We start from the raw sequence: 393,589 nt of genomic DNA on the forward strand, positions 1-393,589 counted from the left end.
GGCGAGCGGGAGAACAGAGCCGTCGAGCCGCACCCGACCAGCCCGGCCGAGGACGCCTTCTTCCACCACATGGACGAGAAGATCCAGGCCACCGACCCGACGACCAAGGTCAGTGCCACCGTCGGCCTGGAGAAGAAGGGCTGGGGCACCCACACGGTCCTGGAGCTCAAGAACGTCAAGGGACCCCTGAAGTGCCGGCTGGTCGCCGTCTCCAAGAGCGGTGACGAGGAGACCGTGACCTCCTGGGCCGTCCCGAAGTGGGGGTACGGCATCCCCGGAGCCACCATGGAGAGTGCCAAGAACCCGCTGTACGTCCACGGCGGCGCGGCGATGGACCGCAACGACATCGACCACTTCGAGGTCAGGACCTTCGACGGCGAACGCCTCGTGGAGGTCGAGGCCTGACATTTTGCCCCCCTGTGGCGTACGCTCGACGGCTGCCCAGTGCACGTCAGAAGGGGGCCTCAGTGGCCGCGCAGGAAGCCGTGGAGGCCATGGCCGCCATGGACGCCACCGACACGGTCCGGGACCGTGAGATCGGTGTCGAGCAGGAACATCTGGACAAGGTCTACCGCCGCCTCGAGGAGAAGATCCACGAGGCGGAGTTCCTGATGAACGACGCCGCCAAACGCGGCCAGGTCGGTACCCCCGGCGCGCTCGCCGAGCGGGACGCCCAGGTCTTCCGGGCCGGCGTGCACCTCAACCGGCTCAACAACGAGTTCGAGGACTTCCTCTTCGGCCGCATCGACCTGCTGTACGGCAAGGACGGCAAGAAGGGCCCCGACGGCGCGTACACCTCCGTCGAGCCCGCCGAGGACGCCGTACGGCCGGACAACACGGCCGAGATCGGCGAGACCCTCCACATCGGCCGGATCGGCGTCCTCGACTCCGACTACGCGCCGCTCGTCATCGACTGGCGGGCCCCGGCCGCCGCGCCCTTCTACCGCTCCACGCCGGTCGACCCCGGCCGCGTGGTGCGCCGCCGCGTCATCCGCTCCAAGGGCCGCAAGGTCCTCGGTGTCGAGGACGACCTGATGCGCCCCGAGCTGACGGCGACCCTCGACGGGCACGAGCTGCCGGTGATCGGCGACGGCGCCCTGATGGCCGCGCTCGGCCAGGCCCGCAGCCACACCATGCGCGACATCGTCTCCTCCATCCAGGCCGAGCAGGACCTGGTCATCCGCGCGCCCGCCGCCTCCATCACGTACGTCGAGGGCGGCCCGGGCACGGGCAAGACGGCGGTCGCCCTGCACCGGGCGGCCTACCTGCTCTACCAGGACCGGCGCCGGTACGCGGGCGGCATCCTGATCGTCTCCCCGACACCGCTGCTCGTCTCGTACACCGAGGGCGTCCTGCCCTCGCTCGGCGAGGAGGGCCAGGTCGCGATCCGCGCGCTCGGCTCGCTGGTGGACGGTGTCGAGGCCACCACGTACGACGAGCCGGCCGTGGCCCGGGTCAAGGGCTCCTCCCGCATGCTCGCCGTCCTGCGCAAGGCGGCCCGCGGCGCCCTGGAGACCCCGGCTCCGCAGCACCGGGCCCAGCCGACCCTGGACGAGGAGGAGGCCGCCCCGGCCCCCGCGGGCACCCCGACCCGCCTGCGGGTCGTCGCCTTCGGCCGCCGTCTGGAGCTGGAGGCGGACGAGCTCCAGCGCATCCGCCACAACGTGCTCGGCGGCTCCGCGCCCGTCAACCTGCTGCGCCCGCGCGCCCGCAAGCTGCTGCTCGACGCCCTGTACGCCAAGTCCGGCGCCGTGGGGCGGCACAGCGACCCCGAGCTCGCCGCCGAGCTGCGCTCCTCCTTCGACGAGGACGTCTCCACCGAGGACGCCTTCCTCGGCTTCCTCGACGCCTGGTGGCCCGAGCTCACTCCCCGCCAGGTCCTCGACGCGATGGCCGACGAGAAGCGCCTCGGCCGCTGGGCCCGGCGCGTCCTCAACCAGGGCGAGGTCCGGCGGCTCGCCCGCTCGCTGCGCCGCGAGGGCCTCTCCGTGCACGACGTGGCGCTCCTCGACGAGCTGAACACGCTCCTGGGCACTCCGGCCAGACCGCGAAGAAAGCGGGAGTACGACCCGCTGGACCAGCTCACGGGCCTGGAGGAGCTCATGCCCGTACGGGAGGAGACCCAGCGCGAGCGGGCCGAACGGCTGGCGGCGGAGCGCACCGAGTACGCGCACGTCATCGTCGACGAGGCCCAGGACCTCACGCCCATGCAGTGGCGCATGGTGGGACGGCGCGGCCGCACCGCGACCTGGACGGTCGTCGGTGACCCGGCACAGTCCTCCTGGTCGACCCCGGACGAGGCCGCCGAGGCCCGCGACGAGGCGCTCGGCTCCCGCCCGCGCCGCCGTTTCGAGCTGACCGTGAACTACCGCAACCCCGCCGAGATCGCCGAACTGGCCGCCAAGGTGCTCGCCCTCGCCATGCCCGGCAAGGAGTCGCCCCGCGCGGTCCGGTCGACCGGTGTGGAGCCCCGCTTCGTGGCGGTAGCCGGCAAGGACGATCTGGCCGGAACCGTACGGGCGGAAGCGCGGAGACTGCTCGAACGGGTGGACGGAACGGTCGGTGTCGTGGTCGCCATGAACCGCCGTGAGCAGGCCGCCGGCTGGCTCGCCGACCTCGGCGACCGGGTCGTGGCGCTGGGCTCCCTGGAGGCCAAGGGCCTGGAGTACGACGCCACCGTGGTCGCCTCGCCCGCGGAGATCGCGGACGAGTCCCCGGCCGGACTGCGGGTCCTGTACGTGGCGCTGACCCGCGCGACACAGCAGCTCACCGTGGTCTCGGGTGCCCGTGACGTACCGGACGCGGACGGTGTTCCGGACCTGCTCAGGGACTGATTTCTGGTCAACCTGCGTCGCAGGAATCACTTACCAGGGTGGTTTGTTAGCCTGTCTATGGCACCGGCTCGATCCAAGCCCCCGGGCCCAACCTTCGTCCCTTAGAGGGACCACTTGCCGCGAGGCGAGCATGGCGGGTCGGTGCCATCTTGTACGTACATACAGAAGAGGTCCGCGTCACCCACGGGTGATCGCGGACCTCTTCTGTTTCCCCACAAGTTCTCGTATGGTGGAAACTACTTTCCGAAAACAAAATGACCGCATTACCTGCTACCGGCTGGTAGGTGCGACGATCGGAGGGCGCCGCCGGGCAACCAGCCGGGGCGGCGTAGCAACGAAGCTCAGGGAAAGCAGAGGAACTCGGCCATGGCAACGGCGCCCAGCGTCTCGTACTCGATGACGGTCCGGCTGGAGGTTCCCGCCAGCGGAACCGCGGTCTCCCAGCTCACCACGGCGGTGGAGTCCCACGGCGGTTCCGTCACCGGCCTCGACGTGACCGCCTCCGGCCACGAGAAGCTCCGGATCGACGTCACCATCGCCGCGACCTCGACCGCACACGCCGACGAGATCGTCGCGCAGCTGCGCACCATCGAGGGCGTCGTCCTCGGCAAGGTCTCCGACCGTACGTTCCTGATGCACCTCGGCGGCAAGATCGAGATGGCGTCCAAGCACCCCATCCGCAACCGTGACGACCTCTCCATGATCTACACCCCGGGCGTGGCCCGGGTCTGCATGGCGATCGCCGAGAACCCCGAGGACGCCCGCCGCCTCACCATCAAGCGCAACTCCGTCGCAGTCGTGACGGACGGCTCCGCGGTCCTCGGCCTGGGCAACATCGGCCCCATGGCCGCCCTGCCCGTCATGGAGGGCAAGGCGGCCCTCTTCAAGCGCTTCGCCGGCATCGACGCCTGGCCGATCTGCCTGGACACCCAGGACACCGACGCCATCGTCGAGATCGTCAAGGCCATCGCCCCCGGCTTCGCGGGCATCAACCTGGAGGACATCTCCGCCCCCCGCTGCTTCGAGATCGAGGCCCGCCTGCGCGAGGCCCTCGACATCCCCGTCTTCCACGACGACCAGCACGGCACCGCCATCGTCGTCCTCGCCGCCCTCACCAACGCGCTGCGCGTCGTCGGCAAGAGCGTCGGGGACGTACGGGTCGTCATGTCCGGCGCGGGCGCCGCCGGTACGGCCATCCTGAAGCTCCTCATCGCCGCGGGCGTCAAGCACGCCGTCGTCGCCGACATCCACGGTGTCGTCCACGCCGGCCGCGAGGACCTCGTCGAGGCCGCCCCCGGCACCCCGCTGCGCTGGATCGCCGACAACACCAACCCCGAGGGCGTCACCGGCACCCTCAAGCAGGCCGTCGTCGGCGCGGACGTCTTCATCGGAGTGTCGGCCCCGAACGTGCTCGGCGCGGACGACGTCGCCGCCATGGCGGACGGCGCGATCGTGTTCGCGCTCGCGAACCCGGACCCCGAGGTCGACCCGGCAATCGCCCGTCAGACGGCGGCCGTTGTGGCCACCGGCCGCTCCGACTTCCCGAACCAGATCAACAACGTGCTCGTCTTCCCCGGTGTCTTCCGCGGCCTGCTGGACGCCCAGTCCCGCACCGTCAACACGGAGATGATGCTCGCGGCCGCCTCCGCGCTCGCCGACGTCGTCACCGAGGACGAGCTCAACCCGAACTACATCATCCCGTCGGTCTTCAACGACAAGGTCGCCGGCGCCGTCGCGGGCGCCGTCCGCACCGCCGCCAAGGCGGCCGGCGCGGGTGCCGGCAACGGGACGAACGGGCTCTGAGAGAGCCCCGACACCACGTGCGGCGGGCCGGAACGGGGCCTGGAAAGGTCCCTGGCCCGCCGCCGAAACGGCGCGTCGGAAGGCGCCGCGCCGTAGATCCGCCGTAGGGTGGCGCCTCGGCTCCAAAGAGTTTCGGCGGAGTCGACGGAACGTCACCACGCCAGAGCCCGTGGCGCTTTTCGTGTGACCCCAGAGGGTGCCGGATTGGCGTTCCCGCCGCTGGTGGGGGCAGGATGCCTATTCGGGCGCGAGGGTCTGTCACCAGACCCGGGTCCGGGGACTGTCCGAGGGCCCTGGCAGCATCGGCTTCGCTGTGCCCATACATGCGGCTCCGCCGCATGGCACGCCTCACAGGCAAGAAGAACACGGGAGTAACAACATGAACCGCAGTGAGCTGGTGGCCGCCCTGGCCGACCGCGCCGAGGTGACCCGCAAGGACGCCGACGCCGTGCTGGCCGCTCTCGCCGAGACCGTCGGCGAGGTCGTCGCCAAGGGCGACGAGAAGGTCACCATCCCCGGCTTCCTGACCTTCGAGCGCACCCACCGTGCCGCTCGCACCGCTCGTAACCCGCAGACCGGCGACCCGATCAACATCCCGGCCGGCTACAGCGTGAAGGTCTCCGCGGGCTCGAAGCTCAAGGAAGCCGCCAAGGGCAAGTAAGCCTGCAGGCACACCGCCGAAGGCGCCCAGGCGGGCTTCTAGGCAACAGAGAGGGCGGCCACCCTGTTCAGGGTGGCCGCCCTCTTGTGCGCCCGTCTGAGCGCCTCACACGGGTGCGCACGCCCGCGCCGCCGCAGCCCGCGCCCGCCCGAAGGCCGCGCCCGCCCGCAGCCCGCAGCCCGCAGCCCGCGCTGCCCGGCAGCCGACGAGGCCCCCGCACCCAGGACAGGGGTGCGGGGGCCTCGTCGCGCGGTGCGGTGCCCGGGTGCGCGTCAGACGAGCGCGCTGCCCGGCAGCTCGACCTTCGCGCCCAGCTCGACGAGCTTCTCCATGAAGTTCTCGTAGCCGCGGTTGATCAGGTCGATGCCGTGGACCCGGGACGTGCCCTGGGCCGCCAGCGCCGCGATCAGGTACGAGAAGCCGCCCCGGAGGTCCGGGATGACCAGATCGGCGCCCTGGAGCTTCGTCGGGCCCGACACGACCGCCGAGTGGAGGAAGTTCCGCTGGCCGAAGCGGCAGTCCGAGCCGCCCAGGCACTCCCGGTACAGCTGGATGTGCGCACCCATCTGGTTCAGCGCCGAGGTGAAGCCGAGCCGCGACTCGTACACCGTCTCGTGGACGATGGAGAGCCCCGCGGCCTGCGTCAGCGCCACCACCAGCGGCTGCTGCCAGTCGGTCTGGAAACCGGGGTGCACGTCCGTCTCCAGGGCGATCGCGTTGAGCGAACCGCCCGGGTGCCAGAAGCGGATGCCCTCGTCGTCGATCTCGAAGGCGCCACCCACCTTCCGGTACGTGTTGAGGAAGGTCATCATCGACCGCTGCTGCGCGCCGCGGACGTAGATGTTGCCCTCGGTCGCCAGCGCCGCCGACGCCCAGGACGCGGCCTCGAGACGGTCCGGGAGCGCGCGGTGCGTGTAGCCGTCGAGCTTGTCGACACCGGTGATCCGGATCGTCCGGTCCGTGTCCATGGAGATGATCGCGCCCATCTTCTGCAGGACGCAGATCAGGTCCTCGATCTCGGGCTCCACGGCCGCGTTGGAGAGCTCGGTGACGCCCTCCGCCAGGACGGCGGTCAGCAGCACCTGCTCGGTCGAGCCGACCGAGGGGTACGGCAGCCGGATCTTGGTGCCGCGCAGCCGCTGCGGGGCCTCCAGGTACTGGCCGTCGGCGCGCTTCTCGATCGTGGCGCCGAACTGGCGCAGCACGTCGAAGTGGAAGTCGATCGGCCGGCCGCCGATGTCGCAGCCGCCCAGGCCCGGGATGAAGGCGTGGCCGAGGCGGTGCAGCAGCGGGCCGCAGAAGAGGATCGGGATGCGCGACGAACCGGCGTGGGCATCGATGTCAGCCACGTTGGCGGACTCGACGTGCGTCGGGTCGAGGACCAGCTCGCCCGGCTCCTCGCCGGGGCGGACCGTCACCCCGTGCAGCTGGAGGAGTCCGCGGACCACGCGGACGTCACGGATGTCGGGCACATTGCGCAGCCGGCTCGGCCCGCTGCCGAGCAGGGCGGCGACCATCGCCTTGGGCACGAGGTTCTTCGCGCCGCGGACGCGGATCTCGCCCTCCAGCGGGGTTCCGCCGTGGACAAGCAGTACATCGTCTGTGCCGGTCATGAATCTCGCGTTCCGGAGAGGTCGGGCAGGGGGCCAGGGAAAAGGGTAAGGGGCATAGGCCCCCCGCTTGGAAGCCTCGGGGCGCCTCACAGATGTAATGAATTCGGCACAACACCCTCTGTTCACACGATCTTGCGGAGTGTCACCGTCCGTTTTTCGCCCCGGACGCCCGGCGCGGCCCCTCTGAACTGCACGGGTCGCCGGTCTGTCCGTACTCTGCCGGTCGACCCCCGCGCAGGGCGAAGATGCGGGATCATGTGTCGCATGACCGAGGTGTCCTCGCTCACAGGACGGCTGCTCGTCGCCACCCCCGCCCTGGCCGACCCCAACTTCGACCGCGCGGTGGTGCTCCTCCTCGACCACGACGACGAGGGCTCCCTCGGCGTGGTCCTCAACCGGCCGACCCCGGTCGCGGTCGGCGACATCCTCGCGCCCTGGGCCGACCTGGCCGGCGAGCCGGACGTGGTCTTCCAGGGCGGGCCGGTCTCCCTGGACGCGGCCCTCGGCCTCGCGGTCATCCCCGGCGACGAGGGCCCCCTCGGCTGGCGCCGGGTCTTCGGCGCGATCGGCCTGGTCGACCTGGAGACCCCTCCCGAGCTGCTCGGACCCGCGCTCGGCTCCCTCCGGATCTTCGCCGGCTACGCGGGCTGGGGCCCGGGTCAGCTGGAGACGGAACTGGGCGACGGAGCCTGGTACGTGGTCGAGTCCGAACCGGGCGACGTCTCCTCCCCGCGCCCCGAGACCCTCTGGCGCGAGGTCCTCCGCCGCCAGCGCAGCGACCTCGCGATGGTGGCGACGTACCCGGACGACCCGTCGCTCAACTGACCCGGCCGGTCCCCAGTACCCTTGGGTCCCATGAGCACTCTCGAGCCCGAGCGCGGGGCAGGTACGGGAACCCTCGTCGAGCCGACGCCGCAGGTGTCCCACGGTGACGGTGACCACGAGCGCTACGCCCATTACGTCCAGAAGGACAAGATCATGGCGAGCGCCCTCGACGGCACTCCCGTGGTGGCACTGTGCGGCAAGGTCTGGGTGCCGGGGCGTGACCCCAAGAAGTACCCCGTCTGTCCCATGTGCAAGGAGATCTACGAGTCCATGGGCTCCGGCGGCGGAGACAAGGACAAGGGCGGCAAGGACAAGAAGTAGGACGGTCCTGGCGGTCGGGACGGCCCCCGGCGCGCGCACTTCGGTGCGTGTGCCGGGGGCCGTCCGCGTTCGGGGGTCCTCTGGTGGTGCGTTGCACGGGGTGCTTCGGCCGGTCACAGAGTGGTTGAGACCACTTGTCCGGGCGTGGGTCCACCCCTAACCTCTCGCGTGTTGTGCAGCACGAAACGCTCGTTGCGTATGTTGCAACACCATCGGAGGGGACCCGTCATGAAGCTTCCTGCCCTCCCCCGAGCTCTCGGCTTCGCTCGAGCAGGGGGGACCCCCATCGCCGCCACCGTCACCGCACTCCTGCTGGCCGGCCTCACCGCCACCGCCTGCGCCCCGCAGACCTCCGACGGCGGCGCCGCGGCGGACGAGAAGACCGGCACCCTGCGCGTCTGGCTCTTCCAGGAGGTCGACAACACGCCGAAGAAGCAGGTCGTCGACGCCGCGATCGCCGCGTTCGAGAAGCGGAACGCGGGGGCGCGGGTCGAGGTCGAGTACATCCCCGTCGAGACCCGCGCCCAGCGAGTCAAGGCCGCCTTCAACGACCCGAAGTCCGCCCCCGACGTCATCGAGTACGGCAACACCGACACCGCCGGCTACGTGAAGGACGGCGGACTCGCCGACGTCAGCGCCGAGTTCGGCGCCTGGTCCGAGGCCAAGGACACCGACCCCACGGCCAGGTCCTCCGTCACCGTGGGCGGGAAGATCTACGGCGCACCCCTGTTCGTCGGCGTCCGCGCGCTGTACTACCGCACCGACGTCTTCAAGGACCTCGGCCTCACCCCGCCCAAGACCCAGGACGAGCTGATCTCCACCGCCAGGAAGATCCGCAAGGCCCGGCCCGAGCTGTACGGGATGGCCGTCGGCGGTGCCAACACCTACGGCGCGATGCCGTTCCTCTGGGCCAACGGCGGTGAACTCGCCACACAGGAGGGCGGTGTGTACCGCGGCGCCGTCGACTCCGAGGCCGCCCGCAAGGGCATCACCTCGTACACCTCGCTCTTCGGCGACGACAACTGCCCGGCCGCCAAGTGCGCCCAGATGGGCGGCAACGCGACCGTCACCGCCTTCGCCTCCGGCAAGGCAGCGATGGTGATCGGCGGCGACTTCGTCCGCGCGGCGGTCGACGCGGGCGAGGCGAAGGGCAGGTACGCCGTCGTGCCGCTGCCCGGCCTGACGCCCGGCTCGATCGCCCCGGCGTTCGCGGGCGGCAACAACATCGGGGTGATGAAGAGCAGTTCCCACCGCACCCTCGCCGTCGACCTGATGAAGTCCCTGGCCGGCAAGGAGACGCAGGGCAAGCTCTTCGACGCCATGGGGTTCCTGCCGACCTTCACCGACGTACGGACGCAGGCGGCGCAGAAGGAGCCCTTCGTGAAGCCGTTCATCGACACGCTCGGCGCCGGCACCAGGTTCGTCCCCGCGTCCCCCGGCTGGGGCCAGATCGACGCCTCGCTGGTGCTGCCGACGATGTTCCAGGAGATCGTCAGCGGCCGTAAGGACGTGAACGCGGCCTCGGAGGCCGCGGCGACGAAGATGGACGCGGCGTTCGCGGCCGCGGGCTGACCGGCATGACCCTGACCACCACGAAGGCCACGGCGGTGGAGACGGCGCCCGCCGCCCGCCCGCCCAGCCGCCCCCCGGGGCGGGGCGGCTGGACGCCCTGGCTCTATCTGCTCCCCGCGCTCGTCGTCCTCGGCGGGCTCCTCGTCTACCCGATCTACCAACTCGGGCTCATCTCCTTCCTGGAGTACACCCAGGCCCAGGTCAGCGGTGGCGAGCCCACCTCCTTCCGGGGCTTCGGCAACTACGCCGCGCTCTTCTCCGACCCGCAGTTCTGGCAGGTCCTCCTCGCCACGGTCCTGTTCGCCGCCGCCTGCGTCGTCGCCACGCTCGCCGTGGGCTGCGCGCTCGCGGTGCTCCTGACCCGTGTACGGGCCGTGCCCCGGCTCGCGCTCATGCTCGCCGCGCTCGCCGCCTGGGCCACCCCGGCGGTCACCGGCTCCACGGTCTGGGTCTTCCTCTTCGACCCCGACTTCGGACCGGTCAACCGGCTGCTCGGGCTCGGCGACTTCTCGTGGACGTACGGCCGCTACAGCGCCTTCGCCCTGGTCCTCTTCGAGGTCGTCTGGTGCTCGTTCCCGTTCGTGATGGTCACCGTCTACGCGGGCGTCAAGGCCATCCCGTCGGAGGTCCTGGAGGCCGCGGCGCTCGACGGCGCCTCGCAGTGGCGGATCTGGCGCTCGGTCATGGCGCCGATGCTCCGGCCGATCCTGGTCGTCGTCACGATCCAGTCGGTCATCTGGGACTTCAAGCTCTTCACCCAGATCTACGTGATGACGGGCGGCGGCGGGATCGCCGGCCAGAACCTCGTCCTCAACGTGTACGCGTACCAGAAGGCCTTCGCCTCCTCCCAGTACAGCCTGGGTTCGGCGATCGGCGTCGTCATGCTGCTGATCCTGCTGGCGGTGACGCTGGTCCATCTCCGTCTGCTCCGCCGTCAGGGAGAGGAACTGTGACCTTCCTACGCATCCGCCGCCCCGGGCGGCTCGCGGCGGAGGCCGCCGCCCTCCTCGTCGCGGCCGTGGTCGCCTTTCCCGTGTACTGGATGGTCCTCTCGGCCTTCAAGCCGGCCGGCGAGGTCCAGTCGGCGCATCCGCGGCCGTGGACCCTGTCCCCGTCCCTCGACTCCTTCCGGCGCGTCTTCGAACAGCAGGATTTCGGCCGGTACTTCCTCAACTCGCTGATCGTCGCCTGCGCGGTCGTCGTCGCCTCCGCGCTGATCGCCTTCCTCGCGGCGACGGCGGTGACCCGCTTCCGCTTCCGTTTCCGGACGACGCTGCTCGTCATGTTCCTGGTGGCACAGATGGTGCCGATCGAGGCGCTGACGATCCCGCTCTTCTTCCTGATGCGGGACCTCGGCCAGCTCAACACGCTGGGATCGCTGGTCCTGCCGCACATCGCCTTCTCGCTCCCGTTCGCGATCTGGATGCTGCGCGGTTTCGTGAAGGCCGTTCCCGAGGCGCTGGAGGAGCAGGCGGCGCTCGACGGCGCGAGCCGTACGCGGTTCCTGTGGCAGATCCTCTTCCCGCTGGTCTTCCCGGGGCTCGTGGCGACGAGCGTCTTCTCGTTCATCTCGACCTGGAACGACTTCCTGTTCGCGAAGTCGTTCCTCATCAGCGACACCTCGCAGTCGACCCTCCCGATGGCGCTGCTGGTCTTCTTCAAGCCGGACGAGAACGACTGGGGCGGCATCATGGCGGGGTCGACCGTGATGACGATTCCGGTGCTCGTCTTCTTCGTACTCGTACAGCGCCGCCTGGTCTCCGGCCTCGGCGGGGCGGTGAAGGACTGACACGATGACCGACCCGACCACCGCACACGATCTGATCCCCGCGCCGCTGAGCGTCGAGGGACCGCACCGCCGCGGACTCGTCCTGGACCGGCGGACCACCCTCGACGCGGCCCCCGGAACCGAGACCGCCGAGCGCTGGCTGCGCACCACGCTCGGCGCCGCCTTCGCGCTCCCGCTGCCCGCAGCGGCCGGGGAGAACGCGCCCCACGGCATCCGGCTGCGCATCGACGACACGCTCGCCCCCGAGGCGTACCGGCTCCACGTCCTCGTGGACCAGGCCGTCGAGATCACGGGCGGCGGCCCGGCCGGGGTCTTCTGGGGCGCCCAGACGCTCCGGCAGCTCCTCGGGCCCGAGGCGTTCCGCACGGCACCCGTGAACCGCGAGGTCACCCCGGGCCTGCCCGTCCTGGGCATCGAGGACGCCCCCCGCTTCGCCTGGCGCGGGCTCATGCTCGACGTCGCCCGGCACTTCATGCCCAAGGGCGACGTCCTGCGCCAGCTGGACCTGATGGCCGCGCACAAGCTCAACGTCCTCCACCTGCACCTCACCGACGACCAGGGCTGGCGCGTCGAGATCAGGCGCCACCCGAGGCTCACCGAGGTCGGTGCCTGGCGCGCCCGTACGAAGTGGGGGCACCGGGCCTCGCCGCTGTGGGACGAGACGCCGCACGGCGGGTTCTACACCCAGGACGACATCCGCGAGATCGTCGCGTACGCCGCCGAGCGGCACATCACCGTGGTCCCGGAGATCGACGTCCCGGGCCACTCGCAGGCCGCCATCGCCGCCTACCCGGAGCTGGGCAACACCGACGTCGTCGACACGGCCGCGCTCACCGTCTGGGACACCTGGGGCGTCAACCCGAACGTCCTCGCGCCCACCGAGGCGACCCTCCGCTTCTACGAGGGCGTCTTCGAGGAGGTCCTGGAGCTCTTCCCGTCGACCTTCGTGCACATCGGCGGCGACGAATGCCCGAAGGACCAGTGGAAGGCGTCCCCGACGGCCCGGGCCCGCATCGAGGAGCTGGGGCTCGCCGACGAGGACGAGCTGCAGTCCTGGTTCGTCCGCCACTTCGACCGCTGGCTCGCCGACCGGGGCCGCCGCCTGATCGGCTGGGACGAGATTCTGGAGGGCGGGAGCCGAGCCGAAGGGCGCGCCGGTGTCGAGACCGACGAGGAGGAGGGAGGGAGGCACGACCGACCGTGCGACGAGGAGGGTCGGCACCGGGTACGAGCGCCCGGAGGCGAGACGACGACATTGGGCCTCGCGCCCGGGGCGGCCGTGTCGTCGTGGCGGGGGTACGGGGGAGGGGTCACCGCCGCCGAGGCCGGACACGACGTCGTCATGTGCCCCGAGCAGTACGTGTACCTGGACCACCGTCAGGCGCCGGGTGAGGACGAACCGATGCCCATCGGGTACGTACGGACCCTGGAGGACGTCTACCGCTTCGAGCCCCTGCCCCCCGGCCTGAGCCCCGAGGCCGCCGCCCACGTCCTGGGCGCCCAGGCCAACGTCTGGACCGAGGTCATGGAGAACCGCTCCCGCGTCGACTACCAGGTCTTCCCGCGGCTCGCCGCCTTCGCCGAGGTCGCCTGGTCCGCCCTGCCCGCGCCGGAGCAGCGGGACTTCGCAGGCTTCGAACACCGGATGACCGCCCACTACCGGCGCCTGGACGCCCTCGGCGTCGGCTACCGGCCGCCCTCCGGCCCGCTCCCCTGGCAGCGGCGCCCGGGGGTGCTCGGACGGCCCCTGGAGGGAGCGCCCCCGAACGTGTGAGGCAGGTCGCGTCCCCACGTCACCCAAGAGCGGCAAAACGGAAGTTACCGTCGCCGGTACGGCTTCCCGGACGGAACCGTCCTTCGCGGACCCTCGCGTCGGACGGCTCGGAAGATGTGCCAGAGTTGCCACGTCCGGGCTGTGAGCACGTACGGTACGGCCACACAGGCGTGACAGCCGGGGACGAGTCGGGGACCACCGGGGACACCGGGAAGGGGCAGCGGGTTGACCACGCACGCACCACAGACGGCGCAGTCCGTGACGCTGCCCGCCTCGCTCGACGAGGCCGTGGCGGCACTCACCGCCATGCCCGCCGCCGTACCGGTCGCGGGCGGCACGGACCTGATGGCCGCCGTCAACAAGGGACAGCTCAGGCCCGCCGGCCTGGTCGGCCTCGGCCGGATCAACGAGATCCGCGGCTGGCAGTACCAGGACGGCCACGCGCTCCTCGGCGCCGGTCTCACCCACGCCCGGATGGGCCGCCCCGACTTCGCGGCCCTCATCCCCGCCCTGGCCGCCGCCGCGCGCGCCGCCGGGCCGCCCCAGATCCGTAACGCGGGCACCCTCGGCGGCAACGTGGTCACCGCGGCGCCCACGGGTGACTCCCTGCCCGTCCTGGCGGCCCTGGAGGCCGACCTCGTCGTCATGGGCCCGCTCGGCACGCGCGAGATCCCCGTCTCCCATCTGCTGGCGGGCCGCGACCTGCTGGCCCCCGGCGAGCTGGTCGCGTTCGTCCGCGTACCCCTCCTGCACGCCCCGCAGGTCTTCCTCAAGGCGACGGGCCGCACCGGCCCGGCGCGCGCCACCGCCTCGGTCGCGGTCGTCCTCGACCCGGCGCGGCGCGGGGTGCGCTGCGCGGTCGGCGCGATCGCACCGATGCCGCTGCGGCCGCTGGAGGCGGAGCACTGGATCGCCTCGCTGGTCGACTGGGACGGCGACCGGGGCCTCGCCCCGGAGGCGCTGACGGCGTTCGGCGAGTACGTGGCGGCCGCGTGCATCCCGGATCCGCCGGGCGACGAGCAGCTGCCGCCGGCCGTACTGCACCTGCGGCGCACGGTCGCCGCGCTGGCTCGACGGGCACTGGGGAGGGCGCTGTCGTGAGCGACGAACCGAACGGGAACGCGAGCGGGGGCGGCTGGGAGCCGATCCCGCAGAGCGAGGGGTACGACAACGACGCCACGGCGTTCGTGCAGCTGCCCCCCGAGTTCATGCTCGACGGCGTCCCGCTGGAGGCGCCGGGCCACGGCTACGTACCGCCGATGATCATGCCCCTGACGCCGCTCGCCCCGGCCGCGGGGACGGATCCGGCGGCGACGGGTCAGTGGGTGGTGCAGGTCCCGACGGCCGCGGAGACGACGGCTCCGGACGTGCCGGAGCAGTCCGTGGACCCGGACCCGCACGCGACGGGGCAGTGGAGCTTCGCGGAGCGCGCGGAGTCCGATCCGCACGCGACCGGCCAGTGGTCCTTCGACGCGGCGCAGGCGCCCGACCCGTCGTCGACCGGTCAGTGGAAGATCCCGGTGGTGACGGACGGTTCGGACACCTCGGACGAGTCCGGCGAGTACACGACGTCGATGCTGGCGCAGTACGCGAGCAGCGCCCCGGCGACCCTGCCGGGCGGCGCGCCGGCGCCGTGGGCGGTCCAGGAACCGGCTGTGGAGCCGGTGGAGGCCGACGAGGCCGGGCACACCGCCTCCGGCGATCCGGAGGCGCTCACGGGCGGCCTGGAGGCCTCTGAGGCGCTTGACGCCCCCGGGGCCCCCGATGCTCTGGAGACCCACGAGTCGCTCCAGGTCCCGGACGCCCCTCCTGCCGACGAGGTCGCCGAGGTCCCTGCCGTATCGACCGGCACGAGCGCGGACAGCGACGAGCACCCGCACATCTCGTACGTCCTGCGGGTGAACGGCGCCGACCGCCCCGTGACGGAGTCCTGGATCGGCGAGTCCCTGCTCTACGTCCTGCGCGAGCGGCTCGGCCTGGCCGGTGCCAAGGACGGCTGCTCGCAGGGCGAGTGCGGCGCGTGCAACGTCCAGGTCGACGGCCGGCTCGTCGCCTCCTGCCTGGTGCCCGCCGCGACGGCCGCCGGCAGTGAGGTGCGTACGGTCGAGGGCCTGGCGACCGACGGCGAACCGTCCGACGTCCAGCGCGCCCTCGCCCGCTGCGGGGCCGTCCAGTGCGGCTTCTGCGTACCGGGCATGGCCATGACCGTGCACGACCTGCTGGAGGGGAACCACGCTCCGACCGAGCTGGAGACCCGCCAGGCGCTCTGCGGCAACCTCTGCCGCTGCTCGGGCTACCGGGGCGTGCTCGACGCCGTACGGGAGGTCGTGGCCGAGCGCGACGCGCAGGCGGCCGCGTCGGCCGACGAAGCACGCATCCCGCACCAGATTCCCCACCCGCACGACGGAGGCACGGCGTGACCAGCGACGCGACCACCGCCACCACGCCCGCGGCGGCGCTCGACGTCGAGCAGGAGCCCGTGGCGCACGGCCTGGGAACCTCCCTCGCGTCGGCCGACTCCCGAGCCAAGACCGAGGGCACCTTCCCCTACGCCTCCGACCTGTGGGCCGAAGGTCTGCTGTGGGCGGCGATCCTGCGCTCGCCGCACCCCCACGCCCGGATCGTGTCGATCGACACGACGGCGGCGGCCGACATGCCCGGCGTGCGGGCCGTGGTGACCCACGCCGATCTGCCCGGGGCCGCGACGTACGGCCGGACCGTGGCCGACCGTCCGGTCTTCGCGGCCGAGCTGGTCCGCCACCACGGCGAGGCGATCGCGGCCGTGGCCGCGGACCACCCGGACACCGCCCGGCTCGCGGCGGCGGCGATCGCCGTCGAGTACGAGGTCCTGGAGCCGGTCACCGACCCGGAGAAGGCCTTCGCCGCGGACGCGCTGCACCCGGACGGCAACCTGATCCGCCACATCCCGCTGCGGTTCGGCGACGCCGAGGCGACGGGCGAGGTCGTGGTCGAGGGCCTGTACCGGATCGGACGCCAGGACCCGGCCCCCATCGGAGCGGAGGCCGGACTCGCCGTCCCGCGCCCCGACGGCGGGGTCGAGATCTACACCGCCTCCACCGACCCGCACACCGACCGCGACCTGGCGGCCGCCTGCTTCGGCCTCACGCCGGACCAGGTCAAGGTCGTCGTGACGGGCGTTCCGGGCGCGACGGGCGACCGTGACGACCCGGGCTTCCAGATCCCGCTCGGCCTGCTCGCGCTCCGTACCGGCTGCCCGGTCAAGCTGACCGCCACGCGCGAGGAGTCCTTCCTCGGCCACGCCCACCGGCACCCGACGCTGCTCCGCTACCGCCACCACGCGGACGCCGAGGGCCGGCTGGTGAAGGTGGAGGCGCAGATCCTGCTGGACGCCGGTGCCTACGCGGACGCGTCCTCGGAGTCCCTCGCCGCCGCCGTCTCCTTCGCCTGCGGTCCGTACGTCGTCCCGCACGCCTTCATCGAGGGCTGGGCCGTCCGTACGAACAACCCGCCGTCCGGCCATGTGCGGGGCGAGGGCGCGATGCAGGTCTGCGCGGCGTACGAGGCGCAGATGGACAAGCTGGCGGCGAAGCTGGGCGTGGACCCGGTCGACGTACGGCTGCGCAACGTCCTGGCCACCGGGGACATCCTCCCGACCGGCCAGACGGTGACGTGCCCCGCGCCGGTGGCGGAACTGCTGGCCGCCGTCCGTGACTTCCCCCTGCCGTCCCTGCCGATGGACACCCCGGAGGAGGACTGGCTGCTGCCGGGCGGGCCCGAGGGCGCGGGCGAACCGGGCGCGGTGCGCCGGGGCGTCGGCTATGCGCTCGGCATGGTGCACATGCTCGGCGCGGAGGGCGCGGACGAGGTCTCGACGGCGACGGTGAAGGTCCAGGACGGCGTGGCCACGGTCATCTGCGCGGCCGTGGACACCGGTTCGGGCTTCTCGACGCTGGCCCGCCAGATCGTCCAGGAGACGCTGGGCCTGGAGGAGGTCCACGTCGCCTCGGTCGACACCGACCAGCCGCCGGCCGGTCCGGCGACGCACGGCCGGCACACGTGGGTGTCGGGCGGGGCGGTGGAGCGCGCGGCGAAGATGGTCCGTACGCAGCTGCTGCAGCCCCTGGCGCACAAGTTCGGCATGTCGACGGAGCTGCTCCAGATCACCGACGGCAAGATCACGTCGTACGACGGCGTCCTGTCGACCACGGTCACGGAGGCGATGGACGGCAAGGAGCTCTGGGCGACCGCTCAGTGCCGCCCGCACCCGACCGAGCCCCTGGACGAGTCGGGTCAGGGCGACGCCTTCGTGGGCCTCGCCTTCTGCGCGATCCGCGCGGTGGTGGACGTCGACATCGAGCTGGGCGCGGTCCGTGTGGTGGAGATGGCCGTCGCCCAGGACGTCGGCCGCGTCCTCAACCCGGCGCAGCTGGCCACGCGTATCGAGGCCGGTGTCACCCAGGGCGTCGGCGCGGCCCTCACGGAGAACCTCCGCACGGCCCGCGGCCTGCTGAGGCACCCGGACCTGACGGGCTACGCGCTCCCGACGGCCCTGGACGCCCCGGACATCCGCATCGTGAAGCTCGTCGAGGAGCGCGACGTGGTGGCCCCCTTCGGGGCGAAGGCGGCGAGCGCGGTCCCGGTGGTCACCTCCCCGGCGGCGGTGGCCTCGGCGGTCCGCGCGGCGACGGGCCGCCCGGTCAACCGCCTCCCGATCCGCCCGCAGGCGGCGGTGGGCGCGGTGACGGCGTAGGAGGCCCCGGCCTCGGCGCGCGGTCAGTCCGCGACCGGGTCCTCCGTGGTGCGCCGGGCGCCGAGGAGGGAGAGGGCGAGGATCGACGTGCGGGTGATCAGGGCGGCCAGGAGGATCGTGCCGAAGCCGCTCACGTGCATCAGGCCGATCTCGTCGCCCAGCCAGGACAGCAGCCACCAGATCAGGGCGTCCTGGACGAAGCCGGCCGCCGCGAAGGCCAGCAGGGGCACCGCGGGGACGGGCTCGGACGGTCCGATGTGGATCAGCTGCGTCAGGACGGCGATCACCAGCCCGGCCAGCAGCGTGCCCAGCACCGCGTCCGCGGTGTCCCCTTCGAAGGTGATCCCCGGCAGCACCGCGCCGGATACGGCGGCCCCCACGAGCGCGCCCAGTCTGCGTCTCACGCCTATGTCGGTCATGAGCGGACTCTGGCACACCCGGGGCGACTTGTGAAGATCATGTGGAGGCCGGCGGCCCGTGGCAGTGCATCTCCACGTACGCGGTCACCGCGCAGTGGTCATGACGCGGCGACCGAACCCGCCGAGCACCGCAGCTGGGCGGTGCTCGGCGGGGTGGCGCCGGTGGAGGCCGTGGCGGGAATTGAACCCGCGTAACTCGCTTTGCAGGCGAGCCCCTGAACCACTCGGGCACACGGCCGTGTCGGTGACGAGTTCGAACCTAGGGCGGGGTCGGGGCCGGCTCAAGGGATTCGCGGGGGCCGCAACACGACTGCCATGCCGCGTTCACGGTCGGTGGTCCGGCGTCCGGTCGCCGGGGCCGGTCCTACGACCAAGGGACCAGCCCGGACCCTCCTCCGGACAGGGTCCATTCAGTGCTATGCCCCTTACGCTGGCTCCATGAGCGCCCTCGAACCCCGCGACGCCGACTCCGGCGTCGCGCCGGACATCCCCGCCGCCGTCCCCTCCCCGGACGGCGGTTCCGTGCTCGACCGCGAGCACCGGGCGCTCAGCATCGGCATCGTCTCCGTCGTACTCCTCATCGCCTTCGAGGCGACCGCCGTCGGGACGGCCATGCCGGTCGCGGCACGCGAGCTGAACGGCATCCCGCTCTACGCCTTCGCCTTCTCCGCGTACTTCACCACCAGTCTCTTCGCCATGGTCCTCTCCGGGCAGTGGTCCGACCGCAGCGGGCCCCTCGCCCCGCTCACCGTCGGCATCAGCGCCTTCGCCGCCGGGCTGCTGCTCTCCGGGACCGCCGGCACGATGTGGCTCTTCATCGTCGGACGGGCCGTCCAGGGGCTCGGCGGCGGGCTGGTGATCGTCGCGCTGTACGTCATCGTCAGCCGCGCCTACTCCGAACAGCTACGGCCCGCGATCATGGCCGCCTTCGCGGCGAGCTGGGTCATCCCGTCCGTCGTCGGGCCGCTCGCCTCCGGGACGATCACCGAGCACCTGGGCTGGCGCTGGGTCTTCGTCGGGATCCCCGTTCTCGTCCTCCCCGCCCTCGCCCTCGCCCTGCCGGCCATCCGCCGCACCGCCTCCGGCCCCGCCGACCCGGCCGCGCCCCTCCCGCCGTACGACCGGCGGCGGATCCGCCTTGCGCTCGGCATCTCGGCCGGCGCGGGGCTGCTCCAGTACGCCGGTCAGGAGCTGCGCTGGCTCTCGCTCCTCCCGGCGGCGGCCGGCACGGCGCTGCTCGTGCCGGCCGTGCTCGGGCTGCTGCCGCGCGGGACCTACCGGGCCGCGCGGGGACTGCCGTCGGTGGTGCTGCTGCGGGGCGTCGCGGCGGGCTCCTTCATCGCCGCGGAGTCCTTCGTACCGCTCATGCTCGTCACGCAGCGGGGCATGAGCCCCACGCTCGCGGGCCTGTCGCTCGCGGTCGGCGGGGCGACCTGGGCGCTCGGGTCGTGGATCCAGTCACGGCCGTGGACGGAGCCGTACCGCGAACGGCTCGTCGTGATCGGGATGCTGCTCGTCGCGGCCGCGATCGGCGCGGCCCCGACCGTCCTGATCGAGACGGTCCCGGTCTGGGTGGTGGCGGTCGCGTGGGGCTACGGCTGCCTGGGCATGGGCATGGTGATCGCCTCGACGAGCGTGCTGCTCCTGAAGCTCTCCGCACCGGAGGAGGCGGGCGCGAACTCGGCGGCGCTGCAGATCTCGGACGGCCTGTCGAACGTGCTGCTGCTCGCCGTGGGCGGCGCGGCGTTCGCGGCGCTGGGCGGGGGAGCGGTCGGACACGCGGCCACCGCCACGGGCGGAGCCGGCCACCCCGTGGCGTTCGCGGCCGTGTTCCTCCCGATGGCGGGGGTGGCGCTGGCGGGGGCGTGGGTCGCCACGCGGCTGAGTGTCCGGAAGTAGTACCCCTCTGACCTCTGATCCGTACCATCCCGGTATGGCCATGAACCTGCGCCTTCGTGAGGACCAACGAGAAGACCTCGAGCGGCGCGCCCAGGAAGAGGGCATCAGCATGCACGCGCTGGTCCTGCGCGCCGTGGACGACTACCTGGCACGCACCGGACACGAGGCCAGGGTGCGGCAGACGTCCCGCGAACAGGCGGTCAAGTGGAGCGGGCTCCTGGGGCGCCTTCCGTGACCCACCTCTACCTCTCCGGCGAGGACCTCCTCGGCATCGCCGAGGAAGCCTGCGGGCGCAAGCCGTTCGTGCGGGATCCGGGTCTCGTCGCGACAGCCGCCCACCGCGCGGCCTCCGGCGGCGACACCTACTACCCCGGCACCGCCGACAAGGCCGCCGCTCTCCTCCAGTCGCTGGCCTTCACCAGGCCGTTCGTCGACGGGAACAAGCGCACCGCCTGGCTGGCCTGCGTCACGTTCCTGAGCCTCAACGGAGTGGAACTGCGCCCCGATGCCGACGCGGCGGCGCACCTGGTCAACGCCGTGACGGCGGGTGAGGTGAGCGACGTGGAGGCGATCTCCGCAGCGCTGCGCGAGCTGCTGCTCCCCGACGTGAGCTGAGTCGCACCCTCGCCGACCCCGGGGCGTTCGTACGAGGATCCGGCCGGGCCGCCGGTAGGGTGGCCCGGTTGTCATATCTGGACGAGCGTCGAACCGGAGACCGTGACTACCACCGCCACCTCCTCCCATCACCTCTCTCCCGCCTTCCCCGGGCGGGCCCCCTGGGGCACCGCCAACAAGCTGCGAGCCTGGCAGCAGGGCGCCATGGAGAAGTACATCCAGGAGCAGCCCCGCGACTTCCTCGCGGTCGCGACGCCCGGCGCCGGAAAGACCACCTTCGCGCTGACCCTCGCGTCCTGGCTGCTGCACCACCACGTCGTGCAACAGGTCACCGTCGTCGCCCCCACCGAGCACCTGAAGAAGCAGTGGGCGGCCGCCGCCGCGCGGATAGGGATCAAGCTCGACCCCGACTACAGCGCCGGGCCGCTCAGCAAGGAGTACCACGGCGTCGCGATCACCTACGCGGGTGTCGGCGTGCGCCCCATGCTCCACCGCAACCGCTGCGAGCAGCGCAAGACCCTCGTCATCCTCGACGAGATCCACCACGCCGGTGACTCCAAGTCCTGGGGTGAGGCCTGCCTGGAGGCGTTCGACCCGGCGACCCGCCGCCTCGCGCTGACCGGTACGCCCTTCCGGTCCGACACCAACCCCATCCCCTTCGTCACGTACGAGGAGGGGAACGACGGCATCCGGCGGTCGTCCGCCGACTACACCTACGGCTACGGCAACGCCCTGGGCGACGGTGTCGTCCGGCCCGTGATCTTCCTCTCCTACAGCGGCAACATGCGCTGGCGCACCAAGGCCGGCGACGAGATCGCCGCCCGCCTCGGCGAGCCCATGACCAAGGACGCCATCTCCCAGGCCTGGCGCACCGCGCTCGACCCGCGCGGCGACTGGATGCCGAACGTCCTGCGCGCCGCCGACCAGCGCCTCACCGAGGTCCGCAAGGGCATCCCCGACGCCGGCGGCCTCGTCATCGCCTCCGACCAGGACTCCGCCCGCGCCTACGCCAAGCTCATCCGCGAGATCACCGGTACGAAGGCCACCGTCGTCCTCTCCGACGAGGCCGCCGCCTCCAAGCGGATCGACGAGTTCAGCGAGAACAACGAACGCTGGATGGTCGCCGTCCGCATGGTGTCCGAGGGCGTCGACGTCCCCCGCCTCGCCGTGGGCGTGTACGCGACGACCATCTCGACCCCGCTCTTCTTCGCCCAGGCCGTCGGACGTTTCGTACGTTCCCGCAGGCGCGGCGAGACGGCATCCGTGTTCCTTCCCACCATCCCCAACCTCCTCGGCTTCGCCAACGAGATGGAGGTCGAGCGCGACCACGTGCTCGACAAGCCGAAGAAGGACGGCGAGGAGGACCCGTACGCCGAGTCCGAGAAGGAGATGGCGGAGGCCGAGAAGCAGCAGGACGAGGACACCGGCGAGCAGGACATGCTGCCCTTCGAGGCGCTGGAGTCCGACGCCGTCTTCGACCGCGTGCTCTACGACGGCGCCGAGTTCGGCATGCAGGCCCACCCGGGCAGCGAGGAGGAGCAGGACTACCTCGGCATCCCCGGGCTCCTCGAACCCGACCAGGTGCAGCTGCTCCTCCAGAAGCGGCAGGCCCGGCAGATCGCGCACAGCCGCAAGAAGCCGGACACCGAGGCGGATCTGCTGGAGCTTCCGGCCGAGCGGCGGCCCGTCGTATCGCACAAGGAGCTTCTTGAGCTGAGGAAACAGCTCAACACGATGGTCGGTGCGTACGTTCACCAGAGCGGCAAGCCCCACGGCGTGATCCACACCGAGCTGCGGCGGGTGTGCGGTGGGCCGCCGAGCGCCGAGGCGACCGCCGGGCAGATCCGCGAGCGGATCAAGAAGGTCCAGGAGTGGGCCACCCGGATGCGCTGAACCCGGAGCCGACCGGTCCCGTACGAGGCTGAGCGGACGGGTAGCCGAGTGCCGCTGAGCGGACGGGCAGGCGTGTGCCGCTCGGCGGGCCGTGCGCGCGGTTTCCGGACGGGGCCGTGTGCCGCTGAGCGGACGGTCCCGCGTCGCTCAGGACGGTCGTGCACCGCTGAGCGGACGGGGCCGCGCACCGCCGTGCGCCGACCGGCGGTATCCAGCCGCTCGCGCCCGGATTCTGGACGAGGTCTTCCGCTGAGCGGAGTGGCTCGCTAATGTCCCCGCAATGTAAACGCCCCGTGGCAGCGCCGCCGCGGAGCGCAGCCGGTGCGCATGGCCTGCCGGCGGCCTCTGACGTGCGTCGCCGCGGGACCGGCGCCGCTGCTCTCGTTTGAAGGTCCGCCGTCACTCACTCCGAAGGAGAGGGCGTCGTGACCGCGGAAACCTCCCAGACGCTCGACCGGGGCCTCAGGGTCCTCAAACTGCTCGCCGACACCGACCACGGCCTGACCGTCACCGAGTTGTCCAACCGACTCGGGGTCAACAGGACCGTCGTCTACCGTCTGCTCGCCACACTCGAACAGCACGCGCTCGTACGCCGCGACCTGGGCGGTCGCGCCCGGGTGGGCCTCGGTGTGCTCCGCCTCGGCCGTCAGGTCCATCCGCTCGTACGGGAGGCGGCGCTGCCCGCGCTGCGTTCCCTCGCCGAGGACATAGGCGCGACGGCCCATCTCACCCTCGTGGACGGGGCGGAGGCGCTGGCGGTCGCCGTCGTCGAACCGACCTGGACCGACTACCACGTGGCCTACCGGGCCGGTTTCCGGCACCCGCTGGACCGGGGCGCGGCGGGCCGCGCCATCCTCGCGGCCCGGCAGGGCAGCCTGATCGAGCCGGGGTTCACACTGACCCACGGCGAGCTGGAGGCGGGCGCGAGCGGCGCCGCGGCCCCGCTGGTCGGCATCACGGGCATCGAGGGCAGCGTGGGCGTCGTGATGCTGGCGGACGCGGTCCCGGAACGGGTGGGCCCCAGGGTGGTCGACGCGGCCCGGGAGGTCGCGGACGCGCTGCGCTAGGACGCGTCCGAGGCGGGCCGTGTCCGAGGCGGGCCGTGCCGGAGTCATGGCGCGTCCGAGGCGGGGCGTGTGGAGTCACGGCGCGTCCGACTCGGGACGCGCCTGGAGCCGTGCGCCCGCCACCGGAGCCAGCAGCAGGTCGCCCAGCGCCGTTCTGCGGTGTGCCACCGCTCTGCCCGCCCGTGCCGTCGTGATCAGGCCCGCCCCGCGCAGCGCCGAGGCGTGGGCCGAGGCCGTCGCGTTGCTCACGCCCAGACGACGGGCCAGGGATGTCGTCGTGTGCGGGGCGGTCAGGGCACGGAGGAGTTCGAGGCGGGTGCGGCCCAGGACGGTCGCCAGGGACTCCTCCGTGCCCGGTGCGAGGTCCGGGGTGAGCGGCAGGCCCGGACCCGCCGCGTACGCCACGACCACCGGCCGGTCCGGCCGGTCCTGGACGAGCGGCCGGCCGGTCCAGTGGAAGGTCGGCAGAAGGACGAGACCGCGCCCGGAGAGCCGGATCTCCCGCCCGCCCGGTGACGCGGGCGCCGTCGGCCACTCCCAGACGCCGTCCCGCAGCCGGGTGCCGGGGACCAGGGCCTCCAGGGCCGCGCCGATCCCGTGTTCGGCGACCGTCAGCGCGTGCCGGGTGAACTCCGCCCGGTGCAGGTCCTGCACCAGTGGCCACACCGGTGCCACGATCGTCTCGTACGCCGCCTGCTGGGCCCGGCGCAGAACGCGCCCGGCGCCCTTCTCGCCCGCGTGGAGCTCGCGGATCCAGTGCGGGGACGGACGACCGGCGTAGATCCGCTCCAGCTCCGACCGCACCAGCTCCGCCGGGGCCGCCTCCACCAGGTCCAGGCCCTCGGCAGGAGTCTCGCCGAGCACGTCGAGGAAGCGCGGGGGATCGCCGCCGGGGACGAGGTCCGCGAGCGGTGCCACAGCGTCCGGCAGGGACCGCAGCACCCGCCGTCGCCAGCGGCCGTGGAGCAGCTCGCCGCCGCCGGCGAACAGCATCATGAAGGCCGCGTTCAGCTCCGGCAGCGGGGCCGGACGGGCGGCGAACCGCACCCGGGCGAAGTCCTCCGCCGTGAACCGGATCCGTGTCAACGCCGCCGCCTCGTTCCGCTCTCCCCGCAAGCCTTTCGACCACAGCCTCAACCTTCGTCCGCAGCCCCCTCCCCGCGCCAGCCTTTCCGCATGACACCTTCCCGAGCGACCTCTCCGACCCGACGGACCGTCACCCGAGCGGGCCTCCTCGCCGCCGCGCTCGCGCTCGCGCCGGGCACCGCCCGCGCCTCCGCGTCCGCCGCCTCCGCCGCGTCCGCCGACCCCACCGTCTCCGCCGCCTCCGGGCTCGCCCTTCGGCTGCCCGCGCCCACCGGCCCGTACCGGATCGGCGCCACGACCCTCCCTCTCGTCGACCCGTCCCGCAACGACCCCTGGGATCCCGCGATCGGTGTGCGGGAGGTCATGGTCACCGTCCTCCACCCCGCCCGTACCGTCCGCGGATGTCCGCGCGCGCCGCAGCTGACCGCGGGCGAGGCCGAACTCTTCACCTTCCTCGCCCACGCCGTCCACGGGCTGCCCGCGTCGGGCGTGGACTGGGCGGCCACCCGGGCGCACTCCCACGCCGGCGCCCCCGTCCTGCCCGGCCGATGGCCCGTGCTGCTGTACACCCCGGGTGGCGGCGAGGCCCGCTCCATGGGCACCTCGCTCGCGGAGGAGCTGGCCAGTCACGGCTGGGTGGTCGTCACCGTCGACCACCCCGGCGACGCCGGCCAGGTGGAGTTCCCCGGCCCGCGGCCGGGGCGGGACCGCGTGCGCCGGACGGTCTTCCTCGGACCGCCCACCGCCGGACAGTTCCGCACGATGATCGACACCCGGCTCGCGGACCTCCGGTTCGTCCTCGACCGGCTCGAAACGCTGGAAGGGCCCCTCGGCCGCGCGCTCGACCTCGGGCGGGTCGGGATCTACGGGCACTCCGCGGGCGGCACCGCCGCCGCGCAGGCCCTGTACGACGACCGGCGGCTCGCCGCCGCCGTGAACCTGGAGGGATACCTGGACCAGGTGGACGGCACGCTCCTCCCCGTGGCCCGGTACGGCGTCGGCCGGCCGCTGCTCCTGCTGGGCACCGACGGTTTCCGCGACGCCCGGCTCGACCGCTCCTGGGGCGCGGTGCTCGCCCGGTCCGGGGCGCGGGTCCGCCGGCGGCAGCTCGACGACGCGGCGCACGGGGTGTTCACCGACTACGCGGCCCTCGTGCCCCAGCTCCAGGCCGCCGGTCTGGTCACCGCCGCCGACCGCGTCCGGCTCGTCGGCGCGATCGGGGCGCGGGAGGCCGTGCGTGCCGTGCGTCACGAGGTGCGGGGGTTCTTCGCCCGCCGGGTGCCGGCGGGCGCCCAGTAGATTGGGGGCGTGCTCACCAGTCTCACGCGTACCCGTGCGCTCGCCCTCTGTGCCCTGCCCGTCGCCGCGCTCCTCGCCGCCGTCGGGCTCGCGCCGCTGCCGTACGCCATCGCCTCGCCCGGAACGACCGCCGACGTGCTCGGGTCGGTCGACGGGCGTCAGGTGATCACGATCAGCGGGGCGCCCGTCCGGGACACCGAGGGCGAGCTGCTGATGACCACGATCGTGGCCACCGGGCCGAGCGTCGACAACGACTTCGCCGACGTCGCCGACGCCTGGTTCCGTACCGACCAGGCCGTGCTGCCGCGCGACTCCGTCTACCCGCCGGGGAAGTCGGACGCCGAGGTGGAGGAGCACAACCTGGGAGAGATGAAGGAGTCGCAGGACGCCGCCACCCTGGCCGCCCTCGGCTATCTGAAGCTCGACCCGAAGGACGTGAAGGTCACGCTCCACCTCGCCGACATCGGCGGGCCGAGCGCCGGATTCCTCTTCTCGCTCGGGATCGTCGACAAGCTCGACGGCGACGGCGCCGACGGCGACCTCACCGGCGGCAGGACCGTCGCCGGTACGGGCACGATCGAGCCCGACGGCACGGTCGGCGCCGTCGGCGGGGTGTCGCTGAAGACCCAGGCCGCCGCGCGGGACGGGGCGAGCGTCTTCCTCGTCCCCGCGGCGGAGTGCTCCGACGCCCAGGCCGAGCTGCCGAAGGGGATGCGGCTGATCCCCGTCTCGACGCTCACCGACGCCGTGGCATCGCTCCGGGCGCTGGAGCAGGGCCAGGAAGCGAAGGTTCCGAGCTGCTGACCCGTCCGTCCTTCGCCGGTGCCTCCATCGTTCGCCAGGACGGGAAGACCACCGGGGCGAGCGTGGCCAGGAGGTAGACCCCGCCGAGCGTGAGCAGCGCCGGCACCAGACCGGTCCGCTCGACGAGCTGCCCGGCGGCGAGGCCCCCGAGCGGGGTCGCCAGGAGCACCCCCGCCGTGGTCACGCCGGCGACCCGGCTGCGGAGCCCGTCCGGGATCACCTCGTACAGCACCGTCGTCAGGATCGGGTTGAGCACCCCGGCCCCGAACCCGCCCGCCGCCATGGTGACGACCAGCGGCAGCGTGGTGTCGGTGAGAGCGGCCACGGTGTACGGCGGCGCGCCGCAGAGCAGGAAGCCGCCGACGAGGACCGCCCGGCGCGGGAAGCGGTGGCCGACCGCCCCGTACGTGAGCGCTCCGAGCAGCGCGCAGCCGCCGAAGACGGAGACGAGCAGGCCGAGGGCGGCGGGGCCGCCGAGGTTCTCCCGGGCGTGGACGGGGAGCAGCACCGAGATCCAGCCCTGGCTGAGTCCGTTGGTGACCATCACCATCAGGACGATGCCGAGGATGAGCCGGGACCTGAGGACGAACGTGTACCCCTCGCGCAGGTCGGCGCGGTAGCGCGGCAGGGAGAAGGGGGCCGGGTCCGGCAGTGGCGCGGCGGCCGGCAGGCCCCGGAGGCCGGTGAGGATCAGCAGGGCGGAGAGCCCGAAGGTGGCGGCGTCGAGGAAGGGGACGGTGTCGGCGCCGAGGACCGCGACGAGCACGCCGGCGAGGGCGGCCCCCGCCATCCGGGCGCCGCGCGAGACGGCGTCGAAGAGGCTCGCGGCACGCGAGAGCGGGGTCCCGGCGTGGTCGGCGAGGTCGGGGACGAGCACGGAGCGGGCGGTCTCGCCCGGGGCGTGGAAGAGGCCGGTCACGGCCATCAGCGCGCACAGCATCCAGAACTGGAGCACACCGGCGCGGTGGAGGAGCGGGATCGCGGCCAGCGCGGATGCGCAGACGAGGTCGGAGGCGACGCTGATCCGGCGGCGCCCGATCCGGTCGACGACCGGTCCGCCGACGATCGCGGAGACGACGACGGGCAGGGCCGCGCAGAACGCGACGAGCCCCGCCTTTCCGGGGCTGCCCGTGGTGTCGAGCGCGAACCACGGGACGGCGATGAGGGTGAGCGAATTGCCGGTGACGGAGATGGCGTTGGCGGCCAGGACGGTGGCCAGTGGAGCACGTCCCCCCAGGGTGCTCATACGGCCGGCATGATCCGCCGGGCGGTGGTGGGCCCGGCGGGAACGACGAGCCGGAGACCCAACGTGACCAGTGCCCAGCCCAGTTGGGAGCGGACCGGCGTGTGGGGGAGGGAGTCGGCGGCCGCCCGGTGGAGTTCGGCCGCGTCGAGGTGGTGGAGCCGGAGGTGGATGTCGGAGTGCATGGTTTCCGTGGTCCCTTTCTCGGTCTCAGTTCTCGTACTGGGGGAACGCGTGCAGGTGCATCCGTACGCGGGCGGCGCCCGGGGTGTCGGGACCGGCGGCCTCGCTGTAGGAGCCGATCAACTCGTGGATCTTCTGGCTGAGTTCGCGCAGCCGTTCCGGCGGAAGGCGGAGGGTGAAGTCGCTCATGTCGGAAGCGCCGAGCCAGCTCTCGTCCCATTCCTGCCGGGTGCCGAGCCAGGTGTTGAGCTCCTGGGTGTGGATGGTCGCGATCTCGTGGAGGTAGACCTCCACGGCGCCCCGGACCTCGGGGTCGGGGTCGTGGTACAGCGACTCGTCGAACGTCGTGCCCTGCACGGCCGCCTTCCACCACCGCTCCCGGCCCTTGCCGAGCGTCGGGTCGTCCGCGACGAAGCCGTGCGCCGCGAGCTGGCGGAGGTGGTAGCTGGTCGCCCCGCTGGACTCGCCGAGCCGCTCGGCGAGTTGGGAGGCGGTGGCGGGTCCGTGGTGGCGCAGGGCGCGCAGCAGCTGGATCCGGAGCGGGTGGGCCAGCCCGCGCAGCGAGCGCGGGTCGAGTGTGCGGCTCCGGGGTTTCGCGGGCTCCGCGGGCTTCTCGGGCTCTGCGGGCTTCTCGGGCTCGGGCATGGCTCCACCGTAGAGTTGCAAAGAAGTAGTTGCAAGGAGTTCTTTGCAACTAATTCTTTGGAAGTCTTTCTTCGGAAGTCGGGGAGCGAGCGGAAGGTGGGCGGAAGGTGAGGGGGAGGGCTACAGCGGCCCGTCCTCCGCCGCCTGCTCCACCAGCGGGATGATCCGCAGCGGTACGGGGTTCTCCATCACGATCGCCGTGGAGGCCCGGACGATCCCCTCGATGCCGACGACCCGGTCGATCACCCGCTGGAGGTCCGCGTTGGAGCGCGCCACCAGCCGGCAGAGCATGTCGCCGTGCCCCGTCGTCGTGTGCAGCTCCAGCACCTCTGGCACGGTCGCCAGGTGCTCCCGTACGTCCGGCCCCTGCCCCTGCTTGATCTCCAGCGTCGCGAACGCGGTCACCGGATAGCCGAGCGCCGCCGGGTCGACCTGCGGGCCGAAGCCGCGGATCACCCCCTGTGCCTGCAGGCGGTCCAGGCGTGCCTGCACCGTGCCGCGCGCCACGCCCAGCCGGCGCGACGCCTCCAGCACCCCGATCCGCGGCTCGCGTGCGAGCAGCACGATCAGCCGGCCGTCCAGATGATCGATCGCCACAGAGGTCTCCTCATGGTCATCCTGTACAAGTCTCCCGGCCATACTGAACTGCGGCTGTACAGATTGCCCAGCTGCCCGGCGAACTATTGCGCAGCTTGCCGATCGGCGGGACTCTGCCGTCATGACTGAGACCATCGATCACACCCCTTCCACGGCGCGGCAGGCCGACCCCTTCCCCGTGAAGGGAATGGACGCGGTCGTCTTCGCCGTCGGCAATGCCAAGCAGGCCGCGCACTACTACTCCACGGCCTTCGGCATGAAGCTCGTCGCCTACTCCGGACCGGAGAACGGCAGCCGCGAGACCGCCAGCTACGTCCTGACGAACGGCGCCGCCCGCTTCGTGTTCACCTCCGTCATCAAGGCGTCCACCGACTGGGGCCGCTTCCTCGTCGAGCACGTCGCCGAGCACGGTGACGGCGTCGTCGACCTGGCGATCGAGGTGCCCGACGCGCGCGCCGCGTACGCCTACGCCGTCGAGCACGGCGCCACCGGCATCACCGAGCCGTACGAGGTGAAGGACGAGAACGGCACCGTCGTCCTCGCCGCCATCGCGACGTACGGCCAGACCCGCCACACCCTCGTCGAGCGCTCCGGCTACGACGGCCCCTACCTGCCGGGCTTCGTCGCCGCCTCCCCGATCGTCGAGCCGCCGGCCAAGCGCACCTTCCAGGCCATCGACCACTGCGTCGGCAACGTCGAGCTCGGCAAGATGAACGACTGGGTCGGCTTCTACAACAACGTCATGGGCTTCACGAACATGAAGGAGTTCGTGGGCGACGACATCGCGACCGAGTACTCGGCCCTGATGTCGAAGGTCGTCGCGGACGGCACCCTCAAGGTGAAGTTCCCGATCAACGAGCCGGCGATCGCGAAGAAGAAGTCGCAGATCGACGAGTACCTGGAGTTCTACGGCGGCGCGGGCGTCCAGCACATCGCGCTGGCCACCAACGACATCGTCGCCACGGTCCGCTCCATGCGCGCCGCCGGTGTCCAGTTCCTCGACACCCCGGACTCGTACTACGACACGCTCGGCGAGTGGGCCGGCGAGACGCGGGTGCCGGTCGAGACCCTGCGCGAGCTGAAGATCCTCGTCGACCGCGACGAGGACGGGTACCTGCTGCAGATCTTCACGAAGCCGGTCCAGGACCGTCCGACCGTCTTCTTCGAGATGATCGAGCGTCACGGCTCGATGGGCTTCGGCAAGGGCAACTTCAAGGCGCTGTTCGAGGCGATCGAGCGGGAGCAGGAGAAGCGCGGGAACCTGTAGTCCGCGAAGACCGGCGGGCCCGGGCGGGTGTCTGCCCCGGGCCCGTCTCCATGAGCACCCGGGTATCGCCCGGGGCCGCCGGCACGCTCCGGCGCCCGCGGGGTTGGCGCCGGAGCGTTCCTCGCCCCGTGGCGGCACTCGTCCCGCTGGGCGGGGGAGCGTGGGCACAACCCACGACTTCGCCCCACTTGTGGGCACCGTAGGGACCGGGGCCTCGGCCCGGCACGGGGTGCCGTTCCGTGGTGCCCACCCGTTCCGCCCCGGCGGAACGAATGCCCACAACGGGCACGGGCTCCCCGTCTAGTCCGCCGCCGGCGGCGCCGTGGCTCCCGCGGCCGGCTGGGGCTCCGAGGCCTTCGGGGTCTCCGACGTCTTCGGGGTCTCCGAGGTGTGCGCGGGGTCCGAGGCGTTCGGGGTCTCCGACGTCTTCGCGGGTTCCGAGGTGTTCGCGGGGTCCGAGGTCTTCGGAGGTTCCGGAGGGGCCTCGCGGAGTTCGGCCGGGAGCTCGTCCGGGGGGTCGCCCAGCTCCTGGACCGACTGCCTCGCCCTCGGCGCCAGCAGCGGCGAGAACTCCGGGTTGATCCGCAGCGCCTCCGCCAGATGCCGGCGAGCCGGTCCGTGCTCCTGCACCGCCCGCTCGATCTCCCCCCGGTGGTACGAGAAGAGCGCGCTGCGCAGGCCCTCGTCCGTCGCCCTCTTCGCGTACTCCAGCGCCTCCTTCGGCTGCCCGGCCCGGAAGAGCGCCCACCCCAGCGCGTCCGCCATCTGCACCGACCGGTGCCCCCGCGCCCACTCCGCCCTCAGCATCCGCACCGCCGCCGCCGCGTCGCCGTGGTCCGCCTCGAACAGGCCGAGGACGACCTCCCCGCCGGGCCAGGAGCGCGACCGCAGCAGCTCGTACTGCGTCTTCGCCTCGCCGTCCAGCCCGAGCGACTCGTAGAGCTCGCCCGCCTCCAGGACGTACTCCGGCCGGGGCAGCCGCGCGAGCGCCGCCCGGTAGTCGAGCAGCGCCTCGTCCGTGCGGTCCAGCGCCGCGAGCGCCCGGGCCCGCCCCGCGAGCGACGGCCCGTGGTCCCGTACGAGACGCAGCGCCGACCCGTACTCGGTCACCGCCTCCTCCGGCTCGCCCCGCTCCCACGCCAGATCACCGAGCCGCGCGTACGCCGCCGCCTTCTCCGCGCCGGTCTCCGCCCGCGCCACCGCGTCGAGCGCCGCCACCGCCGCGTCCTCGCGCCAGCCCCGGTTGCGGTACCCCTGCGCGACGCGCGTGGCCACCGCCGCACCCGAGTGCAGCTCTTCCAGGGCCGAAAGGGCCTGCTGGGCCGCCTTGTAGTCGCCCAGGCCGTTGTACGCGTCGATCAGCACCGGGTAGACCGGCCAGCGCTTCGGAGCCTTTGCGCGCACCGCCTCGCCCCAGGTCCTGGCCGTCCGCCAGTCGCCCCGCGCGTTGGCCAGGGCGCCGAGCCCCAGCTGCGCGTCGAGGTTCCCGCGCGAGGCGGGCCGTACCTCCAGGGAACGCTTCAGGGCGCTCTCCGCCCGCGGGTAGTACGTCGCGTCGCCGAGCCGCGTGCCGCGCTCGGTGTACGCAGCCCCGAGCACGGCCCAGGACGCCTCGTCCGTCGGATGGTCCTTCAGCCACTGCTCACGGTCGCCGATCAGCGCTCCCAGGTCGGGCAGCGAGGCCTGCGCCCCCGCGTTCGCCGCGATCACCGCGCGCTCCGCGGGACCGGGGGCCGACTCCCCGTCGCCGAACAGACCGGGTGCGAGATCGGGGGCGTACAGCAGCGCCGTCGCCGCGAGCACCGCACCCACCCCCGCGGCCAGGACCGCTCTCGACACGTTCTCCGTCTTCATGCCGCTCACTGTGCGCCTGTACGAAGAGCACACGAAGGACCACGACGGCGGGTTCACACCGATGGCCCCGGGTGCCAGGCTGGACGCATGGACGATCTTCTGACGCGGCTCCATGCGGACCTGCGCGCGGGTCTGCCCGCAGAGGCGCTGATCACCGACCCGGACGTCACCGCCTCCTACACCCACGACATGGCGAGCTTCTGCACGGCCGGTACCCCCGCGGCCGTCGTGCTCCCGCGCACCGTCGAACAGGTCCAGCACGTCATGCGCACCGCGACCGCGCTGCGCGTCCCGGTCGTCCCCCAGGGCGCGCGCACCGGCCTGTCCGGCGCCGCCAACGCCTCCGAAGGCTGCATCGTGCTCTCCCTGGTCGGGATGGACCGGATCCTGGAGATCAACCCGGTCGACCGGATCGCGGTCGTGGAACCCGGCGTGGTCAACGCCGTCCTGTCCCGCGCGGTCAACGAGTACGGCCTCTCCTACCCGCCGGACCCCTCCAGCTGGGAGTCGTGCACCATCGGCGGGAACATCGGCACCGCGTCCGGCGGTCTGTGCTGCGTGAAGTACGGGGTGACGGCGGAGTACGTCCTCGGTCTCGACGTCGTCCTCGCCGACGGGCGGCTGCTCTCCACCGGCCGGCGCACCGCCAAGGGCGTCGCCGGATACGACCTGACCCGGCTCTTCGTCGGATCGGAGGGCAGCCTCGGCATCATCGTCGGCGCGACCCTCGCGCTCCGCCCGCAGCCGCCCCAGCAGCTCGCGCTCGCCGCCGAGTTCCCCTCTTCGGCGGCCGCCTGCGAGGCCGTCTGCGCCATCATGGAGCGCGGCCATACGCCGTCTCTGCTGGAGCTGATGGACGGCACCACCATCCGCGCCGTCAACACGATGGCGAACATGGGGCTGCCGAACACCACCGAGGCGCTGCTCCTGTGTGCCTTCGACACCCCGGACCCCGCGGCCGATCTGGCCGCCGTCGGCGAGCTGTGCAGGGCGGCCGGGGCCACCGAGGTCGTCCCGGCCGAGTCCGCGGCCGAGTCCGAACTCCTCCTCCAGGCGCGCCGGCTCTCCCTGACCGCCCTGGAGACGATCAAGTCGGCGACGATGATCGACGACGTCTGCGTACCGCGTACGAAACTGGCCGCGATGCTCGACGGCACGGCCGCCATCGCCGAGAAGTACGACCTGACCATCGGCGTCTGCGCGCACGCGGGCGACGGCAACACCCATCCCGTGGTCTGCTTCGACCACGCGGACGAGGACGAGTCGCGGCGGGCGCGGGAGTCCTTCGACGAGATCATGGCGCTCGGGCTCGCCCTGGGCGGCACGATCACCGGCGAGCACGGCGTGGGCACCCTGAAGAAGGACTGGCTGGCGCAGGAGCTGGGGCCGGTGGGGGTGGAGTTGCAGCAGGGCATCAAGCGGACCTTCGACCCGCTCGGCATCCTGAACCCCGGAAAGCTCTTCTGATCTCTTCGCCGCCCCGTTCACGCCTCACCGTCCTGCGACTCGTCCGAGGGCCACGGGTCGCGCAGCCAGAGGTCGTCGGCGACCGAGGTGGTGGCCAGCAGCTCGGCGAGCCCGTCGTCGATGCCGAGCTGCTCGGACTCGGTGCCAGGCGGGACGGCGCGCAGGGTCCGCTCCAGCCAGGCGGAGACCTGCGCGGAGGGCGCCTCGAGGAGCGCGTCGCCGTCGGGCGAGGAGAGCGCCATGAGGACGACGTTGCGGTCGTCGACCTTCGTGGGCCAGATCCGGACGTCGCCGTGACCGCAGGGCCGGAAGACGCCCTCGACGAGCAACTCGCGGGCGAACGTCCAGTTGACGGGGTACTCCGAACCGACGTGGAACGTGATGTGCACGGCGTACGGGTCGTCGGTGCGGTAGGCGAGCCGCGCCGGGACGGGGACGGAGCGCTCGGGCGACAGCACCAGCTTCAGCTCCAGCTCGCGCTCCACGACGGTGTTCTCGGTGTTCTGCATGGCTGACGGCCTCTCCCTGTACGGGGCCCCGGGCGGGCCCGCACAGGGAGAGAGCGCGACGGCGGCCCGCCATTACGCGACTTCGGAGAAGTTTTTTCGCGAGTTCTCCGAGAGGACCGTCGGCCCGAGCGTGACGGTGAGTGGCGGGTTCTGTGGGTATGTCGCTCGAAGGCGGGTTTCTCGCGGCCTCTTTGTTCTTGTGGCGCCGTTCTTCGTTACTGTCCTCCTTGGGCCCGTGGGTCCGAGGTCGTAGAAGCGTCGTCACGGAACGGAGTCGGGGCAGTGGCTACTCCTCCTGGAGCCGGCGGGGAGGTACCGCAGGCCGGGTACTACCCGGACCCCTCCATTCCCGGATACATCCGGTACTGGAACGGGGGCGCCTGGGTGCCCGGGACGAGCAGGCCGGCCCCCCGTGAGGGTGAACTCCCGCCGGCGGCCCCGGCCTCGGCGATGCCGCCGGGTCCGGCCCTGGCTCCGAACCCGTCGCCGGCACCCGTGGTCTCCTCGCAGCCGCCCGTCGTCTCGTCGCAGGCCCCCGTGCCCGCCGTGGAGGAGACGGGGCCGGTCTTCCTCGACGAGGAGCCCGCACTCGCCCCCGCCCCCACACCCGAGCCCGAACCGGCCTCGGCATGGCAGGCGGACGTCTCGCGGCAGACCGGCTTCGGCGGCGACCGGGACCGCAAGGTCTCCTGGGGCGCGCCCGAGACCGAGCCGGCGGCGCAGGATCCCCGGGTCGCCGCGGCCCGCACCGCGGACCCCGAGCCGAAGCCGGCCGGTCCGCAGGCCCGGCTGGGCGGGATGCCGGTGACTCCGGCGTCCGCCGACCCCACGGGCGGCGCGCTGCCGGGCGTACGGCAGGCGAAGGCGGAAGGCCAGGCGCCCGTGCCGGAGGGCACGATGACGATCCGTGCGCTCCCTCCGCAGGGCGCACCGGCCTCCACGCAGAACGCCCAGAGCCCGCAGGGGCCGCAGGCCCTCAGGGCCCCGCAGGGAGGCGCGGCACAGCCCGCGCAGCCCTCCCCGGCGCCGCTCCCGCACGTGCCCGGCCAGCCCCAGCCCCAGCCCCAGCCTCAGCCCCAGGCGCAGACGCAGAACCCCGCCCCCGTCACCGCGGGTCCCGGCGGCGGCACCCCCTCGTGGCCCCAGCAGGTCCACCAGCTCGCACAGCCCGCGGCGGCACACCAGCAGACCCCGCAGGCGCAGCAGGCCCCGCACACCCCGCAGACCGCCGACCAGGAGCAGCCGGTCCTGCCCTGGAAGCCGCCCGTCGAGGACCCGTTCCTCCAGCGCGCCCGCGCCCAGGCCGCCGCCCGCCCGGCCGGACTCGGCAAGCGCCTGGTGGCCCGGTTCATCGACACCCTCGTCCTCGGCGCGCTCGTCGGCGGCGCGTCCTTCCCCTTCGTCACGGCGGCGCTCGACCACATCGACGCCAAGATCGAGGCGGCCAAGCAGTCCGGCGTCACCGTCCAGGTCTGGCTGCTCGACGGCACCACCTCGCTCAACTTCGGGATCGCGCTCGGCGCCCTCCTCGTCCTCGGCGTGCTGTACGAGGCGCTGCCCACGGCCAAGTGGGGCCGCACGCTCGGCAAGAAGCTCTGTGGTCTCCAGGTGCGGGACATCGAGGCGCACGAGCCGCCGACGTTCGGCGCGGCCCTGCGCCGCTGGCTCGTCTACAGCGTGCTCGGACTCCTCGTCCTCGGTGTCCTGAACGTCCTGTGGTGTCTGTTCGACCGCCCGTGGCGCCAGTGCTGGCACGACAAGGCGGCCCACACCTTCGTGGCGGGCTAGCCCTCGCCCGCCGGGGACCCGTACGGCGGTCCCCCGAACGGTCGGCGATCGATTGCGGGGCCCTGCCACGCGGGATGCACTGCCCCCATGAGCAACGACCAGCCGACGCCCGGCCAGCCGCCCGAGGACGACCCGTTCGTCAAGAAGCCGCAGGAGCCCTCGCCGCCGTCGGGGGGCTCTCCGTACGGGAGCGGAGGTCAGCCGCCGCCCCCCGAAGGGCCGCCGCCGGGTGGTCCTCCTCCCGAGGGTCCGCCCCCGGGGGGTCCGCCCCCGGGAGGTCCGCCTCCCGGGGGTCCGCCGCCCGGCTCTCCGTACGACAACATGCCGCCGCCGCCCCCGCCGTACGGGTCCCAGCCCTACGGCGGCGCAGGCGGCTACGGGGGTGCGGATCCGCTGGCCGGGATGCCGCCGCTCGCCGACTCCGGCAAGCGCATCCTCGCCCGGATCATCGACTGGCTGATCGTCGCCATCCCGCTCGCCCTCATCGGCATCCCGTTCAACATCTACGACCGGGCCACCGACGGCGACGACTTCGGTGACACCATCACGGCGACCAGCACGGGCAGCGGTCTCGTCTTCCAGCTCATCACCATCGTGGCGTTCGTCGCCTACGACACCCTCATGGTGGCGAACAGCGGACAGACGCTCGGCAAGAAGTGGCTGAAGCTGCGCGTAGCGATGCTCAACGACGGCTCCACACCGCCGACGAACGCCTCGCTGATCCGCGCGGTCGTGCTCTGGCTGCCCGCGCTGATCTGCTGCGCCTGCCTGTGGCCGCTGCTCCTGCTCATCCTGATCCTGGTCGACAAGCCCTACAAGCAGGGCCTGCACGACAAGGCGGCGAAGACCGTGGTGGTGTCGGTCCCCCAGTAGCTACGGCAGCTACGGCAGCTACGGCGCCGGCGTCACGTACCGATCCGGGAATCGGCCCCCGCGCCCACGCGGACGGCCGGTACCCGGATCTCGTCGGTCCGGGGGAGCGGTGGCACGGGTGCCGGGGCGGCGGGCTTGCGGTGGACCGGCATCATCACCGTGACCAGCAGCCCGAGCAGCAGCCCGGCGGCGCTGATGACGACGATCCCCAGCGTGTTCGTCGTGCGGGACAGCAGCAGCAGGGCGACGGTCGAGAAGACGACGGTGGCCGAACCGTAGGCGAGCTGTGCGGCGTTCGGACGCAGCATGACGGGTACCGTCCCTCGAAGCATCGGCGGGTCGCACTACCGAGCGACTCTACGGTGGTGGATGCCCGAGCGAAACGGGTAGTAAGCGTGACCTAACCCACGGTGTGGGTGCACGGGGGGCGCATGGAGTCACCGTTCTCCCCAACGACCTCTTCCGGTGCGCCCGGTTGCCGTCCGGATAGCGGAAAACGACTCCTGCATAGTGCAGTTGGCCTGTTCAAGTCAAGGTCTGTCTTTTCTCTCGTAACTCCGGTCGAATGTCGTCACTTGTGACGCGCGACCCCGCCCGCGGACACCCCACCCTCGGTCCGCGCGGTCGCGGGCGCCGGGGAGGAATCATCAAGTGACCAACAGACGACGGGCGATCAGAGCGTCCGCAGTCGTCGTGGCGCTCGCGGCCACCGCCGCCAGCGCCTCGACCTTCGCTTTCGCCGACGACAGGGGTCCGGGCGCACCGGCCTCGATCGAGCGCCAGGACCCGGCCCAGGGGGCCGGCGTCGACAAGACGGCGGTCGACCACGATCTCGAGGGCCCGTACAGCAAGCAGCAGGAGCAGCAGCGCAAGGCGGCTCTTGAGCAGGTCCTGAGCGGCGAGAGCAAGGTAGAGCGCCGCGGGGGCTCCCAGGTCGTCAAGCTCGACAGCAAGAAGTACGTCGAGCTGGGCCGGGAGAAGACCGACAAGATCTTCACGATCCTCGTCGAGTTCGGCGACAAGGTGGACAACACCACCCTGGTCGACCGCGCCGACGACGACACGGACGAGCCGAAGCCGAAGTTCGGCGGCACGCCCGGTCCGCTGCACAACCAGATAGCCCAGCCGGACCGCTCGAAGGACAACTCGACGGCCTGGCAGAAGGACTACAACCAGCAGCACTTCCAGGACCTGTACTTCGGCACCGGCAAGGACAAGAAGACCGGCCAGCCGAAGGAGTCCCTGAAGACCTACTACGAGAAGACCTCCTCCGGCCGGTACTCGGTCGAGGGCGGCGTCTCGGACTGGGTCAAGGTCGAGTACAACGAGGCCCGTTACGGCTCGAACTACTGCGGCAACAGCAACTGCGCCAACGTCTGGGACGCCGTCCGTGACGGTGTCACCGCGTGGACCGCGGACCAGAAGGCCAAGGGCCGCACCGACGCCCAGATCAAGGCCGACATCGCGCAGTACGACCAGTGGGACCGGTACGACTTCGACGCCGACGGCAACTTCAACGAGGCCGACGGCTACATCGACCACTTCCAGATCGTCCACGCGGGCGAGGACGAGTCGGCGGGCGGCGGCGTCCAGGGCGGCGACGCCCTGTGGGCCCACCGCTGGTACGCGTACGGCACGGACGCGGGCAAGACCGGACCGGCGAACAACAGGTCCGGCGGCACGCAGGTCGGCAACACCGGCGTCTGGGTCGGCGACTACACGATGCAGCCCGAGAACGGCGGCCTCGGCGTCTTCGCCCACGAGTACGGTCACGACCTCGGTCTGCCCGACCTGTACGACACCTCGGGCAAGGCCGGCGCCGAGAACTCGACCGGTTTCTGGTCCCTGATGTCCTCCGGCTCCTGGCTCGGCCGGGGCAAGGACTCCATCGGCGACCTGCCCGGCGACATGAACGCCTGGGACAAGCTGCAGCTCGGCTGGCTCAACTACACCAAGGTGAGCAACGAGCAGCGCGGTACGAAGTCCACCCACAAGCTGGGCGTGGCCGAGTACAACACCAAGAACCCCCAGGCGCTCGTCGTCGAGCTGCCGAAGAAGAAGGTCACCACCGATGTCGTCGCGCCCGCCGAGGGTGCCACGCAGTGGTGGAGCGACATGGGTGACGACCTCAAGAACACCCTGACCCGCTCCGTCGACCTGACCGGCAAGTCGAAGGCCACCCTGGAGCTCAAGGGCTGGTACGACATCGAGCTGGACTACGACTACCTCTACACCGAGGTGTCCACCGACGGCGGCGCCAACTGGACCGCCGTCGACGGCACGGTGGACGGCAAGCCGCTGCCCCGCGACGCGAGCGGCGCCCCGGCGCTGACCGACGTCTCGGGCGCGTACAAGCCGCTCGTCTTCCCGCTCGACGCCTACGCGGGCAAGAAGTTCGACCTCCGCTTCCGCTACCAGACGGACGGCGGCGCCGGCGGCAAGGGCTTCGCGGCCGACGCCATCACGCTGACCGCCGACGGTGCCACCGTCTTCTCGGACAACGTCGAGAACGGCGACAACGGCTGGACGGCGAAGGGCTTCTCGCGGATCGGCAAGGGCTTCACGAAGGAGTACGAGCAGTACTACCTCGCGGAGAACCGCCAGTACGTCTCGTACGACGCGACCCTCAAGGTCGGCCCGTACAACTTCGGGTTCACGGGCGACAAGGCGAGCTGGGTCGAGCACTACCCGTACCAGAACGGTCTGCTCATCTGGCAGTGGGACACGTCGCAGAAGGACAACAACACGGCCGTCCACCCCGGCCAGGGTCTGATCCTTCCGATCGACGCGCACCCGACGCCGCTGAAGAACGCCGACGGCACCCTGATGCGCAACCGCGTCCAGGCGTACGACTCGACGTTCGGCACCTACCGCACCGACGCGATCCGGCTGCACAAGGCGGGCGTGCCGGCGTGGGTGAAGTCGCAGCCCGGCGTCCCGGTCTTCGACGACCGGCGGGGTACCTACTGGTACACCCAGACCGAGCGCGCCGGTGTCCAGGTAACTGACACCAACACCAAGATCGCGGTCGTCAAGGAGCCGAAGGATGGCCAGACGATGACCGTCCAGGTGGGTCCGTCGCAGAAGTAATCTGCATCGCCGCAGGTCAAAGCATGATCGGCCGTCGCCCTCTAGCGGGCGACGGCCGATCGTGTTTAGGTGCCTCTGACCAAGTTCTTATTGACAGTAAACGCACAGGGGGAGTGGTTCCGGCATGCCCGGTGGAGGTTTCTGCAAGTTGCCAGGCGGTAGCGTCGTCGTCGCGATAGGGCTGCCGAGCCCGGCGGGCGACGGAGCCACGGTCCGCTTCCTGGTCCACGCCGCCAACCGCGCCCGCGCCCTGACCCGGCTGCGGAACCTCGGCCTGAGGGCGGTCTACCTCCGGGGCAACGCGGAACCCCCGACGCCCGACGAGATCACGGCCGTCCTCCACCATCCGGACGGCCTCCTGTGGCGCTCCACGACGAGCGCGACCCAGGAGCTGTGGCACTCGATACGGACCCTGCCCACGGCCTCCTAGCCCACGGCCTCCTAGCCCACGGCCTCCTGGCCCACGGCCCACGGGCCGCTGGGCGACGGACCACGGCCCCCGGGCCCCGGGCGGGCACGCGCGCCCGCCCGGGTGTCGGGCTAGACGACGGGCTTGCCCGTGAGCTCGACACCCGCGCCGCGCAGCTCCTCCAGGGCCCGCTCCGTCGTCTCCTTCGCGACGCCCGCCGTGAGGTCGAGGAGGACCTGCGTACGGAAGCCCTCGCGCGCCGAGTCCAGCGCCGTCGCCCGTACGCAGTGGTCCGTCGCGATGCCCACCACGTCGACCTCGGTCACCTCGTGCGTGCGCAGCCACTCGGCGAGCGCGACGCCGTTCTCGTCGCGCCCCTCGAAGCCGCTGTACGCCGCGTCGTACGCCCCCTTGTCGAAGACCGCGTCGATCGCGCCGGAGGCGACCGCGGGCGCGAAGTTCGGGTGGAAGCCCACGCCCTCCGTGCCGGCGACGCAGTGCACCGGCCAGGACGTCACGTAGTCGGGGGTGTCGGAGAAGTGGTCCCCCGGGGCGACGTGGTGGTCGCGGGTGGCCACCACGTGCTGGTACGCCGCGCCCGCCGCCTCGCCGACCAGGTCGGTGATGGCGGCGGCGACGTCCGCTCCCCCCGCCACCGCGAGGCTGCCGCCCTCGCAGAAGTCGTTCTGAACGTCCACGACGATCAATGCGCGGTGCATGGCGGGTGTCCTTCGGTGGGCCGGCGGGGGGAACGGTGGGGTGTCGACACGGGGAACGGCATCGAGCCTAGAGACTTCCCCCTCCCTTCGGGAGGGGGCCTCGCAGGGTGTTACACGTACTCGGTCGGCAGCACCGGCTCGCCCCGGGAGAGCTGGATCGCCGACATCGGCAGCGCGCCCCGCGCCGTGATGTGCCGGGCCCGCGCCGCCTCCAGCGGCTCCCGGGCCACGACGTCGCCGCCCTTGACCAGCTCCACGAGGAGCTGACGGCCGGCGAGTGAGGCGGGCACCGGTCCGGTGCCGAGGACCTCGGCCTCGGCCACGCCCTCCGCGTCCACCCGCCGCGCCGCCCACTTGCGGCCGCCGACCGACGCCTTGCCGCCGACCGACTTCTTCGCCACCGCCGTCAGCGGAGCCTTCGGGTCCGCCGACTGGGCGCGGGCGACCAGCTTGTAGACCATCGAGCAGGTCGGGTGACCGCTGCCGGTGACGAGCTGCGTGCCCACCCCGTACGCGTCGACCGGCGCCGCCGCCAGCGACGCGATGGCGTACTCGTCCAGGTCCGAGGTGACCACGATCTTGGTGTCCGTGGCGCCCAGTTCGTCGAGCTGCGCCCGGACCCGGTGGGCCACGAGCAGCAGGTCCCCGGAGTCGATCCGTACGGCTCCGAGCTCCGTGCCGGCCACCTCGACGGCGGTGCGGACGGCCTCGGCCACGTCGTAGGTGTCGACGAGCAGCGTCGTACCGCGCCCCAGCGACGTGACCTGGGCCTGGAAGGCGTCCCGCTCGCTGTCGTGCAGAAGGGTGAAGGCGTGCGCGGAGGTCCCGACGGTCGGGATGCCGTAGCGGAAACCGGCCGCCAGGTCCGAGGTGGAGTCGAAGCCGCCGACGTAGGCCGCCCGCGACGAGGCGACGGCCGCCAGCTCGTGGGTGCGCCGGGCGCCCATCTCGATCAGCCGCCGGCCGCCGGCCGCGCCCGACATCCGGGAGGCCGCCGCCGCGATGGCCGAGTCGTGGTTGAGGATCGACAGGATCACGGTCTCCAGGAGCACGCACTCGGCGAAGGAGCCCTCGACGCGCAGGATCGGGGAGCCGGGGAAGTACACCTCGCCCTCGGGGTAGCCCCAGATGTCGCCCGAGAAGCGGTAGCCGGCCAGATAGGCCAGCGTCGGTTCGTCGACGATGCCCTGCTCCCGCAGGAAGCCGAGCACGTCGGCGTCGAAGCGGAAGTTCTCCACCGCGTCGAGGACCCGTCCGATGCCGGCCACCACTCCGTAGCGCCGCCCCTCGGGCAGCCGGCGGGTGAAGACCTCGAAGACGGAGCGCCGGTCGGCGGTGCCGGCCCTGAGGGCCGCCTGCAGCATGGTCAGCTCGTACTGGTCGGTGAAGAGCGCGGTCGACGGCACGTCCACCGGCAGCCCAAGGTCCGCAGCGTTCATGTCAGCGATGCTACCGCAGAAATCGTCACTCTGACGATTTCTCGCCGCGCGGGCTGACCCGTTTGTGCGACGCCCCACCTGAGGTGGCAGCATGGGGTAAGTGAGCGTCGCGCCTATTGAGATCGAACGCACCGAATCGGCCGAAGAGACCTTTGCCGTCGTCGAGCCCGACGTGCCGTGGGTGACTCTCGTCCACAACGATCCGGTCAATCTGATGAGCTATGTGACCTACGTCTTCCAGGCGTACTTCGGTTACTCCAAGGACAAGGCGCACAAGCTGATGCTCGACGTGCACAACAAGGGCCGCGCGGTGGTCTCCAGCGGGACGCGCGAGGAGATGGAGCGGGACGTGCAGGCGATGCACGGCTACGGGCTGTGGGCGACCCTCACCCAGGACCGCGGCTGATGGCCGGACGCTTCGAGGTCCTGCCCGGCGGTGGCGCCGCCGTCGCGCTCGACGAGGTCGAGATCTCCATCCTCCGCTCCCTCGCCGTCCAGCTCATGGAGCTGATCGGACCGGGCGACGAGCCCGTCGAGGGCGAAGACCCGCTCGCCGCCCTCTTCGCCGAGGGCCCGAGCGAGCCCCCGAGCGACCCGGCGCTCAAGCGCCTCTTCCCCGACGCGTACGGGGACGAGGACGAGGAGCTGCGTGCGGCCGCCGCCGACTTCCGCCGCTATACGGAGAACGACCTGCGCGCCCGCAAGCGGCAGGACGCCCTCGCGGTGATCCGCAGCCTCGACGGGCTGGCCTCGGGCGACGAGGGCGGTGCGGTCCTCAAGCTCACCCCCGACGAGTCCCGCTCCTGGCTCGGCGCGCTCAACGACCTCCGGCTGACCATCGGGACCCGCCTCGAGGTCACCGACGAGGACGAGAGCGGTGAGCTGTACCGGCTGCCCGACTCCGACCCGCGCAAGCCGATGGTGATGGCATACCTCTGGCTGGGCGCGCTTCAGGAGTCACTCGTCGAGACGCTGATGTCCGGAGCCTGATACCCGCCGCACCGATACCGGCCGGTAGGACGTCGTTCGCTCAGCGGACACTCAAATCCGCATAACGAATACGTCAAAGAAGACTTCTCACTGGTCCTCTTGAGTGGCTTTCGTCCGCTTTTTCATGTGGTGTGCGCCACATCGACCCTCCTCGATCACTGTTTCCCCCGTGATAAATCTTCACGACCGCCCGGGGACGCCACCCCTGTTCCCGGGGGCGCTTCGGCCGGCTGACCGCCGGTAGCACTCCATCCATATCCGGGGGGATCAGGACCTGATCCGCAGCCAGACGCAGTCGGCGCGGAACAGCATGGAGAAAGGCGCACCACCATGACCTCAGTGCAGGTCGACAAGCAGCACGACGGCAGTGAGGCCGCGGACTCCGCCGACGGCGAGGGTTATCACCGGGCACTCGGCGCCCGCCAGATCCAGATGATCGCGATCGGCGGCGCCATCGGCACGGGCCTCTTCCTGGGCGCGGGCAAGGGCATCTCCAAGGCGGGGCCCAGCCTGATCCTCGCGTACGCCATCGCGGGCCTCGTCATCTTCTTCATCATGCGGGCGCTCGGCGAGCTCCTCATGTACCGCCCCGTGTCCGGCTCCTTCTCGGAGTACGCACGGGAGTTCATCGGCCCCTTCGCGGGCTTCGTGACCGGCTGGACGTACTGGCTCTTCTGGGTCGTCACGGGCATCACCGAAGTGACCGCCGCGTCCGAGTACATGCAGTACTGGACCAAGAACACCGACGGCATCCTCAATCAGCCGCAATGGGTGTTCGCCCTGATCTTCACGGTCGTGCTGTTCCTCGCGAACCTGATCTCCGTCAAGCTCTTCGGCGAGCTCGAGTTCTGGTTCTCGATGGTCAAGGTCACCGCGATTGTCGGCATGATCCTCATCTGCGCCGGCATCCTCACCATCGGCTTCTCCGACGCCGGTGACACCGCCTCCATGACCCTGCTGTGGTCCGAGGGCGGCTTCTTCCCCAAGGGCATCGGCTCCACCCTGATGACCCTGCAGATGGTCATGTTCGCCTTCCTCGCCGTCGAGCTGGTCGGTGTCACGGCGGGCGAGTCCAAGGACCCGAAGACCGTCCTGCCCAAGGCCATCAACACCGTGCCGTGGCGCATCGCCGTCTTCTACGTCGGCGCGCTGATCATGATCCTGTCGGTCGTCCCGTGGACCCACTTCCAGCCGGGCGTCTCCCCGTTCGTCGCGGCCTTCGAGAAGATGGGCCTCGGCGTCGGCGCCGCGATCGTGAACTTCGTCGTCCTGACCGCCGCGCTCTCCTCCTGCAACTCGGGCATGTACTCCACCGGCCGCATGCTGCGCGACCTCGCGCTCAACGGCCAGGGCCCGAAGTTCTTCACCAAGCTCACCAAGAACGGTCTGCCGCTCGTCGGCACCTCGTTCTCGGCCGGCCTGATGATGGTCGGCGTCTGGATCAACTACCAGTGGCCCGGCGACGCCTTCAACTACGTCGTCTCCTTCGCCACCATCTCCGGCATGTGGGCCTGGATCATGATCCTGGTCTGCCAGGTCCGCTTCCGCCTCAAGGCCGACCGCGGCGAGCTGCCCCAGTCGTCCTTCAAGGCGCCCGGCGGCATCTGGTGCAGCCTCTTCGCCCTCGCCTTCATCGGCATGGTCATCGTGCTGATGGGCATCGACAAGGACGCCCGGATCTCGCTCTACTGCGCGCCGCTGTGGGGCCTGATCCTCGCGGTCGCCTACCTGGTCCTGAAGGCCCGCAACCCGGAGGGCGCGGCCTTCGCCAAGCGCTCCTGACCCGGTCTGTCCAGCATTCGGGCCGCTCCGTACCACTCCTCGGTACGGGGCGGCCCCTCTGCTTATCCTGTCGGACATGCTGACCATCACCCGGGCCCTGTACGACCAGATCGTGGAGCACTCCCGCGCGGACCACCCCGACGAGGCCTGCGGCGTGGTCGCGGGTCCCGTCGGCAGCGGCCGCCCCGAGCGGTTCATCCCGATGCTGAACGCCGCGCGCTCGCCCACGTTCTACGAGTTCGACTCCGCCGACCTCCTCAAGCTCTACCGCGAGATGGACGACCGGGACGAGGAGCCCGTGATCGTCTACCACTCGCACACCGCCACCGAGGCCTACCCGTCCCGTACCGACATCTCGTACGCCAACGAGCCCGGCGCGCACTACGTCCTCGTCTCCACCGCCGACACCGACGGCGCGGGCCCCTTCCAGTTCCGCTCCTACCGGATCGTCGAGGGCGTCGTGACCGAGGAGGACGTGAAGGTCGTCGAGGAGTACGACGTCTGAGACACTGACGCGACCAACAGGGCGGCAGGACCCAGGAAGCCGGTGCGAATCCGGCACGGTCCCGCCACTGTGACCGGCCCCTCCGGGGGCCGGAAGCCAGGAACTGACCTGCCGCCTCTCACCACCGACTGGGGACGTGGAAATCCCCGGAGGAGGCTCGTCCGCCATGACCTGGCGCCGCCGTACCCTGCTGCCCGCCGCCGCCCTCGTCCCGCTGCTCGCCGCCTGCGCGGCCCCCGCGGGGAACGACGCCCCCGCCGCCAAGGGCGCACCGGGGTTCCCGTACACCGTCTCCAACTGCGGTGCGAAGACGACGTACCAGGCCCCGCCGCAGCGGGCCGTCACCATGAATCAGCACGTCACCGAGGTCATGCTCGCCCTCGGCCTGGAGAAGTCCCTCGTCGGCACGGCCTACCTCGACGACCGGATCCTGCCCGCGTACAAGAAGGCGTACGACTCGGTGCCGGTGATCGCCGAGGAGTACCCCTCCAAGGAGGCCCTGCTCGCCGCGAACCCCGACTTCGTCTACGGCGGTTACTCCAGCGCCTTCGACGCCAAGGCCGGCCGCTCCCGGGACGACCTGAAGGCCGCGGGCGTCAACACCCGCCTGAACATGGAGTACTGCCCCTCCGGCGCCTCCTCCCTCGCCGACCTGTACCGCGAGGTCGACGAGGTGGCCCGGACCTTCGGCGTCCCCGAGCGCGGCACGCGGTGGACGGCCGCGGCGAAGAAGACGGTCACGGCGACCGAGCAGAAGCTGGACGGCGTCGCCCCGGTCCCGGTCTTCGTCTACGACAGCGGCGACAAGACCGCGTTCACCGCCGGAGGCAAGGGCATCGGCAACGAGCTGATCACCCTCGCGGGCGGACGGAACGTCTTCGCCGACCTCGGCAAGCCCTTCGGGGACGCGACCTGGGAGCAGGTCGTCGCCCGCAAGCCGGAGGTGATCGTCATCTACGACTACGGCTCCACGACCGTCGAACAGAAGAAGAAGCGCCTCCTCGACGACCCGGCCCTCAAGGACGTCCCGGCGGTCAAGAACCGCCGCTTCGCCGTACTGCCGCTCTCCGACGCCGTCCTCGGCGTCCGCGTCCCCGCGGCGATCGAGAAGCTCGCCACCCAGCTCCACCCGACCCGGTGACGACCACCTCGTCCCCGCCCCCGGCCACCGGAGCCGAAGGGGAGGCGGCCCCGGAGGGCCGGGCCCCGACCGCTCCGGCGCCGGCCGGGCGCGGCCGGTTCCTGCTCGTCCTCGCAGGGCTGGTCGCCGCCCTCGCGGCAGCCGTCGTCGCCGGGGTCGCCCTCGGGTCGGTGCGGATACCCGTGGGCGCGGTCGCCGAGATCCTCACCGGCCGCGCCGCCCCCTCCCCGTACCGCACGATCGTGCTCGACGTCCGTCTGCCGCGCGTCCTGCTCGGCGCGGTCGTCGGTGCCGGGCTCGCCGTCGTCGGCGCCGTCCTCCAGGCCCTCGTCCGCAACCGCCTCGCCGACCCCTTCCTCCTCGGGATCTCCTCCGGCGCGTCCACCGGGGCCGTCCTCGTGCTCGTCCTCGGCGTCGGCGGCGGGATCACCACCACCGTCGCCATGCCCGCAGGCGCCTTCGCCGGCGCCCTGCTCGCCCTGGTCCTCGTCTACGCGCTCGCCCGCCGCGGCTCCACGATGACCGGCTCCCGGCTCGTCCTCGCCGGTGTCGCCGTCTCGTACATCCTCTCCGCGCTGACCACCCTGCTCCTCGTCCTCGCGGGCCGCCCCGAACACTTCCAGGAAGCGATGTTCTGGTCCCTCGGCGGCCTCGGCAGCGCCCGCTGGGACACCCTCGCCCTGCCCACCGCCGTCCTCGTCCTCGGCGTCGCCGCCCTGCTCACCCTCGCCCGCCCCCTCGACCTGCTCCTCGTCGGAGAGGAGGGCGCGACCGTCCTCGGCCTGGACACCGCCCGCTTCCGCGCCGCCGTCTTCGTCCTGGCCTCGCTCGTCACCGCCGTCATGGTCTCCGTCAGCGGAGCCGTCGGCTTCGTCGGCCTGATGGTCCCGCACGCCGCCCGCATGGCCGTCGGCGCACCGCACCGCCGCCTCCTGCCGGTCTCCGCGCTCGGCGGCGCGCTCGCCCTGATCCTCGCCGACCTCGCCGCCCGTACCGTCGCCGCGCCCCAGGACATCCCCGTCGGCGTCCTCACCGCACTCACCGGCGGCCCGTTCTTCCTCTGGCTCATGCGCCGCCGCGCCGAAGGGAGCCCGGTATGACCGAACTGCGCCTCCGGCGACTCTCGTACGGGACTCGACTGCACGACGCCGACCTCACCGCCCGCCCCGGCGAGACCGTCGGCCTCGTCGGCCCCAACGGCAGCGGCAAGACCACCCTCCTGCGCTGCGTCTACGGCACCCTCACCCCCACCGCGGGCCGCGCCCTCCTCGACGGCGACGACCTGACCGCGCTCGGCCCCAAGGCGCGCGCACGCCGGATCGGGGTCGTCCCGCAGGAGGGCGCCACCGAGTTCGAGCTGACCGTCCGCGAGCTCGTCGCCCTCGGACGCTCCCCGCACAAACGCTTCTGGGAGGGCGACGACGCCTCCGACCGGGCCCGCACCGAGGCCGCCCTGGCCCGGGTCGGCATCGCCGGGCTGGCCGACCGGCCGTACCCCACCCTCTCCGGCGGCGAACGCCAGCGCGCCCTCGTCGCCCGTGCACTCGTCCAGGAGCCGGCGCTGCTCGTCCTGGACGAGCCCACCAACCACCTCGACATCCGCTACCAGCTGGAAGTCCTGCGCCTCGTACGCGAGTTGGGCACCACCAACCTGCTCGCCCTGCACGACCTCAACCTCGCGGCCGCCTATTGCGACCGTCTCGTCGTGCTGGAGCGCGGACGTGTCGTCGCCGAAGGCACGCCCGCCGACGTCCTCACGTCTGCCCTGCTCAGGGCGGTGTACGGAGTGGAAGCCGAGGTCATCCCCCATCCGCGGACCGGCACACCGACCGTCTTCTACCTGCCAGGTCCGCCCCTCGAACGCGAACCGTCCGTCATGTGAGATCACATTCCGAAACCCGGACCGGGAATCGATACGATGACCGCATGGTTTCCCACGACGTGAGCGAAGTGACGACGCCGGGCAGCGCGCTGCTCGTGGCGCGACTGCACGTCGACCTGTGCCGTTTCGCCAGCGCGATGTGAGCAGGTGCGCCCACGGCGCACCCAGCAGCACCACCCCGCGCGGGGGCCGACAGCCGCGCGCCTTCCACGCCACTCCCGACTCCCGAAAACAGGAGCCCACGCCATGGCCATCGAGGTCCGCATCCCGACCATCCTCCGCACCTACACCGACGGCGAGAAGGCCGTCGAGGGCAACGGTGAGACGCTCGCCCAGCTCTTCGCCGACCTGGAGACGCGCCACGCCGGGATCGAGGCCCGCATCGTGGACAACGGCCAGCTGCGCCGCTTCGTCAACGTGTACCTCAACGACGAGGACGTCCGCTTCCTCGACGGCATCGACACCAAGCTGACCGACGGCGACAACGTCACGATCCTGCCGGCCGTGGCCGGCGGCATGGTCTGATCCACATGCGTTACGACTCCCCGCTCGCGGCGGTCGGCAACACGCCCCTGGTCCGTCTGCCGCGGCTCTCCCCGTCGGACGACGTCCGCATCTGGGCCAAGCTGGAGGACCGCAACCCCACCGGCTCGGTCAAGGACCGCCCCGCGCTCCACATGATCGAGCAGGCGGAGAAGGACGGCCGGCTCACCCCCGGCTGCACCATCCTGGAGCCGACCAGCGGCAACACCGGGATCTCGCTCGCGATGGCGGCCAAGCTCAAGGGCTACCGCATCGTCTGCGTCATGCCGGAGAACACCAGTGAGGAGCGTCGCCAGCTGCTCGCCATGTGGGGCGCCGAGATCGTCTCGTCCCCCGCGGCCGGCGGGTCGAACACGGCCGTACGGGTCGCCAAGGAGATCGCGGCGGAGAACCCCTCCTGGGTGATGCTCTACCAGTACGGCAACCCCGACAACGCGGGCGCCCACTACGCCACCACGGGCCCCGAGATCCTGGCCGACCTGCCCTCCATCACCCACTTCGTGGCGGGCCTCGGCACCACCGGCACCCTCATGGGCGTCGGCCGCTACCTGCGCGAGCACAAGCCCGACGTCAAGATCGTCGCCGCGGAGCCGCGGTACGACGACCTCGTGTACGGGCTGCGGAACCTCGACGAGGGCTTCGTCCCCGAGCTCTACGACGCCTCGGTCCTCACCACCCGCTTCTCCGTCGGCTCCGCCGACGCGGTCACCCGCACCCGGGAACTCCTCCAGCAGGAGGGCATCTTCGCCGGCGTCTCCACGGGCGCGGCGCTCCACGCGGCCATCGGCGTCGGCACGAAGGCGCTGAAGGCGGGCGAGAGCGCGGACATCGCCTTCGTCGTCGCGGACGGCGGCTGGAAGTACCTCTCCACGGGCCTCTACACGGCGGCGACGACCGAAGAGGCGATCGAGACGGTCCAGGGCCAGCTCTGGGCGTAGGCCAGCTCTGGGCGTAGGCCGGCTCGGGGCGTAGGCCGGCTCGGGGCGCGCAGGCCCTGCACTCCGGGGCGTAGGCCTCGCGGGCCCGTCGGGCCCCTTCAGGTCGCCAGATGGCGGACCTGGTCCCACACGACCGGGTCCGCCGTTCCCACTCTGCGGCGGAACTCCTCCACCGGGACCTCCCGCAGCTCGTCCGTCTCCAGGAAGCTCGGCCGCCCCTGCGCGTCCCCCACGGACCCCGGCGGCAGCGGAATGACCCCCTGCCGTTCGTCGTGGTACCTGCTCGTGATCTTGGCGACCAGCGCGGAGTCCCTGCGCAGCGCCAGCACCAGGCAGGGCCGGTCCTTGGATCCCGGCCCGTCCTCGTAGGGCACGTCCGCCCACCAGATCTCGCCCGCCCGGGGCAGCCGCGCGGGCGCCTTCGAGGGCGCGCCCCGCCCGGCGGGGGGCCGCGCGGGCGGACGCGTACGGCCTCCCGGTGCGCGACCGCGGCCTCCCGGCGTACGGCTCCGGCCTCCCGGCGTGCCCGTACGGCCGCCGGGCCGCCGGGCCGAGCGCTTCCGGCCCTCCGCCACCGCCGCGACCAGCGCGATCACCACGACCGCGACGAGCGCCGACCACCAGGACGTGTCCATAGCCCACGACGTTACCGTCCGCACGCACCCCGCGCCCTCCCGCCCCAGGTCCATCCGAACCGGTGACAGAGCCCGTGAGTTCGCCCACAACGGGCCGCTACGGAGGAGCGACGGAGGGCGACGCGCCTTACGCTCGACGCATCGCAAGACCTCCCCCGCCGCTCTCCGCCCTCGGAGGTTCACGCTCCATGAAGCTCACCGTCGTCGGCTGCTCCGGGTCGTTCCCGTCCGCGGACTCGGCCTGTTCGAGCTACCTCGTAGAGGCCGACGGCTTCCGGCTGCTCCTCGACATGGGCAACGGCGCCCTCGGCGAGCTGCAGCGCCACATCGGTCTGTACGACCTCGACGCCATCTTCCTCAGCCACCTCCACGCCGACCACTGCATCGACATGTGCGGGTACTTCGTGGCCCGCTACTACCGCCACGAGGGCGGGCGCTGCGACGCGATCCCGGTCTTCGCCCCGGAGGGCGCCGAACAGCGCCTGACCACGGCGTACGCCGACACCCCCTCGGACAAGTCGATGAGCGAGGTCTTCGACTTCCGGACCCTGAGGTCGGGGACCTTCGAGCTGGGCCCGTTCTCCGTCCGTACGGAGAAGGTGTGCCACCCGGTGGAGGCGTACGGCATCCGCATCGAGCACGGCGGCCGGACGCTCACGTACTCCGGCGACACCGGGGTCTGCGACTCCCTGCACCAACTCGCGGACGGCGCGGACCTCTTCCTGTGCGAGGCGTCCTTCACGCACGGCAAAGAGGACATCCCGGCCCTCCACCTCAACGGCCGCGAGGCGGGCGCGGAGGCGGCCCGCTCCTCGGTGGGCCGGCTGGTGCTCACGCACATCCCGCCGTGGACGGACGGCCGCCGGAACCTGGCGGACGCGCGGGCGGTCTACGACGGCCCGTCGGAGCTGGCGTACGCGGGCGCGGTCTACGAGATCTAGCGACGTACGGGAAGGGCCCCGGAACCGTGTGTCGGTTCCGGGGCCCTTCCGTCGTTCGGGTGAGGCTCACGCCTTGGTGAGGTCCTCGATCTCCTCGTCGGACTCGCGGCCCGGGGTCGGGAGGTTGAACTTGGTGATCGCGAAGCGGAAGACGCCGTAGTAGATCGCGGCGAAGACCAGACCGATCGGAATGATCATCCAGGGCTTGGTCGCCAGGTTCCAGTTCAGCGCGTAGTCGATGAAGCCCGCGGAGAAGGTGAAGCCCGCGTGGACACCGAGCGCCCAGGTCACGGCCATCGAGATGGCGGTGAGGACCGCGTGGATCGCGTACAGCAGCGGCGCGATGAACATGAAGGTGAACTCGATCGGCTCGGTGATACCGGTGACGAAGGAGGTCAGCGCGAGGGAGAGCATCATGCCCATGACGGCCTTGCGGCGCTCGGGGCGGGCGGCGTGCGCGATGGCGAGCGCGGCGGCCGGCAGACCGAACATCATGATCGGGAAGAAGCCCGACATGAAGATTCCGGCGCTCGGGTCACCGGCGAAGAAGCGGTTCAGGTCACCGTGGACGACCTCGCCGGCCGCGTTGGTGAAGTCACCGATCTGGAACCAGGAGACGGTGTTCACGAACTGGTGCATGCCGACCGGGATCAGCGCGCGGTTGATCAGGCCGAAGAGGCCGGCGCCACCGGCGCCGAGGCCGGTCATCCACTCGCCGAAGCTGGAGATGCCGTTGCCGATGGGCTCCCAGACCAGGCCGAAGACCACGCCGACGAGCGTGCCGACGAAGGCCATGATGATCGGGACGAGACGGCGGCCGTTGAAGAAGCCGAGCCAGTCGACCAGCTTGGTGCGGTGGAACTTCTGCCACAGGATCGCGGAGAGCAGACCCATCAGGATGCCGCCGAGGACGCCCGGGTTGTTGTACGTCGCGGCGACGTCGACACCCTTGTTGGCGGTGGTGTTGACCACGGCGTCGGTGACCGGGAACGCCTTGAGGACGTTGCTGTAGACCAGGAAGCCCACGAGGGCGGCCAGGGCGGTGGAGCCGTCGGCCTTCTTGGCGAAGCCGATGGCCACGCCTATGCAGAACAGCAGCGGCAGGTTGGCGAAGACTGCGTCACCGGCCGTGGCGAACACGGAGGCGACCTTGTCCCATCCGAGGCCGTCCTTGCCGAAGACGTCAGGCTGGCCGAGACGGAGCAAGATACCCGCGGCCGGCAGAACGGCGATCGGCAGCTGCAGGCTGCGACCGACCTTCTGCAGGCCCTGGAACAGGCCGGATCCGCGCTTCTTCGCGGGAGCGGCGGCCTGGGCGGTGGCCGTACTCATCAACTTCCTCCAGTAAGGCAAGGCGCCGCCAGAGGTCATGAAAAGGGGGTGACGGCGGCGTCTCGTGGAACGCGGTGGACTGGACCGCGTGGTCTACACCAATGAGTGGTGTAGACCAGTTTTAGCACGTGAGACTTAGATAAGGAACCTGCGAATTCTCCGTGCCCGAGCCATAGCTGGGTGTGAACGGCGAAAGGCCCCCGGACCGTGCGGTCCGGGGGCCTTTCGTCTCGCGGCAACGGGGCGAAAGCCCCGAATCACGCCGTCTCGCGCCGTTCTCGCGCTAGGCCTTGGTGGTGTCCCGGTCCATCTCCTCCTCCAGCTCGTCCGGCTCGCGGCCGGGCGTCGGGAGATTGAACGTGGTGATCGCGAACCGGAAGATCACGTAATAGACGAGCGCGAAGCCCAGACCGATCGGAATGATCAGCCACGGCTTCGTCGCCAGGTTCCAGTTGATGACGTAGTCGATCAGACCCGCGGAGAAACTGAAGCCGTCCTTCACCCCGAGCGCCCAGGTCACGGCCATCGACACACCCGTGAGCAGCGCGTGGATCGCGTACAGCACCGGGGCGATGAAGAGGAACGAGTACTCGATCGGCTCCGTGATGCCGGTGACGAACGAGGTCAGCGCGACCGACAGCATCATGCCGCCCACCTCCTTGCGCCGGCGCGGCTTGGCGCAGTGGGTGATCGCCAGGGCGGCCGCCGGGAGGGCGAACATCATGATCGGGAAGAAACCGGTCAGGAACTGGCCGGCCTCCGGGTCGCCCGCGAGGAACATCGGGATGTCGCCGTGGACCGTCGTACCGTCCGGCCTCTCGTACGTGCCGAACTGGAACCAGATGGGCACGTTCAGGAACTGGTGCAGGCCGATCACCAGCAGCGCGCGGTTGGCGACACCGAAGATGCCCGAACCCCAGGCGCCCAGGCCCACCAGCCAGTCGCTGAAGTTCTCCAGCGCGTCGCCGATCGGCGGCCAGACCCAGAGGCACAGGGACGCGAAGGCGATCGCGACGAAGGTCATGATGATCGGCACGAGCCGGCGGCCGTTGAAGAAGCCCAGCCAGTCCACCAGCCGGACCCGGTGGTAGCGCTGCCAGAACCAGGCCGCCAGCAGACCGATGACGATGCCGCCGAAAACACCCGGGTTCTGGTACGTGTACCCGGTGAAGGCCTGCTCGGGCGCCAGACAGCCCCCGTCGATGTCCACCGTGCCCTCGGGACAGGTCTCGGGGAACTGGCGCATCACGTTGAAGTAGACGAGGAAGCCGACCGTCGCCGCGAGCGCGGTCGAGCCGTCCGCCTTCTTGGCCAGGCCGATCGCCACACCGATGCAGAACAGCAGGGGCAGACCCAGGTTGCCGTCGAGCAGCGCGCCGCCGGCCCCCGCCATCACCTTGGCGACGTTGTCCCAGCCCAGACCGTCGGCGCCGAAGACGTCGGGCTGACCGAGACGGTTGAGGATGCCGGCCGCCGGGAGGACGGCGATGGGGAGCTGAAGACTCCGCCCCATCTTCTGCAGCCCCTGGAACAGGCCGCCCCACATCGACTTCCTCGGCGCGGCCGCGGCGCTGTCCGTACTCATCGGCGTCCTCCCTGAACCCGGAACAAGCCGAGCCCTGCTGACGTTGCCACCGGTGCTGCGGAGGTGGTGTAGACCAGTTGCGATAGGCTCCCGTAGCCCGCTGAGGGCAGGCTGCCGGTGATCGTCATCATTCGGCAGAACGAGGGCACTCGCCCGCGAAGTTGGGCCAACCGTGGGTTACCGTGACCAAGCGGACCACCGGTGCGCCGGGACTCACGTTCTTCGAACAGGAACGGACAGGGAGAAAACATGGCCAGCAAGGCTGAGAAGATCGTCGCCGGGCTCGGCGGCATCGACAACATCGAAGAGGTCGAGGGCTGCATCACCCGCCTCCGCACCGAGGTCATCGACCCCTCCAAGGTCGACGAGGCCGCCCTCAAGGCCGCCGGCGCCCACGGCGTCGTCAAGATGGGCACCGCGATCCAGGTCGTCATCGGCACCGACGCCGACCCGATCGCCGCCGACATCGAAGACATGATGTAACCAGCCCCACCGGCCGAAGGGGCCCGGCCCGACAGGGGGCCGGGCCCCCTCCGCGTACGGCTACGCTCGGAGCATGTCTCGTATCGACGGCCGTACCCCCGAACAGCTCCGCCCCGTCACCATCGAACGCGGATGGAGCAAGCACGCCGAGGGCTCCGTCCTCATCTCCTTCGGCGACACCAAGGTCTTCTGCACCGCCTCCGTCACCGAAGGCGTCCCGCGCTGGCGCAAGGGCAGCGGCGAAGGCTGGGTCACCGGCGAGTACTCCATGCTCCCGCGCGCCACCAACACCCGAGGCGACCGCGAATCCGTCCGCGGCAAGATCGGCGGCCGCACGCACGAGATCTCCCGCCTCATCGGCCGCTCCCTGCGCGCCGTCATCGACTACAAGGCCCTCGGCGAGAACACCATCGTCCTCGACTGCGACGTCCTCCAGGCCGACGGCGGCACCCGCACCGCCGCCATCACCGGCGCCTACGTCGCCCTCGCCGACGCCGTCTCCTGGGCCCAGGGCAAGAAGCTCGTCAAGGCCGGCCGCAAGCCCCTCACCGGCACCGTCGCCGCCGTCTCCGTCGGCATCGTCGACGGCACCCCCCTCCTCGACCTCTGCTACGAGGAGGACGTCCGCGCCGAGACCGACATGAACGTCGTCTGCACCGGCGACGGCCGCTTCGTCGAGGTCCAGGGCACCGCCGAGGCCGAGCCCTTCGACCGCAAGGAGCTCAACGCCCTCCTCGACCTCGCCTCCGGCGGCTGCGCCGAACTCGCCGAGATCCAGCGCCAGGCGCTCGAAGGAACTCTGTAGGCCCCAGCGGCGTCTTCAAGGACACGGGCGTACGGCAGTACCGTACGCCCGTCATCCATATCCCTCGGGGAGGACCCGTCTTGAAGCGCCGACTCGCACTCGCCATGGCCTCGGCAGCCGTACTCACCACCACCCTCGTCGGCTGCGGAGCACTCGACAAGGCGATGGACTGTGTCGCCACCGCCGACGCGATAGCCACCAGCGTCGACAAGCTCTCGCAGGCGGTCTCCAACGCCTCGAACGACCCGACGCAGCTCAACGAGGCCCTGAACGAGATATCCACGGAGCTCGGCAAGCTCCAGGACACCACCGACAACGCCGACCTCTCCAAGGCCGTCGACGACCTCACCAAGGGAGTCGAATCCGTGAAGACCGCCGTCAACAACGGCGACACCACCCCGGACATCAAGCCGATCACCGACGCGGCCACCGAGATCGGGAAGGTCTGCACCCCGGGATAATCGGGAGCATGACCCGTCTGATCCTCGCCACCCGCAACGCCGGGAAGATCACCGAACTCCACGCGATCCTCGCCGACGCAGGCCTCACCCACGAGCTCGTCGGCGCGGACGCGTACCCGGAGATCCCCGACGTCAAGGAAACCGGCGTCACCTTCGCCGAGAACGCCCTCCTCAAGGCCCACGCCCTGGCCCAGGCCACCGGCCTGCCGGCCGTCGCCGACGACTCCGGCCTCTGCGTCGACGTCCTGAACGGCGCCCCCGGCATCTTCTCGGCCCGCTGGTCCGGCACCCACGGCAACGACCGCGCCAACCTGGACCTGCTCCTGGCCCAGCTCTCCGACATCGACGAGACCCACCGCGCCGCCCACTTCGCCTGCGCGGCGGCCCTGGCCCTCCCGGACGGCACGGAACGCGTGGTCGAGGGCCGGATGCCCGGCACCCTCCGCCACGCCCCGACCGGCACGAACGGCTTCGGCTACGACCCGATCCTCCAGCCGGACGGCTACGACGTGACGTGCGCGGAACTGACCCCGCAGGAGAAGAACGCGATCAGCCACCGAGGGAAGGCCTTCAGGGCACTGGTCCCGGTGGTACGGGAGCTGCTGGGCTGAGACGCGCACGCGGCCTGGGAACCGAACAGCCCGTCACCTTCGAATCGAAGGTGACGGGCTGTTCCTGGTCGTACGCCCGGTCGGACTCGAACCGACAACACATGGCACCTAAAGCCATTCTCTCTTCCAGTTGGAGTACGGGCGCGTAGGGTCCCGCCCACTTTACCCGCTGCCGCCCGGCAGCCAGGGGCCGGTGACCGTATGCCAGTTGGGGTGCGGCCGCCCGCGGTGCGCACCGCGTCACGGCCGTGCGCACCCCGGGTCGGCGGAAGGCCTGGGTCAGATCCCCAGGTCCTTGATGATCTTGGCGACGTGGCCCGTCGCCTTCACGTTGTAGAGCGCGCGCTCGACCTTGCCGTCCTCGTCGACGACCACCGTCGAGCGGATCACGCCCGTCACCGTCTTGCCGTACAGCTTCTTCTCGCCGAACGCGCCGTACGCCTCCAGCGTCTCCTTCGACGGGTCGCCGACCAGCGTGACCTTCAGGTGCTCCTGCTCGCGGAACTTCGCCAGCTTCTCCGGCTTGTCCGGCGACACGCCGATCACGTCGTAGCCCGCGCCCGCCAGCAGTTCCAGGTTGTCCGTGAAGTCGCACGCCTGCTTGGTGCAGCCCGGGGTAAGCGCTGCCGGGTAGAAGTAGACGATGACCTTGCGGCCCTTGTGGTCCGCGAGCGAGACCTCGTTGCCGTCCGCGTCGGGCAGGGTGAAGGCGGGGGCGGTGTCGCCGGGCTGAAGTCGCTCGCTCATGGCTCTCCTCGGGGTGTCTGCGCGTACACGACCGAGCCTAATGGGGGCCTGAGACAGACCGCGGACCGAGAAACTGAGAGACTGTCCGTCAACGACCGATTACGACTACGGAGGCAGCGCGGTGTCGGAGGCCAGGACCCCTGCACAGATCGAGGCGGACATCGTCCGCCGGCGCGAGCAGCTTGCCGAGACCCTCGACGAGATCGGCATTCGGATGCATCCGAAGACGATCATCGGTGACGCGAAGGCGAAGGTCGCCTCCACGGTCGACCAGACCGCCGGGCGGGCGTTCGTCGCCGTGAACCGGACGGTGTCGGACGTGAAGGCCCGGTTCACCGGCGAGGACGGCGCACCCCGCCTGGAGCGCGTGGTTCCGGTCGCCCTCGTCGCCGTCGCGCTCGTCGGGCTGCTCGCCGTGTCGACGCGCAAGCGCAAGGGATGACCCCTCCCGAGTACGGCCGACACGCCCGGGCAGGTAGGTTCGAGCCGTGAGCGAGAACACGCACGACAAGCTGCCCATCCGGATGCTCCACGACCGTGTCCTGGTCCGGACCGACTCCCCGGAGGGGGAGCGGCGCTCGGGCGGCGGCATCCTCATTCCGGCGACCGCCGCCGTCGGCCGCCGGCTGGCCTGGGCCGAGGTCGTCGCGGTCGGCCAGAACGTCCGTACGGTCGAGACCGGTGACCGGGTGCTGTACGACCCGGAGGACCGCGCCGAGGTCGAGGTGCGGGGCGTCGCGTACGTCCTGATGCGGGAGCGCGACCTGCACGCGGTGGCAGCGGACCGGTTCGAGGGTTCGAAGGACACCACCGGGCTGTATCTGTAGGACGTCCGCGCACGACCTTCCGTGCACGACCTCCACGTGCGATCTCCCGCGTACGACCTTCCGCGCTGAGGCCTGGTGACCGGTGTCACCAGGCCTTTCGCCTTCTCCTTGCTACCTTGGACGCACCCGACGAGACGCGCCGTACCGGGCCCACTGCACCGCAGTACGCAAAGACGACGCACCCCTGTTGTTCCGTCTCGCGGAGGTGTTCGTCGTCATGGCGTGGGTTCTTCTCATCGTCGCCGGTCTGCTCGAGGTCGGCTGGTCCATCGGCATGAAGTACACGGACGGGTTCACCCGTCTCTGGCCGAGCGTCTTCACGGGCGCCGGGATCGTCGCCTCGATGCTGCTGCTTTCGCAGGCCGCCAAGACACTGCCGATCGGTACGGCGTACGGCGTGTGGGTGGGTATCGGCGCGGCCGGCGCGGCGGTGCTCGGCATGGTGGTGCTCGGTGAGCCGGCGACCGCCGCGCGGATCTTCTTCGTCTGTCTGCTGCTCGTGGCCGTGGTGGGGCTGAAGGCGACCTCGGGTCACTGACCCGGTGGCCGCGCGGCCGGCTGGAACGTCTCCGGCCGCGGCGGCCGCGGCGGTCGCTGTTCCGGCGTCCCCGTCCCCGTGCCCACCTCGGTCTCCGGTCGCGGCGGCTGCTGGTCCGGCTGGATCGTCTCGGGCCGTGGCAGCGGCTCCGCCTCCTGCCGTGGCACCGAGGGCGCCTGCGCCGCCTGAGGTGCCTCGGGCAGCCGCGGCCGGTGCGGCCCCTTCGGGCCCGCCTGGCCCAGCTGCTCCTCCGGCGTTTCCTCCTGACCCTCCTCGGCCGACCCTTCCGGCTTGGGAGGATCCAGCGGCTCCAGCCACTCCTCCGCCCCTTCGCCCAGCTCGAGTTCAAAGTCCCGCGCCTCCGTCCCGGCCAGTGCCTCCCGGGTGAAGTGGCCCCAGATCTCGGCGGGCGTGCCGCCCCCGTTGATCCGGTTCTGGCCGAGCGCGCCGTACAGCGGCTTCTGTTCGCCCGTGTCGGGGTCCTGGCCCATGACCGTGACGACGGTCGCGAGGTCCGGGGTGTAGCCCGCGAACCAGGCGGCCTTGTCGTCCTCGGCGGTTCCCGTCTTGCCGGCGGCAGGGCGTCCGGCGGCCAGCGCCGCCGTTCCCGTACCGCTCTCCACGACGCTCCGCAGGACGTGCGTCGTCGTGTCGGCGGCTTCCCTGCTGACCACCTGGCGGGGGTCGGAGGACGGCAGGTTCAGGTCCTGGCCGTCCTTGGTGATGCGCTCGACGAGCGTGTACGTGCCGTGGCGGCCGTGGTTGGCGAGGGTGGCGTAGGCCTCGGCCATGTCGAGGGCGCTCGCGGTGGCGGGGCCCAGGGCGATGGAGGGGGAGCCGTTGAGGTCGGGGGTGCGGGCGGGCAGGCCGAGGGCGACGGCGGTCTCCTTGACCCTCGCGGGCCCGACGTCCACGGCCATCTGCGCGTACACGGTGTTGACCGAGTCGTCGGTCGCGGTGCGGACGGTGATGGGGCCGTACGAGGCGTCGTCCTCGTTGGCGGGTGCGTAGTGGGCGCCGTGCCAGCCTTCCACGGGGCGCTTGTCGGCGCCGTCGTAGAAGGTGTTCGGGGTGATCGGCTCGCCGTCCTGGGTGAGCGAGGTGTGTTCGATCGCGGCGGTGAGGACGAAGGGCTTGAAGGTGGAGCCGACCTGGTAGTCGCGCCGGGTGGCGTTGTTGACGTACTGCCGGGTGTAGTCGATGCCGCCGTACATGGCGACGACGCGGCCGGTGGACGGTTCGATCGACGCGCCGCCGACCCGTACGTACCGGTCGACGGGGTTGCTCGTGGGGTCGATCCGGGACATGACCTTGTCGTCGACGGCGGTGACGAAGGCGTCCTGCTTCTCCTTCTCCAGGGTGGTGGTGATGCGGTAGCCGCCGCCGGCGAGGGTGTTCTCGTCGAGGACGCCGTTGGCGGTGAGGTAGTCCTCGACGGCCTGGACGATGTAGCCGCGCTGTCCGGAGAGTCCGGTGGCGGGGCGGGCGGTCTGGGGTGTGGGGAAGGAGGCGCTGGCGCGGTCGGTGCGGGAGAGCCACCGCTCCTTGACCATGCCGTCCAGGACGTAGTTCCAGCGGGCGAGCGCGCGGGCCCGGTTCTCGGGGTGGGTGGCGACGTCGTAGGCGCTGGGGGCGTTGAGGAGCGAGGCGAGGTAGGCGCCTTCGCCGGTGTCGAGTTCGGCGGCCTCCTTGCCGTAGTAGGCGCGGGCGGCGGCCTGGATCCCGTAGGCGTTGCGGCCGAAGTAACTGGTGTTCAGATATCCCTCGAGGATCTCGTCCTTGCTCTTCTCGCGGTTGAGTTTGATCGCGATGAAGAACTCCTTCACCTTGCGGGTGACGGTCTGTTCCTGGCCCAGGTAGTAGTTCTTGACGTACTGCTGGGTGATGGTGGAGCCGGACTGACGGCCCTTGCCGGTGAGGGTGTTCCATGCGGCGCGGACCATGGCCTTGGGGTCGACGGCGCGTGCGGAGGAGAAGTCGCGGTCCTCGGCGGCGAGTACGGCGTGCTGGACGGTGAGGGGGATGTGCGCGAGGCGTACGTTCTCGCGGTTGACCTCGCCGTCGCGGGCGATCTGGCTGCCGTCGCTGTAGAGGTACACGTTGGACTGGGCGGTCGCCGTGGCGTTCGCGGGCGGGATGTCGACGAGAAGGTACCCGGCGACGAACGCGGCGGCGAGCAGCAGGGTGCCGATGAGGGCGGTGCGGAACAGCGCCCGCAGGATGCGCCGGGGGCGCGAGCGCCGCGCGCGCCCGGAGGCGCCGGGGGGTGCGGCGGCCGCGGGGGGCGCGGGTGGCGGTGTGGCGGGGACGGTGGGATCCCTCGGCGTCCAGCCGGGCCGGTGTGGAGGGGCTGGCTGGTCGTCGCGCATGTCTGGAACTCCCGTACCGGATGAAGGAGGCATGACCTTCCCCATAGTGCACGTAACGGGACAGAACCTGAGGAATGCGACTCGAAAAGCACTCGCGGTGGCGGAGCGCGGGCGGCTAGGGTCGTGCGCTTTGGTGTGAGTCGGTGCTGCGAGAAGGGCGACGCGAGATGCTGCGGCTGTACGCGACGGTGGCCGCGGGTGGCTTCCGGCGCCATGCCACGTACCGGATGGCGACGGCGGCGGGGTTGTTCACCAACACCGTCTTCGGGTTCATCCTGGCGTACACCTATATGGCCCTGTGGGACGAGCGGCCCCACCTGGGTGGCTACGACATGGCGGACGCACTCGCCTATGTGTGGATCGGCCAGGGGCTGATCGCGGTGTGCGGGATGATGGGCGGCGGGTTCGAGGACGAGCTGATCGAGCGTATCCGTACGGGTGACATCGCCGTCGACCTCTACCGTCCGGCGGACCTCCAGGCCTGGTGGTTCTCGGCCAACGCGGGCCGCTGCGCCTTTCAACTGCTCGGCCGCGGGGTGGTGCCGATGGCGGTCGGGGCGCTCGCCTTCGACTTCCGGCTGCCGTCGCGGCCGTCGACCTGGCTCGCGTTCCTGCTGGCGATCGCGCTGGGGGCGACGGTCGGTTTCGCGATCTGGTACCTGGTCGCGATGTCCGCGTTCTGGCTGATGGACGGTCAGGGGGTGGTGCAGGTGGCCTGGCTGGGCGGGCTGTTCTTCTCCGGGATGCTGCTGCCGCTGAACGTCTTCCCGGGCGCGCTGGGCGAGGTGGCGCGGATGCTGCCGTGGGCGTCGATGCTCCAGATCCCGGCGGACGTGTATCTGGAGCGGTACGAGGGGTGGGGACTCCTCGGGGCGTACGGCTTCCAGCTCAGCTGGGCGGTGGCGCTGCTGCTCGCGGGGCGGCTGGCGCAGTCGCTGGCGACGCGGAAGGTGGTGGTGCAGGGTGGGTGAGTTCACGACGACCGAGGCCCCGGCCCCGGCCCCGGCCACGTCCGCGCCGCGGGAGGCCTGGCGTACGTACCGGATGGTCGCCGGGATGTGGATCCGTTCGACGATGACGTACCGCGCGTCCTTCGCCCTGACCCTCTTCACCTCCTTCTGCGTCACGTTCTTCGACTTCGTCGTCATCCTGCTGATGTTCGGTCAGGTGCAGGGCCTCGGCGGCTTCTCCTTCGCCGAGGTCGCGTTCCTGTACGGGACGGCCGGCACCTCTTTCGGGATCGCGGACCTGACGATGGGCTCGCTCCAGCGGATGGGCCGGCGGGTGCGGGACGGTTCGCTCGACATGTTCCTGATGCGGCCGGCGCCGGTGCTCGCCCAGGTGGCGGCGGACAAGTTCGCGCTACGGCGGCTCGGCCGGGTGGCGCAGGGGCTGTTCGTACTGGTCTGGGCGCTCGTCGTGCTGGACGTGGAGTGGACGGCGGTGAAGGTGCTGCTCCTGCCGGTGATGGTGGTGAGCGGCGCGGTGATCTTCGCCGCGGTGATGGTGGTGGGGGCGTCGGTGCTGTTCTGGGCGCAGGACGCGGCGGAGGTGACCAACGCGTTCACGTACGGCGGCAACACGCTCCTGCAGTACCCGCCGGTGATCTTCGCGCAGGACCTCGTGCGGGGTGTCGTGTACGTCGTACCGCTGGCGTTCGTGAGCTGGCTGCCGGCGCTGTACGTGCTGGGGCGGCCCGCTCCGGCCGGCGTGCCGTCCGCGCTGGCGTTCGCGTCGCCGCTGGTGGCGCTCGTGGCGTGCGTCCTCGCGGGGTGGGCGTGGCGCGCCGGACTCCGTTCGTATCGAAGCACAGGGAGCTGAGGCATGGCCTTCATCGAGCTGGACGGTGTGGAGAAGGTCTTCACCGTCCGCAGGCGGGCGGGGCTGCTGCGCCGCGAGAAGCGTGAGGTGCGGGCGGTCGACGGGATCTCCTTCGGCGTGGAGCGCGGCGAGATGGTCGGCTACATCGGCCCGAACGGTGCGGGGAAGTCGACCACGATCAAGATGCTGACGGGCATCCTCACCCCGAGCGGGGGCCGGCTGCGGGTCGCGGGGATCGACCCGGCGCGGGAGCGGACGCGGCTCGCGCAGCGGATCGGGGTGGTGTTCGGGCAGCGGACGACGCTCTGGTGGGACCTGCCGCTGATGGACTCGTACCGGCTGATGCACCGGATGTACCGGATCCCGGACGAGCGGTTCGCCGCCAATCTCGCCCGCTGCGTGGACCTGCTCGAACTGGGCGAGCTGCTCGACGTACCCGTACGGCAGCTCTCCCTGGGTCAGCGGATGCGCGGCGACATCGCGGCGGCGCTGCTGCACGACCCGGACGTGCTGTACCTGGACGAGCCGACGATCGGCCTCGACGTGGTGTCGAAGGCGCGGGTACGGGAGTTCCTGCGCGAGCTCAACGCCTCGCGGGGCACGACGGTCCTGCTGACGACCCACGACCTGACGGACATCGAGCAGCTGTGCAGGCGTGTGATGGTGATCGACCACGGGCGGCTGATGTACGACGGGGAGCTGGCGGGCCTGCACGAGATAGGGGCGAGCGAACGTCAGCTGGTGGTGGACCTCGCACGGGAGATGCCGCCGATCGAGCTCCCGGGCGCGCGTTTCGTACGGTCGGAGGGCGGCGGGGTGCGGCAGGTCCTCGCCTTCCCCGCCTCGGCGTCGGCGGCACCGCTGGTGGCCGAGGTTGCGCAGGCGTACCCCCTGGTGGACCTCTCGGTGCGGGAACCGGACATCGAGGCCGTGATCGCGAAGATGTACGGGGATCGGGAACTTGAGGTGCGCCCGGGAAGTCCCTGATGTAGGGAGGTGGGGTGATGAGCGACATGAGGCGCGAGCCCGGCAGCGCGGCGGGTGACGAGCCCGGTAGCGCGGCGGGGGGCGAGAGCGGCAGCGCGGCGGGGGGCGAGAGCGGTCCGGCGCGTCCGGCTGCGCGCACAGCCGTGCGCGAGGCGCGACGGCCGCTGGTGGCGTTCGCGTACACGGCGGCGGACGCGGAGCGGCACCGCGGGGTGCGCCGCATGAAGGCCTTCGCCACGGGCCTTCTCGTCCTGGTCGCGGTGATCTACGCCCTGGCGACCTGGGCGGAGAACGCGGGGTGGGGGGCCTGGGCCGGGTACGTGGCGGCCGCGGCGGAGGCCGGCATGGTCGGCGCGCTGGCGGACTGGTTCGCGGTGACGGCGCTGTTCCGGCGCCCGCTGGGGCTGCCGATCCCGCACACGGCGATCATCCCGACGAAGAAGGACCAGCTGGGGACCACGCTGGGCTCGTTCGTCGGCGAGAACTTCCTGTCGGCGGACGTCGTACGGGGACGGCTGCAGGCGCTGGGCATCGCGGGCCGCCTGGGGGCGTGGCTGGCGGAGCCGGACCACGCGGACCGGGTGACGCGTGAACTGTCGACGGCGCTCCGGGGCGCCCTGACGGTGCTTCGGGACGCGGACGTCCAGGCGGTGGTCGGCGAGGCGATCACGCGGCGGGCGGAGGCGGCGGAGGTCGCGCCGGGCATCGGCAAGACGCTGGAGAAGATCGTCACGGACGGAGCGCACCGCCGGGCGGTGGACCTGGTGTGCACGCGGGCGCACGACTGGCTCGTCTTCCACGCGGACTCGGTGATGGACGCGGTCCAGGGCGGCGCGCCGGGCTGGACGCCCCGATTCGTGGACCGCAAGGTGGGTGAGCGGGTCTACAAGGAGCTGCTGCGCTTCGTCACGGAGATGCGGGACATGCCGGGGCACCCGGCGCGCGGCGCGATCGACCGCTTCCTGACGGACTTCGCGGCCGACCTCCAGGGCGACACGGAGACCAGGGCGCGGGTGGAACGCCTGAAGGGCGAGCTCCTTGCACGTCCGGAGGTGCAGGACATCATCGCCTCGGCGTGGGCGTCGGTACGCGGCATGATCATCGCGGCGGCCGAGGACGAGCGCAGCCAGCTCCGTCTGCGGGCGCGGGCGTCGCTGATCTCCCTGGGCGGCCGGCTGGTGACGGACAACCGCCTGCAGACGAAGGTCGAGGGGTGGGCGGAGGACGCGGCGGCCTATGTGGTGACGACGTACCGCACGGAGATCACGTCGCTGATCAGCGACACGGTGGCGAGCTGGGACGCGGACCAGACCTCGAAGAAGATCGAGGCGAACATCGGCCGGGACCTCCAGTTCATCCGCATCAACGGCACGGTGGTGGGCGCGCTGGCGGGCCTGCTGATCTACACGGTGAGCCACGCACTGGGGGGCTGAGGTCGGGTGTGGGGGTGGGCATGGGTGGCGCGGCGCTGGGCGGCTGAGGTCGCGTATGGGTAGCACCGCGCTGGGCGGCTGAAGTCATCGGTGTGCGGCACCGGTGGCCCCGCTGTGAGTGAGGGTTCGGGGCGCACCGGTGGGCCACGCGCTGGGCGGGCCAGGGGGTAGGGGACCCGCCCGCCCAGCGCTCATGGGGAGGGCACCGAGTAATACGCGGGGGAGGGACGGGGCGTTCAGCGCTCTCCCGAATTCAGCCCTTGTTCCGGGTGACGGCCCAGGAGGCGCCGGCCATGGCCCCGGCCACGGAGAACACGGCGGGCCAGGCGCCGACCTTCTTCGCGAGCGGGTGCGACCCGGCGAACGCGGCGACGTACGCCCCGGTGAGCGCGGCGGCGGCCTTCCCGCCGGCGGCCTGCTGCCACTCCCGCGCGGCGAGCCCCCCGGCGGCGGCGAGCACGACGCCCCCGAGCGGCCGCTTCTTGGTCCACCGAGCGACGGCGTACCCACCGACGAGCCCGGCGGCGGCTATGGCGGGGGAGGGGATGCGGGGCATGAGGGGGCCTTTCGGTCGGGCGGGTTGCCCTTCGAGCCTACGAGGGGGTGCGGATGCGCTCCCCGTCAGGCACCGACATCGGCTCGTCACGAGTAGGCGTTGCGCATGCGGCGCACAGGGTCTCGTCGGCGAGCGGCCGGAACAGCATGGGCTGGGTGTGGTGGCCGGTGCACTCGCGGGTGCCTTCGAGGCGGATGGAGAGTCGGATCCGTGTGGGGGCAGGTGTGGGCGTGGTCGGCAGAGCGCGGGGTGGGACATCGCGGAGGAGATAGCGGACGAGCCCACCGGGTCGGTGAACGGGCGTCCCGACGCCGGGCAGGCCGCGTAGGACGTGCTCGTGGACGTCGGCGGGCGAGTGCCCGGCGTCGAGCCAACGGGCGGCGAGGTGGGCGAGTTCGCCGCGCATGCCGGGCGGGATGTGCCGCAGGGCGGGGGAGAGGAGATGCAGCGCCCCGACGAGGGCGCGGGCCTCCTCGATGTGGGGGTCGGTGGGCGCTCCGTCAGCAGGCGCGGGCTCGTCGACGGCCTCGGTCGGCTCGGCCGGAAGGTTGGAGGTGTCTTGCCTCTGGTGTTCATTTGGATGACCGTCGGTCGACGGGGAGGCCGGCTGACCGGCGGCCGGATTCCGGGGACTCGGTACGACCTGCGGGGTTACGTGGTCCGTGCAGGTGAGGTGCGGTGTCTGAGCGAGGAGCTTGGTGGCCTCACCAGACGTCAACGGGGTACTGGAGACTAACTGTTGGGTGGCCCACCGCCCACCGGGTCCCTGAATTCGCCGTTCATGCAGGAATCCCTCTTCCTTGAGCTGTCGCTTGGCGCGGGTGAAGGCGCATCCCCCGATCCGGGCACGTTGGGCGGTCGCGGAAAGGGACTCGTGCGCGTCCCGGGGGAGGGAGAGTTGCCAGGTCAGGAGTCGAACGGCGTCGGAAGTGAGGCGAGGATGCCGAATGATCTCGTGCGAGAACTGACTGAAGGCACGAGAGGGCGCGTTAAAGTGCCGGTAGATCACGGTGGAGTCCGATTCCACTAGTGGTTCAGGCCCTCGCGATGGCGCCAACCATGGCGAGGGCCGTTTCGTGCGAACATATCGCACGGAATGTGTCCAGGTGGGCGCGCTGAGTGAAGAGCGCTCGTGTGGGTGAAGGCCAGGCTCGACAGGCCCCGGGGCCGGCTCTGCCTCGAGTGCGGCCGCCCTTGTTCCGGGGGTGGCGGCCTCCGGCATCGGGTCAAGGGCGCTCCCTGCGGTGGCGTCGTTGCGCGGTGGGCTGCGCCCACCTCTCGGAAAGAGGGCGGTCCCACCCGAGACCCATCCTCCCGACCAGCCCAACGGGCCGACCTCGCCTGAAGCCAGGTGGATGGCGAACCGCCGTCTCCCGGCCACGCCACCTCAGCGTTCGGAGGCGTCTCGCCAGTAGTCCGTGAGCATCTCGCCTGGCCACGTCGGCTGGGTCACGGACCCGCGAGGCAGCATTTCCTGGAACACCGCGACAAGATCGACGATCTGAGTGCCGTCGTCGGCGTCGAGGTCCACGACGTGCAGGTCGCGTCCGTCGACCTTGAGGAGTCTCGGAAAGGAAGTAGCCAGCCGCGCTGGACGCCGATGGTTGTGGTGAACGAAGGTGCCAGTCGCTGGCCATGCGGGGTTGTCGCGGGGGCTGCGGGCATGGAGCGCGACATCATTCGGGGATCCGAGGTTGAAGAACCAGGTGACCTGGAGGTGAGAGAACTGCTCGATGCCCTGAAGGGTCTCCACGGGAAATTCAGGCCGCAGGCGGATGACCGATTCCATGCCGCCCTTGAAATCGTCGAGCCGTCCGGTATGGCCCCCGACCACGTCGGCGATGACCGGCACCTCGATGACCTGTTCAGGCATGGTTCTCCCCTTCTCCCTTATAGGAAAAGCCACTTGTCGGTGAGGATTCGACGACGTCAGGTTACTCGTCGGAGGGTGAGCCGGGCTCGCTCGTCCACCTCGGTGGCAGAGGAGATTCCGCGATTGCGGAACGGGGACAGGGTCGTTCGCATGGTGACGACTGCTTCCCGAGCCCTGCCGGACTGAACACTGTCCATGGCATCCAGAGCGCGTGACCACGTTTGGCATGCCGCATCGATGTTCCCCTGCCCAGCCTGGACTGTGCCCATGTAGCCGAGCGTGACAGCGTGGGTTCGGCTGAAGGAGTCCGTCCTTCGGTGTCGAACACTGGAACGGAAGTGGCGCAGGGCACCGTCGAGGTCGCCCAAAGCCCACAGCGCGCGAGCGGTTTCATGGGCCAGGGACGCTTCCTGGAAGAACCAGACCCGCTGAGGTTCGTCGTCGCCCGCTACGGCCTGGTCGAGGTCGGTCTCGGCTCGCTTGATCGCGGCGATGGCGCTGCCCCTCTGGCCGTCCACGGCCAGCGCCCGCGCACGCACGACCCCGATCAGAGCTCGTTCGCGCGGAGTGGAATGGGCGTACCTTTTGCGTTCGACGGAGGCGGTGGCGAGGTTCAAGGCCTCCCTGGCATGTCCCAGGTCTATGGCCTGATGGGCCATCGCTCGCAGGACGTGCCCGGCGAGGGGAGCGTCGTCGGCTTCGGCGGCAAGCTTGAGCGCGAGGGTGAAGTAGTGTCGTGCGGACTCGTGTTGAGAGGCGTCGAAGCTCATCCAGCCGGCAACGTACACCGCTTCGGCTGCCGCCGAATACAGCGACCGACGCGACTTTTCACTGCTGAAGACTCCGCTGACGTACCGGGCGACATCGTCGACGATGTACTGGTGGAGGGCGGTTCGTCCGTCGACACCACCGTGCCGTTGATCGCGCCGGGCGAAGAACTCGGTCATCTCGCGAACGGCCCGCACTTCGGTCTCGCCGACTCTCCGGTTCGGGTCCATCGCGCGGGATCGTGCCCGCCGCGGAGCTTCGTCCCACCACGGATCTCGGGGCAGCACCAATCCGCCGACGGAGTAGACGGCGGCGCCGGTGAGGAGTTGGCGGCGTTCGCGGTCCATGCTGTTTCTCCCCAGGTTGACCAGAGTCGTCAGCGTGTCGGTGTCCCACTCGGACTCGGTGGCCGTGTCCGAGTTGTTTTCCGCGAGGCCGATCTCCGCGAGTGTGACGGGACACCCCAACCGCCGCGACAGAGTTTCGCGCAGGATGCCGGCGGCCCGGCCCCGGGGTCGGGTTCCGGCGACCCACATGGCGATGTGTGAGCGCTTGACGGTGAGGAGTTCGTCGACGCCGGCCTCTGCCGCGACACGCACGACTGCAGCGGCCACCACGGGTTGTGACCAGCCCGTCTCCGCGATCACCGCTGCCAGTTCGTCGTTCCTACGCGCCATGCTGCGCCCCTGTTCACCAGAGAACAATCTTTGACGGGTTTGACGGCATCGGAGCCCGAGCGGGGATGCCCGCCCATCGCGAATCACGGTTCGCTGAGAGGACAGGAAACCACCAACCGACAACAATGGGAGGGCAACTGGTGACTTTCAGCCACGTGGGTGACGAGGAGGGCCGAGAGCCCGGCTCGTCATCTACGACACCGACTCGTCTTCCTTCGCGACCCAAGCAGGTAACGCGAGCGAGCGAGAGGCCCGTACCCCCTCCACCCGCCTTGATGGACGCTGCGACTGCCACGTCTCGTCCCACAGGCCACCCCGCCTACTCCCAGACCCTCCCCCGCGAGGCGCGGAGCGCTGGAGTCGCTCGCCGTCTGGTTCGCACAGCACTGGTCCTCTGGGACCTGGATTCGTTGGCCGAGGATGCCTCGATCGTGATCACTGAGCTGGTCTCCAACGCGGTCGCCCACAGTCGACTCCCGTCGATCAGAGTGATCGTCTCTCGGCCTTCCACGAATGGGGTTCGCGTGGGGGTGGTCGACCGCTCAAGGACCCTCCCGATCCTGGGCGCGGACTTCAGTGACGACCAGCTCCGGGGGAGGGGGTTGATCCTGGTCGACACGCTTACGGACGAGTGGGGAACCGAGCTGTATCAATGGGGCAAGCAGGTCTGGGCCGAGCTCAGCGAGGGAAACGCGTGAATGATGTCAAGCCCCGGGTGGGCGACGAGGGCACCAGCATGTGAAATGCCCGCGGCGGCTCTGTCTGTATGCGGCCTTCGCCATGTCTGGGGCGGGGGCGACACCTGGGATGCCGAAGACCCTGAGAAGCTCACGCTGACAGAGCATGCTGGCGGGTGGCGGCACCACACTCAGGGGCGGGACGCTGCCCGGGCCGGCGCATGAAAGAGCGGAAGGCCCGAGCGGTGCGGCGCCCATGTGTGGCCGTGCCCTGCCCCTGCTAGCCGGACGACGCCCTGGCCAGATGTCAGCCGCGCAGGAAGGAGTAGATGGCGGACGCTATTGCTCTGCCGAGGGGAATCGGAACCGCGTTCCCGATCTGCATGGCGATTTCCGTCTTGGAACCGCACCAGCGGAATACGCGAGGGAATCCTTGAATGCGGGCAGCTTCGAAGTGAGTGATCGGGCGGTCCTTTTCAGGATGCAGATACCGGCCCTTCTCGGGCTTGAAGAACTCGGTTCTGATCGTGACGGACGGCTCTCCAAGGCGGAGACGTCCCATGACGTCTCCTGAGCCGGTGTTGTGACTATCCCAGCTATCAGTGGACAGTCGCCTCACAGGAGTTGTCACTCCCGGCGGATTCGGTTCCTTGAAGTACTTGATTTTTCCGACTTCGTTCAGGGTGAACCACTTGTCGCGCAGATCCTTCCGGTTCCCGCCAGGCGGAATCGCGCCGTAGCGAGCGAGTGAAAGGATCTCAGGGTTGCGGCGGATGTGAAGGTCGTTGGTTTCGAAGACTCCCGGTACGACAGAATCCACCTCGGCGATGTGATCCTTGGTGTCGGGAAGCTCGGTTCCCCTGAGAGGGATCTTCGCCGATTCCGCGAATACGCTGTCAACGGCGTTCCAGTATTGGACGCTTCCCGCGAATCCGTCGAGCGGCTGGGCGGGCGTTTCGATTGTCTTCTTTGGGGGGCGGAAATGGGTCTGAGGCGGGTAGGTCATCGAGTGGCCGCCCTCGATATCGCGGCGCACGCCGATGACAATCGCGCGACGTCGCGCTTGAACCGCCCCGTAGTCCGCGGAGTTGAGGAGGTAGCGGCGGGTCTTGTCTTCCTCGGTATCGGACGGCTGGTGTCCCGGAGGGTCGACGAGCCGGTAGTCCGCGAGGATCCCCCCTGGGCGCACCTCGTTCAGCAGATTCTGGAATTCATCCGACTTGAGGAAGCGGTCGACGTTCTCGATGACGAAGACCTTCGGTCGGACTTCCGCGACGATGCGGACGTATTCCTCCCAAAGGCGGTTGCGCTCACTGCCCTTCTTCTTGCGATTCAATGCGGAGAACCCCTGGCACGGGGGTCCTCCGACGATGACATCCGCGTGAAGAGTCTCCTTCGTCGGCTTCCACTCCTCGATGTCGCCGAAGTAGACGAGAGCCTCAGGAAGGCTCTTGTCGGGTCGACCACTGCCGAAGTTCATCGCGTATGTGGCAGCCGCCGCCTTGTTGTGCTCGACCGCCGCGACACTGTGGAAGACGGGCCCGTCCTCGGCCATCCCGTCCGGCCTGAACTCGTGGAACCCCTGGGTGAAGCCGCCGCAGCCGGCAAAGAGGTCCAGGACGGTGATGGGCCCAGGGGAGGTGGGACGGGACGCACGCATGGTGCGATCTTAGCTTCGTAGAGCCGCTGCGATGGCAAGTCCGACCGCCGTTGCCAAAGGAGGCGGCATGGCGTGACCGATCTGACGGTACCTGGACGTCTTGCCGCCAGAGAAGTTCCAGTCGGTGGGAAACGACTGGATCATCGCGGCCTGCTCGACCGTCAGCTTGGGATGATCGTCGGCCGGGAAGTCGGGGCTCGGCGGCTCGTCGCCAAGACTGTTTCCGTTCACTCCCAGAGAGGCCCACGCCTTCTTGCTGCCGGTGGGCCCGAGATCGGCACCCCCACGGCGATCGGAACCACCGACCAAAGCCGGCGCGATGCGATCGGCGTTCTTGCTCCACTGTTCCGCGCCCGGCCAGCCGTGTGAGGCCATCGAGGGGCCGAGCACCGCACCGACTGTCGGCGGTGCGGTTTCGTGCCCATCTGGCCACTGGAAACGTGAGAAGTAGGGCTCTCGCAGCGCGATCAAGAAGCCGCTGCTCCGATTCTGCGGAACGCCGTAGTGCGAAGCGTTGAGGACTTGCCAGCTCGAGCGGTAGCCCGCGCTGTTCAGCTCCGTCTCGATCCAGGCGCGGTCCGCCTCGAAGGCGGGACTCTCCACCAGATCCGGCACGTTCTCCAGAAGCACGGCCTTCGGCTTGATCGAGCATGCCAACTCGACCGCAGCTCTAAGGACCCGCCGTTCCTCCGAGTCTTCAGCGCGTCCTACAGTGGCCGGCGATTTCACACGGGGCAATCCGCCGCTCAGAAGATCGACGCCGAAGACGTCCGGACGCATATCGGCATGGAACTGCACGACATCCATGCAGACGACATCCCAGCCGGGGCGGTTGAGGTCGATGGTGAAGCACGCATCGGCCTTGCTGTCGATGAGGAGCAACGGGTCGAAGCCCGCCAGCTCGAGCCCCAGCGCCTGGGCCCCTGCTCCGGCGCAGATCTCCATCGACTTGAACCGGACCTTCGTCGCAGGAGCAGGAGCAGGGCGTTGAGCGTCGACGGACTCCTGCGCCACGGCGCGAAGCTCGTCGTCCAGGTCGCCGTCTTCGATGCCGTCGAAGAGCACGAAGGGGGCGAGCCGAAGCAGCCGCTTGAGGAAGTCGCGGAATGTCTCGCGCTCGTTCAGCCCCTGAAGGTCGAGGTCGTTCCAGACGCGGAGAATGGCACGCACCATGTGCGGACTGCCGCCCAGAGCGGCACGGCGTGCATAGATCTGATCGAAGGCGGCCTCGCCGAGGATCTTGAGGGCGCCGTACGGATCCGACGCGTCAGACGAGCGCACCAGTTGCCCCCGCCACCAGAGGCGGCCGAAGACGTGCCGGGTGAGATCCGTCCCTAGGACGCGGTCCCGCGGGGGATGCGGATAGCGCCAGTACGCGACATCGGGGAGAACGGCGATCGCGAGGAAAGCCCATGCGTCTCGGGAGGCCGCCTCAGCAGGGACCATCCCCATCTCTGCATGCAGGAGCGCGGCCAGCCCGAGATCGAATTCGGCATTGCGAGCACGGTCGGACGAGTGAGGGAAGCCCGAGCGTTCGGCGAGCTCGACGACGGCCCGGCGCAGCTCTTTGAGTCGCTCCGTCGAAACCCTGTCGCCGCCGGTGGCGACGTATACCGCCGACGGATGTGTGTAGGACACCCGATTGGTGAGTTCGGGGATCGAGAGATCCCTGTACTCCTCGTAGAGCTGCCTGGCCTGCTGGGGCAGCAGGCGCGGATACAGAAGGCTCATCACGACACCTCGAAGATCTTGACGGCGGCCTGAAGGTCCGAGGCGAAGATCGCCGGTGACTGCAGACGGCGCAGCCGGACGTCGGTTATGGACTGGTCCGGGAAGAGCTGGTCGAACAGACTCAGCAGCGTGGCGCCGAGGGAGTCCTCGGCGTAGTCGGACTCCTCTGAGAAGTCCTCGTGAGAGAGGGCGTATTCGATCATGATGCGAGCCGCGTCCGCGTACACCGCAGAGAGCACGACCTGGTCGACAGCACGCGGCTTGTGGGCGTTCTCGAATGCCGCAGTGGTGACCTTGTTCTGTTCGTTGACCAGAAGCAGAAGGGAACCCATGGTGGCGCTCTCCAGGCCGCCGCTGATCTGTAGATGCCAGGCCGCGCCGTCCGGAAAAGACGTATTGGCGAAGTCGATCACGGCCATGGGGAACTGCGGTGCGTCGCCCTGAAGGCGAACCGATTCCCGTTCGCTCCACAGGACGGAGCCCGCACGACGGGGGGATGACGGCCGGCCGTCGCTCCGACGTTCGGCGAGAACCAGAGCCGTGTCGAGGACGAGGAGTCCGCCGAGGTCGGCTCCAGGCAGTCGAACCTCCAGTTCGACAACGCAGACGCCGCGGTCGGAGAGTCGCGTCCGGTGTCCCGGGCCGCTCAGATTCGAGCCGCTGGCCGTCCACACGGTGGCCAGCATCAGCACGGTCTCCTCAGGAAGTCCGCACTGGGCACGAACGCGATCGAGGTCGACACGAACGGTCCTCCGGAGAGCCAGGTCCATGCGGTAATCCCAATGCGGTAGTGCCTCGGGCAGGGGTACTTCGCCGTCGTCGACGACGAGCCGCCACGGTTCGGCAGCGACGACGTCTTCGGACGGGCTGCGGTACGGAAGAACACGCCGGCTCATGGTGTGCTCACCGCCTCCACTCTGATGCCGATCTCGGTCATCGTGTCCGGCGCGGGTCGCACAATGGCGCGCCAGACGGATTCGCCTCCGTCGATCACACAGGTCTCCGACGTATGCAGGCGCCCGTCGACGTCCTCCCAGCCCACGAGCGTCGGCATCTGCGCCCCGATCGGCGGATCCGTCTCGCGGCCGCCGGCTCCGGGCAGCGCCACGGCCAAGTCCGCATGGACCCGCTGCGATATGGGCACGGGCAGGCGGAACTCCTGAACGAGCACCGTCAGGTCGCCGCGATCGTCGTAGTAGGGATCGCCGACATACTGGACTCGCGGCCGCCTGCGGCGTCCGGGGACGGCTATCTCATTGGTGTCCGCGAAGTCGAAGCCTTCGCCGCTGGTATTCCAGGTCTCGCGAGCGGTTTCCGCGCCCCGCCCTGACGCGGCGCTGTGGGAGTCTCCGCCGGGCGATGCCGTTGCTCCCCTTCTCCTCCCTGAGGCCTCCTGCGCGCCAGAGCGTGTGGCAGTGCTCCCAGGCTTGGCGTAGGCGGTTGCTCCGCCTACGCCCCAGGCGCCACCGACCAGCCCCGAGAACAGTGTGCTTGCCGCTCCCAGTGCCACGCTGCGTGCACCGGGGCGAGCGACTCCGCCGAGCGCGAGCAGCTGATCGAGCGCTTCGTCGATGCGGCGGAACGTCGTGTGGACGAACGTGCTCTCAGGGCGCTCCAGCGATTGCGGATTCCAGGCGTCGTGCGTGGGAGGCTCGGCCTTGGCGTACACGTCGTCCATGGACTCGTCAGCCCGGAAAACCCCCGCGTATGCATGGTTCTGGCTCGGAGGTTTCGGGCCCGGCCGGTAGGTCACCACCAGCTCGGCCGGACGCATCAGACAGACGTGATGAACGAGGGTCTCGATGTTCAGCATGCGTCCCGCGCGGCTTGGCTCCAGGGGTGGCCGAATGCGCTTCACCACCCCGAAGCGACCGAGAAGACGCTTGGGTCTGAGGCACTCCAGGCTGCGACCGTCGGGCCCGTTCAACGCCTCATAGGCGGAGACGAACATGTCGAGGGGGGCGGTCTCCCGCGGGTCCGGGACCGGGTGGTCGACTCCGTCGCACGTGACGGAGAATTGCATGGCGGGGTTGCCGCCGTCGGTGGAGATCATCTTGGGCCAGAGATGCCAGGCGATGGTCTCGGCCAGATAGTCCGCGGCCTCGGAGGGCTCCAGTTCGTCCAGGCTCGGATCGATGACGACGACGGTCGTGCCGGTCTCATCGGTGGCGAACGGTCTCAGCCCGAGGCGACGCGCCACTGTGTCCGCCTGCGTCCCGATCAGCGGCTCGATAACGTCTCCGGAGGCGTCGCCCCACCAGTGCCGACCCGTGAAACGACGGCTCGCCCCGTTCTGAACGGCCACGTGGCTCTTCCAGAGGGTGCATCCGATGAGCCGTGTCTCGAAGCCGTGTGGAGTGCGGCATCGCGTGTGGACGAGAATCGTCCCCGGTTTCGAGAGCAGGTAGAAGATGCCCTTGCCGAAGCCGTAGGTCCCACCGCCCAGCGCCGTGTCACGGGGCTCCCCGATGTTGCGAATGAACGAGACGAAGTCCCGATCGCTCCCTACGGCGTCGTTGGCGCGGGTCGGCCCCCCCAGCCCGCGGGTCCCACGGTCTGACACGGACAGGAGTCGGACCGAGCCATGCCTGATCGTGTCGCGCAGTGGGAATTCGTCCGCATTCGCCGGTGCGCCCGCGAGGAGGAGTTCGCGCCACGTGGCAATGTGGGCTGGGCCGACGGTGGACACGTCGATGCGGTAGTCGACGGGATCTGTGGACGCCATGGAGCGGGCGTCCCAGCTGTTCTGAGCTGACTCACGCACGAGGATGGTGAGCAGGTCGAGCTCAGGGCGACCGAGTTGATTACGGATGCCTTCGGCGGCGCTTGCCCCCTCCGGCGGATACGGCTGGGAGAACCAGCGGGGCTCGATCACCGCACCTCCTGAACGATGTCGTCGATTACTCCTGACACCTCGTCGTCCGTCAGTGGAGCGGGGACGTCGCCGGAGAGATCGATCGTGTACTCGACGTTCTGGACGGACACCGACAGCCCCGCCTCGACGAGGGCCCTGGTAGTGAGGCCGGGAAAGCCGGGACCCACCTCGTACCACCTCTCCTCTTCGATGAGGAACCGCGCGCCGCGGTAGCGGTCGGCGTCCGCAGAGCGGTATCCGGCAGTCGCGAGGAGTTCGAGGAGCGAGCCCTCGTCGTCACAGAGGCTTCGGGCCCGATCGACGAGCTCGACCACGGAGACGCCGAGAGAGCCGCTGGGTATGGGCTGCAGGCGGAACCAGACGAGGGTCAGCGCCCCGTCGTTCGGTCGATCGAGCTGGTCGAGTCCGTGGATGCGCGGCCTTCGCGCGGTGGTGGTGCCGGCTTTGACCTCTATGGCCGTGGAACCGGATGAGAAGTCGTGCCGATGGCTTTCAGGTCCCAGCCATAGGCGATGCGCGCTCGGATCCCTTTCCAACAGGTGGCAGAGAACGGTGAGTTCACCGAAGAGGCCGGCGAGCTGCTCGCCGGTCAGGGGACTGCCCTGAGTGCGGAAGAGCTCCTTCCAGCGGTCGAGGACATGGTGGAGGGCCTTGAGCGGATTCTCCGGATGCCCTTCGGCCGTGCCCAAGACATCGACACACAGCTCGGTGAAGAGATCGTTGAGATCGCTGCGTAGGCACGCAAGATCCGCGTATGTCTGGTACGTCTCGTCATCCTCCAGCGGACGCTTGCGCAGCTGAAGCACAGGCCCGTCCAGTCCGGGCCGCACTCGGCGATTCGCCGGTATCGGTACCAGGACGTGGCGGTGCCCGTCATGGTCCACGGCCACCGCCAGCTGGTTGTCGTGCTCGACGACGATCGGGAGGTGAGAGACACGGAGGCGGCGCTCACCCGTGGTCTGTTCGGCCTCGAGTGCGGCCCAGCGTTCCTCGACGAGATTCCGCAGTATCACCTCGCTCATGCGTCGTCGCTGTCGAGGATGCTGTAGTCCTCGTCCTCGAGGCGGATCTTCGATAGATCGGCCGAGATGTACTTCTCGACGGTGCTGTCGTACAGAGGAGCCGGGAAGACCAGGCCCACGCCGATGACATGCTCTTCGGCGTTCAACGCTTCACGCCTCAGCTTCGAGGGGCTCGGCGTCGAGACCTTGTCGATCGGGTAGAGGACCAGCAGGCCGGTGTCGGGAAGCTCGGCACGACGCCGTTCCATGATGCCCTCCTCCTTCAGATTCGAGACGTCCCCGTCGAGGTCCACCGCAGCGTCTCGGCGGCTCATCAGGGTCTTGATGTCGGCGAGACCCGGGGTCGGATTCGGCACGGAGAGTCGCGCGCGAACGTTGCGTCCCACGGAGACACCGGGAGCGAATTCGAAGTCCTCGCCGCGAGGGTTGCCGACGATTGCGATGTTCCACCGGCGTAGCGATCCCGCCGCGACCCGCTTCCGGATGTAGCCCGTCAGCAGGTCGGCATCGTTCTCTGGGGACTGCTCGTGGAATCGGTAGGAGGACAGGAAGTCGACGACCAGGTCGTAGGGCACGTCGCGATACACGAACCGGCCCTCCGAGGGCCTCTCCTCCGCCGTAACAGCGTTCGCTACGGAGGCACCCACCAGACCACGGGCGGCGAGGATGTTTCCGCGCAGCCATTCTCTGTCGGTGTGGAAGTAGTGGGTCTGGACCCGCTTGCCGCCGTAGGAGGACGCCGCCGTCACCGCATCACGCATCTTGGCCGCCGCCGTCACGCGGAGGGCGGGGTGCGTCCGCAGACGTACCGCGAAGGTGAGCGGAGTCTCGTCCTCGGTCATGTAGATGTCGACGTCGCGGCGCATCTCGGTCTCGACGGTGGCGAGGTGCCGGAACCACTCGGCCAGCTCGTCCGTCATCCAGATCCGAGGGAGGTCGGCGTACCCGTTCCGGAAGCCGAACCAACGTCCCATCTGAAGCAGGGTGTCGTACGCCGAAACGGCCCGAACGAAGTAGCTGACCGACAGGCCTTCGAGGGTCAGGCCCCGAGACAGGGTATTGCCGCCCACTGCGATCGCCGTGACCGGGCCGTTCTCGTAGTCCAGGCGGTACTCGCTGGTCGAGTTGTCCATGATGATGCGGCAGCTCTTGAGCACCTCGGGCAGCTCAGGCAGCAGCGCCTCGAACGGAACCTTGGCCTCCCCGAACTCCTCGGCCGGAACCTGCGCGGTCTCGCGATCCCAAAGACTGCGCAGCCGAAGCAGGAGGGCGCTGTCAGACAGCGACACGGCGGTGTGATCACGCAGGTACTCAAGCGGTCTGCGGAAGCTGTCGTGCACGGTGGTCTTGACGCTGGTGTGGATCAACATCGTGTTGTGCTGGTTTCCAGTGCCGCGAACACGCCGTGCCGCGGTAGCCAGCCAGAAGTATTCGATCGCCGTCCGCAGAGTGTCCGTGATGACCGGTTCGAATCCCTCGGCGTCCGCCTTCGTCATGGGGCGCACACAGGGCACATCGTCCTCGGGTACGGATCGAATCATGTCGTGGCCGTCGTCGACCTGTTCAGGGTCCTCGCCGTCGAGGGCGTAGCGGCCGAAGAGGACCTCGGTGCCGAAGTGCCCCTCAGGTTTGGGCAGGTTGACTACGAAGTCCTTCGGATAGAGGTCTTCTGCGCCCGGGTCGATTAGCAGGTTCGCGAACGGCGAGGCGGTGTACCCGACGTAGGCGCACCTCGGAAGGGTGCTCATGATGCTCAGGATCAGCGGATTGATTGAATTGGTCGCCACCGTCGCCTGGTCGGCCTCGTCGTCGATGATCAGCGTCGGGCAGTCCTTGAGGTAGTCGGACGCCGCCTCAAGCCACCGGAAGAGCTTGCGCAGCACCGTCGCGTTCTTCTTGACCACGCACAGCACGCGTGTCCCGTTGCTCTTGCCGAAGTAGGAGGCGGGGTTCTCCTGGGGAGTGAAGTCCCGGTCGAGACCCGTCAACTGCGACCACATCGCGGGGTTCGGCTCGACGAGCTGTTGCACCAGGCGTGCCTGGGTCTGTCGTCGCAGCCCGTTGTGGACGCCGGCGAGAACGATGAAGAGTTTGTAGCCTCGGTCGGCCGCTTTGGCGATGACGGATGTGAAGTTGGTCGTCTTGCCCGACTGCACGTAGCCGACGACGAGCCCGCGTGTCGAGTAGGACTTCTCCTTGGGGTGGTTCAGCAAGGAGACGACGCGGGTGGATGAATCGTCCAAGGACTTGATGGCGGGGTCCTCCGGCCATCCGTCTTTGCGAAGGGTGTCGACGATCGCCGGCCAGCACTTGTCCTTGGCGTGCGGCCCGGTGTACCAGGTGTCGCGGTTGCCGAGGACGACCGCGTGCGGCTCCTCCAGCTCCTTGATGCGTACCGTCTGCTGCTCGTGGCGCTCTCGGATCTGCTGGATGATCTCCGCGCTGATGCCGAGCTGCTCCAGTCGCTTGACCGCTTCCGAAGGGGGGAACGAGTCCAGGAGAGCCTTGAACGTGTCGTACATGCCGTCGAATGCATCGGTCATGGGCAGTGACCGCTCCCCTGTCTCGTGCGCTTGAAGTCGAATGAACCCAGGGGCGCTCCGACGTCGTGGGGGGCATCTGCTGAGCAGAGTGCCGGCACGTCACCTTTGTTCAAGGTCACACATTATTGGGTGCCGCGGCTCATGAAAAAGGGCATGGATCTCACAACTGGTACGGAAGTGATCGATCCGTGGCTGAAATACGATGGATTCGCCGACGTTCAACGCGTGTTTCTGCCACGTTGAGTGGCGATTCGGTGATCGTAGAGCTCCTTCAGGCGGGCTGCCGCCTGAAGAGGGTCCTCGTGCTCCCACACCCTTAGAACGGCCCATCCAGCTTCCTGGAGAAGCCTGTCTGTCTGGCGATCGCGCGCCCGGTTCTTCTCGGCCTTCTCCGCCCAGTATTCCGGATTAGTCCGAGAGACGGTGAAATGTTCAGGGCATACATGCCAGAAGCAGCCGTCTAGGAACACAGCGATACGTGCTCGGGTGAACACAAGGTCGGCGGTCCTCCGGATGGCCGGAATCGGACGCTCGGAGACGTGGTATCGGAGGCCGAGGGCGTGAGCTGCGCTTCGTAGAGCCCGCTCGGGCTTGGTGTCGCGGCCTTTGTTCGACTGCATACTCCGACGGGTCCCCGGGCTCGAAGCCCACGAGCCTTCGGGAAGCTTGGATACGGAGTCGCCGGTCAACTGATCCCTCACGGTCGAGTATGCCGCCGCACGATACAGAAGTGTCTCGGATCCGGGCCCAGGCAGGAGTGCAGCCCCGGGCCTACTCCTGCGCCTCGCCCCCGTGGCATTCTCCGTACACCTTCACTGACCCGCACCAGCAGGCTGCGCCGCGGGCCGGGGGCCAGGGGGTTGCGCGGCCTCGGGCTGCCAGGGTGGTGGCGTATTGGGGGAGCAGGTCCGCGTTTGCGGGGGAGGAGGATTCCGAGGCGGCGAAGGCCTCGTAGGAGGGGACCGTCGCCGGGACGATGCCCAGGTTGGGGGTGCCCGCCGCGGCGAGTTCTCGGAGTGAGGCTTCGATGTCCGTGAGGTGGGCGCGGTACGTGGGGTACTCGGATTCCAGTTCCGGGTACGACGCCAGGAGCTCGTCCAGTTCCGCTTCCGGCCAGTGGAGGACCGCCACCGGGAAGGGGCGCGAGAGGGCCGTGCGGTAGGAGCCCAGTTCGCTGCGGAGGCGGGTGATCTCCGCCTGGAGTTCCGCCGGGTCCGACGAGCCCAGCGACCACAGGCGCTTCGGGTCGTGCAGCTCGTCCAGGGGGACCTCCGCCCTGTGGAGGGTGTCCGCCAGGGTGTCCCAGTCGTCGTGCGGGAGCGCCAGCATGCGGCGGACCCGGTGGCGGGTCACCAGGAGCGACTGGGTGGAGTGGGGGAGGTCCACCGAGACGGCGGCAGGGGACAGGAGGGTTGCCGCCTCCGTCGCGATCGCCTCCGCCAGTTCCAGTTCGTCGTGGGTCTCCAGCGTCTCCACCACGATCTCCCACGGCGCCGCCTCCGACGGCGCCGAGGCGCGCAGGCCCTCGATGATCGCCCGCGCCTCCGCCTCGTGGCCGTACTCCCACAGGTTCGCCGCCTTCAGGGCGCGGATCAGGTGGGGGTCCGCCGGGTCCGGCGACAGCAGGTCGTCGTACAGGGCCGTCGCCGCCGCGCGGTCGCCCGCCAGTTCCAGGTGCGCCGCCGCCCGCAGGAGCAGGGATTCCCTGTCCTCGGGGTACAGCGCGGCGGTGCGCAGCAGGCGCTCGGCTTCGGTGGCGTGGGCGGCAGGCGTGTCGGGGCGCATGCTGAACACCGTACTGCTGTACGGCCCTGGAGAGTTGGCGCGTCAGCGCTTATCGTGCCCCGCGTGCGGGACAGGGTGCGTGAGCGGGTGCCGGTCGTCGTCCAGACGCGCGGGGTGCGGAGCACGCCCGCGCGCGTGCTGTGGGTGTGCGCCGAGGCCGTCGTCACCTGCGGGGTCGTCCTCATGCTCCTCGTCGTCCACCAGCTCTGGTGGACCAACCAGCAGGCCCGCGCCCAGGCCGGTGAGCAGGTGCGGGTGCTGGAGCGGGAGTGGGCCGGATCACCGCCCGCCGGCCCTTCACCGTCCGTCTCCGGACCGCCGGCCGTCGTTCCCGACGTGCCCGCCGAGGAGACGGAAGCGGCCACCACGCCTCCGCCGGCCGCCCGGCCCGGCGAGAGCCCGCCCTCCTCCGCGTACGCCATCATCCGCATCCCCCGCATCGGCCTCACCGCCCCCATCGCCCGCGGCGTCTCCAAGCGGTCCGTTCTCGACCGCGGGTACGTCGGCCACTACCCGGACACGGCCGGGCCCGGCCGGACCGGCAACTTCGCCCTCGCCGGGCACCGCAACACCCACGGCGAGCCCTTCCGGTACATCAACAGGCTCCGCAAGGGCGACGTCATCCGCATCCAGACCCGCGAGCGGGAGTACGAGTACGTCGTCGACCAGGTGCTGGCGCAGACCGCGCCCCGCGACACCGGCGTGATCCAGCCCGTACCGCGCTCCCTCGTCAAGCCCTCCTACGGCTACTCCGCCCCTGGTTCCTACCTGACCCTCACCACCTGCACCCCCGAGTTCAGCTCCCGGTACCGGCTCATCGTCTGGGCCAAGCGTGTATAACGGCTGGAGACAGTGGAGACAGCAGTGAGGGGAGGAGGGGTGATGGTCAGGGACGTCGCGTTGCGCATGCTCGCACCGGTCTTCTTCCTGCTCGCCCTCGCCGACCTCCTGCTCTCCGACGGTGCCGGCGTCTCCGCCGCCGTCGCCCTCGCCGCGACCACCGTCGTCTGCGCCCTCATCGGCGCCCCGGCCGCCCCGCCCGTACCCCGTACGCGGGTCCGCACCGCGCTCCGCGACCGTGAACGGCGTACCGCCTTCCTGCCCCAGCGCGATCCCGACGCCTCCGGGCGCCGCAGGCCCCGGGCACCCGGCCGTCCCCTCCCGACGGCCGCGTAGCGAGCAGCGACACCCGAGGTCTCCTGCGCGGTTCCGTCATGCCGACGTTTCCTCTTCCGGCACGACGAGACCCTTCGGAGGGCTCCCATGTCCGTTTTCGCCTCCCTGGTCGAGCAGCTCGCCGACCTGCTCCAGCCGCTCTTCGCCACCGCATCCACCGCCGCCGCGATCGTTCTGTTCACGATGGTCGTACGGCTCGCCGTCCACCCCCTCTCGCGGGCCGCCGCCCGCGGCCAGAAGGCCCGCACCCGGATCGCCCCGCAACTCGCCGAGCTGCGCGCCAAGCACGCCAAGAATCCCGAGCGGCTCAAGAAGGCCGTCATGGAGCTGCACGCGAAGGAGAAGGTCTCGCCCTTCGCCGGCTGCCTGCCGAGCCTCCTCCAGGCGCCCGCGTTCTTCCTCATGTACCACCTGTTCTCCGGCGACCGCATGGCCGGGCACACCCTCTTCGCCGCCCCGCTCGGCGACCACTGGGCCGACGCCCTCGCCCACGGCGGTGTCCTCGGGCCCGCCGGCCAGGTCTATCTCGTCCTCTTCGCGATCGTCGCCGCCGTCGCGGCCTTCAACTTCCGGCGTACGAAGCGGCAGCTCGCCACGCAGCCCCTCGACACCGGGACGGCGGACACCCCCGGCGCCGGGGCGATCCAGAAGGTGATGCCGCTGCTCTCCTTCGCCACGCTGATCACCGTCGCCGTCGTCCCGCTCGCCGCCGCGCTCTACGTCGTCACCAGCACCACCTGGACCGTCGTCGAGCGAGCCGTCCTCTTCCGTGAGCCGCGCCCCGCGGAGGTCCTTGCTACCGGCGCGTAAGGGTCCAGTCCGTGAACGGGGTCTTGCCGAGTGGTCGAAACTCTTGGAGGATCGACCAATCCTCCGATATCTCCGATGGCCGCACTCCATCGGCCGGGGCTCTGCCGGGCCCGCCCCCGGGCCCACCTCGACCACAGGGAGAAGACCATGAAGCTGCTGCGAGTCGGTCCGGCGGGAGCCGAGCGTCCCGCCCTGCTCGACGGGGACGGAACGCTGCGCGACCTGTCGGCCCTGGTCGACGACGTCGACGGCAGCCTGCTGGCCGACGCCTCCACGCTCGACCGGATCCGGGCCGCCGTCGGCGCCGGTGTCCTGCCCGCCCTCGACGCGACCGGGCTGCGGATCGGCCCGCCCGTCGGCCGGATCGGCAAGGTCGTGTGCATCGGGCTGAACTACCACGGGCACGCGGCCGAGACCGGCGCGGCGACCCCGGCCGAGCCGGTCGTCTTCCTCAAGTCCGCCGACACGGTCGTCGGGCCCGACGACACCGTGCTCGTACCGCGCCGCAGCACCAAGACGGACTGGGAGGTCGAGCTGGCCATCGTCATCGGCCGGACCGCCCGCTACCTGGAGACCGACGAGGAGGCCCTCGCGCACGTCGCCGGGTACACCGTCGCCCACGACGTCTCGGAGCGCGAGTTCCAGATCGAGCGCGGCGGGACCTGGGACAAGGGCAAGAACTGCGAGACGTTCAACCCCCTCGGCCCGTGGCTGGTCACCGCCGACGAGGTGCCGGACCCGCAGGCGCTCTCGCTCAGGCTCTGGGTCAACGGCGAGCTGAAGCAGGACGGCAACACGTCGGACCAGATCTTCGGCGTCGCGGAGGTCGTCCGGTACGTGAGCCAGTTCATGACCCTGTACCCCGGCGACATCATCAACACCGGCACCCCGGCGGGCGTCGCGATGGGCCAGCCGGAGCCGAAGCCGTACCTGCGGGCGGGCGATGTGGTGGAGCTGGAGATCGAGGGGCTCGGTCGTCAGCGGCAGGAGCTGAAGGACGCGTAGCCGTTCGGGCGCGCCTGTCGTCCGCATGCGCCCTGTAGATCGGGCGCGCCTGCCGTGTGGGTGCGCCTGCCGTGCGGGGTGCGCCTGCCGTGTAGGTGCGCCTGCCGTGCGGGGCGCGCCTGCCCAGCGGGCGCGCCCCTCGGTTCGTCCGCGGCGTTTCGTCCGCGGGGTTCGTCCGTAGTGTTCGTCGGCGGCTTCGTCCGCGGCTAGTCCGTGAGGTCGGCCAGCAGCCGGGCCAGCGCCTCGACGACCATCGCGTGGTCCTCGGCCTGCGGGAGCCCCGACACCGTCACCGAACCGATCACCCCCGCGCCCTCGACCGCGACCGGGAACGAACCGCCATGGGCGGCGTACCGGTCGGGGTCGAGGCGCGAGGAGTCCTCGAACGTCGTCCCCTTGGCGCGGAAACGGGCGCCGACCAGGTACGAGCTCTCCCCGTACCGCTCGACGACCCGCCGCTTGCGGTCGATCCAGGCGTCGTTGTCCGCGCTCGAACCCGGCAGCGCGCAGTGGAAGAGCTGCTGCGCCCCGCGCCGGATGTCGATCGCCACCGGCGCGCGGCGCCCGCGCGCCAGCTCCACGAGGAGGGAGCCGAGGGCCCAGGCGTCCTCGTACGTGAAGCGGGGCAGGACCAGGCGGGCTTCCTGGGCCTCCAGCGTGGCCACGTCGTTCACAGCGTCACCGTGATTCCCTCGCGGGCGGAACGCCTCGCCGCCTCCAGTACGTCCAGCGCGGCAGCGGCCTCGTGGGCGGTGACCGGGTTCGTACCGGTGCCGCGGACGGCGGCGGCGACGGCCGCGTAGTACGCCGGGTAGTCGCCCGGCGCCGACTCGACGGGGACTCCGCCGCCGGTCAGCGGGGACTCCCCGGCGCCGAGCCGGCCCCACAGCGACTCCGGTTCCACGCCCCACGGCGTTCCGGGCTCCGGCAGCAGGCCCTCGCGCAGGTCGGCCTCCTGGGGGTCGAGGCCGTACTTCACGAAGCCGGCGCTCGAACCGAGGACGCGGAAGCGGGGGCCGAGCTGGGCCGTGGTGGCGCTCACGTACAGATGCGAGCGCACCCCGTTCGCGTGGGTGATCGCGATGAACGTGTCGTCGTCCGCCTCGGCGGCGGGGCGGCGGACGTCGGACTCCGCGTACACCAGGACGGCCGGGCCGAAGAGCACGAGCGCCTGGTCGACGACATGGCTGCCGAGGTCGAAGAGGAGACCGCCGATCTCCTCCGGGGCGCCGGACTCGCGCCAGCCGCCCTTGAGCTGCGGGCGCCAGCGCTCGAACCGGGACTCGAAGCGCTGGACGTCACCGAGTGCGCCTTCCGCGAGGAGCCGGCGCAGGGTCAGGAAGTCGTTGTCCCAGCGGCGGTTCTGGAAGACCGACAGGAGCAGGCCCCGCTCCTCGGCGAGGGCGGCGAGCTCGCGCGCCTCGGCCGCCGTACCCGCGACCGGCTTGTCCACGACGACCGGGAGGCCGGCGGTCAGGGCGGCGGTGGCGATCGGGACGTGCGTCTTGTTGGGGGTCGCGACGACGACCAGATCGAGCTCGTCCGCCCGCGCCCACAGCTCCTCGGGGGAGTCCGCGACCCGTACGCCGGGGTGCGCGGCGCGGGCCTGTGCCTGGCGCTCCGGGTTGCCGGTCGTGACCGTGTCGAGGACGAGGCCCTCGGTGGCGGCGATCAGCGGGGCGTGGAAGACGGAGCCCGCGAGGCCGTAGCCGACGAGTCCGACGCGGAGGGGGGCGGTGGCGGTCATGAGCCCCACTTAAGCAACGCTGTTGCCAAAGTGCAAGCGAGGGGGACAATGGGGTGGTGAACAGGAGTGTCGGGATCGGGAACGGGATCGGAATCGGGATCGGAATCGGGATCGTCGGGAGTGTCAGCGGCGTCGGAAGCCCGTGGGGCGTGGGCAGTGCGGGCAGTGCGGGGAGCGAAGCGGGAGCCAATCTGCCGGCCCTGCGCAGCCACAACGCGGCGCTCGTCCTCGACCTGCTGCGGACGGCGGGGGAGGCCGGGATCAGCCGTCTCGAACTGGCCGAGCGCACCGGGCTCACCCCGCAGGCGGTCAGCAAGATCACCGCGCGGCTGCGTGCGGAGGGGCTGGCGCGCGAGGCCGGTCACCGCGCCTCGACCGGCGGGAAGCCGCGTACCGTCCTGCGACTCGTCCCCACGGCCGCGTACGCGGTGGGGGTCCACCTCGACCGCGACGAACTGACTGCCGTCCTGGTGGACCTGGCAGGGGTACGGGTCGCGGTACGGCGGGCGCCGCTCGATCTGGGCGAGGGGGCGGAGGCCGTCTTCGACGCGGTCGACCGAGAGGTCCGCGCGGTACGCGCCGAGGCACCGGGGCCGCCAGGGGCGGTGGGGGAAGCGGTGGAGCGCGAGGCCGAGGGTGACGGTGTGTCGGCTGCGGCTGCGTCGGTTGCGGCGGCCGCGTCGGCATCGCGGACCCCCGGGGCCGCCGTTCTCGGTGTCGGGGTCGCCATGCCCGGGCCGCTCGATCATCTCGCCGGTACGCCCGGGCGCGTCACCGGCCATCCCGCCTGGGAGGGCGTTCCGCTGCGGGACGAGCTCACGCGCCGGCTCGGGCTGCCCGTCGCCCTCGACAAGGACACCAACGCCGCCGCCCTCGGCCTCGCCCTCCACCCCGACGCCCCCGCCGCCGACTCCTTCGCCTACCTCCACCTCGGTACGGGGCTCGGCTCCGGCCTCGTCCTCGGCGGCGCCCTCCACCGGGGGGCCAGGACCGGTGCGGGGGAGTTCGGCCACCAGACCGTGCTGCTCGACGGGCCGCCCTGCGGCTGCGGCGGGCGCGGCTGCCTGGAGGTCCTCTGCCTGGCGGCCGTCGCGCGCGGTGACGTGCCCGAGGCGGCGCGCGTCCTCGGTACGGGCGCCGTGAATCTCGTACGGCTCCTCGACATCGACCGCGTCGTCCTCGGGGGCCGGGCCGTGGCCGCCGACCCCGAGACGTTCGTCGGCGGCGTCGGCGCGGTCCTCGCCGGGGCGGGCCTCGGTACGCCGGTCTCCGGCGCCACGTCCCCGTACGGCGTCGCCGAGGGGGCGGCACAGCTGATCCTCGCTCCGATCTTCGGAAAATAGGCTGATTGGGCGGAACGGGTGGGCCGCCCGGGGGTCACGTGCCGCGTCGCTCCCCGGCGCCGCCGCCCCCGCCTGGCAGCGTCGCGGCCGTCCCGTACGCCCGCGAGCAGCAAAGGCACCCGCCCATGCGACTGCGCAACGCCCTCGCCCTCGGTGTGACCGCGGCGACGACCGGAACCGCCGTCCTCGCGCTCGCCGTAGGCCCGTCCTCGGCCGAGCACGGCCCGAGCCAGGCGGCCGGTTCCGGCTCCGGCTCCGGCTCCGGATCCGAGTCCGGTGCCGGTGCCGGTGCCTCACGGTCGGAGGACGAGGCCGGTTCCGGCTCCGATGCCGGGTCCGTCCTGAGCCCCGGTTCGGGCCTGGGCACCGGCCCGGGCGTCGGACTCAGGGCCGATGCCGATGCCGATTCCGGTTTCCGGCTGAGGAAGGACTCCGGCGCCGGATCGGTGGTCGCCGAAGCCGAAGCCGAAGCCAAAGCCGAAGCCGACGCCGAAGCCGAAGCCGACGCCCGCGCCGGAACCGGATCCCGCGCCGGAACCGGATCCCACCTCGACGAGCGAACCGGTATCGGAACCGAGGCCGGTACGGGGCCCCGTCCCGTCGCCGAATCCGGCACCGGAACGACGCAACGGCGACAGCCCTCCCTCTGTGGCGAGGTCACCGACCCCGCGTTCCCGATCGACACCCGGATCCACCGCCGCCCCGGCGTCCTCGTCCCCGGCGCCGGTTTCCGTGCCCTCGAGGTCGACCTCACCAACACCACCGCCGAGGCCTGCCGGGGCATCCACCCCGTCCTGGTCCTCACCGACTGCGACCGGGTGCTCCGGCCGGAGCAGATCCGGCTGGAGTTCTACGACTCCGAGGCCCGCCGCTGGCTCCCGGTCGCGTTCGAGGCGACCGAGGAGGACGAGAACGTCGGCGCGTTCAGCGGCTTCTCCGGCCTCACCGTCCCCGCGGGCGACACGGTCACCGTCTCGGTCCGCCTCGCGTTCCGGGAGGACACCGCGCCCAACGAGGTCGTGGTCAACGCGGCGATCGTGCAGCGCCACGGGGCCGACGGCGAATGGGTCGGGGAGTCCGACGACGTCCCCCTGACCATCGGGCCCGAGGGCACGGAGGAGAACCCCGAGGCGAACCCGGAAACGACCCCCGAGACGAATCCCGAGGGAAACCCCCGGGGGAACCCGCGGCCCGTGCCCGACGGGACCACCCCGCCGCAGCGCGGCGACAGCGGCCTCCCGCCCGTGCCCCTGCTTCCCGAACTCGCCCATACGGGACCCGAGTCGATCGCCCTCATCGCCCCCGCCTCGGGCGCGCTGCTCCTCGCGGGCGCGTCACTCGTCGTCGCCTCCCGGCGCTTCCGCCGACGGCCGGACCCGAGGACGTCCTGACCCTCCGAACCCGCGAGTCACTCTCCGTACACCCTCCCGTTCATTCCCATCTGCGAGCATCCCCCCGTGGACTACCCGAACGACCAGGCACCTGGCGCACCCATCCGCTCCGGCATCCCCGAGCACGGACGCATCCCCAAGTACTACGCGGTGAAGGCGAAAGTCGCCTCGCTGATAGACGAGTTGGGTGAGGGCGGGCTGCTGCCGACCGAGCGGGACCTCGCCGTCCGTTACGAGGTCTCGCGCGAGACGGTCCGTCAGGCCCTGCGCGAGCTGCTCCTCGAAGGACGGCTGCGCCGCCAGGGGCGCGGAACCGTCGTCGCCGGGCCCAAGCTGGAGCAGCCGCTCTCGCTCGCCAGCTACACCGAGGGCGTACGGAGGCAGGGGCGACGGCCCGGCCGTAGCCTCATCTCGCTCGACCGCTTCCCCTGCCCGGACGCGCTCGCGCCCGAGATCGGCGTCGAACGCGGTGAGCCCGTCTGGCACATGGAGCGCGTGCTGCTCGCCGACGACGAGCGGGTCGGGCTGGAGAGCACGTACGTGTCGGTGGCCCGCGTCCCCGGTCTGGACGGCGAGTTCGACCCCGACTCCTCCTTCTACCGCTACCTCAGCGAGCAGCTCGGCATCGGCTTCGGCGACGCCGACGAGCGGATCGAGACCGTGCTCGCCACCCCGCGCGAGGCCCTGCTCATCGGCACCCCGCCCGCGCTCCCGATGCTGCTGATCCACCGTCTCTCCCGCGACACCGCCGGCCGGCCGCTGGAGCGCGTCCGCACCCTCTACCGCGGCGACCGCTTCAGCTTCACCGCGCACCTGGGGCAGCAGGGCTGACCCGAGCCGACCAGAGCCGGGCCGGTTGGCCTGAGCCGAGCTGAGCCGAGCTGAGCCGAGCTGGGCGACCTGAGCCGACCCTGAGCCGAGAAGGGCCCACCCCCACTGATGATAACGGGACGATAACGGGTCTAGGCCAACCTTGTCGCCCCGTTCACCGTCCCGTTGCCGCGCGGATCGCTCCGGGTCACGCACCGCCAGGACCGTGAACGGCATGAAGGTGATCGTCGTAGGAGCCGGCGTGGTGGGAACCATGCACGCCTGGCACGCAGTGGAACGCGGCCACGAGGTCGTACACATCGAGCGCGAGGCCGAGGCGCGCGGAGCCTCGCTCCGCAACTTCGGCCAGATATGGGTGAGCGGCCGCGCGGGCGGAGAGGAGCTGGACACCGCGCTGCGCGCCCGCGAACTCTGGGAGGGCATCGGCGCCCGCGTGCCCGAGCTCGGCTTCCGGGCCATCGGCTCGCTCACCCCCGTACGCAACGACCTGGAGCTGGCCGTCGCCGAGGCCGCCCTCGCCCGGCCCGACGCGGCCGCCCGCGGCTACAAGCTGCTCACCGCCGACGAGGCCCGCCAGGTCAACCCCGCGCTGCGCGGGGAGTTCCAGGCCGCCCTGTTCTGCGAGCGCGACGCGGCCGTCGAGCCGCGCACCGCCCAACTCGCCCTGCGCAAGGTCCTGCTGGCCTCCGGGAAGTACACCTTCCTGCCGAACCGCGAGGTCCGTGACGTCTCCGGCGCCGAGGGCATGGGCACGTGCGCGGTACGCGACGACCGCGGCGAGGTCCACACCGGCGACGCCGTCGTCCTCTGCACCGGCGCCGCGCTCAGCGGCCTCGTCCGCGAGATCGCCGGCGACATCCCGGTCCGCCGTGTGCGGCTGCAGATGATGCAGACCGACCCGCTCGGCGAGCCGCTGACCACCTCCGTGGCTGACGCCGACTCCTTCCGCTACTACCCGGCGTACCGGTCGGAGGCCCTGGACGCCCTCAACGCGGGCCAGGCGCAGGACCCGACCGCCGCCGCGCACAAGATGCAGCTCCTCATGGTGCAGCGCCTCGACGGCGGGCTGACCATCGGCGACACCCACGAGTACGAGCACCCCTTCGCCTTCGACACCCTCGAAGACCCCTACGAGCACCTCGTCCGCGTCGTCGAGTCCTTCCTCGGCCGCCCGCTGCCGAAGATCAGGCGCCGCTGGGCGGGCGTGTACGCGCAGTGCACCGACACCAGCCGGGTCGTGCACCGGCAGAAGGTCCGCGAGGGCGTGTGGCTGGTGACGGGACCCGGCGGACGCGGCATGACCTGCTCGCCCGCCGTCGCCGAGACGACCGCGAACGAACTGGGCTGGTGAACACCATGACCGAGAACCACACGTACAACCTCGTCGTACTGGACATGGCCGGGACCACCGTCGCTGACGGCGGCCTCGTCGAGCGGGCGTTCGGCGCCGCCGCCGAGCGCCTCGGCGAGGATCCGGCCACGATGATCGACTACGTCCGCGCCACCATGGGCGAGTCCAAGATCTCCGTCTTCCGGCACCTCTTCGGCGGTGACGAGACCCGCGCCCAGCAGGCCAACGTCGCCTTCGAGGAGGCGTACGGAGAGCTGGTCGCGGGCGGCCTGATCGCCCCGGTCCCCGGCGCGGCCGAGGCGATCGAGCGGCTGAAGGCGGAGGGCCGGACGGTCGTCCTGACCACCGGCTTCGCCCGGGTCACCCAGGACGCCATCCTGGACGCGCTCGGCTGGCGGGACCTGGTCGAGCTGACCCTCTGCCCGGCGGACGCGGGCGGGCGGGGGCGTCCGTACCCGGACATGGTCCTCGGCGCCTTCCTCCGTACGGGAGCCGTCGACGACGTCCGGCGGATCGCGGTCGCGGGCGACACCTCGTACGACATGCTCGGCGGGATCCGCTCGGGCGCCGGGATCGTGGCGGGCGTGCTGACCGGGGCGCACGACGAGGCCGCGCTCAAGGAGCACGGCGCCACCCATGTCCTCGCGTCGGTCGCGGAACTGCCGGCGGCGATGGCCCGGGCGGAGGGCGGCCGGTGACGGCGCCCGGCGCCGTCGTCGCGACGGGCACGCCCGGTACCGCCGGCCCGGTCGCCCCCGCTCCCACGGCCGCCCGCAGCGGTATCCGCTTCGACTCCGTCTCCGTCGCCTACGGCGGGAACACCGTCCTCGACTCCCTCGACCTGACCGTCGAGCCCGGCGAGGTCATGGCCCTCCTCGGGCCCTCCGGCTCCGGCAAGACCACCGCGCTGCGCGCCGTCGCCGGGTTCGTGCAGCCGGCCTCCGGCCGGGTGTTCATCGGCGACCGTGACGTCACCGGCCTTCCGCCGCACAAGCGGGGGATCGGCATGGTCGTCCAGCAGTACGCCCTCTTCCCGCACATGCGGGTCGAGGACAACGTGGCCTTCGGCCTGAAGGCGCAGAAGGCACCCAAGGCCGAGATCCCGGGGCGGGTCGCCGAGGCCCTGGAGATGACCGGGATGGCGGCCTACGCCAGGCGCTACCCGCGCGAGCTGTCCGGCGGCCAGCAGCAGCGCGTCGCGATCGCGCGGGCGCTCGCCATCCGCCCGAACGTCCTGCTCCTCGACGAGCCGCTGTCCGCGCTCGACGCGCAGCTGCGCTCCGGGATGCTCGCCGAACTGGCGCGGCTGCACCGGGAGTTGCCGGACGTCTCGATCCTGTACGTCACCCACGACCAGGTGGAGGCGCTGACCCTCGCCGACCGGATCGCCGTCATGGACAAGGCCCGGCTCCAGGACTGCGGCACGCCGCAGGACCTGTACCGCCGTCCTCGTACGGAGTTCACGGCGTCGTTCGTGGGCAACGCGAACCTGCTGCCGGTGACGGTGGCCGCGGGCGGGGTGACGTTCGGCGGCACCGAGCTGAAGGTCGCCACCGACGGCGTCGCCCCGGGAGCGGGAGCGACGCTCTGCGTACGGCCGCACCTCGTCGGCCTCGGCGAGGGCCCGAACGCACTGCGCGGGCGGATCGCGGAGGTGCAGTGGCGGGGGTCGACGCACCGCCTGTACGTCGACGTGGAGGGACACCGTGTGAAGGCGGACGTCCGCGAGCTGCGGGAGACGCCGGCGCTGGGGGACGAGGTGCTCCTCCACTTCGCGCCGGAGGACGGTGTGCTGCTGGGTGCGGGGGTGTCCGATGGGTGACCCGTCCGCACCGGTCATGACGGCCGAGCGGTCCCGTGGTGCGGCGTCCACCCTCCCCCGGACTGTGTCCGGGGGGACCCCCATCGCCCCTGCGCGACGTATGCCCACGACGGTCCTGTGGGCCCTGCCGCCCGTCGCCGTCCTGGCCCTCGTCTTCCTCTACCCGCTCGCCCTCGTCGTCCAGGAGTCCCTCGCTCCCGGCGCCTACGCCGACGTCTTCGGGTCCGAGGCCTTCCAGGAGGCGCTCGTCACCACCGTGTGGCTGGCCGTCGGCGCCACCGTCGGTTGTCTCGTCCTCGGGTTCGTGCTCGCGCTCGTCATCGCGTTCGTGCCGTTCCCCGGCGGGAAGGCGGTGTCGAAGTTCATCGACGTCTTCCTCTCCTTCCCGTCCTTCCTGATCACCCTCGCGCTCCTCTTCCTCTACGGCACGGTCGGCATGGCCAACGGTCTGTGGACGGACGTCACCGGCGCCGAGGCCGGGCCCTTCCAGTTCCTTACCACGCCCTGGGGGGTTCTCCTCGCCGAGATCACGTACTTCACGCCCTTCGTGATGCGTCCGCTCCTCGCCGCGTTCTCGCAGATGGAGACCGCGCAGCTGGAGGTCGCCTCCTCCCTGGGCGCGAAGCCGCTGCGGATCGTCCGGCAGGTGATCCTGCCCGAGGCGCTTCCCGCGCTCGCCGCCGGCGGAAGCCTCGTCCTGGTCATGTGCCTGAACGAGTTCGGGATCGTGCTCTTCACCGGCGCCAAGGGCGTCACGACCCTCCCGATGCTCGTGTACGGCAAGGCCATCCTCGAATCCGACTACGCCGCCGCCTGTGTCGTCGCCGTCGTCAACGTCGCGATCTCCGTGGGCCTCTACGGCCTCTACCGGGTGGTGGGCCGTCGTGTTGGTGCATAGCCGTACCGGGAAGTGGACGGCCTGGACCGTCTTCGCGGTCCTCTTCGTCCCGCTCTTCGCCCTCCCGCTCCTCGTGATCGTCGCAGCGTCGTTCTCCACGAACTGGTCCGGGGCCTTCCCCTCCGGGCCGACCGCCGAGCACTACACGGCCGCCGTGCGGGGCGAGTCGCTCCAGGCGCTGACCACCAGCCTGGTCACCGCCGTCACCGCCAGCCTGCTCGCGCTGACCGTCGGCACATGGGCGGCGCTCGCCGCCAACGCCCTGCGGAAGAACGGCCGCCGGTTCCTCGACGCGCTGTTCATGCTGCCGGTCGCCGTGCCCTCGGTCGTCGTCGGTCTGGCCGTCCTGGTCGCCTTCTCGCAGCCGCCCGTGCTGCTGAACGGCACGCGCTGGATCGTGATCCTGGCGCACACCGTCCTTGTCACGGCGTTCGCCTATCAGTCGGTCTCGGCGGCCATCCTCCGTCTCGACCCGATGTACGAGCAGGCGGCGGCCAGCCTCGGCGCCCGCCCCGCCTACGTTCTGCTCCGGGTCCGCCTGCCGCTCCTGCTGCCGTCGCTGAACGCGGCCGCGGGGCTCTGTTTCGCCCTCTCCATGGGCGAGTTGAGCGCCACGATGATGCTCTACCCGCCGGACTGGCTGCCGCTGCCGGTGCTGATCTTCACCGCCACCGACCGGGGCTCCCTCTTCACCGGCTCGGCGCTCGCCGTGGTCCTCATGGCCACAACCCTGCTCGTCCTGCTCGCCGTCTCCCGTGTCCGTACCAAGGCGTCCTACCGCTAATTCCCTCAGGAGAGAACGACGTTATGCGTACCTCGTCCACGTTCGTCAAGCCGATCGCCGCCGTCACCGGCAGCCTCGCCCTCGCCGCCACCCTCACCGCCTGCGGGGGTTCCTCCGCAGCCTCCGACGAGAAGGTCGTCACCGTCTACAGCGCGGACGGTCTGAAGGGGGAGAAGGGCGACGGCTGGTACGACAAGGTCTTCGCCGACTTCGAGAAGGAGACCGGCATCAAGGTCAAGTACGTCGAGGGCGGTTCGGGCGAGATGGTGCAGCGCGCCGTCCGCGAGAAGAGCAACACCCAGGCCGACGTCATCGTGACCCTCCCGCCCTTCATCCAGCAGGCCGACTCCAAGGGGCTTCTCCAGGCGTACACCCCGAAGGGCTCGGACCAGGTCGACGGCGCCGACAAGGCCGACGACGGCAAGTGGACCTCCGTCGTCAACAACTACTTCGGCTTCATCTACAACAAGCAGCAGCTGAAGGAGGCCCCCAGGACCTGGGAGGAGCTCCTCGACGGGAAGTACGAGAACAAGCTGCAGTACTCGACCCCCGGTGTCGCGGGCGACGGCACGGCCGTCGTCATCAAGGCGATGCACGACTTCGGCGGCCAGGAGCCGGCGATGGAGTACCTGAAGAAGCTCCAGGCCAACAACGTCGGCCCGTCCTCCTCCACCTCCAAGCTCGCCCCCAAGGTCGACAAGGGCGAGATACTCGTCGCCAACGGCGACGTCCAGATGAACTTCGCCCAGTCGAAGTCCATGCCGAACCTCGGCATCTGGTTCCCGGCCAAGGACGGCGCCAGGCCGACCACCTTCGCCCTGCCGTACGCCGCCGGCCTGGTCGCCGAGGCCCCGCACACCGAGAACGGCAAGAAGCTGCTCGACTTCATGCTCGGCGAGCAGGCCCAGCGTGAGGTCAGCTCGATCGGCGGCGGCTTCCCGGCCCGCAAGGACGTCAAGGCGACCGACGCCAACGCGATCGAGCTGGCCGAGCTGGTCGAGGGCGTCGAGATCTTCGAGCCCGACTGGGCCGACATCGACAAGAACCTGACCACGTACGTCGACGCCTGGAAGACGGCCACCGGAAGCTAACCGCGGGCTTCCAAGAGTTCACCGCACGGCCCTGGAATCCCTCCGCATGTAGCGGAAAGATAACGGGTACGGACCAACGCCCCCGAGGAATCGGGGGCGTTGGTGTGTCCTCGCCCCGTTTCTCCCTCTCCACGGAGGATCCAGATGCCGATCACCGGCATGTCCACGGACCAGTCCACCGGCGTCCCCCGCCGCACCGTGCTCGCCGCCGCAGGTGCCACCGCCGCCCTCGCCGCCGCGGGCACCGTCGCCGCAGCGCCGGCCGCCCACGCCGCCACCACCGCCGCCCCCACGCTCCCGAACGGCACCAGCAAGGACAAGGTGCTCGTCGTCGGCATGGACGGCCTGCGGTACGACCGGATCGACGCCGCGAACGCGCCGACGATGAAGTCCCTCATGGCGAACGGCACGTACGGCCTGTCGCTGCTCTACGCCAACCCGATGGCGGCCACGTCCTCCGGCCCCGGCTGGTCGACCATCTCCACCGGCGTCTGGCCCGACAAGCACGGCGTCAGGGACAACACCTTCACCGGCAAGAACTACGCCAAGTACCCGGGATTCCTCGCCCGGTTGAACCAGGTCCGCCCCGGTCTCTCGCTCTTCGCCGCCGTCGACTGGCCCGAGCTCGACACGCACGGCACGGTCACCCCGGGCGCCGATGCCAAGCTCGTGTACAACAACGACTACGCCGTCAACGACAAGATCATCACCGACATCACGGAGGACGTCCTCCGCAACCAGAACCCGGACGTCCTCTTCGTCTACTTCGGCGAGACCGACGAGATGGGCCACTCCTACGGCGCCGCCAGCCAGAAGTACCTCGACGCCATCGCCGTCCAGGACGGCTACCTCGGCCGCCTCCTCGCCGCGATCAAGGCCCGCCCCGCGTACGCCACCGAGCGCTGGACCGTCATCGTCACCACCGACCACGGCCACACCGACGGCGGCGGCCACGGCGGGTCCGCCATCGAGGAGCGGCGTACGTTCGTCCTCGCCCAGGGCCCCGGCATCGCGGCCGGCGCCCGTCCCATCGACACCCGTCTCGTGGACGTCGCCGCGACCGTCTTCCACCAGCTCGGCATCGTCCCCGACGCCTCCTGGGGCCTGGACGGCAAGCCGGTCCAGCAGCGCTCCACCGACCCCTTCGACGCGCTGCACTCCTCGCTCGGCGGCCGCGTGGACGAGTCCGGCATCCCCGCCGGCGTGCTCGGCTTCACCCGCACCGCGCCCAGCGGCTGGTCCGTGATCAACAACGCCATGGGCACCGGCGGCATGACGGAGTGGCGCGGGTGGTCCTTCGCGACGGACGAGTTCTGGTCCCGCACCCAACGCGACCAGTCCCGTGAGCTGAACGTCCGCGCCCGGGGCGTCTTCGCCGTCGCCGACTCCGACGAGTGGTCCGACAAGTCGTTCTCCGGTACGTACGACTCGACACTGGTCACCCCCGCGTACAACGTCTCCGGCAAGACGCGGGCGACCCTCGACTTCACCACCTTCTACCGCCAGGAGGGCAGCCAGACCGCCCAGGTCCAGGCCGTCTTCAACGGCGGTGCGCCGACGGTCGTCAAGAACTACACCGCCGACGTGATCTCCCAGCCCCAGTCGCTCACCGTGAACGTCCCCGCGGGGGCGTCCAGCGTGAGCTTCCGCTTCCGCTACACCGGGTCCAACAACTGGTACTGGGTGATCGACGGGGTCAAGGTCAGCACTTCCTGATTAGGCTGGGGGCGTCGCCACAGCGCCGTCGCGTCGCCCCCAGCACACCGCACTTCTTGTACGGCAGGAGTCCCGCACCCATGGCAGAGCGCAAGCCGATCGAATCCTGGCTCACGGACATGGACGGAGTCCTCATCCACGAGGGCGTCCCGATCCCCGGCGCCGACGCGTTCATCACGAAGCTGCGGGACACCGGCAAGCCGTTCCTGGTCCTCACGAACAACTCGATCTACACCGCCCGCGACCTGCACGCGCGCCTCGCCCGCATGGGCCTCCAGGTGCCGGTCGAGAACATCTGGACCTCGGCGCTCGCCACCGCCAAGTTCCTCGACGACCAGCGCCCCGGCGGCACCGCCTACGTCATCGGCGAGGCGGGCCTGACCACCGCGCTGCACGACATCGGCTACGTCCTCACCGACCACGACCCGGACTACGTGGTCCTCGGCGAGACCCGGACGTACTCCTTCGAGGCCATGACCAAGGCCGTCCGGCTCATCAACGCCGGCGCCCGCTTCATCTGCACCAACCCCGACGAGACGGGCCCCTCCCTGGAGGGCCCGCTGCCGGCCACCGGTTCCGTCGCCGCGCTGATCACCAAGGCCACCGGCAAGGACCCGTACTTCGCGGGCAAGCCGAACCCGCTGATGATGCGCACCGGCCTGAACGCCATCGGTGCCCACTCCGAGACGAGCGCCATGATCGGCGACCGGATGGACACCGACATCCTGGCCGGCCTCGAAGCGGGCATGCAGACGTTCCTGGTCCTCACCGGTCTGACGACGCAGGCGGAGATCGACCGCTTCCCGTTCCGCCCGTCCAAGATCGTCAAGTCGATCGCCGACCTCGTGGACCGGGTGTAGCGGCTCCGCAGGGGGCCCGGTCGGACGCCCGACCGGACCCCCTGCGGATGCGAGAGCGGGCGAAACGGGTGACCCTGCCAGTATCAGGAGGTCACGATGCGTTCAGGTCCCATTGCTCTCCGTGCCGCAGGGGCGGCCGCCATCCTGGTGCTGGCGCCGACGGCCGGTACCGCCTTCGCCGGGGACGGCGTCAAGGCCACGGTCCACCCGGCCACGGCCAAGCCCGGCGCCGATGTGGAGGTCCGCGTCCAGGGCTGCAAGGGCACCACCGGCGCCGCCTCGTCGAAGGCGTTCGTCGCGGCCGCCGACCTCACCGGCGCCTACGGAGGCGGCCACGGCCTCTCCGGCGACACCACGATCAGGTCGGGGCTGGCGAGCGGTACGTACAAGGTCAGCGTGACCTGCGACGGCCGCGAGCACCGTGACGTCGGCGTGGTCCACGTCGAGAAGCACAAGCCGCAGCCGACGCATCGACCCACCCACGAGCCCACGTACGAGCCGACGCACGAGCCCACGCATCACTCCACCCCGTACGCCCCGGTGCGGGCCGGGGGCGGCGGCGCGGCCCTCGCGGTCCCGGCCGTACCCCCCGTGGCGCCGGGTGTCGCCCAGACCACCAGCGAGAACGGGCTCGGCACGCCGTACACCCTGGTCGGCCTGGGGCTGGCCGCGATCGCCTCGGTGGCCGTCGCCGTCCGCAGCGCGCGCCGGCGCGGGGCGGGCGACTGAGGTGTCCACCGGGTCCGCCGGGTCCGGCAGTGGGCGGATGCTGACCGGGGCGACCTGGGCGGTCCTCCTCCTCGGGCTCTGGCTCTGGGGCCGGGAGATCACGGACGGACCGGGCGGCACCTCCGCCCCCACGACGGGCGACATAGCCGCGGTCGGCCGTCCGGCCGGTGCGGCCCTGCCCCCGGCGCACGCGCCCATCGAGCCCGCGGAGCCGCGCCGGGTCGAGATTCCGTCGCTCGGGATCGCGGCGCCGGTGGTCGGGCGCGGCCTGGACGGTACGGGGGCGGTCGACCCGCCGCCGTACGAGATGCCCGAGTCGGTCGGCTGGTTCCGTACGGGCACCCGGCCCGGAGCGGAGGGCGCGGCGCTCTTCGTCGGCCACGTCGACACCCAGACCAGACCCGCCGTCTTCTACGGGCTGAGCGCCGCCCGCCCGGGCGCCACGGTCAGGGTGACCCGCGCCGACGGCTCGGTCGCCGAGTTCACCGTGGACGACGTGCGGGTCTTTCCCCGGGAGGGCTTCGACGCGCGGAAGGTGTACGGGCAGCGGGAGGACGGCCGGGCGGAGCTGCGCCTGATCACCTGCGGCGGGACCTTCGACCGCGAGTCCGGTGCGTACACGGCGAACGTCGTCGTCTCCGCGTACCTCACGGGGGCGACGCGGGCGGCGGGGGCGAGCGGGGCGTGACCGCCGGGGCGTGAGGGACGGGGTGTGAGGGACGGCCGGGGGAGGAGGCGGCCCGGGCCCGGCCGGCGGGCATCTGATCGTCGGGTCCATCTGGCGGACCACGCGCCCGGCGGCCGGGCCGGTCCTCGACCGCGGGCGCACGGGCTGCGGGAGAAGCCCGGCGCCGCCGCGGGAGGTTCGGATTCCGCAACTCTAGAACGGGCGCCCGCCGCGGGGGCGGACAACCTCCGGGACGCCTTGAGATCGGCCGGTTCCGTACGGTCCGAAGACACGTGCGCACGGTTCAACCCGGCGTCCGCGGCAAGCGGTTGAGGGGCGGGGAGTACGGGGGGAGCGCACGGCAAACGATCAAGGCCCCCTCACCGGTGGTGAGGGGGCCTTGACTCTGCGTGCGCCGCCAGGGACTCGAACCCCGGACCCGCTGATTAAGAGTCAGCTGCTCTAACCAACTGAGCTAGCGGCGCCTGCTGACCTGCGTAACTCTACCCGACGTCCGAGAGTGCTCCCGACCATTACCGGTTCTTCCGGCCTGTCGGATGGTCGTATCGGGCCTTCGATCCGTCAAAATGTGATATGTCCGGACAGTTGAGACACTGGCGCCCGTGCACCACGCCAGAAGATCTTGACGAGTGTGGAGGGGATTCGCATGAGTGTGCCGGTCTTCGAGGAGTACGAGCCCGCGGCCGACTGCGGCTGCGCGGGCTGCGCCCGGCAGCGGCGCGATCTCGCCCTTGGCCTGCCCGTCCGGGCGGGCGGTCATCCGGCGGCGCACGGGGCGCGCCGCGCGCTGGTCATGGTGACCGCGGCGGGAGTGGTCCTCGGTGGCGGGGGAGCGAGCGCGCTGGCCCGCCAGCCGGGCTCCACGACGCCCGTCACTCCGGCGGACGCGACGGCGGGCGCGACGGCGGCTGAGGCGACGGCGGCGGTGGACGCGGCGGCGGTGGCGGGGGGAGTCGCCGCGCCCGGGCCCGACACGCCTCAGGGCAGCGCCGGGCCCCTGCACGGAGCGGCCGGCCCGGGTCCGCAGCAGCCTTCGCCCGCCGCGACCCCGACGACCAGTCAGGTCTCCGTCCAGTCCCTGCGGAAGACCACCCGCACAGAGATCGTCAACCGCGCCAAGCGGTGGGTGAACGCCCAGGTCCCGTACTCGATGGAGCGGTACTGGTCCGACGGCTACCGCCAGGACTGCTCGGGCTACGTCTCGATGGTGTGGAACCTGCGCGCCAACGAGTGGACCGGCAGCCTGGACCGCTTCGGGGACCGGATCGACCGGGCCGACCTCCAGGCCGGCGACATCCTGCTCTTCCACAACCCGGCCAATCCGACGAAGGGCTCCCACGTCACGGTCTTCGGAGGCTGGACGGACTACACGCACACGTCGTACATCGCGTACGAACAGACCAAGCCGCGCACGAGGCGGCAGGCGACGCCGCTGGCGTACTGGAAGAACTCGGCCCGGTACGTGGCCTACCGCTACAAGGGCGTGGTCGGCGGCGGCAGCGGCGGTGGGGGTGCCGTCGGGGGCGGCGGTGCCGCCGGCCCGGCCGCGACGGCGACGGCGTACCCGGGCTCGGAGATGTTCGGCCCCGGCGCGAACAACGCGCACGTCACCCGGCTCGGACAGCTGCTCGTGCAGCGCGGTGGCAAGCAGTACTACCGCCAGGGCCCGGGCCCGCGCTGGAGCGAGGCGGACCGTCTGGCGACGGCGGCGTTCCAGCGGTCGCAGGGGTGGCAGGGCAAGGAGGCGGACGGGATGCCCGGGCCGCACACCTGGCGCCTGCTGGTGGCGGGCACGGGGCGCAGCATCGGCGGTTCGAGTGGTTCGGGGGGTCCGAGCGCGAATGCGGCGGGGTTCCCCGGGCGTGGCTACTTCCGTCCGGGCCAATCCAACGCATATGTGGAGAAGCTGGGCAAACAGCTGGTGAAGCGGGGCTACGGCAAGCACTACCTGTCGGGTCCCGGTCCGCGCTGGAGCGAGGCGGACCGTCGCAATGTCGAGGCGTTCCAGCGGGCACAGGGATGGCGCGGCGGCGCGGCCGACGGCTACCCGGGCCCGGAGACCTGGCGGCGCTTGTTCCGATGACCCCGAGAACATGAGGTGGACCCCATGACCGCATCGACGCCACACCCCGACTCGGGCGCGGCGGCCAGCCGTGACGCGGCCCGCACGGCCCGCCGTCTGACGGCGGAGCCGCGCGGCCCGAGACCGTCGGCCCCTGCGCCGGAGCCGACGGGCGAGGCCGGCGCGGCATCGGAGACTTCCACCCCGTCCGCGCCGCCGCCTTCGGCCACCTCGTCCCCGGAGGGCCCGGCCCCGGCCGCGGCCGCCGGGGGCCCGACTGCGGCCGAGGCTTCGGTCCCGGATGCCGGAGGCCCGACTGCCGCGGACGCTTCGGTCCCGGCCGCCGAGGGCTCGACTGCTCCTGAGGCTTCGTCCCCGGAGGGCCGGGTCGGGTTGGAGGTTTCGGCCCCGGTCGCCGGACGGCCGGCGACGCCGGGCCCGGAGCCGCTGGGCGCTTCGGCCCCGGTCGCCGGAGCGCCGGCCCCGGAGGCCCCGGTTGCTTCGGGCGGTTCGGCCCCGGTCGCCGGGGGGCCGGGGCCCCAGGTGCCGGTTGCGCCGGGTGCTTCGGCACCGGCGGCCGCGACCAGGGCGGCAGCGTCGGTGACGGAACCGGGTCCCTCGGCCGACCGGGGCGCGGGCACCCCGGAAGCCGAGCAGGCGGAGCCGAAGGGGCCGGGTCTTCCCGCGGCAGCGGATCCCGCCGGCCCGTCCAGCGCCCCAGAGGGCCACGCCGCGAAAGCTTCTGAGGGAGCGTCGGCGGAACCGGTTGCCACCGGTGGCCTGCCTCACGCCGTGAACGGCTCCACCCCCGGCGCGGCTGCGACCGCGGAGCCGCGCACGGCGGCGACGCCGGATGCGGCGACGGGTGCGGCGACGGGTGCGGTCGGTGCGCCCAGCACCCCGGCGCCCGCTCGCCCGGTGGGGGATGCGGCCGCCGTTCCCGGTGGTCAGTCGGCTTCCCCGGGCGCTGTCGCCGCCACGCCCTCCGCCGCGCGCCCGGCGGCCGACGCTTCCGGCGCCCCGGCCGCTGCCGCGACCGGCGCCCGTACGCCGGGAACCTCCGGGCCCGAGCTTCCTGCCGGCCCTGGGGCTGTCCGTACGGCCTCCGTCGCCGGCCCTGCGGCGTCCGGGGCCCGTACGCCCGTGGGTGCGACGAGCCTTACCGCCGCCCGCCAGGCGGCCGATGCGCCCAGCGCTCCGGCCGACTCCGCGAACGGCGCCCCTACTCCCGGCGATCCCGCCGCCGGCCTCGGCGCCAAGAAGCCCGACGCCGTGGGCGCTCCCGCCGCCGGCGCCAGGAAGCCCGACGCCTCCGGCGCCGCCCCTGAGGTCGACGCCAAGAAGCCCGACGCCTCCGCCGTCGGCGCCAACGACTCCGACACGTCGCCGCGCCGTCCCGGCGCGGCGCGGTTCGATCCTCGGCGGATCGTTCACGGGGACGTCGGGGTCGTCGCCGTGCCTGTAGTCGCCGAGCCTCACGTGGCCGTGCGGCACGGGGGGCGGCGGAAGAACGTGATCGGGGCGGAGACCACCGGCTCCATCCCCGTACACCTGCTCTTCCGGAAGGAGCCCGACGCCGACGACGACGGCGGGCCCGCCACCGTCGCCATGGCCGCCCCCGTCCCCGCACCCGTTCCCAAGGCCGTCATCCCCGCCCCCTCCCGCCCCGAGCCCTCCCGCCCCGCCCCCACCGCCGACCCCAAGCTCGTCGAGCGGGACGGGGCCGTGCTGCCCGGGTGGACCGGGGTCGTCGCCGGGGCGCTCGCGCTCATCGGGTGCGCCGCCGTCCTGTGGTGGGTCGGCGCCGTGCCCGACCAGCTCACGCGCATGCTCCGGCTGCCCCCGCGTCCGTACCACGGCATCCACCTCGGCCAGTGGGCGCTCCTCGCCCTCGGGGTCCTGCTCACCCTCTTCTCCCTCGGCGGTCTCGGCCGCGGCCGCGTCGGCTACGCCTGGGTCCTCACCCTCTTCGGCGACTACCGGGGCACCGTCCGCCGTACCGGCCTCGTCTGGGTCAGCCCGCTCCTCCTGCGCCGCCGCGTGGACATCCGGCTGCGCCACTGGCGCAGCGAGCCGCTCTCCGCGGTCGACGCCAAGGGCACCGCGCTCCGGGTCGTCGTCCTCGTCGTCTGGCGCATCCGCGACACCGTCCGCGCCGCGCTCGGCGTCGACGGCCATGAGGACTACCTGCGCGAGCAGGTCGAGGCGGCGATGGCCCGCGTCCTGTCCCAGCTCCCGGCCGACGCCTTCCACGAGGACGCCCCGACCCTGCGCGACGCGGAGGCCGTCGGCGAGGCGCTGACCCGGATGCTCTCCGCGGAGTGCGCCCCGGTGGGGATCGACGTGTTCTCGGCGCAGCCGACCCGTATCGAGTACGCCCCCGAGATCGCGGCGGCGATGCAGCGCCGCCGGATCGCCGCCATCGATGCCAAGCACCGTGACAGCGTGCTGACCTCCGTCGTGGACGCCGTGGACGACGTGGTCCACCGGCTGACCACGCGTGGTCTCGTCGAGCTGGACGACTACGAGCGCAAGTCGCTGGTCAAGGACCTGACGGTGGCGTTCTACACCGGCCGCACCGGGCCCGTGGAAGGCGCGTGACGGGGTTCGTGACCGGTATGGACATGCTCAACTTCCGTCAATACCTTGGTACTTGGTCTAGACCGGAATAGGCACTACCGCACAAGCGCAAGCGCACCAGCACCAGCACCAGCACCAGCACCACAGCACCACCCGCACGCGTGCAGCACGGCTCGGAACTCCCCCACGTTCACCAGGAGCGACAGCATGCGCAAAAAGATAGGCGTGGCGGCGGTGGCGCTCGGCGTCGCCGGCGCCTCCCTCTTCGCCACCGGCAGCGCCGGCAGCCACGGGTACACCGACTCCCCGATCAGTCGTCAGAAGCTCTGCGCCAACGGCACCGTGACCAACTGCGGCAGCATCCAGTGGGAGCCGCAGTCGGTCGAGGGCCTCAAGGGCTTCCCGTCCGCCGGACCCGCCGACGGCACGATCTGTGCCGGCGGGAACTCGCGGTTCTCCCAGCTCGACGACCCCCGGGGCGGCGCCTGGCCCACCACGCGGCTCACCGCGGGCCAGAGCCACACCTTCCGCTGGCAGTTCACCGCCCGCCACAGCACCACCGACTTCAAGTACTACATCACCAAGAACGGCTGGAACGGCAGCCAGAAGCTCACCAGGGCGGCGCTCGATCCCCAGCCGTTCCTGACCGTCCCCTACAACAACGCACAGCCCCCGGCCACGCTCTCGCACTCCGGGACCATCCCGGCGGGCAAGTCCGGACGGCATCTCATCCTCGCGGTCTGGACGATCGCGGACACCGGGAACGCGTTCTACGCGTGCTCGGATGTTCAGTTCTGACGTAGCGTCAGTTACCGTCCGGTGCATGACCGAACCCACCGTGGCGGAGCTCGTGCGTCGGCAATGGGGCGACCACAGGGTCGGGCTGAGGACGGAGGACACGGTCCTCACCCATCACCAGGTCGCCGCCCAAGCCGCCGCACGGGCGGCGCTCCTCGTCGATCTGCTGCCCCGGGGTGCCGAGCCGCACCTCGGGGTACTGCTCGACAACACGCCGGAATTCCCGCTCTGGCTGAGCGCGGCGGCCCTCGCCGGGGCCGCCGTCGCCGGCATCAACCCCACCCGGCGCGGCGCCGAACTGGCCCGCGACATCGTTCACACCGACTGCCGCGTCCTGGTCACCCAGCGCGCGTACCTTCCCCTGCTCGACGGCCTTCCCCTGCCGGGCGTACGCGTCCTGGTGACCGACACGGACGCCTACCGGGAGCTGCTGACCCCCTTCAAGGGTGCCAAGCCGGGAGAGGTCACCGTCCGCCCCGTGCGCCCCGACAGCCGGATGCTGCTCTACTTCACCTCCGGCTCGACGGGCGCGCCCAAGGCGGCGATCTGCAGCCAGGGCCGGCTCGCCGCCGCCGGGCGTTCGCTCGTCGACCACTTCGGCGTGCAGCCCGAGGACGTCCACTACGTCTGCATGCCGATGTTCCACGGCAACGCGGTCATCGCGGACTGGGCGCCGGCGCTCGCGGCCGGGGCGGGCGTGGCGCTGCGGGACCGGTTCTCCGCCTCCCGTTTCCTGCCGGACGTACGGGAGTTCGGCGCGACCTACTTCACGTACGTCGGCCGGGCGGTCCAGTACCTGCTGGCCACGCCGCCGCGTCCGGACGACCGCGAGCACCGGCTGCGGCTCGGCTTCGGTACGGAGGCGGGGGCCGTGGACGCGGCCCGCTTCGAGGCACGGTTCGGGGCCCGGCTCGTCGAGGGCTACGGCTCCTCGGAGGGCGGCGCGGCGATCCAGCGGACCCCGGACACCCCGACCGGAGCCATCGGGCGGGCGGCGCCGGGGGACGACCTGGCGGTGGTGGACCCGGCGACGGGCGAGGAGTGCGCGCCCGCCGTCCTCTCGCCCGACGGCCGGCTCCTCAACGCCTCCGCGGCGATCGGCGAACTCGTCAACCGCGGCCGGAACCCCTTCGAGGGCTACTGGCGCAACCCCGAGGCGGACGCCGCCCGGACGCGCGGAGGCTGGTTCTGGACCGGCGACCTCTTCTACCGGACGGCCGACGGCTTCCTCTGGTTCGCGGGGCGCGACGACGACCGGCTGCGCGTCGACAGCGAGAACCTCGCGGCGGCGGTGATCGAGCAGATCCTGTCCCGCTGGGAGCGCGCCGCCGGTGTCGCCGTGTACGCGATACCCGACCCGGTCGCGGGCGACCAGGTGATGACGGCGATCGCCCTGCGCGAGGACCCCTCCGGGTGCGCCGACTTCGACCCGGTCGCGTTCGACGCGTTCCTCGCCGCCCAGCCGGACCTGGGCACCAAGATGCCCCCGCGGTTCGTACGTGTCGTCCCGAGGCTTCCGCTGACCGCCACCAACAAGATCCACCGCGTGGCCCTGCGCCGGGACTCCTTCCTCTGCGAGGACCCGGTCTGGTGGCGCCCGGCGCAGGGGAGCCCCTACGAGCCCCTGACCCCGGACGCCCTCGCCGGACTGCGGTCCCTCTACGCCGCCCACGACCGCTCGCCCCGAGGCCCGGGCGCCGCGGAAGGGCCGGCCCAGGACCAGGCCCCCGCGGGGTAGGACCAGGCCCCCGCGCCGTACGGGGGTAGGGCCAGGCCTACCCCCGTACACCCACCAGACCGATGGCCCCGCCCGGCGACCGCCCCCTACGGTGAACCCCATGGCGACCCCCACCCCCTGGCAGGCCCTCACCCGGGCCGGGTATCCGAGGACCGTCTGGCCCTGGCGGTCCGCCGGCTATCTGGCGACCGGGGTGCTCACCGGCGCGCTCGCGCTGCTCGTCCTGCTGCTGCTCGTCCTCTTCTCCTTCGTTCTCGTCGGGCTTCCGCTGCTCCTCCTCGCCGGCGTCGCCCTCGGCGGCATCGAGCGCCGCCGGCTCCGGCTCGTCGACCTCGACCCCGCCGCCGACCCGCACCGCGTCCCGGACGCGCCCGGCCTGGCCGCCTGGCTCCGCGTCCGCGTCCGGGAACAGGCCACCTGGCGGGAGCTCGCGTACGCCGTCCTGCACGCCACCGTCCTGTGGCCGCTCGACCTGATCGTCCTCGCCGTCGCCCTCGGGCTGCCCGCCGCCCTGATCAGCGCCCCCCTCCAGCTCGCCGTCGACGGCGAGGAGGCCAAGGTCGTCAAGGCGTACCTGGTCACCTCCTATCCGCAGGCGTTCGCCGCCGCCCTCCTCGGGTGCGTCCTCCTCGTCGCCCTGCTCTACCCGCTGGCCGCGCTCGCCGGCGCCCGGGCCGCCCTCGGCCGGGCGCTGCTCGCACCCCGCGAGGCCGAGCTGCGCGAGCGGATCGGCGAGGTCACCGCCTCCCGCGCCCGGCTCGTCGACGCCTTCGAGGCCGAACGGCGACGGATCGAGCGCGATCTCCACGACGGAGCCCAACAGCGCCTGGTCGCCCTCACCATGACCCTGGGGCTGGCGCGGCTCGACGCCCCGCCCGGCCCGCTCGCCGACCTGCTCACCGAGGCCCACGCGGAGGCCGGCCGGGTCCTGACCGAGCTGCGCGAACTCATCCACGGCATCCATCCGCAGGTGCTCGCCGACTACGGCCTCGGCGCGGCCCTCGCCGACGCCGCCGACCGCTCCGCCGTGCCCGTCGACACCGACGTCGACCTGCCCCGGCTGCCCACCGCCGTGGAGAGCGCCGGCTACTTCGCCGTCTGCGAGGCCCTCGCCAACATCGGCAAGCACAGCGGCGCCGCCCAGGCCCGCATCACCGCCCGGTACGGAGACGGGCGGCTGCGGGTCGGCATCGAGGACGACGGGCGCGGCGGGGCCGACCCGGCCCGCGGCTCCGGGCTCACCGGACTCGCCGACCGGCTCGCCGTCCTCGATGGCACACTGACGATCATGAGCCCGCCGGGCGGGCCGACCGTTCTAGGAGTGGAGATCCCGTGCCGACCGCTGTCCGAGCCCTCCGCGTCGTCCTCGCCGAGGACAGCGTCCTCCTCCGCGAGGGCCTGATCGGTCTCCTTGCCCGTTTCGGCCACGAGGTCGTGGCCGCCGTCGGCGACGCGGACGCGCTGCGCGCGGCGGTCACGGAGCACGATCCGGACATCGTCGTCACCGATGTGCGGATGCCGCCCGGCTTCCAGGACGAGGGGCTGCGCGCCGCCGTGGCGCTGCGCGCCGAGCGTCCGCGGCTGCCCGTCCTCGTCCTCAGCCAGTACGTGCAGCGGACCTACGCCGCCGATCTCCTGGACGCGGGCGACGGCACCGGTGTCGGCTACCTCCTCAAGGACCGGGTCGGCCAGGTCGAGGAGTTCCTGGACGCGCTCGGCCGCGTCGCCGACGGCGGCACGGTCGTGGACCCCGAGGTGGTCCGGCAGCTGCTGCGCCGCCGCCGCGATCCGCTGGAGGCGCTGACCCCGCGCGAGCGGGAGGTCCTCGGTCTGGTCGCCGAGGGGCACTCGAACGGGGAGATCGCGCGCCGGCTCGTCGTCACCGAGGCGGCCGTCGGCAAGCACATCGGCAACATCCTGGGGAAGCTGGACCTGCCGCCCGCGGAGGAGACCCACCGCCGGGTGCTGGCCGTCCTGACGTACCTGAGGGCGTGACCGGCGGGGGAAACGAAGAAGCCCCCCGCTTCCGCGAGGGGCTTCTTCCGTCTGTGCGCCGCCAGGGACTCGAACCCCGGACCCGCTGATTAAGAGTCAGCTGCTCTAACCAACTGAGCTAGCGGCGCCTGCTGACGTCGTAGACCTTAGCATCCTGATCGGCGGGAGGAAAAATCGATATCCGCACGTCGGCGGCGGAGGCGGCGCGGGCCGCCCGGACGCAGGCCCAGAGCATGACCTCGGGGCCCGGGAGCCAGGGGTTGCGGGTGTCGGGGGCGACCACCCAGCGGGGGCCGGAGGCGCTCGGCGGGGTCAGCGGCGGGATCGTCACCGCGTCCCCGGTGCCGTGGCAGAGCGGCGGCGGAACGGTGTCACCCCACTCCTCCCAGTGCAGCAGGGCCGGTAACCGCTGGGCGGTGCCGGGCGCGGCGAAGAGGAGCATCCGGCCGCGGTGGATCGCGACGGGCCCGGAGCCCGGGCCCTCGGCCCAGAGCCGGTCGAGCATCCGGCGCCCGAAGATCGGCTCCACGTTCACGACGTCGAAGACGGCCCCGCAGGGGAGGACGGCGGGGGCGGCGGGGCGGGACTCCCAGAGCGCGAGCGTGGAGCGCGGGTACGCGGTGGCGGAGGCGAGCCAGTCGGCGCCGGCGGCGGTGACGTGCGCGGAGTGATGACGCCGGTCGTCCGCGTCCCGCAGGAACCGGAAGATGTCGCCCCGGTCGGTCCGCCGCTCGTCGGCGTCGCTCTGGGCGGGGCTCAGGGGGGTCTCGTCTCGCAGCCATGCGCTCATGACGTCAGGTGTACCGGCGGTGACGGAGCGGTTTCCGCGTGTTGCCGGAAACCCGGACAAGGGTGGTGCGAGGGGAGTATCTTTCGCCCCGGCATATGCCACCCGCCGATGGCGGGGGCGCATGGCGCGAACAGGGGCGTGCGGTGTCGGCGCCCGCACCCCGACGCGCCCCGATGCCCCGGCGCGCCGGGACGCCTTCGCGCTCCCTCGCCCCTCGGCACCCCGGCACCGGCGACGATCGGCCCCTGCGGGCCGTCGGCCGGGCAGCCCGCGGGCCTCGGGCGGGTCGTCCGTGGGGTGGGCCGTCCGTGGACCGTCGGGCGGGTCGTCCGTGGGGCGGGTGGTCCGTCGAACGGTTGGTCCGTCGAACCGTTCGTCCGTCGAGCGGTTGGTCCGTCGAACCGGTCGTCCGGCGAACCGGTCGTCCGTCGGGCTACTCGTCCGTCGGGGTGGTGGTCGTACGGAGGAGGTCGTGGCCGAAGTCGATCATGCGGCGCGCGTAGTCCTCGGTCCACTCCGCCCGTTCGGCGACGTCCGCCGCCGTCAGACGGTCGAAGCGGCGCGGGTCGGCCAGCTGGGCCGCCGCCATCGCCTGGTACTCGATGGCCCGGTCCGTCGCCGCGCGGAACGCGAGCGTCAGCTCCGTCGCGCGCGCCAGCAGCTCACGCGGGTCCTCGATCGACTCCAGGTCGAAGAAGTGCTCCGGGTCCGCGGTCGCCTCGGCGGGCTCGAAGATCAGCGGCGCGGGCCGGAGCCGCCGTTGCTCGTTGCGCTCCGCGGATTCCGCCATCGTCCTTCTCCTCCTCGCACAGACGCGGCCCGGACACCCGGGCCGGCTTCCATTGTCCCGCTTCGCGCAAGAGGGCGGGCGGCGGTCAGTCGCCGAGGCCGCGGAGATAGACCGTGAGGCCGCCGAAGAACTCCCGCTCGGCGTCGATGCCGGGGGCATGACGGGCTGCCTCCGTCATGTACGGGAAACGGTCCCGGGGCAGTTCGGCGATCGCGGTCGTCCCGGCGCCGGCGAGGGACCCCAGGTGTTCGAGCTGGATCGCCCCGACGACGTACGAGATCAGGCCGCGCAGGGCGACGACGCGCCGCTCGCCGTCGATGCCGGCCTCCGCCAGCAGCCCGAGCACCGACTCCGACCAGCGCAGCAGCCCGGGCAGCCGGTGCCGGTGGGTGACCGTCAGCGGGACGGCGGCCGGGTGCGCGCCGACGCTGTCGCGCAGGCGCCGGACCATGACCTCGATCCGCGCCCGCCAGGGCGTGCCGGCGGGGGGCGGGGCCGGGTCGACGGAGCTCAGGACGCGCTCGACGACAAGCCCTTCGAGCTCGTCGCGGTCGGCCACGTACCGGTAGAGCCCCATCGTGCTCATGCCGAGTTCCTTGGCGACCGCGCGCATCGACAGGCCCGCGAGGCCGTCGCGGTCGATGACGACGAGCGCGGCGGCGGCGAGCTGTTCCGGGGCGAGGGAGCGAGGGCGGGGCACGGGTTGACAGCGTACGGCATACGCCTACGCTGTTAGGAGTACGCCGTACGCCTACGTGGAGGTCGTCCATGCTCATGCCCGGCGCGCCCGTTCCCGCCCGCACGCTCGACCCGGTCCTCGGCCCCCCGGTCGCCGTGCCGGACCCCGACTGCTTCGTCCATCTGCAGTTCCGCCGCTTCGCGGGCTGCCCGATCTGCCACCTCCACCTGCGGTCGTTCGTGCGCAGGCACCAGGAGATCGAGGAGGCGGGCATCCGGGAGGTCGTGGTCTTCCACTCGCCCCCCGAGGAACTCCATCCGCACCTCGACGGGCTGCCGTTCGCGGTCGTCGCCGACCCCGACAAGCGGCTCTACGCGGAGTTCGGCGTCGAGTCCTCACCCCGGTCGCTGCTCTCCCCACGGGCGTGGTGGCCCATCGCGAGGGCCGTGCTCGTCGGCACATGGGGGATGCTGCGCGGCCGGGAACGCCCGCCGGTACGCAACCCGCGCGGCGGCCGGCTCGGACTGCCCGCGGACTTCCTGATCGCCCCGGACGGCCGGATCGCGGCCGTGAAGTACGGCGAGCACGCCGACGACCAGTGGCCGGTCGACACCCTCCTCGCCCACGCGACCACGACCCCCCGCCCGACCTCCGCCCCCGGCTGACCGGTCAGGGCCGCCACTGGACGCGGAACTTGGGTCTCAGGGCCGCCACGAGACGCGGTGATCGGACCAGAAATCCCAGGTGGACATCATCGCCTCCCAGCCGTCCGGGAATTTGACCGTCACGCCCAGCTGTACCGGTTCCGTCGACGGGTGGTCGTCCAGGAGGTCGGCTACGCCTGCGCGGCAGACCACGATGCAGGCGTGGCGGTGACGGGAGGCCAGGACGCAGAGGCGGCCCGTCTCCAGGTGGAAGGCCGTGGCGTCCGGGCGGCCCGACAGGGGGTGGAGGACGACGGTCACGTCGTACTCCCGGCCCTGGAGGCGGTTCGCCGTGTCCACCGTCACGCCCGTGACGCCCAGTTCCGTCAGCGCCGCGCGGACCGCCGCCGCCTGGTCGCGGTGGGCCGTGCCGACCGCGATCCGGTCCCGGGTCAGCGGGACCGGGTCCGGCCCCCGCTCGCTGACCGCCGCCCCGCCCCGGTCCAGGAGACGGCGCACCACCAGGGCCACCGCCCCGACCGCCTCCGGGTCCGTGCGCGGCGTGTGCCGGGCGGGCAGTTCGAGCAGGCCCCAGCCCGACTCGGCGGCCTCGTCCAGGACCCGGTCGGGGCCCGAGCCGTCCGACGGCACGCCGAACGTCAGCCGCCGGTCGCCGTGGTCCGTGCCGCTGCGGAACCGGGTGTACGGATAGAACGCGTCGGACACCAGCGGCGCCGCCGACGCCGGCAGCCGCCAGGACACCGGCAGCCGGTGCTGCGGCAGCTCCGGGTTGTGTGCCAGGAGAGTCGAGACCGCGCTCGCCGACGGGTCGTACGACAGGCCCGCCCACTGCTCCGCGCCGACCACCGAGAACGGGTCCAACTGCCCCGGGTCGCCCACGAACAGCGCCCGTTCGAAGAGCCCCGCCACGCCGAGCAGCGCGTCCGAGCGCATCTGGTACGCCTCGTCCACGATCGCGTGCGCCCACGGCTCGACGTTCTTCACGTGCGCCCACTTCGCGGACGTCGAGATCGTCACCGGAAGCCCCGCGAGCGCCCCCGCCTTCGGCGACTTCCGTACGTTCTCCAGCGCGTCGAGCGCCTTGTCGTACGGATCGCTGTCGTTGGAGTGCAGTCGCCCCACCGGCAGGTCGGGACGCTTCTCCGCGAGCCGCAGCACCAGGTCGTCCACCTGGGCGTTCGTCTGCGCGACGACCATCAACGGCCGTCCTGCCTCGGCCAGTTCGAGCGCGGCGCGGACCACCAGCGTCGACTTGCCCGCGCCCGGCGGGGAGTCCACGACGACGCCCCGGGCGCTCCCGTGCAGGGTGTCGGCCAGGATCGCGGCCGTGGCCCGTGCCGCCTCCGCCGACGGGTCGAAGACTTCGGTGCTCACAGCAGGTCCTCCGGAGTGACGGCGTCGGGAAGTTCGGCGGCGTCGGAGCGCGGAGGCCCGCCGTGCGTCCAGGGCGTCTCCTCCGGGTCGGGGAGCTTCGCGCCGACCCGCTGCTCGTGCTCGAAGAGCGTCCAGGCGATCCGCTCGCCCTTCTCCGGCACCGACCCCTCCGCGGGTTCCTTGGAGCGGCCCATCCGGTCGGTGATCCGCAGCACGAGCGAGCCGTCCTCCTCCTGCCGTACGAACTCCGCGGTCTGCGGCTTGCCTTCGAGCGAGCGGTACACCTTCACGCCCGCGCCCAAGTGAGGGCGGTCGTCCGTGCGGACCGTGAGCAGCGGGCGCGGCGAGGGGCGCTTCGACTCCGACCAGGCCATCGTCACCTCCGCCACCTCCGCGACGAACGCCTCGCCCGAGAGCCGGCGCCCCGCGAGGACCAGCGGGTCGTCGAGGGCCTCCTGTGCCTCCAGCTGGCCCTGCGCGGACTCGCGCGCGGCCAGCTTCTGCGCCGCCGTGACCGCGTCGTCGCGGCGGGGCTGCGGCGGCTCACCGGCCGTGACCCGGTCCCGATGGCCGGTGAAGGACCAGCGGTCGCGGGTCCATCTGTCCGCCACCCGGGCTCCCGCGGGCAGCTCCCGCAGCAGGTCGACGGCGCGCCAGACCGCGTCCCACGTCGGCTTCAGCTGGGAGGCGATCAGCCGGCGGATCTCCCGCTCGGCGCGGTGCAGTTCACCGAGCCGCTCGTCGGCGCTCTCGCCGTCCTCGGCGGAGGCCAGTGCCTGCCGGGCCCGGTCGAAGCGCTCGACGGCGGGTGCGAGCAGCCGGTTGTCGAAGGCCGGGTCGGTCGCGGGACCGGCGGGCGGGCAGAGCAGCTGTCCCTCACGGTCCCGGCCGAGTTCGGCGCGGAGCGCCCCCTCCGCGCCCGACTCGGAGTCGTACGGGTCGATCCAGGCCAGGAGCGCGCCGAGGTGCTGGTCCTCCAGGGAGGACTGGCCCGTCGCCCAATGCCGGTTGAGCAGGTCCGTCGCCGAGAGCAGCAGCGAGGAGCCGGGCACGCGGGCCCGCTCGCCGAAGTGGGTCAGCCAGCGGCCGAGCAGCGGCACGCGCGGGGGTGCGGGGAACGGCGTCTCCGGGTCCTGCTCCGCCGTGCGGCGGAAGCGCATCGACCGCCCCAGGAGCCGTACGTACTCGATGCCGGCCCGGCTCGGCACGATCAGCTGCGGGGCGTCCGCGCAGAGGTCGACCTCGACCTTGACCTTCTTCCCGGTCTCCGGATCGGTTTCGTTCCGCTCCGCCGCCTCCACGGCGTCGGTGAACGAGTCGATGTACGGCAGGACTTCCTCGGCCAGGTCGGCGAGGAAGGCGAACCGCAGGTCCCGGTCGCGCGGCTGGGCGACGACCAGGAGCCGGGGCTCCTCGCGGTCGGTGCCGACCAGCGCGCCGAGCGGGGCGCCCGCCTCGCCTGCCGTGGTCAGCGGTACGAGGACGAGCGGACGGTCGGCGACGTGCCGGTGCCGGACCGTGGCCAGCGGTTGCGCCCGGCCGGACTCGACGGCCTCCAGCCGGGCGAGGGTGGAGATCAGCGACATGAGGAGCCTCCTCGTCCGGTGCTGCGCGCCGGCCTCGTGCTCAGCAGGGACATTCGACGGCCGTCCCCGCGGAACGTGCGGGCGCGCCCGCCAGTGCCTCCGCGCGCAGGGCCTGGGCCCGGCGGAGCGCGTCGACGGTCGGGTCCTCCGCGTCGCCCTCCTCGCCGCGGGCGGCCGCCAGGACCGCGCCGATCGTGGTCAGGCCGCCCAACTCGCCCCGTACCGAACGCCCGAGCGTCTCCACCGCGGCGGCGGCCCTGGCCCGCTCCCGGCAGTGGAAGGCCAGCTCGCAGGCGGAGAGGCACTCCGGCGCGTACGCGTGCGGAACGGACTCCACTGCCGCCGTGAGCTCCTCCGCCGAACAGGACTCCACGTCGAACGTGACGCCGTCGGGCAGGGCGGCCGCGATGTCCTCGATCCGCGTGAGCCGGTTGAGTTGTCGGCGGGTCACCGACAGCTGCTTGCGTACGTCGACGACCGAGGCCGTCGGCAGGTTGGAGAAGTCCTTCGGGCAGACGAGGAGCACGGTGTGCGCCACCTGGGCGCCCTCGGTCAGCGCCGCGATCCGCTCCAGGGCCAGGACGTACACCGCCGCCTGGCGGGCCGCCGCGCCCACCTTGGAGGCGTCGGCGGAACCGTCGATCATCGGGAAGGACTTGATCTCCACGACCGTCCACCGGCCGTCGGGGTGCACCACCACGGCGTCGGGCTCCAGGTAGGCGGGGGAGCCCGCCACCTCCAGGGCCAGCATCGGGTGGTCGAGCAGCGCCCACCCGCCGGCGGCGGTCGCCTCGCGCAGCGCGAGCGCCGTGCGGGCCGCCCGCCCCTCGGGGCCGGCCGCCGTCAGATCGGGGACCAGGGCCGCGTCGGGCTCGTCGATGCCGAGCAGCCGCAGCAGCTCGCGGCCGCCGTCCGCCTTGACCTTCGCCTCGAAGGCGTTGCCCCGCATGAACGCGAACTGCGACTGCCCGAAGGCGGCGGGCGAACCGAGCTTCGCCGCGAGCGCGGTCTTGTCGACCCCGGCTCCGTCGAGCAGCGCGCGCCGCCGGCAGCCGGGGTTGGCGGCCAGGGCCGCCAGTGCCCGCGCGTCCAGCGGGTGCGGCGCCACGGCGGGGCCGCGCAACTCGGCGAGTCTCTCCCACACTCTCGGCTTCACCGGAGCGGGGGAGGTCCCGTGCCGTTGTGTCGTCTGCGGAGGGAGGGGAGCTCCGCCGTCCAGGGATGCGCTCACCCGCGGAAGTCTCCCATCCGCCACTGACATCCGGTCGCGGTTCCGGTCCGACGGTGCTTCCCGACCGCCCCACGGGCGGGTGGCGCGTGGGCGGCGGGTGGCCGGCGGGTGGCCGGCGGGCGGTCCGTGTCGCCCGCGCGACGCCGTGAATTCATGTGCGGGATGATGGGGGTGCACCTGATACGTGAACCCCTGGAGAGCCTTCATGGCACCGCGCATCCTGCTCGCCCGGCACGGCCAGACCGAGTGGTCGCTGAGTGGCCGGCACACCGGCAGGACCGACATCCCGCTGCTCGACGAGGGCCGGCGCGGCGCCAAGCTGCTGGGCGAGCGGCTGCACCGGGGGCCGTGGAACGGCCTGCCGGACGTGGAGGTCCGTACGAGCCCGCTGGTACGCGCGCGTGAGACCTGCGACCTCGCCGGCTTCGGCGAGCGGGCGCGGGAGTGGGACGCGCTGATGGAGTGGGACTACGGGGCGTACGAAGGGCTGACCCCGGCCGAGATCCAGGCGGTCCAGCCCGGCTGGCTGCTGTGGCGCGACGGCGTGCCCGAGGGCGAGAGCCGGGCGCAGGTCGCGGCGCGGGTGGACGAGGTCGTCGAGTGGGCGCGGTCGGAGGACCGGGACGTGCTGGTCTTCGCGCACGGCCACATCCTGCGTTCGCTCGCGGCGCGCTGGCTGGGCGAGGAGGTCTCCTTCGGCGCCCGCATCGGCCTCGACCCGACGAGCCTGTCGGTCCTCGGCTGGATGTACGGCAAGCCCGCCCTGTCGCGCTGGAACGACACCGGGCACCTGGAGTAGGAACGCCTCGGAGTCCGGGCCGCCGCGGGTCCGGACGCTCCCGGTGTCAGGGCCGCCGCGGGTCCGGCCGCTCCCGGTGTCAGGGCCGCCGCGGGTCCGGCCGCTCCCGGTGTCAGGGCCGCCGCCCGCTCGGTGCGCGGTCGCGGGGTTCCGGCTCAGTGCGTGGTCGCGAGGGCCCGCTCAGTGCGTGGTCGCGAGGACCCGGCTCGTGTCCGTGAGGATGCGGCGGATGCGGGAGGACTGGACGTCGCCCAGCGAGTCCACCACCCGCCGCGCCTCCGCCGCCGCCTCGTCCCGACGGCCCGCGTGCGCCAGGTTGCAGGCGAGCTGGGCGCGGTAGAGGGCGAGGTTGCGGGCGAAGTGGGGGTTCTGGAGGACGCTCGCGCGATGGGCGTGGCGGGCCGCGCGGCTCCAGTCGCCCAGCGCCGACCAGCAGTGGGCCTCCAGCGCCTCCAGCTCCGGCTCCCCGAAGAACGACATCCACTCCGGGTCGCCCTCGCTCTGCCCACGGGCGAAGTGGGTGTGCGCGCGGCCGAGGGCCTGCTCGCACGCGGACCGGTCGCCGATTCCCGCCCAGGCCCCCGCCTCCCGGAGGGAGAGCAGGGAGAGCAGCCGGTCGGAGGAGAGCGGCTGGGCCGCCCGCAGACCGGCCTGGGCGGCGCGGACCGCCTCCCGGTACCGTCCCGCGTCCCTGGCCAGGAACGACGTGTTGCAGAAGGCGTGCGCCTCGAGGGCGGGGTCGCCCGCCACGCGCGCGGTGGCGAGCGCCTCCGCGTAGTGCGAGCGGGCGTCGTCGAAGCGTCCGGAGTCGTGGGCGAGCCAGCCGACGGAGATCGCGAGCTCGCCGGCGCCGGCGTGCAGCCGGTCCTCGGTGGAGCGGCGGGCCGTCGTGCCCGCGTCGAGCAGGGCGTACGCCGCCCGGAGCGGCTGCGCGGCCGCCTTGTAGAGACCGTCGGCGCCGTGCCGGTCGTCGAGCAGCCGGATCTGCCGTACGGCGTCCTCGACGGCGCGGACCTCGGCCTCGCCGATCCTGTGGGCCCCGCGGGGGGCGGGGATCGCGACGGCGGTGCCGCCGAGTCCCAGCGAGGCGGCCGCCACCGTGACGGTGCCGCTCGTCATGAATGCGCGACGCAGCACGTCGCTCTCCTCATCGTTCCGGGTCGTGATGGCGGGTGGGGGCGCTCCGGCCGAGACGGCCGGCCGTCGGCCGCGTACCGTCTCCCGCGCCGAGAAGCCCAGGTCCGCCAGGGAGAGACCGGGGAACATGTGCAGGAACACCCGCTCGTACGCGTAGTTGGGGCAGCGGATCTCGCCCGCCTCCACGCGCCCGATGTAGCGGGCGTCGCACGCGACCCGCTCGCCGATCTCCCGCGCCGCCCGCCGGACCGCCGCGGCGAACTCCGCCGGCGAGTGCTGTCCGCGGAGTCGGCGGAAGGCGAGATTGGGAACTGCCCCTGACACCGCCATGGCCGAGCCCTCTCCTGTGCTGCCGGTGTTCCGGCCGGGCATGAACGTACCTGCTGTGTCCGGGCGCACACGCTGAGTTTTGCCATAAATCGGATATCTCGCTCGCGATCTGCCATGAACTGCCATCCTTTGCGGCGGCGTGCCGCCGTAGCCGTTGACGCGCACGGGCGTTGAACCATGCGGAGAGACGGAACGTGTCTTCTCGGAGCAAGGAGGGGTCCCCTTGTTGGAGATCGGATCGCAGTCGACCGCACGGCACGCACCCACCCCGGACGCCAGTGCCCCGCACGCCGAGCCCTGTGACCTGGTGACCGTGCCGGCGCGCCAAGGCCTGGAGGCCGTGGACATCCTCCGCCGGGGCGGGACCCCGGTCGTCGGTCCCGTGCTGCACGACGGGGCCTGCGACACCCTCGGCTTCCTGGTGCCGCCCGGCACGGCGGCGGGCTGGGACATGCCGGGCAGCGCCTGTACGCAGACCTCGGGGCGCGGCCTGCGGATCCCCGAACTGCCCGAGCTTCCCGGGCCCGCCGGTGACGTGCCCCGCCCGGCCGGCTGGCTCCTGCCGCCCGGGGACACCGGCGAGGTCACCGACCCGATGGTGCTGCGCGAGGCCCTCGGCCAGGCGGCGCGCCTGATCGAAGCGGCCGACGGCTGCCACTGAGGCCGGGCGGCTGCCACTGGGCCGACTGCTGCCCATGGGCCGGGCGCCTGCCACTGGGCCGACTGCTGCCACTGGGCCGGGCGGCTGCCACGAGGCCGACTACTGCCCATGGGCCGGGCGGCTGCTCACTGGGCCGACTGCTGCCACTGGGCCGGGCGGCTGCCACGTGGGCCTGTCTTCCGGATCATGCCGGGGGCTCGTCGGGCGGGGGAGTCCGGCGGGCGCCGATAATGGGCACGTGGCAAGGAACAGACAGCGTGAGAAGGCGGCAGCCGCCGTCGCCGTCGTCGAGACCGTCGACGGCGGGCTCGCGGAGCTGATACCCGACCGGGAGCGGCCCCGCGGCTGGACGCTGCTGATAGACGGCGCCCCGCAGTCGCACGTCGATCTCGACGACCCCGGCCACCTGTCCTTCGAGTACCAGCGACGCCTCGGCCACATCGCCGATCTCGCCGCCCCGCCGAACCGGCCCCTCCAGGCCGTCCATCTCGGCGGCGGAGCCTTCACGCTCGCCCGCTACATCGCCGCCACCCGGCCCCGCTCCACCCAGCAGATAGTGGAGCTCGACGGGCCGCTGGTCCAGCTCGTCCGCCGTGAGCTGCCCCTCGACACGACCGCCCGCATCCGGGTCCGCTCCACGGACGCCCGGGCCGGCCTCGCCAAGGTGCAGGACGGCTGGGCGGACCTGATCATCGCCGATGTCTTCAGCGGAGCGCGCACGCCCGCGCATCTGACCAGCACCGAGTTCCTCACCGAGGTCCGCCGGGTCCTGAAGCCCGGCGGTTTCTACGCGGCGAACCTCGCCGACGGGCCGCCGCTGACCCATCTGCGCGGCCAGGTCGCGACCGCCGCCACCGTCTTCCCCGAACTCGCGCTGACCGCCGACCCGACCGTGCTGCGCGGCCGCCGCTTCGGCAACGCCGTGCTCCTCGCCTCCGACCGCGAGCTGCCCGTCGCCGAACTGACCCGCCGGGTGGCGACCGACCCGCACCCGGGCCGGGTCGAACACGGCCGTACGCTCACCGACTTCACCGGGGGAGCGACCCCGGTGACCGACGCCAGCGCCAAGCCCTCGCCCGTACCGCCCGCGTCCGTCTTCCGCTGACGCGCCGCCAGGCCGGCGGACGTCAGCGGTCCTCGATCTCCACCCGGGGCGCGGTGTCGTGCCACACGCAGAAGACCGACAGCTCGCGGCCGTCCCGGGTGAAGGTGACCCGGATCCAGGTGGGTTGCTTCCACACCTGCATCTGCCACCCCGAGGCCGGGGTGGCCGAGACCAGCTCCGCCGAGGTCTCGCCGAGGTCGAAGGCGACCAGACCGCCGTCCACGGCATAGCTCTTCACGCTCCCCCCGCCCTGCGGCGCCTGCGAGGACGGCTTCGGCGTGCTGGGCCTGCGCGAGGGCGTCGCGGAGGCGGACGGCGACGCCGCAGTCGAGCCGGACGCGGCGGGCGGCGTGGGGGAGGAGGGCGTTGTCCGCCGGGTGGAGGAGGCCGACGGGTCACCGGCCTTGCCGTCCGGTCCGTCGCTGCCGGATCCGGCCGGGATGGGCAGCGCGCGCGGCGGGTCGTAGACCGTGCCCGCCAGCACCGTGTGCACACCCCACCACGAGAGCGTGACCGCCGCGCCTGTGGCGAGCGACCACGCCATGGCGTGAACAAGTCCTCTACGCATCCGGGCCATACTGCACCACGGCCGTCCCGGCCGTCCCGCTGGGTGGACCTTCCCTGAGCCTCACCCGGATGGCGTACGGTGCGGCCCATGGCAAGTGTGCTCGTGGTCGAGGACGACCAGTTCGTGCGCTCCGCCCTCATCCGGCATCTGACCGAGGCCTCCCACACCGTACGGAGCGTCGGCACGGCCCTGGAGGCGTTGCGCGAGGTCGCCCATTTCCGTTTCGACGTGGTCATCCTCGACCTCGGACTGCCCGACCTGGACGGCTCCGAGGCGCTGAAGATGCTGCGCGGCATCACCGACGTACCGGTGATCATCGCGACCGCGCGGGACGACGAGGCGGAGATCGTCCGGCTCCTCAACGACGGCGCGGACGACTATCTGACCAAGCCCTTCTCCGTGGAGCACCTGTCGGCGCGGATGGCCGCCGTCCTGCGGCGCTCACGGGCCGCCGCCGGGGAGGCCCCGCCGTCGCGGGTGATCCAGGTCGGCGGTCTGTCGATCGACCCGCTGCGCCGTCAGGCGGAGCTCGACGGGGCCCGGCTCGACCTGACCCGCCGGGAGTTCGACCTGCTGGCGTTCCTCGCCGGGCGGCCGGGTGTGGTCGTTCCGCGCAAGGAACTGCTCGCCGAGGTGTGGCAGCAGTCCTACGGGGACGATCAGACCATCGACGTACATTTGTCATGGCTGCGGCGGAAGTTGGGCGAAACGGCAGCCCGTCCCCGCTACCTCCACACCCTGCGCGGGGTGGGCGTGAAGCTGGAACCGCCGCGGGAGAACAGACCGTGAGATGGGCACTCGTCAAGGTGTCGCTGGCCGTCACCGCCATGGTCGTCGTCGCGTTCGCCGTACCGCTCGGCCTCGTCGTCAAGGAGATGGCGCGCGACCGGGCCTTCTCCAACGCCGAGCGCCGCGCCGCCGCCCTCGCGCCCGTCCTCGCCATCACCACCGACCGGGACAAGCTCGACCGGGCCGTCGCGACCACCGAGGACGGCGCCGCCGGACGGATGGCCGTCCACGTTCCGGCCGCCGCATCGGCCGACGAGCCGGGCGCCGAGGCGCTGGAGATCGGCACCCGCAGGGCCGAGGAGAAGGAGCTGCGGACCACCCGGGAACTGGGACGGGCGACGATCGCCGAGGTGGAGGGCGGCTCCGTGCTGCTCCAGCCCACGGCGCTCTCCTCCGGGCAGGTCGCCGTCGTCGAACTCTTCGTCCCCGAGGGCGAGGTCACCAACGGCGTCGCCACCGCCTGGCTGGTCCTGGCCGGCGTCGGAGTCGCGCTGATCGTCGGCTCGGTCGCTGTCGCCGACCGGCTCGGCGTACGGATGGTGCAGCCCGCGCAGCGTCTCGCGGGCGCCGCCCACGACCTGGGCGAGGGCAAGCTCGGGGCGCGGGTCCCCGAAGAGGGGCCGCCGGAGCTGAAGTCGGCCGCGATCGCCTTCAACTCCATGGCCGACCAGGTCGTCCAGCTCCTCGCCAACGAGCGCGAACTGGCCGCCGACCTCTCCCACCGGCTGAGGACCCCGCTGACCGTGCTCCGGCTCAACGCCGCCTCGCTCGGCTCGGGACCGGCGGCCGAGCAGACCCGGACCGCCGTCGAGCAGCTGGAGCGCGAGGTCGACACGATCATCCGTACGGCCCGTGAGGCCAAGCCCCAGACGCAGGGCCCCGGCCCGGGCGCGGGCTGCGACGCCTCCGAGGTCGTCCGGGAACGGATGGACTTCTGGTCCGCGCTCGCCGAGGACGAGGGCCGCAAGGTGCGGGTCGCGGGCATCGAGCGCCCGGTACGCATCCCGGTCGCCCGGCCCGAACTCGTCGCCGCGCTCGACGCGCTGCTCGGCAACGTCTTCCGTCACACCCCGGAGGGGACGGCGTTCTCCGTCGACGTCCACAACGGCGACGACGCCGTCATCGTGCTGGTCTCCGACGCGGGGCCCGGCATCGCCGACCCGGCCGCGGCGCTCACCCGCGGAAACAGCGGCCACCGTGACGGCTCGACCGGTCTCGGCCTGGACATCGTGCGGCGGATGGCCGAGTCCACGGGCGGTGACGTCCGCATCGGGCACTCGGTGCTCGGCGGTACGGAGGTCCGCATCTGGATCGGCCTCGACGGTCGCCGCTTCGGCGACGCGGCGGGCCGCGGCGTTCGGCGGGGGCGCCGGAAGAAGCCGGCCGCGCCGCGGGTCCGCTGAGGGCCTGACGGGGGGATGCCGAGGGCCCGCCGAGGGCCGCCGAGCGCCCGCCGAGCGCCCGCCGAGGTGTCCAACCTTTCGTCGTTCCGATGCCTCCCTTAAGCGGACCCTAAGAATCCTCAACCCCGGCCCCCTCGTGGGCATTTGTCCGTTTCCCGGTCGCTAGCGTGCTGCCGCACCCCACCCCCGCACACAGAGGCAGGCACGCGATGGGCACCAGTTCGCACCGGCGCAGGACGAGCGGCAGGACCAAGGTCGTCGGCGCGGTCGTCGCGGCAGCGGTGATCGGCGGCGCGGCGTTCGCGCTCGCCGGCACCGCCCAGGCGGCGGCCGTCGGCGCCGCCTACACCAGGACCAGCTCCTGGACCGGCGGCTACACCGGGCAGTACGTCGTGACCAACGAGACCTCCAGCGTCCAGTCGGGGGGCTGGACGCTGGAGTTCGACCTGCCCGCAGGGACGACCATCGGGTCCCTCTGGAACGGCGAGCACACCGTCTCCGGCCGGCACGTCACCGTGAAGCCCGCGAGCTGGAACAAGGAGCTCGCCCCCGGCCAGTCCGTCACCGTCGGCTTCGTGACCTCGGCGGCAGGCGCGGCCGGCGACCCGACGAACTGCCTCATCAACAAGGCCACCTGCTCCGTCGGCGGCGCCACCCCGACACCCAGCGGCCGGCCCACCGGGCAGCCCACCGCCACCGTCGCCCCGACCGCGTCGGCGACCCCCACGGCGACCGCGACGGCCACCCCGAGCCGGCCCGCCACGACGGCGCCCACGCCCACCCCGACGGCGACCGCCACCGGCACCCCGGGGGCCACCGCGAAGTACGCGCCCTACGTCGACACCTCGCTCTACCCGGCGTACGACCTGCTCGCCACCGCCGACGCCACCGGTGTGAAGGAGTTCAACCTCGCCTTCATCACCTCCGGCGGATCCTGCGCCCCGCTGTGGGGCGGAGTCACCGATCTGGCCGACGACAAGGTCGCCTCCCAGATCGGTGCCCTGCGGGCCAAGGGCGGCGACGTCCGGGTCTCCTTCGGCGGCGCGGCCGGTCACGAACTGGCCCTGAACTGCGCGAACTCCGCCGACCTGGCGGCCGCCTACGGCAAGGTCGTCGACCGGTACAAGCTCACCAAGGTCGACTTCGACATCGAGGGCGCCGCCCTGCCCGACACCGCTGCCAACACCCGGCGCTCGCAGGCCATCGCCCAGCTCCAGAAGTCCCACCCCGGCCTGAACGTCTCCTTCACCCTGCCGGTCATGCCCGAGGGCCTGACGCAGCCGGGCGTGGACCTGCTCGCCGACGCCAGGAGGAACGGTGTCCGCGTCGACGCCGTCAACATCATGGCGATGGACTACGGCCCCGCCTACAGCGGCGACATGGGCCAGTACGCCGTTCAGGCCGCGACCGCGACCCAGGCGCAGATCAAGGGTGTCCTCGGGCTGAGCGACAGCGCCGCCTGGAAGGCCGTCGCCGTCACCCCGATGATCGGGGTCAACGACGTCACCACCGAGATCTTCAAGGTCGACGACGCGACCCAGCTGGTGGACTTCGCGAAGTCCAAGGGGATCGGCTGGCTGTCGATGTGGTCCTCGACCCGCGACAAGCAGTGCGCGGGCGGCGCGGTGAACCACGCGGACGCCACCTGCTCCTCGATCCTCCAGCAGCCGCTGGCCTTCACCAAGGCGTTCGCCGCGTACAAGTGAGCCACTGAGCCCCCCCACACCGCGCGCCCCGGCCGGTCCACCCCACCACCGGCCGGGGCGCGCTTCCTCGTCGGCCGCCGCACGGAAAGAGGCCCCCGGTTCGTCAGAACCGGGGGCCTCGATCGTTCAGGGTGAGTAACGGGACTCGAACCCGCGACATCCTGGACCACAACCAGGTGCTCTACCAGCTGAGCTATACCCACCATGACCGGCGGTTTTCCCGAAGGTTTCCCCGACCGGCCGAGAAGAAGTCTACAGGGTCCGAGAGGGTGCTCGCGCCCGTATTCGACCCGGCGGCGCCGTGGCGGCGTCAGAGGGGCGTCAGGGGCGCGAGCAGGGGCTGCTCGGACCTGGCAGGACGGGAGGCGGGCCGCGCCGGACCGGTGCGGAGTGGTCCGGAACACACACAGGACGACCCCGGGACGGCTCCGTACGGCCTGGTGCCGCTGCGGACTGCTCCGGGCTACTCCGGACGTACGACGTGGCGTGCCGCGATCTGCTTCGCCGTGTCCGAGTCCGGTCCGGGCTGCGGGACGAAGACCGCCTCGCGGTAGTAGCGCAGCTCGGCGATGGACTCACGGATGTCGGCGAGCGCGCGGTGGTTGCCGCTCTTCTCCGGACTGTTGAAGTACGCCCTCGGGTACCAGCGGCGGGCCAGTTCCTTGACCGAGGAGACGTCGACGATCCGGTAGTGCAGATGGTTCTCGAGCGCCGGCATGTCCCGCGAGAGGAAGCCGCGGTCGGTGGAGACCGAGTTCCCGCAGAGCGGGGCCTTTCCGGGCTCCTTGACGTGCTCGCGTACGTAGGCGAGGACCTGGGCCTCGGCGTCGGCGAGGGTCGTGCCGTCGGCCAGCTCGTCGAGCAGGCCGGAGGCCGTGTGCATCTGGCGCACGATCTCGGGCATGGTCTCCAGCGCCGCCTCCGGCGGGCGGATCACGATGTCCACGCCGTCGCCGAGCACGTTCAGTTCCGAGTCGGTGACCAGTGCGGCCACCTCGATGAGTGCGTCGTCCGTCAGCGAGAGCCCGGTCATCTCGCAGTCGATCCACACCATGCGATCGTTCATGCGTCCTACCTTAGGGCCTGTCTTTCGGGTGGCTCCCGCTTCGGAGCCGGACCGGGCGTGTGGCTCGGGGCGGGCCGGACGCCGACGGGCGCCCGGGAGAGGTGTCCCCGGGCGCCCGTCGGTTTTCTCTGTGCGCGGCTTGTGGCGCGCGGTCCCGCTCGCCCCTAGGGGGCGCTGCGCTGGCCCGGCAGGGCCGCGCGACCGGAGGCGTACACGTCGGACTGCGGCTTACCCGGCTCCATCGGGCCCCCGGGCCGCCGGACGACCGGCGGGCCCTGCTGGGGCACCAGCGGGTCGAGCACCGTCGTCGTGGTCTCGGCCTGCGGGCGCCGGGCCCGGTACGCCGCGCGGTACGCGGCCGGCGAGGAGCCGAGCTGGCGGCGGAAGTGCCCGCGCAGCGCCACCGGGGAGCGGAAGCCGCAGCGTCCCGCGACCTCGTCGACCGAGTAGTCGGAGGTCTCGAGCAGCCGCTGCGCCTGCAGCACCCGCTGGGTGATCAGCCACTGCAGCGGGGCGGACCCCGTCAGTGAGCGGAAGCGCCGGTCGAACGTACGCCGTGACATGTACGCGCGGGCCGCGAGCGTCTCCACGTCGAACTGCTCGTGGAGGTGCTCCAGGGCCCAGGCGACGACCTCCGCGAGCGGGTCGGCGCCGATCTCCTCTGGTAAAGACCTGTCGAGGTAGCGCTCCTGGCCGCCGCTGCGCCGCGGCGGGACGACCAGCCGGCGCGCCAGGGCGCCCGCGGCCTCCGCGCCGTGGTCGGTCCGCACGATGTGCAGACACAGGTCGATGCCGGCCGCGGTGCCGGCCGAGGTCAGTACGTCCCCGTCGTCGACGAAGAGCTCCCGCGGGTCCACATGGACCGACGGATAGCGCTTGGCGAGCGTCGGCGCGTACATCCAGTGTGTGGTGGCCGGTCTGCCGTCGAGCAGTCCGGCCGCGGCGAGCACGAACGCGCCGGTGCACAGCCCGACGATCCGCGCGCCCTCTTCGTGTGCCCGGCGCAGCGCTTCGAGCGCCTCCGGCGGTGGCGGCGAGGTGATCGACCGCCAGGCCGGTACGACGACGGTTCCGGCGCGACTGATCGCGTCGAGTCCGTACGGTGCGGTGAGTTCGAGGCCCCCTGTGGTCCGCAGCGGGCCTTCCTCACCGGCGCACACCAGCAGGCGGTAGCGGGGTACTCCCGCGTCCTGCCGGTCGATTCCGAACACGGAGAGCGGAATGGAGCTCTCGAAGATGGGGCCGCCGCTGAACAGCAGCACCGCGACGACTTCGCGGCGGCGGCGCCCGGTCAACTTCCGTGCGGCCTCCGTTACGGCGGAGTCCTGGCTCATGACGCTAAGCCCCCCTCGGTGTTCGCGTCTCCCTGGTCCTGTCGCTCCTGCACGTTTCCCCTCGGTTTTGCACGAGACCCCAGTCTTCGATACTCATGATCGAATCTACTGTGTTCCGTAGTGCCGACGTGACAAGTTCACCGTCCGGCACATTGTCGACAAGGCAACTTGGCGCGAAGCATTCGATCACGAAGCGTTCCACTCGCGGGCGGCGCAGGGAAGGCCGCCGTGACCGCATGGCCCGTCCCCGTGGGGTGCGGGGGCCGAGCTGAAGCCTTTCATGCCTGGTGGCACCAGGGTTGAGGGGGCATTCCGCCAAGGACTCACCGACATGTGGAAGTTGGCTGAAATCATACGGGTGTGAGTGTGCGAACCCGTCAGCTCCACGGGGAGTCCGTCACCTCTGACGGTGGTTTCGGCCTCCGTGGGAGTGTCGTCCGCGGGGTCCCGCGGCCTCGGCGCGCAGACCCCGCTCCGCGCGGCGCAGCAGCACCCGGCAGACCGCCGTCACCGCGGCGAGTCCGAGCGCCGTGCCCGCCGCTCCGCCCAGCGAGGTGCCGTAGACGACGAGCACGACGGGGACCAGGACGCAGCAGAAGACGGCCCACCGGACGACGTCCCCCGCCGGGTCCGCCGAGGGGTGCGGGGCCGCGGGGCCGGGGGAGTGGGCGGGGGGCCGGGTGCCGGCGGGGGCGGTGGAGGCGGGGGTGACGGCGGCCGTTGGTGCGGGCACGGGCGGGGCTCCCTGCGACGGTGACTGGACCTGTGGGAACGAGAAGCGGAACGTTCCGGTCACTCCCCGTGGCGGCCGTTCGGCCCCCGTGGCGGACAGCTGTAGGACACAACCGGCATTGCCATAACGGGACGGGCTCGTGCATGCTCCCTGGAACGCCCTGCGGGCGCCGTGTGTGGCCCCGGACCGCTCTGGGCAGGAGAGGGGTGTCGCCGTACCCTTGGGGGTATGGGCTTGGGAAGATGATTCCCGGACACCGCTCCGTCGCCAACCGTTGCTCCGTACGACGCTCCGTCCCTTCCCACAAGGATCTTCTTCGCCGAGACACCGATGGCCGGTCACGAATTCTCCGAACCCGCGGACCGCAAGCGCGTCGCCGACTCCACGGTCGACCCCCTCGCGGTGGAACAGCCACGCCACTCCTGTGATCCCGCCTTCCGGCACGGGGTGGTCGTCGGCTTCGACGGCTCGACCTCCAGCGAGCGGGCCCTGGCGTACGCCATCGGCATGGCCCGTCGCTCCGGCTCCGGCCTGATCATCGTGCACGTCGCCAACCGGCTGCCGACCACCGTCTGGGCGGGCTGCGAGCCGCCGGTCTTCGTCGACGTCCCGGACCACCGCACCGAAGTCCTCGGCCTGGAGCTGGCCTGCGCGGACTACCTGGCCGAGGTCCCCTGGATCCTCGTGGAGCGCGGTGGCGACATCTGCCACGAGCTGGAGGAGGTCGGCCGGGAGTACTCGGCCGACGCGATCGTGGTCGGCTCGACGCACGGCATCGTCGGCCGGCTCTTCGGCTCGGTGGCGGGCCGGCTCGCGAAGCGCGCGCAGCGGCCCGTGATCGTCATCCCGTGACCGTCATTCAGTGATCGTCATCCCGTGACCGTCCCTCGCTGACGCCCGCCCTCCGGGTCCCCCTCTCCTCGACGCTCCGTCAACTCCCTTGGTACGGCGATAATTTCTGCCGCCGTCAGGTGATTTGTGCGCTTGTGAAGGGTACTTAAAGGTCACCGGAACAAGCAGCTCACGCAGCACAACTGCGCACTTGAAGGGAGCCCGCCGTGGACAACGAAGTCGCCGCGGGAAACACGACCTCCACTCTCGGCCACCTCGCGCTCGGACTGACCCTGCTGGCCTTCGGCATCGGCAGCACAGGTGTCATCGACAACGTCGCGGCGTCGGACGCCGCATCCCTCGCCACCTGGGTCGGCGGGGTGGCGCTCTTCCTCGTCGGCCTGCTCGCCCTGCGTGCCGGCAACGGCGGTGAGGGCACGGCCTATTCGGCGCTCGGCGCGTTCTGGTTCACCTGGGGGACCGGAGTGGGCGACGGCGGTTCGGCCGAGGCGACCGGTCTCTTCCTGCTGCTCTGGGCGCTGCTGGCGCTCACGCTGACGATGGCGGCCGGGGGCAGCGGTCTCTTCGGACAGGGCGTGTACGGGCTGCTGTTCGTGGCGCTGCTGCTGCTCGGCATAGGGGCCCTCGCGGACAACGGTGGTCTGGCGAAGGCGGGCGGCTGGGTCGCCGCGGTGGCGGGCCTCGCGGCCTGGTACGGCGCGACGGCGGCGGTGGCGCACTGGCCGACCTCGGTCAGCCGCCCGGGCCGCCGAGCGGCAGCGGCGAGCTGACACCGGCCGGTACCGGCTCGGGAAAAAGCGGTCCCCGCGCACCTCATGGTGCGCGGGGACCGCTTTCATGTCCGGCCGGGCGTCCGGCCCTCCGGGGACAGGTCCGGAAATGCGGGCGGACGGGCTTTCCCGGCCGTGGTCGAGAGCTCCGGGGGACAGGCCCGGTCGCTGCTACTCGACCGTGACGGACTTGGCCAGGTTGCGCGGCTTGTCGATGTCGCGGCCCATGGCGAGCGCCGTGTGGTAGGCGAGGAGCTGGAGCGGGATGCCCATCAGGATCGGGTCCAGCTCGTCCTCGTTCTTCGGGACGACGATGGTGTGGTCGGCCTTGACCTGCTCCTGGTGCGCGACCGCGAGGATGCGGCCGCTGCGGGCCTTGATCTCCTCCAGCGCGGCGCGGTTCTTCTCCAGCAGGTCGTCGTCGGGGACGATCGCGACCGTCGGCAGGGCCGGCTCGATCAGGGCGAGCGGGCCGTGCTTCAGCTCGGAGGCCGGGTACGCCTCGGCGTGGATGTAGGAGATCTCCTTGAGCTTCAGGGAGGCCTCCAGGGCGACCGGGTAGCCCCGCACGCGGCCGATGAACATCATCGACTGGGCGCCCGCGTACTGCTCGGCGATCTTCTTGATCTCCTCCTCGGTCTCGAGGATCTCGCTGATCTGCGCGGGCAGCTTGCGCAGGCCCTCGATGATCCGCTTGCCGTCGGTGACCGAGAGGTCCCGGATGCGGCCGAGGTGGAGGGCGATCAGCGCGAAGGCGGTGACCGTGTTGGTGAAGCACTTGGTGGAGACGACGCAGACCTCCGGGCCGGCGTGCACGTACACGCCGCCGTCGGCCTCGCGGGCGATGGCCGAGCCGACCACGTTGACGACGCCGATGACGCGGGCGCCCTTGCGCTTCAGCTCCTGGACGGCGGCGAGCACGTCGTACGTCTCACCGGACTGGGAGACGGCGATGTAGAGGGTGTCGGGGTCCACGACCGGGTTGCGGTAGCGGAACTCCGAGGCCGGCTCGGCGTCGGCCGGGATACGGGCCATGGACTCGATCAGGCCCGCGCCGATGAGGCCGGCGTGGTACGAGGTGCCGCAGCCGAGGATCTTGATCCGGCGGATGGAGCGGGCCTCGCGGGCGTCGAGGTTGAGGCCGCCCAGGTGGACGGTGGAGAAGCGGTCGTCGATCCGGCCGCGCAGCACGCGGTCGACCGCGTCGGGCTGCTCGCAGATCTCCTTGTGCATGTACGTGTCGTGGCCGCCCATGTCATAGGAGGCGGCCTCCCACTCCACGGTCTCGGGGGTGGCCGTCGTCGAGGCGCCCGAGGTCGTGTACGTGCGGAAGTCGTCGGCCTTGAGGGTGGCCATCTCGCCGTCGTCGAGGGTGACGACCTGGCGGGTGTGGGCGATCAGGGCGGCGACGTCGGAGGCGACGAACATCTCCTTCTCGCCGATGCCGAGGACGACCGGGGAGCCGTTGCGGGCCACCACGATGCGGTCGTTGAAGTCGGCGTGCATGACGGCGATGCCGTAGGTGCCCTCGATGACCTTGAGCGCCTCGCGGACCTTCTCCTCCAGGGTGGTGGCCTGGGAGCGGGCGATCAGGTGGGTGATGACCTCGGTGTCGGTCTCCGACGCGAAGACGACGCCGTCCGCCTCCAGCTTGGCGCGGAGCTCCTGGGCGTTGTCGACGATGCCGTTGTGGACGACCGCGACCTTGTTCTCGGGGTCCAGGTGCGGGTGCGAGTTGATGTCGCTCGGCGCGCCGTGGGTGGCCCAGCGGGTGTGGGCGATGCCGGTGGTGCCGGTGAAGCGCTTGGGGACGCGGGCTTCCAGGTCACGGACCCGGCCCTTGGCCTTGACCATCTTCAGGCCGGAGGCCTTCGGGCTGGTGATGACGATGCCGGCGGAGTCGTACCCCCGGTACTCCAGCCGCTGCAGGCCTTCCAGCAGCAGCGGGGCCACGTCGCGCTTTCCGATGTAACCGACAATTCCACACATAAAGGTGTTACCCCTCCAGGTTGGTGAGTGTGCCCGGCCGCGTGTCAGCCGTAGACGATGCGGCGCAGCTGCCGGAGCGAGAGCTCCGGTGGCGCCACGGCGCGGTGCGGCAGCTCGGCCGCGATGCGCTCGAAGATCTCGGCGTTCACGGAGCCCCCGGACTGCAGTTCGCGGTGGCGGCGGCGGACGAAGTCCTCGGTCGACTCGTCGAAGTACGCCAGCACGTCGAGTACCACCCGGGCCGCCTCACCGCGCTGCAGCGCGGTGCTGCGCACCAGGTGGTCGATGAGGTCGTCATGCGACGGGCGGCGTTCGAGCACCAGTGAATACTGAGGGGTACCCCCCGGACTTCGCAAGAATCCTGCCCGAATTCGGGCAGAGCCCTTCATGATCGCCGGCCTGGAGGGGAAATTGGTCTACACCTTGACCCACGGAAGTGGTCCACGGTACGCATGGTGACTGTTCGGATACGCATATCCACAGCCGCGAAGTCCACCGAAAGGGACCATGCCTGTGAGACAGCGCAGAACGCTTCCCCGTGTGCTCGGCGCCCTGCTGCTCCTTGCGGCGGCCGGCATCTCCTGCGTCGGAGCCGCGCCCACCGCCCGCTCCGCCGCCGAACCCGCCCTCCGGCCGCTCGGCCAGATCGTGCCCGCCCCCGCCTCCGTGGCACCCGGCGGGCAGCCGTACACGATCACCGCGGCCACCCGCATCCGGATCGACGGCGGCTCCCGCGAGTCCCGCGCCGTCGCCGACTACCTCGCCGGGATCCTGCGCCCCTCCACCGGCCACCCGCTGCGCGTCGTCGACCAGGACGACGCGAGCGGCGGGATCAGGCTCCGGCTGGCCGGCGGGGAGAAGGCGCTCGGCGACGAGGGCTACCGCCTCCAGTCCGGCCGCGGCGGCATCACCCTCACCGCCCACCGGCCCACCGGTCTCTTCCGCGGCGTCCAGACCCTGCGCCAGCAGCTCCCGGCGGCCGTCGAGAAGCGCACCGTGCAGCCCGGGCCCTGGCAGGTCGCGGGCGGGACCATCACCGACACCCCGCGCTACGCCTGGCGCGGCGCGATGCTCGACGTCTCCCGTCACTTCTTCACCGTCGACCAGGTCAAGCGGTACATCGACCAGCTCGCCCTGTACAAGGTCAACAAGCTGCACCTGCACCTCTCCGACGACCAGGGCTGGCGCATCGCCGTCGACTCCTGGCCCCGCCTCGCCACCTACGGCGGATCCACCCAGGTGGGCGGCGGACCCGGCGGGTACTACACGAAGGACGACTACCGGGAGATCGTGCGGTACGCCGCCTCCCGCCACCAGGAGGTCGTGCCCGAGATCGACCTGCCCGGCCACACCAACGCCGCCCTCGCCTCCTACGCGGAGCTGAACTGCGACGGCGTCGCCCCGCCGCTCTACACGGGCACCAGCGTCGGCTTCAGCTCCCTGTGCGTGCCGAAGCCGGTCACGTACGACTTCGTGGACGACGTCATCCGCGAGCTCGCCGCGCTCACCCCGGGGAAGTACCTCCACATCGGCGGCGACGAGGCGCACTCCACGACCCACGAGGACTACGTGACGTTCATGGAGCGGGTGCAGCCGATCGTCGCGAAGTACGGCAAGACCGTCGTCGGCTGGCACCAGCTCACCGGCGCGACCCCGGCCGAGGGCGCGCTCGCGCAGTACTGGGGGCTCGACCGGACCGGCGCGGCGGAGAAGGAGCAGGTCGCCGCGGCGGCGCGCAACGGCACCGGGCTGATCCTCTCGCCCGCCGACCGGGTCTACCTCGACATGAAGTACACGAAGGAGACCAAGCTCGGCCTGGCCTGGGCCGGCTACGTCGAGGTGCAGCGCTCGTACGACTGGAACCCCGCCGCCTACCTTCCGGGCGCGCCCGCCGAGGCGGTGAAGGGCGTCGAGGCGCCGCTCTGGACCGAGACGGTCTCCGAGAACGCGCACATCGACCAGATGGCGTTCCCGCGCCTGCCGGGCGTGGCCGAGCTGGGCTGGTCCCCGGCGGCGACGCACGACTGGGAGACGTACAAGGTGCGGCTCGCGGCGCAGGGGCCCCGGTTCGAGGCGCTGGGCATCGACTACTACCGCTCGCCACAGGTCCCGTGGCCCGCGGCTGAGTAGGAACGAGAGCGCGGGCCCGGCGGAGGACCGTATCTCCGCCGGGCCCGCGCCGGTCTCAGCGGGCGAACCGCGCGATGGGGTTCACCAGGTCGCCGATCAGCTGGAGCGCCGCCGACGGGTCCGACAGATCCACCATCTGCTTGTTGTTGCGCAGCTGCAGGCGGTTGAGGGCGGAGAGCGCGAACGTCTCCGCGAACATGTCGTACTGCGCGAACTTCTCCGCGAGCTCCGGCTTCGCGTCCTGGTAGCCGCGCACGCACTCCGCGACCGTCCGCCAGAACGCCTCCTCGTCGAGCGTGCCCTCCGCCGCCAGCGTCGCCGCCATGAAGCGGAAGAAGCAGTCGAAGACGTCGGTGAAGATCGACAGCAGCTTCATGTCCTCGGGGACGTCGGCCCGGACCCGCTCCACCGCGGGCGGCAGGACCGCGGCCGGGTCCATCACGCAGATCTCCTCGGCGATGTCCTTGAACACCGCCCGGACGACCGCGCCCCGCTCGTCGAGGACCAGGATCACGTTCTCGCCGTGCGGCATGTAGACCAGGTCGTACGCGTAGAAGCTGTGCAGCACCGGCAGCAGGTACGCGTCCAGGTAGCCGCGCAGCCACTCGGTCGGGGCCAGGCCCGAGTCCTTGATCAGGGCGCCGGCGAAGGACGCGCCCTCGTGGTCGACATGGAGCAGCGAGGCCATCGTCGCGAGCCGCTCACCCGGCGCCAGGGAGGCGACCGGGGACTCGCGCCAGAGCGCGGCGAGCATCTTGCGGTAGGGGGAGTAGCGGTCGGTGGCGGCCTCGTACTCCAGGTGCCGGTAGCCGACCGCCGCCCGCTCGCGGATGATCGAGAAGCGGGCCGCCGTGAAGACGGGGTCGGCCTCGATCAGCCCGGACAGCCAGTCGTTGATCGCCGGGGTCGCCTCCATGTACGCGGCCGACAGGCCCCGCATGAAGCCCATGTTGAGGACCGAGATCGCCGTCTTGACGTAGTGCTTGGCGGGATCCGCGGTGTTGAAGAAGGTACGGATCGACTGCTGCGCCAGGTAGGCGTCGTCGCCCTCGCCCAGGTAGACCAGGCGCTCCTGGGCGACCTCGGCGGCGAAGGTCACCGACAGCTTGTTCCACCACTGCCAGGGGTGGGCCGGCATCAGCAGGTAGTCGGCCAGGTCCAGGCCCCGCTCGGCGAGGGTCTCGGCGAAGCCGTCGACCGCCTTGTCGCCCAGCTCGGCGCGGATGAACGCGTCGTAGTCGATGCCCGCGCCGGCCGTGAAGGTGGTGCGGTCGCGTCGCGCGGCCAGCCAGATCAGATGGATCGGGGCGGCGGCCTCGGGGGCGTACGCGCGGTACTCGTCGACGCCGAAGCCGAGCCGGCCGTTGTTGGCGACGAAGCAGGGGTGGCCCTCGGTCATCCCGGTCTCGATGGCCTGGAAGTCCGCCCGGGCCAGTTCGGCTGAGGTGACCGGCGTCTTGGTCGACTTGTACGCCGTACCGGCCAGGGTGGAGGAGATCTCCTCCAGGTAGACCGGCAGGATCTCGTCGCTCAGGCCGAGCGAGCCGCGCAGCTCGGTGACGAACTGGAGCGCGTCGAGCGGGAGCTGCTCGTCGCCCCGGTGGCGGCTGATCGACTCGGGGTGGATGTGCCAGTGGTCGAGCGCGTACCGGTCGGCGGTGAAGCGGTACTCGACAGTGCCGTCGTCGCTGAGGACCCGGTAGCGGTCCTTCTCCAGCTCCTGCGGGTCGAGCAGCCGCTCGTGGGCGAACTCGGCGAGACCCTTGCGGATCAGCGCGCGGCCGGCGTCCGCCCAGCGGGCGGGGGTGAGGTGGGCGACGGGGTTCACTGGGACTCACTTCCGACGAGCAGGCTCGGCACGCTCGACCCGCCGTCGTTCTCGCCGGGGGTCCGGGGGTCGTCCCCCGGGAATTCGCTGTACGCGGCGACTCCCACGGCGGCCTCGAACCGGGCGCGGGTGCAGAAGCTCAGCAGGGCCTTCTTCTCCGGCTTCTGGATCTCCCGCTCGGGCACGAAGCCGACGGCCTCGTTGAGCGCGTGCACGGCCTTGTTGGCCACGTCCGGCTCGACGACGACACGCGCGGTCGCCGGGTCGGCGAACAGCTCCTGCATGACGGCGGTGATCACGGCGCGGGTGAAGCCGTGCACGGGGGTGTCGGTGGGCGCGACCAGGAAGTGCATGCCGACGTCGCCGGGCTGCGGCTCGTAGAGCCCGACCAGCTCCAGCTGCGAGGGGTCGTACCGCTCCATGAGGACGGCCGGCTCCCCGTCCACCAGGCCGATGAAGGCCTCGTGGTGCGGGTTGGCGGCGAACGCCATGTACTCGCGCTCGACGTCCTCCAGTTTCGCGTCCTGCATCATCCAGAAGGCGGCCTTGGGGTGCGTGACCCAGGGGTGGATCAGCTGGGCGTCCGCGAGCGGATCGAGGGGGCGGAAGCGGATGCTGCTCATACTGCGAACTCCTGGAACGCGATGGTCTTCTCGACGGGGTAGTAGTCGTAGCCCAGCATCGCTCCGATGATGTAGGCGTTGCGGTACGCACCCATGCCGAGGTCGGGCGAGGTGATGGAGTGCGTGTGCACGGAGGCGTTCTGCAGGAAGACGCCCTGGCCCGTCGTGTCGATCGAGTAGTTGCGGGCCACGTCGAAGCGGCCCTGTCCGTCCCACTGGAGACGGTCCTTGACCGGCTCCAGGAAGGCGGGGACGGCGTACTTGTAGCCGGTGGCGAGGATCAGGCCCTCGGTCTCCACCGTGAAGTCCTTCTCCTGCTCCTCCTGGTGGAAGCCGAGCGTGTACGTGCCGCTCGTGTCGTCGTACGCGGCGGAGTGCAGGGCCGAGTTGGTGAGCAGGCGCGTGGGGACCGGGCCGGCCAGGTTCTTCTGGTACAGCAGGTCGAAGATGGCGTCGATCAGCTCGCCGTCGATGCCCTTGAACAGGTTCTTCTGCTGGCTCTCCAGGCGGTACCGGGTCTGCTCGGGCAGCGCGTGGAAGTAGTCCACGTACTCCGGGGAGGTCATCTCCAGCGTCAGCTTGGTGTACTCCAGCGGGAAGAAGCGCGGGGAGCGCGTCACCCAGTTGAGCCGGTAGCCGTGGACGTCGATCTCGGAGAGGAGGTCGTAGTAGATCTCCGCCGCGCTCTGGCCGCTGCCGACCAGGGTGATCGACTTCTTCTTCTGCAGCGCCTCCTTGTTCTGGAGGTAGCGCGAGTTGTGGATCAGGTCGCCGCCGAGGCCCTGGCAGGAGTCGGGGACGTACGGCGGGGTGCCGGTGCCGAGCACGATCCGGCGGGCGCGGAAGGTCTCTCCGGCCTCGGTCGTCACCACGTACTCCTCGTCGGCCTCGTCGTACGTGACGGAGGAGACGGTCGTGGAGAAGCGGATGCTGCGCATCTTGTCGGCGGCCCAGCGGCAGTAGTCGTTGTACTCGGTCCGCAGCGGATAGAAGTTCTCGCGGATGTAGAACGAGTAGAGCCGGCCCTTCTCCTTCAGATAGCTGAGGAAGGAGTACGGGGACGTCGGGTCGGCCATCGTGACGAGGTCCGACATGAACGGGGTCTGGAGGTGCGCGCCCTCCAGGAACATCCCGGAGTGCCACTCGAAGTCGGGCTTGGACTCAAGGAAGAGGCCGTTCAGCTCGTCGATGGGCTCGGTGAGGCAGGCGAGGCCGAGGTTGAACGGACCGAGCCCGATGCCGATGAAGTCGTACGCGTCGGGGGTATCAGGCGTGGACAAGGGTCTCTCCCAGGTACTGCTCGGCGTGGCCGGCTATCAGGTCGAGGACGGCGGCGATGTCGGCCACGGTCGTCTCGGGGTTGAGCAGGGTGAACTTCAGGTACTGGCGGCCGTCGACCTTGGTCCCGGCGACGACGGCCTCGCCGGAGGCGAAGAGCGCCTTGCGGGCGTAGAGGTTGGCGCGGTCGATCTCGGCGGGCGAGGTGACGTTCTCGGGGATGTAGCGGTAGACCAGCGTGGAGAGCTGCGGCTCGACGACCACGTCGTAGCGCGGGTCGGCGGCGAGCAGGGCGAAGCCCGCCCCGGCCAGGTCGCAGACCTCGTCGAAGAGCTCGCCGACGCCGTCGGCGCCCATGACGCGCAGGGTCATCCACAGCTTGAGCGCGTCGAAACGGCGCGTGGTCTGCAGGGACTTGTCGACCTGGTTGGGGATCTGCTCGGCGACCGTGCGCCGCGGGTTGAGGTAGTCCGCGTGGTACGTCGCGTGGCGCAGCGTGGCCCCGTCGCGGACCAGGACGGCGGAGGAGCTCACCGGCTGGAAGAAGGACTTGTGGTAGTCGACCGTCACCGAGTCGGCGTGCTCGATGCCGTCCAGGAGGTGGCGGCGGGTGAGCGAGGCGAGCAGTCCGCAGCCGTAGGCGGCGTCGACGTGCATCCAGGCGCCGTACTCCTCGGCGAGGGCGGCGATCTCGGGCAGCGGGTCGATGGAGCCGAAGTCCGTGGTGCCGGCGGTGGCGACGATCGCCATCGGGACCAGGCCCTCGGCGCGGCAGGCCTCCAGCTCGGCGGCGAGGACGACGGACTGCATCCGCTTGTTGCGGTCCACCGGGATGGAGATGACGGCGTCGGGGCCGAGGCCGAGGAGACCGGCCGACTTCTGGACGCTGAAGTGGCTGCAGTCGGAGGAGAAGACGCGCAGCTTGGACAGGTCCTGGGTCTTGGCCTCCTCGCGGGCGAGGAGCAGGGCCTGGAGGTTGGACTGCGAGCCGCCGCTGGTGAACACGCCGTCGGCCGAGGGGCCGAAGCCGATGCGGCCGGTGGTCCAGTCGATGAGCTTGCGCTCGATCAGGGTGCCGCCCGCGCTCTGGTCCCAGGTGTCGAGCGAGGAGTTGACCGCCGAGAGGACGGCCTCGCCGAGCACGGCGGGAATCACTACCGGGCAGTTGAGGTGGCCCAGGTAGCGCGGGTGGTGGAAGTAGACGGCGTCGCGGAGGTAGACGCTCTCGAGCTCGTCGAGGGCGGCGGAGGAGTCGCCGAGCGGCTTGTCGAGGTCGACGGCGTCGATGGTGGGAGCCAGCTCCGCGGGGGTGACACCGCTGAACGGGCGTCGCGTCGCGGCGAGTTTCTCCGCCACCCGCTCGACTCCTTCGGTGACGGAGCGCCGGTAGCTCTCCGCCGTGGCGTCGTTGAGCAGGTGGGAACGCATGGGGATGGTCCTCCGGACGGAAAAGGGGCGAGGGGGCGTTGCGGTGCGTAAGTAAGGTTAGCCTAACCTAACTTCGCATCGCAACGCCCCCTCGCCCCCTCAGGGTGCGGGCGTCACCGCCGTCACCTCACGATTTGTCCTCGGGCGCCTCGCGCAGGGCGTCCTCGGACAGCCCCTTGCGCCAGTAGCCGACGAACGTGACCCGGCGGCGGTCGAGTTCACGCTCGCGCACGAAGTGACGGCGCAGCTCCTTCACCGAACCGGACTCGCCCGCGATCCAGACGTACGGCGCCTCACCCGGCAGCTCGGCGGCGCGCACCGCCTCCACGGCGGACGGCGCGCCCTCCTCACGGATCAGCCAGGTGACGGTCGCGTCGGCCTGCGTCGCAAGCTCCATGCGGTCGCCGGAGTACGGGACTTCGAGATAGACGTGGGCGCGGGTCTCGGCCGGCAGCCACTCCAGGATCGCCGAGGCGGCCGGCAGGGCCGTCTCGTCCGCCCAGATGAGGACGGAGTCGGCGTCGTCCGGAAGCTGGAAGCGCACGGCCGTGTTGGCGGCCGTCGCCGGGCCGAGCACGACGACCCGGTCACCGGGCTTCGCCTGCTGCGCCCAGCGGCAGGCGGGGCCACCGTCCTCATGGAGGGCGAAGTCGATGTCGACCTCGTTCCGCGGCTCCGTGCGCTGCTCGCGGACGGTGTACGAGCGCATCACGGCCCGCTCGTCGTCCGGCATCGCGCGCCACGCCCCGAGGATCGCGTACATGTCGGGGTCGTCCAGCGGCGGCAGGACGGGAGCCTCCTGTCCGGGGTGCGGCAGGAAGAGGGAGAGCGACTGGTCGCGACCTCCGGAGGCGAACGACTTCAGGTCCTCTCCCGTGAAGGTGACGCGGACCAGCGACGGGCCGAGCCGCCTCGTCCGGTCGACCTGAAGGCTGAAGAACTGGAACGGGGCGGTCTCGGCGCTCGTCATGGGGTCAGGCCACCTTCTTCGCGTTCTCCAGGGCCTTCGCCAGGTCCTCCAGGAGCGGGGCGCACTTGGCGTACGAGTAGATCGGCTCGGTCACTCGCGGGTAGACCTGGCCGGCCTTGACGGCGGGCAGCGCGGCCCACGTCGGCTTGGCCTTGAGGGCCTCCGGCTGCAGCGCCGAGGTGCGGTTGTCGAGCAGGATGACGTCGGCCTTGTACTTGTCGACGTTCTCCCAGCTCAGGCCCTCGAACCAGCCGCCCTGGTCCAGCTTGTCGGGCGTGATGATCGTGATGCCCAGCTCCTGGAAGTAGAGCGTGTCGGTCGGCCGGACCGGGGTGGAGACGTAGAACAGGTCGGGGGAGCCGGAGCCGATCAGGACCTTGATGTCCTTCTTGCCCTTGGCGACCTGGCGGACCCGCTCGGCGGCGGCCTCGAAGCGGGCCTTGTCGGCCAGGATCTGCTTGGTCTTCACATCGGCGCCCAGGGAGGCGGCGAGGTCGGCGTGGCGCTGGAGGACGGTCGGCATCGACTTGTCGGCGGCCCACAGGGCGACGCTCGGGGCGACCTTGAGGATCTTGTCCTTCTGCTCGGCCGGGACGTACCAGAGGTCGTTCTTCTCCCACATGTCGGTGATGAGAACGTCCGGGTTGAGCTTGAGGTACTCCTCGATCTTGAACTCGCCCCAGACGTTGCCGAGGATCTTGACCTTCTTGACGTCGAGGTCACCGGCCTGCACGTCCGGCGTCTCCGCGCCCGTCTTCGGGTCCTTCACCGTGGTCGGACCGAAGACGCCCTTGACCTCGATGCCGAAGTCCTTGAGGGCGGCGGCCATTCCGGTGAAGGCGACGATGTTCTTCGGGGTGGACTTCGCCTCGACGGCGGTGCCGCGGTCGTCGGTGAACTTCCACGGACCGGCCTTCTCCGCGTCCTTGGCCGAGGAGCTGCCGCCCTCGGTCTTCGTCCCGCAGGCGGCGAGCGCGGCGCCGAGCCCGAGGGCGCCGCCGGCTGCGAGCAGGCCGCGGCGGGTGAGGGAGGTGGCTCGGGCGTTGCTGGGCATGGCGAAGTCGCTTTCGGTACGTGCCGGGGACGGCGTTCGGCCTGGGAAGTAAAAGGTAGGTTAGCCTAACCTCAGGTCGATCAATAGGGGTGATCACTGGGCTCTGCGTCACATGCCGGAGGCATATGGCAGTCCGGTGCGTCGCACTCGAACCACACGCTCTTGCCGTACGGCGACGGCTCCACCCCCCACCGGTCGGTCACGGCCTCGACGAGCGCCAGCCCCCGCCCGCCCTCCGCGAGCGGCTCGGCCGCCTTGGCGTACAGCGGCCCGGGGACGGCGTCGGCCACCTCCACCCGAAGTCCGTGCGGCTCCCGCAGGATCAGCACGGCGCAGCGCCGCCCCGGCACGTGCCGTACGACGTTGGCGACCAGCTCGGTGAGTGCGAGCTCGGCGTCGTCGGCGAGGCGGTCGAGCCCCCAACGGCCGAGGAGCGTGCGGAGGATGCGGCGCATGTGACCGGCGGAGTGCTCACCGACGGTGAAGCCCATGCGGTAGATGTTCCGAAGTTGCGTCGGGTGGAGGTCAGTTGCCTGATTCATGCCACCAGGGTGGGACGGGGTGGTTACGCTCGGCTACGGACCGAACACAACGCCTCACGGCGTGAGCTTGGGGGTGACACTCCTCGTGGTCAACATCCGCAGCCTGGATCCCAGCGCGTCACCGCTGGACTACTACGGCTCCGAACTCCGGCGGTTGCGGGAGGAGGCGGGGCTGAACCAGCAGCAGCTGGGCGACACCGTGTTCTGCACCGCGTCCCTGATCGGCCAGATAGAGACGGCGAAGAAGGTCCCCACGCGGGAGTTCTCGGAACGGCTCGACGCGGCGCTGATGACGGGCGGACTGTTCTCACGGCTGGTGGGGCTGGTCCTGAAGAGCCAGCTGCCGACGTGGTTCCAGCAGTACGCGGAGATGGAGGCGAAGGCGGCGTACATCTCGACGTACCAGGCGCAGTTGGTCTACGGCCTGCTCCAGACGGAGGAGTACGCGCGGGCGGTGCTGAGCGTCGACCATCCGGACAGGCTCGACGAGATGGTGGCCGCTCGAATGGAGCGCCAGCGCATCCTGGAGCGGGAACATCCGCCCGTGGTGTGCGTGGTGCTGGACGAGGCGGTGTTGCACCGGGAGCTCGGCGGTACGGAGATCATGCGAAGCCAACTTGCGTACCTGTTGGGCTGGCTGGCCCATCCGTGGGTGCAGCTGCAGGTGCTCCCGTTCGAGGCGGGACAGCACACCGGGCTGCTGGGTTCGTTCACCCTCCTGCGCTTCGAGAGCGACCCGGACATCTTCTACACCGAGAGCTATGACTCGGGCCATATGACCGCCAATTCTCACGCGATCCGGGAGCGCTCTGTCGGATACGCTCGCTTGCAGGCGACGGCCCTCTCCAGGGAGGACTCCGCGGCGCTGATCGCACGCGTGATGGAGGAGCGGTATGGACACCAGCCAGGACCTGCGGTGGCGTAAGTCCTCTTACAGCGGCCCCAACGGCGGCGAATGCATCGAGGTCGCCGAACTCACCGCCCACGTCGCCGTTCGGGACTCCAAGGACCCCGACGGTCCCGCCCTCCTCGCCACCCCCGCCGCGTTCACCGCGTTCGTGAACGCCACCGCCCAGGGGCTTCTCGGCCGGTCCTAGCATGGGCCCATGCCGGAGACACCCTCACGAGTCGAACTGTGCCCGCTCACCCTCGACGACCAGGACGAGTTCTGCTCGCTCGTCCGGGCCAGCGCCGAGCTCCACACGCCGTGGATGCAGCTGCCCGCGAACGCCGAGGAGTTCCGGGCCTGGATGCGCCGTTTCGACGACGGCGCCAACCGGGGCTACCTGATCAGGGTCCGGGAGACGGGCGCGGCCGCCGGCATGGTGAACATCAACTCGATCATCCGGGGCCGCTACCAGGGCGCGTCCCTCGGCTACGCCGCCTTCGCCCCGTCCGCAGGGCGGGGGTACATGGCCGAAGGGCTCACCCTCGTCCTGTCGCACGCCTTCGACGACCTGCGGCTCCACCGGCTGGAGGCGAACATCCAGCCCGGCAACAAGGCGTCCCTGGCGCTGGTCCAGCGCCTCGGCTTCCGGTACGAAGGCATGTCGCCCGACTACCTCTTCATCGACGGGGCCTGGCGCGACCACGAGCGGTGGTCCCTCAGCGCACCGGCTCCGTGGACTCCCGACCCCTCCCTTCCCGAGGTCTAGTGTCAGTGCCCGCTGGCACCATGCGGGCATGAGCGGTGGATCTTTCAACTGGCAGGAGTTCCTGGGGCGCTGGCAGCGGGAGTGGGTTCCGCGTGCGGACGCCGACGAGGACGAGGACGAGGGCGAGGACGGCGGGTACGGCTTCGGCTCCCCCGCTCGGCCCGCTGCCGAGGAGTCGGCGATCACGGCGGCCGAGGAGCGGCTGGGGCGGCGTCTGCCGCCCTCGTACCGGGAGTTCCTGGCCGTCAGCGACGGGTGGCACGTGGATCAGCCCGCCGGGGTCTACCAGCTCGGCGGCGCGGCGGACATCGACTGGTTCGGGGACCCGTTCGACATGACGCCGCTGTACGAGCAGGGTCTGGGGGACGATCCGGGCGAGGCCGAGGTCCTGCTGGCCGGGATGTGGCGACGGGCGCTGCGGCTGGAGACGGACTCCGACATGACGCACGCCCTGCTCGACCCGGGCGACACCGACCAGGACGGCGAGTGGGCGCTCTACGTCTACAAGGGCTGGGGCGGTGAGTTCCCGGACCGCTACCCGTCGTTCCGCGCGTACATGGAGGCCATGTACCGCGGCTTCCACGCGGACCGGGTGGACAGGCCCGACTTCGTGAACGCGACCACGCGTGCGCAGGACGCCCGTGTGGAGGAGGCCCACCGGCTGACCCTGCGCGGTCGCTACGAGGAGGCGCTGCCCCTGCTGGAGGAGGCCCGCTCCTTCGGGCGGCCGGAGAGCGCCGTGCTGCTGAACCAGCTCCGGCATCTGTCGGCTCCGCGCGGCGCCCAGGACTACGGCTTCCTGGTGGCCGATCCGCGCTACCTGCCGGAGCTTCTGCCCGTGCAGGCCATGACGCCGGCACAGGGCGAATGGCGGCTGGGCGGGGACGACCACTGGCTGGGCATGATGGAGGCCCGCGGGGTGCCCCGGGGCGCCGCCGAGGACGTGCTGAGCGCACTGCGGGACGGCAGCCATCGCTACGCGCCCGCCGGTGCGTGGGGCCTGGCCGTCGCCGAGGCGCGGGAGTCGGCCCGCTGGGGGGCGACCGACGCCGCGTGGCGGGTACTGCGGAACGCGCTCCCGTTGTGGGAGGCTCCCGGACCCTCGCTCGTCGCTCCGCTCGGCCTGCTCGCCGATCCGCTCCTGGGCCCGTTGGTCACCCCGGAGCGGGGGCGGGAGATCCTCGCGACACCGAGGGCGGGAGAGAGCGGCCCCGTTCTGGAGACCGCGCCCGATGTCGACCCGCCGGGTCTCGCCTGGCTGACGGAGCCCGCGGTGCACGGGCGACCGCTCGACGGATACCGGTGTGTGTGGGTCGAGGGGGTCGACCCCACGGGCCTGCCCGGCCTGATCGGCGAGGAGGGCGCCGAGCTGAGCGCGGCCACCGATCCGGGTAAGGCGTCCCGGCGGGCGCCCCGGCCCCATGAGCGGGAGGGCGTGGAACTCTGGGAGGACCGCGCGGTGGTCGCCGTCGGCCGCACGGCCGAGGGGTGGGCGTTCGCCTTCGACGGCTACTCCCACCGGTATCTGAGCGAGCTGTTCCGCTCGCCCGCGCCGGCCGCCTCGCCGTCCGGGCGCGCGGTGGTGGTGTGGCGCGAGCCGAGGCGCTCGTCGCCGGACGACCGCCCGGCCGCCTTCCACCTCTCGGTGGCCGAACGGGGCGTGGAGCGGTACGCGTTCACCCTGCGGGGTGCGGAGACCGAGCGCTCCGGCGCGATACCCGAGGCACTGGACCCCGCACGGCTGTGCCGCCCGGAGGACTCCGAGACGGACCGCGAACTGCGGGTGCTGGAGGCCCTGCACACCGAACTCGGCCTCTCACTGCCGCGTTTCGCGGTGACCCGGGGCAGGCTCCCCACCTTCACGACCCGGTCGTGGACCCGGGCGCCGCAGGAGGGCGAGGGGTTCGCCTACCTGACCTTCGTGCGGCACCGGCCGTGAGCCCGTTCCGGGCTCACGGTTCCCGGCTCACGGCAACGAGCGCGTGAGCCAGGCCACCTCACCGTTCTCCTCCGTCGACACACGGTCCCGCTCGAAGCCGAGCTTCTCCAGGACGCGGAGCGACGGCGTGTTCCAGGTGCCGACGGTCGACCAGAGCCGTTCCCGCCCGGTCGCGATCGCGGCGTCGATCACCGCTGCCGCCGCCTCGGTGGCGTAGCCGCGTCCGTGCGCGCGCTGGAACAGCTCGTAGGCGATCTCGGGCTCCTCCAGCGTGGTGCGGCCGATGATCAGCCCGCAGTAGCCGATGAAGTCGCCTTCCTCGCGGCGCTGGACGGGCAGCAGGGCGATCCCCGTGGTCTCCGTCGCCGCGAGCAGCTCCGCGATGGAGGACCGGATGCGTTCCACCGGGGGCTTGCCCTTGCCGCGCTCGGCGAGCAGGTCGCAGAACTCCTCGGCGTCCGACTCGGCCCACGGCCGCAGGATCAGCCGCTCGGTCTCCAGGTGGTACGGCATCGTCCGGTACGTGGTCATGACCCCACCCTCTCCTACGGGTCGTCGCGAACGCGCCCGGCCTCCCTCGGGACCGAGGGAGGCCGGGCGCGTTCGCACGGCGACGATCAAGCCGAGAGGCCCAGTTCGCGGGCGATCAGCATGCGCTGGACCTCGCTGGTGCCCTCGCCGATCTCCAGGATCTTGGAGTCGCGCCACATGCGGGCCACCGGGTACTCGTTCATGAAGCCGTAGCCGCCGTGGATCTGCGTGGCCTCGCGGGCGTTGTCGACGGCGACCGTGGAGGAGTACAGCTTCGCCAGCGCCGCCTCCTTCTTGAACGGCTCGCCAAGGACCAGGCGCGAGGCCGCGTCCCGCCAGCCGATCCGGGCCATGTGCGCCCGCATCTCCATGTCCGCGATCTTGAACTGGATGGCCTGGTTGTCGCCGATCGGCCGGCCGAAGGCGTGACGTTCCTTCGCGTACTTCACGGACTCGTCGACACAGCCCTGCGCGAGCCCGGTCGCCAGCGCCGAGATCGCGATCCGGCCCTCGTCGAGGATCCGGAGGAACTGCGCGTAGCCGCGGCCCTCCTCGCCGAGCAGGTTGGCCGCCGGCACGCGGACGTCGTCGAAGGACAGCTCGCGGGTGTCCGAGGCGTTCCAGCCGACCTTGGAGTAGGGCGCGGCGACGGTGAAGCCCGGGGTGCCGGAGGGCACGATGATCGAGGAGATCAGCGGGCGGCCGTCGGGCTTGCGGCCGGTGACGGCGGTGACGGTGACCAGGCCGGTGATGTCCGTGCCCGAGTTGGTGATGAAGCACTTCGAGCCGTTGATGACCCAGTCGTCGCCGTCACGGACGGCGGTGGTGCGGGTGCCGCCGGCGTCACTGCCCGCGCCGGGCTCGGTCAGGCCGAAGGCGCCCAGGATCTCGCCCGAGCACATCCGGGGGAGCCACTCCTGCTTCTGCTCCTCGGTGCCGAAGCGGTAGACCGGCATCGCGCCGAGCGAGACGCCCGCCTCCAGGGTGATGGCGACGGAGGAGTCGACGCGGGCGAGCTCCTCGAGCGCGATGCCGAGGGCGAGGTAGTCGCCGCCCATGCCGCCGTACTCCTCCGGGAAGGGCAGGCCGAACAGGCCCATCCGGCCCATCTCGCGGACGATCTCGTACGGGAACTCGTGGCGCTCGTAGTAGTCGCCGATCTTGGGCGCGACGACGTCGTGCGCGAACTCCTCCACGGTGCGGCGGAGTTCCTCGTGCTCTTCGGAGAGCCGGTGGTCGAGGGACATGGGTTCGTCACTCCTTGTGGGAGAGGGCGCGGACGGTACGGGACGGGCTCGGTCGGCCCAGTTGCTCGGCCATCCACACGCTGGTGGCGGTGAGGGCGGCCAGGTCGACCCCGGTCTCGACGCCGAGGCCGTCGAGCATCCATACGAGGTCTTCGGTGGCGAGGTTGCCCGTGGCGCTCTTGGCGTACGGGCAGCCGCCGAGGCCGCCGGCGGAGGCGTCGACCGTGGTGACGCCGTGCTGGAGGGCGGCGAGGGTGTTGGAGAGGGCCTGGCCGTAGGTGTCGTGGAAGTGCACGGCGAGGCGGGAGGTGGGCACCCCGGCCTCGTTCAGGCTCTGGAGGAGCCGGGTGACGTGACCGGGCGTGGCGACGCCGATCGTGTCGCCGAGGCTCAGCTCGTCGCAGCCCATCTCGGCCAGCGCCTTGGTGACGCGGACGACCTGCTCGACGGGGACGGCCCCCTCCCAGGGGTCGCCGAAGCACATGGAGAGGTAGCCGCGGATGCGGAGACCCTGCTCTATGGCGCGGGTGACGACGGGCTCGAACATGGCGAGGGCCTCGTCGACGGTCCGGTTGAGGTTGGCCTTCGCGAAGGACTCCGTGGCGGAGGCGAAGACGGCGATCTCGCGGGCGCCGAGGGCCATCGCACGGTCGAGACCGCGCTCGTTGGGCACCAGGACCGGGAGCCGGGCAGGGACGCCCTGGAGCAGCGGGAACAGCTCCTCCGCGTCCGCGAGCTGGGGCACCCACTTGGGGTGCACGAAGCTGGTCGCCTCGACGGTGGAGAGCCCGGCGGCGGCGAGCCGCCGCACGAACTCGGCCTTCGTGGCGGTCGGGACGACGGTCTTCTCGTTCTGCAGGCCGTCGCGGGGCCCGACCTCGTGGATCCGGACCCGGGCCGGGAGTCCGGGTGCGGGCACGTGCATGGGCAGGCCCGTGGTCATGCTTCCTCCCTGGGGGTCACCACGGCGAGGATCTGGTCCATGGCGACGGTGGAGCCGGGGGTGACGTCCAGCTCGGTGACGGTGCCGGCGTGCGGGGCGGAGATGACGTGCTCCATCTTCATGGCCTCGACGACGAGCAGGCTCTGCCCGGCCTCGACCTCGTCCCCGACCGCGACCTTGACGACGGTGACGGTGCCGGGCATGGGCGCGGCGAGGGTGTCGGCACCGCCGTGACGCGCGCCGGTGAGAGCGGCGGCGACGGGGTCGTGGTCCTGGACGTGCCAGGAGTCCCCGTCGCGTCCCAGCCAGAGCCCTTCGGGGGAGCGGGCGAGGCGGAAGTGGTGCACGACGCCGTCGAGATGGACGGTCACCCGGTCCGCGGAGACCTCGGCCGCTCCGGGCGAGACCGGTGCGTCGCCGAACAGCAGCTCGGCCGTCCTGGCCGTACCGCGCACGCGGACCGTCACCGGGTCGTGGCCCGGGACCCGGAAGTGGTGCGGGGTCCAGGACGGTCGGCCGCCCAGGCGCCAGCCGGAGGGGGCGTCGAAGGGGTCCGTCCAGGCGCCCGCCGGGGCCGTCGCCGGCGGGTACTGGCGTACCAGCGCCGCCGCCGCGTACACCTCCGGCGGTACGGACGCGTCGATCAGGCTCTCCGCGTCCCGTTCCACCAGGCCCGTGTCCAGGTCGCCGGTCATGACGTCCGGGTGGGCGAGGAGGCGGCGGAGGAAGCCCGCGTTCGTCTGCACGCCGAGGGTGACCGTGTCCGCGAGGGCCGCGCGGAGGCGGCGGAGGGCCGTGGGGCGGTCCTCCGCGTGGACGATGACCTTCGCGAGCATCGGGTCGTAGAGGCTGCCGACCTCCGTGCCCACGCTCAGGCCCGAGTCCGTGCGCGCCCCTGCGCCCTGGGGCTCGCCCAGTGCCAGGACCGTGCCGCCCGAGGGGAGGAAGCCGCGCGCGGGGTCCTCGGCGCAGATGCGCGCCTCGATCGCCCAGCCGTCCAGGCGGACGTCCGACTGGCCGAAGCCCAGCTTCTCGCCCGCCGCGACACGCAGCTGCCACTCCACCAGGTCGATGCCGGTGATCAGCTCCGTCACCGGGTGCTCCACCTGCAGGCGGGTGTTCATCTCCATGAAGTAGTACGAGGACGGGTCACCGCCCGGCACGATGAACTCGACCGTTCCCGCGCCCACGTATCCGCACGAGCGCGCCGCGTCGACCGCCGCCGCGCCCATCTCCTCGCGGATCTCGGGCGTCAGCAGGACGCTCGGGGCCTCCTCGATGATCTTCTGGTGGCGGCGCTGGAGCGAGCACTCGCGCTCGCCCAGGTGCACCACGTTGCCGTGGCCGTCCGCCAGGACCTGGATCTCGATGTGCCGCGGCCGGTCGATCCACCGCTCCACGAGCAGCGTGTCGTCCCCGAAGGAGGAACGCGCCTCCCGCCGGGCCGCCGCGATCTCGTCCGTCAGTGTCGACAGGTCGCGGACGAGCCGCATGCCCTTGCCGCCGCCGCCCGCCGAGGGCTTCAGCAGGACCGGGGCGCCCAGCTCGCGCGCCGCCGCCTCCAGTTCCGGGTCGGCCGCGCCGGGGACGACCGGCACGCCCGCCGCCTTCACCGTCTCCTTGGCCCGGATCTTGTCGCCCATCAGGGAGATCGCGGAGGCCGGAGGACCGATGAAGACCAGACCCGCGTCCGCGCACGCCTGGGCGAAGCCCGCGTTCTCGGCGAGGAAGCCGTAGCCCGGGTGGACCGCCTGCGCGCCGGTCCGGCGCGCCGCGTCGAGGAGCGCCTCGACCGAGAGGTACGACTCCGAGGCCGCCGGCGGACCGATCCGTACCGCCGTGTCCGCCTCGCGCACATGGCGCGCGTCGGCGTCGGCGTCGCTGTAGACCGCCACCGAACGCACGCCGAGCGCCCGCAGGGTGCGGATGACCCGGACCGCGATCTCGCCGCGATTGGCGACGAGCACTGTGTCGAACATGGACTCCCTCACATCCGGAAGACGCCGAACTGGGGGTCACCCAGGGGCGCGTTGGCACAGGCCGTCAGGGCGAGGCCCACCACCTGGCGGGTCTCCATCGGGTCGATGACCCCGTCGTCCCAGAGCCGCGCCGACGCGTAGTAGGCGTTGCCCTGGGTCTCGTACTGCGCGCGGATCGGGGCCTTGAAGGCCTCCTCGTCCTCCGCGCTCCACTCGTCGCCGAGCTGGTCCCGCTTGACCGTCGCGAGGACGGACGCGGCCTGCTCGCCGCCCATGACCGAGATCTTGGCGTTCGGCCACATCCACAGGAAGCGCGGCGAGTACGCCCGGCCGCACATCGAGTAGTTGCCCGCGCCGTACGAGCCGCCGACGACCACGGTCAGCTTCGGCACCCGCGTGCAGGCCACGGCGGTCACCATCTTGGCGCCGTGCTTGGCGATGCCGCCGGCCTCGTAGTCCTTGCCGACCATGAAGCCCGAGATGTTCTGCAGGAACAGCAGCGGGATGCCGCGCTGGTCGCACAGCTCGATGAAGTGCGCGCCCTTCTGGGCGGACTCGGCGAAGAGGATGCCGTTGTTGGCGACGATCCCGACCGGGTGGCCGTGGATCCGGGCGAAGCCGGTGATCAGCGTCTGCCCGTACTCGGCCTTGAACTCCTGGAAGCGGGAGGCGTCCACGATCCGGGCGATGACCTCGCGAACGTCGTACGGGGTACGGGAGTCGACCGGCACCGCGCCGTAGAGCCCCGCCGGGTCCACCTTCGGCTCCTCGACCGGCTCGACCGACCAGGGCAGTTCGCCCCGGGCGGGCAGGGTCGCGACGATGTTCCGGACGATGCGGAGCGCGTGGGCGTCGTCCTCGGCGAGGTGGTCGGTGACTCCGGACGTGCGGGAGTGCACCTCACCGCCGCCCAGCTCCTCCGCCGTGACGACCTCGCCGGTCGCGGCCTTCACCAGCGGCGGGCCGCCGAGGAAGATCGTGCCCTGGTTCCGTACGATCACGGCCTCGTCGCTCATCGCCGGGACGTACGCGCCACCGGCCGTGCAGGAGCCGAGGACGGCCGCGATCTGCGGGATTCCGGCGCCGGACATCCGGGCCTGGTTGTAGAAGATCCGGCCGAAGTGCTCGCGGTCCGGGAAGACCTCGTCCTGCATCGGCAGGAACGCGCCGCCCGAATCCACCAGGTAGAGGCAGGGGAGACGATTCTCCAGCGCCACCTCCTGGGCCCGCAGGTGCTTCTTCACCGTCATCGGGTAGTACGTGCCGCCCTTGACGGTGGCGTCGTTGGCGACGATCACGCACTCACGGCCCGAGACCCGCCCGATGCCCGCGATGACGCCGGCGGCCGGTGCCGCGTCGCCGTACATGCCGTTCGCGGCGAGCGGGGCCAGCTCCAGGAAGGGGGAACCCGGGTCCAGGAGCGTGTCCACGCGGTCGCGCGGCAGCAGTTTGCCGCGCGCGGTGTGCCGGGCGCGCGCCTTCTCGCCACCGCCGAGCGCCGCCGCGGCGAGCTTGGCGCGGAGTGTGGCCGAGAGCTCGTGGTGCGCCGCCTCATTGGCCTGCCAGGCCGCCGACGCGGGGTCCGCCGCGCTCGTCAGCACAGGTGCCTGCTGCATCTCTCGAGCTCCCTTGCTCGGTTAATGAGCGTTAACGTATGTCGTTCAGGTTAACGACCGCTAACCCGGTTGTCTAGAATCGCTTCCATGACCACCACCGCCAGGACCGACGCCCCCACGCGACGCGAGCAGATCCTCAAGGAGGCCGCTCGCCTCTTCGCCGAGCGCGGCTTCCACGGTGTGGGCGTCGACGAGATAGGAGCCGCCGTCGGCATCAGCGGTCCCGGGCTCTACCGGCACTTCCCGGGCAAGGACGCGATGCTCGCCGAGCTGCTCGTCGGGATCAGCGAGCGGCTCCTGGACGGCGGCCGGCTCCGGGTCGGCGAGGAGTCGGGCGGCCCTCGGGCGCTGCTCGGCTCGCTGATCGACGGGCACATCGACTTCGCGCTCGACGACCGGCCCCTGATCACCCTGCACGACCGGGAGCTGGACCGGCTCAAGGACGAGGACCGCAAGCGGGTGCGCCAGCTCCAGCGGCAGTACGTGGAACTGTGGGTGGCGGTCGTACGGGAGCTGTACCCGGCGGCGGGGGAGTCGGAGGCGCGGGCCGCCGTCCACGCCGTCTTCGGTCTCCTGAACTCGACGCCGCACCTCGCGGCGCTGGGGCGCCAGTCGATGGAGGAGCTGCTGAGGCGGCTGGCGCACGGGGCGTTCGGGGCGCTCGCGGAAGCGTAGCCACCGGTCCAGGGGGTGAAAGGCGAGTGAGCCGAAGGGCGCCCGCGGGTGCCGAAAGGGAGAGCGCGCACAGGTCCTGAGGAACGAAGGACCGAGCACGGTCGACCGTCGGCGCACGCAGAGGGGCGCCCGGAGGCGAACCGAGCCCGTGAATCGGGCCGCCGGTGGCGCGGCGGCCCGGCAGAATGTGGCTCATGCCGATACTCAGTCGCCCCGCCCTTGTCGAGCACCTCGTACGGACCCGGATCGCGGGCGATGTCGCCACCCCGCGCGACAACAACCTCTCCCACTACCGCAAGCTCGCCAACGGAGACCGGCACTACTGGCTCGGTCTGGAACTCGGCGACCGGTGGGCGGACGAGCAGGACGTCCTCGCCGTGATGGCCGAGCGGTGCGGCGTGAACGACGACCCCGCCCACCGCACCGGGCAGGACACCATCGACCCCGAGCTGACCGTCGACGCCCTCGACCGGGCGGCCGCGCGTCTGCGCAAGGCCGCCGCCGGCCGGGAGCGGGTGCTCTTCGCGACCGGCCACCCGGGTGCGCTGATCGACGCCCACAGCCGGGTCGCCGCGGCGCTGCGGGCCGAGGGCTGCGACATCGTACGGATCCCGGGCGGGCTCGTGGCCGACGAGGGGTACGTCGTCCAGTTCGCCGACGTGGCCGTCTTCGAGCGGGGCGCCAGCCTCTGGCACACCCATTCGCCGGAGCCCATGAACGCGATCCTGGACGGCCTGGAGGCCCTGGGGGAGGCCCGGCCCGACCTGGTCGTCGCCGACCACGGCTGGGCCGGCCGCGCGGGTCAGCGGGGGATCGACTCCGTCGGGTACGCCGACTGCAACGATCCGGCGCTCTTCATCGGCGAGGCGGAGGGGACGATGCAGGTCACGATCCCGCTGGACGACCACGTCCTGGACCCCCGCTCCTACGAACCCCTGACGGCCTACCTCCTGGCCGCGGCAGGCCTGACGCGCGACTGACCTCACGGTGCCCCGTGGCCCGTCACGTGCGGCGGCGGGCCGGGGTGGGGTCCAGGTAGACGCGGCGGATCGCCGGGAACCGTTCCCGCAGCTGCTGCTCCGCCTCCTCGCACGCCCACTCCACCTGCCCCGCCGAGGACACGTCACGGAAGTCGATCTTCGCCGCGATCAGCACCTCCTCCGGGCCCTGGATCAGCGTCGTCAGTTCGAGCACGTCGATGATGTGCGGCACGGACAGCAGCTCCTCACGGATCTCGTCCCGCATCCGCCCCGGCACCGGGCGGCCGATCAGCAGCTCCGCGTTGGAGCGGCCGAGCACCCACGCCACGTACACGAGCAGGGCGCCGATGAGGATCGAGGCGACACCGTCCCAGAGGCTGTCGCCGGTGATCTCCACGCCGAGCAGGCCGCCCGCGGCGAGCAGCAGTCCGGCCAGGGCCGCCGAGTCCTCCATCACCACGGCCTTGACCGTGGTGTCGGGCGTGCGCCGCAGGTAGCGGCCGAACGGCGTCTCCCTCCGCTCCGCCTCGCCCCTGACCTGGCGGACGCCGGTCCGCAGCGAGAAGCCCTCCAGGACGAAGGCGACGCCGAGCACGATGTACGAGACGAGCGGGTCGCCCACCTCCTCGCCGTACACGAGCGTGTGGATGCCGTCGTAGAACGAGAAGACCGCGCCGCCGACGAAGGTGGCGACGGCGGCGAGCAGCGCCCAGACGTAGCGCTCGTTCGCGTACCCGAGCGGATGGTCCTCGTCGGCCGGCTTCTCGCTCCGCCTGAGCGCGGTGAGCAGCATGACCTCGGTGACCGTGTCGGCGACCGAATGGGCCGCCTCGGAGAGCATCGCGCTCGACCCGCTGATCACGCCCGCCACCGCCTTGGCGACGGCGATCCCGAGGTTCGCCACCGCCGCCACGATCACGGTGAAGGTGCTCTCACTGTTCTGTGAGCCGCCGTTCTGTGCCATGTTCGGACGGTATGTCCGGGTGTCGGTGCGGAAGGTCAACGACACCGCCCCTCCCGCACGACGGTGCTAGAAATAAGGCATGGCTGGATTCGTCAGCCGCATGCGCTCGATGCTGAGCGCACGGACCGTCGCCCGTCAGGTCTTCTTCCTCCAGGTGGCGATCGTGGTGCTCCTGGTCGTCGCGGCCATGGTGGCGCTCGTCCTGCAGTCCCGGAGCGACAGCGAGCGGGAGGCCCGCAACCGGTCCCTCGCGGTGGCGCAGACCTTTGCCAGCTCGCCGGGGCTCGACGACGCCCTGGCGAGCTCCGACCCCTCGGCGGTCCTGCAGCCGAGGGCCGAGCGGGCGCGGGCCGGATCCGACGTGTCGTTCGTCGTGGTGATGACCCCCGAGGGAGTGCGGTACACCCACCCCGACCCCGCCCAGATCGGGCGGAAGTACATCGGCACGATCGGCCCTGCGGCGGCGGGCGGCATCGTCAGCGAGACCGTCAGCGGAACGCTCGGCCCCTCCATCCGCGCGGTCGTGCCCGTCGTCGGGCAGAACGGCGACGTGATCGCCCTGGTGGCCGCCGGAGTCACCAACGAGCAGGTGAGCGGGCTCGTCGAGGACCAGCTGCCGCTCCTGTTCGGCACCGCGGCCGGCGCACTCGCCCTCACCACGGGCGGAACCGCGCTGGTCAGCCGGCGGCTGATGCGCCAGACCCATGGTCTGGGACCCGCCGAGATGACGCGGATGTACGACCATCACGACGCGGTGCTGCACGCCGTGCGCGAGGGCGTGCTCATCCTCGACGGGGAACGCCGCCTAGTGCTGGCCAACGACGAGGCGCGCCGGCTGCTCGGCCTCGCCCCCGACGCGACCGGGCGCACGGCGCTGGACCTGGGGATCGACCCGGACATGGCCGAGCTGCTGGACTCGGGCCGCCCGGCCGCCGACGAGGTGCACGTGGCGGGCGACCGCCTGCTCGCCGTCAACCAGCGCCTCACCGACCGCGACGGCGGTCCGCCCGGCAGCGTCGTCACCCTGCGGGACACCACCGAACTGCAGGCGCTCACCGGCAGGGCCGACATCGCGAGGGAGCGGCTGCGGCTGGTGTACGACGCGGGAGTGCGCATCGGGACCACGCTCGACGTCGTGCGGACCGCCCAGGAACTCGCCGACCTCGCCGTCCCGCGGTTCGCCGACTTCGTCACCGTCGACCTCGCCGACCCGGTCGTGCTGGGGGAGGAACCGGCGGGCAAGGGCGCGGACATGCGGCGCGTGGCGTTCCGCGGCATCCGGGACGACAGCCCCCTCTACAAGACCGGCAGCCTGATCAGCTTCGTGCCGTCCACCCCCCAGGCGGCCGGCTTCGGAACGGGGAAGGTGGTCGTGGAGGCGGACATGACCACGCTCTCCGGCTGGCAGGAGCAGGACCCGGCCAACGCCCGCAGGCTTCTCTCGTACGGGATCCACTCGATGATCGCGGCCCCTCTGCGGGCCAGGGGCGTCATCCTGGGCGTGGCGACGTTCTGGCGCGCTGAGAAGCCCGAGCCCTTCGAGGAGGAGGACCAGTCGCTCGCCGAGGAACTGGTCGCCCGCGCCGCGATGAGCGTCGACAACGCCCGCCGGTACACACACGAGCACACCATGGCGGTCACCCTGCAGCGCAGCCTGCTGCCACGGGGTCTTCCCCGGCAGACCGCCGTGGACCTCGCCCACCGCTATCTGCCCGCGCAGGCGGGGGCGGGCGGGGTGGGCGGTGTCGGCGGGGACTGGTTCGACGTCATCCCGCTCCCGGGCGCCCGGATCGCGCTCGTCGTCGGCGACGTCGTCGGGCACGGCCTGCACGCCGCCGCCACCATGGGCCGGCTGCGGACCGCCGTCCACAACTTCGCCACCCTCGATCTGCCCCCGGACGAACTGCTGTGGCACCTGGACGAGCTGGTCGCCCGGATCGACGAGGACGAAGGCACGCACGGGAACGGGGAGGGGGAGGAGGACGGAGACGCGGGCGGAGACGGGGACGGGGGCCCGCACGGGGAAGGGGACGGGGGCTGGGGCCGGCACGGGGAAGGGGACGGGGACTGGGGCCCGCGCGGGGAAGGGGACGGGGACGGGGGCCCGCACGGGGAAGGGGACGGGGGCTGGGGCCGGCACGGGGCCGGAGGAGACGCCGGTACGGTCGCGCAGATCACCGGCGCCACCTGCCTCTACGCGATCTACGACCCGGGCTCCCGGATCTGCACCCTCGCCCGCGCCGGGCATCTCGGTCCCGTCCTCGTGCGGCCCGACGGCACCGCCGAGTACCTCCAGATCCCCGGCGGTCCGCCGCTGGGTCTGGGCGGCCTGCCCTTCGAGACGGTCGAGCTGGAGCTCCCCGAGGGCAGCACCCTCGTGCTCTACACCGACGGCCTCGTCGAGGACCGCGGCCGCGACATCGACGAGGGTCTCGAACTGCTGCGCCGCGCGGTCGCCCACCCCGGGCGCACCCCCGAGGAGACCTGCCGCGCCGCCCTGGGATGCCTGTCGCCGGGGCGCCCGCGCGACGACGTCGCCGTGCTGGTCGCCAGGACCCGCGTCCTGGACGCCGACCGCACCGTCGCCTGGGAGGTGCGCCCGGACCCCTCCGCCGTGGGCCCGGTGCGCGCCGAGGCGGCCCGGACGCTGGAGGGCTGGGGCCTGCACGAGGAGGCGTTCGTCACCGAGCTGATCCTGAGCGAGCTGGTCACCAACGCCATCCGCTACGGCACCGGCCCGATCCGGGTGCGGCTGATCCGCGACCGTGTCCTCATCTGCGAGGTGTCCGACGGCAGCAGCACCGCCCCGCACCTGCGCCGGGCGGCGGAGTCGGACGAGGGAGGGCGTGGTCTGTTCCTCGTGGCGCAGTTCGCCGAGCGCTGGGGAACGCGGTACACCCCCCAGGGCAAGGTCATCTGGACGGAACAGGCCATCCCCGGTTAGCGGGCCGGAGGCCCGGCCGGGGACGGAGCGCACGTCGTCGGCGCCTCACCGCGGGACGCGGACGACACCCTCCTGGATGACGGAGATCGCCAGCCGCCCGTCCTGGGTGTAGATCCGGGCCTGTCCGAGCCCGCGTCCGCCCGACGCGGACGGCGACTCCTGGTCGTACAGCAGCCATTCGTCCGCCCGGAACGGCCGGTGGAACCACATCGCGTGGTCCAGCGAGGCCCCGACGACGTCCCCGACCGCCCAGCCGCCCCGCCCGTGGGCGAGGAGGATCGAGTCGAGCAGCGTCATGTCGGAGACATAGGTGGCGAGTACGACGTGCAGGAGCGGGTCGTCGGCCAGCTTGCCGTTCGTACGGAACCAGACCTGCGAGCGCGGTTCGCGCGGCTCGCCGACGGAGCCCCACGGGGGCGTGTCGGCGTAGCGCAGGTCGACCGCGGCCCGGGCCTCGATCAGCCGGTCCGCGACCTCGCGGGGAAGGTGGCGGGGCAGCATCTCGGCCGGGGTCGGCAGCGACTCCGGGTTCGGTGCGGCCGGCATGTCGTACTGGTGGTCCAGGCCCTCCTCGTACGTCTGGAAGGACGCCGAGAGGTGGAAGATCGGCTGGCCGTGCTGGACCGCCACCACACGACGGGTGGTGAAGGAACGGCCGTCGCGGATGCGGTCGACGTTGTAGACGATCGGCGCGCCCGGGTCGCCGGCGCGCAGGAAGTACGCGTGCAGCGAGTGGGCGAGACGGTCCTGGGGCACGGTCCGGCCCGCCGCCACCAGCGCCTGGGCGGCCACCTGGCCGCCGAAGACGCGGGGAACGATCGACGGGCGGGACTGTCCCCGGAAGATGTCCTGCTCGATCCGCTCCAGATCGAGCAGATCGAGCAGGTCATCCAGTGCAGCGTGGTGCGCTTCGGGCACTTACAGACCCATCGACTTGGCGATGATCGACTTCATGATCTCGCTGGTGCCGCCGTAGATGCGGTTGACGCGGTTGTCCGCGTACAGGCGCGCGATCGGGTACTCGTTCATGTAGCCGTAGCCGCCGTGCAGCTGGAGGCAGCGGTCGATCACGCGGTGCGCGACCTCGGTGCAGAAGAGCTTCGCGCTCGCGGCCTCGGCCGGGGTCAGCTCGCCCGCGTCCAGGGCCTCCAGGGCGCGGTCGGCGACCGCCTCGGCGGCGTCCACCTCGGCCTGGCAGGCGGCCAGCTCGAACTTGGTGTTCTGGAAGTGCGCGACCGGCTTGCCGAAGACGGTGCGCTCCTGCACGTACTGCTGGGCGAAGCGGACGGCGGCCTTGGCCTGCGCGTAGGCGCCGAAGGCGATGCCCCAGCGCTCGGAGGCCAGGTTGTGGCCCAGGTAGTAGAAGCCCTTGTTCTCCTCGCCGAGCAGGTCCTCGACCGGCACCTTCACGTCGACGAACGCCAGCTCGGCGGTGTCGGAGGTGCGCAGGCCGAGCTTGTCCAGCTTGCGGCCGATGGAGTAGCCCTCGGACTTGGTGTCCACGGCGAAGAGGGAGATGCCGTGGCGGCGGTCCTCGGCCGTCGGGGCGGACGTACGGGCGCAGACGATCACGCGGTCGGCGTGGACGCCACCGGTGATGAAGGTCTTGGCACCGTTGAGGACGTAGTGCGTGCCGTCCTCGGAGAGCTTGGCGGTGGTCTTCATGCCCGCGACGTCGGAGCCGGTGCCCGGCTCGGTCATCGCCAGCGCCCACATCTCGTCGCCGGAGACGAAGTTCGGGAGGTAACGCTTCTTCTGCTCGTCGGTGGCGAGCATCTTGATGTAGGGCAGGGCGAGCAGCACGTGCACGCCGGAGCCGCCGAACTGGACGCCCGCGCGCGAGGTCTCCTCGTACAGGACGGCCTCGAACTTGTGGGTGTCCAGGCCCGCGCCGCCGAACTCCTCGGGGACGTTGATGCCGAAGATGCCCAGCTCGCCGAGCTTGCCGTAGAACTCGCGCGGTGCCTGGCCCGCGGCGAACCACTCGTCGTAGACGGGGACGACCTCGGCCTCGATGAAGGCCCGGATGGTCTCCCGGAACGCCTCGTGGTCCTCGTTGAATACCGTACGGCGCACGAGCCGCCTCCTTCGGAGTCCTGCGTACCTGACGCACTATGCCTAAGCGCTTGCTCAGTCAAGTTACCCATCGGTTCGCGCCGCTGTCCAGATCTGGAGCACCCAGCGTTGCCCACATCACGTCCGGTCAGGAGCCGGAGGCCTCTTCGCGGATCCAGCGACGGTTCACGTCGTCGTACGCGAACAAAGGCCTGCCGGCGACGGGGGCGGTGCGGAACGGCTGCCCGTCGTCGGTGATCCGGACCGTCCCCGAACGGCCCTCGCTGCTCCACACCAGCTCCAGGTACCAGCGGCAGTCGCAGCCTGCCGTCCGGGCGGTGACGAGCAGCTCCTCCGGGTCCGACGAGGTCACCGCGTAGGGGAAGGAGATCGCCGGGAGCGTCCGGCCCTCCTCCCCGGAGGCGTCGTACCCGTCGCGTGCCCGAGCCACCGGCCGCGGCCGGTCCAGATCCACCTCGAAAAGGCGCGGCGTCACCGCCCCGCCGCACCCGTCGCCCATCCGGTACGCCGCCCACGGCAGCGGCGCGCCCCGCTCCACCACCCGCACGTGCAGCGCCTGGAGCACCACCGCCGCCGCGCCCTTCCCCTGCACCGACACCCGCACCAGCGTCTCCCCGCCGTCCACGGCCTCCTGCGCCGCCGCCCAGCCCCGCGCGTCGGCCTCCTCCGGCGGGGGAGGGGGCGTCCGCTCCATGAGGTAGGTGTACGCGCACCCGCCCTTCCAGATGTCCGAGGCGACCGTCCACGTCAGCGGCGCCGGTGGTTCGGCGGCCCGCTCCCGGGTCTTCCCGGGCAGGAGTACGGCTCCGAGCGTCACCGTCCCCACGACCGCCAGCGCCCCGCAGACCACGCCCACCCATCCCCACCGGCGCCTCCGCCGCTCGGACGGGAGGCCCGGCACGCGCGCGTGCACGGGTTCCGGCCCGGGCGCGGGTCCCGCCTCCGGGGCCGGCGCGGGCTCCGGAGTCGGCTTCGGCTCCGGAGCGGGCTCAGGTGTCGCCTCCGGGCCGGGTTCCGGTGCCGGAGGGCGGCGGGCGCCGTCCGCGCGGGTCCAGGCCACCTCCAGGGCGCGCCGCTCCTCCTCGTCCGCCCCGCACAGCAGGGCGAGGCGGTCGACCACGGCGAAGTCCTCCGGGACGGTCGCGCCGGAGCAGTAGCGGTGGAGGGTGGACGCGCTGACGCTCAGGCGCCGGCCCAGCGCCTCGTAGCTCCTCCCGTCCCGCGCCTTCAGCGCGCGCACGAGCCGCGCGAACTCCTCGACGGCGGCGTCCTTCGGCATTCCATCCCCCTCGACCCTGCGTCCCACCCTTCACGTCCTTGCACGTCAGCAGGGGTGGAATGGTTCCGGGACGGAGGGTGGGCGCGTCACCGTTGCAGGCGGCGGGCGCCGGCCCGACGCTGGTGGAGCACTGACCGAACGACCCGACGGGGGATCCACCAGCATGAACAAGCTCCGTACCGCACTCGCCACCGCCGCCGCTGCCGCCCTGGGACTCGCGGCCCTCGCCACGGCCCCGGCGCAGGCCGCCGCCCAGCCCGCCTTCCTCGCCGCCTCCCAGATGCCGCCGTCGTCGACGCCGTGGACCGCCACCCAGGTCTTCACCGGCGTCCCGGAGAACGGCGGCGCCCTCTGCGCCCCCTACAAGATCCCGGCGCAGAACACCCGCTACCGCGAGTTCAGCACCGAGCTCGACACCAACGGCGTCCAGATCACCACCGTCGCCCGCACCGAGGCCGACGCCGTGAAGCTGGTCGACACCCTCCGCAAGGCGCTCGCCGGCTGCGGCCCCCTGCTGGAGCGGCAGAACCCGGGCCTGCGGGCCGTCAGCGCCTCCCACGGCAAGCTCGCCGTCGAGGAGGGCGCCTGGGTCTACAGCCTGGACACCGCCGACCCGCAGATCGGCAGCACCGACATCCACCTCTTCTCCGTCGGCCGCGACGGCCGCACCGTCACGTATGTCCGGTGGGGTCAGATGGGCGATCTGAAGGACGCCCCGGTGGAGGCCTTCAAGACCACCACGCGCACCGCGGTGAACAAGCTCCGCTGACGCGCCCGCCCCCGGCCGGGCTCACACCCGCCCGAGGGCGAACCACAGCTCCATCCGTACGTTCGCGTCGTCCAGGTCCATGTCCAGGAGCGTCGCGCAGCGGGCGATGCGCTGGCGGACGGTGTTGCGGTGGATGTCGAGCGCGACGGCCGTCCGGTCCCAGCTGCCGTGCAGCGAGAGCCAGGTCCTGAGGGTCTCGGTCAGCGGCTCGCCGATGGGGGCGAGCAGGGTCCGGGCGTACGCGGCGGCCTCCGCCTCGTCCATGAGGCCGCCGAAACCGGCGGGCCGGTGGCGTACGAGATCGGTGCGGCCGGCCTCGGCCCTGCGCAGCGCCCGCGCGGCCTGCGCGTCGCCGGTGGCGAGGTCGCGGGCCTCGACGGGGGCGCTGGCCCCGAGGGTCCAGCCGGGCTGGGCGGTGACGGGGGAGGAGGCGGGCAGCAGGAGCCGGACGGTCACGGGGGTGCCGCCCGGCTCCGTCGCGCCCGCCCGCGCCGCACGCACGGCCGCCGTGGTGCCCGCGCCCGGGGCCGCCGGCGTACCGGCCGCCGGGTCCGCCGTCGTGGCGTCCGTGCCGACGCCCGCCGTCGTGCCGGCCGGCACGCCCGGCTCCGCCCCGCCCGCGCCCGCCGCCCCGCCCGCGTCGAGCAGTGCCGTGCCCAGGGCCGCCGCCAGGCTCGGCGCCGCGAACGGGGTTCCGTCGCCGCCGTGGGCGTGGACGACCGTCCAGGGGCCGGGGCCGAGGGCCGGCGCGGCCTCCTGCGGCGGGGTGCCGAGGAGGAGGCGTACCAGGGCGGTGTCCCGGGCCGAGGCGTCGGCGCCCCGGTGCGGGGCGGTCAGCAGCGAGAGCAGCACGACCGCGACGCCGGCGATCGTGTGGTCCCCCGGCTCCCGGCTCTCCGTCGCGACCCCGAGGGTCAGTCCGTCGCCGCCGCCCAGGGCGTACGCGGCCAGGCGCAGTCCGTCGCCCTCGCCGCTCGCGGAGGCCGGACCGCCTGGCCGGGGGCCGAGGACGCCCGCCAGCTCCAAGAGCGCCCGGGACGCGTCGTCCGGCAGCTCGCGCCCCGCAGCCGCGTACGGCGTGCCGTCCGCCGCGTAGAGCACCGCGTGCCCGCCGAGGCGGGAGGCGAGCGCCCCGAGGACCGCAGGGACCGGCGCCGGCCGGGCTGCCGCCACCGCCAGCGACTGCTGCGCCTCGGTCACCCGCCGCAGCTCGCGGTGGCGGGCCTCCGCCATCAGCCGCCAGACCGCCCGGGCCACCGCCGTGAACGGGGTCTGCGGCGGCACCTCCACCAGCGGCAGCCCGTGCCGCTCGCACGCGGCGACGAGCGCCGCGGGCACCGTGTCGTACACCGGCGCCACACCGAACCCGAGCGCCGCCGCGCCCGCCGCCACCACCCGCTCGACGTAGTGCGCCGGGTCCGGGAGCTGCACGCCCGCCGTCATCAGCAGCTCACCGCCGAGCAGATACGGGTAGGGGTCGGCCATCTCCGAGGTGTGCACCCAGTGGACCGCCGCGTCCGGCGGACCCGCCAGCAGGCGGAGCCCGAGGTCCCGGCGGCTCAGCAGGGCGGCCAGAGAGACCGGCGGGGCCGGTGGGGTGGGTGGTGCCGATGAGGGTTCCTGCACGGACATGGCTATGGACCTTTCGTACATCGCCTCCGGTGAACAGTGGATGAAACTTACGCTTCAGGGGCGCTTTCCGGCCACCTAGTCTCGTGCCATCCAGCGGCCGCGGGTACGGGCGGATGTCCTCGCGATCAGTCACTGGAGTCACTCCACCCGCACGACACGCCACCGAAGTGAACGAGGGAGGGCCCCATGGCCGTCGACTACACAGTGATCGTCCTGTACTTGGCCGGCATGCTCGCGATGGGCTGGTGGGGCATGCGCCGCGCCAAGTCCAAGAGCGAGTTCCTGGTGGCCGGCCGTCGCCTCGGTCCCTGGATGTACTCCGGCACCATGGCCGCCATCGTCCTCGGCGGCGCCTCCACCATCGGCGGCGTGGGTCTCGGCTACAAGTACGGCCTCTCCGGCGCCTGGATGGTCTTCACCATCGGCCTCGGCCTGCTGGCCCTCTCCGTCTTCTTCTCCGCGCGCATCGCCCGCCTGAAGGTCTACACCGTCTCCGAGATGCTCGACCTGCGCTACGGCGGCAAGGCCGGCGTCATCTCGGGCGTGGTCATGTGGGCGTACACGCTGATGCTCGCCGTCACCTCGACCATCGCGTACGCCACGATCTTCGACGTCCTCTTCGACCTGCCCCGCACGGTCGCGATCGTCCTCGGCGGCGCCATCGTCGTCGCCTACTCGACGCTCGGCGGCATGTGGTCCATCACCCTCACCGACATGGTGCAGTTCGTGGTGAAGACCATCGGCGTGCTGATCCTGCTGCTGCCCATCGCCGTGATCAAGGCGGGCGGCTTCGCGGAGATGAAGGCCCAGCTCCCCACCGAGTACTTCGCGCCGCTCGGCATCGGCGGCGAGACGATCTTCACGTACGTGCTGATCTACACCTTCGGCATGCTCATCGGCCAGGACATCTGGCAGCGGGTCTTCACCGCCCGGACCGACAAGGTCGCCAAGTGGGGCGGCACGGTGGCCGGTACGTACTGCCTCGTGTACGCCCTCGCCGGCGCCGTGATCGGCACCGCCGCCAAGGTGCTCTACCCGAACCTGCCCAGCGCCGACGACGCCTTCGCGACGATCGTCAAGGACGAGCTGCCCATGGGCGTGCGGGGTCTCGTCCTCGCCGCCGCGCTCGCCGCCGTCATGTCCACCTCCTCCGGCGCGCTGATCGCCTGCGCCACCGTCGCCAACAACGACATCTGGTCGAGGTTGCGCGGGCTGACCACCGGGGGCGGCGGCGAGGACCACGACGAGGTGAAGGGCAACCGCCTCTTCATCCTCCTCATGGGCATCGCCACCATCGTCATCGCCATCGCCCTGAACGACGTCGTCCAGGCGCTGACCGTCGCCTACAACCTGCTGGTCGGCGGCCTGCTCGTGCCGATCCTCGGCGGCCTGCTCTGGCGCCGCGGCACCGTGCAGGGAGCCCTGTCCGCGGTCGTCGTCGGCGGCCTCTCCGTCATTGGCCTGATGTGGGCTTACGGAATCCTGGCAAATGAGCCTGTTTATTATGGTTTGTTGGCCTCGCTCGCCGCATATGTGATCGTTTCCCTGGCGACCCGCCCGACGGACGCCGCCGTGCTCGCGAACTGGCGTGCCCGGCTGGCGGGCCAGGACTCCGCCGACGCGACGCCGGAGACCGTGCCGGCCGCCGCGACCGGCTGACCCACCACAGACACCCGGGCCGGGGCCCACCAAGGCCCCCGCCCGGACCCCCACCGATACACCCCAGGAGGACCCGACCATGAGCAGCGACCAGAACGCCTTCCGCGGCCCGACCGACTCGTCCCGCATCCCGCGGTACGCCGGTCCCGCGACGTTCGCCCGGCTGCCGCGACTCGACGAGGTCGGCACGGCCGACATCGCCGTGGTCGGCGTCCCCTTCGACAGCGGTGTCTCCTACCGCCCCGGTGCCCGCTTCGGCGGCAACGCCATCCGCGAGGCCTCCCGCCTCCTGCGCCCGTACAACCCGGCGCAGGACGCCTCGCCGTTCGCCCTGGCCCAGGTCGCCGACGCCGGTGACATCGCGGCCAACCCGTTCAACATCAACGAGGCCGTCGAGACGATCGAGGCCGCGGCGGACGACATCCTCGGCACCGGCGCCCGCATGATGACGCTCGGCGGCGACCACACCATCGCCCTGCCGCTGCTGCGCTCCGTCGCCAAGAAGCACGGCCCGGTCGCGCTGCTCCACTTCGACGCGCACCTCGACACCTGGGACACCTACTTCGGCGCCGAGTACACCCACGGCACGCCGTTCCGCCGCGCCGTCGAGGAGGGCATCCTCGACACCTCCGCCCTGTCGCACGTCGGCACGCGCGGCCCGCTGTACGGCAAGCAGGACCTCACCGACGACGAGAAGATGGGCTTCGGCATCGTCACCTCGTCGGACATCTACCGCCGCGGCGCCGACGAGGTCGCCGACCAGCTCCGCCAGCGGATCGGCGACCGCCCGCTGTACATCTCCATCGACATCGACTGCCTCGACCCGGCCCACGCGCCCGGCACCGGCACCCCGGAGGCGGGCGGCATGACCTCCCGCGAGCTCCTGGAGATCCTGCGCGGCCTCTCCTCCTGCAACCTGGTCTCCGCCGACGTCGTCGAGGTCGCCCCGGCCTACGACCACGCGGAGATCACGGCGGTCGCCGCCTCGCACACGGCGTACGAACTGACCACGATCATGTCCCGTCAGATCGCCGCCGAGCGCGCCTCCGGCGCGGAGTAACGTCACCGCCGGGCCCGGTGGCCCCCGGCGCGCCCGGGCGCGCCGGGTCGCCGGCCCGGCCCTGGAGCCGGTCGGGTCGTGGGCAATCGTTCCGCAGGGCGGAACGGGTGGGCCGCACCCGGCCAACGGGCCGCACCCGACCACCGAGCATGCCCAGAGGGACCTCATGACCCACGACCACGACCTCGTCCTGCGCCCCACGGAGGCGCAGACCGCCGCCGCGCTCAACCCGCCCCCCGGGCGGAACGGCGGCGACCTCGTCGTCGAGACCCTCTCCGGGCTCGGCGCGACCACCGTCTTCGGGCTCCCCGGCCAGCACGCCCTCGGCATGTTCGACGCCCTCCGCCGCTCCTCCCTCTCGTACGTCGGACTGCGCGTCGAGAACAACGCGGGCTTCGCGGCCGACGCGTACGGCCGGATGACCGGCGAGGCGGCCCCGCTGCTGCTCTCCACCGGCCCCGGCGCGCTGATGTCGCTCGCCGCGCTCCAGGAGGCGGCCGCCGCCTCCGCCCCCGTCCTCGCGATCGGCAGCCAGATCCCGGTGGCCGGGCTCGGCGGCGGGCGCCACGGCTATCTGCACGAGCTGCGCGACCAGCAGGCGTCGTTCCGCGACATCGTGAAGTCCGTGCACACCGTCCGGACCCCGTCGCAGATCCCGTCCGCCATCGCGGCGGCCTGGGAGTCGGCGCTGACCGCCCCGCACGGCCCGGTGTGGGTGGAGATCCCGCAGGACGTGCTGCTCGCCGAGACGACCCTGCCGGTCGTCACGGCGATGGACGCCACGCCCGAGGAGGTCGCCCCGCGGCCCGAGCTGACGGCGGTGGCCGCCCACCTCCTGGCGAACGCCGAGCGCCCCGCGATCATCGCGGGCGGCGGAGTCGTCCGCTCCGACGCCTCCGGCAAGCTGCGCGCGCTCGCCGAGCGGATCGACGCGCCCGTGGTCACCACCTTCGGCGGCAAGGGCGCCTTCCCCTGGCGGCACCCGCTGTCGCTCCAGTCCTGGCTGGAGGACCGGCACACCACCGACTTCCTGGAGGACGCCGACGTCCTGCTCGTCGTGGGCTCGGGCCTCGGCGAGCTGTCCTCGAACTACCACACCTTCGCCCCGCGCGGCCGGGTGATCCAGATCGAGGCCGACGCGGGCAAGCTGGAGTCCAACCACCCGGCGCTCGGCATCCACGCGGACGCCCGGCTGGCCCTCCAGGCGCTCCTGGAGACCGTGGAGGAGCGCACGGACGAGACCGCCCCCGAGCGGGTCGCGGCCGTCCTGACCAAGGTCCGGGAGCGGATCGCCGCGCAGGACCTCGGCCTGGAGCAGCGGATCGTCGCCTCGGTACGCGAGGCGCTGCCGGACGACTCGCCCAGCTTCTGGGACATGACGATCCTGGCGTACTGGGCCTGGTCGGCCTTCGACGCCCGCCGGCCCAACACCATGCACTCCGCCCAGGGCGCGGGCGGCCTCGGCTACGGCTTCCCCGCCGCCCTCGGCGCGGCGGCGGCCGACCCGACCGTCCCCGTCCTCGCGGTCTCGGGCGACGGCGGCGCGATGTACTCGATCGCGGAGCTGGCGACGGCGAAGCAGTACGGCTCGAACGTCACCTGGCTGATCGTCGACGACGGCGGCTACGGCATCCTGCGCGAGTACATGACGGACGCCTTCGGCGAGGCCACGGCCACCGAGCTGGCCCGCCCGGACTTCGTCGCCCTCGCCGAGTCCTTCGGCGTCCCGGCGGTCCGTACGACCCCGGAGGAGCTGACGGCCGACCTCGCCAAGGCCCTGGCAGCCCCGGGCCCGTCGGTGGTGGTCCTCCCGGCCCTCCTCCGCATGTTCGAACCGACCCACCTCTGAGAGCCGCAGGACGCACTCCGGGACCCGCGCACCGACCCGCGCCCGTCCGGGCACACCGTCCCCTGGTCCTAGGACCAGGGGACGGTCTTGTACCGGCTTCTGTTACGGCGGGATGAAATCGCAGCCCAGTCGCGTTGGAGCCTTCCGGTAGAGCAGGACGAACGGGAGGCACACGTGGCCGCGGCGGGGCGAAAAGAACAGGGGTGGGCGCGCAGGCTCGCCGGGTATGCCTGGCGTTACAAGGCCAACGTCGTGCTCGCCCTCGGGTCCTCCCTCGGCGGGATGGCGCTGCTCGCGCTCGTGCCGCTGATCACCAAGGTGATCATCGACGACGTCATCGGCGCGAAGACGCGGTCCCTCACCGTCTGGACCGGCCTCCTCATCGGCGCCGCCCTCCTGGTCTACGGGCTCACGTTCGTCCGCCGCTACTACGGCGGCCGCCTCGCCCTCGACGTCCAGCACGATCTCCGTACCGAGATGTACGGCACCATCACCCGCCTCGACGGCCGCCGCCAGGACGAGCTGTCCACCGGGCAGGTCGTCGGGCGGGCCACCAGCGACCTCCAGCTCATCCAGGGCCTGCTCTTCATGCTCCCGATGACGATCGGGAACTTCCTGCTCTTCCTGATCTCGCTGGCCGTCATGGCCTGGCTCTCCCTGCCCCTCACCCTCGTCGCCCTCGCCGTCGCCCCCGCCCTCTGGTTCATCGCCAAGCGCAGCCGCAGCCGTCTCCACCCCGCCACCTGGTACGCGCAGGCGCAGGCCGCCGCCGTCGCCGGGGTCGTCGACGGCTCGGTGACCGGCGTCCGGGTCGTGAAGGGCTTCGGGCAGGAGGACCAGGAGACCGGGAAGATCCGCGACGCCAGCCGCAAGCTCTTCGCGGGGCGGCTGCGCACCATCAGGCTGAATTCCCGGTACACCCCCGCCCTCCAGGCCGTCCCGGCCCTCGGCCAGGTCGCCGTCCTCGCTCTCGGCGGCTGGCTCGCGACCCGGGGCCAGATCACCCTCGGCACCTTCGTCGCCTTCTCCGGCTACCTCGCCTCCCTCGTCGGCCCCGTCCGCATGCTCGCGATGGTCCTCACCGTCGCCCAGCAGGCCCGCGCCGGCGTCGAGCGCGTCCTGGAGCTCATCGACACCGAGCCGGTCATCGAGGACGGCACGAAGGAGCTGCCGGCGGACGCCGAGGCCACCGTCGAGTTCGACGACGTCGGCTTCGCGTACGAGGACGGCCGGCCCGTCCTCGACGGGTTCTCCCTGGAGATCCGCGCCGGCGAGACCGTCGCCGTCGTCGGCGCCTCCGGAAGCGGCAAGTCGACCGTCTCCCTCCTCCTGCCGCGCTTCTACGACGTCGACCACGGCGCCGTCCTCGTCGGCGGCCACGACGTCCGCGAGCTGACCCAGGACTCCCTGCGCGCGGCCATCGGGCTCGTGCCCGAGGACAGCTTCCTGTTCTCCGACACCGTCCGGGCCAACATCGCGTACGGCCACCCCGACGCCACGCAGGAGCAGATCGAGACCGCAGCCCGCGCCGCCCAGGCGGACCGTTTCATCGCCGAGCTGCCCGACGGCTACGACACCACGGTCGGCGAGCACGGCCTCACCCTCTCCGGCGGCCAGCGCCAGCGCATCGCGCTCGCCCGCGCGATCCTCACGGACCCCCGGCTGCTCCTGCTCGACGACGCCACCTCCGCCGTCGACGCGCGCGTGGAGCACGAGATCCACGAGGCCCTCGCCTCCGTGATGGCCGGCCGCACCACGCTCCTCATCGCCCACCGCCGCTCCACCCTCGGCCTCGCCGACCGGATCGCCGTCCTCGACGGCGGCCGGCTCTCCGACGTCGGCACCCACGAGGAGCTGGAGCGCCGCTCCCCGCTGTACCGCAAGCTCCTCACCGACCCGGACGAGCTGGGCGGTGTCTCGCCCGGCCACACCGTTCCCGTCGAGGTCCCCGAGGACCGCACCCTGCGCGCGGAGCTGGACGCCGAGTTCGACGCCGAGCGCGGCATCACCCCCACCCTCTGGGTGCGGGAGGAGACCCCCGCCGAGGAGTCGCAGGCCCCCGGAGCCACCCCCGAGCTGCTCGCCGCCGTCGAGGCGCTGCCGCCGGCCGGCGACACCCCCGACATCGACGAGGCGCGCGCGGTCACCCCCGAGGAGTCGTACGGACTGCGCCGCCTGCTGCGCGGCTTCCGCACCCCGCTCCTCGTCAGCCTCGGGCTCGTCGCCGTCGACGCCGGCATGGGCCTGCTGCTGCCCGTCCTCATCCGGCACGGCATCGACGACGGTGTGAACAAGCTCGCCCTCGGCGCCGTCTGGGCCGCCTCCGCGCTCGCCCTGCTCACCGTCCTGGTCCAGTGGGTCGCGCAGACCGCCGAGATCAAGATGACCGGCCGCACCGGCGAACGCGTCCTCTACGCCCTGCGCCTGAAGATCTTCGCCCAGCTCCAGCGGCTCGGCCTGGACTACTACGAGCGCGAGCTGACCGGCCGGATCATGACCCGGATGACGACGGACGTGGACGCCCTGTCCACCTTCCTCCAGACCGGACTCGTCACCGCCTTCGTCTCCGTCACCACCTTCTTCGGGATCATGGGCGCGCTGCTCGTCCTCGACCTCCAGCTCGCCCTGGTCGTCTTCGCGACGCTGCCGGTCCTCGCCGTCGCCACGTACTTCTTCCGCCGCTCCAGCGTGAAGGCGTACGAGCTGGCGCGTGAGCGGATCAGCGTCGTCAACGCCGATCTCCAGGAGTCGGTCGCCGGTCTCCGTATCGTCCAGGCCTTCCGCCGCGAGCACTCCGGCTCCGCCCGGTTCGCGGCCCGCAGCGACGAGTACCGCGAGGCCCGCGTCCGCGGCCAGTGGCTGATCTCCGTCTACTTCCCCTTCGTCACGCTGCTCTCCTCCGTGGCCGCGGCCGCCGTGATGATCGTCGGTGCGAACCGGATCGAGGCCGGCACGCTGACCACCGGAGCCCTGGTCGCCTACCTCCTCTACATCGACCTCTTCTTCGCGCCCGTGCAGCAGCTCTCCCAGGTCTTCGACGGCTACCAGCAGGCGACCGTCTCCCTGAAGCGCATGCAGGAGCTGCTCCAGGAGCCGACGTCGACGGCCTCCGCCGCCGAACCCAGGGCCGTGCCGTCGCTGCGCGGGGAGATCGCCTTCGAGGACGTGTCCTTCGCCTACGGCTCCGAGGAGGAGGCGCTGACCGGCATCGACCTGCGGATCCCGGCCGGGCAGACCGTCGCCTTCGTCGGAGAGACCGGCGCCGGAAAGTCCACCCTGGTCAAGCTGGTCGCACGGTTCTACGACCCCACCGCGGGCCGGGTCACCGCCGACGGCGCCGACCTCAGGGACCTGGACCTCACCGCGTACCGCCACCGGCTCGGCGTCGTCCCGCAGGAGGCGTACCTCTTCGCCGGGACGGTCCGCGACGCCATCGCGTACGGCCGTCCCGACGCGACCGACGCCGAGGTCGAGGCGGCGGCCCGCGCGGTCGGCGCCCACGACATGATCGCGACCCTGGACGGCGGCTACCTCCACGAGGTCGCCGAACGCGGCCGCAACCTCTCCGCCGGACAGCGTCAGCTGATCGCGCTGGCCCGCGCCGAGCTCGTCGACCCGGACATCCTGCTTCTCGACGAGGCGACGGCCGCGCTCGACCTGGCCACCGAGGCCCAGGTCAACCAGGCCACCGACCGCCTGGCCGGCCGCCGTACGACCCTGGTGGTGGCCCACCGCCTGACGACGGCGGCCCGCGCGGACCGCGTCGTCCTCATGGCCCACGGGCGCGTCGCCGAGGACGGCACGCACGACGAACTGCTCGCGCGGGACGGCCGGTACGCGGAGCTCTGGCGCGCGTTCATCGGCGAGGAGGAGCCGGCGACGGCGGTGTGACGCGGGAGCGAGCCGGTCCGTCGCGGGAGCCGGGAGCCAGGGCCGGGGTGTCAGGTGTCAGGAGCCGGGGCCGGGGGCCGGGAGGTCGTGTCCGGTGACGGTGCCGGTGGCAGCCGTCCGGGCCGCCGGCACGCCCGGCCGGGCACGGGCTTCCGGGATCCCGCATGAGTACGGGAACCGGGCGGGATGAGTACCACCGCGCATGCCGCCGCCCGCCCCTCCCGCGGTTCAATCGGTCCATGATCGACGAGTCTCCCGGCTGGCTCTCTCCCACCGCCCTCGGCCCGCCACCCGCGACCCCGGCCCGCCGCCTGCGCACCCGCGCGCTGTGGGCCGGACTGCTGCTCGTGCCCGGTACGGTCCTCTCCGGATTCCTCGCCCTGACCACGGAGAACGCCTCCAGCTGCGTCACCCACGGCCATCACTGCGGCTCCACCCCCGGCTGGCTCTACCTCGCCACCTTCGTGATCATCGCGGTCGCCTGGATCCATGCCCTGACCACTCCGGACGCCCCCGCCGAGCCCGCCACCTCGCGCAAGGCCGCCCTCTGGACCCTGATCGGCGTCGAGTCCGTCTTCCTGCTCCTGGTCGCCACCTCGTTCGCGTGAAGGCAACCACACAGGCCTCCCCTGCGTCGTACGCATGTACGGCAAGGCGTCGGGAGGGGATCCAGGTGTTCGATGGGACCAGTGTGACCAGGGCAGGGCACGGCGCACGGCTGCTCGGCTGTCTGCTGGGGGTACTGCTCGCCGCGGGCGCCCTCACCCTCGCCGGACCGGGGGCCGCGCGGGCCGAGGCAGCCTCGGTCTGCAGCGGCAGAGCCACCAAGACGGTCACCTTCGCCACCGGGGAGCTGCGTCTCTACCGGAGCCGGCAGTACGTCTGCGCCCTCGCCGTCGCCAAGCACCCCGGCGAGCGCCGCGCGATGTCCGTCTCCCTGCAGCCGCGCGGAGGGCGGCCCGTCGTCGACAGCGGCCGGTTCACCCGCCAGGCCGGGCCGGTCACCGTCCACGCCCTCAACCGGTGTGTCCGCGCCACGGGCACGATCGACGGCCGGAGCGGCTCGACGGGCTGGGTCCTCTGCTGAACCCCGGGCCGAAACCTGTGCCGATGCAGAGGTAAGGGCCAACTGGGTCTGGCGGTACGCACGTTGCCCCCGCTAGGTTCGCGACACCGTTGTGAATCAAGGGGAGGGTGAATGCGCAAGTCGCTTCGATGGCTGATGTCGCTCACGGTGCTCATAGGCACCGTCGGCGCGAGCGGCGCGGCTACCGCCGCCGAGCCGGCCACCGGCAGCATCCCGACCGCCGCCGCGGACAGCGCCGTCGGCACGGACATCAAGGACCGCCTCCTGGCGATCCCCGGGATGAGCCTCATCGAGGAGAAGCCGTACGCCGGCTACCGCTTCTTCGTCCTCGACTACACCCAGCCGATCGACCACCGCCGGCCGTGGAAGGGCACGTTCAAGCAGCGGATCTCCGTCCTCCACAAGGACACCGACCGGCCGACCGTCTTCCACACCAGCGGCTACGGACTGAGCACCACGCCCAGCCGCCGCGAGCCCACCCGGATCATCGACGGCAACCAGGTCTCCATGGAGTACCGGTTCTTCACGCCGTCCAGGCCGCAGCCCGCCGACTGGTCGAAGCTCGACATCTGGCAGGCCGCGAGCGACCAGCACCGCATCTTCACCGCCCTGAAGAAGGTCTACGGGAAGAAGTGGCTCTCCACCGGCGCCTCCAAGGGCGGCATGACCGCCACCTACTACGAGCGCTTCTACCCGCGCGACATGGACGGCGTCGTCGCGTACGTGGCGCCGAACGACGTGGTCAACAAGGAGGACTCGGCGTACGACCGGTTCTTCGAGACCGTCGGTACCAAGGAGTGCCGGGACCGGCTCAACGCGATGCAGCGCGAGGCGCTCGTCCGCCGCGAGCCGCTGCAGAAGAAGTACAAGGAGTGGGCCGAGTCCGAGGGCGCCACCTTCAACACCGTCGGCACCCTCGACAAGGCGTACGAGGCCGTCGTCCTCGACTTCGTCTGGGGCTTCTGGCAGTACTACGGCGAGGACGTCTGCGGTTCGATCCCGGACGCCGAGGTCGCGAGCGACGACGAGGTCTACGAGACCATCGACGCCTACTCCGGCTGGTCCTTCTACACCGACCAGGGCCTCGACCCGTACACGCCGTACTACTACCAGGCGGCCACCGAGCTCGGCTCGCCCAGCATCACGCTGCCGCACCTCAAGGGCCTGACGCGCTACGGCTACCAGCCGGCGCGGAACTTCGTACCGCGTGAGATCCCGACGACGTTCAGGCCGTCGGCGATGCGGGACGTGGACGACTGGGTCCGCAAGAACGCCAACCGGATGCTGTTCGTGTACGGCGGCAACGACCCGTGGGGAGCGGAGCCGTTCCGCGTCGGCAAGGGCGCCCGTGACAGCTACGTCTTCACTGCCCCGGGAGCCAACCACGGCGCCCAGGTCGCCGGTCTCGTCGAGGCCGAGCGCACCAAGGCCACGGCCCGCATCCTCGCCTGGGCCGGGGTCGACGCCCCTGCGGCGGCGGCCGCGCAGCCCCTGGCCCGCTTCGATGCCCGCCTCGACAAGCCGGCGGACGACGAACTGAACCGGGAGCGCGGCGTCCGCCCGTAGCCGCGTTCGCTGTGCCCGGCGGTCTCACAGCCGCCGGGCACAGCCCACCGGGCGCTCGCCGCCCAGCGCCACGAACAGCGCCGTCGAGGGCGGGCAGCGGTCGCGGCTCGTGACCGCCGACGCGACCCGGAACGTGGGCCGGTCCGCCCCCGACCCGTCGCACGGCAACTCCTTCACCCGGCCCTCGCGCGAGGACGAGACGCAGTCCCCGGCGATCGTGTGCGGCCCGCCGCCCTGCCCGGCGTCGCCCGGATGGGGCGGCTCCAGATTGCGCATGCAGGCGTACCCGCGCGGTACGGCCCCGTCCCCGTTCTCGTCCGCCGCGGGCCGGCTCTCCGAGACGTGCAGCACGAAGTCCGTGGTGGCCGGGCACGTCGGAGCGCCCGCGGTGGCGCCCTGGTAACGGGTCGTCACGCGTGCGACGGCCCTCTCGCTCGTGCACGGGACCTCGCGGAACACCGTCCCGCGCGTGGAACAGTCCCCGGCACCGAGGAACATCGCCCCGTGGCCGTCGGGCGAGCCCGTGTACGTGACGGGCCGCGGCGGCCGGCCGTCCGCCGTCTCCTGACAGCCGGTCAGCGCGAGCAGCAGACCCGCGCACGCCAGGGCGAGACCCGCCCCGCTCCTGGGAGCGCGCATGAAAGACCCCCCGATCTCCAAGTCCAGGGTGGCCCGCCGGGGCGGGCGCACGCCAGGGAGAACGGGGGGTCCGGGCCGGGAGTTACGTCACGCGTAGGACAGGCCGTGGCCGACCGGGTACAGCACTCGCGTCGGATCGTCCGCCCGCTGTACGGGGACGGGCAGACGGCCGTGCGGCCGGGCGTGGCCCGCGAGGACCCGGACCGCGGCCCGCAGCTCGACGTCGGTCCAGGAATAGGCGGCGAGCGTGGCCCGCTGCCCGGTGGTCCAGGCGACGTCGTACGGGTTGCGGATCGCGATCGTCACGACGGGCACCCCGGTCGCGACGAGCCGGTCGACGAGGGTGCGCTGGGGGCTGGTCGCCGAGAGGTTGTACGTGCCGACGACGACCAGGTCCTTGCCGGCGGTGGCCGCCACCGCCTCCTCGATCCTCGTCGCCGTGGGGGTGATCCCCGTGGACAGGGCCGTGGCGGTGAAGCCGAGTCCGGTGAGGGCGGCGGCCAGGGTGCCGGTCGGGGGTCCCGTCGTTCCGGACGGCGAGGCGGGATCGGCGCCGACGACCAGTACGCGGCCGTGGCTGCGGCGGCTGACCGGCAGGAACCCGCCCTGGTTGACGAGCAGGGTGGTGGTCTGTTCGGCGATCCGGTCGGCGCGGGCCAGATGTGCGGCGGTGCCGACCGCCCGGTTCACTCCGCGGCCGGTGACGTACGGCCGGCGGAAGAGCCCCAGCTTGGCCTTGAGGCGCAGGATCCGCAGGAGGGACTCGTCGATCCGCGCCTCGGTCAGTTCACCCTCCTCGACGGCCCGGAGGACCGCGTTCCATGCGACGTCCAGCTTCGGCGGGTTGAGCAGCTGGTCCACGCCCGCCTTGAGCGCGAGGACGGGCACGCGGTCGTCGCCGTACTTCGTCCGTACGCCCTCCATGCCGAGGGAGTCCGTCACCACCACGCCGTCGTAGCCGAGTTGCTCGCGCAGGATGCCGGTCAGGATCGGGTGGGAGAGGGTCGCCGGGTCCTCGCTCGGGTCGAGCGCGGGCACGACGATGTGCGCGGTCATGATCGAGTCGATGCCGGCGGCGATCGCGGCCCGGAACGGCGGCGCGTCGAGCTCGGCCCACTGCGCGCGGGTGTGCGTGATGGTCGGCAGGCCGTAGTGGCTGTCGGTGGCCGTGTCGCCGTGGCCGGGGAAGTGCTTGGAGGTGGCCGCGATTCCGGCCTGTTGGTACCCCTTGACCTGGGCGGACACCATGGTGGCGACGGCCTGCGGGTCGGAGCCGAAGGAGCGGACGCCGATGACGGGGTTGGCGGGGTTGACGTTGACGTCGGCGACGGGCGCGTAGTTCTGCCGGATGCCGAGGGCGGCCAGCTCGGCGCCCGCGATCCGTGCGGCGTCGCGGGCGTCGGAGCGGGACCCACCGGCGCCGAGCGCCATCGCGCCCGGCAGCAGGGTGGCCGGCTTGCCGACCCGGCAGACGATGCCGTGTTCCTGGTCGGTGGAGATCAGCAGGGGGAGCGGGGTGGGCTGGGCGAGGCCCGCCCGCTGGATGCCGTTGGAGAGCTCGGCGATCTGCTGCGGGTCGCGGGTGTTGTGCGCCCAGGAGAAGTAGATGACGCCGCCGACGTGGTACTTCTCGACGAGTTCGGCGGCCGTGCGGACGCCGATCTCCTTGAGGTTGGCATCGATGTCGGCCTGGTCGGGCGCGGTGGCGGAGTGCCCGTACACCCGCATCACGAAGAGCTGGCCGACCTTCTCCTCCAGCGACATACGGGAGATGAGCCGCTGGAGGCTCTTGGTCGACTCGGCGCTGTCGTCCGACGTGGCGCTGTCGACCGGCGGGGCGCCGTCGACCGGTTCGGCGTGGGCGAGCGGGGCGGCGCCGGTGACGGCGGCGGCCGCCGCGGCGGCGGTGACGGTGAGGAGGGTGCGTCGGGAGGGGGCGCGGTGGTGCACTGATGCTCCTTCCGGCCGTGCGGGGTTGACGGAAGTGGTGAAGGAAACTTCCAAGGTGCAACGGATAGCCCGAAAGTAACTGCCAGGTCAAGGATCCGCGCAAGGATCGGCGCGAACGGCGGTGTGCGCGGTCTGTGTGGATGGGTGGTGTGCGCGGGCGGCGTGGACGGGCGGCGTGGAGAGGCGGCGTGGACGGGCGGCAGGGAGAGGCGGCGTGGACGGGCGGCGTGGAGAGGCGGCCGGTTCAGATCGGGGTGGAGACCGCCGGCCAGAGTTCCTGGAGCGTGCGGACCGTCTCGGTGATCGCGGGACGGCGGGCCGCGCCGGTGCGCCAGAGCGCGTGCAGCCGGCGCGTCGGCATCGGGTCGAGCCGGATCGGGGTCACCTCGGGCGGCAGTGTGCCGCGGCCGAGGCGCGGCACCAGCGCGATCCCGAGGCCCGCCGCGACCAGGGCGACCTGGGTGTGGTTCTCCTCCGCCTGGTGGACGATGCGCGGCTCGTAGCCGGTGGCCCGCAGCGTCCGCATCAGCCAGTCGTGGCAGACCGACCCGGGCGGCTGTGTGATCCACCGTTCGTCCGCCAGCTCCTCCCGCCGTACCGACGCGCGTGTCGCCATCGGGTGGTCGCGCGGTACGAGCACGTCGCACAGGTCGTCGCCGATCACCGCGTGCTCCACCCCCGGCGGGACCGGCATCGGGGCGATGTCCCAGTCGTGCGCCACGGCGAGGTCGATCACCCCGCGCTCGACGAGTTCGACCGAGATGTGCGGGTCGACCTCCGTGAGACGGGCGTCGAGGGCCGGGTGACGGGTGGCCAGCTCGGCGAGGGCCCGGGGCATCAGACCGCGCGCGGCGCTCGCGAAGCAGCCGATCGACAGGCGCCCCGAGGGGAGCCCGCGCCGCTCTTCCAGCCGTACCTCCGCCTCCTCCACGATCGCGAGCAACTGCTCGGCGGTGGAGGCCAGTTGGTGGGCCTCGTCGGTGAGGCGCACGCCACGGCCCCGGCGTTCGAGCAGGGTCGTGCGGGTCTCGCGCTCCAGCTTGGCGATCTGCTGGGAGACCGCCGACGGGCTGAAGCCGAGGGCGGCGGCCGCCGCGCCCACCGAACCGTGCACGGCGACGGCGTGGAGGGCGCGCAGGCGTCCGAGATCGAGCACGGCGGGCTCCTGACCACTCGGATTGGATGAAGCGTTGCTTCATCCAATCATGAAGAGAAACGTGCTGGTGCTACACGGTCGTCATGCGTGACGCTCTCTCGTATGCGCCCTGCCCACATCGCCCTGGCCGCGCTCGTCGCCGCCCTCTGGGGAGTCAACTTCGTCGTCATCGAGGTCGGCCTCGACCACTTCCCGCCGCTCCTCTTCTCCGCCCTCCGCTTCCTCGCCGCCGCGCTCCCGGCCGTGTTCCTGGTCGGCCGGCCCACGGTCGCCTGGAAGTGGATCGTGGGGGTCGGCCTCGCCCTGGGCGTGGCCAAGTTCGGCCTCCTCTTCACGGGCATGGACCTCGGCGCGCCCGCCGGACTCTCCTCGCTGATCCTCCAGATCCAGGCGGTCTTCACGGCCCTCTTCGCCTTCGTCGCGCTCGGCGAACGGCCGGGGAAGGTGAAGGCCGCGGGCATGGCGGTCGCGCTCGCGGGCATCGGCGTGGCGGCGGTCGACGAGGGCGGCAGCGGCCCGCTGGTGGGCTTCGTGCTCTGCATCGCCGCGGCGGCCTGCTGGGGTGTCTCCAACGTCCTGACCCGCAGGGCGTCCCCGCCGGACGCGCTCAACTTCATGGTCTGGGTCAGCGTCGTGCCCATCCTGCCGCTCCTCGCGCTCTCCCTCCTCCTGGAGGGACCGGACAGGGACCTCGCGGCGCTGCGGGGGCTCGACTGGGCGGGCGTGGGCGTGGTCCTCTACGTCGCCTGGGTCGTCACCGTCTTCGGCTTCGGCGCCTGGGGATGGCTCCTGCGCCGCTATCCGGCGTCCTCGGTGGCCCCGTTCTCGCTGCTGGTCCCGGTCTTCGGGATGTCCTCGGCGGCGCTCTTCCTGGGCGAGGGCGTCAGCCCCCTGCGCTGGTGCGCGGCGGCGCTGCTCGTCGGCGGAGTGGCGCTGACCTCCCTGTCACGTGGGGGAGGCCGGGCGGCGACCCCGACCGCCGCCGGAAGCGCGGCGGTGCGGGTGTGAGCGTCGTGGCCGGCCGGCCGTGTGCGCGGGGCCGGCCCGTAACCTTGGTTCCTTGATCGAGAGGAGCCCCTGATGTCCTTCGACCTGGTACCGGTCGACCGTGAACCCGCCCCTGCGGCCCTGCTGTTGAGCGGCATCCCCGGCAGCGGCAAGTCGACGGTCGCGGCGGCGCTGGCGGCCCGGTTCGCGAGGGCCGCGCACATCGAGGTGGACGCGCTCCAGGAGCTCGTCGTCAGCGGCGGCCACTGGCCGACGATGGACCGTGACCCGGAGGCCGACCGCCAGATCTTCCTGCGCGCCCGCAACGCCTGCCTGCTGGCCGACAGCTTCACGACGGCCGGCTTCCTGCCGGTCGTCGACGACGTCGTGGTCCGCCGCAGCCACCTCGACTTCTACCGCGCGACCCTGAAGGCCCGTCCCTTCCACACGGTCTTCCTCGCGCCCGGCCCGGCCAAGGCCTGGGAACGCAACAACGCCCGCGACAAGCGCCTGACGACCGACTGGGCCCCGCTGGACGAGGCGATACGCGAGGAACTCTCGGCCGACGGCATCTGGGTGGACAACGCGGAGCTGTCGGTGGAGGAGACGGTGACCGCGATCCTCGACGCCACGGGACTGGCCGCGCACGCGGGCCGGGGGGCGCAGGCCGGGACGTAGGCGCAGGCGGGCCGCGACGGACCGGAGCCGGGGCTGCGCGGACCAGGGCGGCCGGGGTCCGAGGCAGACCAGGGCGGCCGGGGTCCGAGGCGGACCAGGGCGCCGGTGGCTGTGCGGATCAGGGCGGCCGGGGTCTGAGGCAGACCAGAGCGGCCGGGGGTTGAGGCGGATCACGGCGGCCGGCGGCCGCGACGGACCAGGGCGCCGGTGGCTGCGCGGATCAGGGCGGCCGGGGTCTGAGGCAGGCCAGAGCGGCCGGGGGTTGAGGCGGATCACGGCGGCCGGGGGCCGCGACGGACCAGGGCCGCCGGGGCCGCCGGGCGGGTCCCGTCAGTCCCGGGGGCGCGCCGTGGAGTCCCGTACCAGCAGCTCCGCCGGGATCGTCGTCACCCCGCCCGGCGGGGGCTCCTCGGTGCCCACCGCGAGACGGCCCGCACGGGCGCCCGCGTCGTGGAGCGGGAGCCGTACCGTCGTCAGCGCCGGGACCGCGTCGATCGAGAAGGGCAGGTCGTCGAAGCCCGCCACCGACACGTCCTCCGGAATCCGCAGCCCCTGGTCCCGCAGCGCCGCGCACGCGCCCAGCGCCACCGTGTCGTTCGCCGCCACCACCGCCGTCAGCGACGGCTCCCTGCGCAGGAGTTCGAGGGTCGCGTCGTAACCGGACCGCCGGTCGTAGCGGCCGTGCACCGTCGGCCCCTCCGGCAGTCCGGCCGCCGCGAGCGCCTCCCGGTGGCCCTCCAGCCGGTGCCGGGTGGTCGTCCGGTCCGCCGGCCCCGCCACGTAACCGATCCGCCGGTGCCCGAGCGAGAGCAGGTGCTCGGCGAGCCGTCGCGCCCCCGCCCGGTTGTCGAAGGTGAGCGCCGCCACGCTCGCGTCCCCCTGCACCGGCGGCCGTCCGCAGAGCACGATCCGGGTCCCCGCGTCCGTCAGCTTCGCGAGCTTCGCCGACACGGCGGCCATGTGGTCCGGGGCCTCCAGGGACCCGCCGGTCAGGATGACGGCGGCGGCGCGCTGCCGCTGGAGCAGCGTGAGGTACGTGAGCTCGCGCTCGGGCGAGCCGCCCGTGTTGCAGACGACGGCCAGCTTCTCGCCGCCCGCCCGGCCCGGGGCCCCTTCCCCGATCGCGTTCTGCGCGGCGCCCGCCATGATCCCGAAGAAGGGGTCGGCGATGTCGTTGACGAGGATGCCGACCAGGTCGGACGTGGCGGCGGCGAGTGAGCTCGCGGGCCCGTTCAGGACGTAGTCCAGCTCGTCCACCGCCCGCAGCACCCGCTCCCTGGTCGACGCGGCGACCGGGTAGTTGCCGTTCAGGACGCGGGAGACGGTGGCGGGGGAGACCTGGGCACGCGCGGCCACATCCGCCAGCGTCACGGTCATCGCGTACCTCCGGGGAGAAATCGGTGGATCCAGCGTGCGGCACCGGGTGAGGAGGGCGGACCCCTTGTCCGGTGTGTTGTCGGCAGGCTAGCGTCTCCGTTCGTAGAAAGCGCTTTCTGTTGGGGAGTACGCACGTGATGGAGGCACCTTCGTGACACGCAGGACAGTCCGTATCGCCATGAACGGCGTCACCGGGCGCATGGGCTACCGCCAGCACCTCGTCCGCTCGATCCTCGCGCTGCGCGAGCAGGGCGGGCTCGACCTCGGCAACGGCGAGACCCTCTGGCCCGAGCCCGTCCTCGTCGGCCGCCGCGAGCACGCCCTGCGCACGCTCGCCGAACGACACGGTCTCACCGAGTGGTCCACCGACCTCGACGCCGTGCTCGCCGACGAGACGGTGGAGATCTACTTCGACGCCCAGGTCACCTCCGCCCGCGTCGAGGCGATACGCAAGGCCGTCGCCGCCGGGAAGCACGTCTACACCGAGAAACCGACCGCCGGAGACCTGGCGGGCGCCCTCGAACTCGCCCGGCTCGCCACGGAGAAGGGCGTCAAGCACGGCGTCGTCCAGGACAAGATCTTCCTGCCCGGCCTGCTCAAGCTGAAGCGCCTCGTCGACGGCGGCTTCTTCGGCCGGATCCTCTCCGTGCGCGGCGAGTTCGGCTACTGGGTCTTCGAGGGCGACTGGCAGGACGCCCAGCGCCCGAGCTGGAACTACCGCGCCGAGGACGGCGGCGGCATCGTCGTCGACATGTTCCCGCACTGGGAGTACGTGCTCCACGAGCTGTTCGGCCGGGTCACGGCCGTCACCGCGCACGTCGCCACGCACGTCCCGGAGCGGTGGGACGAGCACGGGAAGCCGTACGCCGCGACCGCCGACGACGCCGCCTACGGCATCTTCCAGCTGGAGGGCGGGGCCGTCGCCCAGATCAACTCCTCCTGGACGGTCCGCGTCAACCGCGACGAGCTCGTCGAGTTCCAGGTCGACGGCACCCACGGCTCCGCCGTCGCCGGACTGCGCAACTGCCGGGTCCAGCACCGCTCGGCCACCCCCAAGCCCGTCTGGAACCCGGACATCCCGGCGACCGAGCCCTTCCGCGAGCAGTGGCAGGAGGTCCCGGACAACGCCGTGTTCGACAACGGCTTCAAGGCCCAGTGGGAGCTCTTCCTGCGGCACGTCGTCCTCGACGAGCCGTACCACTGGGACCTGCTCGCGGGCGCGCGCGGCGTACAGCTCGCCGAGCTGGGGCTGCGCTCCTCGGCCGAGGGCAGGCGCCTGGAGGTCCCGGAGGTGTCGCTGTGATCCGCCTTCCCGACGGCGCCGGCGGAGTACGGGAGTACCGTCCGCGCCCGGCCCGCACCCCGGCCCCCGTGGGCGGCGCGCCGACCTCCCGTACGGTCTTCTCGGCCGCCCATGTCGTCGCCGACCCGTACGCCGACACCACCCCCGACGGGCCGGCGGCCGTCGACTGGGACGCCACGCTCGCCTTCCGCCGGCACCTCTGGGCGCAGGGCCTCGGCGTCGCGGAGGCGATGGACACCGCGCAGCGCGGGATGGGCCTGGACTGGGCGGGCGCGGCGGAGCTGATCCGCCGCTCGGCCGCGGAGGCGAAGGCGGTGGGGGGCCGCATCGCGTGCGGAGTGGGGACGGACCAACTGACGTCCCCCGCAGACCTCGTGTCCGTCCGCAAGGCGTACGAGGAGCAGCTCGCCCTCGTCGAGGAGACCGGCGCCCAGCCCATCCTGATGGCCTCGCGCGCCCTCTCGGCGGCGGCGCACGGCCCGGACGACTACCTCGACACGTACGGCCATCTCCTGCGCCAGGCGAGCGAACCGGTGATCCTGCACTGGCTCGGTCCGATGTTCGACCCGGCGCTCGACGGCTACTGGGGCTCGGCCGACCTCGACACCGCGACCGACACCTTCCTGGAGGTCGTGGCGGCCCATCCGGACAAGGTCGACGGCATCAAGGTCTCCCTCCTCGACGCGCGGCGCGAGATCGAGCTGCGCCGCCGGCTCCCGGAGGGGGTGCGCTGCTACACCGGCGACGACTTCCACTACCCGGAGCTGATCGCGGGCGACGAACAGGGCTTCAGCCATGCCCTGCTCGGCGTCTTCGACCCGCTGGGCCCGCTGGCGGCGGAGGCGGTGAGGATCCTGGACACGGGCGACGTGACGGGCTTCCGGGAGCTGCTCGACCCCACCGTGGAGCTCTCCCGCCACCTCTTCGAGGCGCCGACCCGCTTCTACAAGACGGGCGTCGTGTTCCTCGCCTGGCTGGCGGGCCACCAGGACCACTTCACGATGGTCGGCGGCCTGCAGTCAGCCCGCTCACTGCCGCACCTGGCCCGGGCGTACGAACTGGCGGACGGACTCGGGCTCTTCCCCGACCCGGAGCTGGCCGAGTCCCGGATGAGGTCGCTGCTCACGGTGTACGGAGCGGGCCGATGAGTCCTCTCGCGCGCTTCAGCATCAACCAGATGACGGTGCGGCAGCTCTCGCTGCCGGAGCTGGTCGAGCAGTGCGTACGGCTCTCCGTCCCGGGCGTGGGCCTGTGGCGGGAGCCGGTCGCGGAGTACGGGCTGGAGGCGGCAGCCAAGCTGGTACGCGACGCGGGCCTGACGGTCACGTCGCTCTGCCGGGGCGGCTTCTTCACGACGGCGGACTCGCTGGACGACAACCGTGCGGCGATCGACGAGGCGGCGGCCCTGGGCACGGACACCCTGGTCCTGGTCTCGGGCGGCCTCGCCCCCGGCAGCCGCGACCTGCCGGCGGCCCGCGCCCGGATCACGGACGCGATCGCCGAACTCGCCCCGTACGCGGGCGATCGCGGGGTCCGTCTGGCGATCGAACCCCTCCACCCGATGTACGCGTCGGACCGCTGTGCGATCTCCACCCTGGACCAGGCCCTCGCGATCGCCGAACGGTTTCCGTCCTCGCAGGTGGGCGTGGTGGTGGACACGTACCACGTCTGGTGGGACGACCGCGCCCCGGCCGCGGTCGCCCGCGCGGGCGCCGCGTCCCGTATCCACGCCTTCCAACTGGCGGACTGGACGACCCCCTTGCCGGCCGGCGTCCTCAACGGCAGGGGACAGCTGGGCGACGGCGCGATCGACCTCGGCTCCTGGTGCGCCCTGGTGGAGGAGGCGGGTTACCGGGGCCCGATCGAGGTGGAACTCTTCAACGACGACCTCTGGGCGAGGGACGGCGTGAAGGTCCTGGAGGAGACGGTGGGGAGGTTCCTGCGGCACGCCGGGTAAGGGCGTGACCGGTTCAGCAGACCCGGTCACGGCTCCGCTGAGAACCGGTCATCGGGCGACCAGCCGCTCGGAGAATCAGCGTGGGGCCCCGCGGCGATGCCGTGACCGTACCCCCACAGAGTCCTTCTGGTTCAGGACGAGTCGCTTACTCAATGCATGCAGCAGGATGCCGACGAAGGCACCGGCAACGTTGACGAGCACGTCATCGATATCGACTACCCGGCCAGCCCGCATCAGCCACTGCATGAATTCGATGGCGCAACTCAGCATGCCCGCCGTGAGGACTGCGGCTGGGAAGCTGACGGTGGGGAAGGAGAACCTGAAGGAAATCGCCGCAGGTAGAAACATCGCTGCATTTGCAACCTGCTGGCGGATATACATGGAACGCTCCATGTCTTCCATCGCGGAGTGGTCGAACAGGATTCCTTGACCGGGAATCAGCCAGATCGTCGAATCCCCGGAACCGATGGCCTGCGTCGGAGTCAGCGTGGCAATGAGCACGATGCCCAGAAAGAAGATCAGGAAGACGCGTGAACCATTCCCGACTCCTTCGTCAGCCTTTTGTTGCAGCTTGACCCCGCACATGCACGCGAGCAGGCACAGAATCATCCCGAAGGTGACAGTAAGGGGCGTAATGTAGAGAATTATTTGCCACATGTGCACGCCTTCTTGGGGAGTGGAATGTGGCCGTTGACGCAATTGGTCAACGGCCGCAATCCGTCACGCTACATCATCAGTAGCACAGCCACTTGGTGATGCAGGTCGTACCGCCCGACTTCATGACGCCCCGGACGCACCAATCGGGGTTGGTGGTGTAGTAGCGGGTCGCGCTGGCGTACTTGCCTGCTACGGCGGTCTTCGTGGAGATCCAGTCCGTGGGGTGGATCGTTCCGTTCGGGATCTTGAACTGGGCACCCAGGGTCACGCTGGTGTTGTTGCCCGCGTGCTTGTAGTAGCTAACGGTGAAATCACCGGCGACGCCGGCGGGCTTGTTCGCGCACAACTAAATCTGGTCGGCGGCAAGATTATCTTGGGCCGACTCGTATTGCAACGTGGATGATCATGCGATGGCACATTTGAGGTGCCTCGGAGCTGCCGAATCAGGTCGAGGGGCCCGTTTTCCGTCAGGTCGCACTCGGAGCTTGCCGGTCGGCCGGGTTACGCAGGTTGGCTGGAAAATGTAGGTGTTCGTATGGCCGATCCTGTACGGTTTTATGTCGGCTGGATTGCCCATCCTTTCATCGTGTCCAAAATTCTTCTGTCTGCTGCTCATGGAAGTAGTAATCCTCGACTCGGTTGCGGAACGCCTGTGGCGGAACCGGTGTGCAAGGCGACCTGCCCGGTCACGCCGGCGGCCTACTCGCGGATCGCGGAGAGCCGGGGCGCGCGGCTCGGGAAGGCGGGTGCCTGAGCGTTTCCACAGGTACGCCACATCGCTGACCCGGGTGTCCGAGGGCTTCGCTACCGTCGGGGCATGTCCAACCAGGGTCAGGGTCAGGCGGTCGTCGAAGGGGTGCTGGAGCGGATCACCTATGCCAACGAGGAGAGCGGGTACACGGTCGCCCGCGTCGACACCGGGCGCGGTGGCGGCGATCTCCTCACGGTCGTCGGGGCGCTGCTCGGGGCTCAGCCGGGTGAGTCGCTGCGGATGCAGGGGCGTTGGGGCTCCCATCCGCAGTACGGCAAGCAGTTCACGGTCGAGAACTACACGACCGTGCTGCCCGCCACCGTCCAGGGCATACGCCGCTACCTCGGCTCCGGGCTGATCAAGGGCATCGGGCCCGTCTTCGCCGACCGCATCACCCAGCACTTCGGCGTGGACACCCTCGACATCCTGGAGGCGGCCCCGGCCCGGCTGATCGAGGTGCCGGGGCTCGGGCCCAAGCGGACGAAGAACATCACCGCGGCCTGGGAGGAGCAGAAGGCCATCAAGGAGGTGATGGTCTTCCTCCAGGGCGTCGGGGTCTCCACCTCCATCGCCGTGCGGATCTACAAGAAGTACGGCGACGCCTCGATCTCCGTCGTGCGGAACCAGCCCTACCGGCTGGCCGCCGACGTCTGGGGCATCGGCTTCCTCACCGCCGACAAGATCGCCCAGTCGGTCGGCATCCCGCACGACAGCCCGGACCGGGTCAAGGCCGGGCTGCAGTACGCCCTGTCCCAGTCCACCGACCAGGGGCACTGCTTCCTGCCCGAGGAGCAGCTCATCCGCGAGGCCGTGAAGCTGCTCCAGGTCGACACGGGGCTCGTCATCGAGTGCCTCGCCGAGCTGGCTCAGGATCCGGAGGGCGTGGTGCGGGAGGCCGTGCCCGGGCCCGAGGGGCTGCCCGTCACGGCCGTGTACCTCATCCCCTTCCACCGCGCCGAGCTCTCCCTCGCGGCCCAGACGAAGCGCCTGCTGCACGCCCCCGAGGACCGGATGGCGGCCTTTCAGGACGTCGCCTGGGACAAGGCCCTCGCCTGGCTCGCCGACCGCACCGGCGCCTCCCTCGCGCCCGAGCAGGAGGAGGCCGTGCGGCTCGCGTTGACCCGCAGGGTCGCCGTCCTCACCGGCGGCCCGGGGTGCGGGAAGTCCTTCACCGTCCGCTCGATCGTGGAGCTGGCCCGGGCCAAGCGGGCCAAGGTCGTCCTCGCGGCGCCCACCGGCCGCGCCGCCAAGCGCCTCGCCGAGCTGACCGGCACCGACGCGTCGACCGTCCACCGGCTCCTGGAGCTCAAGCCGGGCGGGGACGCGGCCTACGACCGGGACCGCCCGCTGGATGCCGACCTGGTCGTCGTGGACGAGGCGTCCATGCTCGATCTGCTCCTCGCCAACAAGCTCGTGAAGGCCGTGGCACCCGGTGCCCACCTCCTCCTCGTGGGGGACGTGGACCAGCTGCCCTCGGTCGGCGCGGGGGAGGTGCTCGGCGACCTGCTGGCCCCCGGCAGCCCCGTGCCGGCCGTCCGGCTGACCCGGATCTTCCGCCAGGCCCAGCAGTCCGGGGTCGTCACCAACGCCCACCGCGTCAACGCCGGTCTGCCGCCCGTCACCACCGGCCTGCCGGACTTCTTCCTCTTCGCGGAGGACGAGACCGAGGACGCGGCCCGGGTCGCCGTCGAGGTCGCGGCACGGCGGATTCCCGCCAAGTTCGGGCTCGACCCCCGCCGGGACGTCCAGGTCCTGGCGCCCATGCACCGCGGCCCGGCCGGAGCCGGCGTGCTCAACGGGCTGCTCCAGCAGGCGATCACCCCGGCCCGCCCCGACCTCCCCGAGAAGCGGTTCGGCGGCCGGGTCTTCCGCGTCGGCGACAAGGTCACCCAGATCCGCAACAACTACGACAAGGGCGCCAACGGCGTCTTCAACGGCACCGTCGGCGTCGTGACCTCGCTCGACACCGTCGAACAGCGGCTGACCGTGCGCACCGACGAGGACGAGGAGGTCGGCTACGACTTCGACGAGCTGGACGAGCTGGCGCACGCCTACGCCGTCACGATCCACCGCTCCCAGGGCAGCGAGTATCCGGCCGTCGTGATCCCCGTCACCAACAGCGCCTGGATGATGCTGCAGCGGAACCTGCTCTACACGGCCGTCACCCGGGCGAAGAAGCTGGTGGTCCTCGTCGGTTCGCGGAAGGCGATCGCGCAGGCCGTTCGTACGGTTTCCGCAGGCAGACGGTTCACCGCGCTGGCCCACCGGCTCTCGGCAGCCGTGTGAAAGACCACCCCGGACTTCCCCGAACGGGGCGAAGGGGGCAAGATGAGCAGGTTGGCGGCACTGAGTGCCGCCAAATGGCCCAATGGTCGACCCCGAGTGCACTCTCCTGAGCCAAATGGGGGATGGTAGAGACAGTCAGGGCACCTCGAAGAAGAGGCACTACGTCGGTGAGGGATGACGTGAGCGACAACTCTGTAGTACTGCGGTACGCGGACGGTGAATACACCTACCCGGTGGTCGAGAGCACCGTCGGCGACAAGGGCTTCGACATCGGGAAGCTCCGAGCCCAGACCGGTCTGGTCACCCTGGACAGCGGATACGGCAACACCGCCGCCTATAAATCCGCCATCACCTACCTCGACGGCGAGCAGGGCATTCTGCGGTACCGCGGCTACCCCATCGAGCAGCTGGCGGAGCGCTCCACCTTCCTTGAGGTGGCGTACCTGCTGATCAACGGTGAGCTTCCCAAGGTCGACGAGCTGGCGACCTTCAAGAACGAGATCACCCAGCACACGCTGCTGCACGAGGACGTCAAGCGCTTCTTCGACGGCTTCCCCCGGGACGCCCACCCGATGGCGATGCTCTCCTCGGTGGTCTCCGCGCTGTCCACCTTCTACCAGGACAGCCACAACCCGTTCGACGAGAAGCAGCGTCACCTCTCCACGATCCGGCTGCTCGCCAAGCTGCCGACGATCGCGGCGTACGCGTACAAGAAGTCGATCGGCCACCCCTTCGTCTACCCGCGCAACGACCTCGGGTACGTCGAGAACTTCCTGCGCATGACCTTCTCGGTCCCGGCCCAGGAGTACGAGCTCGACCCGGTCGTGGTCTCGGCGCTCGACAAGCTGCTGATCCTGCACGCGGACCACGAGCAGAACTGTTCGACGTCCACCGTCCGTCTGGTGGGTTCGAGCCAGGCGAACATGTTCGCGTCGATCTCCGCCGGCATCTCGGCCCTGTGGGGTCCGCTGCACGGTGGCGCCAACCAGTCGGTCCTGGAGATGCTGGAAGGCATCCAGGCCAACGGCGGCGATGTCGACTCCTTCATCAACAAGGTGAAGAACAAGGAGGACGGCGTCCGCCTGATGGGCTTCGGCCACCGGGTGTACAAGTCCTTCGACCCGCGCGCCAAGATCATCAAGGCCGCGGCGCACGACGTGCTCTCCGCGCTCGGCAAGTCCGACGAGCTGCTGGACATCGCGCTCAAGCTGGAGGAGCACGCGCTCTCCGACGACTACTTCGTCTCGCGCAACCTCTACCCGAACGTGGACTTCTACACGGGTCTCATCTACCGCGCGATGGGCTTCCCGACCGAGATGTTCACCGTGCTCTTCGCGCTCGGCCGCCTCCCGGGCTGGATCGCCCAGTGGCACGAGATGATCAAGGAGCCGGGTTCCCGCATCGGCCGCCCGCGCCAGATCTACACGGGTGAGGTCCTGCGCGACTTCGTCCCGGTCGAGGGCCGCTGACACTCTTCCTCGTCGCGCGGTGCCGGTCGCCGCGCCGCTCGAGGCGCTGAACGAAAAGCGCCCCGCTGCCGATCCCCCCACGGGTCGGTGAGCGGGGCGCTTTCCATATCCCCGGTGCGGATTCCCCCCACGGGATCCGGGCCGGGCGTCTGCCGGGTTCAGCAGAAGCTAGGCGGGTCTACGCGGTCTGCCGGGGTACGTACGTACGGGAGGGCCGCTCAAAGCTCCCCGGTGCACGTGCCCCGGCCAACGCTTGCCTGAGACGTCCCCCAAGACATCCCATGAACGTCCCCCAAGACGTTCTTGGCATCGCCCACTTAGACTCGCGAACGGCCCGAATGGTTACCCCCAAATATCTGTGATCTAGGTCTCTTTGTGAAGGTCTTGTGCGTCACGTGTAGGTCAATTCACGTGAACCTCCGAAGTCGCAGGCTGTTTGTCACGACAAATACGGACGAAAATGCCATGGCCAAACCGGCGATCATCGGGTTCAGCAACCCGAACGCGGCCAGCGGCAGGGCGGCGCAGTTGTAACCGAACGCCCACGCGAGGTTTCCCTTGATCGTCGCCAGGGTCCGGCGCGCGAGCCGGATGGCGTCCGCCGCCACCCGCAGGTCGCCCCGGACCAGCGTCAGATCGCTCGCCTCGATCGCCGCGTCCGTGCCGGTGCCCATGGCCAGACCCAGGTCGGCGGTGGCCAGCGCGGCGGCGTCGTTCACGCCGTCGCCGACCATCGCGACCACCCGGCCCTCCGCCCGGAGGCGCCGCACCACGTCGACCTTCTCCTGCGGCAGCACCTCGGCGAAGACCTGATCCGCCTCGATGCCCACCTCTGCCGCCACCGTCTCGGCGACCGCCCGCCCGTCCCCGGTCAGCAGGACCGGGCTCAGACCGAGGGCGCGCAGCCGGGCGACCGCCTCCGCGCTGGTCTCCTTCACGGCGTCGGCGACCGTCAGGGCCCCGCGCGCCCGGCCGTCCCAGGCGACCTGTACGGCGCCCGGCTCCGGCACCTCGGGGATCCGGATTCCCTCTGCCTCGAGGAGTGCCGCGCGGCCGACCAGGAGGGTGCGGCCGTCGACCGTGCCGCGCACCCCGAGGCCGGGCACGTTCTCGAAGGACGCCGGCGCGGGCAGCTCGCCCACGGGCACGCCGAGCCGCTCGGCGGCGCCCGCCGCGACCGCCCGGGCGACCGGGTGCTCGGAGGCGTGCTCCAGGGCGCCCGCCAGGCGCAGCAGCTCGGTCTCGTCCACTCCCTCGTACGCGTACACCTTCCGCAGCGTCATCCGGCCGGTGGTGATCGTCCCGGTCTTGTCGAGGACGACGGTGTCGACGCGGCGGGTGGACTCCAGGACCTCCGGGCCCTTGATCAGGATGCCGAGCTGGGCGCCGCGGCCGGTGCCGACCATGAGGGCGGTCGGGGTCGCGAGGCCGAGGGCGCAGGGGCAGGCGATGATCAGTACGGCGACGGCGGCGGTGAACGCGCCCGTGGTGTCCTGGACCACGAAAAGCCAGGTCAGCAGTGTGCCGAGGGCGATGTAGAGCACCACGGGGACGAAGACGGCGGAGATCCGGTCGGCGAGGCGCTGCACCTCGGCCTTGCCGTTCTGGGCGTCCTCGACCAGCTTGGCCATCCGGGCGAGCTGGGTGTCGGCGCCGACCCGGGTCGCCCGGACGACGAGCCGTCCCGAGGTGTTGAGGCAGCCGCCGGTCACCGGGTCGCCGGCCGTCACGTCGACCGGTACGGACTCGCCGGTGAGCAGGGACGCGTCGACGGCGGAGGCGCCCTCGGTGACCGTTCCGTCGGTGGCGATCTTCTCGCCGGGGCGGACGACGAAGAGCTCGCCGGCCCGCAGCGCGTCCACCGGGATCCGTGTCTCCGTATGTCCCCCGAGCTCTCGGCTTCGCTCGAGCAGGGGGGACCCCCATCTCAGGACGGCCACGTCCTTCGCCCCGAGCGCCATCAGGGCGCGCAGCGCGGAGCCCGCCTTCCGCTTGGCCCGGGCCTCCAGGTAGCGGCCGAGCAGGATGAAGGTGACGACGCCGGCCGCGACCTCCAGGTAGATCGTGGAGGCGCCGTCGGCGGCGCCGGTGGTGAGGTCGAAGCCGTGGCGCATGCCGGTCATGCCCGCGTCACCGAGGAACAGGGCCCACAGCGACCAGCCGAAGGCGGCCAGCGTTCCGATCGAGACCAGGGTGTCCATGGTCGCCGTGCCGTGTCGCAGGTTGGTCCAGGTGGCGCGGTGGAAGGGCAGCCCGCCCCAGACGACGACCGGTGCGGCGAGGGTGAGGGAGAGCCACTGCCAGTTGTCGAACTGGAGGGCGGGGACCATGGCGAGCAGGACGACCGGCGCGGAGAGCACCGCCGAGACGGTGAGCCGGGTACGGAGCAGGTCGAGCTCGGGATCGGCCTCGCGCGCCGTCTCCGACGGCTCCGGGGCCGGGGGCGCGGGCTCCTCGGCGGTGTAGCCGGTCCTGACGACCGTCGCGATCAGGTCGGCGACCTGGGTCCCCGCCGGGTGGGCGATCCTCGCCTTCTCCGTCGCGTAGTTGACGGTCGCGGTGACGCCTTCCATCCGGTTGAGCTTCTTCTCGACACGGGCCGCGCAGGAGGCGCAGGTCATCCCGCCGATGACGAGCTCGGTCGTGACGGTGGGCGCGGTGCTCGATGTCATGTGTGCCGTTCCAAACCAGAGCGGGGCCGTACCGGTCAACGGTACGACCCCGTCCGTGCGTGCCGGGGGTGTATGCCCGGGTACCCGGACCCGGGCGCGGGCCCCGGGCGCGGACCCCCTCGGGTCAGGCCTGGCCGACGAGCTCGTAGCCCGCCTCGTCGACGGCGGCGCGGACGGTCTCCTCGTCGAGCGGGGCCCGGGAGACGACGGTGACGTGGCCGGTGGAGGCCACGGCCTTGACGGAGGAGACCCCGGCGATCTCGGAGATCTCGCTGGAGACCGCGCCCTCGCAGTGCCCGCAGGTCATCCCCTTGACCTGGTACACGGTGGTGAGTTCGGTCGACGTCTCGGCGGTCATGACGGTCTCCTCTTCGAGGGCGTGCAGGTACAGGCTCGTACTGAAGCACAGTTTATACCCCTGGGGGGTATGAATCCAGCACAGTGCGACACCTGTGGCGCCGGGCAGGGGTCGGGGGGCCGGTCAGCGGGGCGGAGCCGCGGCGAGCGCGCCGCCGGCGGTGGCCGGGGAGCCCCCGATGAGCGGGCCGAGGTAGCCCAGCAGCAGCGCCTTCAGTTCGGCGATCGCCGCGTTCCGTGCCGGCCCGTCGTCGGCGGCGAGGATCAGGGTGAGGCCGCCCTTGACGACCGCGAAGGTCATCTCGGCCTTGAGGGTGCGGTCCTCTGGGGTGTGGTGCGGCAGGTGGTGGTCGAACAAGCTCTGGACCGAGGCCAGGAGCGAGGCGTGCAGGGCGTCGTGCTCCTCGGCGATCCGGCCCGGGATCTCGGAGCCGTGCATCAGGGCGAGGAAGACCGGATTCTGGCAGTTGAACTCGATCATCGGGTCGAGCACCGCGTCCATGAGCTCGGGCAGCGGCAGGGCGAGGTTGGCCGGGGTGAACGCCTGGCCGTGCATCTCGCGCATCTCGTGCAGCAGACGGCCGCCGAGCTCGACGGCGATCGCCTCCTTGTTGGGGAAGTACTGGTAGAGCGTTCCGGGGGAGACGCTGGCCTCGCGGGCGATCGCGTTGGTGCTGGCGGCCGTGTAGCCGTTCGTGCAGAAGACGCTCGCCGCCGCCTGGAGCAGCTGCGCGATGCGCCGCTCGCCTCGGGCCTGCCGGCGGCGCGGCTTCTGTTCCGCCGAACTCTCGGGCGTCTCCTCGGACATGACTGTCCCCAGCTCTCTCAGCATGTTTGACAAACACGAGAGGTCGCTCGCATTCTTGTGAAACGCGAGCGATGACTCGTGTTTGCCAGTCTATGGCAATGGGCGACCCATGCGACCTGCCGGGAAGCGAGCGCATGGGTCATGGTGAAGGGGACACCGCGTCATGGCCGAAGTCAAGAATTCAGGGCCCGCACCGGGCGGGGGGTGGACCCGGTTCGTGACGGCCAGGCCACGCCTGTCCCTGCTGGTCGCACTGGTGATCACCGCGCTCGCCGTTTTCGCGGGCAGCGGTGTCGCCGACCGCATGGGGAGCGGCGGCTTCGAGGTCCCGGGCGCCGAATCCACGTATGCGACCGAGGTTCTGGAGCGCGAGTTCCCCGCCTCCCAGCCCAATCTGCTCCTGCTCGTGAGCGCGCGGAAGGGCGGGGTCGACGATCCCGCCGTGGCCGCCGAGGCGCGTCGGCTCGCCGAGCGGCTCGACGCCGAGCAGGGGGTCGGCGGCATCGGTTCCTACTGGGGGACCGGCTCCCCGGCCCTGCGCTCCGAGGACGGCCGACAGGCCGTGATCGTCGCCAGGGTCGAGGGCGACGAGAAGGCCGCCGGCGAGATCCTGGAGCGGATCTCCCCGGACTTCTGCGGCGCCCACGGGCCCGTCGACGTCGCGATCGGCGGTCAGCTGGCCGTGCAGCACGAGATGCAGTCCACCGTCGAGGAGGACCTCCTGCGCGCCGAGCTGATCGCCCTGCCGGTGACACTCGTCCTGCTCGTGATGGTCTTCGGCAGCGCGGTCGCGGCCATGCTGCCGCTGGGCATCGGCATCGTGGCCATCCTGGGGACGAACGCGGTGCTGCGGGGCCTCACCGAACTCACCGACGTCTCGGTCTTCGCGCAGAACCTGACGACGGCCCTCGGACTCGGACTCGCCATCGACTACGCCCTGTTCGTGGTCCGCAGGTTCCGCGAGGAGCTCGGCCGGGGCGCCGACACCCGGACCGCCGTCGCCACGACCCTGCGGACGGCCGGCCGGACGGTGTTCTTCTCCGCGCTGACCGTGGCGGCCTCGCTCTCCGCGATGCTGGTCTTCCCGCAGTACTTCCTGCGCTCCTTCGCCTACGCGGGCATCGCGGTGGTGCTGCTCGCCGCGGCCGCCGCGCTGACCCTGCTGCCCGCCGCCCTGATGCTGCTCGGGGACCGGGTCAACGCGCTGGACCTGCGGCGTCTGTTCCGGCGCCGCCGCCGGGCCGCCGAAGGCGCCGAGCCGAGCGGCGCCCGGCCGAGCGGCACCGCGGGGGCGGATGCCAAGGAGCCGGGAGCCGGCTGGGCGCGGACGGCGACGCTGGTGATGCGGCGCGCGCCGGTCTTCGCCGTCCTCACCACGGCGGGTCTCGTCCTGCTCGGACTCCCCTTCCTCGGCGCGAAGTTCGGCACGGTGGACGACCGCCAGCTCCCCACCACCGCCGAGTCCCGGGTGGTCCAGGATGAGCTGCGCGACGGGTTCCCCGGCAGCCCGGGCGGCGGGCTCACGGTTCTCGCCGAGGGCGGCGCCACCCCCGCCGAGTACGCCGGCTACCGCGAGCGGATAGCGGCCCTGGACGGGATCGTGCGGGTGGACGGGCCCGTGACCTCGGGTACCGGCGCCGGAACGCCCGCGTACTTCACGGTGATCCCGGAGGGCGAGGGCGTCGGCGAGACCGCCCAGCGCGTGGTGGGTGAACTGCGCGCCGAGCCCGCCCCGTTCGACACGTCCGTCACCGGCGCCGCCGCCCTCCTGGTCGACTCCAAGGACGCCATCGGCGACCGGCTCCCCTGGGCCGGGGCGATCATCGTGGTCGTCACGCTGCTCCTGGTCTTCCTGCTGACCGGCAGCGTGCTGATCCCGATCCAGGCCGTCGTCCTCAACGGGCTCAGCCTGACCGCCATGTTCGGCGCGGTCGTCTGGGTCTTCCAGGAAGGCCATCTCTCCGGGTTCCTCGGCTTCACCCCCACCGGCGACATCGAGACGACCCTGCCGGTGCTGATGTTCTGCGTCGCCTTCGGCCTCTCGATGGACTACGGCGTGTTCCTGATATCCCGGATCAAGGAGGAGTACGACGCGACGGGCGACCACGACCACGCGGTCCGGTTCGGTCTGCGCCGTACGGGCGGCCTCATCACCGCCGCCGCCGTCATCCTCGCCGTCGTCATGGTGGCCATCGGCACCTCGCGGGTGACCAACACCAAGATGCTGGGCCTGGGCGTCGCGCTCGCCGTGCTGATGGACGCGATGGTGGTCCGCAGCCTGCTCGTACCGGCGGTGATGAAGCTGACCGGCCGCCTCACCTGGTGGGCCCCGGGACCGCTGCGCCGCTTCCACGACCGCTTCGGAGTCAGCGAGGGCGGGGACGCGGCGAAGGCGTCGGCCACGACGCCGGAGCGGGTGGAAGCGTCGGAACGGGCCGAGGGGACCGGTCGGGCGGAACCGTCGGAGGGGGCGGAACCGTCGGAGCGGGCGGACGAGGACGTCCGGGACAAGGAGTCCGTCGGCCGCTAGGGCCTGTCTTCTCGGATCCTGCCGGGCAGGCCGAGGGCCCCGCACCGTGTGAGGTGCGGGGCCCTGCGCGGCCCCCGGGCCGGGGCCCTCGTGCTGCGGCTCGGGGGCCGGCGGCTCGTGCGCACGAGGTGGTGTGGCACGAGCCCGTATCGGCAGGAGGTCAGTCCCGACGGGCCCTGTTGCCCGGGCGGTTGGCCACCCAGGCGTGGATCGTGTCCGCGTACCAGTAGGGCTTGCCCGACTCGACATGGTCGGGCGCCGGCAGGAGGCCGTGCTTCCGGTAGGACCGAACGGTGTCCGGCTGCACCTTGATGTGTGCGGCGATGTCCTTGTACGACCAGAGCCGTCTGTCCGTCATGCGTGGCACCTCCCTGCGCGCCTCGCAGCGGCGGCGGGGGTGCCGTTCGGGGGAGCTGCGGGGCAAGCGCTGGCGATCACTGAGCCTGTGCCCTCTACAACGACCCCTTCCAACGGGAGGCGAGGGGCTGTCGCCCGGCTGTGACGGAAAGCCCGCGTAAGGGAGAGATCTGTGACGAGAACGGGATGGACGTGACGTAAGTGACGCATGGTCACAACGGCGCGCCGAACGGCGTTCTCGGGTTCTCTATGCTCCGCAGGAGCGCAGGAAGCGGCGCGTGCGGACCGCGATCGGATACGGCTCGTCGGGCTCGCACGGATACATGTCCTGCTCGACGATGGCGAACAGCTCCACGTCGAGCGCCTGTGCCGCCGCGAGGACCGGCTCCAGCGCCGGCACCCCGGAGGGCGGCTCGCACATCACACCCCGCGCCACGGCCGGACCGAACGGCACCTCCTCGGCGACGACCCCGGCCAGGATCTCCGGATCGACCTGCTTGAGGTGGAGGTAGCCGATGCGTTCGCCGTACGTCTCGATCAGCTTGACGCTGTCGCCCCCGCAGTACGCGTAGTGCCCGGTGTCCAGGCAGAGGGAGACCAGCTCCGGATCGGTCGCGTCCAGGAAGCGGGCCACGTTCTCCTCGCTGTCGACATGGGTGTCCGCGTGCGGATGGACGACGATCCGCAGCCCGTAGCGGTCCCGGACCTCGCGGCCGAGGCGTTCCGTCAGACCGGTCAGATCGCGCCACTGTTCCGTGGTGAGCGTGCGGTCCTCCAGGACCTCACCCGTCTTGTCGTCCCGCCAGAAGGAGGGGATGACGACGAGGTGCTCCGCGCCCATCGCCTGCGCAAGGGCGGCGTTGTCGGCGACACGGGCCCAGGTCTTCTCCCAGACCGCCGGACCGTGGTGCAGCCCGGTGAAGACCGTGCCCGCCGAGACCCGCAGTCCTCTGCGGCCCGTCTCCTCGGCCAGGACGGCGGGATCGGTGGGCAGATAGCCGTACGGGCCGAGCTCGATCCACGCGTAGCCCGCGTCGGCGACCTCGTCCAGGAAGCGCTGCCAGGGAACCTGCCGGGGATCGTCGGGGAACCAGACGCCCCAGGAGTCGGGGGCGGAGCCGATACGGATACGGGACAGCGGCGACGGCTTCGTCATGAAAGCCACCTTGACCGCGCCCGGAACGACGCGTCAAGACGCTCGTCCGAATGTAAGGACATAGCGTTGACAGGGTTCGGGGCGGACGGCTAGACCTGGGTGCGGGGCCGAGGCGAGAGGTGGCGCGCGTGGATGCGGAGCCGTACGAGCTGATCACGATGGGGCGACTCGGCGTGGACCTCTACCCCCTTCAGGTGGGCGTACCGCTCGCCCGGGTGGAGACCTTCGGGAAGTTCCTGGGCGGCTCGCCCGCGAACGTGGCGGTCGCCGCGGCCCGGCTCGGACGGCGCACGGCCCTGGTGAGCCGGACCGGAGCGGACCCCTTCGGGGAGTACCTCCACGAGGAGCTCGCCGCGTTCGGGGTCGACGACCGCTGGGTGACGCCGGTGGAGGAGTTTCCGACACCGGTCACGTTCTGCGAGATCTTCCCGCCCGACGACTTCCCGATCCACTTCTACCGCCGCCCCCGGGCACCGGACCTGGAGATCCACCCGGCGGAGCTGGACCTCGGGGCGGTCCGGGCGGCGCGGGCGTTCTGGGTGACCGGTACGGGCCTGAGCGCCGAACCCAGCCGGGCGGCGACGCTGGAGGCGCTGCGGGAACGGGGCGGCGCGGAGCTGACCGTGCTCGACCTGGACTGGCGCCCGGTGCTCTGGCCCGACCCGGACGAGGCCGGGCCGCTCTACCGGGAGGCCCTGAGATCGGCCACGGTCGCGGTCGGCAACCTGGACGAGTGCGAGGTCGCGACCGGGGAGCGCGAGCCGTACGCGGCGGCCCGCGCGCTGCTCGCCGCCGGGGTCCGGCTCGCGGTGGTCAAGCAGGGCCCGAAGGGGGTCCTCGCGATGACCTCGGACGGGGAGAGCGCGGAGGTCGCACCCCTCCCGGTCGACGTGGTCAATGGCCTCGGGGCGGGCGACGCGTTCGGCGGGGCGCTGTGCGACGGACTGCTCGCCGGATGGGACCTGGAGCGCACCCTCCGCAGGGCCAACGCGGCCGGCGCCATCGTGGCGGGCCGCCTCGCCTGCTCCCCGGCGATGCCCTACGCCGAGGAGATCGACCGCGCCCTGGCCGCCGGATCCGGCACGCTCCCGGAGCGCACCCCATGACCGGCCGCCCCACCGACAGCTGGCGCACCCGAGCCGCCCACCGCCGCGCGAGCGGCCCGAAGAGCCCCACCACACCCCCCACTTCGGACCCCCAGAGCCCCCAGAGTGCGCAAAGCCCCCAGGGCCCCCAGGGCCACCAGGGCCCCCAGAGCCCGCACGGCCCCCAGAGTCCCCAGAACCCCCAGAGCCCCCAGAGCAACCAGCGCCTTCCGGACCCCCCGCAGGCCCCGCCGTCACCGAGCGGCCGGACCGCCGAGCCCGCCCGGCCCGGTCCCGGGCAGGGCGGGGCGGGCTCCGCACCGCCCGGTCCCGGGCAGGCGCCCGCTCCGGCCGACCCCCTCCGTCAGGTCGCGCACCCCGCGCCGCCCCGGCGTTTCGCCCGGGCCGTGCGGGCCGCCCGGGTCGCACGGGGCGTGAGCGGGGGCGACGGGGTCGAGCCCGTCGACGTCGAGCGGCTCGTCTCGCTGCGGGCCCGGCGGCCCGAGGCCGTGGGGGAGGCCGCGGCGGCGCGGCGGAGGCGGGCGTGGTTCGAGGGCCGCGAACGGCTGCTGATCGTCGCCGCCGACCACCCCGCCCGCGGCGCGCTCGGCGTCGGGGCGCGACCGTACGCGATGGCCGACCGCGCCGACCTCCTCGCCCGGCTCCGGCTCGCGCTCTCGCGGCCCGGTGTCGACGGGGTCCTCGCCTCCGCCGACATCCTCGACGACCTCCTCCTGCTCGGTGCCCTGGACGACCGCCTGGTCATCGGGTCGATGAACCGTGGCGGTCTCGCCGGGGCCTCCTTCGAGCTCGACGACCGGTTCACCGGCCACCGGCCCCAGGATCTCGCCAGGCTCGGCTTCGACGCCGGCAAGCTGCTCCTGCGGATCGACCCCGACGACCCCGGCTCGCTCTCCACCCTCCACACCGCCGCCCGCGCCGTCGACGAGATGGCCGCCCTGCGGCTGCCCGTCTTCGTCGAACCGTTCCTCTGCCACCGCGACCGCGACGGCCGGCTCCACAACGACCTCTCCGCCGAGGCCGTCGTCACCTCCCTCGCCGTCGCCTCGGGCCTCGGCGGCACCTCCGCCTACACCTGGCTCAAGGTCCCGGTCACCGACCGCCCCGACGACATGGCCCGCGTCCTGGAGACCACCACCCTCCCCACCGTCCTGCTCGGCGGAGACCCCGGGCCGGGACCGGACGCCCAGGACGTCGCGTACGCGCGATGGCGCGACGCGCTGCGCCTGCCCACCGTCCGGGGCCTGGTCGTCGGCCGCACCCTCCTCTATCCCGCGGACGGCGATGTGGCCGGAGCCGTCGATACCGCTGCGCGGCTGCTGCGGGAAGCGGTAGGAAGGAGTACGCACCACCCATGAACGACCTCCATCTGCCCGCCGGGACCGCCTCCCACGGGTCGTACGCGCTCCACGTCGACCCCGACCGGGCCGGCTGGGCGCACTCCGCACTGCGCGTCCTCGAACTCGGCCCGGGAGCCACCCATCTCCTGGACACCGGGGACAGCGAATGGATCGTGCTTCCGCTCTCCGGCGGCTGTACGGTGCACGTCGACGGCCAGACGCTTCAACTCCTGGGCCGCGAGAGCGTGTTCGGCGGAGTGTCCGACTTCGCGTATGTGCCCCGCGACGCCCGAGTCCAGATCGCCTCCGGTGCGGGAGGCCGCTTCGCTTTGGCAGGAGCGAAGTGCGAGCGACGACTCCCCGCTCGCTACGGCCCCGCGCCGGAGGTACCCGTCGAGGCCCGCGGCACCGGCAACCGGGCGCGGAGCGTACGGAACTTCGCCGCCGCCGGCGTCTTCGAGGCGGACCGCCTCATCGCCGTCGAGGTGATCACCCCCGGCGGGAACTGGTCCTCCTACCCGCCCCACAAGCACGACGAGCACCGCCCGGGCGCCGAGTCCGAGCTGGAGGAGATCTACTACTTCGAGATCGCCGGCGGCGGGGTCGGCTACCAGCGGATCTCCCCCTCCCGTCCCGGCGGCGCCGACCTCCTCGCCGAGGTCCGCACCGGTGACGCCGTCCTCGTGCCCGACGGCTGGCACGGCCCGTCGATCGCGCAGCCGGAGCACGACATGTACTACCTGAACGTGATGGCGGGACCAGGACCGGAGCGGGAGTGGAAGATCTGCTTCCATCCCGACCACTCGGAGGGGTACACGTGAGCACTCTGACCGTCGCGCAGGCGCTGGTGCGGTTCCTCGCCGCGCAGTACACCGAACGCGACGGCGTACGACGCCGGTTGATCGCCGCGACCTGGGGCATCTTCGGCCACGGGAACGTCGCCGGGATCGGCCAGGCGCTCGTCGAGTACGCCGACGGGATGCCGTACCACCAGGGGCGCAACGAACAGGCCATGGTGCACGCGGCCGTCGGCTACGCCCGCCAGTCGAACCGGCTCTCCGCGCACGCCGTGACCACCTCCATCGGCCCCGGCGCCACCAACCTCGTCACCGGCGCCGCGCTCGCCACGATCAACCGGCTCCCGGTGCTGCTGCTGCCCGGTGACGCCTTCGCCACCCGCCCCGCCGACCCGGTCCTGCAGCAGCTGGAAGTCCCGTACGCGGGCGATGTGTCGGTCAACGACTGCCTGCGGCCGGTCTCCGCGTACTTCGACCGCGTCACCCGCCCCGAGGCGCTGATCCCCGCCGCGCTCGCCGCCGTGCGGGTCCTCGCCGACCCCGTCCAGACCGGTGCCGTGACGCTCGCCCTGCCGCAGGACGTCCAGGCGGAGGCGTACGACTGGCCGGAGGAGTTCTTCGCCGAGCGGGTCTGGCGCGTGCGCCGGCCGGTGCCGGACGACGCCGAACTGGAGGCGGCGGTCGCGGCGATCGGCTCTGCGGCCCGCCCGCTGATCGTCGCCGGCGGCGGGGTCAAGTACAGCGGCGCCGAGGAGGCGCTCGCCACCTTCGCCTCCCTGACCGGCATCCCGGTCGCCTCCACCCAGGCGGGCAAGGGCGCGCTGCGCCACGACCATCCGCAGGACGTCGGCGCCGTCGGCCACACCGGCACCGCCGTCGCCGACCACCTGGCGCGCACGGCCGACGTGGTGATCGGGGTCGGCACCCGCTGGACCGACTTCACCACCGCCTCCGGGACCCTGTTCACCCACCCGGACGTCCGGTTCGTCAACCTCAACATCGCGGCCTTCGACTCGCACAAGCTGGCCGCGCTGCCCCTGGTCGCGGACGCCCGCGAGGGCATCGAGTCGCTCCACGCACTGCTCGACCCGCACCATGTCACGGAGCACTACGCGCGGGAGTACGCGGCGGACAAGCACCGCTGGGAGGCCCGCGTCACCGCCGCCTTCACCCCGGCGGACGAGGCGTCGCGGCCCACCCAGCCGCAGGTCCTCGGCGCACTCGACACCCTGGTCACCGGGGACGACATCCTGATCAACGCCGCCGGCTCGCTCCCCGGCGACCTCCACAAGCTCTGGCGGGCCCGCTCCGCCGACCAGTACCACGTCGAATACGGCTACTCCTGCATGGGCTACGAGATCCCGGCGGCCATCGGGGTGGCCCTCGCCGCGCCCGGGCGGCCGGTCTGGGCGCTCGTCGGCGACGGTACGTATCTGATGAACCCCACCGAAATCGTCACCGCCGTGCAGGAGGGACTGCCCATCAAGGTGGTGATCCTGCAGAACCACGGGTACGCCTCCATCGGAGGGCTGTCCGAGGCCGTGGGCGGTGAGCGGTACGGCACCGCATACCGCTTCCGCGCAGCGGACGGCACCTTCACCGGGGATCCGCTCCCCGTCGACCTGGCCGCCAACGCGGCCTCGCTGGGGATGCGGGTGCTCACTGCACGTACCGCACGTGACCTGCGAGAAGCCCTCGCCGACGCGCGGGCGTCGACCGTTCCCACATGTGTCTATGTCGAGACCGAAACGGCAGACACAGTGTCGGGCGCGCCCCCCGCCCAGGCGTGGTGGGATGTGCCCGTGGCCGAGACCTCGACCCGCGCGTCGGCGGTCAAGGCCCGGGAGGAGTACGACCGGCACGTCACCGCCCGACGCCGCCATCTCTGAAGGAGCATTCCGGCATGACGAACACCGAGAAGACCGTCAACCACTGGATCGGTGGCAAGACCGTCGAGGGCACGTCGGGCAACTGGGGCCCGGTCACCGACCCGGCCACGGGTGCCGTGACCACGAAGGTGGCGCTGGCGTCGGTCGACGAGGTCGACGCGGCCGTGGCCGCGGCGAAGACCGCCTTCGAGACCTGGGGCACGGCGTCGCTCGCGCAGCGCACCACCATCCTCTTCAAGTTCCGGGCGCTGCTCGACGCCAACCGGGACGCCATCGCCGAGCTGATCACCGCCGAGCACGGCAAGGTGCACTCGGACGCGCTGGGCGAGGTCGCCCGCGGTCTGGAGATCGTGGACCTGGCCTGCGGCATCACCACCCAGCTCAAGGGCGAGCTGTCCACCCAGGTCTCGAACCGGGTGGACGTGGCCGCGATCCGCCAGCCGGTGGGAGTGGTGGCCGGCATCACGCCGTTCAACTTCCCGGCGATGGTCCCGATGTGGATGTTCCCGATCGCCATCGCGTGCGGCAACACCTTCATCCTCAAGCCGAGCGAGAAGGACCCGTCGCCGTCGCTGAAGATCGCGGAGCTGCTCGCCGAGGCGGGCCTGCCGGACGGCGTCTTCAACGTCGTCCACGGTGACAAGGTCGCCGTGGACCGGCTCCTGGAGCACCCGGACGTCTCGGCGATCTCCTTCGTGGGCTCGACGCCGATCGCCCGGTACATCCACACCACCGCCTCCGCGGCGGGCAAGCGCGTCCAGGCGCTCGGCGGCGCCAAGAACCACATGCTGGTGCTGCCGGACGCGGACCTGGACGCGGCGGCCGACGCCGCGGTCTCGGCCGCGTACGGCTCGGCCGGTGAGCGCTGCATGGCGATCTCGGCGGTCGTCGCGGTCGGCGCGATCGGCGACGAGCTGGTGGAGAAGATCCGCGAGCGCGCCGAGAAGATCAAGATCGGCCCCGGCAACGACCCGACCTCGGAGATGGGCCCGCTGATCACGGCGGTCCACCGCGACAAGGTCGCCTCGTACGTGAAGGGCGCGGCGGACGAGGGCTGCGAGGTCGTCCTCGACGGCACCGGCCACACGGTGGACGGGTTCGAGGACGGGCACTGGATCGGCCTGTCGCTCCTGGACCACGTGCCCACGACCGCGAAGGCGTACCAGGACGAGATCTTCGGCCCGGTGCTCTGCGTGCTGCGCGCCGAGACGTACGAGGAGGGCGTCGCCCTCATCAACGCCTCGCCGTTCGGCAACGGCACCGCGATCTTCACCCGTGACGGCGGCGCGGCGCGCCGCTTCCAGCTGGAGATCGAGGCGGGCATGGTCGGCGTGAACGTGCCGATCCCGGTGCCGGTGGGCTACCACTCCTTCGGTGGCTGGAAGGACTCACTCTTCGGCGACCACCACATCTACGGCAACGACGGCGTCCACTTCTACACCCGCGGCAAGGTCGTCACGACCCGCTGGCCGGACCCCTCCGAGGCCCCGGCAGGCGTGGACCTCGGCTTCCCGCGCAACCACTGACGGCGGGCGCCCGACGGGCGCCACAGCCTTCGGAACCCCCGGCCGGACCTCGACGGCCGGGGGTTCCCGCTCTCCGGGGCCGCCGCCTGCTACCGCACCGGCTCCAGGAACTCGAGCCGGTTGCCCACCGGGTCCTCGGAGTAGAAGCGCTTGTGGCCCGGCAGGTTGTCGTCCCAGACGACCAGGGCGTCGCGTTCCTCCAGGCGGGCGGCGTACTCCTCGATCCCGGTGACGCGCAGCCCCGGGTGGGCCTTCTTCGCGGGACGGAAGTCCTCCTCGATGCCGAGGTGCAGCTGGACCGGGCCGGCCTGGAACCAGCAGCCGCCCCGGGCCGCGAGCACCGGGGGCTTGGCCACCTCGACCATGCCGAGCACCTCCCCGTAGTACCTCCGCAGTCGGTCCTCGCTGCCGGGTGGGGCGGCGAGCTGTACGTGGTCGACGGCGACGAGCATCCGGTTCTCCTTCTCGGCGGCGGACGACGGACCTGCGGCCCGCGGCCCCGGGCCGTGAGCCCGGAGCCGGGCCCCATCCTGTCGTCCCCGCGATCCGCCGCCGACACCGACCGCCCGAGCCGTAAAACCACTGGCCCCCGGTGTGCGCCACGGCGCACCCTGGGGGCCATGTCCGTCGCTCCGCCCACACACCAGATCCGCGCCCTGCACACCGACTCGACGGTGACCGTCTACCAGGCGTACGACCCGTCCATCGGCCTTCCGACGGCCCGGGAGGGCCGCTTCCCGCCCGCCTGGAAGCGGGACCGCATGACGTGGATCAAGCCCTCGTTCCTGTGGATGATGTACCGCTGCGGCTGGGGTCTGAAGGAAGGCCAGCAGACCGTCCTCGCGATCGAGATCACCCGCGAGGGGTTCGAGTGGGCGCTGCGCAACGCCTGCCTCTCCCACTACGTCCGGGGTTTCCACCCCGACCAGGACGCCTGGAAGCGGCAGTTGAGGCAGTCCCCGGCGCGGGTGCAGTGGGACCCCGAGCGCGATCCGCGGCTGGCGGCCCTTCCGTACCGCTCCCTCCAGCTGGGGCTCGCGGGGGAGGCGGCGCGGCGGTACGCGGACGAGTGGACCGTCTCGGTACGGGACGTCACGCCGCTCGCGCACGAGGTCCACGCCCTCGTGCGCGCGGGGCGGGTGGACGAGGCGCGCACGCGGATGCCCGAGGAGCGGCCCTATCCGGCGGGGCCTGCGCTCCTCGGGCATCTGGTGGCGTAGCCGCCTAGAAGATCGAGTGCAGCAGCTTGTTCGGGGAGCCCGACAGCGGGTTCTGGACCTTGCCGCTCGTGGCGTTGTTCACCAGTGCGGTGCTCACCTGCGCCGGGGTGGCCGCCGGGTTCGCCGAGAGGTAGAGCGCGGCCACGCCCGCCGTGTGCGGGGTCGCCATCGACGTGCCCGAGATGGTGTTCGTCGCCGTGTCGTTGTCCTTCCACGCCGAGGTGATGGAGACGCCCGGGGCGAAGAGGTCCACGCACGTGCCGTAGTTGGAGAAGGACGCCCGCTTGTCGGCGGAGTCCGTCGCGCCGACCGTGATCGCCTCGGGGACGCGGGCGGGGGAGTAGTTGCAGGCGCGGGCCGGCAGTCCGAGGAAGTTGCCGTTGCCGGCGGCGACCGCGTACGTGACGCCCGAGGCGATCGAGCGCTTCACCGCGTCGTCGAGGGAGGTGTTCGCGCCCCCGCCCAGGCTCATGTTGGCGACCGCGGGCTTGACCGCATTGGCCGTGACCCAGTCGACGCCCGCGATGACGCCGGCCGTCGTACCGGAGCCGTTGCAGTCCAGGACGCGTACCGCCACCAGCTTCGCGCCCTTGGCGACGCCGTACTTCGCGCCGCCGACCGTGCCCGCGACGTGCGTGCCGTGGCCCTGGCAGTCCTGCCCGTTCTGGCCGCCGCCGACGGTGTCCGTGCCCACCCGCGCCCGGCCGCCGAACTCGCTGTGCGAGGTGCGGATGCCGGTGTCGATGATGTAGGCGGTCACGTTCGAGGCCTGCGTGTTGTACGTGTACGTGGTCGACAGCGGCAGATCACGCTGGTCGATCCGGTCGAGACCCCAGGTCGCGCCGGGCTGCGTCTCGGCCATGTGTACGGTCGCGTTCTGCTCGACGTACGCCACGCGCGGGTCCGAGGCCAGAGCCGCGGCCCTGGCCTGGGACATCGTGGCCGAGAAGCCCTTCAGGACCGAGCGGTACTCGTGCTTCGGTGTCACACCCAGGTCGGCGGCGCGGGTCGAGCCGTCCTTGAGGACGACGATCCAGCTGTCGTCGACGGCGAGCGAGGCCGGGGCGAGGCGGAGGTCGCCGAGGGTCGCGCTCCGGGCCGTGGGGGAGGCGGCGAACTGCAGGCCGGCGGCGAGGGCGAGAACGGGGACGATCGCCACGGCGCGGCGGGGTATACGGGTCATGTGGTGGGGCACCTGAACCTTTCGTTGACCGGGTTACCGGCAAGTACGGGTGTGCGTGGTGCGCCACAGAGTCTCGTGTTGTCATGGGTCCTACAAGGGCACGTCGGCTCCCCTCACCGGTCCTTCACCTCGAACTCCCAGGTCAGCATCGCGAACCCGTCCTCGTCCCTGGCCCCGGCCGACCGGTACGTCCGCAACGCGGCCTCGTTGTCCGGATCCACGCCCACCCACACGTCGTAACAGCCCCGCTCCCGGGCCCCGGCCACCAGCGCCTCCGTCAGCGCCCGCCCCACACCCCGCCGCCGGTACCCCTCGTCCACCGACAGCTCGTACAGACACATCTCCACCCCCTTGTCCGGGTGGAGCATCTCGATCCCGGACACCAGCCCCGCGGGGAAACCGTCCTCCGCGTACGCGATCAGCATCAGATGCCCCCCGGCGGCGAGGAACGCCTCCGCCCACGACTCCCTCGGCGGTCCGTCGTAGAGATGCCCCGCCGCGAGCAGTTCGGCCACCGTCGTCGCCCGCCTGATCTCCATCCACGACCCCTCACCTCGCACCGCGCGTACCGCGCCTGGTGTACGGGACGGTACGGCGTACGACTCCAGGAGGCCGCCGATTTCCGCCCGTGGACAGCCGAGCCGCACGGACGGGCCGCCTAGGCTCGACACCATGCCACTCCGACTTCCCCGGTGGGCCGCGGTCACCGCCGCCCTCGCCGTGCTCGCGGGCGCCGGTACCTGGACCGCCGTCGCCTCCGACGAACCGCCACCCGTGCACCGCGCGGACCAGGTGCTCGACATGCCCGGGGCGCGGATCGACACCTCGTACTTCACCTCGGGCCCCGAAGCCGACCGCAGGCCGGCCGTGCTGCTCGGCCACGGCTTCGGCGGTTCCAAGGACGACGTCCGCGCCCAGGCCGAGAAGCTCGCCCGCGACGGCTACGCCGTCCTGACCTGGTCGGCGCGAGGCTTCGGCGCCTCGACGGGAGAGATCGGGCTCAACGACCCCGACCACGAGGTCGAGGACGTCCGGCGGCTCGTCGACTGGCTCGCCGCGCGCCCCGAGGTCCAGCTCGACAAGGCCGGCGACCCGCGCGTCGGTGTCACCGGCGCCTCCTACGGCGGCGCGGTCTCCCTGCTCGCCGCCGGACACGACAGCCGCGTCGACGCGATCGCCCCCCAGATCACGTACTGGAACCTCGCCGACGCCCTCTTCCCGGACGGCGTCTTCAAGAAGCTCTGGGCCGGCATCTTCTTCTCCACGGGCGCCGAGACCGGCGCGCCGGCCGCCGCCGACCGGGGCGCCGGCCGCGGCGCCGCCGGGAGCGCCGGGACCGGGAAGGCCGGGTGCGGGCGGTTCACCGCCGAGCTGTGCGCCATGTACGAGAGCGTGGCCGTCTCCGGGAAGCCCGACGCCGCCGCCCGTGCGCTCCTCGAAGCCCGCAGCCCCTCCGCCGTCGGCGACCGGATCAAGGTCCCGGCCCTCATCGTCCAGGGGCAGAGCGACTCCCTCTTCCCGCTCACGCACGCCGACGCCATGGCGAGGACGATCGCCGCCAACGGCGCGCCCGTCGCCGTCGACTGGATCGCGGGCGGCCACGACGGCGGCGACCGCGAGACGGAACGGGTCGAGGCCCGGATCGGCGCCTGGTTCGACCGCCACCTCAAGCAGGACAAGGGCGCCGACACCGGCCCCGCGTTCCGCGTCAGCCGCACCGGCGGGGTCGACTCCACCGACGGCCGGGCACAGCTCCGCGGGGCGAGCTCCGACCACTACCCGGGGCTCACGGGCGACCCGCTCTCCGTGCCGCTCGACGCCGCCCGGCCGCAGACCTTCGCCAATCCCGCCGGAGCGGGCCCGCCCGCCATCTCGGCCGTCCCCGGCATCGGCGGCGGGCTCTCCCAGCTCTCCTCCCTCGGCGTCGGCTTCTCGCTCGACTTCCCCGGCCAGTACGCCCGGTTCGACGCCGGGCCGCGGGCCGAGCCGGTACGGATCACCGGCACGCCGACCGTCCGCGTCAAGGTCACCTCGGACAGCCCGGACGGCTCGGCCGTCCTCTTCGCCAAGGTCTACGACGTCGGGCCGGACGGCCGGCAGCAGGTGCTGCCCGCACAGCTCGTCGCACCCGTCCGTGTCGAAGGCGCCGCGAAGGGACGGAGCGTCGCGCTGACCCTGCCCGCGATCGACCACGAGATCGAGGCCGGCCACCGGCTGCGGCTCGTCCTCTCCGCCACCGACCTCGGCTACGCCTCCCCGGCGACACCGGCCGGCTACACCGTGGCCGTCGAGTCCCCGCTGACCGTGCCGACGGCGCCCGCCGTCGACACCCAGGCCGCCGCCCTGCCCTGGTGGGTGTGGGGACTGCCGCTCGCCGGCGCCCTGATCGCCGCCGCGCTGCTGCTGACGTCCCGGCGCCGGACCGCGGCTCCCGCCCCGGACCCCGAACTCGCCGCCGTACCGCTGCAGATCACGGGCCTGACGAAGAAGTACGCCAAGTCCTCGGACCGGTACGCCGTGCGGGACCTCTCCTTCCGGGTGGAACAGGGACAGGTCCTCGGACTGCTCGGGCCCAACGGAGCCGGAAAGACCACCACCCTGCGCATGCTCATGGGCCTGATCACCCCCGACGACGGGGAGATCCGGGTCTTCGGGCAGGCCATCCGCCCCGGCGCACCGGTCCTGTCCCGGGTCGGCGCCTTCGTGGAGGGCGCGGGCTTCCTGCCGCACCTCTCCGGGCGGGACAACCTGGAGCTGTACTGGAAGGCCACCGGCCGCCCCGCGCAGGACGCGCACATCGAGGAGGCCCTGGAGATCGCGGGCCTCGGCGACGCCCTGGCCCGCGCCGTACGGACGTACTCGCAGGGCATGCGGCAGCGGCTCGCGATCGCCCAGGCCATGCTCGGCCTGCCGGACCTGCTGATCCTCGACGAGCCGACCAACGGACTCGACCCGCCACAGATCCGCGAGATGCGCGACGTGATGATCCGGTACGCGGCGCAGGGCCGGACCGTCATCGTCTCCAGCCACCTCCTCTCGGAGGTCGAGCAGTCCTGCACCCATCTCGTGGTGATGGACCGCGGGCAGCTCGTGCAGGCCGGCCCGGTCGGTGAGATCACCGGCGCCGGGGACGTCCTGCTCGTCACGCTCGGGGACACCGTCCCCGACCCGCTCGTCGACAAGATCGGCGCGCTGCCCGGGATCGGTTCGGCGGTACGGACCGAGGGCGGGCTGCTGGTCCGTCTCGACGGTGCCGACACGACCGCCCTGATCGGCGAACTCGTCCGGCTGGACGTGCCCCTGACCGGTGTGGGACCGCACCGGCGCCTCGAGGACGCGTTCCTGACCCTGATCGGAGGTGGCTCCGCATGAGCACGGACACCCGGACCCGCGACGGAGGACCGGCGGGGCTCGTGGAGACCGCCGACGGCTATCGCGCACGACGCACCCTGCCGCTGCGCGTCGAAGCCGTACGGCAGCTGAAGCGGCGCCGCACCCTGGTCATGGGCGCGGTGCTCGCCGCACTGCCCTTCATCCTGATCATCGCCTTCGCCATCGGCGGGGATCAGGACGGCGACGGCGGCAACGGCCGCGTCACGCTGATGGACACGGCGACGGCGTCGGCGGCGAACTTCGCCGCGACCTGTCTCTTCGTCTCGGCAGGTTTCCTCCTCGTGGTGGCGGTGGCCCTGTTCTGCGGGGACACCGTCGCCTCCGAGGCGAGCTGGTCCTCGCTGCGCTACCTGCTGGCCGCACCCGTACCCCGGGCCCGGCTGCTGTGGTCCAAGCTGGCCGTGGCGCTCGGCTTCAGCGCGGCGGCGATGGTCCTGCTGCCCGCGGTCGCGCTCGTCGCGGGCACGTTCGCCTACGGCTGGGGGCCGCTGAAGCTCCCCACCGGCGGCGCACTGCCCGCCGCCGAGACCCTGCCCCGGCTCGGACTGGCCGTCGCGTTCATCCTCGTCTCCCAACTGGTCACCGCCGGGCTCGCGTTCTGGCTCTCCACGAAGACGGACGCGCCGCTGGGCGCCGTCGGAGGCGCGGTCGGTCTGACGATCATCGGCAACGTCCTGGACGCGGTCACGGCGCTCGGCTCCTGGCGCGACTACGTGCCCGCGCACTGGCAGTACGCGTGGGTGGACGCGCTCCAGCCGCAGCTGGAGTGGGGCGGGATGCTGAAGGGCACGGCGATCTCGGTGACGTACGCGCTGATCCTCTTCGCCCTCGCCTTCCGGGGCTTCGCGCGCAAGGACATCGTGTCGTAGGCCCACGGGAGGCCGGCCCGCATCCGGTCACAGCCACCCCCGTCGAGCCGCTTCCGCACCCGCGCGGAAGCGGCTCGTCGTGCCCAGGGCGTGCATCAGCTCGCCGACGCGCCGGCTGTACGTGCGGCCGGACATGCCGAGGCGGGCGGCGGCCGTCTCGTCCGTGAGCCCGGCGAGGAGCGCTTCGAGGACCGGCCGGAGCTGGGGAGGCAGCTGGCCGCGCGGCCCGTCCGTCGCCCGGGTCAGTTCCTCGCCCGCGTCCCAACTGGCGCAGTGGGCGCGGACCAGGGCCTGCACGACGACCGGGTCGCGGATCAGCAGCACCCCGTTGTACAGCAGCTCCAGATCGAGCGGGAGCGCCGCGACCGTGCGGTCGACGACGATCATCTTGAACGGGATCGTGTCCGTGAGCCGGGCGCTGCCCGGTATCCGGACCGCTCCCGCCACAAGGGGCAGGGCGTGGCGCGGCACGATCCGTCTGACCTCCGGGGCCCGTTCCGCCGCGGCCCGCATGCACGCTCCCGCCAACTCCAGGAACGGCTCGGGGATCGCACGGCCCACGGACGCGGCCGGGTCGTCGAAGGTCAGCAGTTCGTGCCGCGTCGAGGCGGCCAGCCCGGCCAGCGCCGCGCTGATCCGCCGCGTGCCACGGACGGGGCGTCCCGGAGGCCGCTGTGCCTCGGCCACCGCTCTGTTCATCGCCGATCGCGCGAGCATCACGGAGCCCGCAGTCTCTGCCACCGCTGACCACCCCCGCCCCATCGGTGTGCCACTCCATGTACGCATGCGACTGCACACGGTGACAACCCCTGTTGAGAAGACTGGCGAGTCCATGCCACGCGCGTCCGGCACGGTCTCCGTTGCCGCATCGAGATCCATCCGCAACTCCTTCGTCTGCTCCCGCACGGCCTCTCGGACGTCACATTCACAAGTGACGGACACCGAGGGGGAGATGACGTGAACCGACGACACCGCGCGCGGCTGGCGGCCGGGATCCTGGCCGCCGGACTGGCCCTGACGGGCTGTGGGGCCGGCGAGAACCACGACCGGACGTCGAGCCGGGAGGGCGGCGGCAACCACGCGCCGGACGCGCCCGGGTTCGAGGCGCCCCGGCCGGACGCGGGCCGCGAGGACGCCCCCGAGGGCGAGCAGCGGTCCGCCCGCCCGTCCGCCGACTACCTCTCCACGTTCGCCCTGGACGTGGACACCGCCTCGTACGGGTACGCCCGCCGCACCCTCGCCGAGGGCCGGCTGCCCACCCCGGCGTCCGTACGGCCGGAGGAGTTCGTCAACAGCTTCCGCCCGGACTATCCGCGCCCCGAGGGCGACGGGTTCAGCGTGACCGTCGACGGTGCCAGGACCGACGACGAGGGCTGGTCGCTCGTCCGGGTCGGGCTCGCCACCGCGGCCGCGGAGCGGCAGGGCGAACGCCCGCCCGCCGCCCTCACCTTCGTCGTCGACATCTCCGGTTCGATGGCCGAGCCCGGCCGCCTCGACCTGGTCAAGAAGTCCCTCGGCATCCTCACCGACGAGCTGCGCGACGACGACTCCGTGGCCCTGGTCACCTTCAGCGACGAGGCCGAGACCCGGCTCCCCATGACCCGGGTCAAGGGACAGCGCGAGCGCATCCACGGCATCGTCGACGAGCTGGCGACCGCCGCCTCGACCAACGTGGGGGCGGGCGTGCGGACCGGGTACGACGTCGCCGTCCAGGGGCACCGCGAGGGCGCCACCAACCGGGTCGTCCTGCTCTCCGACGCCCTCGCCAACACCGGTGACACCCAGGCGCAGTCGATCCTGAACCGGATCGACGAGGAGCGCCGGGAGTACGGCATCACCCTCTTCGGGGTCGGCGTCGGCAGCGAGTACGGCGACGCGTTCATGGAGCAGCTCGCCGACAAGGGCGACGGGAACACCACGTACGTCTCCACGACCGAGCAGGCCCGGAAGGTCTTCGTGGACCAGCTGCCCACCAACGTCGAGCTGCGCGCCCGCGACGCCAAGGCGCAGGTCGCCTTCGACCCGGAGACCGTCGAGCGGTTCCGGCTCATCGGCTACGAGAACCGGGACGTCGCCGACGAGGACTTCCGCAACGACCGGGTCGACGGCGGCGAGGTCGGCGCGGGCCACACCGTCACCGCGCTGTACGCCGTGAAGACCCGGCCCGGCCGCACGGGCCGGCTGGCCACGGCCACGGTCCGCTGGCTCGAACCGAAGAGCCGCGCGCCCCACGAGAACTCCGGGAGCGTCACCACGAGCGCGCTCACCGGATCGCTCTGGGCGCCGGGACACGACAGCCTGCAACTGACCGCCGTCGCCGCCTACTTCGCCGACCGGCTGCGGGGCGGCGAACTGCCGGGCGCGCCCCGGCTCTCGGTGCTCGCCGAGCGCTCCGGGGCGATCGCCGACCGGTCGGGCTCGAAGGTGGTGAGGGAGCTGACCGACGCGATCCGGCAGGCGGACAAGCTGCTCGGCCGGGAGGCCGGCGCGGAATCGGGTGATCCGTACAGCGGCTGATCCATAAGCCCTGCGCGAGGGCGGGGATCCGGCCATGATGGCCCCATGGCCACCACGTTGCTCGCCCTCGCCGTCGCCTCCACCGGCCTCTACGCCGGGTTCATGCTGATCTTCCTGACCGGGATCATGCCCGCGCTGGCGAGGCTCGACGACGTCACGTTCGTCGACGCCATGCGGCGGATCAACGAGTACGTTCCCAAGGCGGTGTTCCTGGTCGTGTTCCTGGGTGTCGTCGCCTTCCCGCTGGCCGCGTTCCTCGTGGCGGTCGACGACCGCTCCGACACCCAGCGGTGGCTGATCCTGGCCGGCCTCGTCTGCGCGTCCCTGAACCACCTGGTCACCGTCGCGGGCAACGTCCCCCTCAACAACGCGCTGGCCGCCTCGGAGCGCACGGGCGAGCCCGCGTCCGCCGTCCGGGCGGCCTTCGAGAAGCGCTGGAACAGCTTCCATCTGATCCGCACGGTGCTGATCCTCGCCGCGTTCGGGCTGCTGATCGCGGCCACCCTCAACTGAACCCGGCCGGAGTCCTCCCCGGGCAGGCCGTGACCGGTCCCGTCGCGCGGGACGCATAGCCTGGCCACCATGAACCTCCGCGGAGAGCTGCCGGTCGTCGGGGTCGTGGCCGCCGGCGGGGCCATCGGCTCGGCGGCCCGCTACGGCGCGTCGCTCGCGTGGCCCACCCCGGCCGGCGCGTTCCCCTGGACCACCTTCACCGTCAACGCGACCGGCTGCGCGGCGATCGGCGTCCTGATGGTCCTGCTCACCGAGGCCGCCACCGCGCCCCATCGGCTCCTGCGGCCCTTCCTCGGGACGGGGATCCTCGGCGGCTTCACCACCTTCTCCACCTACGCCCTCGACGCCCAGCAGCTGCTGGGCAGGGGGGACGCCGTCCGTGGCGTGGCGTACCTGGGGGGCACGGTGGTCACGGCGCTGGCCGCCGTGTGGGCCGCGACCGCGGCGACCCGTGGCGCTCTGGCGCGGAGGCTCCGGTGAACTGGCTGCTCGTCGTCGCCGGCGCGGTCGTCGGCGCGCCCCTGCGGTACCTCACCGACCGTGCCCTGCGGGCGCGCCGCGACTCCGTCTTCCCCTGGGGCACCTTCACGGTCAACGTGGTCGGCTCCTTCGTCCTCGGCCTGCTCACCGGCGTCTCCTCGGCCCACGCCCGGCTGCTCCTCGCCACGGGCCTGTGCGGGGCCCTCACGACGTACTCCACGTTCTCCTACGAGACGTTGAAGCTGTACGAGAGCGGGGCGAAGGGGTACGCGGCGGCGAACGTGGCGGGGAGCCTGGCGGCCGGGCTCGGAGCCGTGTGGCTGGGAGTGGAGGCCGCAGGGGCCTGGTGAGGAGCCGCACTCCGGTGGCAAGGTGCTCCCACGACGACCTCCGAGGGGCGGTACCCGCACATGAGCTGGGCGGACTTCCAGTACGAGATCTATCTGAACGGGCTGACCGGCACGGTTCCCCGGCTCCCGACGGATCTGACGCGCCTGGAGGAGCTGGCCACCGCCCGGCTCGGCCCCGGCCCGGTCGGCTACGTCGCCGGCAGCGCGGGCGACGGCTCGACGGCGCGGGCCAACAGGGCGGCGCTCGAACGCCACCGGATCGTCCCGCGCATGCTGCGTGACGTGCGCGAACGGGACCTGTCCGTCGAGCTGTTCGGCCGTACGCTGCCCGCACCCGTCGCCCTGGCGCCCGTCGGCGTCCTGTCGATCCTGCATCCCGACGCCGAGCCCGCCGCGGCCCGCGCGGCGGCGGCGCGCGGGATCCCGTACATCCTCTCCTCCGCCTCCAGCACGCCGATGGAGCAGGTGGCGGAGGCGATGGGGGAGGGGGAGCGGTGGTTCCAGCTGTACTGGCCGAAGGACGTCGAGGTCGCCCGTTCGTTCCTGCGCAGGGCCGCGGCGGCGGGCTACACGGCCCTCGTGGTCACCCTCGACACCCCGTTGCTCTCCTGGCGGCCGCGCGATCTGGACCAGGCGTATCTGCCGTTCCTGCACGGGGTCGGGACCGCCAACTACTTCTCCGACCCGGCGTTCCGGGCGGGTCTGGCCAAGCCGGTCGAGGAGGACCCGAACGCGGCCGTCATGCACTTCGTGTCGATGTTCGCGGACCCCGGCAAGACCTGGCCGGACCTGGCGTTCCTGCGTGAGAACTGGGACGGCCCGATCGTCCTGAAGGGCGTCCTGCACCCCGACGACGCGCGCGCCGCGGCCGACGCCGGCATGGACGGCGTCGTCGTCTCCAACCACGGAGGCCGCCAGGTCGCCGGCGCGATCGCCGCCGCCGACGCCCTGCCCGCCGTGGCGGACGCGGTGGCCGACCGGCTGACGGTCCTCTTCGACAGCGGCGTGCGCACGGGCGCCGACATCGCCAAGGCCCTGGCGCTGGGCGCCTCCGGTGTGCTCGTCGGCCGTCCCTACGCGTACGGTCTCGCCCTCGACGGCGGTCCGGGCGTGGACCATGTGATCCGCTGTCTGCTGGCCGAACTCGACCTCACCCTGGCCCTGTCGGGCCACGCGACCCCCCGCACCCTGACGCGGGCCGACCTGTCGGAGGCCGACACGCGCGGCGTCTGAGCCGCGCGGTGCCGCCTGCTCACAGCTGACCACTTCTGTTCGCCGAGTGCTTCCTTGGCGTCAAGATTTATCTTCCCTAAAAAAGAAGTGGTCATTATTATCTTATGGTGCCAGGACGTGAACCATGGAGGGGGCGCTATGGATCTGAAGGTGCTGGGCTTGCTCACAGTCCAGGAGAGCGGGACACCCATCGTCCCCGCCGAGGCACCGGCCCGTCAGCTGCTCGCACTGCTCGCGGCCCATGCCGACCACATCGTGCCGACGGCCGTCCTGACGCAGGAGCTCTGGCCGCAGGGCCCGCCGCAGTACGCGGGGGAGATGATCGAGACCCACGTCCGGCGGCTGCGCGAGCTGATCGACGCCGCGCTGGGCCTCCGCCGGGAGGAGGCGGCGGGCGCGCCCGCCGCGGCCGGACGCGCCACCGCGCGGGACGTCCTCGTCACCCTGTCCGGGGGCTACCGGCTCGCCACCGGAGGCGGCACCTCGGACCTGCGCGTCTTCCAGCGCTCGGCCGGCGCGGGCTACCGGGCCATGGAGCTGGAGGACTACGGGACGGCGGCCGAACGGCTCGGCGAGGCCCTGGAGCTGTGGACGGCCGACGCGTTCACCGGAGTGGTGACCGGACCCCATCTGCGGGCCCACATCGCCCGCCTCGAACAGTCGCGGCTGCGGGCCCTCGACCAGTGGGTCGAGGCGCAGCGCAGGCTCGGCCGCCGGCACGACCTCTACACCGGCCTGTCCGTCTTCCTCTCCCGGTTCCGCAACTCGCCCTCCCGGTACGAGGCGATGGTGACGGAGCTGGAACGCGGCGCCGACCGCGGGCGTGCGGTGCGGCCGTATCTGGAGGCGGCCGCGAGGGTTCGCGTCGGGAGCGTGCTGCACGCGACGCGCCACCCGCTCCCCGCCCGTCGCCGCCTCCCCGTCGCCAGTTGACCGGAAGATCACCGTCGAACTAGTTTCGGACCGATAACGGGCGAAACGCGCACGACGGGCTGGGGGCTCCCACATCATGACGGTTTCACGCAGCCATGACTCCGGCCTGATGGCCGTCCTCGAACTCCTCGCCGAGCAGGCTCCGTCGGGCCGGTTCGACGAGGTGCTGCAGCGAGCCCGGCGCGACGGCGCCACGGATCAGGAGCTCGCCCGCCTGGAACGTGCCGTGCAACTGGCCCGTGGCGTACAGGCCTGGCAGGGGCAGCGCCGCCAGCGCGAGGACGGCCTGGCCGACCTCGTGGACACCGCGCGGGACCTGACGTCCCCCCACGACGTGGAGTCCCTGCTCCAGGTGGTCACCCGGAGGGTCAAGCGGCTCCTCAACTTCGACATGACGTCCATCGCCCTCCTGGAGCCGGAGGGCGACCTGCGCGTCTACGTCTCCGACGGCTCGACCACCGCGCTCGCCACCGGCCACACGATCACCGCCCCCTACGGCCTGGGGCACCCCACCCTCGCGGCCAGGGCACCGCTGTGGACGGCCGACTACCTCGACGACGACACGCTCGCGCACGACGAGAGAGCCGACGAGGTCGTACGGGCCGAGGGACTGCACGCCATGATGGCCGTGCCGATGTGCAACGGCGACCAGATCGTCGGGGTGCTCTACGGCGCCGCGCGCTCCGTACGCCACTTCAGCCCGGACGAGATAGGACTCGTCTGCTCCCTGGCGGCGCTCGCCGCCGTCGCCATCGAGCGGGCCGGCAGCTTCGAACAGGCCAGGGGCGAGGTCGGCCGGCTCGAACTGGACGGCTTCCGCACCCGTACGAGCCTGGTCAGACTGCAACAGCTCAACGAGGCCCACAGCCACATCCTCGGCCTGCTCCTCGCGGGCGCCGACCTCACCGCCGTGGCGAAGGCGGCCGGCGACGCGCTGGACTCGGCGCTGCAGCTCCGGGACCCGGCCGGGCGGCCGCTCGCCACCAGCGGCGACCTCGGCGAACCGGACGAGCAGGCCGTGGCCGAGGCGGCCCTGGACGCCCACGCCCATCTGCGGCCCGTCGTCACCGCCCGGGGCACCTGGGTCGCCCCCGTCACGGCGGGCGCGGAAGACCTGGGCGTGCTGGTGCTGCGCCCGACCACGGCGCTGGTTGGGGAGGACGAGGGGCTGCTCCAGCTCACCGCGCAGACCTTCGCGATCCAGCTCCTCCTGCGGCGCAGCACGGCCGTCGCCGAAGGACCCGTACGCGACGACCTGTTCGACGAACTCCTCGCGGCCGGCAACGGCGCCGGGCACCAGACGCACTACCTCGTCCAGCGTGCGCGCCGCCTCGGCATCGACCTCGAGACGCCCCACGTCCTGCTCGTCGTCCATCCCGAGGGCGGCGAACAGGGCCGGGCCGTGGTGTGGGCCTCCTCCTACGCCCACCGGATGACCGGGCTCAAGACGGTCCACAGCGGCAACATCGTGCTCCTGCTGCCCGGAACGGACGCCTCGGCCGCGGCCCGCGCCGTGGCCGGCCAGCTGCCACCGCTGCTGGGCCACCCGGTGTCGGTGGGCGCGGCCGGACCTGGCCGGGGCGCCGCCGACATCGGCCGGATGCACACGGAGGCCGTGCGCTGCCTGGACGCGCTGACCGCGCTCGACGGCGCGGGCGGCACCGCCTCCGCCAAGGACCTCGGCTTCCTCGGCCTGCTGCTCTCCGACGACCACGACGTGGACGGCTACATCCGGTCCGCGATCGGCCCGGTCCTCGACCACGACCGCGAGCGGCTCACCGACCTGACCGGCACCCTGGAGTCGTACTTCGCCTCGGGCTGCAGCCAGGCGGGCGCGGCCGAGGTGCTGAACGTCCACCCCAACACGGTGTCCCGGCGGCTCGACCGCGTCACCGACCTCCTCGGTGACGCGTGGCAACAGCCGGGGAGAACACTGGAGGTGCAGCTCGCGCTGCGGCTGCACCGCTCCCGCGAGGTACTGCGCAGACAGCGCCGGACGGCCGCCGACGCCGCGGACGCGAGGCACGCCACGCGGGCCCGGGCGGACGCCGCCGACACCACCCACGCTCAGGCGGACGCGAGTTCGGCCGGGCGCCCCCTCTCGGAGTCACCGTCGTAGCCACCGCGGAACCCCTCCCCGGAGCCGTCCCCGGAGCCGCCCTCGTAGCCACCCCCGGACAGCACGACGGCCGCGTGCGCGGCGGAGGCCAGCGTCATGTGCCGGTGCCAGCCGCGGAAGGAACGGCCCACGTAGTCCCGTAGCCCGGTCTCCTCGCCGACGCCCACGAAGTCCGTGTCCACGCGACGGGTGAGCTTGGTGAGGCGCAACAGCGGACCGGGGCCCGGCTGCGTCATGCCTGTGAGCCACAACGCGGACGGCGGACGCGACGGGTCGTCCCACTCACCGAGCAGGGACAGTCCGCGCGTCGCCCCGTAAGGATCCGACAGCGCCACCGGGACCATCGCGGCGAGCGAGGTGCGCGGGGCGAGTCCGGCGGCCGTGTCCTGCCACGGCACCGGCCGGCGAACCCCCTTGACCAGCTGCAGGATCCGCTGAGCCGGCAGCGGACCGCCCCGGAAGCCCGGCATGGCACGGTCCGCGACGGACAGCCGCTGGGTGCCGCTGATCCGGAGGAGGAAGGGGACACCGGCCGCCGCGAGCGGAGCCACCGCCGCCGACACGTCACCGTCCCGCAGATCGATCAGGACCGGTCTGCGCGGCCCCCAGCGGCGAGCGGCCTCCAGGGCGACCGCGACGGCGCACTCCTCCGGGCTCTCGGCCCCCGCCTCCGCCGGAACGCCCGCCCGGTCGCGCAGCCTGTGGTCGTGCACCCACTGGTCCGGCAGGACCAGGCGCCAGTCGACGGGCGCGCTCAGCTCCGGCGAGGCCATCCACACCCCGAAGGCCTGCTGCCCGCGGAACGTCTGGCGCTGGTGCGGGGCGAACCCCCGGTCGACACCGACCGAGTGCTCACCGGTCTTGGGGATCGACATCTGGCGCACCACCCAGGCCTGGACCGCAGTCCTCCGCTCCAGATGGGCGGCCAGCGCGGCGCGCAGCGGCTGCCAGTTCCAGGTGGAGTCGGCGATGAAGTGATGCAGCGTCTGCTCGGAGGCAGGCGCCCCCAGATGGGCCGCGATGTTCCGCGCGGTCTTGCGTCCCTCGGTGGTGAGCAGCCCGCGCAGATACTGCTCCCCGCGCTGCCGCTGGTCCTTCCTCGGGAAGGAGGAGAACAGCGTGGCGCAGAGTTCGGAGACGGCGTCGTCGGCCATGGCCGGGTCGGTGAGGCGCCGGTTCCGGCGAGGCACCGGCAGCGGGCGGACCGGGTCTCGTCGCCTGATGACAGCTGTGTTCACGACACTCCAACCATGGGGGACGACCTGCTCTTCTGCCCTCCCACGATCGCTCCGGGAGGGGCCCGCGGACGAGGTGTCCACGGCACCCCCCTCCCGTCGCCAGTGCGTGCCGGACCACTGGTGATTCAGCCATCCGACGAGCCGGCGGACCCGACGGCGGACCGCGCTTCGACAGGGCTTTGACAGCGCTTTGACCGGATTCCGGCGGGGTGTGGCCCGGCCACCACGAGGGTCCGGTGGGTGCGTGGTCGCACACCGCCGAAGGCCCGCCGAGCGACCAGCGGGCGGCCCGTCACCGGATCTGGAGGTTGTCGAGGTACGACTGCACGTTGCGGCGGGTCTCGGGCACGCTGTCGCCGCCGAACTTCTCGACGACCGCGTCCGCCAGGACCAGCGCCACCATCGCCTCGGCCACGATCCCCGCGGCCGGCACCGCACACACGTCGGACCGCTGGTGATGCGCGACCGCGGCCTCACCGGTGGCCGTGTCGACCGTCGCCAGCGCACGCGGCACCGTCGCGATCGGCTTCATCGCCGCCCGCACCCGCAGCAGCTCACCCGTCGTCAGCCCACCCTCCGTACCGCCCGAACGACCCGACGCACGCCGGATACCGTCCTCGGTGTTCACGATCTCGTCATGGGCCTGCGAACCCGGCACCCGCGCCAGCTCGAAACCGTCACCGACCTCCACACCCTTGATCGCCTGAATCCCCATGAGCGCGGCGGCGAGCCGTGCGTCCAGCCGCCGGTCCCAGTGCACGTGCGAACCCAGCCCGACCGGCACGCCGTAGGCGAGGACCTCGACCACACCACCGAGCGTGTCGCCGTCCTTGTGGGCCTGGTCGATCTCCGCGACCATCGCCTTCGAGGCGTCCGCGTCCAGGCAGCGCACCGGATCGGCGTCCAGCTTCTCGACGTCGGCGGGGGTCGGGTAGACACCGTACGGAGCCTTCGCCGCCGCCAGCTCCACCACATGCGAGACGATCTCGATCCCCGCCGCCTCCTTCAGGAACGACCGGGCCACGGCGCCGAGGGCGACCCGGGCCGCGGTCTCACGCGCCGAAGCACGCTCCAGGATCGGACGGGCCTCGTCAAAGCCGTACTTCTGCATCCCGGCGAGGTCGGCGTGACCCGGACGCGGCCGGGTCAGCGGGGCGTTGCGGCCGGTCTCCTTGAGCTCGGAGGGGTCGACCGGATCGGCCGACATCACCTTCTCCCACTTCGGCCACTCCGTGTTCCCCACCATCACCGCGACCGGCGAACCCAGCGAGAGACCGTGCCGGACACCGCCCAGGAACGTGACCTCGTCCTGCTCGAACTTCATCCGCGCGCCACGCCCATGGCCGAGACGCCGCCGCGCGAGGTGGTCCGCCACCAGCTCCGTGGTGACCGGGACACCGGCGGGAAGACCCTCCAGCGTCGCGACCAGCGCGGGACCGTGCGACTCTCCGGCTGTCAGCCAGCGCAACCTGCTCAACGGAGCTTCCCTTCCACGTGGGCCATGTCTTCCTCAGATCCCTTCTGCGGCCGGGAGGTGCCGGCCGGCCGTCGGTACGGAGTGGCGGGGGAAGAGCCGGTGCAGCTCCTCGTGGAAGCCGGGGAAGGTCTTCGCCACACAGCCGGGGTCGTCGAGCGTGATCCCCTCGGACCGCAGACCCAGGACGGAGAACGCCATCGCGATGCGGTGGTCGCGGTGGCAGACGATCCGCGCCGGCGCGGGGGTGCCGGGGTGGACCGTGATCCAGTCGCGGCCGGTCTCGGCCCGGATGCCGAGCGCGCGCAGGTTGCCCTCGACGGCGGCGATCCGGTCCGACTCCTTCAGGCGCGCGTGCCCGATGCCGTTGACGGTGATCGGGGCGTCGGCGAGGGGCGCGATCGCGGCGAGCGTCATGAAGGTGTCCGAGATCTCGCCCATGTCGACCGTGAACCCGCCCTTGAACACCCCGGTGCCGGTCACGGTCGTCGCCTCGTCGGTGGTCTCCACCCGGGCGCCGGTGCGGGCGAGGACCTCGGTGAAGCGCAGGTCGCCCTGGAGGCTGCCCCGGCCGAGACCGGGCACGCGCACGCTCGTCCCGGTGACCGCCGCGGCGGCGAAGACGTACGACGCCGTGGAGGCGTCGGGCTCGATCGGCAGATCGGCCCCGCGGTAGCCCGTCGGCCGGACGGTGAACTCACCGGGCGCGGCCTCGTCCACCTCGGCGCCGAAGCGCCGCATCAGGGCGATCGTCATGTCGATGTACGGTCGGCTGACGAGCTCCGGCACGGTCAGCGTCAGTGTGCGGCGCATCAGCGGGCCCGCCATCAGCAGCCCGGTCAGGAACTGGCTGCTGAGCGTGGAGTCCACGGTCAGCGCGCCGCCGTCGAGCCCCTGCGCGCGCACCCGCAGCGGCAGGCGCCCGCCGGGCCCGGTGGTGACCTCGGCCCCCAGCCGCCGCAGGGCGTCGGCGAGGGGGGCCACGGGGCGCGCGGTGAGCTGGTCGGAGCCCTCGAAGCCGAAGTCGCCGTGGCCGGTCGCGGCGAAGGGCGGCAGGAAGCGGGCCGCCGTACCGGCGTCCGCGCACCAGGCGGTTCCCGCGCCGACCGGGCCCTGGCCCAGGCCGGTCACGTTCCAGACGCCGTCGTCGTCGGAGGAGTCGATACGGACGCCCAGCCCGCGGAGTGCCTCGCGGAAGGCCGTGGTGTCGTCGCTCACCAGCGGGGCGCCGAGGGCGCTCGTCGAATCGGCGGCGGCCGCGAGCAGCAGCGCCCTGTTGGTGAGCGACTTCGACCCCGGTATCCGGGCGTTCAGGGCGGGGGTCGCCGGTACGGCGATGGTCATGGCTGTCCTTTGCGATTACGGCCGCCGCGTGCGCGGCGGCCCGGGAGGGATCGCCGCACACCCCGGGCGTTCCGACGGCCCCCCCGCCCCGTGCGGCCGAGGTACGGAAGGCCGCCCGCGGTCAGCCGCCGGCCACCTCCGCGAGGAGTCCGCCGATGATCCGGGGCCCGTCCACGGTCAGTACGGACTCGGCGTGGAACTGCATGGACACGAAGCGCGCCGCCCGCAGACCGTGCACCTCGCCCGTCGCCGGGTCACGGCTGACCTCGACGCGTCCGTGCACCGGGTGCTCGAACGCGTCCCCCGCCGAGTGCGCGGCGAAGGTGTTGTAGAACCCCACCCGCTCCCGCGCGCCGAAGAGGTCGATCTCGTGCTGTGCGCCCTGGTTGGGCGTCGGCCGGCGCACCAGGTCGAGGCCGAGCAGGGTGCTGAGCACCTGGTGGCTGAGGCAGACCGCCATGAACGGCCTGCGCTCCTCCAGGAGCTGGGCCACCGCGGACCGCAGGTGCGCGATCTTCGGGTCGTTCGTCTCGCGCGGGTCTCCGGGGCCGGGGCCCATCACGACCAGCTCGTGCTCGTCGAAGCAGTACCGCTCGTCGAAGCGCCGTACGCTCACCTCGCCGCCCAGCGACCGGATCTGGTGGGCGATCATCTCCGTGAAGGTGTCCTCGGCGTCGATCACCAGCACCCGGCGGCCGGTCAGCGGACCGCCCGTGCCGTCACGCGTCGCCTGGTCCCGCAGCCAGAAGTCGGCGATGCGCTCGTTGCGTTCGTCGAGCGCCTCGCGGACCGCGGGGTGCGCACCGAACCGGATCGGCTCGGGGTCGCCGAGCGCGGCGAGCAGCCCGGCCGCCTTGGCCCGGGTCTCGTGCACCTCGGACTCCGGGTCGGAGTGGCGTACCAGGGTCGCGCCCACCCCGATCCGCATCATGCCCTCGTCGTCGATGTCGGCGGTACGGATCAGGATCGACGAGTCCAGGGTGCGGCCACCGGCGGCGTCGCGGCCGATCAGGGCGGCCACACCGCTGTAGTAGCCCCGGCCCTGGGGCTCGTACCGGCTGATGACCCGCGCGGCGCTCTCCAGCGGGGAGCCGGTCACGGTCGGGGCGAAGAGCGTCTCGCGCAGGATGTCCCGCACATCGCGGTCGGTCCGGCCCTCGATGAAGTACTCGGTGTGCGCCAGCCGCGCCATCTCCTTGAGATAGGGGCCCACCACCCGGCCGCCCTCCGGGCAGATCCGGGCCATCATCTTGAGCTCCTCGTCGACGACCATGTACAGCTCGTCGGCCTCCTTGGGATCGGCGAGGAACTCCATGACGCCGTCGAGGTCCGGGCCGGCCGCCGGGTAGCGGTAGGTGCCGCTGATCGGGTTCATCACGGCCGTGCCGTCGTGGACGCTGATGTGCCGCTCCGGAGTGGCGCCCACGAACGTCCGCTCGCCGGTGTGCACGAGGAACGTCCAGTACGCCCCCGCCTCCCGCTGCACCAGGCGGCGGAAGAACGACAGCGCCGCGGGCAGTCCGAACCCGGGCAGCCGTGCCGTGAACGAGCGCCGCATCACGAAGTTGGCGCCCTCACCGGTGCCGATCTCGTCCGCGACGACCCGGCGCACGATCTCCGCGTAGGCCTCGTCGTCGACGTCGAAGTGGCCGTCGGTCACCTTCACCGGCTCGTCCGGCAGCAGCGGGAGCGTCGCGCGCAGCGGCACCGAGGCCTGCTCGCGCACCGCCATCGCCAGCAGCGGCGCGCCGTCGTCGGGAGCGGCGAAGCCCCGCTCGGCGAGCTGACGGTACGGGATGAGGGTGAGCAGTTCCGTACGGGCGCCCGTGCCGTCGTGGCCCTGCGAGGGGAGGTCGAGGTCGGCGAGCGACGCGATCTCCGTCACGTCGCCGGCCAGCAGTTCCAGGGTGTCCGGGTCCACCGTCTCGGGCCGGTGCATCAGTGCGAACGCGCCGGCGGAGCCGTCGAGGATGCGTGTCAGGAGGTCCTGCGCGCTGTCCTGCCTTGCCATGGGGATTCCTTTCGGCGGTGGGGCGCGGTCAGAGCGCCGCGCCGCCCGCGTCGAGTTCGCTCAGCACGGTCTTGGCGGACACGACGCGGGCCGCGCGCTGTGCCGCGTAGTCGAGGGCGAGCCGGTGGTGTTCGGCCGAGAAGTCGGCCACGGCGTCCGCGACCAGGAAGGGCTTGATGTCGTTGGTGAAGGCCTCGACCGCCGTCATCAGGACGCCCACGTGCGCGTACACACCGCAGATGATCAGCTGGTCGCGCTGGTGGAACCGCATCCGCTCCAGCAGGTCGGACTTGAAGAAGGCGCTGTAGCGCCACTTCGTGAACGTCCAGTCGCCGGGACCCGGTTCGAGGGGCTCGACCACCTTGCGGTGCTCGGGCGTGGGCTTCATCCCCGGCCCCCAGAAGTCCTTCAGGAGTCCGCGCTGTTCGGGCGTCATGCCGCCGGGCTGCGCCGTGTACGCGATGGGGATGCCGAGCTCGGCGCACCTCTCGCGCAGCAGCGCGGTGTTGCCGACCAGGGCGTCGCCGGGAGCCTCGGTGCGCGGGAACGGCCTGAGGAAGTACTCCTGCATGTCGTGGAGCAGCAGGACGGCACGCCGGGGGTCCACGGGCCAGCTGACGGTGTTCTCCGGCAGCTCGCCCTCCTGGGGCATCGGATAGGGCTCGATCGGGGGGATACCGGGCATGGGCCGGCCGGTCCTCTCTTCGTGGGCGCCGAGCGTGGCGACGCCGTCTACGGGTACGGATGTGTCGGGGCGCGCGGTCGTACGGCGCCGTGTTCAGCCCCGCCAGGCGGAGACGACGTCGATGGCCTGCTGCGGATTGAGGCGGGGGTCGCAGAAGCTGAGGTACTTGTCGCCGAGCCGGTCGAGGCCCCGCTCGTCCATGACGCACTCGGTGACGGTGTCCGGGGTCGTCTCCAGGTGCAGGCCCGCCGCGACACCGCCGTTCTGGCTCACCGCGGCCTGGAAGTTCTCCACCTCGCGCACGACCGTCCGCACCAGGCGGGTCTTGAGCCCCTCGGGGCTGGAGACCGTGTTCCCGTGCATCGGGTCCGACAGCCAGAGCACCGGGTGACCGGCCCGGGCGACGGCCTCGACCAGCCCGGGCAGCCGCTCGCCGGCGTTGTCGGCGCCCATGCGCGCGATCAGCGTCAGCCGGCCGGGACGCCGCTGGGCGTCCAGGCGCTCGCACAGGGCGAGGAGCTGGTCGGGCGTCATGGTCGGGCCCACCTTGACGGCGACCGGATTGGAGACCGCGGCCAGGAGCCCGATGTGGGCGCCGTCCAGCTGCCGGGTGCGCTCGCCGACCCACGGCCAGTGCGTGGACGTCAGCAGCAGCGAGCCGTCCGGCTCACGGCGCAGCAGCGGAAGCTCGTAGTCGAGGAGCAGCGCCTCGTGGCTGGTCCACACGGGCACGTCGAGTTCGGACCGGGTGGCGGTGCCGCGCCAGCCGAGGTAGTGCATGGTGTCGCTCGCGGCCCGGTAGCCGCTCAGCAGGTGACGGGGGTCGGGCCGGCGCAGTACCGCGTCCGGCTCCGGACGGTTGACCATGTGGCCGCGGTACACGGGCAGTTGGCTGCCGTTGACGGTCTCGGTCGGGGAGGAGCGGGGCTTGCCGTACTGCCCGGCGATCCTGCCCACCCTGATGACGGGCTTGCCCGAGGCGAGCTTCATCGTCCCGGCCAGCACGTCGAGCAGCGCGGCCTTGCGCGTGACGTCCTCGGGCGTGGCCTCGGCGGGATCCTCGGCGCAGTCGCCGGTCTGGATCACCTGGAGATGTCCCGCGGCCGCCTCCATCAGCAGGGCGCGCAGACGGCGTACGGCTTCGGCGTCCACGAGGGCGGGCATCCGCCCGAGATCCGTACGGACCTCTTCCAGGGAGGCGTGGCCTTCCCAGTCGGGCTGCTGCAGCGCGGGTATGGACCGGAGGTAGGACAGAATGTCGATCATCGATTCCCTCAGCGAGCATGCCGGAGCGAATCCGGGCAGGAGCGGACGTGGTCAAATTCGCAGTGGGGCACGGGCACGGATGGATGTGCGTCGGCCGGACCCGTCCGGACGGCGCGGTATTCAGCGCTTCACAGGCGGATTCCGGCGGGCCATGAGCCATCCCGGACAGTGCCGCGCGCTTCCTTGCGGCGCTTGCACCGATCGTTCGAGATTCACTATCGGCTCGACGGAACGGGCCGTGCAACGACGGCCCGAGAAGTACGTCAAGTGCGCTCGGGGGCGACGGCGACGGCCGTGAGGAGAATCCCCTGGAACCGCGCCCAGCGGCCCGCGAATCCGCGGATCCTGCGTGCGCCGATTCTGGGTCCCGGTACGAGCAGACGGGCGGAGAACGTGCCGTCTTCGGGGGCCAAGGTGATCATTACCTGGTCGAATTCCAGCCGGCGACGGGTCAGCGGATACCAGGCCTTGTAGACGCTCTCCTTCGCGCTGAAGATCAGGCGGTCCCAGCTGACATCGGGCCGGCGTCCACCCAGTTCCGCGATGTGGGCGCGCTCCTCGTCCACGGTGACGAGCGCGCGGGCGCCGCGGGTGGGGATCGGCGCATCGGGCTCGGCGTCGATGCCGACCGCCACGGCATCGCAGGCCAGGGCCACGGCAGCGGCGCGGTATCCCGCGCAGTGGGTCATGGACCCGACGACGCCGTCCGGCCACCGCGGAGCGCCCTCGGCATCGGGCAGGATCGGTGCGGCGGGCACGCCGAGGCCTCCGAGAGCCGTGCGGGCGCAGGCCCGGACGGTGGTGAACTCACGGCGTCGCGCGCTGCCCGCCGTGGCGATCACCCGACGCTCGGAAGGGAAGAGAAATCCCCCCGCGACATCCTCGAATTTCTCGGCGGAAACCATGCGCGAGGGCAGCAGAGTTTCGATCAACGCGACCCCGGTTCCGTGGATCGAGGGCACGCCGATTCGGCAGGACGTCTTCGTGGAAATCGACTGCTGCTGCCGAATCGGCGTGTGTGCCGGCCGTCGGACCGTGTGACCGGTCGGTTCACCCGGTCATGAGCGACGTCAGATCCCTGGCGTATTTCTCGATGAGCGACGGGGAGATGTGCGGGATGTCCGCGTCGGCCCCGACCTCGGCGGCCTGCACGGCAGCACGGAATCGCTCGGAGGGAATGTCGGATCCACGCACAGCGGTCTCCGGTTCCTTGAATCCGTGAATGAGCGGCAACGACGAAAGCTGCCGCTGCTCCTCGGGAAGCGCCCGCATGGCCGTCTCGAACCGGTCCAGCCAGTCCGCGTAGTCGTCGATCCTCTCGATGCGACGGCCCGACTCGCCCAGCCAGTCGACGAAGGTGTCGAGCGAGATCCCGTCGTCGTGCGGGTTCACCAGACTGAACGTCCGGTACTCGCCGGTGACCTGTCCACCCAGCGACACGACGGCCGCGGCGGTGAAGTCCACCGGGAGTCCGTCGTAGTGAGCCCGCGGCCGCTTCTCCGTACCGTCGGCGCGGTAGAAGGACGCGGGTGCGACACCGGTCGCGAGGACGCTGAAGAGCAGGCGGGAGAACATGTCGGGGACGTTCAGCTGACCGCCGTACCTGCTGTGGGCGAGGATCATGTTCGACCGGAACACCGTGACCGGGAGACCGCACAGGTCGTGCGCCTCACGCAGCAGGACCTCGCCCGCCCACTTGCTCGTCGCGTAGCCGCTCGCGTACCCCGCGTCGACCGGCTGGACGGGGAGCGCCTGCCTGATGTCGGGGTCCTCGCCCAGAGCGGGGCTCTGGGAGGTGGCGACGGCCACGCTGGAGATGTACGTGAACGGCTTCATCCGTCCGGTGAGCGCCAGGCGGACCAGCTCGGCGGTACCCACCACGTTGGCCTCGAACAGGTGGTTGTACGGCAGCACGTGGTTGACGAGGGCGCCGGCGTGGACGATCAGGTCCACCTCCTCGGTGAGCCTCTCCCAGGTGCGGTCGCCCAGGCCCAGCTGCGGCTCCGCCATGTCGCCCGCCACGACCTCCAGATGGTCGGCGGCCAGGTCCTGGAACCGCCGCGCCAGCTGCCCGTCGCCGCCGGCGAACGACTCCTCGAAGCGCTTCCTGGCGGCCGCCACGTCCTTCCCGCGGACGAGGCAGATCAGCCGCCCGTCGGTCTTCTCCAGCTGCTCCAGCCACTCCATGGAGAGGAAGCGCCCGAGATATCCGCTCGCCCCCGTCAGCAGGACGGTACGGGGCGGTTCGGCGGGTGGAGCCAGCCGCTTCGCCCCGGCGAGCGTCTCCTCGTCGATGAACCTGTCCAGGGTGAGGTCGGAGGCCCGGACCTCGACGCTTCCCTGGCCGTGCACCGAGGCGAAGCCGGGCCGGTCCAGCCCGGCCGCGCGCTTGGCCTCGATGTGGTCGGCCATCTGCTGGAGGTCGGTGGCCGCGCTGATGATCATGTCCACCGGGACCCGGACCTCGAAGACGTCGTCGAGCAGGTCGGAGAACGCCACCGCCGTGAGCGAGTCGCCACCCAGGTCCCTGAAGTGCGCCGAGGGGCTCACCTCGACCCCCGAGCCCGTCAGCAGCGCCTGCGCCGCACGCTGGAGCGTCTCCAGGACGGGCCGGTCCGCCGCTCCTCGGCGGACGTCGAGGAGCTGCTCGTTCTCGCGCGCGGCGATGTCCGCGTACAGCTCTTCGAGCCGCTCCCGGTACCGCTCCAGCAGGCGGGGACGGAGCAGCTTGCGGTGATCCGAGAGCAGACCGTTGTCCTGGCTGAACGGCTCGGTCTCGACGAGGAATTCGCGCGGTATCTCGTAGGAGTTCAGCCCCTCCTCCTTCGCGACCTTCACGAAGGAATCGCTGAGCTGCTGCTGCAGTTCCTCCGTGCGATCGCCGAAACGGGCGAGGGCGTCCGCGGAAGGAACGACGACCGCCAGGAGATACGACCGCTCACTGTTCCCGTACACGAATATCTGACGGACCAGAGGGCTGTAGGCGAAGATCGCCTCCAGGCGCGCGGTCGCCACGAACTCGCCCTGAGAAAGCTTCAGTACGCTCTTTCGGCGGTCGATGATGGAATGGCGCCCGGGTGCGATCTCGGCGACGATGTCGCCGGTCTTGTAGAAGCCGTCCTCGTCGAGGAGTTCGGCCGTCAGCTCCGGGTGGTTGTAATAGCCGGGAATCAGCGCGTCGGTCTTGAGCAGCAGCTCCCCGCGCGGATACGGCGAATCGGTGAGGTAGTAGCCGAGTTCGGGAACGTCGACCAGCTTGTGGTCGATGACCGGCGGGGACAGCATTTCGCCGTCGACGGAGACGGCGGCGGCCTCGGTCGAGCCGTAGATGTTGTGCAGGTCGATGCCGAGGAGCGACTCCATGAACGTCGTCAGCTCCGCGGACAGCGGAGCGGACGCACAGCCGGCCCAGGCGACCCGGCCGCCGAGCAGCTCCCCCCGCATGTCCGCCTTGACCCGGGCTTCGAGCGCGGCACGGTCGGTGGTGCCCGCCGTGCTCCTGCGGTCCAGCTCGCTCTGGTACTTCTGGAAGATCAGCTCGCAGATGCGCGGTATCAGCGAGAGCTCCGTCGGGCGCGCCAGCGCGATGTCCTCGAAGAAGGTCGACAGATCGCTCCTGGCCGTGAAGTACGTGATGCCGCCCCGGGCCAGGGTGTTCTTCAGCGAGGAGTGGCCGGCGACATGGCTCATCGGCATGTAGCTGAAGGTGACCGTCTGGCCCTCGGAGAAGAGCTTCGACCACGCACCGCCCCACATCGCGCTGGTCAGCCGGTCGGTGTACATGGCTCCCTTGGGCGTTCCCGTGCTGCCCGAGGTGTAGATGAGCATCGCCAGCGGGTCGTCGCCGTCGGCCGGGACGAAGAGCGGCGCGTCGGGAAGAGCGGCGCCCCGGCGGAGCACCTCGGGAAGGGAGTCGACGCGCACGGAACGGCCGGCGCTCTCCAGCCGGGCGCGTGCCTCGTCCAGCGCGTCCGCGTGGTCGCTGACCTCCTCGTGGAAGTCGAACACCAGGATCCGCTCGACCGACGGGCTCCCCAGGGCGAGCTCGACCGCCCGCTCCAGGCGCTCGACGCTCGCGGCGACGAGACGGGACTCCGTCTCGTCGACGATGGCCCCCTGCTGGGACGCCGGCGAACTGGTCTGGAGCGGAACGTTGGCGAACCCGAGGTACGTGCACGCCAGGTCGACGACGGTGTAGTCGCCGCTGGAGAAGCCGAGCACGGCGACGCGGTCGCCCGGCTTCAGCGGACGGTGCGCGTCCCCGTGCCATGCGTTCGCCACCGCGCGTACCCGCGCCCACAGTTCGCCGAAACTGGTCTCCTCGTACCGGGGGAGAAGACGGTACGAAACACGGCCGGTCCCGGGGTCCCGCACGAATTCCCTGGCCCGTTCACCGATCGCAGGCCGATCGGCATGGCGGACCATGACGTTTTCCATCACTTGCGCAAGTCGCATTTTTGGTCTCCGCGTCGTGTACGGACCTGATCGCGAGGAAAGGGATCATCGAATTCGCCACCCCTGCTCGCGACACGACGCTACCGACTCGGGCATGCGGCGGGCCAAGCCGAAGAACTTCTATGTCAGGTCCGCCGCCTGCCGGAAAGGGAATTGCGGGCATGCGAAAAGGCGCCGATGCCGAACGGCACCGGCGCCCGGCCGAATTCAGTCGCGCCCGAGACTCTGGCTCTGGCTCTGGTGGGTCAGGACCTGCAGGGCGTCTGCCGAACTCGCGTCGTTCGGCGTGTAGACCTCAAGACGGTGGTCGGGGCTGTCGGGCTGCAACCAGACCTGGTAGTCCACGCTCACGGCACCTACGGTCGTGTGCTGTATGTGCATGGTTCCCGTGGTGCAGTCCGCGACGTCCCGATTCGCCCACAGGGCGGAGAAGTCGTCGCTGCGCATGGTGAGTTCGCCGATCAGCCCCGCCAGACGCGCGTCGGTGGGGTAGCGGCCGGCCGTCAGCCGGAGGTACGCCACATGGGCGCGGGCGAGCGTGTGCCAGTTGCTGTACAGGTCACGCGTGACCGGATCGAGGAAGAACATCCGGGGGATCGACGGCCGACGCTCCGGATCGTCCGGCGTCTCGAAGGCGATGTGCTCCGCGAGAAGCGCGTGCCCGCTGCGGTTCCACGCGAGCACGTCGCCACGGCGCCCCAGGACGATCGCCGGCGTGGCCTCGCCCAGGGACTCCAGGAGCGCGAGGACACGCTTGTGGGGCTCCTCCGCCGGGGGCTCGGAGAGCCGCGGCGTCGCCGAGTGCCGCGCCAGGTTGTGCAGGTGCACCGTCTCGGTCGCGTCGAGCTGCAGCGCCCGGGCGAGCGCGTCGAGCACCTGCTCCGACGCCGTCTCGGCCTGCCCCTGTTCCAGCCGCGTGTAGTAGCCGGCGCTCACTCCGGCGAGCTGGGCGAGCTCTTCCCGCCGCAGCCCGGGAACGCGGCGACCGTTGCCATGGGTGCGCAGCCCGATCTCGTCCGGGGTGACCCGGTCACGGCGGCTCTTCAGGAACGTTCCGAGGCTCTCCACGTCCGCCAGCGTATGCCGAACGCGCGCACGGCTGGGTATACCTGTCAGGTGTACCCCCAGCAGGGGGGTGGCTGTGGACATGGCCATGGCCGACGGTCGAGTCATGTCGGAACAGCACTCACACAACTCACCCGGCCTGCGTGCGTGGCTGGGACTGCTGGTCGTACTCGGTCCCGTCCTGCTGGTCTCCATGGACGGGTCGATCCTGTACCTGGCGATGCCCCGGGTCAGCCAGGACCTCACCCCCACGGCCGACCAGGCCCTGTGGACCCTGGACATCTACGGCTTCGCGGTCGGCTCGCTGCTGATCGCGTTCGGCAACATCGGGGACCGGTACGGCCGGCTGAAGCTGCTGATGATCGGAGCGACCGTCTTCGGCCTCGCGTCCGCGGCCTCCGCCTTCGCGCCCAGCCCGGAGCTCCTCATCGCGTCCCGCGCGCTGATGGGTGTCGCCGGTGCGACCCTGCTGCCGTCGGCACTGGCCGTACTGAGCGAGCTGTTCACCGACCCGCGCCGGCGGGCGCAGGCCATCGGCATCTTCGCCGCGGCCTTCGCGGCGGGCTTCGCCATCGGCCCGGTCGCGGGCGGCATCCTGCTGGAACGCTTCTGGTGGGGCTCGGTCTTCCTCATCAACCTGCCCGTCATCGCCCTCTTCCTGATCTTCGCCCCCATCCTGCTGCGTGAAGTCAGCACCACCCGCCCCGGCCGTATCGACGCCTTCAGCGTCGCGGCCTCCGCGGCCGGCCTCCTGGGCCTCGTGTACGGCCTCAAGCACGCGGCCGCCGAAGGGTTCTCGCTGCTCTCCGTCCTGGTGGGACTGGCCGGCATCGTCCTGCTCGCCCTGTTCGTACGCCGGCAGCGGCACCTCGACCACCCGCTGATGGACTTCTCCCTCTTCCGCGACCGGGTCTTCACCGTCGCGATCATCACGGGACTGCTGCCGCTCGCGGCATGGTCGGCGGCCGCCTACCTGTCGGGCGTCTACCTCCAGTCCGTCCTGGACCTTCCCGTCCTGCAGGCGGCGCTCCTCGCGCTTCCCGGCGCCGTGGTCCTCACCGTCACCTGTGTCGTCACGCCGATGTTCGTCGACCGCATCGGCAAGCGGACGATCCTCATCATCTGCCACTTCTCCATCGCGGCCGGGCTGCTCTTCCTGCTCCCCACCACCATCACCGGCGGCGTCGGCTGGTACATCGCGTCCACGTCCATCGCGGGCCTCGGATACGGCATCTCCTTCAGCGTCGTCGCCGACACCGCGGTCGGTGCGGTCCCGGCCGAGCGGGCCGGTTCGGCCGGCGCGATCGCCGAGACCAGCAACGAGATCGGCAACGCCCTCGGCATCGCGCTCATCGGCTCCCTCGCCGCGCTGCTCTTCCGGCTCCAGGGGCCCGACCTCGCCCCCACGCTCGACGAGACCCTCCAGCTGCCCGGGCTCGCCTCCGCGGTGGTCACGGACGCGAAGTCGGCCTTCGTCACCGGCCTCCACGCCGCCGTGGCGGTGGCGAGCTTCCTGCACGTCGCGCTGGGCGTCCTGGCACTTCGCTGGCTGCCGAAGACCGAGGCCGAGCCCGCGACGGCGGTTGCCGAGGCCCCGTTCGAGCAGAAGGCCGACCGCGTGGAGAGCACGCCTCGCTGAACCACCGGGCCCGGCGGTACGGGCTCCCTCATCCGCCGGTTCCACGATCACCAGGCGCACCCCAAGAACGGCCGTGCCCCGGTCCGCAGCCTCCCCCCTGCGGACCGGGGCACGGTCGTGGCGCCGCGAGGTGCCGGTTCCTCACGTCCTCGTGGAGCGGGAGCCGGCGACCGGCGACCAGGCACGTGAGCCCATGACTGAGGGCCCGGACGGGCTGATGCCGTCCGGGCCCACCGAGCGAGAGAGGCCGGTACCGTCAGCGGTCCGCGGGCACCTCGTACAGGGCGACGACCGACGTGAAGATCTCCTCGTCGTTCTGCTCCGCCGTTACCAGCATGCGAGGCCGCCCGTCCAGGTCGCGGGGCAGGGCCTTGGCCGTGACCCAGCACGGGGCGTCGAGTTCGGCGTACCGGCTGAAGTCGCACTGCATGCCGACGACCAGCGTCTGCCGCGGGTGCGCCGCCGACTGCGCGGCCTGGCGCGCGGCCTCCAGGAGCAGCATGCCCGGGGCGTGGTCGACGGGGTGGTCGAAGAGGACGGGGTGCGAGGTGTCCGTCCGCAGCTGCCAGCGGAGCGGGACGTCGGTGCACGAGAGCACGACGTCCTGGTAGCGGTCGCGGCCGGCCTGCTGCGTGGGCGAGGGCGGCGGCAGCGGCAGGACCCGGGAGTTCGCGCCCTCGATGTCGGCGTACCGGCCACGGAGCCGCTCGTAGACCGCCCGGTCCTGGATCGTGAAACCGGTGCGGGCGCCGGCCAGTCGGCGTCCCTCGCGCTCGGCCGTGACGGAGAGCGTGACGGCCGTCGCCCGACCCCTGCGGTACTTCACGTCCGAAGCCGTGATGTGGAGTTCGACCTCGGCGTCGGCGCCCCCCTCGACCCGCAGCGCCTCCGGATCGGCGTCCCACCCGAAGTCCCTCCAGAGCAGCTGGTGCCCGAAGGGGATGTCGTACGCCCCGTGCGACAGCAACGGCAGGGTCTGGCGCACCGTCTCCGCCAGGAAGAGAGGGTCGTGCCGTCCGAACCGGGTCAGGTAGAACGCGTGCTCACGCGGCCATCGGGCGGTGACGGTGAAGGTGTCGTCCCCTGTCCGGTGCCAGCTCGCGAGGAGCACCTCGGCGGGATTCGTCTTATGGGTGTACGACATCGGCACAGGCACGGGGCCGGTGGTCGTCCGGTCTCGCGCAAGGTCTATCGGAAGCACAACAGTTCTCCCCTGACTGTTCCACAACATTTGCGGGGTCGGAGCACTGGTGTCTCGACTGTCCGCTCACATAAGATAGTGGTCACTCTTTTTCTTTGTCGAGGTAATACGAGGTAACGGGCCAGTGGCGGAACACAGGCAGGAACGGGCAATCCGCACGCGGGAGCTGGTGCTCCGGGCCGCAGCGGAAGTGTTCGACGAAGCCGGGTACCTCGGCGCGAGCATCACCAAGATCCTTGAGCGCGCGGGCGTCACGGCGGGTGCCGTGTACTTCCACTTCCGGTCGAAGGAGGGGCTGGCCCGCGCGGTCATCCTCGAACAGGCCGCGGACCTGAAGTTCCCCGAGGGGGAGGGCGGTCTCCAGCAACTCCTGGACATGACCGGCTATCTCGCGGTCGAGATGCAGCGCAACACCCTGCTGCGGGCCGGCGTCCGACTCGCGGTCGAGCAGGGGGTGGTGGGCAAGCAGGAGTACTCGATCTACGAGTGGTGGGCCGACCGCTTCCACCAGGAGCTGGTCGTGGCCCGCCAGAAGGGCCAGCTGCTCGACGGCGCGGACGAGGCCGCGTTCGCGCAGCTCCTGGTCGCCGCCTACACCGGTACGCAGGTCATGTCGCAGCTCTCCACCGGCCGCGCGGACCTGCCCCGACGGATCGCCGACATGTGGCGATGTCTGCTGCCGGCCCTCGCGCCGGCCTCCGTCATCAGCGGCCTGCGGATCCCCGAGGGCGACACGGTGGGCGCCGCGTGAGCCGTCCCCTCCGGGTCGTACTGACCGGAGCGACGGGCTTCGTGGGCTCACGGGTCCTGCACGGACTGACCGCGTCCGCGCGCGAGTCCGGTCGTGAGCTCTCGGTCCGCGCCCTCGGCCGCTCGGCCACCGCTCCCGCCTCCGCCCCGCCGGGGGTGACCTGGATCCCGGTCGACCTGACGGACCGGCAGTCGCTCCGCGCGGCCGCGGGCGGGGCGGACGTACTGATCCACCTCGCCTCGCGGATCTCCGGCGACGAGGCCCAGTGCGCGGCGGTCAACGTCGAGGGCACGGCGGCCCTGGTCGACGAGGCCGTCCACTGGGGGGTGGACCGTATCGTCCACCTGTCCACCGCCGCGGTCTACGGGCCGGGCCCGCACCGCGGGATCGCGGTGGACGAGATCGCTCCCGCCCCGGTCTCACCCGCCAGCCGCACCCGGCTGGCCGGCGAGGCGCCGGTGCTGGCCGCCGGCGGATGCGTCCTGCGCCCCGGGCTCGTTCTGGGCGCGGGCGACCGCTGGGTGGTCCCCGCCCTCGCGGAGCTGCTCGAACGCGTCCCGGCCCGCTGGGACGGCGGCCGCGGGCTGCTGTCGCTGGTGGACGTGGACGACCTGGCGCGCCTGATCACCACCTTGGCGACGGCGCCGGAAGCACCGACGCCCGGGATCCACCACGCGAGCCATCCCCGGCCCGTCACCAACGGCGACCTGATGGCGGAGCTGGCGGCCCTCGGCATCCTCCCCGCGGCCGACGAGGACTGGCCGTGGGAGGCCTGTCTCGACCGGCTGCGGCAGACACCGGGCCGTATGAGCGAGCGTCAGTTCTCGCTGCTCGCCCAGGACCACTGGTACGCCTCCGAGGACATCTGGCACACGACGCCCTGCCCCCCGGGCCCGGGCCCCCTGACCCGCCTCACGGCGGCGGCACCCTGGTACCGCGCCTTCCTCGCCGAACGGAGGGTGGCGGGGGCGGCGCGGTAGCGGGGGCGCAGGACACGCCACGTGGTCGTCGGGCGTGCGCGATCATGGCGGGATGGACGCTCGTTTTCTCGCTATCAAGCAGCTGGCCGACACCCCGTCCGTGGCGGTCGTGGTCGACGTCATGCGTGCCTTCACGGTGGCCGCCTGGGCCTTCGCCCAGGGGGCGGAGAAGATAGTTCTCGCCGAGTCGCTGGACGAGGCCCTGGCGCTCAAGGCCCGCCACCCGGACTGGGTGGCCCTCAAGGACGGCCCTCCCGCGCCCGGGTTCGACCTCGTCAACTCGCCGGGCATGCTGCGGTCGGTCGACCTCGGCGGACGGACCGTGGTCCAGAAGACCACGGCGGGAACGGTCGGCGCGCTCGCGGTCAAGGACGCGTCGCTGGTGCTGTGCGCGAGCTTCGTGGTGGCGGAGGCGACGGCCCGAGTCCTGCGCACGCGCGCGGGCGACAGCGTCACGTTCGTGGTCACCGGCGAGGACGGCCAGGCGGACGAGGACCTGGCGTGCGCCCAGTACATAGCCCGGAGGGCCGCCGGCGAGGCGACGGATCCCGCCGGATTCCTCCGTAGGGCCGCCGAGTCCCGCGCCGCAGCCGAACTGACGGAGGAGGTACGTCAAGGAGTCCATCCCGACGACGTCGCACTCTGCCTGGAGGTCGACCGCTTCCCCTTCGCCCTGGTGGCGACCCCGGAAGGCCCCCTCATGACCCTGCGCCCCCACGCGATGCCTTCTGAATGACTGACACATACCAGGCCCGCTTGGCCCAACCGGCGCTCCTACCTCGGTGTGGGCATCGACGACCCGAGCGGTCTCACGCACATCGGAGCCCGTGAGTACGACTCGTCGACCGGGCGCTTCATCTCAGCCGACCCGATCATCGACACCACCGACCCGCTACAGATGAACGGGTACGCGTACTCGCACGCCAACCCCGTGACCAGAAGTGACCCGACGGGACTCTGGGACTTCACGCGCTGGGCCAAGGACACCGCCAAGGGCGCATGGCACGGCGCCGTCGACTGGACCTCGGAGATGGGTGAGGGCTGGAACCGGCTCACCGGCGACCACGCGGAAGCCACTCGCATCAAGGCGGAGCGGGAGAACAAGGTCGGTCCCATCAATGGGACCCAGTGGGTCAAGAACCTGGCGGGGCAGCCGTCGAACAGCTGGGCGTACCGAGCCGTTTACGCGGCGGTGAAGTTCTTGATGCCCTTCCTGCCGGGCGCCGGCATGGCGGCCAAGGCGCCCACGGTCATCACCAAGGCGACGACCAAGGCGGCGGGCGGCGCTGTCAAGGCATCCACCGGCGTGGTGAAGGCTGGTGCCTCGGGATCGATCCGGAACGTCAGGGCTGGGTTCCCCCACATGTCGCCCACTCCGCGAGGGGAGGGGTCGGCGAAGCACAAGCCGGTCGTGCAGATCATCCCGGCTCAGCCCGGCTGGACGGATCAGGGACAGCTCAAGGCGGCTTCTTCAGCGGTTCCCGGATTTGCGTTGAAGCACCGTCCGAACCAGCCCAAGGCGCGGACCTACGTCGGCGGCTACAACATCGACACGGGTGACATCGCGCTCGCAGCTTCGGGCGGGTCTTCCCCTGGCTGCAGCTACTGCGCCGAAGGAAACGTGGTGTGGGCCCTCGGCGGCGACGCCTCACGGGTGGTGTTCACCGTGGCCTACTGGGTCAAGGGAACCGCGGCCGAGGGATACCACGCCGTACCCAAGCCCGTGTGTGCCAAGTGCCAGGTGGACTACCCCAATGCGCACTTCTATGAGGACGGGATCATTGGGGACCCCAAGGGGATCTGGTACAACCGAGGCGATGACGCTCAGGGGCCCTGGAAGTGATGTATTCGCGGGCTCGCTCGCCGGTGGCGAGCGAGCAAGGCCCGCGGGCTCTGCCGTGCGCCGCCCTGGGCAGCGACTGATCGAGAGACGTAGCGATGCCACATCCACAGCGACTCATCCGTGCCGCGATCGAAGACAGCGGCATCACCACGCTTCCCTGCGAGTGCGGAAGGAAGAGCGCCCTCCACGTGATCGACGAGTTCTTCGAGGTCTTGGACAGAGATCCCGACAGCCTGCGTGGTCAGAGGGACTGGATGGAAGGTCACGCCGTGTGGGGTTCGTTCCACTACCGGCCGGCCCCTGCCGTCGCTGAGATCCTCATGGCTGCCCTGCCCTTCTACGGCGCGGGAGTGGCACGCACGGTGATTCTCGAGAACCTCTCGGATCTGTCGTCCGGTGACATCGACGACCTGGTCGATCAATGCCAAGAGGTGATCCGCCCGGGTGTCTGGTACTTCCTGGAGGAGGTCGCTTCAGGCCGGTCGAAGGTCGATGCCTCCATCGCCTTCGACATTCTGCTCGCGCTCGAAGAGGACGACTGGGTGGCCTTCGCGCGCGAGCAGCTCGCCGACCTCTTGCCGGCCGTCCAGCTGGACCCTGACTACGGGTGAGTTGCCCACCAGCTGGGGAGAGCTGCTGTGACTCTCAGGCTCTGCCTCGTCGCCCCCAGTGAGACGAGGTCATATCGGCAGGCCACGGGTCCTTGTCCGGACCCGTGGCATAGACCTTGTCCCGGACGGCTGGCACAGGAGGTGCCCCTCTCCTTAAAGGACGCCAGGCCCGTGCCTCCAAGCCGCTCAGCGGCGGTGGTGACGCCCCTGGTGGTTGCGACCTCGGCCCCAAGGTGGTCCAGGCGGATGTTCTCGCCGGACTCGCCCTCGATGAGGACGAGCTTGAGCGGCGTCTCGGCGACGGCGAAGTTGGCGTACCCGGAGCGAACTTGGCGGTCTCCCTCGGAGGGCCCGCTCATGACACTTCGTCCGCAGGGAAGGTGATCCGGAGCGAGGGGGTTATTCAACGGTGATCAACTTTGCGTGCAACCTTCAGTCCTGCTCCGTGTCTTAGGTGGAGCGGTCGCAGGCCGTCGGGCGGGCGGCATCGCCCGTCAGGTAGTCAGGAAGCGCGCTCACGTGCTCCGTTCGAGAAGGTTGATCATGCGTAAGTCCATATTCGCCGTGTTCGCGGCCCTCCTGGTCGCGTTCGCCATGAACGTCTCCGTCGCTTCCGACGCGAGCGCCGCGACGTACTACGAGCTGAAGAACAGGTACTCGGGGAAGTGCGCCACCCCGAAGGGCAACGGCACCTCCAACGGCACCGTCATCACCCTGTGGGACTGCACCGGTTCCTCGCTCCAGCACTGGGAGATGCGGGTGGCCGGCTCCGGCAATCAGATCGTGCACCGGGCGAGCGGTAAGTGCCTCACCCCGTCCGGCAACGGCTACGCGACCGACGGTGCGGTTCTGACGCTGTGGACCTGTGACAACAGCGGCACCAACTACCCGCAGCAGTTCAGCGCCAACCAGAGCTGGACCTGGACCACCTACTCGAACCCGAACTTCCGCTGCCTGACGAACAAGGGCGGCAGCCACGCCAACGGCACCTACCTCACCCTGTGGCGCTGCGCGGACGACTACCCGACCGAGCAGCAGTGGGTCTTCGATTACGCGTAGCCGTAGCGTGGCTCCGCACCCGACGAAGGGTGCGGAGCCACAGTCGTCGCGGGATCAGCAGCAGGTACCGGCGTTCTGCTGGGTCAGGGTGTCGGCGTCTGCCTTGACGACGTACACCTCCCACGGTTCGCGGCCGGGGCCGTGGACCCACACCTTGTCCTGGAGGGCGTAGCAACAACTGGTGTCGTTCTCCTCCGTCGTCGCCAGGCCCTCCTCACTCAGCCGAGTGGTGGCGGCGTGGACGGCCTCGGTGCTGTCGACCTCGATGCCGAGGTGGTCCAGGCGGGTGTCCCCGTCCTGGGCGCCCTCGGCGCCCTCGATGAGGACGAGCTTGAGCGGCGGCTCGGCGATGGCGAAGCTGGCGTAGCCGTCGCGGAGTTTGGCCGGCTCGGTGCCGAAGAGCCTGGTGTAGAAGGCGACGGACGCTGCCAGGTCCGGGACACGCAGGGCGAGCTGTACGCGGGACATCACGTTCCTCCTGTGGGTGGTTGAGGCGTGGGCAGGGGGTCAGCAGCCGCCGGAGGCGGTCGGGGCGCCGACGCCGATCTGGAGGGTGGCGGGGGCCGCGCAGCAGCCGTCGCCGTCGGCCGCCTCGTCGGCCTGCGGCTGGTCGAAGAGGCCTGCGCCGCCGCACACCCCGGTCTCGGGCAGGACGAGTTCGACCCGCTCGGCGGACTCGCGGTCGCCGGCGATCGCGGCGACGACGGACCGGACCTGCTCGTAGCCGGTCAGGGCGAGGAAGGTCGGCGCGCGGCCGTAGGACTTCATGCCGACCAGGTAGACGCCCTCCTCCGGGTGCGAGAGCTCCTTCACTCCGTGCGGGTAGACCGTGCCGCACGAGTGCTGGTTCGGGTCGATCAGCGGAGCCAGCTCGACCGGGGCCTGGAGGCGCTCGTCGAGGCCGAGGCGGAGCTCGTCGAGGAAGGTCAGGTCGGGGCGGAAGCCGGTCAGGACGACGACCTCGTCGACCGGGTCGAGGCGGCGACCGTCCTCGGCCACGAGGACCAGGCGCTCGCCGTCACGCTCGATCGCCTGCGTGCGGAAGCCGGTGACGGCATCGGCGTGGCCCTCGTCCACGGCGGCCTTGGCCGCGAGACCGAGGGCGCCGCGGGCGGGGAGCTGGTCGGCGGTGCCCCCGCCGAAGGTGGAGCCGGAGATGCCCCGGCGCAGGATCCAGGTGGCGTGCGTGCCGGCGCCGTCCTCGCACTTCGCGAGGTCGGCGAGGGAGGCCAGGGCGGTGAACGCGGAGGCGCCGGAGCCGATCACGGCGGTGCGCCTGCCCGCGTGACGAGCCCGCGTGGCCGGGTCGTTCAGGTCGGGGACGCGGTAGGAGATCCGGTCGGCCGCCGCGCGCTCGCCGAGCGCCGGGAGGCCGTCGCCGCCGGCCGGGCCCGGGACGGCCCATGTCCCGGAGGCGTCGATGACGGCGCGGGCGAGGAGCCGCTCCTCGCGACCGTCGGCGTACGTGACGTGGACGGTGAAGGGCCGGCTCTCGCGGTCGGCGTCGACGGTCCGGTCCCGGCCCGCGCGGGAGACGCCGGTGACGCGGGCGCCGAGGCGGACCCTGTCGCCGAGGACGTCGGCGAGCGGCTGGAGGTACCTCTCCGCCCAGTCGCCGCCGGTCGGGTACGTGCCCGCCTCCGGCTTCACCCAGCCGGTCGGGGCGAGGAGCTTCTCGGCGGCCGGGTCGGTGACCTCGCCCCAGGTCGAGAAGAGCCGTACGTGCGACCACTCGCGCACCGCCGAACCCGCCCGGGCACCGGCCTCCAGGACCAGAGCCTCAAGGCCCCGGTCGACGAGGTGCGCGGCGGCGGCCAGCCCGGCAGGCCCGGCCCCGATGACCACGACGGGCAGCTGCTCGGTGGCGGTGGCGGTGGCGGTGGCGGTGGCGGTGGCGTTCATGGCGAGTCCCCCTTTGTTTCGACGTTTGTCGATCTCTTACGCCTCCACCATGACACTCGCATCGATAAGCGTCAACATAGACATCCATCGATTTAAGAACGGATGAGGTTGCAGGGCTGGGGCTTGTTTCGACGTGTGTCAACATAGACGTATGTCGAATGCGAAGGTGCTACCGCTGCTGGAGTCCGAGGTCGAGCCTTGCTGCCCGCCCCTGCACGAGCGCCCGCTGACGGCGGAGGAGGCCGAGCGGACCGCGGTCATGTTCAAGGCGCTGGGTGATCCGGTACGCCTGCGGCTCTTCTCGGCCGTCGCCTCCCACGAGGGCGGCGAGGCGTGCGTCTGCGACATCTCCGACGTGGGTGTCTCGCAGCCGACGGTGTCCCACCACCTGAAGAAGCTCAAGGAAGCCGGCCTGCTCTCCTCCGAGCGGCGCGGCACCTGGGTGTACTACCGCGTCGAGCCCGCGGTCCTCGCCGCGATGGGGCAACTGCTCACCAAGGCCGCGGCCTAGAGGTCCGGACGAATCCCGAGGGGGCGCTCGATGCCTTCAGCCGAAATCGGTGTCATGCCGTAGCAGGCCGGGGCCGCCATCAGCGAGGATGCGCGGCGTGACCACCAGCCACGTTCCCCTCAGCCCGACGCGCGCGGCCTCCGTGACGTTCGGTGCGGGCGCGGCCATCGGAGTTCTGGGCGGCATGATCGGCCTCGGTGGCGCGGAGTTCCGCCTGCCCCTGCTGATCGGCATCTTCGGGTTCGCCGCGCTCTCGGCCGTCATCCTGAACAAGGCGATGAGCCTGGTCGTGGTCCTGGTCGCGCTGCCCGCCAGGCTGGCAGCGGTCCCGGCAGCCGAGGTGGCCGCGCACTGGTCCGTCGCGGTCAACCTCCTGGCCGGCAGCCTGCTGGGTGCGTGGGCCGGTGCGTCGTGGGCGGTGCGGATGCGCAGCGCCACCCTGTACAAGGTGCTGGCCGCGCTGATGGTGCTCATGGCCGCAGCGCTGGTGGCCACACACAGTGCGGCTGTCGAATCGCTGACTCTGCCCGGGTGGGCTCAGGTGTCCGGTGGAGTCGCGGCCGGCTTCGGGATCGGAGTGGTCGCGGCGATCATGGGCGTGGCAGGGGGTGAGCTGCTGATCCCGACGATCGTGCTGTTGTTCGCGGTGGACATCAAACTGGCGGGCAGTCTGTCGCTGCTCGTGTCCCTGCCGACCATGCTGGTGGCTTTCGCCCGCTACAGCCGCGACGGAAGCTTCGCGGTGCTCGGCGCGAACCTCCGCTTCACGATGATCATGATCAGCGGCTCTGTCGCGGGAGCGGCGCTGGGAGGGCTGTTGCTCGGTGCGATCCCGGACCTGGTGCTGATTCCGACTCTGGCCGTGATCCTGCTCGTCTCCGCCGTCAAGATCGCCCGTCACGACTGATCCTGCGGAAGCCGCTCGGGCTTCGGCTTGTCCGCGGCCTGCGTCCCCCCTGTGTCATTCGGCGGCCGTCCTGCCGCGCATGAAGATGACGGCGACCAGGGCCAGGCCCACGACCGCGCCGATGAGCTGCATGCCGATGAACGCCGGGACGGAGGCGGGGGCGATGCCGGCGAAGGTGTCGGTGAAGGCGCGGCCGACGGTCACCGCGGGGTTCGCGAAGGACGTGGACGAGGTGAACCAGTAGGCCGCGCCGATGTACGAGGCGACCGCGACGGGCGCGAAGCGGAGCCGGTCGGTGCGGGCCAGGCCGAAGATCATGAGGATGAGTCCGGCCGTGGCCACGACCTCTCCGAGGAGCAGGTTGCCCGCCGAGCGGTCGTGCGTGGACCACTTCACCAGCGGTTCGCCGAACATCGCGTCCGCCAGCACGGCGCCCGCGACCGCGCCGGCGATCTGGGACGGAACGTAGACGGCGAGCTCGCGCGCGTTCACGCCCGCACCGCCGCGGCGGGCGGTCCACCACTCGGCCAGGGTGACGGCCGGGTTGAAGTGGGCTCCGGAGACCGGCCCGAGGAGGGCGATCAGGACGCCGAGCCCGAAGACGGTGGCGGTGGAGTTGGCGAGGAGTTGCAGCGCGACGTCGTCGGTGAGTTGGGTGGCCTGGATGCCGGAGCCGACGACGACGGCGACGAGTGCCGCGGTACCCACCAGCTCGGCGGCGGCTCGGGCGACGAGCGGGGTACGGGGCGGGGTGGCGCCGGGTGCGGGCTGCGGCGACAGCGACGGCAACGGCGACGTGTCGGTGGCTGTGGCGTCGCTCGCGGCGGGCTCGGTGGCGGTCACGGGCGGGGTCTCCTCGGGCAGGCGGGGCGAGAGGCTACGGGCAGGCTCTCTTGGTGTCGGCGTTGGCGCGCGCGGCCTCGGCGAGGGCGGTGAACTGCCCGGCCAGGCCTTCGATGACGTCCGGCTTGAGGCGGTAGTAGGTGAACCGGCCGCAGGGTTCTGTCTCGACGACCCCGGCCTCGCGCAGCACCTTCAGATGGTTGGAGAGGTTGGTCTGCTTGGCGCCGGTCTCCTCCACGAGGTGGGTGGTGCACAGCGTCTCGCGGGCGAGCAGGGTCACGATCCGGAGGCGCAGGGGATCGCCCAGAACCCGGATCAGATCAGTATCGACTGACGTCATCATGGGCTGATACTGTCACATCATCCGGCGCTGATACCAGCCTGGACTGACCTCTTCGGATCCGGGGGTTGTCGGCGACGCCTGCCCGTGGCGCCCGGCACCATCCCTGCCCCAAGGAAGAACCGATGACTGCTCCGCTCGCCTCCGTGCTCTTCGTCTGCGTCCACAACGCCGGCCGCTCCCAGATGGCCGCCGGGTTCCTCAACCACCTGGCCGGCGACCGCATCGAGGTCCGCTCCGCCGGATCCGTCCCGGGCGACCAGGTCAACCCGGCCGCCGTCGAGGCGATGAAGGAGGCCGGCGTCGACATCTCCGGCCAGCGGCCGAAGGTGCTCACCACCGAGGCCGTCCAGGCGTCCGACTACGTCATCACCATGGGCTGCGGCGACGCCTGCCCGGTCTTCCCGGGCAAGAAGTACCTCGACTGGGCTTTGGAGGACCCGGCGGGCCAGGGCGTCGAGGCCGTCCGCCCCATCCGCGACGAGATCAAGGGCCTGATCGAGGACCTCATCGCCGAGATCGACGCGACGCGGAAGGCGTGACCCCGGCCCGGGCGTAGCGCTCCGCGGGAGCCGGCGCGTGCGGTCGTCCTCTGAGTTTCGTTGTCCGGCGACGAGTTGAGGCGCGGCGCGTCGTGCACGCGGCGGGCCGAACGCGTCGCCGGTTGACGGGCCGAGGCGGCGCCCCTGCCCTTTCGCCGCCCGCCCAGAACCGGCCACGACCAGCAAAAAGACCCTCCCGAAGGAGGGTCTGTGGTGGAGCGCCCCCGGCAGGACTCGAACCTGCGGCCAAGTGCTTAGAAGGCACCTGCTCTATCCACTGAGCTACGGGGGCCGGGTGGTGGACCGGTGGCCGGGAGCCCCTGGTGGGTGGGGCGTGGCCTGCCGGGTCAAGGATAGGGCTCCGATCGCCTTGGCCCGGTTGCTTCACCTGCGTGGCACGATGTGGAGGTTCGGTGAAGCGGAACGATAATCGCAGGCAGGTGCGATTCGCGCAGTGTTTTTCACGCCACTCGGGCCGGGTGTTGTGCACTCGTTATGCCTGAGGTGCCTGTCGTCAGCTGTTCGGTCGGCGCGCAGGGCCCTTATACGCTTCAAAAAGGCTCCAAAATTGGGCATTCTTCGCATGTGGTGACCTTGGACGAACGGCCTCAGCTGATCGACGCACTCTCCGCCCTGCGCGACTGTGTCGCCGCCGTGCGTCTCCCACTCCCTCTCCCCGGCGCTCCGCGCGCCCGGCAGACCCGGGCCGAGCTGCTCGCGCAGCTCGACGACTATCTGGTGCCCCGACTGAAAGACCCCGACGCCCCCCTCCTCGCCGTCGTCGGCGGATCCACCGGGGCCGGGAAGTCCACCCTCGTCAACTCCCTTGTCGGGCGGCGCGTCAGTGAGGCCGGGGTGCTCCGGCCCACCACCCGTACGCCCGTGCTGGTCTGCCACCCCGACGACCACCACTGGTTCGCCGGGATGCGTGTCCTGCCCCAGCTCACCCGCGTCTGGCTGCCCCAGCAGGACGAGGACGGCCACGGCGACGAGCCCCCCGAGGAGAACGCGCTACGCGTCGAGACCTCCTCCGCCCTCGCCCCCGGCCTCGCCCTCCTCGACGCCCCCGACATCGACTCCCTCGTCGTCGAGAACCGGCTGCTCGCCTCCGAGTTGATCTGCGCCGCCGACATCTGGGTCATGGTCACGACCGCCTCGCGGTACGCCGACGCCATCCCCTGGCACCTGCTCCGGACCGCCAAGGAGTACGACGTCACGCTCGTCACCGTCCTCGACCGGGTGCCGCACCAGATCCTCGGCGAGGTCTCACGCCAGTACGAGGCCCTGCTCGACAAGGCGGGCCTCAGGGACGTACCGCGCTTCACCGTCCCCGAGCTGCCCGAGTCCGCGGGCGTCGGCAGCGGGCTGCTGCCCGACAGCGCCGTCGCCCCGCTGCGCGCCTGGCTCGCCCACAGCGCCCAGGACCCCGCCGCGCGCCAGCAGGTCATCGGCCGTACCGCGTCCGGTGTCATCGACTCGCTCGACAGCCGCATGCCCGAACTCGCCGCCGCGGTCGCCGCCCAGTACGCCGCCGCGGGCCGGCTCGGCGGCGCCGTCGAGACCGCGTACGAGGAGCAGGGCGAACGCGTCCGGCAGCAGGTGGGCCGCGGCGCCGTACTGGCGGGCGACGCCCGCACCCGCTGGCGCGGCTACCCCCGTGACAGCACCGCCGACGAACTCCTCGACACCCTCGTCGAGTCGCTCGCCGCCCTGCTGCAGTGCGCGGTCGCCGCCGCCGACGAGCGCGTACGGGACGCCTGGCGCCGCGAACCCGCCGCGGCCGCCCTCCATGCCGCGCGGGCCGCACCCGACCGGGAGGCGGCCGAGCGGATCGAGATGACGGTACGGCGCTGGCGCCGCGAACTAGAAGAGCTGGCGGAGGAGGAACTGCGCAGCACGGAACGGCCCGGGACCGCCCGTACCGCCGCTCCCGAGGCCGACACCGTCGCCGCCCTCCTCGCCGCCGCCCTCCTCGGCGGCCGCCGCACCCGCGGCGCGGGCGAACGGCTGGCCGAACTCCTCGGCGCCCAGGCCGCCCTGCGTCTGCGCGACACGGGCGGCGCGCTGGTCAGGACGTGCCTCGACCGCGCCCTGCACACCGAACGCGACCGGCGCCTCGCGCCCCTCGACGCCCTCGACGTGACCCCCGAGCCGCAGGCGGAGCTGATCGCCGCGCTCTCCGTACTGCAGAAGGAGAAGTGAGGACCGGTGAGCAGCAGCACGGTGGACGACCGCGCGGACGACCGCTGGGACGACGGCCTGATCGCACGGCGGGCCAGTGAGCGTGAACGGGCCCTGGAAGCGGGAGAGGAGCCCGCCGAGGAAGCGGAGGACAACCTTCCGCCGCTGGGCGGGCAGTACGGCGGCTCCCTGCGCACCCGGCTCGACGCCCTGCACGAACTCGTCGGCCTCTCCCGTACGCGACTGGCCAACGAGACGCTCGCCGAGGCCGGACGCGTGCTCGACGAGGCCACCGCACGCCAGCGGCTCTCCGCCCGCCACACCGTCGTGGCGATCGCCGGACCCACGGGCAGCGGCAAGTCGACACTCTTCAACGCCCTCGCGGGCGTGCCCGTCTCCGAGACCGGCCTGCGCCGCCCCACCACCTCGGCGCCCATCGCGCTGAGCTGGTCCGAGGGCTCCGCCGGCCTCCTCGACCGGCTCGCCGTCCCGGGCCGGCTGCGGCGCCGGCCCCTCGCGGGCGGGGCCGCCGACGAGGACCTGCAGGGCCTCGTCCTGATCGACCTGCCCGACCACGACTCGGCCGTCACCACCCACCGCGACCAGGTCGACCGGGTCCTCGGCCTGGTCGACGCCGTGATCTGGGTCGTGGATCCGGAGAAGTACGCCGACGCGGTGCTCCACGAGCGCTATCTGCGCCCGCTCGCGGGCCACGCCGAGGTCACCTTCGTCGTCCTCAACCAGATCGACCGGCTGGGCGGCGAGGCCGCCGACCTCGTCCTGGACGACCTGCGCCGCCTCCTGGACGAGGACGGCATGGCCCTCGGCGAACACGGCGAACCCGGCGCCACCGTCCTCGCCCTCTCCGCGCTCACCGGCGACGGCGTGGGGGAACTGCGCGAACTGCTCGGCCGGTTCGTCACGGAACGGACCGCGCCCGCGCTCCGGCTCTCGGCCGACGTCGACGCCGCCGCCGCCCGGCTCCGCCCCGCGTACGTCTCCGACGGCCAGACCGGTCTGGGGGAGCGGGCGCGGGAGGACTTCGCGGCCCGGCTCGCCGTCGCCGTCGGCGCCACGGCCGCGGGCGAGGCCGCCGAACGCGTCTGGCGCCGCAGCGCCATCCGCGCCTGCGGCACGCCCTGGCTGCGGCTCTACCGCTGGTACGAACGGATGCGTGCGCACGGCTCCACGGACCCGCGCCTCCAGACGCCGCTGGAGGACGAACTCACGGCGCGGCAACGGGTGGAACAGGCCGTACGGGTCGTGGCCGACGACGCCACGCGCGGGCTCCCGGCGCCCTGGGCGCAGGCCGTGCGGGAGGCGGCCGCCCGGGGAGCCGACGGGCTGCCCGAGGCGCTCGACGAACTCACCACGTCCATGGGCGATCCGGCGGCCCGCCCGCCGCGGCCCGCCTGGTGGCCCGCGGCCGTCCTGGCGCAGGTCCTGATGACGCTGCTGCAGGTCTTCGGCGCGCTGTGGCTGGTCGGCCAGATCGTCGGCGTCGTGGAGCCGGGGCTGCTGCCGCCCGTCCTCATCATGCTCGGCGGCATCGTCGGCGGTCCGCTGGTGGAGTGGGCGTGCGCGGCGGCGGTGAAGGGGCCGGCCCGGCGGTACGGGCAGGAGGCCGAACGGAAGTTGCGCGAGGCGGCGGCCGCGTGCGGACGGGCGCGGGTCCTGGACCCGATCTCGGCCGAGCTGATGCGCTACCGGGAGGTGCGCGACCAGTTCGTGACGGTGTCGGGGACGCGTTCAGGGGCACGGGTGATGCGGCTGGGCGGCGGCATCGGCGGCATCGGGGGCGTCGGCGGCAGTGCGCGGTGGGGCGGTACGAGGGCGGGTGCCCGGCTGCGGTGAGGGCGCGGATCCACGTCTGAGGGACGTGGGTTCACCCTTGCGGGTGACGGAGTTCTCCCCAGTCCCCCGCCCGTCCACAGGCCGGAGCGGGGTTCCGCCGGCCGGTCGAGCATGGAACCGGTCGACGCGCACCGAAGGCGCTTCGGAACGGGGAGGGGTGGGACATGAACGACACGACGGTGACGCTGGTCGGGAACGTGGCGACGAGCGTGGAGTACCGGGAGACGGCGACGGGCGGGGTGGCCCGGTTTCGGTTCGCGGTGACGGCGCGCCGCTGGGACCGGGAGCGGGGGACCTGGTCGGATGGACACACCAGCTTCTACACGGTGTTCGCGTGGCGGGCGCTCGGCGCCAACCTCGCCGCGTCGGTCTCGGTGGGCGAGCCCCTGGTGGTGCACGGCCGGTTGCGGGTGCGTGAAGAGGAGGGCGACGACCGGCAGGAGGGCCGCCGCAGGACGTTCGTGGACGTCGACGCACTGGCGGTGGGCCACGATCTGACGCGCGGTACGGCGGCCTTCCGCAGGGTGGTGAAGGGCGAGACGCGCACGACGGAACGTCAGGGGAACGGGGGAGAGGGGGGAGTTGAACGGGACCCGTGGGAGGTGGCGGACGTCCCGAAGGCTCTGGAACCCGTGGCCTGACCTGGACTTGTGGGGATTTGTCGACTCCGTGACCATCGATCCTCCGCTTAACGGACACCTCTGATAACGATTCCGAGACGGAATGGTTATCAGACTGTATGGGCGGGCATCAGGGTCTTCCCCGTCCATAGGATTCGCGGGTACTCATACGGGACTTGAGTCATCACTTGAGTCGGCAGTTGAGTCAACCGGGTCTGTGAATCTGCTGGCGATGCGCTCCCCCCACGTGTCACGACTGACCTACGGCACGGAGCTGCTCGCCCGGAGGGGAAATTCATGTTTTCAGTTCGGAGGCGTGGCGTTGCCCGCCTTGCCGCCGCGACCGTGGTCTCTGGCCTCGTCGCTGCGGGTGCGATAGCCGTTGCGGGACCGGCGCTGGCCGATGAGGGTGACGGCACCGGTGGCGCGACCGCCACGCTGGGCAAGCTCACCGTCTTCGACACGGTCAAGATCAAGGGCCAGGGCAAGGTCTCTGCCGGCCTGTTCGAGATGCAGGTGACGCCCGGCGGCGTGCTGCAGACCTACTGCATCGACCTGTACACCGGCGCCAAGACGGGCCAGGAGTACAAGGAGGTCGGCTGGGACCAGTCCTCCCTGCACAACAACGAGAACGCCGGCAAGATCCGCTGGATCCTGCAGAACTCGTACCCGCAGGTCGACAAGCTCGACGAGCTGGCCAAGAAGGTCGGCGCCAAGAACCTGACCAAGGAGACGGCCGCGGCCGCCACCCAGGCGGCGATCTGGCACTTCTCCGACAAGGTCGAGGCCGAGCCGGTCGACAAGGACGCGAAGAAGCTCACCGAGTACCTGGAGAAGGAGGCGGTGAACCTGGAGGAGCCCAAGGCCTCCCTCAGCGTCTCCCCGGCCTCGGTCGCCGGTAAGTCGGGCGAGCGCCTCGGCCCGATCACGGTCGACACCAACTCCGCCACGGCCGCCGTCTCCCTCGCCCCGGGTGCGCCCGCCGGCGTGAAGCTGGTCGACAAGGACGGCAAGGTCGTCACCGACGTCGCCAAGGGCAGCCAGGTCTTCTTCGACGTTCCGGCCGGTACGCCCGACGGCGCCGCTGAGCTGACCGTCCAGGCCGACACGACGGTCCCGATCGGCCGCGCGTTCGTCTCCACGAAGGTCAAGAGCCAGACCCTGATCCTCGCGGGCACCAGCAAGTCCAGCGTCACCGCGAAGGCCACCGCCACCTGGGCGAAGAAGGGCGCGATCCCGGCCGTCACGGTCGAGAAGAACTGCGCCAAGGGCGGCCTGGACGTCACGGCGTCCAACGAGGGTGACGAGGACTTCACCTTCGAGGTGAAGGGCCAGAAGGTCACCATCGCCGGCGGCCAGTCCAAGACGGTTCTGGTCCCGCTCGCCGAGGACGAGGCCTACGACTTCACGATCACCGGCCCGAACGGCTTCGAGAAGAACTTCAAGGGCGTTCTCGACTGCAAGACGGCCACCCCGGGTCCGCTCCCGTCGGAGACCCCGTCGACCGAGCCGTCCGTCACCACCCCGCCCACCGAGGGCACGGCCGGCGGCTCCACCACCGGCTCCACCACCGGCGGCGGCGACCTCGCCGAGACCGGTAGCTCCAACGCCACCCCGATGATCGCCGGCATCGCCGCGCTCCTCGTGGTTCTCGGCGGCGGCGCGGTCTTCTTCCTCCGCAAGAAGAAGACGGCCGGCCAGTAAGAGCCGGGTAGTACATCGGTAGTACCACCGGCCCCGGTGCGCGACCAGCGCACCGGGGCCGTCGTGCGTCCACCGAACGTGACGGCCCGGTCACCCCGGACGCCGGGGGAAGCCGCAGGTCACGGGTTCCGTGCGGTACTGGTTTCCATCGAGGGGTGGCGGTCAGGCAAGATGGGGTGTATCTGCCCACTCACTCTTTGCCGGACGGTTTCTCTTGGCTGAGTACATCTACACGATGCGCAAGACGCGCAAGGCGCACGGCGACAAGGTCATCCTCGATGACGTGACGCTGAGCTTCCTGCCCGGTGCGAAGATCGGTGTGGTCGGCCCGAACGGTGCCGGTAAGTCCACCGTCCTCAAGATCATGGCCGGTCTCGAGCAGCCGTCCAACGGTGACGCCTTCCTGTCGCCCGGCTACACCGTCGGCATGCTCCTCCAGGAGCCCCCGCTCGACGAGACCAAGACCGTCCTGCAGAACGTCCAGGACGGCGCCGCCGAGATCATGGGGAAGCTTCACCGCTTCAACGAGGTCGCCGAGCTCATGGCGACCGACTACTCGGACGCGCTCATGGAGGAGATGGGCAAGCTCCAGGAGGACCTGGACCACGCCAACGCCTGGGACCTGGACGCGCAGCTGGAGCAGGCCATGGACGCGCTGGGCTGCCCGCCCGGTGACTGGCCCGTGACCAACCTCTCCGGTGGCGAGAAGCGCCGTGTGGCGCTCTGCAAGCTCCTCCTGGAGGCCCCCGACCTGCTGCTCCTCGACGAGCCCACCAACCACCTGGACGCCGAGTCCGTGCTGTGGCTCGAGCAGCACCTCGCCAAGTACCCCGGCACCGTCGTCGCCGTCACCCACGACCGGTACTTCCTCGACAACGTCGCCGAGTGGATCCTCGAGCTCGACCGCGGTCGCGCCCACCCCTACGAGGGCAACTACTCCACCTACCTCGACACCAAGGCCACCCGCCTCAAGGTCGAGGGCCAGAAGGACGCCAAGCGCGCGAAGCGTCTGAAGGAAGAGCTCGAGTGGGTGCGGTCCAACGCCAAGGGGCGTCAGGCCAAGTCCAAGGCCCGTCTCGCTCGCTACGAGGAGATGGCCGCCGAGGCCGACAAGATGCGGAAGCTGGACTTCGAGGAGATCCAGATCCCGCCGGGCCCGCGCCTGGGCTCCATCGTCGTCGAGGTCGAGAACCTCTCGAAGGCCTTCGGCGACAAGGTCCTCATCGACGACCTGTCCTTCACCCTGCCCCGTAACGGCATCGTCGGCGTGATCGGCCCGAACGGCGCCGGCAAGACCACGCTCTTCAAGATGCTCCAGGGTCTGGAGACCCCGGACTCCGGCAGCGTCAAGGTCGGCGAGACCGTCAAGATCTCGTACGTCGACCAGAGCCGCGCCAACATCGACCCCAAGAAGACGCTGTGGGCCGTCGTCTCCGACGAGCTGGACTACATCAACGTCGGCCAGGTCGAGATGCCGTCCCGCGCGTACGTGTCCGCCTTCGGCTTCAAGGGCCCGGACCAGCAGAAGCCGGCCGGTGTCCTCTCCGGTGGTGAGCGCAACCGACTGAACCTCGCGCTCACCCTCAAGCAGGGCGGCAACCTGCTGCTCCTCGACGAGCCGACCAACGACCTCGACGTCGAGACGCTCTCCTCCCTGGAGAACGCCCTGCTCGAGTTCCCGGGTGCGGCCGTGGTCATCTCCCACGACCGCTGGTTCCTCGACCGGGTCGCGACGCACATCCTCGCGTACGAGGGCGAGTCGAAGTGGTTCTGGTTCGAGGGCAACTTCGAGTCCTACGAGAAGAACAAGATCGAGCGCCTGGGTGCGGACGCGGCCCGTCCGCACCGTGCCACGTACAAGAAGCTGACCCGAGGCTGAGCGTGCGCCACATCTACAGCTGTCCCCTTCGCTGGTCGGACATGGACGCCTTCGGGCACGTCAACAACGTCGTCTTCCTGCGGTACCTGGAAGAGGCGCGGATCGACTTCATGTTCCGGCTGGCGCCGGGCGACGGTTCGCCGTCGTTCTCCGGCGGGTCCGTCGTGGCCCGGCACGAGATCGACTACGTACGGCCGCTGGTGCACCGGCACAAGCCGGTCACCATCGAGTCGTGGGTCACGAAGATAGGCGCGGCGTCGCTGACGATCGCGTACGAGATCAAGGACCCGGACGTGACGTACGTACGGGCCTCGACGATCGTCGTCCCCTTCGACCTGGAGGCCCAGCGGCCGCGTCGCATCTCCGTCGAGGAGCGGTCGTTCCTCGAGGAGTACATGGACGACGGGATGACTGCCGCCGCATGATCGCGCCGCTGCACTTCGCCGACGCCCGGGAGGCGGCGGACCTCGCCGCCTTCCTGGCCCGGCTGATCCACTACGACCGCGCCGCCGCCGTACGCCTCCAGGCCGGGGGCGGCGCGCTCGCGGTGTTCGGACGGCCGCCGTCGTTCGAGGTGCTGGCGATCCGTACGGCACGGCTCGTCGACGACGTGGACCTGGACGTCACCGTCTCCGCCGGCGAACTCCTGGAAGGTGTCGAGGAGTCGGCCGGCAAGGCCGTCGTCCCCGACGCCGTCACCGGCCCGCCGTGGGCCGGCGTCCTGCCGCCGCGCGGCGGCTGGGAGCCGGTCGCGGGACTGCCGGCCGCGGAGCGGCTGCGCGGAGCGGTCGCGGCGGCGGTCGCCGAGTTCCGGTCGCGGGACGAGGAGTTGCCGCAGGAGCGGCGGACGCGGGCGGAGCGGGACCGGATCGGCCGCGAGATCTGGTCGCGGACGGTCGCAGAGACCGGGCTTCCGCTGCGCGCGGTCCACGCGGCGCAGTCGCTGGGCTTCCTGCCGGGGGAGGCGGTGCCGGTGGCGCTGCTCGCCTCGGGCCCGTGGCTCCGGCTCCGTACGCCCTACGGCTCGATAGCGGTACGGACGACCCCCTCGTCCCTCCTCTTCGCCCCCGCCTAGGGTTCGCGACCGGGACCCCTCGCGAGCGTGATCAGCGAGGTCAGCGCCGACAGGGTCAGGAGGGCCGCCGGGATCACCGGGGAGCCGTGGGACACGTTCTCACTCGCCAGGACCGGGTCCAGGCGGTGCGTCGGGTCGTACGCGATGCGGATCGTTCCGTCTTCGGCCGCCCTGCTCTCGGCGGTGAACTCCACCGGGTAGCCACCCGGGCAGTCCACCCTGTGGTGGAAGAGCGTCCTCGGCCGGGGCGCCCCCTCGCCGAAGGCCGGATGGTGGGTCACCTCGACCTCGCCCACCACGGCACAGGCGACCACCTCGGTCCGGGGCGAGGCGTCCCGCACCTCCACCCAGACCGCCGCCAGGCCCGCCGGCAACAGCACGAGCGCGAGGCAGCCGCCGCCCGCACGGAAGAGCGCGTTGTGGGCGCCCAAAGCGGCGAGGGTCAGGGCGATCCCGACCAGCACGGCGACCGCGGTGGGCGTCGCCGACCGGCGGAGGCTCCAGTCGGCCCACAGGTACAGCAGCACCCCCGCGCCCAACGGCACCGCCACCGCGCCGAGATACGACAGCACCTTCCCCACGAGCCACCCCCGCCCCTCGCGTTCACCCGTCCGCGTCGTCCGGCCACACCCCGATGTGGTCCTGCTCCAGCTCCAGCATCACGCGGTGCTCCATACCCAGGGACGCCGTGTACTCCGCCGGGAGTTGCAGCCGGCCCGCGCGGTCGAGCATCGCGTACTCACGGGAGACCAGGGACTCCTGGCCCTCCGCGTCCACCTCCGTGCGGCGCAGGACCTCCGAGGCGGTGCGGCCGTCGCGGATGGCGACCGTGCGGCGGACCTCGGAGGCGACGGCCTGGTCGTGGGTGACGATCACGATCGTCGTGCCCAGCTCCTCGTTGGCGCGGCGGAAGGCCGCGAAGACCTGCTCGCCCGTCGCCGAGTCCAGCTCGCCCGTCGGCTCGTCGGCGAGCAGCACCGAGGGGTTGTTCGCCAGCGCGACCGCGATCGCGACGCGCTGCTGCTGGCCGCCGGACATCTGGTGCGGGCGCCGGTCCCGGCAGTCTCCGACCTCCAGCATCGCGAGCAGCTCCTCCGCCCGCTCCGCCTTCCGCGCCCGGCTCGACCGCCCGCGCAACTGCATCGGCAGCGCCACGTTCTGCGCCGCCGTCAGGTACGACAGCAGGTTGCGGGACGTCTGCTGCCAGACGAACCCCACCACGTCCCGCCGGTACCCGAGCCGCGCCTTCGCGTCCATGGCGAGCAGATCGCGTCCCGCGACCTTCGCCGCGCCCGCCGTCGGCACGTCCAGGCCCGCCAGGATGTTCATGAGCGTCGACTTGCCGCTGCCCGAGGCCCCCACCAGGGCCATCAGCTCGCCCTCCCGCACCAGGAGGTCGAGGCCCTGGAGCGCCTGCACCTCCACCCCGTCCGCCGTGAAGATCCGGACCAGCCGGTCACAGGCGATCAGGGCGTCGTGCCCGTACGAGGGCCGGTGGCGGTGCGCCGTCGCCCGCTGCTCCAGCTCCGCCAGAGTGGTGTCGGTCGTCGTCATCGTGCGTCTCCTGCCCTGAGTTCCCTGATCGGTTCGCCACGCGCCGACCACCACGCCTGAAGGGCCGCCGCCAGGCCCGCGAGCACCACCACGCCCACCGCCGGCAGCGCAAGCGACCAGCCGTCCACCCGCAGCGGGGCGCTGTCGAGCGCGGCGAGCCCGGGCGCCGCCGCGAGCGAGAGCCGGACGAGATCCACGCCCGGGGCGAGCAGCAGGATCGTCGCCCAGCCCACGAGCACGCCGCCGACCGCCGCGAGCAGCGCCTGCGGCAGCGCCTCGAGGCCGAGGAGCCGCCGGCCCTGGCGCCGGGTCAGGCCCATCGTCCGCAACCGGGCGAGGAGCATGGCCCGTTCGGGTGCGGCCTGCAGCAGCGACAGCAGGACGGCGAGCACGGCATAGCCCGCTCCCGCCCCGATCGCCGCCAGATAGATCCGCTCGGCGCCCGCCTGCATCGGCGAGTCCACGTACGCGGCCCGCCGCTCGGTCCGCAGCACCACGGAGAAGTCACGGGACGCCGCCGCGACCACGTCCCGCAGCGCGTCCCCCGGCACCGACGGCCCGGAGGCCAGCAGCACGGTGTCGGCCCGATGGGTCAGGTCGGCCCCGTTCACCAGCAGGAAGTCCTGCTCGGGCAGGGCCGGCGTGGCGGACCGTACGCCCACGATCCGTACCCTGAACGAACCGGCCGCCGAGGTGATGCCCTGCGGTTCGGGGCCCAGCCGCTCGGCGACCGCGGGCGAGGCGATCGCCGGAAGGACCCGCTCCGAGTCGTCCTTCCCACCGGTGCCGGTGGACTTCAACAGCTCGGCGGGGAACGGTCCGAAGCCGGTCCGCGCGGCGAGCCGGGCGTACGACTCCGGCTCCACCCCCACCAGGGGAGCCGTCCGCAGCTCGGTCGCCGGGCCCGTGCCGGTGGTCGGCAGCGTCACGCCGTACTCGACCTGCACCGTGGCGACGTCCTTCACCCCCGGCGTCCCGCGCACCGCCTTCGCGAGCCCGTCCGGCAGCGGCGCCGCGTCGGCGTCCCCCATCACCCGGGCGTCCGCGCCCGTCTCCAGGAGCGCCGCCCGGTCGCGCGCATCGGCCACCCCGGCGAGCACCGAGCCGCCGAACGCGGCCGTCGTCAGCGCCACCAGGAGCGCGAGCAGCGGCAGCGCACCCGTCGCCGAGGAACGCCCTGCGCGGGCGAGCGAGAGGTGGCCGACCACCCCGCGCAGCCTGCGGGCCGGCCGCGCCGCCCACCGCAGGGGCAGCGGATACAGCCGTACGAGGACGAGCGCGGCGATCAGGGCGACGAGCACCGGCGCCGAACTGACCAGATGGTCGCCGGAATCCTCCGTACCGCGTCGGCGCAGCGCCACCACGGCACCGACGGCCAGCGCGAGGAGGGTGAGTTCGGCGACCGTACGGCCCCGGGAGGGGCGGGCGGCGATCAGATCCTCGCGCCCGCCGTGGGCGAGCGGCCTGCGGTGCAGGAACAGCGCGCGCAGCGGCAGCGCCAGGGTGGCGAGCAGCGCGACCGCGCCGGCCGCGGTCAGCGCGGGGCCCCAGCGGCCCCCGGGGAGTGCGAGCGTCGCGAGCAGCAGACCGAGTCCGGCAGCCGGCAGGGCCAGGACCGCCGTCTCGCCGAGGAGGCGGAGCCCGATCCCGGCGAGCGAGCCGCCGCGTGAGCGCAGCAGCGCAAGCTCGGCGGTGCGCCGGGCGGCGAACAGCCCGCCCGTCATGGCGAGCACGACCGCCGCCACCGCGCCGATCCCGAAGGCGGCGACGGCGACGACCGGCGCGATCGCCGTCCGCATGCCGCCGTACGCCGTGACGACCTCGTCGAGACCCGTGGTGACCGTGGCGAAGGGGCCGAGCACCTCCCGGGCCTCCGTCAGATCGGGGCCGCCCGTCAGCGAGGCCACCGCCCGGCTCAGGCGCGGCTCGTCCTGCGCCGTGAGATGGCCGCCGACGGGCGCGAGCCGCCAGTACCGCTCGGGCTCGCCGAGGCTCTCCACGAGCAGGGAACCGCCCTCGGGGGGCAGCAGCAGCGCGGCCTGCCAGTAGTAGTGGGTCTCGGCGCCGGCCGGCTTCATCGTGTACGCCGGGGTCCGCAGGAGCGGCTCCACGGCCCAGTAGGCACCCTGCGGACGCACCGGCTCCACGATGCCGGTCACGGTCAGGGTGAGCGGCTCGGATCCGTACCGGTTCGGCACGTGGACCACCGAACCGACCTTCACCCGGAGGGACTTCGCCGTCTCGGCGGTGACGGCCGCCTCGCTGGTCAACGCGGCCGTGTCCGCCTTCGCCGGCAGCCGGCCCTCCCGCACCCTCGTGTGCTCGGCCAGCGCCGACGGGGTGGCGAGGACGAACTCCGGGGGCACTCCGTACGGCTGCGGGAGCCAGCGGTCGAGAGCGACGACCCGCTTGGTGGTGCGCACGCCGTGCACCGACTCCGCCGGGTCGACGCGCAGCGGGGCGGGCAGCAGCCGCTCCAGCTCCGCCCGCTGCCGCAGCGTGTCCTCTGCGGTCGTGCCGGTCGCCTGCCCGTTCGACGGGTCGTCGGGCCGGAGCATCGGAGCCGCGAATTCCAGCACCGTGTTGCGCGGAGCCGCGCCGGCGAGGTCGTGCCGCAGACCCTCGGACTCGTACGTGTCGACGGCCCGGGGGAGCGCGGCGGCGAGGAACGCGGTGACCAGGACGAGGAGCGCGAAGGCCCATGCCGTTCCCGGGGCGACCCGCAGCCGGGTCCGCACCCAGGGCGCCACGGCGCGGGCGGGCGTGCGGGGCATGGCGGCTGCCTTTCTGGCGGGTGGGGGAGAGGGGACCGGTGGGGTCGGCGCCGCGCCGTCGGCGGGGGGCGGGCCGCCCGCGCGGCGCGTCACCGCTCCCCCTGGTGCCGCAGGGTCACGGCAGGGTCGGTGCGGCGCAGCGCGATCGCGGCGACGATCAGCAGCGGCAGCGCGGCGACCCCGGCGAGCAGCAGGGCCACGTGCCCGGGCGGCAGTTGGACGAGGACGCGCGGCACGGGCTGCGACGCCTGTCCGGTCAGCACGATCAGGGGCACGACGGCCCGGGTCAGCACGGTGCCGAGCGCCGCGCCCGCCAGCAGTCCGATGCCGACCAGCAGGCCCTGCTCGGCGGCGATCAGCCGGGCGAGCCGGCGGCGCGGGGCGCCCAGCGCCCGCAACACCCCGAACTCCGCGGACCGTTCACGCGTCGAACCGGCCGCGCTCACCGCGAAACCGACCGCCGCGAGTGCCGCCGCGGCCACCGCGACCGCCATCAGCGCCGCGTTCGGGCCCGCGCCGAGAGGATCGCCGAGCAGTTCGGCCGCCGCCTCGTCCCGGACGAGCACCTGCGTCGGGTCCGTGTCGGGGCGGGCCCGCATGGCCCGCGCCACGTCGTCGGCACGGCCGGGGGCGGTGGCCAGCCACCACTCGGTGGGCTGGAGGGCGGCGGTGGGGTCGGCGGCGAGGAACCGGTTCGCCGCCTGCAGGTCGACCAGGAGCGCGCCCCCGTCGTCGGGCGTGGCAGACGGGGCGGAGACGGCCCCGGCCCCGGCACCGGTGGTCGGCAGCTCCCGTACGGTGTCGGTGATCGTCACCTTCAGGTGCACACTGCCGAGGGCCACCTCGACCCGGTCGCCCCGCTTCGCTCCGGCGGCCGCCAGGAACGCGTCCGTCGCCACCCCGCTCAGCGTCGCGGGCGGCGCGCTGCGCGGCGCGCTGATCCGCAGCACGAAGTCCTGCGGCCCGGACAGGACCTGCCGGTCCGCCAGGCCGGTCGTGAAGCTCACCTCGTACGGTGTCGCACCGGCGGACCGTCCGGCCGGCGCGGCCGGGCCGCCGGCCTCGCCGCCGCTCTCCTGGTAGCCGGTGCGCCAGGAGACGAGGGAGGCGACGGCCTCGACCGGGCGCTCGGCGCCGCCCTCGTGGCGGGAGAGGAGCCGCTCGACGGCGAAGGTCTGCCTGCCGGCCCGCCCGTCCGCGACCGTTCCGTCCAGCTCCACGCCCGTCAGCGTCAGCGGGCCCACGGGCGAGCTCGGGGCCTCTCCCGGGCCGCCCAGGTCGAGGGTGAGCCGGTGCGAGCGGCCGTCGGCGGGCAGCGGCCCGAGGAGCTGTCGGTACGGAACGCCGTACGGGTCCTCCACGACCACCGTCACCTGGGCCGGGGCCGCGCCGCGCGGCGCCGTGCGCCGCAGGTCGAACGCCAGGCCCCGGCTGTCGACGGGCAGCACGATGCCCGGCCGCGGACCCGCCTTCGGGGCGAGCGGGGCGAGCAGCTCGCGGGCCGGGGAGTCCGCGAGGTCCTCACGGAGCAGGAGGCCGTCGGCCGCGTGCCGGGTGTCCAGAGCGAGGACGGTCGCGGTGCGGTTGCCGGCGAAGCTCGTCGTGGCCCGGTGTGCGGGGGCGACCGAGCGGACGCCCGGCAGGGCCGCGAACTGCCCGGCCCGGGACGGATCGGCGCCGCCGGCGCTCAGGACCCGCAGCTCCGTTCCCGTTCGGAAGTCGGCCCGGTCCTCCTGCGAGCGGTCCCAGGAGGCGCTCTGCCCGACGGCGAGCATGCCCATCGCGACGGCGAGGACGAGCAGCAGCACCGGACCCGCGCCGCGCAGCGGGCGACGGCTGAACTGCCAGCCCGCGAGCGCGACCGGGAGCCCGCGACCGCTCGCGGCACGCCGCTCCGCGAGCCTGGCGGCGGGCGGCAGCAGCCGCAGCGTCAGGACGGTGCCGGCGAGCAGCGCGAGTGCGGGCGCGGCGACGAGCAGCGGATCGATGCCGAGCGAACCTCCGCGGTCGCCGCTGAGCGCACCGCCGCCGGAGCCACCGCCGGAGCCGCCGGTCTGGCGGTCGAGCTGCCAGTAGGCCACACCCGCGACCACGAGCAGCCCGATGTCCGCCCCGGCCCGTACGGGCGCGGGCAGCGCCGCGGCACGCCCCTTGCGCAGGGTGACGGTCCCATCGTCCCCGGCACCCAGGGCGGGGGCCACGACGGCGGCGGCGCAGCACACGGCGACGAGCGCCGCGACCAGCCAGACCTGGCCGAGCGGGACGTCGTCGAGCCGTACGCCGAGGGCGTCGAGAGAGGCGCGGCCCGCGAGCAGCCGGGTCAGCGGCCCGGCGAGCAGCGGGGCGATCACGGCCGCCGGCAGGGCGAGCAGCAGCGCCTCCGCGGCGGCGAGCGCGGCGATCCGGCGCCGCGAACCACCGCGGGCGCGTAGCACCGCGGTCTCGACGGACCGCTCGGAGCTGAGCAGGCGGGCGACGAGCAGGAGGGCGTACGCGGCGAGCAGCACCAGCTGCACGGCGACGATCATCAGCGTGGACCGGGAGACCAGCAGGGACCGCTCGGTCTGCTCCAGGACGGTCGGCAGCGAGGTGTGCGCGCTGACGGCGCCGCCGAAGGGCGCGGTGTCGGCGATCAGGGCCTGCGGCCCGGCCGTCGCGGAGGCACGGAGCGCGTCCATGCGGGCGGTGGTGACCCCGGTGAAGTCGGCGGCGGCCAGCCAGGCCGTCTCACCGGAGGTGACCCTCCCGGCGCGGAGCACGGCGGGGTCGATGAGCAGGGGACCGTACGTCGTGAAGTCGACGGTCTTCACGCCGCGGCCGCCCGCGTGGTCCAACTGCCAGTACAGGTCGGTGGCGTCGGCGGGCCGGTACAGCCCGGTGACCCGGGCCCGCACCGGCTTCCCGCCGAACCGGTCGGCGAGGTCGAGCACGGTTCCCGGCCCGATCCGCAGCCGTCGGGCGGCCTCCTCGGGCACCGCCACGTCGACCGTGGCGCCCCGGGTGTCGCCCGGCCACCCGCCGCTGACGAGCGCGAGCCGCGAACGGTCGAGGACCGCGAAGTGGGTGAGGTCGGGCTCGCCCAGGCGCGCGGCCGCGCTCTGCAGGGTGCGCGGCAGTGCGTAGGGACCGGAGCGTTCCAGCTTCCGTACGGTCACCGGCAGCCCGTCGAAGGTCCGGCCCGCCGCCTCGCGCGTGGCGGTGTCGGCGCTCTCGCGCTTGGCCGGCGGGACCTGCCCGGTCACCACCAGCGCGGCGGCCGGCGCGGCGCGGCCCCGCAGCGTGCCCTGGAGGGCGGCGTCGCCGACGGAGCCGGAGAACGCGGCGAGGGTCGCGAGCACGGAGGTGGTCAGCAGGACGGCGAGGAGCGCCGCGGCGAGCAGCAACCGGTGCGCCCGCACACGCAGCAGTACGAACCCGGTCACGCATCCCCCCGAACCCCGCCGAACGTTCGTCCGATGCTTTCAGAGGGCACGTGCCGGTGGAAACCGCTTGCGCGACGACCTTGACTGGATTGTGACCGTTATCCGGGGGTCATGTTCCGGAATGCGCTCCGGAAGGCGTCATTCCGCGGTGTTCACCATCGAGGCCGCCGCATACGTCAGGTACTTCCACAGCTGGCTCTCGTGCTCCGGCGCCAGACCGAGTTCGTCCACGGCCACGCGCATGTGCCTCAGCCAGGCGTCGTGCGCCGCCTTGTCGACCGTGAACGGGGCGTGCCGCATCCGCAGCCGCGGATGTCCTCGGTTGTCGCTGTACGTGCGGGGGCCGCCCCAGTACTGGATCAGGAAGAGCACGAGGCGCTCCTCGGCCGGGCCGAGGTCCTCCTCGGGGTACATGGGCCGCAGCAGCGGGTCCTCCGCGACTCCCTGGTAGAAGCGGCGGACGAGACGCCGGAAGGTCTCCTCGCCACCCACCTGCTCGTAGAAGGTCTGCTCCTGAAGTGTGCCGCGCGGAATCTCCATCACCGTTCCATCGTCTCAGATGCCCCGACCGAGGACCGGAGGTCTAGGACCACAGGGACCGCTCGCCTCCCCACCGCCCGCGCAGGACAGTGGAGGCATGGGCGCTCAGCGGGACGGGTTCGCCGAGGAGGGCGCGCGGGCGCGACGGGCGCTGGTGCGGGAGATCGAGGCGTACGGCGCGCTGGGCGACCCCGCCTGGCGCGCGGCGTTCTCGGACGTGCCCCGGCATCTGTTCGTCCCCTACTACTACGTCTCCGGGCTCGGCGGCTACGAGCGGCTCTGGTCCGGCGACCCCGACCCGGCCCGCCGCGCCCGCTGGCTGCGCGGGGCCTACCGGGACGCACCGCTGGCCACCCGGGTACGGGACGGGGAGCTGGTCACCTCGTCCAGCCAGCCCTCCCTGATGGCCGAGATGCTGGAGGCGCTGGACGTACGGGACGGTCACGACGTCCTGGAGATCGGCGCCGGCACCGGGTACAACGCCGCCCTGCTCAGCCACCGCCTCGGCGCGGAACACGTCACCACCGTCGACATCGACGAGGAGATCACCGAGTCCGCCCGGACCCATCTCGCCGCCGCCGGGCACCGGCCCGCGGTGATCACCGGCGACGGCGCCCGCGGCTGCGCCGGGCGCGCTCCCTTCGACCGGATCATCGCGACCTGCACGCTGCCGTCGATCCCGTACACCTGGCTCGCGCAGTGCCGCCCCGACGCCGTCGTCGTCGCACCGCTCTCCACGGGGCTGCTCCGGCTCCGGGTCCGCGACGCCTCGCACGCCGAGGGGCGGTTCCTGGCCACGTCCGCGTACTTCGTCGCCCTGCGCGGCGGCAACGCCCACTTCCCGCGCGGGCGGCCGATGGGGCTGCCCCGGCACGTGTTCGACGACGACCGCTTCCAGTTCCTGCGCACGCTGGTGGAGGCGACCCTCGACGCGCGCGAAGCGCTCGCGCTCTGGCAGCGCGAGAGGCAGCCGGAGCGGGAGCGCTTCGGGGTGACGGTGAGCGGGGGCCGGCAGTGGGCCTGGCTGGACACCCCCGAGGGGCCCTACGCCTGGCCACTGCCGAGCGGCTAGCCGCGTCTGACGGTGATCGTCGTCCAGGCGCCGACGTGCACCCGGTCGCCGTCCTGGAGCTGGACCGGCACGTAGGGCTGAATCGGTTCCTCTGCCCCGTTGATCGTGGTTCCGTTGGTGGAGTTCTGGTCCACCACCGCCCACGAGCCGTCCGGCTGCTGCACCAGCACGGCGTGCTGGTGCGAGACGCCCGGGTCCTCCGGCGGCACCGACAGGTCGATGTCCGGGGATTCGCCGGTGGAGTGCCGACGGCGGCCGATGCTGACCTGGTTGCCCTGGAGCGGCAGGTGCTTCTCGGGGGAGTACGCGGGCAGGTTCAGGCCCGTGGCCTCCGGTCCGCTGCGCTGCATCATCGCCAGGAAGTACTCGCGGTCCGGCCCGATGTACGCCGACCAGCCCGCGGCCGGCCGGGGCGGCTGGAACTGCTGCTGAGGCGGCTGGGGCTGCTGGTGCTGCGGCTGGAACTGCTGCTGGGGCGGCGGGGGAGCCTGCGGCTGCGACGGCGGCGGCAGCAGCCAGTCGTCACCGCCCCCACCGGGCGGCGCCTGCCGCTGCGGCGCGGCCGGAGGCGCCGGCGGGCCCTGCTGCACGTGCGGTGCGCCCGGCGGCGGTGCCTGGAAGAAGGCCGGCGGAGCCGGCGGACCCTGCTGGAACCCCTGCGGCGGCTGATGCTGCTGCTGCGGCGGCTGCGGGGCCGGCGGGCGCTGCGGCGGCGCCTGGTGGTGCGTGGGGTCGGCGGAGAGCGGCTCGGCCGGCCGGTTCATCTGCGAGGGCCGCGAGCCCTGGTACTCGTACGGATCCGGCTGCTGGGGCTGCGGCGGCCGCGGCGGCGACTGGAAGCCCGGCGGCAGGTTGAGGCCCGGCGGCGGGCTCTGCTGCGGCGAGGGCGGTGCGACCGGGGTGTACGAGGTCGCGGTGTTGGTCAGGAAGTTCCAGCGGCACTCCTCGCAGAACGGGGCCATGGCCTCGCGCGGGGTGCGGCACTGGGGGCAGAGCTCCGCCTGGGCGGTCGCGTTCGGGTCGTAGCCCCCGGGCGGGGGGCCAGGGGGGCCGCCGGGACCACCGGGGCCGCCGGGACCGGGGTAGCCGTACGCGGGCGGCGGCGGGGGAGGCGGCGGTACGGCACCCGCCGGCGCACCCGCCCCGGCCATGCGGTGGCCGCAGACCTCGCACCAGTCGTCGGAGACCGACTGGTGTCCGTTCGGGCAGGTCGGCATGTCGGTGCTTCCCCCTCTCGTCGTCCGGCCCGTGGCCGGGCTACTTCTTGACGCGAACGGTCTTGGTGGAGCGGGTCTCGAGAGTCATCTCGTCCGCATCCGCGACCTTCGCCTTCAAACGCACAGTACCCGTCGCCGCGTCGACGACGTCCACCACCTTCGAAAGGAGTTTCGCGGTGTCCTCGTTGCCGGAGGCGGCCGCCAACTGCACCGCGCGCCCCAGCTTCGCCGTCGCCCCGTCGTGGTCGCCGGACTTGCGGGCGTCCAGCCCCTGCTGGATGACCTGCGCCAGCTCGGCCTGACCGGTGTAGTGCGCGACCTGGGGGTTGATCGACGTGGACATCGCCATGTCGTCCGTCCACACGGCCCGCACCAGGCCCTGGCCGAGCGTCGTCGGGGCGCCGCCCAGCGGGTCGGGGACGATCAGGGAGACGCGGGCCGCGAGCATCTCCTGGCCGATTCCGGCCTGGGGAACCCGTACGCACACGTGGTAGTCACGGGACTCGTCGCCCCACGATCCGGTCGGGTAGTCGCCGGCCCGCGGGGTCGCCTCCGTACGGCGCGCGGTCAGCTCCTCGACGGTCGGTGCGACCTGCTTCACGAATCCGATCTCCACCCCGACCGGGGTCCACAGGCGGAGCGCGACGTCCGCGACCTCCTTGCCCATGGCGTTCTCCATCATGGTCGTGAAGTCCGCCGTGAGGCCCTGCGGATCGGCGACGATGTCGGCCGTGCCGAGCAGCGCGGAGGCGATGCCGGTGACCTCCTTGACCTCCCAGTCCGTACCGACACCGCGCGCGTCACAGGTGAAGCGGCCCGTGCACGCGTCGAGCGCGGCCCGCAGGTCCTCGGGCGACTCGTGCTCGTTGCGCCCGTCGGTGAGCAGGATGCCGTGCCGGATCGACACCTCGGCGGAGCCGAGCAGCCGGTCCGCGAGGCGCAGCCAGGTGCCGATGGCCGTACCGCCGCCCGCGCTCAGCCGGCGCAGTGCGTCCTTCGCCTGGCCACGGGTCGCGGGCCCGGCGACGGCGAGCCGGCCGTCGCCCGGGTACACCTCCTTCGCCACGTGCGTGCCGGCGACGACGGCGAAGGAGGTGCCGTCGCGCAGGGCGTCGATGGCGGCGGCCGTGGCATCCCGGGCGCCCCGCATCTTCGTCGGCGGGTAGTCCATCGAACCCGAGCAGTCGAGCATGATCACGACGCCCGCGTCCGTGCCGGCGCCGGCGCTCGGCGCCGCACGGCCGCTCGTGCCGCCGCCGGTCGAGGTGACCGTGACGATGGCGTTGACCTCGCGGCCGCCCTCCGGCAGGAACTCGTTCTGGTACACGTCGACCGAGAACTGCGGCACGTTCGACTTGGAGAAGTTCGCCATGGGTTGAGGCTCCTCGACCGGACAAGCGTGAAGGGTGGGAGGGACAGGGGACCGGCGACCGTTCAGGCCGATCCTGCCCCTTGCGGTGAGAGGGCGAACGGCAGCAGGGCCACTGTTACGTTGTCGTGGCCCCCGCCGTCCAGGGCGTGGCCGACCAGCACCTGGGCGCCGTGCAGCGGGCGTCCCGCGGCGTCCGCGGGGACGACCCGGGCCATCTCGTCGGCGGCCTCCGCGTAGTTCCAGAGCCCGTCGGTGCAGACCACGACCACCCCGGGCCGGTCGGGCTTGAACGCGGCGGTGTGCGGCTCCAGTTCGTACGCGTCGGCGCCGAGCCAGCCCGTGATGGCGTGGGCGCGTGCGTCGGCGTACGCCTCCGCCTCGTTCATCAGGCCCGTGGCGACCATCTGGGCCGCCCAGGAGTCGTCCTGGGTGAGCCGGGCGGGCGGGGAGGTGCGGTCGTCCGGCACCCAGTAGGCGCGGCTGTCGCCGACCCAGCCGACGATCAGCAGTCCGTCGGCGACGACCGCGCCGACGATGGTGCAGGCCGGGGCGTTCTGGTGGCGGTGCTGATCGTGCTCCATGCCGCCCTGGCCGGGCTCCTCGGCGAGGGAGTTGACCGCCTCGGAGGCGGCGACGATGGCCTCGTGCATGGCCTGCTGCGGATGGGTGCCGCGGGGCAGGGCGGAGAGCAGCGACTGCCCGGCCGCCCGCGCGGCGGCCGCGGAGGCCTCGTCGGGGCGGGTCGCGGAGGAGACGCCGTCGCAGACGATCGCCAGGGAGGCGGGGGAGCCGTCGGGCAGCGCGGTGGCCGAGACCGCGAACGCGTCCTCGTTGCGGTGGTGGCGCAGCCCGCGGTCGCTGACGGCGGCGACGGTGGAGAGCTCCTGCTCCATGTGGTCGCGTTCGCGCGGCTGGGCGTGCCCGCAGTTCTCGCAGTACCCGTCGGGGTCCACGGCTCCGGCACGGCAGGCGACGCACAGCTTGGTCCCGGCGGCCGGGGTGGCGAGCTGCGCGGCCGCGCGCGGGTCGGGCGCGGCGAGCGTGAAGTCGCCCTGGGGGCCGGCGGAGACGGCCGGCTCCGGGGCTGCGGCCAGGGGCGGGCCGTCCGTGCGGACCGCCGGCGTCGGCAGGTCGCGGCCGCCCGAGTCCGTGCCCGGGAGGTCGCCCGGGTGCTGCGTGGCCGTCGAGAGCGCGCCCGGCTCGCGGGGCGGGGGCTCGGGCCAGTTCACCGGAGTACCGATCGCGACCGTGGGACGGTCCGGCTCCGGGGCCGCGGCCGGGACGGCCGCGAGGTCGTGACCGCACGCCCCGCAGAACCGGTCACCCGACTCCAGCGGCTCCGCGCAGCCGGGGCAGGCGGAGATTTCGTGCTGGGGCTTCTGGGACATACTCACACCCACGTCCGGGGGCGGAAACGGTTGGCCCGCTCCACCAGTTCGATCCTCTCCTCGCCCCGCTGAGCGAGCCGGGCGAGCACCCGGTACGAGCGTTCGAGGCCGAAGCGCAGCCCGCGCTCGTCCAGTTCGCTGCCGAGCAGCCGCGCTCCGCCCGGAGCCGTGCCGGGACTCCCGGAGAGTACCCAGTCGAGCGCCGAGCCGAGGACCTCCGTCGACAGCGTCTCCCGGCGCACCGCGTCCAGACCGAAGTCCTGGAGCGCGGAGACCTGGGCCGCGGCCGCCGTGAGGTCCGCGCCGAGCGGCTCGTGCGCCGCCCGCCGCCGCAGCCGCGCCCGTACGGCCGCGACCCGGGCCGCCGTGTAGTGGATGGACGCCTCCGGCACCGACTCCAGGGTCCGTACGGCTCCGGTACGGTCGCCCGCCGCGAGGCGCACCCGGGCGAGCCCGAACGCGGCGCTCACGAAGCCGGGGTCGGTCGCCCACACCAGGCGGTAGTACTCGGCCGCGTTGTCCAGCTGGCCGAGCACCTCCGCGCAGATTCCCAGGGCCAGCTTGGGCGCGGGCTCACCGGGGAAAGCGTCGTAGACCGCGTCGAAGGAGAGCGCCGCGTGCTCGTGGTCGCCGGTCACCAGGGAGGTCACGCCGCGGTACCAGACGACCCGCCAGTCGTCCGGGTGCTCCTCCTCCAGCGTGGCGAGCGCGCGCCCGGCGGAGCCGAGGTCGGCCATCTCCAGGAGGGCCCGCAGCTCGCGCAGCCGCAGCTCCAGGGAGGGCGCGGGCGCGGTGCCGAGGGCGCTGATCAGCTCGGCCGGGGCGGAGGCCATCAGACCGGCGAGGAAACCGGCGTTGGGGTCCCCGGGGTCCACCCGTGGCACGGGCAGCGCGAGCGAGGCCGTCCGTCCGTCGAGCGGTGCGAGGAACGCCCCGCTCGGCGTCTGCGCGGGAAGCGCCGGCGGCGTCTGCTCGGGAAGCGCCTGCGGCGCGACGGGCCGCGCCGCCGTCCGGCCACGGCCCCGTGCCTGCTGCCGCGCGCCCAGGAGGGAGACGTCCTCCGTCAGCTCCGCGAACAACTCGGTGTCCGTGACCCGGAGTTCCGTGCCGAACAGGGTCGAAAGGGCCGGGCGCGGACGGCCCGACTGGAGGGCGACGACCTCGCGCAGGACGCCCGTCAGCTGCTCCGCCATCTCCTGCGCGGAGGCGAAACGGCGGGCGGGGTCGGGGTCCGTCGCGCGGACAAGGAGACGGTAGAACGACTCGTACGTCCGGAAGACCTCGATGTGCTCCGGGTCGGGCAGCGAGTCGACGAAGACGTTCGTGTACCCCTGGAAGTCGAAGGTCAGCACGGCGAGCGTGCGCGCCACGGTGTAGAGATCGCTGGCCACCGACGGGCCGACCTCGGCCACTTCCGGCGCCTGGTAGCCCACCGTGCCGTAGATCGCGGACTCGTCGTCGTCCATCCGCCGGACCGCGCCCATGTCGATCAGCTTGAGCTGGTCCTCGCTCTGGATCGCGTTGTCGACCTTGAAGTCGCAGTACAGCAGGTTCCGGCTGTGCAGGTGGCCGAGCGCCTCCAGGGCCTCGATCCCGTACGCGCAGGCCTGCTCGACCGGCAGCGGATCGCGCCGGCCGTCCGGCGTGCGGCGGTCGTTGGCGATCTCCTTGAGCGCCTTGCCGCCGACGTACTCCATGACGATGTAGCCGTCCAGGGAGCCCGTGCGCGCGTCGAGGTGCTCGACGAAGTTGTAGATCCGGACGATGTTGGAGTGCTCGATCTCGGCGAGGAAGCGGCGCTCGGAGATCGCCGCCGCCATCGCGTCCTGGTCGCCGGTGTCCAGCAGGCCCTTGAGGACCACCCAGCGGTCGGAGACCGCCCGGTCGACGGCGAGGTAGATCCAGCCGAGGCCGCCGTGCGCGAGGCAGCCCGCGACCTCGTACTGCCCGTGCACGACGTCCCCGCCGCGCAGCTTCGGTACGAAGGAGTACGGATGACCGCACTTGGTGCAGAAACCCTCCGTACGGCCCGGCCGGTCGCCGCGCGCACGGCCCACCGGGGCGCCGCAGTCCGAGCGGGAGCAGAATCGCTTCCGCTCGGGAACCTCGGGGTTCTCCATCACCGCGGCGCGCGGGTCGGGGCGCGGCACCTCGGGGATCGCCACCAGGCCGGCGCCCAGCCGGTTCCGCCCGGACTGCGCGGTCGACGAGCCGGAGCTGCGCACCGACACCGAACGGCCGCTGCTCCCGCCCGACAGGGAACGCGACAGGCGCCCGGAGACCGAACGCCGGGACGTGGACGAGCGGGAGGAGCGCGTGGAGCTGCGGGAGGAGGAGCGCGAGCTCGACCGGGACGGGGCCGACCCCTTGCCGGGCACCGCCATCCCGGTCGGGTTGGCCTGGAGCATGCCGCCCGCGGCGACGACCGGAGCGAGCCCGCAGGTGTCGCAGTACAGCTCGCCGCCGCCCATGTCCTCGTACGATCCCTCGCACGAGGGACGCTGACAGGTGCTCACCACTGACTCCCCCTGGCATCTCTGGGTCCGGACAGAACCTCGGCCGCGGCCTGCTGGTAGCGCAGGACCGCCTGCTCGGCGACGCGCAGGTCGCAGGGCGCGCTCCACAGCATCCGGCGCGCCGCGTCGTACCGCTCGATCAGCAGCGGATCCTCCGCCGCGCCGAGCCGGGCCACCTTCGCCTTGTACGCGTCGAGCCGGCCGCGCAGCTCGGCGCGGACCGCGAGCGGCGCGGTGACGGCGGTCAGGGACGCGCGGGCGCGCTGCAGTTCGTCCTCGGCCTCCTGCTCCAGCGATTCCAGGAGCGGCGAGAGCCGGTGCCACTGGGCGTGCCGGCGGTACTCGGCGGCCGTCGAGAGACGTTCCTGGAGCACCGTCGGAGGGCCGCTGACCGCCGGCACCTCGGAGGCGGCGATCTTGGCGAGGACCTCGCCGCGCGCCACCCGTGCCTCGGCGAGCGTCCGGTCGGCGCGCGAGAGGACGTCCCGCAGCCGCAGCAGCCGGTCCTCGGAGTCCTGCCGGACCGCGAGGACCGCCTCGATCTCCCGCCGGATGTCCTCCAGCGCGCGGGCCGCCCGGTCGTACCGCTCGGTGTCGGGGCGCCCGCCACCCGGCGCCGAACTCCCCGCGGCGGGCCGCCAGAAGGCCAGCGGGTCGGTGACGACCTGGGAGCGCAGCGCGCTCAGCTCGGCCGTGATCGCCTCCAGCTCGTCCCCGGCCGGATGCTCGCCCGGCCGCACCCCGACGGAGTGCGCGAGCGAGCGGGTCCGCCCCAGCTCGGCGGCAAGGAGGTCTATCCGCGCGGGCAGCGCGGACCAGACGGCGTCGGCGGTCACGACCATGTCGAGCGAGGAGGCGTACAGCTCGTTCATCCGGGCGACCAGCCGCTCCAGCGTGAACCGCTCGGAGAGCCGGGCGGGGCCGGTGAGCGACGCGGCCGCGGGCTGCTGCGCGCCGCCGGCGACGAGCACGCTCTCGCCGCGCAGCCGCTCGGTCAGCTCCACCAGGTCGTCGCGGCTGGCCCAGCGCCGGCGTGCCCGCAGCTCACGGGCGTCGTGCAGGGCGTCCGTGTAGGCGTCGAAGTACGTCCAGAGCAGGGTGATCGTCCGCTCGGTGGAGTGCCAGCGGTCCCGGGTGGTCCCGGTCAGCTCGGCGCCTTCGAGCAGCCTGCGGCCCGCGTGGTCCTGGAGCGCCAGCAGCGAGTCCTCGATCGCCTTGTGCTCCGCGCCGAGCCGCGCCAGCGCACGGTCCACCTCGTCCCGGTCCATCACCGGCCCGGGGGTGCCCGCGACGCCCATCGATCACCTCTCGCTCTACTTGTACATGGGTGCGGGCGGCCCGGATATCCCGGGCAGGTCCGCCTTCAGCCACTTGTCGTACGCCGCCGTCCAGGCGCCCTGGCGGTACTGCACGAGGACGTGGTTGACCCGGCGGACCAGGTCGTCGTTGCCGAGTTTGGCGGCGACTCCGTAGTACTCGGTGGTGAAAGGACTGCCCTTGAGCTCGACGGCCGGGTCCTGGGCGGCCTGCCCCGCCGCCAGCGCGTTGTCGGTGACGACGGCGTCGACCTCGCCCATCTGGAGCCGGGCCAGGCAGTCCAGCTGGTTCGGGACGGTGAAGCGGTCCCGGTCTTTCCCGGTGCCGTCCCCCTCGTCCTTGAACGTGGCGCCGAAGGACTTGTCCACCAGGGCCTCGTAGGCCGTGGAGCCCTCCGCCGTGCAGACCCGCTTGCCGCCGAGCGAGGAGTCGTACCCGGTGATGTCGGTGGAGTCCTTGGGCGCGAGGACCTGCTGACCGGCCTGGAAGTAGGCCGTCGAGAAGGCGACCTGCTCGATCCGCTTGCAGTTGATCGTCATCGTGCGGACGACGAGGTCGACCTTCCCGCTGTCCAGGGCCGCGATCCGCTGGTTGGTGGGGATCGTGCGGAAGATGATCGCGTCCTCGCTGCCCAGCAGGTCCTTGGCGATCGCCCTGGCCAGCGCGATGTCGAACCCTTCCAGCTCCCTGGTCTCGGGGTTGAAGTACCCCCAGTTGAAGCTGTTCTGGTCGACGCCGACGACGAGCTTGCCGCGTGCCTTGATCGCCTCCACGGCCGGGCCGTCGGCGGTGGACGGGGTGAGCGAGGCCTCGGGGTTCCGGCAGGTGTCCGCCTTGACCTGCACACCGGCACCGACCCCCGGGCCGCTCACCACGGGGGAGACGGGGGCTCCGTTCGCGCTGTGGGTCAGCGGCAGCAGGGTCAGTGACGCGGTCAGCCCGCAGGCCACCGCCATCGCCCCCACACCGCCCCAGCCGCGCAGCCGCCCCAGAGGGCGCCCGCCGAGGAGCCGGGCCGGTCCGCGCTTCCTCGCGCCGTCGACGCCGTTCCGCATCCCGCCCCCTCTCACCGGTACTCCGAAAGCCTGCGGTTGATGCCCGTCACGGCGCCCACCGCGCCGAGGATTCCGAGCGCGGCCGCGCCCAGCGGGAGGGCGGTGAGCGCGCCCAGGCCGCCCTCGGCGGCCCGGGTGAACTCGCCCTGCTCGTGGTCCAGGGCCTGCTTCAGGGCCGCGTCGACCCGGTCGAAGGACTGCCCCGTGGAGGCGCCGGGTCCGACTACGCTGGTCCGCGCGCCCTCGTAGTTGCCGGCGTCGTCCTTGGCCCGGGCGTCCTTGTGGCGCTCGCGCCAGTCGGCCGTACCCTCCGCGGCGGCGCTCAGCGGGTCACGGCCGGCGTCGTCGTCGGCCAGCTCACGCGCCTCGGCGAGTGCGGTGGTCAGCGACTCCATGCTGGTCGTGTAGTCCGTCTCGTACTTGTCGTTCTTGCCGTCGTCGGTGAGGACCGCGCCCCGGGCGACCAGCGTCAGGTTCTCGTTGGCCCGCGCCTTGAGGGAGCTGATCCGGGCGGCGTTGAGGACCTGGAGCGAGCTCTGCCCGTGCTCACGGGCGTCGTCGAGCCCGGCGCGGGCGACGGTGTGCGCGGCGGCGAGCCAGAGGAGCACGATCACGGAGGCGGCGGTCGCGGCGAGCAGCCCCTGGTTGAAGACCCGGTTCGTCCGCGCGTAGCTGCGGCGCTGGGCCCGGACCAGGACGGCGAGGGCCGCGACCCCGAGCGCGAGGGAGAGGAACGGCCAGTCCCGGGCGTCCTCGTCGTCCCGCTGCAGCCGCTCGGTCTCCGCCTCGTACAGCCGCTCGGCCGCGGGCAGCAGCTGCGTGGTCATCAGCTGGTTCGCGTACCGCAGATAGGCGCCGCCGAGCGGCAGGCCCTGCCGGTTGGCGGCCCGCGCCCGCTCGATCAGGCCGGTGTAGCGCGGGAGTTGTTCGTTGAGCGTGGTGATCTCACGGGCGGACTGCGACGAGCCGCCGGTGCTCGCCGCCGCCTTGACCAGGAGCCGCGACGCGGTGGTGATGTCGTCCGTGTACCGCTTCTGGAGGTCGGCGGGGTCCCGCTCCTTGGACAGGAAGGCGCTGGCGGCCGCCGTGTCGGCGTCGGCGAGGGAGCGGTAGATGTCCGCCGCGTCGGCGCTCAGCGGCTGGCTGCGGGTCACCACGTCGTCGGCGGAGCCGGCCCGGTCGGAGACCTCGTAGGCGGTCACGGCGCCGAACGCGACGACGAGCAGGGCCAGTACGGCACCGAGGATCTGGAGGCGGCCCGGCTCGGTCGTGGCCGCGCGGCGCAGCCGCGCACGGACCTCGTCCCACGGCGTGCGCCCGGCGGGCGGGCCTGCCGATGGCGGGGCGACGGGGGACGGGGACACGGGCGCACCGGACGGCGGCGACGCCTGCGCGGGCACACCCGGAAGCGGGTGCGCGGGCACGCTGCCCGGCGCCGAGGCGGCGGGCGCATTCGGCGGGTGTGTCAACGTGGCCTCCCCCTCGGTCCGACGTTCCCGGCCAGCAGTATGGCCTCAGGGGCCCCACCCGCACACCAGGATTGACTGGATCTTGTCTTATCGTGCCCCATGTCGCGCCGGCCCCGTAGGCGAACCCCCTGCTATGAATACGGCTTTTCGCCCTCATCGGTTCCACGGACGGACCGACACGAACGGGTGAACGAGAGACGGGGCGCCCCCCCGTGGGGGAGACGCCCTGTCATCCGGCCGCGGAGCCTCGGGCGCACGCGACCTGAGGCGTACGCGACCTGAGGCGTACGCGACGTCCCTCAGGCGTAGTGGAGCCGCAGCCGTGCCGCGGCCTCCGGCGCCGCCGCCGTCTCGTCGAGGGCGAGGAGGGCCGCACCCAGCACCGGTGGCGCGGCGACCACACCCACCACCGCCTTCGGCGCCTTCACCGCGAGGAGTTCGGCGATCAGACCGTCCAGCTCGGGATGGCGCGCGGCCAGCACGCTGCCGCCCAGCACCACCGGAGCCTCCTCGTCGAGCAGGCCGAGCCGGCCGAGCGCGACCGCCGACAGCGCGACGACCTCCTCGGCCAGCCGCCGCACCAGCGAGCGGGCGACCGCGTCACCCCCGGCGCTCGTACGGAACAGCACCGGCGTCAGCTCGTGCCGCCGCTCGTACGCGACGCTTCCCCGGTGCAGCGCCTCGATCAGCGCGTACATGGTCGGCAGCCCGAAGTGCTCGGGCAACGTCCGGGCCAGCGCCGTCGGTTCACCCCGCCCGTCCTCCGCGCGGGCGGCGAACCACAGCGCCTCCTCGGCGAGTCCACTGCCGCCGCCCCAGTCGCCGGAGATCTTCCCGAGGGCGGGGAAGCGGGCGGTCCGGCCGTCGGGGAGCATCCCGACGCAGTTGATCCCCGCCCCGCACACCACCGCGACCCCCCGCGGCTCGTCGAGCCCGGCGCGCAGGACGGCGAAGGTGTCGTTGTACACCCGTACGGACGGGCTCCAGCCCCGCGCGTCGAGACCCGCCTTCAACTCCGCCTCCTCCACCGGGAGATCGGCGTTGGCCAGGCACGCGGAGACGTGCGCGAAGTCCAGGGGGCGGCCCGTCGGGGCGGCAGCCCGCCCCACGGTCTCGGCCAGGACGTCCAGGGCCGCCTCGACACCGGCCACGGGCGGCTGGAACCCGCCGCCGCGCGCCGAGCCGAGCACGGTCCCGTCCGCCCCCACGATCGCCACGTCGGTCTTGCTGTTGCCCGCGTCGATCGCCAGGAGCGCGCCGTCGAGGTTCACGCCCACGCGAGGTGCTCCCGGTTGTGGGCGATCAGCCGGTCGGTGAGGCCCTCGGCGTACTCGTACTGCCCGACCAGCGGGTGGGCGAGCAGCGCCTTGAACACCCGGTCCCGGCCCCCGCGCAGCGCCGCCTCCAGCGCCAGGTCCTCGTAGGCGGACACGTGGGAGATCAGCCCGGCGTACAGCGGGTCGAGCGGGGCCACCGGCAGCGGCGTCGCACCGTTCGCCCCAACCGCCGCCTGCACCTCGACGACGGCGTCGTCGGCGAGGAACGGCAGCGTGCCGTTGTTGTACGTGTTCACCACCTGGTAGGGCGAGCCTCCGCCGCCCAGCAGGGACGCGGCGAGATCGACGGCGGCCTCCGAGTAGAAGGCCCCGCCGCGCTTGGCGAGCAGCGCCGGCTTCTCGTCGAGTGCCGGGTCGCCGTACATCTCCAGGAGCTCCTTCTCCATCGCGGCGACCTCGGCGGCCCGCGAGGGCTTGGTGCCCATCTCCCGTACGACCTCGTCGTGCGCGTAGAAGTAGCGCAGGTAGTACGAGGGGACGACTCCGAAGCGGTCCATGACCAGGCGGGGCAGACGGAGATCGTCGGCGATCGTGTCACCGTGTTCGGCGAGCAGCCGCGGCAGCACGTTCTCGCCCTCCGGGCCGCCGAGCCGAACGGCGGTCTCCCAGGTCAGGTGGTTGAGCCCGACGTGGTCGAGGTGGACGTCGGCCGGGGTCACGTCGAGCAGCCGGGCGAACTTCCGCTGGAAGCCGATGGCCACGTTGCACAGCCCGACGGCCTTGTGGCCGGCCTGGAGCAGCGCGCGCGTGACGATGCCGACGGGGTTGGTGAAGTCGATGATCCAGGCGTCCGGGTTGGTGCGCCGGACCCGCTCGGCGATGTCCAGGACGACCGGCACCGTCCGCAGCGCCTTGGCGAGACCGCCGGCGCCGGTGGTCTCCTGGCCGACGCAGCCGCACTCCAGGGGCCAGGTCTCGTCCTGGTTCCTGGCGGCCTGGCCGCCGACCCGCAGCTGGAGCAGCACGGCGTCCGCGCCCTCCACCCCGGTGTCGACGTCGGAGGTGGTGACGATCTTCCCTTCGTGGCCCTGCCTGGCGAAGATCCGCCGGGCCAGCCCGCCGACCAGCTCCAGCCGGTCGGCTGCCGGGTCGACGAGGACGAGTTCCGTGACGGGCAGGGTGTCGCGCAACCGCGCGAATCCGTCGATCAGTTCGGGGGTGTACGTGGAGCCGCCCCCCACGACAGCGAGCTTCATTTCGGCTAGCCCTTCACTCCGGTCAGTGCGACTCCCTCGACGAACGCCTTCTGGGCGAAGAAGAAGACGAGGATCACAGGGGCCATGACCAGGACGGTCGCGGCCATGGTCAGATTCCAGTCGGTGTGGTGTGCGCCCTTGAAGGACTCCAGGCCGTAACTCAGGGTGTACGCCGCCGGGTTGTCGGAGGTGTAGATCTGCGGTCCGAAGTAGTCGTTCCAGCAGTAGAAGAACTGGAACAGCGCCACGGCGGCGATGCCGGGCTTCGCCATCGGGAGCACGACCTTGAGGAGGGTGCGCAGCTCGCCGCACCCGTCGATCCTCGCCGCCTCGATGTACTCGTTCGGGATCGTCAGCAGGAACTGGCGCAGCAGGAAGATCGCGAAGGCGTCACCGAAGGCCATCGGGACGATCAGCGGCCAGAGCGTGCCCGAGAGATCCATCTGCTTGGCCCAGAACAGGTACATCGGAATGATGATCACCTGCGGCGGCAGCATCATCATCGAGATGACGAGCAGCAGCGACAGATGCCGGCCCCGGAAGCGGAACTTGGCGAGCGCGTACGCCACCGGGATCGAGGACACCACCACGAGCGCGGTACCGAGCCCCGCGTACAGCAGGGAGTTCTTCCACCAGTCCAGGAAGCCCGGGGTCTCGAAGACCCGGACGTAGTTGTCCCAGTGCCAGGAGTTCGGCGTGAGGTCGCGGGTGAGCGCCTGCTGGTCGCTCATCAGGGACGTCAGCAGGATGAAGACGAACGGCAGCACGAAGAACAGGGCCGCGGCGATTCCCAGGGAGTGCACGGCGATCCAGTGCAGGAGCGCCCTGCGGCGGGCCGATCTCGCGGCGGCCCCGGCGGGGGGCTCGGTGTCCACGGGACGGCCGAGCGTGGAGACGGAGGAGGACATGGTCAGTCACCCGAGCCGATCAGGCCGCCCCGCCGGCGCATCAGCAGCGCGGTGAAGGCCATGGAGAGGGCGAACAGGACGAGGGCCACGACGCAGGCCGCGCCGTAGTCGAAGCGGCCGAAGCCGAGGTTGTAGACGAGCTGCGGCAGGGTCAGCGTGGAGTCGTCCGGATAGCCCGGTTCGAAGGTCTGGCCCGAGCCGCCCATCACCCCGGAGGCGACCTTCGCCGCCACGATGGGCTGGGTGTAGTACTGCATCGCGCCGATGATCCCGGTGACGACCGCGAAGAGGACGATCGGCGAGATGTTCGGCAGGGTGACGTAGCGGAACCGCTGCCAGGCCGAGGCCCCGTCCAGCTCCGCCGCCTCGTACTGCTCCTTCGGTACGTCGAGCAGCGCGGCCATGAAGATGACCATGAGGTCCCCGACGCCCCAGACGGCGAGGACGGTCAGCGCCGGTTTGGCCCAGGCCGCGTCGTTGAACCAGGAGGGCGCGGGGATGCCGACGGCCTCCAGGAACGAGTTGACCGGCCCCGTGCCCGGGTTGAGGAGGAAGACGAAGGCCAGCGTCGCGGCCACCGGCGGCGCGAGGTACGGCAGGTAGAACAGGGTCCGGAAGAACCCGGCGCCGGTCTTGATCTTCGTGATGAGCAGGCCGATGCCGAGGCCGAAGACCACCCGGCAGGCGACCATGACGACCGCGAGCCAGAGGGTGTTCTGCATCGCCGGCCAGAACTTCGGCAGGTCGGAGAAGACGTACGTCCAGTTGTCCAGGCCCCGCCAGGTCGGCGGGTTGAGCCCGTCGTACTTCATCAGCGAGAAGTAGACGGTCGAGACGAGCGGGTACGCGAAGAAGACGCTGAAGCCGATCAGCCAGGGCGACATGAACGCCGCGGTGCGAAGCGCGCTCCGCACGCGCTTCGACCGCAGCGCCGCCCGGCGCCCTTCGAGGGTGTCGGTGGACATGAGGTACCGGTCCCGGGTCTTACTTCGCCTGGGCGATGTCGCGGTCGATCTGCGCGGCCGTTTCCTCGAGGCCCTTCCTCAGGTCCTTGACCTGGCCCTTCTCGTACTTCTGGGCGAAGTCCTGGAAGGTGTCCTGGTACGTGGAACCGTTCACGGCGCCGTCGGAGGTCGAGGACTCCGGGTGCTGGGCGATCTGCAGGAAGACCTTGAAATTGTCGTCGGCCTTCAGGTTCGGCGACTTCAGGGCGTCCAGGGTGGAGGGGACGTTGCCGATGCCGTTGGCGAAGTTCACCACGGCCTCGGTGTCCATCGTCATGTACTTGATCAGTTCCCAGGCCGCGTTCTGCTTCTTGCTCTGCGGCGCGATGCCGATGATCGTGCCGGAGAGGTAGCCCTTGCCGTACTCGGCGACCTCGTCGTCGGCGACCGGCAGCGGCGCGACGCCGACCTCGAAGCCGACCTTCGCCTCCTTGATGAAGTTCAGCCGCCACTCGCCGTCGAGCTGCATGGCGACCTGACCGGTGTGGAAGGGGTGCTTCGCACCCCACTCGTCACCGAAGGTGGTGCGGTACCTGTCGAGCTTCGCGAACCCGCCCAGGCCGTCGACCAGCGACTTCTGGTACGTCAGCATCCGGGCGAAGCCCGGGTCCTTGGCGAGGTTGGACTTGCCGCTGCCGTCGAAGTACGTGTGGTCCCACTGCGACATGTAGTGGGAGGGGACGGTCTCGTAGCCGAGGTAGTTCGGCATGAAGCCGAGCTGCTCGTAGCTGTCGCCCTTCTCCTTGGTCAGCTTCTTGGCGACCTCGGTGAACTCCGACCAGGTCTTCGGCGGGGCGGTGATGCCGGCCGCCCTGAAGGCGTCCTTGTTGTAGTAGAGCCCGTACGCGTCGGAGAGCAGCGGCAGCGAGCAGCGCCTGCCCTCGAACCGGGTGTAGTCCTGGAGCACCTTCGAGAAGGTCTTGTCCAGGTCCACCTTGTCCTTCTCCAGGAAGGGCTCGAGGTCCGCGAAGGCGCCCGTGTGACAGAACTTGCCGACGTTGGAGGTGGTGAAGGACGCGGCCACGTCCGGGCCGTTCGAACCGCCCGCGCGCAGTGCCTGGCTCAGCTTGTCGTCGTTGATGTTGCCGACGATCTTCACCTTGATGTTCGGGTGGGCCTTCTCGAAGCGGTCGACGTTCTCCTGGATCGCCTTCACCTCCGAGGGCGCCGACCAGCCGTGCCAGAAGGTGATCGTGGTCTCGGCGTTCGGGTCGTCGCCCGCCTTGTTCTCGGTGGAGCCGGTGCAGGCCGAGGCGAGAAGGGCGATCGAGGCGGTGGCGGCGAGCGCGGCGGCGGCTCTGCGGGCGCGTACGGGCATGACGGAACTCCCTGTGGCGGAGGGGTAGGTGTTCGGCGCTCCGGGCTCGGTCGCCCGGGTTCCGTGGGCTAGCGGGACGTGTCGAAGACCTCGTCGCGGGTGGTGGCCAGCGCGCTCTCCAGGGCTCCGCGCAGGACGGGGTGCCGCTCGACGCCGCCGAGGACGAGCCGCGGCCGGGAGGCGGCGAGTTCGGCCAGCTCGGCCTGGACGCGCTCGCGCAGGGGTTCGCCGCCGCTGACGATCGCCTCGCCGGACAGGACGACGACCTCGGGGTCCAGTACGGCGACGAGCGAGGCGAGACCGGTGGCGAGGCGCTCGGCGTACTGGTCGAGGAGCGCCGCGTACCGCGGGTCGTCGCCGTGGTGCGCGGCGGCATGGGCGAGCAGCCGGGACGCGGCGGGTACGTGCGGACGGTCGGGGGTCTCGATGCCCTCGGCCCGTGCGATCCGGGGCACGGCCTGGGCGCCGGCCAGCTCCTGGAAGCCGCCGGAGTTGGCCTTGGTCACCTGCCGTACGAGCGGGGTGCCCGGCACCGGCAGGAAGCCGACCTCGCCGGCGCCGCCGGTGAAACCGCGGTGGAGCCGGCCGCCGAGGACGAGCGCGGCGCCGAGGCCCTCCTCGTTCCAGAGCAGCACGAAGTCCTCGTGGCCCCGGGCGGCGCCGAGGCGCTGCTCGGCGACGGCCACCAGGTTGACGTCGTTCTCGTACTCGAACGGCATCGGCAGCGCGGCCGCCAGCTCCTCCAGGAGCGTGGGGGAGTGCCAGCCGGGCAGGTGGGAGGCGTACCGCAGGCGCCCGGTGGCCGGGTCGAAGGCGCCGGGGGTGCCGATGACGAGCCGGTGCACCTCGGCCCGGGTGATCCCGGCGTCCTTGGCGGCGCCGTCGAGGGCGGTGGTGACCTGCCGTACGACGTCGTCGGCCGCGCGGCCCTGGGTGGGGAGCTCGAAGGCGCCCACGACCTCGCCGCTGATGTCGGCGACGGCGGCGCGGATCAGCCGCGGGGTCACGTCGAGTCCGGCGGCGAAGGCGGCCCGGGCGTTGACCGCGTACAGCTGCGCGCTGGGGCCCGGGCGGCCCGCCGTGGTCCCGGTGGCGACGACGAGCCCTGCGGCTTCGAGGCGGGCGAGCAGCTGCGAGGCGGTGGGCTTGGACAGGCCGGTGAGCTTGCCGATCCGGGTGCGGGAGAGGGCTCCGTGCTCCAGGAGGAGATCCAGGGCCGCGCGGTCGTTCATGGCCCGCAGCACGCGTGGGGTGCCGGGGGTGCCGGGGGTCGTACCGGCCATGTCGGATACACCCGCCCTCTCACTGTTAGGAAAGTTTCCTATTGGGTGGGAGGACCGTAGGACGGGGGTCGCGGGGGCGTCAATACCCCCGCACGCGCGACGCCCCCGAAGGCAACCAAAGCGTTACCTGCGGGGGCGTCGTTCATGCACGGTGCGTGTGCGTGTCGTGTCACACGGCGTGACGGGAGTTCCTACTTGGCGAGGTCCGTCTTGGGCAGCGGGCTCGCGGCCATCCCCTGTGGGGAGGTGGACGAGGCGAAGGCCGAGGGGGCCGCCATCCCGGCCGTGGGGTCCGCGGCGGACTCCTCCGCCTGGACCGGGACACCGCCGACGATCCGGATGCCGGCCGCGTCCAGCGCCCGCTTGATCCGCCACCGCATCTCGCGCTCGACACCCAGGGCCTTGCCCGGCATCGTCTTCGCCGAGACCCGGACGGTCATGGAGTCGAGGAGCACCTCGGTCAGACCGAGGATCTCCACCGGCCCCCACAGCCGCTCGTTCCAGGGCTCGTCCTTCGCCATGGACGCCGTGGCCTCGTCGATCGCCGACTTCACCCGGTCCAGGTCCTCCGTCGGACGGACCGTCACGTCGACCGCCGAGGTCGCCCAGCCCTGGCTGAGGTTGCCGATCCGCTTGATCTCGCCGTTGCGGACGTACCAGATCTCGCCGTCGACGCCGCGCAGCTTCGTCACGCGCAGACCGACCTCTATGACCTCGCCGGAGGCCACGCCTGCGTCTACCGAGTCACCGACGCCGTACTGGTCCTCCAGGATCATGAAGACGCCGGAGAGGAAGTCCGTGACCAGGTTCCGGGCGCCGAAGCCGATCGCCACACCGGCGACACCGGCGGAGGCGAGCAGCGGCGCCAGATCGATCTGGAAGGCGCCGAGGATCATCAGCCCCGCCGTGCCCAGGATCACGAACGAGGCGACGGACCGCAGCACCGAGCCGATCGCCTCCGAGCGCTGCCGCCGCCGCTCAGCGTTGACGAGCAGTCCGCCGAGCGCGGTGCCCTCCACGGCCTGGGCGGAGCGGTTCATCCGCTCTATCAGCTTCGTCAGGGCGCGGCGGATCGCCATCCGCAGCAGCAGGGCGACGACCAGGATGAGGAGGATCCGCAGACCGGTGTTCAGCCAGGTGGACCAGTTCTCCTCCACCCAGCCCGCGGCGTTCGTCGCCTTCTCCGCGGCCTCGTCGAGAGTGACGGGGACCTGCTGCGGATCGTCGGCGGCCGACAGGACCGACAGGGCGGACCAGGACACGTAGAACCTCCAGGCGTGGCGTACGCAGAACATCCACACTAACGGGGCATCGGGTGTGCTCCTGTTGCCCTGTTCGAGGGAGAGACCGACCTCACGCGGGGATGTACCGGGAGACGATGCCGATGTGGTCGAGAACACTTCGAGCCCGTTACCGGTACGTGGTGGCGCTCCGACCAGGCATGAGGAGAGACTGAGAGCAGTTCGTCCCGGCGCGAGCCACGCGCCGCCGGCGTATTAGGAGGCATCCGTGCCGCATGTCCTGGTCCTCAACGCGTCGTACGAGCCCCTCGGCGTCGTACCGCTCCGCCGCGCGCTCGTCCTCGTCCTCGAGAACAAGGCACTCTGCCTCGAGGAGTCCGGCGCCTTCCTGCACAGCGAGACCCGCGTCATCCCCGCACCCAGTGTGGTCCGGCTGAAGCGGTTCGTGCGGGTCCCCTACCGGGGGCCCGTTCCTCTGACCCGCAGAGCCCTCTTCGCCCGTGACGGCGGGCGTTGCATGTACTGCGGTGGCGTCGCAACCAGCGTCGACCACGTCATTCCGCGCAGCCGCGGGGGTACGCACGCCTGGGAGAACGTCGTGGCGGCCTGCCGCCGCTGCAACCACGTCAAGGCCGACCGGCACCTGCGCGAGCTGGGCTGGCGGCTGCGCCATCAACCCGCCCCGCCGAGCGGTCTGGCCTGGCGGATCATCGGGACCGGACACCGGGACCCGCGCTGGCTGCCCTACCTGCAGCCGTACGGCGCGGACGACGTGATGGCCCGGATCGACGCCGTCTCCACCACCCCCACGGGGGCCGTGAAGACGGGTTGAGCCGGGCCTTCGTCGTACTCAGGGGGCGCGCCGCCGGGCGCGCCCCCTACCCGTCGGCGGGCGACCCGCCGGCGGGTGACCCGTCCGCGGACCGCTCCGGCTGCCGGGGCTGCTCGGGCCGCCCCGTCTCCTCGGGCTCCCCGGGCGTGACGGGCTCCTCCGGCGGAGCCACCGCGTAGGTCTCCACCGACCAGAGGGAGTAGCCGTACTGCGTCGCCCGCCGGTCGCCCTGCACGCGCAGGAAGCGGGTGTCCGCCGCGTCCATGCGGACGCTCTCGCGGCCGCCCCGGCCCTCGGCGACCGTCGCCGCCGTGCGCCAGTTGCGGCCGTCGGCGGAGACCTGGATGCGGTAGCGGGACGCGTACGCGTCCTGCCAGTGGAGGACCACCTGGCCTATCCGGGCCGGGCTCGCCAGCTCCATCTGCCACCAGGCGCCGTCCTCCGCCGGGGAGGACCAGCGGGTGGCCGGGTCGCCGTCCAGGGCGAGGGCGGCGGGGAAGTCGGGGGTCTCGTCGCCGGAGGACGAGGCCGCCGCCGTACGGGCCAGGTCCGGGCCGGCCGTGCGGGGGAACGCGCGGACCGTCAGGATCCGCTCCTCGCCCGCGAAGGACACCGAGACCTGGTACGAGCCCGCGGGCACGTCCGGCGCCACCGAGACCTCCAGTGGGACCGACGCGCGCGTACCGCGCGGCACCCGGGCCTCCTTGGGCAGCCGTACCCCGATCCCCTTCGGCGCCCGCGCCGTCAGGGCCCCGCGCACCTCGTCGGTGCTCCGGCCCACCAGCCGCACGTCCACGCGCCCCGCGGGTCCGCCGATCTCGGCGTCCAGCTCACTGCGGGCCAGCACGAGCTCGGCGGGCGGCTCGTCGGCGAACCACGGCACCAGGGAGCGCACCCGCGGGTCGCCCCGCCCGTCCGCGCCGTTCCAGGCGATCCGTACGGCGTCCGCGCGCAGCCCCTTCACGTCGGTCTGCGTCCAGCCGGTCGGGGAGACCGGGCCCAGCGAACGCCATCCCTCGCCGGGGACGTACGCCTCCACGCGCGCCGACTCGCCCGAGCCGGGCTCCGTCATCACCGTCACCGACTCCAGGGGCCGCGAGCGGTCCAGGCGCACCGTGTACGCGTCCCCCTCCCGGTCCGCCGTGCGGCCCGGGCGGCGCGCACGGTCCGCGCCCGTCCAGGCCGCCGACTCCGTCACCGCGCGGGTGAGGAACGGGTCGAGGACGCCCTTGCCGACGGTGACCTCGCTCCCCTTGAGCGCCTCGCGCAGCGACTCCAGCTGCAACTGGGACTGCCAGGCCGCGGCGCCGTCGCCACGGGCCTGGGCGAGGACCATGTCGACCGCCGTCTCGCCCGCGAGGCCGTAGCGGGACAGCTGCTCCAGCCAGGGGCCGACCTCGTCGTCCAGGGTGCCGTCGGCCGTCGCGGCGAGCCGCCGGGGTGCCTCCCGCATCACGGTGAAGGCCGCCCGCAGTTCGCGCCCCGCCTTCTCCCGCACCGCTCCGTCCTGGGCCGTACGGCTGTTCCAGAAGGCCGTCATCAGCGGCTTGAGGTACGCCGACTCGCCCGCCGGGTCGAGGATCGACGAGGCGCCGTTGCCGGCCAGCGCCCGCAGCGCCTCGCGGGCGGCCGGGTTCGGTCCCGCCAGTTCGTCGACGGCGGCCCGCCAGGACTCCTGCGGCCGGTAACCGCGCGGGTTCCAGGCGTAGTCCGCGGCCGTGAAGAGCGGGATCCGGGAGACGGCGGCCTGCTCCATGGCGTTGGCGAGGAACGCGGCGGAGCCGGCCGCCACGGCCGGCTCGCGGCCCATGGCGGGCCCGAGGAAGAGCCGGTCCTGCGCGTAGTCGTTGACCGGGTAGTTGTCCATCGTGACCAGCGGGTGGCGCAGCGCGTCCCGGGCGCCCGCCAGGTCGCTGCCGGTGATACGGCGCGGGACGGCGCCGACGCCGGTCCAGGCGACCTGCACCCGGTCGTCGAGCGCCGCGGCGAGCGCGGTGCGGTAGGTGGTGGCGCCGTCCTGGTAGTACTCCGTCGGCATCAGCGTGAGCGGCTCCGAGCCCGGGTACCGGGCGGCCAGATGACGGGCCACCTCGCTCGCCACGCGCGCCTGGGCGGTCGCCGCCGCCTCGGGACCGCGCCCGAAGGTGTCCGCGTCCTTCGAGCAGTGCCACTCGCTGTAGCTGACGTCCTGGAACTGGAGCTGGAAGGAGCGCACGCCCAGCGCCCACATCGCGTCGATCTTGCGGGTGAGCGCCTTCACGTCGTCGTCCGAGGCGAGACACATGGACTGGGCGGGCGCCACGGCCCAGGCGAGCGTCACGTGGTTGGCGCGGGCCCGCTCGGCGAGCGCGCGGAACTCCGCGCGCTGCCCGGCGGGGTAGGGGTCGCGCCACTGGGTCTGGCGGTACGGGTCGTCGCCGGGCGCGTAGAGGTACCGGTTCTGCTTGGTGCGGCCCATGAAGTCGATCTGGGCGAGGCGCTGTTCGCCGGTCCAGGGGCGGCCGTAGAAGCCCTCCGTCAGGCCGCGCACGGCGGTGCCGGGCCAGTCGCGGACGACGACACCGGGGATCTGCCGCTCGTCCTCCGCAGCGCCGTCGATCAGCTGACGCAGCGTCTGGACGGCGTGGAACAGGCCGTCCTCGCCGACGCCGTCCAGGGCGACGGTGTCCCGGCCCTGGAACCGGCCCGTCGCGAGCCGGTAGCCGCCGCGCGGCAGATCGGCCCGCTCGGCGACGCGCAGCGCCCGCAGTGCCGCCCGGGAGGCGGCCGGGCCCATGCGGATCACGGTCCCGCCGCCCGGCAGGGACGTGTGGACGGTCCGTACCCCGGCCGCCCGCAGCACCTCGTGGAGCGCGGCGACGGCGTAGGGGTCGGCGTCGGCGTCCGTGAGCAGGGTCACCTCGTCGCCCAGCGGCACGGCGGGACCGGCGGCACGCAGCGACTGCGGGCGGGGCCACACCTCGGGCCCGGCCGGGCTCTGCGGGACGTCAGGGGTGGTGACGGGGGAGACCGGGGCGGCCTGGGCGGCGCCGGTGAGGCCGCTGCCGAGGAGCCCGCCGATCACCGCGGCGGCCACGGCCGTCGCGGTCCGCTTCCTGCGTCGGAGGTGCACGGGGCCCCTCTCTCCTGTCGGTGACGCCGCCTCTGGGTCACGAGTGGGTCACGAGCCCACCACCCGTCCGCCGGGGGTGTCAATGCGCGTGGCCGAAGTGTCGGGTTTGCCCGGGGGCCTTCCGGCGAGGTGGCGGTGGATCGCCAAGTTCCGCCGGTAAAACGGGGTGCGGTGGGTAGGGCTACGTCGTTCCACCTGTCGAGACGAAACCGGGAGACCCCCCGTGACCACGACCGCCCCCCACGCCCCCGAGATAACCGAGCTGAAACAGGGCCCGCTCACCAGCGAGCCGCCCTTCGCCCACGCAGTCCCCCTCACGAGCGAGCCGCCTCTCACCTCGGCGGCCCCCCTGACCAGCGAGCCGCCGCTGACCTCGGCGGCCCCTCTCACCAGTGAGCCGCCTCTGACGACGACGGCGCCGCTCACCAGCGAACCCACCGCCCCCGGCCTCACGGGCGGCACGGAGTCCCCCGGAGTGTGACCGCGGGGCCGGCCGCCACCGCCGTCCCAGACCTCTGGAGTGTGAAGTGACCCTGGCCCGCCTCGCCGCCCTCCATGGCGTCGCCACCGCGTACGAGCCCTCCGCGGGCGTCACCGTCCAGGTGCCCGACGCCACCGTCGTGACCGTGCTCGCCGCCCTCGACGTGGACGCCGGCACACCGGAGGCGGTCGCCGTCGCCCTCGAAGCGGCGCTGCGGGCCGAGCGGGAACGGCTGCTCCCGGCCACGCTCGTGCTCTGGCGGGACACCCCCGTCCGGCCGCCCCAGGACCTCCCGCCCGGCACCCGGCTGCGGGTCACGACCGAGTCGGGCGAGGTCGTCGAGGGGGACTACTGGGAGGACCTGCCGCTCGGCGTCCACCAGGTCGAGGCCAGGGACCCCGAGGGGCGCGGCGGCACCAGCACGCTGATCGTCGCCCCCGCGCGCGTGCCCCGGCACGAGGGGCGCGTGTACGGGCTGCTCGCCCAGCTGTACTCGGTGCTCTCCGCCCACTCCTGGGGCATGGGCGACCTCGGCGACCTGCGCGAACTGGCCACCTGGGCGGGCCGGTCGCACGGCGCCGGCTTCGTGCAGGTCAACCCGGTGCACTCGGCCGTGCCGGGCGCGCCCACCGACCCCTCTCCGTACCGCCCCTCCTCCCGCCGCTTCCCCGACCCGGTCCATCTGCGGATCGAGGACATCCCCGAGTTCGGCCTCGTCGGCCCGCGCCACCGCGACGCGCTCGACGCGATCCTCGGGGACGCCGCCGAGCTGCGCGAACGCGTCCTGCGCAAGGGCGCGTTGATCGACCGGGACGCGGTGTGGGAGGTCAAGAGGCGCGCCCTGGAGCTCGTACGGACCGTGGAGCTCGGCCCGGGCAGACGCGCCGAGTACCACGACTTCCTCGCCGAGCGGGGCCGCGCCCTGGAGGACCACGCCACCTACTGCGCGCTCGCCGAGCGCCACGGACACCACTGGCGGTCCTGGCCCGAGGAGCTGCGCGACCCCCGCACCGCCGCCGCGGCCGTCCGCGCCGACGACGAGCTCACCGACCGGGTCGACTTCCACTGCCGGCTGGCCTGGCTGACGGACCGCCAGCTGGCGGCCGCGAGCGAGGCCGCGCGGGAGGCGGGGATGCCGGTCGGGATCGTCCACGACCTCGCGGTCGGCGTCCATCCCGACGGCTCCGACGCCTGGGCGACCCAGGACGCCTTCGCCGCCGGGATGTCGGTCGGCGCCCCGCCCGACGCCTTCAACTCCCGCGGCCAGGACTGGGGTCTGCCGCCCTGGCGCCCGGACGCCCTCGCCGCCTCCGGCTACGCCCCGTACCGCGGTCTGCTGAGGGAGCTGCTGCGCCACGCGGGCGCGCTCCGCATCGACCATGTGATGGGCCTGTTCCGGCTCTGGTGGGTCCCGGAGGGCCGCGAGCCCACCGAGGGCACGTACGTCCGGCACGACTCCGAGGCGATGCTCGCGGTCCTCGCCCTGGAGGCGCACCGGGCCGGCGCGGTCGTCATCGGGGAGGACCTCGGCACGGTCGAGCCGGGGGTGCGCGAACAGCTCGCCCGGCGCGGGGTGCTCGGCACGTCCGTGCTCTGGTTCGAACGGGACTGGTCGGGCACGGGCCGGCCGCTGGCCCCGGAGGAGTGGCGCGCCGACTGCGTGGCGACCGCCACCACGCACGACCTCCCCTCCACCGCCGCGCGCCTCTCCGGCGACCACGTCGCCCTGCGCCACCGGCTCGGGCTGCTCACCGGCGACCTGGGGCGCGAGCGTGCCCGGGACACGGCCGAGGTCGGCGAGTGGCTGACGTACCTGGAGCGGCTCGGGCTGCTTCCGGAGGGCCCGGGCGACGAGGAGGCCGAGGTACGGGCCGTCCACCGGTTCCTGCTGCGGACGCCGGCCACGATGGTCGGGGTGTGGCTGCCGGACGCGGTGGGGGACCGGCGGCCCCAGAACCTGCCCGGGACCTGGGACCAGTACCCGAACTGGCGGCTTCCGGTGGCGGGCCCGGAGGGCCAGCCGCTCACCCTGGAGGAGCTGGCCGCCTCGCCCCGGCTGCACCGGCTGCTCGCGGTCTTCGGGCCGGCGGGGGACGTCCGTACGGCACCCCCGGGCGCGCGGCCCGTTTAGGTGTTCGCTACGTTTGCACCGTGGACAAGAAGAACGCCCTGCGCGCCGGTGCTGTCGCGGCCGGTACGACGCTGATGATGCTGCTCATGTCGTCCCCCGCGCTCGCGCTCACCCGCGACGACGGTGACGACCCGGCCCCCAAGCTGAGTGTCGCCGAGACCCTCGGTCTCTTCGTGGCCGCGCCGATCGTGCTGTTCCTGGTGATCGCCGGTCTGGTGATGGTGCTCGACAAGTCCGACCGCCCCAAGAAGGCCTAGGTCCCCGCAGCTTCCGAGGGCGCCGCGCCGGTACACGCGTACCGGCGCGGCGCCCTCGTGTGCGTTCACACGGCCGGCCTGCGCGCGGCCGTGTCCACAGGGCCGGCCCTCACGCGACCGTGGTCGCGAGGAGCCGGCGCAGCAGGCCCGCCAGCTGCTCCGCCTCCTCGGGCGTGAGCGCGGCCTCCAGGGCCTCCCGCTGCTGCGCGAGCCCGGCGCCCACGGCCTGGTCCACCAGCTCGCGCCCGTGCTCGCTGAGCGTCACCCGCAGCCCGCGCCGGTCGTTCGGGTCGGGGCTGCGGCTGAGCAGCCCCGCCTTCTCCAGCTTGTCCAGACGGCCCGTCATCCCGCCCGTGGTGATCATCAGCGTGGCGGTGAGCTCGCGCGGCGAGAGGGTGTAGGGCTCACCCGAGCGGCGCAGCGTCGCCAGGACGTCGAACTCGCCGAGTGACATGCCTCCGTAGGGGGAGTACGCCTTGTCGACCCGGCCGCGCATCCCGGCGGCCAGCCGGTAGATCCGCCCGAAGACGGCCATGGGGAGCGTGTCCAGGTCGGGGCGGACCGCCGCCCACTGGTCGGCGATCGCGTCGACGGCGTCGTGCGCGGGGGGTTCGGTGCTGTCCATGGCGGCAGTCTCCTCACCGATCGACTCGACGGCAAGTAAGTGACTGAGAAGCAAGACGCTTACCGAAAAGCCTCTTGCGAACAAGTAGCTTACGAGTAAGCTACTTAGTGCCAAGCCACTCGGACCCACTCCGGAACCAAGGGGGGACCTGTCATGTCCCGCAAGGCCGCCGTCGTCGCCCTGACCGCGCTCGCCCCGATCTCCTGGGGCTCCACCTACTTCGTCACCACCGAGTTCCTGCCGCCCGACCGGCCGCTCTTCACCGGTCTGATGCGCGCGCTGCCCGCCGGACTGCTGCTGCTCGCCCTCACCCGCAAGCTGCCGCGGGGCGCCTGGTGGTGGAAGGCCGCGGTCCTGGGAGCCCTCAACATCGGCGCCTTCTTCCCTCTGCTCTTCCTTGCCGCGTACCGGCTCCCCGGCGGCGTCGCGGCCGTCGTCGGCTCCGTCGGCCCGCTCTTCGTGGTCGGCCTGGCCGCGCTGCTCCTCGGTGACCGGCCCACCGCGCGCTCCCTGCTCACCGCCGTCGCCGCCGCCTTCGGGGTCAGCCTCGTCGTCCTGAAGGCGGGCGCCGCGCTCGATCTGGCCGGGGTGATCGCCGGGCTGCTGTCGGCGCTGTCGATGTCGGCCGGTGTCGTCCTCACCAAGCGCTGGGGGAGGCCCGAAGGGGTGGGCGCGCTGGCGCTCACGGGCTGGCAGCTCACCGCCGGCGGCCTGATCATCCTGCCCGTCGCCGCCCTGGTGGAAGGTGCGCCGCCCGCTCTGGACTCCAGCAGCCTGCTCGGCTACGCCTACCTCGCCTTCGGGAACACCGCGATCTCCTACTTCCTCTGGTTCCGCGGCATCGAGCGGCTGAGCGCCTCCTCGGTGACCCTCCTCGGTCCGCTGTCCCCGATCACCGCGGCCGTCGTCGGCTGGGTGGCGCTCGGACAGGCCCTCGGCCCCGTCCAGCTCGTGGGCATGGCGATCGCCTTCGGTGCCACCCTGGTCGGCCAGCTCGGCCCCCGTACCCCCCAATCGTTCAGTTCGACTGAACGGAATGGTCAGAAACTTTCGATGGACCTGGAGGTTTCTCCGGTGCGACGGTAGACCTCACCGACCGAGAGGATCACCGTGGCACTCCTGGCCCGCGTCCGCCCCACCCGGCCCACCGCCGCCCCGCGCGTCCTCGCGCGGGGCGCGGGCGTGGGGCTGCTCCTCGCGCTCCTCGCCACGGTCGTCTGGTCCGGCAGCTTCGTGGCGACCCGGGACATGGCCGACTCCGTCCCGCCCGTCCAGGCCGTCTTCTGGCGCTGGGTCATCGCCCTCCTCGCCGTCGCCCCGCTCGCGGCCCGACAGGCGTGGCGGCAACGGCACCTGATCCGCAGCCACTTCGGCTACATCGCGCTCGCCTCGCTCTTCGGAGTCGCCCTCTACAACACCCTCGTGCACCAGGCCGGACTCACCACCTCCGCCTCCAACATGGGCATGATCATGGCCGCGTCCCCGGTGATCATGGCGCTCTTCTCCCGGCTCGGAGGCGAACGCCTCGGCGCCCGCCGCACCGTCGGGATGCTCGTCGCGGCGCTCGGAGTCCTGCTCCTCGTCGGCAGGGGCTCGCTCGCCGCCGACCTCACCGCGGGCGACCTGTGGATGTTCGGCGCCGCCCTGTCCTTCGCCGCGTACAGCGCCCTGCTCAGGCGCAAGCCCGCCGGGATCGGCGCCCTGGCCTTCCTCTTCACGACCTTCGTACTGGGCGCCCTGATGCTGCTCCCGGCCTACGGCGTCAGCCTCGCCGTCCAGGGCGGCTTCGAGCCCGGGCCCGGCACGGTCGGCCCCCTGCTCTACGTCGGCGTCTTCTCCTCCGCCGTCGCCTTCTTCGCCTGGAACAAGGCGATCACCCTGATCGGCGCGGCCCGCGCCGGAGTCGTCTACTACCTCCAGCCGGTCTGCGTGGCCCTGCTCTCGTACGCCCTCCTCGGCGAGGAACTCGGCCTCCTGGGAGCCGCCTGCATGGCCCTGATCCTGGGTGGAGTGGCCCTGGGCAGTGCGCGCCCCCGCGGGTGAGCGGTCCGGCCGTGGCCCCCGGTAGGTTGCGCCCCATGACCGAGTGGGACATCAAGAAGCTCCAGATCCTCCGCACCCTCCGCGACCGCGGCACCGTCACCGCCACGGCGGAGGCGCTGCTCATGACCCCCTCGGCCGTCTCCCAGCAGCTCACCAACCTCGCCAAACAGCTCGGCGTCCCGCTCCTGGAGGCGCACGGGCGCCGGGTCCGGCTCACCGACGCCGCGCATCTCGTGCTCCGCCACGCCGAGGCCGTCTTCGCCCAGCTGGAGCGCGCCGACGCCGAACTCGACGGCTATCTCCGCGGCGAGGCGGGGCAGGTGCGGGTGGCCGCGTTCTCCACGGCCGTGCCCGCCCTCGTCGTCCCCGCCGTACAGCACCTCGGGACCGCCCACCCCGGACTCGACATCCGCGTCCGCGAGGCCGAGGCGGCGGAGGCGTACGAACTGCTCACCGCCGGCGACGTCGACCTGGCGCTCTCGCTCGCCGCCCACGCCCCCTCCGCGCGCGACCCCAAGTACAGCCGCGTCCCACTCCTCGCCGACCCGCTCGACGTGGCCCTGCCCGCCGGGCATCCGCTCGCCGACGCGCCCGGGCTGCGGCTCGCCGACCTCTCCGCCGAGCCCTGGATCTTCGGCGGCTCCGGCCCCTGGTCCGAGATCACCACCGCCGCGTGCGAGGCCGCCGGGTTCGTGCCCGAGCAGGCCCACAGCGCCGCCGGCTGGACCGCCATCCTCGCCATGGTCGAGGCCGGGATGGGCGTCGCCCTGGTGCCGCGCATGGCCTCCGCCGAGCGCCGTGGCGAGCGCGGGATCGTCATGCGGGTCCTCTCCGCCGACCAGCCGCGCCGCCATGTCGTCGCGGCCGTACGGCGCGGGGCCGAGGAGGGCGCCGCCGTGGCCCGGGTGCTCGCCGCGCTCCGGCAGGCGGCCGTCCAGCGCGAGACCGTCCAGTAGTGCCATCGCGCGGATCATTCAGCTCAGCTGAAAGTATCTGTCGAAAACATTCGATGGACCGGGTCGCGGCCCAGGCCGCACAGTCGTTCCATGAGCCTCGACGAGAACGCCGCGACCGCCGACCCGCACGCCAACGACGCCGCCCCGTACTCCGGCGGCGACCCGTATGCCGACTACCGCACCGGTGACTTCTCGTTCACCGAACTGGTCGACCTGGCCGACCGCCGCCTCGGCGCCGGTGTCGTCGCCGCCAACGACGAGTTCTTCGCCGAGCGCGAGAACCTCCTCGTCCGCGAGCGCGCCGTCTTCGACCCGGAGCACTTCGGCCACAAGGGCAAGATCATGGACGGCTGGGAGACCCGCCGACGCCGCGGCGCCGACGCCGAGAACGTCTTCCCCGCCCCCGAGGACCACGACTGGGCGATCGTCCGCCTCGGCGCGCCCGGCGTGATCCGCGGCATCGTCGTCGACACCGCCCACTTCCGCGGCAACTACCCGCAGCGCGTCTCGGTCCAGGCCACCGCCGCCGAAGGGTCGCCCAGCCCCGAGCAGCTGCTCGCCGACGACGTGAAGTGGGAGGAGCTCGTCCCGCCCACCCCCGTCCGCGGCCACGCCGCCAACGGCTTCGAGATCGACGCCGAGCGCCGCTTCACCCACGTACGGATCTGCCAGCACCCCGACGGCGGCATCGCGCGCCTGCGCGTCCACGGCGAGGTCGTGCCGGACCCCGAGTGGCTGGAGCTGCTCGGCACCCTCGACCTGATCGCCGTGCTCAACGGCGGGGTGTACGAGGACGCGTCGGACAAGTTCTACTCGTCGCCGACGCAGATCATCCTGCCCGGCACCTCCCGCAAGATGGACGACGGCTGGGAGAACCGCCGCCGCCGGGTCCGCGGCACCAACGACTGGGTCCGCTTCCGGCTCGCCGCGCAGGGAGCCGTACGCGCCGTCGAGATCGACACCGCGTACCTCAAGGGCAACTCGGCCGGCTGGATCGCGCTCCAGGGGCGCAACGGCGAGAACGGCGAGTGGTTCGAGATCATCCCGCGGACCCGGCTGCAGCCCGACACCCTGCACCGCTTCAAGCTCCCCGCCCAGGCCGTGGTCACCCACGTCCGCCTCGACGCCTTCCCCGACGGGGGCGTCGCCCGGATGCGCCTCCACGGCGCGCTCACGGAGCAGGGCGCGGCCGACCTGCGGGCCCGCTACGCGGCGCTCGGAGGCTGACGAGCCTCCGCCCGGCGGGCGGCCGCGCGCCGACGCCCGCCCGCCGAGCGGACCCAAACGGACGAAGGGGCACCTCCGTGGGGGAGGGTGCCCCTTCGTCTTGCCGGCCGTCAGCCGTCAGCCGTCAACCGTCAGGCGCCGTGCGTCCGCGGTCACGCGGCGGCCGCGTCCGCCGCCTGCGCCTTCAGGGCGCGCTCCACGCCCGCGCGGCACTCCGTCACCAGGCGACGCAGCGCCGGCGCCGGGTCGTTCGCCTCGATCCAGGCGTCCGTGGCGTCCAGCGTCTCCTGCGAGACCTGGATCGCCGGGTAGAGCCCGACCACGATCTGCTGGATCATCTCGTGGCTGCGGGTCTCCGAGACGCCCTTGATCGAGGCGAAGTACTTCGCCGTGTACGGGGCGAGCAGCTCACGCTGGTCGGTCTGCACGAAGCCGCCGATCACCGACTCCTGCACGGCGTTCGCCAGCTTGTCGGACTCCACGACCGACGCCCAGGCCTCCGCCTTCGCCGCCTCGGTCGGACGGGCCGACCGCGCGGTCGCCGCGTGCCGCTCGCCCGCCGCCGTGCGGTCCCGCTCCAGCTCGGCCGCGATCTCCGGCTCGTCGAAGACGCCGGTCGCCGCGAGCCGCTGCACGAACGCCCAGCGCAGCTCCGTGTCGACCGCGAGGCCTTCGATCGTCTCGCCGCCCTCCAGCAGCGCCGCGAGCAGGTCCAGCTGCTGCGGCGTGCGGGCCGTCGCGGCGAAGGCCCGCGCCCACGCCAGCTGGTGGTCGCTCGCCGGCTCCGCCGCGCGCAGGTGCGCCAGCGTCGCGTCCGTCCACCGGGCCAGCCCGGCGTCGCGCCACTCCGGCGCCGCGTACAGCTCCAGGGCAGCCTTCACCTGGCCCTGGAGCGACTGCACCACACCGATGTCGCTCTCCTTGGCGATGCCGGAGAGGACCAGGTCCAGATAGGCGCGCGTCGGCAGCTCGCCGTCGCGCGTCATGTCCCAGGCCGACGCCCAGCACAGCGCGCGCGGCAGCGACTCGGCGAAGTCACCGAGGTGCGCGGTCACGTTCTGCAGCGACACCTCGTCGAGGCGGACCTTCGCGTACGACAGGTCGTCGTCGTTGAGCAGCACGACCGCCGGACGCTGCTTGCCCGCGAACTGCGGTACGGCCGTCAGCTCGGCCGCCTCGATGTCCAGCTCCAGGCGGTCGGAGCGGACCAGCTTGCCGGCCGCGTCCAGGTCGTAGAAGCCGATCGCGATCCGGTGCGGACGCAGCGTCGACTCGCCCTTGGCGCCCGCGGGCAGCGCCGGAGCCTCCTGCCGGACGGCGAACGAGGTGATGACGCCGCTCTCGTCGGTCTCGATCTCCGGGCGGAGGATGTTGATGCCGGCCGTCTCCAGCCACAGCTTCGACCAGACCTTCAGGTCACGGCCGGAGGTCTCCTCCAGCGCGCCCAGCAGGTCGGTCAGACGCGTGTTGCCGAAGGCGTGCGCCTTGAAGTACGCCTGCACACCCTTGAAGAACTCGTCCTGGCCGACGTACGCCACCAGCTGCTTGAGGACCGAGGCGCCCTTGGCGTAGGTGATGCCGTCGAAGTTGACCAGCACGTCCTCGAGATCGTTGATCTCGGCCATGATCGGGTGCGTGGACGGCAGCTGGTCCTGGCGGTACGCCCAGGTCTTCTCCGCGTTGGCGAACGTCGTCCAGGCGTTCGGCCAGCGGGTGCCCTCCACGGACGCCTGGCAGGCGACCGAGGTGAAGGTCGCGAACGACTCGTTCAGCCACAGGTCGTTCCACCACTCCATGGTGACCAGGTCGCCGAACCACATGTGCGCCAGCTCGTGCAGGATCGTCTCGGCCCGGCGCTCGTACGCCGCGTCCGTCACCTTCGAGCGGAAGACGTACTGGTCGCGGATGGTCACCGCGCCCGCGTTCTCCATCGCGCCCGCGTTGAACTCCGGCACGAAGAGCTGGTCGTACTTGGCGAAGGGGTAGTCGTACGCGAACTTCTCCTGGAACCAGTCGAAGCCCTGGCGCGTGACGTCGAAGATGTGGTCCGCGTCGAGGAACTCGGCCAGCGACGGACGGCAGTAGATGCCGAGCGGAACGGTCTGGCCGTCCTTCTCGTACGAGGAGTGCACCGAGTGGTACGGCCCGACGATCAGCGCGGTGATGTACGTCGAGATCCGGGGGGTGGGCTCGAAGACCCACACGTCGTCCTTGGGCTCCGGCGTCGGCGAGTTGGAGATCACCGTCCAGCCGCTGGGCGCCTTCACGGTGAACTGGAAGGTCGCCTTCAGGTCCGGCTGCTCGAAGGAGGCGAAGACGCGCCGGGCGTCCGGCACCTCGAACTGGGTGTACAGGTAGGCCTGCTCGTCGACCGGGTCGACGAACCGGTGCAGACCCTCGCCCGTGTTGGTGTACGCGCAGTCCGCGACGACCTTGAGTTCGTTACGGCCCTGGAGCAGATGGGCCAGGGCGATCCGCGAGTCCCGGAAGACGGCGGCGACGTCGAGCGCGTGGCCGTTGAGGACGACCTCGTGCACGGCGGGGGCGACGAGGTCGATGAAGGTCTCCGCGCCGGCCTCGGCGGAATCGAAGCGGACGGTGGTGACGGACCGGTAGGTGCCGCCCTCCTGCGCACCGGAGAGGTCGAGGTCGACCTCGTACGCGTCCACGGTCAGCAGCTTCGCCCGCTGCTGCGCCTCTTCACGGGTCAGGTTTGTGCCAGGCACCCGGTCAACTCCTCGGTTTCGTGATGTTTGGCTCATCCTTCCACGCCGTACCTCAGCGCCGCATCGCACATCTCCACGGTCCGTCGCCGCTGATCCGGAGCAGTCCCGGACCGGTCACGGGCGCGCTGACACGGACCTCGCCGATCGCGTCGACGAGGAGCTCCTGGTCCTCCGCGTCGTACTCGGGCTCGCGCGCGGGGGTGTGCCGGTGGACGGTGACGTTCGACTCGCCGTGGTGGGAGAAGTCGAGGACACCGGGCGGCCCGTCGTAGACGACGAGGTCGTGGGCGTGGCCCTCGATATGGCTGTCGAAGCGGCGGGCGTGGGCGAGCGGGAGGACGCGCAGGGTCCAGGGGGTGTCCGCGTCGACCCGCAGTGTCAGCGGCCGGTCCGGTGGGACGACGGCGACGGTACGGGCGCGGACGTCGTCCTCGTAGGCCATGAGCAGGAAGTCCTCGACGCGGCCGTGGGCGTCGCAGGACTCGATGGTGGTGGAGATCGAGTGGTACGACTCGATCTCCAGGAGCGCCCAGCAGCCGGGCGGAAGGGCGGGGTCGCAGCGCACGGTCTCCTTGCCGCGCCCCTGGTGGACGGAGGGCCGGAAGGTCACCGAGAAGGGATCGGCCACCGCACGCGCGGTGACCGCGGGCGCGGGCGCCCCGTACCCCTGGTGACGGACGGGCACGGGCGGCGGGATGTAGCCCGGGCCCGGGATCGGGGCCGGCGGGGCCTCGACCACGATGCCGAAGTCCGTCGCGAGCCCGGCCAGACCGGAGCCGTACCCCTGCCCCACCGCGCGGAACCGCCACCCGCCCTCCCGCCGGTGGAAGACCCCGAGGACGAACGCCGTCTCGGTCGTCGCCTCCCCGGCCACGACATACGCGACGGGCGCGCACGAGAGGTCCGTGACCCGCATGTCCAGGCCCCGCACCTGCCCGAAGGAGCCGCCGTCCACCGAGGCGGCGACCAGCACGCGGTCCACCCCCGGCTCCACCCGCGCGAGGTTCAGCCACAGCCAGTCCGCGGCCGCGCTGCCCGGGGCGCCCGGAGCCGACTTCCCCAGATGCCGTACCGCGCCGGAGGGGTGCGCGGTGTGGTTGTAGAAGACGAGGTCCGAATCCCCCCGCACCCGTCCGCCGCCGTCGAGCAGCAGCGCGGAGACGTCCACCTCGGGCGCGCCGGGGACGGTCTGCCAGGTGACCGCGACCTGGAGGGCCTGGGCGGGCACCGGGAGGTCGGCACCCATGGGCAGCTGGGTCATGGTCGGATCCTGTCACCCGGAGGCCCGGCTTCGAACGCGTTGTCCGAATTCCGCCGGACCGTGACCACGGGACGACGGGGTCGGACCGCGCGGGAGGCCGACGAAAGGGGGCGGCCGCCCTCCCGGACGGCCGCCCCCTTTCCCGTACGGAACGGCGTCAGCCCTTCAGCTCCGCCGCGACCAGCTCCGCGATCTGCACCGCGTTGAGCGCGGCGCCCTTGCGCAGGTTGTCGTTGGAGAGGAAGAGCGCGAGCCCGTTGTCGACCGTCTCGTCCACCCGGATGCGGCCCACGTACGAGGCGTCCTTGCCGGCCGCCTGGAGCGGGGTCGGGATCTCGGAGAGCTCGACGCCCTCGGCGTCCCCGAGCAGCTCGTAGGCGCGCTCGACGCTGATCGGACGCTCGAAGCGGACGTTGACCTGCAGCGAGTGGCCGGAGAAGACGGGGACGCGCACGCAGGTGCCGGAGACCTTCAGCCCGGGGATCTCCAGGATCTTGCGGGACTCGTTGCGGAGCTTCTGCTCCTCGTCGGTCTCGAACGTGCCGTCGTCGACGATCGAGCCGGCCAGCGGGACCACGTTGAAGGCGATCGGACGCTTGTAGACGGCGGGCTCGGGGAATTCCACGGCCCCGCCGTCGAACGCCAGCTGGTCGGCGGTCTCCGCGACCGCGCACGCCTGGGTGCGCAGCTCGGCGACGCCCGCGACGCCCGAGCCGGAGACGGCCTGGTAGGTCGTGGCGACCAGCGCGGTCAGGCCGGCCTCCTGGTGGAGCGGCTTGAGGACCGGCATCGCGGCCATCGTGGTGCAGTTCGGGTTGGCGATGATGCCCTTGGGGCGGTCCTTGATCGCGTGCGGGTTGACCTCGGAGACCACCAGCGGGACCTCGGGGTCGCGGCGCCAGGCGGAGGAGTTGTCGATCACGACGGCGCCCTGGGAGGCGACCTTCTCGGCGAGCGCCTTGGAGGTCGCGCCGCCGGCGGAGAACAGGACGATGTCCAGGCCGGTGTAGTCGGCGGTGGAGGCGTCCTCGACCGTGACCCCGTCGACGACGGTGCCGGCGGAGCGGGCGGAGGCGAAGAGCCGCAGCTCGTCGACAGGGAACTTCCGCTCGGCCAGGATGCTGCGCATGACTGTGCCGACCTGACCGGTGGCTCCGACGATTCCGACCTTCACGGGGACTCCTCCGTACGTTTGTGCAGGCTGCTGCCGTCCATGATGCGTATGTCCCGGCCCGCCTTGTCCAATCCATTGTCCGAGGATCGGGACGGCAACGGCGACCGAGGCCGGGACGTGGGCGGAGACGGGGAAGGGGCGGGCACCGGTTCCGGTGCCCGCCCCTCACTCGTACAGCGGTGTTACGGGATGACCTTGCCGATCACGACGCTGCCGGCGCCCGCGGCGGTGCCGCGCGCGTTCAGCAGCTGGACCTCGCCGAAGAACTGCCGGCCCTCGGGCGCGGCACCGGCGACCAGCACCTCGGCGGCGACCTTGGCGGTCGCGCCGTTGGCCAGCGGGTAGCTCTTGGCCGCGTCGACCTGGACGCTGCCGAGCGCGGCCGAGTAGTACACGTCCTTGTAGTCGAAGGTCGTACCGCCCTCGGCCTGGACCGAGTAGCCGTCGATCACGACGGTGTACGTGCCGGCGGCCGGCTTGACGAGCGAGACGGCCTCCTCCGAGTCGCCGTCGGCGGCCTGGCCCACCTGGACGCCGTCGCGCAGGACCGTGAGGTCCAGGTCGGCGGCCTTGTCCGAGGTGTTGCCGATCGCCACGTCCAGCCGCTCGACGCCCTCACCGATGGTGACGGTCTTGATCTGCTGCTCGTGGTGCTTGATCGTCGGCGTCTCGACCTTGGCCGAGCCCAGCGAGCCGCCCTTCAGCTTGCCGTCGATGCCGGCGAAGGTGTTGGTGACGGTCCACTCGACGGCGGCCGGCGTGCCGACCTTCGCCTCGGGAACGGTCTGGACGGCCGGGTCGAAGTCGGCGCCCAGCACCGAGACGTCCAGCTTGTACGGGTTGTCCAGGTCGGGCGAGGTGCGGCGCGCCTCGACCTCGATCTCCCAGACGCCCGGCGTCGGGTTGGCGTACGAACGCAGGTCCGCACGGCAGCCGTTGCCCGGGTTGTAGTGCGGGTAGCACACGTTGGACGCGGTGGACTCGAAGGCCACGCCGTACGGGTGGATCGAGATGAACCGGGTCTGGCTCTTCTCCTTCAGACCGCCGAGAGCGACCTCGAGGGTCTTGGCGCCCTCCGGCACGGTGATGAAGTACGACTTGTGGCTGTTGCGCTGGACGGAGCCCGACGCGGAGAAGCCGTAGCCGGGAGCGGCCAGGTCGCTCGCGACGACCGAGGTGGCGAGGATCTGCTTGTCCACGCCCTCGGTGCGGTCGTCGTCCGCCTCCAGGATCACGCTGTGCACACCGGCCGAGGCCGGCTTGGCCTGGATCTTGACGGTGACCGGCTTGTTCAGCGGCAGGTCGACCTCGTCGTCGCCGAGGATCCGGAAGGTGCCGTCGTTGTTCTTCAGCTCCAGCTCGTGCTCGATGGGCCGGTTGGGGCCGGTCGTGCGCGTGATGGTGACGTCGTAGACCTTCTTCTGGCCGACCTTGAGGCCACCCTCACGGTCGTACACACCGGTGCCGGTGTGCGGGGCCGGGAAGATCGCGGTGTCGACCGGAGCCTCGACCTTGTACTCGTGCGCCGTGGCGCCGTCCTTGATCGACTCCCAGGCGTCGTTGATGTCGATCAGACCCGAGCCCTGCTCGTGGGCCGCGACACCGGAGATCCGGTCGGCGGTCGAGGTGAGCGCGGTGCGCAGGGTGAGCGGCGAGAGCTCGATGCGCTTCTGCTTCGCGGCGGAGAGCAGCAGCGCGCTCGCGCCCGCGACCTGCGGGGAGGACATCGAGGTGCCGTTGAGCATCCCGTAGCCGGCGGGCAGCGCGTAGCCGGACTCGGGCACGCCGGAGCCGGCCTGCCACGTCGGGATGGTGTTCACGGCCGAGCCCGGACCGGTGATGGTCGGGGTGAAGCCGCCGTCCTCACGCGGACCGCGCGAGGAGAAGGGGAACATCGCGTACGACTTGGTGACGGCCGAGCCGTAGTTGGCGGCCCAGGTCGACTTGGAGATCGCCGCGCCGACCGAGATGACCTTGTCGGCCAGGCCGGGGTCGCCGATCGTGTTGATGCCCGGACCGGAGTTGCCGGCCGAGATCACCAGCTGCACGCCGTACTGGTCGATCAGACGGGTGTAGAGGCGGGCGCGGACGTTGTCGCCGTCGTTCTGCGCGGGCAGGCCGCCGATCGACATGTTGACGATGTCGACGCCACGGTTGACGACGAGGTCCGTCATGCCCTCGGTGAGGGCGGTGTTGGTGCAGCCGCCGGTCCAGGTGCACGCGCGCGAGGAGACGATCTTCGCGCCGGGCGCCGCGCCGTTCATCCGGCCGCCGAAGAGGCCCTTGGCGGCGGTGATGCCGGCGACGTGCGTGCCGTGGGAGGACTCGACGACGCCGATGTTGACGAAGTCGGCCTTCTTGCCGACCCAGGTCCCGCCGAGCGGGTCCATCGCCACGTCCTTGCGGATCTCGACGACGAACGGCGTCTTCTCGACGACCTCGGTGGCCGGGTTGTCGGTACCGAAGTAGCCGACCTGGTACCCGTCCTTGTACGGCTTCATCGGCGCGTTGTCCGTGAAGTCGTTGTTCTGGTCGGTGTCGACGCGGACGGTGCCGGCGGCCGGGTCGTACAGCATGCCGAAGAGGTCGGCCGTGTCGCCGTCGCGGTTGATGTCACCGGCCGGGTCGCCGCCCGCGGTGATCGCCTCGTTGAAGCGGCTGAACTGGTAGGAGCCCTCGGGCGCCTTCCAGGACTGCGAGGAGGCGGAGAAGACGGGGCCCGCGACCGGGGTGATCTGGGCACGCCAGGTGGCGTCGCCCTCGGTCAGCGGGTCGGTGGCGGTGACCCAGTCGACGATCTTGCGCTCGCCGGTGGTGGTCTTCTGCAGCGCCGGGTGACCGAGGTCGACGCCGGAGTCGAGGATGCCGATGGTCACGCCGCGGCCGTCGGCCCGGGGGTTGTCCTCGACGAATTCGACCGCGCCCGTCTCGTGGGACGGGTTGTACGGGTTCTTCGCCGGGGTGCTCTTGCCCGGGGCCGGGTACGTCTGCGTGACGGTCGTGCCCTCGACGGCGCCGGTGGTGCCCGAGTCCGGGGTCGGGTCGTCCAGCTTGATCTCGGCCTGGAGGTCGATCGACTGGACGGAGGAGAGCTTGGTGGCCGCCGCGATGGCGGCCTCCGCCTTCGCGGTCGGCAGGGTGGCGCGGACGTAGCCGAGCTTGTCGTTCTGCTTGCCGACCGAGGCGCCCTGGACGGCGTCGAGCTGGCCGGCGACCTGCTCGGTGGAGCCGGGGGCGGTGGCGACGAGGATCGTGACGTTCTTCTCGCCGGCGGCCTCGGCCTCGGTGAGGCGCTGGGCGTCCGTCGGGCCGAGCTTGTCGGCGGAGTCGGCGGACTTGACCGGAGGGGTGGTCGCCGGGTCTTCGGCGGCCAGGACCGGAGCGGCACCGGCCGCGATGAGCGCGGTCACGAGTCCGGCGGCCGCCGCGATGCGGGCGGCCCGTCTGTGTCCGGGGGTCGAGCGCCCGGGTATGGAGCTCTGAGATTCGGGGGTGGTCATTTACATCCCTGATTGTGAAAGAAGAGGGTCCGGATTTCGGTACCGGATGACCGCTCAGCCTTTCGCAAGTGACAGGGGTTTGTGGAGAGTTGTCAGGTGGCGGGATGTGCTGATGGCGGACATCCGCCACCGCGCGGCGTGCGCCATCGGGAATGAATCGTCCTCAAGCGGGGCGAGTTGGCCGCTTGGTTAGTTTTCCTTTGTACGAGCGTAGTGGCGCGAGGCCTTGGCCCGGTTGCCGCAGACCGCCATCGAGCACCAGCGCCGGGTGCCGTTCCGCGAGGTGTCGAAGAAGTGCAGGATGCACGCCTCGTGGGCGCAGGACCGGATCCGGTCCGGTGCGGTGCGCAGCAGGTCGAGGTAGTCGCGGGCCGCCGTCCAGCCCGGACCCCAGGCCGCGTCCGCGAACTCCGGCAGCTCGCCGGGACCCTCGGGGGTGAGCGTGGCGCGGATGCGGCCGTGGCCGAGCACGGCGTCGACACGGGCGGTCGCGGCGGGGTCGCCGGGGCGGTCGACGAGGCCGGCGAGGGCGTCACGGGCGGCGAGGGTGTGGCGCAGGGTCGTCGTGTCGGCGGTGAAGCGCCCGTCGAGTCCGTTGGCGCGGAGCCAGAGGGCCAGCCCCTCGGTGTCCGTGAGCAGGTCCTGGCGTGCGCCGTCCAGCATCCAGCGGGTGTTGAGCAGGTCGAGGGAGACGGGTTCGCCGACCAGGGGGCGCGGGTCGGAAACGGTCATGGCGGACACCCTCCTCGTAGAACTAACCCCTCAAGGTTACGTGACTGGTTGCACGGTCGCTCTCTAACCTCTAATGTCTATCTCAGAGGTTAGTACTCGCCATGTCGAGAGGGGAACCGCCATGTCGGCGATCGGAACGCTGGTCACCAACCACATCGGGCTCAACGTCACGGACCTGGAGCGCTCGCTCGACTTCTACGGGAACGTGCTGGGCTTCGAGGTGCTCGGCGAGGGCAAGGAGGACGGGCGGCGGTACGCGTTCCTCGGCCAGGGGGGCAAGCTCGTCGTCACGCTCTGGCAGCAGGCGGAGGGCGGGTACGACTCCGGCCGCGCGGGCCTGCACCACCTCGCCTTCGAGGCCGAGTCGATCGAGCGGGTCAAGGCGGCCGAGGCGGCCCTGAAGGAGCGGGGCACCGAGTTCGCCTACGAGGGCGTGGTCCCCCACTCCGAGGGCGGCTCCTCGGGCGGCATCTTCTTCCACGACCCGGACGGCACCCGCCTGGAGATCTTCGCCCCCACGGGCGCGGAAGGCGCCGAGGCCCCCACGGAGGGTGCCCCCACCTGCGGCTTCTTCTAGCAGACGCCACCCGTTGTGCCCATCCGTCCCGCAGGGCGGAGCGGGTGGGCACAACGCCACGGACGCGCTGCCCGCGCCGAGGGCCCGCACCCCGGCCCCCGGCCCGGGCCCCGCACAGGAAAGGCTCACGCCATGGACCCGTACAACGCAGGCTCCCGCGCCGTCCAGGAAAGAACCGGCGTCCGCGACATCGCCGCCCACGTCGGCCGCTCCATAGGAACCGGCATCCGCCCCGTCGCCGCCGCCTTCCTCGAACTCCAGCCCATGCTCGTACTTGCCGCGGCGGACGCCGACGGGCAGCTCTGGAGCACCCTCCTCACCGGCGCCCCCGGCTTCGCCAGGGCGACCGGCCCGCACACGATCTCGGTGGCCGCCCCGCCCCCCGCCCCCGGCCCCACCCCCGTCGGCACGATCGCCCTCGACCCCCGCACCCGCCGCCGTATGCGGCTCAACGGCGTCGCCCGCCCCAGCCCGCGCGGCTTCACCGTCGAGGCGGAGCAGGTCTTCTCCAACTGCCCGAAGTACCTCCAGAAGCGCGAGCTGTACGCGCACGAGCACACCACCCCGCCCGGCGACCCGCTCCACGGCACCGCGCTCACCGCCGCCCAGGAGCGGTTCGTACGAACAGCCGACACCTTCTTCATCGCGACCACCGCCCCCGACGGCGTGGACGCGAGCCACCGCGGCGGCAACCCCGGCTTCGTCCGGGTCGACGGGCCCACCGAGCTGAGCTGGCGGGACTATCCCGGCAACGCCATGTTCCTGACCCTGGGCAACCTGGAGTCCGACGACCGCGCCGGGCTGCTCTTCGTCGACTGGCGGACCGGCACCACGCTCCAGCTCTCCGGCACGGCCCACACCGACTACGGCCCCGACGACGTCCGCGTCACCCGGTTCCACGTCCGGCGGACCGTCGAGATCCCGTCCGCGAGCCCGTTGCGCTGGTCGGAGCCGGAGTACTCGCCCGCCAACCCGCCCCTTCCCCAGGACCCCGCATGACCACAGCCGCCCCCGCCCGGCCCCGTCCCCGGGTCGTGGCCCTGGCGACCGCCGTCAGCGTCACCGCCCTGCTCGCGCTGGTCGCCCTCGGCACCGTGCTCCACCAGCCCCTGCTGATCCCGCCCCTGGCGGCCAGCATGGCGCTGGTGGCCGGCGCCCCAGACCTGCCGCTCGCCCAGCCCCGCTCGGTCGTCGGCGGCCAGCTCCTCTCCGCGCTCACCGGCTTCGCCGTCCTCCTCGTCACCGGCCCCACCCTCTGGGGCGCCGCCCTCGCCGGCGGTCTCGCGCTCGGCGTCATGATGGCCGCCCGCACCCCGCACTCGCCCGCCGCCGCAACGGCGGTGATCGTCACCCTCCAGAATCCGCCGTTCTGGACCTTCCTCGCGCTGCTCGCCCTCGCGAGCCTCCTGCTCGTGGCCGTCGGGCTCGCGGGCGCCCGGACGACCGGGCGGACATACCCCGTGTACTGGTTCTAACCTCGGCTCATGAAGCAGGAGTTGAGGGTGGCGGCCTACGCCGTGTGTGTCCGTGACGACGAGATACTCCTCGCCCGCTGGGTGAACAGCGTCGGTGAGCGGCGGTGGACCCTGCCGGGCGGCGGGATGGACCACGGCGAGGAACCGGTCGACACCGTCGTCCGCGAGGTCGAGGAGGAGACGGGATACCTCACCGAGCCGGTCGCCCTCCTCGGGATCGACTCCATCCGACGCGGCTGGATCCGCCGGTTCGCCGGGCCCGGCGACTTCCACGGCCTGCGGATCATCTACGAGAGCCGGATCACCGGAGGCTCCCTGCGCAACGAGACGGGCGGCTCCACCGACCTCGCCGCCTGGCATCCGCTCGCCGCCGTCCAGGACCTCAAGCGCGTCGAACTCGTCGACATCGGGCTGCAGTTGTGGCGCGACCGGCCGCCCGTCGGCCGCTCCAGCCTCGCCGATCCCGCGAACGGCTGAATTCCGCTCAACCATCGCGGCCCGCTCAACCGCCCCGCCCGCCGCCGGGTCCCCTCCCGTGACCGCAGGACGTCACACGACACCAGGGGGAACCCGCATGACATCCGTACGCGCCGCCCGCACCGTCCTCGCCGCCACCGCCGTGGCCGCCCTCACGGCCGGAGCGCTCGCCGCGCCCGCCGTCGCGGCCACCGCGCCGAAGAAGCCGGACCACTCCGCCACCCAGCGGGCCCTCGACACGGCCGTCGAAGAGGGTGTGCCGGGCGCCGTCGCCCAGGCCCGGACCGGTCGAAGCTCGTGGACCGGGACCGCGGGCGAACGCGGGGGCCAGGACCGCTACCGGGTCGGCTCCATCACCAAGACCTTCGTGGCGACCGTCCTCCTCCAGCTCCAGGCCGAGGGACGGCTCGACCTCGACGACCCCGTCGAGAAGTGGCTGCCGGGCGTGGTCCGCGGCAACGGCCACGACGGCCGCACGGTCACCGTCCGCCAGCTTCTCAACCACACCAGCGGCATCTACGACGTCACCTCCGACGCCGGTTTCCAGCAGAAGGTCTTCGGCCCGGACTTCCTGAAGAACCGCTACGACACCTGGACCCCCGAGCAGCTCGTCGCGGTCGCGATGACCCACGCACCGGACTTCGCCCCCGGCACCGGCTGGAGCTACTCCAACACCAACTACGTCCTCGCGGGCATGGTGATCGAGAAGGCGACCGGCCGCCCGTACGGCAAGGAGGTCCAGCGGCGGATCATCAAGCCGCTGAAGCTGCGCGCCACCAGCGTGCCCGGCACGACCGTGACGATGCCGGAGCCGAGTTCACGGGCGTACTCGAAGCTCTCGCGGGACCCGAACGCGACGACGGTGCACGACGTCACGGAGCTGAACCCGTCCCTCGCCCACGCGGCGGGCGAGATGATCTCCGACTCCAACGATCTGCAGACCTTCTACCGGGCCCTGCTCAAGGGGAAGTTGCTGCCGAGGGCCGAGATGCGCGAGATGACGCGCGCCGTGCCGGTCGGCGCCGAGGCGCCGGAGCTCTCCTACGGCCTCGGGCTGATGCGGGCGAAGCTGAGCTGCGGCAAGGAGGTGTGGGGCCACGGCGGCGGCATCCACGGCTCCTCCTCGCAGGCCGTCGCCACCCGCGACGGCGGTCACTCGCTCGCCATGAACTTCAACGCCGACTGGGCGGGGGACAGCCAGACCGTCGTCGAGGCCGAGTTCTGCGGCCGGGACTGACACCTCACCGGGGTAGGACGACGACGTACGCGGCGGGCTGCCGGTCCGCCGCGGCCATCAGGGCCGTACGGACCACGGTGGCCTGCTGGTCCATCGCCTCGCGCAGCTTGCGCGGGGTGATGTGGACGACCGTGATGCCGAGCCGCTCCAGGTGCTCGCGCTTTCGGGTGTACTCCGGCCAGAGCGCGTCGTCGTCCTGCCGGGGCGCCCGGGTGTCCAGCTCCACCGCCACCGCCTGGTCCGGCCAGTACGCGTCCAGACCGCCGAGGTGCGGACCGCCCGGCAGCCGCAGATCCACGTTCCACAGCGGGTCGGGCAGGGCGAACTCCCGCACCATCTCGTAGAGCCGCTCCTCGGCGATGCTCCGGCCCTCCGCGAGCAGCGAGTCGACGGCGTCCACCACGTGCGGCCGGTTGAGCAGCCGCGCCCGGTTCAACTCCCGTACCACCGCTCCGGGTTCGCAGTGTCCGTCGCGCACGGCCTCGGTGAGCAGCCGGCGCACCACGCCCGCTTCGGTCAGACCGGACACCGCGTCGGCGAGCGCGCGGGCGACCGGCGCGACGGGCACCCCGGCGATGCGCAGCGGCACGGGCGGCTCCTGGGCGCGCACCACCCGCACCCAGCCGGTGGAGCGCAGTCTGCGCGTACGGGGGACCAGCACGTCGATCCGGTCCACTCCGGTCAGCGGGGGAGCGGAGGAGAACCGGTGCAGGGCGAGCGCGGCGAGACCGGTGATCATCGCCCCGGGGCCCCGGCCGGCCGGTACCGCGCCGGGGCGGGCGGCGTGGAGCAGTGCGGCCCGCAGCCGGTCCTCGCCGGTGGGCTGCCCGGGGCCGAGCAGGAAGACGCCGGGCAGGATCTGCTGCCACGCGCCGCCCGGGCGGCAGTGCGCGGCGATGTCGGCACCTGACAGCCCCCGCTCGCGCAACTGGGCCGTGGACGCGAGGCGTTGGCGCCCGTCGGCCCGTGAGGGGAGGGGGAGGGGCCGGGGGGTGATGGGGGTGTTGTGGTTCATGCCGGGGGTCTTCCGCTCCCCGGCCTCCCGCTAACCGCTGTTACACGCGCGTCGCCAAACCGGGACATCCTCGTCCTAAAGTACGCACGTTCGACTGCCGACAATGCCCGGCAGCCGCCGCCCGTACACGCCGGAGCGCGACGCCCGGACGAGGGCGCCGCGCTCCGAGGGTTGTGCGGGCTACAGGCCGCCGTCGCACGCCTGCGCGCGCAGCGCGCGCGCCAGGTCGTCGCGGCCCTCCAGGACCAGGCGGCGCAGGGCCGGCGCGGCCGACTCGTGCGCGGCGAGCCACGCGTCCGTCGAGGCCAGGGCCTCCTCGCCGTGGAGCGCGGGGAACAGCCCCTTGACCACGTCCATGCCGATCTGGATCGAACGGTCCGCCCACACCCGCTCGATGACGGCGAAGTACTTCTCCGCGTACGGCGCGATCAGTTCACGCTGCGACGGCTGGACGAAGCCCGCGATGGTCGCCTCCACCAGCGCGTTCGACAGCGCGTCCGACTCGACGACCTGCGCCCAGGCCTGCGCCTTGACCGCCGCCGACGGCCTGGCCGCCAGACAGCGGACCTGGTGGCGCTTGCCGGTCGCCGTGTCGTCGAGGGCCAGCTCCTCGGCGATCCGGGCCTCGTCCGCCCGGCCGTGCGCGGCGAGCGGCTCCAGGAACGACCAGCGCAGCTCCTGGTCGACGTCCAGACCGTCGATCTTGGCCGTGCCGTCGAGCAGACCCTCCAGGAGCTGGAAGTCCGCGTCCGAGGCGGCGGACGCCGCGAAGAACCGCGCCCAGGTCAGCTGGTGCTCACTGCCCGCCGCGGCGAGCCGCAGCTCCCGCAGCCCGCCCTCGGCGAGCAGCCGGCCGCCCTCGGCGCGCCACTCGGGCGCCGCGAAGTTCGTGACCGCCGAGCGCGCCCAGGCGTGCACCATCTGGAGGACGCCGATGTCCGTCTCACGGCCCGCGAAGCCGAGGGCGACCGCCACGAAGTCCCGGGCCGGCATCAGACCGTCCCGCGTCAGGTTCCACAGCGCCGACCAGCACAGCGCCCGTGCCAGCGGGTCCGTGATGTCGCCCAGGTGCGCCCGCAGCGTCGCGAGCGAGCCCTCGTCGAAGCGGACCTTGCAGTACGTGAGGTCGTCGTCGTTGACCAGGACCAGGTCCGGCCGCTCCGCGCCCGCGAGCTCGGCCACGACCGTCCGCGCGCCGACGACGTCGGCCTCGGCCCGCGCGTACCGTACGAGCTCGCCCTCCGCCGAGAGCCGGTACAGACCGACGGCCGCCCGGTGCGGGCGCCCCGCCGACGGAGTCGGCTGATCGAGCACAGCGTCCCCGGCCTGGACGACGGCCAGCTCGGTGATCCGGCCCTCCGCGTCGTACGTCACCTCCGGCGTCAGCGTGTTGACGCCCGAGGTCTGGAGCCAGGAGCGCGACCACGCCTTCATGTCGCGCCCGGAGGTCTCCTCCAGTACGGACAGCAGATCCGTCAGGCGCGTGTTCCCGTACGCGTGGCGCTTGAAGTAGCGCCGCGCGCCCTCCAGGAACGCGTCCCGGCCCGCGTACGCCACGAGCTGCTTGAGCACGGAGGCGCCCTTGGCGTACGTGATGCCGTCGAAGTTCAGCTTGGCGTCCTCCAGGTCACGGATGTCGGCCGTGATCGGGTGGGTGGACGGCAGCTGGTCGGCGCGGTACGCCCAGGACTTGCGGTTGTTGGCGAAGGTCACCCAGCTGTTGGTGAACCGGGTCGCCTCGGCCAGCGAGAAGGAGCCCATGAAGTCGGCGAAGGACTCCTTCAGCCACAGGTCGTCCCACCACACCATGGTGACCAGGTCGCCGAACCACATGTGCGCCATCTCGTGCAGGATGACGTTCGCCCTGCGCTCGTACGCGGCCTGGGTGACCTTGCCCCGGTAGATGTACTCCTCGCGGAAGGTCACCATGCCCGGGTTCTCCATCGCGCCGAGGTTGTACTCGGGGACGAAGGCCTGGTCGTACTTCCCGAAGGGGTACGGGTAGTCGAAGTTGTCGTGGAAGAAGTCGAACCCCTGCTTGGTGATCAGGAAGACGTCGTCCGCGTCGAAGTGCCGGGCGAGCCCCTTGCGGCACATCGCGCCGAGGGGGATCTCCAGCTCGGACCCGTCGGCCAGCGTGCGCCGGTAGGTGTCCGTCACGTAGTGGTACGGCCCGGCGACGACACAGGTGATGTACGTCGAGATCGGCGCCGTCTCAGCGAAGCGCCACACGCCCTCCGCGTCCCGCTCCCCGGCGCCGTTGCTCCACACCGTCCAGCCCTCGGGCGCGGTCACCGAGAAGAGGTGCGGGGCCTTCAGGTCGGGCTGCTCGAAGGTGGCGTACACCCGGCGGGCGTCGGCCGGCTCGTACTGCGTGTAGAGGTAGACCTCGCCGTCCTCGGGGTCGACGAAGCGGTGCATGCCCTCGCCCGTCCGGCTGTAGGCGCACCGGGCGTCGACCACGAGCACGTTCTCGTCGGCCAGGCCGTCCAGGGCGATCCGCGCACCGTCGAAGACGGCGGCCGGGTCGAGCGCGCGGCCGTTCAGCTCGACCGAGGTGACGGCGGGCGCGATCAGGTCGACGAAGGTGGCCGTGCCCGTACCCGTACGACGGAACCGGATGGTCGTCACCGAGCGGAAGGTGCGGACCTCCTCGCCGGACTCCCCGACCGCCGAGCGCAGGTCCAGGGCGACCTCGTACCCGTCGACGGACAACAGCGCGGCCCGCTCGCGGGCCTCGTCGCGGGACAGATTCTCTCCGGGCACGGTCACTCCTTCGTGGCTCGTTCGAAACAGCACCGATCCTCCCATGTGGAGCTGACACGCGACACGTGGGAATGCCCTCACCGACCGGGGGCGTTCCTCCTGCGGCGCATAGACATCCGTCCCTGAGGAGTGACATGTCCGAGAGCAGGACCACCGCCGACTTCTGGTTCGACCCGCTGTGCCCCTGGGCCTGGATGACCTCCCGCTGGATGCTGGAGGTGGAGAAGGTCCGTCCGGTCGACGTCCGGTGGAAGGTGATGAGCCTGGCCGTCCTCAACGAGGACAAGCTGGACGAGCTTCCGGCCGAGTACCGCGACATGCTGGAGACCAAGGCCTGGGGCCCGGTGCGCGTGGTCATAGCGGCCCAGCAGCAGCACGGCGACGAGGTCGTCGGCAAGCTCTACACCGCGCTCGGCACCCGCTTCCACAACAACGGCGAGGGCCCGACGCGCGAGGCGATCACGGCGGCCCTCGCGGACGTCGGTCTGCCGGCCGGCCTCGCGGACTACGCCGACAAGGACACGTACGACGCGGAGCTGCGCGCCTCCCACAAGGAGGGCATCGAGAAGGTCGGCCAGGACGTCGGCACGCCGGTCATCTCCGTCCCGGGCGCGGACGGCGACGAGGTCGCCTTCTTCGGCCCGGTCGTCACCCCGACCCCGCGCGGCGAGGCGGCGGCCCGGCTCTGGGACGGCACGCTGCTCGTGGCGGCGACGCCCGGCTTCTACGAGATCAAGCGCACGCGGACGGCGGCGCCGAGCTTCGAGTAGGACGGCCGTCGGCGGGCCCCCGCGGTTCACGTCACCGCGGGGGCCCGCCCTTCTTCCGCCTGCCCGGTGAAGGTTGAGAAGACGATCACGAGCAGGACGTTCCTCAGATGCCGATGAGCGGCGTGCGCCCCTTGGCGTCCGTGTAGCGCTTCTGCACGTCCTGCCAGTTGACGACCTGCCACATGGCCTCGATGAAGTCCACCTTCTGGTTCTTGTACTGCAGGTAGAAGGCGTGCTCCCAGGCGTCGAAGACGAGGACCGGGACCGAGCCCTGGCCGACGTTCCCCTGGTGGTCGTAGACCTGCTCGACGATCAGCCGGCCGCTGATCGGCTCGTACGCGAGGACACCCCAGCCGGAGCCCTGGGTGGTCGCGGAGGCCTTGGTCAGCTGGGCCTTGAACTTGGCGAAGGAGCCGAAGGACTCGGTGATCGCGTCGGCGAGGTCGCCCACGCCGTCGGCCGCGAGCGGCTCGCCGCCGCCCCCGTCCTTCGGGCTGTTCATGTTGTTCCAGTAGATCGAATGCAGGATGTGGCCGGAGAGGTGGAACGCGAGGTTCTTCTCCAGGCCGTTGATCGAGCCCCACTGCTCCTTGTCGCGCGCCTCTTCCAGCTGCTCAAGGGTGTCGTTGGCGCCCTTGACGTACGCGGCGTGGTGCTTGTCGTGGTGCAGCTCGATGATCTGGGGGTTGATCACCGGCTCCAGAGCCGCGTAGTCGTACGGCAGTTCCGGAAGGGTGTAGATCGCCATGTGCCGAGCCTCTCGCTGCTTCTGAGTTATTGCAACCTCTATGCAAGTGCAGGCTAGCAGCAGGAGTGTCCGAAGTTGATCAGTCCTCGGACCTAGGACTCGTGGCGCGAGGGGCCGGGAAACGCGGAACGCCCGGACCGCGGGGAGCGGTCCGGGCGTGCCGGCGGAACAGGAGACGGGAGGCGGGAGGCGGCGTCAGGCGTCCTGGCGCGCGGCCCCCGTCTTCTGGCGGACGAGGCCGATGACGGCCAGCATCACGGTCATGACGCCCGTCGCATACAGCTGCACGCGGGTGCCCTCCTCGCGGGCCATCAGGAAGAAGATCACCGCCATGCCGGCCAGCGACACCCAGGTGAGGTACGGGAAGGCCCACATCCGGACGACCAGCTTCTCGGGCTCCTCGCGCTCCAGGCGGCGGCGCAGCACCAGCTGCGAGGCGGCGATGAAGATCCAGACGACCAGGATCACGCCGCCGATCATGTTCAGCAGCCAGGGGAAGATCGTCTCGGGGGACCAGTAGTTGAGGCCCACGCAGACGAAGCCGAAGAAGCTGGACGCGAGGACGGCGAAGCGCGGCACACCGCTGGAGACCGTGCCGAGGATCTTCGGGCCGAGGCCCCGCTTGACCAGGGAGAAGGCGATGCGCGAGGAGCCGTAGATGTTCGCGTTCATCGCGGACAGCAGGGCGATGAGCACCACGACGTTCATGATCTGGCCGGCGCCCGGGATGCCCAGCTGGTCGAGGGCGGCGACGTACGGGCCCTTCTCGGTGACCGCCTTGTCGTTCCACGGGACCAGCGTGACGATGACCGCCATCGAGCCGATGTAGAAGAGCGAGATGCGCCACATCGCGGTGCGCACGGCCTTGGCGACGCCCCTGACGGGGTCCTCGGACTCGGCGGCGGCGATGGTGACCGTCTCCATGCCTCCGTACGAGAACACCGAGGCGAGCAGGCCGATGACCAGGCCCTCGCTTCCGGTCGGCAGGAATCCGCCCTCGCCGAAGAGGTTGGCCGTGCCGGGGGAGTCCGTGCCGGGCAGGACGCCCAGGATCGCGAGCACACCGAGGCCGAGGAAGAGCGTGATCGCGCCGACCTTGAGGGCGGCGAACCAGAACTCGAACTCGCCGAAGTTCTTCACGGCGGCCAGGTTGGCGCCGCAGAAGAGCAGCATGAAGAGCGCGACCCAGGCCCACTCGGGCGTGCCGGGCAGCCAGCCGGTGACGATCTTCGCCGCACCGATGCCCTCCAGGCCGACGGCGACGCTGAGCAGCACCCAGAACGACCAGCCGGCGGTGAATCCGGCCCAGGAGCCGAAGGCCCGCTCCGCGTGGGAGGAGAACGATCCGGAGGACGGGTACGCGGCCGACATCTCGCCCAGCATGCGCATCACCAGCATGACGAGCAGGCCGGAGAGCGTGTACGCGAGGACGATGGACGGGCCGGCGGCGGCGATGCCGGCGCCGGAGCCGACGAAGAGGCCGGCGCCGATGACGCCGCCGAGGGCGATCATCGAGAGGTGACGCTGCTTGAGCCCGTGCGAGAGCGTCGCCGAGTCGTCCTTGCGGTCGACGGGCGCGGGCGCGGTGGTCCGGGACATGAACCAGCCCTGTTCGGGGAGGAGGCGGGGGACGCGCCACAGTCTGTGGGTGCGTACCGCTGACAGGGAACGGATGTCCGCTATACGGTCACGAGCTTCACGCAACGTGAAGATCTCGTGTCTTCTCGTACGCGCCGGTAGGGTCCGCCGCCCGGCCTCGCGCGCGCACCCGCGCCCGGCCCCCTCAGCGCCGCCGGTCCCGCAGCTCCCGCACTCCCGCCACCAGCAGTACGGCCCCGGTGGCCGCGCCCGACCACAGCACCTGCGGCCGCGCCCCGTCGTCGGTCAGCATCAGCCCCAGGACCGCCGCCATCGCGGCCAGTGCCGTCCAGGTCAGCCAGGGGAAACCCCACATCCTCAGCGTCAGCGTTTCGGGCGCCTCGCGCTCGATCCGGCGGCGCAGCCGCAGCTGCGAGACCGCGATCAGCCCCCAGACGAACAGGAGTACCGCGCCGACCGCGTTGAGCATGTAGAGGAAGACGGAATCCGGCCACTTCAGATTGAGCAGGACCGAGACGAAGCCGAACGCCACCGAGGCGAGCACCGCCCGGCGCGGCACCCCTCCGCCCGAGACCTTCAGCAGCCCCTTGGGCGCCTCGCCGCGCTCGGCGAGCGAGAAGACCATGCGCGAGGAGCCGTACAGGTTCGCGTTGAGCGCCGAGAGCAGCGCCACGAAGACCACGATGTTCATGATCTGGCCGGCCGACGGCACCCCGATCGCGTCCAGCACGGCGACGTACGGCGACTGGCCCGGCCGCATCGAGGTCCAGGGCAGCAGGGTCACGATGACCAGCATCGAGCCGACGTAGAAGAGGAGGATCCGCCACACGGCGCTGCGCACCGCCCGCGCCACGTTGCGCGCCGGGTCGTCCGACTCGGCGGCCGCGATGGTGACGACCTCCAGGCCGCCGAAGGCGAAGACCACGGCGAGGACCCCGGAGATCACGCCACCCCAGCCGTTCGGCAGGAAGCCGCCGTCGCCGGTCAGATGGGCCGTCCCCACCGGGTCCGTGTCGGGCAGCCACCCGACGATCGCCAGCGTCCCGAGAGCCAGGAAGAGGACGATCGCGCCGACCTTGAGCGCGGCGAACCAGAACTCGAACTCGCCGAAGTTCTTCACCGCCGCCAGGTTGGCGACGGTGAAGACGACCATGAAGATCAGTACCCAGCCCCACTGCGGGACGCCCGGCACCCAGCCGTGGGCGATCTGCGCCGCGCCCGTCGCCTCCACGGCGAGGACGACGACCAGCAGGAACCAGTACAGCCAGCCCACCGAGAAGCCCGCCCAGCGGCCCAGCGCCCGCTCGGCGTGGACCGAGAAGGCGCCCGAGGCCGGCATCGCCGCCGACATCTCGCCGAGCATCCGCATCACGAGCATCGCGAGCGTGCCCGCGATCAGATACGAGAGGACGATGCCGGGCCCCGCGACCGCGATGCCCGCCCCCGAGCCGACGAAGAGCCCGGCCCCGATCACCCCGCCGAGCCCCAGCATCGTCAGATGACGCTGCTTCAGTCCGTGGGAGAGCGGCTCCGGTTCGGTGGCCGGGGGAGCCGGGACGGCGGTCGGTGCGTCGTGCATGAGGGGGCTCGTGCCTTCGGAGGTGTTTATGGAGAACCCACAGTCTCCCTGCTGACCGCCTCCTGGCGCAAAATGGCCCTCTTTCCAGGTCCTCGCCGTGACAAGCGTCACGTGGCGCGAAGCATGGAAGCCGATCTTTGTCCGATCCCCACGAAGCGCTCAACCTCCGCTTTGTGGGCGGCTGATGGTGATCGAGCGTTCACTCCTCGACTACGGTCGATCCGTCCCCGTACCCCCTCACCCCGCGGAGTACCGATGAGCACCGCCGTTGCCCCTGCCCGTTCCCTCCGCTCCGGGACGGTTCTTGCCGACCTGCTGCCGTCCAGCCGCGCCCGTGACATCGCGCTCGTCGTCGGCGGCGCCGCCCTCACCGGCATCGCCGCGCAGATCGCCGTCCCGGTCCCCGGCTCGCCCGTCCCGGTCTCCGGCCAGACCTTCGCGGCCCTCCTCGTCGGCACGGCGCTCGGTGCCCGGCGCGGCTTCCTCTCCCTGGCCCTGTACGCGGTCGCCGGCATGGCGGGCGTGCCGTGGTTCGCGCAGGCCACCTCCGGCTACGGGATGCCCTCCTTCGGCTACATCCTCGGCATGCTGCTCGCCGCCACCGTCGTCGGCGCCCTCGCCCGCCGCGGCGCCGACCGTTCGGTGCTCCGCACCGCCGGCGCGATGGTGCTCGGCTCCGCCGTCATCTACGCGGTCGGCGTGCCGTACCTGGCCCTCGCCACCGGCATGACGTTCTCGCAGGCGGTCGCCGCCGGCCTGACCCCGTTCCTGATCGGCGACGCCCTCAAGGCCGCCCTCGCGATGGGTCTGCTGCCGGCCGCGTGGAAGGCCGTCGGCCGCAAGGGCTGACGCGGTTCGGCGCCGACGGCCGGACACGGAAAAGCTCTCCGTTCCCCAGGGGTTTCCCTGGGGAACGGAGAGCTTTTCGTTTCTGCGTGACAGAACCCGTCAGGCAGGGGTTCAGTCCTTGGTGACGGGCTCCGGAGTCTTGCCGAAGCGGTCGCGGACCACCGAGACGGCGACCACGAGGCCGGCCACCAGCAGCGACAGCAGGACCTGCTCACGGGCGGAGCCGCCGTTGTAGAGCATGTAGCCGAGGACGAAGACGATCATCGCGATCGTCGCCCAGGTCAGGTACGGGAACAGCCACATCTTGACGAGCAGCTTCTCCGGGGACTCCCGCAGGATGATCTTCCGCATGCGCAGCTGCGAGAAGCAGATGACCAGCCAGACGAAGAGCGCGATGGCGCCGGACGCGTTCAGCAGGAAGGCGAAGACAGTGTCGGGCCACTTGTAGTTGAAGAAGACGGCGACGAAGCCGAAGACGACCGACCCGATGATCGCGGTCTGCGGCACGCCCTTCGCGTTCGTCCTGGCGAAGGCCTTCGGGGCGTCACCGCGCCGGCCGAGGGAGTGGGCCATGCGGGACGCGGTGTACAGGCCCGAGTTCAGGCAGGAGAGCACCGCGGTCAGGATGATCACGTTCATGATCTGGCCGGCGTGCGGGATGCCGATCGAGTCGAGCGCCGCGACGTACGAGCCGTCCTTCTCCAGCGACGGGTCGTTCCACGGCAGCAGCGAGACGACCACCAGGATCGAGCCGAGGTAGAAGATGCCGACGCGCCAGATCACGCTGTTGGTGGCCTTGGCGACCGCGCGGCGCGGGTCCGACGACTCGCCGGCGGCGAGGGTGACGATCTCGCTGCCCATGAAGGAGAAGACGACCATCAGGATGCCCGTGAGGATCGCGCCGTAGCCGTTGGGCAGGAAGCCGCCGTGCTCGGTGAGGTTGCTCAGTCCGGCGGACGAGGTGTCCGCGCCGGGCAGCACACCGAAGATCGCGAGCCCGCCGACCACGATGAACGCGGCGATGGCGACGACCTTGATGCCCGCGAACCAGAACTCGAACTCGCCGTAGGAGGCGACCGAACCGAGGTTGGTGGCGGTCAGGACGACCATCACGATCAGCGCCCAGGCCCACTGCGGGACGGACGGTATCCAGCCGTTGAGGATGTCCGCGCCCATGGTCGCCTCGACGGCGAGGACGACGACCCAGAAGAACCAGTACAGCCAGCCGATCGAGAAGCCGGCCCAGCGCCCGAGCGCCCGGTCGGCGTGGGCCGAGAAGGAGCCGGAGGTGGGGTTGGCCACGGACATCTCGCCGAGCATCCGCATGACGAAGACGACCATCGCGCCCACGAGCGCGTACGACAGCAGGATGCCGGGGCCGGCGGCCTTGATGCCTGCCGCGGAACCTCCGAAGAGTCCGGCGCCGATGACGCCACCGATGGCGATCATCGACAGGTGTCGGTTCTTGAGACCGGCCTTGAGTCCGTCGGAAGACTGCGAATCACCGGGGGTACCGGTGTTCTCGCCTTCCTTCGCAAGGGTCGGCTGCGTGTTCATGAACGCTTCCTTACGTGTGTGGGGCGCTCGGGTCACGAGCCCGAGCATTCAACACCGGGGGACGGGGTGATCGGAAGGGCCGATTCCGATTCGTTGCGTAAGGGGCGAAGGTCCCCAGCGGCACGGACGAAGGCCCCGACCCCGCTGACCGCTACCCAGAGCCCGCCGTGCCACACTCGGATCATGCGCGTGTACCTCGGCTCCGACCATGCCGGCTTCGAACTCAAGAACCACCTCGTCGAGTGGCTGAAGGCCCATGGCCACGAGCCCGTCGACTGTGGTCCCCACATCTACGACGCCCTGGACGACTACCCGCCGTTCTGCCTGCGTGCCGCGGAGAAGACGGCCGCGGACCCGGACAGCCTGGGCATCGTCATCGGCGGCTCCGGCAACGGCGAGCAGATCGCCGCGAACAAGGTGAAGGGGGTGCGCGCCGCCCTCGCCTGGAGCGAGCAGACCGCCGCCCTCGGCCGCGAGCACAACAACGCCAACGTCGTCTCCATCGGCGGCCGGATGCACACCCGGGAAGAGGCGACGAAGTTCGTCGAGATCTTCCTCTCCACCCCTTACTCCGGTGATGAGCGTCACACCCGCCGGATCGACATGCTCTCCGCCTACGAGACCACCGGCGAGCTCCCCCCGATCCCGGCCCACCACCCGCAGGAGCCCACCGCCTGATGCCCGAGGGGCACACGATCCACCGACTGGCCGCCGACCACCGGGAACGGTTCGGCGGCCGGTCCGTGCGGGTGACCAGCCCGCAGGGCAAGTTCGCCGACTCCGCCGCCCTGCTCGACGGCGCGGTCCTGGACTCCACCGAGGCACACGGCAAGCACCTCTTCCTGGGCTTCCCCGGCGAGCAGTGGATCCACATCCACCTGGGCCTGTTCGGCAAGGTGAACTTCGGTGACGCCCCTGCGCCGCCGCCCACGGAGACCGTACGGCTGCGGCTCGCGCACACCGAGTCGTACGTCGACCTCCGCGGCCCCACCACGTGCGCGCTGATCACCGACGCCGAGAAGCGGGCGATACACGACCGCCTGGGCCCGGACCCGCTCCGCGAGGACGACGACCCGGCCAGGGCCTGGAACCGGATCTCGAAGTCCCGCACCACGATCGCCGCCCTCCTGATGGACCAGAAGGTCGTCGCGGGCGTCGGCAACGTCTACCGCGCCGAGGTGCTCTTCCGGCACGGCATCGACCCGTACCGCGCGGGCAGGGACGTCACCCGCCGCGAGTGGGACGCGATCTGGACGGACCTCGTCGCCCTGATGCGCGAGGGCGTCCGCCTGAACCGCATCGACACCGTCCGCCCCGAGCACACCCCCGAGGCGATGGGCCGCCCGCCGCGCGTGGACGACCACGGCGGCGAGGTCTACGTCTACCGCCGAGCCCTCCAGCCCTGCCACATCTGCGCCACCGGCATCCGCACGGCAGACCTCGCGGCCCGCAACCTCTTCTGGTGCCCGGGCTGCCAGCAGCGCTGACGCGCCGCCACCCCGGGGGCCTCGGACCTAGGGCGTGTCCGGAAAGTCCCGCCTGGCTCGCGGCGTCCGGCACGCCCTCCCCCGTAGCCCTTCGGGCACGGGAGGTGCGCCCACGCGGCGTTGGCCACAAGCCCAAGTAGCTCCGCTACGAGGGCTTCCGGCCGCCTTGCGATCGCACGCTCCCCCGAGCTCTCGGCTGCGCTCGAGCAGGGGGGACCCCCATGACGCCGCGAGCCCCGCCCTGCGGGCGGACGGCGAGACATTCCGGACACGACTTAGAACCCGTGCGGCAGCCACGGCGCGACGGGCGACCCGAACGCCACGGACGCCTCGGTCAGGGCCCCGGCCCGGAGCTCCCGCACGCGCCCCGCCGCGGCCAGCGAGACCAGCGAGGTCCCGCCCAGATACGCCGCCCCCAACTCCCGTACGGACAGGGCGACGTCCGCCGCGTCCTCGGTGCGCGCACACGTCGCGCCCGCCGTGTCCCCGCGCAGCCGCCACCGCCCCTCGTTCCACGGGCAGAACGCGTCCGCGACCTCGAACACCACGTCCACCGGCGTCTGGTACGTCCGCGCCTCCAGCGCCGCCCCGACCTCCACCAGACGCAGATGCAGCGCGTCCCGCTGCGTCGGCGAACACCGCCTCAGGTCCGACACCAGGTGCTGCCAGCCGTCGTCCACCGGCCGGCTGTGGAGCCGTACCGACGACGTCAGATCGACCGACCAGAGGAAACGCCACAGCGCCGCCTCCGCCGCCGGATCCAGCGCCTCCAGATCCTTCACCTGCACGCTGCCCTCCGCCCCGGCGTACGACCACTCCGGCTTGATCGCGTACAGCGCGTACCCGACGACCTCCCCGTTCCGCTCCGCGAGCACGCACTGGCGCGGCGAGGCGCCGCCCCGCTCGCTCTCCGGGTCGAGCAACGGCAGCTGCTCCCACCCGGGCTGCCGCGCCGTCATCCCGGGCCGCGCCGTGACCTTGCGCGCGTACACCGCCTCGCAGGCCGACGACGCCTTCGCCGGGTCGGCCTGCCGCAGGACCACGTCGTCCGTGCCCTCGGGCACCGTCAGCGACACCCGGTTCGTGTCGATCGTCGCCCGCGTCGAGTACGTGGCGATGCCGTAGCCGAACCGGCCGTAGATCGCCGGCTCCGAGGCCGTCAACACCGCGAGCGGCTCGCCCCACGCCCGCACGTCGTCGAGCTGGCGCCGCATCATCGAGGTGAGGATGCCGCGCCGCCGGTGCGTCCCCGCCACACCCACCATCGTGACGCCCGCGGCCGGCACCAGCGCCCCGCCCGGGACCGAGAGCCGGAACGAGAACGCTCCCGCCGCACCCACACAGCGCTCGCCGTCCCAGACACCGATCGAGCGGTCGTACTCGGTCAGCTCCTGCCAGAGCCGGCGCTCCTCCGGAGCCTCCGCCACACCGCCGAAAGCGAGCTCCAGCATCCCGTACCACTCGTCCCACTCGGCCGGGTCCAGTACGCGCATCTGAGTCGTCATATGCCATCGATACCAGCGCACACCAGCCCGAGGCGACCCGATTTCGCGCGCAATGTCTCAGGGGTCCCCCTGCACGAGGTCCGACCGGGTGGATAGGGTCCAGGCCAATGAGAAGTCGCGTGGGTGTCGCCTCGTACTCGGCCCGGATGCGCAGGAGCGCACACCGGGTCCGCATATCCCTGCGCAAATCCGGTGTCGACTACTTCCGGGGCGAGGGCTCCGACTGGGTCGCCTTCGCCGGACTGCTGCTGACGATCCCGGCCATCACCGTCGGCACCCTCGCCAACCCGGTGTGGTGCGCGCCCGCCGCGCTCGTCCTGCCGATCGTCGCCGGCGGACTGCTGCTGCGTCCCGCGAGCCTGCTCGGGCTGTACGCGGCCGCCGCGGGCGCCCTGATCGTCGAGTCCGTCGTCCTCGGCCCGTACACCCAGGGCCCCGCCCGGGTCACCCCGGGAACGGTCCTGGTCGTCGCCGCCTGCGGACTCTTCGGCCTGCTCATCGCCCAGTTCAGGGCCCGCGTCGGCGTGCCCTGGCGGCGCGGCGGCACCATGCTCTTCGACCTGCGCGAACGGATCAGGGCGCAGAGCGCCCTGCCCCGGCTCCCCAAGGGATGGCACCGCGAGATGGCACTCCGCCCGGCCGGCGGCCAGTCCTTCTCCGGCGACTTCGTCGTCGCGGCCCGCACCAACGGCGGCCGGACCCTGGAAGTCCTCCTGACGGACGTCTCCGGCAAGGGCATGGACGCCGGCTCGCGCGCCCTGCTGCTCTCCGGCGCCTTCGGCGGACTGCTCGGCTCGCTGCCGCCGCACGGCTTCCTGCCGGCCGCCAACGGCTATCTGCTGCGCCAGGACTGGGACGAGGGCTTCGCCACCTCCATCCACCTCGTCCTCGACCTGGAGTCGGGCGACTACGAACTCCTCTCCGCCGGCCACCTGCCCGCGCTCCAGCTCCACGCGGGCACCGGCCGCTGGGAGGAGAAGTCCGGCGAGGGCCCGCTGCTCGGCGTCTACGACGGCGCCGAGTTCCACCCCGTCAAGGGCTCGCTCCAGCCCGGCGACGTCCTGATGCTCTTCACCGACGGGCTCGTCGAGGCCGCCGACCGGGACATCGCCGAGGGCATCGACCGCCTCACGGGCGAGGCCGACCGCTACGTCGCCTCGGGCTTCGAGGGCGCGGCCTGGCACCTCATCGAGGCCTGCGCCAAGGACGTCAACGACGACCGCGCGCTGCTCCTCATCAGCCGCCAGACCTGAGATCCCCCGGAACGGGGTGGGGCTTTCCCCACCCTTGACCGACCAGCAGCCGCCATAGCCCCTGACCTGCCCCGATCCGTACGTTCGAGACATCGTCACGAACCCACGGAGGAACGACCATGGCCCTGCGCCGCACCAAGCGCCCCGAGCACCCCACCCCGCCGGGCGGCGCCGCCGTCGAGCTGACCGGAGTGCGGCGCCAGTACGGCCGCGGCGCGGGCGCCGTCCACGCGCTGCGCGGCATCGACCTCGCGCTGCCGCGCGGCAGCTTCACCGCCGTGATGGGCCCCTCCGGCTCCGGCAAGTCCACGTTCCTGCAGTGCGCCGCCGGCCTCGACCGCCCCACCGCGGGCTCGGTACGCCTCGGCGGCACCGAGATCGGCGGGATGAGTGAGAACCGGCTCACCGAACTGCGCCGCAGCCGCCTCGGCTTCGTCTTCCAGGCGTTCAACCTGCTGCCCTCGCTCACCGTCGAGCAGAACGTCCTGCTGCCGATGCGGCTCGCCGGACAGCGCCCCGACCGGCGCCGGGCGGCCGAGGTCCTCACCCAGGTCGGCCTCGGCGACAAGAGCGCCCGCCGCCCCTCCGAACTCTCCGGCGGCCAGCAGCAGCGCGTCGCCCTCGCCCGCGCCCTGGTCACCGGCCCGGACGTCGTCTTCGCCGACGAACCCACCGGCGCCCTCGACACCACGACCGCGGCCGAGGTCCTCACCCTGCTCCGCGGCGCCGTCGACTCCCTGCACGCGACCGTCGTCATGGTCACCCACGACCCGGTCGCCGCCGGATACGCCGACCGCGTCCTCTTCCTCGCCGACGGAGCCATCGCCGACACCCTGCCCCGGTCGAGCCCGGCCCGGATCGCCGACCGCATGCGCGCCCTCACCGCCCCCGGTGCCGCCCCGGCCACCGCCTATGCCGGAGCGGCCGCCTGATGTCCCGCCTGTTCCGGCCCAACGGCCTCGCCCGCGCCGCCGTCCGCTTCAAGCCGTCGTCCTTCGCCGGCACCTTCGTCGCCCTGCTCCTCGCCGCCGCCGTCGTCTCCGGCTGCGGCCTCCTCCTCCAGACCGGCCTGACCGCCACCCTCCCGCCCGACCGCTACGCCGGCGCGCCGGTCGTCGCCGCCGCCGACCAGGAGGTCCACCGGACGGTGACCGTCGGCGGCGAGAAGGAGACGGAGTCGGCCGCCGTCCCCGACCGCGCCCGGCTCGACGCCTCCCTCGTCCGCGAGGCCGCCAAGGCCCCCGGCGCCGCCCGGGCCATCGGCGACGTCACCTTCCCCGTCCGTACGGAGAAGGGGACGCTCCCCGCCCACGGCTGGTCCTCCACCGCCTTCACCGGCGTCACCCTCTCCTCGGGCACCGCCCCCGGCCCCGACGAGGCCGTCGTCACCGCCGGAACCGGCCGCGTCGGCGACCGGATCACCCTCGGGACCCCGGCGGGGGAGCGCCGCCTCACCGTCTCCGGCGTCACCGCGGCACCCGGCGTCTGGCTCTCCGACGCCCAGGCCCTCGCCCTCTCCGGGCACCCCCGCACCGTCGACGCCATTGCCGTGCTGCCGACCCCCGGCACCACCCCCGACACCCTGGCCGCGCAGGTCGGAGAGGCCCTCGGCGACCGCGCCCAGGTCCACACCGGCGACGACAGGACGCGCGCCGAGGGAGCCGTGCTCCCCGCCGCCAAGGAGCTCCTGACCGCACTCGGCGGCTCGTTCGGCGGCACCGCCACCCTCGTCGCGATCTTCACCGCAGCCGGAACCGTCGCGCTCTCCGTCGGGCAGCGCGCCCGCGAGTTCGCCCTGCTCCGGGCCATCGGCGCGACCCCGCGCCAGATCCGCCGCTCCGTCGCCACCGAGGCCCTCCTCGTCGCCCCCGTCGCGGGCGCCCTCGGCTGCCTGCCCGGCACGGCGCTCGCCGGCTGGTGGTTCGGGCAGCTGAAGGAGAAGGGCGCCGTCCCCGAGGGCCTCGCCCTCGACCGCGGCCCCCTCCCGTTCGCCGCCGCGCTCCTCGCCGTCGTCGTCACCGCCCTCCTCGCCGGCCTCATGGCCGCCCGCCGCCCCTCCCGGACCAAGCCCGGCCAGGCACTCGCCGAGGCCGCCGTCGAACGCCGCGCCTTCGGCCGGATCCGTACCCCGCTGGGGCTCGCCGCCGTCGCCGGGGGAGCCGCCCTCGCCGGCGTCGCCGCCTCCCTGAACGGCGAGGACGCCGCCAACACGGCCCTCGGCGTCGTCATGCTCTTCATGCTGGGCGTGGCCCTCCTCGGCCCGCTGCTCGCCCGGCTCTGCGCGAGCCTCGTCGGACTGCCGCTGCGCGGCTCGGGTGCCCCCGGCTACCTCGCCGCTGCGAACTCCCGGACCAACGCGCGCCGGCTCGCCTCCGCCCTCACCCCGATCGTCCTCGCCATGGCCTTCTCCTCCACCCTCGTCTTCCTGCACACCAGCACCGACCGGGCCACCACCGAGCAGCAGCGCGCCGCCGTCACCGCCGACCACGTCGTCACCGCCCCCGCCGGGCTCCCCGCCGGCGCGGCCGAGCGCGCCGGGCGTGCCCCCGGCGTCACCGCGGCCGTCGCGGTCCAGCGGACCGCCGTGCTGCTGCCGGACGGCTCCCAGGGCTTCCGTACCGCCTCCGCCCAGGCGGTCTCCGCCGACCCGACCCCGGTCCTCGACCTCGGAGTCCGTACCGGATCACTGGCCGATCTCGGCCCCGGCACGGTCGCCGTGGACCGTCTGCTCGCCGACGCCGCGGGTGTCACGACGGGCGAGCGGCTCGCCCTCCTGCTGCCCGACGGCTCCACGTCGTCCCCGCGCGTCGTCGCCACCTACAGCCGAGGCCTCGGCCTGGCCGAGATCACCCTGCCCGCCTCCGCCCTCAGCGGCCACGTCACCTCCCCGTACGCCACCGAACTCTTCGTCCGCGGCGGCACGGCGGCCGGACTGACCGGCCTCGGCACGGTCACCGACGCCGGCGGGTGGACATCCGCGCAGAGCACGGAGCGCGCGCTGAACGCCTGGGCCAACACCACGATGGCCGCCGTCCTCGGCGGCTTCGCCGCGATCGCCGCCGCCAACACCCTGGTGATGACCGTCCTCGACCGCCGCCGGGAGCTGGGGACGCTCCGCCTGATCGGCACGACCCGCCGCCAGGTCCTGCGCATGATCCGCTGGGAGGCGCTCCTGGTCACCCTGGCCGGCCTCGCTCTCGGCACCGGCATCGCCCTGGCCACCCTCGTCCCGATGACGAACGGCCTGACCGGCCGGGGCCCGTACATCCCGCCGCTCCTCTACGGCAGCTTCGCGGGCGCCGTCGTGGTCCTCGGCCTGGTCTCCACGGGTCTGCCCGCACGCGCCGCACTGCGCCGCCCCGCACCGTAGAGTCGGCGCCATGCCTCACCTCACCCTCGCCCAGGTCGAGTCCCTCGCCGTCGCGGCCCACGAGGGCCAGACCGACAAGGCGGGGCGCCCGTACGCCGAGCACCTGCGGGCGGTGGCCGAGGGGGTACGGGCCAGGGGCGGCAGCGAGGAGCAGATCGCGGCGGCCTGGCTGCACGACTCCGTCGAGGACGACGCGCTCTCCCCGGAGTGGCTGGAATCGGCCGAACTCCCGCGCGCCGTCAAGGACATGGTCCTCGCCCTCACCAAGCGTCCGGGTGAGGACCTGGAGTCGTACACCGGACGGATCCTCGCGGTCCCCGGCGCCCTGCTCGTCAAGGAGGCCGACCTCGCGCACAACGCCGACCCTGCCCGCCTCGCCGTTCTCGACGAGCCGACCAGGACCAGGCTGACCGCGAAGTACGCCACCGTACGACGGCTCCTCGGGCTCTCCGCGGACTGACCCCCGCCGGTGACGATCAAGACGAAGAACACGCCGGTTGGCTCGATTGGCACCCCGACGATTCGTCACCCGGCATCAGTGGGCAAGTAGTTGGTGGCACGATGGATGCAGCGGGGGTGTTCTGTGACGTGCGCTCCCGGGCGGCAAGGGTGGGACCGACCGAGGGTGTGATCAGTATGGCCATTTCGCTGTCCGTCGTGCTGTTGTTGGCGATCGTCCTGGTGGTGCTGATTCGCGGCGGCAGCCTGAAGGGCGGCCCGGCCGTCGTCGCCGTGCTCTTCGGCTTCTTCCTCGCCTCCACCGGCATGGCCGACGACATCCAGCGCTTCCTGGACTCGATAACGCAGACCGTGGGGGCGATCAAGTTCTGACCAGGGGCGCCCGAGATCCCGGGCGCCCGACACCGGCCGTGGCTCAGGCGGTCTTCTTCGCGGCTGTCCGCTTCGTCCTGGCGCTCCCGTCGGCGCCGCCGCTCCGCGTGCGCTTGGCAGGCGCGGCCGTCTTCCGGCTCCGCGCGGACTTCGCCGGGGTCGCGGGCCGCTCCGCGTCCGGGGCTGCCGCGGCCGCCGGGGCGGCGACCCTCCGGGGCGCCCCCGTCGGCCACTTGAACTCGATCTCCAGCTCGACCTCTCCGTCGCCGATCTCGAACTCCACCTCGGCGACGAGCTCGTCGGGGACCCTCAGTTCCAGGGTTCCGCCGATGAGCTCCACCTCCGCCTTGTCGCCCTTCCTCAGCGCCTCCGCGAACGCCGTCAGCAGATCCGCCGCGTCGAACCGTGACATCGGGTGCTTCTGCTCGAACTTGAGATCCTTCACGACTGCCTCCGATGCGGCAGAAAGAGGGTGGGACAGGGCCCATTCTCCGGCCGCACCACGGAAAACGCCTCGGGGCCGGGCCGGAGGGGTGAACCTCGGGCCCGGCCCCGAGGCCGGAAGAGCGGGCGACGGGAATCGAACCCGCGTAGCTAGTTTGGAAGACTAGGGCTCTACCATTGAGCTACGCCCGCAAAGATCGCGCCGCAGGTCACGAGGGCCGCGGCACGGACAGCATCGTAGCGGGTCCCGGGCGGTCCCCGCACACCCCTTGAAAGAGGGGGCGTCGCACTGTCTCCGTGCATGTACCCTACGTGTCGCACCGACGGGGTGTGGCGCAGCTTGGTAGCGCGTCCGCTTTGGGAGCGGAAGGCCGTGGGTTCAAATCCCGCCACCCCGACCACCGAGATCACGCATCGCATGATCGCGTTGTGGGCCTCATCCCGCTTGCGGTTACTATGCAAGCTGCGTGCCCGTGTGTCTCTCTGACCGGGCCGATCGGCCGGAACCGCCACCAAGCGGCACCGGCAGAATCCAAGAATCAGCCACCAAGGAGACCGAACCGTGAAGAGCGCCGTGGAGACCCTGAACCCGACTCGGGTTCGGCTCACTGTCGAGGTGCCCTTCGAGGAGCTCAAGGACAGCCTCGACGCGGCGTACAAGAAGATCAACCAGCAGGTCACGGTCAAGGGCTTCCGCAAGGGCAAGATCCCGGCTCGTGTGATCGACCAGCGGTTCGGTCGCGGTGCGGTGCTGGAAGAGGCCGTCAACGACGCGCTCCCGAAGTTCTACACCGAGGCCGTCAACGAGGCCGAGGTCAACCCGCTGGGTCAGCCCGAGGTCGACATCACGGAGCTGAAGGACGGCGAGCTGCTGGCCTTCACCGCCGAGGTCGACATCCGCCCGACGATCGAGATCCCGGACTACTCCGGCATCGAGGTCACCGTCGACGCGGTCGAGGTCACCGACGAGGACGTCGAGAAGTCCGTGGAGCAGCTGCGCGAGCGCTTCGCCTCCACCAACCCGGTCGAGCGCGCCGCCGCCGACGGTGACGTCGTCACCATCGACCTCGAGGCCAAGGTCGACGGCGAGGTCCTGCCCGACGGTGTCGCCCAGGGCGTCTCGTACACCATCGGTTCCGGCGAGCTCCTCGACGGCATCGACGAGGCCGTCACCGGCCTCGAGGCCGGCGGCGAGGCCACCTTCACCTCGCAGCTGAAGGGCGGCTCCGCCGAGGGCAAGGACGCCGAGGTCACCGTCAAGGTCACCGCCGTCGCCGCCCGTGAGCTCCCCGAGCTGGACGACGACTTCGCGCAGCTCGCGTCGGAGTTCGACACCCTCGACGAGCTCAAGGCCGACAGCCGCAAGCGCCTCGAGAACATGAAGCAGTTCGACCAGGCCACCCAGGCCCAGGAGCGCGTCCTCGACGAGCTGCTGAAGCTGGCGGACGTCCCGATGCCCGAGAAGCTGCTCGAGGACGAGATCAACACCCGCAAGCACAACCTGGAGCACCACCAGCTCGGCCAGATGGGCCTCGACCTCGCGAAGTACCTGGAGATCCAGGGCAAGACCGAGGAGGAGTTCCTGGCGGAGACCAAGGAGCAGGCCGAGAAGGGCATCAAGACGCAGTTCATCCTCGATGAGCTCGTCAACAAGGAGAAGCTGAACGTCAGCCAGGAGGAGCTCACCGAGCACCTCATGCGCCGCGCCGCCTCCTCCGGCATGTCCCCCGACCAGTTCGCCCAGGCCGTCGTCGAGGGTGGCCAGGTGCCGATGCTCGTCGGCGAGGTCGCCCGCGGCAAGGCCCTCGCGGTCGTCGTCGAGTCCGCCAAGGTCGTCGACACCAACGGTGAGGTCGTCGACCTCGAGGACGACGAGGACGAGACCGAGGCCGCCACGGAGGCGGTCGAGGCCGTCACCGGCGAGGCCGAGGTCGCCGAGGAGAAGAACGAGGCCTGAGCCTCGCGCCGAACCGCAGGTCCACGGGCCCGGACGCACTGCTGTGCGCCGGGCCCGTGCCCGTACGCGGGGCCTGTGTCCACGCCCGTCCGCAAGGCGGATCCAGGCAGGATTCACGCCCCGTGCGCACGCCCCGTACGGGCCCCCGCACGCCCCTGACAACCTTGCGCTCCCAGCGAACAGTTCGGGAACCGGGATGGCGTTGTCCTACCTGCGCGTTAGGGTCCATGAATACGAGGGCACTGCCCTCAGAACGAGACGCTGAGACGGCCTGGGGGCCGTCGGAGACGAGCAGGTGGATACGTGACGAATCTGAAGCCTTACGCCGCGGGTGAGCCGTCCATCGGTGGTGGCCTCGGCGACCATGTCTACAACCGGCTGCTCGGCGAGCGCATCATCTTCCTCGGCCAGCAGGTCGACGACGAGATCGCCAACAAGATCACCGCGCAGATGCTCCTCCTGGCCGCCGACCCGGAGAAGGACATCTACCTCTACATCAACAGCCCCGGTGGCTCGGTGACGGCCGGCATGGCCATCTACGACACCATGCAGTACATCCCGAACGACGTCGTCACCATCGGTATGGGCATGGCGGCCTCCATGGGCCAGTTCCTGCTCACCGGCGGCACCGCCGGCAAGCGCTTCGCGCTGCCGAACACCGACGTCCTGATGCACCAGGGCTCCGCCGGCATCGGCGGCACCGCCTCGGACATCAAGATCCAGGCCGAGTACCTTCTCCGTACGAAGAAGCGCATGGCCGAGATCACCGCGCTCCACTCCGGTCAGACCGTCGAGACGATCATCCGCGACGGTGACCGCGACCGCTGGTTCACGGCGGAGGAGGCCAAGAACTACGGCCTCATCGACGACATCATCACCCACGCCGCGGGCGTTCCCGGCGGCGGCGGCACGGGCGCCTGAGCCCGGCAGCCGCTGAAGAGCCCCAGCCCCCGCCGAACGCCACCAGGACGGTGAACATCCAGATGCAGAACAACCTCTCCCCGAGCGGCCTCTACACCGGCGCGCCGATGGACAACCGGTACGTGGTCCCGCGCTTCGTCGAGCGCACCTCGCAGGGCATCCGCGAGTACGACCCGTACGCGAAGCTCTTCGAGGAGCGCGTGATCTTCCTCGGCGTGCAGATCGACGATGCCTCCGCCAACGACGTCATGGCGCAGCTGCTGTGCCTGGAGTCGATGGACCCGGACCGCGACATCTCGATCTACATCAACAGCCCGGGCGGCTCCTTCACCGCGCTCACGGCCATCTACGACACGATGCAGTTCGTGAAGCCGGACATCCAGACGGTCTGCATGGGCCAGGCGGCCTCCGCCGCGGCCGTGCTGCTCGCCGCCGGTACGCCCGGCAAGCGGATGGCCCTGCCGAACGCCCGTGTGCTGATCCACCAGCCCTCGGGCGGCACCGGCCGTGAGCAGCTCTCCGACCTGGAGATCGCGGCCAACGAGATCCTGCGCATGCGCACGCAGCTGGAGGACATGCTGGCCAAGCACTCCTCCACGCCGATCGAGAAGATCCGCGACGACATCGAGCGCGACAAGATCCTCACGGCCGAGGACGCCCTGGCGTACGGCCTGGTCGACCAGATCGTCTCGACCCGCAAGAGCACGGCCGCCGCGGCAGCCTGACGCTCGACCTTCCCCTGGCACGGTCCACGTGGCCGAATCACGACCATGTGAACCGTGCCAAGGGGGGCCCGAACGGGGGGCCCGGCAAGGTACCGTCGAATATGAGGCACCAGGAGTCGCTGAACCAGGCGCTCCCAGGCGAAGGGGAAGCACCTCGTGGCACGCATCGGTGATGGCGGCGATCTGCTCAAGTGCTCGTTCTGCGGAAAGAGCCAGAAGCAGGTGAAGAAGCTCATCGCGGGACCCGGTGTGTACATCTGCGATGAGTGCATCGACCTCTGCAACGAGATCATCGAGGAAGAACTCGCCGAGACGAGCGAGGTGCGGTGGGAGGAGCTCCCCAAGCCCCGCGAGATCTACGAGTTCCTCGAGGGGTACGTCGTCGGGCAGGAGCCTGCGAAGAAGGCCCTCTCGGTCGCGGTGTACAACCACTACAAGCGCGTCCAGGCCGGCGAGAACGGCGGCGGGGCGGGCCGTGACGACGCCATCGAGCTGGCGAAGTCCAACATTCTGCTGCTGGGCCCCACGGGCTCCGGCAAGACGCTCCTGGCCCAGACGCTGGCGCGCATGCTCAACGTCCCGTTCGCCATCGCCGACGCGACGGCGCTGACGGAGGCGGGCTATGTGGGCGAGGACGTCGAGAACATCCTGCTCAAGCTGATCCAGGCGGCCGACTACGACGTCAAGAAGGCCGAGACCGGGATCATCTACATCGACGAGATCGACAAGGTCGCCCGCAAGAGCGAAAACCCGTCGATCACGCGTGACGTCTCGGGCGAGGGCGTGCAGCAGGCCCTCCTGAAGATCCTGGAAGGCACGACGGCCTCCGTACCGCCGCAGGGCGGCCGGAAGCACCCGCACCAGGAGTTCATCCAGATCGACACGACGAACGTGCTCTTCATCGTGGGCGGCGCCTTCGCCGGCCTGGAGAAGATCATCGAGTCGCGCGCGGGCGCCAAGGGCATCGGCTTCGGGGCGACGATCCGCTCGAAGCGCGAGATCGAGGCGAGCGACCAGTTCCAGGAGGTCATGCCGGAGGACCTGGTGAAGTTCGGGATGATCCCGGAGTTCATCGGCCGCCTCCCCGTGATCACCTCGGTCCACAACCTCGACCGCGAGGCCCTGCTCAAGATCCTCGTCGAGCCGCGCAACGCGCTGGTGAAGCAGTACCAGCGCCTCTTCGAACTCGACGGCGTGGAGCTGGACTTCGACCGCCCGGCCCTGGAGGCCATCGCCGACCAGGCGATCCTGCGCGGCACGGGAGCGCGCGGCCTGCGCGCGATCATGGAAGAGGTCCTGATGTCGGTGATGTACGAGGTCCCGTCCCGCAAGGACGTGGCCCGCGTGGTCATCACGGCGGACGTGGTCCACAACAACGTGAACCCGACGCTGGTGCCGCGGATCGTGAAGAACGACGGCCGCCACGAGAAGAGCGCGTAGCGCGACAGCGAACAGCGAAGAGGGGCGCCCGGCCGGTTCACCGAACCGACCGGGCGCCCCTCGTGTGTCACGGCCTCCGACGGTGTCCGGCCGATCTGCAGAGTCGGCCGGACACCGTGGTGGCTACGACGTCACGCCTTGACGCGGACTTCCTTGCGGAGCTTGGCCGTGAGTGAGGCGGCGTCCTCGGCGGAGCCGGGCTTGCCGCTCATCATGGAAGCCATGTCGAGGGGCACCACGAAGCCGACGGTGCTGTGGTCGGCCCAGACGCAGATCGTCATGGCGAAGGCCGGAGTGCCTTCGGAGGCGTTGGCCTCGGACTTGGCCTGCTGGCACTTGAGGATCGCGCCGTCGAGCTCCGCCGGCTCGTACGCCTGCGGGCTGCCTTCGAGCTGCGGCTCACCGGACTTGCCCTTGTCCTTCTCCGCCTCCGTCTTCATGGCGGCGAAGACGCCGTCCACGACCTTCTCCGGGTCGTCGATCTCGCCGTAGAGACCGCTGAACGAGAGGAACTTGCCGCCGAGCGGGTTCGTCTTGTCCTCGACCTTGTAACTGGCGCTGACCTGCTTGGCGTTCTTGACGCCGTTCTTCTCGGCCTCCGCGAGGGACTCCTTGCCGGCCGCGCCCTGGTCCTTGGAGTCCTTCTTGTACTCGGTGAGCACGGTCTCCGGCGTGATCAGCTTGTGCGGGCCGTCGTCCGCGACGGACGAGCCGCCGCCGCCCGCCGTGAAGTACCAGGCGCCGCCGGCGACGAGGGCCAGGGCCACGATCGATGCGCCGATGATCAGGCCCGTCTTCTTCTTCGGGGCCGGCGGCGGGGGCGGCATGTAGCCGCCGGGGCCCTGCGGGGCGCCGTACTGCGGCTGCTGGCCGTACGGGGGATGCTGGCCGTAGCCCTGCTGCTGCGGGTAACCGTACGGCTGCTGAGGCGGCACGCCCTGGGGCGCCTGCTGCGGGTAGCCGTAGCCGGGCTGCGGCGCTTGCGGCTGCTGGCCGTACGGTCCGGGCTGGCCCGGCTGACCGTACGGTCCGGGCTGCTGGGGCTGACCGCCGTACGGGCCCGGCTGGTTGTAGCTCATGGACAGGTTCCCCTCACAGGATGTTTATGCGTAGCGAACATCCTCTCGGAAGCCGGGCCCCGCATGGGCGGCGGGGGGCACACCGTTACGGAACAAACGCGTTTCGGTACAGCCCTGGGACACCCCTAAACTGACCCCGTGACCGAGAACACGCAGACACCCAGCAGCCCCAACCCCGAACTGCCGACCCAGTACGCGCCGGCCGAAGTAGAGGGGAAGCTGTACGAGCGCTGGGTAGAGCGTGGTTACTTCGAGGCCGACGAGAACAGCGACAAGCCGCCGTACACCATCGTCATCCCGCCGCCGAACGTCACCGGCTCGCTCCACCTGGGCCACGCCTTCGAGCACACGCTGATCGACGCCCTCACCCGCCGCAAGCGGATGCAGGGGTACGAGACGCTGTGGCAGCCGGGCATGGACCACGCCGGCATCGCCACCCAGAACGTCGTCGAGCGCGAGCTCGCCAAGGAGGGCAAGTCCCGCCACGACCTCGGCCGCGAGGCCTTCGTCGAGCGCGTCTGGCAGTGGAAGGGCGAGTCCGGCGGCCAGATCAGCGGCCAGATGCGTCGCCTCGGTGACGGCGTCGACTGGTCCCGCGAGCGGTTCACCATGGACGAGGGCCTCTCCCAGGCCGTCCAGACCATCTTCAAGAAGCTCTACGACGACGAGCTGATCTACCGCGCCGAGCGCATCATCAACTGGTGCCCGCGCTGTCTGACCGCCATCTCGGACATCGAGGTCGAGTACCAGGACGACGACGGCGAGCTCGTCTCCATCCGGTACGGCTCCGGCGACGCGTCCATCGTCGTCGCGACGACCCGCGCCGAGACGATGCTCGGCGACACCGCCGTCGCCGTCCACCCGGACGACGAGCGGTACCGGCACCTCGTCGGCACCGAGATCGAGCTGCCGCTGACCGGCCGCCGGATTCCGGTCGTCGCCGACGAGCACGTCGACCCCGATTTCGGCACCGGCGCCGTCAAGGTGACGCCCGCCCACGACCCGAACGACTTCGAGATCGGTCAGCGCCACGGCCTGCCGAACCTCGCCGTCATGGACGAGCGCGCGGTCATCACCGCCCACGGCCCCTTCCAGGGCCTGGACCGCCTGGAGGCCCGCTCCGCCATCGTCGCCGCGCTGCGCGCCGAGGGCCGGATCGTCGCCGAGAAGCGTCCGTACGTCCACTCCGTCGGCCACTGCTCGCGCTGCAAGACCACGATCGAGCCGCGCCTGTCGATGCAGTGGTGGGTCAAGGTCGGCCCGCTCGCCAAGGCCGCCGGTGACGCCGTCCGCGACGGCAAGGTCAAGATCCACCCGCAGGAGATGGAGAAGCGGTACTTCGACTGGGTCGACAACCTCCACGACTGGTGCATCTCGCGCCAGCTGTGGTGGGGCCACCGCATCCCGGTCTGGTACGGCCCGAACGGCGAGATCGTCTGCGTCGGACCGGACGAGGAGGCGCCGTCCGGCGAGGGCTGGCGCCAGGACACGGACGTCCTGGACACCTGGTTCTCCTCCGGCCTCTGGCCGTTCTCCACGCTCGGCTGGCCGGAGCAGACCGACAGCCTCGCGAAGTTCTACCCGAACTCCGTCCTGGTCACCGGCTACGACATCCTCTTCTTCTGGGTCGCCCGGATGATGATGTTCGGCCTGTACGCGATGGACGGCACCCCGCCGTTCCACACCATCGCCCTGCACGGCATGGTCCGCGACCAGTTCGGCAAGAAGATGTCGAAGTCCTTCGGCAACGCGGTCAACCCGCTGGACTGGATGGACACCTACGGCTCCGACGCGGTCCGCTTCACGCTGGCCCGTGGCGCCAACCCGGGTGTCGACGTCCCGATCGGCGAGGACTGGGTCCAGGCGTCCCGCAACTTCGCCAACAAGATCTGGAACGCGACCCGCTTCGCGCTCATGAACGGCGCGACGGTCGAGGGCCCGCTGCCGGACGCGTCGGAGATGTCCGCCACGGACCGCTGGATCCTCTCCCGTCTCAACAAGACGGTCGCCGAGGTCGACGCGCTGTACGACGACTACCAGTTCTCGAAGCTGTCGGAGGCGCTCTACCACTTCGCGTGGGACGAGGTCTTCGACTGGTACGTCGAGCTGTCGAAGACCACGTTCTTCGCGGGCGGCGAGGGCGCCAGGGTCTCCGGCCGGGTCCTCGGCGAGGTCCTGGACGTCATGCTGCGGCTGCTCCACCCGGTCGTCCCGTTCGTCACCGAGACGCTCTGGACCACGCTGACCGGCAAGGAGTCCGTCGTCATCGCCGACTGGCCCACCGACTCCGGCTTCCGTGACGAGGCCGCGGAGAAGGAGATCGAGCTGGTCCAGCAGGTCGTCACCGAGGTCCGCCGGTTCCGTTCGGACCAGGGGCTTCAGCCCGGTCAGAAGGTCCCGGCCCGTCTGGAGCTGGCCGGCACCGCCCTCGCCCCGCACGAGGCGGCCATCCGCCAGCTGCTGCGCCTCCAGCCGGAGGGCGAGGCCTTCTCCGCCACCGCCTCCCTGCCGGTCGCCGGTGCCACGGTCGCGCTGGACCTGTCCGGCACGATCGACGTCGCGGCGGAGCGCAAGCGCCTCGCCAAGGACCTCGCGGCCGCGGAGAAGGAGAAGGCGCAGGCGAACGGGAAGCTCGGCAACGAGGCGTTCCTGGCGAAGGCGCCGGACAACGTGGTCGACAAGATCCGTACGCGGCTCGCCAAGGCGGACGAGGACATCGCCCGTATCCAGGCGCAGCTGGACCGCCTGCCGCAGGCGTGACCGCTCGGGCGTGAATGCTGGTGAAGGGCCCGGAACCGGTTCGGTTCCGGGCCCTTCTCTTTTGTCCGGAGTGCGTGATATCACACCACTTGTGACCTGGGTCATGCGCTCCGGGTCCACGGACCTTGGATGATGGAGGGCATGTCCCGACGTCCCACCTTCCCCGCGCTGCGCCGCCGCGTGGACCGGTGGGCCGTCTCGCCGCCCGCCCTCGACGTCATCGCCGCGGTCGCCGCCTTCGCCCTGATGGTCCTGGACGTGCCCGGGCTCGCGCGGGCCGACAACTCGCTGACCGGCGTCACCGCGACCCTCGTCCTGGCCGCCGGCGCGGCCACGCTGGTGCTGCGGCGCCGGCTGCCCTGGATCCCGTACCTGGTGGCGCTCGCGCTGATGGGCTGGCTGCACGAGCTGACGATGATCCAGTTCGCCCTGTACTCGCTCGGCCGGTTCCGGGGCCGCAGGGCCGCCGTCGTCGCCACGGTGCTCTACGTCGCCGTGGCGTACGCGCTCTTCCACACGCCCGGCTGGCCCGCCCGCCACGGCGACACGCTCAGCGACTTCCTCAGCCTCGTCGTCCCCATCGGCGTGCTCGCGGCGGGCGTCGGCATCGCCGCGTACCGGCAGGACCTGGTGCGCGCCCTGGAGTCCCAGCGCGCCGAGTCCGCGGCACGGCAGGCGGTGCAGGAGGAGCGGATCTCCGTCGGCCGGGACGTCCACGACCTGGTGGGGCGCGAGCTGACGGTGCTCGCCGTGCGCGCCGAGGTGCTCGCCGTACGGGCCCGGGGCGAGGCGCACGTGAAGGACTTCGAGGAGCTCGCGGACACCGCCCGGCGGGCCCACCACATGCTGAACGAGACGATCGTGCGCCGCGCGGACCAGGACGCGGCGACTCCGGGCCTCGAAGGGCTCTCCGCGCTCGCGGACGAGAGCGAGCGGATGGGCAGCCCGGTCGGGCTCACGGTCGACGAGGAGGCCAAGGCGCTCTCCCCGCTGCGGCAGGCGGCCGTCCACCGGGTGGTCCAGGAGTGCCTGACCAACGCGGCCAAGCACGCGCCGGGCCTGCCGGTGACGGTGGCGATCGCGGTGACGGGCCGTGACCTGCGGATCGACGTCCGCAACCCGCTCCCCGCGTCCCCGCCCGACCGCGCCCCCGTCTCGACCGGCACGGGCCTGTTCTCCATGGAGGAGCGCGTCACGAGCATGGGCGGCACGCTCACCGCCGGCGCCCACGGCACCACGTACGCCGTGACGGCCCTGCTCCCGACGGGCTTCGACCCCGCGTAGCCCACGCCGACGGTGCGGCGAAAGTCCCGAAAGGGGTGGGTCCGTATTCCTGTCGGTGCCCCTCCGTAGACTGGGCTCGTGAGTGAGCCCCGCGACCAGTTCGACGAGTCCGAGCAGTCCGACCAGTTCGACGACATCGTCGCCGCCGAGACCGACCGAGACCCCGACCTGGCGGTGATCGAGGCGGGCAGCCGCACGCTGCGCGCCCAGGCCGGTCCGCCCCAGGGCGACCCCGTGCCCGCCAGGCCCGCCGACCCGGAGGTGGACAGGGCGCTGCGCGAGGTCGAGACCGAGCTGTCGTCCCGCTGGGGCGAGACCAAGCTGGAGCCGTCGGTGACGCGTATCGCGGCGCTGATGGACGTCCTCGGCGAACCGCAGCGCGCGTACCCCTCGATCCACATCACCGGCACGAACGGCAAGACGTCCACGGCCCGGCTGATCGAGGCGCTCCTCGCCGCCTTCGACCTCCGCACCGGCCGGTACACCTCGCCGCACGTGCAGACGATCACCGAGCGCATCAGCCTGGACGGCGCGCCGATCTCCGCCGAGCGGTTCATCGAGACGTACCAGGACGTGAAGCCGTACGTCGAGCTGGTCGACTCCCGTGAGGAGTACCGGCTCTCCTTCTTCGAGGTCCTCACCGGAATGGCGTACGCGGCCTTCGCCGACGCCCCGGTGGACGTGGCGGTCGTCGAGGTCGGCATGGGCGGCACCTGGGACGCCACGAACGTGATCGACGCCCAGGTCGCCGTCGTCACCCCGATCGACCTGGACCACACCGACCGCCTCGGCGGGACGCCCGGTGAGATCGCGGGCGAGAAGTCCGGGATCGTCAAGCAGGGCGCGACGGTCATCCTGGCCCAGCAGCCGGTGGACGCGGCCCAGGTGATGCTGAAGAAGGCCGTCGAGGTCGACGCGACCGTGGCCCGCGAGGGCATGGAGTTCGGCGTCACCTCCCGCGAGGTCGCGGTCGGCGGTCAGCTGCTGACCCTGCGCGGGCTCGGCGGCGAGTACGAGGAGCTCTTCCTGCCGCTGTACGGCGCGCACCAGGCGCACAACGCGGCGGTCGCCCTGGCGGCGGTCGAGGCGTTCTTCGGGATCGGCGCGGAGCACGCCCGCACCCTGGACGTCGACACCGTCCGGCGCGCCTTCGCCTCGGTCTCCTCCCCGGGCCGTCTGGAGGTCGTCCGCAAGTCCCCGACGGTCGTCCTGGACGCGGCGCACAACCCGCACGGCGCGCGGGCCACGGCCGCGGGTGTCAGCGAGTCGTTCGGCTTCTCCCGGCTCATCGGCGTGGTCTCCACCAGCTCCGACAAGGACGCCAGGGGGCTGCTCGAGGCGTTCGAGCCGATCTTCGCCGAGGTCGTGATCACGGCGAACTCCAGCCCCCGTGCCACGGACGTCGACGCCCTCGCGGCGATCGCCGTGGAGGTCTTCGGCGAGGACCGGGTGGTCGTCGAGCCGCGTCTGGACGACGCGATCGAGGCCGCCATCACGCTCGCGGAGGAAGAGGGCGAGTACGCCGGCGCGGGTGTGCTCGTGACCGGTTCGATCTTCACGGTCGGGGACGCCCGGCTGCTGCTCGGAAGGCGCTGAATCGGATGCGTACGCTCTGTGCCTCGACGCTGATCGGCGAGTTCTTCGTGATCGGGTTCGCCGGGCTCGTCGCCATGAAGGACGACAGCCTGTCGACGGCCACGGTCTGGTGGGTCTGCGGCGCCGGGATGCTGCTGTCGGTCCTGCTGTGCGGGATGCTCACGCGTCCGGGCGGTGTGCAGCTCGGCTGGGCGCTGCAGGTCGCCCTGATCGCGAGCGGCTTCGTCCTGCCGGTGATGTTCTTCCTTGGCGCGACGTTCGCCGGGCTCTGGTGGGCCTCGTGCCACTACGGCGCGAAGATCGACGAGGCGAAGGCCCGCTGGGCCGCCCAGGCGGAGGCCCATCCGGAGCCGGAGGCGACCTGACCGGGACGGCACGCTTCGGCAGGGCTTGACGCTGCGTAATCGGCGGCGGTCCGGGCCCTGTAGCCTCTGAATCCCGCACACCGGATCTGAAGGAGTCTCCACCGTGAGCCAGCGCACGCTCGTCCTGCTCAAGCCCGACGCCGTCCGCCGTGGCCTGATCGGCGAGATCATCGGCCGTATCGAGCGCAAGGCGGGCTGGACCATCTCCGCGCTCGAGCTGCGCGAGCTGAGCCAGGAGACGCTGGAGCAGCACTACGGCGAGCACAAGGGCAAGCCCTTCTACGAGCCGCTGATGGGCTTCATGCAGTCCGGCCCCGTCGTCGCCCTGGTCGTCGAGGGCGAGCGCGTCATCGAGGGTCTGCGGACCCTCGCCGGCCCGACCGACCCGATCGCCGCCGCCCCCGGATCCATCCGTGGGGACTTCGGCACCATCGTCCGGGAGAACCTGATCCACGCCTCGGACTCCGAGGAGTCCGCCATTCGGGAAATGAAGATTTTCTTCCCCGGCCTGGCGTGATCCAGGGCTGACCGGTCCGTCCGTTCTGACCCGGTGTCAGCCATCCTCCGCAACGACCTGGGGCGACCGAAGGAATTTCGGTCGCCCCCGGGCATATGAACGCAGCGATCGGGAACGCATCGCTGCGTCCTGTCGTCACCTGTACAGAGGTGGATCCACCGCGCGGTATCCGAGTGGGCGGCACTACGATGGAAAACTCCACGCCGCAGCACCCGAAACACCCACCACCTCGCCTACCTGAGAAGCCGTCAACGCTCCGATTGGGAAGGCCCGACGCATCCTCATGGGAAACAAGGGGAACTCAATGTCGTTCATCGGCCGTGACATGGCTGTCGACCTCGGGACCGCCAACACGCTGGTGTACGTCAGGGGTCGAGGCATCGTTCTGAACGAGCCGTCCGTCGTCGCGATCAACACCAACACCGGCGGCATCCTGGCGGTCGGCGCCGAGGCCAAGAAGATGATCGGGCGCACGCCCGGCAACATCGTGGCCGTGCGGCCCCTGAAGGACGGTGTGATCGCCGACTTCGAGATCACGGAGCGCATGCTCCGCTACTTCATCCTCAAGATCCACAAGCGCCGCTACCTGGCTCGCCCCCGGGTCGTCGTCTGCGTGCCCTCCGGTATCACCGGAGTGGAGCGCCGCGCCGTCATCGAGGCCTCGACCCAGGCCGGCGCCCGCCAGGTGCACATCATCGAGGAGCCCATGGCCGCGGCCATCGGCTCGGGCCTGCCGGTCCACGAGGCCACGGGCAACATGGTCGTCGACATCGGCGGCGGCACCACCGAGGTCGCCGTGATCTCACTCGGCGGAATCGTCACGGCACAGTCGATCCGGGTGGCCGGCGACGAGCTCGACAACGCGATCATCCAGCACATCAAGAAGGAGTACTCGCTCCTCCTCGGTGAGCGCACCGCCGAGCAGATCAAGATCACCATCGGCTCGGCCTACGACCTCGACAACGACGAGCACACCGAGATCCGCGGCCGTGACCTCGTCTCCGGTCTGCCCAAGACCGTGGTCATCTCGGCCGCCGAGGTCCGCAAGGCCATCGAGGAGCCGGTCAACGCGATCGTCGACGCCGTGAAGACGACGCTCGACAAGTGCCCGCCCGAGCTCTCCGGTGACGTGATGGACCGCGGCATCGTTCTCACGGGTGGCGGCGCGCTGCTGCGCGGCCTGGACGAGCGGCTGCGCCGCGAGACCGGGATGCCGATCCACATCGCCGAGGATCCGCTGGACTCCGTGGCTCTGGGGTCGGGCAAGTGCGTCGAGGAGTTCGAGGCCCTCCAGCAGGTCCTGGACGCCCAGCCGCGCCGGTAACGAGTGCGCACCCATTCGCCGCGATTCCTCTGTACGGGTGGCAAGAGCCCCCGTACAGAGGATCGTTGATATAACGCCACAATCCGCACGGAACAACCGAACCAAGAGGAAAGGCACGGCCGCCGCACGTGAGGGACACACGAGAGAGCCGGCTGCTCCTGGTGCTGCTGATCGCCATCGCGTTCGCACTGATCACGGTGGATATCCGCGGCGGCGAGGAGTCACCGGTCGACGGCGCCCGTCAGGCGGCCGCAGCGGTCTTCGGACCGGTCGAGAACGGGGTCGCGGCAGCCGTCGACCCCGTCGGGAACGCCATAGGGGCGGTGCGCGACTCCGGCGAGCGGCACGACCGGATCGCCACGCTCGAACGCGAGAACGCCGCCCTCAAGGCCAAGCTCGGGAGCGACGACCGCAACCGCAGCCGCGTCCGTGAGCTGGACTCCCTGCTCAGGACGGCGGGCGCGGGCCAGTACGGCATCAAGGGCGCCGAGGTCATCGCCATAGGAGCGGCCCAGGGCTTCTCCTGGACCGTCACCATCGACGCCGGAGCCAATGACGGCATCGAGCGGGACATGACCGTGCTGAACGGCTCCGGTCTTGTCGGCCGCGTGACGACCGTCGGGCCCTCCACCGCGACGGTGCTCCTCGCCAACGACCCCGACTTCACCGTCGGCACCCGGATGGAGAACTCGGACGAGCTCGGCTTCGCCACCGGGCAGGGCAACGGCCCGCTCCTCGTCCAGCTCCTCAACGGCAAGGCGAAGGTGAAGACCGGCGACCGGCTCGTCACCTTCGGCTCGCAGGCGAACAAGCCCTTCGTGGCAGGCGTCCCGGTCGGCGAGGTCGTCCGCGTCGACCCGCTGGGCGGCGGCCTGACCCGCAACGTCTACGTGCGTCCGTACGTCGGCTTCTCCAAGCTCGACATCGTCGGCGTCGTCGTCCAGGCCCCGCGGACCAACCCCCGCGACACGGTCCTGCCGCCCAAGCCCAAGCCGGCCCCGACCGTCACCGTCACGGTCACCCCGCCGCCGCCCCAGGGGGAGAGCCCGCAGGGGGAGTCGGGGACCCAGCAGCCGGGCCGGCAGCAGCCGGGACGGGAACAGCAGCCGGGCCAGAGGTCCGAGAACGAGCAGCAGGGGGACCAGACGTGAAGTTCAACCGGATCCTGCTCTCCAGCACCCTCGTCGTCGTCGCCCTGGTCATCCAGGTCTCCGTCCTCGCGCGCCTCCAGCTCCCCGGAGCGGTGCCCGACCTCGTGCTGCTGACCGTCGTCGGCCTCGCACTCGTCTACGGGCCGGTCAGCGGCTCCCTCATCGGCTTCGGGGCCGGACTCCTCTCCGACCTCGCCCCGCCCGCCGACCACGCCGCCGGCCGCTACGCCCTGGTCCTCTGCGTCATCGGCTACGTCGCCGGACTCGCCCGTCCCGACAACGGCAAGCTGAAGTCCGCCAGCGGCCCGATGGCCGTCGTCGTCGCCGCGGCGCTCGGCTCCACCCTCCTGTACGCGGGGGTCGGCGCCCTCGTCGGCGACACCGCCGCCCGCCATGTCGGCCTCGGCTTCCTGCTGCTCACCGCGGCGATCTACGACCTCCTCCTCGCGCCCTTCACCGTGCCGCTCATCATGGCGCTGGCCCGGCGCGCCGAGAACGATCCGCTCGCCGACAGCTCCGGGGGCGCGACCGACGTCGCCTCCGGCTGGCTGAGTTCGGGCACGGGCCTCCAGATCGGGACCCAGCGCGGTGGCCTGCGCGTCAAGGCCGCCCGTACGAGAGCGGCACGCGCCGGACGCATCAAGGGAGTCAAGCGACTGTGACCGAGGGGGCACCGGCAGCATGAGCAACATCCCGGAGACCGGACGGACCCCCCGGGTCCAGACCCGTCTCGTCATCATCCAGATCCTCGTCGTCTCCCTCCTGCTGACTCTGGGCGGACGCCTCTGGTACCTCCAGATCCGCAACGGCAAGGAGTACACCGACGAGGCGAAGAGCAACCACGTCCAGCGGGTCGTCCAGCCGGCGGTCCGGGGCTCCATCCTCGACGCCCGCGGAGTGCCGCTCGCCGACAACGAGACCCGGCTCGTGGTCTCCGCCTCCCGCACCGACCTGATGAAGATGAAGGACGACGGCAAGGCGGTCCTCACCCGCCTCGCGGGCGTCCTGGGCATGCAGCCCAAGGAGGTCATGGACAAGGTCCGCCTCTGCGACTCCCAGACCCCGCAGCCCTGCTGGAACGGTTCCCCCTACCAGCCGATCCCCATCACGGACGAGGCCACCACGCAGCAGGCGCTGCGCATCCGGGAGAGCACCGAGGACTTCCCCGGCATCACCGCCGAACTCGCCGCCGTACGCCGCTACGCCGCCCCGGGCAACGCCCGCAGCGCGCAGGTGCTCGGCTACCTCTCGCCGGTCACCGACGAGGAGATCCAGAAGGCCAAGGACTCCGACTCGCCGTTCCTGCGCTCCGACCAGGTCGGCCGCTCCGGCATCGAACGCACCTACGACAAGGAACTGCGCGGCAAGGCGGGCGTCACGTCGTACGAGGTCGACAAGGTCGGCCGCGTCATGGGTCAGACCGAGTCCGACCCCGGTGAGCCCGGCTCCACCCTCGTCACCAGCATCGACGCCCGGGTCCAGTCGGTCGCCGAGTACGAGCTCGCCCAGGCGATGAAGCTCGTCCGGGGCGAGACCGACAAGATCACCGGCCGCCCGTACGAAGCCGACTCGGGCGCCGTCGTCGTCATGGAGTCCAGGACCGGCCGTGTCGTCGCGATGGCCTCCCAGCCCGACTACGACCCCAACGCCTGGGTCGGCGGCATCTCCGGCAAGGACTACAGCCGGCTCACCAGCAAGGACTCCAACTACCCGCTGCTCAACCGGGCCATCCAGGGCCAGGCGCCCGCCGGCTCCGTGTTCAAGGTCGTCTCGGCGAGCGCAGCCGTACGGGCCGGTTACGACTTCGACGACAAGTACCTCTGCAGCAGCTCCTACAGCATGGGCAACCGGAGCTTCGCGAACTTCGAGTCCCAGGGGCACGGCCCCATCACCCTCGGAGACGCCCTCAAGTACTCCTGCAACACGGTCTTCTACCGTCTCGGCCACCAGGAGTGGAACCGCGACGGCGGCCTCAAGCCCAAGAAGGACGCCCACGACTGGTTCTACCGGACCGCCCACGACTTCGGCTTCGGCTCCGAGACCGGCATCGACGTGCCCAACGAGGTCAAGGGCCGTATCCCGGACCGCCAGTGGAAGCAGAGGTTCTGGGAGGCCAACAAGGACGCCTGGTGCAAGCAGGGCAAGAAGGGCGGCACCTACGTCGAGCAGATCGCCTACGAGAGCTGCCTCGAAGGCAACCAGCTGAAGGCCTACGACAGCATCAACTTCTCCATCGGCCAGGGTGACGTCCTCATCACGCCCATCCAGCTGGCCACCGCCTACGCGGCGATCAGCAACGGCGGCACCCTCCACAGCCCCACCATCGGCAAGGCCGTGATCAGCCCCGACGGCAAGTCGGTCAAGGAGATCAAGCCCACGTCCCACGGCAGGCTGCCCGTCGACGCGAAGACGATCAGCGACCTCGACAAGGGTCTGCGCTCCGTCGTCGAGCCCGGCGGCACCGCCGCCTGGCGGTTCGGCGGCTGGCCGCAGGACAAGATCCCGATGCGGGCCAAGACCGGTACCGCCCAGGTGTACGGCAAGCAGACCACCTCCTGGTTCGCCACCTACACCGACGACTTCACCATCGTCATGACGATCTCCCAGGGCGGTACGGGCTCCGGAGCCTCCGGCCCCGCCGTCCGCAACATCTACGACGCCCTCTACGGTCTCGACGACGCGGGCAACCAGGACCTCAAGCGGGCCCTCCTGCCCCAGCCGCAGAAGACGCTGCCGAAGGTCCAGCCCGACGGCTCCATCGACGCGCCGCAGATCAAGCCGTACGACCCCAAGTCACAGCTGGTGGTCGACGCAGCCGGCACGGGCGACGGCGGCGACGGACAAGAGCCACTCCACGGGCCGCTGCCCGGCAGGACGGGAGACTGACCGATGACCGCACCCCACGGCTTCTCCGTCTCCCGCTACGCCCCCGAGCGCGGCCCGATCGCCAAGCTCACCGCCCGCGACTCGATGGTCCGGCGGCTGGACTGGCCGATCCTCCTCTCCAGCCTCGCGCTGTCGTTCATCGGCTCCCTGCTCGTCTGGTCCGCCACCCGCGGCCGCACCGAGCTGAACCAGGGCGACCCGTACTACTTCCTCTTCCGCCACGCCCTGAACACCGGCATCGGGCTCGCGCTGATGATCGGCACCGTGTGGCTCGGCCACCGCACCCTGCGCGGCGCGGTGCCGATCCTCTACGGCATCTCGATCCTGCTGATCCTCGCCGTCCTCACCCCGCTCGGCGCGACCATCAACGGCGCCCACGCGTGGATCGTGATCGGCGGCGGCTTCTCGCTCCAGCCCAGCGAGTTCGTGAAGATCACGATCATCCTGATCATGGCGATGCTGCTGGCCGCCAAGGTCGACGCGGGCGACCAGGTGCATCCCGACCACCGGACCGTCGCCAAGGCCCTGGCGCTCGCCGCGCTGCCCATGGCGATCGTCATGCTGATGCCCGACCTCGGCTCGGTGATGGTCATGGCCGTCATCGTGCTCGGCGTGCTCCTCGCCTCCGGCTCCTCCAACCGCTGGGTCCTCGGCCTCATCGGCGCCGGCGTCGCGGGCGCGGTCGCGGTCACCGCGCTCGGCCTGCTCGACGAGTACCAGATCAACCGGTTCGCCGCCTTCGCCAACCCCGAGCTCGACCCGGCGGGCGTCGGCTACAACACCAACCAGGCGCGCATCGCGATCGGCTCCGGCGGCCTGTACGGCGCGGGACTCTTCAACGGCCACCAGACCAGCGGCCAGTTCGTGCCCGAGCAGCAGACCGACTTCATCTTCAGCGTCGCGGGCGAGGAGCTCGGCTTCCTCGGCGGCGGACTGATCATCCTGCTGATCGGCGTCATCCTCTGGCGTGCCTGCCGGATCGCCCGCGAGACCACCGAGCTGTACGGAACCGTCGTCGCGGCCGGAATCATCGCCTGGTTCGCCTTCCAGTCCTTCGAGAACATCGGCATGGCGCTCGGCATCATGCCGGTGGCGGGCCTGCCACTGCCGTTCGTGTCGTACGGAGGCTCGTCGATGTTCGCGGTGTGGGTGGCGATCGGACTGCTCCAGTCGATCAGGGTCCAGCGGCCGATAACGGCCTAGCGGGGGCGCCGCGGGGCATGGACCGGCGTCGTATGGGTTAGGAGCCTTGTATGACGGCGGAGACGAAGCGCGAGATCGAGCGGAAGTACGAAGCCACCGAGCGGACGGGACTCCCGGACCTCACCAGGGCCCGGGGAGTCTCGTCCGTCCTCGACCAGGGCGTCGCCGAACTCGACGCCGTCTACTACGACACGGCCGACCTCCGCCTCGCCGCCGGCTCCCTCACCCTGCGCCGCCGTACGGGCGGCGCCGACGAGGGCTGGCACCTCAAGATCCCGGTCTCGTCCGGGATCCGCGACGAGATCAGGGCCCCGCTCGCCGACACCCTCCCGGAGTCCCTGGCGGCCCTCCTGCGCTCCCGCGTCCGGGACGAGGACGTCGTCCCCGTCGTCCGCCTCCGCTCCGCCCGCAAGGTCCAGCACCTGCTCGACGACTCGGGCTCCCTCCTCGCGGAGGTGTCCGTGGACACCGTCCGCGCCGAGCGCCTCCCGAAGGGCCCCGACGCCTCCTGGACGGAGATCGAGGTCGAACTCGCCGACGACGCGGACCCCTCCGTCCTCGACGCGGTCGAGAAGCGGCTGAAGAAGTCGGGGATCCGCCCGTCGTCGGCCCCGTCGAAGCTGGCGAGGGCGCTGGAGGAGACGTCGGAGCAGGGCAAGCCCGCATCCGCCACCCCCGGCACACCGGCGGCCCCCGCCGCCCATGCCGAACTGCCGGACGAGGACACCGCGGGGGGCCGCGTCCTCACCTACGCCCGCGAGCAGGTCGAGGCGATCATCGCCCTCGACCCGGCCGTCCGCCGCGACCTCCCCGACGCCGTCCACCAGATGCGGGTCGCCTGCCGCCGCCTGCGCAGCGCCTTCAAGACGTACCGCAAGGTCCTCGACCGCACCGTCACCGACCCCGTCGGCGACGAGCTCAAGTGGCTCGCCGGCGAACTCGGCCTCGCACGCGACCAGGAGGTCCTCGCCGAACGCCTCCGTACCCGCGTCGACGCGATCCCCGACACCCTCGTCCTCGGCCCCGTCCACGCCCGCCTGCAGGTCTGGGACACGGCCACGAGCGCCGACGCCCGCCGCAAGGCCCTCGCCGCCCTCGACTCCGACCGGCACCTCGCGCTCCTCGGCACGCTCGACGCACTCCTGGCGGACCCGCCCCTGCTCAAGGCCGCCGCCGAGGACCCGGTGCCCGTCCTCTCCCGCGCGGTCCTCAAGGACTACGACCGCCTCGCCCGCCGCGTCGACCACGCCCTCGCCCACGCGCCCGGCCACGATCGCGACCTCGCGATGCACGAGGCCCGCAAGGCCGCCAAGCGCACCCGCTACGCCGCCGACGCCGCCCGCCCCACGCTCGGCAAACCGGCCAAGCGCTTCGCCAAGCGGATCAAGGCCGTCCAGAGCCTCCTCGGCGACCACCAGGACAGCGTCGTCGCCCGCGAGGCCCTGCGCGGCCTCGCGATCCAGGCGCACGCGGCCGGCGAGTCCGCGTTCACCTGGGGGCTCCTCCACGGCCAGGAGGAGTCGGCCGGAGCGGTCCGCGAACGCGAGTTTCCCGAGGTCTGGGCCAGGGCGTCGGCCCCGGAACTGAGGGCGGCACTGACCCACTGAGCACCGGGTACGCTTGAGAGTCGCCCCCTGCCAGCTCACGAAGGTTCGAGATGTCTGCTGCCGAGTCTGTCTTCCCGCAGCTCGAAGCTCTGCTCCCGCACGTGCAGAAGCCGATTCAGTACGTCGGTGGAGAGCTGAACTCCACGGTCAAGCCGTGGGAGTCCGCCGACGTCCGCTGGGCGCTCATGTACCCGGACGCGTACGAGGTCGGCCTGCCCAACCAGGGCGTCATGATCCTCTACGAGGTACTGAACGAGCGCGAGGGCGTCCTGGCCGAGCGCACGTACAGCGTGTGGCCGGACCTCGAAGAGCTGATGCGCGAGCACGGCGTGCCGCAGTTCACGGTCGACAGCCACCGCCCCGTCGGCGCGTTCGACGTCTTCGGCCTGAGCTTCTCCACGGAGCTCGGCTACACCAACATGCTCACGGCCCTCGACCTCGCGGGCATCCCGCTGGAGTCGAAGGACCGCACCGTCGACCACCCGATCGTGCTCGCAGGAGGCCACGCCGCCTTCAACCCCGAGCCGATCGCGGACTTCATCGACGCGGCGATCATCGGCGACGGCGAGCAGGCCGTCCTCGACATGACCGAGATCATCCGCGCCTGGAAGGCGGAGGGCCGCCCCGGCGGCCGCGAGGAGGTCCTCCTCCGGCTCGCCAAGACCGGCTCGGTCTACATCCCGGGCTTCTACGACGTCGAGTACCTGGCCGACGGCCGGATCGCCCGCGTCGTCCCGAACCGCTCCGGCGTGCCGTGGCGCGTGTCCAAGCACACCGTCATGGACCTCGACGAGTGGCCCTACCCCAAGCAGCCGCTGGTCCCGCTCGCCGAGACGGTCCACGAGCGGATGTCCGTCGAGATCTTCCGCGGCTGCACCCGCGGCTGCCGTTTCTGCCAGGCCGGCATGATCACGCGCCCCGTGCGGGAGCGAAGCATCACCGGCATCGGCGAGATGGTCGAGAAGGGCCTCAAGGCGACGGGCTTCGAGGAGGTCGGCCTCCTCTCCCTCTCCTCCGCGGACCACACCGAGATCGGTGACATCGCGAAGGGCCTGGCGGACCGGTACGAAGAGGACAAGATCGGCCTCTCCCTGCCGTCCACCCGTGTCGACGCCTTCAACGTGGACCTCGCGAACGAACTGACCCGCAACGGCCGCCGTTCGGGTCTCACCTTCGCCCCCGAGGGCGGCTCCGAGCGCATGCGCAAGGTCATCAACAAGATGGTCTCGGAGGAGGACCTGATCCGGACCGTCTCGACGGCGTACGGCAACGGCTGGCGCCAGGTGAAGCTGTACTTCATGTGCGGCCTGCCGACCGAGACGGACGAGGACGTCCTCCAGATCGGCGACATGGCGGTCAAGGTCATCGCCGAGGGCCGCAAGGTCTCCGGCCAGAACGACATCCGCTGCACGGTCTCCATCGGCGGCTTCGTCCCGAAGCCCCACACCCCGTTCCAGTGGGCCCCGCAGCTGTCGGCGGAGGAGACGGACGCGCGCCTGGAGAAGCTCCGGGACAAGATCCGCGGCGACAAGAAGTACGGCCGCTCGATCGGCTTCCGCTACCACGACGGCAAGCCCGGCATCGTCGAGGGCCTGCTGTCCCGCGGCGACCGGCGGATCGGCGCCGTCATCCGCGCGGTGTACGAGGACGGCGGCCGCTTCGACGGCTGGCGCGAGCACTTCTCGTACGACCGCTGGATGGCGTGCGCGGACAAGACGCTGCCCGACATGGGCGTCGACGTCGCCTGGTACACGACGCGCGAGCGCACGTACGAGGAGGTCCTGCCCTGGGACCACCTGGACTCGGGTCTCGACAAGGACTGGCTCTGGGAGGACTGGCAGGACGCCCTCGACGAGACCGAGGTCGAGGACTGCCGCTGGACGCCGTGCTTCGACTGCGGCGTGTGCCCGCAGATGGACACGCACATCCAGATCGGCCCGACGGGCCAGAAGCTGCTGCCGCTGACGGTCGTCAAGTAGTCGCGTAACACTCCGGCGACGGCCCGGCGTGAGGGGAAACCCTCCGCCGGGCCGTCGCGTCATCTGGGGCATGAGCATGGAGAAGCCCCCGTCACGGCGGGACGAGCCGGACGGTTGTCTGACCGCGGTCATCAGGATTCCGGTGCGGATCGTGGTGCTGGTGATCGTCGTACCGGTACGGATGGTCTGGGACGTCCTCGTCGTCGCTGCCCGCGCCCTCGACCGGACCGTGCTGCGTCCGGGGGGCCGCGCGCTCGCCCGGCTGGGCCGGGCGCTCTTCGTGCGTCCGTCGGTCTGGCTGTGGCGCCAGGTCGTGGTGCCGGCCGTCCACCACGTGCTGGTGGCCCCCGGCGTCTGGCTGTACCGCCATGTCCTCGCCCCGGTCGGGCACGGGCTGGTCCGCGGTCTCGGCTGGCTGGCCAAGGCGTTGTTCGTGTGGCCCTGGGTCGCGCTGTGGCGGTACGTGGTGGTCCCCGTGGCGCGCTACGGGATCGGGGTCCCCGCCGCCTGGGTGTACCGGTGGATCCTCACGCCGCTGGGCGGTGGCGTCTCCTTCCTGCTCGGCCGTCTGTGGCGGTACGGGATCGCGCTGCCGCTCGTCTGGCTCTACCGCCATGTCCTGGCCCCGGCCGGGCACGTGCTGGCGCAGGGTCTCGGCCGGCTGGCCGAGGCGTTGTTCGTCCGGCCGTGGGTCGCGCTGTGGCGGTACGCCGTCGTGCCCGTCGTGCGGTACGGGCTCGTCGTCCCACTCGTCTGGCTGTACCGCCGTGTCCTGACCCCGGTCGGGCGGGAGCTCCTCGACGCGCTGCGGGTCGGCTGGCGCGTCGCCGGGTTCGTCTCCCGGGCCGTCGGACGGGCCCTCGCGTGGGTCGCCTGGAATCTCGTCGGGCGCCCCGGCGCCTGGTTCTACCGCACCGTCTGCACCCCCGTCGGGCACTGGGTCCGCGACGAGGTCTGGGCGCCGGCCAGGCGTGCGGCGGTCGCGGCCGGGCAGGCCGCGCGGGAGGGCCTCGCCGCGGCGCGGGCGACCGTGCGCCAGGCGCGCAGGGACGCCTGGCGAGCTCTGGTGGGGGGACCCCGGGTGACCGAGCCTGTGGAACCGGTGGTGGCCTCTGCGCGTACTCTGGGTAGTACAACAACCGCCTCCGGCGCGGCGCCCGAACCCGAGATCTCCCTGCGAAAGCGGGGGTGAGCCGGCCGGGCCCCCCAGAGGCCACCCCGTATTTCGTGGGCGGCGCGCCACCGCGCCCGCCCCGCACCGAGGAGAAGAACCACTGGGCAAGCGACAGCCCGAAGGCCCGCCGCCCGCACCGGCGGTGCAGCGCATCCGACTGCGCTACACCAAGCGCGGCCGCCTCCGGTTCACCAGCCATCGTGACTTCCAGCGCGCTTTCGAGCGTGCGTTGCGCCGCGCCGAGGTGCCCATGGCGTACTCGGCCGGCTTCACCCCGCACCCCAAGGTGTCGTACGCCAACGCCGCCCCCACGGGTACGGGCTCCGAGGCCGAGTTCCTGGAGATCGCCCTCACCGAGCACCGGGACCCGGAGAGTCTGCGGCTCCTGCTCGACGAGTCGCTCCCGGACGGCCTCGACATCACCGACGCCGTCGAGGCCCGGACCTCCGGACTCGCCGACCGGCTCGCCGCCTCCGTGTGGGAGCTGCGGCTCGACGGCGTCTCCGTCGAGGACGCGGAGAAGGCCGTCGCGGCCTTCCTCGCGGCCGACACCGTGGAAGTGCAGCGCAAGACCAAGAACGGCATCCGCACCTTCGACGCCCGCTCGGCCGTCGCCGACCTCGTCGCGGACCGTCCACAGGCACGTCCCGGAGCTGATAGGCCCCTGGACAATGCCTGTGCGATACTGCGGCTGGTTGTTCGGCACGTGACACCTGCCGTACGACCCGACGACGTCCTGTCCGGTCTCCGAGCTGTGGCCGACCTGGCGCCGCCGGTCCCCGCAGCGGTGACCAGGCTGGCGCAGGGGCTCTTCGACGAGGAGTCCGGCACGGTGACCGACCCGCTCGCGCCCGACCGCGAGGCAGTCACGGCCGCTCCACCCACGGCCGCCGCGACCGCCTCAGCGACGGCGCCGGGTGCAGGTTCCGCGTAGGGAGCGGTCGTTGTAGCGCAGCCCTGGTACTCGGGAGCCACCTGGGTCGGGCAGCGCACTGACCAGGAGACTTTCGCCAGGCCGTACGGAGAAAGCGTACGGAACCGGCGAGCCAGACATCAGCTCCCGTGCGGCGCCCGCGCCCCGGACGGCGGCACCGCGCACTGTGCGCGATCGTGCCGCCGGACCGGAACAAGGCGCGGCGCCCGGGGGCGTGACGGGAGAACCGCCCGCATGCTCGAACAGCACGAAGAGAACACCGACAACAACGCACCTGGTGACAAGCTGCCGCCGCGCCGCAGGCGCCGGGCGGCTTCCCGCCCCGCCGGTCCGCCGGTCGCGGCGGAGGTCACCGACACCGTGGCCGAGGTCGTCGTGGAGACGCCCGCCACCCCGGAGCCCGCCGCCGAGGCCGCTCCCGCCCGTACGCGCCGTCGCGCAACGCGGAAGACCGCCGCCCCGGAGCCGGCCGCAGAGGCCGCGCCCGTCGTGGAGGCGGCCACCGAGGCCCCCGCCGCCGAGGCCCCCGCCGAGGAGGCCGCCCCGGCGCGTCCCCGTCGTCGTGCGACCCGTAAGGCCACCACGCCCGAGCCGGTCGCCGAGGCTGTCGTGGAAGCGGCCCCCGAGGCCCCCGCGCCCTCCGTCGAGGAGCCCGCCGCACCCGCTCGTACGCGCCGTCGTGCGACCCGTAAGGCCACCACACCCGAGCCCGTCGCCGAGACGGTCGTCGAGCCGGCCGCGGAGACGGTCGCCGAGCCGGTCGCCGAGCCCGTCGTGGAGCAGGCGCCTGCCGAGGAGCCCGCCGCTCCGGCGCGCACCCGCCGCCGCGCGACCCGCAAGGCCACCAGCCCCGAGGTCACCCCCGCCGCCGGCGAGAGCCTGCCGCAGGAGACCGTCGCGCAGATCTCCGCCGAAGAGGCCGAGCCCGAGGTCGCCGCCGCCGAGAAGGCCGCCACCCGCGGCCGTACCCGCCGCCGCGCGTCGTCGCCGCAGTTCACCGCCGAGCCGGTCGCCGCCCCCAAGGCGGAGGAGGAGGAGCCCCGCGGTCGCCGTGCCGCGCGCCCCGCCGTCGCCGTCTTCCAGGCCCCGGTCTTCACCGAGCCGATGTTCCAGACCCCGGAGACCGCGGCCGCCGCCGCTGCCGCCGAGGCCGTGGAGCCGGAGGAGGACGAGGAGGAGGCGGTCGAGGAGACGGTCGAGGAGCCCGCCGCCGCCGCCGTCGTCGAGACGGCCGAGCGTGCCGAGCCCGCCGGCCGGCGGCGTCGCCGCCGTCGTGGCGAGCCCGTCGAGCCCGTCGCCGTCGAGCCCGTGCCGGCCACCGTCGCCGACGAGCCCGAGGTCGAGGCCGAGGAGCCCGAGGCGGAGGCCGAGGAGTCCGACGAGTACGGCGACCGTCCGTCCCGCCGTCGCCGCCGTGGCGGCCGTCGCCGTCGTCGCGGTGAGCTCGCCGAGGCCGAGGAGGCCGAGGAGGCCGAGGAGAGCGAGGAGTCGGACGAGGCCCGCGCCGAGGACGAGGAGTCCGACGAGGAGGGCGAGTCCGACGAGTACGAGGGCGGCGCGCCGTCCGGCGGCTCCAGCAGCTCCCGTCGCCGTCGCCGTCGTCGTCGCCGCAGCGGTGACGCGGGTGGCGAGACCGAGGCGGGCGAGGAGGACGGCGTCCGTACGGTCGTCAAGGTCCGCGAGCCCCGCCCGGCCCGTGAGAAGGCCGAGCCGTCCGACGAGGTCCAGTCCATCAAGGGCTCGACCCGCCTGGAGGCGAAGAAGCAGCGTCGCCGTGAGGGCCGCGAGCAGGGCCGCCGCCGCGTCCCGATCATCACCGAGGCCGAGTTCCTGGCCCGCCGTGAGGCCGTCGAGCGCGTCATGGTCGTCCGCCAGAACGGCGAGCGCACCCAGATCGGCGTCCTGGAAGACAACGTGCTCGTCGAGCACTACGTCAACAAGGAGCAGGCCACCTCGTACGTCGGCAACGTCTACCTGGGCAAGGTCCAGAACGTGCTGCCGTCCATGGAGGCCGCCTTCGTCGACATCGGCAAGGGCCGCAACGCCGTCCTGTACGCCGGTGAGGTCAACTTCGAGGCGCTCGGCATGGCCAACGGGCCGCGCCGCATCGAGACCGCCCTCAAGTCCGGCCAGTCGGTCCTCGTCCAGGTGACGAAGGACCCGATCGGCCACAAGGGTGCGCGTCTGACCAGCCAGGTCTCCCTGCCGGGCCGTTACCTCGTGTACGTCCCCGAGGGCTCGATGACCGGCATCAGCCGCAAGCTCCCGGACACCGAGCGCGCGCGTCTGAAGACCATCCTCAAGAAGATCGTCCCCGAGGACGCGGGCGTCATCGTGCGCACCGCCGCCGAGGGTGCGAGCGAGGACGAGCTGCGCCGTGACGTCGAGCGTCTGCAGGCCCAGTGGGAGGACATCCAGAAGAAGGCGAAGAGCGGCAACGCTCCGACCCTTCTGTACGGCGAGCCGGACATGACCGTCCGCGTCGTCCGCGACATCTTCAACGAGGACTTCTCGAAGGTCATCGTCAGCGGCGACGACGCCTGGGAGACCATCCACGGGTACGTGAACCACGTCGCCCCGGACCTGACCGACCGCCTGTCCAAGTGGACGAGCGAGGTCGACGTCTTCGCGACGTACCGGATCGACGAGCAGCTGATGAAGGCGCTGGACCGCAAGGTCTGGCTGCCGAGCGGCGGCTCGCTGGTGATCGACAAGACCGAGGCGATGATCGTCGTCGACGTCAACACCGGCAAGTTCACCGGTCAGGGCGGCAACCTCGAAGAGACCGTGACGAGGAACAACCTCGAAGCGGCCGAGGAGATCGTGCGCCAGCTGCGCCTGCGCGACCTGGGCGGCATCGTCGTCATCGACTTCATCGACATGGTCCTGGAGTCCAACCGCGACCTGGTGCTGCGCCGCCTCCTGGAGTGCCTGGGCCGTGACCGGACCAAGCACCAGGTGGCCGAGGTCACCTCGCTGGGCCTCGTCCAGATGACCCGTAAGCGGGTCGGCCAGGGTCTGCTGGAGTCCTTCTCCGAGACCTGCGTCCACTGCAACGGCCGTGGCGTGATCGTGCACATGGAGCAGCCGACCGCCCCGGGCGGCGGCGGCAGCGGCAAGCGTGCGAAGAAGCGCGGCCGCGGCGGTGCCGAGCACCACGAGCACGAGCACGTCGACACGGTGGAGACCGACTCCGAGACCGAGACGGTCGAGACCGAGGCCGAGGTGGCCGCGGAGATCGCCGCCCCGGTGGCCGTGGAGGAGCCCTTCCGCGCCGACGAGGAGCTGTACAGCAGCGCCGCCGAGGCCGAGGCCGCCGCCACGCGTGGCCGCGGCCGCCGTCGGGCGACCCGCAAGGTCTCCGCGCCGGCCGGTCCTCCGGTCGCCGCGGCTCCCGCCCCGGTCGTGGTCGAGGAGCCGGCGCCCGTCGCCGAGCCCGAGCCGGTCGTCGAGGCCCCGGTGGCCGAGGCCGCCCCGGTCGTCGAGGAGGCCGCCCCGGCTCCCCGTGCCCGCCGCCGTGCCACCCGCAAGGCGACGGCCCCGGCCGGCTCGCCGGCCGGCGAGGCGGTCGTCGAGACCGTCGTCGAGCCGGTCGCCGCCCCGGAGCCGGTCGTCGAGGCCGCGCCCGAGCCCGTCGTCGAGGAGGCCCCCGTGGCCGCCCCGCCGAGGGCCCGTCGCCGGGTCGTCCGCAAGGTGACCGCCCCCGCCGGCTCCCCGTCGGGCGCGGAGGAGGCCGCCGTCCTGGTGGTCGACTCCCCGGCCGCCGCGCCGGCCGACGCCGAGGCCCCGGCCGAGGCGCCCGTCGCGGAGGCGGAGGCCGAGGCTGCCGCCCCGGCCAAGAAGACGGCCGCCCGCAAGACGGCGAAGAAGGCCACCGCGAAGAAGGCCGCCGTCAAGAAGACGGCGACGGCCAAGAAGACCGCGGCGAAGAAGACCACTGCGAAGAAGGCGGCCACCAAGAAGACGGCCGCCCCCGCGCAGGACTGAGGTTGCCGCCGGTGCGGGCCGTCCCCAGGGACGGCCCGCACCGCCCCGGAGGGTGAAGTCACCGAATTTGACCCCTTGAGGCACCGGCCCGTAACCTTGACCGTCGGCGTGTCGTATGACGCGCCACCCCCCTGAGCACCCTCCTCCCGGGCTTCCGGGAGAGGCCGCTCGTCCACTTCCGGATCGCCGCAGGCCTCGGCCCGCGTGAGCGGCTGGCATCAGGGGACCGTTCCCGAGTGAGAGAGAGATCCGCGTGTACGCCATCGTGCGCAGCGGTGGTCGCCAGCACAAGGTTGCTGTCGGCGACATCGTTGAGGTTGACAAGATTTCCACTGCCAAGGTTGGCGACACCGTAGAGCTCTCTACGCTGCTCGTTGTCGACGGCGACGCCGTGACCAGCGACCCGTGGGTGCTGGCCGGTATCAAGGTCACGGCCGAGGTCGTGGACCACCACAAGGGCGCGAAGATCGACATCCTTCGCTACAAGAACAAGACCGGCTACCGCCGTCGCCAGGGCCACCGCCAGCAGTACACGGCGATCAAGGTCACCGGCATCCCCGCGGCTGCGAAGTAAGGGACTGAGGAGAGATGGCACACAAGAAGGGCGCATCGTCCACCCGGAACGGTCGCGATTCCAATGCTCAGCGGCTCGGCGTGAAGCGCTTCGGCGGTCAGGTCGTCAGCGCCGGTGAGATCCTGATCCGCCAGCGCGGCACCCACTTCCACCCGGGCGCGGGCGTCGGCCGTGGCGGCGACGACACGCTGTTCGCCCTGCAGGCCGGTTCGGTGCAGTTCGGCACCCACCGTGGCCGCAAGGTCGTGAACATCGTTCCGGTCGCCTGATCGGTTCTTTTGCGGAGGCGGACCTCACTTCCCGGCAGGGAAGCGGGTCCGCCTTTCGCGTGTTACTAGATAGACATTCCACCTCGTAGCACCCTCCCCCAGCCTCCGGCCGGGGGGACCCCCAATCTGGAGGCACAGAACCATGACCACCTTCGTGGACCGCGTCGAGCTGCATGTCGCCGCGGGTAACGGAGGCCACGGCTGCGCCTCCGTACACCGGGAGAAGTTCAAGCCGCTCGGCGGCCCCGACGGCGGCAACGGCGGCCGTGGCGGTGATGTGATCCTGGTCGTCGACCAGGCCGTCACGACGCTTCTCGAATACCACCACTCGCCGCACCGCAAGGCGACCAACGGTCAGCCCGGCGCCGGCGACAACCGTTCCGGCAAGGACGGCCAGGACCTCGTCCTGACCGTGCCCGACGGCACCGTCGTCCTCGACAAGCAGGGCGAGGTGCTCGCCGACCTCGTCGGCCAGGGCACCACCTTCATCGCGGGCCAGGGCGGCCGTGGCGGCCTCGGCAACGCGGCGCTGTCCTCCGCGCGCCGCAAGGCCCCCGGCTTCGCGCTCCTCGGCGAGCCCGGCGAGGCGCGGGACATCGTCCTGGAGCTGAAGACCGTCGCCGACGTGGCGCTGGTCGGCTACCCGAGCGCCGGCAAGTCCTCGCTCATCTCCGTGCTGTCGGCCGCGAAGCCGAAGATCGCGGACTACCCCTTCACCACGCTCGTCCCGAACCTGGGCGTCGTCACGGCCGGCTCGACGGTCTACACGATCGCCGACGTGCCGGGTCTGATCCCCGGCGCCAGCCAGGGCCGTGGCCTGGGTCTGGAGTTCCTGCGCCACGTGGAGCGCTGCTCGGTGCTCGTGCACGTCCTGGACACGGCGACGCTGGAGTCCGACCGCGACCCGGTCACCGACCTCGACATCATCGAGGAAGAGCTGAAGCAGTACGGCGGTCTTGAGGACCGCCCGCGCATCGTCGTCCTCAACAAGATCGACATCCCGGACGGCCAGGACCTGGCGGACATGATCCGCCCCGACCTGGAGGAGCGCGGCTACCAGGTCTTCGAGGCGTCCGCCGTGGCGCGCACGGGACTGAAGGAGCTGTCCTTCGCACTGGCCGACATCGTCGCCAAGGCGCGTGCGGCCAAGCCGAAGGAGGAGTCGACGCGGATCGTCCTCCGCCCGAAGGCGGTCGACGACGCGGGCTTCACGGTCACCTACGAGGAGGCCGAGGACGTCTACCGGGTGCGCGGCGAGAAGCCGGAGCGCTGGGTCCGCCAGACCGACTTCAACAACGACGAGGCCGTCGGCTACCTGGCCGACCGGCTCAACCGCCTGGGCGTCGAGGACGCGCTGATGAAGGCGGGCGCCCGTGCGGGCGACGGCGTCGCGATCGGCTCCGAGGACAACGCGGTCGTCTTCGACTGGGAGCCGACGATGATGGCCGGCGCGGAGATGCTCGGCCGCCGTGGCGAGGACCACCGCCTCGAAGCCCCGCGTCCGGCCGCGCAGCGCCGCCGCGACCGCGAGGCGGAGCGGGACGACGCCCAGCGCGAGTACGACGACTTCAACCCGTTCTAAGGTCTGCTTCCGGGCTCTGCCCGGAATCCGCCCGGAACCGACGAGCGCCGCCGAACCCCCGGAGGGTCCGGCGGCGCTCGTCGTCCGGCTCAGGACGCCTGGCTGTCCGCGATGTCCCGGAGGTGGGTGACGACCGGGCGGCCCGTCAGGCCGAGGGTGACCACGGCCGCCGGAGCGCCGCCGACCGCCGTCACCGCCGCCGGTGTGCCCACCGTGACCGGGGTCTGCCGGGCGCGCGCCTCGGCCGCTCCGCCGTCGCGGACCTCGTACACCAGCGCCTCGCCGCCCCCGGCCGAGGCCGCCATCAGCAGCCCGTCCGCGGTGGGCTTGCGGCCGCCGACCAGACTGACGCGGCCGTAGCCCGGCACGACCGGGTTCGCCACGGTCGTCCAGCGTCCGGTCCGCCCCGCGGCCAGCCGTTCGACCATCACGCGGTCGCTCGTCACCGGGCGGTAGCCGAGCAGGACGGAACCGTCCGCGGCGGTCACCGCGTCCGGGACGTCCCCCGGTCGTGCCACGAAGCGCCGCGACCCCTTGCGCAGTTCGGCGGACGGCTTGCGCTGCGCCCAGTGCTCCACCCAGCCGGGCGCGGCGGCGAACACGTGGATCAGCCCGCCGCCGTCCACCGTCGCGGCGAGACCGTCCTGGACGTACCCGCCGGGCAGCGCCTGCCAGGGCGACCAGTCGCCCCGCGCGTCGAGGACCCGGGTGCTGACACCCTTGTCCCCGTTCCGTACGAAGACGTGGACGCGGCCGTCCGCGCCGGTCACCGCGGTCGGCGGACCGGTCAGCCGGGAGCGCCGGGGGCGGGGCTCGGGGTTGCCGAGCCCGACCCAGCTGGAGTCGAAGGGGCCGCCGGCCGTCCGCTGCCGGAGCATGACGATCTCGCGGACGTTGCGGGAGGCGGGACCCTCCAGCCGCGAGAAGCGCAGGGCGAAGATCAGCTGGCGGCCCTTGGCGTCCGTGGTCACGGAGATCGCGGGCGCCAGCGGTCCGCCGCCGAGGTCCTCGGGCGCGCCCAGGACCCCGGCCGACGTGCCGGTCCAGCGCGCGAGCCGGGTGCCGAGCACGGCGTACACGGTCAGGGAGCCGTCCTCGGCGGTCACGACCTGGGGCCCGGCGTTCGGGTAGCGGCGATGGGTGCTGCGTACCCACCCCTTCTTCGAGATGAGGACGCGGTCGTTCCCGATCACGTAGTCACCGCAGCCGGAGGGGTTGCCGCAGTCCCAGGACGGGTCGCCGCCGTAGGCGTTGAGGTACTCGGTCTTGAGGGAGACCGTCTCGGGCGACAGATTGCGCGGCCAGCGCTGGTTGTAGTAGCCGCGGTACGACTCGGTCTGGAAGGCGGGCGCCTTCCCGCTGCGCCCCGACGCGTCGGACCACCGGGCCAGCGCACGCCAGGCGAAGAGCGCCGAGGCGGTGTGGTCCGAATGATCGGAGTAGCCGACCTGGTCGCTGCCGCGCGGGTGCCGCTTGTCGTGGACCTGGGTGTCCGGGTCGGGGTCGAGCGTGCGTATCAGGGTGGGACGGTAGCGCCGCAGCAGCGAGACCAGGGCGTCCACCAGGTCCTCGCGGCCGTAGGAGAAGGACTGCCGGACCGGGGATTCGGGGGTGGGCTGGGTGGGGAGACGGACGCCGGGGGTGGCCCACAGATGGGCCATGTTGACCGTCCGGCCGCGGTCCTTCGCGTGCATCCGTATGTTGAGGAAGATCAGCTCCGCCCGCCGTCCCTGGTGCTCCAGGACGTTCAGCTCGGCCTCCCGGCCCTCGGGCAGCGGGATCGTGGTCCGCTCCCACGTGGTGAAGAGCGGAGCGCCGAGCATCCGTGCGTACGCCTGTCGCAGGCCCTGCTGGCGTGAGGAGACGTACGCGGGTAGGTTCGCGGGCGGGTTCGGTCTGCCGGGGACGGCGTTCACGCCGAAGGAACCGCCGTCCGTGACGTAGACGGAGATCACCGGCACGCCGTTCGACAGCGTGTGGATCACGTCGGGGTTCATGAAGAAGAGGTCGTCGTCCGGGTGGGCCACGATCTGCATCACCCGCGCGTCGCCGGGCTCCGCGAATCCGTTCCGCGGTTCGGCGTCCAGCTGCCGCACCGGCATCCCCGCGCCGCCACCGCCCGCGTGGTCGACGGGAGGCACGCCGGCGGGCGCGGTGGTGCAGCCGCCGACGAGTCCGGCCAGCGCCACGCCGGCCGCGGATCCGAGCAGCGTGCGCCGAGACGTCACGAATCGGTCGAAAGTGTTCCGGCGGCCCATCTTCCCCCTGCTTCCCTGCCGGCGATCAGGCGAGATCGCCACAGGTAAAGAGGGGAAACAGCCATGTAGGTTTCACTTGATCGAGTGACGGCGATCACATAATGGTCAAATCGGGAGTCAACTTGCCATTGAACTTCGTCCTTGACAGCATGTGCGGCTGACTGTCAGCTGCTGAGAACGGAAGCCGGGAATCGCGTGAGTGACTCACTGCTGCCCTACGCGGTGGGCGCCGCCAAGCGAGCCCGCCGGGTGGCTGTAAGAATGCGCCGGCGCGTGGAGCGCCTGCATACGGCGCCTGCTCTCGGCAGCGGGATCCGGCCCCGGCCCCTTCTCCGTCCCGTGCACTTCTCGGTCCTCGGTGGCCGGACTCTGAACGTGGCGCTGCTCGCCCCCGGTGCGCTCGGCATCGCCTCGGCCGGACTGGAGCTGGTCCGCGGCGGACGGCGCCACCGGATCGAGCTGGAATCCGAGCCCCAGAGCGACGGCACGCGGCTCCTGACGGCGACGACCGCCCTGCGGTACGCCGCCGACGGCGAGAGCGGCGCCCCCGGGATCGCGCTCTCCAGCGGCCTGTGGCGCATGAGCGTCGTGATCGTCGGTGAGGACGGTCGCGAGATGCGGGCCGGCGTGGCGGCGCCCGTCGTCGACACGACGGACGGGCCGACTCTGCCCGTGTCCCCCTCTCCTGTCGGCGGCGCCCAGTTCCGGCTCATGCGGTCGGTGGACGGTCTCGCGGTCCTCAAGGTCCGCGCCCCGGTCCAGCAGGCCGAACTCGACTCCTTCGACCTCCGCTGGGACCGTGTCACGGTGCACGGACGCCTGATCGCACCGCAGGCTCCCCCCTCCTCGTACACGGCGCAGGCCGTCCGGCGGGGCAGCGGCACGGTGGTCGAGGCGCACACGGAGTGGCAGGGGAACGCCTTCACCTTTGATCTCCCGCTGTCCGGCATGGTGTCCGGGCGCCGCACGCTGCGGTGGGACGTCCAGCTTCAGCACGGTCGCACGCGTCTCAAGATCGCCCGCAGGCTGACCGACGTCCGTCGGCGCCATCAGGTGATCCGCACCTCTTTCCGTATCATCGCCCTGGAGAACGGCTCGCTCCTGCGAGTGCACGCCTACGTCACGTCGGCCGGAGCGCTCGCCGTCTCCTGCGCTGAGTTCGAAGGCGCCCACGACGGCGCAAAGGAAGTCGCATGAAGATCACCATCCTGCTCACCTGGGGCGACGCCATGGGCGGCACCGAGATGGCTGCCTACACCCAGGCCGCTCAGCTCATGCCGCGCCACGAGGTCGAGATCCTCAGCGTCTTCAAGACCGCGCCCGAGCCGTTCCTGCCCGAGGCCAAGAGCGTGGCGATCCGCTACCTCGTGGACCGCTCGGGCGGCACGCCGCGTCCGGTACGCGCCTCCTCCCTCACCGCTCAGGAGTGCGAGGCCCTCGCCTCGCTGCCGAGCGAGCTCATCCAGGAGTCGTGGGAGCCGACCTTCGACCGGCTGTCCGACATCGAGATGACGGCGGCCCTCTCGGGCATCGAGACGGACGTCCTCATCACGACCACCCCCGCTCTCATGGCGGCCGCCGTCTCGCTCGTGCCCTCCCGCGTGGTCACCGTCCACCAGGAGCACCGCGTCTCCCAGCTGCGCGGCGCCACCGGCGAACCGCTGCTCACCCACGCCCCCCAGCTCGACGCCCTCGTGTCGCTCACCGAGCTGACCACCGACTGGTTCTCCGAGTCCCTGGGGGCCTCCGCGCCTCGCCTCGCCACCATTCCCAACGCGATGCCCGACGGCTACCGGCCGCGCTCCGACCTCGGCAGCAAGACCATCGTGGTGGCCGGCCGGATGGTGCCGGAGAAGCAGCTCGACCACGCCGTCCAGGCGTTCGCCGACATCGCCGCCGATCACCCCGACTGGTCCCTGCGGCTCTTCGGCGACGGCCCTCAGCTCGTCAACCTGCGCCGCCTGGTCGAGGGCCTGGGCATGCACAACCGGGTCGAGCTCGTCGGCCGCAGCCAGGAGATGGCCAAGGAGTGGGCCAAGGCGGCGATCTGCCTGATGCCGTCCCGGGTGGAGTCGTTCGGACTGGTGATGCTGGAGGCGTTCACCGCGGGCGTCCCGGTGGTCGCGTACGACGCCCTCACCGGGCCGTCGCAGATCGTCCGCCACGAGGTGGACGGCCTGCTCGTGCCCGCCGACGACGTGACCTCCCTCGGTGCCGCGATGTCCCGCCTCATGGGCGACGACGATCTGCGTACCGCGTTCGGTGCCGCCGCGCGCAGCGGAGCACGTGAGCGCTTCGCCCCCGAGATCATCACGAGCCAGTGGGACGAGCTGTTCGCCGAGATACTCGCCGAACGGGACGCGCCGAAGCGCGTCGCCGACCGTGCCGACCGGGTCGCCCGCCGGATCGCGGCCGGCGGCAGCCGGAGCTTCGCCCTCTCGGCTCCGATCAGCAAGCTCTCGCCGTCGTCCGACGAGCAGAAGGCACGCGAGGTCATCCTGCAGGCGCAGGACCGGCACAAGCTGGTCCGCTCCGCGGGCCGGCTCGCCGAGGTGAGCGACGAGACCCTCGCCTGGCGCATGGCCGAGATCAACCTCGAACTCTGTGCCCAGGCGTTCGAGCGTCATGACGTGCGCTACATCCTCCTGCACGACCCGGCGGCCGTCGGCCATCGCCTGGCCGTACGGGCCGAGGACCGTGAGCGCGCACTGCGCGCGCTCGGCACGGAGATGAACGGGCGCCCCGTCTACGCGGAACTCGTGACCCCGCGGACCGCCGCCCCCGGCGCCGTCCTGGCCGAGTCGCTCACCGCGGTGCCCGACGTCGACGGCGTGCGTGTCTTCCGGCCGCTGGTCAGCGAGAGCCGGACCCTTCGGTACGGCCCTGCCTACGGCTGCCGTGTCGAGTTCTGGTCGGCGGACGACAGCGGCTGGTTCGCCGCGCCCACCGGTACGACCCTTGTCGGCCCCCGCCTGCCCTCGCTGGAGGAGTCCGCCCGCATCACCATCGGTGACCGCGACTACCCGACGTCCGACGTCTTCACGAAGTCGCTGATGTGGAACGTCGACTTCCCCATCGACGCCGTCTACACCTGGGTGGACGACACGGACCCCGCGTGGCGCAAGAAGCGCGACGCCGCGCGGAAGGCCCACGGCATGCCCGTCGACGGCGCCGAGGCCGGCGACGTCCGCTTCCGCAACCGCGACGAGCTCCGCTACTCCCTGCGCTCGCTGGCGACCCATGCACCCTGGATCCGGAAGATCTTCCTGGTCACGGACGATCAGACGCCGTCGTGGCTGAACACCGAGCACCCGGACATCCAGGTGGTGAGCCACAGCGAGATCTTCGCCGACCCGTCGTGGCTGCCGACGTTCAACTCGCACGCGATCGAGTCCCAGCTGCACCGCATCGAGGGACTGTCCGAGCACTTCCTGTACGTGAACGACGACGTCTTCTTCGGCCGTCCGCTGGCGCCGAACAAGTTCTTCCAGTCCAACGGCAACTCCCTCTTCTTCCGCTCGCCCACGGCTGTCCCGCCGGGCGAGATCACGGAGGAGACCGAGGGCTACTTCGTCGCCGCGAAGAACAACCAGGCCCTGCTGGAGGAGGATTTCGGACGGGTCGCCACCCACGGATTCCTGCACACGCCGCACCCGCTGCGCCGCAGTGTCCTGGAGGAGATCAGCGAGCGCTGGCCCGAGCGGAGCCGTGAGACGGCCGCCACACCGTTCCGCGGTCGCGCGGACCTGTCGATCACGTCGTCGCTGCACCACCACTACGCGTACCTGACGGGCAAGGCGGCGCAGGGCGGTATCTCCTGCGGCTACGCCAACATCGGCGACTACAAGCACCACGTGATGCTCAGCCGGCTGCTGGCGGCCCGCCACCGGGACGTCTTCTGCATCGGCGAGTCGGCCGAGGCCGAGGTGCCGGTGGACGAGCAGGACCGTGTCCTGCGGGCGTTCCTGGAGGCGTACTTCCCGGTCCGCTCGCCGTACGAGCGGGACTGACGCACGACCGACGCGAAGGGGCGCCGGAACCCGATCGGGTTCCGGCGCCCCTTCGCTGTCGTGCGGCGGCGGGGCGGGCCTTCCCGCGCCCCGCCCCCGCCCTCCCGACTACTTCTCGTACGGGCTCGGCACCGGGAAGTACGCCTCCAGGAAGGGCGTGATCAGGTCCTTCTGCTCGGTCACGTCCTGCTCCGTCGACACCGTGTCGTTGACACAGAAGACGGCCTTGTCACGGCTGGCGAGCAGCCGGCCGAGCCGGGTCTCCGTCCACGGATGCGTCAGGTCCAGGTACGCGTACGGCAGCTGGGAGGGCACCGCGCGCTGCGTGTGGAAGGCGTAGTAGTGGTGCAGCGACGACGAGATGGAGATGTCGTCGATGCTGCGGAACCTGCTCGCCTCCGTACGGCGGTACTCGGCCTCGAACTCGGTCTCGATCTCCGTCAGCACGCTGCGGCGCAGCGCGTGCGGCATGTGCTTCATCTTCTGCACCAGGACCGCGCCGTAACGCTCCTCGATCAGGCGGCGGTTGTTCTTTCCGGCCGCAGCGACCGGCGGGTCGTCGACGGTCCGCTCGCCGAGCGGCACCAGGGCCGGGGACGGGAAGAACTTGGTGAGCCCGTTGGAGTGGAAGAAGTCCTGCGGGGTGACCTCGTTGCCGAGCATCACGTCGTCGTTGAAGTAGAGGAAGTGCTCGGAGAGCCCCTCGATGTGGTGAAGCTGGCTCTCGATCGCGTGCGAGTTGAACGTCGGCAGCAGGCCGGGGGAGCGGAAGACGTCCTTGTGGCTGACCACCTTCAGGCCGGGGACCTCGGTGTCCAGCCAGTCGGGCTGCTGGTCGTCCGTCACCAGATAGATCGTCCGGACCCACGGCGCGTACATGTGCAGCGAGCGCAGCGAGTAGCGCAGCTCGTCGCGGCTCAGGTAGCGCGCCGCGTTGGCCGCCTCCGCGTGGTACGCCTCGCCCGAGAACTCGGCGCGGCGGCGCAGCCAGGCCGGGTCGGAGCCGTCCACCCAGGTGTAGACGACGTCGATCGGGAAGGTGACCTCGTCGGTGTGGACGACGGCCGTCTCCGCGCGGGCCGGGACCCGGGGCGCGTCGGCCGGGTCGCGGGGCGCGAGGCTGGTGAAGTACGACTCGGGGACGGGGGTGATCTCGCCGCGCAGCGGCAGCGCGGAGGCGATCCTGCCGGGCCTCGGCGCCACCAGTTCGCCGTCCTCCTCGTGCCAGAACTCCACGTCGCAGCCGTACCGGTCACCGAGCTTCAGGAGCTGCGTGGGATCGGTGTGGTACCAGGTGAGGCGCAGCACGTCGGCGTCGCGCAGCCGCTGCCAGGTGGCCGCCTCGAAGCCGGGCTGGGAGGTCGACGAGACGGCGCTGCTCCCGCCGATCGGGGCGACGTAGCCCGGCAGCCGGTGACAGGCGTCGGTGAGAGCCTTGACGACCGTGGCGCGGTCCTCCGCCCGTACGGCCACGGCGGCGGCGGTGTCCGACTGGCTCCGTACGCAGAAGTGCTCGACCCCCGCCGCGGACAACGCGGCCAGGACGGCGTCCAGGTTCGCGCGGCGGGCCTCCAGCGGGGTGATCCCGGCGGAGACGAGCGCGACCTTCGACTCGCGGCCGGCCGTGATCACGGCGCGGTCCTCGGCGGCGGTGAGTGCCTCGTACCGCTTGGCGACCCGGCCGCTGCGCAGCCGCTCGGCGGCGGCGGTGCCGTTCGCGATGCGGATCTTCAGACGGCGGCGGACGTCGGCGTCGACCTGCGCGACGATGGCCTTCCGCACGCGTTCCGGTATGGCTCGGCGGTAGACCCCAAGCAGCCGGGGTGCCTCGGGATTGCGCACTGCGGTCGACTCCTGAACCTGGTCATACGGACATGTGAACGTATCCAGTATGACGGGTGGCGACCCCCCTCCCGGCGGGGCCGGGACCGCCCCCGGACGAACGCAGCCCGGCGCGCCATCCGTGGGGTGCGCGTCCCGTAGGATCCCCGGTGTGAGCAGCGTCACCCATTCTCAGGTAGCGGGCAAACTCGGTGTCGTGGTAATCGCACACAATGACGAGGCCCTCGTCGGCGAGGCGATCCGGTCCGTCCTCGACCAGGGACCCGTGGTCGCCGAGGTCGTGGCCGTCGACGACGGATCCAGCGACGGCACGGCGCGGGTCCTGGACGAGCTGGCCGCGCTCCACCCCCGGCTGCGCGTCGTCCACCGCACGGTGAACAGCGGGGGCTGCGGCACCCCGCGCAACGACGGCGTCCGCGCGGTCACCGCTCCCGTGGTGATATTCCTCGACAGCGACGACATCCTCCCCGAGGGGGCGGCCGAGGCGCTCGTCGCGGCCGCCGAGCGCCACCGCGCCCCCGTCGCCGTCGGCGCCTGCGTACGGCGCGAGCTGCCCGAGGGCCGCGACGTGCGCTGGCAGCCCGCGCTCTACCACGAGCCGGCCCTCCTGGAGACGGTGGCGGACCTCATCCCGCTGGTCCACGACACGCTCTGCGTCAACAAGGTGTACGACCGGGCCTTCCTCGCCGAGCACGGCATCAGCTTCCCCGAAGGCCACTGCGTCTACGAGGACTTCCTCTTCACCGCCCGCGTCCTGGCCGCCGCGCCCCGGGTCGCCGTGGTCCCCGACACGGTCTACGTCTGGCACGTACGCCGCGCCGCCGCCCACCTGTCCATCTCCCTCGACCGGGACGGCGTCACCAACTGGCAGGACAGGATCGCCGCGCACCGCACGGCCGTCGAGACCTTCGAGGCGGCCGGCCGTACCGAGTTCGCCGCCGCCTGCCGCACCAAGTTCCTCGAGCACGACCTGCGTCTGTACGCCCGCGAGCTGCGGCGGCGCGACCCCGCCTACCGGCGAGAGTGGTGGGCGGCGACCCGCGAGCACCTCAAGGCGTTCGACGAGAGCGATCTCGCCGCCGCGACGGCTCCCGCCCGCTGGATGGCCCGCTTCATCCTGGCCGCCGACGAGCCCAGGGACCTGGCCAGGCTGGCCCGGCTCGCCGCCGACCCGCCCCGGCTCCTCCCGCCGTACGCCCGCAGTGGGGGCACCGCCGTCTGGTCCGACGACCTTCCCGGCGCGGAGCTGGACGGTGCCGACACCCTGCCCCCGGCCGCCCTCCCGCTCGTCGTGGACGCCGATCTGCGCGGTCGCGGCCGCGGCGAGCTGCGGTTCACGGTCCGCGACCTGTACGGCAGGCTGGCCCCGGCCGTGCCCCGTACCGCCCAGGTCTCGTTCCTGCCCCGCGGCTCGGACGTGTCCGTCCGTACCGAACGGGCCGAGCTGCGGGAGGTGGCGGGCGGCTGGACCGGCGGCGTCCCGGCCGGACTCACCGCCCTCGCGCGGGCGGGCCGCCGCCGGGAGGGCAGGGGCATCCAGCTCTGGGACCTGCGGATCACGGTGAGCTGCGCGGACGGCGCGTCCTTCGCCACCGCGCTGCGGCTGCCCGATGAGCGCCAACGCCGGTGGGTCCTGCCGAGCAGCCGATACGGTGTATTGCTGGTGCAGCAGTACACCACGGCGAACGGCTCGCTCGCGATGCGGATCGCACCCGGTGTCCGTGACGGACTCCGGACGGTCGCAGCCAGGCTCCGCAGGCTCTCCCGCGGTACTTAGCGAAAGGGATTTGGGCGTATGACTTATCTGATCACCGGTGGTGCCGGATACATCGGCTCGCACGTGGTCCGCGCCATGACGCAGGCGGGGGAGCGGGTCGTCGTCCTCGACGACCTGTCCACGGGCTACGAGGGCCGGGTCCCGGAGGGCGTGTCCCTGGTGGTCGGATCGACCCTGGACCGCGAGCTGCTCGACCGGACCATCGCCGAGCACGGTGTCACGGGCGTCGTCCACCTCGCCGCGAAGAAGCAGGTCGGCGAGTCCGTCGAGCAGCCGCTGCTCTACTACCGCGAGAACGTGCTGGGGCTCACCGTCCTCCTCGAGGCCGTCGCCGCCGGCGGTGTGCGCAGCTTCCTCTTCTCCTCCTCGGCCGCCGTCTACGGTATGCCCGACGTCGACCTCGTCACCGAGGAGACGCCCTGCCTGCCGCTGAGCCCGTACGGCGAGACCAAGCTGGCCGGCGAGTGGCTGGTCCGCGCGGCCGGCAAGGCCCACGGCATCTCGACCGCCTGCCTGCGTTACTTCAACGTGGCGGGCTCCGCGACCCCCGAGCTGGCCGACACCGGTGTCTACAACCTGGTCCCGATGGTCTTCGAACGGCTCGACGCCGGCGAGGCCCCGCAGGTCTTCGGCGACGACTACGCCACCCCGGACGGCACCTGTGTCCGCGACTACATCCACGTCGAGGACCTGGCCGACGCGCACCTCGTGGCCGCGCGGAAGCTCGCCGAGTGGGCCGCTGCGGGCGAGCCGCGCGATCTGACGGTCAACATCGGCCGTGGCGAGGGCGTCTCCGTCACCGAGATGATCGACCTGATCAACGAGATCAGCGGCCACTCCGGGGTCCCGGTCGTCACCCCGCGCCGCCCCGGGGACCCCGCCCGGGTCGTCGCCTCCGCCGACCGCATCGCCACCGAGCTGGGCTGGAAGGCCCGCCACGACGTCCGCGACATGATCGACTCCGCCTGGGCGGGCTGGGTCGCCCGCCGAGGCGCCTCCGCCTGATCCGGCGCCTGCACGCGACACGAAGGGAGGGCCGCCGGTCACCGGCGGCCCTCCCTTCGTCGTCCTGGGCCTCTCGCGTCTCCGGCCCCGCTCCTCCTAGCGGTCCAGCAGGGCGAAGAGGTACTCCCAGCGCGCCACGATCTCGTCCGTCGAAAACCGCTGGATGTCGACGCGGGCCCGCTCGCCCATCCGGTCGCGCAGCTCCTTGTCGGAGATCAGCTCGTCCAGCCTGCGCGCGAACTCACCCGTGTTGCCCGGCGGTACCACCAGACCGTTCTCACCGTGCTCGACGATCTCGCGGACACCCGGGGCCACGTCGAAGGCGACACAGGGCACACCCGTCGCCATCGCCTCCATCAGGGTGAGGGGCAGACCTTCGCCCCGCGAGGAGAGCGCGAAGAGCGACGCGCCCCGCAGGGCGCCCGGCACGTCGTCCGTACGCCCCATCCACGCCACGGAGCCCGCCAGCCCGAGCCGTTCCGACTGCGCCTTCAGCGCGGCCTCCTCGTCGCCGGAGCCGTAGATCCGCAGGACCCAGTCCGGATGCCGGGGTGCGACTTCGGACCAGGCGTCCAGGAGCAGGTCGATGCCCTTCTCCTCGTGCAGCCGGGCGATGCCGACGACCGCCTTGGCGGTGCGCGGGGAGGGCTCGTCGGGGAAGAACGGCAGCGGGTTCGGCATGGCGCCGACGTGGTCGAAGCGCTGCCGGATCCACAGGTCCGCGTCCTCGCGCGTCAGCGTCAGCATCCGGTCGACGTCCTGGTAGTAGCGCTTGACCCGCTGGAAGCGCGACGAGGCACGGCACGTCTGGAAGGACTCGTGGCTCATGCCGATCACCCGCAGCCCCGTGGTGTCCGCGAGGGCCACCCACTCCATCGCCCAGACCTGCGTCACGACGACGACGGAGCCCGGGCGCACGGAGCGCAGGATCGCCGTGAGCTTCGCCGCCTCCCTGCGCATGCCCGAGGCGCGCGAGGCCCTGCGCCCCCGCTCGACGAGGTCGAGCCTGCCCCTGACACCGCGACGCGGCTTCAGGACCGGCGGATGGGTGTCGTACAGCGTCGTCGTCCGGTAGGGCAGATCGGCGCCGAGGTCGGCGCGCCGCTCCTCGGGGGCGGGGACGATGCCGACCACATGGACCGCGTGGCCGCGCTCGCTGAAGAGCCGGGCCATCTGGTGCGACCAGCTGGTGATGCCGCCGACCTCGTCGACGCTGTTGGAGACGAGGACGATGTCCCTGGTCGTCGTCCCGGTCGCTGCTTCCCTCGTGTCGGTCATCGACGGCTCCACCCGGAGAAGAACTTCTGGACGATCGAGCGTGCGGCGTCGCCCTGGTCGTACTCGCCGAACTCGGCCACGAAGCGCTTGCGCGCGTCGCAGTACTCCTGGCCCTCGGACTCGAGGTTCCGCAGCGAGGCGTACAGCTCGTCCTCCGTCCGCAGGACCGGTCCCGGCGCGTGCTCCAGCAGGTCGAAGTACGTGCCGCGGTCCTCGTGGACGTACGCCTCGTAGTCGTACGCGAAGAAGAGCATCGGCCGGTCGAGCAGCGCGTAGTCGAACATCACGGAGGAGTAGTCCGTGATCAGCGCGTCGGCGAGCTCCATCAGCGGCATCACGTCGTGCTCGGAGGAGACGTCGACGACCTTGCCCTCGACGTCGGGCGGCAGCACCACGTGGTTGAAGTAGTGGGCCCGCACCAGCAGGACGCAGCGGTCGCCGAACTCCTCGGCGAAGCGCTCCACGTCGAAGGGGAGCGCGAAGCGGCTGGCCCGGCCCGTGGTGCGGAAGGTCGGCGCGTACAGCAGCACGGTCCTGTCCGCGGGGATGCCGAGCTTCTCGGCGAGCGGGCCGCGCACCCGGTGTCCCGCCTCCTCCTCGCGCTGCCGGGCCCGGACCAGCACGTCGTTGCGCGGGTAGCCGGAGCGCAGCAGCGTCCGGTCCTGAAGCCGGAAGGCCTTGGCGAGGGTGCGTACGTCGTGCTCCGACCGGACCAGGAAGTGGTCGAAGCGGTCGAGATGGGTCTGCTGCGCCTCCTGCTGCTGCCGGGTCTGCGCCTTGAGCTGCGGCTGGTCGAACCCCATCTTCTTGAGCGCGGAGCCGTGCCAGGTCTGGATGTACGTCGTCTCGGGCCGTTTCGCCAGCTTCAGCGGATAGCTCTGGTTGTCGATCCAGAACTCGGCGCGGGCCAGCGCCTTGAGGTACGGCAGCGACCAGCGGCGTACGAGCTGTGCGCCCGCGGGGAAGTCCTGGGGCGTTCCGGCGTACGACCAGACCGCGTGGAAGTCCAGGCCCTGGCGGCGCATCTCCTCGTAGATCGCGCGGGGGCTGTCGCTGTACTGCTTGCCCAGCTGGCTCTCGAAGACGACCGTCCGCTTCTTCACGGGCAGCCGGCTGTACACCTCGTGGTACAGCCGCAGCTTCGTCTCGCCGGAGGTGAGGGTCTTGCGCAGCGCCCTGGCCCGGCGCAGGCCGGACTTGGCGAGCTGTCCCGGCTTTCCCTGCAGTCCGCGCTGGACGAACTCCTCGATCCGGTCGCTGTCGCCCTTGGACGAGACGAGCCGGAAGGCGAGATGACCCTTGGCGGTGGGGTGGGGCTCCATGCGGTCGCCCACCAGCCGCGTCAGCCGTGGCGTGACGGGGAGCGCTCCACCGCCCAGCTCGTGATGGTCGACGGTGAGCCGGGTCCGTGTACGCACGCCGCCCGCCCGGAGGACGACGCGGACGTCCCACACCGGGTCGATGACGCCGAGGGGGCGGAGCGTCGAGCCGATGTCGGCCTCGGTCTCCCAGTGGACCGTCTCGCCGTCGTGGCGGAGCGAGGTGACGGGGAAGAGGTACGTCCGCAGGCTGCGGCGGCGGGCGCGGAACTCCAGCTCGGCGGTGAGGGTGTCCCCGGGCGCCACGATCCCCAGCGGGTTGGTGATCCGGCCGGCGAGGCGTGCGGTTCCGCCGGACTCCGTGTAGGAGGTGAGTTCGTTGCGCAGGAACAGCTTGTCGATCGGCTTCTGGTGGTAGCCGAGTTCGGTGACGTCGAGCACCTCGCGGCCGAACGCGTCGTCGAGGTGCTCGGCGCACCAGTAGACCCGGCCGTCGCGCCGGGCGAGCGGTGAGGAGACCTTGTCGCGGTGGATCAGGGTGTCCACGGCGGGCAGCAGGTTCTCCCAGTCGCCCTTCTCCAGGAGGTACGCGCAGATCGCCTGGATCTTGGCCGCCTTGCCGTACGCCTCGCGGTCCAGGCCCTGGAGGTACGGCCGGGACAGCTCGGCGAACTCGCGGCGGTAGGCCTCGTCCCGGAACGGAAGATCACGCAGATGGAGGACGAGGTCGTGCTTGAGGAACTTGACGTCCTTGGCGGCCCGCAGCTCCTCCAGGCCGTGCCGGTCGAGGAGCGCGTCGATCCGGCGGTGGATCTCCAGCCGGTGCCGGTAGTTCACCATGTCGTGGCGGCTGTTGGTGACCGACTTGACCTCGGCCTGCTCGTAGACGTGCCAGAAGTAGACCTGGTTGGGGATGAGGGTGATCTTCTTCGCCGCCAGGTAGGCGTCGGCGACGAACATCAGGTCCTCGTAGAACATCCCCTTGGGGAAGCGGAGTCCGTTGTCGAGGAGGAAGTCGCGGCGGTAGCACTTGTTCGTGGAGAGCGTGTCCCAGACGAACAGGTCGGGCAGCTCGGTGACGGACTCCAGGGTGCGGGTCGCCGAGTAGAGCCACGGGTACCACTCGTTGCGCTTCTCGCGCGCGGTGTCCTTGGTGAGGCGCACGCACAGGCCCGAGACCAGGTCGGCGCCGGTCTCCTCGGCGGCCGCCACCATGTTGCGGCAGGCGTTGCGCTCCAGGACGTCGTCGCTGTCCAGGAACATCACGTACCGGCCGCGTGCGTGGCCGATGCCGACGTTCCGCGGCTCTCCGCCCGCGCCGCTGTTCTCCGGCAGCCGGTAGGCCCGGACCCGCTCCGGCTGGGCGGCTGCCAGTTCCTGGGCGACCTGGAAGGTGCGGTCCCCGCTGCAGTCGTCGACGATCACGACCTCGACGCTCCGCAGTGTCTGGTCCAACACCGATCGCACGGCCGTCGGGAGACGCTCCGCGTCGTTGTAGGCGATGACGATCACTGAGACGTCAGGCACTGGCACCTCGATCCATTTTCGTGCGCAGGCTGCCTCGACGGCACCTCGCGTTCACTTTCCGACGGTCCGATGTGATGGGAGGCGTCCGGGTGGGGGTCCGCGCCCGGACGACGGGGCGCTCCGCGATCGGATTCGTCGATTTTTAAGGGGCAACCCTATCGGCTCCGTCCTCTTCCGGGAGAAGTGTGCGCATCGGGTCATAACCTGTTTGTGCATAAATGGACGAGGGAAAGTGACGGGCCGTTCGAATGTCGACCAGGAGTTCGGAATTCAGGGATGTCCGCCGTGCTGAATCCCTCGCTTGAGAAGGGCGCCGGCCGGCGAGGAGACGATTCCTCTCCAGGGGTGACGCGGACCGGGCCGGCGCTCGCCAGAGACCTCAGGGCGCGGCGGACCGCGCCCTGGTTCGCCGCCGCGACCGCCATGGCGGCGTACTGCCTCGCCATGGCCGTGCACGGCACCTATCCCTTCGGCGGCAGATCCCGCGCGGTGAACGACCTCGGCAATCAGTTCGTGCCGTTCCACGCGCGCCTCTGGGACCTGATGCACGGCGAAGCCCATGGTGATCTCCTCTTCAATTGGGCCAGCGGATACGGCACGCCCTTTCTCGCCGACTTCTTCACTTATCTGATGAACCCGTTCTCGTGGCTGGTCGGGATCTTTCCCCGGCACAGTGTCGAGTTCCCCGTGTTTCTGGTGACGCTGTTCAGCGTCGGTCTCGCCGCCGCGCTCATGACCGTCTTTCTCGGCCGGCTCCACGAGGGAAGTCCCTGGCTGCGCGCCCTGCTCTCGGTCGGATTCGGACTGAGCGCGTGGATGATCTCGGACGGATTCTCCGATCCCATGTGGATGTGGGGGCTTGTCGCCCTCCCGCTCCTCGGCATCGCCTACGACTGGTGTCTGCGCCGCCGCCGCTGGGTGACCGGCGCGCTCCTCGTGACGGTCTGCTGGGCCGGCAACTTCTACACCGCCGCGATGGCCACGATCGGCATGGCCCTGATCCTGCTGGTACGGGTGCTCCTCGACGAGCGGCCCGTGGGGGAGCGGCTGCGCGTGGCCGGGCGGGCCGCCTCCATGACCGGCGTCGGGATCCTGCTCGCCGCGCCCGTGCTGACCGTCGGCCTCAAGGCCAGCAAGGTCTCCCAGCCCGCTCCCGAGGCCGTCTATCAGGGCCCGCCCGCGCCCCTCGACTACCTGGCGCACCTGATCCCGGGCGGCCTCGTCGGGCGTGTGCCGCACATCTCCGTCGGCATGCTCGCCCTGCTCCTCGTCGCCACCTACCCCTTCGTCCGCCGCGCGCCGCGCAGGGAGCGGGTCGCCTGGCTCGCCCTGGTCGCGCTGATGGCCGGCTCCCTGGTCTGGAAGCCCACGATCCTGCTCTGGCACGGACTGGCCATGCCCAACGGCAGCCCCTACCGCGCCTCGATCGCCCTCACGGCCGTGCTGGTCTGCGTGGCCTGGCTGGCGCTCGCACGGCGGCCCCGCCTCCCCGAACTGCTCCGCGGCGGTGCCCTGGTGCTCGTGCTGGTCCTCAGCGTGAGCACCACCGCGTACATGACGACGGGACCGTGGATCCTGGCCGCCGGCGGCCTCGTCCTTCTCGGTCTGCTCCTGGCGCTGGACCGCTTCCGAGGCGACCGCCGCGTGCGCATCGGCCTCACGGTGGCCCTGGCCGGGGCCGTCTTCCTGTCCTCCGCGTACACCGTCCTGTCCACGACACGGATCCGCGACGCCATCGAGTGGTGGAAGCCCAAGCGCACCTTCGACAGCCAGGCGCTCGCCGCCTACGGGCAGTTGAAGGCGGCGGACGCGTGGCCCGCGAGCCGTACCGACCCCGGCCCGCACTCGTTCGCGTCCAACGACCCGATGCTGCTCGCCGGGCAGGGCGGCGGCTACTACAGCAGCTACCTCCCGGCGGTCACCGCCGACGCCCTGCACCGGCTCGGCGCCGGCTGGTACGTCCAGGGGCGCCACACGCGCAGCTTCGACGACCCGGTCGGCCGCGCCGTCATGGGCGTGAGCACCTACCTCGAACCGGACGCCGGACCCGACGGCTTCGTCCGGCGCTCGGCCCTCGCCCCGCCCGTCGTCACGCTGCGACCGGCCGGCACGCCCCTCGATGGGACCGTCCGCGACGTCTCGCTCTTCTCCCGCCAGGAACGGGTGCTGGGCGCGCGCGTCTACGACGTGCCCACGCTCGCCCGGAGCGGTGGTGGCCCCCGGCCGGTGCCGGGTCACGGCTGGCCACTCGGCGCGGACGGTGCGGGCGGCGCGGACGGCGCGGGCGGTGCGGCGCAGCGCGGCGGTGCGGGCGGTGCGGGCGGTGCGGACGGTGCGGACGGTGCGGACGGCGCGGGCGGTGCGGCGCAGCGCGGTGGTGCGGACGGCGCGGACGGTGCGGGCGGTGCGGGCCGTGCGGACGGTGCGGGCGGTGCGGGCGGTGCGGGCCGTGCGGCGCAGCGCGGCGGTACGACCTTCACCGCCGTCTGCGCCCCCGGCTCGGAGGCGTACTGGTACGCGCCCTGGCTGCGCGGGCGGGTCGACGCCCTCGGCACGACCCTCCGGCCCGCCGGCAAGTACCCCATGACCAGCAACCCGCTGTACCGCCTCGGGACCGTCCCCGCCGACGGCCGGGTCGCGGTCAGGGTCCACTCGGCGCAGCGCCAGTACATCCCGGAGAGCGCCGTCGGCTGCCTCGACCGCGCCGCGCTCGACCGGAGCGTGCGGCAGCTGCGCGCCACCGGCCCCGACCGCGTGAACTCCTCCGGCCACGGCATCCGTGCCGCGTTCGCGCCCGGTACGGCCGGGACCGCGGTGCTCTCCGTGCCCGCCACCCCCGGCTGGCTGTGCGCCGTCGACGGCGGCCCCGCCCGCGTGCCGCGCACGCTCGGCGGCCTCATCGCCGTGGAGCTCGGCGACGGCGCCTCGCGGCTCGCCTGTTCCTACCGCACCCCCGGGCTGCGGCTCGGGCTCGCCGCGAGCGGGGCCGCGGCGGCGCTGCTGCTCGCCGTCACCGCCGCCCACCTGCTCCGTACCCGCACCACACCCGCATCCCGTCCGTCCGACCCGTCCCGTAGATCGCGCTCGTCGTTCAGGAGCCAACGTTCATGATCAAGTTGTCCGTCGTTGTCCCCTGCTACAACGAGGAAGCGGTGATCGACCAGTTCGACACCCGCATCCGTGAGGTGCTGGGCGCCCTGCCCGTCGCGTACGAGATCTGCTACGTCGACGACGGAAGCGGGGACGGCACCTTCCTCCGACTGCGCGCCATCGCCGCCGAGTTCGAGAAGGAGACCCGTTACGTATCCTTCAGCCGGAACTTCGGCAAGGAGGCCGCCATGCTCGCCGGGCTCCGCGAGGCCACCGGCGACGCCGTCGTGATCATGGACGCGGACCTCCAGCACCCGCCGGAACTCATCCAGCGGATGCTCGAACTCCACGAACTGGGCCACGAGCAGATCATCGCCCGGCGCACCCGCGAGGGCGACAAGAGGCTCCGCAGCGCCCTGAGCCGGCTCTACTACCGCGGTGTCAACAAGTGGATCGACGTCGAACTGACCGACGGCGTCGGCGACTTCCGCCTGCTCTCCCGCTCTGCCGTGGACGCGTTGCTGTCGCTCCCCGAGTACAACCGCTTCTCCAAGGGGCTCTTCTCCTGGATCGGCTTCGACACCGTCACCTTCGACTACCAGAACGCCGCGCGTGAGGCCGGCGAGACGAAGTGGAAGTTCAGCTCCCTGCTCAACTACGGCATGGACGGGCTGATCTCCTTCAACAACCGGCCCCTGCGCATCGCGATCTGGCTCGGTCTCACGCTCACGGGTCTCGCCGCGCTGTACGCGATGTGGATCGTCGTGGCCGCCCTGACCCAGGGCGTCAGCGCCCCGGGTTATGTCACCCTGGTCGCGATCATCGTCGGGCTCGGCGGCGTGCAGATGATCATGCTGGGGCTGATCGGCGAGTACATCGGCCGGATCTACTACGAGACCAAGCGCCGGCCGCACTTCCTCGTCAAGGAGACCGACCGCTCCACGACGCGCCGCCCCATCGCCGGAAGCGCCGGTGCCGGCGCCGGTGCCTATGCCGCGGGCCGCCGGGACGGCAGCCGCGCCCGCGTCGCGGCGACCGAACGGGAGATGTGATGCGCGGTCAGCTCGGACAGATCGTCCGCTTCGGCGTGGTGGGCGGTATCAACACGGGGACCTTCTACGGCTGCTACCTGCTGCTGCACCCCTGGATGCCGTACTTCGCCGCCTACTCCATCGCCTTCGTGCTCAGCATGGTCGGTTCGTTCTTCCTGAACACCTACTTCACCTACCGCACCAGGCCCACCTGGAAGAAGTTCGCGCTCTTCCCGCTCACCAACCTCACCAACTACCTGGTGCAGAGCGTCGGCCTGTACGCCCTGGTGACGTGGGCCGGGATGGACGACCGGATCGCGCCGCTGGTCGCGGCCGTCGTCGCCATCCCGTTCACCTATCTGCTGGCGAAGAAGATCCTCGTGCCCGGCGGACGGAAGGCGCAGTCGGACGCCACGGGCCCCGCCGGTGACGCCGGCGTCGGGTCGGACTCCGTCGCCACACGCTGACGGCGGGCCGGGCGGGCCGGGCATGTCGGGAGTGGCGGGCGGGCCGGGCGTGGCGGCTTCGGATCGTCGCGCGCACGCGCCGCCCGGCCGTTCCACTCAGCGGAATGGACGGGCGCCGTCCGTCCCGGCTCGCGTAGATTGCCTGGCAGACATCCGGATGAGGGCGACGCAGGTGACGGCGGTACAGGTGACAGAGGCAAGGCAGTTCGTGACGGAAGCCCGCAGGATCGTCGTCAAGGTCGGCTCCTCCTCGCTCACCACCGCGTCCGGCGGCCTGGACGCCGACCGGGTCGACGCCCTCGTCGACGCCCTCGCCAAGGTCCGCAGCGGCGGCGAGAAGGAGATCGTGCTGGTCTCCTCCGGCGCCATCGCCGCCGGTCTCGCCCCGCTCGGCCTCACCCGCAGACCCAAGGACCTCGCCCGCCAGCAGGCCGCCGCCAGCGTCGGCCAGGGCCTGCTCGTCGCCCGCTACACCGCCTCCTTCGCCCGCTACGGCGTACGGGTCGGGCAGGTGCTGCTCACCACCGACGACACCAGCCGGCGCGCGCACTACCGCAACGCCTACCGGACCCTCGACCAGCTCCTCGCCATGGGCGCCCTGCCGGTCGTCAACGAGAACGACACCGTCGCCACGGACGAGATCCGCTTCGGCGACAACGACCGGCTCGCCGCCCTCGTCGCCCATCTCGTCCGCGCGGACCTGCTCGTCCTGCTCTCGGACGTCGACGGGCTCTACGACGGTGACCCCGCCAAGCCCGGCTCCGCGCGGATCGCCGAGGTGGCGGGCCCCGAGGACATCGCGCACGTCGAGATCGGCTCCGCCGGCAAGGCGGGGGTCGGCACCGGCGGCATGGTCACCAAGGTCGAGGCCGCCCGGATCGCCGCCGCCGCCGGCATCCCCGTCGTCCTCACCTCCGCCGTCCGCGCCGCCGACGCCCTCTCCGGCCGCGACACCGGGACGTACTTCCACCGCACCGGCCGGCGCTCCGCCGACCGGCTGCTCTGGCTCGCCCACGCCTCCACCCCGCAGGGCCATCTGACCCTGGACGAGGGCGCGGTACGGGCCGTCGTCCAGGGCAAGAAGTCGCTCCTCGCGGCCGGAATCGCCGCCGTGGAGGGGGAGTTCGTGGCCGGCGACCCGGTCGAGCTGCGCGACACCGACGGCCGCGCCGTCGCCCGCGGACTCGTCAACTTCGACGCCAAGGAGATCCCCCGGATGCTCGGCCGCTCCACGCCCGAGCTCGCCAGGGAGCTCGGTCCGGAGTACGAGCGGGAGGTCGTCCACCGCGACGATCTGGTCGTCGTCCGCCCCTGACCCGCCGCCGCGTGAGCGCCGTGTGGAGAAACGGCTGAAAGACCGGCCATCCGGTAGGGACCTTTACCAAAACCGCCCCAGATGCCGCCTCGGGCTGGTCAACTTTGTCTCGGGGACAAGACAAGGGCGGGGTACAGCACCACACGCATCAATCAGGAGGCCGCCGGTGAGACGAGCGCGCCCAGGGGCACCGCCCCGCGGGACTGCCGAACGCGCCCTGACCAGTGTCGAGGCCGGAGCCGACTTCGACGAGGGACGGGACACCGACACAGCTGGGACACGCGTCGAGGAGCGACCGGTGGTCGACTCGAAGCTCTGGCACATCACCCTCAGCGTCTCGGGCGCCGAGGCCCCGCTGAAGGAGGTCAGGCGCGGTCTCGAACAGCTGGCCCACGACCATCCCTTCCTGCTGACCAGCCGCTATGCCAATGATCACGCCGAGATCCGCTACTGGGAAGAGGCCCGTGACCTGCACGATGCCGCCGCGGTCGCGCTGCGGCTGTGGGGCGAGCACCGGCAGAGCGCCAAGCTGCCGCCCTGGGAGATCGTCGGCCTGGAGGTCATCGACCGCGAGACCTACCACCAGCGCATCGCCGAAGGCTACGGCCCCCCGCCGGCCGCCCCGGTGGGGGTCCACCCGTACTGAGAGCGCCGTCCCCGCGGCCTGAGGCCGCCCTTCCCGCGGCGCGTGCGGCCGCCGAGACCGCCGTCTCGGAGTGCGGGATGCGAACGGCATTCGTGAGGGATGTCCGCAGAGGTGCCAGTACCCTGCGGGCATGACCTCGCTCACGCCCCTCGACAACCTGTCCCCGGTCGCCCGGGCCGCCTACCGCGCCCGCGCCGCCGCCGCCGAAATCGCGCCACTTCCGCGCGCGGCCAAGGACGACGCCCTGCTGGCGATCGCGGACGCCCTCGAGGTCCGCACCGCCGAGATCGTCGAGGCGAACGCCGAGGACATCGCCCGTGCCCGGGAGGCCGGAACCAGCGAGTCGATCATCGACCGGCTCACCCTCACCCCGGAGCGGGTCCGCGCCATCGCCGCCGACGTGCGCGACGTGGCCGCCCTGCCCGACCCGGTCGGCGAGGTCGTCCGCGGCTCGACCCTTCCCAACGGCATCGACCTGCGACAGGTCCGCGTCCCCCTCGGTGTCGTCGGCATCATCTACGAGGCCCGTCCCAACGTGACCGTGGACGCCGCCGCCCTCTGCCTCAAGGCCGGAAACGCCGTCCTCCTGCGCGGCTCGTCCTCCGCCTACTCCTCCAACACCGCCCTGGTGAAGGTCCTGCGCGACGCCGTCGGCGGCGCCGGACTGCCGGCCGACGCCGTCCAGCTCGTCCCCGGCGAGTCCCGCGACTCGGTACGGGAGCTGATGCGCGCCCGTGGCCTGGTCGACGTCCTCATCCCGCGCGGCGGCGCCTCCCTGATCCGTACCGTCGTCGAGGAGTCCACCGTCCCGGTCATCGAGACCGGCACCGGAAACTGCCACGTCTACGTGGACGCCCAGGCCGACCTCGACATGGCCGTCGACATCCTGGTGAACTCCAAGGCCCAGCGCCCCAGCGTCTGCAACGCCGCCGAGACCCTCCTCGTCCACCGGGACATCGCGGACGCCTTCCTGCCCCGCGCCCTCGCCGCCCTGGCCGACGCCGGGGTCACCGTCCACGCCGACGAGCGGGTCCTCGCCCGGGCCGAGGGCTCCAAGGCCACCGTCGTCCCCGCGACCCCGGAGGACTGGGAGACCGAGTACCTCTCCTACGACATCGCCGCCGCCGTCGTCGACTCCCTCGACAAGGCCGTCGAACACATCCGGCTCTGGTCCTCCGGCCACACCGAGGCGATCGTCACCACCTCGCAGGCCGCCGCCCGCCGCTTCACCCAGCTGGTCGACTCCACGACGGTCGCGGTCAACGCGTCCACCCGTTTCACCGACGGCGGCCAGTTCGGCTTCGGCGCCGAGATCGGCATCTCGACCCAGAAACTCCACGCCCGTGGGCCCATGGGCCTGCCCGAGCTGACCTCGACGAAGTACATCGTCACCGGCGACGGCCACACGCGCTGACCTCCGAATCCCCCGATCGGCCCCGCCCGCGGGGGCCGATCGGGGAGCGGGACGGGCGGGGATAGTTCGCACTCTCCCTGCCCAAAACCACCTCCCAGGTCTACTCTGAAAAACGTGCCGGACGACGTGGGGGGCAAGCCGTTCCCGGACGGCAGGGACCCTGAGAACGCTGACGACCGCGGGGGCGCGGACGACTTCGCCACCGTGGTGTTCGACGAGGACTTCGTACGGGCCGCCGAGGTCCATGAGCCGACCGCCGTGGAGCGCCTGCTCGCGGCGGCCCAGGCGCGCGCCGAGGCGGAGGCCGCCCGTGCCCGGGCAGGCGGCGGACCGGGCGACGACGAGCTCTATGAGGACGGCTACGACCTCTCGGGCCCCCTCGGCGGCCGCTACGGCCACGCGTACGACCCGGACGACCCCGACGACGACGCCGGCCCCTACGGCCCCCACGGCGGCGCCCTGCGCCCGTACCGGGGCAGCGCCCGCTGGCACCGGCCCGTCGCCTGGGTGCTCGCGCTCGTGATGGGCGTCGGCATGGTCGCCCTCGCCTTCACCGCGGTCTACCGAGGCGCCTCCGCCAACCGGCAGGACCAGGTCCCCGCACCCGCCACCACCGGCATCGACAAGCCGCGGGTGAACCCTCCGGCGGTCACCGCGCCCTCGGCCTCCGCCGCGTACTCCGCGCCCCCCGCCCCCGCCGTCCCCCGGACGCCCTGAACCCCGCGATCCGAGCTCTGGGGACATGTGGCCTGGTAGCCGCGGGTTTCGTCGGAATTCTTCGGAACTTGTCGTGTACCTGGGCGTTTACCCGAGCCCCGTCCGACCTACTCTGAAGGTATGGCAGGGCGTGGCGACCCGCCTGAGGGGCCGGTTCCCGACCCCGGCGGTGGTGAGGACGAGTACCGATCCGTCGTCTTCGACGAGTCGTTCGTCCGTGCTGCCCGGCTCCAGGAGTTCTCCGCCGAGGAGCGGATGGGCGAGCACTCCCAGGCCGTGCGCTCCCGCCCCACCTGGAGGGAGGCCAGAAGCGGCTCCCGCCAGGCCCTCCTGCTGGTCCTGCTGATCCTCCTCGCGTTCGGTACGGCCATCTACCTGGGCGTCCGCAACCCCTACCAGCCCCCCGTCGACCAGCGGGCCGAGCCGCTGCGGATCACCATGGTCCCGCTCGCCCCGCAGGGCGCCGTGCCGGGCGGAGAGCCCGCCCAGCTGTTCGCGCACAGCCCCGCCGCCGAGTACCGCACGGGCGCCGCCGGCATCAACCTCCCGGTCACGGGACGCACCACGCACTTCTCGGAGAGCCAGGTCGTGGCCGCCCTGACGATCGCCAAGGACTACCTCGTGGCCTCCTCGCTGGATCCCGAGGTCCTGAAAGGCGCGACGGTCCGGCCCGCCCGGCTGCTCCTGGACCCCGACCAGCTGGCGCAGTTCGACCAGAGCGTCGAGGCCTCGCTCGACGACGGCCGCCACGCGGTCGCCGGCTGGCTGGTGCGGTTCGACCCCGCCGAGGTCGCCCTGGCGTCGCCCGGCATCCGCGTCCAGGGCACCCTCCGCTTCGCGGAGACGGCGACCGACATGCTGGAGGTCACCTCGGACCACACCTTCACCTACGCCCTGCGGCCCGCGGCCTCGGGCGCCGGGCCCGTGAGCGGGGCGTCGCTCTTCACGGTGCACCGCGAGACGCACTTCCGCTTCGACCTCGAAGACCTGCGGATGCACCGTGCCGAACTGCTGGCCAGCACCGTCCAGGCCGGTCCGCAGGCCTGCGGAACCGACCCGTCCGGCACCTTGCACCCGCTGCTCGCCGGCGAGCGGGCTCCGGATCCCGGCAGGGCGGCCGTCACCGACCCGTACGCCACCGGCCGGCCGGTCGTCTCCTCGCTCTGCGGGACCCTCGCCCCGAGCGCTCAGCCCTCCTTCTGACCGCCCTCGGCACCCTCGGCACCACCGTCGTCGGCAGCCCCGCCCGTGCCGCCGTCCGTGCCCGGGGATCCGCCGCCGAACCGGTTGCGCAGCTTCCCGCCCAGGTCGTTCGCCAGGTCGCCCGCGCCGCCGGCTATGTCACCGACCAGCTTCATCAGCGGATCCTTGCTGGTGCGCACCGATTCGGCGTAGTGCCCGGCCGATTCCCGGAAGGAGTCGGTCACCGAGGTGTCCTTGTCCTCCGACCGCCGCGGGTAGTGCCCGTCCATGATCCGCTGGTAGTCCCGGGTCTCGGACCACTTCTTCAGCTCGGCCGCCCGGACCGTGGTGAAGGGGTGCGTGCGCGGGAGCACGTTGAGGATCTTCAGGACGGAGTCGCGCAGGTCGCCGCCCTTCTCGTACTCGTCGGCCTGGGCGAGGAACGCGTCCACGTTCATCTCGTGCAGGTGGTTGCCGCCGGCGATCTTCATCAGGCCGCGCATCGAAGCCTGGAGGTCCTGGCCTGCCAGGAGGCCCGCACGGTCCGCGGACAGCTCGGACTTGCGGAACCACTCCCGCAGCGCCGTCACGATCGCCATGATCGCCACGTTCCCCAGCGGGATCCAGGCGACCTTGACCGCCAGACTGGTGAGGAACAGCAGGATCGTGCGGTAGACGGAGTGACCGGAGAGGGCGTGGCCCACCTCGTGGCCGACGACCGCCCGCATCTCCTCCTCGTCGAGCAGCTCCACGAGGCCCGTGGTGACCACGATGATCGGCTCGTCGAGGCCGATGCACATCGCGTTCGGCTTCGGGTCCTGCGTGACGTACATCGGCGGGACCTTCTCCAGGTCCAGGATGTAACACGCGTCCCGCAGCATGTCGTTGAGGTGCGCGAACTGGGCGTCGCTCACCCGCACGGAGTCGGAGAGGAAGAGCAGTCGGAGGCTGCGCTCGGGCAGCAGTGCGCTGAGGGCCTTGAAGACCGTGTCGAAGCCGGTGAGCTTGCGCAGAGCCACGAGCGCCGAGCGGTCCGCGGGGTGCTCGTAGGCGCGTGAGGAGATGCCGGGGAAGCGCTTGCGCTGCCTGCTCGGCACGTTCCCCCGGTCGTTGTCGGACTTCTCGGTCATGGATGCCCCCTGTTCGTACGAGACCTGGCTCGTCCCCCTGACGCGTCCCAGCCTAGGTGCTGGGGTCCATCGCCACCGGAGCCTGTGGATAACTCGGGCACGGTGGACGGCGACGGGGTACGACAGCCCGGACAACGACTGAGTCGGCGTGAGCGTGCCCGGACGGCCCGCATACGATGTGCGCGAAGTCTTCGCTCCCGTCCCCGATCGATAGGTCCTGTTGAAGATGAGCCTCCACAGCACCGCCGTCAACCTGGTCACGCTCGCCGAAGGCGCCGAGCACGGTGGCAACCACGACAGCCTCAGCCCGTACCTCACCGGTTTCGGCGCGTTCGGCGCGCTGCTGCTGCTCCTGTGGATCACCACCCGCTTCAACCGCGACCGCTGAGCCGACGACCGGACCGAAGGCGCCCGCTGCCGTGCCAGTAGGCTCTGCACGCATGGGAGAGCAGGAAGTGTCTACTGGCGGCCGCGGCAAGCGCCGACTCGGCGTGATGGGCGGAACGTTCGACCCGATCCATCACGGACACCTGGTGGCCGCCAGTGAGGTGGCCGCCCTGTTCCACCTCGACGAGGTGGTGTTCGTGCCGACCGGCGAGCCGTGGCAGAAGAGCCACAAGGCCGTCTCGCCGGCCGAGGACCGTTATCTGATGACGGTCATCGCCACGGCGTCCAACCCGCAGTTCTCGGTCAGCCGGATCGAGATCGACCGCGGCGGGCCGACGTACACGATCGACACCCTGCGGGACCTGCGCTCCCTCAACGGCGACTCGGACCTCTTCTTCATCACGGGGGCCGACGCGCTGTCGCAGATCCTGACGTGGCGCGACGCCGAGGAGCTGTTCTCGCTGGCCCACTTCATCGGCGTCACCCGGCCGGGCCACGACCTCACGGACGACGGCCTGCCCAAGGGCGGCGTCTCGCTGGTCGAGGTTCCCGCGCTCGCCATCTCGTCCACCGACTGCCGGGCGAGGGTCGCGCAGGGCGACCCGGTCTGGTATCTGGTGCCGGACGGCGTGGTGCGCTACATCGACAAGCGCCAGTTGTACCGCGGCGAGTGAGCCTCGGAGAGGGGCACCGGTGAACGATCAGAACCCGTACGACCCGTACTACCCGCAGCCGCAGATCATCGGCTACGACGAGTACGGGCAGCCGGTGTACCAGCAGGTCCCACCGCAGTCACAGCAGTCGTACGACGCCTACGACCCGTACGCGCAGCAGCAGCCGCAGGGCCGGCCGCCCACGCAGCAGCCGCAGGCGCCGCAGCACGGGCAGCAGCAGGGGTACGGCTACGACGCCTACGGGCAGCCCGTCCAGCCCCAGCAGCCCCAGACGTCCCAGCAGCCCCAGTACGACCCGTACGGGCAGCAGGGCCCGCAGCAGCAGGGCTACGGCTACTCCCCGTACGAGACCGGGCAGCAGTGGGCCGTACAGCCCGAGGCGGCGCCCGCTCCCGCCCCGGCCGCCCCCGTGGCCGCTCCGGCCGGTGTGCCGGGCCCGCGCTCCGCGCCGGAGGACGGCGCCGAGCGCGACTACCGCACCGAGCAGTTCTCGTTCATCGAGGAGCCCGACGAGGACTCCGAAGACGTCATCGACTGGCTGAAGTTCACCGAGAGCCGCTCCGAGCGGCGCGAGGAGGCCCGGCGCCGGGGCCGCAACCGGGTCGTCGCCCTGATCGTGGTCCTCGCCCTCGCCGCCGTCGGCGGGGTCGGCTACCTCTGGTCCGCCGGCAAGCTCCCCGGCTTCGCGAGCGAGGAGCAGAAGCAGAACACCGCGACCGGCCCGCAGAAGCGCGACACGATCGTCGTCCACCTCCACGACCTCAAGGGCGGCGGCACCTCCACCGCCCTGCTCGTCGACAACACGACGACCGGGCAGGGCACCACGGTCCTGCTCCCGAACGCGCTCTCCGTCTCCACCGACGACGGCACCTCGACCACCCTCGCCAAGTCCGTCGAGGACGACGGCTCCAGCGGCACCCGCGAGTCGATCGGCAACCTCCTCGGTACGGAGATCGCCGGCACCTGGCGGCTGGACACCCCGTACCTGGAGAACCTGGTCGAGATCGTCAGCAACATCGACCTGACCACCGACGTCACCGTGCCCAGCGACAAGAAGGGCGAGGACCCGCTCGTCACCAAGGGCGAGAATCAGACGCTGAACGGCCGCGCCGCCGTCGCCTACGCGACCTACCGCGCGCCCGGCGAGGCCGAGGCCAAACAGCTCCAGCGCTTCGGCCAGGTCATGTACGCCGTGCTGCGGAAGATGTCCGACGACCCCAAGGCCAACGCGGACACGATCGCCACGCTGGTCATGATCCTCGACCCCTCCCTGCCCGAGAAGGACCTCGGCGCCTCGCTCGCCGGGCTGGCCAAGCACGCCAAGGGCGGCGACTACAAGACGGCGGTCCTCCCGGTGCAGCAGGACGGCTCCCTCGGCGAGGGAGCGGCGGACAGCGTGGTCAAGGACATCCTCGGCGGCAAGGTGACCCCTCCCGAGCAGGGCGGCGCGGTCCGCGTCTCGGTCCGCGACGCGACCGGCAAGGACGCCACCGAGGCCGCCAGGGTCGTCCTGGTCAACGGAGGCTTCGCCTTCGTGGGCGGCGCCGAGGCGGACACGCAGAAGAGCTCGCAGGTCCTGTACGGCGACGACGCCCAGAAGGCGACCGCGGTCGAGGTGGCCGAGACCCTCGGCCTTCCGGAGAGCGCGGTCAAGAAGGGCAAGCCCGCCGGAAACGCCGCGGTCACGGTGGTCCTGGGCCAGGATTACAAGATCCCCGGGAGCAAGAAGTGACCCGTTCGTAATCGTTTGCGGGGCGGTCGGCGGTACGTGAGACCCTTGATGTGTCTCTGACCGCCGACGAAAGCCTGCTTGTGACCGCCACGGATCGCTCCATCGAGCTCGTCAACGCCGCCGCCCAGGCGGCGGCCGACCGGCTCGCGCACGACATCATCGCGTACGACGTCAGCGATGTGCTGTCGATCACCGACGCCTTCCTGCTCGCCTCCGCGCCCAACGACCGCCAGGTCAAGTCGATCGTCGACGAGATCGAGGAGCGGCTGAACAAGGACCTCGGCGCCAAGCCGGTCCGCCGTGAGGGCGACCGCGACGCCCGCTGGATCCTCCTGGACTACGTCGACATCGTCGTGCACGTCCAGCACAGCGAGGAGCGGGTCTTCTACGCCCTGGAGCGGCTCTGGAAGGACTGCCCCGAGCTTCCCCTCCCCGAGGACGCCCTTAAGACCCGCGGCAAGGCCGCCGAGCACGCCGCGCTGACGGGTGCCGCCGAGGAGACGGACGGTGAGCTGAGCTGAGCGCCACCAGGGGCGGCAGCGGCCGCCGCATCGTCCTGTGGCGGCACGGTCAGACCTCGTGGAACCTGGAGCGCCGCTTCCAGGGCTCCACGGACATCGAGCTGACCGAGACCGGTGTCGCCCAGGCGCGCCGGTCCGCCCGGCTGCTCGCCTCGCTCAAGCCGGACGCGATCATCGCGTCCGACCTGAAGCGGGCGGCGGCCACCGCGGCCGAGCTGGCCGCGCTCACCGGTCACCCCGTCGCGCACGACTCCGCCCTGCGCGAGACGTACGCGGGGGAGTGGCAGGGGCTGACCCACGACGAGATCGTCGTGCGGTACGGCGAGCAGTACGCCGCGTGGAAGCGCGGCGAGCCCGTGCGCCGGGGCGGCGGGGAGCTGGAGACCGAGGTTGCCGACCGGGCCGCCCCGGTGGTCCTGGACTACGCCGACAAGCTGCCCGACGACGGCACGCTCGTCGTCGTGAGCCACGGCGGCACGATCCGCACCACCATCGGACGGCTCCTCGGCCTGGAGGCGCATCACTGGGAGAGCCTCGGCGGGCTCTCCAACTGCTGCTGGTCCGTCCTCGGCGAGGGCGCCCGTGGCTGGCGGCTCATGGAGCACAACGCCGGCACGCTGCCCGAGCCGGTCCTCGGCGACGACGACTGAGCCGCCCGCAGACCTGGATTTCACTTTCCGGCAGGTCACAGGCTAAAGTTCTTCTTGTTCGCAGCGCGGAGCGCGAAGAACACGAGGGGCTATAGCTCAGTTGGTAGAGCGCCTGCATGGCATGCAGGAGGTCAGGAGTTCAATTCTCCTTAGCTCCACAGTCACCGAATCCCGTCCCCACCAGGGGGCGGGATTCGTCGTTTCCGTCACTCCCAGGTGTCCACCTCCTGGACGCGCATGGTCTCGATGGCCCGCCGGCTCTCGTCGTCGTTCGGTGTGTACGCCACGATCCGGCACTCCGGCATCCCGTTGATCGAGAGCGACACCGACGTCAGCCGCAGCTCGCCCACCGCGTCGTGACGGAAGGTCTTGATCTGGCTGCGGGGTGGCACGACATCGCCGCTCCGCCACATCCGCGCGAACTCCGGGCTCGCCTCCGCCAGACGCCGGACGAACGACTCCCAGGCGGGCTCCCCGACATGCCGGCCGTACGCCCCGCGCATCTGGGCGACCATGAGCGGCAGCTCGCGCTCCTTGTCGACGACCGGGCAGTTCCCGTCGGGGATCGTGAAGAGCGTCCACAGGACGTTGCGGACGCCGGGTGATCTCATCTCCGGGACGGAGAACAGCAGCCGGTACGTGGAGTTGGTCGCGAGCACGTCGTACCGGCTGTTGTAGACGACCGCCGGATGGGGCGCCAGGGCGTCCAGGATGCCCTGGATCTCCGGGCTGACGACGTCCACGTCCTCGGTGCTCTGGTCGGGCGCGAACGGCACCTCCGCCAGGTGGTACAGATGCTCCCGCTCGGGCCGGTCGAGCCGGAGGACACGCGCCACCGCGTCCAGCACCTGGGCGGAGGCGTTGATCGGACGTCCCTGTTCCAGCCAGGTGTACCAGGTGACGCCGACGCCGGAGAGCTGGGCGACCTCCTCGCGCCGCAGCCCGGGCGTGCGACGGCGCAGGCCCGGCGGCATGCCCACGTCCTCCGGCGTCACCCGGGCCCGGCGGCTGCGCAGGAACGCGGCCAGCTCGTGCCTGCGCCGGCGCGGTGTCGGTGTTGCCACGATCGTCACACCCCCCATGGTCGAGTCCCCCCGCCGCCGTTGCCAGGTGGTGTCAGTACCAGCATCGGCGGGCTCTCGTTACTCGTATCGGATCGGCGTCACGCTGCCTGGCATGACGACGACCTCAACACGTCCCGTACTCAGTAAAGACGGCGGCACTGACAACCGGCGGCTGCTGCTCGCGGTGGTGCTCGCCGCCCAGTTCATGGCGCTGCTCGACGTCTTCATCGTCAACGTCGCCGCACCCACCATCCGTACCGAACTCTCCGCCTCCGGAGCGGGACTTCAGCTGGTCATCGCCGGGTACACCATCGCCTACGCGGTCCTGCTGATCACCGGCGCGCGCCTCGGTGACCGGCTCGGCCACCGCCGCACCTACCTCGGCGGACTCGCCCTCTTCACCGCTGCCTCGCTCGCCTGCGGACTGGCCGCGGGAACGGGCCAGTTGATCGCCTTCCGGATCGTCCAGGGCGCCGGAGCCGCCCTGATGATCCCGCAGGTGCTCAGCCTCATCCAGCGCAACATCACGGGGGAGGGCCGCGTCCGCGCGCTCAGCGCCTACTCCGCGGTGCTCGCCACCGGCGCCGCCGCGGGCCAGGTCGCGGGCGGTGTGCTCGTCAGCGCGGATCTGTTCGGCAGCGGCTGGCGGCCGGTCTTCCTCGTCAACGTGCCCATCGGCCTGGCCCTGCTGGCCCTGGGCGCACGCGTCCTGCCGCCCGACGCGCGCACCGAACCGGAACGCGTCCGCTCCCTCGACCTGCCCGGCCTGGTCCTGCTCGCCGCCGCCGTCTCCCTCCTGACCGTCCCCCTGGTCCTTGGGCAGGAGGAGGGCTGGCCGCTGTGGGCCTGGCTCTCGCTCGCGGCGTCCGCGGTGGTCCTCGCCGCCTTCGGGGCGTACGAGTCGAGGCTCGCCCGCCGTGGCGGCGCCCCGCTGATCTCCCCGCGCGTCCTGCGCACCCCCGGGACCGGACGCGCCGCGATCCGGATCGGCGCGGCGATGGCCGTCAACGCGGGGTTCCTCTTCACCATCACCCTGCATCTGCAGGGAGGGCTCGGGTACAGCGCCCTGCGCGCCGGGCTGACCTTCGCGCCGGCCGCCGTCGTCTTCGGCGCGATCGGCCTCACCTGGCGCCGCTGGCCCGCCCGCGGTCAGCGCTTCCTGATCCCCGGAGGGTTCCTCGCCGCGGCGGCCGCGGCGGCTGCCGTGGGGGGCCTGCTCAAGGACGGCGGCAGCGGCGGCTGGGTGCTCTACGTCGCGCTCGCCGCCATGGGCGGCGGTCTCGCGCTCGCTTTCAGCCCCGCGCTGACCGGCGCCTTGGCCGGCGTACGGCCCGAGGACGCCGCCGACGCGAGCGGGCTGCTCGCCACCGTGACCCAGCTCGGCCAGCTGATCGGTGTGGCGACCTTCGGCACCCTCTTCCTCGGCCGGCTGGACGCGCCAGGGGCACTTGCCTCCGCCGACGCGCTCTGGGCGTGCGCTCTCGCCCTGGCCGCCGCGTCGATCTTGGGCGCGTCGACCGCCCTCGTACGCCGACCCGCCTGACCCCCTTGCGGAGCCATGGCAGAATCGGACGGCCGGAGGGGAACGAGGGTCCGGGCGGGAGGGGAGTGCGCGTTGGCCGTGAGTGGTGCCGAGGATGCCGAGGCCCATGCCGTCGCCGAGCCCGCAGCGGTCCCAGACGCGGTCCCACGCGCGGTCCGCGCCGCCGTCGAGGGGGCCGGATCCCGGCTCGACTGCCCCTCGTGCGGTTCCGCCCAGGTGGCCCAAATGCTCGGTGACAACGGCGGAGTGTCCTATGTGTGCACGTCCTGCGGCCGCAGCTGGAGCTGAGTGATGGGAGCACACAGGCGGAAATGCGACTGGTGCGGCAGCGGTACGCCCATCGTCAGGGACATGGATCCGGTCAATGCCGAGTACCAGTACTGGTGCGAGGAGTGCGCGCGGGCGCTGATCATAAAGGGCGACCCGATCGAGACGTACCGCGAGCTCGAAGGAGAGCCGATCTACGGCCGTCTCCTCGACGAGCACTGCACCCTCAAGCGGTTCTACTCCTTCGCCACGGCCTGACGCCGGCGCGCCAGCGCGTACCCCGCGAAGAGCACCGTCATGGTCAGCGGATAGACCGCGGACAGCAGCATCTGACCGACGTTCTGGTCGAGTTCGGGACGGCCCGGGTCGTGCGGCACCCACCACAGCGCGAACGAGGCGAAGACCAGCGCCACCGCCCCCGCGGCCCAGCGCGGCCGCACCTGGTCACGGCGGTCCACCAGCAGAACGAGCAGGGGGACGCACCACACCCAGTGGTGGGACCAGGAGATCGGACTGACCATCAGCGCCGTGATCGCGCAGACCACGACGGCCAGGGCCTTGTCCCCGCGCAGCGCGGACCGCACCGCGAGCGTCATCGCCGCGCCTCCGAACAGCACCGCGACCACCAGCCACCACAGACCCGGGTCGTCGGTGTGCATCAGCCGGGCCAGCACTCCACGCAGCGACTGGTTGGCGGTCTCCTCGGCGAAGCCGACCCGCCCCGTCTCGAAGAGCGTCTCGGTCCAGAACCGCCTGGAGTCGTACGGCAGGACCAGCGCGCTCGCCAGGGTCGTCCCGAGGAAGACCCCCGTCGCCGTGGCGGCCGTGCGCAGCCACTGGTTCCAGCGCCTCTCACGGCGCCACTGGAGCACCCCGGCGACCAGCAGGAACACCACGAACAGTCCGGGTGTGAGCTTCACCGCAGTCGCCAGGCCGATGCCCACCCCCGCCCAGCGGTTTCCCTCGCGGCGTGTGAAGTCCCACAGCACGGCCACGGCGATGAGCAGGTTGATCTGCCCGTACCGCAGGGTCGTCCACACCGGCTCGCACCAGACCACGACCGCCGCCACCAGCAGCGCGGCGCGCCACAGCCGCGCCCCGGACAGGGACGGACGGACCAGTTGCAGGGTGAGCTGGACCAGCGCGAGTACGAGCAGCAGGTTCCCCGCGGTCGTCAGTGTCCGCATCAGCGGAACGCCCACGAACGTCAGCGGGACGAACAGCAGCCCCGCGAAGGGCGGATAGGTCATGGCGAGGTTCGCCGAGGTGGCGCGCATCGCGTAGAGGTCGCCCCCGGCCCGGACCGTCTCCCCCTCCGCCCGGTAGACCATCACGTCGAGCATGTTCACGTGGGCGAGCCGCTGGGCCACCCAGAACGCGATGAACGACAGGAGACAGGCAGCCGCGGCGGTGGCGAGAGGCCACTGGCGGGCGCGGGTTCGGGCGAGTACGGACACGGTCACAGGGGGGGACCCTACCCGTCGCCGTCGGGCCGCCCCGGAAACGATTTGGTGATCCCACGGGGAGCCGGTTAATGTTCTGTCTGTCGCCGCGAGGGAAACCCGGACGAGGCGGACAGCAAGGGGCTATAGCTCAGTTGGTAGAGCGCCTGCATGGCATGCAGGAGGTCAGGAGTTCAATTCTCCTTAGCTCCACAGAAAGAGAAGCGGGGCCGCCGAACAGGAGGGGAGGCGGAGTAATTTGAGGGGGGGCACCGGGGGCAAACCCGCCCCC

Annotated in this window: 332 protein-coding genes, 10 tRNA genes, 2 pseudogenes and 1 riboswitch (1 of these 345 running past the window's edge); of the genes and pseudogenes, 205 read left to right on the forward strand and 139 right to left on the reverse strand. The window is 71.8% G+C overall.

Annotation, left to right across the window (positions count from 1 at the left end; translation table 11 throughout):
* The 4 genes from ACFVGW_RS11145 to ACFVGW_RS11160 form a co-directional block, all read left to right on the forward strand.
* Positions 1-405, forward strand: the 3' portion of a protein-coding gene (locus ACFVGW_RS11145; RefSeq protein WP_385851759.1) for a zf-HC2 domain-containing protein. 468 nt of this gene lie to the left of the window's left edge; the window shows 405 of its 873 coding nt (coding positions 469-873); the start codon falls outside the window, past its left edge; the stop codon is at positions 403-405.
* A gap of 89 nt (positions 406-494) precedes the next feature.
* Positions 495-2,834, forward strand: coding sequence for a HelD family protein (locus ACFVGW_RS11150; RefSeq protein WP_385851990.1), 2,340 nt, complete (start codon positions 495-497; stop codon positions 2,832-2,834).
* 366 nt (positions 2,835-3,200) lie between these two features.
* Complete coding sequence (locus ACFVGW_RS11155) at positions 3,201-4,637, forward strand: NAD-dependent malic enzyme (protein WP_385851760.1); 1,437 nt, start codon at positions 3,201-3,203, stop codon at positions 4,635-4,637.
* 379 nt (positions 4,638-5,016) lie between these two features.
* The gene (locus ACFVGW_RS11160; RefSeq protein ID WP_017237029.1) at positions 5,017-5,298 is read left to right on the forward strand and encodes an HU family DNA-binding protein; all 282 of its coding nucleotides are present in this window, start codon (positions 5,017-5,019) and stop codon (positions 5,296-5,298) included.
* A gap of 272 nt (positions 5,299-5,570) precedes the next feature.
* On the opposite strand, the gene murA is transcribed toward ACFVGW_RS11160, so the two are convergent.
* Positions 5,571-6,911 carry a UDP-N-acetylglucosamine 1-carboxyvinyltransferase gene (gene murA, locus ACFVGW_RS11165; RefSeq protein ID WP_352187417.1) on the reverse strand — a complete coding sequence of 447 codons (1,341 nt, stop codon included), beginning with the start codon at positions 6,909-6,911 and terminating at the stop codon, positions 5,571-5,573.
* A 264-nt stretch (positions 6,912-7,175) separates the two neighbouring features.
* Here murA and ACFVGW_RS11170 point away from each other — a divergent pair, with 264 nt between their 5' ends.
* The 9 genes from ACFVGW_RS11170 (at position 7,176) to ACFVGW_RS11210 (ending at position 17,924) form a co-directional block, all read left to right on the forward strand.
* Positions 7,176-7,736 (forward strand): YqgE/AlgH family protein, encoded by a 561-nt coding sequence (locus ACFVGW_RS11170; protein WP_352187418.1) that lies wholly within the window; start codon positions 7,176-7,178, stop codon positions 7,734-7,736.
* Between the two features lie 30 nt (positions 7,737-7,766).
* Positions 7,767-8,057: a DUF3039 domain-containing protein gene (locus ACFVGW_RS11175; protein WP_260229605.1), complete on the forward strand. Its 291-nt coding sequence runs from the start codon at positions 7,767-7,769 to the stop codon at positions 8,055-8,057.
* Between the two features lie 228 nt (positions 8,058-8,285).
* Entirely contained in the window at positions 8,286-9,629 is a 1,344-nt protein-coding gene (locus ACFVGW_RS11180; protein ID WP_385851761.1) for an extracellular solute-binding protein, read from the forward strand.
* Between the two features lie 5 nt (positions 9,630-9,634).
* Positions 9,635-10,582 carry a carbohydrate ABC transporter permease gene (locus tag ACFVGW_RS11185; protein ID WP_385851762.1) on the forward strand — a complete coding sequence of 316 codons (948 nt, stop codon included), beginning with the start codon at positions 9,635-9,637 and terminating at the stop codon, positions 10,580-10,582.
* Positions 10,579-11,418, forward strand: coding sequence for a carbohydrate ABC transporter permease (locus ACFVGW_RS11190; RefSeq protein ID WP_383227954.1), 840 nt, complete (start codon positions 10,579-10,581; stop codon positions 11,416-11,418). The genes ACFVGW_RS11185 and ACFVGW_RS11190 overlap by 4 nt, the downstream gene beginning before the upstream one ends.
* A 4-nt stretch (positions 11,419-11,422) precedes the next feature.
* Positions 11,423-13,192, forward strand: a complete 1,770-nt coding sequence (locus ACFVGW_RS11195) for a beta-N-acetylhexosaminidase (RefSeq protein WP_385851763.1) — start codon at positions 11,423-11,425, stop codon at positions 13,190-13,192.
* Positions 13,193-13,417: 225 nt separating this feature from the next.
* Positions 13,418-14,293 (forward strand): FAD binding domain-containing protein, encoded by an 876-nt coding sequence (locus ACFVGW_RS11200; RefSeq protein WP_352187423.1) that lies wholly within the window; start codon positions 13,418-13,420, stop codon positions 14,291-14,293.
* Positions 14,290-15,612: a 2Fe-2S iron-sulfur cluster-binding protein gene (locus ACFVGW_RS11205; protein WP_385851764.1), complete on the forward strand. Its 1,323-nt coding sequence runs from the start codon at positions 14,290-14,292 to the stop codon at positions 15,610-15,612. The genes ACFVGW_RS11200 and ACFVGW_RS11205 overlap by 4 nt, the downstream gene beginning before the upstream one ends.
* Positions 15,609-17,924: a xanthine dehydrogenase family protein molybdopterin-binding subunit gene (locus ACFVGW_RS11210; protein ID WP_385851765.1), complete on the forward strand. Its 2,316-nt coding sequence runs from the start codon at positions 15,609-15,611 to the stop codon at positions 17,922-17,924. Before ACFVGW_RS11205 ends, ACFVGW_RS11210 begins: the two co-directional genes overlap by 4 nt.
* A 23-nt stretch (positions 17,925-17,947) precedes the next feature.
* Here the strand turns inward: ACFVGW_RS11210 and ACFVGW_RS11215 are convergent, their stop codons facing one another.
* Together ACFVGW_RS11215 and ACFVGW_RS11220 are read right to left on the reverse strand one after the other, a co-directional pair.
* Positions 17,948-18,343, reverse strand: a complete 396-nt coding sequence (locus tag ACFVGW_RS11215) for a hypothetical protein (RefSeq protein ID WP_385851766.1) — start codon at positions 18,341-18,343, stop codon at positions 17,948-17,950.
* Between the two features lie 163 nt (positions 18,344-18,506).
* A tRNA-Cys gene (locus ACFVGW_RS11220) sits at positions 18,507-18,581 on the reverse strand.
* 200 nt (positions 18,582-18,781) lie between these two features.
* On the opposite strand from ACFVGW_RS11220, the gene ACFVGW_RS11225 reads away from it, so the two are divergent.
* From ACFVGW_RS11225 to ACFVGW_RS11245, 5 genes are all read left to right on the forward strand, one after another.
* Positions 18,782-20,242, forward strand: coding sequence for an MFS transporter (locus ACFVGW_RS11225; RefSeq protein ID WP_385851767.1), 1,461 nt, complete (start codon positions 18,782-18,784; stop codon positions 20,240-20,242).
* Positions 20,243-20,276: 34 nt separating this feature from the next.
* Entirely contained in the window at positions 20,277-20,477 is a 201-nt protein-coding gene (locus tag ACFVGW_RS11230) for a CopG family transcriptional regulator (protein ID WP_385851768.1), read from the forward strand.
* Positions 20,474-20,857 (forward strand): type II toxin-antitoxin system death-on-curing family toxin, encoded by a 384-nt coding sequence (locus tag ACFVGW_RS11235; protein WP_385851769.1) that lies wholly within the window; start codon positions 20,474-20,476, stop codon positions 20,855-20,857. The genes ACFVGW_RS11230 and ACFVGW_RS11235 overlap by 4 nt, the downstream gene beginning before the upstream one ends.
* 102 nt (positions 20,858-20,959) lie before the next feature.
* Complete coding sequence (locus tag ACFVGW_RS11240; protein ID WP_352187429.1) at positions 20,960-22,750, forward strand: DEAD/DEAH box helicase; 1,791 nt, start codon at positions 20,960-20,962, stop codon at positions 22,748-22,750.
* 425 nt (positions 22,751-23,175) lie between these two features.
* Positions 23,176-23,817, forward strand: a complete 642-nt coding sequence (locus ACFVGW_RS11245; RefSeq protein ID WP_260229619.1) for an IclR family transcriptional regulator — start codon at positions 23,176-23,178, stop codon at positions 23,815-23,817.
* Positions 23,818-23,892: 75 nt separating this feature from the next.
* Here ACFVGW_RS11245 and ACFVGW_RS11250 read toward each other — a convergent pair whose 3' ends face one another.
* Complete coding sequence (locus tag ACFVGW_RS11250) at positions 23,893-24,903, reverse strand: ArsR/SmtB family transcription factor (RefSeq protein ID WP_385851770.1); 1,011 nt, start codon at positions 24,901-24,903, stop codon at positions 23,893-23,895.
* A gap of 90 nt (positions 24,904-24,993) precedes the next feature.
* Here ACFVGW_RS11250 and ACFVGW_RS11255 point away from each other — a divergent pair, with 90 nt between their 5' ends.
* The gene (locus ACFVGW_RS11255) at positions 24,994-26,202 is read left to right on the forward strand and encodes an alpha/beta hydrolase family protein (RefSeq protein ID WP_385851771.1); all 1,209 of its coding nucleotides are present in this window, start codon (positions 24,994-24,996) and stop codon (positions 26,200-26,202) included.
* Between the two features lie 9 nt (positions 26,203-26,211).
* Positions 26,212-27,006 carry a S16 family serine protease gene (locus ACFVGW_RS11260; protein ID WP_385851772.1) on the forward strand — a complete coding sequence of 265 codons (795 nt, stop codon included), beginning with the start codon at positions 26,212-26,214 and terminating at the stop codon, positions 27,004-27,006.
* Here the strand turns inward: ACFVGW_RS11260 and ACFVGW_RS11265 are convergent.
* The 4 genes from ACFVGW_RS11265 to ACFVGW_RS11280 all read right to left on the reverse strand — a co-directional run bounded on the left by ACFVGW_RS11265 (position 26,939) and on the right by ACFVGW_RS11280 (position 29,674).
* On the reverse strand, positions 26,939-28,252 hold the full coding sequence (locus ACFVGW_RS11265) for an MFS transporter (RefSeq protein ID WP_385851773.1): 1,314 nt from the start codon (positions 28,250-28,252) through the stop codon (positions 26,939-26,941). The two genes, ACFVGW_RS11260 and ACFVGW_RS11265, sit on opposite strands and share 68 nt — an antisense overlap.
* The gene (locus tag ACFVGW_RS11270; protein ID WP_385851774.1) at positions 28,249-28,434 is read right to left on the reverse strand and encodes a hypothetical protein; all 186 of its coding nucleotides are present in this window, start codon (positions 28,432-28,434) and stop codon (positions 28,249-28,251) included. The genes ACFVGW_RS11265 and ACFVGW_RS11270 overlap by 4 nt, the downstream gene beginning before the upstream one ends.
* Positions 28,435-28,459: 25 nt before the next feature.
* Positions 28,460-29,077, reverse strand: a complete 618-nt coding sequence (locus tag ACFVGW_RS11275; RefSeq protein WP_385851775.1) for an ArsR/SmtB family transcription factor — start codon at positions 29,075-29,077, stop codon at positions 28,460-28,462.
* Between the two features lie 120 nt (positions 29,078-29,197).
* Positions 29,198-29,674 carry an Lrp/AsnC family transcriptional regulator gene (locus tag ACFVGW_RS11280; RefSeq protein WP_383227978.1) on the reverse strand — a complete coding sequence of 159 codons (477 nt, stop codon included), beginning with the start codon at positions 29,672-29,674 and terminating at the stop codon, positions 29,198-29,200.
* A gap of 121 nt (positions 29,675-29,795) precedes the next feature.
* On the opposite strand from ACFVGW_RS11280, the gene hppD reads away from it, so the two are divergent.
* Positions 29,796-30,941, forward strand: coding sequence for a 4-hydroxyphenylpyruvate dioxygenase (gene hppD, locus ACFVGW_RS11285; protein ID WP_383227981.1), 1,146 nt, complete (start codon positions 29,796-29,798; stop codon positions 30,939-30,941).
* A 300-nt stretch (positions 30,942-31,241) separates the two neighbouring features.
* Here hppD and ACFVGW_RS11290 read toward each other — a convergent pair whose 3' ends face one another.
* A complete protein-coding gene (locus ACFVGW_RS11290) occupies positions 31,242-32,795 on the reverse strand; it encodes a tetratricopeptide repeat protein (RefSeq protein WP_385851776.1) in 1,554 nt (517 codons plus the stop codon).
* An 87-nt stretch (positions 32,796-32,882) separates the two neighbouring features.
* On the opposite strand from ACFVGW_RS11290, the gene ACFVGW_RS11295 reads away from it, so the two are divergent.
* On the forward strand, positions 32,883-34,262 hold the full coding sequence (locus ACFVGW_RS11295) for an FAD-binding oxidoreductase (protein WP_385851777.1): 1,380 nt from the start codon (positions 32,883-32,885) through the stop codon (positions 34,260-34,262).
* A gap of 17 nt (positions 34,263-34,279) precedes the next feature.
* Here the strand turns inward: ACFVGW_RS11295 and ACFVGW_RS11300 are convergent, their stop codons facing one another.
* A complete protein-coding gene (locus tag ACFVGW_RS11300) occupies positions 34,280-34,771 on the reverse strand; it encodes an SsgA family sporulation/cell division regulator (protein ID WP_385851778.1) in 492 nt (163 codons plus the stop codon).
* A 282-nt stretch (positions 34,772-35,053) separates the two neighbouring features.
* On the opposite strand from ACFVGW_RS11300, the gene ACFVGW_RS11305 reads away from it, so the two are divergent.
* Complete coding sequence (locus tag ACFVGW_RS11305; RefSeq protein ID WP_385851779.1) at positions 35,054-36,559, forward strand: RDD family protein; 1,506 nt, start codon at positions 35,054-35,056, stop codon at positions 36,557-36,559.
* 87 nt (positions 36,560-36,646) lie between these two features.
* Positions 36,647-37,432 (forward strand): RDD family protein, encoded by a 786-nt coding sequence (locus tag ACFVGW_RS11310; protein ID WP_385851780.1) that lies wholly within the window; start codon positions 36,647-36,649, stop codon positions 37,430-37,432.
* Between the two features lie 32 nt (positions 37,433-37,464).
* On the opposite strand, the gene ACFVGW_RS11315 is transcribed toward ACFVGW_RS11310, so the two are convergent.
* Entirely contained in the window at positions 37,465-37,740 is a 276-nt protein-coding gene (locus tag ACFVGW_RS11315) for a hypothetical protein (protein ID WP_385851781.1), read from the reverse strand.
* Positions 37,741-38,083: 343 nt separating this feature from the next.
* Between ACFVGW_RS11315 and ACFVGW_RS11320 the strand changes: the two genes are divergently transcribed.
* Positions 38,084-40,522 carry an immune inhibitor A domain-containing protein gene (locus tag ACFVGW_RS11320; protein ID WP_385851782.1) on the forward strand — a complete coding sequence of 813 codons (2,439 nt, stop codon included), beginning with the start codon at positions 38,084-38,086 and terminating at the stop codon, positions 40,520-40,522.
* A 124-nt stretch (positions 40,523-40,646) separates the two neighbouring features.
* Positions 40,647-40,952 (forward strand): hypothetical protein, encoded by a 306-nt coding sequence (locus ACFVGW_RS11325; protein WP_361439488.1) that lies wholly within the window; start codon positions 40,647-40,649, stop codon positions 40,950-40,952.
* 110 nt (positions 40,953-41,062) lie between these two features.
* Here ACFVGW_RS11325 and ACFVGW_RS11330 read toward each other — a convergent pair whose 3' ends face one another.
* A complete protein-coding gene (locus ACFVGW_RS11330) occupies positions 41,063-41,650 on the reverse strand; it encodes an isochorismatase family protein (protein ID WP_352187445.1) in 588 nt (195 codons plus the stop codon).
* A gap of 110 nt (positions 41,651-41,760) precedes the next feature.
* Positions 41,761-43,089 carry a nicotinate phosphoribosyltransferase gene (locus ACFVGW_RS11335; RefSeq protein ID WP_385851783.1) on the reverse strand — a complete coding sequence of 443 codons (1,329 nt, stop codon included), beginning with the start codon at positions 43,087-43,089 and terminating at the stop codon, positions 41,761-41,763.
* A 100-nt stretch (positions 43,090-43,189) separates the two neighbouring features.
* Here ACFVGW_RS11335 and clpS point away from each other — a divergent pair, with 100 nt between their 5' ends.
* The 10 genes from clpS to ACFVGW_RS11385 all read left to right on the forward strand — a co-directional run bounded on the left by clpS (position 43,190) and on the right by ACFVGW_RS11385 (position 50,870).
* The gene (gene clpS, locus ACFVGW_RS11340) at positions 43,190-43,495 is read left to right on the forward strand and encodes an ATP-dependent Clp protease adapter ClpS (RefSeq protein ID WP_352187447.1); all 306 of its coding nucleotides are present in this window, start codon (positions 43,190-43,192) and stop codon (positions 43,493-43,495) included.
* The gene (locus ACFVGW_RS11345; protein WP_385851784.1) at positions 43,495-44,079 is read left to right on the forward strand and encodes a DUF2017 domain-containing protein; all 585 of its coding nucleotides are present in this window, start codon (positions 43,495-43,497) and stop codon (positions 44,077-44,079) included. Before clpS ends, ACFVGW_RS11345 begins: the two co-directional genes overlap by 1 nt.
* Before the next feature lie 330 nt (positions 44,080-44,409).
* Positions 44,410-45,861 (forward strand): amino acid permease, encoded by a 1,452-nt coding sequence (locus ACFVGW_RS11350; protein WP_352187449.1) that lies wholly within the window; start codon positions 44,410-44,412, stop codon positions 45,859-45,861.
* A 76-nt stretch (positions 45,862-45,937) separates the two neighbouring features.
* On the forward strand, positions 45,938-46,366 hold the full coding sequence (locus ACFVGW_RS11355; RefSeq protein ID WP_383164522.1) for a Mov34/MPN/PAD-1 family protein: 429 nt from the start codon (positions 45,938-45,940) through the stop codon (positions 46,364-46,366).
* Positions 46,367-46,398: 32 nt separating this feature from the next.
* A riboswitch (cobalamin riboswitch) is annotated at positions 46,399-46,472 on the forward strand.
* Positions 46,473-46,532: 60 nt separating this feature from the next.
* Entirely contained in the window at positions 46,533-47,507 is a 975-nt protein-coding gene (locus ACFVGW_RS11360; protein ID WP_385851785.1) for an ABC transporter substrate-binding protein, read from the forward strand.
* Positions 47,508-47,608: 101 nt separating this feature from the next.
* Positions 47,609-48,607, forward strand: coding sequence for a FecCD family ABC transporter permease (locus ACFVGW_RS11365; protein WP_385851991.1), 999 nt, complete (start codon positions 47,609-47,611; stop codon positions 48,605-48,607).
* Positions 48,604-49,389 (forward strand): ABC transporter ATP-binding protein, encoded by a 786-nt coding sequence (locus ACFVGW_RS11370; RefSeq protein ID WP_385851786.1) that lies wholly within the window; start codon positions 48,604-48,606, stop codon positions 49,387-49,389. The genes ACFVGW_RS11365 and ACFVGW_RS11370 overlap by 4 nt, the downstream gene beginning before the upstream one ends.
* A gap of 44 nt (positions 49,390-49,433) precedes the next feature.
* Positions 49,434-49,532 (forward strand): putative leader peptide, encoded by a 99-nt coding sequence (locus ACFVGW_RS11375; protein WP_352187453.1) that lies wholly within the window; start codon positions 49,434-49,436, stop codon positions 49,530-49,532.
* Positions 49,533-49,635: 103 nt separating this feature from the next.
* Positions 49,636-49,914 (forward strand): MoaD/ThiS family protein, encoded by a 279-nt coding sequence (locus ACFVGW_RS11380; protein WP_352187454.1) that lies wholly within the window; start codon positions 49,636-49,638, stop codon positions 49,912-49,914.
* 5 nt (positions 49,915-49,919) lie between these two features.
* Positions 49,920-50,870 carry a cysteine synthase gene (locus tag ACFVGW_RS11385; protein WP_352187455.1) on the forward strand — a complete coding sequence of 317 codons (951 nt, stop codon included), beginning with the start codon at positions 49,920-49,922 and terminating at the stop codon, positions 50,868-50,870.
* Positions 50,871-50,968: 98 nt separating this feature from the next.
* Here ACFVGW_RS11385 and ACFVGW_RS11390 read toward each other — a convergent pair whose 3' ends face one another.
* The gene (locus ACFVGW_RS11390; RefSeq protein WP_385851787.1) at positions 50,969-51,505 is read right to left on the reverse strand and encodes a type II toxin-antitoxin system PemK/MazF family toxin; all 537 of its coding nucleotides are present in this window, start codon (positions 51,503-51,505) and stop codon (positions 50,969-50,971) included.
* A 188-nt stretch (positions 51,506-51,693) separates the two neighbouring features.
* On the opposite strand from ACFVGW_RS11390, the gene ACFVGW_RS11395 reads away from it, so the two are divergent.
* Positions 51,694-52,446 carry an MBL fold metallo-hydrolase gene (locus tag ACFVGW_RS11395; protein WP_385851788.1) on the forward strand — a complete coding sequence of 251 codons (753 nt, stop codon included), beginning with the start codon at positions 51,694-51,696 and terminating at the stop codon, positions 52,444-52,446.
* Between the two features lie 66 nt (positions 52,447-52,512).
* Here the strand turns inward: ACFVGW_RS11395 and ACFVGW_RS11400 are convergent, their stop codons facing one another.
* Both ACFVGW_RS11400 and ACFVGW_RS11405 read right to left on the reverse strand, forming a co-directional pair.
* Positions 52,513-53,778 carry a PTS transporter subunit EIIC gene (locus ACFVGW_RS11400; protein ID WP_352187458.1) on the reverse strand — a complete coding sequence of 422 codons (1,266 nt, stop codon included), beginning with the start codon at positions 53,776-53,778 and terminating at the stop codon, positions 52,513-52,515.
* Positions 53,779-54,061: 283 nt separating this feature from the next.
* Positions 54,062-55,363 carry a PTS transporter subunit EIIC gene (locus tag ACFVGW_RS11405; RefSeq protein WP_385851789.1) on the reverse strand — a complete coding sequence of 434 codons (1,302 nt, stop codon included), beginning with the start codon at positions 55,361-55,363 and terminating at the stop codon, positions 54,062-54,064.
* A 201-nt stretch (positions 55,364-55,564) separates the two neighbouring features.
* Here ACFVGW_RS11405 and ACFVGW_RS11410 point away from each other — a divergent pair, with 201 nt between their 5' ends.
* The 4 genes from ACFVGW_RS11410 (at position 55,565) to rdgB (ending at position 57,723) form a co-directional block, all read left to right on the forward strand.
* On the forward strand, positions 55,565-55,846 hold the full coding sequence (locus ACFVGW_RS11410; protein ID WP_352187460.1) for a PTS glucose/sucrose transporter subunit IIB: 282 nt from the start codon (positions 55,565-55,567) through the stop codon (positions 55,844-55,846).
* A 73-nt stretch (positions 55,847-55,919) separates the two neighbouring features.
* Complete coding sequence (gene rph / locus ACFVGW_RS11415; protein ID WP_352187461.1) at positions 55,920-56,651, forward strand: ribonuclease PH; 732 nt, start codon at positions 55,920-55,922, stop codon at positions 56,649-56,651.
* 104 nt (positions 56,652-56,755) lie between these two features.
* On the forward strand, positions 56,756-57,112 hold the full coding sequence (locus tag ACFVGW_RS11420; protein WP_352187535.1) for a hypothetical protein: 357 nt from the start codon (positions 56,756-56,758) through the stop codon (positions 57,110-57,112).
* Between the two features lie 8 nt (positions 57,113-57,120).
* Positions 57,121-57,723: an RdgB/HAM1 family non-canonical purine NTP pyrophosphatase gene (rdgB, locus tag ACFVGW_RS11425; protein WP_383295695.1), complete on the forward strand. Its 603-nt coding sequence runs from the start codon at positions 57,121-57,123 to the stop codon at positions 57,721-57,723.
* Positions 57,724-57,794: 71 nt separating this feature from the next.
* Here the strand turns inward: rdgB and ACFVGW_RS11430 are convergent.
* Positions 57,795-57,868 (reverse strand) — tRNA-Leu (locus ACFVGW_RS11430).
* Between the two features lie 134 nt (positions 57,869-58,002).
* The gene (gene bcp / locus ACFVGW_RS11435; protein WP_352187465.1) at positions 58,003-58,470 is read right to left on the reverse strand and encodes a thioredoxin-dependent thiol peroxidase; all 468 of its coding nucleotides are present in this window, start codon (positions 58,468-58,470) and stop codon (positions 58,003-58,005) included.
* A gap of 121 nt (positions 58,471-58,591) precedes the next feature.
* On the opposite strand from bcp, the gene ACFVGW_RS11440 reads away from it, so the two are divergent.
* The 3 genes from ACFVGW_RS11440 to ACFVGW_RS11450 all read left to right on the forward strand — a co-directional run bounded on the left by ACFVGW_RS11440 (position 58,592) and on the right by ACFVGW_RS11450 (position 59,835).
* Positions 58,592-58,912, forward strand: coding sequence for a DUF3618 domain-containing protein (locus ACFVGW_RS11440; RefSeq protein WP_383224027.1), 321 nt, complete (start codon positions 58,592-58,594; stop codon positions 58,910-58,912).
* A 46-nt stretch (positions 58,913-58,958) separates the two neighbouring features.
* Positions 58,959-59,297 (forward strand): co-chaperone GroES, encoded by a 339-nt coding sequence (locus ACFVGW_RS11445; RefSeq protein WP_189600978.1) that lies wholly within the window; start codon positions 58,959-58,961, stop codon positions 59,295-59,297.
* 217 nt (positions 59,298-59,514) lie between these two features.
* The gene (locus tag ACFVGW_RS11450) at positions 59,515-59,835 is read left to right on the forward strand and encodes a multidrug efflux SMR transporter (RefSeq protein ID WP_189805276.1); all 321 of its coding nucleotides are present in this window, start codon (positions 59,515-59,517) and stop codon (positions 59,833-59,835) included.
* On the opposite strand, the gene ACFVGW_RS11455 is transcribed toward ACFVGW_RS11450, so the two are convergent.
* Positions 59,829-62,204: a transglycosylase domain-containing protein gene (locus ACFVGW_RS11455; protein ID WP_385851790.1), complete on the reverse strand. Its 2,376-nt coding sequence runs from the start codon at positions 62,202-62,204 to the stop codon at positions 59,829-59,831. The genes ACFVGW_RS11450 and ACFVGW_RS11455 overlap by 7 nt on opposite strands.
* Positions 62,205-62,374: 170 nt before the next feature.
* Here ACFVGW_RS11455 and ACFVGW_RS11460 point away from each other — a divergent pair, with 170 nt between their 5' ends.
* The 4 genes from ACFVGW_RS11460 to ACFVGW_RS11475 are packed head-to-tail and all read left to right on the forward strand — an operon-like array spanning position 62,375 to position 66,445.
* Complete coding sequence (locus ACFVGW_RS11460; protein WP_385851992.1) at positions 62,375-63,175, forward strand: ABC transporter permease; 801 nt, start codon at positions 62,375-62,377, stop codon at positions 63,173-63,175.
* On the forward strand, positions 63,168-64,025 hold the full coding sequence (locus ACFVGW_RS11465; RefSeq protein ID WP_385851791.1) for an ABC transporter permease: 858 nt from the start codon (positions 63,168-63,170) through the stop codon (positions 64,023-64,025). Before ACFVGW_RS11460 ends, ACFVGW_RS11465 begins: the two co-directional genes overlap by 8 nt.
* A gap of 3 nt (positions 64,026-64,028) precedes the next feature.
* The gene (locus ACFVGW_RS11470; protein ID WP_385851792.1) at positions 64,029-65,012 is read left to right on the forward strand and encodes an ATP-binding cassette domain-containing protein; all 984 of its coding nucleotides are present in this window, start codon (positions 64,029-64,031) and stop codon (positions 65,010-65,012) included.
* Positions 65,013-65,029: 17 nt separating this feature from the next.
* Positions 65,030-66,445: a DUF445 domain-containing protein gene (locus ACFVGW_RS11475; RefSeq protein ID WP_385851793.1), complete on the forward strand. Its 1,416-nt coding sequence runs from the start codon at positions 65,030-65,032 to the stop codon at positions 66,443-66,445.
* A 253-nt stretch (positions 66,446-66,698) separates the two neighbouring features.
* Here the strand turns inward: ACFVGW_RS11475 and ACFVGW_RS11480 are convergent, their stop codons facing one another.
* From ACFVGW_RS11480 to ACFVGW_RS11495, 4 genes are all read right to left on the reverse strand, one after another.
* Positions 66,699-67,001: a hypothetical protein gene (locus ACFVGW_RS11480; protein WP_385851794.1), complete on the reverse strand. Its 303-nt coding sequence runs from the start codon at positions 66,999-67,001 to the stop codon at positions 66,699-66,701.
* Positions 67,002-67,038: 37 nt separating this feature from the next.
* Entirely contained in the window at positions 67,039-67,719 is a 681-nt protein-coding gene (locus tag ACFVGW_RS11485) for a hypothetical protein (RefSeq protein ID WP_385851795.1), read from the reverse strand.
* Positions 67,720-68,388: 669 nt separating this feature from the next.
* The gene (locus tag ACFVGW_RS11490; RefSeq protein ID WP_385851796.1) at positions 68,389-68,874 is read right to left on the reverse strand and encodes a TrmO family methyltransferase; all 486 of its coding nucleotides are present in this window, start codon (positions 68,872-68,874) and stop codon (positions 68,389-68,391) included.
* Between the two features lie 56 nt (positions 68,875-68,930).
* Entirely contained in the window at positions 68,931-70,319 is a 1,389-nt protein-coding gene (locus ACFVGW_RS11495) for a Tat pathway signal protein (protein ID WP_385851797.1), read from the reverse strand.
* Positions 70,320-70,750: 431 nt separating this feature from the next.
* On the opposite strand from ACFVGW_RS11495, the gene ACFVGW_RS11500 reads away from it, so the two are divergent.
* Entirely contained in the window at positions 70,751-71,017 is a 267-nt protein-coding gene (locus ACFVGW_RS11500; protein ID WP_385851798.1) for an ATP-binding protein, read from the forward strand.
* A 286-nt stretch (positions 71,018-71,303) separates the two neighbouring features.
* Here the strand turns inward: ACFVGW_RS11500 and ACFVGW_RS11505 are convergent, their stop codons facing one another.
* The 8 genes from ACFVGW_RS11505 to ACFVGW_RS11540 all read right to left on the reverse strand — a co-directional run bounded on the left by ACFVGW_RS11505 (position 71,304) and on the right by ACFVGW_RS11540 (position 82,612).
* Positions 71,304-72,656, reverse strand: a complete 1,353-nt coding sequence (locus ACFVGW_RS11505) for a DNA cytosine methyltransferase (protein WP_385851799.1) — start codon at positions 72,654-72,656, stop codon at positions 71,304-71,306.
* 9 nt (positions 72,657-72,665) lie between these two features.
* Complete coding sequence (locus ACFVGW_RS11510) at positions 72,666-74,387, reverse strand: DUF6339 family protein (RefSeq protein WP_385851800.1); 1,722 nt, start codon at positions 74,385-74,387, stop codon at positions 72,666-72,668.
* The gene (locus ACFVGW_RS11515) at positions 74,387-75,283 is read right to left on the reverse strand and encodes a hypothetical protein (RefSeq protein ID WP_385851801.1); all 897 of its coding nucleotides are present in this window, start codon (positions 75,281-75,283) and stop codon (positions 74,387-74,389) included. The genes ACFVGW_RS11510 and ACFVGW_RS11515 overlap by 1 nt, the downstream gene beginning before the upstream one ends.
* Complete coding sequence (locus ACFVGW_RS11520; protein WP_385851802.1) at positions 75,280-77,262, reverse strand: hypothetical protein; 1,983 nt, start codon at positions 77,260-77,262, stop codon at positions 75,280-75,282. Before ACFVGW_RS11520 ends, ACFVGW_RS11515 begins: the two co-directional genes overlap by 4 nt.
* Positions 77,259-78,284 carry a PD-(D/E)XK motif protein gene (locus ACFVGW_RS11525; protein WP_385851803.1) on the reverse strand — a complete coding sequence of 342 codons (1,026 nt, stop codon included), beginning with the start codon at positions 78,282-78,284 and terminating at the stop codon, positions 77,259-77,261. Before ACFVGW_RS11525 ends, ACFVGW_RS11520 begins: the two co-directional genes overlap by 4 nt.
* Positions 78,281-80,827 (reverse strand): Z1 domain-containing protein, encoded by a 2,547-nt coding sequence (locus ACFVGW_RS11530; RefSeq protein ID WP_385851804.1) that lies wholly within the window; start codon positions 80,825-80,827, stop codon positions 78,281-78,283. Before ACFVGW_RS11530 ends, ACFVGW_RS11525 begins: the two co-directional genes overlap by 4 nt.
* Before the next feature lie 218 nt (positions 80,828-81,045).
* Positions 81,046-81,528: a very short patch repair endonuclease gene (locus ACFVGW_RS11535; RefSeq protein ID WP_385851805.1), complete on the reverse strand. Its 483-nt coding sequence runs from the start codon at positions 81,526-81,528 to the stop codon at positions 81,046-81,048.
* A 70-nt stretch (positions 81,529-81,598) separates the two neighbouring features.
* Entirely contained in the window at positions 81,599-82,612 is a 1,014-nt protein-coding gene (locus ACFVGW_RS11540) for a hypothetical protein (protein WP_385851806.1), read from the reverse strand.
* 63 nt (positions 82,613-82,675) lie between these two features.
* Here ACFVGW_RS11540 and ACFVGW_RS11545 point away from each other — a divergent pair, with 63 nt between their 5' ends.
* The 4 genes from ACFVGW_RS11545 (at position 82,676) to ACFVGW_RS11560 (ending at position 85,603) form a co-directional block, all read left to right on the forward strand.
* Complete coding sequence (locus ACFVGW_RS11545; RefSeq protein WP_385851807.1) at positions 82,676-83,452, forward strand: class E sortase; 777 nt, start codon at positions 82,676-82,678, stop codon at positions 83,450-83,452.
* A 42-nt stretch (positions 83,453-83,494) separates the two neighbouring features.
* Positions 83,495-83,788 carry a DUF6412 domain-containing protein gene (locus tag ACFVGW_RS11550; RefSeq protein ID WP_383223983.1) on the forward strand — a complete coding sequence of 98 codons (294 nt, stop codon included), beginning with the start codon at positions 83,495-83,497 and terminating at the stop codon, positions 83,786-83,788.
* A gap of 87 nt (positions 83,789-83,875) precedes the next feature.
* Positions 83,876-84,598 carry a YidC/Oxa1 family membrane protein insertase gene (locus ACFVGW_RS11555; RefSeq protein WP_383223982.1) on the forward strand — a complete coding sequence of 241 codons (723 nt, stop codon included), beginning with the start codon at positions 83,876-83,878 and terminating at the stop codon, positions 84,596-84,598.
* Positions 84,599-84,745: 147 nt separating this feature from the next.
* Positions 84,746-85,603, forward strand: a complete 858-nt coding sequence (locus tag ACFVGW_RS11560) for a fumarylacetoacetate hydrolase family protein (protein WP_385851808.1) — start codon at positions 84,746-84,748, stop codon at positions 85,601-85,603.
* 206 nt (positions 85,604-85,809) lie between these two features.
* On the opposite strand, the gene ACFVGW_RS11565 is transcribed toward ACFVGW_RS11560, so the two are convergent.
* Positions 85,810-86,277, reverse strand: coding sequence for a heme-degrading domain-containing protein (locus ACFVGW_RS11565; protein WP_385851809.1), 468 nt, complete (start codon positions 86,275-86,277; stop codon positions 85,810-85,812).
* Entirely contained in the window at positions 86,274-87,350 is a 1,077-nt protein-coding gene (locus ACFVGW_RS11570) for a Gfo/Idh/MocA family oxidoreductase (protein ID WP_385851810.1), read from the reverse strand. The genes ACFVGW_RS11565 and ACFVGW_RS11570 overlap by 4 nt, the downstream gene beginning before the upstream one ends.
* Before the next feature lie 149 nt (positions 87,351-87,499).
* Here ACFVGW_RS11570 and ACFVGW_RS11575 point away from each other — a divergent pair, with 149 nt between their 5' ends.
* The 13 genes from ACFVGW_RS11575 (at position 87,500) to ACFVGW_RS11635 (ending at position 100,854) form a co-directional block, all read left to right on the forward strand.
* Positions 87,500-88,693, forward strand: a complete 1,194-nt coding sequence (locus ACFVGW_RS11575) for an ROK family protein (protein WP_385851993.1) — start codon at positions 87,500-87,502, stop codon at positions 88,691-88,693.
* Between the two features lie 125 nt (positions 88,694-88,818).
* Entirely contained in the window at positions 88,819-90,084 is a 1,266-nt protein-coding gene (locus ACFVGW_RS11580) for a hypothetical protein (RefSeq protein WP_385851811.1), read from the forward strand.
* 66 nt (positions 90,085-90,150) lie between these two features.
* Positions 90,151-90,915 (forward strand): GntR family transcriptional regulator, encoded by a 765-nt coding sequence (locus ACFVGW_RS11585; RefSeq protein WP_352187488.1) that lies wholly within the window; start codon positions 90,151-90,153, stop codon positions 90,913-90,915.
* A gap of 214 nt (positions 90,916-91,129) precedes the next feature.
* Positions 91,130-92,266 carry a TIGR03364 family FAD-dependent oxidoreductase gene (locus ACFVGW_RS11590; RefSeq protein WP_383223971.1) on the forward strand — a complete coding sequence of 379 codons (1,137 nt, stop codon included), beginning with the start codon at positions 91,130-91,132 and terminating at the stop codon, positions 92,264-92,266.
* Positions 92,267-92,271: 5 nt separating this feature from the next.
* Positions 92,272-92,964 carry a phosphonatase-like hydrolase gene (locus ACFVGW_RS11595; RefSeq protein WP_385851812.1) on the forward strand — a complete coding sequence of 231 codons (693 nt, stop codon included), beginning with the start codon at positions 92,272-92,274 and terminating at the stop codon, positions 92,962-92,964.
* A gap of 83 nt (positions 92,965-93,047) precedes the next feature.
* A complete protein-coding gene (locus ACFVGW_RS11600) occupies positions 93,048-94,088 on the forward strand; it encodes an ABC transporter ATP-binding protein (RefSeq protein WP_385851994.1) in 1,041 nt (346 codons plus the stop codon).
* Positions 94,089-94,104: 16 nt separating this feature from the next.
* Positions 94,105-94,986, forward strand: a complete 882-nt coding sequence (locus ACFVGW_RS11605) for a 2-aminoethylphosphonate ABC transporter permease subunit (protein ID WP_385851995.1) — start codon at positions 94,105-94,107, stop codon at positions 94,984-94,986.
* Positions 94,973-95,770 (forward strand): ABC transporter permease, encoded by a 798-nt coding sequence (locus tag ACFVGW_RS11610; RefSeq protein WP_385851813.1) that lies wholly within the window; start codon positions 94,973-94,975, stop codon positions 95,768-95,770. The genes ACFVGW_RS11605 and ACFVGW_RS11610 overlap by 14 nt, the downstream gene beginning before the upstream one ends.
* A gap of 23 nt (positions 95,771-95,793) precedes the next feature.
* Positions 95,794-96,861, forward strand: a complete 1,068-nt coding sequence (locus tag ACFVGW_RS11615; RefSeq protein ID WP_383223964.1) for a 2-aminoethylphosphonate ABC transporter substrate-binding protein — start codon at positions 95,794-95,796, stop codon at positions 96,859-96,861.
* Between the two features lie 144 nt (positions 96,862-97,005).
* Positions 97,006-98,577, forward strand: a complete 1,572-nt coding sequence (locus ACFVGW_RS11620; protein ID WP_385851814.1) for an alkaline phosphatase family protein — start codon at positions 97,006-97,008, stop codon at positions 98,575-98,577.
* Between the two features lie 80 nt (positions 98,578-98,657).
* A complete protein-coding gene (locus ACFVGW_RS11625) occupies positions 98,658-99,437 on the forward strand; it encodes an HAD-IIA family hydrolase (protein WP_352187495.1) in 780 nt (259 codons plus the stop codon).
* A gap of 96 nt (positions 99,438-99,533) precedes the next feature.
* Positions 99,534-100,166: a hypothetical protein gene (locus ACFVGW_RS11630; protein WP_385851815.1), complete on the forward strand. Its 633-nt coding sequence runs from the start codon at positions 99,534-99,536 to the stop codon at positions 100,164-100,166.
* A gap of 37 nt (positions 100,167-100,203) precedes the next feature.
* Positions 100,204-100,854, forward strand: coding sequence for a class F sortase (locus tag ACFVGW_RS11635; RefSeq protein WP_385851996.1), 651 nt, complete (start codon positions 100,204-100,206; stop codon positions 100,852-100,854).
* A 390-nt stretch (positions 100,855-101,244) separates the two neighbouring features.
* Here the strand turns inward: ACFVGW_RS11635 and ACFVGW_RS11640 are convergent.
* Positions 101,245-101,318, reverse strand: a tRNA-Lys gene (locus tag ACFVGW_RS11640).
* Positions 101,319-101,500: 182 nt separating this feature from the next.
* Here ACFVGW_RS11640 and ACFVGW_RS11645 point away from each other — a divergent pair.
* From ACFVGW_RS11645 to ACFVGW_RS11670, 6 genes are all read left to right on the forward strand, one after another.
* Positions 101,501-102,937: a peptidoglycan-binding protein gene (locus tag ACFVGW_RS11645; protein WP_385851816.1), complete on the forward strand. Its 1,437-nt coding sequence runs from the start codon at positions 101,501-101,503 to the stop codon at positions 102,935-102,937.
* Between the two features lie 1,122 nt (positions 102,938-104,059).
* Complete coding sequence (locus tag ACFVGW_RS11650; RefSeq protein ID WP_385851817.1) at positions 104,060-105,517, forward strand: SPFH domain-containing protein; 1,458 nt, start codon at positions 104,060-104,062, stop codon at positions 105,515-105,517.
* Positions 105,518-105,703: 186 nt separating this feature from the next.
* Positions 105,704-106,294, forward strand: a complete 591-nt coding sequence (locus ACFVGW_RS11655) for a lytic polysaccharide monooxygenase (RefSeq protein WP_385851818.1) — start codon at positions 105,704-105,706, stop codon at positions 106,292-106,294.
* A 25-nt stretch (positions 106,295-106,319) separates the two neighbouring features.
* The gene (locus ACFVGW_RS11660; protein ID WP_385851819.1) at positions 106,320-108,032 is read left to right on the forward strand and encodes an AMP-binding protein; all 1,713 of its coding nucleotides are present in this window, start codon (positions 106,320-106,322) and stop codon (positions 108,030-108,032) included.
* A gap of 100 nt (positions 108,033-108,132) precedes the next feature.
* On the forward strand, positions 108,133-109,434 hold the full coding sequence (locus ACFVGW_RS11665; protein WP_385851820.1) for a sensor histidine kinase: 1,302 nt from the start codon (positions 108,133-108,135) through the stop codon (positions 109,432-109,434).
* Positions 109,365-110,027 carry a response regulator transcription factor gene (locus tag ACFVGW_RS11670; RefSeq protein ID WP_352187503.1) on the forward strand — a complete coding sequence of 221 codons (663 nt, stop codon included), beginning with the start codon at positions 109,365-109,367 and terminating at the stop codon, positions 110,025-110,027. The genes ACFVGW_RS11665 and ACFVGW_RS11670 overlap by 70 nt, the downstream gene beginning before the upstream one ends.
* Positions 110,028-110,081: 54 nt before the next feature.
* On the opposite strand, the gene ACFVGW_RS11675 is transcribed toward ACFVGW_RS11670, so the two are convergent.
* The 4 genes from ACFVGW_RS11675 to ACFVGW_RS11690 all read right to left on the reverse strand — a co-directional run bounded on the left by ACFVGW_RS11675 (position 110,082) and on the right by ACFVGW_RS11690 (position 112,307).
* A tRNA-Lys gene (locus tag ACFVGW_RS11675) sits at positions 110,082-110,155 on the reverse strand.
* The gene (locus tag ACFVGW_RS11680; protein ID WP_385851821.1) at positions 110,146-110,817 is read right to left on the reverse strand and encodes a bifunctional DNA primase/polymerase; all 672 of its coding nucleotides are present in this window, start codon (positions 110,815-110,817) and stop codon (positions 110,146-110,148) included. The genes ACFVGW_RS11675 and ACFVGW_RS11680 overlap by 10 nt, the downstream gene beginning before the upstream one ends.
* A 433-nt stretch (positions 110,818-111,250) precedes the next feature.
* Positions 111,251-111,607 (reverse strand): hypothetical protein, encoded by a 357-nt coding sequence (locus tag ACFVGW_RS11685; RefSeq protein WP_383294226.1) that lies wholly within the window; start codon positions 111,605-111,607, stop codon positions 111,251-111,253.
* Positions 111,608-111,692: 85 nt separating this feature from the next.
* Entirely contained in the window at positions 111,693-112,307 is a 615-nt protein-coding gene (locus tag ACFVGW_RS11690) for a TetR/AcrR family transcriptional regulator (RefSeq protein ID WP_385851822.1), read from the reverse strand.
* Between the two features lie 68 nt (positions 112,308-112,375).
* Between ACFVGW_RS11690 and ACFVGW_RS11695 the strand changes: the two genes are divergently transcribed.
* On the forward strand, positions 112,376-112,951 hold the full coding sequence (locus ACFVGW_RS11695; RefSeq protein ID WP_383223931.1) for a peroxiredoxin-like family protein: 576 nt from the start codon (positions 112,376-112,378) through the stop codon (positions 112,949-112,951).
* Between the two features lie 36 nt (positions 112,952-112,987).
* Here the strand turns inward: ACFVGW_RS11695 and ACFVGW_RS11700 are convergent, their stop codons facing one another.
* From ACFVGW_RS11700 to ACFVGW_RS11710, 3 genes are read right to left on the reverse strand one after another with little or no spacing between them, the layout of a single operon-like run.
* A complete protein-coding gene (locus ACFVGW_RS11700) occupies positions 112,988-114,325 on the reverse strand; it encodes an AAA domain-containing protein (RefSeq protein ID WP_385851823.1) in 1,338 nt (445 codons plus the stop codon).
* The gene (locus ACFVGW_RS11705) at positions 114,322-115,911 is read right to left on the reverse strand and encodes a hypothetical protein (protein ID WP_385851824.1); all 1,590 of its coding nucleotides are present in this window, start codon (positions 115,909-115,911) and stop codon (positions 114,322-114,324) included. The genes ACFVGW_RS11700 and ACFVGW_RS11705 overlap by 4 nt, the downstream gene beginning before the upstream one ends.
* A 40-nt stretch (positions 115,912-115,951) precedes the next feature.
* A complete protein-coding gene (locus tag ACFVGW_RS11710) occupies positions 115,952-117,142 on the reverse strand; it encodes a hypothetical protein (RefSeq protein WP_385851825.1) in 1,191 nt (396 codons plus the stop codon).
* Positions 117,143-117,347: 205 nt separating this feature from the next.
* On the opposite strand from ACFVGW_RS11710, the gene ACFVGW_RS11715 reads away from it, so the two are divergent.
* Positions 117,348-117,941 carry a histidine phosphatase family protein gene (locus ACFVGW_RS11715; RefSeq protein ID WP_383223924.1) on the forward strand — a complete coding sequence of 198 codons (594 nt, stop codon included), beginning with the start codon at positions 117,348-117,350 and terminating at the stop codon, positions 117,939-117,941.
* Positions 117,942-118,121: 180 nt separating this feature from the next.
* On the opposite strand, the gene ACFVGW_RS11720 is transcribed toward ACFVGW_RS11715, so the two are convergent.
* Positions 118,122-119,408: a tetratricopeptide repeat protein gene (locus tag ACFVGW_RS11720; protein ID WP_383223923.1), complete on the reverse strand. Its 1,287-nt coding sequence runs from the start codon at positions 119,406-119,408 to the stop codon at positions 118,122-118,124.
* Between the two features lie 223 nt (positions 119,409-119,631).
* On the opposite strand from ACFVGW_RS11720, the gene ACFVGW_RS11725 reads away from it, so the two are divergent.
* Positions 119,632-120,069: a hypothetical protein gene (locus ACFVGW_RS11725; protein WP_385851826.1), complete on the forward strand. Its 438-nt coding sequence runs from the start codon at positions 119,632-119,634 to the stop codon at positions 120,067-120,069.
* Positions 120,070-120,307: 238 nt separating this feature from the next.
* Positions 120,308-121,174, forward strand: a complete 867-nt coding sequence (locus ACFVGW_RS11730) for a spermidine synthase (protein WP_383294209.1) — start codon at positions 120,308-120,310, stop codon at positions 121,172-121,174.
* Between the two features lie 22 nt (positions 121,175-121,196).
* Here ACFVGW_RS11730 and ACFVGW_RS11735 read toward each other — a convergent pair whose 3' ends face one another.
* Positions 121,197-121,751, reverse strand: a complete 555-nt coding sequence (locus ACFVGW_RS11735; RefSeq protein WP_385851827.1) for a hypothetical protein — start codon at positions 121,749-121,751, stop codon at positions 121,197-121,199.
* A 78-nt stretch (positions 121,752-121,829) separates the two neighbouring features.
* Between ACFVGW_RS11735 and ACFVGW_RS11740 the strand changes: the two genes are divergently transcribed.
* From ACFVGW_RS11740 to ACFVGW_RS11750, 3 genes are all read left to right on the forward strand, one after another.
* Positions 121,830-122,531, forward strand: a complete 702-nt coding sequence (locus ACFVGW_RS11740; protein WP_385851828.1) for a response regulator transcription factor — start codon at positions 121,830-121,832, stop codon at positions 122,529-122,531.
* Positions 122,528-123,934 (forward strand): ATP-binding protein, encoded by a 1,407-nt coding sequence (locus tag ACFVGW_RS11745; protein ID WP_385851829.1) that lies wholly within the window; start codon positions 122,528-122,530, stop codon positions 123,932-123,934. The genes ACFVGW_RS11740 and ACFVGW_RS11745 overlap by 4 nt, the downstream gene beginning before the upstream one ends.
* Positions 123,935-124,143: 209 nt before the next feature.
* The gene (locus ACFVGW_RS11750; protein WP_385851830.1) at positions 124,144-125,640 is read left to right on the forward strand and encodes a cellulose binding domain-containing protein; all 1,497 of its coding nucleotides are present in this window, start codon (positions 124,144-124,146) and stop codon (positions 125,638-125,640) included.
* Positions 125,641-125,770: 130 nt separating this feature from the next.
* Here the strand turns inward: ACFVGW_RS11750 and ACFVGW_RS11755 are convergent.
* The 4 genes from ACFVGW_RS11755 to ACFVGW_RS11770 form a co-directional block, all read right to left on the reverse strand.
* Positions 125,771-125,843: transfer RNA gene (locus ACFVGW_RS11755), tRNA-His, on the reverse strand.
* Between the two features lie 260 nt (positions 125,844-126,103).
* The gene (gene orn, locus ACFVGW_RS11760; RefSeq protein ID WP_352190604.1) at positions 126,104-126,706 is read right to left on the reverse strand and encodes an oligoribonuclease; all 603 of its coding nucleotides are present in this window, start codon (positions 126,704-126,706) and stop codon (positions 126,104-126,106) included.
* A gap of 164 nt (positions 126,707-126,870) precedes the next feature.
* Positions 126,871-128,040: a helix-turn-helix domain-containing protein gene (locus ACFVGW_RS11765; protein ID WP_385851831.1), complete on the reverse strand. Its 1,170-nt coding sequence runs from the start codon at positions 128,038-128,040 to the stop codon at positions 126,871-126,873.
* 397 nt (positions 128,041-128,437) lie between these two features.
* Complete coding sequence (locus tag ACFVGW_RS11770; protein WP_385851832.1) at positions 128,438-128,773, reverse strand: hypothetical protein; 336 nt, start codon at positions 128,771-128,773, stop codon at positions 128,438-128,440.
* Between the two features lie 330 nt (positions 128,774-129,103).
* On the opposite strand from ACFVGW_RS11770, the gene ACFVGW_RS11775 reads away from it, so the two are divergent.
* Positions 129,104-129,625, forward strand: coding sequence for a universal stress protein (locus ACFVGW_RS11775; RefSeq protein WP_352190601.1), 522 nt, complete (start codon positions 129,104-129,106; stop codon positions 129,623-129,625).
* 206 nt (positions 129,626-129,831) lie between these two features.
* Entirely contained in the window at positions 129,832-130,395 is a 564-nt protein-coding gene (locus ACFVGW_RS11780; protein ID WP_385851833.1) for a GPR1/FUN34/YaaH family transporter, read from the forward strand.
* Between the two features lie 171 nt (positions 130,396-130,566).
* On the opposite strand, the gene glmS is transcribed toward ACFVGW_RS11780, so the two are convergent.
* Both glmS and ACFVGW_RS11790 read right to left on the reverse strand, forming a co-directional pair.
* Positions 130,567-132,384: a glutamine--fructose-6-phosphate transaminase (isomerizing) gene (gene glmS, locus ACFVGW_RS11785; RefSeq protein WP_352190599.1), complete on the reverse strand. Its 1,818-nt coding sequence runs from the start codon at positions 132,382-132,384 to the stop codon at positions 130,567-130,569.
* Positions 132,385-132,428: 44 nt separating this feature from the next.
* A complete protein-coding gene (locus ACFVGW_RS11790) occupies positions 132,429-132,704 on the reverse strand; it encodes a hypothetical protein (protein ID WP_361851574.1) in 276 nt (91 codons plus the stop codon).
* Positions 132,705-132,891: 187 nt separating this feature from the next.
* Between ACFVGW_RS11790 and ACFVGW_RS11795 the strand changes: the two genes are divergently transcribed.
* Positions 132,892-134,514, forward strand: a complete 1,623-nt coding sequence (locus tag ACFVGW_RS11795) for a beta-N-acetylhexosaminidase (RefSeq protein WP_385851834.1) — start codon at positions 132,892-132,894, stop codon at positions 134,512-134,514.
* A gap of 55 nt (positions 134,515-134,569) precedes the next feature.
* On the opposite strand, the gene ACFVGW_RS11800 is transcribed toward ACFVGW_RS11795, so the two are convergent.
* The 7 genes from ACFVGW_RS11800 to ACFVGW_RS11830 form a co-directional block, all read right to left on the reverse strand.
* Positions 134,570-136,342 (reverse strand): IucA/IucC family protein, encoded by a 1,773-nt coding sequence (locus ACFVGW_RS11800; RefSeq protein ID WP_385851835.1) that lies wholly within the window; start codon positions 136,340-136,342, stop codon positions 134,570-134,572.
* The gene (locus tag ACFVGW_RS11805; RefSeq protein WP_385851836.1) at positions 136,339-136,965 is read right to left on the reverse strand and encodes a GNAT family N-acetyltransferase; all 627 of its coding nucleotides are present in this window, start codon (positions 136,963-136,965) and stop codon (positions 136,339-136,341) included. The genes ACFVGW_RS11800 and ACFVGW_RS11805 overlap by 4 nt, the downstream gene beginning before the upstream one ends.
* Positions 136,962-138,245, reverse strand: a complete 1,284-nt coding sequence (locus ACFVGW_RS11810; protein WP_385851837.1) for a lysine N(6)-hydroxylase/L-ornithine N(5)-oxygenase family protein — start codon at positions 138,243-138,245, stop codon at positions 136,962-136,964. Before ACFVGW_RS11810 ends, ACFVGW_RS11805 begins: the two co-directional genes overlap by 4 nt.
* Complete coding sequence (locus ACFVGW_RS11815) at positions 138,232-139,671, reverse strand: pyridoxal phosphate-dependent decarboxylase family protein (protein ID WP_385851838.1); 1,440 nt, start codon at positions 139,669-139,671, stop codon at positions 138,232-138,234. Before ACFVGW_RS11815 ends, ACFVGW_RS11810 begins: the two co-directional genes overlap by 14 nt.
* A gap of 127 nt (positions 139,672-139,798) precedes the next feature.
* Positions 139,799-140,641, reverse strand: a complete 843-nt coding sequence (locus tag ACFVGW_RS11820) for a siderophore-interacting protein (RefSeq protein WP_385851839.1) — start codon at positions 140,639-140,641, stop codon at positions 139,799-139,801.
* Positions 140,642-140,645: 4 nt separating this feature from the next.
* Positions 140,646-141,695 carry an ABC transporter substrate-binding protein gene (locus ACFVGW_RS11825; RefSeq protein WP_385851840.1) on the reverse strand — a complete coding sequence of 350 codons (1,050 nt, stop codon included), beginning with the start codon at positions 141,693-141,695 and terminating at the stop codon, positions 140,646-140,648.
* 80 nt (positions 141,696-141,775) lie between these two features.
* On the reverse strand, positions 141,776-142,237 hold the full coding sequence (locus ACFVGW_RS11830) for an ATP-binding protein (protein ID WP_385851841.1): 462 nt from the start codon (positions 142,235-142,237) through the stop codon (positions 141,776-141,778).
* 85 nt (positions 142,238-142,322) lie between these two features.
* Between ACFVGW_RS11830 and ACFVGW_RS11835 the strand changes: the two genes are divergently transcribed.
* The 4 genes from ACFVGW_RS11835 to ACFVGW_RS11850 are packed head-to-tail and all read left to right on the forward strand — an operon-like array spanning position 142,323 to position 145,831.
* Positions 142,323-143,162: a Scr1 family TA system antitoxin-like transcriptional regulator gene (locus tag ACFVGW_RS11835; protein ID WP_385851997.1), complete on the forward strand. Its 840-nt coding sequence runs from the start codon at positions 142,323-142,325 to the stop codon at positions 143,160-143,162.
* Positions 143,131-143,334 carry a DUF397 domain-containing protein gene (locus tag ACFVGW_RS11840; RefSeq protein WP_385851842.1) on the forward strand — a complete coding sequence of 68 codons (204 nt, stop codon included), beginning with the start codon at positions 143,131-143,133 and terminating at the stop codon, positions 143,332-143,334. The genes ACFVGW_RS11835 and ACFVGW_RS11840 overlap by 32 nt, the downstream gene beginning before the upstream one ends.
* A 9-nt stretch (positions 143,335-143,343) precedes the next feature.
* A complete protein-coding gene (locus ACFVGW_RS11845) occupies positions 143,344-143,892 on the forward strand; it encodes a GNAT family N-acetyltransferase (RefSeq protein ID WP_385851843.1) in 549 nt (182 codons plus the stop codon).
* A gap of 28 nt (positions 143,893-143,920) precedes the next feature.
* The gene (locus ACFVGW_RS11850) at positions 143,921-145,831 is read left to right on the forward strand and encodes an SMI1/KNR4 family protein (protein WP_385851844.1); all 1,911 of its coding nucleotides are present in this window, start codon (positions 143,921-143,923) and stop codon (positions 145,829-145,831) included.
* Between the two features lie 27 nt (positions 145,832-145,858).
* Here the strand turns inward: ACFVGW_RS11850 and ACFVGW_RS11855 are convergent, their stop codons facing one another.
* The 5 genes from ACFVGW_RS11855 to ACFVGW_RS11875 all read right to left on the reverse strand — a co-directional run bounded on the left by ACFVGW_RS11855 (position 145,859) and on the right by ACFVGW_RS11875 (position 152,147).
* Positions 145,859-146,362 (reverse strand): GNAT family N-acetyltransferase, encoded by a 504-nt coding sequence (locus ACFVGW_RS11855; RefSeq protein WP_385851845.1) that lies wholly within the window; start codon positions 146,360-146,362, stop codon positions 145,859-145,861.
* An 86-nt stretch (positions 146,363-146,448) separates the two neighbouring features.
* Complete coding sequence (locus ACFVGW_RS11860; protein ID WP_158987554.1) at positions 146,449-147,609, reverse strand: acyl-CoA dehydrogenase family protein; 1,161 nt, start codon at positions 147,607-147,609, stop codon at positions 146,449-146,451.
* Positions 147,610-147,616: 7 nt separating this feature from the next.
* The gene (locus ACFVGW_RS11865; RefSeq protein ID WP_383223885.1) at positions 147,617-148,552 is read right to left on the reverse strand and encodes a hydroxymethylglutaryl-CoA lyase; all 936 of its coding nucleotides are present in this window, start codon (positions 148,550-148,552) and stop codon (positions 147,617-147,619) included.
* Positions 148,549-150,531, reverse strand: a complete 1,983-nt coding sequence (locus ACFVGW_RS11870) for a biotin carboxylase N-terminal domain-containing protein (protein WP_383311464.1) — start codon at positions 150,529-150,531, stop codon at positions 148,549-148,551. Before ACFVGW_RS11870 ends, ACFVGW_RS11865 begins: the two co-directional genes overlap by 4 nt.
* 8 nt (positions 150,532-150,539) lie before the next feature.
* On the reverse strand, positions 150,540-152,147 hold the full coding sequence (locus ACFVGW_RS11875) for a carboxyl transferase domain-containing protein (protein WP_383223882.1): 1,608 nt from the start codon (positions 152,145-152,147) through the stop codon (positions 150,540-150,542).
* Between the two features lie 87 nt (positions 152,148-152,234).
* Here ACFVGW_RS11875 and ACFVGW_RS11880 point away from each other — a divergent pair, with 87 nt between their 5' ends.
* Positions 152,235-152,822: a TetR/AcrR family transcriptional regulator gene (locus tag ACFVGW_RS11880; RefSeq protein WP_383223879.1), complete on the forward strand. Its 588-nt coding sequence runs from the start codon at positions 152,235-152,237 to the stop codon at positions 152,820-152,822.
* 194 nt (positions 152,823-153,016) lie between these two features.
* Positions 153,017-153,802, forward strand: a complete 786-nt coding sequence (locus ACFVGW_RS11885) for a phosphatase (RefSeq protein ID WP_352190581.1) — start codon at positions 153,017-153,019, stop codon at positions 153,800-153,802.
* Positions 153,803-153,824: 22 nt separating this feature from the next.
* On the opposite strand, the gene ACFVGW_RS11890 is transcribed toward ACFVGW_RS11885, so the two are convergent.
* Positions 153,825-154,766: a cation diffusion facilitator family transporter gene (locus ACFVGW_RS11890; protein ID WP_383311465.1), complete on the reverse strand. Its 942-nt coding sequence runs from the start codon at positions 154,764-154,766 to the stop codon at positions 153,825-153,827.
* A gap of 79 nt (positions 154,767-154,845) precedes the next feature.
* On the opposite strand from ACFVGW_RS11890, the gene ACFVGW_RS11895 reads away from it, so the two are divergent.
* A complete protein-coding gene (locus ACFVGW_RS11895; protein WP_385851846.1) occupies positions 154,846-157,710 on the forward strand; it encodes a SpoIIE family protein phosphatase in 2,865 nt (954 codons plus the stop codon).
* Between the two features lie 45 nt (positions 157,711-157,755).
* Here the strand turns inward: ACFVGW_RS11895 and ACFVGW_RS11900 are convergent, their stop codons facing one another.
* The 3 genes from ACFVGW_RS11900 to ACFVGW_RS11910 form a co-directional block, all read right to left on the reverse strand.
* Positions 157,756-158,628: an acyl-CoA thioesterase gene (locus tag ACFVGW_RS11900; protein WP_385851847.1), complete on the reverse strand. Its 873-nt coding sequence runs from the start codon at positions 158,626-158,628 to the stop codon at positions 157,756-157,758.
* Positions 158,629-159,786 (reverse strand): acyl-CoA dehydrogenase family protein, encoded by a 1,158-nt coding sequence (locus tag ACFVGW_RS11905; RefSeq protein ID WP_329120307.1) that lies wholly within the window; start codon positions 159,784-159,786, stop codon positions 158,629-158,631. It abuts the gene before it with no gap.
* Positions 159,787-159,913: 127 nt separating this feature from the next.
* Positions 159,914-161,065 (reverse strand): helix-turn-helix domain-containing protein, encoded by a 1,152-nt coding sequence (locus ACFVGW_RS11910; protein ID WP_385851848.1) that lies wholly within the window; start codon positions 161,063-161,065, stop codon positions 159,914-159,916.
* Between the two features lie 163 nt (positions 161,066-161,228).
* Here ACFVGW_RS11910 and ACFVGW_RS11915 point away from each other — a divergent pair, with 163 nt between their 5' ends.
* Positions 161,229-161,834, forward strand: coding sequence for a hypothetical protein (locus ACFVGW_RS11915; protein WP_385851849.1), 606 nt, complete (start codon positions 161,229-161,231; stop codon positions 161,832-161,834).
* A gap of 21 nt (positions 161,835-161,855) precedes the next feature.
* Here the strand turns inward: ACFVGW_RS11915 and ACFVGW_RS11920 are convergent, their stop codons facing one another.
* Positions 161,856-163,466 carry a PucR family transcriptional regulator gene (locus ACFVGW_RS11920; protein ID WP_385851850.1) on the reverse strand — a complete coding sequence of 537 codons (1,611 nt, stop codon included), beginning with the start codon at positions 163,464-163,466 and terminating at the stop codon, positions 161,856-161,858.
* 186 nt (positions 163,467-163,652) lie between these two features.
* Between ACFVGW_RS11920 and ACFVGW_RS11925 the strand changes: the two genes are divergently transcribed.
* From ACFVGW_RS11925 to ACFVGW_RS11955, 7 genes are all read left to right on the forward strand, one after another.
* The gene (locus ACFVGW_RS11925) at positions 163,653-165,125 is read left to right on the forward strand and encodes a sodium:solute symporter (protein ID WP_383223860.1); all 1,473 of its coding nucleotides are present in this window, start codon (positions 163,653-163,655) and stop codon (positions 165,123-165,125) included.
* Positions 165,126-165,204: 79 nt separating this feature from the next.
* Positions 165,205-166,185: an agmatinase gene (gene speB, locus ACFVGW_RS11930; RefSeq protein ID WP_383293374.1), complete on the forward strand. Its 981-nt coding sequence runs from the start codon at positions 165,205-165,207 to the stop codon at positions 166,183-166,185.
* Positions 166,186-166,351: 166 nt separating this feature from the next.
* Positions 166,352-168,034, forward strand: coding sequence for a thiamine pyrophosphate-binding protein (locus tag ACFVGW_RS11935; RefSeq protein WP_352190573.1), 1,683 nt, complete (start codon positions 166,352-166,354; stop codon positions 168,032-168,034).
* A 174-nt stretch (positions 168,035-168,208) separates the two neighbouring features.
* A complete protein-coding gene (locus ACFVGW_RS11940) occupies positions 168,209-171,925 on the forward strand; it encodes an ABC transporter ATP-binding protein (RefSeq protein WP_385851851.1) in 3,717 nt (1,238 codons plus the stop codon).
* A 239-nt stretch (positions 171,926-172,164) separates the two neighbouring features.
* The gene (locus ACFVGW_RS11945) at positions 172,165-172,533 is read left to right on the forward strand and encodes a hypothetical protein (RefSeq protein WP_385851852.1); all 369 of its coding nucleotides are present in this window, start codon (positions 172,165-172,167) and stop codon (positions 172,531-172,533) included.
* A gap of 83 nt (positions 172,534-172,616) precedes the next feature.
* The gene (locus ACFVGW_RS11950; RefSeq protein WP_385851853.1) at positions 172,617-173,012 is read left to right on the forward strand and encodes a hypothetical protein; all 396 of its coding nucleotides are present in this window, start codon (positions 172,617-172,619) and stop codon (positions 173,010-173,012) included.
* A 111-nt stretch (positions 173,013-173,123) separates the two neighbouring features.
* Positions 173,124-174,578: an aminopeptidase gene (locus tag ACFVGW_RS11955; RefSeq protein WP_385851854.1), complete on the forward strand. Its 1,455-nt coding sequence runs from the start codon at positions 173,124-173,126 to the stop codon at positions 174,576-174,578.
* Positions 174,579-174,602: 24 nt separating this feature from the next.
* On the opposite strand, the gene ACFVGW_RS11960 is transcribed toward ACFVGW_RS11955, so the two are convergent.
* The 3 genes from ACFVGW_RS11960 to ACFVGW_RS11970 all read right to left on the reverse strand — a co-directional run bounded on the left by ACFVGW_RS11960 (position 174,603) and on the right by ACFVGW_RS11970 (position 178,323).
* Positions 174,603-175,217: a hypothetical protein gene (locus tag ACFVGW_RS11960; RefSeq protein WP_385851855.1), complete on the reverse strand. Its 615-nt coding sequence runs from the start codon at positions 175,215-175,217 to the stop codon at positions 174,603-174,605.
* An 87-nt stretch (positions 175,218-175,304) separates the two neighbouring features.
* Positions 175,305-177,167, reverse strand: a complete 1,863-nt coding sequence (locus tag ACFVGW_RS11965) for a glycoside hydrolase family 3 protein (RefSeq protein WP_383223849.1) — start codon at positions 177,165-177,167, stop codon at positions 175,305-175,307.
* Positions 177,168-177,411: 244 nt separating this feature from the next.
* Entirely contained in the window at positions 177,412-178,323 is a 912-nt protein-coding gene (locus ACFVGW_RS11970) for a LysR family transcriptional regulator (RefSeq protein ID WP_385851856.1), read from the reverse strand.
* Between the two features lie 102 nt (positions 178,324-178,425).
* Here ACFVGW_RS11970 and ACFVGW_RS11975 point away from each other — a divergent pair, with 102 nt between their 5' ends.
* Both ACFVGW_RS11975 and ACFVGW_RS11980 read left to right on the forward strand, forming a co-directional pair.
* On the forward strand, positions 178,426-179,331 hold the full coding sequence (locus ACFVGW_RS11975; protein WP_385851857.1) for an EamA family transporter: 906 nt from the start codon (positions 178,426-178,428) through the stop codon (positions 179,329-179,331).
* A 72-nt stretch (positions 179,332-179,403) separates the two neighbouring features.
* Complete coding sequence (locus ACFVGW_RS11980; RefSeq protein ID WP_385851858.1) at positions 179,404-179,988, forward strand: AAA family ATPase; 585 nt, start codon at positions 179,404-179,406, stop codon at positions 179,986-179,988.
* Between the two features lie 330 nt (positions 179,989-180,318).
* Here the strand turns inward: ACFVGW_RS11980 and ACFVGW_RS11985 are convergent, their stop codons facing one another.
* Entirely contained in the window at positions 180,319-181,365 is a 1,047-nt protein-coding gene (locus ACFVGW_RS11985) for a LacI family DNA-binding transcriptional regulator (protein WP_385851859.1), read from the reverse strand.
* A gap of 151 nt (positions 181,366-181,516) precedes the next feature.
* On the opposite strand from ACFVGW_RS11985, the gene ACFVGW_RS11990 reads away from it, so the two are divergent.
* Genes ACFVGW_RS11990 through ACFVGW_RS12000 form a run of 3 tightly spaced genes read left to right on the forward strand, consistent with a single transcriptional unit; the run spans position 181,517 to position 184,625 of the window.
* Positions 181,517-182,668 (forward strand): Gfo/Idh/MocA family protein, encoded by a 1,152-nt coding sequence (locus tag ACFVGW_RS11990; RefSeq protein WP_385851860.1) that lies wholly within the window; start codon positions 181,517-181,519, stop codon positions 182,666-182,668.
* Positions 182,665-183,816 (forward strand): dihydrodipicolinate synthase family protein, encoded by a 1,152-nt coding sequence (locus ACFVGW_RS11995; protein WP_385851861.1) that lies wholly within the window; start codon positions 182,665-182,667, stop codon positions 183,814-183,816. The genes ACFVGW_RS11990 and ACFVGW_RS11995 overlap by 4 nt, the downstream gene beginning before the upstream one ends.
* On the forward strand, positions 183,813-184,625 hold the full coding sequence (locus tag ACFVGW_RS12000) for a sugar phosphate isomerase/epimerase family protein (protein ID WP_385851862.1): 813 nt from the start codon (positions 183,813-183,815) through the stop codon (positions 184,623-184,625). The genes ACFVGW_RS11995 and ACFVGW_RS12000 overlap by 4 nt, the downstream gene beginning before the upstream one ends.
* A gap of 75 nt (positions 184,626-184,700) precedes the next feature.
* Here ACFVGW_RS12000 and ACFVGW_RS12005 read toward each other — a convergent pair whose 3' ends face one another.
* Both ACFVGW_RS12005 and ACFVGW_RS12010 read right to left on the reverse strand, forming a co-directional pair.
* Positions 184,701-185,282: a VanZ family protein gene (locus ACFVGW_RS12005; protein WP_385851863.1), complete on the reverse strand. Its 582-nt coding sequence runs from the start codon at positions 185,280-185,282 to the stop codon at positions 184,701-184,703.
* A 76-nt stretch (positions 185,283-185,358) separates the two neighbouring features.
* Positions 185,359-185,550, reverse strand: coding sequence for a hypothetical protein (locus ACFVGW_RS12010; RefSeq protein WP_385851864.1), 192 nt, complete (start codon positions 185,548-185,550; stop codon positions 185,359-185,361).
* 549 nt (positions 185,551-186,099) lie between these two features.
* Here ACFVGW_RS12010 and ACFVGW_RS12015 point away from each other — a divergent pair.
* Together ACFVGW_RS12015 and ACFVGW_RS12020 are read left to right on the forward strand one after the other, a co-directional pair.
* The gene (locus tag ACFVGW_RS12015) at positions 186,100-188,319 is read left to right on the forward strand and encodes an ATP-dependent RecD-like DNA helicase (RefSeq protein ID WP_385851865.1); all 2,220 of its coding nucleotides are present in this window, start codon (positions 186,100-186,102) and stop codon (positions 188,317-188,319) included.
* A gap of 179 nt (positions 188,320-188,498) precedes the next feature.
* A complete protein-coding gene (locus tag ACFVGW_RS12020) occupies positions 188,499-189,788 on the forward strand; it encodes a citrate synthase (RefSeq protein WP_352190558.1) in 1,290 nt (429 codons plus the stop codon).
* Positions 189,789-190,195: 407 nt separating this feature from the next.
* Here ACFVGW_RS12020 and ACFVGW_RS12025 read toward each other — a convergent pair whose 3' ends face one another.
* The 3 genes from ACFVGW_RS12025 to ACFVGW_RS12035 form a co-directional block, all read right to left on the reverse strand.
* Positions 190,196-192,460 (reverse strand): heavy metal translocating P-type ATPase, encoded by a 2,265-nt coding sequence (locus tag ACFVGW_RS12025; RefSeq protein ID WP_385851866.1) that lies wholly within the window; start codon positions 192,458-192,460, stop codon positions 190,196-190,198.
* Positions 192,461-192,584: 124 nt separating this feature from the next.
* On the reverse strand, positions 192,585-192,818 hold the full coding sequence (locus ACFVGW_RS12030; protein ID WP_385851867.1) for a heavy-metal-associated domain-containing protein: 234 nt from the start codon (positions 192,816-192,818) through the stop codon (positions 192,585-192,587).
* A 123-nt stretch (positions 192,819-192,941) separates the two neighbouring features.
* The gene (locus tag ACFVGW_RS12035) at positions 192,942-193,625 is read right to left on the reverse strand and encodes a TetR/AcrR family transcriptional regulator (RefSeq protein ID WP_385851868.1); all 684 of its coding nucleotides are present in this window, start codon (positions 193,623-193,625) and stop codon (positions 192,942-192,944) included.
* A gap of 163 nt (positions 193,626-193,788) precedes the next feature.
* Here ACFVGW_RS12035 and ACFVGW_RS12040 point away from each other — a divergent pair, with 163 nt between their 5' ends.
* On the forward strand, positions 193,789-196,155 hold the full coding sequence (locus ACFVGW_RS12040) for an MMPL family transporter (protein WP_385851869.1): 2,367 nt from the start codon (positions 193,789-193,791) through the stop codon (positions 196,153-196,155).
* Positions 196,156-196,315: 160 nt separating this feature from the next.
* Here the strand turns inward: ACFVGW_RS12040 and ACFVGW_RS12045 are convergent, their stop codons facing one another.
* Together ACFVGW_RS12045 and ACFVGW_RS12050 are read right to left on the reverse strand one after the other, a co-directional pair.
* Positions 196,316-196,513, reverse strand: a complete 198-nt coding sequence (locus ACFVGW_RS12045) for a MarR family transcriptional regulator (protein ID WP_352191890.1) — start codon at positions 196,511-196,513, stop codon at positions 196,316-196,318.
* Between the two features lie 246 nt (positions 196,514-196,759).
* Positions 196,760-197,668 (reverse strand): sugar phosphate isomerase/epimerase family protein, encoded by a 909-nt coding sequence (locus tag ACFVGW_RS12050; RefSeq protein ID WP_385851870.1) that lies wholly within the window; start codon positions 197,666-197,668, stop codon positions 196,760-196,762.
* 158 nt (positions 197,669-197,826) lie between these two features.
* On the opposite strand from ACFVGW_RS12050, the gene iolC reads away from it, so the two are divergent.
* The 5 genes from iolC to mmsA all read left to right on the forward strand — a co-directional run bounded on the left by iolC (position 197,827) and on the right by mmsA (position 204,326).
* Positions 197,827-198,774: a 5-dehydro-2-deoxygluconokinase gene (iolC, locus tag ACFVGW_RS12055; RefSeq protein WP_385851998.1), complete on the forward strand. Its 948-nt coding sequence runs from the start codon at positions 197,827-197,829 to the stop codon at positions 198,772-198,774.
* A gap of 413 nt (positions 198,775-199,187) precedes the next feature.
* On the forward strand, positions 199,188-200,132 hold the full coding sequence (locus ACFVGW_RS12060) for a deoxyribose-phosphate aldolase (RefSeq protein ID WP_385851871.1): 945 nt from the start codon (positions 199,188-199,190) through the stop codon (positions 200,130-200,132).
* Positions 200,129-200,935 (forward strand): 5-deoxy-glucuronate isomerase, encoded by an 807-nt coding sequence (gene iolB / locus ACFVGW_RS12065; RefSeq protein ID WP_383569311.1) that lies wholly within the window; start codon positions 200,129-200,131, stop codon positions 200,933-200,935. The genes ACFVGW_RS12060 and iolB overlap by 4 nt, the downstream gene beginning before the upstream one ends.
* Positions 200,932-202,800, forward strand: coding sequence for a 3D-(3,5/4)-trihydroxycyclohexane-1,2-dione acylhydrolase (decyclizing) (gene iolD, locus ACFVGW_RS12070; protein WP_385851872.1), 1,869 nt, complete (start codon positions 200,932-200,934; stop codon positions 202,798-202,800). The genes iolB and iolD overlap by 4 nt, the downstream gene beginning before the upstream one ends.
* Positions 202,801-202,814: 14 nt before the next feature.
* The gene (gene mmsA, locus ACFVGW_RS12075; protein ID WP_385851873.1) at positions 202,815-204,326 is read left to right on the forward strand and encodes a CoA-acylating methylmalonate-semialdehyde dehydrogenase; all 1,512 of its coding nucleotides are present in this window, start codon (positions 202,815-202,817) and stop codon (positions 204,324-204,326) included.
* An 89-nt stretch (positions 204,327-204,415) separates the two neighbouring features.
* Here the strand turns inward: mmsA and ACFVGW_RS12080 are convergent, their stop codons facing one another.
* Positions 204,416-204,778 (reverse strand): glyoxalase, encoded by a 363-nt coding sequence (locus ACFVGW_RS12080; protein WP_383223809.1) that lies wholly within the window; start codon positions 204,776-204,778, stop codon positions 204,416-204,418.
* 168 nt (positions 204,779-204,946) lie between these two features.
* Here ACFVGW_RS12080 and ACFVGW_RS12085 point away from each other — a divergent pair, with 168 nt between their 5' ends.
* A complete protein-coding gene (locus ACFVGW_RS12085; RefSeq protein ID WP_385851874.1) occupies positions 204,947-205,546 on the forward strand; it encodes a DUF4291 domain-containing protein in 600 nt (199 codons plus the stop codon).
* Positions 205,547-205,550: 4 nt separating this feature from the next.
* On the opposite strand, the gene ACFVGW_RS12090 is transcribed toward ACFVGW_RS12085, so the two are convergent.
* Together ACFVGW_RS12090 and ACFVGW_RS12095 are read right to left on the reverse strand one after the other, a co-directional pair.
* Complete coding sequence (locus tag ACFVGW_RS12090) at positions 205,551-206,729, reverse strand: S8 family peptidase (protein ID WP_385851875.1); 1,179 nt, start codon at positions 206,727-206,729, stop codon at positions 205,551-205,553.
* A gap of 113 nt (positions 206,730-206,842) precedes the next feature.
* Positions 206,843-207,268 (reverse strand): GNAT family N-acetyltransferase, encoded by a 426-nt coding sequence (locus ACFVGW_RS12095; protein ID WP_385851876.1) that lies wholly within the window; start codon positions 207,266-207,268, stop codon positions 206,843-206,845.
* A gap of 133 nt (positions 207,269-207,401) precedes the next feature.
* On the opposite strand from ACFVGW_RS12095, the gene ACFVGW_RS12100 reads away from it, so the two are divergent.
* The gene (locus ACFVGW_RS12100) at positions 207,402-210,101 is read left to right on the forward strand and encodes an alpha/beta fold hydrolase (protein WP_385851877.1); all 2,700 of its coding nucleotides are present in this window, start codon (positions 207,402-207,404) and stop codon (positions 210,099-210,101) included.
* On the forward strand, positions 210,098-210,991 hold the full coding sequence (locus ACFVGW_RS12105; RefSeq protein ID WP_385851878.1) for an ABC transporter permease: 894 nt from the start codon (positions 210,098-210,100) through the stop codon (positions 210,989-210,991). Before ACFVGW_RS12100 ends, ACFVGW_RS12105 begins: the two co-directional genes overlap by 4 nt.
* Positions 210,992-211,018: 27 nt before the next feature.
* Here the strand turns inward: ACFVGW_RS12105 and ACFVGW_RS12110 are convergent, their stop codons facing one another.
* A complete protein-coding gene (locus ACFVGW_RS12110) occupies positions 211,019-211,732 on the reverse strand; it encodes a DNA-binding response regulator (protein ID WP_385851879.1) in 714 nt (237 codons plus the stop codon).
* A 216-nt stretch (positions 211,733-211,948) separates the two neighbouring features.
* On the opposite strand from ACFVGW_RS12110, the gene ACFVGW_RS12115 reads away from it, so the two are divergent.
* The 7 genes from ACFVGW_RS12115 to ACFVGW_RS12145 all read left to right on the forward strand — a co-directional run bounded on the left by ACFVGW_RS12115 (position 211,949) and on the right by ACFVGW_RS12145 (position 219,136).
* Positions 211,949-213,508, forward strand: coding sequence for a von Willebrand factor type A domain-containing protein (locus ACFVGW_RS12115; RefSeq protein WP_385851880.1), 1,560 nt, complete (start codon positions 211,949-211,951; stop codon positions 213,506-213,508).
* A gap of 45 nt (positions 213,509-213,553) precedes the next feature.
* Positions 213,554-214,021, forward strand: a complete 468-nt coding sequence (locus ACFVGW_RS12120) for a DUF1772 domain-containing protein (protein ID WP_385851881.1) — start codon at positions 213,554-213,556, stop codon at positions 214,019-214,021.
* A gap of 69 nt (positions 214,022-214,090) precedes the next feature.
* On the forward strand, positions 214,091-214,501 hold the full coding sequence (locus tag ACFVGW_RS12125) for a CrcB family protein (protein WP_385851882.1): 411 nt from the start codon (positions 214,091-214,093) through the stop codon (positions 214,499-214,501).
* Positions 214,498-214,851 (forward strand): fluoride efflux transporter CrcB, encoded by a 354-nt coding sequence (gene crcB / locus ACFVGW_RS12130; RefSeq protein ID WP_385851883.1) that lies wholly within the window; start codon positions 214,498-214,500, stop codon positions 214,849-214,851. Before ACFVGW_RS12125 ends, crcB begins: the two co-directional genes overlap by 4 nt.
* Positions 214,852-214,911: 60 nt before the next feature.
* Entirely contained in the window at positions 214,912-216,084 is a 1,173-nt protein-coding gene (locus tag ACFVGW_RS12135; RefSeq protein ID WP_385851884.1) for a lactate 2-monooxygenase, read from the forward strand.
* Positions 216,085-216,243: 159 nt separating this feature from the next.
* Complete coding sequence (locus tag ACFVGW_RS12140; RefSeq protein WP_385851885.1) at positions 216,244-217,017, forward strand: BTAD domain-containing putative transcriptional regulator; 774 nt, start codon at positions 216,244-216,246, stop codon at positions 217,015-217,017.
* Positions 217,018-217,093: 76 nt separating this feature from the next.
* A complete protein-coding gene (locus ACFVGW_RS12145; protein ID WP_385851886.1) occupies positions 217,094-219,136 on the forward strand; it encodes a helix-turn-helix domain-containing protein in 2,043 nt (680 codons plus the stop codon).
* Here ACFVGW_RS12145 and ACFVGW_RS12150 read toward each other — a convergent pair.
* The 9 genes and pseudogenes from ACFVGW_RS12150 to ACFVGW_RS12190 form a co-directional block, all read right to left on the reverse strand.
* Complete coding sequence (locus tag ACFVGW_RS12150) at positions 219,085-220,374, reverse strand: IS701 family transposase (protein WP_383223785.1); 1,290 nt, start codon at positions 220,372-220,374, stop codon at positions 219,085-219,087. The genes ACFVGW_RS12145 and ACFVGW_RS12150 overlap by 52 nt on opposite strands.
* A 292-nt stretch (positions 220,375-220,666) precedes the next feature.
* Positions 220,667-221,851, reverse strand: coding sequence for a chorismate synthase (aroC, locus tag ACFVGW_RS12155; RefSeq protein ID WP_385851887.1), 1,185 nt, complete (start codon positions 221,849-221,851; stop codon positions 220,667-220,669).
* Positions 221,852-221,884: 33 nt separating this feature from the next.
* Positions 221,885-223,192 (reverse strand): 3-phosphoshikimate 1-carboxyvinyltransferase, encoded by a 1,308-nt coding sequence (gene aroA / locus ACFVGW_RS12160; RefSeq protein WP_385851888.1) that lies wholly within the window; start codon positions 223,190-223,192, stop codon positions 221,885-221,887.
* Positions 223,193-223,313: 121 nt separating this feature from the next.
* Positions 223,314-225,203 (reverse strand): anthranilate synthase family protein, encoded by a 1,890-nt coding sequence (locus ACFVGW_RS12165; protein WP_383295243.1) that lies wholly within the window; start codon positions 225,201-225,203, stop codon positions 223,314-223,316.
* Positions 225,204-225,231: 28 nt separating this feature from the next.
* Positions 225,232-225,888, reverse strand: coding sequence for an isochorismatase family protein (locus ACFVGW_RS12170; RefSeq protein ID WP_385851889.1), 657 nt, complete (start codon positions 225,886-225,888; stop codon positions 225,232-225,234).
* Positions 225,889-225,981: 93 nt separating this feature from the next.
* Entirely contained in the window at positions 225,982-227,154 is a 1,173-nt protein-coding gene (locus ACFVGW_RS12175) for a 3-deoxy-7-phosphoheptulonate synthase (protein WP_385851890.1), read from the reverse strand.
* 263 nt (positions 227,155-227,417) lie between these two features.
* Positions 227,418-228,086, reverse strand: a complete 669-nt coding sequence (locus ACFVGW_RS12180; RefSeq protein ID WP_385851891.1) for a 4'-phosphopantetheinyl transferase — start codon at positions 228,084-228,086, stop codon at positions 227,418-227,420.
* Between the two features lie 118 nt (positions 228,087-228,204).
* Positions 228,205-231,612: pseudogene (gene car / locus ACFVGW_RS12185) on the reverse strand (carboxylic acid reductase); the annotation flags it as partial.
* A 204-nt stretch (positions 231,613-231,816) separates the two neighbouring features.
* Positions 231,817-232,677, reverse strand: coding sequence for a helix-turn-helix transcriptional regulator (locus ACFVGW_RS12190; RefSeq protein WP_385851892.1), 861 nt, complete (start codon positions 232,675-232,677; stop codon positions 231,817-231,819).
* 103 nt (positions 232,678-232,780) lie between these two features.
* On the opposite strand from ACFVGW_RS12190, the gene ACFVGW_RS12195 reads away from it, so the two are divergent.
* The gene (locus tag ACFVGW_RS12195) at positions 232,781-234,313 is read left to right on the forward strand and encodes an MFS transporter (protein WP_385851893.1); all 1,533 of its coding nucleotides are present in this window, start codon (positions 232,781-232,783) and stop codon (positions 234,311-234,313) included.
* A 256-nt stretch (positions 234,314-234,569) separates the two neighbouring features.
* On the opposite strand, the gene ACFVGW_RS12200 is transcribed toward ACFVGW_RS12195, so the two are convergent.
* Positions 234,570-235,457 carry a ScbA/BarX family gamma-butyrolactone biosynthesis protein gene (locus ACFVGW_RS12200; RefSeq protein ID WP_385851894.1) on the reverse strand — a complete coding sequence of 296 codons (888 nt, stop codon included), beginning with the start codon at positions 235,455-235,457 and terminating at the stop codon, positions 234,570-234,572.
* A gap of 181 nt (positions 235,458-235,638) precedes the next feature.
* On the opposite strand from ACFVGW_RS12200, the gene ACFVGW_RS12205 reads away from it, so the two are divergent.
* From ACFVGW_RS12205 to ACFVGW_RS12230, 6 genes and pseudogenes are all read left to right on the forward strand, one after another.
* On the forward strand, positions 235,639-236,265 hold the full coding sequence (locus ACFVGW_RS12205) for a ScbR family autoregulator-binding transcription factor (protein ID WP_352191113.1): 627 nt from the start codon (positions 235,639-235,641) through the stop codon (positions 236,263-236,265).
* On the forward strand, positions 236,262-237,245 hold the full coding sequence (locus tag ACFVGW_RS12210) for an NAD-dependent epimerase/dehydratase family protein (RefSeq protein ID WP_385851895.1): 984 nt from the start codon (positions 236,262-236,264) through the stop codon (positions 237,243-237,245). Before ACFVGW_RS12205 ends, ACFVGW_RS12210 begins: the two co-directional genes overlap by 4 nt.
* 52 nt (positions 237,246-237,297) lie before the next feature.
* Positions 237,298-237,981 carry a 2-phosphosulfolactate phosphatase gene (locus tag ACFVGW_RS12215; protein ID WP_385851896.1) on the forward strand — a complete coding sequence of 228 codons (684 nt, stop codon included), beginning with the start codon at positions 237,298-237,300 and terminating at the stop codon, positions 237,979-237,981.
* Positions 237,982-237,999: 18 nt separating this feature from the next.
* Positions 238,000-238,203: pseudogene (locus tag ACFVGW_RS12220) on the forward strand (RHS repeat-associated core domain-containing protein); the annotation flags it as partial.
* A 1,073-nt stretch (positions 238,204-239,276) separates the two neighbouring features.
* Positions 239,277-239,699: a hypothetical protein gene (locus ACFVGW_RS12225; RefSeq protein WP_385851897.1), complete on the forward strand. Its 423-nt coding sequence runs from the start codon at positions 239,277-239,279 to the stop codon at positions 239,697-239,699.
* Positions 239,700-240,242: 543 nt separating this feature from the next.
* A complete protein-coding gene (locus tag ACFVGW_RS12230; protein ID WP_385851898.1) occupies positions 240,243-240,758 on the forward strand; it encodes an RICIN domain-containing protein in 516 nt (171 codons plus the stop codon).
* A gap of 54 nt (positions 240,759-240,812) precedes the next feature.
* Here ACFVGW_RS12230 and ACFVGW_RS12235 read toward each other — a convergent pair whose 3' ends face one another.
* Together ACFVGW_RS12235 and ACFVGW_RS12240 are read right to left on the reverse strand one after the other, a co-directional pair.
* Positions 240,813-241,226, reverse strand: coding sequence for an ArsI/CadI family heavy metal resistance metalloenzyme (locus ACFVGW_RS12235; protein WP_385851899.1), 414 nt, complete (start codon positions 241,224-241,226; stop codon positions 240,813-240,815).
* 39 nt (positions 241,227-241,265) lie between these two features.
* A complete protein-coding gene (locus ACFVGW_RS12240) occupies positions 241,266-242,660 on the reverse strand; it encodes an NAD(P)-binding domain-containing protein (protein ID WP_385851900.1) in 1,395 nt (464 codons plus the stop codon).
* Between the two features lie 151 nt (positions 242,661-242,811).
* Here ACFVGW_RS12240 and ACFVGW_RS12245 point away from each other — a divergent pair, with 151 nt between their 5' ends.
* Positions 242,812-243,171 carry an ArsR/SmtB family transcription factor gene (locus ACFVGW_RS12245; RefSeq protein ID WP_385851901.1) on the forward strand — a complete coding sequence of 120 codons (360 nt, stop codon included), beginning with the start codon at positions 242,812-242,814 and terminating at the stop codon, positions 243,169-243,171.
* 97 nt (positions 243,172-243,268) lie between these two features.
* Positions 243,269-244,078, forward strand: a complete 810-nt coding sequence (locus ACFVGW_RS12250) for a sulfite exporter TauE/SafE family protein (RefSeq protein WP_385851902.1) — start codon at positions 243,269-243,271, stop codon at positions 244,076-244,078.
* 54 nt (positions 244,079-244,132) lie between these two features.
* Here ACFVGW_RS12250 and ACFVGW_RS12255 read toward each other — a convergent pair whose 3' ends face one another.
* Together ACFVGW_RS12255 and ACFVGW_RS12260 are read right to left on the reverse strand one after the other, a co-directional pair.
* Entirely contained in the window at positions 244,133-244,921 is a 789-nt protein-coding gene (locus tag ACFVGW_RS12255) for an aquaporin (RefSeq protein ID WP_385851903.1), read from the reverse strand.
* 34 nt (positions 244,922-244,955) lie between these two features.
* Positions 244,956-245,264: a metalloregulator ArsR/SmtB family transcription factor gene (locus tag ACFVGW_RS12260; RefSeq protein ID WP_352191122.1), complete on the reverse strand. Its 309-nt coding sequence runs from the start codon at positions 245,262-245,264 to the stop codon at positions 244,956-244,958.
* A gap of 122 nt (positions 245,265-245,386) precedes the next feature.
* Between ACFVGW_RS12260 and ACFVGW_RS12265 the strand changes: the two genes are divergently transcribed.
* Positions 245,387-245,803, forward strand: coding sequence for an arsenate reductase ArsC (locus ACFVGW_RS12265; RefSeq protein ID WP_385851904.1), 417 nt, complete (start codon positions 245,387-245,389; stop codon positions 245,801-245,803).
* A gap of 219 nt (positions 245,804-246,022) precedes the next feature.
* Here ACFVGW_RS12265 and ACFVGW_RS12270 read toward each other — a convergent pair.
* Positions 246,023-246,095, reverse strand: a tRNA-Arg gene (locus tag ACFVGW_RS12270).
* 302 nt (positions 246,096-246,397) lie between these two features.
* On the opposite strand from ACFVGW_RS12270, the gene ACFVGW_RS12275 reads away from it, so the two are divergent.
* The 7 genes from ACFVGW_RS12275 (at position 246,398) to ACFVGW_RS12305 (ending at position 255,116) form a co-directional block, all read left to right on the forward strand.
* Positions 246,398-248,005 (forward strand): dynamin family protein, encoded by a 1,608-nt coding sequence (locus tag ACFVGW_RS12275; protein ID WP_385851905.1) that lies wholly within the window; start codon positions 246,398-246,400, stop codon positions 248,003-248,005.
* A gap of 6 nt (positions 248,006-248,011) precedes the next feature.
* Positions 248,012-249,838 (forward strand): GTPase, encoded by a 1,827-nt coding sequence (locus ACFVGW_RS12280; protein WP_385851906.1) that lies wholly within the window; start codon positions 248,012-248,014, stop codon positions 249,836-249,838.
* 164 nt (positions 249,839-250,002) lie between these two features.
* Positions 250,003-250,479, forward strand: coding sequence for a single-stranded DNA-binding protein (locus ACFVGW_RS12285; RefSeq protein WP_385851907.1), 477 nt, complete (start codon positions 250,003-250,005; stop codon positions 250,477-250,479).
* Positions 250,480-250,755: 276 nt separating this feature from the next.
* A complete protein-coding gene (locus ACFVGW_RS12290; RefSeq protein WP_352191127.1) occupies positions 250,756-252,162 on the forward strand; it encodes a Cys-Gln thioester bond-forming surface protein in 1,407 nt (468 codons plus the stop codon).
* Positions 252,163-252,376: 214 nt separating this feature from the next.
* Complete coding sequence (gene ettA, locus ACFVGW_RS12295; RefSeq protein ID WP_352191129.1) at positions 252,377-254,041, forward strand: energy-dependent translational throttle protein EttA; 1,665 nt, start codon at positions 252,377-252,379, stop codon at positions 254,039-254,041.
* A gap of 2 nt (positions 254,042-254,043) precedes the next feature.
* Positions 254,044-254,466: a thioesterase family protein gene (locus tag ACFVGW_RS12300; RefSeq protein WP_352191130.1), complete on the forward strand. Its 423-nt coding sequence runs from the start codon at positions 254,044-254,046 to the stop codon at positions 254,464-254,466.
* On the forward strand, positions 254,463-255,116 hold the full coding sequence (locus tag ACFVGW_RS12305) for a hypothetical protein (protein WP_352191131.1): 654 nt from the start codon (positions 254,463-254,465) through the stop codon (positions 255,114-255,116). Before ACFVGW_RS12300 ends, ACFVGW_RS12305 begins: the two co-directional genes overlap by 4 nt.
* Here the strand turns inward: ACFVGW_RS12305 and ACFVGW_RS12310 are convergent.
* From ACFVGW_RS12310 to ACFVGW_RS12330, 5 genes are all read right to left on the reverse strand, one after another.
* Positions 255,113-255,697, reverse strand: coding sequence for a hypothetical protein (locus tag ACFVGW_RS12310; protein ID WP_385851908.1), 585 nt, complete (start codon positions 255,695-255,697; stop codon positions 255,113-255,115). The genes ACFVGW_RS12305 and ACFVGW_RS12310 overlap by 4 nt on opposite strands.
* A gap of 22 nt (positions 255,698-255,719) precedes the next feature.
* A complete protein-coding gene (locus ACFVGW_RS12315; RefSeq protein WP_385851909.1) occupies positions 255,720-256,670 on the reverse strand; it encodes an ABC transporter ATP-binding protein in 951 nt (316 codons plus the stop codon).
* Complete coding sequence (locus tag ACFVGW_RS12320; RefSeq protein WP_385851910.1) at positions 256,667-259,444, reverse strand: FtsX-like permease family protein; 2,778 nt, start codon at positions 259,442-259,444, stop codon at positions 256,667-256,669. Before ACFVGW_RS12320 ends, ACFVGW_RS12315 begins: the two co-directional genes overlap by 4 nt.
* Before the next feature lie 89 nt (positions 259,445-259,533).
* Positions 259,534-262,866 carry an FtsX-like permease family protein gene (locus tag ACFVGW_RS12325; protein WP_385851911.1) on the reverse strand — a complete coding sequence of 1,111 codons (3,333 nt, stop codon included), beginning with the start codon at positions 262,864-262,866 and terminating at the stop codon, positions 259,534-259,536.
* 138 nt (positions 262,867-263,004) lie between these two features.
* Positions 263,005-263,409, reverse strand: a complete 405-nt coding sequence (locus ACFVGW_RS12330) for a globin (protein WP_383229233.1) — start codon at positions 263,407-263,409, stop codon at positions 263,005-263,007.
* Positions 263,410-263,503: 94 nt separating this feature from the next.
* Between ACFVGW_RS12330 and ACFVGW_RS12335 the strand changes: the two genes are divergently transcribed.
* Complete coding sequence (locus ACFVGW_RS12335) at positions 263,504-264,478, forward strand: methyltransferase domain-containing protein (RefSeq protein WP_385851912.1); 975 nt, start codon at positions 263,504-263,506, stop codon at positions 264,476-264,478.
* Here the strand turns inward: ACFVGW_RS12335 and ACFVGW_RS12340 are convergent.
* From ACFVGW_RS12340 to ACFVGW_RS12405, 14 genes are all read right to left on the reverse strand, one after another.
* A complete protein-coding gene (locus ACFVGW_RS12340) occupies positions 264,475-265,695 on the reverse strand; it encodes an FHA domain-containing protein (RefSeq protein ID WP_385851913.1) in 1,221 nt (406 codons plus the stop codon). The two genes, ACFVGW_RS12335 and ACFVGW_RS12340, sit on opposite strands and share 4 nt — an antisense overlap.
* A 40-nt stretch (positions 265,696-265,735) precedes the next feature.
* Positions 265,736-267,067, reverse strand: coding sequence for a VWA domain-containing protein (locus ACFVGW_RS12345; protein WP_385851914.1), 1,332 nt, complete (start codon positions 267,065-267,067; stop codon positions 265,736-265,738).
* Positions 267,068-267,129: 62 nt separating this feature from the next.
* Positions 267,130-268,455 (reverse strand): PP2C family serine/threonine-protein phosphatase, encoded by a 1,326-nt coding sequence (locus ACFVGW_RS12350; protein WP_385851915.1) that lies wholly within the window; start codon positions 268,453-268,455, stop codon positions 267,130-267,132.
* A 2-nt stretch (positions 268,456-268,457) separates the two neighbouring features.
* Complete coding sequence (locus ACFVGW_RS12355) at positions 268,458-270,926, reverse strand: tetratricopeptide repeat protein (RefSeq protein ID WP_385851999.1); 2,469 nt, start codon at positions 270,924-270,926, stop codon at positions 268,458-268,460.
* A gap of 41 nt (positions 270,927-270,967) precedes the next feature.
* Positions 270,968-272,269 carry a hypothetical protein gene (locus tag ACFVGW_RS12360; protein WP_352191141.1) on the reverse strand — a complete coding sequence of 434 codons (1,302 nt, stop codon included), beginning with the start codon at positions 272,267-272,269 and terminating at the stop codon, positions 270,968-270,970.
* 15 nt (positions 272,270-272,284) lie between these two features.
* Positions 272,285-273,358, reverse strand: a complete 1,074-nt coding sequence (locus ACFVGW_RS12365) for a glutamate ABC transporter substrate-binding protein (protein WP_385851916.1) — start codon at positions 273,356-273,358, stop codon at positions 272,285-272,287.
* Positions 273,355-274,767 (reverse strand): hypothetical protein, encoded by a 1,413-nt coding sequence (locus ACFVGW_RS12370; RefSeq protein ID WP_385852000.1) that lies wholly within the window; start codon positions 274,765-274,767, stop codon positions 273,355-273,357. Before ACFVGW_RS12370 ends, ACFVGW_RS12365 begins: the two co-directional genes overlap by 4 nt.
* Before the next feature lie 344 nt (positions 274,768-275,111).
* A complete protein-coding gene (locus tag ACFVGW_RS12375) occupies positions 275,112-276,089 on the reverse strand; it encodes an N-acetylglucosamine kinase (protein WP_385851917.1) in 978 nt (325 codons plus the stop codon).
* Complete coding sequence (locus ACFVGW_RS12380; protein ID WP_385851918.1) at positions 276,080-277,345, reverse strand: 6-phospho-beta-glucosidase; 1,266 nt, start codon at positions 277,343-277,345, stop codon at positions 276,080-276,082. The genes ACFVGW_RS12375 and ACFVGW_RS12380 overlap by 10 nt, the downstream gene beginning before the upstream one ends.
* A 5-nt stretch (positions 277,346-277,350) precedes the next feature.
* The gene (locus tag ACFVGW_RS12385; protein WP_385851919.1) at positions 277,351-278,253 is read right to left on the reverse strand and encodes a carbohydrate ABC transporter permease; all 903 of its coding nucleotides are present in this window, start codon (positions 278,251-278,253) and stop codon (positions 277,351-277,353) included.
* Between the two features lie 2 nt (positions 278,254-278,255).
* The gene (locus ACFVGW_RS12390) at positions 278,256-279,218 is read right to left on the reverse strand and encodes a carbohydrate ABC transporter permease (RefSeq protein WP_385851920.1); all 963 of its coding nucleotides are present in this window, start codon (positions 279,216-279,218) and stop codon (positions 278,256-278,258) included.
* A 19-nt stretch (positions 279,219-279,237) separates the two neighbouring features.
* Positions 279,238-280,575 (reverse strand): ABC transporter substrate-binding protein, encoded by a 1,338-nt coding sequence (locus ACFVGW_RS12395; protein WP_385851921.1) that lies wholly within the window; start codon positions 280,573-280,575, stop codon positions 279,238-279,240.
* 68 nt (positions 280,576-280,643) lie between these two features.
* Positions 280,644-281,858, reverse strand: a complete 1,215-nt coding sequence (locus tag ACFVGW_RS12400) for an ROK family protein (protein WP_383293913.1) — start codon at positions 281,856-281,858, stop codon at positions 280,644-280,646.
* A gap of 191 nt (positions 281,859-282,049) precedes the next feature.
* Positions 282,050-283,153: a mechanosensitive ion channel family protein gene (locus tag ACFVGW_RS12405; protein WP_385851922.1), complete on the reverse strand. Its 1,104-nt coding sequence runs from the start codon at positions 283,151-283,153 to the stop codon at positions 282,050-282,052.
* A 214-nt stretch (positions 283,154-283,367) separates the two neighbouring features.
* Here ACFVGW_RS12405 and ACFVGW_RS12410 point away from each other — a divergent pair, with 214 nt between their 5' ends.
* Positions 283,368-283,931: an HNH endonuclease gene (locus tag ACFVGW_RS12410; protein ID WP_385851923.1), complete on the forward strand. Its 564-nt coding sequence runs from the start codon at positions 283,368-283,370 to the stop codon at positions 283,929-283,931.
* Positions 283,932-283,977: 46 nt separating this feature from the next.
* On the opposite strand, the gene ACFVGW_RS12415 is transcribed toward ACFVGW_RS12410, so the two are convergent.
* The gene (locus ACFVGW_RS12415; protein ID WP_385851924.1) at positions 283,978-287,043 is read right to left on the reverse strand and encodes a beta-N-acetylglucosaminidase domain-containing protein; all 3,066 of its coding nucleotides are present in this window, start codon (positions 287,041-287,043) and stop codon (positions 283,978-283,980) included.
* Positions 287,044-287,266: 223 nt separating this feature from the next.
* Between ACFVGW_RS12415 and ACFVGW_RS12420 the strand changes: the two genes are divergently transcribed.
* The 3 genes from ACFVGW_RS12420 to ACFVGW_RS12430 are packed head-to-tail and all read left to right on the forward strand — an operon-like array spanning position 287,267 to position 289,912.
* On the forward strand, positions 287,267-287,524 hold the full coding sequence (locus tag ACFVGW_RS12420; RefSeq protein WP_385851925.1) for a hypothetical protein: 258 nt from the start codon (positions 287,267-287,269) through the stop codon (positions 287,522-287,524).
* A gap of 46 nt (positions 287,525-287,570) precedes the next feature.
* On the forward strand, positions 287,571-289,655 hold the full coding sequence (gene malQ / locus ACFVGW_RS12425) for a 4-alpha-glucanotransferase (RefSeq protein WP_385851926.1): 2,085 nt from the start codon (positions 287,571-287,573) through the stop codon (positions 289,653-289,655).
* A 20-nt stretch (positions 289,656-289,675) separates the two neighbouring features.
* A complete protein-coding gene (locus tag ACFVGW_RS12430; protein WP_383229215.1) occupies positions 289,676-289,912 on the forward strand; it encodes a hypothetical protein in 237 nt (78 codons plus the stop codon).
* 109 nt (positions 289,913-290,021) lie between these two features.
* On the opposite strand, the gene ACFVGW_RS12435 is transcribed toward ACFVGW_RS12430, so the two are convergent.
* Positions 290,022-290,537, reverse strand: coding sequence for a MarR family transcriptional regulator (locus ACFVGW_RS12435; RefSeq protein WP_352192385.1), 516 nt, complete (start codon positions 290,535-290,537; stop codon positions 290,022-290,024).
* A 153-nt stretch (positions 290,538-290,690) separates the two neighbouring features.
* On the opposite strand from ACFVGW_RS12435, the gene ACFVGW_RS12440 reads away from it, so the two are divergent.
* The 4 genes from ACFVGW_RS12440 (at position 290,691) to alc (ending at position 294,763) form a co-directional block, all read left to right on the forward strand.
* The gene (locus tag ACFVGW_RS12440) at positions 290,691-291,623 is read left to right on the forward strand and encodes an EamA family transporter (RefSeq protein ID WP_385851927.1); all 933 of its coding nucleotides are present in this window, start codon (positions 290,691-290,693) and stop codon (positions 291,621-291,623) included.
* A 24-nt stretch (positions 291,624-291,647) separates the two neighbouring features.
* A complete protein-coding gene (locus ACFVGW_RS12445; RefSeq protein WP_385851928.1) occupies positions 291,648-292,580 on the forward strand; it encodes a DMT family transporter in 933 nt (310 codons plus the stop codon).
* Between the two features lie 35 nt (positions 292,581-292,615).
* On the forward strand, positions 292,616-293,536 hold the full coding sequence (locus ACFVGW_RS12450; RefSeq protein WP_385851929.1) for a LysR family transcriptional regulator: 921 nt from the start codon (positions 292,616-292,618) through the stop codon (positions 293,534-293,536).
* A 90-nt stretch (positions 293,537-293,626) separates the two neighbouring features.
* A complete protein-coding gene (alc, locus tag ACFVGW_RS12455) occupies positions 293,627-294,763 on the forward strand; it encodes an allantoicase (protein WP_385851930.1) in 1,137 nt (378 codons plus the stop codon).
* A 152-nt stretch (positions 294,764-294,915) separates the two neighbouring features.
* Here the strand turns inward: alc and pepN (ACFVGW_RS12460) are convergent, their stop codons facing one another.
* From pepN (ACFVGW_RS12460) to ACFVGW_RS12480, 5 genes are all read right to left on the reverse strand, one after another.
* Positions 294,916-297,489: an aminopeptidase N gene (gene pepN / locus ACFVGW_RS12460; protein WP_385851931.1), complete on the reverse strand. Its 2,574-nt coding sequence runs from the start codon at positions 297,487-297,489 to the stop codon at positions 294,916-294,918.
* 52 nt (positions 297,490-297,541) lie between these two features.
* Entirely contained in the window at positions 297,542-298,750 is a 1,209-nt protein-coding gene (locus ACFVGW_RS12465) for a TerD family protein (protein ID WP_385851932.1), read from the reverse strand.
* 157 nt (positions 298,751-298,907) lie between these two features.
* A complete protein-coding gene (locus tag ACFVGW_RS12470) occupies positions 298,908-299,924 on the reverse strand; it encodes an aspartate-semialdehyde dehydrogenase (RefSeq protein WP_385851933.1) in 1,017 nt (338 codons plus the stop codon).
* Between the two features lie 182 nt (positions 299,925-300,106).
* A complete protein-coding gene (locus ACFVGW_RS12475; protein WP_385851934.1) occupies positions 300,107-303,424 on the reverse strand; it encodes a S8 family serine peptidase in 3,318 nt (1,105 codons plus the stop codon).
* Between the two features lie 189 nt (positions 303,425-303,613).
* Positions 303,614-304,156: a CGNR zinc finger domain-containing protein gene (locus tag ACFVGW_RS12480; protein WP_385851935.1), complete on the reverse strand. Its 543-nt coding sequence runs from the start codon at positions 304,154-304,156 to the stop codon at positions 303,614-303,616.
* Between the two features lie 121 nt (positions 304,157-304,277).
* Between ACFVGW_RS12480 and ACFVGW_RS12485 the strand changes: the two genes are divergently transcribed.
* From ACFVGW_RS12485 to ACFVGW_RS12505, 5 genes are all read left to right on the forward strand, one after another.
* Positions 304,278-304,733, forward strand: coding sequence for a VOC family protein (locus ACFVGW_RS12485; RefSeq protein WP_352192394.1), 456 nt, complete (start codon positions 304,278-304,280; stop codon positions 304,731-304,733).
* Between the two features lie 132 nt (positions 304,734-304,865).
* Positions 304,866-305,732, forward strand: a complete 867-nt coding sequence (locus ACFVGW_RS12490) for a pyridoxamine 5'-phosphate oxidase family protein (RefSeq protein ID WP_385851936.1) — start codon at positions 304,866-304,868, stop codon at positions 305,730-305,732.
* On the forward strand, positions 305,729-306,208 hold the full coding sequence (locus ACFVGW_RS12495; RefSeq protein ID WP_385851937.1) for an HPP family protein: 480 nt from the start codon (positions 305,729-305,731) through the stop codon (positions 306,206-306,208). Before ACFVGW_RS12490 ends, ACFVGW_RS12495 begins: the two co-directional genes overlap by 4 nt.
* A 9-nt stretch (positions 306,209-306,217) precedes the next feature.
* On the forward strand, positions 306,218-306,685 hold the full coding sequence (locus ACFVGW_RS12500) for an NUDIX hydrolase (RefSeq protein WP_383228623.1): 468 nt from the start codon (positions 306,218-306,220) through the stop codon (positions 306,683-306,685).
* A gap of 97 nt (positions 306,686-306,782) precedes the next feature.
* Positions 306,783-307,922 carry a serine hydrolase domain-containing protein gene (locus ACFVGW_RS12505; RefSeq protein ID WP_385851938.1) on the forward strand — a complete coding sequence of 380 codons (1,140 nt, stop codon included), beginning with the start codon at positions 306,783-306,785 and terminating at the stop codon, positions 307,920-307,922.
* A 4-nt stretch (positions 307,923-307,926) separates the two neighbouring features.
* Here the strand turns inward: ACFVGW_RS12505 and ACFVGW_RS12510 are convergent, their stop codons facing one another.
* Positions 307,927-308,937 (reverse strand): hypothetical protein, encoded by a 1,011-nt coding sequence (locus ACFVGW_RS12510; protein ID WP_385851939.1) that lies wholly within the window; start codon positions 308,935-308,937, stop codon positions 307,927-307,929.
* A 180-nt stretch (positions 308,938-309,117) separates the two neighbouring features.
* Positions 309,118-311,703 carry an aminopeptidase N gene (pepN, locus tag ACFVGW_RS12515; RefSeq protein ID WP_383228620.1) on the reverse strand — a complete coding sequence of 862 codons (2,586 nt, stop codon included), beginning with the start codon at positions 311,701-311,703 and terminating at the stop codon, positions 309,118-309,120.
* Between the two features lie 134 nt (positions 311,704-311,837).
* Between pepN (ACFVGW_RS12515) and ACFVGW_RS12520 the strand changes: the two genes are divergently transcribed.
* Positions 311,838-312,473 (forward strand): DsbA family protein, encoded by a 636-nt coding sequence (locus tag ACFVGW_RS12520; RefSeq protein ID WP_385851940.1) that lies wholly within the window; start codon positions 311,838-311,840, stop codon positions 312,471-312,473.
* 103 nt (positions 312,474-312,576) lie between these two features.
* Here the strand turns inward: ACFVGW_RS12520 and ACFVGW_RS12525 are convergent, their stop codons facing one another.
* The 3 genes from ACFVGW_RS12525 to ACFVGW_RS12535 all read right to left on the reverse strand — a co-directional run bounded on the left by ACFVGW_RS12525 (position 312,577) and on the right by ACFVGW_RS12535 (position 316,399).
* Positions 312,577-313,221 carry a superoxide dismutase gene (locus ACFVGW_RS12525; RefSeq protein WP_361435054.1) on the reverse strand — a complete coding sequence of 215 codons (645 nt, stop codon included), beginning with the start codon at positions 313,219-313,221 and terminating at the stop codon, positions 312,577-312,579.
* 195 nt (positions 313,222-313,416) lie between these two features.
* Positions 313,417-314,820, reverse strand: a complete 1,404-nt coding sequence (locus tag ACFVGW_RS12530) for an amino acid permease (RefSeq protein ID WP_385851941.1) — start codon at positions 314,818-314,820, stop codon at positions 313,417-313,419.
* Positions 314,821-315,004: 184 nt separating this feature from the next.
* Positions 315,005-316,399 (reverse strand): amino acid permease, encoded by a 1,395-nt coding sequence (locus tag ACFVGW_RS12535; protein WP_385851942.1) that lies wholly within the window; start codon positions 316,397-316,399, stop codon positions 315,005-315,007.
* A gap of 255 nt (positions 316,400-316,654) precedes the next feature.
* Here ACFVGW_RS12535 and ACFVGW_RS12540 point away from each other — a divergent pair, with 255 nt between their 5' ends.
* The gene (locus ACFVGW_RS12540; protein ID WP_352187828.1) at positions 316,655-317,248 is read left to right on the forward strand and encodes a biotin transporter BioY; all 594 of its coding nucleotides are present in this window, start codon (positions 316,655-316,657) and stop codon (positions 317,246-317,248) included.
* Between the two features lie 111 nt (positions 317,249-317,359).
* Here ACFVGW_RS12540 and ACFVGW_RS12545 read toward each other — a convergent pair whose 3' ends face one another.
* The gene (locus ACFVGW_RS12545; protein WP_385851943.1) at positions 317,360-318,805 is read right to left on the reverse strand and encodes an amino acid permease; all 1,446 of its coding nucleotides are present in this window, start codon (positions 318,803-318,805) and stop codon (positions 317,360-317,362) included.
* A 183-nt stretch (positions 318,806-318,988) separates the two neighbouring features.
* Here ACFVGW_RS12545 and ACFVGW_RS12550 point away from each other — a divergent pair, with 183 nt between their 5' ends.
* On the forward strand, positions 318,989-319,483 hold the full coding sequence (locus ACFVGW_RS12550) for a ribose-5-phosphate isomerase (protein WP_352187830.1): 495 nt from the start codon (positions 318,989-318,991) through the stop codon (positions 319,481-319,483).
* Complete coding sequence (locus tag ACFVGW_RS12555; RefSeq protein ID WP_385851944.1) at positions 319,483-320,292, forward strand: Fpg/Nei family DNA glycosylase; 810 nt, start codon at positions 319,483-319,485, stop codon at positions 320,290-320,292. Before ACFVGW_RS12550 ends, ACFVGW_RS12555 begins: the two co-directional genes overlap by 1 nt.
* Before the next feature lie 275 nt (positions 320,293-320,567).
* Here the strand turns inward: ACFVGW_RS12555 and ACFVGW_RS12560 are convergent, their stop codons facing one another.
* Positions 320,568-321,797: a GNAT family N-acetyltransferase gene (locus ACFVGW_RS12560; RefSeq protein ID WP_383228613.1), complete on the reverse strand. Its 1,230-nt coding sequence runs from the start codon at positions 321,795-321,797 to the stop codon at positions 320,568-320,570.
* A 107-nt stretch (positions 321,798-321,904) separates the two neighbouring features.
* Between ACFVGW_RS12560 and ACFVGW_RS12565 the strand changes: the two genes are divergently transcribed.
* From ACFVGW_RS12565 to ACFVGW_RS12585, 5 genes are all read left to right on the forward strand, one after another.
* Positions 321,905-323,050 carry a PP2C family protein-serine/threonine phosphatase gene (locus tag ACFVGW_RS12565; RefSeq protein WP_383228612.1) on the forward strand — a complete coding sequence of 382 codons (1,146 nt, stop codon included), beginning with the start codon at positions 321,905-321,907 and terminating at the stop codon, positions 323,048-323,050.
* Between the two features lie 119 nt (positions 323,051-323,169).
* On the forward strand, positions 323,170-323,982 hold the full coding sequence (locus ACFVGW_RS12570; protein ID WP_385851945.1) for an ABC transporter ATP-binding protein: 813 nt from the start codon (positions 323,170-323,172) through the stop codon (positions 323,980-323,982).
* Positions 323,982-326,420 carry an ABC transporter permease gene (locus tag ACFVGW_RS12575; RefSeq protein ID WP_385851946.1) on the forward strand — a complete coding sequence of 813 codons (2,439 nt, stop codon included), beginning with the start codon at positions 323,982-323,984 and terminating at the stop codon, positions 326,418-326,420. Before ACFVGW_RS12570 ends, ACFVGW_RS12575 begins: the two co-directional genes overlap by 1 nt.
* 10 nt (positions 326,421-326,430) lie before the next feature.
* Entirely contained in the window at positions 326,431-326,880 is a 450-nt protein-coding gene (locus tag ACFVGW_RS12580; protein WP_385851947.1) for an HD domain-containing protein, read from the forward strand.
* 176 nt (positions 326,881-327,056) lie between these two features.
* Positions 327,057-327,251 (forward strand): hypothetical protein, encoded by a 195-nt coding sequence (locus tag ACFVGW_RS12585; protein ID WP_352187837.1) that lies wholly within the window; start codon positions 327,057-327,059, stop codon positions 327,249-327,251.
* A 43-nt stretch (positions 327,252-327,294) separates the two neighbouring features.
* Here the strand turns inward: ACFVGW_RS12585 and ACFVGW_RS12590 are convergent, their stop codons facing one another.
* On the reverse strand, positions 327,295-327,696 hold the full coding sequence (locus ACFVGW_RS12590) for an amphi-Trp domain-containing protein (protein WP_385851948.1): 402 nt from the start codon (positions 327,694-327,696) through the stop codon (positions 327,295-327,297).
* A 120-nt stretch (positions 327,697-327,816) separates the two neighbouring features.
* Positions 327,817-327,887 (reverse strand) — tRNA-Gly (locus ACFVGW_RS12595).
* Between the two features lie 132 nt (positions 327,888-328,019).
* On the opposite strand from ACFVGW_RS12595, the gene ACFVGW_RS12600 reads away from it, so the two are divergent.
* The 5 genes from ACFVGW_RS12600 to clpX all read left to right on the forward strand — a co-directional run bounded on the left by ACFVGW_RS12600 (position 328,020) and on the right by clpX (position 332,738).
* Positions 328,020-328,096: transfer RNA gene (locus tag ACFVGW_RS12600), tRNA-Pro, on the forward strand.
* A 161-nt stretch (positions 328,097-328,257) separates the two neighbouring features.
* On the forward strand, positions 328,258-329,652 hold the full coding sequence (tig, locus tag ACFVGW_RS12605; RefSeq protein WP_383228607.1) for a trigger factor: 1,395 nt from the start codon (positions 328,258-328,260) through the stop codon (positions 329,650-329,652).
* Between the two features lie 303 nt (positions 329,653-329,955).
* A complete protein-coding gene (locus tag ACFVGW_RS12610) occupies positions 329,956-330,573 on the forward strand; it encodes an ATP-dependent Clp protease proteolytic subunit (protein ID WP_318106825.1) in 618 nt (205 codons plus the stop codon).
* 62 nt (positions 330,574-330,635) lie between these two features.
* Positions 330,636-331,298 (forward strand): ATP-dependent Clp protease proteolytic subunit, encoded by a 663-nt coding sequence (locus ACFVGW_RS12615; protein ID WP_352187947.1) that lies wholly within the window; start codon positions 330,636-330,638, stop codon positions 331,296-331,298.
* Positions 331,299-331,454: 156 nt separating this feature from the next.
* On the forward strand, positions 331,455-332,738 hold the full coding sequence (gene clpX, locus ACFVGW_RS12620) for an ATP-dependent Clp protease ATP-binding subunit ClpX (RefSeq protein WP_137989313.1): 1,284 nt from the start codon (positions 331,455-331,457) through the stop codon (positions 332,736-332,738).
* A 131-nt stretch (positions 332,739-332,869) separates the two neighbouring features.
* Here the strand turns inward: clpX and ACFVGW_RS12625 are convergent, their stop codons facing one another.
* Positions 332,870-333,817, reverse strand: a complete 948-nt coding sequence (locus tag ACFVGW_RS12625; RefSeq protein WP_385851949.1) for a hypothetical protein — start codon at positions 333,815-333,817, stop codon at positions 332,870-332,872.
* A 138-nt stretch (positions 333,818-333,955) separates the two neighbouring features.
* Here ACFVGW_RS12625 and ACFVGW_RS12630 point away from each other — a divergent pair, with 138 nt between their 5' ends.
* From ACFVGW_RS12630 to obgE, 18 genes are all read left to right on the forward strand, one after another.
* The gene (locus tag ACFVGW_RS12630; protein WP_385851950.1) at positions 333,956-336,577 is read left to right on the forward strand and encodes a valine--tRNA ligase; all 2,622 of its coding nucleotides are present in this window, start codon (positions 333,956-333,958) and stop codon (positions 336,575-336,577) included.
* A gap of 141 nt (positions 336,578-336,718) precedes the next feature.
* The gene (locus tag ACFVGW_RS12635; protein ID WP_383228604.1) at positions 336,719-337,861 is read left to right on the forward strand and encodes a sensor histidine kinase; all 1,143 of its coding nucleotides are present in this window, start codon (positions 336,719-336,721) and stop codon (positions 337,859-337,861) included.
* A gap of 78 nt (positions 337,862-337,939) precedes the next feature.
* A complete protein-coding gene (locus tag ACFVGW_RS12640) occupies positions 337,940-339,457 on the forward strand; it encodes a bifunctional folylpolyglutamate synthase/dihydrofolate synthase (protein ID WP_383309975.1) in 1,518 nt (505 codons plus the stop codon).
* A gap of 5 nt (positions 339,458-339,462) precedes the next feature.
* On the forward strand, positions 339,463-339,822 hold the full coding sequence (locus tag ACFVGW_RS12645; protein WP_352187844.1) for a DUF4233 domain-containing protein: 360 nt from the start codon (positions 339,463-339,465) through the stop codon (positions 339,820-339,822).
* A gap of 103 nt (positions 339,823-339,925) precedes the next feature.
* Positions 339,926-340,339: a nucleoside-diphosphate kinase gene (gene ndk, locus ACFVGW_RS12650; RefSeq protein ID WP_352187845.1), complete on the forward strand. Its 414-nt coding sequence runs from the start codon at positions 339,926-339,928 to the stop codon at positions 340,337-340,339.
* A gap of 304 nt (positions 340,340-340,643) precedes the next feature.
* Entirely contained in the window at positions 340,644-341,663 is a 1,020-nt protein-coding gene (locus tag ACFVGW_RS12655) for a rod shape-determining protein (RefSeq protein WP_056640532.1), read from the forward strand.
* Positions 341,664-341,791: 128 nt separating this feature from the next.
* The gene (gene mreC, locus ACFVGW_RS12660; RefSeq protein ID WP_385851951.1) at positions 341,792-342,814 is read left to right on the forward strand and encodes a rod shape-determining protein MreC; all 1,023 of its coding nucleotides are present in this window, start codon (positions 341,792-341,794) and stop codon (positions 342,812-342,814) included.
* Positions 342,811-343,476 (forward strand): rod shape-determining protein MreD, encoded by a 666-nt coding sequence (mreD, locus tag ACFVGW_RS12665; RefSeq protein WP_385851952.1) that lies wholly within the window; start codon positions 342,811-342,813, stop codon positions 343,474-343,476. Before mreC ends, mreD begins: the two co-directional genes overlap by 4 nt.
* Before the next feature lie 19 nt (positions 343,477-343,495).
* A complete protein-coding gene (gene mrdA, locus ACFVGW_RS12670; protein WP_385851953.1) occupies positions 343,496-345,700 on the forward strand; it encodes a penicillin-binding protein 2 in 2,205 nt (734 codons plus the stop codon).
* A gap of 3 nt (positions 345,701-345,703) precedes the next feature.
* Positions 345,704-346,903 carry a rod shape-determining protein RodA gene (gene rodA / locus ACFVGW_RS12675; protein ID WP_383294608.1) on the forward strand — a complete coding sequence of 400 codons (1,200 nt, stop codon included), beginning with the start codon at positions 345,704-345,706 and terminating at the stop codon, positions 346,901-346,903.
* Positions 346,904-346,953: 50 nt separating this feature from the next.
* On the forward strand, positions 346,954-348,510 hold the full coding sequence (locus ACFVGW_RS12680; protein WP_385851954.1) for a CHAD domain-containing protein: 1,557 nt from the start codon (positions 346,954-346,956) through the stop codon (positions 348,508-348,510).
* Positions 348,511-348,560: 50 nt separating this feature from the next.
* The gene (locus ACFVGW_RS12685) at positions 348,561-350,489 is read left to right on the forward strand and encodes a TIGR03960 family B12-binding radical SAM protein (RefSeq protein WP_361678558.1); all 1,929 of its coding nucleotides are present in this window, start codon (positions 348,561-348,563) and stop codon (positions 350,487-350,489) included.
* Between the two features lie 70 nt (positions 350,490-350,559).
* Positions 350,560-351,681 carry a hypothetical protein gene (locus tag ACFVGW_RS12690; RefSeq protein WP_385851955.1) on the forward strand — a complete coding sequence of 374 codons (1,122 nt, stop codon included), beginning with the start codon at positions 350,560-350,562 and terminating at the stop codon, positions 351,679-351,681.
* Between the two features lie 124 nt (positions 351,682-351,805).
* On the forward strand, positions 351,806-352,597 hold the full coding sequence (locus ACFVGW_RS12695) for a TIGR03936 family radical SAM-associated protein (RefSeq protein WP_385851956.1): 792 nt from the start codon (positions 351,806-351,808) through the stop codon (positions 352,595-352,597).
* 234 nt (positions 352,598-352,831) lie between these two features.
* The gene (locus ACFVGW_RS12700; protein WP_385851957.1) at positions 352,832-356,584 is read left to right on the forward strand and encodes a ribonuclease E/G; all 3,753 of its coding nucleotides are present in this window, start codon (positions 352,832-352,834) and stop codon (positions 356,582-356,584) included.
* A 253-nt stretch (positions 356,585-356,837) separates the two neighbouring features.
* Positions 356,838-357,158 carry a 50S ribosomal protein L21 gene (gene rplU, locus ACFVGW_RS12705; protein ID WP_015033583.1) on the forward strand — a complete coding sequence of 107 codons (321 nt, stop codon included), beginning with the start codon at positions 356,838-356,840 and terminating at the stop codon, positions 357,156-357,158.
* A 14-nt stretch (positions 357,159-357,172) separates the two neighbouring features.
* On the forward strand, positions 357,173-357,427 hold the full coding sequence (rpmA, locus tag ACFVGW_RS12710; protein WP_260226291.1) for a 50S ribosomal protein L27: 255 nt from the start codon (positions 357,173-357,175) through the stop codon (positions 357,425-357,427).
* Positions 357,428-357,569: 142 nt separating this feature from the next.
* Positions 357,570-359,009, forward strand: a complete 1,440-nt coding sequence (gene obgE, locus ACFVGW_RS12715; RefSeq protein ID WP_352187855.1) for a GTPase ObgE — start codon at positions 357,570-357,572, stop codon at positions 359,007-359,009.
* Between the two features lie 89 nt (positions 359,010-359,098).
* On the opposite strand, the gene ACFVGW_RS12720 is transcribed toward obgE, so the two are convergent.
* On the reverse strand, positions 359,099-361,237 hold the full coding sequence (locus ACFVGW_RS12720; protein ID WP_385851958.1) for a PIG-L family deacetylase: 2,139 nt from the start codon (positions 361,235-361,237) through the stop codon (positions 359,099-359,101).
* Between the two features lie 303 nt (positions 361,238-361,540).
* On the opposite strand from ACFVGW_RS12720, the gene ACFVGW_RS12725 reads away from it, so the two are divergent.
* Together ACFVGW_RS12725 and ACFVGW_RS12730 are read left to right on the forward strand one after the other, a co-directional pair.
* Positions 361,541-362,464 carry a hypothetical protein gene (locus ACFVGW_RS12725; protein ID WP_383297311.1) on the forward strand — a complete coding sequence of 308 codons (924 nt, stop codon included), beginning with the start codon at positions 361,541-361,543 and terminating at the stop codon, positions 362,462-362,464.
* Entirely contained in the window at positions 362,461-365,277 is a 2,817-nt protein-coding gene (locus tag ACFVGW_RS12730; protein WP_385851959.1) for a stealth conserved region 3 domain-containing protein, read from the forward strand. The genes ACFVGW_RS12725 and ACFVGW_RS12730 overlap by 4 nt, the downstream gene beginning before the upstream one ends.
* A 108-nt stretch (positions 365,278-365,385) precedes the next feature.
* On the opposite strand, the gene ACFVGW_RS12735 is transcribed toward ACFVGW_RS12730, so the two are convergent.
* Positions 365,386-367,119, reverse strand: a complete 1,734-nt coding sequence (locus tag ACFVGW_RS12735; protein WP_385851960.1) for a stealth family protein — start codon at positions 367,117-367,119, stop codon at positions 365,386-365,388.
* Between the two features lie 196 nt (positions 367,120-367,315).
* Between ACFVGW_RS12735 and ACFVGW_RS12740 the strand changes: the two genes are divergently transcribed.
* Both ACFVGW_RS12740 and galE read left to right on the forward strand, forming a co-directional pair.
* Positions 367,316-368,896, forward strand: coding sequence for a glycosyltransferase family 2 protein (locus ACFVGW_RS12740; RefSeq protein ID WP_385851961.1), 1,581 nt, complete (start codon positions 367,316-367,318; stop codon positions 368,894-368,896).
* Between the two features lie 18 nt (positions 368,897-368,914).
* Positions 368,915-369,901, forward strand: coding sequence for a UDP-glucose 4-epimerase GalE (gene galE, locus ACFVGW_RS12745; protein ID WP_385851962.1), 987 nt, complete (start codon positions 368,915-368,917; stop codon positions 369,899-369,901).
* Between the two features lie 96 nt (positions 369,902-369,997).
* Here galE and ACFVGW_RS12750 read toward each other — a convergent pair whose 3' ends face one another.
* Together ACFVGW_RS12750 and ACFVGW_RS12755 are read right to left on the reverse strand one after the other, a co-directional pair.
* A complete protein-coding gene (locus tag ACFVGW_RS12750) occupies positions 369,998-371,179 on the reverse strand; it encodes a glycosyltransferase (protein ID WP_385851963.1) in 1,182 nt (393 codons plus the stop codon).
* Positions 371,176-374,025, reverse strand: coding sequence for a CDP-glycerol glycerophosphotransferase family protein (locus tag ACFVGW_RS12755; RefSeq protein WP_385851964.1), 2,850 nt, complete (start codon positions 374,023-374,025; stop codon positions 371,176-371,178). The genes ACFVGW_RS12750 and ACFVGW_RS12755 overlap by 4 nt, the downstream gene beginning before the upstream one ends.
* 345 nt (positions 374,026-374,370) lie before the next feature.
* Between ACFVGW_RS12755 and ACFVGW_RS12760 the strand changes: the two genes are divergently transcribed.
* From ACFVGW_RS12760 to ACFVGW_RS12795, 8 genes are all read left to right on the forward strand, one after another.
* On the forward strand, positions 374,371-377,136 hold the full coding sequence (locus ACFVGW_RS12760) for a YfhO family protein (protein ID WP_385851965.1): 2,766 nt from the start codon (positions 374,371-374,373) through the stop codon (positions 377,134-377,136).
* Positions 377,133-378,167 carry a glycosyltransferase family 2 protein gene (locus ACFVGW_RS12765; protein WP_385851966.1) on the forward strand — a complete coding sequence of 345 codons (1,035 nt, stop codon included), beginning with the start codon at positions 377,133-377,135 and terminating at the stop codon, positions 378,165-378,167. The genes ACFVGW_RS12760 and ACFVGW_RS12765 overlap by 4 nt, the downstream gene beginning before the upstream one ends.
* Complete coding sequence (locus ACFVGW_RS12770; protein ID WP_385851967.1) at positions 378,167-378,613, forward strand: GtrA family protein; 447 nt, start codon at positions 378,167-378,169, stop codon at positions 378,611-378,613. Before ACFVGW_RS12765 ends, ACFVGW_RS12770 begins: the two co-directional genes overlap by 1 nt.
* Positions 378,614-378,800: 187 nt before the next feature.
* Positions 378,801-379,928 carry a glutamate 5-kinase gene (proB, locus tag ACFVGW_RS12775; protein ID WP_352187867.1) on the forward strand — a complete coding sequence of 376 codons (1,128 nt, stop codon included), beginning with the start codon at positions 378,801-378,803 and terminating at the stop codon, positions 379,926-379,928.
* A gap of 166 nt (positions 379,929-380,094) precedes the next feature.
* Positions 380,095-380,574, forward strand: coding sequence for a hypothetical protein (locus ACFVGW_RS12780; RefSeq protein ID WP_383225690.1), 480 nt, complete (start codon positions 380,095-380,097; stop codon positions 380,572-380,574).
* Between the two features lie 130 nt (positions 380,575-380,704).
* Positions 380,705-381,988 carry a glutamate-5-semialdehyde dehydrogenase gene (locus tag ACFVGW_RS12785; protein ID WP_383296051.1) on the forward strand — a complete coding sequence of 428 codons (1,284 nt, stop codon included), beginning with the start codon at positions 380,705-380,707 and terminating at the stop codon, positions 381,986-381,988.
* 114 nt (positions 381,989-382,102) lie between these two features.
* On the forward strand, positions 382,103-382,705 hold the full coding sequence (locus ACFVGW_RS12790; RefSeq protein ID WP_383309998.1) for a hypothetical protein: 603 nt from the start codon (positions 382,103-382,105) through the stop codon (positions 382,703-382,705).
* 120 nt (positions 382,706-382,825) lie between these two features.
* A complete protein-coding gene (locus tag ACFVGW_RS12795) occupies positions 382,826-383,908 on the forward strand; it encodes a hypothetical protein (protein ID WP_385851968.1) in 1,083 nt (360 codons plus the stop codon).
* On the opposite strand, the gene ACFVGW_RS12800 is transcribed toward ACFVGW_RS12795, so the two are convergent.
* Positions 383,893-385,017, reverse strand: coding sequence for a M48 family metallopeptidase (locus ACFVGW_RS12800; RefSeq protein WP_385851969.1), 1,125 nt, complete (start codon positions 385,015-385,017; stop codon positions 383,893-383,895). The two genes, ACFVGW_RS12795 and ACFVGW_RS12800, sit on opposite strands and share 16 nt — an antisense overlap.
* 226 nt (positions 385,018-385,243) lie before the next feature.
* Between ACFVGW_RS12800 and ACFVGW_RS12805 the strand changes: the two genes are divergently transcribed.
* The 6 genes from ACFVGW_RS12805 (at position 385,244) to ACFVGW_RS12830 (ending at position 389,139) form a co-directional block, all read left to right on the forward strand.
* Positions 385,244-385,405, forward strand: a complete 162-nt coding sequence (locus tag ACFVGW_RS12805) for a hypothetical protein (RefSeq protein WP_352187873.1) — start codon at positions 385,244-385,246, stop codon at positions 385,403-385,405.
* Between the two features lie 52 nt (positions 385,406-385,457).
* Positions 385,458-386,078 (forward strand): nicotinate-nucleotide adenylyltransferase, encoded by a 621-nt coding sequence (nadD, locus tag ACFVGW_RS12810; RefSeq protein WP_352187874.1) that lies wholly within the window; start codon positions 385,458-385,460, stop codon positions 386,076-386,078.
* Between the two features lie 19 nt (positions 386,079-386,097).
* Positions 386,098-387,810 (forward strand): LCP family protein, encoded by a 1,713-nt coding sequence (locus tag ACFVGW_RS12815; RefSeq protein WP_385851970.1) that lies wholly within the window; start codon positions 386,098-386,100, stop codon positions 387,808-387,810.
* Between the two features lie 80 nt (positions 387,811-387,890).
* Positions 387,891-388,331: a ribosome silencing factor gene (gene rsfS, locus ACFVGW_RS12820; RefSeq protein WP_352187876.1), complete on the forward strand. Its 441-nt coding sequence runs from the start codon at positions 387,891-387,893 to the stop codon at positions 388,329-388,331.
* Complete coding sequence (locus ACFVGW_RS12825) at positions 388,328-388,981, forward strand: histidine phosphatase family protein (RefSeq protein ID WP_385852001.1); 654 nt, start codon at positions 388,328-388,330, stop codon at positions 388,979-388,981. The genes rsfS and ACFVGW_RS12825 overlap by 4 nt, the downstream gene beginning before the upstream one ends.
* Positions 388,982-389,066: 85 nt before the next feature.
* Positions 389,067-389,139, forward strand: a tRNA-Ala gene (locus ACFVGW_RS12830).
* Between the two features lie 48 nt (positions 389,140-389,187).
* On the opposite strand, the gene ACFVGW_RS12835 is transcribed toward ACFVGW_RS12830, so the two are convergent.
* Positions 389,188-390,063: a helix-turn-helix transcriptional regulator gene (locus ACFVGW_RS12835; RefSeq protein WP_385851971.1), complete on the reverse strand. Its 876-nt coding sequence runs from the start codon at positions 390,061-390,063 to the stop codon at positions 389,188-389,190.
* A 94-nt stretch (positions 390,064-390,157) separates the two neighbouring features.
* On the opposite strand from ACFVGW_RS12835, the gene ACFVGW_RS12840 reads away from it, so the two are divergent.
* From ACFVGW_RS12840 to ACFVGW_RS12850, 3 genes are all read left to right on the forward strand, one after another.
* Entirely contained in the window at positions 390,158-391,588 is a 1,431-nt protein-coding gene (locus ACFVGW_RS12840) for an MFS transporter (RefSeq protein ID WP_385851972.1), read from the forward strand.
* A gap of 72 nt (positions 391,589-391,660) precedes the next feature.
* Positions 391,661-391,876, forward strand: coding sequence for a hypothetical protein (locus ACFVGW_RS12845; protein WP_383225675.1), 216 nt, complete (start codon positions 391,661-391,663; stop codon positions 391,874-391,876).
* Positions 391,877-391,879: 3 nt separating this feature from the next.
* Positions 391,880-392,113: a hypothetical protein gene (locus tag ACFVGW_RS12850; protein WP_260226316.1), complete on the forward strand. Its 234-nt coding sequence runs from the start codon at positions 391,880-391,882 to the stop codon at positions 392,111-392,113.
* Here ACFVGW_RS12850 and ACFVGW_RS12855 read toward each other — a convergent pair.
* Positions 392,092-393,318: a glycosyltransferase 87 family protein gene (locus ACFVGW_RS12855; protein ID WP_385851973.1), complete on the reverse strand. Its 1,227-nt coding sequence runs from the start codon at positions 393,316-393,318 to the stop codon at positions 392,092-392,094. The genes ACFVGW_RS12850 and ACFVGW_RS12855 overlap by 22 nt on opposite strands.
* A 119-nt stretch (positions 393,319-393,437) precedes the next feature.
* On the opposite strand from ACFVGW_RS12855, the gene ACFVGW_RS12860 reads away from it, so the two are divergent.
* Positions 393,438-393,510, forward strand: a tRNA-Ala gene (locus tag ACFVGW_RS12860).
* The last annotated feature ends 79 nt before the right edge of the window (positions 393,511-393,589 follow it).

This window comes from Streptomyces sp. NPDC127129, from assembly GCF_042671585.1.
In the GTDB taxonomy this organism is placed as follows: domain Bacteria; phylum Actinomycetota; class Actinomycetes; order Streptomycetales; family Streptomycetaceae; genus Streptomyces.

Coding starts and splice junctions, on each gene's coding strand:
- ACFVGW_RS12050 (WP_385851870.1), bottom strand. CDS start 197,668: ATGACGAAGCCGTCGCCGCTGTCCCGTATCCGTATCGGCTCCGCCCCC.
- ACFVGW_RS11775 (WP_352190601.1), top strand. CDS start 129,104: ATGGCCGGTCACGAATTCTCCGAACCCGCGGACCGCAAGCGCGTCGCC.
- ACFVGW_RS11185 (WP_385851762.1), top strand. CDS start 9,635: ATGACCCTGACCACCACGAAGGCCACGGCGGTGGAGACGGCGCCCGCC.
- ACFVGW_RS11595 (WP_385851812.1), top strand. CDS start 92,272: ATGACCGAGAACCACACGTACAACCTCGTCGTACTGGACATGGCCGGG.
- ACFVGW_RS12120 (WP_385851881.1), top strand. CDS start 213,554: ATGGCCACCACGTTGCTCGCCCTCGCCGTCGCCTCCACCGGCCTCTAC.
- ACFVGW_RS11630 (WP_385851815.1), top strand. CDS start 99,534: ATGCGTTCAGGTCCCATTGCTCTCCGTGCCGCAGGGGCGGCCGCCATC.
- rph (WP_352187461.1), top strand. CDS start 55,920: ATGTCTCGTATCGACGGCCGTACCCCCGAACAGCTCCGCCCCGTCACC.
- ACFVGW_RS12385 (WP_385851919.1), bottom strand. CDS start 278,253: ATGTCCTCCTCCGTCTCCACGCTCGGCCGTCCCGTGGACACCGAGCCC.
- murA (WP_352187417.1), bottom strand. CDS start 6,911: ATGACCGGCACAGACGATGTACTGCTTGTCCACGGCGGAACCCCGCTG.
- ACFVGW_RS12145 (WP_385851886.1), top strand. CDS start 217,094: ATGACGGTTTCACGCAGCCATGACTCCGGCCTGATGGCCGTCCTCGAA.
- ACFVGW_RS12495 (WP_385851937.1), top strand. CDS start 305,729: ATGACCACAGCCGCCCCCGCCCGGCCCCGTCCCCGGGTCGTGGCCCTG.
- ACFVGW_RS12195 (WP_385851893.1), top strand. CDS start 232,781: ATGTCGGAACAGCACTCACACAACTCACCCGGCCTGCGTGCGTGGCTG.
- ACFVGW_RS12475 (WP_385851934.1), bottom strand. CDS start 303,424: ATGACCACCCCCGAATCTCAGAGCTCCATACCCGGGCGCTCGACCCCC.
- rpmA (WP_260226291.1), top strand. CDS start 357,173: ATGGCACACAAGAAGGGCGCATCGTCCACCCGGAACGGTCGCGATTCC.
- ACFVGW_RS12125 (WP_385851882.1), top strand. CDS start 214,091: ATGAACCTCCGCGGAGAGCTGCCGGTCGTCGGGGTCGTGGCCGCCGGC.
- ACFVGW_RS11470 (WP_385851792.1), top strand. CDS start 64,029: ATGGCCTTCATCGAGCTGGACGGTGTGGAGAAGGTCTTCACCGTCCGC.
- ACFVGW_RS11945 (WP_385851852.1), top strand. CDS start 172,165: ATGATCGACGAGTCTCCCGGCTGGCTCTCTCCCACCGCCCTCGGCCCG.
- ACFVGW_RS12770 (WP_385851967.1), top strand. CDS start 378,167: ATGCGCGGTCAGCTCGGACAGATCGTCCGCTTCGGCGTGGTGGGCGGT.
- ACFVGW_RS11915 (WP_385851849.1), top strand. CDS start 161,229: ATGAACAAGCTCCGTACCGCACTCGCCACCGCCGCCGCTGCCGCCCTG.
- ACFVGW_RS12135 (WP_385851884.1), top strand. CDS start 214,912: ATGAGCTGGGCGGACTTCCAGTACGAGATCTATCTGAACGGGCTGACC.
- ACFVGW_RS11590 (WP_383223971.1), top strand. CDS start 91,130: ATGAAGGTGATCGTCGTAGGAGCCGGCGTGGTGGGAACCATGCACGCC.
- ACFVGW_RS11625 (WP_352187495.1), top strand. CDS start 98,658: ATGGCAGAGCGCAAGCCGATCGAATCCTGGCTCACGGACATGGACGGA.
- ACFVGW_RS11450 (WP_189805276.1), top strand. CDS start 59,515: ATGGCGTGGGTTCTTCTCATCGTCGCCGGTCTGCTCGAGGTCGGCTGG.
- speB (WP_383293374.1), top strand. CDS start 165,205: ATGAGCAGCGACCAGAACGCCTTCCGCGGCCCGACCGACTCGTCCCGC.
- ACFVGW_RS11195 (WP_385851763.1), top strand. CDS start 11,423: ATGACCGACCCGACCACCGCACACGATCTGATCCCCGCGCCGCTGAGC.
- ACFVGW_RS11820 (WP_385851839.1), bottom strand. CDS start 140,641: ATGACGAGCGCCGAGACCGCCCCGTTCCAGTTCTTCAGCCTTCAGGTC.
- ACFVGW_RS11505 (WP_385851799.1), bottom strand. CDS start 72,656: ATGCGTGCGTCCCGTCCCACCTCCCCTGGGCCCATCACCGTCCTGGAC.
- ACFVGW_RS12585 (WP_352187837.1), top strand. CDS start 327,057: ATGGCCATTTCGCTGTCCGTCGTGCTGTTGTTGGCGATCGTCCTGGTG.
- ACFVGW_RS11875 (WP_383223882.1), bottom strand. CDS start 152,147: ATGCAGCAGGCACCTGTGCTGACGAGCGCGGCGGACCCCGCGTCGGCG.
- ACFVGW_RS11230 (WP_385851768.1), top strand. CDS start 20,277: ATGGCCATGAACCTGCGCCTTCGTGAGGACCAACGAGAAGACCTCGAG.
- ACFVGW_RS11515 (WP_385851801.1), bottom strand. CDS start 75,283: ATGAGCCGGCGTGTTCTTCCGTACCGCAGCCCGTCCGAAGACGTCGTC.
- ACFVGW_RS11660 (WP_385851819.1), top strand. CDS start 106,320: ATGACCGAACCCACCGTGGCGGAGCTCGTGCGTCGGCAATGGGGCGAC.
- bcp (WP_352187465.1), bottom strand. CDS start 58,470: ATGAGCGAGCGACTTCAGCCCGGCGACACCGCCCCCGCCTTCACCCTG.
- ACFVGW_RS11805 (WP_385851836.1), bottom strand. CDS start 136,965: ATGAGCAGCATCCGCTTCCGCCCCCTCGATCCGCTCGCGGACGCCCAG.
- ACFVGW_RS12655 (WP_056640532.1), top strand. CDS start 340,644: ATGTCGTTCATCGGCCGTGACATGGCTGTCGACCTCGGGACCGCCAAC.
- ACFVGW_RS11290 (WP_385851776.1), bottom strand. CDS start 32,795: ATGAAGACGGAGAACGTGTCGAGAGCGGTCCTGGCCGCGGGGGTGGGT.
- ACFVGW_RS12805 (WP_352187873.1), top strand. CDS start 385,244: ATGAGCCTCCACAGCACCGCCGTCAACCTGGTCACGCTCGCCGAAGGC.
- ACFVGW_RS12215 (WP_385851896.1), top strand. CDS start 237,298: ATGGACGCTCGTTTTCTCGCTATCAAGCAGCTGGCCGACACCCCGTCC.
- ACFVGW_RS11550 (WP_383223983.1), top strand. CDS start 83,495: ATGGTCAGGGACGTCGCGTTGCGCATGCTCGCACCGGTCTTCTTCCTG.
- ACFVGW_RS11840 (WP_385851842.1), top strand. CDS start 143,131: ATGGACACCAGCCAGGACCTGCGGTGGCGTAAGTCCTCTTACAGCGGC.
- rdgB (WP_383295695.1), top strand. CDS start 57,121: ATGACCCGTCTGATCCTCGCCACCCGCAACGCCGGGAAGATCACCGAA.
- ACFVGW_RS12105 (WP_385851878.1), top strand. CDS start 210,098: ATGAGCACGGACACCCGGACCCGCGACGGAGGACCGGCGGGGCTCGTG.
- ACFVGW_RS12165 (WP_383295243.1), bottom strand. CDS start 225,203: ATGGCAAGGCAGGACAGCGCGCAGGACCTCCTGACACGCATCCTCGAC.
- ACFVGW_RS11980 (WP_385851858.1), top strand. CDS start 179,404: ATGTCCTTCGACCTGGTACCGGTCGACCGTGAACCCGCCCCTGCGGCC.
- ACFVGW_RS12080 (WP_383223809.1), bottom strand. CDS start 204,778: ATGCTCGTCGCCGTCGACCACGTACAGCTCGCCGCCCCACCCGGCAGC.
- ACFVGW_RS11920 (WP_385851850.1), bottom strand. CDS start 163,466: ATGTCCGTGCAGGAACCCTCATCGGCACCACCCACCCCACCGGCCCCG.
- ACFVGW_RS12540 (WP_352187828.1), top strand. CDS start 316,655: ATGAGCACCGCCGTTGCCCCTGCCCGTTCCCTCCGCTCCGGGACGGTT.
- ACFVGW_RS12405 (WP_385851922.1), bottom strand. CDS start 283,153: ATGTTCTGCGTACGCCACGCCTGGAGGTTCTACGTGTCCTGGTCCGCC.
- ACFVGW_RS11750 (WP_385851830.1), top strand. CDS start 124,144: ATGGGCACCAGTTCGCACCGGCGCAGGACGAGCGGCAGGACCAAGGTC.
- ACFVGW_RS11955 (WP_385851854.1), top strand. CDS start 173,124: ATGCGCAAGTCGCTTCGATGGCTGATGTCGCTCACGGTGCTCATAGGC.
- ACFVGW_RS12840 (WP_385851972.1), top strand. CDS start 390,158: ATGACGACGACCTCAACACGTCCCGTACTCAGTAAAGACGGCGGCACT.
- ACFVGW_RS11350 (WP_352187449.1), top strand. CDS start 44,410: ATGACCTCAGTGCAGGTCGACAAGCAGCACGACGGCAGTGAGGCCGCG.
- ACFVGW_RS11170 (WP_352187418.1), top strand. CDS start 7,176: ATGACCGAGGTGTCCTCGCTCACAGGACGGCTGCTCGTCGCCACCCCC.
- ACFVGW_RS12525 (WP_361435054.1), bottom strand. CDS start 313,221: ATGGCGATCTACACCCTTCCGGAACTGCCGTACGACTACGCGGCTCTG.
- ACFVGW_RS11695 (WP_383223931.1), top strand. CDS start 112,376: ATGCTCATGCCCGGCGCGCCCGTTCCCGCCCGCACGCTCGACCCGGTC.
- ACFVGW_RS11855 (WP_385851845.1), bottom strand. CDS start 146,362: ATGACCACGTACCGGACGATGCCGTACCACCTGGAGACCGAGCGGCTG.
- ACFVGW_RS12100 (WP_385851877.1), top strand. CDS start 207,402: ATGCCACTCCGACTTCCCCGGTGGGCCGCGGTCACCGCCGCCCTCGCC.
- ACFVGW_RS12765 (WP_385851966.1), top strand. CDS start 377,133: ATGATCAAGTTGTCCGTCGTTGTCCCCTGCTACAACGAGGAAGCGGTG.
- ACFVGW_RS11315 (WP_385851781.1), bottom strand. CDS start 37,740: ATGCTGCGTCCGAACGCCGCACAGCTCGCCTACGGTTCGGCCACCGTC.
- ACFVGW_RS12520 (WP_385851940.1), top strand. CDS start 311,838: ATGTCCGAGAGCAGGACCACCGCCGACTTCTGGTTCGACCCGCTGTGC.
- ACFVGW_RS12170 (WP_385851889.1), bottom strand. CDS start 225,888: ATGCCCGGTATCCCCCCGATCGAGCCCTATCCGATGCCCCAGGAGGGC.
- ACFVGW_RS11685 (WP_383294226.1), bottom strand. CDS start 111,607: ATGGCGGAATCCGCGGAGCGCAACGAGCAACGGCGGCTCCGGCCCGCG.
- ACFVGW_RS12510 (WP_385851939.1), bottom strand. CDS start 308,937: ATGAACCACAACACCCCCATCACCCCCCGGCCCCTCCCCCTCCCCTCA.
- ACFVGW_RS11860 (WP_158987554.1), bottom strand. CDS start 147,609: ATGTCCCTCGACCACCGGCTCTCCGAAGAGCACGAGGAACTCCGCCGC.
- ACFVGW_RS12570 (WP_385851945.1), top strand. CDS start 323,170: ATGGCCCTGCGCCGCACCAAGCGCCCCGAGCACCCCACCCCGCCGGGC.
- ACFVGW_RS11530 (WP_385851804.1), bottom strand. CDS start 80,827: ATGACCGATGCATTCGACGGCATGTACGACACGTTCAAGGCTCTCCTG.
- ACFVGW_RS11620 (WP_385851814.1), top strand. CDS start 97,006: ATGCCGATCACCGGCATGTCCACGGACCAGTCCACCGGCGTCCCCCGC.
- ACFVGW_RS12450 (WP_385851929.1), top strand. CDS start 292,616: ATGACCGAGTGGGACATCAAGAAGCTCCAGATCCTCCGCACCCTCCGC.
- obgE (WP_352187855.1), top strand. CDS start 357,570: ATGACCACCTTCGTGGACCGCGTCGAGCTGCATGTCGCCGCGGGTAAC.
- ACFVGW_RS12785 (WP_383296051.1), top strand. CDS start 380,705: ATGACCTCGCTCACGCCCCTCGACAACCTGTCCCCGGTCGCCCGGGCC.
- ACFVGW_RS11890 (WP_383311465.1), bottom strand. CDS start 154,766: ATGGCACAGAACGGCGGCTCACAGAACAGTGAGAGCACCTTCACCGTG.
- ACFVGW_RS11395 (WP_385851788.1), top strand. CDS start 51,694: ATGAAGCTCACCGTCGTCGGCTGCTCCGGGTCGTTCCCGTCCGCGGAC.
- ACFVGW_RS11490 (WP_385851796.1), bottom strand. CDS start 68,874: ATGCCTGAACAGGTCATCGAGGTGCCGGTCATCGCCGACGTGGTCGGG.
- ACFVGW_RS11380 (WP_352187454.1), top strand. CDS start 49,636: ATGGCCATCGAGGTCCGCATCCCGACCATCCTCCGCACCTACACCGAC.
- ACFVGW_RS12360 (WP_352191141.1), bottom strand. CDS start 272,269: ATGGGCGTCGCGGGCACCCCCGGGCCGGTGATGGACCGGGACGAGGTG.
- ACFVGW_RS12345 (WP_385851914.1), bottom strand. CDS start 267,067: ATGGCGAACTTCTCCAAGTCGAACGTGCCGCAGTTCTCGGTCGACGTG.
- ACFVGW_RS12290 (WP_352191127.1), top strand. CDS start 250,756: ATGTTTTCAGTTCGGAGGCGTGGCGTTGCCCGCCTTGCCGCCGCGACC.
- ACFVGW_RS11850 (WP_385851844.1), top strand. CDS start 143,921: ATGAGCGGTGGATCTTTCAACTGGCAGGAGTTCCTGGGGCGCTGGCAG.
- ACFVGW_RS11335 (WP_385851783.1), bottom strand. CDS start 43,089: ATGAACGCTGCGGACCTTGGGCTGCCGGTGGACGTGCCGTCGACCGCG.
- ACFVGW_RS11865 (WP_383223885.1), bottom strand. CDS start 148,552: ATGACCACGGGCCTGCCCATGCACGTGCCCGCACCCGGACTCCCGGCC.
- ACFVGW_RS11740 (WP_385851828.1), top strand. CDS start 121,830: ATGGCAAGTGTGCTCGTGGTCGAGGACGACCAGTTCGTGCGCTCCGCC.
- ACFVGW_RS11705 (WP_385851824.1), bottom strand. CDS start 115,911: ATGTCGCTGATCTCCACCCTCGCCCGGCTGGAGGCCGTCGAGTCCGGC.
- ACFVGW_RS12395 (WP_385851921.1), bottom strand. CDS start 280,575: ATGCCCGTACGCGCCCGCAGAGCCGCCGCCGCGCTCGCCGCCACCGCC.
- ACFVGW_RS12465 (WP_385851932.1), bottom strand. CDS start 298,750: ATGACCCAGCTGCCCATGGGTGCCGACCTCCCGGTGCCCGCCCAGGCC.
- ACFVGW_RS12085 (WP_385851874.1), top strand. CDS start 204,947: ATGTCCGTCGCTCCGCCCACACACCAGATCCGCGCCCTGCACACCGAC.
- ACFVGW_RS11830 (WP_385851841.1), bottom strand. CDS start 142,237: ATGAATCAGGCAACTGACCTCCACCCGACGCAACTTCGGAACATCTAC.
- ACFVGW_RS11910 (WP_385851848.1), bottom strand. CDS start 161,065: ATGCCGAAGGACGCCGCCGTCGAGGAGTTCGCGCGGCTCGTGCGCGCG.
- galE (WP_385851962.1), top strand. CDS start 368,915: ATGACTTATCTGATCACCGGTGGTGCCGGATACATCGGCTCGCACGTG.
- ACFVGW_RS12005 (WP_385851863.1), bottom strand. CDS start 185,282: ATGTGGCAAATAATTCTCTACATTACGCCCCTTACTGTCACCTTCGGG.
- iolC (WP_385851998.1), top strand. CDS start 197,827: ATGGGGCGACTCGGCGTGGACCTCTACCCCCTTCAGGTGGGCGTACCG.
- ACFVGW_RS11895 (WP_385851846.1), top strand. CDS start 154,846: ATGGCTGGATTCGTCAGCCGCATGCGCTCGATGCTGAGCGCACGGACC.
- ACFVGW_RS11825 (WP_385851840.1), bottom strand. CDS start 141,695: ATGCCCAGCAACGCCCGAGCCACCTCCCTCACCCGCCGCGGCCTGCTC.
- ACFVGW_RS12560 (WP_383228613.1), bottom strand. CDS start 321,797: ATGACGACTCAGATGCGCGTACTGGACCCGGCCGAGTGGGACGAGTGG.
- ACFVGW_RS11310 (WP_385851780.1), top strand. CDS start 36,647: ATGAGCAACGACCAGCCGACGCCCGGCCAGCCGCCCGAGGACGACCCG.
- ACFVGW_RS11215 (WP_385851766.1), bottom strand. CDS start 18,343: ATGACCGACATAGGCGTGAGACGCAGACTGGGCGCGCTCGTGGGGGCC.
- ACFVGW_RS11935 (WP_352190573.1), top strand. CDS start 166,352: ATGACCCACGACCACGACCTCGTCCTGCGCCCCACGGAGGCGCAGACC.
- ACFVGW_RS11420 (WP_352187535.1), top strand. CDS start 56,756: ATGGCCTCGGCAGCCGTACTCACCACCACCCTCGTCGGCTGCGGAGCA.
- ACFVGW_RS12500 (WP_383228623.1), top strand. CDS start 306,218: ATGAAGCAGGAGTTGAGGGTGGCGGCCTACGCCGTGTGTGTCCGTGAC.
- ACFVGW_RS11680 (WP_385851821.1), bottom strand. CDS start 110,817: ATGAGCGCATGGCTGCGAGACGAGACCCCCCTGAGCCCCGCCCAGAGC.
- ACFVGW_RS12175 (WP_385851890.1), bottom strand. CDS start 227,154: ATGATCGACATTCTGTCCTACCTCCGGTCCATACCCGCGCTGCAGCAG.
- ACFVGW_RS12200 (WP_385851894.1), bottom strand. CDS start 235,457: ATGTCGTACACCCATAAGACGAATCCCGCCGAGGTGCTCCTCGCGAGC.
- nadD (WP_352187874.1), top strand. CDS start 385,458: ATGGGAGAGCAGGAAGTGTCTACTGGCGGCCGCGGCAAGCGCCGACTC.
- ACFVGW_RS12565 (WP_383228612.1), top strand. CDS start 321,905: ATGAGAAGTCGCGTGGGTGTCGCCTCGTACTCGGCCCGGATGCGCAGG.
- ACFVGW_RS12530 (WP_385851941.1), bottom strand. CDS start 314,820: ATGTCCCGGACCACCGCGCCCGCGCCCGTCGACCGCAAGGACGACTCG.
- ACFVGW_RS11270 (WP_385851774.1), bottom strand. CDS start 28,434: ATGCACTCCGACATCCACCTCCGGCTCCACCACCTCGACGCGGCCGAA.
- ACFVGW_RS11885 (WP_352190581.1), top strand. CDS start 153,017: ATGCCGATACTCAGTCGCCCCGCCCTTGTCGAGCACCTCGTACGGACC.
- ACFVGW_RS11580 (WP_385851811.1), top strand. CDS start 88,819: ATGCGACTGCGCAACGCCCTCGCCCTCGGTGTGACCGCGGCGACGACC.
- ACFVGW_RS11175 (WP_260229605.1), top strand. CDS start 7,767: ATGAGCACTCTCGAGCCCGAGCGCGGGGCAGGTACGGGAACCCTCGTC.
- ACFVGW_RS11735 (WP_385851827.1), bottom strand. CDS start 121,751: ATGGCCCGGATGCGTAGAGGACTTGTTCACGCCATGGCGTGGTCGCTC.
- ACFVGW_RS12015 (WP_385851865.1), top strand. CDS start 186,100: ATGTCCAACCAGGGTCAGGGTCAGGCGGTCGTCGAAGGGGTGCTGGAG.
- ACFVGW_RS11455 (WP_385851790.1), bottom strand. CDS start 62,204: ATGCGCGACGACCAGCCAGCCCCTCCACACCGGCCCGGCTGGACGCCG.
- ACFVGW_RS11160 (WP_017237029.1), top strand. CDS start 5,017: ATGAACCGCAGTGAGCTGGTGGCCGCCCTGGCCGACCGCGCCGAGGTG.
- ACFVGW_RS12335 (WP_385851912.1), top strand. CDS start 263,504: ATGGGCGCTCAGCGGGACGGGTTCGCCGAGGAGGGCGCGCGGGCGCGA.
- ACFVGW_RS12245 (WP_385851901.1), top strand. CDS start 242,812: ATGTCGAATGCGAAGGTGCTACCGCTGCTGGAGTCCGAGGTCGAGCCT.
- ACFVGW_RS12390 (WP_385851920.1), bottom strand. CDS start 279,218: ATGTCCACCGACACCCTCGAAGGGCGCCGGGCGGCGCTGCGGTCGAAG.
- ACFVGW_RS12090 (WP_385851875.1), bottom strand. CDS start 206,729: ATGACCCGTATACCCCGCCGCGCCGTGGCGATCGTCCCCGTTCTCGCC.
- orn (WP_352190604.1), bottom strand. CDS start 126,706: ATGAACGATCGCATGGTGTGGATCGACTGCGAGATGACCGGGCTCTCG.
- ACFVGW_RS11330 (WP_352187445.1), bottom strand. CDS start 41,650: ATGCACCGCGCATTGATCGTCGTGGACGTTCAGAACGACTTCTGCGAG.
- ACFVGW_RS12800 (WP_385851969.1), bottom strand. CDS start 385,017: ATGACCGAGAAGTCCGACAACGACCGGGGGAACGTGCCGAGCAGGCAG.
- ACFVGW_RS11480 (WP_385851794.1), bottom strand. CDS start 67,001: ATGCCCCGCATCCCCTCCCCCGCCATAGCCGCCGCCGGGCTCGTCGGT.
- ACFVGW_RS11560 (WP_385851808.1), top strand. CDS start 84,746: ATGAAGCTGCTGCGAGTCGGTCCGGCGGGAGCCGAGCGTCCCGCCCTG.
- ACFVGW_RS12615 (WP_352187947.1), top strand. CDS start 330,636: ATGCAGAACAACCTCTCCCCGAGCGGCCTCTACACCGGCGCGCCGATG.
- ACFVGW_RS12580 (WP_385851947.1), top strand. CDS start 326,431: ATGCCTCACCTCACCCTCGCCCAGGTCGAGTCCCTCGCCGTCGCGGCC.
- ACFVGW_RS11295 (WP_385851777.1), top strand. CDS start 32,883: ATGGACGATCTTCTGACGCGGCTCCATGCGGACCTGCGCGCGGGTCTG.
- ACFVGW_RS11635 (WP_385851996.1), top strand. CDS start 100,204: ATGCTGACCGGGGCGACCTGGGCGGTCCTCCTCCTCGGGCTCTGGCTC.
- ACFVGW_RS12635 (WP_383228604.1), top strand. CDS start 336,719: ATGTCCCGACGTCCCACCTTCCCCGCGCTGCGCCGCCGCGTGGACCGG.
- hppD (WP_383227981.1), top strand. CDS start 29,796: ATGACTGAGACCATCGATCACACCCCTTCCACGGCGCGGCAGGCCGAC.
- ACFVGW_RS12490 (WP_385851936.1), top strand. CDS start 304,866: ATGGACCCGTACAACGCAGGCTCCCGCGCCGTCCAGGAAAGAACCGGC.
- ACFVGW_RS12315 (WP_385851909.1), bottom strand. CDS start 256,670: ATGACGACGACCGACACCACTCTGGCGGAGCTGGAGCAGCGGGCGACG.
- ACFVGW_RS11255 (WP_385851771.1), top strand. CDS start 24,994: ATGACACCTTCCCGAGCGACCTCTCCGACCCGACGGACCGTCACCCGA.
- rodA (WP_383294608.1), top strand. CDS start 345,704: ATGACCGCACCCCACGGCTTCTCCGTCTCCCGCTACGCCCCCGAGCGC.
- ACFVGW_RS12440 (WP_385851927.1), top strand. CDS start 290,691: ATGTCCCGCAAGGCCGCCGTCGTCGCCCTGACCGCGCTCGCCCCGATC.
- ACFVGW_RS11345 (WP_385851784.1), top strand. CDS start 43,495: ATGGCCGGACGCTTCGAGGTCCTGCCCGGCGGTGGCGCCGCCGTCGCG.
- ACFVGW_RS12400 (WP_383293913.1), bottom strand. CDS start 281,858: ATGGCCGGTACGACCCCCGGCACCCCCGGCACCCCACGCGTGCTGCGG.
- ACFVGW_RS11325 (WP_361439488.1), top strand. CDS start 40,647: ATGCCCGGTGGAGGTTTCTGCAAGTTGCCAGGCGGTAGCGTCGTCGTC.
- ACFVGW_RS12545 (WP_385851943.1), bottom strand. CDS start 318,805: ATGAACACGCAGCCGACCCTTGCGAAGGAAGGCGAGAACACCGGTACC.
- ACFVGW_RS12340 (WP_385851913.1), bottom strand. CDS start 265,695: ATGCCGACCTGCCCGAACGGACACCAGTCGGTCTCCGACGACTGGTGC.
- ACFVGW_RS11360 (WP_385851785.1), top strand. CDS start 46,533: ATGACCTGGCGCCGCCGTACCCTGCTGCCCGCCGCCGCCCTCGTCCCG.
- ACFVGW_RS12040 (WP_385851869.1), top strand. CDS start 193,789: ATGGCCGAAGTCAAGAATTCAGGGCCCGCACCGGGCGGGGGGTGGACC.
- ACFVGW_RS11155 (WP_385851760.1), top strand. CDS start 3,201: ATGGCAACGGCGCCCAGCGTCTCGTACTCGATGACGGTCCGGCTGGAG.
- ACFVGW_RS12485 (WP_352192394.1), top strand. CDS start 304,278: ATGTCGGCGATCGGAACGCTGGTCACCAACCACATCGGGCTCAACGTC.
- glmS (WP_352190599.1), bottom strand. CDS start 132,384: ATGTGTGGAATTGTCGGTTACATCGGAAAGCGCGACGTGGCCCCGCTG.
- ACFVGW_RS11985 (WP_385851859.1), bottom strand. CDS start 181,365: ATGACCGTGACGCTGGCGGATGTGGCCGCGCGTGCCCAGGTCTCCCCC.
- ACFVGW_RS12025 (WP_385851866.1), bottom strand. CDS start 192,460: ATGACATCGAGCACCGCGCCCACCGTCACGACCGAGCTCGTCATCGGC.
- ACFVGW_RS11765 (WP_385851831.1), bottom strand. CDS start 128,040: ATGAGCCAGGACTCCGCCGTAACGGAGGCCGCACGGAAGTTGACCGGG.
- aroA (WP_385851888.1), bottom strand. CDS start 223,192: ATGACCATCGCCGTACCGGCGACCCCCGCCCTGAACGCCCGGATACCG.
- ACFVGW_RS12235 (WP_385851899.1), bottom strand. CDS start 241,226: ATGTCCCGCGTACAGCTCGCCCTGCGTGTCCCGGACCTGGCAGCGTCC.
- ACFVGW_RS12505 (WP_385851938.1), top strand. CDS start 306,783: ATGACATCCGTACGCGCCGCCCGCACCGTCCTCGCCGCCACCGCCGTG.
- ACFVGW_RS11570 (WP_385851810.1), bottom strand. CDS start 87,350: ATGACCGCCACCGCCCCCCTCCGCGTCGGACTCGTCGGCTACGGCCTC.
- ACFVGW_RS12095 (WP_385851876.1), bottom strand. CDS start 207,268: ATGGAGATCAGGCGGGCGACGACGGTGGCCGAACTGCTCGCGGCGGGG.
- ACFVGW_RS11510 (WP_385851800.1), bottom strand. CDS start 74,387: ATGAGCCTTCTGTATCCGCGCCTGCTGCCCCAGCAGGCCAGGCAGCTC.
- ACFVGW_RS12000 (WP_385851862.1), top strand. CDS start 183,813: ATGAGTCCTCTCGCGCGCTTCAGCATCAACCAGATGACGGTGCGGCAG.
- ACFVGW_RS12380 (WP_385851918.1), bottom strand. CDS start 277,345: ATGAAGCTCGCTGTCGTGGGGGGCGGCTCCACGTACACCCCCGAACTG.
- ACFVGW_RS12260 (WP_352191122.1), bottom strand. CDS start 245,264: ATGATGACGTCAGTCGATACTGATCTGATCCGGGTTCTGGGCGATCCC.
- ACFVGW_RS12240 (WP_385851900.1), bottom strand. CDS start 242,660: ATGAACGCCACCGCCACCGCCACCGCCACCGCCACCGCCACCGAGCAG.
- ACFVGW_RS12320 (WP_385851910.1), bottom strand. CDS start 259,444: ATGCCCCGCACGCCCGCCCGCGCCGTGGCGCCCTGGGTGCGGACCCGG.
- ACFVGW_RS11180 (WP_385851761.1), top strand. CDS start 8,286: ATGAAGCTTCCTGCCCTCCCCCGAGCTCTCGGCTTCGCTCGAGCAGGG.
- ACFVGW_RS12575 (WP_385851946.1), top strand. CDS start 323,982: ATGTCCCGCCTGTTCCGGCCCAACGGCCTCGCCCGCGCCGCCGTCCGC.
- ACFVGW_RS11540 (WP_385851806.1), bottom strand. CDS start 82,612: ATGCGCCCCGACACGCCTGCCGCCCACGCCACCGAAGCCGAGCGCCTG.
- ACFVGW_RS11605 (WP_385851995.1), top strand. CDS start 94,105: ATGACGGCCGAGCGGTCCCGTGGTGCGGCGTCCACCCTCCCCCGGACT.
- ACFVGW_RS11475 (WP_385851793.1), top strand. CDS start 65,030: ATGAGCGACATGAGGCGCGAGCCCGGCAGCGCGGCGGGTGACGAGCCC.
- ACFVGW_RS11370 (WP_385851786.1), top strand. CDS start 48,604: ATGACCGAACTGCGCCTCCGGCGACTCTCGTACGGGACTCGACTGCAC.
- ACFVGW_RS11715 (WP_383223924.1), top strand. CDS start 117,348: ATGGCACCGCGCATCCTGCTCGCCCGGCACGGCCAGACCGAGTGGTCG.
- ACFVGW_RS12685 (WP_361678558.1), top strand. CDS start 348,561: ATGTCTGCTGCCGAGTCTGTCTTCCCGCAGCTCGAAGCTCTGCTCCCG.
- ACFVGW_RS11815 (WP_385851838.1), bottom strand. CDS start 139,671: ATGCGTTCCCACCTGCTCAACGACGCCACGGCGGAGAGCTACCGGCGC.
- ACFVGW_RS11355 (WP_383164522.1), top strand. CDS start 45,938: ATGCTGACCATCACCCGGGCCCTGTACGACCAGATCGTGGAGCACTCC.
- ACFVGW_RS12305 (WP_352191131.1), top strand. CDS start 254,463: ATGATCGCGCCGCTGCACTTCGCCGACGCCCGGGAGGCGGCGGACCTC.
- ACFVGW_RS12555 (WP_385851944.1), top strand. CDS start 319,483: ATGCCCGAGGGGCACACGATCCACCGACTGGCCGCCGACCACCGGGAA.
- ACFVGW_RS12355 (WP_385851999.1), bottom strand. CDS start 270,926: ATGGGCGGCGGCGAGCTGTACTGCGACACCTGCGGGCTCGCTCCGGTC.
- ACFVGW_RS11870 (WP_383311464.1), bottom strand. CDS start 150,531: ATGTTCGACACAGTGCTCGTCGCCAATCGCGGCGAGATCGCGGTCCGG.
- ACFVGW_RS11400 (WP_352187458.1), bottom strand. CDS start 53,778: ATGAGTACGGCCACCGCCCAGGCCGCCGCTCCCGCGAAGAAGCGCGGA.
- iolB (WP_383569311.1), top strand. CDS start 200,129: ATGAACGACCTCCATCTGCCCGCCGGGACCGCCTCCCACGGGTCGTAC.
- ACFVGW_RS11495 (WP_385851797.1), bottom strand. CDS start 70,319: ATGGCGCGTAGGAACGACGAACTGGCAGCGGTGATCGCGGAGACGGGC.
- ACFVGW_RS11720 (WP_383223923.1), bottom strand. CDS start 119,408: ATGGCGGTGTCAGGGGCAGTTCCCAATCTCGCCTTCCGCCGACTCCGC.
- ACFVGW_RS11795 (WP_385851834.1), top strand. CDS start 132,892: ATGCCTGTGAGACAGCGCAGAACGCTTCCCCGTGTGCTCGGCGCCCTG.
- ACFVGW_RS11615 (WP_383223964.1), top strand. CDS start 95,794: ATGCGTACCTCGTCCACGTTCGTCAAGCCGATCGCCGCCGTCACCGGC.
- ACFVGW_RS11405 (WP_385851789.1), bottom strand. CDS start 55,363: ATGAGTACGGACAGCGCCGCGGCCGCGCCGAGGAAGTCGATGTGGGGC.
- ACFVGW_RS12700 (WP_385851957.1), top strand. CDS start 352,832: ATGCTCGAACAGCACGAAGAGAACACCGACAACAACGCACCTGGTGAC.
- ACFVGW_RS11665 (WP_385851820.1), top strand. CDS start 108,133: ATGGCGACCCCCACCCCCTGGCAGGCCCTCACCCGGGCCGGGTATCCG.
- ACFVGW_RS11960 (WP_385851855.1), bottom strand. CDS start 175,217: ATGCGCGCTCCCAGGAGCGGGGCGGGTCTCGCCCTGGCGTGCGCGGGT.
- ACFVGW_RS11880 (WP_383223879.1), top strand. CDS start 152,235: ATGACCACCACCGCCAGGACCGACGCCCCCACGCGACGCGAGCAGATC.
- ACFVGW_RS12030 (WP_385851867.1), bottom strand. CDS start 192,818: ATGACCGCCGAGACGTCGACCGAACTCACCACCGTGTACCAGGTCAAG.
- mmsA (WP_385851873.1), top strand. CDS start 202,815: ATGACGAACACCGAGAAGACCGTCAACCACTGGATCGGTGGCAAGACC.
- ACFVGW_RS12265 (WP_385851904.1), top strand. CDS start 245,387: ATGACTGCTCCGCTCGCCTCCGTGCTCTTCGTCTGCGTCCACAACGCC.
- ACFVGW_RS11375 (WP_352187453.1), top strand. CDS start 49,434: ATGGTTTCCCACGACGTGAGCGAAGTGACGACGCCGGGCAGCGCGCTG.
- ACFVGW_RS11555 (WP_383223982.1), top strand. CDS start 83,876: ATGTCCGTTTTCGCCTCCCTGGTCGAGCAGCTCGCCGACCTGCTCCAG.
- ACFVGW_RS12045 (WP_352191890.1), bottom strand. CDS start 196,513: ATGACGGACAGACGGCTCTGGTCGTACAAGGACATCGCCGCACACATC.
- ACFVGW_RS11385 (WP_352187455.1), top strand. CDS start 49,920: ATGCGTTACGACTCCCCGCTCGCGGCGGTCGGCAACACGCCCCTGGTC.
- ACFVGW_RS11390 (WP_385851787.1), bottom strand. CDS start 51,505: ATGGACACGTCCTGGTGGTCGGCGCTCGTCGCGGTCGTGGTGATCGCG.
- ACFVGW_RS11150 (WP_385851990.1), top strand. CDS start 495: ATGGCCGCCATGGACGCCACCGACACGGTCCGGGACCGTGAGATCGGT.
- ACFVGW_RS11655 (WP_385851818.1), top strand. CDS start 105,704: ATGCGCAAAAAGATAGGCGTGGCGGCGGTGGCGCTCGGCGTCGCCGGC.
- ACFVGW_RS11645 (WP_385851816.1), top strand. CDS start 101,501: ATGAGTGTGCCGGTCTTCGAGGAGTACGAGCCCGCGGCCGACTGCGGC.
- ACFVGW_RS12795 (WP_385851968.1), top strand. CDS start 382,826: ATGGCAGGGCGTGGCGACCCGCCTGAGGGGCCGGTTCCCGACCCCGGC.
- ACFVGW_RS11275 (WP_385851775.1), bottom strand. CDS start 29,077: ATGCCCGAGCCCGAGAAGCCCGCAGAGCCCGAGAAGCCCGCGGAGCCC.
- ACFVGW_RS11525 (WP_385851803.1), bottom strand. CDS start 78,284: ATGAGCGAGGTGATACTGCGGAATCTCGTCGAGGAACGCTGGGCCGCA.
- ACFVGW_RS12680 (WP_385851954.1), top strand. CDS start 346,954: ATGACGGCGGAGACGAAGCGCGAGATCGAGCGGAAGTACGAAGCCACC.
- ACFVGW_RS12730 (WP_385851959.1), top strand. CDS start 362,461: ATGAAGATCACCATCCTGCTCACCTGGGGCGACGCCATGGGCGGCACC.
- ACFVGW_RS12480 (WP_385851935.1), bottom strand. CDS start 304,156: ATGACCGTTTCCGACCCGCGCCCCCTGGTCGGCGAACCCGTCTCCCTC.
- ACFVGW_RS12035 (WP_385851868.1), bottom strand. CDS start 193,625: ATGTCCGAGGAGACGCCCGAGAGTTCGGCGGAACAGAAGCCGCGCCGC.
- ACFVGW_RS11925 (WP_383223860.1), top strand. CDS start 163,653: ATGGCCGTCGACTACACAGTGATCGTCCTGTACTTGGCCGGCATGCTC.
- ACFVGW_RS12350 (WP_385851915.1), bottom strand. CDS start 268,455: ATGTCCCAGAAGCCCCAGCACGAAATCTCCGCCTGCCCCGGCTGCGCG.
- ACFVGW_RS11265 (WP_385851773.1), bottom strand. CDS start 28,252: ATGAGCACCCTGGGGGGACGTGCTCCACTGGCCACCGTCCTGGCCGCC.
- ACFVGW_RS12285 (WP_385851907.1), top strand. CDS start 250,003: ATGAACGACACGACGGTGACGCTGGTCGGGAACGTGGCGACGAGCGTG.
- ACFVGW_RS12750 (WP_385851963.1), bottom strand. CDS start 371,179: ATGACCGACACGAGGGAAGCAGCGACCGGGACGACGACCAGGGACATC.
- ACFVGW_RS12550 (WP_352187830.1), top strand. CDS start 318,989: ATGCGCGTGTACCTCGGCTCCGACCATGCCGGCTTCGAACTCAAGAAC.
- ACFVGW_RS11975 (WP_385851857.1), top strand. CDS start 178,426: ATGCGCCCTGCCCACATCGCCCTGGCCGCGCTCGTCGCCGCCCTCTGG.
- ACFVGW_RS12230 (WP_385851898.1), top strand. CDS start 240,243: ATGCGTAAGTCCATATTCGCCGTGTTCGCGGCCCTCCTGGTCGCGTTC.
- ACFVGW_RS11300 (WP_385851778.1), bottom strand. CDS start 34,771: ATGCAGAACACCGAGAACACCGTCGTGGAGCGCGAGCTGGAGCTGAAG.
- ACFVGW_RS12835 (WP_385851971.1), bottom strand. CDS start 390,063: ATGGGGGGTGTGACGATCGTGGCAACACCGACACCGCGCCGGCGCAGG.
- ACFVGW_RS12645 (WP_352187844.1), top strand. CDS start 339,463: ATGCGTACGCTCTGTGCCTCGACGCTGATCGGCGAGTTCTTCGTGATC.
- ACFVGW_RS12435 (WP_352192385.1), bottom strand. CDS start 290,537: ATGGACAGCACCGAACCCCCCGCGCACGACGCCGTCGACGCGATCGCC.
- ACFVGW_RS11225 (WP_385851767.1), top strand. CDS start 18,782: ATGAGCGCCCTCGAACCCCGCGACGCCGACTCCGGCGTCGCGCCGGAC.
- mrdA (WP_385851953.1), top strand. CDS start 343,496: ATGAGCAACATCCCGGAGACCGGACGGACCCCCCGGGTCCAGACCCGT.
- ACFVGW_RS12535 (WP_385851942.1), bottom strand. CDS start 316,399: ATGCACGACGCACCGACCGCCGTCCCGGCTCCCCCGGCCACCGAACCG.
- alc (WP_385851930.1), top strand. CDS start 293,627: ATGAGCCTCGACGAGAACGCCGCGACCGCCGACCCGCACGCCAACGAC.
- ACFVGW_RS12625 (WP_385851949.1), bottom strand. CDS start 333,817: ATGAGCTACAACCAGCCGGGCCCGTACGGCGGTCAGCCCCAGCAGCCC.
- ACFVGW_RS11845 (WP_385851843.1), top strand. CDS start 143,344: ATGCCGGAGACACCCTCACGAGTCGAACTGTGCCCGCTCACCCTCGAC.
- ACFVGW_RS12850 (WP_260226316.1), top strand. CDS start 391,880: ATGGGAGCACACAGGCGGAAATGCGACTGGTGCGGCAGCGGTACGCCC.
- ACFVGW_RS12690 (WP_385851955.1), top strand. CDS start 350,560: ATGAGCATGGAGAAGCCCCCGTCACGGCGGGACGAGCCGGACGGTTGT.